This window comes from Streptomyces sp. NPDC051636 (assembly GCF_044453765.1).
In the GTDB taxonomy this organism is placed as follows: Bacteria; Actinomycetota; Actinomycetes; order Streptomycetales; family Streptomycetaceae; genus Streptomyces.
On sequence record NZ_JBITDA010000002.1, the window covers coordinates 1 to 446,697 of the forward strand.

Genomic DNA, 446,697 nt, shown 5'->3' on the forward strand with positions numbered 1-446,697 from the left:
CCGCTACGACAAGACCGCGACCATCTACCTCGCCGGACTCCACATCGCCGGCATCTTCCTCTGGTCCGCCCGATGATCCAAACGAAACCGCCTAGATGATCTGGACACCCCCGCGACCGCACTCTGCGTGAGAACCGACGACCTACTGAAAGCGGCTCCGCACCTGGACCCGTGGCGCCCGAAGGTGGGCATAGCACCCAAACCCAGCGACGCTGAACTGGTCACCCTGGCGGTGATGCAGGCCCTGCTCGGCTTCACCAGCGAGGCCCGCTGGCTGCGCCACACCCGCGCCCAACTGCGCCACCTGTTCCCCTACCTGCCCCAGCAACCCGGCTACAACAAGCGCCTGAGGGCGGCGGCTTCGCTGATCCGCCGCACCATCCGCGTCCTGGCCACCGACACCGCGCTGTGGAGCGACGACGTGTGGATCGTGGACTCCACCCCGGTGGAATGCGGCCGCTCCAAGGAGACCGTCAAGCGCTCCGACCTGGCCGGCTGGGCCGAGTACGGCTACTGCGCCAGGTCGTGTCCCTTGTCGTGGGTGTAGCTGATCAACCGGCCGTTGTGTTGGTGGTGTTGGGTAGTCCGGGGGCGCTTTCGAGGAGCTCGCCGGGGTAGATCTGGTCCATGCTCCCCTCGGGGGGGTATCGGCGGGGGAAGGCGATCCACTCGTTGTGCATCTCGAAGAGACGGCGGTGACCAGCCGCAACAGCGCGTCGTCGTTGAGGAAGACCTGGACGACATCGACACGGCGCTTGATTTCTCGGTTGACCCGCTCCAGCGGATTTGTGGACCGGATCTTCTTCCAATGGCGTTCCGGGAAGGCCGCGAAGGCCGTCAGATCGTCTTTGGCTTCCAGGAGCATCCGCTTGACCTGCGGGAACTGCGCGCCGAGCATGTCGGCGACCGTGTCGAGCTGGCTGCGGACGGCGGCCTGGTCGGGCTGGGCGAAGATGGTGCGGATGGTGGCGGCGACCATCTCGGCGGCGTCTTTGGGGATCACGCCGAAGACGTTGCGCAGGAAGTGCACCCGGCACCGCTGGTCGAGGCGCCGATCATCACCTTGCGGATCGCCTTGACCAGGCCCGAGTGGTGGTCGCCGAGCACGAGCAGGACGCCGCTGAGGCCGCGTTCGCGCAGGTGGCGCAGGAACTGGGTCCAGAACACCTCGGTCTCGCTGTCGCCGACCATCACCCCCAGCACCTCGCGTCCGCCGTCCTCGGTGATGCCGGTGGCGATCACCACGGCCCGAGAGACGATCTGGTGCGCGACCCTGGCCTTGCAGTACGTCGCGTCCAGGTACATGTAGGGGAACCGGACGTGGTCCAGGGGCCGGGTGCGGAAAGCGGAATAGACCTTGCCGATGCCCATGTGGGCGAGGATCTTTCCCCCATCCCCCCAGTCCACCTGGGCCTGGGCGCCGGGGATCGCCTCGAAGCGGCGGTGCAGGCCCGCAAGCTCCTTCGGCGTGATGCCCAGCTCCTCGGCGATCCTGGGGACGGGCTTCCTGAACGTAGAGCTTGACCCGCTGGTAGTTGCCGGTGAAGCCGTAGTCCCTGGCCAGCCGCTCGTGGATGACCGTGGCTTTCATCAGGATCTCGGCCCGCAGCATCGAGTCGATCAGCGGCGCTAACTCGTCCACCACCCGCTGCTGACGCGGACCGCTCGAAGCCCGCCGCGGCGGTGAGGCCGGCCCCTTGTCGGCCAGGTACTTGCGGACCGTCTTGCGGTCCAGACCTGTCTCCCTGGCGATCTCCGACAGGCTCATCGCCCCGGACTCGAACAGGCCACGGGAGCACCGCAGTTCCACCCAGCGATGCGGATCAAGGACCATCGTCAGCCGTCCTCTGCCACCTCGAACCGACCGAGCAGCAGAGTGCCAAGCACCGGCCCTCAGCGTGTCAGGAACTGGCCGCGCTCACTCGTACGCGGTTGGGGACGTTCAGTTCAGGTGTACGCCGACACGTCGCCGAGATCGACGCTGCCGGTGCTGCCGCTATGGACGAGGAGTCCTCATGAGAATCTCCGCAGCCCAGCGGACCGAGAACGAGAACCGCATCCGGGCCGCCATGGACCGGCTCCTGCGGGGTGAGATCCCACCCGGCGGAAAGTGCGACATCAAGACCCTTGCCAGTGAGGCAGCGGTCGACCGCACCGCGTTATACGGCACCCGCCCCTACTCTCACCTCCGCGTCGAGTTCGAACTCCGATTACAGACCCTGCACCAGGCTGGCGAGATCCCCGACCCACGGAAAAGCCCAGATCGCCCGCCTCAAAACGGAGAATTCCAAGCTCAAGGAACGGCTCGCCCAGTCGGAGAGCACCGTCGATAAACTCTCCGACTTCCGCACCCAGGCCCTCGCCCGACTCGCCGCACAACACGAAGAGATCGCCCATCTCCGCGAAACCGCCGGCCAACCGTGTGACCCGCCTCCCAGCGGCCCGAACAAGCACAACCGGATCCTGCAGCTGACAGGCCCAGCCCACAGCAGCCGAGCCGGCCTTCACATGTGTCGGAGGGTGTATTCCGCGCTGGCATACTCGCCGCCCTGCGGATCGCTCTCGGCCGGACCTTGGCCCGCCGGAAGACGCGAAGCGAAGGCTTCGGCATCGTCCACGGGCACGTATCCCAAATTCGCCCCGGCATCGGTATCCCAGAAACGGCGGTTGTTGGCGGAGACCGCAAAGACGGTCTCGAAGCGCACGTCCGGAGCGGTGAGAGCCGTCCGGACGAAGCCGAAGCCGTCGCGGGGGCTCAACCACGTGGACAGATGCCGTCGCTCGCTCGGCGCGTCCTCAAAGCTCCCGATCCGCAGGCACACCACCGACAGGCCGAACTTGTCCGCATACAGGCGCCCGAGCGCTTCCACTGCAACCTTGCTGACCCCATAAAGGCCGTCCGGACGCGCGGGCATCTCGGGTGTCACGGTCTCCGCGACCGGATAGAAGCCGCTCACTCGATTGCTGCTGGCCAGCACGACCCGCCGCACCCCGTGCCGACGCGCGCCCTCCAGCACGTTGTGCGTCCCTCGGACATTCCCGTCCAGCAGATCCGGCAATGGCGCCTCATCAGGGATCCCACCCAGATGCACCACCGCGTCCACGCCCTTCAGGGCCGCTGTCACCGCTTCGGCATCACGCAGATCCAGCTGGTGAACGTCCTCCGTCGGCGTCTGCGCTGTGAGCCCCACACGATCGATGAGCACCAACCGCGCTACCTCATCACGCAAGCCCGCCCGCACCACCGATCCGATTCGCCCAGCCGCACCCGTGATCGCCACAGTCTCAAGTCTCGTTCCCATGACGACCACCCTGCCGCACACCACCGACATCCTGACCTCCGCGAGCCTTCCACAGGCAACTCGAAGCAAGGGCAGGTTATGATCTGCCTCACTGCGGCCATTCGGGAATCGCAACACCGCCCGTCACCATCAAAGCGCAACCGGCTGCGGCAATCGCCCCGCTCAATGGCCACACGGACCTATCCGCACACGGCCTCTGCGGACACAAGGCATTCGTACGTCACGCATCTGACCGAGGACGGGGTGGACCGGCGCTTCATCCAGCTGGTTGCGGCACACCCGAGCCACCCTTCTCCTGCGGCAGGGGGGGGGCCGATCGAAGTGGTCAGCACGTTGCTCGGACATTCCTCGATTGCCACCACGCTCGACATTTACGGCCACTTGTCTGTGGAGGATGCCCGTCGGGCCCTGGAGGCCGCAGGATTCCTGACCGGCCGGGAGGTGCGCTGGTGAGCGACGCGATGTCTGCCGTTCCGGCCCCCGGCGCCGGCCTGCTCGGCAAATTGATGGCCGCCGTCCGGCCGGAGTTCCGCGTGGACGTGTTCACCCCCGCCCCCGGGGAACTGATCTTCGGGCTGGGTTCCTGCCGGATCCCCGGATGCCCGCGCCAGCCCCGCACCCGCCAGCTCTGCCGCGGCCACTACTACCGCTGGCAGCGGTGAGGGAAACCGGACGTCGAAGCGTTCATCGCAGATCCCGGGCCCGACCCGATCGGATGGTCAGAACTGACGGCCTGCGCTGTCGCCGGATGCCGCTTCGGGGCCGCCCGGCAGAGCTTGTGCGTGCGCCACCACGGCTTTTGGGAGCGAGCGGGCAAGCCCAGCAAAAGGACGTGGGTGGCCGCCTTGCCGACTGTCGAGGACAGCGACCGTCGGGTCTGCCGACTGTCGTTCTGCACCTTGTGGGCCCAGGGGAAGTCGCCGTTCTGCCACAACCACAAGTCCCGCTGGTATGCCGTCGGCAGCCCCGAGATCGAGGACTTCGTACGCCGCTGCGAGGCCGCCGGGGACGACCGGTTCGACTTCCGGCCGCTGGAGGGGAAACGGCAGCTGCGGCTGGAACTGCAGTACGCGCTCCAGTGCCGTCACGACGAGCGGCAGGTCAACACCCACAGCTCGGCCGTTGCCCCAGTGATCCGGCTGGTCGCCGCCAGCGGCGCCGCCTCGTTGCTGGAGTGGCCGATGGAGCGGTGGAGCGAGTACTACGCCGCCGGACGCGGCTCCAGCCACAGCCAGAACGGGCAGCTGGCCTTCCTGCGCTATGCGTACACGCACCTGGAGGACCTCGCTCACGGCAGCGGCTGGGAAAGCGAGTTCCCGCGCGATGTGTGGCAACTTCGTCGGCTCGGCATCGAGGGCACCCGGGCCCGGCTACGGTTTGACCGCATCCTTCAGCCGTGGCTGCGTGAGCTGGCCAAACGGTTCGTGCGCTGGCGGCTGAGCATCGGCCGCAGCGTCAACCAGGCCGTCATCGACATCCTGGCTCTCAACCGGTTCTCCGGATTCCTGGCTGATCCCCGCGTCGCCGCCGACGACCTCGCCCGCGTGGACCGGACCGTGCTGGAACGCTACCTCGCTGACCTGGCCCTCGATTCGCGCTCAACTCATTCCCGCGGCCGGGACATCGGCTCGCTGAACGCCTTCTTCCACGCCGTGCGCCGCCACGGCTGGGACCAGAGCCTCCCGGCGAACGTGATCTTCTACCCTGACGACTTCCCCCGCCCCGACAAGCGGCTGCCCCGCGCTCTGGCCGAACACGTGATGGCCCAGGTCGAGCAGCCCGACAACCTCGACCGCTGGCACACGCCCGACGGCCGGGCACTGACCTTGATCCTCATGCGCTGCGGGCTGCGGGTCGGCGACGCCTGCCACCTGGCCTTCGACTGCATCATCCGGGACGCCGACAGCGCCGCCTACCTGCGCTACCTCAACCGCAAGATGAAACGCGAAGCCCTCGTCCCCATCGATGAGGAGATCGAGGGTGAGATCGCCGCCCAGCAGCAGCGCGTCCTTCAGCGTTGGCCCGGCGGCAGCCGGTGGCTGTTCCCGGCGCCACGGATGAACCCCGACGGCACTCGCCCACTGACCACGCACTCCTACCGAGGTCAGCTCGATCGCTGGCTGGAGCGATGTGACGTTCAGGACGAACACGGCCGGCCGGTCCATCTGACGCCCCATCAATGGCGCCACAGTTTCGGAACCAGGCTGATTAACAGGGACGTCCCGCAGGAAGGCGTACGTGTCCTTCTCGATCACTCCTCCGGCGAGATGACCGCCCACTATGCCCGGCTGCACGACTCCACGGTCCGTCGGCACTGGGAGGCCTGCTGACCTTCGTCGGGGCCCTGGACGTGCTCGAACATCCCCGAGGTCGCCGCCCAGGGGAACTGCTGACGGCTGAGCCGGACGGCCAGGGCGATCTCGTCCGGCTCGACGACCGGGGTGGCACGCGCCCTTGACCCGGAGCGAACGGGTCTGGAGCGCTCCTCGTAGCCCCCGTCGGCAGGTAGTCGACGACATCGTCAGCAGGTAGTCGACGACATAGCTCACCCGCTCGTCCTTCACCGTCTCCGAGCACTTGCGGGTACGAGCGAACGTGTGCACGTAGGCGCGCAGCCCGTCGGCGGCGATGCGCATCGTCGATGTGGACGGTCGGCCGTGCTCGTCCAGGACGGCCAGGACGGCGACCTCCTCCGCGTGAAGCAGTTACACAACGGACTCTTCGACCCGGCCAAGACTTGGTTCGGTACGTGACACGACGCCTCCCTGCAGACAGGAACGAAACAAGACTCTGGCTTCTTGGTCGAAGAAATAGGACACTAATCCTTCTATGCAAGACAAGCGCGGGCAAGGTGCACGCAAGGAGGAGCCATGCCCAACGGAAGACCCCGTGGTCACGCGTTGCGGATGCGCAGCACCTCGGTCACGTCCGCCTGTGCCGAGTCCAGCGCCAGGACGGAATGGGCGAGCCTCGCCATCGGCGTCTACTCCGCGGCGAACGACCCGCCTCGGCCCCCGCTGCACGGTGACCACTCTCCGCACCTGGAGCAGCCGGAGCGTCTCGTTGAAGGTGCCAGCCGAAACTCCGCACCGCGCACGCAGTTCATCCTTCGCGCCCAGCCGAGTACCGGTCGCGACTCGCGCGGCGAGTCCGCCATGACGCCGGCCGCCGACTCGGCGCCGGAACTCCCCCCGTTACGGCCCCAGTCGGCCCGGTGCAGCGTCGGAGTATCCATGCTCCTGTCGGGGCCTGACCCCGTTCCCCGCGCCAAGCTTCCTAGCTCCGCGCCACCACAGCTCCCTCACTCCTCTACCGAGCATCTCCAATTGATTATGACGGATACCTTCCCAACCCTTGACGCCCCGCGAAACAGGGATGCAACATCACCATAATCATCATGATGAATGGAGATCCCATGGTCCCCGTCCTTGGTGAGCAGGAATTCCGTGACCTCATGGCGAGCGTCTGCGCCCCGGTCGTGATCGTCACCGCCACGGCGGAGGGCCTCCCCCACGGCACGACGGTCAGCTCCTTCGCATCGCTGTCGCTACGGCCCCCGATGGTCACCGTGGCCCTCGACCGCGGCTCCGGAGTCCTGTCTCGCATCACGACGACCGGACGCTTCGGCGTCAACATCCTCAGCCACGCGCAGGATGACCTGGCCATGCTCTTCGCGCGCCGCAGGGCCGACCGGTTCGCCGGCACGGAATGGCACTTCGATCACGGCCTGCCGCGTCTGGACGCCGCTCCCGGATGGCTGGTGTGCGATCTGACCGAGGCCGTGGACGGGGGTGACCACCTGCTGCTGCTCGGCACCGTCACTCATGCCCGGACGACGCCGGCACCGCCGCTCGTCTACGGATTCCGGACCTTCGGAACCCACTCGGCATACGCGAGCCGCCCGCGCCACACCATCCGGGAACAGGTCGCCGCCTGCGCGCGCTGACCCGTCCTCCATCTGCCCACCCGCGCTTCCGCCCCGCCAACCGACTGAAAGACCGCACAAGATGACGACTTATGACGACCTCGTCGCCCGTGCCGTGGCCCTCCAACCACTGCTGCGCGAGCATGCACCGACCACCGAGATCGAGCGCCGGATACCGGACGCGGTGATCGACGCGATCACCGAAGCGGGACTGCTCAAGCTCTCCGTCCCCAAGCGGTACGGCGGGCACCAGACGTCCATGCGCACCATGCTCGCCGTTTCGGCCGCGCTGGCAGAGGGCGACGGCTCCACTTCCTGGGTGGTCACCCTCGTCAACGTCTGCAACTGGCTCACCAGCCTCTTCCCCTCCAAGGCTCAGGACGACGTGTTCGGTGCCAACCCGGACGCCCGGGTCACCGGTGTCCTCGCCCCGACCTCCACGGCGGCCAAGGTCGACGGCGGCTGGCGGGTGTCGGGCCGCTGGTACTACAACTCCGGTTCCTCGCATGCGGATTGGGCGGTGCTCGGCGTGCCTCTCACGGACGACGACGGCACCGTCGTCGACCAGGGCCTGGTCCTCGCGCCCCGTTCGGACCTGTCCCTCGAGGACACCTGGTTCGTGGCAGGTATGAAGGGCACCGCGAGCAACTGCCTCGTCGCCGAGGACATCTTCGTCCCCGAGCACCGGGTCATGTCCGTGCCGGCCGCGATCGAGGGCAAGTACCCGACGGAGCACCACGACGAGATCCTGTCCCGCTCGGCCTTCGTGCCGGTTCTCGCTCTCGTCCTGGCCGGCCCGCAACTGGGCCTGGGCCGCGCGGCTTTGAACTACGTCACGGACAAAGCATCCCGCAAACCGATCTCGTACACCTTCTACGAGACCCAGGCCGAGTCGGTCGCCGTGCAGATGCAGATCGCCGAGGCGGCCCTGCGCATCGACACCGCCACCCTCCACGCCCAGCGCGCCGCCGCGGAGATCGACCAGGCCGCACAGAAGGGCACCTACCTCGACTTCACCCAGCGCGCCCGAGTTCGGGCGGACACCGGCTGGGCCATCCAGAACGTACTCGAAGCGATCAACACACTCGTCAGCGTGCACGGCGCCGCCTCGTTCGCGGAGGTCAACCCGCTGCAGCGGATCTGGCGCGACGCCAACACCGCCGGGCGCCACGCGGTCGTTGCACCGACCGTGGCGATCGAGGTCTACGGCAAGGCCCTGCTCGGCGTCGACGAGAAGATCACCCCCCTCGTGTGACCGGAACACACCCCCATCCTCCTCATAGGAGCAGCACGTGCGTATCGCCAACCTGTCCGGCCGTCTCGCCGTCATCACGGACGACGACACCGCCGTCGATGTCGAGCAGGCCAGCAACGGCCGGTTCGGGCCCGACCCCCAGGGCGTCTACGAGCACTGGATGGCCTTCCGCGCCTGGGCGGCCGACGCCGACCTGCCGGCCGGGCGGCCCTTCTCCCCGACTGACCTCGGCGCGCCCGCTCCCACACCGCGTCAGGTCTTCGCCGTAGGGCTCAACTACCGGGCACATGCCGACGAGTCCGGCTTCGGAATGCCCGACACACTGCCGCCCGTCTTCACCAAGTACTCCTCCAGCTTCACAGGACCGGTGACCGAGGTGCGGCTGCCGGACGGGGGGCACACGGACTGGGAGGTCGAACTCGTCGCCGTCATCGGCGAGCATGCCTACCAGGTCAGCGAGGACGACGCCTGGCGGCACATCGCCGGACTCACCGTCGGACAGGACATCTCGGAACGCATCACCCAGCTCACCGGTCCCGCTCCCCAGTTCGGCCTGGGCAAGTCCTACCCGGGCTTCACTCCGATGGGCCCGTACCTGGTCACCCCGGACGCGCTGGCCGACAGCGACGACCTCGAACTGGGCTGCGCGATCAACGGTGAGGAGGTCCAGAAGGGCCGCACCCGAGACCTCTTGTTCTCTGTGCCCTCCCTCGTGTCCCGGCTCTCGGCCATCCTCCCGCTGGGCCCCGGCGACATCATCTTCACCGGCACACCCGCGGGTGTGGGGATGGGCCGCACTCCGCAGCGCTGGCTCGCCGACGGTGACGTCCTCGTCAGCCGCATCGAGGGCATCGGCGAACTGCGTCAGACCTTCCGCGCCTGAGCGCGGGTCCCCCTCGTACTCTTCCGCGTCCAGGAGTTCCAAATGGCCCTGCACCGTCTCTCCTCGGTGGTCATGGGTGTCCCCAACACCGCCCAGACCACCTCCTACTACACCGACTTCGGCCTGACGCCAGAGTCGGACGGCTGGTTCAGCACGCGCGACGGAGGTCGCCAGCTGCGCGTCGTCCACGCGCCCACCCGCCGCCTCGTCGAGATCACCGTAGGGGTCGACACCCCCGACGACCTCGCAGCGGCTGCAGCGAGGCTCGACCGGCTCGGCGTCCCCGTCGAGTTCGATGCCGGCACTCTCACCTCGTACGAGAAGATCACCGGCGTGCGCGCCGTCCTGAGGGTCGAGCCCCGCGTCAGACAGCCGGAGACTGCGCCCACCCCGTACAACGGTCCAGGCCGCATGGAACGCGTGGGAACGCGCGCCCCGGGGATCCGGCGCATCGGCCCCGTCCGCCCCCGAAAGCTGGGCCACGCGGTCCTGGGCACCACCGACTTCGAGGCCACCACCGGGTTCTTCCGCACCGGCCTCGGCTTCAAGGTGTCCGATCTGATGGGCGACGTCGGCGCTTTCATGCGCTGCTCCACCGACCATCACAACATCCTCGTGCTTTCCGCGCCGGTCGCGTTCCTGCACCACACCTCCTGGCAGGTCGACGACGTGGACGAAGTCGGCCGCGGCGCCATGGCCATGCTGGAGGACCACCCCGAACGGCACGTCTGGGGCCTGGGCCGCCACCACGCCGGGTCGAACTTCTTCTGGTACCTCAAGGACCCGGCCGGCAACTTCTCCGAGTATTACTCCGACCTGGACTGCATCGTCGACGACCAGCTCTGGAAGCCTGAGGTCTTCGAAGGCGCCAAGGGCCTGTTCAACTGGGGACCGCCTCCGCCGCCGTCGTTCATCAAGCCCGAGGACCTGGCGGAGATGATGACCGACTCACACAGCGCGTAGCCATCCGCCCAAGGGGTTCGCAGATGAGCAGCACGGAGGGAGAAAGCGGATCTCACCCGAAACCGGCTACGACACCATGCCTCCCTCGTGAGTGTCAGCCACGGCGAAGTGCTTGCCCCGTACGCTTCCCCGCATCCCCTTCTCAAGGAACGACCTCCGCGGGGTTCAGGTCCGGTGCGTAGGCAGGCAGCAGTACACCCTCAGCCCTCGCGCTTGGCGATGAGCCGGCACATCCGGTGCGAGATGTGGGTGTTGAGCCGGTTCCACACGAGCACGCTCGGGGCCGTGACCAGCTGGTGGACGCCGTCCAGCAGCTGTATGTAGTCGAGCTCGCCCATGCTGCGGCACGCCCCGAGGGCCTGATAGTCAGCTATTGTCATCGCTAAACAGGACGTCGCGGGTTGGGTCAATCTTCCGTCACGACGAGTTGTGCGCTGATGACGCTGGCGGCCTCGCGCACTGCCTCGATCACTGCCGCGAGCCGACGATCCGGCACCCGGTGTTCCAGCGCCGCGACACTCAGTGCGGCGACGACATCTCCACGGGAACCGCGCACAGGAGCAGCGATGCCGAGGATGTCCGCGTCGAGTTCACCCCGACTGACGCAGTATCCGTCACGGCGGATGTCCGCGAGGCGAGCCATCAGTGCGTCGACATCCGTAATCGTGCGGGCGGTGAACCGCTGCAGGCGTTGCCCCTCCAACAGTTCACGACACTCCTGTTCCGGCAGCCAGGCGAGCAGCGTCAGAGCAGAGGCTCCGGCATTCGCCGGGAGAGCGCTGCCGCGCTCGTAGGAGATCCGCACTGGGTGCTCCGCCTCGCACCGCTCCACGCAGATGGCAACTCCCCCGGAACGGCGAGTCAGCAGCACGGTCTCGCCGACCTCGGCAGACAGGTCCCTCATCACGGGCAAGGCGATCTCCGACAGGCCGTACCCCCGCCGGGCCAAGCGCGCCAGTTCCAGGATCCGCAGACCCAGGCGGAACCCGCCGCCCGGATCCTCTTCCAGGAAGCCGCTCCCGACGAGGCTCTGCACATACCGATAAGCGGTTGAGCGCGCCGCCCCCAAGGCGGTGGCGACCTCCTGACCCGAGATAGAGAGCTTGTCCTCAGAGAACAGCCCCAGAATGTCCAGGGCTCGATCCGCGGTCGAGTTGCGCTCACGGTACTGACTCGCCGGAACAGCAGCTTCTGACTTACGTCCTGTCATGTAGGACATACTAGGGGATCGTCCTCGCGAAGAGATTTCCACGGAGAAGCGACCATCGGAAATGCTCCCATCCTCTCGCGCCATGAAGCGGGCACCCCTCTCGGCTCGCCGTCTCCTAGCTCGATCTTGCGTGAGGGTCCGTGGACGGAGTCGGTGGACCCTTTCGCCTTCCAGGGTGGGTGGTGGGCAGGCCGGTGGCCCGGCTGTCGCGTCGGGTGGGTGCCGGGTTCCACTGCCTCAGAGGCACTTTCTGCTTTCTTGACCACCAGTCTGACAGCCCGCCTCGTGTAAGCGCGAGGCTAATTGACCCGATCAACCGTCAGTTCTTCTTCAGCTCCTCGGCGAGCATGACAATGATGCCGCTGGGACCGCGGACGTATGTGAGCTTGTAGATGTCCTCATAGGTCGCCACACCGCGAAGCGGACGGCATCCGTGCTTTGCGGCTGTCTCAAGGGCTTTGTCGATGTCGTCGACTGAGAAGGCGACGCGATGCATGCCAATCTCGTTGGGACGAGTGGGCTTCGACTCGATCGCTTCGGGGTGGATGTACTCGAAGAGCTCAAGGCGACCGTGACCGTCTGGCGTCTGGAGCATCGCAATGTTGGCGTGATTGCCATCAAGGCCGACGGCGGTGTCGGTCCACTCACCACTGACCGTGTCACGGCCGACGACCGTGAGGCCGAGGTCGGTGAAAAAGGAGATCGTTGCTTCGAGGTCGCGAACGGCGATGCCGACATTCTCAAGTTTGATGGCCATGATTTGCATGCTACCGAGCCGGGCCGATCTGGGTGCTTCCGGCAAGGACGCAGCCGAGTACCCGGCCACCGTCGAGGTCGACCGTGACCTGTCCACCGGCGTCCGGAGCGTGTTTGCCCGCCAGCGACCAGACCCGGTTACGCACCTCGGACCGTGCGGACCGGATGGCCTGCAGCGCCTTCTCGCCGGAGGCGGTAAGGACGTCGATCAGGCGGGAGACCGTCGGGTCGGAGGCGACCGGGCCGAAGACGGTCGGCTCGCACCGCAGCATCGCGACATCTGCGAGGCAGTCACCGCCGAGCGCGACCGTCAGGGCGACGTCCAGGACCTCATCGGTGGTCAGCCTCTACGCGGCCAGCGAAATCAATATGGGGTGCAGATACTCAGCGGTTCCGGCGGCTTCCGGCCCAGCCCAGGAAGAAGCCAACGGGGACAGATCTCAGTGCGTTGTTCTGGAGCGGGAACCAGTGGAAATCCTGTTCCGGGAAAAGAGAGTAAGGTGTGCCGGAGACTGTGGGGCTGAACAATTCAAGGAGAATGCAGCACGCCAACGCACCGTAGACAGTCCATAGCAACCCAGACCTTGTGTATCCTTTCCATAGAAGACTGTAGACCAGGGCGGGGAGTACTGCTGAAGCCGTAAGTGCGACAGCGAACGAGCTCAGCGACACAATGCTCCAGTTATGCAACGCAACCGCCAGAAATACACTAAGTACTCCGAAAGTCACTATCACCCAGCGAGCCAATCTCACTTCGCCGCCCTCGTTATCCTCTCCCCGTCCGTCGCCGCGGCCGTACAAGTCGTGGGCCAAAGAGGCCGCGGCCACCGTGTCCGGCGCGGACATCACGTCCGGCGAGCGCGGCGATACTGATGGCGGCGATCACCCGGACGTCCTCGGCCCTTACCGGCGCGCCAGAGCCGAGAACGTCCGGGTCGAGTTCGTGCCGCGCCACCACGTATCCCTGGTCGCGTGTGTCGGCGAGATGAGGGCGCAGCTTGCCCGAACCGGTGTTGCGCCCGCGATGTCCTGACTGCTTCCCGTAAGCGGGGCATGGTCCTGACATGCGAGAATGCTGACATGGGACAGGGGAGGGCATGACCCCTCCTCGCCTACTGCACCGGCTGGTACGCCGCGCCGCCGTCGGCGAGCAGCCTTTCGGCCTCCGCGTAGATCGCTTCGGGCTCCATGCCGAAGTCGATGGACTTGCGGAAGGGCTGGCGCACATCCTTCTCGATGCGCAGGTAGACCTCGTTGCGGTTGCCTTCTGGATCGAAGAAGTAGATCCCGAAGGCGTTGCCGTGCGTGACCTCCTGCTGCACCTTGACCCCTTCCTCCGCGAAGAGCCGATGGAAGTTGCGGATGTCCTCGAGTGACGCCACCCGCCATGAGATCTGGTGCTGCTGCTTGTCGCCTATCGCGGCAGTCCGGCCCTTCTGCAGGACGAACTCGTGGTGCTCCTCATCGGGGCGCGCGCTGAAGAAGACAATGCCGAGCCCCTCGTCCTCGTCGGTAACGGTCAGTCCCATCAGCCGCTCGTAGAAATCCCGCATCTTCGGCAGGTCGTACACCCACAGGCCGGTGTGGCCGAGTCCGGTGATCGCCATGACACCCCTCGCTGTCCTCTTATGCAGGATATGTATCCTGCACTACGAAGCAATAGTACGATCGCCATCAGGAACGGTCAACGACAGAAGAGGTGCACGACCATGCGACTGGCCACGCTTCGCATCCAGGGACAAACCCGCGCGGCACGCCTCGACGGCGACGAGTACGTCCTGCTGCCCCACGCAGACCTCACCGCCCTGCTGGCCGAGGGCGATCACTGGCAGGCTCTCGCCGCGCGGCACGAAGGTCAGCGCGTGGCCGCCGCGGACGCCGACTTCGCGACCCTGGTCCCGCACCCGAACAAGATCATCTGTCTTGGCCTGAACTACGCGACACACATCAAGGAGATGGGCCGGGACACCCCTCGGTACCCGACGCTGTTCGCCAAGTACGACGGCTCTCTCATCGGCGCGTACGACCCCATCACACTGCCCAGCGTGAGCGACCGGGTCGACTGGGAGGCCGAGCTGGGCTTCGTGGTCGGCCGAGCGGCGCGCCACGTCCCGAAGGAACGGGCCCTGGAGTGCGTCGCCGGCTACACCGTGATCAACGACGTGACCGTGCGCGACTACCAGCGCCGCACCCGCGAGTTCCTCTCGGGCAAGACTTTCGAGGCCACGACGCCCGTCGGCCCGGTTCTGGTGACCGCCGACGAGTTCAACGGGGTGGAACCGGACCTGGAGATCCGGTGCGAGGTCGGCGGTGAGGTGATGCAGCGGTCGCGGACCTCGGATCTGCTGTTCGGGATCGCCGACATCCTCGCGTACGTCAGCGACATCATCACACTGCTGCCCGGTGACGTGATCTGCACCGGCACCCCGGGCGGTGTCGGCGACGGCCGTGACCCGAAGGTCTATCTCAAGGAGGGGCAGACCTTGCGGACGATCATCGAGGGCATCGGCGAGACGCGCAACGTCTGCGAAGCGGAGAAGACCGCCTGAGAAGGCCACCGCACACGGCTCGGCGCCCGGCACGGAAGTCCGTGCCGGGCGCCGAGCCGTGTGCGTCGCGAGCGACCAAGAGAAACAGTGACCGGAGTATTGAATTTCAGGACGCATGAGCTGACACTCAGGGCACGGCGTGGCGGCATGTCCGTGCCGCGGCCGACCACGGTCGAGTTCCCCGTATGCGGAGCTCTCGTTCGGCAGGCCCGCGCCCCGTCCGCGACCGCTCCCGGAGACCGAGCGGCAGGGCTGCAGGGCCGCCCCACGCCCTCTTTTCCCCAAGGAGCCTCAGTGTCATCCAGTTCAGGCAGATCTCCGATCGCCCCGCACCCGCTCTCCGAACCGTCACGCACCGCCCGCCGAGTCCTCGTCCTCGCCTCCCTCATCCTGTTCATCGACGGCTACGATCTGTTCACCCTCGGCACAGTGGGGCCCGCCCTGCTGCACTACGGTGCATGGGACGCGTCCGTGGACGGCGCGACGCTGGGGATGCTGGGGATGCTCACCGGCCTCGGCATGCTCCCCGGCTCGGCGCTCGCCGGGTGGGCCGGTGACCGCTGGGGGCGGCGCAAGCCCATGTCCGCCGCCCTGGCCCTGGTTTCGTGCTCCATGCTGCTGTCGGCGCTCGCCCCGAGCCTTGAGGTGTTCGCCATCGCGCGGCTCGGCACCGGCATCGCCGTAGGAGCACTGGCACCGCTCGTCGCCGCACTGGTCTCCGATCACGCCCCGGCCAGGCGGCGCACCCTCCACATCGCGGTCGCCATGGCGGCCGTGGGAATCGGCGGGGCTTCGTCCGCGCTGCTCGGCCATGCGCTGCTGCCCAAGACGCACTTCCAGTGGCTGTTCGCACCAGGAGCACTCCCCCTGCTCCTGGTCCCGGTCTTCCTTCGTCTGCTGCCGGAGACCCCCGGAGCCGCCCTGGCTGAGAACGCGGAGCGGGCCCGTCCGGCCGAACTGTTCGCCGCCGGCCGGCAGCGCGCCACGCTCTTGCTCTGGTTGGCGTCCTTCATGTCGATGGCACTCATCTACTCCACCAGCACCTGGCTGCCGTCCGTGCTCATGAAGTCCGGCTACGACCTGAGCTCCGCCCTGGAGTTCAGCACGGTCTTCACCCTCGGCGCGAGCGCCGGCACGACATGCCTGTCGCTGCTGGCCGACCGCGGCCACCTGCGCGCGGTGACCCTGGGCGGTTTCCTTCTGGCCGCGGTAACACTGCTCGCGCTGAGCACCCAGCAGCCGCGCCCGCTGCTCCTGCTGTTCGCAGCTCTCGCCGGGGTCGGCTCGCTCGGGACGCAGAGCTTGATCGTGGCCTGTATGGCCGCACACTACCCGCCTGGCATCCGGGGCACCGGGATGGGCTTCGCTCTGGCCATGGGACGCATCGGCGCGATCGCCGGGCCCGGATATCTGGCCGCCGTCACCGGGGTTTTCTCCTCCCCCAGGGCGGGCTTCTACGCCTTCGCCCTCCCTGCCGCATGCGGCGCCCTCGCCATCACGGCTCTCCCCCGGCGCACCACCCGCAGCGGGAAGACAGCCGTTCCACCGGCCGTTTCCAGGATCACAGCGCAGTGAGACGTCACAGCATCGCGTCGGCCTCGTCGTCCAAGACCTCGAGCGTGGCGACAGGACCGGAAAGCTCCCTCTGCACGAGCGGCACGGCTCGTCGGCCTCGGCCGGGGACGGGCGCAGGAATGCCGCCGTCCCTGCCGGGTAGGCCAGTCCGGCGCACAAGCAGGACCTTGCCGTACTCCTCGGCATCGGCGACCAGGCGGTCGACGCGCAGGACATGGGCCCGGTCGATGACCGGGCCCATCGGCGTCTGCGAGCCGTCGCCGGGCCCACCTTCACCGGACAGGGCAGCCGTGACCCGGGCGCGCAGTTTCTCGGTGATGCCGTGCGCGAGGATGCGGCTGCCTGCCATACAGAACGGGACTGGCTGAAGAAGAGGCCACCGAGCGGGGCTTTCCCCTCAGTACGAGTCACGTGGGCTGCGTGACCGAGGTGATCGCCAGCGACGCGGCCGCCGAGGACCGGTAGTGGGCAGGCGCCCTACCGGCCCTCGGCGGCCCAGGGTCACAGGGCCGGTTTGAGAAGGATGCGGCCGACGAGGTCGGTGGCGTTCTCCATCAGGGCGTGCGCGTCAGCGGCCTTTGCCAGGGGGAAACGGGCCGCGATCGGGGAATGCAGCCGACCGTCGGCCAGCAGGGCAAGGACGCGCAGTGCGTCCTCGTGGCGCGCCCCCCGGACGCCGACGATGTCGGCTTCCAGGCGGGTCAGGTCGAAGACCGTGAAGGGCATCGGACCTGGGGGGTTCTGCTCCCCTGCGGCCGGGCACAGCCTGCCGCCCAGGCGGAGCGCGTCGAGCGCGAGGCGCAGGAGGGCCGAGCTGGTCGAGTAGTCGACCGCGTGGTCGACGCCCTGTCCGTGCGTCAGGTCCTGAAGAGCGGCCCCGGCCGCTTCCAGATCGGCGGTGAGGACCACCTCGTCCGCGCCCGCATCCCGCAGTCCGTTTGCCCTGTCGGCATGCCGGGTGGTGGCGATGACCCGTACGCCGAAAAGCTTGGCCAGGCTCGATGTGGCAAGGCCCATGGGTCCCGCGGCACCCGTCACCAGGAGAGTGTCTCCTGCCGTGACACGCAGCCGGTCGCGCAGCACTCGGTGGCTCGTGCCGAAGGGCCACAGCGTGACCGCCGCCTGTTCGAGGTCGACGTGATCGGGCAGCGGCAGCCACATGCGTTCGTCGCGCACCAGGTATGCGGCGTACGCGCCCGGGGCCTGGTGGCCGGGGACGGCGATGCCGGTGGAGAGGTTGCCCAGGCCCCGGTAGGTCTCCGGTGCGTGGGGGTTCTCGGGGTGGACGACGGCGACGACGCGGTCACCGGGGCGCAGTGATGCGACGTCGGGGCCGGTGGCCAGGACGGTGCCGGCGGCTTCCCGGCCCAACTGCTGTGGCATCGGGAAGGGGTTGCGGCCGGGCAGTTTCGTACCCTTCTGCAGCCCGCGCCGGTATTTCAGGTCCCAGCCCGACACGGCTGCCGTGTCCACAGCCACCAGCACATCGGTCGGCTGCAGGGGAGGAAGCGGGGTGTGCTTATGGACGAGTTGCTGCGGACCGCCATGCTCATGGACCCAGACGGCAGCGGTGGTGGTGGGCAGTGTCATGCCATCACCTCGCGCAGCGACGCGCCCACTCCCGGAATGTCGTTCGGGCCCATCACTGCGGCGATGTAGCGGTCTGGTTTCACCAGGACGAACCGGTTGCGGGCGGGTGCCAGTGCCTCTTCAAGCCGGCCGTCGGCATCGGCGATCGCGTACCGGCCGGCTTCCGCCTTGGGCAGGCGGTCGTCGAGGAAGACGTCGATCCGGCGGATCGGCCAGGCGATGTCGCGCCACTCGGACCCGTCGAACCGCTGCCAGGCTTCATCGGGCACGTCCACGCCGAGCAGGGCGAATCCGTGTCCGAGGACGCCGTCGAGCATGCGCGGGCGCAGACTCGGGGGGACGAGCACGCGCGGCTGCGGCAGGATGCTGCCGGTCAGTTTGTGTGCTCCATGGACGAGCCCGGCGTCGTGCCGGGCGGGCGGCCGGAACCGCATCTGGGTGAGGTAGCGGCGGCCGGGCGGCGTGAGCAGCAGCGAGCGGGCCGCGATGTCACGGACGAGGGCGCGTCGCTTGTCGGTGGTCATGACGACGTCGCCGAGCTTCTCTGAGTACTTCACCATCGCCGTCGCGTGCGGCCTGCGCTCCGGCTCGTAGGTGTCCAAGAGCCGCTCGGCCGCGCGGCCGTGCCACACCTCGCTGATCTTCCAGGCGACGTTGGCGGCGTCCCGTACCCCGGAGTTGAGGCCCTGCCCGGCGAACGGCGGCATCATGTGGGCCGCGTCGCCCAGTAGCAGGCAGCGGCCGTCGCGCCAGCGGTCGGCGACCACCGCGTTGAAGGTGTAGCTGGTGGATCGTTCGACCTGGTCCTCGGTGATGTGCCGGTAGGGGGCGATCAGTCGGCGGATCGTCTCGAAGTCCGCCTCCCCCTTACGGCCCTCACCGGGGTGCAGGAGAAATTCGTAGCGGCAGCGTCCGCCCCGTCCCGGCACGATCACGGTGGGGCGGTCGGGGCGGCCGTGATGCATTCCGTACCGCTCTTCGTGGTGGTCACCCGTGGTGTCGGCGACCAGCCACACCTCCTCGTGGCTGTTGCCGGTCATGCCGATCCCGCGCAGCTCACGGACGGTGGAGCGTCCGCCGTCGCAGCCCAGGACCCAGCTGAACTGCGCTACCTCACCGTCGCCCGACTTGTCGCCGGTCGTGCGCAGCCCCACCGACACGTGGTCTGCGCACTCGTCGTCGAGCACGGCGACGAGTTCGGTGGAGAACCGGACGTCGGCCCCCGGGCGGGACTTGAGGGCGTCCAGCAGGACGCGCTCCAGTTCCGGCTGGGCGAACTGGTTCTTGAAGGGGTAGCCGAGCCAGTACGGCTGCGGGCCGCGGGCGTGGAAAAGCGGCCGTCCTCTGCGGTCGTAGTAGCGGGTGCCGGTGCCGGGAACGACGGTCTCCAGGACCGGGTCCGCGAGATCGGCCCTGTGCAGGGTGCGCAGGGATTCGTCGTCCAGGCTGATGGCTTTGGCCTCGTCGCTGGTGGACGCGTTGCGTTCGACGAGCACGACCTGGACACCGGAGGCGGCGAGGAGGTTGGCGGCAGTGAGTCCAACCGGTCCGCCGCCCACCACCAGCACCGGGAGCGGGGCAGGGCTCATGGGTTGACCACCGCCATCCAGATCGGCTCCGTCCGGCTCTGCATCGCGGCCACGGCACGCTCGGCTTCCACCAGCGGGAAACGGTGGGTGATGAGGTCGTCGATATCCAGCGCGCCGCCGCCGAGCAGGTTCAGTACGTCCTGCGCGTCGCTGCGGGTGCAGGCGCGTGTGCCGATGATCCGCCAGCAGTTCGCCATGACGGCGACCATGGGAAAGGGCAGCGGCAAGCAGCTGGCGCCCATGTGGACAAGGCTGCCGCCCTTGGCGAGCGCCGCCAGGGACTGGGCGGTGGCCGGCCCGTCCGGGACGAAGTCGAGGACGGCGTCGGCACCCTGCGGCACCAAAGCGCGCAGCGCCTGCGTGAGTCCGTTTGTGGTGCCCCAGTCCGCCGGCAGAGCGTCGAACGCGACCAGGTCCGTGGGGATGTCGCCCGCCAAGGGACGTACCGCGTCGAGGCGTTCGGCGCTGCGGCCGACGAGGATGAGGCGGGCCACGCCGAAGTGGGGTGCGAGCTTGACGGTGGCCGTGCCCATGGTGCCCGTCGCGGCCGTCACGATCAGCGTCGCTCCCTTGGGCAGCTTCGCCAGCTTCAACGCCCTGAGTGCGTTGGCCAGATCGTGCACCTTGGCGCCGACGTCGAAACTGACGGAGTCGGGCAGCCGGTCGACGAGCCAGTGCGGCACGCGGACGTACTCGGCGAGGCCGCCGTCGTGGTAGCGGTCGTACAACGGCATGGGGGCGTCGCCGAAGGCGGCGTGGCCGATCATCGCCTGCTGGGGGCACATCATGTCGCGGTCGGTGCGGCAGAAGTTGCAGCTGCGGCAGTTCAGATTGGGGTGCACCCGTACGCGCCGGCCCAGCGGAATGCCGGTGACGTCGCTGCCGACGCCGACGATGGTGCCTGCGGCCTCGTGGCCGAGCGTCGTGGGCAGGTGTGTGAAGGCCCCCTGGGCAAGCAGGGTCATCATGCCGGGGGCGAGTCCGGCGGAGGCAACCTTGACCAGGACGTCCTGCGGGCCCGGCTCCGGTACGGCGATCTTGTTCAGTTGCAGTGCGCCGGATCCCTTTCGGGCTCGGGCGGCAAGCATGGCAGTCATGGGTGTGGCTCCTTGAGGTGTGCGGAGGAGTCAGGCGCGCAGGGTGGCGAGCCGCTGCGGCGAGCAGGGTTCGGCCGTCCTGGAGGTCTCGGCGACCTGCGGGAGTTCACGGTCGGAGTACAGGGCGATGAATTCGGTGTCCTCCGCGCTGATGCTCGTGTGTGCGAGGCCCAGCGGGATGCGGACGAAATCGCCGGGGCCGAGTTCGACGATGCCGCGCTGGGAGACCAGGGTGCGGCGGCCGCTGATCTGGTACTGGATCTCGTCCGCGTCCAGGGTGCGCTGGTAGACGCGGCCGTCGGAGGCGGGCAGGCGGATGGTGGCGAGCCGGAAGGAGGCGGAGCGGTAGAGCCAGGTCACTCCGTGGTCTTCGGACCGGCGCAGCACCTGAAGCCGGTCCTTCTCCGCATGGACCTGTTCGAGCAGGACGCGCTCGTCCACGGGGAACACGGTGATGTCGTGCCCGGGGGTGCCCATGCACTGGGTGACCGCCTCGTTGACCGCTCCCGCTTCCCAGCCGGGAAAGGCGGGGAACACCGGCTCCGACTGGCGTGCGGCCGCGCGTTCCTCCGTAACCGGGGCAGGCGCGTAGAAGAGGAGGTGGCTCTCCTTGCGGCCGTAGTTGTCATGGGCCACCCCGCGCGGTATCCGGGAGAAGTCGCCGGGGCGGTGCTCCACCACGCCCAGTTCGGTCATGAGGGTACGCTCGCCCGCGATCTGGTAGGAGAGCTCGTCGACGTCGCAGTTGCGGTGGTAGAAGGGCTGACGGTTGTCCATCGTCTGCCACTCCACCCGCACCTGGGCGCTCTCGTAGACTCCCCGCGGCGGCGCGAACGGCTGCGCCGAGTATTCCTGGGGGAAGTGCACCACCGTCAGGGGATCGTGGCCGCGCCCCGGTTTGAGGGGCAAGGGGCTGGGGTGGGGAGGGGCCAGCAGCTGGTCCTCGTCTCGTTCGACGGTCCGCGGCGGCTGTTCGGAGCAGACAACCTGAATGATTTCCCGCACGGTTCCCATGGGGACTACCTCGCTTCGTTGAGTGGTGGACCGTCCGGGTGTGCTCAGGCGGTCTGCGGCAGGTGGCGCTTGAGGAAGGTGTGGGTGCGCTGCCAGGCGGTCTCCGCCGCATCAGCGCGGTACATGTGCGGGCGGGCGTCGCAGGCGAAGGCGTGGCCCGCGCCGTCGTACACGTAACTTTCGAAGGTGACGCCGGCGGCGTTCAGCGCGGCGTCGATCGCTGCCACCTGATCGGCGGGAATGGTCGGGTCGTCGGCGCCGACGTGCAGCAGCATGGGCGCGTCGATGGACTTCGCGCGGTCGAGGACGGCGTGCGGCCCGGCGGCGATGCCGGGTCCGTAAAAGACGACGGTAGCGGCCAGACCCCTGATCGCGGTTGCGGCGGTGAACGCGGCGCGGCCGCCGAAACAGAAGCCGTTGATGGCCGTGCGGGCGGTGGGGATGCCCTCGGCCTGCGCCAGATGTGTCAGGACGGCTTCCACGTCGGTGACGATGGCGTCCGTGCCGATCGCTCCGATGAGCGGCATGGCTTCGGCGTGCTGCTCGTAGCCGAGGGTGCCGGCCCCGTTTCGGTGGAAGAGGTCCGGGGCCAGGGCGAGGAAGCCGCGGGCGGCATAGCGGTCGGCGATGTCCTGGATGTGATCGTTGACGCCGAAGGCCTCTTGAAGCACGACGACGGCCCGGTTGGCCGGTGCGGCGGGACGGGCGACATATGTGTGCATCGGGCCGTCCGCGCTCGGCAAGGTGACCCAGTCGGTCGTCACGGAAGTGGGAGGGTGCTGGTCGCTCATCTTTCGGTTCTTTCGTCTGAGATGTGAGCGGGCTGAGAGGAACGGAGCCGTCACCCGGCGGTCTTGGACGGAGTTTCCTGTACGCCAAGAGCCTGGTCCGGTCTGTTGCGGGGCCTCAGATCGAGGCAGGGCGCGTCACACTGCCCGGCCGGTGGCTGCGAGGCGGAGCAAGTAGCGCCAGCCCGCCTCGATTTGGCTGTGCGGCCAGCACTCAGCGCGCTTGGCGCGGGCTTCGTCCACGTCCGAGTGAGTGCGGAGGCTCCCGGCGCTGAGGGCCTTCAGCTGGATGAGGCAGGCACGGTTGAGGAGTACGGCGTGCATCACCGCGGCGGGAACGCTGTGTCCGGCTGCCACCAAGCCGTGTTTGGGCATGAGCGTCGCCGGCGCGTCACCGAGGGCGGCGGCGAGCGCCTTGCCGAGCTCCGGCGTGCTGACCAGGGCGCCGGTGTCACGGAAGCGCGGGACGTCCTGGCCGCCGAAGACGGCGCCTTCGTGGGACACGGCCAGTAGTGGCACATCGAGCGCGGCGAAGGCGACGGCGTCCGGGGCGTGGGTGTGCACGGAGCAGACCGTCTGCGGCTGCGCGCGCAGCACTTGAAGGTGGATATGGCATTCCTTGTGGGGGGCGCCCTCGCCTTCGAGTACGTCGGCTTCGAACGAGACGAGCTGGAGCCGGTCCTCGCGGACCTCTTCCAGCCCCCACCCCGGGGCTTTGATCCAGATACCGCGGCCGTCCGGGTCGCGTACTGCGGCATGCCCCCACACCATGTCGCCCTGGCCGGCCGCCGCCAGTGCGTGCGATGCCATGACGGCCAGGTCCCGCGCCTCCTGGGGAGTCATGGCGTCGGCAGGGCGTCGTAGTAGCGGGCCGCACCCGGGTGCAGGGGCACGGGGGTCTTGCCCATCGAGACCGGGTCGAGGGGGTAGGTGATGGGGCTGCGCTCGGGGGCGAGGTGGCGGTACTGGCCCTCGATGATGTGCCGTGTCTCGCCGAGCACCCAGGCGATCGCGTAGGCGACGTCTTCGGGCAGGTCGGCGCGGGTGAGGACGAGGAAGTCGGAGAAGTCCAGGGTGCGAAAGCTCCGGCAGCCAGGGAAGTGGCCCTCGTCCACGATCGCCGCGGGCCAGCTGTAGTCGTCGCGCAGGCTGTCCAGGACCTCCTGCTCGACCTCCAGGAAGTTGAGGCCGGTGCCGATCTCCTGCCAGGCGGGCAGCATGTATGCCTCGTGGACGATGGCGTCGGCCCGGCCGTCCCGGACATGGTCGAGGGTCTCGAAGGGCCGCTCGTCTTCCAGGAGTTCACCACCCCATCCCAGTATGTCGACGCCGGAGCGGGTCAGGAGTTCGTGGGCGGCGAGTCCGACGTAGTTCTCTCCGTCGTGGATCGCGGTGGCGAGCTTCAACGCCGGCTTGTTCTCGCGCAGTTCGGCGAATGAGGTGATGCCGAGGGACTTGCGTATCCCCATGACGAGCCGGTCGCGCTGCGGCACCACGCCCAAAGCTCGCAGCTGCGGAAAGCTCTCTTCCCGGTAGACGCCCCGCCCGTCGAGCGCGGCGGTGGCGAAGGCCGCCGGGGTGGTCATGGCGACGTCGACCTCCCCTCGGCCGACCGCGCGTACCGCGTCGCTGAAGCCGCGGCTGTTCCAGATCGCAACCCTCGTGTGAGGGCCGCAACGGTCAGTGAGCTCCTGGGAGATCCAGCCGCACACCCGGTGCAGGTTGGCGCTGCCCCAGTCACCCCGCAGATGAAGCGTGAGGGATCGGTCGATCTTGGGCTCTTGGGGACGTCCATCCCTGGCCACCTGCTGAGACATGTCACTCCCTGAGTGGATGGCTTCCGCTTCCTGATAATAAGGACTATGGTCCTGTCATGCGAAAAAGACTAGCCCTAGAGGTAATTCGGTCGCAACATGGGGCGCCCCTGGCGGTGGCCCCCCAATCACAGACCCCCACACCCCCGGGGATGCTACCTCTAGCACTAGAGGTAATGGGAAGAGGGAACCCCCTGTCGCGTGCCTCCCGAGCCCGGTGTTGGTTGCAGGAGTCAGCCGGCGGGGCGCTTGCGCGTGGTCGTGTGCTCCGCGATGAGACGCATGGCCTCCTCACGGTCGCGTTTGTCCAGCGCGTCGATCAGTGCGGTGTGCAGTCGGCACCGGTCGTGAATGTGCTCGGGCAGGGAGCTCTCACCGTCCGGGCGTACAGCCAGCGCGTGCTTCTCGATGAGGTCGAGCAGGCTGAGGTACAGCGAGCGCAGGAGGGTGTTCGGGCTGACCGCGGCGATCCTCGCGTGCAGGCGCCAGTTGGCGCGGATGAACGCGTCCGGGTCTTCGGCGTCCGCAGCGTCCTGCATCTCCCGCAGGGGTATGCGCATGTCCTGGATGTCGGCCGGCGAGGCGTGCCAGAGGGCGTCCTCTATCAGCAGCGGATCGAGCGCGTTGCGGATCCGTACGGCCTCCGAGACATCCGACGCGCCAGAGTCCAAGGCCAGGACCGAGTGGCCGAGCCGCACCATCGGGGACTGCTCCGCCGCAAAAAGGCCGCCGCCCGGTCCCGGCCTGACTGTGACGAGAGCCCGCGCCTGCAGCAGGCGCAGCGTCTCGTTGAAGGTGCCCACCGAGACGCCGCACTTCGCCCGCAGCTCCTCCTTGGTCCCCAGCCGCGCCCCTGGTTCAGCCTGAGCGACCAGGGCCGCCACCACGTCCGCAGCCACGTGCGCCCGCCCCTGCCCGCCGGACTGTCCCCAGTCGCCACGCCGCAGCGCCGGGAAGTCCGCCGTTTCCCGGCCCGCGCCCTCACCCCGGCCACGCTTTCCGTCGACGCCGTCCTTCGCCATCACGTCACTCCCCTCGGACCCTGCCGTCCCGGCCCGCAGGCCTCCGGCCCGCCACGTCTTTGATTATGACGAATAGCCTCTCACCTCTTGACGTGCCGCGTAAGCCCGATGCAGCATCATCATAATCATCATGATGAATGGAGATCCCGTGGTCGCCATACTTGGTGAGCAGGAGTTAGGTGACCTCATGGCCGGTGTCTGCGCGCCTGTAACGATCGTCGCCGCAGCCCAGAACCACATCCCGTACGGCACCACCGTCAGTGCCTTCGCCTCGCTCTCGCTCAGGCCTCCGGATGGTGACCGTCACGCTCGACCGGGGCTCGAAAATTCTCGCTGGCATCACCGCTACCGGATGCTTCAGCGTCAACATCCTCAGCCGTGTCCAGGGCAACCTCGCTCTGGGCTTCGCATGACGTGGAACCGATCGCTTCGCCAACGTGGACTGGTGATTCGACCACGGTCTGCCCCGCCTCACCGACGCTCCGGGCTGGCTCGTATGCGACACGACCGAGGCCGCTGAGGGCGGGGACCACGGCCACCGCACCCTCGGCGCGCACTCCGCGTATGCAGACCGCCCGCGCCGCGCCATTACCGACCACGTGGAGGCGTGCGCCTGCTGACCTCCGTCGGCCCGCGTAAAGCCGCGAGGACCTCTCGGACCTCAAGTCCGGTTCCCGTACCACATAAAGTCACTCTGAAAGGCACTGCGCATGATAGAGATCAAAGATATCGACCCCTCACTCCCGTTCCTGACCCAGCTTAACGGCGAGGACGACGGGCAGCCGATCACCATCATCAATACATTCGTCGCCCCCGAGGGGCAGGTCGATGCGGTCATCGAGGTCTGGCGCAAGGATTCCTTCGTGATGAAGGCCCGGCCCGGCTTCGTCTCCGCGCAGTTGCATCGCGGCATCGGCGACAGCCGCGTACTGACGAACGTGGCCGTCTGGGAATCCCTCACGGACCTCAGGAACGCTTTCAACAGCGCGCCGTTCCAGGAACTGCTCCCCCTCTACCCGGACGGTTCCCTCTCGTATCCGGTCCTGGTGCGCAAGACAGCCGTGGCCGGTGTGTGCGTCGCATGAGCCCGGCCCCGCAGAGCACCGAGAGCGTCTCCTTTCGTGATGGAGCACTGGCAGCGCCACTCGGCGTACATGAAGACCCAGCCCTGTTTCATCTCCGCCCAGATGCACCGAGGCATCGGCGACAGCCGCACACTGGCCAACCTCGCCGTGCGGGAATCGGGTGATAACGCAGGGCGGTGAACTGGGCCTCGATGCGATTGAACCAGGAGCTGTTGGTGGGTGTGCAGGCCATCTCGACGTTGTTTGTGCTGGCCCAGGTGCCGACCCGCTGGCACCTCTTCGTGGTCGGGTGCGGGGAGAAGTTGTCACAGACGATCGCGATGCGGACCTCGGGAGGATGGAGACCGCGCGGGTAGCGGCAGAACTCCAGGAATTGGGTGCGCTTCTTGACCGGCTTGATGGGCCCATGGAGCTTGTCCTTGCCCAGGTCCAGGGCGGCGAACAGATGCCGCACGCCGCCATGGCGGTTGTAGGTCACCCGCCGCCTGCGGCGCGGTGCGTGGTCGGGGTCCTTGTGCCTGCCTCCGCGTTCGGCCCACTGCCGGCCCGGGTGGGGCATCAGGTTGAGCGGCCCGAACTCGTCAGAAGACGACTTCATTTGGCATTCGGCCCGTTCGCGGTGAAGTCCCGCCGCAGCAGGTCCGGCACCGGGGCCGCTTCCGGCTCGGGGACCGTGGTGCGGACCTTCTTGCGCAGATGCACGCCCTGGACACCGATCCGGCGCATCACCCGCTCGACGCGTTGATGGTTGACGCCGATCCCGGCGGCCTTCAACTCGGCTGTGATGCGCGGGATGCCATAGGTGCCGTCGGACTCTTTGCGGATATCCCGGATCCGCCTCGCGAGGCGGGCATCGTCCCGGGCTCGCGCCAGGCGGGCCGGGGCGGCCTTCAGCCACCGGTAGAACCCGGACCGGGAGACCTCCAGGACCCGGCACAGCAACTTCGCGGTCCTCCGCAGGATCTCCCGCTCCGTCGCAGCTCCCTGATCCGAGCCTGAGCTGCTTGTTCTCCTCCTTCAGCACATCGGAGGCTACCTCGTCCCTCTGCGCCGCCCGCGGTGAGCCGCCTGCTCCCGCCGTGTGGCCCTGCCCTGCCCGCTCGGCCCGCACCCAGCTCCGCAGCGTTCCCCGGCTGATCCCCATCCTTGCCGACACCCTCGGACGTGTTCTTCGGGTCCGACAGGTACGACGCGACAGCGTCCCCCTTGAACTCCGCCGAATACACCTCCATCACCATGCGTGACATCTCATCCTCTGGACCCGCAAGGTCCAGTGTTCAAGGTGTCCACGCTCAGGGGGAAAGGCCCGGGCAGGCGCGCAGGGCGGCTGCCCCCATCTGTGGACTGCGGCAGCCTCCGCACAAGGCACCCGTGGTTCTGGTCCGACCAGTCCGACCTCAAGCTCCAGCTGACCGGCCTGCCCTGATGCCGACCGGGTGATGGTGCGTGGCGATTCGGCGACCGCCCCGTTCGGACATCCCTCCGTCTTCATGCGCACGATGTAGGCGCGACCGCCCCGACCTGACCACCAGCGCGCCGGCCTCACGTCATGGCTCCACGCGATGAAACACGCCCAGCACGGACGACCAGAGGGCACACCCCTCTCGTCGTAGAGGTAAAATCCATCAGCATGACCGCCGCCGAGCTGCCCGCAGAACTCACCCGTGTCATCTGGACCCTTCACCGCAGGCTGCTTCAGGCACAGAGGCCCCCCGCAGACGAGAACATCCGGCCCCCAGCCCAGGTGGAGCTCCTCCATCTCGTGGCCGACGAACCAGGCATCACGGTACGGCAGGCCGCGGAGGCTCTCCGTATGCAGCCTCACAACGTCAGCAGCCTGGTGACAAAGCTGGTGAAGGACGGGTTCTTCCTGCGCGTCCCGGACCCCTCCGACCGTCGATTCGTGCAGCTGCACCCCACCCCCAAGATGCTTGAAGCCAGCAAGCAGGCCAGCACCGACCTGTATGCCGGCGTTGCCGAAGCCCTGAGCCATCTTTCCGACGTATCGACTGAGCGCATCGCCAGCGCGCTCCCCGACCTATGGAAACTGACCGAGCAACTCGCCCCCGTCCAGAGCTGACATTCATCTCCTGCTTAATGGGCATTTAAGTATGGCTTGCGATGTTACGTCGCTCTTGCGGCTTGGCCTGCTTTGAAGTGATGTGCGTCCTACATGAACCTTACGGCCTTCCAGGCTCCGGCCTCGGCGTCCACCGGGTGGCGATGCCGCGAAAGCCTTTGGCCGGTTGAAGCATCGCTCGATGACGTTGCGGCGGCGGTAGGTCGCACGCTCCAACCGAGGTGGCCGGCCGGCAGTTCCACGACTTCCGACTACCGGCGGTACTCCTATCTGCCGCGCGCCGATGTGATGTTCGGGTCGGCGTGGGCGCGCAGCAGGAGCGCCACCCAGCTGCGGTAGGGCTTCCACCGCTCGGCAACACGCACCAGCTCCGGGACACCGGCCGCCTGGCCCTCGAGGCCGTAGACGGCGGTCATGGCAGCGTGCAGCCGGGGTTCATGGCGCGGGAAGAGATCGGGGTGCCCGGCGCCGCGGATGAGGATGAGCTCGGCGGAGAACGGGCCGATGCCGGACAGTTCCTGGAGCGCAACGAGGGCGTCCTGGGCCGACAGCGAGCGCAGGGAGGCGGCGTCGAGTTCACCGGCAGCGGCGGCGTCGGCTATGGCGTGCAGTCGCTGCAGCTTCACCTCGGTCAGGCCGGGAAAGCTCGTGACCGTACGCAGCACGTGCGGGGCGGGGAAGGCGAACAGGTCCTGCCCGGCGACCTCGACGCGCTCTCCGTGCCGCTGGGCCAGGAGTCTTTTGACTGCGGCGGCGTGGCTCATGCGGATCCGGTGGCCGATGACCGCCCACGCTGCGGCTTCGTAGGGCGAGTTGAAACACACCGGCCGCAGCCCGGGAAACTCCTGCATGAGCCCGGCCACCACCGGATCGGCGGATGCCAGGGCGGGAAAGCGGGCGCCGTCGACGTCCAGGGAGAGAATGCGGGCAACGCCGGCGGCTGCCGTCTCCCAGGGATCGCTGTCGGCGGACGATGCCGGGGTGCCCGGGGCGGGGGCCGGGTGGAGGGTGATCTCGGCGCGCACCGCGCCGGTGCCTTCGGTGGTCTGCTCCTGCTGTACGGCGGAGGCGACGGTGAAACGGCCGTCGTCCGAGGGGAACGCCAGCCGGAGCACCCCGTCGTGGCCTCCCTCATAGCGGGCAGGGGTGAACCCTTCCAGGAAGCGCAGGCTCGCCGCGAGCGAGAACGGGCCGCGGGGAGTGAGGACGACGGCCTTCACGCTCAGCCTCCGTGCACGGTGAGCCGGTAGCCCTCGGGGCCGGTGAAGGAGAACATCGGCCCGAACGGGCTGTCCTGCAGCGGGCTGACGTCTTCCGTGCCGGCCGCGACGAGCTGCTCGCGCAGCGCGCCGGCGTCCGTGGTGCGCAGCCAGAGCGCCATACCCAAACCGGGGCGCGCGGCGCCGTCCAGGTCGACGCCCGGCAGCGGCTCGCGGACGGCGAATGGGACCGGGCTGGTGGTGAACACGATCGCGCCGGGCGGCGAGGCGGGGGCCCGGCGCAGCCCGAGGCGCTCCTCGAAGAAGGCGGCCGCGGCAGACACATCCTTCACCTGCAGCGCGATGAAATCGGGACCTTCGACGGTGGCGGGCATGGTTCCTCCAAGACAGGGGTGCCGAGACTTCGATGTCAGGACTTTGACATGCACTACTGTAGGCACCGGCTCTCACGTATGTCAAAATGCTGACATGGAAGACCGTGCGCCCGTGCCCTCGCCCCACCCAGCCAAGGACGTCACCGAGCACGTGGGATACCGCATCAAACGCGCCTCAGCCGCCCTGCGCAGCGCCATGGACAAGGCGCTGCGCGAGCACGACCTCACCGTCCCGCAGTACTCCTGTCTGGAACTGCTCGACGAACAGCCCGGCCTGTCCAACGCCGACCTGGCCCGCGGCACCTTTGTCACCCGGCAGTCGGCCAACGTCGTCCTGCGCGGCCTCAAAGACGCCGGTCTGATCACCCGGCCGGCCACCACCGACCACGGCCGCGCCCTGCCCGCCCACCTGACCCCAGCCGGACAGGAGCGCCTGCACGCGGCCCGCAGCGCCGTCTACGCCATCGAGGAGCGCATGATCAAATCCATTCCGGCGCGGCGCCTGACAGCCCTCCTCGCCGACCTCGACACCATGGCCGAGGCCCTCGACGAGTAGCCGCCCGGCCCTTCGGTGAGGACCAGCAGCCGTGACGTGGCCGACCAGGACGGCGTCGCCGGGGCGCCCCCGCAGACCGCTGCGGTCCGCGGGGATGCCCCTGTGGCTGATGCCGCGCCTGCAGATGAGGGGTGAGAGGGTCAGGGCGTGAAGGGCCGGTCGGTCCCGGCCCAACCGGGCCTCGTCGGTCCGAACTGCTTGAGGAACTACGGCAACCGACATGGCATCGCCCGCTGAAGCGTGTTGCGGACGGCCGTGATTTTGCAGGTCAGAACCCGACCACGGCTGTTCTGATCACGCGGCCAGGGCGAGGTTGTGCATGTGCGCGACGGCTTGGACCGCGTAGTGGAGGCCGTCGCAGCACCCGGTCCTGAAGCGGCAGACACCACGCTCTCCCAATACGAGGCCCGTCGCCACCCCGCTCCCCCGCCACCTTCAGCAAATCGCTCGAACTGCTTCATCCGCAGCCCTGTGAACGTCTCCACCCACAACGGATCAGCCCGCGGCGAAGGCCGCCTCCGCATTTCTGCCGGCGACCAGGTGTCCGGCGGCAACCCGAAGCTGAGGGCGGCTCTGGAGGAACGCGGCATGGGCTATGTGCTCGCCGTGGCCTGCTCGGCCGAAGTGGCCACCAAGGCAGGGAAGTTCCGCGCCGAACGCGCCGGCGGCGATGCTGCCCAGGCGGGCCTGGCAGAAACTGTCGGCCGGACGCGGCGCGAAGGGCCACCGCTTCTACGACTGGGCCGTCATCGACCTCGCCGACCCGGCGCCGGGCTACCGTCAGCTGCTGATCCGGCGCAACCGCACCACCGGTGAACTCACCTACTCACCGCTGCCATTCCACCTTGTCGGTCCCGCTGAGCACCCTGGTCAAGACGGCTGGTTCCAGGTGGCGGGGCCCCAGCAGTAGGTGATGACCGGGACCGCAGGGTCCGGCAGGTCCGGCGCACGAGCAGGAATATCGGCGGTAGGCAGGTGTGGCTTCGTTGATCTCTAGGAACAGCGTTTGGCGACCGGTTCCGGAGGCAGTTGGTGATCACCTGGCTCACGGATCTCGATGAGAAACGACGGCACTGTCGTGTCCACGAACGTGGGACGGCCAGCCTCTCGTCAGAGCGGCTGGCCATCGAAGGGGTCGCCGGAGCCGGGCTTGAACGTCGTGCCGAGGTCGTACTGCGCGATCCCGAAAGGTTGAAAATCGGCATCGGCAAGGACGCGGTAGAGGAACTCCGAGGTGGACATGTCGTACCGGTGCCATCCGCCGACGTCATTGGACCGCGCAAGGACGGGGTACTCGCCCGGCCGCTCGGCATCGATCAGCCAGAAGTACTCGTCGGCCCATTCGGTGGAGCCCCACTCAACCAGCCCCTTGCCGCCCGGCGCGTAGATCGCATAGGGATCGACGGCGGAGACATCTCCGAGCTTGCTGTCCTGGTCGACCGACAGGGCGACCCGCCACCGTGTCAGGAAGTCGAACGCGGGGCCTTCGTCGCGCCCCAGAAAGTAGACGGAATCGCTGAAGACGCCGCCGCCGAACACCTCGTAGAGCTCCTTGTAGTCCGCCGGCAGCGGAACCCCCAACTCTCCCTCGATCGCCGCCCAGTCGACGGAGATCCCGAGCGGCTCCCACCCGGTCAGTTCGATCACTCGCTGAACCCACATACAACAATCTTTTAGCACCGGTCTTCGTCCCGATGTCCCTCACCCCCCTCGTCGCTGACGTCAAGATCGGCAGCTATCGCCCTCTGCCGACCTTGGCGGGTTCCGGAGCCCGGGCTCGTGTGCTGGCGAGGCGGTAGGAGTCGGTGCCGGTCCCGATGATGGTGCCGTTGAAGGTGAGGCGGTCGACGATGGCCGCGCAGAGCGGCGGGTCGGTGAAGGTCTGGGTCCGGCCGCCGAACGACTCGTTCGAGGCGATGGCGACGCTGTTCCTCTCCTCGCGTTCGGTCAGGACCTGGAAGAGGAGTTCGGCTCCGTGGCGGTCGAGTTCCATGTGTTGGGTCGGGGACGAGACGCCGTGCACTGTTTCCAGTGTCGGTTTTCCCGTCCCCGCCCGCCGAACCGTACGTGCCCGTTGGCCGAGCATCGGGCTCTCCACGTGATCCGCTGGATCAGGCGAGGTATTCACTGACCTGGCCGACGAAAGCCACATCGTCGTGGTTCGTCCGGCGGAAACGTGCTCCATCGGGATCGACCTCGTCGATGTTGTACGGGGTGCTGATCTGCGCTCCACGAAACGTGTATCGCTGGACCCGCATCTTCGCCGGGTTGTAGAGGACGACCCCGCCCTCCGTGATGCGGTCCGCCCCGTAATAGCGGCGCCGCAGCTGTTTCCAGGCCAGATGGGGGTGCCTGTAATGGATCCAGAGAAGCAGTCTCCACCACCCGTACCAGCCGAGGTAGGAGAACGTTCTCTTGGACGCGCCGTAGCGGAAGTAGGCAGCCCAGCCCCGAAGGACCGGTGACGTTGCGCCTGCGGGCCCGCGCACGGTCTCCCGTGAACTCGCCTCGCGCTCTGCCCAGCAGGAACGGGCTGGGCGCCACGCCAGTGCCAGCCCTCATCCGCCCTGGGGCCCGCCGAAGATGCCGCCATCACCGCTTTCCCTGGGCGTCGGACCGGGGCTGGGACTGGAGTCTGTGCAGTCACCGCCGTCGGCCCCACCGAAAAGACCGCCGCGTCAGCAAGGACAGGATCGCCGCGACGACGAATGCTCCGGTGGCAGCCGCCACCGCGACCACGATTCCCCACCAGGCGCGCCAAACGCTTCGGGAATCTCCCGCTGTTACCAAGGGGGCGCCCCTTTCCCCTGCGGGGGGGAAGGGGCGCGGGGTACATCCGGGGCACCTCGGCGTGGTGCAGTCCCCTCTGTCGTGGATCAAGTTCCAGCTCGAGCTGCTAAACCCTCAGGACAAGGCGCAGCGCGGGGCCTGCACGCGGAGTTCTACCGAATCACGTTGTAGTAGAACTTGTACGTCGACCCCTCGCCGTTGTGATACGTGAAGAACTTGTGCTTGATGCCCCGCTCGTCCAGCTCGGGAGCATTGGCCAGCTGCTCGAGGCGGGCGACTGGCAGGTACTCGGTGACCGTTCCGAGGTTGTCGTCACCCGTGCCGAACAACGCGTTTGCCAGTTCGGCGAGTACGCCCGGTGTCCAGTCCGGCACCTTGTATCCGGCGGCACGAGCGGCTTGAGCGGACGCTTCGGCGACTTGGTGCGCCTTCTCCTTCAGCGCGTCCGGGTCGCCGTAGTCCTGCTCCATGCAGGTAGCGGCCAGCGTCATGTCCTGTGCTTCGCCCATGTACAGGATCCGGGTGAAGGGGAACGTGCCGCCAGCGTCCACCGGTTCGAACACGCCGGTCGACTGGGTGCGGACGCGTGACTGGCCCGCCTCCTCCGTGAAGATGTTGGTGAGCAGGTAGATCTCGTCTGATCCGCTTCCGCCGTCGTAGTCGGTCTCGCCGAAGCAGATCATGCCCGTGCAAACCACCATGACAAAGCTCATGGCCATTCTCCTTTTCCACTTGCCGGCCGATGTGGGTTGGTCCGTCACAGGCCGGAGGGGTGGAGGGGAGCGGTGATACAGCGAATTTCAAGAAGAGGGTGACGAGTTCGCGTCGCCGGTGTATCGCCAGGTGTGCGGCTTACGGCCGCGCGCGAATGGCCTGGTTCTACGGACTACGGGTGCGTGGTGATCCACTCCGTGAGCACTGCCGTCCCCGCCGTCGTCCGTACATGCAGCCGGAACCGGCCCGCCGGCACCGGCCGGATCACGAACCAGCCGACCTCGTCGACCGGCACCTCGCCCACGGAGCCGTCCTCGCTCCGTACCAGCACCGTGCCGGGCTGCCCCGGCACCAACTGGCCGCGTACGGCGTCTGGATGGATTTCGACCTCGATGGACAGCTCCCGGGCCGCGAAGCTCAGCGCCCGCGGCCCCGGGCCGTACGGCTCGCCACGAAGACCCGCGGACTCCGGCTCCGCGAACGACGAGTCGAGCCGCAGCTCGGCCAGTTCGGCATCGACGGTCCGCCAGGCGAAGGCGGCCCGCCCCGCCCGCAGGAAGGAATCCGGCGCCTCAGCGTCGCGCAGCGCCGCGCCCAGCTCCGTGAGGAAGCGGTCGTCGTCGCTCCACCAGTCCGGTTCGTCGGTCATGCCGTCCCTTCCTTCCACACCATCGGCCACGCCGGTCACTGTGCGGGCGCGAACGCGGCCAGCGTCCGGCTGCGGCGCAGGCGTTCCAGGCAGCGCCGGCGGTTGGGGCCGATGGCACCGACTGGGAGGTCGAGGGCCGTGCTGATCTCCGCGTACGGCAACGGAGGGTCGGCGAAGAGCATGCCGAGCAATTCCCGGCAGCGGGCTGGCAGTTCCGCGAAGGCCGTACGCAGGGCATGCCGCCGCTCCGCCCTCAGCAGGTCGCTGTCCAGTCCGCCTGCTTCGCCACCGCTCACGGAGTGGTTCTCCAGACCCGGGTCGTCCACCGGTACCTGCCGCTTCCTGGCGCCCAGCGCCTGCAGGCATTCGCGCTGCGTGGTGCGGGCCAGCCAGCCCGGCAGCGCGGCCGGATCCCTTAGCGTGTCCAGATACTCGACGAGCCGCAGCCACACGCTGCCCGCGACATCGTCCGCGTCGCTGCCGGTCAGCCCATAGCGGCGGCACACCGACCAGATCAGCGAGGCGTAGCGCTCGACGATGCCGTCCCAAGCCTTGCCGTCGCCGTCCCGGGCACGGAGCACCAGGTCCACCACTGCGGGATCGTCGCGCATGGCAGCATCATGACCCGTCGGTGAACGGTCGCACCAGGGTGGCGTTGGTCAGCAGGTCCGCCAGTGCCTGCCGCGGGGGTACCGAGCCGGGAACGGTGCGGGCGGCGACCGCCCCGGAGACGGTTGCGGCGGAGAAGGACGTACCGCTCCATTGGGCGAGTCCGTCGAAGTGACGGGTACCGGCCCCGATTTGGACCTCTCCCCTGAGGTAGGAGCCCACGACGTCCACCCCGAGGGTGGTGCACGTCACCCAGGACGCCCTCGGGCTGAACGGCGCGGTGTTCCCCTCGGCGTCGACCGAGCCGACCGCGGTCGTCGGGGGGATGCCGGCCGGCCAGGAGCAAGAGTGCCGGGTGCGGCCCGCGGTGAGGTGAAGGAACTCGCCGTGGTTGCCTGCCGCCGCGATCACGAGCACCCGGGACCCGAGCCGCTCGATTGCCCGGTTGATGACCAACGGCGGCCCGTTGGGGGCGTAGCAGCCCAGCGAGAGGTTGAGGATGTCCAGCTGCCGGATGGTGACCAGCCGCAGTATGGCCCGGGCGGTGTCCCAGGAGTCCGCGCGGCCCGTTTTGGGGTCGAGGACGCCCTCGATGTGGATTTCCGCGGCGGGCGCCTGCCGACGGATGAGGCTCGCCACGAACTCGGCGTGCCCCGCGCGGTACGGCAGCGGATTCTCCGGCGTGCCGGGCTGCGGCGCCGCGGGCGGGGTGTCGACCAGGCCGACGCGTACGCCGCGCCCGGCGTCCGGCGGAATCATGGACACATCCGGCAACTGGGAGGCCTCGGCCGGCTCCGGGTACCCGCCGTCCATCGGCTTGTGGCTCTCGCCGATCACGCCCTCGACCACCCGGTTCTTGCCCATCACCGGTACTAAGCCGTCGCGTTGGGCGGCCGCCTTCTGCTGCAGCATGGCCAGGATCTCGCCCACGTCCAGGTCGCTGCCAACGTCGTCGGTGAGGTCTCTCAGGCGCGCGAGCCCCAGGAGCTCGTCCTGGTCGTCCGGGCCGAGCGTGGCGTGCTGGATGCCGAGCTCTCCCAGCATGCCCTGGACGAACTCCAAATGCCCGAGGTCTACGACGAGTTGGTCGCTGTAGTGCAAAGAGCGGCCTACTTCGATAAGCATGCAGGTGTGTCCTATCGCAGGATGGTGTGGTATTTGGTAAGCATGCAGATGATGTCCTATCACGGGATAGTCTGGCACGCGCCCTGAACGCGTATTCATCGGACGGAAACACGGGGGCCGGGCGTGACAGAGCCTTCGCGTAAGGCAGCGCCGGCGGCCGCGGCGGAACCGGACGGCGGGGACGTGAGCATGGCCGAGGCTGTGGCCGCCCTGGCGGCCGTCGACCGCGACCCAGGCTCCGGGTTGCCGCTGGCCGAGCGGGCCGCGCGCCGCGCCGCCCAGGCGGGCCATCCGACGGCGGCCTCCACTGCCGAACGCGCCTGGGGTCATGCGCTGCTGCATGTCGGCGACCTCGACGACGCCGCCCGGCACCTGAACCGGGCCATGGCCTGGGGCGTACGGGCAGGCTCGCCGGAGCTGACCGCGCAGGCCCGCCACAAGCTCGCGTTCGCCATCCTGCAGCGCGGCAGACCGCAGGCCGCGCTGCGCGAGATCGACGCCGCCCTGCCGGACCTGCATGGGATCGAGGCGGCCCGCGCCCGCGCGCAGCGGGCCATCGTGCTGCATGTGATCGGCCGGCTCGACGAGGCGCTGGCCGAGTTCGACGTGGCACTGCGCGTGATGCGCCGGCACACGGACCTGCTCGGCGTCCAGCGGATGCTGATCAATAGAGCCCTCGTCCACTCGGACCGCCACGCCTTCGCTGCGGCGGAACGCGACCTGCTGGAGGCCGAGACGCTGGCGCGGAGGCTGGGCCGCCCCCTGACCATCGGCCTGATCGCCAACAACCTCGGCATGATGGAGACGTTGCGCGGCGACGTACCGGCCGCGCTGCGCCACCTCGACCGGGCGCAGAGCATCATCGGCGCACACGGAGCCCAGTTGGGCACGCTGCACCAGGACCGGACCGAACTGCTGCTCTCTGTAGGCCTGGTCGCCGAAGCGGAGGCGGCCGCCACCCAAGCCATCCAGGCCTACCGGCGGGAGAACCGCTCACTGAAAGTGCCCGAGGTGCAGCTGCTGCTGGCGCAAGCTGAGCTGCTGGCCGGAAATCCTGCCGCGGCGGTGCACCAGGCCCGCACGGCGATGCGGCGCTTCCGGGCCCAGGACAGGCCGGAGTGGGCCGAGCTTGCGCGGCTGTCCGTCCTGCGGGCGCAGCGCGCGGGCGGCGAGCGCCCCCGCGTCCCGGCGGCGGCCATCGATGCCATGGTGGCGACCCTGGCCGCGGCGGGCTGGCCAGCGGCCGCGTTGGACGCGGAGCTCGTCGCCGCACAGGTGAGCGCCGAGCGCGGCGGACTCGGTGCAGCCCGCAGCAGCGGCTACCTCAACAGCGCCGCCTCGGCGACCCAGACTCGAGGGCCGGCGCTGGTCCGGGCCCGCGGCTGGTACGCACGGGCCCTGCAGCGCCACGCCTCCGGCGACGCCCGCGGAGTCCTCGTCGCCGCCCGCCGGGGGCTGCGGATCCTGGACGAGCACAGTGCCGCCATGGGGGCCACAGATCTGCGAGTGCACGCGGCGGCAAACCGTGCCGATCTGGTGGCGCTCGGCCTGGGGGTGGCCTTGGAGTCCGGACGCCCGGCGAGCATGCTGGAGTGGTCGGAACGGGCGCGGGCCAGCCAACTGCTGGCCGCACCGGTCCGCCCGCCGGACGACCCGGAGCTGACCACCCTGCTGGCCCGGCTGCGCTCGGTGACTCGCGACCTCGCCGATCAGGCTGCCTCCCCTGGGCCACTGCTGGCCCGGCAGGCATCCCTTGAGCGCAGGATCCGCGACCGCAGCAGGCACCTCGGTGCAGAACGCGTGGGAGCGCTGCCCGCACCGGTGACCGCACGGGAGCTGAGCATCGCCCTCGGCGACTGGGCGCTGGTGGAGTACGTGCGGTGCGGCGCAGCCCTGCACGCCCTCACCGTGGTGGACGGTTCCATACGCGCCCGGCGGCTCGGCACGGCGGCCGAGGCGGCCGACCTGACCGAACGGCTGGGCTTCGCCCTGCGACGATACTCCTGCGAGCCACCGCGACCCGGGATCCTGGCGGCGGCCGGTGAACTGCTCCGTACAGCTGCTCGGCGGCTCGATATGCTGCTCCTCGGACCGCTGACCGAGGTGGCCGGTCGCCCTCTGGTCGTGGTGCCGACCGGGGCGCTGCACAGCCTGCCGTGGTCCGTGCTTCCCTCGTGCGGGGGCAGACCTCTCACCCTCGCGCCGTCCGCGACGCTTTGGCACATCGCCCGCAGCCGTCTCTCCGCAACCGGTGGCCCTCTGCTGCCGAAGGACGGCACCGTGACGGCAATCGAGGGTCCCCGGCTGGCGGCCGCGGGCCGGGAGGCGCGAGCGGTGGCCGCGATCCACGGGGGCACCACGCTGCTTGGCGGCGCGGCGTCGGTAGAAGCGGTGCGGGAGGTACTCGCGAAGGCCGGGCTGGTGCACTTCGCCGCGCACGGGCGGCTGAGCGCAGAGAACCCGCTCTTCTCCGACATCGCGCTCGCGGACGGACCGCTGATGATCTACGACGTGGAGCGGCTGCCTCAGGTACCGCACACGCTGGTACTCGCTGCCTGTGACAGCGGCCGACCGGTGGTGCACACCGGTGACGAACTCATGGGACTCGGAGTGGCGTTCCTCGCCCGCGGCGCCGCGCAGCTCATCGCCTCCGTGCTGCCGATTCCGGACGTGGCGACTACTCCGGTCATGTCAGCGTTCCACGAGCAACTGGCCGCCGGCCGCTCGCCCGCCGCCGCGCTCGCCGACGCACAGCAGGCGCTGAGCCCAGACGACGCCAGGACCGCCGCCGCGGCAGCGGGTTTCGTCTGTATCGGCGCGGGAACCGAACCCCTGTTCACCGGTCCGCTGAGAGCCTGTGCCTGAGCTTGACTCTGTCGGGGATCTTCGTGTTCCCAGGCGCGACGCCGTGATCGGCGGGCATGCTCGGGGCAACTTCGAAGGCTGATGCAGGAGTTGGGGTGAGTACCAGTCGTAGACGCCAGGCAGCTGCAGTCCACTGCCTACCGCGCTAAACATGCGTTCGAGCTTGCCGGAAGAACGCACGGTCAAGGCCTGGGACCTGGCGGAGGAGCCATTTCAGTGCCAGGACGACAGCCTCCGATCATCCGGGAACACGCCATGAGCGACCAGGCCGAGCATGGGCGCGAGCTCGTGCCCGTGCAGCACCACCAGTTCCGGATCAGCGACGAGGACGGCACCGTCGGCCCCGACCTGCCTCGCGAGCACAACGGGCTGGTCGAGGTGCAAGACGGTATCGCCACCATCCACACCGGCATCCACACCGGGGACGTCGACGTCACCGTCACCCTCCACGTCGAAGCCCCCCAGCCCGGGAACGCCGAGTGGGACGAGATCGTCGAACTGTCCCTGCACTCGGTGTCGGGAGAGTTGATGGTACGAGGCCTGATGGATGACCTGGACGAGGAGTTGCCGGTGCTCTCCTTCGACGGCCCCGGCGACTACCGGCTGCGTATCCATGCCCGCGGCCGGGATGAGATCCCCGAGTGGCGGCGGGAGAGCAAAGACCTCCCGCCCGGCAGACTGCGGCTGGCCTCTCCGTACGACACTGACGCGCGCTACGGCCTCAAACAGGGCTCCTGGTGGAACGGCTACAAGATCCACATCAGTGAGTCCTGTGACGATACCGATGACCGGGACTCGGCTACCGGCGGCCAGGCGCTGATCCCTGGAGCCGACGGACCGCCGCCGCGCTTGATCACCAGCATCGCGATCACCGACGCCACAGTGACCGATGCCGAAATGACCGAACCGGTCCATCACATGCTCGCCGCCCGCGATCTCCTGCCCGCCGACCACTTCGTCGATTCCGGTTATGCCTCCGCCGAGTTGATCGTGGGCATGATGAAGAACTTCGGGTTCACCCTGGTCACCCCGGTCCTGATGAACAGCTCACCCCAGGCACGTGCCGGCGCCGGGTTCGACCGCCCGCGTTCACCATCGACTGGGACAAGCGGCAGGCCACCTGCCCACGCGGGGACACCAGCACCTGGTGGAGCCCGCCACCCAGCGCGGCACGCAGGCATCGTCATCAAGCTCGACAAGGAGACATGTCGCCCCTGCCTGGTGCGCGACCAGTGCATCCGCTCCAAGACCGGCGGCCGGACCCTCTCCCTGCAACCCCGCGAGCTGCAAGAAGTCCTCGACCATGCCCGCCTCCAGCAGGGCGACGAGCAGTGGCGAGCCAAGTACGGAACCCGCGCGGGCATCGAGGGAACCATCCACCAGGCCGTCGCGGTCACCGGGATGAGACGTGCCCGCTACCTCGGTCTCCAGAAGACCGACCTGGAGCACGTCTTCTCCGCCGTTGCGCTCAACCTCGTTCGCCTCGATGCCTGGTGGAACGGCCACCCGCTCGACCGCACCCGCGGCAGCCACCTTTCCCGCCTCGACCTCTCCCTCGCCGCGTGACCGAATAAGCCAGCAGGATCGGTGACAGCGTTCTTACCGGCACCCCCGTCTCCCGCACGACTTCCCGCCGTGGGAAACCGTCTACGGCTGCTTCGCCAAGTGGCAGAAGGGCGGTGTGTTCGCCCAGCCCAACGGGCTACTGCGAGGATTAGTGCGGCAGGAAGAAGGGCGGATGACTCGCGGCGGGCACGCCAGTGCAGGGCAGGTTCACGGCCAAGAAGCAGGTGGATCCGGCAATCTGTCCCGAGGCGATGTCGATGGTGGCGACGGACTTCCGGCTTCTTACGACGGCTAACACAAAGGCGGAGCCGTTGCTGCCACAGCGTGAGCGGCGCTTTCGCCATCCCGGACGCAAGCCGTTGCCGGACCGGGATGTGCTGTTCCGGACTTGTACGTCTGCTGCCTCATCACCCACCGACAACTCAGCTCATTGCGTCAGCCGTTGTAAAGGGGACGGGAGTGGCTACCCCGGAGGCAGCGCGCGCTCCCTGCGGTTGCGCTTCTCCATAGCCGCGCCCACCCAGATGCACCAGGCGACGCAGCTGGCCAGGAGGAGGAAATAGGTCATGAATCCGATGCCGTCGCCGACGAGCCACAGCACCAGTGCGGGGGGCCCGAAAACGATCAGCGGGCCGATGACCCACCAGGTCAGATATGTGCGCAGTATCTCCCCACCGACGAGCGGCGTCTCCTCGTGCACCGCGTAGTGGGTGACCGAGGTACTGCCGTTCCCGTACTGTGTGTAGGACGAGTCGCCGACGGTCAGGCGATGCCGACGCAAGGGGATCACCGGCAGAAAAAGCAGCACGGCCCACTGGGTGGCGTGGTGGCTGCCGTCACGATTCGGGTAGCTGAAGCCCCGATACGTGGTGCCGAATCCGTTCCACGTCGACATCCTTCGCATCCTCCTCGCCGTCTCCGGCCTGAACTGTCTCACGTCTGGTGGGATTGGGGATCGGATCAGACGTGATCCGTACGTCGTAGGACCTGTCCAAGCAGCCGAACCCTGTTGGAGACCCAGCGGAAGGTCAAGTACGCCGGCGGGATCGCGTCGAGCAGGGGCAGCAGTTGGGTGACGTCGTTGCGGTTGCCGCCGGTCAGCACAGGGATGGAAGCGACGAGCTGCGGGCAAGAGCCGACTCTGCCGACCGCCACCGGCTGCGGAGGATCGCGAACGGGGCGCCCCGATTGCCGCCCGGGTGCGCCCTCTCGGCGACCGCCTCCGTCGGCGACGCCTGGTTTCCTGACAGACGGGGCAGGCGCCGGTCCAGGCCGCGAGGAGCAACTGCAGTTCGCGGGTGACCTGGTAGAGGCTCAGGCCGGCGCCGTCTCTTTTGGGGACCGTGTGATGCGCTGGAGGGTGCAGAAGGCGTGGGCGGCGGAGACGAGGGTGACGTGGTGGTGCCGGCCTCTCCGGGTGCGGCCTTCGAAGTGGGCCAGGCCCAGGGCCTGTTTCATCTCGCGGTGGTCGTGCTCGATACGCCAGCGCAGTTTCGCGGTGCGCTCCAAGGTGGCCAGCGCCGTGTCGGCGGGCAGGCTGGACAGCCAGGACTGTACCGGTTCGGTCTGGTCGGCGGGCCATTCGGCCAGCAGCCGGCGTACGGGCAGTTCGGGGCCGTCGGTTCAGGAGCTCGAATCCTGCGCGGCCGGACATCTGGCGCTTGAGCATCTTGATCCCGTTGACATGACCATCCACGCCGGAGTTGCAGGGCAGTGTGAAGCCCGCGGTGACGGCGTCGAGGTCGCGTTCGAGGTGTTGGGCGAAGCTCCGACGGCTGGGCAGTTCGGTGGTGGAGGTAGCCGCTTCGATCCAGGTCGGCAACTGGTCCCTTGGAGGTGAGCGACCATCTGCCCGAAGGAGCGCACGTGCTCGGCAAGTGCCGTCAGCTCGGGGCAATTGGCCAGGACGGCTTTGAGCCGGAGTCGGTCGCCTTCGGGTAGGGCGTCGGGGTGGGTGAGGATCCAGCGCGTAACGGCCCGGGCTGATGGCGGGCGGGGGCCGACCGGTTGGGGTTCGCCGCGAAGCGTCCCGCCGGCGTAGGCACGGACACTGGCGTTGCCGCGGGTATAGCCCTGTTCCCTGATCTCCTCCCACAGGTTCCAGGCGTTGGTGCAGCCTTCCTGCCAACGCTGATCGAGGTAGGGCTTGTAGTCATCGAGCCTGGTCGCACGGCTTTGCCTCTGCCCGGTGAACATCTCCTCCGCAGTAGCGGCACGGGAGAAACGCAAGATCGTGTTGAGGGTCATCCCGAGCTGCCGAGCGACGGACCGCTTGTTTCTCGGCGGCTTCGCCCAGGTTGTGCCAGAGATGCCATCGGTCGGCGACCTGGAGGGCCCGCGGGGCGCCGCGGGTGGCACCTTCGACGAAGAAGGGCGCCCGGTCACGGCGGACGATCTCGATGCCGGGCCGCTCGGCGAGCCAGCCGCGAGCGTGTCCGCCTCCCGATCGGGAAGGAGGTCGGCCGGGCGACGTGTCTCGACGCCGACGAGCACAGTTCCGTAGACACGGCCATTGCGCTGGGAGTACTCGTCCACGTCTACCAAGCGGGGCTCTGCGGTGGCGGGGTCCGGAAGCGAGGCGATCAGCCTCAGCAGGGTGTTCCGGCTGACCGGAACCTTGAAGGCGTCCGTCATCCGGGCGCCGGTCCGGCCCGCGAGCGCAAGACCTACCGACACCAGCGTCGACCGCAGCCGCTCGGTCCGTCGCCCTAACCTGCGGGTGAGACCGGGTACTTGCTCGGCGAAGGTCATGCGCTCGCAGGATTCCTCGTCGCAGACGAACCTCCGCACCCGCAACGACGCCACGACGAACTTGCCCGCCGTCGGCAGATCACGAGGAAACGCAGGTAGGAGCCGTGTATTCGCCCCAACCAGCACCCACACCCCGGACAGGCCGCCCGCCCTGCGGTCGTACGGGCATCGACCCGGACGCCGTGTCGATCACCTCGACCGATTCCGCCAACACGCCCTCGACCGAGGAAAACAGCAGCTCGTTCAACTGCGGCAGCACTTCGTTCACGGTGAAGGGCTGTCGACCACACCACCGTCCAGCCAGGCGATTTTCGGGCGAACTTTAGTGGTCGTAGGCGGTCAGTGCACGCATGACCGGCTGGCCGCAACCTGGCTCCACTCACCAGGCCCCCTTGGGATCGATCATCCAGGGAACCGGGAGGCGCTCTACCGGCGGACCGCCGAGATCAGTCCGCCGGGCCGCTCCTCGCGCTGCGGAGGGGTGCTGATCGGGCGGCCGTAGGCGGCAGCGCGCTCGCGCAGGGTGTGGCTGTCGGCCTCCCAGCCGTGCCCGGCCAGCCAGCCCACCGGGTCGTCGGGCATCTCCGAGACCCACATGGACGCCGCCGATCCCGGCGCGGCGTCCGCCCCGAAGCGCTCGATCACGCCGCGCGAGCCCAATGTCAGCCCCATCCGACTGCCTGCCGCCGACCGCGTGCTGATCCGGGCCAGCAGTAGCTCCACCGCGTCCTCGGGCAGATAGATCAGCAGTCCTTCGGCGATCCACGCGGTCGGCACCGCCGGGTCGTGCCCTGCGGCGGCCAGCGCGCCTGGCCAGTCCTCACGCAGATCCACCGCGACGGTGATCCGCTCGCAGCGTGCGACGGCCCGCTCCTGGCGCAGCACCGAAGCCTTGAAGTCCAGTGGTGCAGCGGTGTCGACCTCGAACAGCCGGGTGCCCTCGGGCCAGTCCATCCGGAAGGCCCGGCTGTCCATGCCGGCGCCGAGCAGCACGACCTGCCGGACCCCGGACGCGGAGGCCTGCTGCAGCAGGTCGTCGAGGAACTTCGTCCTGATGACGATGGAGAACGACACGGCCAGCCGGCGGCGTTGCGCGGCCTCGTCATCGGGCAGCGGCGGCGAGGAGGGCCACAGGCCGCCGGCGGTGGCGAAGGCCTGTGCCAGCGGATCGCGGAACAGCGCGTTCTCCCGCTCGGTCTCCAGCGCCCGCACCCTGGCCACCCCCACCGCCGTGGCCCACACTCCCGACGGCTGCACCCGCTCCTGCTCATCAGTCATCGCGTCAGCCTAGTACTCCAGCCGTAGTTGTGGGTCTTGGTGGGCTGCCATCGGCAAGCAGCCGAGTCCAGGGAAGGCAGGCGGAGTGAGTGCTCACTCATTGACGGAGTGAGCACTCACTCCGTACTCTCGTGGTCATGACAGCATCTGAGAACCAGACCACTCGCCGCCGCGCCCCCGGCATGTCGCCGGAGCAGCGCCGCGAAATGATCATCCGGACCGCGATCCCGCTGATCACCGAGTACGGCTCCGCCGTGACGACCGCCAAGATCGCCCGCGCCGCGGGCATCGGCGAGGGTACGATCTTCCGCGTCTTCGCCGACAAGGACGAGCTGTTGAAAGCCTGCATTGCCGAGGCGCTCTCCCCTGAGCACGCGATCCGCGAGCTGGGCGCAATCGACGTATCCCAGCCGCTGCCCGACCGGCTCGCGGAGGCGGCCGAGGCGCTGCAGGCGCACATGGACCGGCTTGGGGCGATCATCGGCTCGCTGGGGCACGGCGGCGGCAAGCACCCCGGCACGGTGCGCGGCGCGGGCCGCGACGAGTCGACGACCCGTATCCGCGCGGCCCTCACGGAGCTGCTGGAGCCCGATAAGGCCGCCCTGCGCCGGCCGCCGGAGCAGATCGCGGCCCTCTTCATCGGGCTGCTCTTCACCCAGCCGCGTACGGAGGACGAGCCCGACCTGACCTCGCAGGAACTGGTGGAGGTCTTCCTGCACGGGGCGCTCTCGGGGGGCGCCAAGTGAGCGCGCCGAGAAGGCGCCTGAGGGTTACGGCCCTGGCCGTCCTGGCCCCCGTCCTGGTGTGGCTGGTCGCGGACCCACTGCTGAGGCACCGGCTGCGGATCGCCGACGGCGAGCAGACGCTCGACATCGGCGCCGCGCCCGTGGCGGGTGTCGCACTGCTCGCGTCGCTCTCCGGCTGGGGACTCCTGGCCGCTCTGGAGCGGTTCGGGGTACGGCGTGCCCGCGCCATCTGGACCGCGGTGGCCGGCGCCGTACTGGCCGTGTCCTTCATGCCGCTTATCGGCGACGGCATGGACAGCGGCACCCGGGTCTCCCTCGCTCTGATGCACCTGGCGGTGGCGGCGGTGCTGATCCCGGGGCTGGGCGGCAGGCCCCCGGGGCGGGAGCCGGTGCCGCTAGGGGGTGACCGTCAGCACCAAGTACGCCGCTAGGCCGTTTCCTTCGGATCATCTTGCTGACCAGACGAAGATGGCGGCGAGGTGGAGTCCGGCGAGGTAGATCGTGGCGGTCTTGTCGTAGCGAGTGGCCAGGCCGCGCCACTGCTTGAGCTTGTTGATGCACCGCTCGACGGTGTTCCGCCGCTTGTGGGCCTCGCGGTCAAAGGCTGGCGGGCGGCCGCCGAGCCGGCCAAGTCGCTTGCGGTTGGTGGCCTGGTCGGCCGGCTGAGGGATCACCGCCCGGATCCCCCGCCGCCGCAGATGACGGCGGAGCCCGGGACGAATACGCCTTGTCCGCCAGGATCACATCTGGTGTGACTCTGGGCCTGCCGACCGGCCGGGGCACCCGCAACCGGGCCATGACCTGGGTGAACGCCGGTGCCTCACCGGCCTGCCCAGGCGTGAGCACGAACGCCAGCGGGCGGCAGCGGCCGTCCGCGTGGGAGCGCGTCTTCACCGCGCTCATGGCCCAGGCCGACGCCGACAGAGACCTGAACTGGGCGGTCTCGGTGGACTCCACGATCGTGCGTGCCCACCAGCACGCGACCGGGGCCCGCAGAAAAAAGGGGGCCTTGCCGACGAGCCGGGCGATCACGCCATCGGTCGTTCCCGCGGCGGGCTGAGCACGAAGATTCACCTCGCTGCCGACGCCCGCTGCCGACCCCTCGTCTTCGTTCTCACCGCCGGACAGGCCGGTGAGGCGCCCGCCTTCACACACGTGATGGCCCGCTTGCGCGTTCCCCGCCAACGCGGACGGCCCCGCACCAGGCCAGACGTGGTCCTGGCCGACAAGGCGTACTCGTCACGCGCCATCCGCGAGAACCTGCGCAGGCGCGGTATCCGGGCGGTGATCCCTGTTCCGGCGAACCAGCGGAGCCACCGGCTGCGCCGAGGCAGCCGGCGCGGCAGGCCACCCGCCTTCGGCCGCGAGACCTACAAGCAGCGCAACACGGTCGAGCGGTGCATCAACCGCTTGAAGCAGTGGCGCGGCATCGCCACCCGCTACGAGAAGACGGCGACCATCTAACTGGCAGGACTACATGTTGCGGGCATCTTCCTTTGGTCCGCACGATGATCCAAAGGAAACCGCCTAACAGCACCAGATGGAGACAGCCCTGCGGCCACCGGTGATCACCGGTGTGTGAAGACTGAAGATCAGGCGGTGGCCGCTGGTCACAGCGTAGACCCGGGCCGTTGGGACGATGACTTCGCAGAGCTGATGCGGCGAATAGCCGGACGGTTCGTGCGTGCCGAACCCCGCCGTCGGGTGGGGAAGTTCGTCCGAGGTCGATGGCGGCGATGATCGGGGCTTCCTCGGTGCAGTTGTCGGCCTCGATGAGCAGCAGCGGCAGCCCGGCCTCCGGGGCGATGAGGACGATGCCGGCCCACGCGCATCCACACATCCCGCAGCCAGGCGGCCCCCGGCGTCAGCGCGAGGAAGTCGGGGATGTACCCCGTCCGCGCCGTCGAACCGGGCGAACCGCAGGCGGAGCGGCTGCGACAACACCTCCCCAACCCCGCCGGCGAAGTCCAGCGCCAGCGGCAGACGCCGCTCGGCCAGGCTCTCGAACCCGTGCTACCGGCCCTTCGAGACCAAGAACTCAGCCCCGGCCGATGCCTCTGGCCCGCTCTCCATGAAAACCGCCGAACCGGAACCGGCAACGACGTCGGCGCATCAGCCAGGTCGCGGACGGGCACGATGACCTCGGGCTTGCCCGTCTTCCACACCGTGGTCCACGTGCGCAGCCAGTCCGGGGCGTCACTGAGCCGCTCGACAGCCCGCTCAGGCACGTCCGGCCGAAAGAGCTCATCGAGGGCGCAGGCGTGCGACCACACCGGCCCGTCTTCGCGTGGCATCGTCCGAGGACTCCACGAGGCCGGCCCACCGCAGTCCCGCTGTACCGACAGGAAGATCACCAGAAATCCGCTGGTCAGCCCCGGTCCGCGCTACCCTGCGCAGCCGCACGCTCAACTGGTCAACCACAACGCTCAGTCACAGCCGTATCGTGGCTGAGCGCGATGGTTGGCCACTGAACGGGATCACTTGGCCACGCAGAGTGCCGTAGTTGGCCCGTCGCCGGGTCCAGGGCGGCCGCCAGCTGGGGGTTTCCTCCGGGGCGGCCGGCCGGGGGCGGGCCCGCCTTTCTATCTCCAACCTGTGTTGTTCGTAGAATGGCCAGGTGGAGGACATCGACGCGATCGCGGTGTTGCACGATCCGGTGCGGCGCCGCCTGTATGAGTACGTGGCGGCACAGGGCCGTGAGGTCGGCCGCAACGAGGCCGCCGAGGCGGCCGGGGTGGCGCGCACACTCGCTGCGCACCATCTGGACAGGCTGACCGAGGCCGGCTTGCTGGAGAGCGGTAGCCGCCGCCTGACGGGCCGCTCGGGGCCGGGGGCGGGCCGTCCCGCCAAGGTGTACACGCGGGCGCGGGCCGAGCGGTCGGTGTCGCTGCCCGCACGCGACTACCGCACCGCCGCTGAGCTGCTCGCCGAGGCCGCCGAGCAGGCCGGGCTGGACGCCGGGCTCTGCGCAGCCGCGCGCCGCCGGGGTGAGGCCCTGCGCGGTTCGGCGGCACCCTGTGGCGGCCTCGAAGAGGCGATGGAGATGCTGGCCGCCCGCGGCTACGAACCGCACCTGGAAGGCGTCGAAAGCGCCGCGGGCGACCAGGACGCGCAAGGCGCCGAGGGGGCGACCGGGGTAGCCGCACGCGTCGTTCGTATGCGCAACTGCCCTTTCCATGCCGTCGCCGAACGCTTCCCGCCGCTCGTCTGCGGCATGAATCTCGCCCTGTTGGAGGGGCTGCTCGGCACGGACGGTTCCGTCCGCGCTCGCATGGACGCCCGGCCAGGGGAGTGTTGCGTGGTGGTCGAGAGTTCTAAAAACAATCGTGATTGACATAGAAGAGCGGGCCGTGCTGGGATGAGGCCATGACCTCATCCACCCATGCCGCCCACCTCGCCCAGCTCAACGTCGCCACGCTCCGCCACCCCCTGGACGACCCGCGCATGGCGCCGTTCGTCGAGATGCTCGACCCGGTCAACGCCGCCGCCGACAGCGCGCCCGGCTTCGTGTGGCGGCTCGTGGAGGAGGGGGCGGCCGACGCCACCGGCCTGCGCCCGGCGGGCGAGGACGTCATCGTCAACCTGACGGTGTGGCAGACCCAGGAGGCCCTGTGGGACTTCACCTACCGCAGCGGACACCTGGAGGTGATGAGGCGGCGCCGCGAATGGTTCGAACGGCACGTCGAGGCGCACCTGGTCCTCTGGTGGGTCCCCGCCGGTCACCTCCCGACCGTCGGCGAGGCCCTGGAGCGGCTGGCGGACCTGCGGGCGCACGGGCCGTCCCCGCGCGCGTTCACCTTCGCCTCCTCCTACACCGCAGCCGACGCCGCCCAGCACGTTCAGACGGTGCCGCCAGCGCAGCCTGAACAGGCCGCCCGGAGCCCTCGGCCGACGCCCGCCGAGGACGCGGCGGCGGTGTAGGGCAGGACGCTCGGACCAGGAGAGCGGTGACACCGGTATCCCTGATCGTCATGACCAACGCGACCAACCGGCTCGGCGTCATCTCCACAGTCGCAGGCAGGAGAACGCACTTCCAGTCCTGCGGCTTGAGCGTTCAGGCTGAATGAGCACACATCTGACCGGACGGGCCAACTGGAGCGCTCAGTCACACGTGTTCGCGGGCCATCACGGAAGCGCTCTGGTGGCGGCCCGCTCCCGATTCCGACCAGGAACGCGGCCGGGCGGAGTTCGCGGAATGGGAACGCATTGACCGGCGTCCAGGCCGAGCTCGCCGCCGAGACCGCGGCCGCCGCAGCGCGCGAGGCCGAGCTGCACGAAGCCGCCCGGGACGAACCCACCCCGCCGGGCCGGGTCGTACGTCCAGGCCCCCGGAGTCCTGGCCGGGACGCCAGGGAACAAGTAACCCGCCAGTAGGTTCCGGGCGGTGATCTCGCCTGCGAGGGGGACTCCGGGAGCCGCTTGGTCAGCTGCTGGAGCAGCCCGCCCTCGCCGGTCAGCCGCAGTCCCTCGGCCTGGGCGCGGCCGACCCACTCGTCGATGAGCTGGTCGGCCACCCCCTTCGCCGGCTGAGGCTCAGCGGCCTTGACGGACTCGGTCTCGGTCACGCTCTCGCTGGTCACCGATGCATGATCCTTGATCAGGAGTTACACCGATCGTTTTGCAGTCCCGGGCGCGGAGATGGACCGGGAGTCGCTGGTGGCCGTTGCTGATCAGTGAGCCCACGGGCCGGAGTTCGCCGGCCGGTTCGGCGAGGTGGATGTCGGGGAAGCGGTCGAAGAGGCTCTCGAGCACGAGGGCGACCTCAAGGCGGGCGAGGGGAGCACCGAGGCAGAAGTGGACTCCGTGGCCGAACGCCAGATGGTCCTTGACCGTGCGGGCCGCGTCGAACGTGTCGGCGTCGCTGTGCCAGTCGGGGTGACGGTTGGCAGCGGCGTAGGAGGCGAGGATCGCCTCACCGCGCGCGATGGTCTGCCCGTCGGGCAGCGGGATGTCCGTGACGGCGTACCGAAGCGGCAGGTGCTTGACGGCGGGTTCGTGGCGCAGCGTCTCCTCGACGACGTCGTCCCAGGTGACAGTGCCCTTGCGGACGAGGTCCAGTTGGTCGGGGCGGGTCAGCATGGTGTACACGGCCTGGTCGATGACGTTGACGGTCGTCTCGTAGCCGGCGCTGATCATCAGCAGCAGGGTGTCGCGCAACTCGGGGGGAGTGAGGCGGGCACCGTCGCTCTCGTCGTCCCGCGCGGCGATCAGCAGGGACGTCATGTCGTCCCCCGGGGTGCTGCGCTTTGCGGCGATGAGCTCGTCCAGGTGCTCGTACAGACGGGCGGTGTTGGTCTGTGCCTCCGCGGGACTCAGCGTGGTGTCGAAGACACCGTCCACGACGACGCGGAAGTCGTCCCGCTGGCTCTCCGGCACGCCCATGAGTTGGCTGATCACCCCGATGGGCAGCGGGTAGGCGAGTTCCTGGCGCAGATCGACCGGCTCCTGCGCGGGGAGCGACGCGAGGCGGTCCACGAGCCGCGTCACCATGTCCTCGACGGCCGGCTTCATGGCGGCGATGCGGCGGGAGCTGAAGGCCGGTGCCACCAGCCGGCGCAGCTTGCGGTGATTGGGGCCGTACGCGGTGAACATGTTCTCCACCGCGACCCACAGGGCGAGCGGCCAGGTGCTGACCGCCTGCTCGAAGGCGGGCCAGTGCGCGCGGGCGTCCTTGGAGACGTCGGGGCTGGTGAGCAGCTGTTTGAGCAGAACGGGGTCGGTGACCGACCAGGCTTCCACGCCGAGTATGTCCACCCGGGTGGCCGGGCCGCGGGCCCGTAGGGCGCGGTGCTCGGCGTGGTGGTCGGCACCGGTGGGGTCGAGGACGAGCGGGGGCTGCTGGGACATGGGACTCCTTAGCGGGCGGCGGGAAAGATGACGGGAAGGGCTTCCAGGGCCCGGTGGAACGGGCCTGGGCGCCACGTGAGTTCGGTGACGGGGCGGGCGAGGTCCGTCTCGGGCAGCGCGTCGAGGAGGTAGGTGACCGCGGTCTCGGCGATGAGGTAGGCGTGCGAGCGCGCGGGACAGGTGTGCGGGCCGGCGCTCCAGGCGAGGTGGGCGCGGTTGCCCGTGAGGCGGCCCTCGGGCACGCCCTCGGTGAGGGCCGGGTCGTTGTTGGCGGCCGCCATGGAGATCACGACCGGCTGATCGGCCGGCAGGAGCACCCCGTCCACGTCGATCGGATACGGCGGATACGAGATGCAGTAGTTCGCCATGGGCGGGTCGGTGTACAGGACGGTGTCGAGGGCGTCGCGCACCGTGGACAGCCCGGCGTGCAGGTCGGCGGAGAACGCCTCGTCGGTGAGGATCGTCAGGATGGTGTTGCTGATCAGGTTGGTCAGCGGCTCGATTCCCGCGCCGTAGAGCGTGACGAGCTGGTGGCCCATCTCCTCGTCGGTCAGGTGCGCCGGGTGGGCGATCAGCCGGGAGGTGATGTCGTCGCCGGGGTGCTGCCGGCGCAGGGTCACGAGGTCGAGTACGGCCTGCCCGAGGATCTGGTTGCCGCGTTCGGCGTCCGTGGTCTCGAAGATCTTCGCCATGCCGTCGGCGATGCGCCGGCCGATCTCGTCCGGGCAGCCCAGCAGCGCGCTCAGGACGCGGAAGGCGATGGGGAACGAGTACTGGCTGAGCAGATCGGCCTCACCCGCCGCGCGGAAGTCACCGATGGCGCTGGAGGCGACCTTCTCGACGAGGGTCCGCAGCTCGTGCTGGTCGACCGCGTCGATGGCGGTGGTGTTCGCCGCACGGTAGCGGGCGTGCTCGGCGCCGCCGGAACGCAGCGCGTTGGGACGCCACTCCATCATCGGCCGGACCGGGCAGGACGTGGGGATCAGCTTCTCCCAGACGCGGGGGTCGGCGGGGAAGTGCAGCGGGTCGTTGAGGATGCGGCGGGCCTGGTAGTAGCCGATCACCAGGGTCGCCGGCACACCGGGAGCCAGGTCCACGGGGACGAGCGGGCCGTGGGTGCGGCGCATGCGCCGGTACACGGCGTGCGGGTCGGCGGCGAACTCCGGGGAGTAGAGGGCGATCCGCTCCGGTGGGCTCGTCGGCGTGGGCTCAGCGGAAGGCATCGTCATCGGCGGGACTCCAGGTGGTCGGCTGAGCGACGCTCGGAGAGGTACTCGGTGAGCGTGATCAGGGCATGCAGGGAAGACGTGCGGTCGCGGGCGTCGCAGACCGTCAGGGGAGTGAAGGGGTCGAGGGCGAGGGCCTCGCGCAGCTCGGTCTCGGGATAACTCGGTGCGTCGGGGAAGGCGTTGATGGCGACGGCATAGGGCACGCCCCCGCTCTCCAGGAGGCCGAGCGCGTCATGGGAGGCGTCGAGGTTGCGGGTGTCGGCCAGGACCAGACAGCCCAGCGCGCCTTCGGCCAGGTCCTCCCACAGGGGCCGGAAACGGGACTGCCCCGGCAGCCCGAACAGATACAGCGCGATCCTGCCGCCGGCCATGTGGATGCGGCCGAAGTCCATCGCCACGGTGGTCGTGGTCTTGTGCGGAGTGCCGCGCAGATCGTCCACCCCGACGCTGGCCTGCGTGATGGGTTCCTCCATCCGCAGCGGCTTCACTTCCGAGACACTGCCGATGAGTGTCGTCTTGCCGACACCGAAGCCCCCGGCTACCACGACCTTGGCCGACCGCGTCACCGTGGCCGGGACGTAGGTGACGGGCGGGTCAGACCATGGAGCGTAGTCCACGGAGTACCTCCTGCAGCAGGTCGAAGTCGGGCTGGTGGCCGGCCGCGGCGACCGGGCAGGACAGGTGGCCGGAGTCCATCAGCGAGGAGACGAGAATGCGCACCGTCGAGGGCGGCAGCTCCAGCGCGGCGGCGATGTCGGCGACGGCCAGGCCGCCCCCCGCGCCGGCGAACAGGCGCATCACCCGGCGGGCGTCCGGACCGAGGGTGTCCGTGGGGCCGGTCGCGGCGATGACCACGCTCTCCAGGCGCACATCGTCACGGGCTCGGACCTGCCCTCCGGTGCGGACGTAGGGCCTGACCATGTCGGGGTCACGCCGCGGCCCCGTCATGCCGGCGAGCCGCCATCCGCGGCCGGCAGGCGGTCGGCGGTGGCCATCTCGTGTCCCACCCGGGTGGCCAGCCGCACCATGTGATGGGAGATCAGCCCCACGTCGGCGTCGGGCCCGGTGGTGCACACCGACAGCATGGTGTTCTTCGCGGCGGTGGTCGTCAGGCCGATGCAGCCGACCGACTCGATCAGCAGCTGGCGCATGCCCTCACCGCCGGTGAACTCGTCCCACGCCTTGCCCGCGGCGCGCAGCGCCGCCGTCAGGGCGGCGAACTTCTCCCCGTCGTCCTGGCTGATCGTCTCGGTCCGGGCCTTCAGCAGCCCGTCGCTGCTCATCAGTACGGCGTAGCGGACGCCTTCGACGGTGCCGAGTTCCTGGTCGAGCAGCCAGCCCAGGCTGTTGGAGTGTGTGTCTCGCACGGTCAGTGTCCTTCGTCGTGTGCAGCGTCGTGTCCAGCGGAGGTCTGGGAGGGCTCGTCCTGCCGGCCGCGGCGGGACCCCTCGGCCCAGGCCGCCGCGATGGCGGGACGGCCGGGCTCGGCAGCGGCGGGCTCGGCCGTCCGACGCGATACCGCGGGAGCCGCGGAGCGCCTGCGCACGGTCAGGCCGCTGGCGGTGGTGGTCGCCGGGGCGGCGGGCAGCCCGGGTTCCTCGGCGTGGGCCGACGGTACGGCGGTGGTGGCGGCGGGCTCGGCCGGCGTCGGCGTGGTGAGCAGGTTCTTCGGCAGTACGATCATGGCTCGCGTGCCCTGGTAGATGTTCGGCGCGGTCAGCTCGACGCGGAAGCCGTAGTCCTCCGCCAGCACGGACGCCACCCGCAGCCCGGTCTGGGGGTGGGCACCCATGCGGGTGATGTCGTCGCGCTGCTTGCCGGACATCACGTCGCTGGCCCACAGCAGGCGCTCGTCGTCCATGCGCAGTCCGGCGTCGTCGATGATCAGGAAACAGGCGTGGTGGCCCTGTTCGAGGGAGACGTGGACACTGGCGGACGGCGGGGAGTAGCGCAGCGCGTTGTCCAGCAGCACGGCGAGGGCGTGCACGACCGCCTCCACCGCGCGGCCCTCGACCGCGACGGATCCCATCTCGGGGTGTTTGACCCGCTCGTATCCCTCGATCCGGCCCATCGCGGCCTGGACGATGTCGGTGAGCGTGGTGGCGGGCCAGCGCCGCGAGAGCTTGTCCCCGGCGAGTACGGCATACCCGGACGCGGTGAGCAGCATCTGCTGCGCGAGGTGGTCGATCTCCACCAGCGTCGCGTACGCCTCGTCCGAGACATGCCGCCGCACACCCTGACTGACGGTCCGGCCGAGCCTCGCCGCCCGCGCCACCACATTGTTGGCGAAGCCGCGTACGGCGGCCCGGGCCACGCCCACGGACTCGTGCCGCACCTGCGCGACCTGCCGCTCGGCGTCCTGGCGGACCTGCTCGGCGGCCTGGGCGGCAGCCGTACGCTCCTGAGCCCGGACCTCTTCCACCGCAGAGGCAACCGCGCCGGGGAGAGCGCGCAGCCGCTCGGCGAGCTGAGTGCCGTCGAGATGCGGCGGTACGAAGAGTTCGCCCCCGCGACCGCCACGGTCCTGCCCGCCGCTCACGGCCGCCGGAATCACGGTGGCCGCCACATGCCCCACGCACTGCTCGGCCGAGAGGAGTTGCTGTGTGAGCCGGTCGGCATGCCGGCGGAGAAGCTCGGCCTGGCGCTCCGCCTGATCGCGTTTGCGCCGGAAGTGCCATGCGGAACCGACGCCGGCCAACGTCAGCAACGTGGCGGCGGTCAGTATGAGTTCGATCATCAGGTCCTCACGGATGGGGCCGTCGATGTGTGGGATTGTGGGTGGGCCGGGGCTGGGCCAGGAGAGGCCGGAGCCGAGCGCAGACCTGGCTCGGCCGGACGGGGGCGGCGCTGAGACAGGCCGAACCGGAGCCGGCGAAGGCAGCGAACGCGCGCGGCGGAAGCAGCCCGGGGAGGAGGCCGCCGAGCCGACGTCCCTGCCATGGGGCAGCCTCTCCCGACACGCCCTCGCCGACGCGCCCGGTCACGGCCGGCAACCTCCACAGGCCAGAGGGAGCGGGCCTCCCCCGGACCACGGCGAAGGGACGCAGCGACGGCCCTCGACGCCCTCGCGCAGCACCGCCCGGGATCGGGCCCCCGTCAGGCGCGCACGGGCCGAGGACTCATCGATGCGGACAGCGGTGAGGGCGCGCGACATGAAACTCCTGATAACAGACGAAGGCATGCATGAGCAGGGGGACGACGACGGGCGGGCCCAAGGCAGCACGGGATCGTGCCATGGCTGCCCTGGAACTCCTGGGACCGCTGGTGGCGTTCGGCAGGGACCATACCGCTACTGCTCACGCGTTGTGGCAGCGCGGTGACTACGAATTGGAAGCACTGGGGGTTTGGGAGGAAAGGTACACACTTGACGACCAACTTGTCTTGGCTGAAAAGGCGTTCGCCTTCGGTGCCGTGTCCTGGTAATCGCTGCTGGACAGGCGGGAGCTCCACATCCTTTCAAACGGCCGGCTTGCCCAGTCGGCCCGCAGGAAATCCCGCGGATGCAGGCTCGACGGCCGACGCGAGTGGACGAGGCCGAGAACGAGAAGCGGGATGGACCGGGTGTGCGACTTCGCGGTGAGAAGCTGGAGGCCGAACTCGCGAGCAGGCTCAGGAGACTTCGATGAAATCAAGGTTGGTCTGGGGTGCGGCCGGGGCCGCTGCCGCTGTTGTCACGGCGCGGGCGGTGGCCGCCGGGATACGACGTCAGCCCGATCCCGTGCCCCTCGAGGTGCTGCGGCGCGAGCCCGAGGGCGAGGAGGTGTTCCTGTCCCGGCCCGATGGGACGGTGTTACGGGCCATCGTGTCGGGTGAGGGGCCACCCGTGGTGCTGGCCCACGGTTACGGCGTCTCGCTCCTGGAGTGGAACCTGGTGCAGGCCGCCTTGGTGGCGAACGGTCACCGAGTCATCATGTTCGACCAGCGCGGCCACGGGGACTCGACGTTCGGTTCGGACGGCATCGGCTCCGGCCCGATGGCGCAGGACTACCTGGCAGTTCTGGAGCATTTCGACGTATGGGACGGAGTGCTGGTCGGGCACTCCATGGGCGGATTCGTCGCCCTGCGTACGCTGCTGGACCATCCCGGCGCTGCCCGGCGGCTGCGCGGTCTGGTGCTGTTCGCCACCTGGGCGGGCCGCATCTACGACGGAGCGCCGCACAACCGGCTGCAGATCCCGCTGTTGGAGACGGGGCTCCTCCAGCAACTGGCACGCACCAGGACCGGTGGAATCCTCTTCGGAGCCGCCCAGTGCGGAAAGCGCCCCTCTCCGGCCATGATCGATGTCTTCCTCGACGTATTCCTCCGCCAGGACCATTCCTCCCTCGTGCCGATCGTCCGGGCCTTCGCACGCGAGGACCGCTATCCGCGTCTGGCCGAGATCACGGTTCCCACCGTCGTCATGGTCGGCTCCGCCGACCGCAGTACGCCGCCGAGCCACGCCCGGCGCCTCACCGCGGGGATACCGGGTGCCCGCCTGGTCACCGTGCCGGACGCCGGACACATGCTCAACTGGGAGAACCCGCACGCCCTGGTGGAGGCCGTCGTCTCCCTGCACGAGGCCGGTCGCGGCGGCTGACTCCCACACCGACAATGGCCGATAGCACGGTGTGTTTCCCCCGCCGTTGCCGCTTGGCTGAAGGGATCGAGGAACCGGCTCGGTCGAGGGGAGACAGGTGTACGACTACATCATCGTGGGCGCCGGATCGGCCGGCTGTGTGCTGGCCGGCCGGCTCACCGAGGACGAGAGCACGCGCGTGCTGCTCATCGAGGCAGGCCCTGTCGACGACGCCACGGAAATCCACGTTCCGGCGGCGTTCAGCAAGCTCTTCCAGACGAAGTACGACTGGAGTTACCTCAGCGCGTGTGAACCGGGACTGGACGGCCGCCGTCGCTATCTGCCCCGCGGCCGGATGCTCGGCGGGTGCTCCTCGATGAACGCGATGATCTACATGCGCGGCAATCGCCGCGACTACGACGCCTGGGCGGCCGGCGGCGCCGACGGATGGAGCTGGCAGGACGTCCTGCCGTACTTCCTCCGCTCCGAGGACTTCACAGGCGACGCATCCCCCTGGCACGCCACCGGCGGGCCGCTCACGGTCAGCGAAGGACGCTCCCGACATCCGCTGATGGCCGCCTATGTGGCGGCAGCGCAGGAAGCCGGCCACCCTTTCACCAGCGATTTCAACGGCCCGGAACAGGACGGCGTCGGCTTTTACCACCTCACTCAGCGCGACGGTCTGCGGTGCAGCACGGCCGACGCGTATCTGCGGCCGGCCTTGTCCAGGCCGAACCTCGAGGTGCTGACCGACGCCCAGTGCACCCGCGTGCTGCTCGACGGCGACCGTGCGACCGGCGTCGAGGTGGACCGGGACGGCGAACTGCTGTGCCTGCGCGCCGAACGGGAGGTCGTGCTGTCGGCCGGTGCGTACAACTCGCCGCAGCTGCTCATGCTCTCGGGCATCGGCCCGGCCGCCGAGCTGGCGGCCCACGGCATCACGCCCCGCGTCGACCTCCCCGTCGGCGAGAACCTGCAGGACCACCCGCATGTCGGCCTGTGCTGGCTCACCGACACCGAGTCGCTGTTCACCGCGGTATCGCCGGACAACTTCCGCCTGTTGGAGACCGAGGGCCGCGGTCCCCTCACCTCGAACATCGGCGAGGCCGGCGGGTTTCACCGCACCCGTGAGGAACTGGACGCCCCCGACATCCAGGTGCACGCCGCGCCGGTCATGTTCCATGAGGAGGGCATCAGCCCCGTGACCGACCACGGCTTCATGTTCGGTGCGGCCCTGATCACCCCAACGAGCCGGGGCAAGGTCTCCCTGCGCTCGGCGCTCCCCAGCGCCAAGCCGCACATTCTGCACAACTACCTGACCACCGAAGAGGATCGCGCCACGATGGTCCGGGCACTGCGGATGCTGCTCGACATCGCCGACCAGCCCGCCCTGGCCAAGCAGCGCCGTGCCGACTTCCGCGTACCGCGCTCCACGGACGACGCCGGCCTGCTCGGCTTCGCCCAGCGCGAATTGCAGACCCTGTACCACCCGGTGGGCACCTGCTCCATGGGCCCCGTGGTGGATTCCCGGCTCAGTGTGCACGGAGTGAACGGGCTGCGGGTGGTGGACGCCTCGGTGATGCCCACCGTGGTGCGGGGCAACACCAACGCCCCCACGATCATGATCGCGGAAAAAGCCGCAGACATGATCCGCGGTCTCCCGGCACCGGCGTGACGGCGACGTCACAGGCGGACCCGTGGCCGAAGGCAGCGAGCCGGAGAACGACCGCCGTGCGACGCCCTGAACCAGGACGTCGCACGGCGTTTCGCCCGCGCGGAAGCGGACCCGATCAACTCACCCGTGATCCGGATCGGAGGCCCGGTTACGGAGGTTCAGCGCGCAGCTGCCGTCCGAGTCCGCGTTCCCACCCAGATCGATGAACCTGGCAAGCACGGCCCGGCAGTTGGCCGGACCTTCCCAGCGGGTGTTGTCCGTGACGGTGGTGTTCTTGAGCCTGACAAGGCCGGGGCCGACCCGCACCGGCGGGGCAGGCGTGTAGCCGAGGGTGATGTTGATGCCGCCCCCGCCCTTCTCGGCGTAGTTGCCGGTCACCTTGGAGTCCACGAGGGTGACGTCCCTGACGCCTCGTACGTCTACTCCCCCACCGTAGCCCGCCAGTTCGCCCGGCCGTGTGGGGTCGTAGGGGTCGACGACCCGGTTGTTGCTGATCGTCGACCGTTCGACCAACCCGGAAGAGTCGAACCGAATACCTCCGGCCTCGCCCGCCTCGTTCTGATCCACAACGCTGTCGCGCAGCGTGAAGGAACTGAACGGAATGTTCCGGACGGCGCCGCCGATCCGCCCCGTGTTCTTGAACAGGTGCACCCGTTCCATCGTCAGGTCTGACGCGTTCAGCGCGGCGCCGCCCCCGTAGTAGTTGTAGAGGGAGGCCGTGGGTTCCGAGCGGCCGCGGGTGACGGTGAGGTCGGTGATCGTGGCCGGCCGCATGACGGTGAACACCCGGTCGATACCGCGGCCGTCGATGACGGTCTCGTCCGCTCCGGCCCCGGTAATGGTAGTCGCCGCGAAGATCTTCAGGTTGCCGTGTGCCGTGTCGGCCTGCGTGTAGTCGGTGAAGGGCCGGCCGAGCAGGGGCGGGATGCTGAGGTTGTAGCGGCCGGCGGGGATCACGATGGTCGAACCAGGGTGCGCGTTGGCTTCCATGACTGCCGCGCGAAGTGTGCATCCTCCCTTGTCCGACAGGCACTTCCCGTCACGGGTGGACGCGTCGGGTGCGTCGGCCGTGCTGTCGACCACGATGCGCTGTGCCGTCGCCGCCTGCGCCTCTCCCTGGCCCGGCGTCATCGCGACGACGCTCAGGGCCGTGGCCCCCGCGGCCACTGCTCGGCCGACGGTCGCTGCTGTCTTGGTGGCTTTGGTCATGCCCCAGAAGCTAGAGATCGCCCTCACCGCCGGATAGGACGAACATCACCTAAGCGACATTTGACCAAATACCAACTAAAACGCCTCTGCGGGAGGGGTCGCAGGCCTGATCCGGATTCCCACATTCCTGCTGCCCACACGCTGGTTCCGGTGAGGCGCGTGCACCCATGGGCCGGCCTGGCGAGGGACTGTCAGCCGAGCGGCGGCGGGTCGCCGGCCCCTGCGCCGGTGCGCTCCGGCACGTCTGAGACAGCCCGGCCGAAACCGCGTGCTTGCGCCACACACTCACGCAAAGACGTCGGACCGTGGCCGGACGGACTCGGACCAAGGGGCAGCCCGTAAGGCAGCGCGGAGAACCCTCCTCCCTGAACGGGTTCCCGCCGAGACCAGTGCGAGCGCCGATTCCGCAGGGCGCAGGTCGTCAGGGACGCCGTTGGCAATGTCCTGCTTGAGCCCGGCCGGTCGAGGCAGGAGACGCCGGTCAGGCCTGTCGCGCCCCGAGCTCCGCGTACAGCGCACGCATGCGATGCTTGGCGATCTTGCCGTTGTCGTCACGCGGCAGGTCGTCGACGATCTCGATCTTCCGCGGGACCTTGAAGCCGGCGAGCGTGGCGCGCAGGGCCTGGCCGAGCTCCCCGGGGTCGACCACGGCATCACGCTCCGGTTGCACCAGGGCGTGCAGCCGCTCTCCGAATTCGGGGTCGGGCACACCGAACACCGCGCAGTCGAGCACACCGGCCTGCCCGAGGATCGCGTTCTCGATCTCGGCCGGATAGATGTTGACTCCGCCGGAGATCACCATGTCCACCGCGCGATCGCAGATGTAGAGGTAACCGTCCGCGTCGAGGTAGCCCATGTCCCCGAGGGTGATCAGGTCGTCCAAGGCGACGCGCTCACGCGCGTCTGGCTGATTCCGGTAGGTGAAGTCGGTGTACGCCGGCTGCCGCACGTAGATGATCCCGGTCTCACCCGGGGGACAGTCCGCACCGTCCGGGGAGATGACGCGGATCCGCGCCTCGCCGACCGGACGGCCGACACTGCCGGGACGCTCGAGTGCCTCCTTCGAGTCGATCACGGTGATCCAGCCGCTCTCGCTGGAGGCGTAGGTCTCGTACACGATCGGACCGAGCCAGTCGATCAGCGCCTGCTTCACCTCCGGAGCACAGGGCGCGCCCGTGGATCCGACGAACCGCAGGGAGGACAGGTCATAGCGCTCACGCACGCTGCGGGGCAGTTTCAGCAGGCGGACGTACATGGTCGGGACGCAGTACAGGGTGTCGATGCGGTGGCGTTCGATCAGGGCGAGCGTCTGCTCGGCGTCGAAGCGGGGCGCGATGACGAGGGTGTCGGCGATCTGGCTCGTCCACTGCGCGAAACCGCTCGGCGCACTGTGGTAGAGCGGAGCCGGTACGAGGGCACGGCAGCCGGCCCGCACCCCGAAACAGGCCTCCATCACCTCGAGGGACCGCCTTCGGTACAGCTCCAGTTCCCCCAGGGGTATGGGAGCGCGGACCACCCCCTTGGGCCGTCCGGTCGTGCCCGAGGTGTAGGCCATGTGCCCGCGCGGTGCGACGACCGGGCCGCTGTAATCGGGCTGCTGCGCCAGCCAGTTCTCGTAGTCGACCGATTCTCCGCCGGCATCGCCCGCGACGGCGAGTGTGGTGACGCCGTGGGGCAGCACGGCGCGTGCCGCACGGAGCAGATCGGCGTGGCCGATCACCGCCCGGGCGCCGCAGTCCTCGAGGATGTAGCCGATTTCGGGCGGCGTGAAATGCCAGTTGAGAGGGCAGTACGAGAACCCGCCGATGCGGCAGGCGAGGATGATGTCCACGTAGACGGGGTCGTTGCGCAGGAGCACCGCGATCACGTCGCCCTCGCGCATCCCCAGCGCTGCCAGCCCGCCCGCCAGTTTGCGCGCCCGGGCATCGAGCTCCTCGGGGGCGATCTCCTTGTCTTCGAAGCAGAGGGTTGCGGTCATCCGGAATCCTTGTCTCCTGTGTTGGTGAGTGTGCCGAAGCCGACCTGGTCGGGGCGCAGGCCGATCGTGTCCTTCTGACGACCGAGGTGCAGGGCCGGCAGCAGGCCCTTGTTCAGCTCCGCCGCCATGTCGACGAGCTTGGCCTGAGTGAGCTGGAAGGCGGCGATCGGCGTGCCGAACTGCGTGCGCCGTCCCGGGTGTTCGAGCGCGGTGTCAGGCGTACCGGGAGGAGCCCATGGTGCCCCGGATGATCATCGACTCCGAGCCGCCGGCCACCACCGCCTCCGCCTCGCCGGCGGCGATGGTCCGAGCAGCGGCGGTGACCTTCTCCATGCCCGAGGCGCACAGCCGGTTGACCGTGGCTGCGGGGCACGGACCCCGGCAGGCCGGCCGGCAGCGCCGCCATCCGGGCGACGTTGCGGTTGTCCCCGCCCGCCCGGTGGGCGGCGCACCGATGGACATCGTCGATGCGGACCGGGTCCAGGGCGGGCACATCGGCGAGCGGGCCTTTGAGGACGGCTGCGGCGAGGTCGTCGGGGCGGACGGTGAAGAGGGCGCCACGCGGCCGACCGATGGGGGGTGCGGCGGGCGGCGGCCAAGTACACGGGGCGCACGGGGCCTCCTTCGGCGGCGTACCGCGGAATTAAACTAGCACTGCAAGTTTTTGGAATGTAACCCCTGACGCCACCGGCTGTGAAGCCTTGGCGCGGAGCGCATGGGTGTAGCGGGCATCCAAGCTGCAGCATCCGAGCTGAGGCATCGACTTCCCGGGGTTGACGGTTCCCGAGGTGTACCGCGGCTCCGGCGGCGACCACCTGATCTGCTGCCTGATCATGGATGAATCGGTCCGCGGGGACTCTTCGGGCGCACCGAGCCCGGCACGGGCTCCGACGTTGCCGGACTCGTCACCCGGGCCGGACGCACGGCACCGACGGGCTGATCACCGGTCAGAAGGCGTTGATCACCAACGGTACCTGGGCAGCACGTGATGCTGTGGACGTCGGTGGCAGGCGGCTGCGCTGGCATCGCGAGCGGGGCTCTGGAGGCGAGCTTGCGGTACGCCGGTGAGCGCGAGCAGTTCGGGTGGCCCATCGCCGAATACCAGCGGTCGATGCGCAAGCCCACCCGAAGCCTCGGGGTCCGAGTCTCCTCGATCCATGAGCGCGTGAAGACCAAGGACGATGTCCTTCACGGGGTCGCGAACACCATCATGGCGAGCGGGGATGTCCCGGGCTTCGAGGCCGAAACTGGCGGCATGGAGTGGCGTCCTGGGCACGGCCGTATCGCGCTGCGCCGACCGCTCAACCCCACATCGTTCCGCTCCTGGCCTACGGACCGGCACATCGCGAAGTGTCCTTGCAGCGGGCCGACACCGTCCATGGCGGCCTGGCGGCCGGTGGCCGGCCTCCCCCGGGTTGCCGCACCAGCGGAGGATCCCGGGGAGTCCTGACCAGCGACCCGCTGCATGCCGGCGAGGTGATGTGCGGCGGTCGGCACCCCGGCCGCGATCAGCTCGCCTCCTCGGGGTGCAGGCGCCCCAGTAGCTCGTAGAGGCTGCGGCGGCCCTCGTCGTCCAGACGCGCAAAGGCTGCCGAGGTGGCCCGCATGTCGGCGCGGATGAGGCGGACGGCCTCCCTTCCCTCCTCGGTGGCGACCACGTTCTTGATCCGCCGGTCGGCCGCGTCGAGGTGTCTGGAGACCAGTCCACGTGCCTCCAGCCGGTCGACGAGCCCGGTGATGTTGGAGGCGTCACAGGCGAGCAGTCCGGCGAGGGCGCGCATGGGCAGCGGCTGCCGAAGCAGGATGAGCATCTTGGCCTGCGACATGGTGAGCCCGTGCATGGCGGCCGCCGCTGTCAGGTCCCGGTAGTAACCGGCAGCAGCGCGTGCCAAGCGCTCCATGAGTGCGTCGGGGGCAGGGTCGCCGCCCTGCGCGGCGGAGCGGTCGGCGGGCGAGGCGGGGGCGTGGACCATGCCGCAAGTATAGGGCCAGCTCAACGTTTGACTTCCTCAACCATTGAGGTTTACCGTCTCATCCACTGCTTGGCTGCATCAAGCATCTAACAGACCAGTCCCCCGTCGGGTTCCGCCATGACGCCCCGCACCGCACCGGAGAAAGCACCCGTGTCACAACCCCTTGCTCCGCCGCACGGCCGACACCGAACCGAGACCGCAGTCGTCCTTGCCCTGAGCCTGGCCGCGATGATCGTCTCGATGATGCAGACACTGGTGGTGCCGATCCTCGGCCTGATCCAGAGCAGCCTCGGCGCCGGCTCGGCCGAGGTCAGCTGGGTCACTACCGCGACCCTGCTCTCCGCAGCCGTCTTCACCCCGCTGCTCGGCCGCTTCGGCGACCAGCACGGCAAGAAGCCGACCCTCGTCGGCGTGCTGGCGGTGATGATCGTCGGCTCTGTCCTGGCCGCCACGACCGACTCGCTGCTCTGGCTGATCGTCGGCCGCGTGTTGCAGGGCGCCGCCACCGCGATCTTCCCGCTCGCTCTGTCGGTGCTCCGCGAGGAGGTCCGTGCCCGCCGTCTGCCGGGAGCGATGGCGCTGGTCAGCGGCACCCTGGCGTTCGGCAGCGGTTTCGCGCTGGTCACCACCGGCCTGCTGACCCGCGGCGAGGACGCCGACTACCATCGCGTCTTCTGGCTGGCCGCCGGCCTCGCAGTGGTCACCCTGCTCGCCGTCGTCCTCCTCGTACCGGCGAGCCGCAGTAAAACCGGCGGCCGTACCGACATACTCGGTGCCCTCACCCTCGGCCTCTTCCTGGTTCTCCTGCTGCTGCCGATCTCCCAGGGCCACCAGTGGGGCTGGACCTCCGCCCGTACGCTGGGCAGCTTCAGCGGAGCGGTCATCATGGCCGGCGTCTGGAGCTTCACCGAGAGCCGCGTCCGCGAACCCATGGTCGACATGCGGATGTTCCTCAACCGCCCGGTGCTCTTCAGCAACCTCGCGGGCCTCTTCGTGGGATTCGGGATGTTCGCCCAGTTCCTCGGCGTCTCCTACCTGGCGCAGGTGCCGAGGGACGTCGCGGGCTACGGCTTCGGCGCCTCCGTTCTCCGCGCCTCCGTCGAGTACCTGCTGCCCAGCACGCTCGCGTCCCTCGTCGCCTCCCAGTTCGGTGGCCTGCTGATCCGCAGGGTCGGACCACGCCTCACCCTCGCCCTCAGCGCGATGATCGGCGTCGTCGGCTTCGCGTGGCTGGCCGCCGCGCACTCCTCCACCCCCTCGGTCATCGGCGCCGCAATGGCTGTCGGAACAGCCATCAGCCTCGGCTACGCCGCGATGCCCGCCCTCATCGTCGCGGGGGTGCCATCCCACCAGACCGGCATCGCCAACGGCATCAATTCCATCTCCCGGTCCCTCGGCAGCTCGATCGGCAGCGCGCTGATCACCTCACTGCTCGCGTCCAGAACCATCGAGCACCTTCCGGCCGGAGTGCCCCCGCTGCCCGCCGAGAGCCAGTTCACCCTGAGCTTCACCCTTGCCGGTGTCGCCTTCGCCTTCGTCCTGGCCCTCTCGCTGGTCGGCCTCAAGCGGGGACAGCCGGCGCCCCGTACGGAACACCTGCCCGCCAAGGAGCCGGCCGCTGCCACAGCCGCTGCCTGACGAGCCCCACCGCGATCTGCACCACCGCAACAAGGAGTTACCCCCATGAAGGCCATCACCTACCGCACCTACGGCGGCCCGGACGTCCTGGAGTACGGCGACGTCCCGAACCCGAAGCTCGGCGCCGACGCCGTACTGGTCCGTGTGAAGGCGGCATCCGTCAACCCGGTCGACTGGAAGATCCAGGCCGGGTACCTGGACGCCGTCATGGACGCCGTCTTCCCCGTCATCCCCGGCTGGGACGTGGCGGGCACCGTCGAGGAGACCGGCGTCGGGGTCACCGAGTTCGCTCCCGGTGACGAAGTGATCGGCTACGTCCGTGAGGACTTCGTCTCCCGCGGGACATTCGCCGAGTACGTCGCCGCCCCGATCCGTACGCTCGCCCGCAAGCCCGCCAACCTCTCCTTCGAGGAAGCGGCCGGCCTCCCGCTGGCCGGTCTCACCGCATACCAGGCACTGACACGGTCCCTGCACGTGCGCGCTGGCGACACTGTGCTGGTGCACGCCGCGGCGGGTGGCGTCGGCTCCCTGGCCGTACAGATCGCCAGATCTCTCGGCGCCCGGGTCATCGGCACCGCCAGCGAGTACAACCACGCCTACCTGCGCCGGCTGGGAGCGGAGCCGGTCGCCTACGGCGAGGGCCTCACCGACCGTGTCCACGCCCTCGCGCCGCAGGGCGTGGATGCCGTCCTCGACCTCGTCGGCGGGGACGCCCTGAAGGTCTCGCCCGGGCTGCTCGCCGAGGGCGGCCGCCTGGCCTCGGCCGTGGACGGCGCCGTGCTCGCCCTCGGTGGCGGGTATGTCTTCGTGCGACCCGACGCCCGGGACCTGGAGGCTCTTACCGAGCTCGCCGAGCGCGGGGAGCTGCGGGTGGACGTGGCCGCCACGTTCCCCCTCGACCAGGCCGCCGACGCCCAGCGCCTCAACCGCGAGGGCCACACCCGCGGCAAGATCATCATCACTGTGGCCTGAGCCACCGCTCGCCGCCGCACCACCACCGGCACCCTGCCGGTCCACAAGCCCCCACCACCGCGCGCCCCGCGCGCACTTCGAAGGAGACAGTTGTGACCGCAGTTCTGTTCGTCGTCACCGGCGCCGACCACTGGACGCTCGCCGACGGCACCCTGCACCCCACCGGCTACTGGGCTGAGGAACTCGCCGCACCACACCGGCTGTTCCGCGAGGCCGGGTTCGACGTCACCATCGCCACACCCGGCGGCGTGGCTCCGACCGTCGACGCCGTCAGCCTCGCCGCCGAGTCCACCGGCGGCAAGGAGCAGGCCGACGCCATCGCCGCGTACCTGGCTTCCATCCGCGCAGACCTGGAGAACCCGGTCAAGCTCGAAGAGGTCGACCTCGACGCGTACGACGCCGTCCTCTACCCCGGTGGCCACGGCCCCATGGAGGACCTCGCCGTGGACGCCGGCTCCGGCCGCCTGCTGACTGCGGCGCTGGACTCCGGCAAGCCGCTCGGCGTGCTGTGCCACGCCCCGGCGGCCCTGCTCGCCGCCCGGCGCGAGGACGGCAGCTGGCCGTTCGCCGGTTATCGCATGACCGGCTTCACCAACGCCGAGGAGACCGCGGCCGGCTTCGCCGGCAAGGCCAAGTGGCTGCTCCAGGACCGCCTGGTGGAACTGGGGGCCGACTTCCAGGCCGCGGCCCCCTTCAGCGAGCACGTCGTGGCGGACCGCAATCTGCACACCGGTCAGAACCCCGCCTCCTCGGCGCAGCTCGCCCGGAACCTCATCGACATCCTGAACCGCGGCTGATCCCCCCTCGACGCCGACGCCCGGGCTGCCCCGCGGCGCGGCGACAACGCCCCGTCCCCGTACCGCACCTGTGAGGGAATCATGAACAACCCCGCGCCCGAGCAGCCCGCCGAGCTCGTCGCCCGGCTGCGCGCCACCTTCCGCTCCGGCAAGACCAAGCCCGTGGCCTGGCGCACCGAGCAGCTGCACCGGATGCGTACCCTGCTCACCGAGCAGGGGGAGACATTCGCCGCGGCGCTCCACGCCGACTTGGGAAAGAGCTCCACCGAGGCGTACCGCACGGAAGTCGACTTCGTCATACGCGAGATCGACCACACCCTGGAGCATCTCGACGGGTGGCTGCGCCCCGAACCGGCCCCCGTCCCCGCGTTCATCGGCGAGGCGAGTGCCTGGACGCAGTACGACCCTCTGGGGGTCGTACTGGTCATCGCCCCCTGGAACTACCCGGCGCAGTTGCTGCTGGCCCCGGTGGCCGGTGCCCTGGCCGCGGGCAACGCGGTGGTCGCCAAGCCCAGCGAACTGGCCCCGGCCACGTCCGCCGCCCTGGCCCGCCTCGTGCCGCAGTACCTCGACACCGACGCGGTCGCCGTGGTCGAAGGCGGGGTCCCGGAGACCACCGCCGTGCTCGAGCAGCGCTTCGACCACATCCTCTACACCGGCAACGGCGCGGTCGGCCGCATCGTGATGGCCGCGGCCGCCCGTCACCTCACGCCCGTCACCCTCGAACTGGGCGGCAAGTCCCCGGCGTTCGTGGACCGGGGCACCGATCTGGACACCGTCGCCGCCCGCCTCGCGGCCGGGAAGTTCCTCAACGCCGGGCAGACCTGCGTCGCGCCCGACTACGTCCTCACCGACCCCGAGACCGCACGTGCTCTGGAAACCGCCCTGGCCAAGGCCGTCGAGGGGCTGTACGGGCCCGACCCCGCCGCCTCCCTGGAGTACGGCCGTATCGTCAACGAGCGCCACTTCGACCGGCTGGCCGCTCTCCTCGACTCCGGCCGTCAGGTCACCGGCGGCGCGTACGACCGCGAGACGAAGTACATCGCGCCGACCGTCCTGGCCGAGGTGTCACCGGACGCGCCCGTCATGCAGGAGGAGATCTTCGGCCCGATCCTCCCGATCGTCGAAGTGGCCGGGCTCGACGAGGCGATCGACTTCATCAACGACCGCGACAAGCCGCTGGCCCTGTACGCGTTCACCGACTCCGACACCACCCGCGAGCGGCTCGCCGCCGAAACCTCCTCCGGCGGCCTCGGGTTCGGCCTGCCACTGGCCCATCTCACCATCTCCGACCTGCCGTTCGGAGGCGTCGGGGAAAGCGGCATGGGCAGCTACCACGGCCGCTACTCCATCGAGACCTTCAGCCACCGCAAAGCCGTCCTCGCCAAGCCCCTCAGCTGATCCCCCCCCCCCAGCCGTGCGTGAACACGGCGGAAAGAGACATTCCCACCATGAGCGCTCTCCCCAGCACCAGCCGCGAATGGCACCTGGTCGCCCGCCCGAACGGTGTTCCCCGGCCGCAGGACTTCGCCCTGCGCGAGGTTCCCGTCGCCGAGCCCGGCTCCGGTCAGATCCTCGTACGCAACCTGCACCTGTCGGTCGACCCGTACATGCGCGGCCGGATGAACGACGTGAAATCCTACGTCCCTCCCTTCCAGCTGAACCAGCCGATGGACGGGGGTGCGGTCGGCGTGGTCGTCGCCGTGGGCGATGACTCCCCCGCCGGCACCCTCGCCGTGGGTGATCACGTCCTGCACGGGCTCGGCTGGCGGGAGTACGCACTCCTCGACGCGGCAAACGCCGTGAAGGTCGACGCCGGCACCGCTCCGCTGAGCACGTACCTCGGTGTCCTCGGCATGCCCGGACTGACCGCCTACGCGGGCCTGCTGCGCGTGGCGGAGTTCCACGAGGGCGACACCGTCTTCGTCTCCGGCGCGGCCGGTGCGGTCGGCAGCCAGGTCGGACAGATCGCCCGGCTCAAGGGCGCCAAGCGGGTCATCGGCAGCGCCGGCTCGGACGAGAAGGTCCGACTGCTCCTCGAGAAGTACGGCTTCGACGCCGCCTTCAACTACAAGAACGGGCCCGTGGCCGAGCAGCTCAAGGCGGCGGCCCCGGACGGCATCGACGTCTACTTCGACAACGTCGGAGGCGACCACCTCGAGGCGGCGATCGCTGCCCTCACTGTGCACGGCCGGGCAGCGCTGTGCGGGGCCATCGCCCAGTACAACGCCACCGAGCCGGCCCCCGGCCCGCGCAACCTCGCGCTCGCCATCGGCAAGCGCCTCACTCTGCGCGGCCTGCTGGTCTCCGACCACAACGACCTGCAACAGCAGTTCGTGCAGGAGGTCGGCGGCTGGATCCGCGACGGGAAGCTCCACTACGAGGAGACCGTCGTGGAAGGCATCGAGAACAACGTCGAGGCATTCCTCGGCATGCTCCGCGGCGACAACACCGGCAAGATGATCGTCACCCTGCCGGCACAGGCCGCAGCCGACAACTGACCATCGCGGGCGGACCGCACTCCGCGGTGCGCACTCCGCTCCGCCCGGTGGGCCCGGCGCTCCTGCGACCGGGCCCCTGCTGGGTTTCGCACAGTGTCAAGGGGCGCTGCTCGGCAGGACGCTTCGACTACGACGCGCAGCCGACCGCTGTCGATGAAAGATCGCGATCCCGCGCAACGCGGCCCGGCCGGGTTCGACGAGCGATGAACACCGCTCACACTCCTGCGGCGCGGGCCTGCTCGGCAGGGGAAGGTCTGCTCCAGCGGCAGAATCGATATCAACGTGCCGGCGGGACGCAGGGTGCGCAGGGAGCGTTCCCCGTAGGAGCCGACGGCGTCCAGGACGACGTCGACGTCGCCGATGGTCTCTGCCACGTCCTGCCGGGTGACAACCTGGCCTGCGCGCGGCGGCCCGGCTGCGACTCCTCCTGAAGGAGTCGCAGCCGGGCCGCCGCGTAACCGCCGGGTCCCGCCTCTGCGGTGGTGGCGTCAGTTGAACGTCCCGGCCTCGCCGGCCAGCCGCATCAGCAACGGCGAGGGCTCCCAACCGTCGTCTCCGTGGAACCGCCTGAGCGCGGAGAGGACATGTGCGGCACCCACCGTGTCGGCGTAGAACATCGGTCCGCCGCGGTACCTCGGGAAGCCGTACCCCGCGATGTAGACCACGTCGATGTCCGAGGCGCGCAGGGCTATGCCTTCGTCGAGGATGCGCGCGCCTTCGTCGACGAGGGCGAAGACGAGGCGCTGCACGATCTCGTCCCCCTCGAAGGTACGCAGCCCGGTGCCGTGCTGGGTGTGGAACGAAGCCAGCAGCTCGTCGACGACGGGGCTCGGGGTCGCCTCGCGACTGCCGGGCTTGTAGTCGTACCAGCCGGCACCGACCTTCTGCCCGAACCTGCCCATTTCGCACAGGGCATCGGCGATCTCGTCCCGGGGCATGCCGGGGTCTTCCGCGTAGCGCCGCTTGCGGATCGCCCATCCGATGTCGTTGCCCGCCAGGTCGGACGTCCGGAACGGGCCCATGGCGAAGCCGAAGTTCTCCGCGGCGGCATCGATATCGGCCGGGGTCGCGCCCGCGCGGAGGAGTTCCATCGCCGCATCCCGGTACTTGGCCAGCATCCGGTTGCCGATGAAGCCGTCGCACACCCCGGCCACCACGCCGGTCTTGCCGATCCGCTGTCCCACCGCCATGGCTGTGACCAGCACGTCGTCCGCGGTCTTGGCCCCGCGCACGATCTCCAGCAGTTTCATGACATTCGCGGGACTGAAGAAGTGCATGCCGAGGACGTCCCCGGGGCGCCCGGTGACCGCGGCGATCGCATCGATGTCGAGGGTCGAGGTGTTCGACGCCAGAATCGCGCCGGGTTTCGCCACCTCATCGAGGCGGGTGAACACCGAACGCTTGACGTCCATGTCCTCGAAGGCCGCCTCGATGACCAGGTCGCTGTCCGACACGTCCGCATAGTCCAGGCTCGGCGTCAGGAGCGCCATGCGCTGCTGAAGGCCGGCAGGCGTCAGTTTTCCCTTGTCCACCTGGCGTTGGTAGTTGCCGCGCAGGACGCCCAGGCCCCGGTCGAGCGCCTCCTGGCTGCTCTCCACGACGGTGACCGGAATCCCTGCGTCCAGAAAGTTCATCGCGATGCCGCCGCCCATCGTTCCGGCACCGATGACCGCCACCTTGTCCACTGTCCGTGCCGGCGTCCCGGGCGGGACGCCGGGGACCTTGCGGGCGGCCCGCTCGGCGAAGAACGCATGGCGCAGGGCGGCCGACTGCTGGCCGTTCATCAACTCCAGGAACGTCTTCCGCTCCTCGGCCAGCCCTTCCTCGAACGGTGTGGTCGCCGCTTTCTCGACCAGAGCGAGAGCCGCCGCCGGCGCCAGGAGCCCTCGGCTGCGCCGGCCCAGGCGCTCCCGGATCGCGCTCACCGCGGCCGCGTCGCCGGGAGACACGCTCAGGTCCCTCACCCGCGGGAGCGGCCGTACCGCGGCCATCTCGGCCGCGAGTTCGAGCGCCGCCGCCATCACGTCGCCGTCCACGACACGGTCGAAGAGCCGTTGTCCCGGGAGGTCTGCGAGCTCCCGCGCCCTGCGCGGTGCACCTCCGCTGATCATGTCCGCCGCAACGGCGGCCCCCACCAGGCGTGGCAGCCGCTGGGTGCCGCCGGCGCCGGGGACCAGTCCCAGGTTCACCTCGGGGAGCCCGATCCTGCTCTTCGACGTCGCGACCCGGTAGTGGGCGCCCAGTGCGAGCTCCAGTCCGCCGCCGAAGCACGTGCCGTCGATCGCGGCCACGACGGGCTTGTCCGCGGCCTCGAGAGCCGCGATGACGTCGCCGAGCGTCGGCTCCGCGGTGGCCTTGGGCGTCCCGAACTCCGCGATGTCGGCCCCGGCGGAGAAGAATCCCTCGCGGCCGGTGAGCACGACGGCATCGACGTCGCCGGAGTCGAGGGCACGGTGCAGACCCTGCACGATGCCCTGCCGTGTCGCGTGCCCGAGCCCGTTGACCGGCGGGTTGTCGAGGCGGAGGATCGCTGTGCGTCCGATGACGCTGTACTGGGTGGACATGGGTGGCACCACTTCCTTGACGAGTCGGTGGTCAACGCGGGTCGGGGACAGCTGAAGCGGGGGATGACAGGGACATTTCCCTGTCACCGCCCTCCGTCGGCCGGGGCCGTTCGAAGCGCATGAGTCCCTCCTGCGCGACGGCGGCCACCAGACGGCCGCCCGTGTCGAACAGCCTTCCGCGGGTGAGCGCCCGGCCCTGCTCGGCCGACGGGGAGACCTGGTCGTACAGCAGCCACTCGTCCGCGCGGAAGGGACGCAGGAACCACAGCGAATGGTCCAACGACGCACCCTGTACGGCGGTTCGGGGATGCGGCAGCCGCGCGGAGCCCAGCAGCGCCATGTCGCTGAGATAGGTCAGTGCGCAGGCGTGGACGGCACCGTCGTCCGGCAGCGGACGTCCGTACCGGATCCACACCCGCTGGCAGGCCGGCGCCCCCGGGACGTGGCCGGTCTCGCCCCCGGGCACCCATCGCATGTCCCAGTCGCGCCACTCCGCGGGCCGCGGCATGCCCCAGCCGTTGATGCGGTCGGACTCCGGGATGTCGTCAGGTGCCGGCACCGCCGGCATGCCCACCTGGTGGGAGAAGCCTTCGTCCCCGCGATGGAACGACGCCGTCACCGTGAAGATCGCCTCCCCCGCCTGGACCGCGGTCACCCGGCGGGTGCAGAAGCTGCCGCCGTCGCGGATCCGCTCGACCAGATGGTCGGTCGGCTCGTGCGGACGGCCGGGCCGCAGGAAGTACCCGTGCAGCGAGTGAGCCGAGTACGACCGGTCGAGGGTGCGCGCCGCGGCCATCAGCGACTGGGCGGCGATCTGGCCACCGAACGTCCGCGCCCACTCGCTGGGGATCGGGCCGGACCGGAACCGGTCCGGCCCGATCTCGTCGAGGGCCAGGACCTCTGGCAGGCCGGCCATGCTTCCGCTCCTCTCGCTCGTCATGCGGACGTCGCCCCGCGCAGTTCACGGCGCAGGATCTTGCCGCTGGTGGTCTTGGGCAGCTCGGCCCGGATGCTGACCGTCCGAGGGGCCTTGTAGGCGGCCAGGTGCTCGCGGCAGTGGGCGACCAGCTCTTCGGGCTCGACGGATCCTCCGGGCCTCAGGCTGACGAAGGCTGCCACCGTCTCGCCGCGGTAGGGGTCGGACACACCGACCACGGCCGCCTCGCGCACCGCGGGGTGCCGGTAGAGGACGTCCTCGACCTCGCGAGGCCACACCTTGAACCCGGAGGCGTTGATCATGTCCTTCTTGCGGTCCACCACGTACACCCAGCCCTGCCGGTCCATGAAACCGACGTCGCCGGTGAGCAGCCGCCCGTTCGGTATCGACTCCGCGGTGGCCTCGGGCCGGTTCCAGTACGCGGGCACCACCATGGGGCCTTCGACCGCGATCTCGCCGACCTCGTTCGGCCCCAGGTCCCTGCCGCCCTCGTCGACGATGCGGACCGTCGCGGCGGGAAGGGGCAGGCCGATCGACAAGGTGCCCGAGTCGGGATCCACGGGAGCCTGTCTGCCGACGGGCACCACCACGCAAGGGGCACTCGTCTCCGTGAGTCCGTAGCCGTTGCGGATGTACAGTCCCGTCTGCTCTTGGAACCGCGCCACGACAGCGGGCGGCAGCGGGGCGCCGCCGGAGTTGAGGGTCCTCAGCGAGGCGAACGCCTCGGCGGAGAAGTCTCGGTGTGCCATCAGCGCCATGTACGCGGTGGACGGCCCGACCATGTAGGCGGGCCGTTCCCGCTTCAGCGCGTCGATCACCACGCCCGGCTCGAAGCGGTAGGCGAGTACCAGGGGGCTCGCCAGGTCGACCGCGTTGAGCAGTTGGACGACCATGCCGGTGATGTGGAACAGCGGGGCCAGCGCGAAGATCGGCGAGCCCGGGGGGATCTCGTCGTACAGCCGCAGCAGGGCCGCGTTGACGGTCAGGTTGCGATGGGTGTTGGTCGCCCCCTTCGGCACTCCGCTGGTGCCGGAGGTGTAGGAGATCAGCGCGATGTCGTCGGGTGCCGGCCCGGGACGGTCGGGTCGCCGCCCCGCACGTGCCCTCGCCACGTCGACGATGTCGTCCGCGGCCTCGCTGCGCTGCCGGATCAGACCGGCGAAGATGCGCGCGTCGTCCAGAGTCTGCAGGTCCAGCGGGCTGGCGGTGAGCGCTGTTGTCACTCCCGCCGCGGTGGCCCGCTCACGGACGTGCTCCGCCCAGGCCCCCTCATCGCACACGATCGCCGACACCCCCGCGTCGGTGAGGATGTGCGCGAGTTCGTCCCGGTACATCGGGTTCAGCGGCACGACCGCGCCGCCCGCCTTCCAGGCGCCGAACAGCGCCAGCAGGAACTGCGGAACGTTCTGCAGGTACAGCGCCAGCCGGTCGCCGGGACGGAAGCCGCGCTCGAGCAGGTAGTGCGCCACCCCGTCGGAGAGCTCGTCCACTTCCCGGTAGGTCAGCGTGCCACCGAGGTAGGTGAGAGCCGGGCCCTGGGGGGCAGTGGCCACCGCGTCGGCCAGCAGCTCCAGCGTGGTGCGGTCGGGGACCGTTTGCACCTCCGCCATCCGTTCGGGGTACTGCGCCGTCCACGGCCTGTCGTCGAACCAGCTCATCGCAGCCGAACCCGCCTTTCAGAGAAGAGAGTGGGTGGGGGTGTTTCGCTTGCGGCGCGGTGACCTTCACACGCGACCGGTCAGCGCGTGCCGGAGATCCCGCCGTCCACGGGGATCACCGTGCCGGTCAGGTAGGCGCCCGCGCGGGAGGCGAGGAAAATCGCCGGACTCGCGATGTCCTCGGGGGTGCCGACGCGGCCGAGGGGCACCCGTTCGACCACGGCGTCCCGCAGCTCGGTGTCGTCCAGGACGTGCGCCATCATCTTGGTCGGGAACGGGCCCGGAGCAAGGGCGTTGACGGTGATGTGATCGCTCGCCAGTGTGGCGGCCATCTTGCGGGTCAGCATGTGCACCGCCGCCTTGCTCGCGACGTAGGAGAAGTTGTCGGACGCGGAGACCACGAGCCCGTCGATCGACCCGATGTTGATCACTCGCGCGGGGTCCTCCGCGGTGGCGGCCGCCCGCAACTGCGGCAGCAGCCGTTGCGTCAGCGAGAAGACGGCCTTGACATTGACGTTCAGCACCTTGTCGAAGCCCGAGTCGGGGAACTCGCCGATCGGCGCGCCCCAGGCGGCTCCCGCATTGTTGACCAGGACGTTCAGCCGCGGCGCGACCTCCGCGACCCGCTCGGCCAGGCTCTCGAGGCCCTCGGCGGTGGACAGGTCCGCCGGGTGCGCCAGACAGGTTCCGGCGCCGGGGGACGTCAGCGCGGACAGCTCCGCTGCCGCCCTCTCGCACGCCTCGGCCTTGCGGGAGGAGATGATCACCGTGGCCCCGGCCGCCACAAAACCGTGCGCGATCATCAGCCCGATTCCGCGTGAGCCGCCGGTCACCACCACGGTCTTTCCGCTGACGTCGAACAGTGCGGCGGGGTTCACGACACCACCCCGATCGGCCCCGCCGTGCCCATGCCGGCGCCGATGCACATGGGGACGGGGTAGCGCGCGCCCCGGCGCCTGCCTTCCGGCAACGCGTGCCCGACCAACCGTTTGTCGAACGCGCCGCGGTAGGTCTTCCCGATCGGCGTACGCGCCGTCGATACGATGACTGCTTGCCTCATCACCGCTTCTTCCTGTATGCGTGAGTGTCAAAGTCCTGTGGGCGGGCGATCGGGTCAGATGCCTGCCGTGTCCGCGACTTCGTGGGCCTTCGCCACCAGTGCGTCGATGCGCTCTGCGGTCGGAGTCCCGGACGCGGCCTTGTTCCGCGGTTCGTCCATCGCGCGGCGCATGACGCCCTCCGCGATGATCGCGACCTTCCACAGTCCCATCGTGTGCCAGTAGCCCAGCGCCGTCAGGTCGCGTCCCGACGCCGCCGAGTAGGCCGCCACGAGTTCCTCGCGGGTCGGGAAGCCGTCGAGAGCGGCCGCGACGAAGTCGCCCGAGGTGTTCTCGCCCTTGGCCGGCCAGTAGGCCAGGAGGCTGCCCATGTCCGCCAGCGGATCCCCCAGCGTCGACAGCTCCCAGTCGAGCACCCCGGTCACCTCCCCGCTGTCGTGGGAGGTGATGACATTGCGCAGATGGAAGTCGCCGTGCACGAGCGTCAGTTCGCGCTGCTCCGGGACCGCGGCGGCCAGGCGCCGGGTGAGGTCCCCCAGGGCGGGCAGGTCACGGGTCCTGGACTTCTCCCACTGGGCCGACCACCGCTTGAGCTGACGCTGCGCATACGGCTTGTGGCTGGCCAGACCGGTCAGCCCGGTCACTTCCAGATCGACCGCGTGGATCTTCGCCAGCGTCCGCGCCAACGACATCCCGATCGCCCGGCGGCGCTCGGGCGTCAACGACCGCGCGATCGACATCCTGTCGACGACCTGGCCGTCCACGAACTCCATGAGCAGCAGCGGGACGTCGGTCACTGCGGGATCATCGGTCAGCCCGAGCACCCGCGGGGTCGGGACGGCGGTGCTCTCCAGGGCGGTCAGAATCCGCGCCTCGCGGGCCACGTCGTGCGCCGACGCCAACAGGCGACCCAGCGGTGGGCGCCGCAGCACCCACCTGCGGCCGGCCTGGTCCCGTACCAGGTAGGTCAGATTCGACTGGCCGAGCCCGATCCGGTCGAAGACAAGCGGCCCGGCGAAGTCGACGCCGAGGGTCTGGAACCAGCGGTTCACCGCCCCGGCGTCGATTCCGGTGGTGTCCGCGCTAGGCACCGGTGCCGGCTCCTGGCCTGAACGGGAGCGCGTCACCTAGCAGTTGCCCGCCGTCGATCACCAGGGTCTCGCCGGTGATCCAACTCGCGGCGTCCGAGACGAGGAAGGCGACCGCCGAGGCGATGTCGGCAGGCTCCCCGATGCGCCCGAGCGCCATCGAGGCGGACACCGTCTGCTCGTGCTCCTTCCACAGAGCCTCCGCCAGCTTCGTGCGGACCACACCCGGTGCCACCGCGTTGACGCGGACCTTCGGCGAGAGTTCCAGGGCGAGTTGCTTGGTGAGGTGGATCAGTGCGGCCTTCGAGGCGTTGTACAGCCCGATGTTCGCCTCGGAGACCAGGCCGCCCACCGACGCGGTGTTGACGACCGCGCCGCCGTGCTCGCCCATCCAGGCCCGCGTGGCCAGACCCGTCCACAGCACGGGAGCCCACAGGTTCACGTCGAAGGTCTTGGCGAACCGGCCGTGGTCCTGGTCGATGACCGGCCCGAAGGCCGGGTTGGTCCCCGCGTTGTTGACGAGGATGTCCAGGCTTCCGAAGCGCTCGAGCGTCAGATCGACACAGCGCCGGGCCGCCTCTTCGTCGACCGCGTGCGCACCGACGCCGATCGCCGTGCCCTTGACCTGGGCCGCTGCGGCGTCCGCCGCCTCCTGGGAGCGGGAGGTGAGGACGACGTTGCCGCCGGCGGCGGCGATGGCCTGGGCGATCGCCAGCCCGATTCCTCGCGAGGCGCCGGTGACGACGGCGGTGCGACCGGTGAGATCGAGTCCTGTCATCTCAGTTCACCGCCGACGTGGCCGCGTCGCGGTACTGCCGCAGTTCCTGCCTGGCGATGGCCCGCTTGTGGACCTCGTCGGGACCGTCCGCCAGCCGCAGCGTCCGCAGATGCGCGTACATCATCGCCAACGGGAAGTCCTCGGTCACACCTGCTGCCCCGTGCACCTGGATCGCGCGGTCGATGATCTTCAATGCGATGTTCGGGGCGGCCACCTTGATGGCCGCGATCTCGGTGCGCGCTTCCTTGTTCCCGACCGTGTCCATCAGATACGCGGCCTTGAGCGTGAGCAGGCGGATCATCTCGATGTCGATACGTGCTTCCGCGATCCAGTCCTGGACGTTGGACCGTTCGGCAACCGGACTGCCGAACGTCACCCGTGACTGCGCACGCCGGCACATCAGCTCCAGCGCCCGCTCGGCCGCGCCGATGGCCCGCATGCAGTGGTGGATACGACCGGGACCGAGGCGGGCCTGGCTGATCGCGAAACCCTCCCCCTCGCCCTTGAGGACGTCCTTGGCCGGCACCCGTACGTCGGTGAAGTCGATCTCGGCATGCCCCTCACGGTCCTGGTAGCCGAACACCGGCAGGCCGCGCATCACCGTGATCCCGGGGGCGTCGATCGGGACGACCATCATCGACTGCTGCCGGTGCGGGGCGGCGGTGGGGTCGGTCTTCCCCATGACGATGAGCACCTTGCAGTTGCGGTGCAGGGCGTTGGACGCGAACCACTTGCGGCCGTTGAGCACGTACTCGTCGCCGTCGCGCTCCATCCGCAGCTCGATGTTGGTGGCGTCGGAGCTGGCGACACGCGGCTCGGTCATCGCGAAGGCCGAGGCCATCGTCCCGTCGAGCAGGGGCTTGAGGTACTTCTCCTTGTGCTCGTCGCTGCCGAACAGCGTGAGCACCTCCATGTTGCCGGTGTCGGGAGCGTTGCAGTTGCACGCCTCGGACGCGATGTGACTGCGCCCCATGATCTCCGCCAGCGGCGCGTACTCGAGGTTCGTCAGCCCCGGGCCCCACTCCGGGTGCGGGTGGAAGAGGTTCCACAGTCCACGCTTGCGCGCCTCCGCCTTGAGTTCCTCGATGATCGGCGGATGGAAGTGCGGGTCACCCGACGCGCTCATCTGCTCGTGGTACACCGCCTCAGCGGGGTAGATGTGCGAATCCATGAACTCGAGCAGATCCGCCTGGTACTTCTTGGCGCGGTCCGACATCTCAAACAGGGACATCCGAACTCCTGACGGGTAGGGAGGGAAAGTTGGGCGGGCGCTTGTCGAGGTGACTGGCCACGCCCTCGACGACATCGGCCCCGCGGAAGGCCTGGAACATGAGGCTTTCCGCCCATGTCACGGAATCGGCGTACGTGCCGTCCGCGTCGCCCTGCAGCTGGCTCTTGATGGTGGCCATGGATGCCGGGGAGCAGCGCCTCGCCAGATCGGCGGCGTACGCGACAGCGGCATCGACCACACCGCCGGTGGGGACCAGGTGGTCGAGGAGTCCGATACGGAAGGCCTCCTCGGCATCCACCATGCGACTCGACAGCAGCAGGTCCGCTGCCCGGCTGTGCCCCACCAGCCGGGGCAACAGCCAGGAGATCCCGTACTCGGCGATCAGCCCGCGTTGCGCGAATGCCGTGGTGAACCGGGCCGAGGGCGAGCCGAAGCGGACGTCGCAGTAGAGCGCCTCCACCATGCCCAGGCCCGCAGCCACCCCGTTGATCGCTCCGATCAGCGGTTTGCGCAGGGTCAGCGGCACATCGCGCGGGCGGCGCCGCGCCCGGTCCGCCTCGGACACCTCGCCGGCCCTCTGCAGCCGCTGCAGGTCGGCTCCGGCGCAGAATCCGCGTCCGGCGCCGGTGACCACGACGGCGTGTACGTCCGGGTCGTCTTCGGCGGCGTCGAGCAGCGCGAAATAACGGTCCTCGAGTTCGTCGGTCCAGGCGTTCAGCTTGGCGGGCCGGTTGAACGTGAGCACCAGCACCGGCCCGTGGTGTTCGGCGAGGACCAGCTCGCCCGGCGCGCCGGTCATGCCTGCGCCAGCAGGGAGCTCTGGTAGCGGCGCATCCCGCGCAGCCACCGGTCGTAGTCCGAGCCCTTCTGCCGGTACATCTGGAGAACGTCTTCGTGCGGCAGGATCAGGAAGCGCTCTTCCTCGATCGCGGCCAGGACGGCGTCGGCGACCTCGGCCGGCTCCAGGACGTCACCCGCGGACGTGACGGCCCGCGTCGCCGCTCTTCCCAGCGCGTGCCCGGACTCCTCACCGGAGGACAGTATGCTGGTGTTCACCCCCATCGGGCACAGACAGCTGACACGGACCCCGCGATCGCCGTAGGTGACACTCAGCCATTCGGCGAAGGCTACGGCCGCGTGCTTGGTGACGGCGTACGTGGCGGAGCCGATCTGGGTGAGCAGCCCGGCCGCCGAGGCGGTGCTGACGAAGTAGCCCTCACCGCGCTCGAGCCACCCCGGCACCAGCAGCCTCGCCGCACGGATGTGGGCGCGAAGGTTCACGTCGATCGAGAGGTCCCAGTCCTGCTCGCTCGCGTCGAGGCCGAGCGCACCCCCGATGCCCGCGTTCGCGAAGTAGAGGTCGACCGGACCGAACGCGCTCTCCGCCAGGGCGGCCAACTCCTGGATCTGGGCGGTGTCCGACACGTCCGCGCCGACGCTGACGGTACTTCCAGGATGGTCGGCGTTGACTCTCTGCGACACCGCCCGCGCGCTGTCCGCATCGAGGTCCGCGACGACGACCCGGGCACCCTCGCGAGCCAGCCGTGCGACCAGCGCACCGCCGATGCCGCCGCCACCCCCGGTGACGACGGCAACTCTTTCTGCAACGTTCACAGCGAACCCTCTCCGTGGCGGGGCGTGCGATGCGGGGGCACGGGCCTTGGATGGGGCGACCGTGCTCCTGTGCACCTGTATAATTGAATCTGACTTCAAGTTCAACTGCCAGGTGGGCGGTACCGCGCGAATAAGGCCGCCTCCCCCCTGCGGAGGGGACGAAAGAGAGAAGCACCCGGCGGTACCGGGTGCGACGAGGCAGGCGGTCCAGCCCGCCGGATCAGCGGTGGCCGGGGAACCGCAGGGCGTTCGCCCAGAGCCGGGTGACCGTGGACACGAGCTGCTCGAAGTCCACGGGCGTTCCTTCTTCCTGCCGTTCGCCGAGCACGAAGGAGTTGTAGGCCATGACGCTGACCATGCGCGACAGCGCACGGGAGGCCATCATCGGATCCACCTCACGGTCTGCGACACCCCGCTCCTGCAGGTCGGCGATGCCGCGGGCATTGCGGCGGATGAACGCATCCGCGCGCCGGCTTCGGAAGTCACGGAACTCCGGCTCCACCTGTGCGACCTGCTCGAGCAGTGCCATCAGCTTCGCGTTCCGTCTGTACGCCTCGAGATACGCGCGATTGCTCGCCTCGAGGACCGCATACGGATCATCGGTGCCCTGCACCCTGCCCATGCCGGGGTGCATCATGTCCTCCTGCGCCTCCAGGAGGACGGCGGCAAGCACCTCTTCCTTGTTGGCGAAGTAGGTGTAGAAGGATCCCGCCGCGCATCGAGCCTCTTTGGTGATGTCGGTCAGGCGGGTGTCCAGGTAGCCGTCCCGCTCGAACACCTTCCGCGCGGCCTCCACCAAAGCAGCGCGAGTCCTCGCTCCGCGCTTCGTCGTCGGCGGCTCGCGAAGTGGCGAGAGAGGCGCCATCGGCGGTGCCTTCTCGCTGTCGTTCTCCTCGGGTGCAGTGGTGTCCATTCCGGGAACCGTACTTGAATCCGACGCCAGACTCATTAAAGGCGCGCGGTGCGCAGGTTCGTGCGGCTGTGGCGCACACCGTTACAAGCGCTGAAGCCGGCTCTTCGCCTCGGCGTACTCATGGGCGAGGCGCTCGACGACCGCTGCCGCGGGAAGTACCGCTCCGATCGCGCCGACGCCCTGACCCGCGCCCCAGATGTCCCGCCACGCCTTCGCTCCTTTGATGTCCTGGTTCCCGAAGTCCATGGCGGACGGATCGGAGCCGGGCAGTGCGGCCGGATCGAGCCCCGCGGCCTCGATGCTGCCGCGGAGGTAGTTGCCGTGCACGCCGGTGAACAGGTCGGAGTACACGATGTCCGCAGCTGTGGAGTCCACGATCATCTGCTTGTACTGGTCCTCCGCGTTCGCCTCGTCGGTGGCGATGAACGCCGAACCCACGTAGGCGAGGTCCGCGCCGACGGCCTGCGCGGCGAGGATCGAGCGGCCGTGAGCGATGGAGCCCGACAGCAGAAGAGGGCCGTCGAACCAGTCGCGAATCTCCTGGACGAGCGCAAAGGGTGATTGCGTGCCGGCGTGCCCACCCGCGCCCGCGGCGACGGCGATCAGGCCGTCCGCGCCCTTTTCCACCGCCTTGCGCGCGAACCGGTCGCTGATGACATCGTGCAGCACGATCCCGCCGTAGGAGTGGACCGCGTCGTTGACATCGGCCCGGGCACCGAGAGAGGTGATGGTGATCGGCACCTTGAACTCCACGACGGTCGCGAGGTCCTCCTCCAGGCGTGAGTTGGTCTTGTGCACGATGAGATTGACCGCGAACGGCGCGGACGGTGCCTCGGGGTGGTCGGCGTCGTGCTTGGCCAGCTCCTCCGTTATGTGCTGCAGCCATTCCCGCAGGGCCGACTGGGGCCGCGCGTTCAGCGCGGGGAAGGAACCCACGATGCCGGAGGCCGACTGGGCGATGACCAACTCCGGATTGGACACGATGAACATCGGCGATGCGACCACGGGCAGGCGCAGCCGGTCCCGCAGGATGGGGGGCAGGCTCATGAGCAACTCACCATGCTTCCTTCTTCTGCTTTCTTCTGCGGCGGACACATCTCTTCCTTCGAAGGATGTTCAGTGTCGGCGGGCCGGTGCGCCGCCGGGGTACGTTGTGGCGGGTCAGAGCGGTACGGTCGTTGGACCGCTAGAGGATCTCCCCGGCCGGGCCCTTGGGCAGCGCGTCGACGAACCGGATGATGCGCGGGATCCGTCGGATGAGATCGCCGCGGCGGTGTCCGCGGGGCGGTTCCAGTAGCCGCGCATCGCCGTCGGTCCCTTGATATGGACCTCGCCGACGGCACCCTGCGGGCACTCGGTGCCGTCGTCGTCACGCGCCGGGACGCGGGCCGCCGCCGAGCGAGGCGCCGAAGTCGGTGAAAGCCTGCACAACGATGACTGCTTCCCTCATGTCGCCTCACTGCGTGTGGTTCACCGATGACGGGCGCCACGGCCCGGTAGGGAGGACGGGAGGCGGCCTCCCGATCGTTATAGTTGAATTCGGCGTCAAGTTCAATCAGTAGGCAGCCCCTAACCGGGCAGTATTGCCAGGGCCTACCTCTTTCCCGGCGCGACGGTGGCCTCTCGTGCCCCGACGGACACTGCAGGGTCAGCAGGAGCATCGTGGTCAGAACTACCCACAGGAGTGGGCTCGCCGCCTTCCGGTCAGAATCCGCCGCCAACGACCACCCATGTCAGCAGCGCTCTAAAGGGTGCGGTGGTTCCGCGACCCCGGTTCCCGGGGTCCGAGTACACCGGGCGCCTGTCCGTGAACGGCACCGGACCAGCATGAACCACGTCGACACCGCGGCCAGTCCGCGCCAGTTGAACTGCGAAAAGGCCTTGCAGAACGCCGAGTTGGAGATCCTCACCGCGTTCGGCGTGCGAGGTCATCCGGGCCATCCTACGAGGGCCGGGCTGACGGCGCGTACGCGGGGCGCGCGAACCGCGGCACCCTCCAACTGAAATCATGCGGGCCATGAACGACGATCCTCCCTCCACCTCCGCCGCCCCTGCCGGGGGTTTCCTTGCCGAACTCCGGGATGCCATCAGCATCCGCGCCTTCGGGCTCGTACTGGGCGGCCTGCTGATACAACTCGCCTTCACCGTCTCCTATCTGGGCGCCTTCCACTCCCCCACCCCGCACCGGATTCCGGTGGCGGTGGTGGCCCCGGAGCAGGCCTCGGCACAGATCGTGGCCAAGCTCAACGGGCTCGCCGGCGACCCGGTGAAGGCGACCGCCGCCGCCAGCGAATCCGCCGCCCGGCAGCGGATCATGGACCGGAGGGCGGACGCCGCCTTCCTGTTCGACGCGACCGGCACGAAGGACACACTGCTGGTCGCCTCGGCCGGCGGCCCCTCGGTGTCCCAGACCGCCTCACAACTCGCCCAGAAGATCGAGGCCGTGCAGAAACGGCAGGTCACGGTCACCGACATCCAAGCCCCGAACAGCGGCGACGGGCGCGGCATGACCTCCTTCTACCTGGTGCTCGGTTGGGTGGTCGGCGGCTACCTGACAGCGACGATCATGAACATGTCCGCCGGTTCACGACCGGCCAACCAGCACCGGATCCTGATCAGGCTGGCGGTGCTGGGTCTGTACGCGATCGTGTCCGGGATCGCCGGCGCGGTGATCGTGGGCCCGGTGTTCGACGCGCTGAGCGGTCACTTCTGGGCGCTGACCGGGATCGGCGCACTGGTGGTGTTCGCGTCCGCGGCGACCTCGCTCGCGCTGCAGACGCTGCTGGGCATGCTCGGCACCGGGCTGACCATCCTGCTGTTCGTGGTGCTGGGCAACCCGAGCTCGGGCGGGGTGTACCCGTCGGTGCTGCTGCCGGGGTTCTGGAGCACGATCGGCCAGGCGCTGCCGCCGGGCGCGGGCACCACGCTCGTCCGCAACACCGTGTACTTCGACGCGCACGCCACGGCGGTCGCCTGGTGGGTGCTCGGCGCCTACGCGGTGGGCGGTACCGCGGTCGCGCTGGTCGCGGCCTGGTGGCGGGAGCGGCGCAAGGCGGCGGCCGTCAGCACCGTGGCGTCAGACGGCAGCGGGCCGGACCCCGTGCCGACCGGGTGACGGCCGTGCCGACCGGCACCACGCCGCCGACGGCGGTCAGTCCGTAGTCCCGCAGCAGCACGGACAGGACGAGCACCGACTCCAGCACCGAGAAGTACTGGCCGATGCGGGCGGGCGGCCCACCACCGAAAGGGAACCAGGCACAGCACGGCCGGCCGCCACGGCCTCCGCCTGCGGGATGGAGCGGTCTCGCTCGACTCGACCGCTCCGGGCCGTCCCGGTAGACAACCAACCCGCTCTGGTGGCCAGTTCGGTCAACGGGGCGTGTTCGTGCCGACCGGGGGTGCCGCAGGGAGGCCGGTCACGGGTGCCGACTCCTGCCTTCCGCAGCGATGTCCAGGCGCCACAGGGCGGCGATCTGGTTCTCCGCGAGGGCTTTGGGTGCGGTCCGGCGGCGCCGGCCGCCGCTCGATCCCGATCGTCGGATCGCACTCGATCCAGCCCTGCCGCTGCCACCAGCCGATTGCCCTGCGCGCGATGGACAGCTCCCGGTTGACAGTGTCGGCGTCCATCTCGTCCGCCCGAGCGGCGGCCAGTTCCGCCAGCCCCTCCGGCAGTGCCGGATCATCGATCGCGGCGACGGGGAAGACGGGCGGCTTCGCGCCGCGGCGGGCCGGGCCGGTCGGCGCCGGTTCGCCAGCGGACATCCACCCCTACGTCGTCAGCGAGATCCGGTAGATCCGCACGGAGCACTTCGCGATGCCCGCACCTGTGAGGTACCGCTCCACGGCCGCGGTGTACGACGACGGCGGGGCGGACCGAGGCAGCACCCGGGCGCGTGGCAACCGCAACGCGCCCCCGGCCCCAAGCCCGGTCACTGGTTCGATCGTCACGCTGTCCCCGCGTCCCCGACGCTGCCGCAGTAAGTACGTACACCTCTCCCTGAGGCCGGAATGCCCCGCCGCAGGTCGCGATGATCACCGCAGAGGCTCCGTCGCAGTGGATCCGGCACTCACTACGACAGTCGAAGGGTGAGACCCGCAGACGTGTACGCCGCAGCCCGCCCATGATGTTTCTGGCAAGACCAACAGAATATTTTCCGACACGTAGATAACTTGTCCACGGATCGGCTAAGTTGATCCGTACGTCAGAGGTCACAAGGTGACGGGAGGGGTCGAAACATGAGCGACGAGGATGCGATCCGCGACGAGGACTTCGAGTTCGAGGACGTCGATGACGGCAACGACAGCTTGGCAGCGCACGTCAGCGCCGAAGGCGGGCTGATCGAGACGACACTCGGAGCGCTTCGAGAGGAGCTCGGCTACAAGAAGCTGGGCCGGTGGGTCCTAGAAGAGGTGGAGGAGTACCTCACCAGCCAGAAGCTGGGCTTCTTCCCCGTCTGGAAGCTGCGGCCCGAGGCGAACACTGAGCCTCGCAAGGAGCAACGGCTGTGGGTGTACGCCCTCGACGGCAGCACCCGCGCTCAGGTCATCACCGCCGTTCTCCACCCCGAGGACCACGACGTCTTCGCAGCCCTCGATGGGCTGGTGGCCGGCCGTCACCAGGCACTGCTTCCCCAGCAGAAACTGGATCTCATCCGAGAGATCGCCAACTCCTGATCCCGAAGCGGTCAGGGCCTCAGCGGTCACGCCCGACGGGGCCCTGGCGATGTACGACGCCAATCGCCGCTGCGGTTCGAGAGTGGAAGTCAGCGGGCGCGGTTCCACCAATCCACGCTCTTCAGCGCCAGCACCTTCTTTTCCAGGGCCTCGGCCGCCTCACCGCTCTCGGTGACAGCCCAGCAGACATGAACGTCTGCCCAAGCCAGTGCCGCCTTGCCCCATTCAGTCGCCCGCATCGGCCGTCCGCATTCCGCCTCCACCAGGCGCTCGCGCAGCCATTCGGGGTCAGCCAACGCCTTGTCGAACACCGCCTCGCCGAGCCCGGATGCCAGCGCCTTACCGCTGGTGTAGCGCCGCAGCCGACCTCGCAGCCCTTCTCCCTTGCGTTCACCTGCCCTACCGGCATAGACGAGCGGGCCGGACGGGCCCCGCCTGGCGAGGTAGACGCCCGGCACCCGCGGTACCTCCGCTCTGGCCAGGGGCACCCATTGCGACCACGAAGCCAGGGCCGGCATTTCCTGATCGAGCCCGTCGGGTTCCTCGCAGAGCTCGAAGATGTCGGGCTCGCGAGGGCCGGGCACCCTGGCCCTGGATGCGTCATAGACCTTGGTGCTTCTCGAGGAGTACGCATCACGCGGCGTCCAGACCAGCAACCCCACGGGCGGACCGACAGGTTCCAAACCCGCGCCGGAAATCTGCTGCCAGGTCCTGAAGTGGCGGGGCAGGGTCTCGCGGGTGAACTCCGGCAGCCGATCAGGCTCCGGCACGGCTTCGGGATCTGCGAAGTACGGCTCGCCGAAAAGGTCGTAGCCCACGGGCTCGGGCATTGCAGTCCTCTCATCGGCGGTACGGGGCCAGGACCACACTACCGAGTCCGGGGAGTACCCGAGGTCTTGGCAGAGCGTCACGCAGCGGTACATATCCGTTCGCCGTAGCCATAGGAGAACAGGGCCGTGATCCCCGCGGGTTCAAGGAAACCGAAGGCCCTTCAGCCTGAACCCACGGGTCCACCGGTGTACTTCAGGTCGGTGCATCCGTGGGTTCGGTTGGAACACGAGGACGTTGTGCGAGCCGAAGAGCTTCGGCCGTGACATCGGCATCGACCTGTGCCGGTGTTCTGTCGCCGTATTCGAGGATGTCATACTCGTCGTCCAACTCGGCGAGTCGTTCAGCCAGGGGCAGCTCGTGCCCGAAGCGCTGGTGGATCCGGAAGGCCAGCTCCCGTGGTGTCAGCTCGCCGGCCAGCATCCGGGAGGCAAGTGCCCGTGCGGCGGCTTCCTGTCCGGCATCGCTGCCCACCGGGTAGAAGGTGAGACCCAGTTCGTCGAGTGCGGGGGGAAGCAGGTCGGGGACGTCGTAGTTCGCCTCGGCGCGCGTGCATGCGGCCAAGATCCTCAGGGCAGGGCTGTCGAGGCCGGCAACCAGTGCCTCACAGGCAGCGGTGACGACGTCGGTTGCGCGGATCTCGCCCATGCTCCAGAGCACGGCGCAGTCCTGAAGCTTGCGGGCTGCTGGAGCGGTCGACGGCATGGGTCCATGATCTCGTCGCGGGGTTAAGCAGGTCGAGCGGGTTTCACTGCGATGCCTGCTCGGCAGATTCTCCCAGAAGCGCGCGCTGAGTCCGCGTAGCGGATGGCGGTCTGGGCGGGCTGCACTCCTGAACCTCCAGGGCGTGACCAGTTCCACGTCCCGGGACGTTCGGCCCACAGGCCCGGCGCCAGCCGGCGGTCGGGATCCCTGCCTCAGTCGCGGCTGAAGCCGTAGGCGCGCTCCACCCGCGCGATTTCCACGCTGTACGAGGAGTACCAGCGTTCACGTCCGAGCCGCTGTGCTTCGAGATGTTCGGGGTGAGCCTTCCATGCCGCTATCGATGCATCGTCTGCGTAGTAGATGACGATGAGGTCCCGGCCGTCCTCGTCCGTCAGCGACTCGCGGCCGAGATAGCCGGGCTGCGCCTCCCCGAGTTCGGCCATGCGCTCGCTCATCGCTGCGTAACCTTCGAGATCCGCGGTCGGCCGGGTGGTGATGATGACTGCGTAGTACGGCGGTTCGGGGCGGACGAACGAGGTGGTCATGCGGGAAGCCCTCCGTCGGTAAGGAGCATATGCTGCCAAGGCTACTGACGTGATTCTTCGGTGGCCACCGCGTTGGATGACGAACAGTTGGTGCAGTAGGTAGCAGATCAGGGCGCCGGCGATGCCGACAAAAGCGAGGAAGCGCTCGGCCTTGCGGTCGTTGCGGCGGTGCAGGCGCCGGCATCCGTTCAACCAAATTCGGTCATTCCCGTCCCTGTGACAGCGGGGACACCGTTTGCGTCAGGACAGCCGCGGTGGCTGGCCGCCGACTTCAACCGCGGTCACAAGCAGCGCAACACCGTCGAGAGGTGCATCAACCTCTTGAAGCAGTGGCGAGGCATCGCCACCCGCTACGAGAAGACCGCGACCATCCACCTGGCCGGACTCCAGATCGCGAGCATCTGCCTCTGGTCCGCTCGGTGATCAAACGAGACTGCCTAGCGGCTGGCAGCGGCCGTGGGACGCTTGCGGTACTGCCCCGGCGGGATGCCGTACTCGCGCTTGAACGCCTTGGCGAAGGCGCACTCCGAGGTGTGGCCCGCGCGTTGCGCCAGGACGCGCAGCGGCGTGTCGCCCGAGCGCAGCAGTCGGCCCGCCGCCGTCATGCGCAGCTACGTCAGGCATGCCAGGGGCGATGTGCCCACCAGGGCGGTGAAGTGCCGCGCGAATGCGGCCCTGGACAGGCCGCCACGGGAGGCCGGCCGCATGCAGTACCGACCCGGCCTCGTCGCCAAGACCGGCCTCGACTTCCAACCACCGCAAGCCCAGCCACCGAAGATCTTTACCGGCGCACCTGCCGCGGTCGCCGGCCGGAAGGTGGCACGTCATCGCGGAGGTGAAGGGGGTCCCCCCGATTACTTACAGGCAGAAGGTCGCCCACGGCTGGGATTTCATCAACTGGTGGTGTACATAAGTCACTTGTTGCGTCTTCAGGATCGCAACAGGCGGTGATCGCGGTAACGTCAGTCGCTCTTCCTGCGATCGCCGACCCCCCTCATGCACAGCGAAAGGCACATGTATGGCGAACAACCGCAGGATGCGCTACGGCGGACAGATGCTGGCGCTCTCAGCGGCTGCCTTGGGCATGGTCGCGGCGATAGCCGTTCCGGCTTCGGCGGATGACCAGCCTGCCCGGGCACAGCTCATAGCCGACTGCGACTCGGGGGAAGGGAAGTGCACCTTCAACGACCCGCAGTTGGGACAGGCGTATCTCGGAGATTTCCACCGGGTCTCCGACTCGCTCTACAACTGCAGCACCTCGCCTGCCACCCAGTCGATGACCTGGTCCGACACGGTCGGTGCCACGGACTCGGCGGGCGTAGCCGTGACCGCCGGCGGCAAGATAGCGGGAATCATCGACCTCAGCGTGACGGCGACGTACAGCCACACCTGGTCGAGCACGCACTCGGAGACCAGCTCCGTCAACATGACCGTGAAACCCGGTGAAGTCGGCTGGATCTCCCGTGCGCAGGTGATGCAGACCGTCTCCGGCACATGGCAGACCCACTACGACGACCGGAAGTGGGATCACTACTTCTGGTTCGTCCCCGACGTCATCACCGGCCCTGCCCCTAACGGGACTGACGGCCAGAGCAATGCGGTGGTCGTCAAGTCCAGGAAGATGACCGCTGAGGAGAAGCGGTCCTGCTCCAGCCGCTCCGGTAAGGCCAAGACGTTCGTCGTCCAAGGCTGATCCACCGATCGCGCGCCTGGCTGCCTCGTGGTCCGCACACCCGCGAGGCAGCCGGGGCAGCACAGCAAGGGCGGTCAGCGCCGGTGCAGAGTGTTCAGGAGATGGCGTGGCCCGGGTTCGTCGAGCGTCGGGCTGGTGACCTCAGCCTCCGCGTTCCGGTAGCGCCGGGTGAGAGTGACGGCGCGGTCACCGCCGGTGCCGCGGACCGTGCTCATCTCGCCGTGCGCGTCTACTCTGCACGTCGCGCCCTTCTCTATGAGCTCGGGGCATCGGGGTGTCGGCGTAAGCGGCGAGCGCACCGTGAGGTCCACGTATGTGTACTCGTCCTGCCGGACGGGGCGGTATTCGACGTGGAAGTAGGCGGGGCCGACCTCGGCACGGGACACCTGCGTGCCAGGCGGCGCAACGCCCAGGTACAGCAGCTCCGGGTGCTCCCGGTACCGCGCGACCTCCGCCTCGTGCTGGCGCTGCCGCGACTGCGCCGGGCCGACGAAGCCCCCGAAGGCCACCCCGGCCGCCAGCGCGGCCACCGCCCCCAGCCGTACCCACCGGCTCGGCACGAAGAGCGCCGCGGCCACGGCGTACGGTGCCCCCGTCAGCGCGATCCGGGTACCGGCGCTCCCCAGGTCGACGCCCCCACCGTAGGCGGGACGCCGACCTGGCCGTCGCCGACCGCGCCTACATCGGGGCCGGCTCCTGGGTGACCACGCCGATCAGACGGCTTCGTCACCAAGACCTCACCCGGACCCAACAGAGGATCAACCGGGCACTGTGAGCGGCGCGCGCACCAGTCGAACGAAGCTTCGCGAGACATGTGGTGCTCCCGGGCCGATAGTCCGGGTACACCTTGAGACTAGGACTCCACCGCCTTCAACGGCCCGTACACCAGGTAGAATCAGCGTTCGCCCGCTTGGCAACCGCCCGCCCAGCCCTCCCCGGCGCCCGACCACGCCCGTACGTAGCAGCCTCGTACGACTTCCCCCAGGACCTGACGGACGCCGAGGACGAACTCACCCAGGTCCGCACTGGCCCTGGTCGGCCGAACCGCTGGACGCGTGGGAGACCCACGAGAACGCCTGTCGGCAGTCGTCCCGGCCCGCCTCCCCCGCGGGCTTGTCACCGGTGAGGTTGACGCTGCCATCGACGGTGTCGGGGACTCAGTAGTGGGCCGCCGCGGCTCATCGCTGGGGGCCCGGTCCGGTTTCGGCCGATCGGCGGCGGTTGCCGTGCCAGTCCAGTATCAGGACCGTGGCGTCGTCCTTGAGGTTGCCATGGCAGGCGTCAAGCACCGCGGTGGTCAGGCTTCGTACGGCTTCTCTTGGATGCAGCGGGCGGGTGTCCTGCACGACCGAGGCCAGGTCGACGGCTGCGGCACCGCGCTCCTGCATTCCGTCGGTGAGCAGGATCAGGCGGTCTCCTGGACGCAGTTGCAGTTCCTGTAGGCGGTAGGAGGTGGGTGCCGCCACACCGAACGGCAGGTTGACGGCGAGTTTGACCTCCTCGACGATGCCGTCGCGCAGCCGCAGTGGCCAGGGATGACCGGCGTTGACCAGTTCGCACAGGCCTGTTTCGAGGTCGACACACAGCAACTGCCCGGTGGCCAGGCCGCGGCTGTGGCTCAGCAGCGCCTGGTGGGCGTGGTGGGCTTGCTTGAGGGCGTCACATCCACTGCGGCGGGCCCGCCGCAGTGCACCGACCAGCAAGGTGGCCAGCAGAGCGGAGTTCGTGTCGTGGCCCATGGCGTCGGTGATGGACAGGTGCAGGGTGTCGCGGTCGAGGGTGTAGTCGTAGGTGTCGCCACCGATGTCGTCGGCCGGGATCAGCCCGGCGGCGAGGGTGAACTGGTCCGCCTGGCAGCAGGGGGCCGAGGGAAGCAGTTGGTGCTGGATCTCCGCGGCCAGGCTGGTCTCGGTGGTGCGCCGGCCCAGGTGGTACAGATCGGTGAAGCGGCGGTCCGTGACGATGATGTAGGCGAGCGCGTGTGCCGCGTCGCGGACCTGTCGGAGCACGGTGTCGTCGGCGGACTGCAGGGTCACCTCCAGGACGCCGATGCAGTCACCGCGGTTGGTGACCGGCGTGATGACCCGCCGTCCGCCCTGGCCGTCCGGTTCCACATGCTGGCGCTGACTCTGCAGAACGCTGTCGTAGACGCTGCCCTGCAGGTCGATCGGCTCGGCATGGTCCGCGACATCACCGTCGGCCGCGGCGAGCCGTACCAGCCGCTGACCGATGAGGTCGACGAACAGGAAGGACACACGCTCCGCACCGAATCGCTTTTGCAGGTCGTTTGCTATCACGTCGACGGACTCACCGGGCGGCGCCGCCTCCGCAGCGGCCAGCAACTCGCCCAGTTCCAGATCTCCACCCTCCACGGCAACCTCCCATCGGCTGCCGAAACTTCTTCCCCGAGTCTCCGCGACATCACCCAAAGTCCCAGTCGACACGCCCGTGGTGCCGCGCAGTTGCAGTGCCTGCGCGCTGGCCCCCGCTCACCGCAGCAAGAGCGGCGTCCAGATAGCCGGGGGGCCACAGCACCACGGCGTTGAGGACCAGGCCGAGCGCCCCATGCGGGTCCTCCTGCCCCCGTCCGGTACGCCTGCATGATCTGCCCGCGCTTGCCGTGGCAGGTTCCGGGGCCGGCGATGGACGAGGCAGGGGCAGGAGAGGGGGCAGAGGGAGCAAGGGGGCCGTCCTCCAAGCGTCGCCACAACAAACCGCCTTCTGCAGGGGACGTTTCCGCATGGTCGGCTATCCGGGACCTGTGATGCGGCTGTGACCCGGAACTGTGGCCTCCACCACGGTCGGGTGTCCCGGGTCCTGATGAGCTGGCCCGATGCGCAGAGCCGTCCCCCTCTTACTGATCCTCGCCTCAGGCCTCGCCCTCGCGGCGTGCGGGCAGCAGACCGAGCCGACCGAGTCCGAAGCGCGGCCCACCTCGTCGGACGACCCGAGGTACCTGCCGCTGGCCGCGTACGACATGTCCGACGACGACGGCCGCACGGTCGCCAGGGCCCGGTGGGCGCTCGCCAAGGAGTGCATGACCCGCCTCGGGTTCGGCAGCCTGAAGAACCTCGTCACCGACCCCGAACCCGCTTGGCCCCAACGCCCCTCCGGCACGGGCGTGTTCACGGCCGTTGCGTACTACTCGGACGACTTCCGCTACGGTATCCAGGACCCCGAGCAGGCCGCGCGGTACGGCTATGAGGCGGCGCGGGCCGAGTACGAACGCCGTTACTCGAAGAAGAAGTGGTCCCTCTCCGAATACCTCGCGCTCACCGGCCAGTTCGTCGGGGACGATCCGAAGACCGTTCACGGCCACCGCATCCCGGAGCGCGGCTGTCTCGGCGAGGCGGACCGTGCGATCTTCGGGGCGAACCTGCAGGACCGGAAGGATCCTGTCCTGGAACTGGAGACCAAGAGCCTCCAGCAGGGCATGCGGGACCCCGTCTGGAACAAGGCGGACAAGGCGTGGTCGGCCTGCATGCGGAAAGCGGGCTACCACTACGCCACCCCTGACGACGCCGAGACCGGCCGCGACCGCGAGGAACTCGAGGAAAGGCTGAACGGTCCGCAGTACGACCCCAACGAGCCGTCGGCCCTCGAGAAGAAGACCGCGACCGCCGACGCCCGCTGCAAGCAGCAGACCGGTTACGTCCACACTGCGCACGCCGTCGACGTACGCATCCAGGTACAGCTCATCGCCAAGAACCGGACGAAGCTGGAGGAGGAGCGCCGCTGGAACCGCAACGCGGTCCGAAAAGCCCACGACATCCTTGAGGACCGGTCGTGAAACCAGCCCGAGTTCGGAGCTGAGTCCCGCTCCCCCATGCTGTCGGGGCGTGTCTCGGAAGTGTTCTGGGTTGGCTCGCGTGAGCGTGCGGGGGCGGAGTTGTCGGTATGTGGGACCGGCCGAGCCGCAAGCTGCGATCCGGCCGGGCAGTGACGGCTGCCCGATCGGCTCGGCGGCTGACTTCGGCAGATGGATCGGGGAGCGATCGGCGGCCGAGTCGGCCGAGCCGTTCACCTTCGTGGTCGACACGGAGGGCGTGCTTCGGCCGGCGCCACGACGAAGCGAGCATGTGGGCTGCGCCGGCGGAGGACCGGTCCTGAACGCTGGCGAGATCGGCTTCATGTGACGCCACGGCGGGCGGAGCCGAGTCCTCGTCGCCGACCAGGACTCGCGAGCGGTCGTGCTTCGGGACGGCATGGGCCTGTAGTGCGGTCCGTACCGCCGGTGTGGCCGCCGATGGCGAGGACCGTCTTCGTCCTCGTGCCGGCCACGGATTCGCTCTTTACCTGAGTCCGCTGAGCATGACGCCGCGGATGTAGTACTTCTGCAGCAGGAGGAAGAGGATCAGGACCGGCAGGATGCTCAGGACGAGGCCGGCCATGACGATGGGCATCGTGCGGGTCGGGTCGACGTAGTCCTGCAGGAGCTGGATGCCGACGGGCAGGGTCATCACGTCCGGGTTGGCGGTCGAGACGAGCAGCGCCCAGATGTACTCGTTCCAGGCGTCGACGAAGGTCAGCAGCGCGAGCGTCACCACGACCGGCTTGGTCTGGGGCACCACGATCCGCCACCATACGGCGAACTCGCCGGCGCCGTCGATGCGCGCGGCCTCGAGGACCTCGTCCGGGATCGAGACCATGAACTGGCGCATCAGGAAGATCCCGAAGCCGTTGACGAGGAACGGCATGGCGAGCGCCGCGATGCTGACGGTCAGGCCCGCGCCGCCGCGCCCGAACAGGTCGTTGCCGCCGGCCAGCGGCCAGTGCACCAGGATCAGGAAGCGCGGGATGAAGAAGAGGAACGGGGGGAACATCATCGTCGACAGCACCAGGCGGAAGATGAAGTCCCGGCCGGGAAAGCGGAGTTTGGCGAGGGCGTAGCCGGCGAGTGACGACGTGAGCAGCACCGATCCGGTGATCATCGCGGTGGCGATGACGCTGTTGCGGAAGAGCACCGGCAGATCGAGCTGGTCGATCGCCGACCGGTAGTTGGACAGGTCGAACGCTTGGGGCAGGAACCGGTACGGCAGCGTGCCGGACTCACCGGGCCCTTTGAAGGACGTCATCACCATGTCGAGGAACGGCACCACGGTGAGCACGGCGCCGGTCACGACCACCAGATACGACAGCCACGGGAAACGGCGGCGGATCATGCGGCCTCCCCCTTGCGCCGGAAGATCCACAACTGCACCAGGGTGACCACGAGGACCACCGCGAACAGCACGAAGGCGGCGGCGCTCGCGGTGCCCCAGTCGCCGTAGCTGAAGGCCTGCCGGTACATCTCCAGCGCGGCCACGTTGGTCGCGTCACCCGGCCCGCCCTTGGTCATCACGATGATCAGCGCGAACGACTGCAGGCCGGTGAGGAACTGGGTGATGCACACGAACAGCAGGGACGGCCGCAGGAGCGGCAGTGTGATCTTGAAGAAGACGGTGACGGGCCCGGCGCCGTCGAGCTCGGCGGCCTCGTGGTACGACTCGGGAATGGACTTCAGCCCGGCGGTCAGGATGAGGATCGCCGTGCCGACCGAGGCCCAGGCCTGTACGACCACGACCGAGGGCAGCGCGGTGTCCGGGTCCTGCAGGAACGCCACCGAGCCGAGACCGAGGGCGTTGAGGACGCCGTTGACGAGCCCGCCCGGCTCGTACATGTACTTCCATACGTTGCCGACGGCGACGACGGTCGTGACGATCGGCAGGAAGTACAGGGTGCGCCACAGCCCCTGGAACCGCAGCTTGTCGATGCAGGTGGCGACGAGCACGGAGCCGGCGAGCGCGAGGGCCACGGTGCCGAGGGCGAACAGCAGCGTATTGGTGAGGATCGGCGCCAGGAACGTCGATCCGTCCGCGAAGAGGCCGGTGAAGTTGTCCAGGCCGACCGGATCGATGTCGCCGAGGTCGAACCCGGCCCAGCTGGACATCGACAGCAGCAGCGCGAAGCCGAGCGGCAGGATGAGGAAGACCGCGAAGAACAGCAGCGCCGGCGCCAGGAAGAGATAGGCGACGACGGCCTGGCGCCGCCGTCGCCGGGTCCGGCTTCGGCCGTCGGCGGCGGGCCCGGCGGACGGCGCGCTGGGCGCCCGCACCGTCGTCTCCGGGGTCAGGGCGTTCACCATGAGCGCGACACCTCCTGATCGACCTGCCGGCGGATGGTGCGCAGCGTCTCGTCGACCGGCTGCTGACCGGTCCACAACGCCTCGATGTTCTTGCGCAGCAGCGACTTGGCCCGCTGCGCGCCCGGCACGTTCGGTTCCGGCACCGCGTACGCCAGCGCGTCCAGGAACGGGCGCAGGTTCGGATCGCTGCCCGCGCCCAGGAGCGTCCGCATGTCGTCGGCGCGGCCGGTCAGAGAACCGACCGACACCTGCAGGGAACTCATCCGGGTCGCTGTCGCGCCCCTCTCGGCGCTGTTCACGCTCACCTTCTCGGTGTTGAGCCAGCGCAGGAACTCCCAGGCCTCGCGCGGGTGCTCACTGGCCGTGTTGACCCCCAGCATGAAGCCGGTGGAGAGCGTGGCGCGCTTGTCGTCCGTCTCGGGGACGGGCACGGGCGCGACGCCGACATCGCGGTAGTCCTTGCCCATCTGGGCCTTCAGGCTCCCGGTCCACCAGCCGGCGCTGACCACCATGGCCACCTGCCCGGACGCGAACGCCTTGTAGACGTTGACGCCGGGTGCGCTCGCACCTTTGGTGACGAGGCGGTGCTCCAGATCGAACACGGCCCGGCCGGCCGGCGAGTCGATGGCGGTGCTCCTGCCGTCCGCGGAGACGAACGTTCCGCCGGCGGCGTTGAGCAGTGCAAGGGTCTGCCCGACGGTGGTGGAGTCGTCGTAGGTCGACAGCCCGAAGCCCTGGACCAGCGTGTTGCCGTACCGGTCCCGCCTGGCGGTGCGGTAGGCCGTCTCCTCCAGCTCCCGCCAGGTGCGCGGGGGCCCGATGATGCCGGCCTCGCGCAGCAGCCGCTTGTTGTAGTAGAGGGCGTACGTCTGCACCTCGGTGGGGTAGCCGTAGACCTTGCCGCCCACCGACGAGGAGCCGACCGCGGCCTCGCCGTAGCCGCTCCTGATCTCCTCGGCGTGCTCGGACGGAGCGGGCCGCAGGACGCCGGCCCGGACGAGCTGGCCGTTCCACAGGCAGTACGGGTGGATGATGTCGGCGCCCTGGCCCGCGGCCTGACGGACCATGAACGTGGTCAGCAGGTCCGTGAACTCGACGGCCTTCGTCCGCACCCTGACCCGGTCGTGCGTGGCGTTCCACTCGTCGACCGGGCCCTGCAGGGCCTCCTTGAGCTCCCCGCTCGCATAGTGGGAGAGCAGGGTGAGGACGATCGGATCCCCGGGCCGCCCGGTGCCCTGGTGCGGTGCGGCGCATCCGGAGGCGAGCAGCGCCGAGGGCAGCGCGAGCGCGAAGTGACGGCGGCTCAGGCCACCGGTGCGGCGTGCCGGCGTCATCGGGCGGTCTCCCGGCGCATCACGCGGAACACCCGGGTCGTGGTGAAACCGGCCTTGCGGTACAGGTGGCCCGCCGGGGACCGCTCGCCGGTCCACAGGAACCACGCGGAGTGCGCACCGCGCGCCCGCATCCGCTCCAGGACCAGGTGGAGCAGGACCTTGCCGAGTCCGGTGCCGCGCATCTCCTCCAGCACACCGAACGGCCCGAACCGCTCGTCCACGGACTCGTACGCGCCGTGCATCGCCCAGCCGACCAGGCGGCCCGAAGGGTCCCGGGCGATGACGATCCGGTCGAGCGGCGTGCCCGCGGACAGACACTCCCGGATCGCGCGCGCCCAGTCCGGGGTGAAGTGGTTCCCGGCGAGCGCGACCAGGTGCACCAGCTCGTCGTCGGACGGGGTGGCGAAGCGGTAGCCCTGCGCCGTCAATGCGTCCAAGCGGCACGCGACATCCTCCGGGAAGCGATAGCCGACCAGGCCGCGGTCCATCGCGGCTGCCTCGTACAGCGTGCGAAAGCCCAGGGACTCGAGGAGTCCGGCCGCTTCCGGGTACGCCTCGGCGTCCAGGCCGGGGAGGATGTAGTTCGGGGTGTACGCGGAGAAGTCCACCCGGGTGCGGCCGTGGCTGTGCAGCCAGTCGAGGGCGTCGGTCAGCAGCCGGCGGCCGAGGCCGCGACCGCGGGCGGCGGGGTCGGCGAAGAAGAACGGGATCCAGCCCCGCTCCGGTTCCAGGTCGGTGCCGGTCATCGGCGTCAGGCGGCGCACCGCGTAGGCGGCGCCGACGACCCGGTCGCCGTCGACGGCGACCCGAAGCCCCTCCGGATCGAAGTTGGCGTCGAGCAGCACCAGGGAGCGGAAGCGGTCCGGGGTGATGGGGTCGGCCGGCGTACTCCGGTGCCACGTCTCCACCAACCGGGGGCCGTCGCCCGCGCGAAAGCCACGAATCCGGGCCCGGGGTCTGGTCGTGCGATCGGTCATCGACGGGGTTGTCCTTCCAGACGCAGGTCGCGGACGGCCCCGAACGTCGCCCGCAGCGCTGCCTCGTTCTGGTCCGGGGTGCGCTGCGCCACGGCGATCAGGGCGCAGTCCACGACGACGAGTCGGGCGACGCGGCCGGCAGTGGCCGACGCGGCGCGGCGGCGGGCCGGGCCGAGGACCATGACGGTCTCTGGCACGGTCCTCGAGTTGGAGCCGGTCGAGGTCGATGTTCCCGATGGTGTCCGTGACCGCGCGGGCGTCCGCGCAAGCGGTCTTGCCGACCGGTTCGCGGAAAGTGTCGTCCGGGCCGATGCCGGTGCCGGGCACGGGCGGGTGCCGCTCCCGGGCGGCCTTGTGGGCGAGGCCGGTGGCCAGGGCCATCCGCGGCCCGGGGCGGCCACGGCGGCCGATGGCGCGGCTGGACCGGACCACCGTCGTCTCGGAGGTGTCGCGGGCCGCGGCCGGCTCGGTGACGGTCCGCCCGACTGCCTGCTCCTTTCAGGGGCAGAGCAGCAGCTCGCAGCGGTGGGGCAGGAGGTGTCAGGGGTAGAGCAGCACGTCGTCGCCGGCCCACCGGCCGGGCGGCGCCGGCGGATCGCACAGGGGCAGCGGGTCGTCGCCCGCGTCGACGGCTCGCCGCAACCGGTCGGACCCCCACAGCAGGTCGATGAAGTGCCGGTGGCCGGTCCCCTCCACGCCGCCGTCCGCGGTCCGCCAGGCGAAGTCGTCCGGGTACAGCCGCCGCAGCGTGATGAGCATCGCGACGGCGGTACGTACGGGAGCGAACACCTCGGGGTCGGTGATGTGGAGCTGGACCCCGCGCAGCAGCCGTCCGGCGTGTTTGTGGAAGGTCGGTACGTATCGCAGATCACGGAAGCGCACTCCGGGCAGGGCGAGTTCGGCGAGCGAGGGCGCGAACCGAGCGTCGATGTACGGGCCCCCGACGATCTCGAAGGGCTGCGTGGTGCCACGGCCCTCCGAGAGATTCGTGCCCTCGAACAGGCAGGTGCCGGGGTAGCAGGTGGCAGTAGCGGGCGTCGGAATGTTCGGCGAGGGCGCAACCCACGGCAGGCCGGTGGCGTCCGCGTCCGTGGCGCGCTCCCAGCCGACAGCCTCGATCACCGTCAAGTCTGCCGTATGGCCCGCGACTTGGGGCACAGCAGAGGCGTTGAGGTGCCGGGCGAGTTCACCGCAGGTGAGGCCGTGCCGGACGGGTATCGGGGCGCGCCCGACGAAGCTGGCCCACGCCGGGTCGAGCACCGGACCCTCGCTGACGAGTCCTCCGAGGGGATTCGGCCGGTCGGCGACCACGAACCGTACGCCCGTACGGGCCGCCGAGACCATCAGGTCAAACATGGTCCACACGTAGGTGTAGAACCTGGCCCCGATGTCCTGCAGGTCGTACACCAGGGCGTCGACGCCAGTGTGGAGCAGCAGTTCATCGAGGCGCTCGCCGCTGCACCGGTATGTGTCGTGGACCGGCAGGCCGGTGGTGGGGTCCGCCTGAGCGGCCTCGCTCTCGCCGGCCTGGCCGGTCCCGTGCAGCCCGTGCTCGGGACCGAACAGGGCGACCAGCCGTGCTCCGGCCTCGAGCAGCGCGGACGCGGCCGGGCGCAGGTCGGGGAGGACGCCGGTGTGGTTGGTCACCAGCCCGAGCCGGCCGGGCCCGGCAAGTCCGGGCGACGCGTGCAGCCGTGCGATGCCGGGCGTCACCGCGACGCGGTCGTCCGTGCTCATCCTTTGCCCCCGTCTGCCGGTGACATCTCGAAGCGGCGGTCGGAAACCTACATATTGGCCGGTCTTGGAATTTAGCAGTGATTTATCCGAGTTCGTGCGGAGCGTGGCCGTGAAATCTCTTGCGGCGTCCTGGGCATGAAGGACGACGACAGGGTGCCCTCAGCGTCTGCCACTGATCACCCGTTCGGCGCCGTGTACAGCCGCCCCGGGCGGCACACCGGATCTGTGCGCCAAGGGAGCGGTCCTCCCGCTGCAACGTGGGCGCTGGGCGTGCCGTGGCCGTCTCCGGGCCGGCTGCGGCACACCGTCCGGGAGGCATGGTCCGCCGCCGGTCGATGACGGCGCCTACGGCAGGGAGAGCAGGGCCGCTACTGCGACCACGCTTGACGGCGAACCGGGCTGCCCGGGGCTCGACGCCCGGCGCCCGTGCCGGGTGCGCCACCCGGTTGCCGGCGGTCCAGCCGGGCGGCTTCATGGCCTGTTCGGCCCAGCCCCGGCCGTGGTCGGCGTGCGGCGGTGCGAGGGTGGTGGGAGCCGCGCGGACGGGCGCGGGCGACGGCCCGTACGGGTGACTGGCCGGGGGTGTCCGGTACTCGCCCCGCCCGCGACCGACCGCGGTCGCCACGCACCCGCACTTCCGCAGACGGCAGGGACAAGCCGAAGGAGCCCAAGACCATGACGGACGTAGCGAGCACCGGTCCCGCCCCCGGTGACGACCGGAAAACCCTCACCAACCGGCAGGGCCACCCCGTCTACGACAACCAGAACCAGCGCACCGTCGGCGTCCGCGGGCCGGCCACCCTGGAGAATTACCAGTTCCTGGAGAAGATCAGCCACTTCGACCGGGAGCGCATCCCGGAGCGCGTGGTGCACGCGCGTGGCGTGACCGCGTACGGCTGCTTCGAGGCGTACGGCACCTGGGGCGACGAGCCGGTCAGCCGCTACACCCGCGCGGCGCTGTTCCAGGAGCGCGGCAAGCGCACGGACGTCGCCGTCCGCTTCTCCACCGTCATCGGCGGCCGCGACTCCTCCGAGGCGGCGCGCGACCCGCGCGGCTTCGCGGTGAAGTTCTACACCGAGGACGGCAACTGGGACCTGGTCGGGAACAACCTGGGCGTCTTCTTCATCCGGGACGCCATCAAGTTCCCCGACGTCATCCACGCCCTCAAGCCGGACCCGGTCGACTTCGAGCAGAAGCCCAACCGCATCTTCGACTTCATGTCGCAGACGCCGGAGGCCATGCACATGCTCGTCAACCTGTTCAGCCCGCGCGGCATCCCCGCCGACTACCGCCACATGCAGGGCTTCGGCGTCAACACGTACAAGTGGGTCAACGGCGAAGGCCGCACAGTACTGGTGAAGTACCACTGGATGCCCAGGCAGGGCGTGCGCTCCATGACCGAGGAGGACGCCGCCAACGTCCAGGCCGACGCCCTCGGCCACGCCACCAAGGACCTGTACGAGGCCGTCCAGCGCGGCGAATACCCCGAGTGGGAACTGCTCGTGCAGATCATGGAGGACCACGAGCACCCGGAGCTGGACTTCGACCCGCTGGACGACACCAAGACCTGGCCCGAGCATGACTTCCCGCCCAAGCCGGTGGGCCGGATGGTACTGGACCGGATGCCGGAGAACTTCTTCGCGGAGAACGAGCAGATCTCCTTCGGCACCGGTGTGCTGGTCGACGGACTCGACTTCTCCGACGACAAGATGCTCGTCGGCCGCACCTTCTCCTACAGCGACACCCAGCGCTACCGCGTCGGCCCCAACTACCTCCAGCTCCCCGTCAACCAGGCGAAGAACGCCCGGGTGCGCACCAACCAGCGCGACGGAATGATGGCGTACTACGTCGACGGTGGCGGCGAGAATCCCAGCGTCAACTACGAGCCGTCGATCCGCGGCGGCCTGCGTGAGGCGGAGTACCCCACCCACGACGAGCAGGGCCCGGAGATCCACGGCCGGCTCACCCGCAAGCGGATCCCCCGCACCAACGACTACCAGCAGGCCGGCCAGCGCTACCTGCTGATGGAGCAGTGGGAGCGCGACGACCTGGTGAAGAACCTCGTCAACCTGCTCTCCCAGTGCGACCGGCCCATCCAGGAGCGGATGGTGTGGCACTTCCTGCTGGTGGAGAACGACCTCGGCCTCAAGGTCGGCGAGGGGCTCGGCATCCGTCCCGAGGACGTCGCGGACCTGGAGCCGCTGGCCAGCCAGGAGCTGACGGAGGAGGACAAGATTCGTCTGGCCGGCCTCGGCAAGAACCCGTCCCGGGACGTCGAGGGAATCACCATGACGCACTGTGTCCCCGACGAGCGGCACGTGGTGACCCGCTGACCGGTCGCCGTGCCCGCCTGCGGCGCGGCCGGCTGCCTGTGGCGTACGGGTGTGCAGCGCTTCACGGCCGGGGATGGGCGCGGCGCCATGACGCGCGTGCGTCACCGCCACGGCGTACGGCGACGGAGGCGCAGCGCGGGCGGTGGCGCCCGTAACCGGTCGGCCGCGCCTCCGGGTGACCGCCATCGCCGCGGCCGGGCCCTTCACGGACGGCTTCCCCTCTCCAGGGCCAAGTCCGACGCAGCCGGCGCCCGGGTCTTGGCCACATCCTGCGGACCGACCGGGTCAAGTCGTAGACGTGGGCGATGGGTTGGCTGTCCGGAGACACCGGACCTCGTCCGGGACACCGGCACCGAGCGGCACGCCACCTTCACGGTCGACGCCGCCGCGCTACCCGCCAACGGCGTGTGGAAGCTGCGCGTCACGGCGGGCCCCGGACGCGGGGCGGACGGGGCGCCACCCGTGGCGACGCGGCTTCCCAGCGACTTTGCCTCAGGTGAGGTTGATCCGTCATCTGGATGCGCAGCCTCGACCCGGGGCCGCGGTATCGGCGCCCGACTGGCACGCCGGACGCCGGCACCGCTCACGTCAGGCCGGCGAGGTGACCGCTCGGCCGAGATGCCGGGGGAAGAACCGGACCGCACTGTCCGCCTCGAACCTGGGCAGCTCCTGATCACAACTCCCGTCAGGTCCTGGTGCGATGACGGGTCAACGTTCGTCCAGGCGAGGCGAAGGCGGTGATCATCGTGATACGTTCGGAATCGCCGTACAGCTACTGCGAGTTCGAGGAGGTGAGTCCGATCAACACTGTGACCAGTCGGGGCTCCCTCCTTTGCATGGCCTAGGGAGCGCCCGCGCAAGGCATTCCCGAAAGGCTTGAAACGCTGATGCGCTTCACCTCCCAGACGTCATCGAATGGCGTCACCGAAGTGTTTTTCACCCTTGACGAGATTCCCGGTGTGCTGTGGACGCCGGAAGGCGCCTGCGGCACGCGTCCCCTGATTCTGCTGGGTCACGGCGGCAGGCAGCACAAGACGGCCCCCGGCACCGTGTCCCGCGCGCGCCGCTACGCCGCCGAGGGGTTCGCGGTCGTCGCGATCGACGCGCCCAACCACGGTGACCGGCCCGAGGACGCCGAGTTCGGTCGGATCGCGGCCGAGATGCGGGCCGGCATGGCCGCTGGTGAGAATCCGGGCGCGCTGGTGGCCGGCATGCACAGCTATCTGGCCGGTCAGGCTGTCGCGGAGTGGCAGGCGGTCCTGACCGCGGTCCAGGGCCTCGACCAGGTCGGCGTCGGCCCCGTGGGTTATTGCGGCATGTCGATGGGCTGCGGACTCGGCATCCCGCTCATCGCCGCAGAGCCCCGGATCCGTGCCGCGGTGCTGGGCCTGCTCGGTGTGCACGGGCTGGCCGAGGACGCCGCGCGGATCTCCGTGCCGGTGCAGTTCCTGGTCCAGTGGGACGACCAGATGGTTCCGCGGGACGAGAGCCTGGCGTTGTTCGACGCCTTGGCCTCGACCGAGAAGACGCTGCACGCCAACCCCGGCACGCACGGGGATGTGCCGTCGTTCGAAGTGGACAGCTCGCTGCGGTTCTTCGCCCGGCATCTGAGCTGACGCGAGATCACAGTGCCCGGCGCGCCGGCCGGAGCTCGTTCCCGGCCGGCGCGTTCGGTCCAGGCTGTTCCAGCGGCCTTTCGGTACCAAGCCACCGTCGGGGAGCGACCAGTGGGCGCCTTGACCAACTCCGGGCCGTCCGACTTCTCCGGACGCTGCCTCTGGTCACTTCTCTCTGTGTGCCCCCTACAGTGAAGCCCAATGACACTCCTACATGCCCATGATCATGGGGGCGATGGCCCTCAACTGGTTCTACTGCACGGTTTCGCACGGTCGCTCACCGACTGGGACGCCTCGGCCACCCTGCTCACCGCCGGGCACCGTGTCCTCGCCGTCGACCTTCCCGGCCACGGCCGCTCTCCCGGTGTCTCCCCCTGGACCATCCCCACCGTGGTGCGGCGCATCGCGGACACACTCGACGCGCATGGCGTGCCGGAGGCCGTTGTGGTGGGCCATTCCCTCGGCGGAATGATCGCGGTCGAATACGCCAGGGTGAACCCGAACCGTGCCCGCGCCGCCGTGAATCTCGACGGGTTCTGGTGGGGACGCGAGTACCCCGGCGCGGAACGGGTGAGTGAGATGCTGCTGGCGTCGGCCGGGACCATCGCGCCACCCGAGTACATCGAGGCGCAGGTCGTCAACTCCGCCCGGCTCGGGATTCCCGCCGACCGTGCGGAGGCCGCTGCCCGCGCGGCCGCACGCCCGTTGCCCGACGGCACGTGGCAGACGCTGCCGGAGCGGGCGGAGGCGCTGGATATCCAAGACGAACTCGACAGGCTCGGCGCGCTCGGTGTCACCAAATGGCTGGACGGGGTCGACTGCCCGCTGCTGCTGGTACAGGCCGGCCGACGGCTACCGCCTGCGCCTGGCATGGAGTGGTTCGCCGATTTCAGCACGCGGTTCGCACAAGATGTCTCCGACGAGCTGGCCGTGCTGTCCCGCACCCGGCCGACGATCAGCGTCAACCGTATTGACGCCACCCACCCCATGAACCTGGAAACTCCGGAAGCGGTGGCGACACTCGTCGCCGGGTTCGTTCGAGGGCTGCCCGAGTAAGCGCGGTGAAGACCGCCGCGCGTGGGCGGTCTTCACTTGGGACGCGCAGTCCTCAGCGGGTGGTGAGCATGCCTTCGCGCAGGCGGGCGAGCGTGCGTGACAGGAGGCGGGAGACGTGCATCTGGGACACGCCCAGGCGTTCGCCGATCTGGGCCTGGGTGAGTTCCTCCACGAACCGCATGTGGATGATCTGCCGGTCCCGCTCGTCGAGTTCGGCGATCAGCGGGGCCAGGGCGTGGAAGTCCTCCACCAGTTCCAGCGCTTGGTCTTCGGTACCGATGAAGTCCTGCAGGGCGCTTTCGCCGTCCTCGCTACCGTTGATCGCTGCGTCGAGGGAGGAGGAGTTGTAGCCGTTGGCGGCCAGGCGGGCCTCCCGGACCTCCTCCTCAGGGAGGCACATCAGCTCCGACAGTTCCTTGATCGTGGGGGTACGGCCCAGACGGCTGCGGAGTTCCTCCGTGGCGCGCGCCAGCTGGACGCGGGCTTCCTGCAGTCGGCGCGGCACGTGCACGGCCCAGGTGGTGTCGCGGAAGAACCGCTTGATCTCCCCGATGATGTAGGGGATGGCGAAGGAGGTGAACTCCGCTTCCCTGGAGAGGTCGAACCGGTCGATCGCCTTGATCAGCCCGATCATGCCGACCTGGACGATGTCCTCCATCTCCTCCGGTCCACGGCTGCGGAAGCGGCCCGCCGCGAACCGGACCAGGGACATGTTCATCTCGATCAGCGTGTTGCGGGCGTAGCTGTACTCGGGGGTGCCCTCCTCAAGCAGCGCGAGCTGATCGAAGAACAACCGCGACAGCTCACGGGCATCCTTGGGCGCCACCCGGGTGGGGTCGGCGACCTCCGGCAACTCCTCCGTCTGCGTGCCTGCTGCCGCCGTGCTCATGAGAGCCATGCTGTTCCCCTCCCGCAATCGAGCCAATGCCACTGCCTGCCTGAAACGGCCGACGCCGCACCGCCTACCCCTTCATCCTGCACCCATGTCCGGACCGGCGCACGAATCCTGCCACGCGCACCGGTCAGGGGTGGGCGCGGTGAGAGGGGATATCCGCTCTTCATGAGACCGCTGGCGCGGTTGCGTATTGCTGACCAGTCGTTGACGCAGCAACCTGCGCGGCCGACGGGCGGCACCCGCTCACCCAGCGGCCCCAGCGTGGGTTGCGGCGGCGGGAGGTGAGCTGGATCCGGTCCGCCTGCGCCTTGAACGTGGCTCAGGCAGGCCCGGAGTCTCGCCGAGCCTCGTCGGCGACCTGCCGGCCCGAGTCACGCGCCTGCTCCGTCAGGTGGCTTGTCTGGCCGCGGGCCTCTTCCTGGGTCGCTCGGGCGGCCTGCGCGGCGGTGTCCTTGACCTCCTCAGTGGCGCTCTGCGTGGCCTCCTTGGCGCCTTCCTTCAAGTCCCGCGCGGACTCGAGGGCCGCCTGCTTCACCGGCTCCAACGCCTCCGCGCCGCCTTCCATCAGGCCGGAGGCCGCCTGCTGCTCGGCCTGGGACGCCGGCAGCAGCGAGGACGCCAGCACACCGACTCCGAAGGCGATCAGACCGGCGGCCAACGGGGTGCCCTGGGTCTGCCGCATGGCCTGATCAGGCGCCTGCCTGACCGCTTCGCCCACCTGATCGACGGCGTCGCGCGCGGTGCCGACCGCCTGCCCGGCACCTTCCTGCAGCGAGCCGGCCGCCGACTGGGCACTGCCGGTGACCCCTTGGGCGGCCTGCGACGCGGATCCCATGACCCGCTCACGGATCCCCGAGACCGCGCCCCGCATCCGCTCGGTGCGGCGGCGCACCACACGCCGGGGGCTGGTCCGGTCGGCGAGCCGGTCGACATCGGCGGACAGCCGTTCCCGGGTGGCGTTGATCTCGGCCCTCACTTGGTCGGGTGACGTGCCCATTCGGCATTCTCCTTCATCGAGTCGACGGTCTGCTCGGGCTTGGGGGAGACGGTGCGCATCCGGGTGCGGCCCCGCTGGTACAGGACGGCTGCGACCACGGCCCACACCGCCGTGACGATCAGGGCGGCCCAGCCGCCGTCCATCACGTTCGACAGGCCCAGCACGGCGGCCAGCGAAAGGAACAGGAGCACCATGTAGCCGGCGAACCCGGCGCCGCCGTACATGCCGGCCGCCTTGCCCGCCTTGTTCGCCTCCTGCCTGATTTCCGCCTTGGCCAGCTCGACCTCCTGGCGAAACAGGGTCTGGATGTCCGAGGTCACCACTGACAGCAGTTCGCCCACCGACCTGTCCTCACCGTGCGGAGCCCCGGAGCTCGGGGGGAGGGAAGACACCTCACACCTCCGGAGAGGGGGGAACCGGTGCACCGCTCGGCGCCGTGCCCGCGGACGGCGGAACCGGCGGCTGCGGAGTCTGCGGGATCGTCGGCGGTACTGGCGGCACCGGCGGAGCCTCCTGCACGGGACGGGAGGGGAGGGTCGGTGGGGCCGACTCGTTCAGTGCTTCCGGAGGCACAGTGCCGGCAGAGCGCTGCTGTCCCGTGCCGGAGGCCTGCCCGGCCTTGCCCGCCGCCTTGGCCAGGCGTCCCACCGCCAGCCCTGCCAGCAGGGCGCCTCCCAGAAAGGCACCTGGGCGCCGACGGGCGAAGCCGCGGACATCGGAAAGCACCCCTTCCATTCCCTGCTTCTCCAGGTAGTCGGCGGCCCGGTGCCCTCCGTCAGCCGCCTGGGCAGCGAGGCTGCGGGCAGGCGACTCACCCTGGGCGTTGCCGGCCAGACCGGCCGCGTCGTCTGACCACTGACGCAGCATCCCGGCCGCCCGCCTGACCTGTCCTTCGGCTTCGCCGATCGCGCGGCTCCGCAGCTCTTCGATGACCGTGCCGGCCTGCTGCCGGGCCTCACCGACGACCGTCTTGGCCTGCTCCGCCGCGGTACCCACGACCTGGCCCGCCGCCTGCCTGGCCTGATCAGCCGTAGCCGACGCCTGGGCCTTGGCCGTCTCACCGGTCTGCTGCAGCCTCCCGGGACCGTTCTGTATGGACTCACTCATCAGCTACTCCCTCGGCGTCGAAGTTCTGCTCCATGCCACGCGTCCCCCCGCAGGATTCACCGGCGACGCACTGGTACGCCGCTGTCGGGTCTCACGCTTGAACCTCCACTCAACGCACGAGTAACTACTTAGCCGACAATCACACACAAATGGGAAAAACCATCCCGTATTTCTTTCATTGCCGACCGCGCCGAGCAAGCAAAAGGTGACCGCGAGACCCGCGGCGGGCCGCATGGAAAGGAAGCCCGAGAGGGCCTGACTGCCTCGCAGTTCCCTCGCCGGCTTCCGGCGCCAAGGCCTTGATCTCGTCGTAGCCGGGGCAGATCGCTCACGAGCCAGGGATCAGTGAACAGACGATCTACGTCTGGCCATGCGCACCGGCCTCACCCTGCGGACTGCGGACTGCGGACTACGGAGCGGTGCGGCCGGCGATGATCCCGCCCGGGTCATCGGCCGGCGCGATCAGTGCCGTGACGCATTTGCCGACCGGCTCACGCCGCACCTCGTACGCCTGACTGACGGCAAGGGCGATTTCCAGGCCGTGCCGCCCCACCCGCTGCGGGTCGGTGGCAGCGCCGTCCGGCAGGACCGGATCGCTGTCCCACACCGACACGCGCACCGCGCCCTCACTGATCTGCAGATCGAGCGTGACCGGGCCCGGCGCGTACTTCACCGCGTTCGTCACCAGCTCGCTGACCACCAGCTGCGTCATACCCAGCGCCCGCTGCGACACCGGGAACCCGCGCACGGCCTGCACATCGGCGAGGAAGCTCGTGGCCAGGTGCCGCGCGTCGCCGATACAGGAGGAGTCGCCCCCGTAAGCGGCCGACGCCGACAGCGGACCGCCCCCGGTCTTCTGTCCCTCGTCCCCCACGGCCTGCCCCATGCGCCCGCCCCGTCCCACATGATCGTCACGCGGAATCCACGCTGTGCCCGCGAGCATCGCACGGTCACCTGTCGGCTGCCCCGCACTCGGGGATTCAGCCGGCCCCGCGGAACGCGGTTGACATGAGGGGCAGCGTGCGCTTGCGTGGCGGGCAGGGGCTTCGCAGCAGCGAGGTCCTACGTCAGCAGGCAAGGGAGACGGGATGAGTCAGGCCCACCTGAGCGTCTCCCAGCACACCACCGCTGATCACGTGCGCGTCCTCGCCCCGGCCGGGGAGATCGACCACACCACGGCCGGCACCTTCCGCCAGGCCCTCACCACAGAGGACGGCTGCGTCCGGCACACAGTCATCGACTTCCGGCACGTCACGTTCATGGATTCCAGCGGTATCAACGTTCTCGTCGCCGCGGACAACGCGGCCCGCAACAGCGGCGGCTGGCTGCGCCTGGCTCACACCCCGAGGCCCATGCTCGACCTCCTGCACATCGTCGGCCTCGATGACGTCATTCCTCTGTATCCCACCCTCAACGAGGCTCTCGCACGGGAAGCCGCCGCCTGATCCACGGCTTCCACTCCTGACCGCGGGGCCGCCGCGCTACCGGCGGCCGAGCGCGGCGCCTCCGGCCGACGCGCAACACCGTGGGCATGCCCTGATCCGCGGCTGCGTCGCCGCCCATCCCGCCCGTCCCTCGCCCTCAATCCAGCAGGGACATGAGCGAAAGCGGCCGCGACGGGGCTTCCATCCGGTCGACGAAGCGTTAGGGGACGACTCCCGGTCTGTGCGTGAGCGAGATTTCCGACGGCGCCCCGGCGAGCTGGGCCCATTCGGACGAGTCCGCAGCGCCGACGGATCAGGTGCGGGGAAAGGCGGAACGGCCAGCGTGCGGGCGATCGTGCAGGCGGCCCCACGGCGTCGTTCCGACGCGCAGCCTCGATCAGCGTCTCAGTGACAGCCGTGCGGAAGGACGAAGCCCTCTTTGTCGCCGTACACGAGCACACCCGCCGCCTCATCCAGCGCCAGGCCTCCGGGGACCGCCCCGGGAGCCGTCACGGCGAGATCGGTGCTCCTCAGTCCACTACGAACGTGCCGCCCGCGGCCGTCGCCACGCCCGCCCCGAGGGCGGCTGCCGGCGTCCAGACCGGTGACCAGGGTGCTGCTCGCCCGCACCGCTTCGTCGTGCAGGGCGAGCAGACGGGACACCGCGTCCACGTCGTTGGCCTGGTCGGCGTAGTGGCTGCCAGGCACGCAGGCGCGGGCGATCACGGGTGCTGGGCACGCCCGCATCAAGCCGCCTGGCCAGTCCGACCCCACTCCCCGTCACGCGCCCCGCTGACCGACACCGGCACGCCCGTACGGATGCCGGACGCCTGCGCCCCCGCCGACCTGGACACGTAGCTCGTCGCGCAGGGGCGGACGGCGATGCCGCGCGTTGCCATGCGGATGACCGGTCCGGGGTAGCCGGTGTCGTCGGACAGGGTGTTGCTGCCGCCGCCCGGGGCGAGGGACGCCATCAAGCCTTCGCTGAGTCGCCGACGTTGAGTCCGAACGGGCACAAAGCGCCGTTTCGCAGGGGCCGTTGTGACGCCAGGGACGCGGGCGATTCCGGATTGGCACTGGAGGGTGCCTTCAACCATCATGGAGCTATGACGGGGGTGGAGTTGCCGTGTTCCGGCGGCTGACGGCGAGGGTGGTCTTATTGACCGCGGCGGGATCTGGCTTCGGTCTGGCGCTGTTTCTCTGGGCGCAGGGCCTGGACAGGGCGACCGAGTGGCTGAGCCTGGTAAGTGGTGCGTTGGCAGTCGTCGGTGCTGCCGAACAGCGGGTGCGCGGCATGGTGCACTGGCTTGGGCAGCGCACAGAGCTGCAGCCCGAAGAGGCGGCCGAGCTGCTGGCCGGGGAACTGCGACGGCAGTGGCGGGACTGGGAGGAGTGGCCGGAGAACGGCAACCATGGGCATCTGCCAGTTCGGTGGAGAGTGACCCGGGAGGCGGAACACGCCATGGCCGGGGTGGGCTGGGACGACATCGGGGCCGAGAGCGGTCTGCTGGAGCCGCATCTTCTGGCTGGTGAATACACCGCTGTGCATGAGGCTTTCAGTGAACGACTGCCCCATCGCCGGCTGGTCATCCTGGGCCAAGGCGGCGGCGGTAAGAGCTCGCTGGCCCGGCGGCTCGCGTGCGAGCTGCTGCTCAGGTGGAATCCGGGGGACCGGGTGCCAGTAGTCCTCCCCCTTGAGTCATGGGAACCCGAGAAGGAGGATCTGTACGCCTGGGTGTCCCGGAGGCTGAACCGCGACCACCCCAAGCTGCGAAGACTGTGGTCCTCGCCGCTGGGGAGCGGCGAACCGGTGCCGCTCTCGCGGGAACTGGCCGAGTCCGGTCGGCTGCTGCTTGTCCTCGACGGTCTGGACGAGCTGCCCCGGGCATCGCGAGGCACCGCGCTGCGGAAGATCGGGCAGCTGCGAACGGCGCCGGTCGTCGTGACCAGCCGTACCTCCGAATACCTCCAGGCGGTCGAGGACGCCGGACTTGGGCTGCCCAACGCCGCAGCGGTCGAGCTGTCTCCCGTCGACGTGCCGGCGATCAAGAGGTACCTCGCCAGGACCACATCGCAGTTCCCGCCTGGCCGATGGAACGACGTCTTCGCCCACCTGGACCGGGGTGAGGGCAGCGTGGTGGCTCAGGCCCTGCAGATCCCGCTGATGATCTGGCTGGCCTGCACCGTGTACCAGGAGACCAGCTCGCGCCCGGCCGAGCTGGCCGATCCGGCGGCCTTCCGGAACGCCACGGATGTCGAACACCACCTGATCGACAGCCTCATCGCGGCGGCCTTCGTCCATGCGGAGCGGCACAGTGGACCAGCCACAGTGGGCAGAGCACGGCGCTGGCTGCGGTTCCTGGCCCGCTGGCTCGAGAAGGAAGGCACTTGGGACCTCGACTGGTGGCGGTTGCACAGGGCCGCCACCCGGCCCGCCGACCGGCTCGCCACCAGCCTGCCGGTCGGCCTCGCCGCCGGAATCCCCACCGGGATCATCACCGGTGCCATGGCCGGACAGTGGACCGGGCTCGCCTGCGGCACGGCCATGACCGTCCTGGGCACCCTCCGCGCCTACTCCCCAGCCGTACGTCCCTTCGGGGACCGGCTTCCAGGACCGGTCCTCGGACGCGCCATCGCCCTGATCACCGGGCTGGTCACCGGCCTCCCCGCCGTGCTCCACGGCCGGCTCGCCACCGGCGTCGGGCAGGGCACCTGCGCGGGGATCCTCGCCGGTCTGGCCGCCGGGTTCGTCATCCATCAAGGCCGCGCCGAGCCAACCCGGGTCACCGTCGACCTCCACAGCAACCGCCGGATCATCCTGCGGTCCGTGGGCATCGGAGTGCTCACCGGCCTGCTGTTCGGTGCCGCACTCGGCGCGGCACTCGGCCTGGTCAACGGCCCTCGCACGGGCCTGGTCTTCGCTGCCCTGTCCGTCGCCATGGGGCTGGCCCTGGGCATCGTGGACGGCCTGCACATCTGGATCGACGCCGAGACCAACCTCGCCCAGTCGATCAGCCCGCGCACCGTGCGCCGCGACGACCGCACCGCCGCCCTGGCCCGCGCCCTGGTCGCCGGGCCCTTGGTCGGCGTCGGTAGCGGTCTCACCGCCGCCTTCGCCTACGACCCCGCCATCGGTACCACCCTGGGGTGTGCCATGGCATTCGCGTTCATCACCACCGACCGCATGGTGGGCATCACCGCCACCGCCTGGGGTCGCTTCACCCTTGTACGAGCCTGGCTGGCCCTGCGCCGCCGACTCCCCTGGCATCTCATGAGCTTCCTCGACGATGCCCACACACGCGGGATCCTGCGCCGGTCGGGGACGGCTTATCAGTTCCGTCACCCCAGGCTGCAGCAGCGTCTCGCGGCGCGGGACTCCGCTCTGTGACTCTTTGTGTTCTTCGCCTCCCCCACCTCCGACGATCCCTCTCCCACGGCAGGAAGCCGCTGGTGAACTTCGTGATCTACGCCCACCGAGTGAGCGGCATCCTCGCCCAGCCGTGACGCGAGCTGCTGGCCCCGCCGGCAGATGATCTCCGCAGCGGGTGCTCCTTGAGCCAGGCCCTGAACGACTCACCCACCACGCAACGACCAACCCCCAGGGAGACGGCGCCACTTCATGGGCGTGGGTCGGCGTTTGCCGCCGCAAGGCATCGAGTGGCTCCCAGGTGAGGAGAAGCACGAGAAGAGACGTCTCGTCACCGCGGTCAGCACCCAAGGGCGCACTCGTCCGGCCGCAGTGTGACCGCATGAGCGACGGCATCGGTGGAACCCGCACGAGCGACGTGCGTCCGGCGGGCGGACGCGGAACGGAGCAGGACCATGCCGGTCGATCTCGCGGGGTTCCTCGGGGTGGTGCTGCTCGCCTACCTGGTGCCCGGTCCCGACTTCCTGGTCATCGTGCGGGCCGCGGCGCGGCGTGCCTCGTTCGGCCGGGTGGCCGCCCTCGGCGCGCAGACCGGGCTGTGCGTACACATGTGCGCGGCGGCCCTCGGCCTGTCGGTGATCGCCGCCCGGTCGGCCGCCGCGTTCACCGTCATCAAGCTGGCGGGCGCCGCGTATCTGGTCTACCTCGGTGTACGGGCCCTGCTGGACGCCCGCAACGAAGCCGGCGCCCACCGGGAACGGCCCCCGGCACGCGCGGAGGCGTCACCTGACGGCTCCGAACCGCAGGCACGGCAGGTCACGTCCGCCGAGCACCGGGACAGTTTCACGCAGGGGTTCCTCACCAATGTGCTCAACCCCAAGGCGGCCGTGTTCTTCCTGAGCATCCTGCCGCAGTTCGCCGACCGGGACGGTTCACTGACCGAGCAGGTCTTCCTGCTCGGTGCGCTCGACGTCGTCGTAGGCATCGCCTACTGGCTCGCCCTGGTGGGCGTCGCCGCCCGTCTGCGCACGGTGCTGGGCCGTCCGTCCTGGCGCCGCCGCTGGGAGCGGATCAGCGGCTGTCTCTTCATCGCCATCGGCATCGGGGTGGCCGCGGTCGAGTGAGCGTCCGGCTCCGGGTCCACTGCGGCCGGCCCTCGCGCGCCTCACCGCTGGTGAGAGCCAGTGGTGGCATGGGCAAGCAGGGTGAGCGCGGCCTCTGAGGCGGTTCCCGGTTCGGTGGTGGCCACGACGAGGGCCTGTTCCGGTGAATGCGAGGGGGTGAGTGTCTGCTGGGTGATGGTCAGTGAGCCGATCAAAGGGTGGTGCAGGTCCAGCACGGCGGTGTCACACGCGTGGACGCGGTGATCGGTCCACAGTTCGGCGAATTCGGGGCTCTGCAGAACGAGATGTCCGATGAGGGAGGCGAGCCGCGGGTCGTCCGGATGGCGGCCGGCCACGAGGCGGAGGTGCTCGACCACCGCCTGGGCTTTGCTGTCCCAGTCGGTGTACAGCGCGCGTATGTGCGGGTCGAGAAAGACGAGTTCCGCCGTGTTCGGACGCTCCCGCGGTCTTTCCGGGGCGTTGAAGTCGAGGTGACCGGCGAACAGGGCATGGCCCAGGCCGTTCCAGGCCAGCACGTCACCGCGGCGCCCCGTCACCACGGCCGGTACGTCGTCCATCGTGCGCAACAGCTGACGCATCGCCGGTGTGACGCGTTCCGGTGTTTCCTGGGGCGCGGCGGTGCGCCGCTTGGGCGCCCGGGCCAGATCGGCCATGTGGGCCGTCTCGTGGTCGTCCAGTTGCAGAGCACGCGCGATCGCGTCCAGGACTTCGGGGGAGGCATTGAGGGAGTGGCCCTGTTCCAGGCGGCTGTAGTACGAGGCGCTGACCCCGGCGAGCAGGGCTATCTCCTCGCGGCGCAGGCCGGGCACCCGCCGTCGCTCACCATAGGTCGCCAGACCGATGTCCTCCGGGCGCAGGCGGGCCCGGCGTGCCCGAAGGAACTCACCGAGGTCGGCGTAGACGTGCATGGCCGCCAGTATGCACGGGGGTCTGCTGCCCAGCCTCACCCTGCCGGGGATAGGCAGCGCAGGGTGTGGCTGACCAGGCACAGGCGGCGGAGGGTGGATGGGACAAGCAGTTCGACCGCCCCGTTCGAGGAGATCGTGATGAGTGCCTACCTGGTCATCGACATTCACCCCACCGACGCCGAGGAGATGGGCCGATACAGCGAGGGCGCCATGCCCATCCTCCAGAAGTTCGGTGGCAAGGTGATCGCTTTCGACCCTGCCGCAGTGCCGCTGGAAGGGGATTGGACCCCCACTCAGGTGATTCTGGTCGAGTTCCCCGACAAGGAAGCGATTCAGGCGTACCTCGCCGCCCCCGAGTACCAGCCGTGGAAGAGGATCCGTCAGGCGAGTTCCGTCGGACGCTCGGTTGCCGTCGACTCCGTGTGACACAAGGCCCGCGGTGGCCGCGCGGCCGGTGCGATTCCGGCACGTCCGACCTGCCCCTTTGATCCGAACTGTGGCGTCGTGCCGTAAGGCCGACGCCCGACCATTCCTGTTCATGCTTTCCGAGAGGCCTCCCCATGAAGATCGCTGTTTACGGCGCCACCGGATTCGTCGGCCGATTGGTCAGCGCCGAATTGCGGCGCCGAGACCTCACCCCGGTCCTCGTCGGCCGTGACAAGGACCGTCTGCACGCAGCGGCGAGCGCGAGCGGCGGGACAATGCCGGACATACGGGTCGCCGCGCTCGACGACCCCGCCGCACTCGCCGCGGCGCTCCACGGGATCGACGCCGTCATCAACTGCGCCTCGCCCTTCACCTCCTTGGGAGAGCCCGTGATCCGGGCGGCTGTCACCGCTGGAGCGCACTACGTCGACGTCTCGGGCGAAGAGCTCTACATCAAGGGAGTGCTCGAGCGCCACGCCGAGGCCGCGAAGCGGGTGGGGGTGACCGTCGTGCCGGCTGCCAACAATGACTGCCTCACCGGTGATCTGCTCGGCCATCTGGCGGCCGAAGGTCTCGGCGAAATCGAAACCCTCAGCGTCGCCTTCCGCGCCACCGACGCCGAAGCCTCACGCGGCACCGTCCTCATGGCGCTCACGACCAAGGACACCATGCGCAACGGAGGGCTTGCCTGGAGCCAGGGCACCTACCGCACAGAAGCACGGCCGAGGCGCACCACGGTGCTGTGGCCCGGCGCCGAGGAAGAGGTCCCCGTCGTCCGGTTCGCCATGCCCCCGGCCATCACCATCCCCCGGCATGTGCCCACCCTGCACAGCGAGGGCTTGGCCAGCCCCGAGATCCACGCCCTCTTCGCCGGCGCCACGCAGGAGATGGCGGACAGCATGCCCGTGCGGCAGGGACCCGGCCCCGCAAGCCGGGCCCGTGCCCGATTCACCCTCGTCATCGACGTCACCGCCGTCGACGGCCGCCGGCGCAGGGCCGTACTGCAGGCGCCCGACATGTACGGCACTACGGCGGTCATCGCCGTCGAAGCGGCTCGGCGACTGGTGGCCGACCCGGTTCCCTCCGGGGCCTTGGCACCAGCAGAGGTGTTCGACGCACGTGACTTCCTCGACTACCTCGTCCCCCACGGTCTGACCTGGCACGTCAGCAGCGCGGAGAAGTGACCTTCGCGGGGCGGGGCGGGCCGGTCCGGCCCCGCACCCAACGCGCCTGCGCAGCAGCCGCAGTGAAGCTCGCGGACGTACAGGGGCATCACCGCGAAGGTGGACGAGAGGTGCGGCATCCTCACCCGCCCGTCCGCGCGACCCGGACGGCCGCCCGGCCGTCCGTAAACAGCCGCCGCGAAGGAGGCGCAGGCGTCCGCTCCCCCGCTGCGCGACCTTCCGTGCGGCTGTCTTTCGACAGCGGATTGAGACAACGCCGGGCGGGCCGCGTATCGCTACACAAGGAAAGCGGACGTGCCACGGATGTGGGTGAGGAGGAGTGCCGATGGAATGCGACGGCTCCGCACCGCAGCCGACGCGAGCGTCGGAGCGCCACGCGGCGCAAGAAATCCAGGACTCGTTTCAGCGGATCCTGGACGCCCTTGACGCGGCACGCGCCGAGCTTCACGTGAAGGACGGGTACCAGGGAACGGCAAGCCCGCCGCGATCCTTTGATCATCACGGCGAAGCGGCCGGGAACTACGCCTACGCGGAAACAGCCCGGTCTCCGTCGTCGCCCCCGGAGCCTCCTCCGTACCAGCGGACACAGGTGGTGGGGCCTGGACTCGAAGGCCTGGTTCCCGTCCCTCCACAGGGCGTGCTGCCGTCCGTCGTGGATCCGCCGCGAACGGGTCGCGTACGGCGGGCGGCGCAGGACGCCGTGGTGCAGCCGCTGTGGTCACGCGGCGTGCGACCGGATGCGGTTCCGCCGCCGGAGGCAAGACAGCCACCCATCGCAAGCGGGGGAGGTCCGACGCGGTCCGAGCCGTCGGCAGCCTTGGCGTTCCCGGATGCGCGGCAGGAAAGCGTGCGCCACAGGGCGGACTCGCCTGCGGACATCCCCCGACCGGCCGCCCGGCAGCGCTCGGCACCACGCGAGGCCGGACCCGCCGCCCCTCCCCATCACGCGCCCCCGCGCCCGGAACCCGTCCGCCCGCCCGTGCCGAAGGAGAGCCCAGGACATCGGCGCTTCACCGACCGGCGGCACACCCGGATCGCCGGAGTCTTCGGACTGGGCGCCGTGAGCGGATTGGTCCTTGCCTCTTCGCTGCTCATGAACAAGCCCTCCGCTCCGGCGGTGCCGCCCGCATCCCTGGGGCAACAGGACCGGCCAGTTCCTGACGACCCCACTCCCACGGTCCCGTCCCCGCCCTCCGCGGATCCGGACCAGCCCGTGCCCGGCGACACCTCGCTCCCCGAGATCCCGGGCACCGGGGTACTGCGTCAGGGCGACAGTGGCCATGGGGTGTACGAGTTGCAGGTACGTCTGCTCCAGGTCCCGCAGGTCTACGACGGCGGTGCCATCGACGGCCGCTTCGACACGGAGGTCCGGCAGGCTGTGGCCCGATTCCAGGAGTGGTACGGCGTCCGCGGGGACGAGACCGGCGTCTACGGGGACAACACGCGTTACGCCCTCATGCTGCGCACGAAGTAGTCGCCACCAGCCCTCATGGCTGCCGGGAGAGCCGGGAAGCGACGTGGCACTCGACGGCTGCCGGCGGCGTGGGCCGAGGGTCCTGCGCCGCCGACCAACGGGACAGCGGTGCTGGGCGCGGAGGTTCGCCCTCTATGTCCGGTCCGGCAGCCTGGCTGCTTCCCGTGCGTCGGAGTAGATCACCAGCGTCTGTTCCGGATCTTCAGCCAGGTGGAACGCGGTGTACGCGAAATCGACCACCCCGCGTTCCGGGCACCGCAGCCGCTTGCGTCCGCCGTGCCGGGTCTGCACGTCGTACCGCGGCCACCAGGCACTCGCCTCCGGGCTGCCCGCCTTCAACTCGTCGACCAGCCCGTCATAACGGGTGTCGCCGGGATGGCGGGCAGCCAGTGTCCGCAACCGGGCGAGGAGCCCGCGCGCCTCCTGCTCCCACTCGACCAGCACGTCCCGGGCGGCGGGCTCGAGGAACACCCAGCGGGCGAAGTTCGGCGGCCGGCCCACGGCCGCGGTGAGATCCGGGAACAGTTCCTCGGCCGCCCGGTTGTGACTGAGCACCTCGTACGTGCCGCTGATGATGTACGCCGGACTCGGCTGGAGCAGTAGCGGCACGCCCGCCACCTCGGCAGCGAGCGGCTCGGGCTGCGCCGCCTTCGTCACGGGCGCGTGACCGGCCAGCTGGAACAGGTGCACGCGCTCGTACCGGTCGAGCCGCAGCGCCGTGGCGAGGGCGTTGAGCACCTGGTCCGAGACGCGTATGTCACGGCCCTGCTCGAGATACGTGTACCAGGTGGCGCTGATGCCGGCGAGCAGGGCGAGTTCCTCACGGCGCAATCCCGGCGTCCGACGGCGGCCGGTCCGAGGCAAACCCACGTCGTCCGGGGTGAGCCGCTCTCTGCGGCTGCGCAGGAAAACACTCAGCTCACGGCGCTCGTCCGGCTGTGTCGGCATGGTGGGAGTCCTGCTTCCAGAATAAACGGGCTCTGGATACCAGGCTAAGCCGGGCGGAGACTGCTGTCCGGCCGGCTTGCGGGAGATCGCTCATCAGCCGGTCACACAGAACGCAGAGAAGGGTCAGGCAATGATTTCGGGAACTGACGGCAAGGTTGTGGCCGTTACGGGTGCCAGCAGCGGCATCGGCGAGGCGACCGCACTGCTGCTCGCCGAGCGGGGCGCGCGTCTTGTCCTGGGTGCTCGCCGGGCCGAGCGCCTCGCCGACCTGGTGGGCCGGATCGAAGAAGCGGGCGGCGAGGCCGTGCAGATCCGCACCGACGTGACCCGGCGGGACGACCTGCACGCTCTGGTCGCTCTCGGCCGGGAGCGATTCGGCCGGCTCGACGTACTGGTCAGCAATGCCGGATCCGGGACCGTCTCGCCCCTCGACGATCTACGCGTCGAGGAGTGGGACCAGATGGTCGACGTCAACATCAAAGGCGTGCTGCACGGAATCGGCGCCGCGCTGCCGGTCTTCCGGGCGCAGGGTTCCGGTCACTTCGTCACCACCGCCTCCACGGCGGCATTCCGCATCGTGCCCACCATGGCTGTCTACGCCGGTACGAAGTTCGCCGTGCGCGCCATCTGTGAGGGACTGCGCCAGGAAGCGGGTGACTCCCTGCGGGTGACCACCGTCTCACCCGGCCCCGTCCACACCGACTTCGCGGAGGCGTCCTCGAATCCCCGGGTCAGGGCGCGGATCGCGCAGACCCGGGACCAGATCGCGATCCCGCCCGATGCGGTCGCCCAGGCCATCGCGTTCGCGATCGAGCAGCCCGGTACCGTGGACGTGAGCGAGATCGTCGTTCGGCCCACCGCTCAGAACTGACTCCGCCGGTCGCCACACCCTCGTCTGCCTCAGCGTCCCGGCAGACGCGTGGTGACCTAATGGCCGGACTGCATGCCGGCTTCGTTGACACCGACTTGGCGCGCGGCATCGACGCAGAGAAGAGCCGGCCGCCCCTGTCGCGGCAACGGCGCTCGAAGCATGGAGAACGGTAAGGAGGAGGTACTGGCGGACGAGCAGTCGAGGCGGGTCAAGAGCACGCCCTGCACAGACCGGGGCTACCATCTCGACCCTCCGGACATCGCCTGACCAACGGCCGCGGCTGCGCTGCTACGCCTCGTACGGCGTCGATGCGAAGGCCGGGCCGATGCCTCCGCGTCGGATCGGTCGTCTCAGCGGTCGTCTCAGTGGTCGACGAGCGTGCGAAGGAGTTCCAGGCCGGCCTGCCAGTCGCCGAGGCCGCTGTCGGAATTGATGTGGCCGCGGCTTCCGACGAGATGCCACTGCGCCTGCCACTCGCGGGCGAATGAGGCGGACGTCGTCGGGTCGCAGTAGGGGTCGTCGTCGCCGGCCACCACCAGGCTGCGGCACGGCAAGGGGCGAGCGGACAGGTCCACGAACGTGGCTGCGGCCTGACGTGGGAATGCCGCTCCCCGGGGATTCGGAGGCGCGACCAGGAACGCTGCTAGTCCGTCGGGTTGCGCCCGGTCCAACCACTGCGCAGCTGCCCAGCAGCCGAGGCTGTGAGCCACCAACGCCACCTGGTTGTCACGCCGCGAAGCGATCTCGTAGGCAGCCTGGACTGCGGCAACCCAGTCCGGCAGGTCCGGCATGCTCCACGAGGCCGGTGCGATCCGGACCGCTGAGGCTCCCCACTGCTTCTCCCACAAGCTCTGCCAGTGCCGCTCGTCCGAACCGTCGATCCCGGGGATGATGACGTACGCGACCATCGCTTACCGTCCTTCCAACCGTGGCCCCACACCTCGTGGGACTTACCCTGCGGTGATTCTCGATGGGTCAGCGGCAGCAAGCAGGCTGAACAAGTGATCTCAAAGAAAGGGGGGGTGACAACGATGGAATCACTCGACGACATCGACCGTGCCATCCTGGAACTGCTCCAGACCGACGGCCGGCTCACCGGAGCCGAGGTCGGACGCCGGGTCGGGCTGTCCCAGCCAGCCGCCAGCGCCCGCATCCAACGTCTGGAGAAGAACAGGGTCATCACCGGCTACCGCGCCATAGTCGCCCCAGCCGAAGTCGGGTTGAACGTCCATGCCGTCATCCGGCTGCGCACCACCCACGCGCAGTTGTCCCGAGCACTCACCCTCGCGGCACAGACTCCCGAGGTCGTCTCGACCCTCCGCGTGACCGGTGAGGACTGCCTGCTGTTCGACGTGCACTGTTCTCACGCCGAACGCCTTGAGCAAGTCGTGGACTCCCTCGCCCGTTATGGACCCGTCACCACCTCCCTCGTCCTGCGCAGCTACCCGCCCAAATCGCTGCCGACGGCAACGTCGGCAACGTCATGACCCGCCAGCAGGGTGGAGGATCACGGTGCTGCTGGGCGGACGACGCAGCCGGTCCAGGTGCAGCGGAGAGGGACCGGCTGCGCCTGGCGGCAACCGCGTGATCAGGAGCGTCAAGAGCCGGCTGTGCCCGCCCAGGCGCGGAAACCGATGCAGCCGGGGTAGGGCACGGCCACGGAGGCACCGGTGTCCGTGAGTTGCCCGGATGCCGGGTCGGCACCGAAGAGGTTCACCCGTGCCGCTCGCCTCGTGCGCGACGAACAGCCGGCGGCCGCCGGGGTGGAGGGAGAAGCTCCACGGGGTGACGCCCGCGCGGGGGATGCGCTGAACCTCGGTGAGCAGGCCGGTCCTCGGGTCCGCCGAGAAGATGACCAGAGTGTTCTCGCCGCGGTTGGAGGTGTGGACGTGGCGGCCGTCGCGGCTGATGGCCGGTTCGGCGGCACTTGTGGCGCCCGTGTGGTCCGGCGCGTTCGTCGACAGCGTCTGGCGGGGTGTCGGCATGCCCTGTGCTGTGTCCCACCGCAGGGCCTGGATGTCCGCGGTCAGCTCGTTCAGCGGGTACCGTCCGCCCGCTCGGGTGGAAGGCCAGGCGCCGCGGGACCGACCGCGCTGCCGTCGGGCAGGAGCCGGGGCCGTCGGGTGTGCCGGCGGGCATCCGGTGCGTGGTCCGGTCGTGGTCGTGGACGAAGACACGGGGCATGGGCGCCGAGTGTGAACGGGGAGTGCTCGGCGGCCATACTGGGGGCATGGAACGCATCGGGGGGTACCTCGTCGAGCGCAGGCTCGGCGAGGGCGGCATGGGGACCGTATATCTCGCGCGGACGCGAGGAGGACGTGCCGTCGCGGTGAAGGTCGCCAAGGCGGAGCTGGCAGCCGATCCGGTCTTCCGCGAGCGCTTCCGCAGCGAGGTCGAGGCGGCCCGCGCGGTGGGCGGTTTCCACACGGCGCCCGTCGTGGACGCGGACGTCGACGGTGAGCCGCTGTGGCTGGCGACCGCCTACATCCCCGGCCCGACCCTCGCGGCACGGCTCGCCACCGAGGGCGCGATGGACGAGCCGCAGCTGCGGGCGCTGGCCGCCGCGCTGGCCGAGGCGCTGGAGTCCATCCACTCCTGCGGCCTGGTGCACCGCGATCTCAAACCCGGCAACATCATCATGGCCGCGGACGGGCCGCGGGTCCTCGACTTCGGCATCGCCCGAGCCGTCGAGTCCACCCGCTTCACCGCCACCGGCACCGCCTTCGGAACCCCCGGCTTCCTCGCGCCCGAACAGGCCCTGGGCCACGATGTGACCGGCGCCGCCGACGTGTTCGCCCTGGGTGCCGTCCTGGTCGCCGCAGCGGGCGGCAGCGCCTGGGGCGAGGGCACGCCCATGGGGCTGATGTACCGTTCCGTCCACGAAACACCGGACCTGTCCGCCGTGCCCGCCGGGCTCGTCGACCTGGTGTCGGCGTGCCTGGCGAAGGAGCCCTCCACCCGGCCGACGCCCACCGAGTTGCTGGACCGGCTGACGGGCGCCGCACCGGAATCGGCCCGGCCCGAGGCGACGTACACCCCGACGCTCACCGCACCCCCGCCGCCCGCCCTGCCCCCGGCGGCACCCCCGCAACACGCTTCGCCTCACCTCACGCCGACCCCTCCGGCTTCCGCTCTCCCCACCACGCCCCCGCACCTCCCGGTACCGCCCGCGTTCCCGCCGCAGGTGCCCTATGGATTCGGGCCGCCGGTCCCGTACGCCGGTCCCGAAGTCGTGCTGGCCGACAAGGACGTCCGGGTTGTCGTGAACGCCACCGGGGTGATCCTTGAGGTGGCGGGCGCCGCCGCGGACTTCGATTGGGCGGAGATCGCCCAGGTCGTACGCACCCGGCGGGGCAGCCGCCTCACGGTGGCCGTGCGACTGTGGGACGGCGGCGTGTACGCCTGCGAGGTGAACGCGCGCCGGGCGGCCCGGCTCGGCGAATGGCTGGCCCAGCTCGATGCCGTCCTCGCCCGGTATCTGACCCGGTAACGGTCGCCGTCCTGTTCGCTCACAGCCGCGGCGGGCGTACCACCCCGTGACGCCCCTGCGCGGCCTGATCACGACTGGCTCACCGGCCGTTCCTGACCCTCCGTCGACCGCAGCCGTCCGCGATCCGGCCCCGCTGATCGGACATCGCCCGACCAGCGGGGCCGCATCAGCGCTGCGGCCTGCCGGCCACCGCGGATCATGACGACACCCCCATTCGCCCCGCTCAGTCGATAAGGCACCGCCCCTTTCCTGCGACTTGATCCGCCGGACAGGCCCTAACCGCGGCGCACCGACGGATCGTGCACGGCCTCGTCCCGGTCTTCGTCGGGATTCCGTCCGGAACCGATGGGTCCGGCGGCTGTGCCGGCCGCCCCTTCCTCCGCCCGGTCCCCGTGCCCCGGCCACCACGCCGCATGGCCGATGAGCGCGGTGAGGCTCGGAGTGAAGAACATCGCCATGACGAAGGCGGCGACCGCGATGCCGAAGGAGACCGCGAAACCCATCTCCGTGAGCAGCGAGTTGCCCGCCAGCATCATCGTGGCAAAGGTCGCCGCCAGGATGAAGCCCGCTGCGGCCACGGTCGGCCCGGCATGCCTGAGCGCCATGCCGGCTGCCTCACGGGGCTCGCGGCCTTCACGTGCCTCCTCGCGGAGCCGGGCGATCATGAGGATGTTGTAGTCGGTGCCGATGGCGACCACGAACAGATACATGATCACCGGCAGCATGAACATCAGACCCGAGTGGCCCTGTCCCTCCTGGAAGATCCACACGGTGGCGCCGAGGGTGGCACCGAAGCCGAGCCCCACCGAGGCGATCAGGTACCAGGGGGCGACCACGCTGCGCAACAGCAGCCCCAGGATGACCATGATGAGGACGGCGGCGACAGGGAAGACCGTCCGGTAGTCGTGGTTGACCGCGGTGTTGATGTCCTTGTAGATCGAGGACATGCCGCCGACGAGGGCTTCGGTGCCGTCAGGGGCGTCGGAGTGCGCGGTCTGGCGCACCCTGCCGACGGCATCGATCGCCTTGTCCGTCGATGCCTCGTACTTGAGCGTGACGGTGAAGTCCGCTGTGGTGCCGTCCTTGTTCACCTGGGTCATACGGGCGCTCGCGACGCCGTCCACGGCGCCGAGTTTCTTCGCGTACGCGTCGAAGACGCCCTTGTCCAGCGGCGTGCCGTCGGCGCTGGAGAGGTAGACGTCGGTAGGCGCCGCGGCACCCGCCGAGTACGCCCTCTGCATCTCGTCCTGGACGACCATGGACTCCTTGGTCTTGGGCATGGACCCCGACGCCAGGTCGAACGTGGCCTTGTAGCCGAACGTGCCCAGCGACAGCAGGAGCAGGACGAGGCCGGATGCCACGGCGGTCAGCGCCGGGCGACGCTGCACGCCACGGCCGAGGGCGGCGAAGCGGGCGTTGTCCGGCTCCTGTTGCCAGGACTTGGAGGGCCAGAAGACCTTCGGCCCGATGAGCGAGACCACGGCCGGGATCAGGGTCAGGCCCGCGATCAGGGTGGCGGCGACCGCGATGGCCAGCGCGGGGCCCATCTGCTTGAGGAAGCCCAGCGTGGACAGCACCAGCGCGAGGAAGGCGATGATGACCGCCCCGGCGGCCGAGGCGATGGCCTCGCCGACCCGGCCGACCGCGTTGACCATGGCCTCCTTGGACTCGTCGCCGGCGCGCAGACGTTCGCGGTAACGGAACATCAGGAAGAGGAAGTAGTCCGTTCCCACGCCGAAGAGCACGACGATCAGGATCGACGAGATCGAACTGTTGGCCTGCAGATCGAACAGCTTGGTGGCGTACGCGATCAGCCCGTTGGCGATGGCGGACACCAGACCGATCAGGACCAGGGGTAGCACGGCCAGGATCGGCGCCCGGAAGATGATCAGCAGGGTCACGAGGATGATGACGAACGTGCCGATGCCTATCAGTGCCTGGCCACGCCGGGACGAATCCTGCTGGTCGAGCGCCTGCGCGGCGGAGCCGCCGAGCTTGACGTCAAGATGCGTGCCCTTGACCAGCTCTTTCACGTCCTCGCGCAAGACCTTCGCCGCGTCGGCCTGCTTGGGCTGGCCGGCGTTCTTGCTGTCCATCTGAACCAGGGTCAGGGCATGCCTGCCGTCCTTGGACGGCTGGCCGGGGACGACCTTCTGCACCTGGTCGATGTGCTTCTTGCCCAGTTCGGAGGTGATCCGGGCGACGTCCTGTGTGTCGGCGGCGGTCAGCTTGCCGCCGTCGGTGCGCTGGTACAGCGCGATCGCGGACGGGGTGAAGGCGCTGGGGAACGCCTTCTGCTGGAGATCCGCCGCTTTGATGGATTCGTAACTTCTGGGCAGGAAGCTGCTCTCGTCGCTGTTCGAGGGCAGACTCGGAGCGGTGGCGACGATCGCCACCGCCGCGACTAACCATGCCACGATCGTCCAGACAGGATGCCGGACGACAGCGTTGCCAATACGTCGGAACATGCGGGAGGGTCCTCCTGGAAAGGAAGATCACCGCAGCCCGGGGAGCGGACCCTGGCATCGGCGACCCCGACCGGCACGCACCCAAGGGGCCGGTCGAACGGTTGTCTTGGGCTCCGATCGTAGTGACCGGAATCCACGAGATCATTCCCCCTGCTTGTGCGGCGGTCCTCATCGAGGAGTGCCGGCACCATCTGTACGCTTGGCCCGACCTGGCCCCGCTGGAGAGTTCGGACCGACCTCATGGACCTCGTCTTCGCCGGCTGCGTGATCGAATGGCGCGGACCGTCATGGTTTTACTTCATCACCGTGCCGGACGAGGAGTCCACCGACATCCGCGAGGTGGCCGCGATGGCCACCTACGGCTGGGGGGTGATCCCCGTCGCAGCCCGGATCGGCGAGAGCGCCTTCACCACCTCGCTCTTCCCCAAGGACGGCGGCTATCTGCTGCCACTCAAGAGTGCCGTGCGCAAGCCGCTCGGCCTCTCAGCGGGTGACCTCGTGACCGTGGAGATGACGGTCCACCTCCAGCGGCCTGTCTGACAGGGCGCTGGGGACTGTGCCACAGCTCAACCTGACGACGCCGACAAGTGGGACAGGATGCCGCACACCTCGTCCACGATCTCCCGCACCTCCGCCTCGTCCGCGCAGTCGCCGAGTTCCCGAGCCGCCCCACCGATGACCGTGGTCAGCACGATCACCCGTACCCGCCCCGCGCGACGCCGTTCGTCCACCTCCAGCAGCCGGGCGTTGCGCCGCACCCACGCACGGTCCCATTGCCGGCGCAGCGCGTCGAAGCCCGCCGGGCCGTCGTCCTCGGCGAGCAGCCTGCCGATGCCGCGGTTCTCCCAGACGCCCTCAAGGTAGCCCCGCGCCCCCTCCACGAAAAGAGTGATCGGGTCGTCCACCCCTCGGCCGCGCGCCTCGGCCACCACCCCCGCGGTCCGGCGTTCCTGTTCCTCCCGGAAGTCCTGCCACAGCTCCAGGTACAGCCCCCTCTTGCCGCCGTAGTGCTGGAAAAGGCTGCCCACCGGGAGGCCGGAGCGTGCCGCGATCTCGGTGAGGCTGGCGTCGGTGTAGCCGCGCTCGGTGAACACCTCCAGCGCCGCGTCCAGCAGCGCGCGCCGAGCCGAGCCGTCCGGCACGGCGGGGATCTCCTGTACGACCGGCGGCTGATCCACGGCCCCGGTCCAGGCCGACTCAACGGTCTCACTCACCGCTGCCCTCACCTTCTTGGGCCCCGTCGCGGATGGCGAGGGCGACCAGCAGTTCCAGCAGGTCCGCGATCCGGCGCGGATTGCGGCCGGTGCGTTCCTCGATCCGGCGCAACCGGTAGTGCGCCGTGTTGTGATGCACGCGCAGCCGGTCGGCGGCCAGCCGCAGGTTCAGGTCCGCGTCGGCGAACGCCCGCACCGTGGCCGCCAGGGTGTCCCCGCGCCGGCGGTCCTCCTCCAGCAGCGCGCTCACCCGGGGGTCGACCAGCTGACGGGCGATGTCGTCGGCGCGCAGCGCCAGATAGTCGAACGGGGAGAGCCTGGGCAGCGCCGCCACGCCGCCCCCGGCCGGAACCAGCTCGAGCGCTTCCCGTGCCTCCTGGTAGGCACGGGGCAGCTCACACGCGCCGCGGGCGAGTGTGCTGATGCCCATGGAGAGCACCATCCCCTCGCGGGCGAGCCGCTGCTGCATGGCGTCGAAGTGCGCGCACACGTCCTCTTCGTCCATGCCGGCCCGCACCAGCGGCACGGCCACCACCTCACCGTGGCGCACGACCACCAGGGGTCTGCCGGCCCAGAAACCCGCGACGGTGATCGCCGCGCTCGTGGCGTAGCCGTTCTCGGCCGGGGCCGTGCCCCCGGTGCGGGTGTCACGGACACAGGCCGCCACGACCACCATCATCGGCGAGCGGGGCCCGATGCCGTACGCCTGCGCCGCGGCGAGCAGCGGACCACGGGTCGGCGCCACCCCCGCCAGGAGCTCTTCCAGGAGGTCCCTGCGCTCCCGGTCCGCGTCCGCCACGACGTACTGCTGATACTCCACATAGGCCTGCGCCGCATGCGTGCTGGCGAAGTCCACGTACCGCATCAAAGGTGTGACGAGGGACAACGCGGCCTGCTGCGCCGTCGGCGCGATGCCCGCGCACTCCAGCAGCGCGTCCCAGAAAACCTGCCGGCCGACCCGGAAGGCACTCATCCAGTCCTCGAGGGCGAACCCCGCGCGTGCTCTGCGCATGGCCGCCGCGCGGCTGAAGACCAGGTCCTCCGGCGCGATCTCCCGCTCACCCGCCAGCACCGTCAGTGCGATCCTGTAGTGCGAGAGCACCTGGTCCCGTACGTCGTCGAAGAACCGCTCGTTCTGCACCGCGTACGACGGGATCTCCCCCCGCATCGCCGTCACGGCGGTGTCCGCCACCTCCTCGACCCGGTCCTGCACGGCGTGCAGGATCCGCCGCCGCTCCTGGTGGAGCGGTGCGGGGAGAGCGGAGGTGCCCACCAGGGGCGCACGAGGCATGGCGCAGATCGTCGCCGCATTGTCGTGCCGAGTCAACGGCTGCGGGAGCAGAGCTTCCCGGATTGTGCGCGGCGCACAGGTCATCGTTCGTGAGTTGGGTTCTCGCACCCAATGTGCGCCTTGACGGCGCCCCCCTACGGTGACGCTCTCCCATTGCTCAGGGACTCGGAAAGGGCGTCACTCATGCTCGCGGTCGAAGGTATCACCGTGCGCTTCGGCGGAATCACAGCTCTTGACGGTGTCGCGTTCGCCGTAGAGGCGGGCACCGCCGTGGGGCTCATCGGGCCCAATGGAGCCGGAAAGACCACGTTGTTCAACTGCCTCACACGGCGCTGCGCACCCGATGCCGGGACGGTGCGCTACGAGGGCGAGGACCTGCTCGGCCTCGCCCCGCACGCCGTCGCCGGCCGCGGCATCGCCCGCACCTTCCAGAACCTGGGCCTGTTCCCTCGGCTCACGGTCCGGGAGAACGTCATGGTCGGCGCGCACAGCAGGGGCCGCGCGGGGCACCTCGCCGCGGCACTGCGGCTGCCCCGCGTCCGGCGGGAGGAGGCGCGGCTGCGCGGCCAGGCGGACGAGCTGCTGCAGCGGCTGGGTCTGGCGGACGTCGCCGACCGGCCCGCCTCCGGGCTGCCCTTCGGCACGCTCAAGCGTGTGGAACTGGCCAGAGCGCTGGCGGTAGGGCCCCGGCTGCTGCTGCTCGACGAACCCGTCAACGGTCTCAGCCACGGCGAGGTCGACGAGTTCGCGGACCTGGTGCGCGCCGTGCGACAGGACTTCGACCTCACGCTCCTGGTGGTCGAGCACCACATGGGTTTCGTGATGGGCCTGTGCGACCAGGTGGTGTGCCTCGACTTCGGACGCAAGATCGCCGAAGGGCCGCCGGAACAGATCCAGCGCGATCCCGCGGTCATCGAGGCGTACCTGGGGGTGGCGGCGTGAACGAGCCCACTGCCGACCGCACCGACGACAGAGAGCCGGCCGAGCCGGACTTCCTGCGGGTGTCCGACCTGCACGCCGGATACGGCCAGGCCCGCGTGCTGCAGGGCCTCGACTTCTCCGTGGCGCGGGGAGAGGTGTGTGCCGTCCTGGGACCGAACGGCGCGGGCAAGACCACGACCCTCAGGGCCCTGTGCGGCATGGTCCGCGGCCGTGGCTCGGTGACACTGGACGGTACGCAGCTGCTGGGCCGCTCCCCCGAGCAGGCCGCGAGGCTCGGGGTGGCGCACGTACCCGAGGGCCGGGGCACCTTCAACGACCTGACCGTCGAGGAGAACCTGCGTGTCGGTGCCCACCTGCGCACCCGGGGCCTGCGCGGCCGCGGCGAGCGCGCGGCCGTGGCGGCCGACCTGGAGAGGATCTACACCTACTTCCCCAGGCTCCGCCAGCGCACCCGCCAGGCCGCAGGCAGTCTCAGCGGCGGCGAGCAGCAGATGCTCGCCATCGGCAGGGCGCTGATGCTGCGCCCCGCGCTGCTGCTCCTCGACGAGCCGTCCCTGGGCCTCGCGCCCCTGGTCACTCGCGAGCTGTTCGAGATCGTCCGTGCCGTGAACGAGGAGGAACACACCACCGTGGTCGTCGTCGAGCAGAACGCCCAACTAGCGCTGGACATCGCGCACCGGGCCCATGTCCTGGAGGCCGGCCGCCTGGTGCTGTCCGGACCGGCCTCGCAGATCCGCGAGGACGGGCAGGTCGCCGAGGTGTATCTCGGTGTCTCCGTCCGCTCCCGGCAGGGCGGGTGAGTACAGTGACCGAACTCGTCCAACAGGTGGTCGAGGGCGTCGGTGCGGGCGCGGTGTACGCCAGCCTGGCACTCGCCCTGGTACTGATCCACCGGTTCACCGGAATCGTCAACTTCGCCCAGGGAGAGCTCGCCATGCTCTCCACCTACGTGGCATGGCAGCTGATGGCGTCCGGCATGCCGTTCTGGCTGGCGCTGCCGGTCACCCTGGCGGTGTCCTTCGCCGGCGGCATGCTGGTGGAGCGGGTGGTCATCCGGCCCGTGGAGGGCGCTCCCGAGCTGACCATGGTCATCGTGACGGTGGGCCTGTTCATCTTCGTCAATGCGGCGGCCGGCCTGATCTGGTCGTTCACCGTCAAGGACTTCCCTCAGCCGTTCCCCGACGGAGGCGTCGACCTGGCCGGGGTGAGCGTCGGCTGGTCCACGCTCGGGATCATCGGTGTGGTGGCCGCCGTGATGGGGCTGCTGTACCTGCTGTTCCAGCACACCTCGGTCGGTCTGGTGATGCGGGCGGTCGCCGCCCATCCCGTCTCCGCCCGGCTGTCCGGCATCCGCGTGGGCCGGGTGCTGATGCTCGGCTGGGGTCTGGCCTCGATGGTCGGCGCGGTGTCGGGCGTGCTCGTCGCCCCGTTGCTGTTCCTGGAGCCCAACATGATGGGCGGGGTCCTCATCTACGCGTTCGCCGCGGCCACCCTGGGGGGCTTCGACAGCCCGGTCGGCGCGGTCGTCGGCGGTCTGCTGGTGGGCGTCGCCGAGACGCTGGCGGGGGCGTACGTGGATGTCGTCGGCGCCGACCTCAAGATCGGCGTACCGCTGGTGATCATCCTGGTGGTGCTGCTGGTGCGGCCCCAGGGCCTCTTCGGACGAGCGGCGGTGGAGCGGGCATGAGCACGAACGCCGGGATCCTGCGCACCGACGGCGCCCGCGCCGGGCGGCTGCGGGCCGCCCTCATCGCGTCGGCCGCGGCGGCCGTCGCCGTCGCCGCACCGTTCTACTTCGCCTCCTTCCAGGTCTTCCAGCTGACCATGGTGCTGCTGTACGCGGTGGCGCTCGCCGGGCTGAACCTGCTGGTGGGGTACGGCGGGCAGATATCGCTGGGGCACGGCGCGTTCTTCGCGGCCGGGGCCTACACGGCGGCGGTCATGCTCGACCGGTTCGACACCGGCCATCTGGCCACGCTTCCGGTCACCGCCGCCGGATGCTTCCTGCTCGGCCTGGGCTTCGGAGTGCCCGCACTGCGGCTGCGCGGGCTCTATCTGGCCCTGGTCACCCTCTCCTTCGCCGTGTTCCTGCCGCCGCTGCTCAAGCGGCTCGAGCCGGTGACGGGCGGCTCCATGGGCCTGACCGTGGACAAGCCGGAGCCACCCGCCTGGAGCGGACTGGCCGAGGACCAGTGGACGTACTTCCTCGTCCTCGCCGTCGCCGCGGTGGCGCTGCTGGTCGCCCGCAATCTGCTGCGGTCCCGGGTCGGCCGTGCGCTGCTCGCCATCCGGGACAACGAGAGCGCGGCGGAGGTGATGGGCGTGCGGCTGTCGCTGCACAAGGCCCTCGCCTTCGCGTGGAGCGGGATGTTCGCGGGGGTCGCCGGCTGCCTGTACACGTGGGTGATCGGCTTCGTCTCGCCCGACTCGTTCAGTCTCATCCTGTCCATCACGCTGCTGGCGGGCCTGGTGGTGGGAGGGCTGGCATCGCTGTACGGACCGCTGCTGGGAGCGGCGTTCGTCATGTACGTACCGAACGTGGCGCAGGACGTCAGCGAGGCCGCACCGGGTGTGGTCTTCGGGCTCCTGATCATCGCGGTGATGTACGTGGCCCCGACGGGACTCGCCGGACTGGTGGGCCGCGTCCGGGACACAGTCACTCGTCGCCTCGCTCGCCCCCCGGCCGCCGAACGGACACCGACGGCCGAACCCGCACCTTCCGCGACTCCCGCGGATCCCACATCCCCCGAAGCCCAACCCGTGGGCGCATCGCCCCGCACGGAAAAGGATTGAATCGCATGCGCAAGAAGACCGCTCTGAGGGCGGCCGCCGCCGCGACCGCGGCGCTGCTCACCGCCACCGCCTGTGCCACCCAGCGAGGACAGGAGGACAAGGGCACCACCGCCGGCGGGGCGTGCAAGGGCCAGCAGACCACCGGCATCACCGACAAGACCATCAAGCTGGGCGGGATCTACCCGCTGTCGGGGCCCGCCTCCGCGTACGGCACGATCAGCAAGGGCGTGGACGCCTACTTCAAGTACGTCAACGGCCAGGGCGGTATCGACGGCCGCAAGGTGGAGTTCGTCGTCCGCGACGACGGCTACCAGCCGCCCAAGGCCGTGGAGGAGGCCCGAAGACTGGTGGAGCGGGAGAAGGTCTTCGCCGTCTTCCAGACCCTGGGCACCCCGTCCACGGCGGCCGTGTGGGACTACCTCAATCGGCAGAAGGTGCCGCAGCCCTTCGTCGCCACCGGCGCCTCCGTCTGGGGTACGGACGACAAGCACCCCTGGACCACCGGCTGGCAGCCCAACTACGTGGCAGAGGCACGGGTGTACGCCAAGTACCTCAAGGACACGAAGCCGAAGGCGAGGGTCGCGGTCCTCTACCAGAACGACGACTTCGGCAAGGACCTGCTCGGCGGGTTCCAGAAGGGCGTGGCAGGCAGCGGCATCAAGGTGGTCGCCAAGGAGAGCTACGAGGTCACCGACCCGTCGGTCTCCGCGCAGATGGCCAACCTCGCCCGTTCCAAGGCGGACGTACTGCTGAACATCACGACACCCAAGTTCGGCAGCCAGGCCCTCGCCGCGGACGCGAAGAACGCCAAGTGGAATCCGCTGCACATCGTGAACAACGTGTCCTCGTCCGCCGCCGTGCTCAAGCCGGTCGGGTTCAAGAACGTCCAGGGCGTGGTCTCGGCCACGTACTTCAAGGACCCCGCCGATCCCCAGTGGGCCGACGACCCGGAGATGAAGGCATATCGGAAGGCGATGCGGAAGTACGCACCGGATGCCGACCCCGCCAACCAGTTCAACGCCTACGGCTGGGCCGTCGCCTCCAGCCTCCACCAGGCCCTCGCCGCGATGAAGTGCCCGACCAGGGAAGGGCTGCGGGACGCGGTGCGCAACCTCAAGGATGTCAAGGTGGGCCTGCTGTTGCCCGGAGTCACCCTGTCCACCGGGCCCGATGACGCCTTCCCGATCGAGACGATGCGCCTGATGCGGTTCAAGGGCGAGCGGTGGTCGCTCTTCGGTCGACCGGTGGACACGCGCAAGGAGTTCGGCCCGATCACGCACTGAGGCGGCCGGGTCCGGCTCCTCACGGCAGCCGGGGGGCGGGCGGGGTGTTCCTGGCCCGCCCGCCCCCCGAAACCGTGCTCAGACGCCGACGGGCTTGCCCGGGCCGGGGACGTTGCGGAAGCGGAACGGCTCCGGTTCGCGGCCGGCCTGGATGAACCAGCACTCCCCCGTGCCGTCACCGGTGAGGATCCGCAGGACGGTGTCCGCCACGGCCTGAGCCGGGATGACCGGCATTCCCTGCTCGGAGAGCATGTCGCGCAGCGGGTCGATGATCCGCGACTCGGCGTACCCCGGGCAGACCGCGTTGAAGCGCACGTTCTCCGGCGCGAGAGCCGGCCCCAGGGAGCGTGCGAGTCCCACGACCGCGTGCTTGTTGGCCGCGTACAGGGGATCGAGCGGTACCGCCGCCAGGCCCGCCAGGGACGCGGTCGCCACGATCGACCCTCCGCCGCGGGCCCGCAGCGCCGGCAGCACCGCGTGGGTACCGAAGACCACACCGTCGAGGTTGGCGCCCATCGCCCGGCGGTAACGCGCCGGATCGAAGTCCTCGCCGACGCCGCAACCGGTCGCCACGCCCGCGTTGAGCAACGCGATGTCGACACCGCCGAACCGGTCCTGTGTGAACTCCACCAGCGCACGGTTGGCGTCGAGGTCGGAGACGTCACAGGCACGGAAGTGGCCGTCGACCATGTCGGCCACCTCCCGGCCGCCCTGCACGTCGAGGTCGGCGACGACCACGCGCGCCCCCGCTGCCGCCAGCGCCAGCGCCGTGGCCCTGCCCAGTCCGCTGGCACCGCCGGTGACGATCGCCACCTTGCCTTCGAGCACGCCGCCGTCAGTCCGTTCTCCCCGCTGGGGGGCTGCCCCGGCGGCGGTCACGCCAGCTCCAGCACGAGCTTGCCGACGTTCTCTCCGCGGAAGAGCATCTGCAGCGTCTCGGGGAAGTCGTCGACGGTTCCCCTCACCACGTGTTCCCTGACCTTGATGCGGCCGGCGCCGATCCAGGCGGAGATGTCCTGGACGGCCTCCGGGTAGCGCTTGGCGTAGTCGAAGACGACGAAACCCTCCATGCGGGCGCGGCGCACCAGCAGCGAGAGGTAGTTCGAGGGGCCCTTGACCGGCGTGGCGTTGTTGTACTGGCTGATCGCGCCGCATACCACGACGCGCGCGTGCATCGCCAGCCGGGTCAGGGCGGTGTCGAGGATGTCCCCTCCGACGTTGTCGAAGTAGACGTCGATGCCGTCGGGGGCGTGCTCGCGCAGCGCCTTCTTGACGTCGTCGGCGCGGTAGTCGATCGCCGCGTCGAATCCGAGTTCGTCGGTGAGCAACGCGCACTTCTCCGGCCCGCCGGCGATGCCGACCACCCGGCAGCCCTTGGCCTTCGCGATCTGGCCCGCGATGGTGCCGACCGCGCCGGCCGCTCCCGACACCACGACGGTCTCGCCGTCCTTCAGCGCTCCGACGTCCAGCAGGCCGAAGTAGGCGGTCATGCCGGGCATGCCCAGCGCCCCCAGATACGTCGACGCCGGGGCGAGGGAGGTGTCGATCTTCGTGGCGCCCCTGCCGTCGGAGACCACGTACTCCTGGACGCCGAACGCGCCGACCACGTGATCACCGGGCTGGAAGTCGGGGTGGTTGGATGCGGTGACCTCGATGACCGATCCGGCGCGCATCACCTCACCGATGCCCACCGGCGGCAGGTAGGAGAGGCGGTCGTCCAGCCAGCCCCGCATGGCCGGGTCCAGGGAGATGACACGCGTCCGGCCCGCGAACCGGCCGGGGCCCGGTTCCTCCACGGGGCCGGAGCAGTGCTCCCAGTCATCGGGTTTCACTTCGCCCGCGGGGCGGGCTGCCAGACGGATCTGGCGGTTGGTCGCAGACATCGCGCCTCCTGTCGTTCGCGGCTCCCCGCGACCATACCGACCAGTAGGTACGCCGAGACGCGTGATTTTCACCACATACCGCCCGCCCGTCCGGGTGCCTGAGGTTCGGAGGCCGTCGGCCGCCGAACGATCACTGCCCGGCCGGCTCCCGCATCGAACTCATAACGTCACGCTCAGCAGTCTTATCAGGCATTCCAACCAGTCGGTACCGTGCGCGGCCGGACATATTCTTCCCCCGCCCACCTCCTACGGATCCGAGCCGCACCGGAAGGCCAGCGATGACATACCCCGACGACAACCGGTACCCGCCACCAGCCACGCCGGGATGGTCGCAGCCGCGCACCGAGCCCTATGGCCACGGCCCTCGGTACGACTCGTACGGGTACGGCGCCTTTCCGTACGACTCGTACGAAGAGGCCCCGCGCCTGGAGCCGTACGCGCACGAGACGCCTGTCCACACCGGCGACCTCGCCGCGCTGCGCTCGGCCTACCGCGTGCTCCGCAGGGTCTCCACGCTCACCGCGCTCGGCTCTTTCGTGCTGTACGTGGTGCTGTCCTGCGGTGCGCCGGACGTGATGGGGTCCAAGGTCGCCGGTGAGCTGAGCCTGGGCATGACCCTGGGGATCCTCCAGCTCGTCGTCACCTTCGCGGCGGTCCTGTGGTACGGGCGCAGCGCCCGGCGTTCCGTGGACCCGCTGGCCCGGGTCGTCAGGGAGCAGGCGGTCCGGCCGGGCCGGGAAGCGGGAGTGGCGAGATGAACGACTTCAGTTCCGGGACCCAGGCCATCGTCCTGGTCCTGTTCAGCAGCCTGGTCACCATCACGCTGCTGATGTGCGTGATGGCGGGACCGGACCGCGACGACCTGACGAACTTCTACACCGGCTACCTCTCGCTCACCCCGCTCAAGAACGGCCTGGCGATCGCCGGCGACTACATCTCCGCGGCCACGGTGCTGAGCACCACCGGCATCGTCGCGCTCGCCGGATACGACGGCTACGTCCTGGCGGTCAGTACCGCCATGTCCCTGGTGCTGCTGATGTTCCTGTTGGCGGAACCGCTGCGCAACGCGGGCAGCTTCACCATGGGTGACGTCCTGGCCCGCAACATGCCCGGGCGGGCCGTCCGTATCGCCTCCTGCGTGGTGACGCTCACGGCGACCCTGCCCTTCCTGGTCGTCCAGCTCTCCGGGGCCGGATCGCTGCTCACCTTCATCCTGGGCATGCCGCACGAGGCCGGCGCGAGGACGACGTGCATCGTCCTCGTCGGCAGCCTGATGATCATCTACGCGGCCATCGGGGGCATGCGGGGCACCGCGCTCATCCAGATGATCAAGATCGTGCTCCTGCTGGGCACCAGCGTCACCGTCGCCGCACTGGTCCTGAACCGCTTCGACTGGAGCCCCGGCGAGATGCTCCGGGCCGCCCAGCGCGGCAGCGGAGCCGGCCCCGCCTTCCTCCAGCAGGGCCTGCAACTGGGCACCTCGGCCGGTGACCGGTTGGACTTCGCCACTCTGCAGATCACCGTGATCCTCGGCGCGGCCTGCCTGCCGCACATCACGATGCGCCTGTACTCCGCGCGGGACGTGCCCGCCGTGCGCCGCTCCATGTCGTGGGCGGTCGGTACGGTCACCACGTTCTGCCTGCTCGTGATCATCATGGGTACGGGCGCGGCGGCGCTGGTGGGGTCGCAGTACATCACCGCGGCCGACCCGCACGGCAGGACGGCGGTGCTCACGCTGTCCCGGGCGCTCGGCGGCGACGCCGGCTCCGCGGGCACCACGATTCTCTACGCGGCCATGGCGGGCACGGTGTTCATCACCCTGCTGTCCTCGGTCGCGGGGATGACCCTGGCCGCGGCCTCGTCGCTCGCCCACGACCTGTACGCGCATGCGGCGCGGCGAGGACAGGCGCAGCCACATACCGAGATGACGGTCGCGGCGTGGACGAGCGTGGCGGTGGGGATCGTTGCCATCATGCTCTCCTCACTGGTCCAGAACTGGGATGTCGGCGTACTGACCACGCTGGCGATCTGCGTCGGGGCGTCGGCCGTGGCTCCCGCGTTGACCTACTCCCTGTTCTGGCGAGGTTTCACGCGCACCGGCCTGCTCGCGAGCCTCTACGGCGGCGCGGCCTGCGCGCTGGTGCTGATGGTCTTCTCCAAGGCCGTTTCCGGCACGCCGTCCGCGGTCTTCCCGAACGCGGACTTCGGCTGGTACCCCATGCAGTCCACCGGCCTGGTCTCCATCCCGTTCGGCTATCTGGCGGGCTGGCTGGGCAGCCGGCTCGACCACTGGCGCCGGGCTGCCGAGAGCCGCGAGAACCGGCGGCTGTACGAGGAGAGCGAGTCACGGCTGCTGGCCGCGGCCGAATGACCCACGGTGAAGTGGCGCCGGCCACGGACACGCTCGCGGCCGGCGCCACTTCACCAGCCTCCCCCAGGCACTCGGCGCCGGCCGCTCGGCGCCGGGGGCCATGAAACACGCGCGCCGAAGACGTCACGCGGCCGGGTCGACGCCGATGCGGTGGATCTCGTACTCGCCGTCGCCCAGCCGTTTGCGCGGGCAGCCGCCGGGGTCACGCGGTGGCGTCGTGGAAGTAGTGCCCCTTGTCGAGGTCCTCGATGAGCCCGGGCCCCGTCGGCTGCCACCCCAGCAGTTCGCGGGTCAGCGCGCTCGAGGCCGGGCTGTCGAGCGCGATGAGATACCCAGCCCGCCGAAGTGTTCGGCTGCCGCCTGCACGGGGATGGCGGCGCCGCCGCGTTCCAGGAGCGCCGCGCCTACTCGCGGCAGCGCCAGCACGTCATCGTCGCTAACGCGGAACTCCGGCAGCGCGAGCTGATCAAGCTCGCCTCGCTGTCCGCGGCACTCGCCGACACCTTGCGCGGGCGCGGCGTCAAAGAGCCCGCGGCGAGCCTGACCGCGGAGGCGGGGATCGCCGTCCTCAAGGTCGCGTTCGAGCGCTGGATCGACGAGCCGACATCGAGCGGCTTCGCACCTTCGGGGACAAGGACGGCGACGCGACGCGGGCGGGAGGACGGCACGGGAACAGGGTACGAGGGGGAGTCAGTGGCTCACCGCCTGGTCGAGGCGCTGATCGCAGGCCCTCTGACGGGGTAACCGGGATTCAAGCAGGAGTAAACGCTGGTTTCGTGGAAGGAGCGGTAATGCCGGGCCTGATGAATCGCATCAAAGAGTTCAGCAGGAGTCCCCAGGGGCGTCGTACGGTCGAGCAGGTACGCCGAGCCGCAGCCGACCCTCGGCGCCGGGCCCAGGCCCGGCGGCTCCTGGGCAAGCTGCGCTCCCGCGGCTGACAGCTCGCCGATGCCGATCGGGCCGCCGTCCCGAGTTCCCGGGACACCGGACCGGTGAAGCGGGCGGAGCCCCGTAGGCTCCGCCCGGCGGGCGTCAGGGGGCGTCGACGCGGCCGTACTTCGGCACGGTCACCGTACGGGCGCCCGGTGTGCCGCCCAGGACGACCTTGCGGTAGGTGACGTTGTTGGTCGTGCTCTGCTCCTTGAGCCGGTTGTCGGGGTTGGCGATGACCTGGATGTAGTAGGTGCCGTTCGGCAGGTTCGTGACGTCGAAGGACTGGCCGGGCCGGGACTGGCTGTAGGTGTCGCCGTTGCCCACGTCGAGCACCTCGCGGACCGACACGGACGTCTCCTCACCGCAGGCGGTGGACAGGTCGGTGTTGTTCGGGTGCCAGTTGGCGTTCTTCACCGTGTAGTCGATCGCGTCGGTGTTGGCCAGGCAGAAGGCCTCCTTGCCGCTGCGGACGATCTCCTTCTTGTCCGCGCCGAGCAGTCGGTAGCTGGCGAAGTCGCTGAAGTGCCAGTGCTGGTGGCCTTCCCGGGGGTCCCACTCCATGGTGCCCGTGGGTGTGTACCCGACCTGCTTGCCGTTGGCGTCGTAGAAGTACTGGTACGCGTCCATCTTCTTCTTGCCCGGGCTGCGGAAGCCGTCGACGACCAGCGGCGAGGGGCCTCCGTTCCAGACGGTCGCGCTGAAGGCCAGGTAGTCCTTGCCGGGCGCGTCACCGTCCTCGCCGTCGCTGATGTCGATCCCGTACGCCGGGAGGGCGCGCAGGTCGGGCTTCGGCGCGCCCGCGGGCACGGCCGCCGAGCCGGTCGGGCGCTGTGCGGCCGGCTTCAGGCTCATCCCCGCAGCCCCCGTCGAGTGCCGGCCGGCGGCTACGCCCTCACCTTCGTCGGAACCCTGCCGGACCGTCACCTTGACCGACTGTGACTTGGCCGACATCCCGAACAGGTCGCGGTACTTCTTCGCCACCGAGACCTTGGCCGTGTACACACCGGGCTGCAGGTCGAGGGCCTCGTTCGAGGCGAAGCCCGGCGAAGCGGCCGCTGCCCAGCCCTTCTCGACGCCCCAGACCCCGCCGAGCGTGAACGGGTTGTCGGAGCAGCTCTCGGGGTACTTCGAGGTGCCGGGAGCGTCCGGGCGGATCCGGCCCGCCCTGTTGTTCGGGCAGAACGTCTGCTTGGTCTCGGCGACCTTCTTGCCCGACTGATCGCTGACACTGATCCGGAGGAAGCCCGGCAATCCGGAGAAGTCCTTCACCAGGCCCTTGGGCAGGGACTTGCTCACGGTCCTGCCACCGGAGTGAATGATCTGCGAGGCGATGACGGGATCGTTGTACGACTTGCGTTTCACGCGGAATTCGAGCGGCCCGCCGTCGACCGTGACATAGGTGCCGAGGTCGAGGTAGACGCCGGATTCCCCCTCCCAGCGGTCCACGGTCACCGCGGAGGTGGCGGCGATGAGATTGAGTTTCGGCGTCCCCGGCTGGGTGGCCGCGGTCGCAACGGGCGCCGTTACGGCCCCGGCGGCGCCGACGGCCAAGGCCGCGGTGGCGATGAGCGCCGAGCGCGTTAAGGCACTGGGCTGATGTCTGGTCATCGGTTTCCTCACTCTGCGTCGATACGAAGCAGTGCGCCATCACGCGCTCGCCACGGATGGATGCTGTGCTTCATCTGTGAACAGGGAGAAAAACCGATCGGGGTTGCCTGCCGGGACGAAGTCGCCGGAATCGCGGTCATATCGTGCGAGGCCCTGCATGTCGCCTCGACGGACAGCGGCGCCTTCGAGATCCTCGCCGAACTCGACGGCCGCTGCCCGACCACCGAGGTCGCCGGCGGCTTCACCGGCCGTGTCCTCGGCATGTACGCGATGCGGGGCAGTGCGGCCTTCGACTCAGACACTTCCCCACCGCGGCCCGGCTCACGTCACGGCGGACCGGGCCGTGGTGGTTCCTGCGGGGGCGCCTGCCGACGGGGGCCGGGCAGGTGCGGGTGGCCGGCGTGGGCGTTGGCCCGGTGCCGCCCTGCAATCGCGAGGGGAAGGTTGCTTGCGGTTGCGTCTCGCGGGTATGCGGATGCCGTTGGCCGTGTTGCTCAGGACGAGGGTGGCGGTGTGGGTCAGTGGTGCACGAAAACGAGGAACAGCCGCTGGTCAGCCGTCCCCTACTGTCCGCCGTGGCCCTCGACGGGGGCGAGCCGATCGCTGAGGCCCGGCATGCTGCCCGCCGTTTCATGACCGAGGTGCAGGCCGTTCACGGGATCCCGGTGTCGGACCGTGCGATGGGCATGGTGGAGCTGGTGGTCAGCGAGCTGGTGACCAACGCGCACAAATACGCGCCAGGTCCGTGCCTGCTCGACCTCGAGATCGGCGACGGCGCCGTGGACATCAGCGTGTGGGACAGCGACCCGGCCCTGCCGGTGCCCCAGGCCGCCGATCCGGGCCGGATCGGCAAGCACGGTCTTGAGATCGTGATGGCCGTGTGCCGCAGCTTCGAGATCCGACGTGAGCCGGTGGGCAAGCGCGTCAGTGCCACCATCGTGCTGGCCGATGATCCCTGCGGCCACCCGGCGGGCCGGCTGATGTGAGTGGGCGCTCAGGCCGCCCGTCGTACCTTCGCCCTGTACTCCGGCGAGGTCAAGGGTGACCCGACGCCCGGCTGGCTCGGGTTGCACCCGGGTGCGCAGAGGCGGGCGGTGCGTAGAGGCGGGCGGTGCTGCCGGCCGGTGCGGCGGAGCGGCGACCTGCCCGAGGAGTTCGCCGGCTCCCGCCGCACCATGGTCCTGATTCACAGCCCGAGCAGCGACTGTTCGGTCCAGACGGTCTTGCCCTCGCGGGTGTAGCGGGTGCCCCAGCGCTCGGTCAGCTGGGCCACCAGGAACAGGCCGCGGCCGCCCTCGTCGGTGGTGCGGGCGCGACGCAGGTGTGGTGAGGTGTGGCTGGCGTCGGCGACCTCGCAGACGAGACATCGTTCACGGATGAGTCGCAGGGTCACGGGGCCGCTGGCGTAGCGGTAGGCGTTGGTGACCAGTTCACTGGCGATCAGTTCGGTGGTGAACGCCAGGTGTTCCAGTCCCCATTCGGTGAGTTGGGCCGTGGCGAGGGTCCTGGCCTGGGCGGCGGCGGTCGGCTGCAGCGGCAGTTGCCAGGAGGCGACGTTCTCCGGTGGCAGTACCCGGGTGCGTGCGACGAGCAGGGCGATGTCGTCAGCGGGCTGTGCGGACACGAGGGAGTCGACAACCGCCTGGCACGTCTTCTCCAAGGGGTCCGCCGGGTGCGTGAGCGCGCTGCGCAGCCGTTGCAGGCCCGTGTCGACATCCATGTGGCGTTCGCCGATGAGTCCGTTGGTGTAGAGCGTGAGCAGGCTGCCCTCGGCCAGTTCGATCTCCCGGGTTTCGAACGGCAGACCGCCCAGGCCGAGCGGTGGGCCGGGGGGCAGGTCGAGCAGGCCTGCCTGTCCGTCCGGTGTGGTCACGACCGGTAGGGGGTGGCCGGCACGCGCCGCGGAGCATTGCCGGGAGACGGGGTCGTAGACGGCGTACAGGCAGGTGGCACCGACGATCTGCTCGCCCGCGGGTCGTTCGCCGGCTGTCTCCTGTTCGGCGGCGAGGAGGCTGACCAGGTCGTCCAGCCGGGAGAGGACCTCGTCCGGTTCCAGGTCGAGGGTGGCGAGGGTGTGCACGGCGGTACGCAGCCGGCCCATCGTGGCAGCGGCGTGCAGTCCGTGGCCCACGGCGTCGCCGACGACGAGTGCGACCCTGGCCCCGGACAACGGGATGACGTCGAACCAGTCACCGCCGGGACCTGGGGCCGTACTGGCCGGGAGGTAGCGAGGCGCTACTTCGAGGGCCGACTGGTGCGGGACGGTCCTCGGCAGCAGGGTGCGCTGCAGGGTGGACGCGGTCTGCTGCTGTTGGGTGAAGCGTCGGGCGTTGTCGATGCTGACGGCGGCGCGCGAGGCGAGTTCCTGGGCCAGGGTGAGATCGTCGGCCTCGAACGGTTCGGGGTCCCGCGATCGCCACAGGCTCATCACGCCCAGCACCATGCCGCGCGCGGCCAGTGGCACCACGATCAGGGAATGGGCCGAGAGGTCCGGTGCGTGCTCGCCCTGGCGCGGTTCCGCCAGGAACCAGTCGGGTGAAAGGACCGGTTCGAGGCGGGGACGCCCGTCGGCCAGGCAGCCGGCCTGTGGGGTGCCGGGCGCGAACCGCACCGGTTCCCCTTCCGGGTGCGCCAGGTCGGGCTGCTCGGCCACGACGCCGCGGACCGCGACCCGTTCGACGGGCCCCGCCAGTGCCTGCGCCGGCTCCTCGCCGCGCGTCACCGACTGCGACAGGTCCACCGATACGTGGTCGGCCAGGTGGGGGACCATCACGTCCGCGAGTTCCCAGGCGGTCTGCCGCACGTCGAGCGTCGATCCGATGCGGGCGCCGGCCTGGTCGAGGAGCGCCAGGCGAAGTCGCGCCCGATGGCGTTCGGTGACGTCCTCGACCGTCTCGGCCACCCCCAGGACCCGGCCGGCGGGATCTTCCAGGCGGAAGGCCGAGACGGACGCGGCCCGCACTCGTGTCGGGTCCCGCTCCAGGCGGGCGTACTGCTCGGTGGAGTACAGCGATCGTCCGGTCTCCAGCACCTGGCGGACCCGGTCCACGGATTGCCGCGCGTCCTCGGCGACCAGCAGGGCGCCCGTGGGCATTCCCCGAAAGGCGGCGGCCGGGATTCCGGTGAACCGTTCGATCGCCCTGTTGACCCGCAGAATCGTCATCTCGGGGCTGTGGACGGCCAGCCCGATCGGACACCGGCGGAACAACCCGTCGAGGACCGCGCGGTCCCTCTGCCACTCGAGGACCTCCGCCGCGGGTGCCCCGACGAGGAACCACTCCCGGACACGGCCACCGCGCAGCAGCGCTCGTGCCCGGAAACCCATCTCCACGAGCCGCCCGCTGCGATGCCGCACCGCCAGTACGCCGAACCAGCCTCCGTCTCTCCTGCACGTCGCCGCGGCGTCCTCGGCGGCCGACCGGTCGCCGGGATCGATCAGGACGTCGAAGGCCCGACGGCCGATCACCGCGGACTCCGGGTGGCCGAGCAGCTCCTGGGCCCGCAGGCTCCAGCCGACCACGGTTCCCCGGTCGTCGAGCACCGCCGAGGCGGCGTGGTGCAGAGCGAACGGATCGTCCCCGCTCTCGCTGAGCACCGTCATCCGCTTCTCCACCCCGGACACCACCTCGTATCGGATACCGATGTTCTCCGCCCTGGTTCTTCGTACGCGGCCGGCGACCGGCGTGACGCAGACCCGGGCGGGTCGCTCCCTGCTCCACCGCCTGAGGCGGGAACCAGGCTGATGCCATGTGACGTATTGAACTCGGTCAGGACCGGCAGCCCGCCGGGCCTGGTGTCACGGCGTGGCGGCCATCACCCGCACGGTCCCACGATGGATCCGCCCTGCCGTCCACGCCACAGGAGCTCAGCGGCGACGCCGAGCAGGCGCCGCACGCCACGGCCTGCGTGCCCGGAACGGCCCGTCACGTCAGGCTCGACGGGACGATCCCGTAGCGGCGCATCTTGCGATACATCGTGGCGCGGGAGATCCCGAGGTCCTGCGCGGTCCGCTGGACGTTGGAGTTGCGGTCCATCAATCCGCGCAGGATGGCGTCGCGTTCCAGCGCCTCGATGGTGGTGAGGACCTTGTTCGACGACACCCGGCATTCCGGCGGCAGGTCCTCCGCGTGGATCATCCGGCCCGAAGGCCGCCGCGCCAGGCCCCGGATCACCGACTCCAGCTGCCGGACGTTCTCCGGCCAGGGGCATCGCTGCAGCAGGCCCAGGGCATCCTGGGAGAACCTGCTCTCGCCGCTCGGCCGGTACTTGCGCAGGAAGAACCGCGCGAGGTGCTCGATGTCCCCGTAGCGATGACGCAGGGGAGGCACCTCCACCGAGGCGCCGCAGAGCCGGCCGAGCTCGTCGTCGGCGCTGACCATCGACGGCTGGCTGGTCATGACCAGTTGCCCGGTCGCGCTGTCGTCCAGCCGCACCAGCAGGTTCGTCAGCCGCTGCCGCAGCTGGTCGCCCAGCAGGTGGACATCGCTCAGGACGAGCACGTTGCACGGCACGACAAGCAGCTCTTCGATGTCGTGCAGCCAGCGCTCGGTGACGGCCGGTGCATCCGACAGCGGCGCTTCCGCCATCTCCAGCCGACGCCCGGCGCCGTGGGCCCGGTGCAGGGCCTCGACCAGCGTTCGCTTGCCGACGCCTGCTTCGCCCAGGAGATGAAGCCATGTCCGGGCGGCGAACGCTGTTTCACTGTCGGCGACCGCGCGCAGCCAGTGCGGGGACGAGCCCACCAGTCCCAGGTCGGAGCGGACCGGCGTGGCGGAAACCGCCGACGGGGACTGGGGCCTTCCGATCAGCCGGACCCGGAAGACGGCGCCCGCGTCGCTGTCCTCGCGCCGGCAGCGACTGACCCTGAGTTCGGCGACCCGTCCCGAGGGCAGGGCGATGCTGCGGGTCCCCTCCAGCCGGGAATGGCCGGCGATCTCACGGGCGTGGTCGAGCAGCGCATAGTGATCCGGCCCGGTCACGGCGGCACTGAGCTGCTCGTTCATCATGACGACATCGCGGTTGAGGGCCAGCACGGGTCCCGGGCGTGCCGAGGAGCACGCCTCCATGTAGTCCTGGAAGAGAGCCCGCTCGCGCCGCGAGGTGATCGCCGCGATCTCGGCCTCGATCTGGGCGGCGACCGAGCGGGCGAAGGCCATCAGCATGCCGTCGGAGCCCTGACGGATGGTGGTGAGGTTGAACGCTCCCAGCAGGGTGCGCCGGGTGGGATGCAGGATCGGTACGGCCGCGCAGCGGAAGTCCCGCAGCTCTTCGACGTAGTGCTGCCTTCCGGCGATCATGACCGGGCGGCCGCTGGCCAGCGCGGTCCCGATGCCGTTGGTGCCCACGTAGCGCTCGGAGAACACATGGCCGGGGGCCAGACGCACGCGGTTGAGGTGCGTCGTCAGACCGTCGTGGGACACCTTCCGGGACAGCACGACACCGTTCCGGTCTGTGATCATGGTGGACACCGGGTCGTCGGCGAGCTGCTCGTGCAGCGTGTCCAGGATGGGCAGCGCCGCCCTGGCCAGGGGGCTGTCCAGATTGGGGTTGTCCAGGTACGGAGCGTCAAGGCTGTCCGACTTCACCTGGTACTCGATCGAGCGTTGCCAGGAGGCGACCACGAGCGGCCGGGCGCTCGGATCGTTGGTGACTTCCAGATAGAGCTCTCTGGCTGCTTTCAGTGAGCTTCCGGGTTGGTGTCGGGGCATTTAACACTCCCGTGCGGCGCGCGTCACATTCCTCGGTGCAGTGAATTGGAACAGTTCGGCGGCGTCGCGCCTACGGCGTGTATCACATTGAGACATTCGCGGACGGTTTCTGAGACATCGACCTGCGATCGGCGGCCTGTGTAATCGGCGCACCACCCACCCGCCGACTCGCAGGGAGCCGCCATGAAAGCCGTGCAGGTCATCGAGTACGACGAGCCGCCCGTGCTCGTGGACGTACCGGACCCGCAGATCACCGGTCCGCTGGATGTGATCGTGAAGATCGGGGGCGCCGGCGTCTGCCGGACCGATCTGCACATCCTCGAAGGACAGTGGAAGGACAAGAGCGGGGTCGCCCTTCCGTACACGATCGGTCACGAGAACGCCGGCTGGGTCGCGGAGGTCGGGCAGGCCGTCACCCACGTCAAGGTCGGTGACCCGGTCATCCTGCACCCGCTGGTGACCTGCGGTCTGTGCCGCGCCTGCCGGGACGGCGACGACGTGCACTGCATGAACTCGGCCTTCCCCGGCATCGACACCGACGGGGGCTACGCCGAGTACCTGAAGACCAACGCCCGCTCGGTCGTGCCCCTCGCCCCGTCCCTGGAGCCGGCCTCGGTGGCGGCCCTGGCCGACGCCGGGCTCACGGCGTACCACGCCGTCGCCAAGGCGGCCCGGGTGCTGCGGCCCGGTGACAAGGCCGTGGTCATCGGTGCCGGCGGACTCGGACACATCGGCATCCAGGTGCTGCGTGCCCTGTCGCCGGTCGAGATGATCGTCATCGACCGCAGCCCCGAGGCCCTCGCGCTGGCCAAGGAACTGGGCGCCGACCACACGCTCGTCGCGGACGGCAGCGAGGCCGACCGCGTGCGGGACCTCACCGCGGGGCACGGGGCGGAGGCCGTCCTGGACTTCGTCGGCGAGGGGGGCGCCGTCGAGACGGGCGTGGCCTGCCTGCGCCGCAACGGCAACTACTACGTCATCGGCTACGGCGGCCACCTGAACGTGCCGACGATCGACGTCATCTCCACGGAGATCAACTTCATCGGCAACCTCGTGGGGTCCTACAACGACCTCTCCGAGCTGATGGTCCTGGCGGCCCGCGGCAAGGTCACCCTGCACACCCAGCGGTACCCCCTGGCTTCCTTCCAGCAAGCCCTCGACGACCTGGACGCCGGCGCCGTACGCGGCCGAGCGATCTTGATCCCCTGACACCGCAGGAGAAGCCCCATGCGCAGCAGACCGTACTCGGGCCTGGTCGCCGTCGCGGCCGTCGCGGCCTTGACCGCCACCGCGTGCACCGCCCAGGACCAGACACAGCAGAAGCCCAAGGAAAAGGCCGGGCTCTTCAAGCCCGGCTCGGAGATCAGCTACCAGAAGTACGGCAAGGACTACCCGGCCACGAAGGTCAAGGACGTCCCCGGACCCTGCAGCTACGACTCGATCAGCCGCAAGGACTACTCCGGCCAGACCCTGAAGATCATCAGCCATGCCGTTCCCGTCATCGGCGAGCCGACCCAGCTGCACGCCAAGCAGTTCGAGGAGATCACGGGCGGGAAGGTCGAGGTGGTCAATGTCCCCTTCGGCGAGCTGCACCAGAAGATCCTCACGCCTCTCCAGGCGGGCCAGCCGGCGTACGACGTCATGTTCTACCCGTCCCTGTGGATCGGTGACATGGCCCCGTACCTGGAACCGGTGCCGCAGGAGTACCTCGACACCCCCGGTATGAAGGACGTCACCAAGGCCTACATGGACGTGGCGACCTGGAACGGGAAGGTCGTGCAGTACCCGGTGGACGGTGACCGGCACTACCTCAAGGTCCGCACCGATGTGCTGAAGGACCCGAAGTGGAAGGCGGCGTACAAGCAGGCCACGGGCAAGAACCTGCAAGTCCCCAAGACGTGGGACGAGTACCAGCAGGTGGCCGGGTTCTTCAGCGGCAAGGACCTCGACGGTGACGGCAAGCGCAACTACGGCAGCGCCGAGGTGACCAAGCGCGACGACCTGACGTTCTCCGCGTTCATCAGCCGGGCGGCTCCGTACGTGAAGAACCCGGCCGTCAAGGGCGGTGTCTTCTTCGACGTCAAGACCATGAAGCCGCTGATCAACACGCCCGGCTTCGTCCGTGCCCTGGAGGACATGGTGAGGGCCAAGTCCACCTGGGCACCCGGCGGCGCCAACTTCGGCCTGGGAGACGAGATCTTCTCCTTCGGAGGCGGGCAGACGCTGATGTCGTACTCGTGGGACGACGCCTTCATCCAGGCCCAGCAGCCGGACAGCAGGATCCGTAACAAGGTGCAGGCGGCGCCGCTGCCGGGTTCCTCCGAGGTCTACAACCGCACCACGAAGTCGTGGGACAAGAAGGCGAACCAGGCGCCCTACTTCACCTGGGGATGGACCTCGGCGGTGGCCAAGGCCTCACGCCACCAGCAGATGGCCTTCGACTACCTGTGCTTCTTCAGCAACGAGGCCAACACCGCCCTCGACCTGACCATCGGCCGATTCGGTGTCAACCCGTACCGCTACTCCCACTTCGACCCGGCGTTCTGGGAGGAGCAGGGCTGGGCAAAGGACGTCGCCGAGTCGTACGTACTGACGCTCTCCGGCATGGAGAAGAGCCGCAACCGCGTGTTCGACCTGCGCGTTCCCGGTGTCAACCAGTACATGTCCGCCCTGGCCAACGGCATCGCGTCGGCCGTGGCCGGCCAGGAGTCGCCGCAGCAGGCACTGGACGGCGTGGCCCGGGAATGGTCCAAGATCACCGACCAGATCGGCAAGGACAAGGTCCAGAGCGCATACCGCCATGTGGTCGCGCTCGAGGACAACTCCTGATCCGACCGCAGGACGCCCCGGGTGGCCGGACCGCACCGGCCGGCCACCCGGGGGCGCCCGCCCACATCCGCGAGGAGAACCATGGACGGCCTGCGCCGGCACAAGAGCATGTTCCTGCTGCCGGGACTGCTCACGCTCTTTCTGATCATCATTTTCCCGCTTCTGTTCACCATCCGCGTCAGCTTCTCCGGCTGGAACGTCAGCGACCCCCGGATGGACTTCATCGGAGGCGCCAACTACACCGCGATGCTGCACGACAGCCGGTTCTGGGCCTCCATCACCCGGCTGGCCCTGCTGGCGGGCGGCACGGTCCTGATCCAGTACGTCATCGGGTTCGGTATGGCCCTGCTGGTCTGGCGCAACGTACGCGGCCGCAGATTCTGGCGGGTGCTCTTCCTCGTCCCCATGATGACCACGCCCGTGGTGATGGCCGCCATCTGGCAGACGATCTTCCATGAGTCGCTGGGGCCGGCGAACGATCTGCTGGGGATGCTGGGCCTGACCCGGATTCCCTGGCTCACCGAGTCCGGGCCGGCGCTCGCCGCGCTGATGACCGTCGAGGTCTGGCAGTGGACCCCCTTCATGTTCCTGCTGCTGCTGGCCGGCCTGCTGAGCCTTCCCAAGGAACCGTTCATGGCCGCCGCGATCGACGGCGCCGGCACCTGGCGCACCTTCTGGAAGGTGACCTTCCCGCTGATGGCACCGGTCTCGGTCGCGGCGGTCGTCATCCGGCTGATCGAGGCGTCCAAGCTCTCCGACAGCGTCTACGTACTGACGTCCGGCGGGCCCGGGTCCTCCACGGAGACCCCGGGTTACTACCTGTACATCCAGGGGCTCCGCGATCAGCAGACCGGATACAGCGGGGCGATGTCCCTGACCTACCTCGTCCTGATGATCGTCACGCTCACGGTCGTCGCCGCCCTGCTCACCAGGGCCTTCAAGCTGAAGGGGGACTCATGAGGTCGCGCCTTTATCCCGTATTCAAGTACACCGTGATCGCCCTGTGGGCCTGCTTCGTCGCGGGACCGTTCTTCTGGGCGATGACGACCAGCTTCAAGAACGCCAACGCCGTCCAGGGCGGCCCCACCTACATCCCCTGGGTGCAGTACAAGCCCACTCTCACCGGCTGGCGCAACATCTTCGGCGGAGCCGGCGGTATCGATGTGATCGATCCCTTCGTCAACAGCGCGATCATCACCATTGCCGCGTCCGCCATCAGCCTGGCCCTGGGGTCCCTGGCCGCCTACGCGCTGTCCCGGTACCGGTTCAAGCTGGGCTTCATCAAGAACAGCGACATCGTCTTCTTCTTCGTCTCCCAACGGATCATGCCGCCCGTCGTCCTGGTGATCCCCTTCTTCTACCTCCTGCAGTGGGGTGGCCTCCTGGACACCATCCCGGGACTGGTCATCGTGACGGTCGCGCTGCTGCTGCCGATCGCGGTCTGGGTGATGGTGGACTTCTTCAACGGCATCCCCCGGGAGATCGACGAGATGGCGATGCTGGACGGCTGCCCCCCGTTCCAGACATTCGTCCGGGCGATCCTGCCGAACTCCCTGCCCGGGCTGACCGTGGCGGCGATGTTCTGCGCCGTGTTCGGCTGGAACGACTTCTTCTTCGCCTTCCGGCTGACCTTCACCGAGGTCCAGACCCTGCCCCAGGCGGTCGTCGCCCTCAACTCCTCCATTCCACCGTGGTGGACGCTGTCCGCCGCCGCGCTCTTCGGCGTGGCACCACTGATCCTGCTCGCCCTCTGGGTGGAGCGCCTACTGTCCAAGGGGAACCTGTCGGGAGCGGTCCGATGAACCTCAGCGCCACTGATCTGTGCCTGACCGTCGACGGCGTCGACCACCTCAAGAACGTGACCGCCACCTTCCAGCCGGGACGGCTCCACACCGTCATCGGCCGGACGATGGCCGGTAAGACGACGCTGCTGCGGGCCCTGGCCGGCCTGCAGAAGGTGGACTCCGGCTCCCTGACCCGGGCGGGAGCCGACTTCCTGAAGACGCCGGTGTGGCGGCGCGACACCGCCATGGTCTACCAGCAGTTCATCAACTACCCGCATCTCAATGTGTTCGACAACGTGGCCTTCCCGCTGAAGCGGGCCGGGCTGCCACGGGACGAGATCCGGCGACGGGTCCGGCACAGCCTGGCGAGCGTGGGGCTCGCGGACTTCGAGAAGCGCAAGCCCTCCCAGCTCTCCGGCGGCCAGCAGCAGCGCGTCGCGATGGCCCGCGCCCTGGCCCGCGGTACCGGCATCCTCCTGCTCGACGAGCCACTGGCGAACCTGGACTACAAGTTGCGCGAACAGCTGCGCGACGAGTTCAAGGCCCTTTTCTCGGACCAGGGCGACACGATCGTCATCTACACGACCACCGAACCCGCCGAGGCGATGATGCTCGGGGACGTGGTCCTGGTGATGCACGAGGGGAAGATCGTCCAGACCGGCACTCCCCAGGAGGTCTTCGAACGCCCGGCGACCACCACGGTGGCGTCCATCATCAACGACCCGCCCATGAACATCTTCCCGGGCCGGCTCGAGGGCGGCCAGGTCACGGTGGCCGGCTTCCAGGCCACGCACGTCTCCGCACACCTGGCCGACCTGCCCGACGGTGCCTACCAGTTCGGCCTGCGCGCCACCGACGTCAGTCTGGCCTCCAGCGGGGTCGAGGGCGAGGTCACCTTCGTGGAAATCTCCGGCTCCGAGACCTTCGTCCACGTGGTCGTCGGCGAGACCCCCTTCGTCGTACAGATCGAGGGCATCCACGACGTCGCCCTCGGCGACCTGGTCAAGCTGCGGCTCCGTCCCGACCGGCTGTTCGCCTTCGACGAGCGGGGAACGCTCGTGCGGACACCTTCGTACGATCTCGCTTCAGTGGAAGGGCGTTGACATGGCGCAGTTGGACATCGTCGACGTCGGGCACGCGTACGCGCCGGGCGCCGAAGAGGAGCGATGGGCTCTCAAGCCGCTGAACCTGACCTTCGAGTCCGGCAAGACCTATGCCCTGGTCGGCCCCTCGGGCTGCGGCAAGACGACGCTGCTGAACATCCTGTCCGGCCTGGTCAGACCATCCCGGGGACGGGTGCTGTTCGACGGCGTCGACGTCACCGCCCTGCCCACGAAGGCGCGCAACATCGCCCAGGTCTTCCAGTTCCCCGTCATCTACAAGTCGATGACGGTCTACGACAACCTCGCCTTCCCGCTGCAGTGCCGGCGCTGGGACAAGGCGAGGATCGACGCCAAGGTCCGGCAGGTCGCCGAGGCCCTGGACCTGCACGACCGGCTGGCGCAGCCCGCTCGCGGGCTCACCGCCGACGACAAGCAGCTGATCTCACTCGGCCGCGGCCTGGTCCGTGACGACGTGGCGGCCGTACTGATGGACGAGCCGCTCACTGTCATCGACCCGCAGCTGAAGTTCTCGCTGCGGCGCAGGATCCGAGAGATCACCGAGCAGTTCCGGCCCACGGTGATCTACGTGACGCACGACCAGTACGAGGCGATGAGCTTCGCGCAGGAACTGCTCGTCATGAAGGACGGCCGCGCCGTGCAGCAAGGCACCCCTGAGCAGCTGTTCGAAGCGCCCTCCTCCACCTACGTCGGCTACTTCATCGGCTCACCGGCGATGAACTTCCTGACGGTGGACCGGGGCGACGGGCCCTTCGCGCTGGGCGGCCGGACGCTGTCCGTCGCCTGGGACATCCCCCGGAGCACGACCGACGTCCAGGTCGGCGTCCGGCCCGAATACGTCAAGGTCGTCACGGACCCCGGCCCCAACACCTTCCCCGGCCGGCTGCGGGGCGTCAGCGACCACGGCGCGCAGCGTGTGCTCGAGGTCGAGGTCGCCGGGCAACTCGTCAGGGCCAAGTCGCCGCGGGAGGAGGGCATTCCGGTCGGCGAGGAGGTCTTCGTGCACCTGCCGCGCGCCAAGGTCCTTCCGTACGCGGACGGTCAGTTGGTACTCCAGTCGTGACCCGTCCACCCCGGCGGGCCGCCCCTCAGGCGGCCCGCCGGGCGAACCCCGCCTGCGCCGACCGGGGCGACCGTCTCCCCCTCCGCCACGCCACACAGGGCGCGGACGACGCACAGACATCAGCGAAGGAATCCCATGATCTTCATTACCGCCAAGTTCCGGGTCCGTCCCGAGCACGCCGACCGCTGGCCCGAGATCACCGCTGACTTCACGCGGGCCACGCGCGCCGAGCCCGGCTGCCTGTGGTTCGACTGGTCGCGCAGCGTGGCGGACCCGACGGAGTACGTCCTGGTCGAGGCCTTCCGCGACGATGAGGCCGGGGTCACGCACGTGCAGTCCGCGCACTTCAAGGCTGCGCAGCAGACGCTGCCGCCCCATCTGGTCGAGACGCCGCGCATCGTGAACGCGAACATTCCGCAGGACGACTGGTCGCTCCTCGGGGAGATGGCGGTCCCCGGACAGGAGTAACTCCCTGTCCGGCCGCATCCTCACCTGGCGTCAGCGAGCAGTGCGCTCACGGTACGACCGCCGCGGCCCCCCGCTCCGTCCGCTGCGGTAGCGGGGGGCACGGCAGGGCGAGTGCGGTCATTCCGAGGGCGAGGCCGAGCAGATTGCTTGCGATGTCCTGGGCGTCGGCGGCGCGCAGCAGCCACGGCACGGCGTACTGAGCGGCCTCGATACCGAACGGCAGCGCGGCGGCGGCCGCCGCCGTCAGCACGGCACGTGTCCTCGGGCGGATCCGGGCGACGGCCACCCCCAGTGGGACGAACAGCGCGACGTTCAGGCTCTCCTGGTTGGCGGTGGCCAGTTCGGCAGGTCGGGGAACGTGCCAGCTTGTCTGCCAGACCGGATCCGCGTAGCGAAGGTTGTCCAGGTAGTGGGCGTCGAGGTCCGGAAGCAGGGTGAGCGTGACGATGCCGCCGAGTGAGAGCACCAGGAGAAAGGCGGTGAACGGGACGACGCCGAGCCACTGCCCGAGCCGGTGACGGCACAACAGTGCCGCCAGCACGGAGAGCAGTGTCCCGGGCCAGAACAGAGGGGTGGCATGCAGAACTGCTTCGATCACAGAGAGTCCTTCAGGGGCGACAGGGGTGGGAGCCGGTGCGGGCCGGTGTCACGGCTCAGGGGGCGGCGGGGCCTTCGACGGGACGGCCCGCGCGGTCGAACGGCCAGGCGTTGGGCGTGCAGCCGTGCAGTCCCTTGATCTGCTGCATCATCACGGGAGCCGGACTGCCGGGGCCGGGACACCGCTGGTGGCCACGGCCGAGGCGATGGCCGACTTCGTGGTTGACGATCAGCGCGTGATAGGTGGCGGGACGGTCCCGGTAGAAGGGGCTCAGCAGCAGCCACCGCTTGAGGTTGACCACGACATCGGTTCCGCCCTGGCAGTTGACCTCGCCGCCGGTGTCCAGGCCGAAGCGGGCGCAGAGCCGGTCCGTCGTGGCAGGAGAGGCCAGGTGCACCGCGAAGTCGTAGGGCGGCCGGTCGACGCGTTGGAACGCGGTACCGCTCGCGGTCCAGCCGCGCGGGTCCGCCAGGACGCGGTCGACCTCCCTGGCGAAGGCCTGCGGGTCCTGGCCGGTGCCGTCCTCGACGTCCACGGTGTAACGCAGGGGCTTGCCGTCACCGGACACGGCCGAGTTGCCGGTGGCCCGGGTGAAACTCCCTCCGCCGTGTCCCGGCACCTCGCCGGTCGGTGCGGCGGTGCCCCGACCGCCGGGCGACGCGGCGCCCTGCCCTCGGCCGTGGTCATGCCCGGCCACGACGCCCAGGCAGGCGACCAGCGCTCCCAGCACGGCGACGGCCAGGACAGCGGTGCGCCACGGATGTTCTTCGGGTGAACGGCGGTGCCTCATGAGGCCATTGCACCGGCCCTGATGTGAACCGGGCGTGAGCGTCGGCGCTCACGGCCGCCTCGTCCCGGCGCCGCCCTCCCGGGCCGGCAGCGTCACGCACACGGTCAGCCCTCCCCCGGGGCGCGGCACGGCGGCCACATCGCCGCCATGGGCCTGCGCCACGGCCCGTACGATCGACAGGCCCAGACCGCTGCCGCGCGCCGATCCGATCCGGTCGGTGAGGCGGCGGAAGGGCTCGAAGAGCACGGGGATCTCATGCGCGGAGATCACCGCCCCGGTGTTGGTCACCTCGACCTGCGATCCCCGGGCGCCGTGACGCGTGGAGACCTCCAGGTGACCGCCGTGCCGGTTGTGGCGCACCGCGTTCTCCACCAGGTTGCGGATCATCTGCTCCAGCAGGATCGGGTCGCCGACGGTGGGCGCGGGAGCGAGCCGGTGTGCCATGCGCACCTCTTCCCGTACCGCATCCGGCCCGGCCGCCTCGATGACGGCCGAGCAGAGGTCCGCCAGGTCCAGCGGAACGCGGTCGGTCAGCGCGTCCTCGGCCCGGGCGAGCGTGAGCAGGGCGTCGATGAGGCGCTCGTGACGGGCGTTGACGGCTAGGAGCTGGGCGCCCAGCTGCTGGGTCTCGGGCGGCACGTCGCGCCGGTTCATGGCCACCTCGACCAGGGTCCGGTTGATGACCAGCGGAGTCTTCAGCTCGTGAGCCGCGTTGGCGATGAAGCGTTCCTGGCCCGCGAAGGCGCTGTCGAGCCGGTCGAGCATCTGGTCGAAGGCGTCGGCCAGCCGCTTCACCTCGCCCGGAGGAAGGTCGAGGGCGATGCGCCGGTGGAGGGTCCGCCCGGCGATGCGCTCGGCGGTGGACGTGATCCGGTGCAGGGGGCGCAGCAGCCGTCCGGACACGAGCCAGCCGGCCGTCGTGGCGAGCACACCCACCACCAGGACGGTCAGACCACCCTTGGTCAGCAGATTGCTGCGCATCGAGTCCATGATGATGCTCTTGGTGCCCGCGTCACTGTCGGCCGCGTGGTCGGGCGAGAACACGATGTCCAGGCTGTACTGCATGCTGTTGCGCACCAGAATGACGGCCCCCGCGAGAACGGCCGCCGCGGCGACGAAGAACAGCAGGCCGAACACCGCGGTCAGGCGCAGCCGCAGACTCCCGCGCCAGGCGGACCCGGGTCGTGCGGCGGGGTCCGTCCGCGGACCGTGTGCGCTCATCGGACCCGGTATCCCACACCGGTGACGGTCTCCACGACCTGTGGTTCGCCCAGTTTGCGGCGCAGCCCTCGTACGGTGACGCGGACGATCGTGGTGAACGGGTCGATGTTCTCGTCCCAGACGCGCTCCAGCAGCGTCTCCGCCGAGACCGGAGCACCGGCCGCGCGCAGCAACTCCTCCAGCACCGCGAACTCCTTGCGGGACAGGGCGACATGGCGGCCGTCGCGGTACGTCTCACGCAGATGGGGATCGAGGCGGATGCCCGAGCGCTCCAGCACCGGCGGCGGCGCGGGCCGCGCTCGGCGGCCCAGCGCACGGATGCGGGCGACCAGTTCGGCGAAGGCGAACGGCTTGGCGAGGTAGTCGTCGGCACCGAGGCTGAGCCCGGCGACCTTCTCGGCGACGGTCGTCGACACCGTCAGCATCAGGATCCGCACATCGGTGCCGGAGGCGGCGGTGCGCCGGCACACCTCGTCGCCGTGCAGCCTGGGCAGGTCACGGTCGAGCACCATCACGTCGTACGCGTTGACGGCCAGGCGTTCCAGGGCCGCCTCTCCGTCGTGCACGACGTCCACCGCGAACGCCTCCTGCCGCAGGCCCTGCGCGATCGCATCGGCGAGCATCTCCTCGTCCTCCACGACCAGAATGCGCATGCCGTCCTCACCCCTCGTCCGCCGCCGTCGTGCTCCAGGTGTCCGCGGCGCGCGAGCGCCCGCACCCGTACAGAGGAGACGGCGTGAGCGGAGCCCGCGTTCACTCGCACACTTGACCCACAATGATTAGCGCGCTAATAATTAGCGCGCAAACAATGCTTCATCCGGAGGTGTCCATGGAACTCGTGCCTGGAAACAGCCTGATCACCGCCACTCCCGAGGAGGGCCGCGCCCTGGCCGTCAAGCTGGCCCGGTTGTCGGTGAAGACCACACAGCCCGACGGCGACGTACGCCAGCGCCTGCGCCCGGTGTACGCGGAGAACGCGGACAGCCTGATCGCCGTGGCGCAGGTCGTCGCCACCGAGTTCGCCACCATCGCGGCAGCCAACGGGTACTGGCGCTGATGGTGCCCGGCATGGAGGCCCACCGGCTGTCCGAGCAGCCCTGCTTCGCCCTGTACAGCGTGGTCAACGCCATCACACGCGCGTATCGCCCCCTGCTCGATCCCCTGGGCCTCACCTATACGCAGTACGTCGCGATGATGTCGCTGTGGGAGGACGACGGAGTGGATCTGCGCACCCTCGCCGAGCGCACGCATCTCGATCCGCCGACGCTGACCCCGGTGGTCAAGAGGCTCGAGGCCAAGGGCCTGCTCAGCCGCGTCAGGGCGGCCCACGACGAGCGGCGGCTGACGCTGACCGTCACCGAAGCGGGGCGGCAGCTGCAGCGCGAGGCCCGCAACATCCCCGAGACGATGCTGTGCCAGGTCGGTCTGTCGGCAGAGGAAGAACGGCAGTTGCGGGCGATGTGCGAGCAGATCCGCCGCACGCTCACCGACGACGCCCCTGCCGGCGTCCCGGAAACGAAGGTGGAACAGTGAGGAACCATCAGGCCATCTACGTGGACGGCCGCTGGCGGACACCGCGGCAGCAGACGGTTCTGGAGGTGGAGAACCCTGCCACCCAGGAGGTCATGGGCACCGTTCCCCTGGCGTCGGCCGGCGACGTGGCCGAGGCCGTGCGTGCGGCACGCCGTGGGTTCGGCACATGGTCACGCACCCCCGTGGCGGAACGCCTCGGGTACCTGTCCCGGCTACGGGATGCGCTGGCCGCCCGGCATGAGGAGCTCGCGCTCACGATCGCCGCCGAGGTGGGCGCCCCGATCTCCTTCGCCCGCACCGTCCAGGCGGGTGCCCCGCTGGCCCTGGTGACGTCCTACCTGGAGCTGCTGCCGGAGTTCGACTTCGCCGAACGCCTGGGCGACAGCCAGGTGTTCAAGGAGCCTCTCGGGGTCGTCGGCGCCATCACCCCGTGGAACTACCCGCTGTTCCAGGCCGTTGCGAAGGTCGTTCCCGCGCTGGCAGCCGGATGCACCGTCGTTCTCAAACCGGCCGAGGCGGCACCGCTGTCGGCGTACCTGCTCGCCGAGGCGCTGATCGACGCCGGGCTGCCGCGCGGAGTGTTCAACCTCGTACCCGGGTCGGGACGCGGCGCCGGCGAGGCCCTGGTGACCCACCCGGACGTGGACGTCATCTCCTTCACCGGCTCCACCCGCACCGGCCGCCGGGTGGCGGAGCTCGCCTCCGGCACGGTCAAGCGGGTCGTCTCCGAACTCGGCGGCAAGTCCGCCAGCATCGTCCTGCCCGACGCGGATCTCCCCGAGGCGGTCACGGCCACCGTGGCGAGCGCGTTCGCCAACTCGGGTCAGACCTGCACCGCGTGGACCCGTCTTCTGGTGCACACCGGCGAGTACGACGATGCCGTCGACCTGGCGGCCAAGGCCGCCGAGAACTGCGTCGTGGGTGATCCGATGTCCGAGCAGACCACCATGGGACCGCTGATCTCCCACGAGCAGCGGCAGCGCGTCCGAAGCTACATCGCCGAGGGCATGTCCGAGGGAGCCCGCCTGGTGACCGGCGGCCCCGAAGCTCCCACCGGACTCGACACGGGCTACTACGTGCAGCCGACCGTCTTCGCCGACGTCCGGCCGGACATGTCCATCGCCCGCCAGGAGATCTTCGGCCCGGTGCTCTGCGTCCTTCCCTACGCCGACGAGGAGGAGGCCGTACACATCGCCAACGACTCCATCTACGGGCTGTCCGGGGCCGTCTGGTCCGCCGACCCTCAGCGGGCCGCAGCAATCGCCCGCCGGGTCCAGGCCGGCCAGATCCAGATCAACGGCGCCCAGATCGGCCTGCTCGCCCCGTTCGGCGGCTGCAAGCAGTCCGGTAATGGCCGCGAACTCGGCCGCTACGGACTGGAGGAGTTTCTGCAGACCAAGGCCATCCACGCCTGAACGCGGATCCGACGCGGACCGGGGGCAGCCGATCCACCCCAGGGACTGTTTCCATCGACGGCCTGGGGTACCCGCCACGCGCTTACGCACGATACCCGCCCGGACCGGGCACGTCGCACCGGGCGACCGGGGGTCTCAGCAGGGGAGGTACACCATGGGACGCGTCAAGCAGTACGCCGTCGCCGCCTCCGGACAGTGGACCGACGAGGAGGAGGGCCGGCGCCGACTGCCCGCCGGTGAGGTCCATGCCTGGGAGCCGGGTATGAACCAGACCGTCTGCGGTCTGTCTCTCAGCCGCTCCCGGTTGATCCGCTTCCCGCACGTCACCTGGCCGGACACCTTCCCGGAATCCGGAGGAGCCGCGGACCGGGTACGACGCCAGTGCCCGCGCTGCGCCTCCGTCGCCGGACGCCGTGGCGCCGACGCACGCCCCCGGTAGCAGCGCACCAACCCCCGGCCGTGAGTGGCGCACGGCGGCACGTCGCTTTCCGGCGGGGCGGGCGGTGAGGACGTCACGACCGCGCTGCTGCGGGCCCTCGGGCCACGGCTGTCCCAGCTGGAGTACGCCGTTCCCGAACAGGATCCGAGGATCCCGCTGGACCGCATACCGGCCCGCGTGCGCAGCGGATTCGCCATCGAGGCGGTCCGTGTACCGGCGGCCGCTCACCTGTCCGGGCGGACGGCGGGCTGACGGCATCGGAAGGAGCGCTGCGGGCGCCGGCACGAGCGGCGCGACGTGCGCGCGCCTGCCGTCCCTAGGTGTTGACGGCCACCGTCTCGTCCGGCAGCCGCGTTGTCCGCCCGCCCGGCCCGCGCCCGGCGAAGCGCATGGCGACGCATGCGCCGAGGTACAGCGTGGCGACGATCAGCAGCAGCGCCTGATAGCCCGTCACCAGGGCCAGGTACTCCAGGGCGCCCCCTGTCAGCGCGCCCAGCAGATTCGCGCCGAACGCGGATGTCGGGTCCGGGGCGGACGCGAGGCGGTCCGAGAAGATGAGGTTGGCGCAGAAGATGGGGGCGAAGGCCAGCGCGATGGCGGCGGCGAGCCGTCCGGCGAAGGGCAGTGTGAGCACGGCGTGCGCCGGGACGAACCAGGCCACCGCGAGGGAGCCGAAGAGCAGCAGTTGCAGGAGCAGCTGGTTGACCCGTCGCAGCCTGCGCCGGACCTCGACCGCGGCGAGGACGGCGAGCAGGACGCCGATGAAGACGAGGGCGTTGACCAGCCAGGTCGTACCGAAGTAGAGCGCGAAGCCGATCACGTTCTTCGTTTCGAGCAGGAGGAAGGCCGCGCCCAGCAGGAACATGTCGGTGTAGCGGAACGTGCGTCGGACGCGAACCCCGGTCAGGCGCACGGACAGGAGGGTCACCAGCAGGATCGCGCCCAGCGCGCCGAGGTAGAGCGTAGGGACGGTCCGGTGGAGCAGATACGGGAAGGGGTGGTCATCGCTCGCGGCCGCCGGCACCGCCCCGCTGGGCCGCCAGATCTGCCGGCAGGACTGGTCGGCGGCCGTCATCCCGGCCACCAGCACGGCCGCGTTCTCGTGGAACGTCGTCATACAGGGGGCGTGGCCGTAGATGTCATCGAGGGTGCCGGCGAAGCGGTCGACCAACCAGCTCTTCCGGTAGTAGTTGTACATGGCGAACGCGCCGTTCGGCGCCAGGTGATCGCGCGCGGCCTCGAACGCCTGCTGGGTGAACAGGTAGCTCTCCAGGCGCAGGTTGCTCGCGCCGGCCACCAGTGTCAGCGAGTCCGGCAGCGCCAGGACGACGAGGTCGTACTTGGTGTTCGTCCGCTCCAGGAAGGCCCGTCCGTCGTCGATGTGGACGTGCACCCTGGGGTCGTCGTACGGCTTCGCGGGGTGCAGCTGCGCGCCGATCTGCTGCAGCCGGGGATCGATCTCGACGGCGTCCACGCGCTGCGCTCCGCGGGCCAGCGCGACCGCGACGTCATTGCCGTTGCCGGCCCCGATGACCAGCACGCGTTTGTGCGGGTTGTGGGGTGTCTGGTCGTACGCCTGCCGGTAGGGCGAGTTCTCCCCCAAGAGCACCGGGAGCGGCACGATGCTCTGGTGCGGGACGCCGTTGGCGGAGACGGTGTAGGCCCGGGTGGCGGACGACGAGGCTCTGAGCTGGATCTTGTAGTAGGGCGACCAGGAGATGCCGGCCGTCGTCGTCTCCATGAACAGCGCGGCGACCATCGCCGTGAGGGGGATGCCGTACAGCAGGGTGTTGCGCCGTCCGCCGAGGATCAGCAGGGCCGCGGCGGCGAGTACGCCCCATACGACCGACGGGGCGCGGAGCCAGGACAGCAGGGCGAAGGACACCGAGCCGGTGATGCTGCCGAGGAGGTCGTAGCGGTAGGCATCGAGCGAGGGAAGCCGGCGGAAGAGGTCGGCGGTGATCTTGCCGATCCCGGCCATGATCATCGCGGTCAGCAGGAAGATGGCCGGCAGCGTCACCCACTCGGGGAGGCCGGTGGTCTTCACGGCGGTGAAGTAGATGACCTGGCCGCTGTTCTGACGCACCTGCACCGGATGCTCGCGTACCAGGATGACGAGAAGCGCGAGCGGGACCGGTGTCCAGCGTGTGAGCCACTGTCCGCGGGCGGCGGGGATCAGGAACCCGATGCCGATGCCGAGGAACGATCCCAGCAGGATGAAGTTCGAGAAGTAGCTGAGGTGGACGACGTTGGCGCCCGCCCATCTGATCAGCGCCAGCTCGACGAAGAGCATGGTGGTGCTGGCCAGCATGAGCCTCCAGCGCACCGATCTTTCGGTTTGTGCCGTTTCGGTCCGCTTCATACGTATTTACGGTGCCATCTTCGGCGGGGTGAGTCGAGATGCCCTGCCGGTTTCGCGGCGCGGATTCGGCCAGGGGAGGGCGGGCATCGCGCCGCCGGCGGCGCGCCGTCTCCGGGGCACGACGACATGCCCCGGGCGCTGTCCGCGCGCCCGGGGCATCGTGCCGCGGTGTGCCGCTTTCCGATGTACACCGCGGAGCCCGCGCGCGGCGGGCACTTCGCGCCGTTCGAGGAACCCGAGCTCCACGCGGAGGAACCGCGCGCGTTCTTCCGCCCCTAACGGACGGCGGCGACGGGCTGAGGACGCCGCGCGGCTCCCCCGGCGGCGTGCGGTTCACTGCCGTGCGCACCTGCAGACGATTCATGAATGATCAGGCGGCAGTCCCCGGCCTCAACACGCGCTGCCCGACTGCCTGATCAGGAGCCGCCCTGGGGACACACCGGATACGCCAAGAGTGACCTTCCTGAAACCCGCACACTGCTCGACGATAGGTTGATCGCCATGAGCGACAACGTGTACTTCGACATCACCATCAACGACGAACCGGCCGGCCGGATCGTCTTCCACCTCTTCGACGAGGTGGTACCCAAGACCGCCAGGAACTTCCGCGAGCTGGCCACCGGCCAGAACGGCTTCGGATACGCCGGTTCCCCGTTCCACCGGATCATCCCGCAGTTCATGCTGCAGGGCGGCGACTTCACCCGCGGCAACGGCACCGGCGGCCGGAGCATCTACGGCGAGAAGTTCCAGGACGAGAACTTCACCCTCAAGCACGACCGGCCCTACCTGCTGAGCATGGCGAACGCGGGTCCGCACAGCAACGGGTCGCAGTTCTTCATCACCACCGTCGTCACGGACTGGCTCGACGGCAAGCACGTGGTCTTCGGCGAGGTCGTCGAAGGCCAGGACATCGTCGACAGGGTCGAATCCCTCGGCAGCCGCAGCGGAGCGCCCAAGGCGAAGGTCACGATCGCCGCGAGCGGGACGGTCTAGCCGACACCGCCACGAGAGCCGGAGCCGCCGTCCCTCGATGCGCAGCCGGTGGGCAGAACGACGCGATCACCCCGAGCCGCCGCCCACCGGCATCGCCTCACGGAACGCGCCCGCACCGGGACCACCGAGCGGTGTCTGCGATCCTGGCACGCATGCCGACCGACTCCGTCCCCGTCACCCCCGACGCGCCCGTCTCCGTACATCCCCCTCTCCTCACCCAGCAATGGCTCGACCTCACCTTCATCCACTGGGCCGTCGAACCGGGCGCCGTGGCGGGGCTGTTGCCGGCCGGGACCTTTCCCGACACGCACCACGGGCGGACGTACGTCGGACTCGTCGCCTTCCGGATGCACCGGGTCGGATGGTTCCGGCTGCCCGGAGTGCCGTACCTGGGAAGCTTTCCGGAGACCAATGCGCGGCTCTACTCGGTGGACGGGCACGGTCGGCGCGGTGTCGTCTTCCGCTCCATGGACGCCTCCCGGCTGATTCCGGTGCTGATGGGCCGCCTCGCCTTCCGGCTGCCGTACCTGTGGTCCCGGATGAGCGTGCGGAGCGAGGGTCGCACCGTCGCGTACACGAGCCGCCGCCGCTGGCCCGGCCCGCGCGGCGCGCACTGCCGCCTGACCGTACGCATCGGTGAGCGCATCGACGAACCCACGGAGTCGGACCACTTCCTGACCGCCCGCTGGGGCATGCACAACGCCTTCTTCCCCGGCCGGGCTGAATCCTTGGCGTACCTGCCCAACGACCACCCGCGCCGGCCGCTGCACCGCGCCGAGTTGCTCACGTGTGAGGAGAACCTCGTCGCGGCCGCCGGTCTCCCCGCGCCGAGCGACGCACCGGTCAGCGTCCTGTACTCCCCCGGCGTCCCGGTCCGCCTCGGCCGCCCGGCCCGCCCGGCAGGCATTCCCACGCCGTGAGCCGGTGGCGGAGAATGGCCGCATGGGTGGCGAGATCGTGGACGAGGCGGTGCGGGCGGCTCCGGCGCCGCCGCTGCGGGGGCTGGTCGGCTGGTACTCCGGTTACCGCCAGCGCGGCCTCCCGCCCAGCCCGCACCGCGGCCTGCCGTCGCCGTGGCTGACGCTGATCCTCACTCTCGACGAACCCTTGAGCATGGCCGCCCACCCCGACCCGGCCGCTTCCCCCGGCGACTACTCCACCCTCTTGGGCGGCCTGCACCTCACGCCCGCCCTCATCCACGTTCCCGGTCGGCAGTCCGGCATCCAGGTCGCGATCAGCCCGCTCGGCGCACGGGTCCTGCTGGGACTGCCCGCGGGCGAGCTGGCCGGGACCGACGCCCACGCCGACGACGTCCTGGGCGCGGGGGTGCGCGAGGTTCACGACAGGCTGCGCGCGGCCCCCGACTGGGCCGCCCGGTTCCGCGTCATCGACCACTGGCTGCTGTGCCGTATGTCGGACCACGAGGGCGCGGGAACGACCTGCGCCGCCCCGGTCGCGGGCGCCTGGCAGCGTCTGCTGTCCGTCGGCGGACGCCTGCGCGTCGAGCAGCTCGCCGCCGAGGCCGGCTACAGCGACCGGCACCTGCGCAACCGCTTCCGCGCGGAGATCGGCCTGACTCCCAAGGCCGCCGCCCGGGTCATCCGCTTCGACCTGGCACGGCGCCGCCTGGCCACCCGCCCCGGCCCGCCCGACCTCGCCGGACTGGCCGCCGACTGCGGCTATGCGGACCAGTCCCACCTCGACCGCGAGTTCGCCGCCCTGGCCTCCTGCACGCCGAGCGCCTGGCTGGCCCAGGAGTTCCGAAACATCCAATCCGGCCACCATCCGCCCGCGTGATCCTGGAGGGGTCGACGAACCGATCCCGCCGACTCCCGCGACACGGAAGGCGCATCCTCATGAGCAGTACGCCCGGCACCGCCAAGCGGCCGCCCGCCCCGCGGGTCTGGCCCACCCTGCGCGCCCACGACGCCCGCGCACTGATCCGCTTCCTCGTCGACGCCTTCGGCTTCGAGGAGACCGTGGTCCACGGCGACGGCGACCTGGTCGAGCACGCCGAGCTCAGCTGGCCCGAAGGCGGCGGCATCATGCTGGGGTCCGTGCGCGAGGGGCAGGAGCCCGGCACCGGCCCGACACCGCCCGGCGCCTTCAGCGCCTACGTCGTCACCGCCGGCCCGGACGCCGTCCACGCCCGCGCCAAGACCGCCGGCGCCGAGATCACGACCGACCTGCACGTCACCCCCTACGGCTCCCGCGACTTCGCCGCCCGCGACCCCGAGGGCAACCGGTGGAACTTCGGCACCTATCCCGGCGAGCCGCGCTGACCCCCGGTCGCGGAGCGTGCGGCAGTCCCGCTGATCGCCGTGGGCACGGCCGAGGGCACCCTTGGTCCCGCGTGACCGACGGCGGTCACCTTGGGGCTGCCGCAGCGGCAGTACCGGCACACGACGACCCTGCCCGGTGCCGGGTCGGCTCGTCGATGCCGACGCGAGAGCTGCCACAAGGCGGATGCCCGGCGTCGACGTGGCCGGTGTTCCTTCGTAGGCTGGCAAGCCGCTGCTCGTCATTTCCCCCGCCGCGCGCCCGCAGAGGACCGAATGCCGACCATCAAGCTTGTCAAGTACCTGACAGTCACGGCCGCGGTTCTCACGCTGGCCACGGCACCGACCCCGGTCGCCGCCGCCCCGGAACCCGTCGCCTCCGAGGCCCCCCTCCAGGCCACTCCCCCGGCGGCCGGCACCTGGCAGCCTCCGCTGTCCACCCGTGGCCGGTACATCGTCGATGCCCAAGGGCACCGGTTCCGCCTGAAGTCGGCCAACTGGGACGGCGCGCAGGGCTCCTGGACGGGAAACGGCAGCACCGCCGATCCCGCCAACCACCACGCCGGCCAGAACTCCTACGGCATACCCCTCGGCCTGGACCGCGCCTCGCTGCCCGAGCTGCTCGCCGACTTCCACGAACTCGGCATCAACAGCATCCGGCTGCCGTTCTCCAACGAGATGATCCACACGGCAGCCCCGGTGCCGGACGCCGCCGTCGCGGCCAATCCACAGCTGAGCGGCAAGACGCCCCTGCAGATCTACGACGCCGTCGTGGCCGCCCTCACCCACGACGGGTTCGCGGTCGTCCTCAACAACCACACCCGCACCTCCCGTTGGTGCTGCGGCATCGACGGCAACGAACGCTGGAACAGCGGTCAGTCCACCCCGCAGTGGGCCGACGACTGGGTCTTCATGGCCCGCCGGTACGCCGCCGACCCCCGCGTCGTGGGCGCGGATCTCTACAACGAAGTACGCCGCGACGTACTGGACGACCCCAACTGGGGCCTGGGCGACGGCCACGACTGGTACGCCGCGGCCCGACTCGCCGCGGACCGCATCCTCACCGAGGCCAACCCCGATCTCCTCATCGTCGTCGAGGGCATCAACTGGACCGGCCTCCCCGTCGACGGGCTGCCGCACGGCCGCCCCACCCTCACCCCCGTCCGCACGCTGTCCCACACCCTCGTCAACGCTCACAAGCTGGTCTACTCCGCCCACTTCTACGGCTACACCGGTCCCCGGCACAGCGGCGCCACCGGAGTCGGCGAGACCCACGATCCCCGATATCAGGACCTGACCCGCGACCAGCTGTACCAGGTCCTCGCCGACCAGGCCTTCTTCGTCACCACGGAAGGACAGCACTACACCGCGCCCGTGTGGGTCAGCGAATTCGGCAGCGGAGCCGGGGAGACGGGCACCGCCGCCCGCACCTGGTTCGGCAACATCACCGACTGCTTCGCCGACCATGACGCCGACTTCGCCTACTGGCCCCTGGTCGGCTGGGAGGGCCACGACGACTGGGCCCTGCTGCGCTACGACACCGCGGGACGACGGTACGGCATCCTCGGCCAGGGCGACTGGCGCGGCCCCGCCTGGAATCACCTCATGACCTCTGCGACCCGCACCGGGTACATCCCGCCCGTACCTGTCTGGCGCATGCTCAACACCGGCCACGGCGACGAGGTCCGGTCTCTGCGGGTACGGGCGGGCGGCGACTGGGATCCGGGGGCCTACAAAGCCGCCTGCCCCGACGGGCTGCGGTTGACCGGCCTGAGCCACACCGGCGGCCGCGGTCTGTGCACCGACACCGCCGCCGGCGACCTGCGCGCCGCGGGCAACGCCCAGACAGTCGTCACCGATGAACGCTACGTCCCCGCTGGCGGCGACTGGGCCGGCGGCTACACCAAACTCCAGTGCCCCGCCGGGCAGTTCCTCATCGGCTACAGCCGCCGCGGGGACCGCGTTGCGACGGCCCTGTGCGCGCCGGCCCGCACCTCATTGGGCCTGACCGGACGGACCGTCTGGTTCGACCGGTCCGACAACCGGCCCACCGACGGCGCCGGCGGCGACTTCGCCTCCGGCCACTACAAAGGCCAGTGCGCGGCCGACGAGTACGCCGCCGGAATCGCCTTCACCACCCGCCTTGGCGCTGCGGCGGGCCCCGCGGCCCTGTTGTGCGGTCCGCTGCCAGGTCTGACCGCCGAATGACGGTCAGATCGCCGGGCTTCTTTGAGGTGATGTGTTGTGGGCGGCGCGATCCGCGAGCTGTGGGGCGACCGGGTACGCACCCGGACATGCCGGTCCGGCTCCGGGCTCCACCTCAGCCTCGGCGCGGGCCGCATCCCCCTCGTCATCGGAGACCAGGTCTCCGTCCTGCCCGGCAGCCGGCAGGAAGGCGCTGGCCGCCGAACGGTCCTGCCAGAAGATCACCCACAGCCCGTCCCGCCTGGTCAGGGCCGCCCCGTGGTGCGACCCTGGTGGAGAGGTGTCCGAGGAGGGGAACCCGGGAGGGCCGATGGGACGGGACGTCCCGGCGCTGGTGTTCACCCGTGAGGACCGCCGCCGGTACCGGATCAAGATGCAGGAGTGTCTCGAGGTGTTCGCGCGGATGCTGCGCGAGTCACGGTTCGAGTCCCCCGAGCAGCCCCGGGTGGGGCTGGAGATCGAGCTGAACCTGGTCGACGACGTGGCGGAGCCGGCGATGCGCAACAGCGAGGTGCTGGAGGCGATCGCGGATCCCGCCTGGTCCACCGAGCTGGGCCGGTTCAACCTCGAGATCAACGTCCCGCCCCGCCGTCTGACGGCGGGCGGCCCGGACGCCTGGGAGTCCGAGATCCGCGCCGCGCTGAACCACGCGGAACAACGCGCCAGGTCGGTCGGCGTCCATCTGATCATGATCGGCACCCTTCCCACCCTGCGGCAGGAGGACGTCGGCGAGGCGGCGCTGTCGGAGAACCCGCGCTACCGGCTGCTCAACGATCAGGTCTTCGCGGCCCGGGGCGAGGACCTGCGCATCGAGGTGGAGGGCGTTGACCGGCTGCGGACGTACGCGGACACGATCACTCCCGAGGCCGCGTGCACCAGCACCCAATTCCACCTGCAGGTGTCCCCCGAGGAGTTCGCCGCCTACTGGAACGCGGCGCAGGCGATCGCCGGGGTCCAGGTCGCGCTGGCGGCCAACTCGCCGTTCCTGTTCGGCAAGGAACTGTGGCACGAGACCCGTATCCCGCTGTTCGAGCAGGCCACCGACACCCGCCCGCAGGAGATCAAGGTGCAGGGGGTGCGGCCCCGGGTGTGGTTCGGAGAGCGATGGATCACCAGCGTCTTCGACCTGTTCGAGGAGAACCTGCGCTACTTCCCGGCGCTGCTGCCCCTGTGCGACGAGCAGGAACCCGCCGAGACGCTGGACAGCGGCGACGTCCCCGAACTGGCCGAGCTCACTCTGCACAACGGCACCATCTACCGCTGGAACCGCCCGGTCTACGCCGTCGCCCACGACCAGCCGCATCTGCGGGTGGAGAACCGTGTGCTGCCCGCCGGCCCGACCGTCGCCGACACCCTCGCCAACGGCGCCTTCTACTACGGGCTCACCCGCGCCCTGGTCGAGGAGGAGCGGCCGGTGTGGTCGCGGATGTCCTTCCCGGCCGCCGAGGACAATCTGCACACGGCGGCACGCAACGGCATCGAGGCACGGCTGTACTGGCCCGGAATGGGCGAGGTGCCGGTGCCCGAACTCGTCCTGCGGCGACTGCTGCCGCTGGCGCACCGGGGGCTGCAGCACTCCGGCATGGACGAAGCCTGGCGGGAGCCGCTGCTCGGCATCATCGAGCAGCGGTGCGTCACCGGCCGTAACGGAGCCGTCTGGCAGAAGGAGATGTTCCACCGCATCGACGCCTCCACCCGTTCCGGCCGCCACCAGGCCCTCCAGCGGATGACGCAGCTGTACATCGACTACATGCACCTCAACGCTCCGGCCCACACATGGCCGGTCGACTGAGCAAGGGCCGGGGACATTTCACGAAAGTCCCCCCGGCAGGCGCCATCCGCCGTGCGCCCACGGCGTGTGTCCCGCGGCATGTTCTGCGGCGTCTGCTCCCGGTGGGTGAGGATCCCGTTATTTTCAAGATCGTGGTGGACGACGTGAGCGCGCTGACCGAGCACAGCGCCGCCTTCCCACCGCCCACCTCGGTGTCAGGTCGTACGCGGCCGTGACCGACGACCTGCCGTTCGGCTGCGGTGAGACCGTGGACGAGACGCGGACGGAGACGGGGTATGAGGCCAGTGACGACACGACCCGGCCGGGACGACCGGTATCCGCGGCTCGACGGACGCGCCCGCCGATCGCGTCCCGCCGGCGCCTGCCGCCCTGGACGCGGCCCTGCCGTGCCGGCGGCACCAGGTGCCCCGGGCATGACCGCCGGCTCGGACCTGACTGTTATGCCGCCGCTTCGAAGTGCGCGGTGGCGAGGACGGTGCCGTCGGCGGAGGTCAGGCGGGCGCCGGAGAGTGTGGACTGCTCCACCGGTACCGGGACTTCCCAGGAGCCGTAACCGTCGTGCAGTGCGAAGGTCCCCACGCGCACGGTTGTGCCGTTCGTGCGCTCCAGCAGACAGGTGACCCTCCCGCTGTACTCGATCCCGGCGTCGTCGAGGTCGATGGACACGTACACCCAGCCCGGCGCTCCCGGCTGGGCAAAGATCTTCCCGGCCGGCTGCCCCTGGGGGCCGAGTGTCGTCAGGTCCGCGAGCATCACTCCCGTCCTGGCCTCCGCGGGCCGCGAAGGGGCGGCCGCGTTCTCGATGGCCGTGCCGACGGCCCAGCCGCCGAACCCGGAGGCGAGCGCGAAGGCGGCGGCAGCGGACGCGGCCCGCAGCCGCACACGTCCCCGGAACCGCTTGCGCGCATGCCCCGGCCCGCGCGCGGACCGGCGGCCCTCGTGCGCCGCCGCGGCCTGGGCCAGCGACCGCGCCACCCGGGTCTCGAACCCCACCGGCGGCTCGCTGCCCGGCAGCAGGCCGACCAGCCCGTCACCGACGAGGGTCAGCTGCCCGACGTACTCCCGGCAGTCCGCGCACCGGTCCAGATGCGCGACAGCCGCGGCCCGCTCCCGCCCAGGGAGCACGCCCAGAGCCAGCTCGGCACCGATCTCGAGCAGCTTTTCGCAGGTCACGTCAGAGGACATCGTCGCCTCGCTTCGGAGACGTGAGCGTGGACCGCAGTTTCCTCATCGCGGTCCTGATCCGCGTCTTGGCCGTGCCCAGCGGGATTTTCTCCCAGTCGGCGATCTGCTGAGCCGTCATTCCGTAGATCCCGGCCATTACCAGGGCACGGCCCTGTTCGCGCGGCAGTCGTGCCACGGCGGCCCGCAGCCTGGACGACGCCTCGTCCGCGAGCGCGAGCTTCTCGGGGGTCTCGGTCACGACGTCGAGGAGCGCGTCGAGATCCTCGGGGGCCAGCGGCTCCGACCGGCGCGAGCGGGCGGCGTCGATGGCGAGATTGTGTGCGATGGTCGTCAGCCAGGTCATCACCGAGCCTCGGCGGGAGTCGTATATCTGCGCGTGCCGCCACGCGCGCTCGAACGTCTGCTGGGCGATGTCCTCGGCGAGCTGCGGATCGGCGAGGACCGCGATGGCCACACCGAAGACCGTGTGCTGGAACCGCCGTACGAAGGCAACCGCCAGTTCCGGGTCGCCGGTGGCCAGACCGGACAGCAGAGCCTCGTCCGGCAGACGGCCTACGGAGAGCCCAAAACCCTGCATACCTGTATATACGGACCATTCCGGCCGGCGGATTGCCTGGCGGTGGCGGAAGATCACCCTTCCATTGTCCTGCGGTCCCCCTGGCCGGTCCATCGTTGCGGCGGGCGAACACCGGTCCGGATCGGCATCCGGTCACCTACAGCTCATTGGTTTTGAGACACGCCGAAAAAGACCACGGCGTGTCTTTCTTCCGTACTATCGCTGGGACACAGCTTGCAGCAGTGATCGGTGCCGCACCTGCGGCACCAGATCAAAAGACTCACGTGTTTGGTTCCGCATACGTCTGTGGGCTTGCTGAAGCGCTCCCAGGGATCCGGAAGGGGCTACGAGCATCATGTCCGAGACCGACAATGCAGCCACCGAGCTGACAACGCAGTACGCCACCCAAGTGGCCGGTGACCTCGAACGCAACCTCAAGGAACAGGAGCGCGTCAGCGGTGAAATCGCCGCGCTGCAGGAGCAGTTGGCCGCTCTCCAGGAGGACCGGACCATCCTGCTGAACATCCAGCAGGCCCTCGGTGTGACGCCGGCGCCCCGTAAGCCCGCGGCCGGTCCCGTCGCCGCGACGGTGCCCCCTCCCCGTACGAAGACCGCCACCAAGGCGAGCCAGAGCAAGCGGACGCGGGCCAAGTCGGCCGCGCCGAGCCGGAAACCGGCCGCCAAGAAGACGTCGTCCAGGAAGACTCCGGACAAGGCGACGGGCTCCGAATCGGCCCGGCCCACCCTCGTCGACGTCGTCCGCGGACACCTGGCCGCCCAGAGCGAACCGCGCTCCGCAGCGGAGATCGCCGCCGCGCTGGGGCAGGAGCATCCCGAACGCGCGATCAAGACGACCGTGGTGCGCTCCACGCTGGAAGGACTCGTGGCCAAGAACCAGGCCCGGCGCACCAAGCAGGGTTCCTCCGTCTTCTACACCGCACCCGAAGCGGCGGAGCCCGCTCCAGAGGGAGAGACGGGCCAGGCACAGCCCGCCTGAAGACCGGGGCGGCACCGGCAGGCAGGACGGTCGCCCAGCCAACGACCGCACCCGGCAGGGCCGTTGGCCGGTCAGCCGTTTTTGCGGGCCACTCCGCCGTAGAGTCCGATCGGCGGGGCGTTGCGCTCCGGGGGCTCGTCGGGCCGCCAGTTCGGGACTTGGACCAGGCCGGGATCGACCAGGGTGAAGTCACCGAAGAAGTCCAGAATCCGGGCGTGGGGGCGGAGGTTCAAGCTGGCGGTGGCGCTGTTGTAGACGGCCGCCGCGTCCTCACGCCGGTCCTCGTGCATGTCGCCCGTCGCGTGCGACAGGACGAGGTACGAACCGGTGGGCAGCGCGTCGCGGAGGGTGGTGACGACGGCGTCCGGATCATCCGCGTCGGCGAGGAAGTGCACGACGGCCACCAGCAGCAGCGCCACCGGCTGGTCGAAGTCGATGACCTTGCGCACCTCGGGGTCGTCCAGGACGGCGCGGGGGTCACGCAGGTCGGCCAGGACGACGGAGATGTCGGTGCCCTCCATGAGGGCCATGGAGTGGGCGCTGACGATCGGATCGTTGTCGACGTAGACGATGCGGGTCTCGGGAGCGATGGCCCGCGCGATCTGGTGCACATTGGGCTCGGTGGGCAGGCCCGTGCCCACGTCGAGGATCTGCCGGATGCCGCCCTCCGCGACGACGTGCCGGACGGCGCGGTGCATGAAGTGCCGGTTGGCGCGGACACCCGCCCGCACCTCCGGGGCCGCCTTCATGAACCGCTCGGCGGCCTCCCGGTCGACCTCGTAGTTGTCCTTCCCGCCGAGGAAGTAGTCGTACATCCGGGCCGGGTGGGGCCTGCTGGTGTCGATCTCGAACGGGTGAGCGCCGCTGCCGCTGCTGGAGGTCACGATGCCTGGCTCCGTCCTGGACTCTCGTCCCGCCACCGGATGAACGTATGTGAGTGACTGTCAGAGCATCATCCTGGCATGCGGGACGAAGCCCATGAACACCAGCCGGACTCCGGCACGCCGGGGCCCGGCCGTGCCACTCGCACCTGCGTGGACCCTGGGCCGAAAACTCAACACGATGCCGTCCGGCGGTACTTACTTACTGGTGAGGAACGCGGTCGCGGTGTAGCGTCACCTGCAGATGTCGTGGTTCGCAGTCCCTGCCCGCGCTGTGGTGCGGGCGTTTTGCTGTGCAGTGCCCGAGGACCAGGACGACCACCTCCGGGTCCGCGCGGTGCGGACTCGCCAACGACTGGAAGGCACCGACATGGCCAGCGGCACCGTCAAGTGGTTCAACGCCGAAAAGGGATTCGGTTTCATCGCGCAGGACGGAGGCGGCCCCGACGTCTTCGCGCACTACTCCAACATCAACGCCAGCGGCTACCGCGAACTTCAGGAAGGCCAGGCCGTCACCTTCGACATCACCCAGGGCCAGAAGGGCCCGCAGGCGGAGAACATCACTCCCGCCTGACGATGCCGAACGCGGGCACGGTGCCCGGGCAGCGCCCGCTGCCCGGGCACCGTGCGCCGTCGCCGATGGCTACCGGTATCCGACGGCCGGCGAGTCCCTCTGAAGGGCAATGTCACACCCGGGGGCGGCGAGCTGGTCCTCGTCGTAGTGCTTGGCGCGTTCGCCCACGCCTCGTCGGTGACGCCGCCCGCGGCGTCGGCGATGCGGGTGCCCTGTTCGGCCGGTTCCGGGGCGGCCCGCCCGGCGTCGGTGAAGACCGTGCCGCCAGGCCGCGACCGGGTTGAGGGCCACCGAGGCCTCCCCGGCGTGCGCGGCGTCCTTGGTGTGCGGCCGGAGTCGGTGTGACCCCCGTGCTCGCCATGCTGCACGCGCTCGCCGACGCGCGCTCCCGACGCCCGGTGTGGTGGCTGCACGCTGCGCGGGACCGCCTCCACCATCCCCTTCGCCGACGAGACACGCGCCTTGCCGGCACGACCGCCGAACAGCCGTGCCCACATCTCGTACAGCCGTCCGCGTGACGGCGACCGGATCGGCGTCGGCCACATCGCGGCGGGCAGGCTCTCGGCGCAGGTGATACGCGACCTGGATCCGCCACGGAACGCGGACGCCTACCCGTGCGGGCCGACCGTGTTCATGACGGACATGACCAGCGCTCTGGGCGCGTGCGGGCTCGCGCCTGCCCGCATCCGCACGGAGACCTTCGGCGCGCTGTCGGCCATCACGCCCGGCATCGTGCCGCAATGGCAGGGTCCCGCACCAGCCCGCCCACCCTCCCGGCCAGAGCCGGGTCCCACCGTGTCGTTCGCCCGCAGCGGCCTCACCGCGCCATGGCATCCCGGCTACGGGACTCCGCCCGAACTCGCCGGAGCGTGCGACGTGCCCACACGGCGGTCCTGCCGTACAGGTGTCTGCCACGCCTGCGAGACCGCCGTGCTCTCCGGCCGTGTCGCCTGCGCGCCGGAGCCGATCGAGGCACCGGCCGAGAGCAACGCCCTCATCTGCTGCTCGCAGCCCGCCGGGGACCATGGAGGACCTCGTCCTGGACCTTTGACACCGCCGTGGCACGCCGCGCGTCCAGGCCGGCGCGTCGGCTGGACTCTGTGAACTGACTCACCCACCGCAAGCGGTTTGGGCCACCCATTGCCTGGTCAGCGCATGTTTTGCGGGTCCGGTGACGGCTCGTTGGCCGGATACGTCATTGATCTGTCATTGCAGCCAGTGCGACTGCCGATACAGGCTGTGACCGTGTTGGAGCGACGTGTTGTTGTGGTGGTGTACGCGGGCGCGCTCGCCCTGGACATCACCGGACCGATTGAAGTGTTAGATACCGCCAACCGGCTCCTTGCCCCGTCGGCGACCCCGTACCGGATCGACTTCGTCTCCGCCGACGCACCACTGGTGCGCATGAGTTCGGGAGTGATCGTGGAGGCCTCGCCGCTGGAGGCGGGGCAGGGCCCGATCGACACGCTCCTCGTGCCGGGCGGATGGAGTCTCCGGGACGCTCTTCGGGACCGGGCGCTGGTCTCCTGGATCGGCCGGGCGGCGACCCGGTCGCGCAGAGTCGCCTCCGTATGTGGTGGATCGTTTCTGCTGGCCGAGGCGGGCCTTCTCGACGGCAGACGCGCCACCACACACTGGGCGTACAGCGAGGAGATGGCCTGCCGCTATCCGGACGTGACGGTGGACGCCGAGCCGATCTTCGTCTGGGACGGCCCCTTCGTGACCTCCGCGGGCGTGTCGACCGGGATCGACATGGCGCTGGCCCTGGTGGAGGCCGATCACGGAGCGGCGCTCGCGCTGGAGACGGCACGGTTCCTGGTGCTGTTCCTCAAGCGGCACGGAGGACAGTCCCAGTTCAGCACCGTCCTCGACGCCCAGTTGGCCGACCACCCGCCGATCCGGGCGGCACAGGAGTGGATCCTGAAAAACCTCCACACCCGCCTGTCCGTCGCCGAGATCGCCCGGCGGGCCAACATGAGCCTGCGCAACTTCGCCCGGGTCTTCCGGCGCGAGGTGGGAATGACCCCCGGCCAGTACGTCGAACGGACACGGATCGCCCGCGCCCGCGAGTTGCTGGAAACCACCGAACTGACCATCGGCCAGATCGCGCACCGCTGCGGATTCGCCGCCCCCGAGACCTTCTTCCGCTCCTTCGGGCGGACTCTGGGCCTCACCCCGAAGGAGTACCGGCACCGCTTTCAGCTCCTCTCGCCCTCCGGCCTCATCGAGCGGCACCACGAGACGGACAGGAGTCCCGTATGACCACCACGACCTCAAACGCACCCGAAGCAGGCGCGTTACGCCTGGTCGACCACCTGGCCGGGGAACTCGCCCGGGCCGGCGTCACCCATGTGTTCGGTGTCGGTGGCGCGAACATCGAGGACCTGTACGACGCCGTACACCGCGGCGGCGCCGTCCGCGGCATCGTCGCCAAGCACGAGTTCTCCGCCGTCACGATGGCCGACGGATACGCCCGTACCAGCGGGCGCCTCGGCGTTGTCGCGGCCACCTCGGGCGGCGGTGCGATGAATCTCGTACCGGGCCTGGCCGAGGCGTACGCCTCCCGGGTGCCCGTGCTGGCCCTGGTGGGGCAGCCGCCGACCGGCCAGGAGGGCCACGGGGCGTTCCAGGACTCCAGCGGCAGGGCGGGTTCCTTCGACGCCCGGGAGGTCTTCGCGCCTGTCTCCCGGTTCTGCGCCCGGGTGGAGGACCCGGACGCGCTCGCGGAGTTGCTGCCCCGGGCGGTGGCGGCGGCACAGGCCGATCCGCGCGGGCCGGCGGTGCTGCTGCTGCCGAAGGACGTGCAGCAGGCACGGATCCGGTGGCCCGGTCGCAGTCCGGCGCCGGCGGCACCGGCGGCACGGCCCGACGCCGCCGCCCTCACCGCCGTGTCGGACGCTCTTCGCGGGGCCGGCCGCGTCCTCGTCATCGCCGGGGAGGGCGTCGCCGCGGCGGACGCGCGCGCGGAGCTGGCCGAGCTGGCCCGGCGTCTGGGGGCGTGGGTGGCGGTCACCCCCGACGCCAAGGACGTCTTCGACAACCGTGATCCCCGGTTCGCGGGCGTGGCCGGGGTGATGGGCCATGCCAACGTGGAGGACTGTCTGCGGCGGGCCGACGTGTGCCTGCTGGCCGGTACCCGGCTGCCGCTGCTGGCACGCGGCGGCCTGGAGCGGGCCCTGGCCACCGCCGAGGTCATCAGCCTCGGTCCCGAACCGCCCTTCGTGGCGGGCACCGCACTGGGCGGGCAGCTGCGGGACGCGCTGCGCGCGGTGACCGGCCGTCTCCCTCCGCACCCGCGTGCCTGCCCGCGGCACGCCGGGCCCCTCCCCACGCGTATGCCGGGCCCGGTTTCTCCGGCCCTCGGGCGAACCGTCTCCTACACCGATGCGGTCGCCGCGGTGGAGGCGGCACTCCCCCAGGACGCGCACGTCTTCGTGGACGCCGGCAACGCGGGGGCCAGCGCGGTCCATCTCCTCCCGGCACCGCGTCACGGCCGCTTCGTGGTGGCGGTCGGTATGGGCGGCATGGGTTACACCTTCGGTGCCGGAATCGGCGCCGCGCTCGCCACCGGCCGGCGCACCTACGTACTCGCCGGTGACGGGGCCTTCCTCATGCACGGGATGGAAGTGCACACCGCCGTGGAGTACGCCGCACCGGTGACCTTCGTCATCTTCAACAACAACGCGCACGCGATGTGCGCGCTGCGTGAGGAGTTCCTCCAGGGCGGCGTCCGCGACGACGACCTGTTCGCGCGGACCGACCTCGCCGCCGGGGTGGCCGCCGCCTTCCCGACTCTGGCGGTCTCGGGGGCCGAGGACGCGGCGCAGCTGCGCGAGGCGCTGCTGCGCGGCAACGCGGACGGCGGGCCGGCGTTCGTCGCGCTGGACTGCGACCCGCGGGAGGTCCCCCCGTTCCTTCCCTTCCAGTCCTTCAACGAAGCGAGCAGCAAGGAGAGTTCACATGAGCGAGGAGTCGTCCACGTTGGCTGACATCCCCGGTCTGATGCGGATCGAGAACCCCGGCAAGGAGGAGCTGACCGCCCACTGCATGGAGCTCACCCACGCGGTCTATCCCCACCATCAGGTCTACGGGCAGTACTGCACCATTCACGAGTACGTCGACTGCCCTCCGGAGCAGGCCTACGACTACCTGCGCCAGGGTCACCACCTGGAGGAGTGGACCTGCAGCCTGCGGGACTTCACGCCCTCCGGCACACCGGGGCTGTGGGTCGGCCACGACCGGCTCGAGAACGACACCAGGATCTACTGCAAGGTGGTCGCCAACCCCGAGGCGATGACCGTGGACTACCACTGCTCCTGGGACCAGGGCGAGAAGCTGTGGATGATCTACCTGATGCGCGTCGTGCCGGCTCGCCTGGTGCTCAACAGGCCGGGTTCGGTGATCACCTGGACCAACTGCCGGCACCCCTACTACGACGACAACCCGCGCCCCGACCTGACTCCCCGTCCGGACCGGCCCTGGGTGGGCGACTACTGGGACCTCTTCTACGCGGGGCACACCGTGGAGATGAACAACCTCAAGGCGATCCTGGAACACCGCCACCGCAACGGCCTGCCGGTCAGCGTGGCCCCGGCGAAGGCGGTGGCCCAGTGACCACGGTCAGCCTCACCGACGTCGCGAGCTACCTTCCCGGCGAACCGGTCCCCGCCGAGTTCTACACCGACTACCCCGGAGCCGAGGACAAGCTCCGCGACCACCCCATGTTCAAGGTCCCGCCGTTACGGCACCACGTGGCCGCGGACGAGACCAACGCGGACATGGTCGAGCGCGCCGTACAGCCCTTGATCGAACGACACGGCAAGGATGAGATCCGGGACGTGGACGTGCTGTTGGTGCACAGCCAGCTGCCGGACCTGCCGTTCGTGGGCGCCGGCACCGAGGTGGCGCGCCGGCTGGGTCTGAACCCGGAGTGGCTGGTCGACGTGGCCAACGCGGGCTGCGCGTCCTTCGTGTACATGCTGAAGCTGGCCCGGCAGATCCTCACCACCACGGATGCGAAGACGGCACTGATCTGCAACGCGCAGAGCGCCGCGGGCCAGTGCTTCACCCAGTCCGAGGTGCGCAGGCTCGCCCAGGCCGCGATCCCGGGCGACGGCTGCGGCGTGGGATACGTGACGACGTCGGGCAGGGCCCCCGTCCTCGACGTGGAGACCCGGCACCTCGGCGAGTACGCCGGGGACATGACGCTGGCGGTCGACGACGGCCGCAAGTACTGGGAGCCGGGAGAGTCCCAGTTGCGGATCGGCTTCACCGATGCCGGCGTCGCCAAGGTGCTGGCACGCGGGAACCGCCTCGTCCCGGAGGTGGTCACGGACCTGTGCCGACGGCTCGGCGTGGCAACCTGCGACATCGACGTCCTCATCACCAACCAGCCCAACCGCACCTTCCTGCGGAACTGGCGAGAGGCGCTGCAGCTGCCGGCGGAACGGCATCTGAACACCTTTGACCAGTACGGGAATCTCTTCGGAGCGGCGATCCCGATCACCCTGGACCGTGCGATCCGCTCCGGGCAGGTCGAGGACGGGGACCTGACGGTGCTCGGGGGATTCGCGCACGCGGGCGACTTCGCCGGTGCCGTCGCCGTCCGCTGGCACGGCGGGCGGGGATGACCCGTGGACAGCACCGTGCTGCACCGACTGGCCCTGAACGAGAGCCCGTATCCGCCACTGCCCTCGGTACGCAAGGCGATGCGACGGGCCGTGGCGCAGGCCCACCGGTACCCGCAGTTCTACCCCGACGACCTCATCGAGCGGATCGCCGCCTGGTGCCGGGTGGGCCCCGACCGCGTCGTGGTCGGCAGCGGCTCGGTGGGCGTGGCCCTGCAGTTGCTCCAGGCGGTGGTCGAGCCCGGCGACTCGATGGCCTACGCCTGGCGCACCTTCGACGCCTATCCCCTGCTGGCGGCCATGGTCGGCGCCCAGCCCGTTCCCGTACCCCTCTCCCCGGACGGACGCCAGGACCTGGGCGCCCTGCTCACGGCGCTCGACCACCGGACCCGCGTCGTGGTGCTGTGCAATCCGCACAACCCCACCGGGAGCCTGGTCACCGCGGAGGACCTGTCGGCGTTCCTGCGCCAGGTCCCCCGGCACGTCACCGTGCTGCTCGACGAGGCGTACGTGGAGTTCGCCCGCGGCACCGAACTGCCGGACACAGCAGCACTGCTGGATGCGCACCCCCACCTGCTGGTCCTGCGCACCTTCTCCAAGGCGTACGGCCTCGCCGCCCTGCGGGTCGGCTACGGACTCGGCGCGCCCGGCCTGGTGGCACGGATCCGCCGGCACCAGCTGCCCTTCGGGATCAACGCGGTGGCAACGGCGGCGGTGAAGGCCTCACTGCGGGCCGGCGGTGAGCTGCGCCGACGCGTGGACACCGTCGTCGCCGAACGCGAACGGCTCCGGCACGAACTCGTCGGCCAGGGCTGGCACATACGCCCGGGGCACGCCAACTCCGTCTGGCTCGCCGCGCCCGATCCGGTCGACGAGGGCGCCGCCGCGCTCACCGCCGCCGGTGTCCAGGCACGCCACTACCCCGGCGAGGGACTCCGGCTCACCGTCGGCGGCCGGGAGGCCAACGACGCCGTGCTCACCGCGCTCGCGGGGGTGAGCCGACCGCAGGCGCCGGGCAGACGTCCGTAGAGCGGGCTCAGGTGCGGTCGCCCGCCGGGGCGACCGCACGGCTCGCACTACAACGCTGCCGGCTGCGGGCGCGTGGGGGACGGCGCCGAGGCGGGCTGTGCCTCGGCCGGAGCCCGGAAGCCCTTGGTGAGCATGAAGAAGGCGAGGCATATCTCCCAGGCGAACACGGGGATGGCCGCGAGCGCGGTCCCGACCGAGAACTGGTCGATGAGGCCGAACATCTGGACAGCCCCCGAGGCGAACACCAGCGGACCGCCGACGAGTCCCAGGACGGGGATGAACCGGGGCACGAGCCGGGACCGGTACAGCAAGCGGGCCAGGAGCACGGTGTTGGTTCCGCACACCAGGCTCGGGCCCACCAGGAAGGTCCAGTTGTGGAGGGCGACCATCGCCTCCCCGAGCGGGACGGCACCGGACGGGGCGGCGAGATCGTGGCGCAGGGTCACCACGGCCAGCAGGGGGACGACGCCGACGGCCACGACGCCCGCCTCCAGGGTGCGCAGCCCCACGTACCCCAGCGCCATCGCTTCGTTCGTGCGCTTGACGACGGGGAACAGCGTGACGGCGGTGCCGACGATCGCCAGCGCCAGCACCACCTCGAGAAGGGCCCCGAGGATCACCGGTGCGTCGGATCCGGAGCCGGTGATGAAGCGGTCGTCGTCGAGGACCGGCCCGTAGAGGGCCAGCGCCGTCACCGACGTGACGTGTGTGACGAAGTACAGAACGCCGGCGACGGCGGCGGTTCGGCGGGTGGATGTCATGGCGACCTCTTGCGGAGGGACAGAGGTGTACGGCGTACACCTTCAGGGAGCCTGACAGTAGGTGTACGCTGTACACCGTGTCAAGTGACCGAGCCCCGCGCCCCGCCACCCGGGCACGACTCAACCGCCCTGACGTCCTGCGCACCGCGGTCGCACTCGCCGACCGGGCCGGCATCGACGCGGTGAGCATGCGCAACCTCGCGCAGGAGCTCGGAGTGGTGCCGATGGCGCTCTACAAACACGTGGCGAACAAGGAAGAGCTCCTCGACGGCATGGTCGACGTCGTCATCGGCGAGATCGACCCGCCTCCCGAGGACTCGGGTTGGAAGCAGGCAGTCCGAGGACGCGTCCTCTCCGCGCGGCAGGCCCTGCTTCACCATCCCTGGGCGCCGCAGGTGATCGAGTCCCGGAGTGCCGCCTCACCGGTGGTCCTGGACTACATGAACTCCCTCATCGGCACCTTCCGCGCCGGCGGACTCTCCGCCGACCTCGCGCACCACGCGATGCACGCACTCGGCAGCAGGATGTGGGGCTTCACCCAGGAGGTGTTCCCCACACCCTCCCCTCCCGCCGACCCCGCACTGCGGGAGGCCATGCTCCGCGACATCGCCCTGCGGTACCCGCACATCGCCGAGATCGCCGGCGCCGGCGCCCACGACCCCGGCTCGGCCGTCGGCAGCACCTGCGACGACCAGTTCGAGTTCGAGTTCGCCCTCGACCTCCTCCTCGACGGAATCGAGCGACTCCACCAGCGGTCCTGGAGCTCCACACGGGCCGAGCGCCCCCGGACCGGGTAGCAGGGATGCGGCCTGCGGTGACATCCATCACACCGACCTCCGGCGTCAACGCGGTCCGGTAGTAGAGCAGAGCTGGGCGATATAGGGAGACTTGCCGTCCGTAAACGGACATAGGCCGCACGTACCCCGGCGGCCCGCACCCCATCCGGTTCCGTCACGCCGTTCGCCAGCCACCCCCGCCTTTCTGACACCGCGCCAGGTCTTGCCGCGCCCCGGCCGGCCGGTTCAGCACACTCGTACGCCCGATTCAAGGGCCTTCGCGGGCTACGAGGCCGGCTAGTACCCGCGCTCGTTGCCGCTCGCTCACCGGGGTTTTAACAATGACGGCCCCACAAGGCGTCGCCGCAGCTCAGGCACAGCGTCCGCGCTGAGCCGAGCTACCGGAGGCGCACCCCGCTACGACCGAGCGAGGCCCGTATGAGGAAGCACCGCAGGAAGACCCGCCACCGGCAGATAGCCATCGCCGCCGTCGCGCTCAGCGCGCTGGCAGTACCGTCCGCCGCCATGGCCTGTCTGAACGATCAGGGCACCGAGGACACCGAGGGCTCCGCTCAGTGGAGGAACTGGCGGAACGCGTCCTTGCAGCAGCCCTGGAAGTACGGCGGGTGGACCTCGCAGTCCCCGGCGCCGGCTTCGCAGGCGGCCACCGCGCCCGCTCCGACGGCGACCGCCGCACCCAAGGCGCCCGCCACCGCATCCCCGAGCGCCCCCGCCACCACGGCCCCGGCATCCGGCGCCGCGGCTCGTATCGTGGCCCTGGTCAACAGCGAGCGCGGCAAGGTGGGCTGCTCCCCCCTGACCCTGAACGCGAAGCTCACGAAGGCCGCCCAGGATCACAGCACCGACATGGCGAAGCACCAGAACATGTCGCACACCGGCTCCGACGGTTCTGATCCGGGCGCACGGATCACGCGCGCCGGCTACACCTGGAGCGCCTACGGCGAGAACGTCGCGTACGGGTACTCCACCCCCGAGCAGGTCATGGCGGGCTGGATGTCCAGCCCCGGTCACAAGCGCAACATCCTGGACTGCGATTTCAAGGACATCGGCGTTGGCCTCGCGCAGCCCGGCAACTACTGGACGCAGGACTTCGGCACACCCCGCTGACCGTCAGCGGGGCCGCAGCTCCCCCGAGCCGCGCGGGATCAGCCGTGTGGGAATCTCCGTGGAGCGAGCCCGGGTGCGGTCGCCGTCCAGGCGGGCCAGCGCGATCGTCGCGGCCGTGGCGCCCATGGCCGCCGGGTCCTGGGCGACGACGGTGAGGGCGGGCTCGAGGAGTTCGGCGAGCGGGATGTCGTCGAAACCGACGAGCGCGACATCCTTGCGGCCGGTCCGGGCGAGGCACGCCAGAGCCCCCATCGAGGCGAAGTTGTTCGCCGCGAACAGTGCGGTCGGCGGGTCCGCCAGTTTCAGCAGGCGCTCGGTCGCGCCGGCCGCCGACCGCACGTCGTGGCCGCCCAGCACCAGCGCCTTGTCGTAGGGCAGTCCGGCTTCCGCGAGGGCGTCCCGGTAGCCCCGCAGGCGCATCCGGCGGGTGTAGACGGCGGTGGGTGCGTCCCCGACGAAGCCGATCCTGCGGTGGCCGTGCATGATCAGGTGCGCGGTGCCCTCGTGGCCGCCCCGCCGGTTGGAGCTGAGCACGCTGTCCGCGGCCAGGCCGGTTCCGGGACGGTCGAGGAAGACCACCGGCAGACCCGCGGAGCGGTCCGCCTTGAGGTAACCGTGATCCGCCTTCACGGTCGGCGCCACGAGCAGGGCGCTGACCCGGCGGGCCAGGAAGGTGCCGACCAGGGAGCGTTCCCGCTCGGCGTCCTGGGCGGACGAACCGACGAGCAGGGTGAGACCCCGGCCGTGCGTCACCGACTCGATCCCGCTCGCCACCGTGGCGAAGAACGGATTGCTCATGTCCGGCACGATCAGCCCGATGGCGGTGTCACTCTTTCCGAGCCGCATATGACGCGCCATCAGATTGGGTCGGAAACCGAGCCGCTGGACGGCCTCCATCACGCGCTCCCGGGTCTCGGCGGCGACCGGTCCCTCACCGTTGAGCACCCGCGACACCGTCTTGGCACTGACGCCGACCTGCTGCGCCACATCGCTGAGCGTGGGCCGACGGGCCACAGACATGGTCACATCCCCTTCGAAACGATGATGGCGTGAATGAATCTTGCCATCCACGCCACCCGCGCCTCCGTCAGCCCTCCGAAAGGCCGGCCGCCTTGGCGGCCCCCTCGTCGGCCACGACCGTTCCCTTGCCGTCGGCCTCCACCTGGAGCGCCCCCGTCATGATCGCGACGACCTCGGACATGGAGTAGTCGCCCGGCTTGATCAGTGCCGCCCTGCGGCCCAGCCGCTGGACGTGGATCCGGTCGGCGATCTCGAAGACATGGGGCATGTTGTGGCTGATGAGCACCACCGGCAGGCCCCTGTCCCGCACCCGCCGGATCAGGTCGAGGACCTGCCCGGACTCCTTGACGCCCAGCGCGGCGGTCGGCTCGTCCATCACGACCACACTGCTGGCCCACGCCACCGCCCGGGCCACCGCGACCGCCTGCCGCTGACCGCCGGAGAGCGTCTCCACCGACTGCGTCAGCGACCCCAGTCCGATCTTGAGCTCGGCCATGTGTTCCGCGGCCTCCAGACGCATGCGCTTCTTGTCGAGCATGCGCAGGACGCTGCCGAGCGGCCCCCGGCGGCGTATCTCCCGCCCCAGGAACATGTTGGAGGCGATGTCCATCGAGGGTGCCACCGCCAGATCCTGGTACACGGTCTCGATACCGTGGCGGCGGGCGTCGATGGGACCGTGGAAGCTGACGCGCTTGCCGTTCAGCAGTATCTCGCCCTGGTCCGGGGTCAGCGCCCCGGTCAGCGCCTTGATCAGCGTGGACTTGCCGGCGCCGTTGTCGCCGATCACGGCCATGACCTCGCCGGGCAGCAGTTCGAAGTCCGCGCCGTCCAGCGCGGTCACGTGACCGTAGCGCTTGACGAGGCCGCGGGCCCGGAGCACGGGCACGGCTGCGTTGTGGGTGCTCATCGCGCCTTCCTACGGGAGATCTGGTCGACGGTGACGGCGAGGATCACCAGGACCCCGGTGATCAGGGTCTGGTAGATGGAGGGGACGCCCATCAGCTGCAGGCCGTTGCGGAAGACACCCACGATCAGGGCGCCGATCAGCGTGCCGAGCACGTTGCCGCGGCCACCGAAGAGGCTGGTGCCGCCGAGCACGACCGCCGTGATGCTGTCCAGGTTGTCGGTCTGCCCGGCCTGCGGGTCGCCCACCCCCGTGCGCGAGACCAGCAGCAGTGCGGCGATGCCGTAGACCAGTCCGGCCAGGGCGTAGACGCCGATGGTGAGCCGGCCGGTGCGGATACCGGTCAGGCGGGCGGTCTCCTGGCTGTTGCCCAGCGCGTAGACGTGCCGGCCCCAGGCGGTGCTGCTGAGCACATAGGCGAACAGCCCGAACAGGGCGAGTGTGAGGACCGAGCCGTACGTGACGTCGGTGCGGCCGAGCGGGAACGTCTCGCCGAGCGCGGTGAGCGCACCCGGCAGGTTGGTGACGGTCTGCTCGTTGGAGTAGATGTGCGTCAGCGCGGAGGCCACGTTGAGCATGCCCAGGGTCACGATGAACGGGGGCAGCGGGACGACCTGCACCAGCGCGCCGTTGACCAGGCCGAACAGCGCGCAGACTCCCAGGCCCAGAGCGATGGCGACGAGCGGCGGAACGGTTCCCTCGGCGGCGAGCTTGGCGATGAGTATCCCGCCGAAGGCCATGACCGCGCCGCAGGACAGGTCGATGCCCGCGGTCAGGATGATCAGCGTCTGGCCGATGGCGAGCGTGCCGACCACCATGACCTGCTGGATGATCAGGGAGAAGTTGCCGCCGCTGAGGAACTGGTCGGTGCTCAGGGAGAAGAAGACGCAGGCCAGAAGGAGAGCGGCCAGCGGCCCTGTGGTCGGAGCGGTGAGCAGGCGGCGGGCCACGGTCGGCGCCTGCAGCTTCGCGTACGGGGCTGTGGAGGCAGTCATGGAAGTCCTTGCGGGGGGGACGGGCAGGACGGAAGGCGGGGCGGGTGCCGGGCACCTTTCGGGCTCGTCGCGGAGGGCGGAGCCCGGACAGTGCGGCCGGTCGTCACCGTCGATTCGCCCGGTGCCGACGGCCGACTGGCCGATCAGCCCCAGCAGTTGGCGAGACCGAACGTGGTGTCCTTGGAGTCCACGCCCTTCTCCGGCTTGTCCGTGATCAGAGTGACTCCGGTGTCGGTGTAACCGGATGCCTTCTTCCCGTTCTTGCCATAGTCAGCCACCGCCTCGACACCCAGCTTCGCCATCTTCAGCGGGTACTGCTGGGAGGTGGCGGCGATCGTGCCGCCCTGGACGGCCTTGGTGCCGGTGCAGCCGCCGTCGACGGAGACGATCAGCACGTCCTTCTCCCGGCCCTTGGCCTTCAGCGCGGTGTAGGCGCCCAGCGCGGCGGGCTCGTTGATGGTGTAGACGAGGTTGATGGAGGGGTCCTTCTGCAGGCAGTTCTCCATCGCGGTCTGGCCCTTGGTCTGGTCACCGCCGGTGTCCTGCGAGCAGACGATGGAGGAGTCGCCCTCCTTGATGCCGAAGCCCTGCAGGAAGCCGTTGTGGCGCTGCACGCCGACGGAGACACCGGGGGCCAGGTCCAAAGTGGCGATCCTGGCCGACTCGCCCGCCATGACGGCCTTGGCGTACTCGCCGATCAGCTTGCCCGCCGTGAAGTTGTCGGTGGCGAACAGGGCATCGGTGGCGCTCTGCGGCTCGGTCGGCGTGTCCAGCGCGATGACCAGCACGCCCTTGGCGCGAGCCTTCTGAATGGCCGGCACGATGGCCTTGGAGTCGCTGGGGGTGATGAGGATGCCCTTGACCCCCGCGGAGACCATGTTCTCGATGGCGGTGACCTGACTGGAGTTGTCGCCGTCGAACTTGCCGGCCGCGGTCATGAGCTGGACGCCCTCGGCCTTGGCGGCCTTCTCGGCGCCCTCCTTCATCTTGACGAAGAACGGGTTGGTCTCGGTCTTGGTGATCAGCCCCACCTTCACGGTTCCCCCGGAGCCGGAGGAACCCTTGGAACCGGAGCCGCAGGCGGAGAGAGCCAGCGTTGCGACCGTCGCACAGGAAACGATTCTGAGCACGCTGCGAGTCGTACGGGACACGATCAGCCCCCTGGTGGCCGAGTAGGGAAACGCCCTGGCATACAGCAACTGGCGCCGGGCGGGAGCGATGTCAGCGTTGACATATGTCAGCGTTGACATCGCGTGGGCAAGATGATGGGCGCGGGGCTCCGGCAACGTCAATGCCCTGGATCCATAACAAAACAGCAACGCGGAGTCGAGGAGGGATCATCAGGGTGACCAAGGCGGGCCCGCGTCCCGTCCGGCACGGCGCGGCTCCGCCGGCGTCGACCGTGTGCTTGGACAGCCCCATGCGGCGAGCCGTCTGCGGGAAGCTGCGGCCCGCGGCGATGTGCCGCAGGGTCTCCCGCTCGCGCGGGCCCGGCGCGGGCGCGGCGGCCACGGCTTCGCCGCGCGGCGTGACGACGGCGAAGCGCAGGGGATCTCCTCTGACGGATCGGCCGGGTCGATCCCAGAGACTGGTGCTCCGACGCGCCCAGGATCATGCTGGTTGAGAGGGTCCCGGCCGTGCAGGTTCCCGGAGGATGAGCGGCGATGGAGCAACTTCCCACCCCTCACGGCAGGCAGGCACCTGCACACGCCGTGCCGGAAGGGGCCTACACGGCCACGGCCACCGTCAACGAGCAGGGCATCGTGACCGGTTGGAGCGACGGGGCGAGACGGCTGCTGGGTTACCCGGCCTCGGAGGTCGTGGGGCACCGGGCCGCACGCCTGCTCGCCGGCGGCACCGGCGACGGCGGCGAGGCCGGCGCGCGGGCGTGGCGGGACGCGGCCGCATGCCGGATGTGGAGCGGCACCGTGGCGCTGCGGCACCGCGACGGCCACCGGCTCGAGCGCAATCTGCTGGCGCACCACCGCGGCACGGCTGACCCGGGCGCGGGGTGGCTGGTGATGTCCGCCGTCACGGGCGCGGCGCGCACGCGCGGCGGTGCGGCACTGGCGGAATGGGCTTTTGATCAGTCGCCCTGCGTCCTGGCGGTCTTCGACGAGGATCTACGGCTGGTGCGGGCCACGGCCGGGATGGAGCGTGTGCTGTCCCTGGGTGAGGAGACGATGCGCGGGCTGCGTCTGCCGGAGATCGTGCCGCACCCGTTGAGCGACCGGGCCGAGACGGCGATGCGGCTGGCTCTCGACCATGGCGAGCCGCAGTCCGTGCGGGTCTGCCTCCAGCCCGCCGGTGCCACCGGTGCCGGTGCGGAGCGCGGCTGGCAGGGCTCACTCACCCCCGTCGAAGACCCCGCCGGGCGGGTCCGCGGCGTGTGCCTGGTGGTCGATCTGCCGGAGCACCTCATGCGGCAGCGGATGCGCCTGCTCAACGACGCCATGGTGCGCGTCGGTACGGGTACCGGCATTCAGCGCACCGCGCAGGAGCTGACCGAGGTCGCCGTGCCCGGGTTCGCGGACGTGGCCGTCGTTGATCTGCTGCACGGCCCCGGGGTCGGCGAGCGGCCCGCCGCGGCGAAGGCCGGGCCCCTGGCGACGGGCCGTGCCGCAGTGCGGTCCGTGCCCGTGCCCGGTGAGGGCCCCGTCTCCTTGCGGGCGGGAGAAGCATCCCGGTACCCGGTGTGGTCGCCGGCGGGGCAGTGCCTGGCCCAGGGCCACGGCGCCGTGTACGCGGGCACCGACGCGGCCCTCGCCCGCTGGGTGGAGGGGGATCCCCAGGCCTCCTGGATCCGCGAAACCGGGACGCATTCGCTGATGGTCGTGCCGGTGCGGGCGGCCGGCACCACGCTCGGCGTCGCCCTCTTCGCGCGCCACCGGCGTCCCGACCCCTTCGACGCCGACGACCTGTGGCTGGCCGAACAGCTGGCGGCCAAAGCAGCCACCAGCATCCACGGCGACCGCCATGCCCCGCGGGAGCACACCACCACCATGACCCTGCAGCGCAGCCTGCTCCCCCGGACGCTGCCCGAGCAGGGAGCCGTGGACATCGCCACCCGCTACCTGCCCGCCGCCGGCCGCGCCGGTGTCGGGGGCGACTGGTTCGACGTCATCCCCCTCTCCGGCACCCGCGTCGCCCTCGTCGTCGGCGACGTCGTCGGTCACGGCATCCGCGCCTCCGCCACCATGGGCCGCGTCCGCACCGCCGTACGCACCCTCGCCGACGTCGACCTGCCCCCCGACGAACTCCTCACCCACCTCGACGACCTCGTCCTCCACCTCGCCGCCGACGAAACCGGACCCGACCCGGACGGCGCCACCGCGGAAACCGCCGGCGGTGTCGGCACCACCTGCCTCTACGCCGTATACGACCCCGTCACCCGGCGCCTCAGCGCCGCCCGCGCCGGCCACCCCCCGCCCGCCGTCGTCACCCCCACCGGCGCCGTCCGCTTCCTCGACGCACCCCCCGGCCCACCGCTGGGCCTGGGCGGTCTGCCCTTCGAAGCCTTCGAGACCGAGCTGCCCGAAGGCAGTCTGCTCGCCCTCTACACCAACGGCCTGCTCGACGTACGCCACCACGACATCGACGACGCCCTGGACAAGATGTTCGCCGCCCTCGCCCGCCCCGCGAGCAGCCTCGACACCGTCTGCGACCGGGTGCTGGCCGCCATGCTCACCCACCGCCCCGACGACGACATCGCCCTGCTCATCGCCCGCACCCACGCCCTGCACGCCGACCGGGTCGCCACCTGGCACCTGCCCTCCGACCCCGCCATCGTCGCCCACGCCCGCCAGCAGGCCACCGACCAGCTCACCACCTGGCACCTCGGCGAGGCCGCCTTCATCACCGAACTCGTCGTCAGCGAACTCGTCACCAACGCCATCCGCTACGGGCAACCCCCCATCCGCCTCCGTCTCATCCACACCCACCACACCCTCACGTGTGAAGTGACCGACTCAGGCAACACCACACCCCACATGCGCCGCGCCCACACCTACGACGAAGGCGGACGCGGCCTCCTCCTCATCGGCCGGCTCACCCACCGCTGGGGCACCCGCCACCACGCCACCGGCAAGACCGTGTGGACCGAACAGTTCCTCACCGACGGCTGAACGGGTCCCCAGCGCTCGCCTCTCTGCCGGCCGCTGGACCGCCTGCAGGGTCTGGTCCTCGCGGAGGCCGAGTTCACCACCGGCGAGGAGGCGCGGTCATGCGTGCCTCCCGCCGAGTGCGTGGCGGAGGTCACCGACGACGCCCGCTTCCCCGGTGGGCGCGGCTCCGCCCGGAAGGCTCCCGGGTCCTGTCGTCACAGAGCCCGGGGCGGGCGGCGCCCCACGTGGGTGCCCACTGCGGCGACGAGGAGCACCGCGCACCCCGCGAACACCAGGCCGGCGCTGCGTACCCCCAGCTCCACCGTCAGGGCGCCGACCCCGACCACGGGCAACGAGATGCCCACGTACGCGACGACGAAGAACGCCGAGATCGTGGCGCCCTGCTGCGCCTGGGGCGCCGCGGAGCTCACCGCGGTCAGACCGGCGCGGAAGGCCATGCCCTGGCCCACGCCGCCCGTCACCGCCCCCGCCAGCAGCACCGGGAGGGAGGTAAGGAACAAGGACGTTCCGATGAGGAGGAGGCCGGCGACGAGTACCAGGCAGCCCCGGGGCAGGGCTCTGCGCGCACCGACGCGTTCCATGAGCAGCTGTCCGCAGGTCGAGGCGCCGAACACGCAGAAGACGAGGGCACCGGTCACCGCCAGGTTGTGCTCGCCCAGCGTCTCGGCGAGGAAGGCGGGGGCCACCGCCGTGAACAGGCCGAGCAGGGAGAAGCCCGCGAAGGCGGCGAGGGCACAGGGCGCGAACACGCCGCGCACCTCGGGTGGCACCGTCATGCCCTGTGGCCGCAGCGGAGGCCGGGGACCGGAGCGGCGCACGGTCTCGGGCAGCAGGCAGGTGACCGCCACGGCGAGTGCCACAAGCCCCAGATGGACGACGAAGGGCAGCTTGAGCGGCCAGGGCGCGTACCGGGCCAGAACGCCGGAGACGAGGGGGCCGAGTCCGAGGCCGCCCATGTTGGCCGCGGTCGCCGCCAGGCCGGCACGTGCGCGTCCTCCCGGCGGCGCCAGATCGAGGACGGCCGCGGTGCCCGTGCCGCTCAGCAGCCCCGCCGAGAAGCCGGACAGCACCCGGCCCGCGTAGAGCAACGGCAGTCCCCCCTCGCACAGGAAACACACCGCGCTGAGCATGGACAGCCCCAGCGCGCCCAGCAGCACCGGGCGCCGCCCCAGCACGTCGGAGAAACCACCGGCGACCAGCAGGGCGGTGATGACGCCCACCGCGTAGACGGCGAACACCACCGTCACGATCAGTTCCGAGAACCCGATCTGCTGCCGGTACAGCCCGTACAGCGGCGTGGGCAGGGTGGTGCCCATCATGCCGACGGCGAAGACGCCCGCCGCGGCCTTGTACCCCGGCCGGCGGGCCTGCCCATGACGTTCGGCATCGCTGCTGATCACACCTCACCTTAGGCCTGCGGGCCGGCTCAGCAGGGTCCGACGGCGGCAGGAACGATCTCGGCCCGACGATGACGCGACGTCGTCCCGGCTCAGGCCCGCGCGCCGCCGTCGACCCGGAGAACCGTGCCGGTGACGAAGGAGGCGCGGTCGCTCAGGAGCCAGGCGGCGGCCTGGGCGATCTCGTCCGGGTGGGCCGCGCGGCGCAGCGGCGTGAGTGCCCTGAGCCGCTCGACGAGGCCCGGGGAAGCGGCCTCCCAGGTACGGATCATCTCGGTCGGCGTGCCGCCGGGGGCGATGGCGTTGACGCGGATGCCTTCCGGGCCGTAGGTGACGGCCGCCGACTCGGTGAGGCTGTTGACCGCCCGCTTCATCGCACCGTAGGCGGGCAGTTCGGGGTTGCCCCGCAGGCTGCCGATGCTGGAGTTGTTGACGATGGCTCCCGTACCGGCGGTGGCCCGGATCGCGGCGACCTGGGCGACCATGGCCAGCCACGTGCCCTTCAGGTTCACGGCGTAGACATGGTCGAAGTCGGCCTCCTGCACCTGGTCCATCGGGCCGGGCGGCACGAACGTCGCGCCGTTGTTGAAGGCGACGTCCAGCCGGCCGTACAGCTCCACGGTACGGTCCACCGCGGCACGCACGCCGGCGGCGTCGGCCAGATCGCACACCGCGTACTGCGCGGTGCCGCCCGCCGCCCGGAGCTCCTCGGTCACCGCCTTCAGCTGGTCCTCCGTGCGGGCTGCGAGCAGCACCCGGGCGCCCTCCCGGGCGAACAGCCGCGCCGCGGCGGCGCCGATACCGCGCCCGGCACCGGTGACGAAGGCGACCTTGCCGGCCAGCAGGCCCAGCGCCGCGGGGGCGGATGCGCCGGTGGTGGGTGTGTTGTCCATGGCGGCGAGCCTGCGCCGGTGCGCGGAGCCGATCCAGGCACCGGCGGTACCTGGATCGGCTCCGCGACACCCCGCACACTGGGGACGTGGACAGACGAGAACTGGCGGCCTTCCTGGGCAGCAGGCGCGAGCGGATCACCCCCGCCGACGTGGGACTGCCCGCCGGGCCGCGCCGCCGCACTCCCGGGCTGCGCCGAGAGGAGGTGGCGCAGCTGGCGTTCATCTCGGCCGAGTACTACACGCGGCTGGAGCAGGCGCGCGGCCCGCGCCCGTCGCGCGAGGTGCTCGCCGGGCCGGCCCGTGCCCTGCGGCTGTCGGACGCCGAGCGCGACCACCTCCACCACCTCGCCGGCGCCCCGCCCGGCCCGCCGCCCGGGCCTGCCGTGAGGTGCGGCAGAGCATCCTCGACCTGCTGCACCGGCTGCCGCAGGCCGCCGCGATCGTGACGTCCGCGGCGTTCGAGGTGATCGCCTGGAACGATCTGGCGGCCGCCCTCATGGAGGACTTCTCCGCCCTGTCGCGACGCGACCGCAACCTCGTGCGCCGCGTCTTCCTCGGGCCGCACCCGCAGGGCATGCGGCTGTACGGGGTGTCGGACGCGGACGCGTTCGCCCGCGCCTCGGCCCGGCGTCTGCGCGCCACCGCCGCCCGCTATCCCGACGATCCCGACGTGACCGGGCTCGTGGCCGAACTCCTGGCCGAGATCCGGGAGTTCACCCGGCTGTGGGCCTCCCACGACGTCTCGGACGAACCCACCCCGTGCAAGACCTTCCAGCACCCGCTGGTCGGCCCGGTCACCGTCAATTGCGACGTCCTCGACATCACCGACCGGGACCAGCGGGTCGTGATCCACACCGCCGCGCCCGGCTCACCGTCCGAGGAGGCGCTGCGGCTGCTGTCGGTCGTCGGCACGCAGCGCATGGATGTGACCGGCTGAGCCACGACCGGTTGGTTCCCGGGACCGCACGCGCTGACGGGAGCCGGCGTGTGACGTGGCTCCTACACAGGTTTTGACCTTCCTGCGGAGAATGTGGCTTTCAGTCCGTCGTCGGGTCGGCGGTCGCACGAGAAGGAGGCCTGCCGTGTCCGAGCATGTGCACGTTCGCATCAACCGGGGTCTGGCCGTCAGCGAGAACGGCGAGCTCGTGGAGTACTCCTCCTGCCGCTGCGGGGCCACGTGGAGCAGGGCCTACCAGGTCGAGGACGAGGGCTCGACAGAAACTTGAGTCGAGGGTTGTCAACTCTTCTTCTGCGAGGTATATGAGAAGGAGAGCGAGGACTCGTACGACGACATGAAGGAGGGATACAGATGCTGATGCGGACGGATCCCTTCCGCGAGCTTGACCGGCTCGCCGAACAGGTGTGGGGCACGACCGCCCGCCCGACCGGCATGCCGATGGACGCCTGGCGCGAGGGTGACACGTTCTTCGTGGAGCTGGACCTGCCGGGCGTGCCGCCGGAGTCGATCGACCTCGATGTCGAGCGGAACGTCGTGACCGTGAAGGCCGAACGCAAGCCGGCGTACGGCGAGGACACCGAGACGGTGATCACCGAGCGGCCCGCGGGGATGTTCAGCCGGCAGTTGTTCCTGGGCGAGGCACTGGACGCCGAGCGGATCGACGCCTCCTACGAGGCGGGCGTGCTGAGGCTGCGGATCCCGGTCGCCGAGCAGGCCAAGCCCCGCAAGATCGCCATCGGCGGCGGCAGCGAACGCCAGGAACTCAGCAGCTGACCCGAGACCGACCACACCCCTTCGCAGGTCACCCTCCCGGGCCCAGGCAGCAGCCTGGGCCCTGTGACCACCTTGCCGAAAGGGGCACTCGGGGACATGGCCTCCATGCCGACAGCCATCCCGTGCCCGTGCACGGCGCGGAGAAGCGAGGTGACCATGAAGTGCGACGAGTTTCTCGCCCGGGTCCGCGAGCGGGGCGAGTACACCGGCCGGGACGAAGCCCAGAAGATCGCCGAGGAGGTCCTGGGGGTGCTGGCGACCCGGATCAGCCCCGGCGAGGTCGAGGATCTCGCCTCTCAGATGCCCGCTCCGCTCGGGCAGACGCTGATCGGTGCGAAGCGGCAGCAGGCGGAGAACTTCGGGATCGAGGAGTTCTACCGGCGGGTGGCCGAGCGCACCGGTGCCCGTCCTCGCACCGCCCAGTGGGATGCCAGCGCGGTGCTGAGCACGGTCGCCGACGCCGTCTCCGGCGGCGAACTCAACCAGGTCATCAGCCAGCTGCCGTCCAGCTACGCGGTCCTGTTCGGCAAGGCGGACCTCGCGGACTGACCCCGCGCCCGGCCCGCGCACCGCGCCGAAGCGTCAGGGCCCGGGCGAAGGCCGGATCGAGCTGCAACACGTCTGTTCCGTGCGAGCGCTGATGTAGCGTCAGCCTCCGTGAACAGAATCATGTCCGCGACAAACCGGCGGTGGAGCAGGGCGGTCGGCGCGTTTCTGGCCCTGCTGCTCTCGGCCGTCACGCTCGCCGTGGCCCATCCGGCAGCCGCCGCGTCGGTCCTGGCGCCGATCGATCCCGGTGGCTTCACGATGCGGGCCGGGGACTTCACCGGCCGCGGCAGTGCCATCCAGCACATCGAGGCCTCGGGGAGCGTCTCCGTGCGTACCTCGCCCGACCAGGTGCTCGCCGAGGGCGGCCATGCCGGGCGGGCGGCGCTGTGCCACAACACCAACCTCGACGGCTCGCTGAAGTACAACGGTTTCTGCTGGGACCAGGCCGACGACACCTCCTCCGTCTGGACGCCCCAGGGACTGACCGGCTCGCACGACGCCCAGCCGGGCGGGACCTGGAACGGGCACTACCTCTACATCGCCTCCTGGCACTACACGGACAACGACTACGCGCGGATCACCATCGCGGAGTCGACGGGCACCTCGGTGACGTACCAGCACGTACTGCTGGTCGACCCGTACGCCACCGGCAGCGGCTCCACGTTCCGCCCGGTGGGCGGGGCGGGCGACCGGTCCGGGGCGGACGTGCTGAGCGGGCACGCGGACGGTGTCGCCTGGTACGGCAACAAGCTCTTCGTCGCCACCGGACACCAGCTCCAGGTCTACGACCTGCGGCACCTGTGGAAGATGAGCGACACCTCCACCGACCAGGTGGGCATTCTGGGCAACGGCAAGTCCTCGGCGCGCTACCACAACTGGGCGCTGCCCATGGTCGGCGTCTACTTCACCGGCAACACGGGGGACCCCTGCGACGCCACGCGGCCGTGCCTGACCTCGCTCAGCCTGGACCGGCACCCCTCCCCGGACGCCCTGGTCACCTCGCAGATCGCCACCAGGGGCGGCGCCCCGCTGATCCGCTGGCCGCTGAACGCGGGCACGGCGCTGCCGGACACCGACACCGCGAACGACTACACCGGGACGGTCACGGCGACCGGCGCCTACACGGTGCCGATCTGGAAGGTGCAGGGAGCCGCCACGGACGGCACCTACTACTACTTCAGCGGCGAGTGCCCCGAGACGGCGGGCACCACCGACTCCGACATGCCGTACTGCATCCACCGGGCCCTGCCGGGCGACGCCCCGCACGTCCTCACCCACGCCCCACCGCTGACCCAGAACCTCTCCTACGCCCCCTCGTCCGGGCGGCTCTGGGGGCTCAACGAGCGGCAGAACACCACCACCGGGAAGCGGGTGGTCTTCTCCTTGGTGCCGTCCGCCTGAGGACGCTCCAGGTGACCGCCTTGGGCCGGGCCCGCTCCGGCGCCCGGCCCGAAGGCGGGCGGAACCCACCCGGTGCGCTCGTCATCTCCGGTAGCCGAGGATGGTCATCATGCCGGATTCGGAGTGGTACTGGTTGTGGCAGTGGAGCATCCACAGGCCCGGATTGTCGGCGTTGAAGTCGACGACGACCTTGCGGTGCGGCAGCACGATGGTGGTGTCCTTGCGGGCCCCGACCGCGTTGTTGCCCCTGAGGGCGAACGTGTGGCCGTGCAGGTGCACGGGGTGCCACATGTCGGTGGCGTTGATGAGGGTCAGGCGGACCCGTTCACCCTCCCGGACCGCGTGGTGTCGCTCGACGGAGTAGGGGCGGTGGTCGAAGGACCAGTTGAAAGCCCTCATGTTGCCGGTCAGCCTGAGGCGCATCTCGCGGTCCGGCTCACGGTGGCACAGAGCGACGGACTCGTCCGGCACGAGCCGTCTGGCGGGCACGACCTGCCCGTCGAGTTCCCCCGGATGCACGGAGGACCGCGGCAGGGCCCCGCTGCCGGTGCGCAGGACCGCCAGAGCCCGCCCCTTCTTGCCCTCGGCGAGCGCGACCAGCGGGAACACCCCGTCGTGGGCGGTGACCAGCACGTCGTAGCGCTCGGCCATGCCCAGCAGCAGCGCGTCCGTCTTCCTGTGCTCGACGGGGTAGCCGTCCGTGTGCGTCACTGTCATCTCATGGCCGCCCAGGGCCACCCGGAAGGCCGTTTCGGCCCCGGCGTTGATGATCCGCAGCCGGATGCGGTCCCCGGGACGGGCCCGGAAGACCGAAGGCGCGTGCGGGAGGCGGCCGTTGACCAGGTAGCACGGGTAGTCGACATGGCCGCCCGCGCTGTGCAGCATGCGGCTGTGGGAGTCCCGCAGGAGACGGGCGGGGCCACCGGGCTTGCCGGGGGCCCATGCCCGCGCTCCGCTCCACGTGTCGTCGCCGCCGAGACCGTCACGAGCCCCGCCCTCCCCTATGCCCATGTCCATCGGCATCCGCTTGCCCTTGTGCAACTGGGCGAGCACTCCGTCCGGGGTGGAGCCCTCCACGCCGTCCAGCCAGTCGTCCAGGACGACGATCCACTCCTTGTCGTACGACAGCGGCTCCCTGGGATCCTCGACGATCAGCGGCGCGTACAGGCCACGGTCGAGCTGCATTCCCGAGTGCGAGTGCACCCAGTACGTGCCCGGGTGCGTCACGGCGAAGCGGTAGGTGAAGTCCGCGCCGGGCCCGATGGGGTACTGGGTCAGGTTCGGCACGCCGTCCATGTCACAGCGCATGCGCACTCCGTGCGAGTGCAGCGTCGTCTCCGTGGGCAGCCGGTTGGCGAGCGTGAGCTCGAGGATGTCGCCCGCGGTGATCCGGATTTCCCGGCCGGGCAGCTTGTCGCCGTACGCCCATGACCTGACCGTCCGCCCGCCCAGGTCGAGGTACGTCTCGGCGGCGGTGAGCCTGAACCTGCGCAGCGGCCCGGGTCCGCGTTCCCGTTCGGCGGCGAGGACCTCGGGGCCGGACGGGTTCACGTACCCCCTGGACCCCGGGGGGACGAAGCCGCTGCCCGTGTGGCCGTCCATCCCGGACCCCGGGCGGGAACCAGTCACCGCGCGGGAAGCGGGGCCGCCGTGGGGGCCGGCGCCGGGGTGGGAGCGGGACTCCGTGTGGGGAGCGGACCCGGAACATGCGGTCAGGATTCCCGAGCCGGCGGCCACGATCGAGGCACCGAGCAGAGTGCGCCGCGTGTGTGTCTGCATGACTGAATCACACACTTTTTATGACGATATGTGTGTTAACTGGTGCGGCGCGTCTCGACAACGGCTTCCGAGATTTCGTAACGCCCTCTGTTCACCGGTCACGTGAGGGATGCGGCGTGGCGCGGCCGGGGCCACTGTCGGAGCATGACTGACACCCCCCACCTCAGCTCCCCCGGCCCGGCGGACGGTCCTGGGCCCGCCGACGGCCGGACCGGAGCCTCCCGCAGATCAGTGATCACCGGCCTGGGCGGCGTGACCCTCGGACTGGCCACCCTGGGCCTCACGGGTTCCGCGGACGCGCGGACGAGGCCGGAGACAGACCGGAGCGGCGGGGCCGAGGCCCCCGCCCGGCAGGCCGCCGCCTGCGTCCTCGCCCCCGAACAGACGGAGGGCCCCTACTACCTGGACCTGGAGACCGTCCGCAAGGACATCACCGAGGGCAAGCCCGGTGTGCCGCTGACCCTCCGCGTGACGGTGGTCGACGCCACGACCTGCGCTCCGCTTCCCGGTACGGCCGTCGACATCTGGCAGTGCGACGCCCTGGGCGTCTACTCCGGGTATGTGGCCGGCGGCTCCACCCCGGACACGACGTTCCTGCGCGGTGTGCAGCTGACCGACTCCACCGGCGTCGCCACGTTCACCACCGTCTATCCCGGCTGGTACGTGGGCCGGGCCCTCCACATCCACGTCAAGACGCACGCCGGCGGCACCGTTTCCAACGGGAAGTACCACGGTGGCCACGTCAGCCACACCGGCCAGCTCTACTTCCCGGAGACGTACAACAACAAGGTCGCCGCCCTGGCCCCCTACCGGACGAACACCACCGCGCGCACGCCCAACGCCCGGGACGGCATCTATCAGCGGGGAGGAAGCTCCACCCTGCTGACCGTCACCCAAGTGGGTGACGACCTCGCCAAGGGAGTGACCGGGACGGTCGTTCTCGGCATTCATCCCGCCGCCACACCCTGACAGCACGCGCTGCGGCGACCGGGGCGTACGGCCGCCGCAGCGCTGCACACGGGGGTTTCCCCTCGGAATCCCGCGGCCAGGAAACGGGGATGAACCCGAGTCGAACATGTGAGTTATGCGGCGCGGCCCTGACCGGAGGACCGGGCGGCGGCCGGCCGGCCCGCTACTGCTCCGGCGCGTGCAGGCAACGGGCGTTCCGGCAGCGAACGGCCCGCCGGGGCGCCCGCGCGGCGGAGCCCGCCAGGCCGTCCGACCCGGGGCCGGCCGCCGCGACCGGCGGTCACGGGCTGCCCCGGGCGCTCGATTCCTTCGTGGGCCGCCGGCAGGAGCTGGCGCGACTGCGCACCCTGCTGAGGTCGTCGCGGCTGCTCACCCTGACCGGTACCGGCGGGGTCGGCAAGACGCGGCTGGCGCTGGAGTTGGCCAGGAGGCTGCCGAGCGGCGCAGGCCGGGTCGACCTGGTCGAGCTCGACTCGCTGCACGACGGCGCCGCGGTGGCGCAGTCCGTGGCGGCCGCCCTGGCCGTGGGCGAGCGGGTGGGGCGGACCGGCATCGACGTGCTGGCCCACGCGATCGGCGACGCCTCCCGGCTGCTGATCCTGGACAACTGCGACCATCTGGCCGATCCCTGCGCCCACCTGGCGGCGGCTCTGCTCAGCCGCTGCCCCGGGCTGCGGATCCTGGCCACGAGCCGGGAGGCGCTGCGGGTGCCCGGGGAGGTCGTGTTCCGGGTGCCGGAGCTGTCGCTGGCTGCGCCCGGCGCCGAGGAGGATCCGGCCGTACTCCTGCGGGCCGACGCCGTCAGGCTGTTCGTCGACAGGGCCTCGGCCTGCGCGCCCGGCTTCCGTCTCCACCACGGCAACGGCCCGACGGTCGCCGGGATCTGCCGCCGCCTCGACGGCCTGACACTCGCCGTGGAACTGGCGGCCCGCCGGGTCGGCACACTTCCGCTGAGCGGCATCCTGGCGGGCCTGGACGACCAGCTGTCCCTTCTGGCCGACGGCAGCAGGACCGGGCCCGACCGGCACCGTGAGCTGGCCGCCGCGATCGACTGGAGCCACCGGATGCTCGATCCAGTCGAACAGGCGGTGTTCCGGCGTCTTTCGGTGCTGGTCGGCGGATTCGACACGGCCGCGGCCGAGGCGGTGTGCGCCGGCGACGGCGTCCCGGCGCGGCGGATCCTGCGCGTGGTGTGCGCCCTTGAGGCCAAGTCCCTGATCGTACGGGTGCCGAGTGACGCAGGATCCGTACGGTTCCGGCAGCTCACCGCCATCCGCGTCTACGCACTCGAGCGTCTGGCCGCCTCCGGCGAGTTGCACGCCACCCGGCAGCGGGTCCTGCGGTGGCTGAACGGGCTGGCACAGCGCGCCGGTGACGAGGTGTTCGCCGACCAGGCCGGCGGTGCGCTCGCCGGGGAACGGGACAACCTCGTCGCGGCCCTCGCCCACCGCACGGAGCACGACGGCGCCCTGTACGCCCGGCCGGCGCTCGAACTCGCCCGGGTGCGATACCTGCAGGAGCAGCCGTCCGCCGCCCGTAGGCTGCTGGCGCCGCTGCTGGACGACGCCGCCGGCCGGGCGCTGGGCGGTGCGGTCCCGGCACTCGCCGCGCGCGTGGCCTGCCAGCGGGGGGAACAGGCGCAGGCACTGCGGCTCGGTGAGCGGGCCGTGGACGTCGAACGCGGGCGCAACCGCCCCGCGGGTCTTGCCAACGCCCTGGACGCGCGGGCAGCGGCACGGCTGTGCCGCGGCGAGTTCACCGAGGCCGTGGCGGATCTGCGCGAGTGCCTGGACGTCGTGACCGCGCTCGGCGACGCGCACGACACCGCGTGGTGCTCCCATCACCTGGCCTGGGCCCTGCTCCAGGCGGGCGAAGAAAGGGAGGCCGACGTGCTGATGTCCCGCTGCCTGCCGGTCCTCCGTCGGCACGCTCCCTGGCGGCAGCTGGCGGCCGCGCTGCACACAGCTGGGGCCGTGCGGCTGGCGCTCGGCGATCTCAGGAACGCCGAGAGGCTGTTCGCCGAGGTGCTCACCATCGCCCCCGGGTCCAGCTTTCACGCGCTGTACCCCGTCGAGGGCCTGGCCATCGTGGCGGCCGAGAGCGGTGACCTGCGGCGGGCGCTGCGGCTGTGCGAGGCGAGCGCCCAGGCACGGCGTCGCCTGGACACCGAGCCCGAGGCCCCGTGGCGGCGCCGGGTGGAGGAGACGGCGGCGCGGGCACGGACGCGGCTGCCGTTGTCCGCCCGGGAGGCGGCCGTCAGCGAAGGCCGCCGACTGGGCGGGGACCGGCTGGTCGCCTATGCCCTGCGCCGCGGGAAGGGGGACTCGGGGAGCGACTGTGCCGCCGGCCCGGTCGCCGGTGAGCACTTCCCGCTCACCGGCAGGGAGTTCATGGTGGCCGAGCTCGTCGCCGAGGGACTGACCAACCGCCAGATCGCCGAGAAGCTGGACCTGTCGCCCCACACGGTCGCCACCCATCTGGACAACATCCGCGACAAACTGGGCCTGCGCTCACGCACACAGATCGCCCTGTGGGCCGACCGGACGACGGATCGTCCCAACCGGGACTTACATGGACGTATGTCGTCATAGTGCGCCTATGGAGATCACGACCGCGCCCCGCGCCCCCCGCCTCCGCTCCCGCCGCACGGTCCTCACCCTGGCGCTCACCAGTGCCGCCGGGATCACCGGTGCCGCCGTCCTCCTCGGCGCCCTCCCGTACGGAGGCCACCGCTCCCCCGCTCCCGGCCCCTCCGCCGCCGCCTCCGGCGCGGCCCCGTCCCCGGGCGCCGCGGGCATCGGCGACCCGCTCCAGCCGCTCGCCGGCAACGGCGGCTACACGGTCCGCCACTACACGCTCGCCTTCGACTGGCGGGCACCGCGGACACCCTTCGACGCCGCCGCCACCATCAGCGCCACCGCCACCCAGGCCCTGTCCCGCTTCGACCTCGACTTCGCGGGCAACACACTGCGCACGGTCACCGTCGACGGCGCACCGGCGAGGACCGTACGCGACGGGGACGAGCTCGTCATCACGCCCGCCAGGCCGATCCCGCACGGCAGGACCTTCACCGTGCGGGTCGCCTACACCGCCGACCCGACGCAGCAACGGCACCGCGGCGACGCGGTCGCGGACTACGGCTGGATGCCCACGCCCGACGGCACCGTGCTCTACGCACAGCCCGACGGCGCCAAAATGATCTTCCCGGCGAACGACCACCCGAGCCTGCGGGCGCCGGTCACCTTCCGCGTCACCACCCCGCCCGGCCTCAGCGCCGTGGCCAACGGCCGGCTCGTCGAGCGCGTCCGGCAGCCGAACGGACGCGTCCGGTGGACGTACGACTCCGAGGAGCCGGTCGCGGCGCAGCTGGTCCAGGTGGCGATCGGGAAGTTCACCTTCGTCGACAGCACGGGTCCGCGCGGGCTGCCCGTGCGGGACGTGGTCCCTGACGACCTGGTCACCGGCACCGAGGCCTACCGCTCGCTCACCCCGGAGCACCTGGCCTGGCTGGAGCGGCGGCTCGGCCCGTACCCCTTCCGCCGCTACGGCGTGCTGGTCGGGGACACCGACCTGCCGGTGGCACTGGAGACGCAGTCGCTGTCCGTCCTGCCGAGGGCCGACCTGCTGGGCGACCTGGTCGGCGCCGAGCGCAACCTCGTGCACGAGCTGACCCACCACTGGACCGGCGACAGCGTCGCCATCCGGCGGTGGTCCGACCTGTGGCTGAGCGAGGGACACGCCCAGTTCTACGAGCGTCTCTACTCCGACACGCACGGCGGCGCCGGCATGGAGGCCGCGATGCGGGCGGCGTACGAGCAGCACGACCAGTGGCGGCACGACGACGGGGCGCCCGCCGAACCCACCGAGCCGGCCCTGTTCCGGCAGATGCGGTACGACGGCTCGGCGCTGGTGCTGTATGCCCTGCGGGAGGAGGTCGGCGAGGAGACCTTCGGCAGGATCGAGCGGTCCTGGGTGGCGAGGTACCGGGAGCGCGCCGCCGGCACCGCCGATTTCGTCGCGCTCGCGTCCGAGGTCGCGGGCAAGGACCTGAAGCCGTTCCTGACGCCGTGGCTGTACGGGGCGCACACCCCGCCCATGCCGGGTCACCCCGACTGGCGGACGGACCCGGTCGAGGAGTGAGCCGCCGCGCCGCCGCAGCGGCGGTGCTGCCGCCGACCGGGTGGCCTGTGCCGGGCGGCTGGTCCACGCGGTGGACGCTTGGCGCGCAGCGGCGCCCTGGGCACGGAAGCGTACGAGAGGTGGCGTGAAGGGCAACTCGCTTGTCCTGGTTGCGCTGGCCCTGGCCGCGACGAGCCCCGTTGGAGACCCCACCCATGAGAAGACGTGTTTCCCCCCGTGTCCTCATCGCCGTACGCGAGCACCGCTGGACGGCCTGCGTGGCGGCGTCCGCGGCGCTCCTGATTCCGGTGCTGGCCTTCCCGCCGACCGACGCCGAGGAGGCGGCCGACCACCGCCTGCAGAACGACTTCACCACCGCCGCCGACGAGTTCCACGTACCGCGGAGCGTGCTCATGGGCGTGTCCTACCTGCAGTCGCGGTGGGACTCCCATCCGGGCACGCCGAGCGTCGGCGGCGGCTACGGGCCGATGCACCTGGTGGACGTCGACGCGGCCACGGCAGCGGGTCCGCGGCGCCACGAGGCGGGGTCGCTCGCGGGTGCGCCGGCCGCGAGCGCGGCGCTCTCGGGCCGCCGCGCCCAGCAGCCGGCCGAACTGCGCCGCGCCGCCCGTCTCATCGGGGCCCCGCCCCAGCGGCTGCGGACGGACGCCACCGCCAACGTGCGCGGCGGCGCCGCCCTCCTCGCGGAGACGCAACGGCAGCTCGGCAAGCCGCTCAGCGACAACCCGGCGGACTGGTGGGAGGCGGTGGCGCGCTTCTCGGGCGCCGACGACACCGCCTCGGCGGCGACCTACGCGAACGACGTCTTCGCGCTGATCCACCGGGGCGCACACCGCACCACCGACGCGGCGCAGGAGGTCACGCTGCCCGCCGACCCGAAAGTGCGTCCCCGTACCGCCCGGCCGCCGGACGCCGGGCGGGCGAAGGACGTCGAGTGCCCGCCGGAGCTGGCCTGTTCCTGGCTCGGCGCGCCGTACGAGGAGATCGACGACGACAGCTACGGCAACCACGACCTGGCCGACCGGCCCAGGGACGAGAGGATCGAGTACATCGTCATCCACGACACCGAGGCGTCCCTGAAGTCCATGTTCCAGACGGTGCAGGATCCGACGGAGTCGTCGTGGCACTACTCGGTCCGCTCCAGCGACGGCCGCGTCACCCAGCACGTCAGGACCAAGGACACGGCCTGGCACTCCGGCAGCCAGTTCGTGAACGCCCACTCCATCGGCGTCGAGCACGAGGGGTTCCTCACGCAGCCCGACGCCTGGTTCTCGGAGAAGATGTACCGGTCCTCGGCCCGCCTGGTGCGTTACCTGGCTGAGAAGTACGACATCCCGCTCGACCGGCAGCACGTCTTCGGCCACGACAACGTGCCCGCGCCCACCGCCTCGACCATCCCGGACATGCACGAGGACCCCGGCCCCTACTGGGACTGGCGGCACTACTTCGACCTCCTCGGCGCGCCCCTGAAGGCCACGGCCGGACCGGACAGCGCCATGGTGATGATGCTGCCGGACTACGCCGGCCACAAACCGCGTTTCACGGGGTGCACCGGTGACGGTGTGCCGTGCGCACCGCACGGCTCCAGCGCCGTCCGTCTGCACACCGAGCCGGACGAGGACGCCCCGCTGATCCAGGACCCCGGCCGGCGCCCGGACGGCGACGACTCCACGGAGGACGTCAGCGACCTGGGGTCGCGGGTCTCCGCCGGTCAGACCTACGCGGTCGCCGGCCGCAGCGGCGACTGGACGGCGATCTGGTACCTGGGCCGCAAGGCGTGGTTCAAGAACCCGAGGAAACACCCGACGGCCGTCGGTGCGGCCGGCCGGATGGTGACTCCGAGGGACGGTCTGAGCGAGATCCCGGTGTACGGGCGCGCCCTCCCGGAGGAGGACGCCTACCCGGACGGTGTGGAGCAACAGCCCGAGTCACCGCTCCCGTACACCCTGCGCGCGGGCCAGCGGTACGTGACACAGTCCCGCATCCCCGGCTCCACGGTGGACACGCCGTCCTTCGGCGCCACACCGAACCTGGTGGTGAAGGGCCAGGAGCAGTACTACGAGATTCAGTTCGGCCACCGGCTCGCCTACGTCCGGGCCAGTGATGTGGACGTGGTGAGCACACCGGGCGCGGCGGGACCGTCTGCTCAGGCACCGGCCAGGTAGGACGACTCGATCACCGCTCCCCCTCCGACAGCACGGCAGATGCGTGCCGCACGCCGCGTCTCCGCCGTGATCGGCCGGACCGGTCCCGGACCGGTCCGGGACCGGCGGCACGGGCCGAATCCTCACGCCCGTTGGGCCCCCGGACACAGGGGGTCTATCGTCGGAGTCCTGGGGCCAGGACGAGGAGGACGGCCGGTGATGCCGCAGGACGAGGCCGTGATCGGCTGCACGGGGAAGGTACTCATCGGAACCCGCGGATCCGCGGGCCCCGGCGAGGTCCTGGTACGCGTCAGAGGCGGCTCCGAGACCTTTCTCGCCTGGTCGGAGGATCCCCTGCCGACGGGGGCGACGGTGCTCGTGATCGAATCGCGTGGATGCCGCGAGGTCGGCGTCATCGAGTGGGTGGATCCATTGGACGCGCTCGGCGGTTCCGCCGGCGCCGGCTGAGGAGTACAAGCATGTTCGGATACCGCGTTCCCGCTCCCGACGAGGCGATGTTGATCTCGGGGGGCCGGCGGGGACTGGGGGGCGCGCCGTTCCGAGTGGTGACGGGGCACGGCAAGTTCGTGCTGCCGATCTTCCGAAAGACCCGGTTCCTCACCCTGTCGATGTGCGAGTCCGAGGTCACGGAGACCTGTGTGACCCGGCAGGGCATCGCGCTGCACGTCCGCGCGGTCATCGCCTTCAAGGTCGGCAACGACCACGAGAGCATCATCAACGCCGGCCAGCGGTTCCTCTCGGACCAGGACCAGATGTCGGTGCTGACCGGCCGGATCTTCGCCGGGCACCTGCGGGCCATCATCGGCTCGATGACGGTCGAGGAGATCGTCACCGAGCGGCAGAAGCTCGCCGCGGAGGTCCTGGACACCTCGAAGACCGAGATGGCGAAGATCGGTCTGATCGTGGACTCGTTGCAGATCCAGTCGATCGACGACGGTGACACCGGCTACATCGACGCGATGTCCGCGCCGCACAAGGCGGCCATCCAGCGGCAGGCCCAGATCGCCCAGGCGCAGGCCACGCAGGCCGCGGCCGAGGCGGAGCAGGCGGCGGCCCGCAAGCAGGCCGAGTACGCCCGGCAGACCGCCGTCGTCAAGGCCGAGTACTCGGCCGAGGTGGACCGCGCCCAGGCACAGGCCGCCCAGGCCGGGCCGCTGGCACAGGCGCACGCCCAGCAGGAGGTGCTCGCCGCGCAGACCGAACTGGCCCAGCGGCAGGCCAAGCTGCGCCAGCAGCAGCTGGTGGCCGAGGTCGTGAAGCCGGCGGAGGCGGAGGCCGAGCGGGTCAGGATCCTCGCCGCGGCCGAGGCGCAGCGGATGAAGATACAGGCGGAGGCGGCGGCCTCGTACGACCGTGTCGCCCTCGACCGGATGCTGATCGACCAGCTCCCGCAGATCGTGAAGGAGGCCGCGGGCGGCCTGGCCGGCGCCAACGTCAATGTCCTCAACGGCGCGGACGGCCTCGGCGAGATCGCCGCCGGCCTGGTGTCGCAGGGCCTGACGATCCTCGACTCGGTCCGGCAGAACCTGAACGGCCAGGACTCCTCCGACGGCCGCCGCCCCGAGGAGGGCAGTGGCAACGGGCTGCTCCAGCTGCACTCGGGCAAGGAGAAGAAGGCGAACGACGGTCCGGTGGACGTCGACTGACCGTGGCTGATCGTGACTGTTACGACGACAGTGACGACGACCGCGCGGTCCAGCAGGCCGAGCGCGCGACGCGGCTCGGCTGGGCGACGATAGGCGGCGTGGCAGGGTCGCTCGGCTGTGCGCTCGTCGCGCGGGTCGTTGTCAGCGTGGTCGCGTTCGTCGCGTGCGTCTACGTCGTGATGGTCATGGATCAGGGGCGCGGTCGCAGCCCTCGAAGGACCCCGGTACGGGGCTGGTGGGCGCGGTCACTCGCCCTCGTCACGGCGCCGCGCACCGGCCGACATGGCCGCCTGGTGCCGGCGGATACGGGGCTCGGGATGGGCGTCACTCCGACGGTCGCGCGGAGTGGCGGGCTTCCGTGCCGCGTGTCCAAGGTGGGCCATGGGGATCGACACCAGACCTGCACCGTCGCCGGACAAGGCGCTCAGCACACCGCGTGCCGCGGGGCTCGCGGGGATCCTCTTCGGCCTGCTGCTGGGCGCCGCCATCGTGCTGGTCAGAATCGCGGTGCCGGAGCAGCCGGCGCCCGCCGGGCCCTGGCTGACCGACTCCTCGCGGCGGAACGCCGTCCAGGTCGCGCTTGACCTGGTGCCGTTCGCGGGGATCTCCTTCCTCTGGTTCCTCGCCGCGATCCAGGACCGGATCGGTGAGCGCGAGGACAGGTTCTTCGCCACCGTCCACCTCGGCAGCGGGCTGGTGTTCGTGGCCGTCCTGCTGTGCGCCGCCGCGGCCGCCGGGGACATGCTGGACACGGCCGGCGCGGCGGACCCGCGACCGGGGGGCTTCGGCCACAGCTTCGCCTACACGCTGCTGACCGAGTACTCCATGCGCATGGCGGCGGTGTTCACGTTCTGCACCTCCGCCATCGGCCGCCGTCTCCACGTGCTGCCGCGCACCCTCGTGTGGTTCGGCTGGCTGGTCGGGCTGGCACTGATCGTCGCGGCCGGCAACGTGGCCTGGCTGGAGCTGGCCTTCCCGTTGTGGGCCATGGTGCTCGGCGGGTACGTCCTCGGGGCGGGCTTCGGCCGTACCGCACCCGGCTCCGGCTGAGCACCCCCAAGAGCCATGCCGCCCCATCCGGTGGTGAGGCCGCCCGTGGACAACACGAGCAGGACGCGGCCGGCAGCGAGCTGCCGAAGCAGGACGCCGCCCGGAAGGTGCGGCCGGGGCTCGCCGACAAGCTCTGCTCCTCCTCCGAGTCCCGCAACTACCTGGGCGAGTACATGCGCCACAGCGGCTACCGCGTCCGGCGCGACCCGGACGACGACTGGGCGCCGTACAAGGCCGACGCGACCTGGTGCCCGGTCCGGGGCAGCGCAGGCATCCGGCTGTCGGCGTCGTACTGCCCCGGGCAGTACCTTCGGCACATGGACGCCGAGCTGTGGCCGGCCCGGTCGGGCGGCACGCGCCCCTGGGACAATCCGGAGAGCTTCACCGAGGACAGTATCTGGGCGATCGAGGCGCCCTGAGCACGTCAGTACTCCGCACCGGTGCCCCTCGCCGGTGACAGCGCGCGTCGTTGCCCCGCGGTGAGCCCGCCCCAGACGCCCTCGTATTCCCCGGTGCGCAGTGCCCACGCCCGGCACTCGTGCAGTACGGGACAGCGCCGGCAGATCCGTCTGGCGTGCTCGATCTGCGGCAATGACGCGCCTTCTTCGCTGACCGGGAAGAAGAGCTCGGGGTCCTCGGACCGACAGGCGGCCCAGTTGCGCCAGTTCACGGTGCCTCCACCTGTGCAGACGGACAGACGGACCGGGTAGAGGTTTGGCCCAAAATATTCCCTTTCTGCCCATTTCTCCAGAGCTGGGCATCATCAGGGGGCACACAACCGAGGAACCTCCGGCCGGCATCGTGTGTCTTCTTCGATCGGGACCGCGCGTCCTGGGGCCGGTGGGGAGCGGGCGATGCCGAGGGCACGGAGGTTATAAGCGGACTACTGGCCGTTGGCCGTACTTCCCGTCGCCGCCGGGGCGATGGATCTGTTCCTGTGGTGGCGTGGCGAGCCCTGGAGCTGGCCGGACCGGGCGTCCGGCTTCGGCCTGGGAGCGGTCACCACGGTGATCGTCGGAATGCTCCTCGTCCGGCGCCAGGGGAACATCCAAGAGGCCCTCGCCGATCTGGCACTGACCGAGAAGGTCGGCATGCTGCAGGGCTACCACGCCCCTTGGTACCGGGACGGGTCGGTATCGGGGACCGGTTCCTGTTCCGGTTCCGGCGAGGCCGGGTACGACCATCCCGACGCCGTTCCCATCCGGCACGCGGAACTGGCCACCGAGCTGTCGGTGCCCCAGGAGGACCGGCGATCCCGGATCGGGGTGCTGCGGGACCGCTACTCGGCCCAGGTCGACGGCCAGGGCATCCCACTGATCCTCGCCACCTATGCCTGGGCCCCGACCGCTACCTGATCCTCGACGGCAACCACCGGCTGACGGCCCTCACCCGGCTCGTCGCCCAGGGCTGCCCGGCACGACTCGCGAGTACCGGCTGACCGCGCCGGTCAGCCCGGCGATCCCGCCGGATCTGAGGCACTATCAGGACCGCTGAAAAGCAGAGGTTTACCTCGCCCGGAAGCGGTAAGGCGGCTGGGATGCCGCGCAGCCTTACCCCAGCCGTGACAGCACAGGCCTTGCCCGCGCCGCACCCCGCACCCGTCCGCGGGAAGCAGCGCGACGCCTTCTTCGACAACGCCAAGTACCTGGCGATCGTGCTGGTGGCGATGGGGCACGCCTGGGAGCCGCTGCGCTCCGGCAGCCGGTTCGTCACCGCGCTCTACATGTTTGTCTACGCCTTCCATATGCCGGCGTTCATCATCGTCTCCGGCTACTTCTCACGCGGTTTCGACGCGAGTCCGGCCAAGATCAAGCGCCTGGTCACCGGGGTCGTCGTGCCCTACGTCGTCTTCGAGACGGCGTACACCCTCTTCACCAGATGGAGCGACGGCGTCCCGGACCGCCCGGTCAGCCTGCTCGACCCGCTGTACCTGACATGGTTCCTGGCCGCGCTGTTCGTCTGGCGGCTGACCACGCCGCTGTGGCAGAGCGTGCGCCATCCGCTGCCCGCGGCGCTCGCCCTCGCGATGCTGGCGACGCTCTCGCCGTCCATCGGGAGCGATCTCGACCTGCAGCGGACCCTGCAGTTCCTGCCCTACTTCGTGCTGGGCCTGTGTCTTCGGCCGGAGCACTTCCGGCTGGTGCGCCGCCGTGCGGTGCGTGTCGTGGCGGTTCCCGTCTTCGCGGGCGCGTTCGCCGTGGCGTACTGGGCGGCCCCGCGGATGGACCCCGCCTGGTTCTTCCACCGCGACAGCGCCGACGAGCTGGGCGTGCCCGCATGGTACGGGCCCGTCATGACACTGGCCCTCTTCGGCTGCTCGCTGATCCTGGTCGCCTGCTTCCTCGCCTGGGTGCCCGGCCGCCGCATGTGGTGCACCGCGCTGGGCGCGGGCACGCTCTACGGCTACCTGCTGCACGGGTTCGTCATCCAGGCCGGGAACCACTGGAACTGGTCCCGGCTCGGCTGGACCCATGACCCGCTCGGCGAGATCACCGTCACCCTCGTCGCCGGCGTGGTGGTGACCGCGCTGTGCTCCGCTCCGGTACGGCGGGCCTTCCGCTTCGCGATAGAGCCGGAACCGGACTGGGCGTTTCGGCGGGACCCGGCCGCATGACCGAGCCGCCGGACGCGGGTTGGGCAGGACGGCAACAGGCGGGACGCCGACCGCGTCAATGCCCCCTGTGCGGGTACCTGCGATGGCACGGCCACAGCAGGGAGGCAGACCGTGAGCGAATCATCGCTGCGGGCGGTGGGCTGGGCGCGCTCGCTGCCGCTGGAAAGCAGCGTCAAGACAGCGCGTGACTGGGCGCGCGACCATCTCAGCTCACTGGGCTGGACCGATTCCGCGCCCGATACCGTGGACGCGGTCCTGCTGACCATCTCGGAGCTGGTCACCAACGCCCACGTACACGCGCACAGCACCGCCCACCTCGTACTGACCTGGGACAGCCGGTGTCTGCACGTCACCGTGCACGACGCCTCGCCCCGCCTGCCCGCCGCCCGCCCGCCCGACACCGAGCGCACGGGCGGGCGGGGCATGCTCCTCGTCGAGGCGCTGGCCGATACCTGGCAGGCCCGTCCCTGCCCCGACGGGAAGATCGTCCACGCCTGCTTCCGGCCGCCCGCCTCCGCTGCCGGCAGCGATCACTGACAGGCCACCGGCCGGCCGCTCACCAGGTGTGGGCCACGTCCACCACCAACCGGTCGGACAGCCTCTGCACGCGGAACGGCAGTCGTGCCCGCACGCCGAGTCCGACCTGCGTGACGCCTTCGAAGCTCGAGCCGAACTTCGTGTCCCGGAAGGTGCGGTAGCCCGTCAGGTCGACGCCGGGCAGTGCCTTTCCGGGCCGGCCCGGGTAGGTCGGCTCGCCGGTCTCCGGATCGTACGCGGCGGCGCCGACCCGGATGTCGAGGATCGCCCCGCCGGCGACCGGTATCGCCGTGCCGGACGGGTCCTGGTAGAAGGTGCCGACGTACTCCACGGAGTAGGCCAGCGGGTCGGTGCCCGAACCGACGTCGAAGACCATGCGGTCGTAGCAGTCGTGCCGCCCGGTCCGGATGCCGGTCAGGGAGTGCGGCACCGCCGTCTCGTCCGTCCCGTGTTTCGGCAGGCTGCCCCATCCGGTCGGGCAGGTGGTCGCGGCCGTTGCGGCGGCCGCGCTCCCGGCCGCGGACGCCGTCGGGGCCGCCAGGCCGAGAGATCCCACTGTCATGAGTACGGCCGCCGCAATCGCCGGCCTTCGTCCCTTGTGCATGATTTCTCCCTTGATGTGGCGGCATCACACGATGCGTCACCTGTATGACCTACGACACGCCCGATTGGTTGTGCGGCTTCCGGGTCGAGGGCGCGCGGCCGTCGGAACGACTCTGCCCCCTGCTGGATGGCGGCGACAGGGCGCGGCCCGGGTGCCGTAGCCTTTCTGGAAAGACGCGGCCGCCTACTGCCGTTGGCCGGTGGCCGGCTGCCGACCGAGGCCGAGTGGGCAGGCGTCGACGGGCGCGGTGCCCCGGTAGCCGTCCTCCGCGGTGTTCTTGGTGGGGAAGTGCCCCTGCCAGATGTTGCAGCGGTGCTCGCCCCCTGGCGTCGGCTCGTCACCCCAGCGACAGCAAAGCCGGCGAACACCTGCGACCAGCCGAACCGTTCCGCCTCCGTGACGTACCCGGTGGCGTCCACGAACAGGGCGAAGCGCTCGCTGGTCACCGCGTGGAGTCGGCGCACCATTCCCCTACGTTCCCGGCCATGTTGTGCAGGCCGAAACCTGCCCGCCTCGCTGCGGCGCGGAACCCCCCGGCCTCCGCAGACGCCCTCGTGGTGCGGGTCGGGGGCGCCCACTGGCACGCCCCCGGAGGGACCGGGCAGCACCGTCGACGACCGGGCCCGCCATCCCGTGGTGCACGTCCTGGACGGCGCACGGTACCGTCAGCCGGACCAGTGCCGCACCAGCTCCTGCGCGAAAGTCTGCGCGGCCGGTGCCGCCCAGCGCCGGCGGTGCCTGGCCAGCAGCACCGGGACATCGGTGAACCGCGGTCCGCGGACCTGTGCCAACCGCCCCTGCCGCACCTGCTCCTCCACCGTCGTCAGCGGCAACAGGGCCAGCCCCAGCCCGGCGGCGACGCAGGAACGCGCCGCGTCCACGCTGCCGAACCGGGTCAGCCGCGGCCGGGCGCCGGGTGCGGCGAGCAGTCTGCGTTCCAGCTCGTCGCTGTAGGAGCAGCCCTGTTCGAGCAGGAAGAAACTCTCCGGCGCCAGTTCCTCCCAGGTCGCCGCCCGCGTCCGCGCGGCGAGCGGGTGGTGCGGAGCGCAGACGAGGGTGAGCGGCTCGCGGGCGATCGGCTCGGCCGTCACGTCGGGGAAGTCGGCCTCCCCCTCCAGCAGCAGCGCCACGTCCAGGCGCCCCGACCGCAGTCCTTCGAGACACTCCGCGGTGCCCGCCGCGTGCAGAGCGACGTCCACCTCGGGATGGCTGGTGCGCAGGGCGGCCATCACGCCCGGCAGCCTGGTGGAGCACAGCGACTCGGGGGTGCCCACCCTGACGTGCCCCCGCACGACACCGTCGCTGTCGCAGTGGGCTCTCAGCCGGGCCACCGCGTCGAGGACGTCCTCGGCCCCTTCCAGCAGTCGCCGGCCGGACTCGGTGAGCACCGCACCCGTGGGCAGTCGGTCGAAGAGCCGCGTGCCCAGCTCCCGTTCCAGGGTGCGGATGTGCACGGTGACCGTGGACTGGGCCAGGTGCAACTCGGCGGCGGCGGCGGTGAAGCTGCCCGTACGCGCGAGCGTGGTGAAGGTGTGCAGCAGTCGGGTGTCCACGGCACCAGGCTATGCCTGTTCTCGATGGACTGGATTCACATCAATCGTTGGACTCGATGAGCGGAACGTGGCAGCGTAAAGCCATGACCACTGAGACGCTGCGCTACGCGGCCTTCACCCACGACCCCGCGGGCGGCAACCCGGCCGGCGTTGTACTCGACGCCTCCGGGCTCGATGACGCCGCGATGCTCGCCATCGCCGCCGAGGTGGGCTACTCGGAGACGGCCTTCGTCACCGCCCGCGACGAAGCGGCGCGCCGGTTCCGCGTCCGCTACTTCAGCCCGCTCGCCGAGGTGGCCTTCTGCGGGCACGCGACCGTCGCCCTCGCCGTCGCCCTCGCCGAGCGGCTGGGCCCGGGCACCACCGTCCTCGACACCCCGGCGGGCGAGATCCCGGTGGCCACCACAGTGAGCGACGACGGCACCGTACGGGCCACCCTCACGAGCGTGCCGGCCCGGTCACGCCCCACCGCGGACGCCGAACTGGAGGCGGCGCTGAAGGCCCTGGGCTGGGCTCTGGGCGACCTCGACCCGGCGCTGCCCCCGCACGTGGCGTTCGGCGGCAACGACCACCTGGTGCTGGCCGCCGCTTCCCGGGAGCGTCTTGCGGACCTGGACTACGACTACGACGGGCTCGCCGAGGTGATGCGGCGTCACCGGTGGACGACCGTCCACCTGGTGTGGCGCGAGTCGCCGGAGCGCTTCCACGCCAGGGACCCCTTCCCCGTCGGCGGTGTGGTGGAGGACCCGGCGACGGGAGCGGCGGCGGCCGCCTTCGGCGGATACCTGCGCACCCTGGGCCTGGTCACCGGCCCCGCCACGATCGCCATCCGCCAGGGAGAGGACATGGGGCGCCCCAGTGACCTGCTGATCGACGTGACCCCGCAGGACGCCCGCACTCGGGTCACAGGCGAGGCCGTCCCGATCGGCTGACGGCCACCCCCGGCTCACCTATTCGAAGAGTCCTTTGACCACCCGCGTCGCCGCCTCGCTCTCGGCGGCGGCCGGCGACAGCTCGCTCAGGGTGTTGAGGTCGGTGTCTTCCTCCAGCTCTGTTTCCCAGGCGGCGGCGAGCCTTTCCTGCTCCTCGCGTGGCTGCTGTCGGACGTGCTCCCGGTCGTGCGGGCTCAGGGCGGCCAAGAATCGTTCGACGGTGTCGATCGGCATCCTGCTCTCCTTGGTGAGGGAACCGAACCAGAGCCGAATGGTCCGGGCTGCCGACGGGAGCGGTGCCCGACCCACTCGGTGATTCGCCCGCGTTCACCCGCGCGGACGATGCGTCACACCGTCACATGGCCGACCGCTGTCGAGCGCCGCGGACCGCGAGGAGTGCGGCGCGGAAGTCCGCCGCCGTCCGCGGGTCGGAGAGGGCCCGGCCGGTCAGCTCCTCGATGCGGCGCAGCCGGTAGCGGACGGTGTTGGGGTGGACGAAGAGACTGTGGGCCGCATCGGCGGCGGAGCCGGCCGCGGCGAACCAGTGCTCCAGCGTTTCCAGCAGCCGGGCGCGTTCCGGGGCGGGAAGGTCGAGGACGGGTGCAAGGGCGACCGTCACCAGGTGCGCCGCTTCCGCCGGAGCGGCGGCGACCAGCATGGCGAGGGGGTCGTCGTCGAACCGAGCGACACCCGGCCCGGTGCCCGGCAGGCTCGCCAGGGCCAGCCGGGCGAAGCGCAGGGCCTGGGGTGTGTCGCGGAGCGAGTCGAAACCGGGGCTGATGCCCACGCGTGCGTGCGCGCGGCGCAGGATACGCAGACCGGTGTTCTGCGCCGTCGGCGTGACCAGGGCGACCAGGCCGATCTGCTGGTCGGGCAGCAACCGCCAGGCGGACGGCAGTCGGGCCTGGCGCAGCGCCGCCTCGATGCCGGGCAGGGGTTCCCTGCCGGGTGCCGCGGATTCGGCGGCGACGACCGCGTACGGTCCGCGCTCGGGCATGCCCAGTTCGCGGGCGGCCTCCCACAGGGTGGTGCGGTCGGCGATGGCGCCGGTGAGGAGCGCCTCCACCAGCGCGGAGCGCCGGGCCTCGCGCTGCAGGGTCAGTTCGGCGGTGGTCTCCCGGTGGGCCTCCGCCACCGCCTCAGCGTAGAGGCCGAACAGCGCCCATATCTCTGCGGACCGGGCCACCAACTCGGCGTCCGAGACCTCGGGATGGGCGCGTGCCTCCTCGAGGATCTCCGACCACAGGGTTTCGAAGCCGATCCGGTACGCGTGCAGGGTGTCGGCGAGTGGCATGCCGTGCTCGGCGCGGATGCGGCCGGTCTCACGGGCCGGGCCGGGGTCCTGGGCGTCGGCGGGACGGAAATGCCTGAGGATCAGGTCGGCGTTGGCGGTGCAGGAGCGGCGCAGCGACTCGAAGGGGATGATCGTCTCGTCACGGTAGGCCTCGACGTCCGAGCGGATGCGCTCCGCGAGCCGTTCGCCGAGTTCCGGAAGCCGGGCGTGGATCGCCGCGGCCACGCCCGAGAAGTCCATTCCCGCAGTCTAGCGACCTGCTTTTGTTCCCAGCGACAACCGTGGGAAGTGGACGCTGTCCTCTCTCCCATAGGTGGTCACAGTCGACGGCAGCACGATGTCGTCAACGTGAACGGCGGATTTCAACGGTGACATTCGTGGAGGCAGGTCATGCCCAATCTGGCTGAGTTCCTGGTACGGACGGCGGCACGGCAGCCGGAACGCCCCGCGCTGCGGCTGGGCACACAGGTCACCACCTACGCCGAGCTGGACGAGCGCAGCGCCCGCGCCGCCGCACTGCTGCGCGCCGAGGGCGTACGGCCGGGCGACCGGGTGGCCCTGATGCTGCCGAACGTCCCCGAGTTCGTCGTGCTGTACTACGGCGCGCTGCGTGCCGGGGCGATCGTCGTGCCGATGAACCCGCTGCTGAAGACACGGGAGACCGAATACCACCTGGACGACTCCGGGGCGGTGCTGCTGTTCGAGTGGCACCAGGCACCCGGCGAGGGCGCCCGGGGAGCGGCCGCCGCCGGAGTGCGGCACATCCCGGTCGAGCCCTCCTCCTTCGCCGCACTGCTGGCCGGACACGAGCCGCTGACCGGGGTGACGGACACGGCCGGTGACGACGTCGCCGTCCTGCTCTACACCTCCGGCACCACGGGCCGGCCCAAGGGCGCCGCCCTCACCCACGCCGGGCTGCGGCACAACACCGAGGTCAACACCGTCCACATACAGCGCATGACACCGGACGACGTGGTGGTGGGCTGTCTGCCGCTGTTCCACATCTTCGGCCAGGTCTGCGCCATGAGCGTGACCATGCACAGCGGCGCCTCGCTCACCCTCGTCCCCCGCTTCGACCCGCAGACCGTGCTGGACGCCATCGCCCGGGACCGGGCCACGGTGTTCGAGGGAGTGCCGACCATGTACGCGGCGCTGCTGCAGCACCCCGGGGAGGCCGACGTGTCGACCCTGCGGACGTGCATCTCCGGCGGCGCCTCGCTGCCCGTGGAGGTGCTGCACGGATTCGAGCGGCGCTTCGGCTGCATGGTGCTGGAGGGCTTCGGCATGTCCGAGACGAGCCCGGTGGTCTCCTTCAACCACCCCGACCGGCCGCGCAAGCCGGGGTCCGTCGGCACCCCGATCCGGGACGTGGAGGTCCGGCTGCTCGACGACACCGGCAAGGAGGTCGCTCGGGGTGAGGTCGGCGAACTGGTCGTGCGCGGCCCGAATCTGATGAAGGGTTACTGGAACCGGCCGGAGGAGACCGCGGCCACCATCCCGGACGGCTGGCTGCGGACCGGCGACCTCGCCCGGCAGGACGAGGACGGCTACCTGTACATCGTCGACCGCAAGAAGGACATGATCATCCGCGGTGGCTACAACGTCTACCCCCGCGAGATCGAGGAGGTGCTGCACGAGCACCCGGCCGTCGCGCTGGCGGCCGTGGTGGGTGTGCCGCACGAGCGGCTCGGCGAGGAGGTCGCGGCCGCGGTCGTGCTGCGGCCGACCGCCCGTGCCACCCCCGGGGAACTGCAGCGGTACGTCAAGGACCGCGTGGCGGCGTACAAGTATCCGCGCTCCGTATGGCTCATGGACGCGCTGCCGACCGGGCCCAGCGGCAAGATCCTCAAGCGGGAGATCAGCGCGCCGGCGCCGGGATGACGGGAGCGTCGCGTCACATCCGGGGCTTCATCTGGAAGCGCGGTCCCAGGTCCGGTTCGTCGCTTCCCGCCAGCTCGGTGACCAGGCGGTGCACCCGGGTCAGGTCGTGCAGCAGGGCCCGGCACTCGTCGACGGGCAGACCCGCAGTGCCGGCGATGTCCTCCAGGTAGACGCCCTCGCCGCCGCTGCGCTCCTGCGCGGCGCCGAGGGCGCGGAGCACCCGCTCGTGGGACTCGCCGTGGTCGGGATGCCCCCGGCCCGCGAACGTCCGCATCGGACCCTGCGCGGCCGGATCCCGCACGCCGGGCTCGGCCGGGTCCCCGCCGCGCCACTGCTGCGTGCCGCGGTGCAGGGTGCCCACCCGTTCCTCGTGGGACAAGGAGTCGCGGCCGGACAGGTGCGTACGCTGCTTCGACGCCCCGGTCGTCGCGCTCCGGGCGCTCGGCGCCTCACCGGCACCGTGCGTCTCCCGGGCCGCCGCGCGGCGCTGCCGCTCGTCGCCTTCGGTCCTCTTGCGCACCATGATGCGCTCCTCTCGTCGTGGACTGCCGGTCCTCGCGGGCGAGTTCACCCCGACGACACTCTGCGGGCACCCGCCTGGCTCCCGGCACTTGTTCCTCTCCGGTCGCAGTGGTGCGCCGGGCAGACCGGGTAACCGTCATACCCACGGTATTCACCCGTCTCCGGCGCGCACGCTGCCCAGCGCCCCGGCATGCAGCGTTCACGACGGGGCGGACGCTGCCTGCCGGGACTCTAAGGAACCTGGCGTCCGGTGACCGGGCCGCCGGGCAGGGCGATGCGGGCGGTGACGCGTTTGCCGACCGGCTCCCGCTGTACCTCGAAGCCCTGGGCGACCGCCATGACGATCTCCAGCCCGTGCTGGCCGACCCGGCCCGGGTCGGCGGCCCGCGCCACCGGCAGGACCGGGTCACTGTCCCACACCCGCACTTCCACCAGGTCCCCGGCGATGCGCAGCTCCATCAGCACCGGGCCGGGAGCGTACTTGCGGGCGTTGGTGACCAGTTCACTGACCACCAGCTGGGTCAGGTCCAGCGTCTGGGCGGACACCGGCAGCCCGTACTCGGCCTGGACGCGCGTGAGGAAGCAGGCCGCACGGTGACGGGCTTCGGCGATGCACCGGCCGTCGCCGTCGAGCGCGATGATGTCCTGCATCAGGCCGGCGCCTCTCACGCCCTCACCGTCCGGGGCCGACTCCACTGGGTCCATAAGTGTTCCCCCGTTCACGCGGCTGCGTGTACCCGGAGGACCACTTCGTATGCCCGCGCGCTGCCGAGTGCGGCTGTACGGGTGTATGTCCTCGTAACATCGGGGCAGGCTACTGACGCACGTTCCGGCCGAGTCAGTAATCAGCGCGCAGGTTGGTGAGGAGACTGTGACAGACACCCACAACGCGGCACAGTCCGGCCGTCCGGCGATCGACCACGCGACCGTCGACGGCATCCGCGTCGTCACCCTCCGCGGCGAGATCGACCACGCCGTCCGCGACCACCTCGGCCAGGCTCTCCTGCCGCCCGGCGACGCCGTTCGGCCGCGCACCGTCATCGACCTCAGCGGTGTGACCTTCATGGACTCCAGCGGCATCAACGCCCTCATCACCGCCCATCACGCCACCGAGGACGCCGACGGCTGGCTGCGCCTGGCCGGCCCGCGGGAGCCCGTCGTACGCGTCATGCAACTGGTGGGCATCGACGCCCTCATCCCCTGCTACCCCACGGTGCGGCAGGCGCTCGACAGCTGAGCGGGGAACCGCGGCGGTTCGGCGGGGACGCCGGCACCTGCCGCGTACCACCGCACGGTCCACCAAGCGCGACGCCGTGCGCGAGACTGTCCTCCGTGATCGCACCGTGCCGTTCGCCGGTACTGTGCCGACAGTACCGACCCGGGGAAGGACCAACAGGATGATCATCTTTGGCACCAGGGGATACCTGTACCAGCTCGCGATACTCACGCTGGTGTGCGGCCGATGCGGCAATCCCTCCGCACATACGCTCAGGAAGCGCGTCACGAAGTTCACGCTGTTCTTCGTTCCGTTGTTCCCGATCGCAACGAAGTACGCGACCCAGTGCACCTTCTGCGGCGCGGAGCAGAAGCTGACCAAGGAGCAGGCGGAGCACTTGCAGGCGCAGGCCGCGAGCGGTCACGGGGGTCAGATGTACGGGCAGCCGCAGCAGCAGCCGTACCAGTCCTGAGCCGGCCGGGGGTGCTGGACGACACCGCTCACCGCGCGCCACCTCCACGCGGGCCCGTTCCCGGTGACCGGGAACGGGGCCACCTCTGTCGCTGGGCCCCTACGGCCACCGCATGCGGACGCGCCGCCGGCACACCCTCGCCCGCGCCATCGCCGAGGCGGCCCTCGGTCTCCTGGGGCCCGGCTGGGACGCCGGCTGAGCAAGGGCCCCGGGGCGTCGACCGCGGCGCAGCTCGCCCGGCGCGGAGCGGACGCCGTCCTCGTGACCGAGTCCGAGCTGACCTCCGAGGCGTCGGGCCGCTGCCGACGGACGGACGCAGGCGAGCGGATCGACGTCGACGCCGTGCTGCCGGCCACGGGTGCCGCCGTACCGCGGAGGGGCCAGGAGTACGGCGTCGCCCTCCCGGACGCGCCCCCGGTGGCCCTGCTCGTGCGCGCCCCGCGGCGTTGAGCACCGCCCTGCGCGCGGTGCTCAACACCCCCCGCGTGGCGGTCCGTCCGGCGCCGGACGGGTCGCTGGTCATGGACTCCGACGCGGCGGCGGACGAGGTGATCGTCCACCCGGACGGCACGTACGAGGTGAAGGACGCGACGGTCGAGGGGCTGCTGCGCGAGGCGTCGGCCGTACTGCACAGCAACCCGCGCCTGACCGCCGCCTCCTACGGCGTCGGGCCCAAGCCGATCCCCGGCGACCGCGAGCCCGTGTTCGGCGAACTCGACGAGGTGCCCGGCCTGTTCGTGGCGTTCACGCACAGCGGCGCGACGCTTGCGCTGATCGCCGGCGAGCTGCTGGCCGACGAGATCGCCACCGGGGACCGCGGCCCGCTCCTCGCGGCCTTCCGGCCGGGCCCTTTCCGCTGACCCACGCCCCGGGAGAGTCCCCCGCGTTTCCGCGGACCGCGCGTGGGGGACTCGCCGGTTGTGGTCGCGTACGGAGCGGAGCAGCGGGTGCGCGGTCCCGCGTTGCGGGCCGGCTGGCTGACCCAGACGTTCGTCCACTGGCCGTTCCGGCCGGAGGCGGTTCAGGCCCTGGTGCCCGAGGAACTGGTCGTGGACGAGTACGAGGGAGCCGCCTGGGTCGGTCTCACGCCCTTCGTCATGGCCGACGTGCGTCCCTCCGGCATCCCCGCCACGCTGCCCGGGCTCCCGGCGTTCGCCGAGACCAACCTGCGGACCTACGTCCGGCACCGGAACGGGCAGGACGGTCTGTGGTTCCTGTCCATCGAGGTGGCCTGCCCGCTCATGCTGGCGGCCCGGGCCGTCGGCGCGCCGTATCACCCGGGCAGCCTCAGCGTCCGCGTGACCGACGACGTCATCACCTACGCGGGCTCACGGTGGATCGGCGACGCCGCGTACCGCCTGGTCGTGCGCCCCGGCGCTCCGATACGGCCGGCCGGGCGGGACGTGTGGCTGACCTCGCGCTGGCGGGCGTACACCCGCCGGCTCGGGAGGGTCTGGCAGACGCCCGCCGAGCACGAGCCCTGGCCACTGGCAGAAGCCGCCGTCGAGGTGCTCGACGAGACGCTGACCACCGCGGCGGGCCTGCCGGCTCCCGTCGGTGCGCCCGTGGTGCACTTCTCGGAGGGAGTCAGGCATGTGCGGCTCGGGATCTCCAGGCCCTGCTTCCCGCTGCCGGGCGCATCGTGATGCCCGCGCACGCCCGCGGCTGCGCTTCGACGGCTGGATCGCGGGGATGGGCACCTCCTCGGGGACGCGCATCGTGCTGGGGCACTGGCAGCGGTCGCCGTTCGGGCCGTTCAGTGACGTGATGATCGAACGGGCCGACGGCGAACGGCTGCTGCTGGCTCCCACCCCCCGGACGGCGGATTTCGTCAGCGGCGTCTACGTCTTCGACTCCGTGCGGGTCGTGCCGGTCGAGGTGAGCGTCGTGGACGGCACCTGGACCGTCACGGCGGGGCCACTCGGTCTGCGCTTCACCACGGGGCGGCGGGGAATCCCGGGACTCCTGCTGCGCGCCGTTCCCGCCGCGCTGGCCCGCCGTCCGGCGTGGGGCGCGCTGATGGACCCGGTGGCCCGGCTGCTGCTCGCCGGGGTGCGGACCCGCGGCAGTGCCGGCGGAGGTCACCGGGAGTGGTACGGCGCGCGGGACCTGCGGCCGATCCACCAGGTGTCGGCGGTCTTCGAGGGCCGGGGCCTCGGTGCGGCGGCGCCCGTGGAACCACCGGTGCGCTTCGGATTCGGTTCCGTTCCCCGCGCCCCGGCCGTCACCCGGGTCACCACGACGGTCGCGCCGCGCCCGTGACGCGGAGCACCCCGGACCGGAGGATCCGGACCGGGGTGCGAGAGAGGGACCGCAGGTGTGGGTCAGTCAGCTCCGTTCTGCCCGGTCAGGGCGTCGGCATGCCGCGGCCGGCCCGCGTCCGCCGCTTCGTCCCGGCGGCGGCGCTGGCGGCCAGGCCCAGCAGGAGGCCGATGACACCGACGATGACGTTGTTCACGATCGTCTTGGTGGTACTGACGTCACCTGCGACGACCCAGGGCGAGATGATGGTCCATACGCCCAGGGCGCAGGAGGCCCACGCCATGCTGTGCGTGCGCTCGTAGGCACGGCCGAAGCCGCCGCTCAGCAGCAGCGCGTAGGCGATGCCGACGATCAGGTTGTTGACCGCCAGTGTGGTCAGGTTGCTGAACCCCGCGATCCACGGGGACGCCGCCAGGTACACGCCGGTGAGAAGGGCCAGCGCCTCGACGGCCTGTGCCCTGGGAGTGCTGGCAGCGCGCTCCGCCATCTCGTGACGGTTGCGCATGGCGATGATGTCGGGATGGGTCTCCATCGCCGATCCGGGAGAGGTTGTCACTCCCATCACCTCCGGGAATCTCCGGCTCGGTGTGTGGAATCCACGGGTACCCCGGTCACCCGGCGGTTGAACCACCGGGACCGCGGCAACCGCAGCCCCTCGAAAGCTTGACAAGGGGACGCTCAAGTTTTATTCAAAGTATCAGGCAACTTGAGTCCGAAATCCCAGCTCGCGGCGGGCGAGGAGGTGGCGGGACAATGGAGGCTCCGGACCTGTACGCGGTGCTCGGGGTGGCGCCCTCGGCACCGGTCGAGGTGATCACCTCCGCGTTCCGCCGCCGGGTGCGGGAACTGCGTCCCGACACCCGGGTCGACGCCGACACCGCGGAGCGGTTCGGGTGGGTGCGGGCGGCGTACGAGACCCTGCGCGACCCCGAGCTGCGGGCGGCGTACGACCGCGAGCGCGCCCCCGCGCCGGCTCCGGCCCGCCCGGTGCGCCGCTTCGCGGCCGTCCGGGCCGAGCCGCCCGGACCGCCACTGCGGGCGGGACCGGTCCGGTGGGAGCGCGAGCGCTGAGCAGGACCCGCGAGCGACGAGCGGTACGAGGCGAGGGGTACGAGGAGGAGGAACCCAGATGGCGCGCTCGGTCGGCATTGACCTCGGTACGACGAACTCGGTGGTCTCGGTCCTCGAGGGCGGCGAGCCCACCGTCATCACCAACACGGAAGGCGCGCGGACCACCCCGTCGGTCGTGGCCTTCGCCAAGAACGGCGAGGTGCTGGTCGGCGAGGTCGCCAAGCGGCAGGCCGTGACGAACGTCGAGCGCACCGCGCGCTCCGTCAAGCGGCACGTGGGCGACCACGGCTGGCGGTTCCCGGACCACGGCGACATCGACGGCAAGCGGTACACCGCGCAGGAGATCTCCGCGCGCGTGCTGCAGAAGCTGAAGCGGGACGCGGAGGCGTACCTGGGTGAGGACGTCACCGACGCCGTGATCACCGTCCCCGCCTACTTCGACGACAGCCAGCGGCAGGCGACCAAGGAGGCGGGCGAGATCGCCGGCCTGAACGTCCTCAGGATCATCAACGAGCCGACGGCCGCGGCGCTGGCGTACGGCCTGGACAAGGAGAACGACCAGACGGTCCTGGTCTTCGACCTGGGCGGCGGCACCTTCGACGTGTCGCTCCTGGAGATGGGCGAGGGCGTCATCGAGGTGAAGGCCACCAACGGTGACACACACCTGGGCGGTGACGACTGGGACCAGCGGATCGTCGACCACCTGGTCCAGCAGTTCAAGAACAACTACGGCGTGGACCTGAGCCGGGACAAGATGGCCGTGCAGCGGCTGCGGGAGGCCGCCGAGAAGGCCAAGATCGAGCTGTCCAGCTCCTCGGAGACCACGATCAACCTTCCGTACATCACGGCCTCCGCGGAGGGCCCGCTGCACCTGGACGAGAAGCTCACCCGCGCCCAGTTCCAGCAGCTGACGAGTGATCTGCTCGACCGCTGCAAGGGGCCGTTCCACAACGCCATCAAGGACGCCGGGATCAAGGTGTCCGACATCGACCACGTGGTCCTGGTGGGCGGGTCGACGCGTATGCCGGCCGTGACGGAGCTGGTGAAGGAACTGACCGGCAAGGACCCGCACAAGGGCGTCAACCCGGACGAGGTCGTGGCCGTCGGCGCGTCCCTGCAGGCGGGTGTGCTCAGGGGCGAGGTCAAGGACGTCCTGCTGCTCGACGTCACTCCGCTGTCCCTGGGCATCGAGACCAAGGGCGGCATCATGACCAAGCTCATCGAGCGCAACACCACGATCCCGACCCGGCGTTCGGAGATCTTCACCACCGCCGAGGACAACCAGCCCTCCGTGACCATCCAGGTCTACCAGGGCGAGCGGGAGATCGCCGCGTACAACAAGAAGCTCGGCATGTTCGAGCTGACCGGCATCGCGCCCGCCCCGCGCGGCGTGCCGCAGATCGAGGTCGCCTTCGACATCGACGCCAACGGCATCATGCACGTCTCCGCGAAGGACCTCGGCACCGGCAAGGAACAGAAGATGACCGTGACCGGCGGCTCGGCCCTCCCGAGGGACGACATCGACCGCATGGTCCGCGAGGCCGAGCAGCACGCGGAGGAGGACCGCCTGCGGCGTGAGGCGGCCGAGACGCGCAACCAGGCGGAACAGCTCGTGTACCAGACGGAGAAGCTCCTCAAGGACAACCCGGACAAGGTGCCGGGCGACGTGAAGAGCGAGGTCGAGAGCGCGCTCGCCGACCTGAAGGAGAAGCTCAAGGGCGAGGACACGACGGCGATCCGGCAGTCCATGGACCGTGCGGCACAGTCCGCGCAGAAGATCGGCACGGCGCTGTACGAACAGGCGCGCGCCGAGCAGCCCGCTCAGGGCGCCGGGGCATCCGGGACCTCGGGGCCGTCCGGGCCGGACGAAGAGGTGGTGGACGCCGAGATCGTCGACGACGACAAGGACGACAAGGCAGGCTGACGATGGACCAGAGCCGGCCGGGGAGTGCGAAGGAGCTCGAGCGGCTGCTCCAGGAGCGCACCGCCGATCTGCAGCGGGTCAAGGCCGAGTACGACAACTACCGCAAGCGGGTGCGGCGCGACCGGCTGGCCGTGCGCCAGATCGCGGCGGCCAACGTCCTCACCGGTCTGCTGCCGGTGCTGGACGCCGTCGACCGCGCCTGCGCGCACGAGCCGATGACGCCGGGGCTGAAGGACATCGCCGACACGCTGGAGAGTCAGGCCGGCGCCCTGGGGCTGGTGGCGTTCGGGGAGGTGGGCGACGAGTTCGATCCGACCCGCCACGAGGCCCTGACCCACCATGTCTGCGAAGCCGCCGACCGCCTGGTGTGCACGGCGATCCTCCGCCCCGGCTACCGCCTGGGCGACCAGTTGCTGCGCCCGGCCCGCGTCGAGGTGACGGGCCCTCCCCCGGCGCCGATGACGCTTGAGGCCCGCGCCATGCCCGCGGGGGGCTCCGCCGCACGGCCGGAGCTCCCCGCACCGTGGTCCGAGACCCCAGCCCTTCTCGAACGTGACAGCAGGTCACAGCACTAGCGAGCTCACCTCCCGGACTCACGTCACGACGGCGTGAGCGGGAGGTCGTCCGTGTAGGCGTTGACCGGCTGAGCGACGCGCTGGATGCGGTGTACGTCCAGGGCCGCGGCCGCGGAGCTCGTGCCGAGGGCTCCCTCAGGGTGCCAGGTGCCGGTGACGGTCACCCAGGTGTTGGCGGGCAGGGCGGGAGTGCCGTGCATCCGTACCTTGACCGACTGGGAGTCCGCCGCGCAGCAGGTGAAGATGATGCGGGTCAGGTACCAGCCGCCGCCCTGCCCGGCCGGGGTGACGAAGCCGGTCATGCGGACGCTGCGGTTCCTGATGTCCCGCCGGTGGTCCTGCCGCACCCGGGCGGTGAAGTCCGTGAGGGTCATGGGTACGGGGGACGTGCCGGGCAGCGGGTCGAACCGGTCCTCCTCCGTCACGGCCTTGTCGTTGGCCCGCGACGCCGTGTACGCGCCCAACGCGGGCGGCGCGTGGAGGAGGAGGCTGAGGGCGGGGAGGAACAGCAGCCAGGCGATCCGCGGAGCGACGCAGTGGTCGTGGCCGTGGGTGTGCCCGTGGTCCCGGGCGTCCTCGGGGGCCGTGGCCGCGCCTGCCAGGCCCAGCAGCAGGAGCAGGACGCCGGACGCGATCAGCAGGGGGCGCAGGCCCTCCTTGACGTAGCGCAGGTAGAGGTCGGTGAAGAGGGCGGCGTGCAGCAGGCCGAGGCCGGTCAGGACCAGCAGGGGTGCCTGTACGGTGCGTTTCACAGCAGTGCGCCCCCGATCAGGACGCTCGCGGCCACGGCCACCAGTGTCGTCGCCGTGGAGAAGCGGAGGGCGAAAGCCCGCCCGAAGGTTCCGGTCTGAAGGGCGATCAGCTTCAGGTCGACCATGGGCCCCACCACCAGGAAGGCCAGCCGGGCGGTCGGTGAGAAGCCGCTGAGCGACGCGGCGACGAAGGCGTCGGCCTCCGAGCAGACCGCGAGAACGACGGCGAGCGCGGCCAGGAAGAGTACCGACAGCCAGGGCGAGCCGGTGAAGGTGTCGAGTACGGAGCGCGGGACCGTGACGTTGAAGGTGGCCGCCGCCATGGCCCCGAGGACCAGGTAGCCGCCCGCGTGCAGGAAGTCGTGCTGGAAGCCGAGACGGAACTCCCGCCATCGGCTGTGGCCCGGGTGGTGCCCGGTGTGCCGGACCGCGGGCCGCAGCCATTCCTCGCGCCCCAGCCAGAGCCACAGCCAGCCCATCACGGCCGCGGTGGCGAGCGAGGCGAGCAGCCGGGCGGCGACCATGGCGGGGTTGCCGGGGAAGGCGACCGCGGTGGCCGTCAGCACGACCGGGTTGATCGCGGGCGCCGAGAGGAGGAAGGCGAAGGCCGCGGCCGGGGTGACGCCACGCCGGATCAGGCTGTTCGCGACCGGTACGGAGGCGCACTCGCAGCCCGGCAGCACGGCCCCGGCGGCCCCGGCCACCGGGACGGCGAGCGCGGCACGCTTGGGCAGCACCTTGGTGAACAGGTCTGCCGGCACGAAGGCGTTGATCGCCCCGGACAGAGCCGTACCGAGGAGCAGGAACGGCAGCGCCTGGACGGTGATGGCCAGACAGACCGTTCGCCAGGCCGCCACGGCGGGGTGGTTCAGCCACTGGGTGCCCGTGAGCGCCAGCACCGAAGCGAGACCTACGGCGGTCCCCAGAGCGACGGCGTACGGCCATGGGGTGGCGCGGCGCGCCGGAGAGGCGGGCGGGATGGCCGTCGCCTCGGCTCTCATATCAACCAGTTCATCCGTTTTTTGCATTTTTACTCCGGATGTCGGATGTTCTGGCGAAGATAAGCCGACGACACGGCCTCCGCCGGTCGCCCACGCGGGGAAGGGGTTGCCTCACCCCCTGTCGGGGGTGTGCGCCGTCCGCCGGCCGGGGCCGCTAGGGCACCCCCGCTTCGAAGAGCACGTACCCCGCGTACGAGCCCGAGGCCACCGCGGCGATGCCGAGCACCGTGCACAGCAGGCGCGGACGAAGGCCGCGCATGGCGACCGCGAGGGGGATGAAGAGGGGGAAGGCGGGGAGCAGGTAACGGGAGACGTTGCCGAATATCTGCTGGCTGCCCAGGACCAGGGCGAAGGTGAGGAGGGTGTAGACGGTCAGGACGGCCGGGGGGCGCAGGTGGAACAGGAGGGGGATCAGGAACAGGCCCAGCAGGACGACGGCCACGCCGATGGTGTCCTCGAAGGGGAACGGGAAGAGGTAGTCGAAGTGGCCCACCGCGATGGAGGTGAAGACGTCGAGGGTCTGCCCGCCGTAGTCGAAGGTGTGGGCCCAGGCGCCCTTCTGGAGGGCGAAGTAGCCGCCGTAGTCGCCCATCCGGTGGCCGACCCAGAGCAGGTAGCCGGCGAGCCCGAGCGGGGCGATCAGCATCGCGGTCAGCGGGCGCGCGAGACCGTCCTGGCGACGGCGGACGGCGAGCAGCGCGGAGACGGAGAGGGCGGCGATGAGCGCGGCGGCGGTGGGGCGGTTGAGGCCGGCGGCGAAGGTGAGGACGCCCGCGGTGAACCATCGGCGGCTCATGACGGCGTGGCAGGCCCAGACGGCGAGGGCGACGTAGAGGGATTCCGAGTAGGCCGACCACTCGATGCCGGAGCCGGGCCAGACGGCCCACAGTCCGGCCGCGGCCAGCCCGGCCCTCCTGCCGCCGAACCGGGCGGCGACGGCGTGGATGCCGAGGGCGGCGACGAACGAGGCGGTGACGGAGACCAGCATGCCGGCGCCGTACAGACCTAGCCCCGTGCATGCGGAGACCAGCCGCATCGCCGCGGGGTAGAGCGGGAAGAACGCCGCCGAGTTGCCTTCGAGGGTGATCAGCCCGGTGGCTCCGGGAACCGGGACGAGCGCGGGGTGGTAGCCGTGTGCGGCGACCTGCTGGTACCACCAGCCGTCCCAGCTGGCCAGTACGTCCCAGGCGTGGGCGCCACCGCCGAAGCGCGGGTCCTTCTTCCGGAAGTCACCGGAGGAGTCCAGCAGGTACATGAAGACCAGGAAGCCGATGAGCTTCAGTACGCCGTAGAGCGCGAGTACGGGGCCGTACTGACGGGCCGTTTCGCGCAGGCGTGAGCCGCGGTCCGAGCCGGGAACGCCGGCGGAGGGTTCGGGGAGGCCGGTGCCGGAGCGGGCGACCGGCGTCATCGTGTGGTTCATGCGGCGGTGGCTCCCGTCCCGCGGCGGCGGGCGGGGAACACCCAGGCCCGCAAGAGCAGGAAACGCAGGAGCGTGGCCGCCAGGTTGGCGGTGACGAGGACGACGATCTCGATACGGCGCGCGGCTCCGGGCGCCAGGTGGTGCAGCGCGGCGAGCGACCCGCTGGTGAGGGCCAGGCCGATGACGAAGATAAGCAGCCCCTTGGCCTGGTGGCGGATCGCGCCGCCTCGGCCGCGCAGCCCGAAGGTGAGCCGCCGGTTCGCGGCCGTGTTGGCGACCGCGCAGGTCAGCAGCGCCAGCGCGTTGGCGGCCTGGGGTCCCGCCGGCGGGCGCAACGCGGCGTACAGCAGCACGTATCCGACGGTGCTCAGGACTCCCACGGCGGCGAAGCGCAGCAGTTGGCCGGCCAGGCCCGCTCTGCCCGGAGGAACGCCGTCGGCGCTCCGGCGCAGCTCGGCTGTCGGGAGTGTGCCGCGCGCGAGGGCCCGGCCGATCCTGGCGATGCCGCGCAGGTCGGCCAGCGCGGTGGAGAGGATGTCGACCCGGCTGTCGGGATCGTCCACCCAGTCGACGGGCACCTCGTGTATGCGCAGCCCGCCCCGCTCGGCGATGACCAGCAGTTCGGTGTCGAAGAACCAGCCCGAGTCCTTCACCAGGGGCAGCAGCCGCTCGGCGACATCACGCCGCAAAGCCTTGAAACCGCACTGCGCGTCGGAGAAGCCCACGGCGAGGGTGGAGCGCAACAGGGCGTTGTAGCAGCGGGAGATGACCTCTCGCTTGGGGCCGCGCACCACCCGGGAACCGCGTGCCAGGCGGGTGCCGATGGCGATGTCGGAGTGCCCGGAGATCAGCGGGGCGACCAGCGGCAGCAGTGCCGCCAGGTCGGTCGACAGGTCCACGTCGACGTACGCCAGCACCGGCGCCCGCGAACCCGACCACGCGGCGCGCAGCGCGCGGCCCCGCCCCTTCTCGGCCAGCCGCAGCCACTCGGCCTCGGGCAGCTCGGCGGCCAGCCGGGCCGCGATCCGCGGGGTCTCGTCGGTGCTGGCGTTGTCCGCGACGGTGATGCGGAAGGGGTACGGGAAGGTCTCACGCAGGTGCGCGTGGAGCCGCCGCACGCTCGGTTCCAGGTCCTTCTCCTCGTTGAACACGGGGACGACCACGTCCAGGACTGGCTCGTGAGGGTGCGCCGGCACCGGAGTGCGCAGCGGCAGTCGGTCCGTCCAGTCGTCCATCGAGGGTTCCGTCACAGCGGTCGAGCCTGCTTTTGTCACGTTGCATCCCGGTTTGTTGCTGTCGCGGGGCATGCCGAGATCACGCATGCCAGTGCTGCGGAGGGGTTACGGATGGGTGGTCGAGGCGGAGTCCGACGACACGGAGGACTCCACCGTCGAAGGCGCGCTCGGCGGCGGTGCGGTCGGCGTCCCCGTGCCGGAGGGCGGTGATGTGGTGGGCGGCGGCCCGGACGGCGGGGCGGAACTCCTGGTCGCGGTGGACCCCGTGGGTGGCGCGGAGGTCCCCTCGACGGTTCGCGTCGGGGTCGCGGCAGCGGTCCCGCTCGGGGACGCGGTGGCGGTCCCGCTCGGGGACGCGGTGGCGGTCCCGCTCGGGGACGCGTCCGACGTCGGGGACGGCGCCGGGCTCCGGGAAGCGGGACTCAGCTCGGGCCGGGGCACGGGAGCCTGCGGCCTGTCCTCGACACGGTGGTGGGGCAGCAGGAGGAGGCCGATGCCGAGTCCGGCGACGGCCAGGACGGAGCCGACGGCCTTCTGCGCCGCGCGGGCACGGCGGCGGGCCCGCACCCCGGACCGGAGACGGACCTGGTGCTCGGTGTTGAAGGGGGTGTGTTCCCGGGCGTCGCGCATCATGCGCGCGAGTTCCCGCTCGAAGTGATCCATGGATTCCCCTTCACCCCACCGGCTCGATGACATCGGCCAGGATCCGGCGCAGCCGTGCCACGCCGCGCGACGTATGGGATCGAGCGGTGCCCACCGGGCACCCCAGCACGTCCGCGACCTGTTTCTCGGACAGGTCCTGGTAGTAGCGAAGCACCACCGCCGCCCGTTGTTTGGGGGGCAGTTCGGCGAGCGCGGCCTCCAGCCGCGAGCGCTCCGCCACGCAGGCGGACACGTCACCCGCCGCCGCCAGGTCCGGCAGTTGCTCGACCGGCCGCTCGCCCCACCAGCGCCGCCGCGCCGAGCGGGCCGCCGCTCGCGCGAGGATCTTGCGTACGTACGCCTCCGGTGCCTCCTCCGCGATCCTGGGCCAGACGAACCAGAGCTTGACCAGGGCCTCCTGGAGCAGGTCCTCGGCGCGGTGCCGGTCACCTCCCACGAGCAGCCGCGCGAGGTGGAACAACGCCGGCCAACGGGCTGCCACAAACCCGTCGAACCCATCGGCCCGACCCTGCTCCATCCGCACCTTCCCCTGTTCCGGCCATCCCCCCACATTCGGATAAAGACGTTGGCTCCCCGTCCGCGATGCACTTCGGACCTGTGATCCGGGTCACGCGACCGTCCCCAGGGGTGCCCCGGGAGCGGCGGCTTACCTCTCAGGTCATCGACCCCCGCGTGTCCGCCTGCCACGATCGTCGCTGTAACGGAGCCCGACCGAACGGAAGGACACCATGCCCGCCTACGCCATCGCCCACCTCCGGGACGCCGCGCCGCACCCGGAGATCGCCGAGTACATCGAGCGCGTCACCGCCACCTTCGAGCCGTACGGCGGCCGTTTCCTCGTGCACGCCACGCAGCACGAGGTGAAGGAGGGCAGCTGGCCGGGGCACGCCGTGGTGATCGAATTCCCCGGGATCGCCGAGGCGCGGCACTGGTGGGACTCACCCGCGTACCAGGAGATCGCACCGCTGCGCTCGCGGCACATCGAGGGTGACATCATCCTCGTCGAAGGCGTCCCCGAGGGATACGACCCGACGACGACCGCCAAGGCGTTGCGGGAGACCCTGCCCGCCGAGTAGCCGCCGCCGACGACGAGTTCGCGGGCGTGGCCGTCGCTCGGGACGGCCACGCCTTCTCCCTTGGTCCGTCCTCCGTGACCCACATCACTCCCGAAATCGGAACCCGGGTACGGGCAGCGGCGAACAGCAGGTGACGATGCCCGCGACTTCAAGGGGGTTCATGAACCGAAGAGGCGACCAGTGACGGTCTCACCGAGTGTCGGAATCCGCCACGCGCCCGGCACGGAAAGCGCCGGCGACTCCGACCTCGGTCATCGAACGGTCCTGGGCGGAGCCCGACGCCTTCGCCGGGCTGTTCGAACGGTACGCCGACGACATCCACCGGTACGTGGCCGGACGGCTCGGCGCCGACGTGGCCGAGGACCTCATGGCGGAGACCTTCGTCATCGCCTTCCAGCGACGCCGCCGCTACGACCTGTCCCGGCCGCACGCGCGACCATGGCTGTACGGGATCGCCACCAACCTGGTCGGCCGGCATCGGCGGACCGAGGCCCGCCGGCTGCGCGCGTTGTCCCGCGTCACGTCGCTGGTCGCCGACGAGGGCGACGACGGCGAGCCCTGGCGGACCGGATCGCCGACCGGGTCAGCGCCGAGAGCTCCCGCGCCGCGCTCGCCGGGGCGCCGGCCCGGCTGTCCGCCCGTCACCGCGACGTGCTGCCGGTGATCACCTGGGGCGATGTACACGGTTGCGAGGGTCCGGAGGCACCGGGAGGCTGGGACCGGCGGACCGGCGGACCGGAGGGGGCGAGGAGGCGATGTGGCTTCACCACGGCCCCCGGTGCGGGACGGCGGTTCCGGTGTGTCACGGCGTCGGTTCCTGTGCCTGTGCGCGGGAGCGGGACTCGGCGCGGCCGGCTGCGACCACACCCTCGTCGGCCGCCGCCCCCGCGCCGGCGACGCCGTGCACCGCACGGACGCCGAACGCGACGCCCCGGGAACCCCCGAATGGCGGATCACGTCCCTGGGCCCGCCGGAGGCGATCGCGGGTTACGCCGACCGGGTGAGCGTGACGCCGGGTGAGGAGTGCGGGCTGTACGTGTCGACGACGGCGGCCTCGTTCCGGGTGTCGGCGTTCCGGGTGGGCTGGTACGGCGGTGCCCTGGCCCGGCGGGTGTGGTCCTCGCCGCCGGTGCCCGGCCGCCGCCGACAGGCCCCGCTGGCCGTGCCGGAGACCCGCACGGTGTACGCGGGTTGGCCGCGCACCCTGGCACTGGACACCACGGGCTGGCCGGAGGGGGCGTACCTGCTCCGGCTGGACGCGGACACCGGCCACCAGCGCTACGTCCCGTTGATCGTGCGCTCCGTGCGGGGCGCCGGCCGCACGGTGCTGCTGCACGCCCCGGCCACCTGGCAGGCCTACAACCGGTGGGGCGGTGCCAGTCTCTACGCCGGTACGTCCGGGGCGTACGCCACCCGGTCCCTCGCGGTCAGCTTCGACCGGCCCTACGACGCCGACGGGGCGGCGAAGTTCCGGGTGTACGAGTGGCCGGCGGTGGTGCTGGCCGAGCGGCTGGGCATACCGCTCGCGTACAGCACCGGCGTCGACGTCCATGACGACCCCGCGGTACTGGACGGCGCCGCAGCCGTCGTCTGTCTCGGGCACGACGAGTACTGGACGCCCGAGCAGCGCGCGCACGTCACGCGGGCCCGTGACGCGGGCTCCAACATCGCCTTCCTCGGCGCGAACACGTGCTTCAGGCGCATCCGCCTCCAGCCCGGTCCGGGCTCGGCCCGCCGCACGGTGGTGTGCTACAAGACCGCCTACCGCGCCGACCCCTGCTACCCCGCACGGCCGGCCCTGGTGACCACCGACTTCCGCACCGCGCCGGCACCGGACCCCGAGTCGTCCCTGACCGGCGTGCTCTACGAGGGCTACCCGGTGGACGCGCCCTACGTCGTCCACTCGGCCGGCCACTGGCTCCACGAGGGCACCGGGGTGCGCGCCGGTGACGCCTTCCCGCACCTCGTGGGCGTCGAGTACGACCGCGTCACGCCCTCCGCCCCCACTCCGGGCCTCCTGGAGGTCACCGCCCACTCACCGCTCGTCTGCGCGGGCCGGCCGAGCCACAGCGACTCGGCGTACTACACCGTCCCCAGCGGCGCGGGTGTGTTCGCGACCGGCACCATGCGCTGGGTCGAGGCCCTGGTCGCCGGCACCGGTGAACTGGGCCGCGACCACGGCATGGACGCCCGCACCCGCGCCTTCGTGACCCGCACGACGGAGAACCTGCTGCGGGCCTTCGCGGAGGGGCCGGCCGGGCGCCACCGGCCGGCGCCGCGGCCCAACGCGGGCGACATGTACGCCAGTTGACCGTCAGCGGGTCAGGACGGGACAACCCAGGACACCGACGCCGTTCCGGCACCGTCGACGGGGGAACCGGAGAGACCCGCCAAACTTGAATCATTCGTTTTACTACACAGCTCGTGTTTATGAAGGTAGGTTGTGCCGCATGACCGCATCCCAGAATCCGACCACCGCCGGGGAACTGCGCGGTGCCGGCCTGCGGGTGACGGCCGCCCGCGTCGCGCTGCTCGAGACCGTCCGGGACGGTGACCACCTCGGCGTCGAGGCGATCGCCTCCGGAGTGCGCGACCGCGTAGGCCATATTTCTCTTCAAGCCGTCTACGAGGCTCTTCACGCGCTCACCGCGGCAGGACTGATACGCCGCATCGAACCGGCCGGCAGCCCGGCCCGGTTCGAGGGACGGGTCGGAGACAACCACCACCACGTCGTATGCCGGTCCTGCGGTGCCGTCGCGGACGTCGACTGCGCGGTCGGCGACGCCCCCTGCCTGGCCGCCTCCGAGGACCACGGCTTCTCGATCGACGAGGCCGAGGTCACCTACTGGGGCCTGTGCCCCGACTGTTCCACCGCCCGTAGTACCTGAGCACCGTGATCCACCCAGTTCGGAAGGACTTTCATGACCGAGAACCATGATGCGATCGTCACGGACCCGAAGCCGGAGGAGGCGGGTGGCTGCCCGGTCGCGCACGGGCGCGCCCTCCATCCGACTCAGGGCGGCGGAAACCGCCAGTGGTGGCCGGAGCGGCTCAACCTGAAAATCCTTGCCAAGAACCCAGCCGTGGCCAACCCCCTCGGCGAGGAGTTCGACTACGCCGAGGCGTTCAAGAGCCTCGACCTTTCCGCGGTGAAGCGGGACATCGCCGAGGTGCTGACGACCTCGCAGGACTGGTGGCCGGCCGACTTCGGGCACTACGGCCCGCTCGTCATCCGGATGGCCTGGCACAGCGCGGGCACCTACCGCATCAGCGACGGCCGCGGCGGCGCCGGCGCCGGCCAGCAGCGTTTCGCGCCGCTGAACAGCTGGCCGGACAACGCCAACCTCGACAAGGCCCGCCGTCTGCTGTGGCCGGTCAAGAAGAAGTACGGCCAGAACATCTCCTGGGCCGACCTCATGATCCTCGCCGGCAACGTCGCCCTGGAGTCGATGGGCTTCAAGACCTTCGGCTTCGCCGGTGGCCGCGAGGACGTCTGGGAGCCGGAGGAGGACGTCTACTGGGGCCCCGAGACCACCTGGCTCGACGACCAGCGCTACACCGGCGACCGGGAGCTGGAGAACCCGCTCGGCGCGGTCCAGATGGGCCTCATCTACGTCAACCCGGAGGGCCCGAACGGCAACCCGGACCCGCTGGCCGCGGCCCGCGACATCCGGGAGACGTTCCGCCGGATGGCGATGAACGACGAGGAGACCGTCGCCCTGATCGCGGGCGGCCACACCTTCGGCAAGACCCACGGCGCCGGCCCGGCGGACCACGTCGGCCCCGACCCCGAGGCCGCCCCGCTGGAGGAGCAGGGCCTGGGCTGGAGGAACACCTACGGCACCGGCAAGGGCGGCGACACGATCACCAGCGGTCTCGAGGTGACCTGGACGAACACCCCGACGACCTGGGACAACAGCTTCTTCGAGATCCTTTTCGGCTACGAGTGGGAGCTGACGAAGAGCCCCGCCGGCGCGCACCAGTGGCGGCCGAAGGACGGCGCCGGGGCGGGCACCGTCCCCGACGCCCACGACCCGTCGAAGACCCACGCCCCGCAGATGCTGACGACCGACCTCGCGCTCCGCTTCGACCCGGTCTACGAGCAGATTTCGCGCCGCTTCCTGGAGAACCCCGACGCGTTCGCGGACGCCTTCGCGCGGGCGTGGTTCAAGCTGACCCACCGCGACATGGGCCCGGTCGCGCGCTACCTCGGCCCGGAGGTCCCCTCCGAGACGCTGCTGTGGCAGGACCCCCTGCCCGAGCGGACGTACGAGCTGATCGGCGCCGAGGACATCGCCTCCCTCAAGGCCCAGGTCCTCGACTCCGGCCTGTCGGTGTCCCAGCTGGTCTCCACCGCGTGGGCGTCGGCCTCGTCCTTCCGCGGCAGTGACAAGCGCGGCGGCGCCAACGGTGCGCGCATCCGCCTCGAGCCGCAGCGCACCTGGGAGGTCAACGACCCCGACCAGCTGGCGAGCGTGCTGCGCACCCTGGAGGGGATCCAGGAGTCCTTCAACGCCGCCCAGACCGGTGGCAAGCGGGTCTCGCTCGCCGACCTGATCGTGCTCGCCGGCACCGCGGCCGTCGAGAAGGCCGCCAAGGAGGCCGGCTTCGAGGTCGAGGTCTCCTTCACGCCGGGCCGGGTGGACGCCTCGCAGGAGCAGACGGACGTGGAGTCGTTCGCCGCGCTGGAGCCGACCGCCGACGGCTTCCGCAACTACCTCGGCAAGGGCAACCGGCTGCCGGCCGAGTACCTGCTGCTCGACAAGGCGAACCTGCTGACCCTGAGCGCTCCCGAGATGACGGTCCTGGTCGGTGGCCTCCGCGTCCTGGGCGCGAACCACCAGCAGTCGCAGCTCGGTGTCCTCACCACGACTCCCGGGTCGCTGACCAACGACTTCTTCGTCAACCTGCTCGACCTGGGCACGACGTGGAAGCCGACGTCCGAGGACGCGCACACCTTCGAGGGCCGCGACGCCGCCACCGGCGAGGTCAAGTGGGCCGGCAGCCGTGCCGACCTGGTCTTCGGCTCCAACTCCGAGCTGCGCGCGCTCGCGGAGGTCTACGCGAGCGACGACGCGAAGGAGAAGTTCGTGCACGACTTCGTCGCGGCATGGACCAAGGTCATGAACCTCGACCGGTTCGACCTCGTCTGATCGGACCGGATCACGACGACTGATCACGACTGATCACGACGGCGTCCGGGCCGGCCCGCCGCGGCCGGCCCGGACGTCGGCGCATACCCGTCAGTGCACGAGCTCGCCGATCCGGGGCACCACGCGGGTCAGCCGCAGGACGCCCCACAGGATCAGCAGCACCCCCGCCGCCTCGGGCAGCACCCACCAGCCCGTACGGACCTCCTCGTCGAACAGCGCCACGCCCAGCAGGAGGCTCACCGTCGCGTCACCGATGGTCAGCGCGGGCTGCGAGGCGACCAGCGCACCGGCCTGCAGCGCGTTCTCCAGCAGCAGGAGGGCGCAGACGCCGACGACTGCGAACCCGTAGGTCTGCCAGGTGGTGAGGAACGCGGGCAGACCGGCGTCGGCGAGCCGGTCCGTGGCCGACTTCATCAGGGCGGCGGTCAGGGCGTTGCCGATCGCGGCGGCGCTCGCCAGCGCGGCCGCCCGGAACAGGGACGAGCGGGACGGGCGGGCGAGGAGGACGGCCGTGGCCATCGCTCCCAGGCAGAGGGCGAGGACCGGCAGCCAGCGCACCATGGCCGCCTGGTTGCGGTTGCCCGAGGGGTCCGCCGCGAACAGGACCAGGGCCAGTCCGGCGACCACTGCGCCGACCGCCCGCCAGCCGTCGCCGGGCAGCCGCCGGTGCAGCAGCGGAGCGGCGATCAGCAGCGCGAACGGCAGTTCCATGATGAACAGCGGCTGGACAAGGGCCATGGGCCCGTTCACCAGCGCCAGCGCCTGGCACACCGCGGCGCCCACGACACCGGCGATGCCGATCGCCCAGGCGGGGCGCCGTACGAGAGCGAGCAGCAGACCGAGGCCACCACCCCGGGGCACCGTGGAGGCGGCCTTGCGCTGGAACGCCGTACCCACGGCATTGCTGACGGCGCCCATGACGGCGAAGAGCACGGCAAACGCGATCACACCTCCACCATGCCTTGCTCCGGCCGGTTCGGCTTCACCGGCGAGGGGCGCACGGTGGGCAGCGGTGAGCCCTGTACGCGCCCCCGCCTACCTGGGGAGAATGCGCCAAGTCAGCGGCCGGATGGCCGAGATGGCGTACTCCGCCGCCCAGTCTCCGGGAAGGTAGGTCGGCTCCGTGCTGTTGCGTCTGCCCACGTCCGTGTCCGAAGCGCAGGAGAGTCTGGCCGAGGGGGCCGTGCCGATCGGCGGCGCGACGCTCGTGTGGGCCGCCTGGCAGCGGGACGGTTTCCCGGAGCAGGCCCTGTCCCTGCGTGACCTGCCGGAGGCCAACGTCGTCGGGCGCGAGGAGCTGGGCGCGGCCGTGGTGCTGAACCAGGTCGGCGACTCCGTTCCGGAGGTGCTGCGCCGGGCGGCCGCCTCCGTGGGAACCGGAGCCGTTCGCCGGACGGCCACGGTCGGCGGCAACCTCGTCGGCAGCACGCTGCGCTGCCTGCTGCCCCCGGCGCTCGCGCTGGACGCCCGGTGCACGGTGCTCGAACCGCACAGCGTCCACGAGACCGACCTCGCCGAGGTTCTGGCGAAGCGTCACCTGCTGGTCAGCCTGCGCTGGCGGGAACCGGTGGCCAGCGCGTACCGCAAGCTGCCCGGCGACGCGGGCGGGGAGCCGCCCCTGGTGGTCGCCACCGCCGTACACGCCGACGGCGGCGGACACCACCGCCTGCGGGTCGCCGTCCGCGACGGCTACGACGTGCTCAGCGAGAGCACCCCGTGCGACGCCGGCACCGAGCAGGTCCTCCAGAACCTGCGGCACACCGGCGTCGGATCCCTCCACTCCACGGCCCGGGACGCCGTCCGACAGGAGGTCACCGCCCTTCTGGCCCGCCTCACCGAGCGCTGACGACACGGTCGACGACCGTGCGCGCGGGCCCGTTGTCAGTGCCCTCCCGTATGTTTCGATCATCGAGGGCGGGCCGCCTGGCGGTCGCGCCACTGTGGGGACGTATGGGGAGGGACCGGTCGTGGCGGAGACGACGTATCTGGAGCTGTCCGAGGACGGCGGCGGGGCCCACAAGTTCTACGAGGTGACGGTCGACGGGACCACCGTAACGGTGCGCTACGGCCGCATCGGCACGTCCGGCCAGACGCAGACGTCGTCGTTCGCGACACCGGCCAAGGCGCAGGCCGCCGCGGCGAAGAAGACCGACCAGAAGGTCCGCAAGGGGTACGCGGCGGCCGTGCCCGGAGGACGCGCACCGCGACCGGTGACGCGGCGTCAGGTGAGCTCCGCGCCCTCCACGGCGCGTGCCACGGCGCCGGTCCTGTGGCGGTTCAGGACCGGTTCGGCCGCGTTCGGCATCCACGTCGACGAGGAGCGCGTGTGGGTGGGCAACCAGGCCGGGGACGTCTACACGCTGGGCCACGACGCCGAGGTGCTGGCCCGCTACCGGCTCCCCGACGGCGTCAAGTGCCTGGTGGCGGACGACTTCTGGATCTACGCGGGATGCGACGACGGCAGGGTGTACGACCTGTCGTCGAAGCTGCCCTTCGCCGCGTACGAGATCGCCGCGAACGTCGACATCTTCTGGCTGGACATCCACGAGGGGGTGCTGAACGTCTCCGACCAGGCGGGCGGCCTCACCGTGATCGACCACGAGGACGAACACCAGTGGTCCAGGCGGTCGTCCGGCCGCTCGGGGTGGATGGTGCGGGCCGACGAACGCGCCGTCTACCACGGGCACGGCGACGGGGTGACGGCCTACGCCCCGGACGGCGGCGGTCAGTTGTGGCACGCCGGCACACGCGGCGGCGTGCTGTTCGGCTGGCAGGAGGCGACCTCGGTGTACGCGGGCACGGACCGGCACGTGGTGCAGCGCCTGTCGAAGGCGACCGGGCGGGTCGAGGGCGTGTACGCGTGTGACGGCGCGGTGTACTCGTGCGCCACCGCGCCGGGCGGCCGCTATGTCTTCGCCGGCGACAACGCCTCCTCCGTCTACTGCTTCGACGCCTCGGGCACCCGGCTGTGGAAGCTGCGCACGGGCAACGGCTCGGCCCTGTCCATGCAGTACTTCGACGAGCGGCTGTATCTGGTGACCACCGACGGGTCGCTGGTCTGCGTCGACACGTCGGAGGCGGCGATCGCGGCCGCCCAGCAGGGGTCGGTGCCCGTCGCCGTCGACGTGAAGTCGGCCGCCGCCCTGCCCACCTACGATCCGGCGACGTCGGTGTCCTCCCTGGCGACCGTCAGCGCGCCGCCCGCGGGCGGGGTGGTCGTCGAGTGCGTCCAGCAGGGCGGCCGGCTGCGGGTGCATGTGGTGTCCGACGGCTTCGAGCCCGGCTGGAACGTCCAGTTCCCGCGCGAGGTACGGGAGGCGGGGGCGCGTTACGTGGTGGACGCCGTCCACCCGGCAGCCGGCGGTTTCTACCGCGTGCGGGGCGAGATACGCCGCGTGCGATGAGCTCCGCGAGCTCGGGTTCACCCTCCCCTGACGTCAGGCTTGAAGCTGTCGCCGGACGAAAGGGGAGGTGCGTGGGGTATTCCGTGGGCCGAACCGGGCTTCCCTCTCGAGGAGATCGCCGCCATCGCCGGGTGTGTCCGCGGAACGCCTCCACGCACTGCTGGATCCCAGCGGGCTGCCGAGCCCCGACCGACGATGATGCGGCCGTGACGGGGTAGACGAGACGGTGATCAGCCCGACACTCCCCCAGGAGAAACCGAGGATGACCGACGACGCCTACCTCTTCCTGCTCGACGGCACGGCCGCACCGCTCGGTGTTCCGCCGGCCGCCGTCGGTGAGCTCGCCTGCATGGAGACTCCCGCCGTACGGGCGTGGCTGGACGCGCACGGCGTCACGGCCACGTCGCCGCAGCTGCGGCTGGTGCCACCCGAGGACACGGCGGGCATTCCGGAGCAGGCGGAGCGGGTGCCGGTCCCGCTCGGCGACGAGGAACTGAACCGGTTGCGGCAGCACAGCGCCCCGGAGGCCGTGGCCCGGATCGAAGAGGAGCTCCTGGCCTACCGCAACTGCGCCGACGGCCGTGACGCCCTCCTCGGGCGGGCCCTGGCGGCCGGTGTACCCCTGAACCGCATCGTGGAACTCACGGGCGAGGACCCCTCGGCCGTGGCAGCCGCCGCCAGATGAAGACGAAGGAAGGGGAGGAGGGGGCTCGGCGCGGCGCCGGCCGGCGAGGCGGTCGTCAGGCCTCACCTTCGTCCGGGTACACCCCGAACGCGGCGGGCCCCACGGTGAGTGTCCCGTCGGACAGCGGGCGGCAGCGGACGCCGCCACCACCACGCAACGCCCGCTGCGCCCCCGGCCCTAGTGTGCCGTCCATCCAGGCGCAGGGCCTGGCCGCACTCCGCACCGCCAGCACCACGGGCCCGGTGCCGCAGTCCAGAAACACCGTGGCACCGATGTACGCGTCGATGTCCACTCCGCGCAGCAGGACGTTGCGCCGGGTCCGGCGCAGGTCCGCCTCCTGCGGTCCCTCCCGCGGCAGACGCTCGGCCGCCATGAGGGTCACCGACGCGTTGCGGTGGGCCGGGCGGTTGAAGTACCGGTCGCCCACGATGCCCAGCCCCTCGCGGACCTCCGCCGACGTGACGAGTTCCGCCCGCGGCAGGTCGGGAACACCGTCCCGCGGGCGGCCCTCGAAACGGTGTACCGGCGACACCAGCAACTGAACGATCTCCACCTGCTGCACGCAACCGAGCGTAGGGCCTGTCGCGAACGTCCCGTCGTTCAGCCTTCGACGCCGGTGGCGTCGTGGGCCGCTCCGACCGGCTTGGACTCCGGTGAGCCGCGCTGCCGCAGGTAGATCGACAGGACCGCCATCGAGGCGACGGCCAGCAGTTCGGACTGCCAGTTCTGCAGGGTGCGGTTCCAGAAGTCGGCCGCGCCCAGGTACTGGAACCAGCTGACCGGCGCCTGGAGCTGCCGCAGCTGCTGTCCGTTGAAGGCGGCCACGCCGGTGACGGACTGGACCAGCCACGACAGCAGGAAGATGGTTCCCATGACCAGCAGCAGGGAATGCGAGTACACCGCGCGACGCCAGCCGTGCGCCCGGGCCCACTTGGGCGAGCCCTCCTTGGCGTGCTCACCGACCAGCTGGTCCTCGTCGGTCTCGGTGCCGGACTTGCCCAGCTCCTTGGACTCCGGGGAGCCGCGCTGCAGCAGCCAGATGGTCGCGCCGATGTAGAGGAAGAACTGCAGGTACTCCGACTGCCAGTTCTCCGACACATCGACCGCGAAGTCGGACGACGTCAGGTACTCGGCGAAACCGACCGGCTGGAGCTGGGCCGCGATCAGCTGGTTGTTGAACTCGGCGTGCCCGGCGATCGCCTGCCCGACCAGAGCCATCAGGAACGTGATGGTGAAGAACAGTCCGAGTCCGTTGTCCCGGAGGAAGCGCCGCGGGGTCATCGCTGCATCAGCCCCAGCGCGGCGAAATAGGCGAGGCCGACGGCGATCAGCACGAGGACGGCGGTGAACATCGCTCGCACGGCTCACCCACTCTTGATCTGGCACTGGTAGGGCTGGGAGGGCCTCTGCTCGCATCCGGCGGCCACGACCTTCCACCCCGCGGTGAAGCGGGACAGGAACAGTGTGTCCCTGGCGAGCACCGCCCGCGCCTGGTCCCCGTAGACGTCCACCAGCCGCAGGGCACCGCCGGGGGACAGCGACTCCTGGCTCAGCGCCTTCGCGCACGTACTGTGGGCCGACTGCTGCACCTCCTCCACGGTGCCGGGGGACAGCACCGTGCACATCCGGTCGTACGCGCCGTCGCTGAGCGCCTTCTCGAACGCGACCGCGGTATCGCGCACGTCGTCGCGCCGCTCCGACACCGTGCCGCACGAGCTGACGGCGGCGGCAAGGACGACGCCGACGGCCGCGCCGCACACTCGTCCGACCATGCGCCCGCCTCCGTACCGGTCGTCCCGTGACCCCGACTTGCCACGGCAGTACACAGCACGTGACAGCACTTGATCGGCTTCCACGCCCAGGGTTCCCCCGCCCGGCCGATGCGGGGCGCTGGTCGCGGCAGCAGGCGGGCGACGTCCGGCGACGGTACGGACGGCATTCCGCCCTCTTGAAGGACGGGAAACGGCCGGGAGACAACACGACGGACTCTTCCCTCGAACGGGCCCTGCGGACGAGGGAAGCACCGTGACGGACATCGTCGGCAAAGAGGCGTCGGGTACGACGGCAGGCGGACGGACCTACAACGGCTGGACGCAGAACGACACCTTGGAGGACTACTCGCTGCGCTACGCCCCGAAGTCCTTCCGCCGGTGGACCCGGTGGACCCCCTACGTGGTCGCCACCACGGCGCTGGGCGGCATCGCCTACCTGGCCGACTTCGCCATCGGCGGCTCGATCGCGATCTCCAACGGCTTCTCCAGCGCCATGGTCGCCATCCTCGCCGCGGCGGTGGTCATCTTCCTGACCGTCATCCCGATCTCGGCCGGCGTCGGCGGCCACTGCGACCTGCTCCGTGTGGGCGACCGGCTTCGAGCGGCCCGGCATGGCGGGCTGCCCCTTCCACCAGGGCGCGTTCTGCTCGCTGTGCTGCAGCCTGGGGAAGGAGTGCCACGACTCCTGCAAGAGCAGCGGCGGCACCGGTCCGGTGGACCTGGCCCTGCCCGCCGTACGCGCCGCGGACTGAACACCGTCGCACACCCGCGTCCCCGACGGCCCCGGCCCGCTGCCTTCGGCGCGGGCCGGGGGCATGTCAGATCTGCGGGGGATGACGGCCGCGTCGCCGGGCGGCCCGCGGGCAGGGCGGGCATCGTCACCACACGGTCCCCGAGCGCGGCGCCCGCGCCGCCGACGGGGGCTCTGGCATGCTCTGGTCAAATCTGCCACGCTTCCGGCAGCCGTGACCCCGGTCCCGGAGAGACCCGGCGGCATCGCTCCCCAGCAGTCGCCCAGCCGTTGCACGCAGCCCACGCCGCCCTCGGCGCACCCAGCCGGCCGGACGGCCACCGAGCAGGCCGGAACACCGGCCGCCGCAAAGGAGTTTCGCGTGAGACCGACCCCCCACAGAACCCCGACCGCCCCCAGGGGCCTCGTCGCGGGCGCGCTCGCCGTCGTCGCGATGGCCGCTGTGACACTTCCCGCCACCCCGGCGGCAGCCGCGCGGTCCGCCGCCCAGCGTGCCGCCGCCTGCACCCCGGCGCAGGTGGTCACCAACGGCGGCTTCGAGAGCGGCACTTCGCCGTGGAGCCAGTCGTCGACGAGCGTCATCACCAGCCGCTCCGGTCAGACTGCCCACGGCGGAACCTCCTTCGCCCGGCTGGACGGTGCCGGCAGTACGCACACCGACACGCTCTCGCAGAGCGTCACGATCCCGCCCGGGTGCACCAGCGCCACCCTCACCTTCCGGCTGCACGTCGACACCGCCGAGACGACCTCGTCCACCGCGTACGACAGGCTGACGGCGAAGATCGGCAGCACGACTCTGGCAACGTACTCGAACCTCGACAGACACACCGGCTACGTCCAGAAGTCGTTCGACGTGTCGGCGTTCACGGGCCGGACGGTGAGCCTCGCCTTCACCGGCACCGAGGACTCCAGCCTCCGGACGAGCTTCGTCGTCGACGACGTCGCCCTCGGCACCTCCGGCGGCACGGCCCCGCCCGGGGACTCCCCGCGCACCCCGGCCGCACCCTCGTACACCGTCAGTCTGAGCAGCAACACCAGCGGCACCGTCTGGACCGGTCACGAGAGCGCGACCTTCACCAACGCCTCCGCCACCGCGCTCGGCGAGGTGTACCTGAGGCTGTGGGACAACTACCACGGCACCTGCTCGGCCATGCCGATCGCGGTCGGCAACGTCACCGGGGGCACCGCCGGTTCCCTCTCCGTCGGCTGCACCGCCCTCCAGATCACCCTGCCGACGCCGCTGGCGCAGGGGCAGACCGCCACCATCGGCTTCGACCTGGGTATCACCGTGCCCAGCGGTGCCGACCGCTTCGGACACGACGGGGCCTTCAGCTTCATCGGCAACGCCCTGCCCGTCCTCGCGGTCCAGGACGGGGCCGGCCGGCACCTGGACCCGTACACCGACAACGGCGAGTCGTTCTACTCCCTGGCCGCCGACTTCCATGTGACCCTCGACCACCCGAGCACCCTGCTGGTGCCGGCCACCGGCTCCTCGTCGGACACCCCCGGCTCCAGCGGACGCACCGTCACCACGGCCACCGCCACCAAAGTGCGTGACTTCGCCTGGGCGGCCGGCCCCTTCACCAGGATCTCCGGCACCTCCGCCGCCGGTACGACGGTGAACGTCTACTCCGTCTCGGGCATCAGCTCATCCGACGCGCAGTCGATGCTCAGCACCGCCAAGTCCGCCATGGACGCCCACGCGTCGCGGTTCGGCCCCTACCCGTACGGCGAGTTGGACGCGGTCATCGACAACCACTACTGGTTCGGCGGCATGGAGTACCCGGGCTTCGTCCTCGACCTCGTCAGCACCACCGCGCTCACCCACGAGATCGGCCACCAGTGGTGGTACGGCATCGTCGGCGACGACGAGTACAACAGCCCCTGGCTGGACGAGGCGTTCACCGACTACGCGACCGACCTGGCGCTGGGCAGGACCGGCACCAACTGCTGGAACAGCGTCTCGTGGGTCTCGTCGGCGGAGAAGATCACCAACTCGATGGCCTACTGGGACGCCCACTCCTCGCGGTACTCCACCGTCGTCTACGGCTACGGCAAGTGCGCCCTGCACGACCTGCGGCGGGTCCTGGGTGACACCGCCATGGCGAAACTGCTGAAGGACTACGCCAGTTCGCACTGGTACGGCGTGTCGACCACGGCCGAGTTCAAGGCAGCCGCCCAGGCCGCCACAGCCACGGACCTGACCTCGTTCTGGGCCACGCACCGCATCGACGGTTGACCCGGGCACCTGGTTAGCCTCGGGTGGCGCCCTCGGCCGTCACCCGAGGTGCGCGGCAGCAGTCGTGCCCATAGTGTGGTGCCTGGAGTGCTTCCAGGGTGTTCCTCTTCCCAGGAGCCGTCATGGCCACGAAACACGCCTCCCCCTTCCCTCCCTCCGCCTCGGTCTACGCGCTCGCCGGAATCCGGCTCTTCAACGGCGCGACCGGACTGCTGGCGCCCGACCTGCTGATCAGACGCCTCGACCCCGACCGTGAGCCGCCCAGTCCGGCGGCTATCTACGCCTTCCGGCTCTTCGGGATCCGTACGGTCCTGCTCGGTCTCGACCTGCTGACCAATCACGGCGAGCGGCTGCGCGAGGACCTGCGCGAGGGCGTCCTGATCCACGGCAGCGACACCGCGACGGCGGCCTCCCTCGGACTCGGCGGCCGGCTTCCGCCGCGTACCGCCGCGCTGACCACCCTCATCTCGGCCGTCAACACGGCCCTGGCCGCCACCGCGGCCGGCTCGCTCGGCAACCCGAAGGGCAAGCGGAAGTGACCGCGGAGCCGCTTGCCACCGGCCCGGCCGAGACGGGCTTCGACTACGTCGTCGTCGGTGCCGGCGCGGGCGGCGGGCCGCTCGCGGCCAACCTCGCCGCCGCGGGTTTTCGCACCCTGCTGCTCGACGCGGGCGGTGCCGAGGACAACGACGACTACCTGGTCCCCGCCTTCCACGCGGACGCCTCCGAGGACCCGGCCCAGTGCTGGAACTACTTCGTCCGGCACTACGCCGACGAGCAGCAGCACCGGCGCGACAGCAAGCTCGTCCCGGACAAGGGCATCCTCTACCCGCGCGCCGGGACGGTCGGCGGCTGCACCGCGCACCACGCGTTGATCACCGTGTACCCGTACAACCGCGACTGGGACGCGATCGCGGAGGAGACCGGCGACGCCACCTGGCACAGCACGGCCATGCGCGGGTACTTCGAGCGGCTGGAGCGGTGCACGTACCGGCCGAGGCCCAAGGAGCCGCCGCGCAACCCCCTGCTCGCCGCGCTGCTGGGGGCACTGCCCGTCACGGCCGCCCGGTACCGCAACGACGCCCGCCACGGATTCGACGGCTGGCTGCCGACCGCGCTGGCCGACCCCGAACAGGCGGTCCAGGACAAGCAGTTGCTGAAGGTGATCCTCTCCGCCGCCGAGGGCGCGCTCGCCGACTTCCTCGACCGGCCGCTGTCCCCGCTGGAGGGATTCGGCGCCCTCGTCGATCCCAACGACTGGCGGGTGCAGACCCATGCGCTGCAAGGGCTGTGGCAGATCCCGATCTCCACGGCCGGCGGACGGCGCAGCGCCGTCCGCGAGCGTGTGCGGGCCGTACAGCGCGATCATCCGGACCACCTTGAGGTGCGTACGAACGCCCTGGCGGCCCGGGTCGTGCTGGACCGGGACGGAGCCGCGAGGGGCGTCGACTACCTGAACGAGGCGCACGCCTACCGGGCCGACCCCGGCCACCCGCGGGCCACCGGGCCACCGGCCCTGCACCGGGTCCTCGCCTCCCGCGAGGTGATCCTGGCCGCCGGCGCCTTCAACACGCCCCAGCTGCTGATGCTTTCGGGCATCGGACCGCGTGAGGAGCTGCAGCGGCACGGCATCCCCGTCCGGGTCGACCTGCAGGGTGTGGGCGCCCATCTGCAGGACCGTTACGAGGTCGGCGTGGTCAGCCGGACCGACCGCCCGTTCCGGCTCATCGAGGACTGCGCCTTCCACGCGCCGGCGCCCGGCGCCGAACCGGACCGCTGCTACCGGGACTGGCAGCGCGGCGAGGGCCTGTACACGACCAACGGCGCCGTCGTCGGCATCACCCACAAGTCCCGCCCGGAACTGGACGCCCCCGACCTGTTCATCTTCGGCGGCCCCTTCGACTTCCGCGGCTACCGCCCCGGATACTCGCTCGACCTGACCCGCCACCGGGACCGCTTCACCTGGGCCATCCTCAAGAGCCGCACCCACAACACGGGGGGCCGGGTGCGGCTGCGCTCCACCGACCCCAGGGACACCCCCCTGGTGAACTTCCACTACTTCACCGAGGGCACCGACAAGGACGGCGTGGACCTCGAGGCGATGGCCGGCGCCGTGGAGTTCGTGCGCGGGATGAACCGCCGGGCCGGGTCCGTGCTCCGGGAGGAGCTCTGGCCCGGCGAGGCGGTCGGCGGCCGGGACGCCGTCCGCCGGTTCGTCCAGGACGAGGCCTGGGGCCACCACGCGTCCTGCACCTGCCGGATGGGGCGGGCGGACGACCCGGCGGCCGTCGTCGACAGCGGCTTCAGGGTGCGCGGCGTGGACCGCCTGCGGATCGTCGACGCCTCGGTCTTCCCACGCATCCCCGGCTTCTTCGTCGCCGCGCCCATCTACATGATCAGCGAGAAGGCCAGCGACGTGATCCTCGAATCCGCACAAGGAGTACCACCATGAGCACGCAACGAGCCGGGTACCGTACGTCACTCCCCTGGCGGATCGTCACCACGGTCGCCGAAACGGTCGACCGGCGCATCGGCTGGGACAGACTGCCCGTCATCGCGGGCCTGCTCACGATCCTCGGTCTGCGCGTCAGACTTCGGCAGGAGAACCTCCACGACACCAGCCGCCTGCCCGCGGTCAACCTGCCCGATCCCGCGCCCCCTTCCGCGAGCCACAAGGTCAACCGGACCGCCGACGGCAGCCACAACGACCTCGACGAGCCGCGGATGGGCATGGCGGGCACCCGCTTCGGCAGGAACATCCCGCTCGAGAAGATCGCCCCGGCCACGCCCGCGGACGTACTGTCCCGGCCCACCCCGCGCGAGGTCAGCCGCGCCGTGCTCACCCGCCGTGAGCTGAACCCGGCCGAGTCGGTCAACTCGCTGGTCGCCGCCTGGCTGCAGTTCATGATCCGGGACTGGTTCAGCCACGGTACGAGCCCCACGGACCGCCCCTGGGAAGTCCCCCTCATGGACGACGACCCGTGGCCCGAGCACCCCATGCGGATCATGCGGACACCGGACGACCCGACCCGCGACGCCCAGGCACCGGCCGGAACGCCCGACACCCGCGTCAACGCCTCCTCCCACTGGTGGGACGCCTCCCAGATCTACGGGTCGAACGAGACGGAACAGCGGCTGATGCGCACCGGCGAGCTGGGCAGGCTGCACCTGTGGGACGACGAGCAGTCCCCCATCCCCTCGGACCCCTCCCGCGACCCCTCTAGGGTGCCCGGCTTCTGGCTGGGGCTCGCCATGATGCACGACCTGTTCACCCGGGAGCACAACGCGATCTGCGACCACCTGCACGCCGCGTACCCGTCCTGGGGCGACGAGGAGCTGTTCCAGCGGGCCCGGCTCGTCAACGCCGCGCTCCTCGCCAAGATCCACACCGTGGAGTGGACCCCGGCCGTGATCAGCCACCCCACCACCGTCAAGGCGCTGCGCGCCAACTGGTGGGGCATCGCGGGCGAGCGCGTGCACAACCTCTTCGGACGGATCGGTGGCAGTGAGGTCCTCAGCGGCATCCCCGGCGCCGCGAAGGACCACTACGGCGTCCCGTACGCGCTCACCGAGGAGTTCGTGGCGGTCTACCGCATGCACCCGCTCGTCCGCGACGAGTGGCACCTGCGCTCCGCGGACGACGACGCGACGCTGCGCCACTGCACCCTCCGCGACATCTCCGGCCCCGGGGCGCTCAAGTTCCTGGAGACGACGCAGATGACCGACCTGCTCTACAGCTTCGGCACACTCCACCCCGGGCTGGTCACCCTGCACAACTTCCCCCGGTTCCTGCAGGAGTTCGAGCGTCCGGACGGGCATCTGCAGGACCTCGCCGCCACCGACATCCTGCGCTCGAGGGAACTGGGCGTCCCCCGCTACAACGAGTTCCGGCGCCTGCTGCGGCTGAAGCCCGCAAGGACCTTCGCCGAGCTGACGGACAACCCGGAGTGGGCCGAGGAGATCGAGCGGCTCTACGACGGCGACATCGAGAAGGTCGACCTGATGGTCGGGCTGTACGCGGAGAAGCTGCCGCGCGGATTCGCCTTCAGCGACACTGCGTTCCGCATCTTCATCCTCATGGCCTCGCGCCGGCTGAACAGCGACCGGTTCTTCACCGAGTACTACACCCCCGAGGTGTACTCCAAGGCCGGCATGGCCTGGATCGACGACAACAGCATGGTGACCGTGCTGCTGCGCCACTACCCCGAGCTGCGCTCGGCCCTCGCGGGACTGACGAACGCCTTCGTGCCGTGGCACACCGCCACAGGACGGTGAACCGACATGGAAGCCAAGGACAGGACCCACGAGGAGCGCCGGCGCCAGGTCGAGGCGGCGGCCGGCCGGTACCGCGAGACCAGCGACGAGCGGCGGGCGGTCGAGCGGCAGCAGGACGCCGGGGTGACCTTCCCGGACTCTCCGGAGGCGCTCGCCGCGCGCGCCGCGCGCCTGCTCGACCGGCACGCGGTGTCCCCCGCCCTGGTGGTGGAGGCCGTGCGCGCGGAACCCCTGGCCGAGCCGGAGGCGTACGAACGCATCCTGGGGGCGTCCAAGGAACTCCAGGCCTGGAGTTTCCTGCCGCGCGGCGCCCGGGCGGCCCGTACCGTCGCCCGGATCTCGGTGCGGGACGGTGGCCGCGAGCTGCCGCTCGGTACCGGCTTCCTGGTGTCGCCGAGCCTGCTGATGACCAACCATCACGTGCTCACCGACGCCGAGGCGGCCCGGCAGTGCTTCGTGGAGTTCGACGCCCAGGTGACGGTCGACAACGCACCGCAGCCGCCGACGCGGCTGGACCTCGACCCCGACGGTTTCTTCGTGGCGGACGAACGTCTCGACTTCGCCCTGGTCCGGGTGACCGGTACCGGCCCGGAGGGGCGCCCGCCGGGTGAGACGTTCGGCTGGAACCGGCTCAGCGCCCAAGGGGGGAAGCTGGTCATCGGTGAACCGGTCAACGTCATCGGCCACCCGATGGGACGCCTGAAGGAGATCGCCGTCCGCGACAACATGCTCCAGGTGCGGCTCGACGACTTCCTGCACTACAAGACGGACACCGAGCCCGGCAACTCCGGTTCCCCGGTCTTCAACGACCAGTGGGAGGTCGTCGCGCTCCACCACAGCGGGGTGCCCAGGACGGACGACCGGGGCCGTATCCTGCGCCTGGACGGGCAGGTCTGGGAGCCCGGTGACGGCGACGACGCCATCGACTGGGTGGCCAACGAGGGCGTGCGCGTCAGCTCCATTCTCAAACACCTCGCCGTCCTGGCCCTCACCTCCCGGCAGCAGGCGCTGCTGGACGAGCTGGGACCGGAGTCCGGCCTGCGATCGCCCCAGGCAGGCGTGAGTCCGGCGGTGGCGGCCGCCGCCCCCGTCGTCACCGCGCCGGGCCCGGCTCCCGAGAGCGCGGTCACGCGCAGGGGCCTGCGCGCCCGGGACGGCGCGTTCGGCGGCCACCGGCATCTGGTCTTCCTGCACGGTCGCTCCCAGGAAGGCAAGGACCCCGAGAAGCTGCGTCGCGAATGGGCGGCCGGACTCAACCAGGGGCTCGTCCGCGCCGGACTCGATCCGATCGATCCGGCCGACGTCTGGTTCCCCTACTACGGCGACAGGCTGGTGCAGGCCCTCTCCCCGCGCGAGGCCCTCACCCGGGTCTTCGAGTCGACGGCCGTCGCGGCGGCGGAGGCGGCTGCGCCCGCCTCGCCCGGAGCCCACAAGGTGTACGAGGACGTCCTCGGCGAGGCCGCCGCGAAGTGGGACCTCCCGCCGGAGGGCCTGCCGGCCGCCGAACGGCTCGGCCTGCCCGAGGTGGTCGGGGCCCTGCAGCGGCAGCTGGGCTGGCTGGCCGCCAGGAGCGACCTGGACGCGTGGACCATCAGCCTGGTCTTCCGTGACGTGGCCGGCTACCTGGACGACCAGGGCGTCCGGGGCGACGTCCTGGACTGCGTGGGCGAGACGATGCCGGACGCGGGAGAGGTGGTGCTCGTCAGCCACAGCCTCGGCACGGTCGTCGGGATGGACCTCATCACCCGGCTGGCGCCCGGTGTGAAGGCCGTCCACCTCACCACGGCGGGAAGTCCGCTGGGCCTGGACAGCGTGTACCGCAGGCTGCTCGTCGGCGGGCCGAAACGCCCCGACAAGGTGGCGGACTGGCTCAACGCCTGGTGTCCGACCGACGCGGTGGCCATCGGCTGCCCGCTGGCCGACGACTGGGCGGACGGCCTGATGGACATCGCCGTCCTCAACGCCCGCGACCGGGCGCACAGCATCGCGGAGTACCTGTCCCACGCGGAGGTCGCCGCGGGCATCGGCCGCCACCTCCGGGAACCGGCCGTGTCTCGGTGAGCCACCGGGGTGGCGCCGGCGGCTCGACCAGGTCGTCCCGGACCGGCTCGGGCAGGCCTACGACATGCGTGAGATCCTGCGCGCGGTCGTCGGCGACGGCGACTGCTCCAGGTCCAGGAGCTGTTCGGGCGTTTCCGGCCGCGCGGTCGCTCCCCGGGCTTCGGGGGCCACCGCGGCGAGCGCCCCGGTGGTCGGCAGCACCGCCAGCGCGGCGCCGCGCCACGTCCTTCCTTTGCTGCGACTCGTCCTCAATGCCAGTGCTGTGACCGGGGGTCTCAGGACGCGTGGCGGAAGGTCGCGGCGGGGCCGACCGCGCCGGGGCCGAACCTGTCACGGATGCGGTCCATGGCCGCTTCGGCGGCCAGCCGGGACTCGCGCCCGGGGTCCAGGCTCAGCTGCTCGGCGACCTGGCCGGCGTCGACGAGATCCTCCGCCTTCAGCGCCAGACCGACGAGCCGTCCGCGCTGCAGTCCGGCGGCGTCCATCAACTGGTAGGCGACCACGCGCATATCCTCGTCGTGCGCGGACGGCTCGGGCAGGCGGCGGGTCGTCTCCCAGCGGGCGCCGCCGGCGAAACGCAAGGTCAGTGTGAGCGCGCGGGCCGCCTGGCCGCGCATGCGCAGCAGGCGCCCGAGCCGCACGACGAGCTCCAGCAGGGCGGCGCGGACGGTGGCGCCGTCGAGGGTGTGCTGCGCGAAGGTGTGGCGTACGGCCGCGGAGGCGGGCAGTGCGCGGGGGACGACCGGGCGGGGGTCGACGCCTCGGGCCCGGTCGGCGGCCAGCCGCCCGGCCTTGCCGCCCAGCAGTCGCTGCACGGTGGCCGTCGGGACGGCGGCGAGCAGACCGACGCTGTGGATGCCGTACTCGCGCAGCGCCTCGGCCTGCCGGGGGCCGATGCCGTGCAGGGCCTCCACCGGCAGGGGTGCCAGCCACTCGGTGACGTGGTCCGGGTCGATGGCCAGTACCCCGCCGGGGCCGGTGACCTGGGCGGAGGCGGTGGCGGCGACCGTGATGCTCGGGCCTATTCCGACGCGGACGTCGACGCCGAGGCGGGAGACGGCGCGGATCCGCAGCACCTCCCCCAGCCGGCGCGCGTCCATGCCGTGGTACTTCAGGGCGCCCTTCAGCTCCACCAGCGCCGCGGCCGGCGGCAGCGCCTGCACCACCGGCGACAGCCCGGCCAGCAGCTCCAGGACCTGCCGGTAGCGCTCCTGGGGAAGGCGCTCCGGGCAGCGCACGTGCATCACGGTCGACACGGCGCACGCGGGCTCGTCCGCTGCCATCATCACGGCCACCTCCCACACCCCACCATATCGAACGGAAAATCGAACACGCGAGGGACGGGTCTCGGACCCGGCTCGTCCCCCCTGTTGTGACCGGGCGCCGCAGTTGGCCCGTGAGCGTTCTGGTTGGCCTCCTGCATCCAGCGCCTCGGCGACGCACCCCGCCATGTCTCGTCTGCGTTCGCCCGCCCGACGCCACGGCAGGGTGATTCAGGTTTCCAGGAACCGTGCCCTCCAACATGGCGGCACATCGGTTACAGCAGCCTTCGAGCCACAAGACGAGGAGCACGGTGGACCAAGGCGGCCACGGCCAGGCCGATCGCGGTCCCGGCCACGACGTCGGAGGGGTAGTGCGCGCCGGTGTGCACCCGTTCTGCGGCCACCATCACCGCCGGGACCGCGCACACCGCGCCCGCCGCCGGCCACACCGGCGCGACGGCGGCCGTGAACCCGACGGCGGCCGCGGTGTGGCCGGAGGGGAAGGACGACGAGTCGGGCCGATCGTGGACCTCTTCGTTCGGGAACCACTCCTTGGGCGGTCGGCGCCGCTGCCACAGCTGCTTGATCACGCAGTTCGACACCACTTCGGCCACCGCCATGCTCACCACACCCGCGGCCGCGGCCCGGCGCCCCCGCCACCCGCCGACGGCCGCCATGGTGAGAGCGGCGCCCCACCACAGCTTGGTGTGCTCGGCGGCCTCCGACACCGCAGGCAGCACCCGTCGCGCGCAGTCCGACCGCCACGAGGCCACGTGCCGCGCCAGCCGGTGATCACCGTCGTGAAGATCCGCCAACGCACTCATGACCTGCGACTTCCCGATCCCGGCAGCCCCTAACGCGGCAGTTCGCCCGCCGGGCAGCCGGTTTGCCGACACCGGCGACGGCCACCCCATCGGGCATGGGAGCTCTGAGCTCTCCCGTACTGCTGTCGCTGTTCGTCGCCAGTGCGGCGGTCATCTGGTACGCGGGCGTCAAACTGTCGGACACTCCGCCTGAGCGATCCCCGCCTCGGCCGGCCGGTGCCGTCAGTACAGCACTTTCAGCGCGCCGGGCAGTACCTTCACCGTGACGGGCAGGACCGCCTCCACCTCGCCGTCCGCGCCGTAGGGCACCTCTCGGTCGGCCTCGATCCGGATCTCGCGGCCCCGCAGGACCCGTACCTCGGGCCGTCGGACGTGGGCGCCGGAGGTGAGTTCGTTCATCAGGGTGAAGAACAGCCGGCGTGGCGCCTCGCGGATCATCACGACCTCGAGGAGGCCGTCGTCCACACGGGCGGCGGGGGCGATCATGCGACCGGAGCCGTAGTAGGGGGAGTTGGCGGCGACGACGGTGTAACCGCGGTGTGCGTGCTCCCGGCCGTCGACCGTGACGCGGTAGTCGGCGGGCCGCCAGGTGGTCACGGCGCGCAGGCCGCCCGCGTAGTAGGAGGCGGCGCCACGCAGCAGCCGGCCGTGGTTGGCGTGGCGGTTGGCCAGCGCGTCGACGCCCGCGTACACGCTGCCGAGGACCACGGTCCCGTGGTGGACGGCCGACCGCACCTCGATGGTGTCCACCGGGCGCGGCTCCCGGTCGAGCAGGACGCGGGCCAGGGCGTCGGGTTCGGCGGGCAGGTCAAGGGCCCTGGCGAAGTCGTTGCCCCGCCCGGCCGGGACGAGGCCGAGTACGGCGTCGGTGCCGCTCAGCGCGCCGCCGATGCCACCGGCGATGCCGTCGCCGCCGACCGCGAGCACCACCCGGCCCCGCTCCCCCGCGCGGCGGGCGATGTCCTGGGCGTGCGCCAGGCTGCGGCTGTACTCCGTCTCCAGCCCGGCTCCGGACTCCCGCAGCACGCGGGCCACCTGGAGCAGGGCGGCCGCCGCGCCGGCCGAGCCCGCGGTGGGGTTGACGACGGCGGTGAACTGTCGCATGGGTGGGCCTCCAAGGCGGGGGGTGACGGCGGGTCGGGTCAGTCCGTGGGCAGCAGAACGCCGGGATTGAGGAGCCCGCCGGGATCCAGGCGCCGTTTGACGGCCCGGAGGGCCTCCACGCCGAGGGGGCCGGCCTCGCGGACGTACCAGTCCCGGTGGTCGGTGCCCACGCCGTGGTGGTGGCTGATCGTGCCGCCCGCGGCGAGGATCGCCTCGCCCGCCGCCCGCTTGGCCGGGGCCCAGTGGGCGACCGGGTCGTCGCCCTGGGCGGAGACGACGGTGAAGTACAGCGAGGCGCCGTTCTCGTAGACGTGGGAGATGTGGCACATGACCAGGGGCGGGGTGCCCGCTTCGGTGAGCGTCGTGGTCAGTGCCGTGCGGACCGAGGCGTACAGCTCGGGGATGCGCGACCAGAAGGCGGCGGTCTCCAGCGTCTCGGCGAAGGCTCCCGCGTCGAGGAGAGCGTCCCTGAGGTACGGCGCCGAGTAGCGGCCGTGGGCCCAGCGTTCGCCCGGCTCCGTACCGGCGTACGTGCCGCCGCACTCGCGCAGGACGGCGGCGGTCTGTTCCCGGCGGCGGGCGGTGTCCTCCTCGGTGCCCTCGTGGCCGACGATCGCGAGGCATCCGGCGTTCCGCGGTGCGCCCTCGGCGCCGATCACGTCGGGCTGGGCGAGACCGATCAGCGTCTCGGTCTCGTCGGACAGGCGCAGCACCGTGGGGCGCGGCCCGTCCTGGGCGAGCCGCCGCAGTGCGGCGCCGCCCTCCTCGAAGGAGGCGAAGCGCCAGCCCTCGTACCGGCGGACGGCCGGGAGGGGGCGGACGCGCACGGTCACGGAGGTGATGACGCCGAACGCGCCCTCGGAGCCGAGGATGAGCTGGCGCAGGTCCGGTCCGGCGGCGGAGCGGGGCGCGCGGCCGGCGTCCAGGGTGCCCTCGGGGGTGGCGAGGGTGAGGCCGAGCACCATCTCGTCGAAGCGCCCGTATCCGGCGGAGGCCTGTCCGCTGGAGCGGGCGGCGGCGAATCCGCCGATGGTGGCCCACTCGTAGGACTGCGGGAAGTGTCCGAGCGTGAAGCCGTGCTCGGCCAGGAGCGTTTCGGCATGCGGGGCGCGCAGTCCGGTTTGCAGGGTGGCGGTGCGCGAGACGGGGTCGACGCCGAGCAGCCGGTTCATGCGGCGCAGGTCCAGGGCGACGAAGGGTCCCCGGCGCGCGGGGGCGAGGCCGCCCACGACGGAGGTGCCGCCGCCGAACGGGACGGCGGCGAGGCCGTTTTCGGCGCACGCGCGCAGTACGGCGAGTACGTCGTCGTGGCCGGCCGGGAGGACGACGGCCGCGGGCACGTCCCGGACGTCCCCGGCCCGGATCCGGAGCAGGTCGGGCGTGGACTTGCCCCGGGTGTGCCGGATGCGGGTCTCCGCGTCCGTACGAACGTGTGCGTCACCGCCCACGGCGGCGGACAGCGCCTGGAGCGCGGCGGAGCCGAGCGGTGCGGCCGGGACGGCGATGTCGTCCAGCTGGAGCGGTCCGGCCGGGCGCGGCTTGACGCCCAGCAGTTCGCGCAGCAGCCCGGTCACCGTCTCGGGCAGCGGTGCCGCCTTGGCGGGGTCGCCCCAGCCACTCCACAGCATGTCCATGCGCTTGTCCTCATCGGTCGCTTCAGGGGCGTTACACTGTGACACATGACGCCTATTCGTCACAACCAGCTGGACGGCGACCCGGTCCTCGACGCGGTACGCGACTGCGTGCTGGCCGTCGGTGTCCGCCGTACGACCCTGACCGACGTGGCACGCCGGGCGGGCGTCTCGCGCATGACCCTCTACCGGCGCTGGCCCGACGTCCGTTCCCTCGTCGGGGACCTGATGACGCGTGAGTGGGTCGACGTGGCCACGCGCGCCATGCCGGAGCGCCGGCCGGCCCGGTCCGCGCGTGACCTGATCGTCGAGGGTCTGGTGGACGGAGTGGAGGCCTTCCGCGCCCACCCGCTGTTCCGCAAGATCGTCGACGTCGATCCGGAGCTGCTGCTGCCCTATGTCCTGGACCGCCGCGGGACGAGCCAGGACGCCCTGCTGGAGCTGCTGACCGGCGCCCTGCGCGACGGCCACGCCGACGGGTCCGTGCGGGCCGGCCAGCCTCAGCGGCAGGCGCGTGCCCTGCTGTTGATCGCCCAGTCCTTCACCCTCTCGCTGCGGACCATGACCGACGAGGACGACCCGGACCTGACCACCGCCGCCTTCCTCGGGGAGCTGCGCACCATCCTGGAGAGGACCCTCACGCCATGAGCCCCGCCAGCAGCTCGTCCCTGTCCGCCGCGCGCCGCTGCCGGGAGTTGGCCGAGACCGTCGGCGGGCCGGTCGTCGACGTCCTGGTCGTCGGCCTCGGTGCCACCGGCGCCGGAGCCGCCCTCGACGCCGCCGCCCGCGGGCTGTCGGTGGTCGCCGTCGACGCCCACGACCTGGCCTACGGCACCTCGCGCTGGAGCTCCAAGCTCATCCACGGCGGCCTGCGCTATCTGGCCTCGGCGCAGCTCGGCGTGGCCCACGAAAGCGCCGTGGAAAGGGGGGTGTTGATGCAGCGCACCGCCCCTCACCTGGTGCGCGCCCAGCCGTTCGTGCTGCCCCTCACTCCCCTGGTCCCGCGCGGCCAGGCCGCCCTGGCCCGGGCCGGGTTCCGGGCCGGGGACACCCTGCGCCTGGCGGCCCGTACGGCCCGCGCCACCCTGCCCGGGCCGCGCCGGCTGTCCGCGGTGGAGACCCGAAACCTGGCCCCGGCGCTGCGCAGCGACGGGCTGCGCGGCGGCCTGCTGTCCTGGGACGGCCGGCTCACCGACGACGCCCGCCTGGTGACCGCCCTCGCCCGCACCGCCGCCGCCCACGGCGCACGCGTCCTGACCCGGGTCAGGGCACTGGGACTGTCCGCGTCGGGCGCCCGCGTCCGCGACGAACTCACCGGGGAGGAGGGCGAGATCAGGGCCCGTGCGGTCATCAACGCCTCCGGCGTGTGGGCGGGCGGCCTGGTCGACGGCATCCGGATCCGGCCCTCCCGGGGCACCCACCTGGTCCTGCGCGCCGAGCGGCTCGGCGCCCTGCCGGCGGGGCTGCACATTCCGATCCCCGGCGAGACCAACCGCTTCGTGCTCGTCCTGCCGCAGGGTGACGGCCGGGTGTACGTCGGCCTCACCGACGAACCCGTCGAGGGTCCCGTCCCCGACGTCCCCGAGGTGCCGGAGACGGACATCGGCTTCCTCCTCGACGTGCTCGCCTCCGTCCTGGACGTCCCGCTCCACCGCGACGACGTGGTGGGCGCCTTCGCCGGGCTGCGGCCCCTGCTGGACACCACGCCGGCGCGGTCCGGCCAGGCGGCCAGGACCGCCGACATCTCCCGGCGGCACGCGGTACTGACCTCCCCGGACGGGATCGTCACGGTGGTCGGCGGCAAGCTCACCACCTACCGGCGCATGGCCGAGGACGCCGTCGACGCCGCCGTCTCGGCCCGCCGCCTGCCGGCCGGCCCCTCCCCCACCGCCGCGCTCCCCCTCGTCGGCGCCGCCGCGCCGTCCCGGCTCGGCATGCTTCCCGCACCCCGGCGCCTCGTCCAGCGCTACGGCACCGAGGCCCCGGCCGTCCACGCCCTGGCCGCCCGGGACCGGCGGCTCGGCGAACCCGTCGTACCCGGCCATCCCGTCACCGGCGCCGAACTGCTGTGGGCCGTACACCACGAGGGCGCCCTCGACACGGCGGACCTCCTCGACCGGCGCACCCGCATCGGCCTGGTCCCCGAGGACCGCGCCGCGGCGGTCAGGACCGCCCGCGGGATTCTGGACGAAGCCCGTGCGCGGCTGCGTGACGGGGCCGATCGCGGGTAACCCGCGATGTCATGAACGCGTTGAGGAAACGCCCGCCCCTGTCCGCCGGCCCGGCCGAAGGGAGGTAGCCCGTGCTCTTCCTGGTTGCCGCCCTGCTCCTGCTGGGCGTCGTCGTGGGGGCCGCCGCGTATCTCCCCTGGCCCGTCACCGTCGTCCTGGGCACGCTGATCGCCGGCTGGCTGCTGGTCTTCGCGGCGCGTGAACGGCGCCGCCGTGGGACGAGGAGGGCCTGGCGATGCGACTGACCGCACCTCCGTCGCCCCGGACGGGCCGGCGGGACACCGAGGGCATGGCCGTCGCCTCCTTCGTCCTCGGGCTCGTCGGCCTGCTCGTCCTCAACATCGTCCTCGGCCCGATCGCGATCGTCCTGGCCGTCGTCGCGCTGCGCCGCGGCACCCCGCGCCGGTTCCGGGCGCTGCTCGGTCTCGGCCTGGGCGTCGCGGACCTGGTGATCCTCGCCGTGCTGACGGCCGTGCACGGCACGGCGTCGTGGTCCTTCTGGGGCGGATAGGAACGGACGCGGCCGCAGTCCGCGACGAGGTGGCCGGTGAGGCCGGCGCCTCGCGTCCGGTGCAGGTGCGGACGACGGCGTCCCGCACCCGCGGTGGCGCGCCCCGGCCGGGTGGGCCGGTGGTGAGGAACCGGTCGACGTGGCGCGCCTGGTAGCCCCCAGCTCCGTCTCCGCCAGGCCCGATACCGCGGCGACCTGTCGAACGCAAGAACCGCCTGGCCGACCGGCAGACCTGACCGGGCCGAGTCCCCGGCCCCCGACGAGCCCTCAGTCCGCAACGCCGGACGAGGGCTGCTTGCTCTGCGGCTCGTCGGGTAGAGCGTTTGAATGAGGTGACACCGTATGGCGCGGAGCTGATGGAAAGTGATGTGTTCGTGACCCATCCCGGCGGGCCCGGTGAGGAGCGAGTGGAGGGACCGGGCGATGGCCCGGAGGCCGTCGCCGTGGAGATCGCCGACGCCGTGGAGAACCTGGCGACCCTGTGGTCACTGGCCGCTCAGGACGCGGCTCTGCGCTTGTCCCTTCACCAATTGCGGGCGCTGCGGACGCTGGAGGCGGCGCCGGGAGTGAATCTGACCGCTCTGGCGGAACGGCTGGACATAGGACTGCCCACCGCCAGCCGGCTGTGCGACCGGCTGGAGGCTGCCGGGCTGCTCGAGCGCGCCCTGCATCCGCACAAGCGACGCGAGGTGCAGTTGCGGCTCACCACGCACGGGCGGCGGGTGCTGGGCGATGTCGCGGCGCACCGAAGGCAGGCCCTGGCGGCGGCACTGGCAGCGATGCGGCCCGCCGAACGCTCGGCGCTGAGACGCGGCCTGCGGGCTTTCCTCGCCACTCGGCCCACCGGCCTTCCCGGACAGGACGGACCCGGCACGCCCTGACACGCGGACCGTACCTAGGGCGGGCCCGGCACGGTGCGGCACAGCAGCAGGCAGATGTCGTCGTCGCGTTCGGAGTCGTGCAGCATGGGCTTGAGCAGCGAGTCCGCGCAGGCGTCGAGGTCCTCCAGTTCCGCCGTGCTCAACGCGGCCAGGGCATGGGCGAGGCGGGTGATGCCCGGATCGATGCCTTGCGCCCGGCGCTCGACCAGACCGTCGGTGTACAGGGCGACCGTCGAGCCGGGCCGGATGCGGACGACGTGGTCCTCGTACTCGTAGGGCAGGGGCACCCCCAGCATGATTCCCGGCTTGGTGTCCAGCACCCGCACCTCGCCGTCGGGAGACCGCATCACGGCGGGCGGGTGCCCGGCGGCCGCCCAGACGACGTCGGGATCGCCGGGCGTGAAGCGGGCGATGACGGCGGTGGCGTACAACTCGGGCTGCTGGTGGCGGAGCATGTGGTGCAGCCGGGTCAGGATCCGGGCCGGACTGTCGCCCTCGACGGCGTAGGCGCGCAGCGCGGTGCGCAGCTGCCCCATGATCACGGCCGCGCGCAGCCCGTGCCCGGTGACATCCCCTATGACGGCGAGCACGCTGCCGTCGGGCTGGGCGAAGGCGTCGTACCAGTCGCCGCCGATGTTGAGGCCGTGGGTGGCGGGCAGGTAGCGGGCGGCCAGGAACAGCCCCTCTGCCGTGGGCAGTTCGGTCAGCTGGGCGCGCTGCAGAGCCTCGGCGGTGTCCCGGTGCTGTTCGTAGCGGCGGGCGTTGTCCAGGGCGATGGCCAGGCGCCGGGCCAGTTCCAGGAGCATGACGCAGGTGTCCGGGTCGAACCGGGGACCGGGCGCGGTCAGTGTGAGCACGCCCAGGACACCGCGTGCGGTGAGCGGAATGCACAGCAGCGGCCGGTCCGGGGACAGCACGGAGGGCGGGTGGTCCTCGACGCCGGGGAGGTCGCCGGGGTGGACGGCGGCGTGCTGGGGGCGGCCGGTGCGGGCGGCGGTGACCGCGGCGGCCGGATGATCGCCGTGGTGGGGTGTGTGTTCGTCGTCGAAGAGCCAGACGTCGACGTGGTCGGCGTACTCGGGGACGAGGAGCTGGGGCAGGCGGCGCAGGATGTCCTCATGGTCGAGCGAGGCGGTCACGACGGCGCTGGCGGTGGTCAGGAACGTCAGCAGGCGCCGCGCGTTCTCCGCGGCGGCCCGCGCGGCCCGTTCGGCTTCGAGCAGTTCGCGCTGGGCGCGGGAGGCGGCGTCCAGTTCGGCGTGGAGGGCCAGGACTCCCTGGTTCGTCTGGTGGAGTTCCTCGCGGTGGAAGCGGACCAGTTCCTCCAGCTCGTCGAGCCTGCCGAGGACGGCCGCGGTGTCCTCGTCGGCGGCCAGGAGGTCTTCGGCCAGATCGGAGCCGTCGAGCTCCGCCGGGCGGTCGGTCCCGGTCAGCCGTACGGGGTGCGGGCAGGTCAGTGTGAACTGCCACGGCGGTGTTTTCTCCGGCGGGTGGCCGGCCGGCCGTACGTCGACGCGTACCCGCCGGCCGGTGTCCGCGGTGCACTGCCCGGTGCTGACGACGAGTTCCGCGCCGCCCTGGTCGAGGCACTGCCGCAGCCGGGCGGTGAGGGCCGTCAGGAAGCGTGCGCGGTCGACGGGGGGCGCGCCGGCGGCCGCCACGAGACGTGCGGCGGCGGTGCGGGCGCGGGCCGCGTCGGAGGCTGACGCGATGCGCCAGACATCAGGGGTTGTGGTCATGGGTGCGGGTCCGGCGGTCGGGGGCGAGTACGGCCACGCTGGTGTCGTCGCGTACGGGTCGGGCGGGGCTGCTGGCGTCCCGCAGGATGACCGCGGCGACCACCGCCGGGTCGTGGGTGAGAAGCCGGGCGTCGTCGGGTGGTGACCAGCGGCTGGGCAGTCCGTCGCTGTGCAGGACGAGCAGACTGTCCCCGGTCCACGGCACCCGCCGCACGGGCACGCCGGCCGGGAAGTGGGCGCCGACGATGCCTGGATGGGAGAGAAGCGGCTGCCAGCTGCCGGCGTCGTGCATCCGGGCCCCGATGTTGCCGACGCCGGCGAAGCGGAGCTCGCCCGCGTCCTCGTCCAGCTGGGCCACGGCGACGGCCGCCCCCCGGGTGGGGCGCAGCGCCACGTGCAGGTGCCGCAGGAGCTCGGCGGGCGGCAGGTGCGCCCTGCGGCGCAGCGCGTCGACCGCGGTGGCCGATGCCTCGGCGGCCTTGACGCCGTGGCCGAGACCGTCGGCCAGCATCAGGGTCGTACGGGGTCCGTGACGCACCCAGCTCCAGGCGTCGCCGGAGTGCTCGGCCTGGGCGAGGGGGACGTTGATGCCTCCCGCCCGCGGGCGGCGCGCGGACCCCGCCCGCCAGGGGGTGGAGTCCGGGTCGATGCGGGCCATCACGACGGTTCCCCGGCCGGAGGCGCTGTGCAGGTCGAAGGCGCTGGACATGCGCAGGCAGGTGCCCAGGCCCGCGCCGAGGGAGGTGGTGGCGGTGCTGTAGCCGTCGCGCATGGCGGCCCCGACGTCGGCGATACCGGGGCCGTGGTCGAGGGCGAAGAGCTGCACCGACGGTCCGCGGGCGCCGTCGTCGGCGGGCGGGAGCTCGGCGAGGTTGATCACCACATGGCCCCCGCCCGCGTGCTTGAGCAGATTGGTCGCCAGCTCCGTGGCCGCCAGCGCCGCGACCGCGGTGCGGTGCGTGCCGAGCCGCGCGTGCGCGCTGGCCTCCTCGGCCGCCACACGGACGTCCCGCACCCGGGTGGAATCGTGCACCGGGATGTCCCACACCCGGCTCATCCGGGCTCCGAGCGGGAGGCGGGCACGGCGGCGGCCCAGGCGATGACGGTGACGGTGGTGCCCCGGCCGGGCTCGGTGTCGATGGCGAACTCGTGCACCAGCCGCTTGGCCCCGCTCAGACCGAGGCCCAGCCCGCCGCCGGTGGTGTAACCGTCCGTCATCGCCAGCTCCACATCCCGGATGCCGGGGCCGTGGTCGGTGAAGGACAGCCGCAGTCCGCGCGTGGTTCCGTTGTCCAGGGGCGTGATCTCCGCCTGTCCCCCGCCACCGTGCACGAGGGTGTTGCGGGCCAGTTCGCTGGCCGCGGTGACCAGCTTGGTCTGCTGCACCAGTCCGAAACCGAGGCCGGCCGCCGTCTGGCGCACCTGCTGCCGTACCCAGGCCAGGTCCGCGTCCGAGCCGATGGGCAGCGTCGTCGCGGCAACGGGGCGGGAGGCCGGCGTCACGTGCCTCCCTTCCTTCCCTCGCCGCCGTCGTCGCCGTCGCTTCCGTCGGCGGACGCCTTCGGTAGGGGCCGCGTGAGCAGCTCCATCGCGCGTTCGACGTCGAGGGCGGTGGTCAGTCCGGGGAGGGTGAGCCCCAGTTCGACCAGTGTGATCGCCACGGCGGGCCGCATCCCGGCCAGCACCGTGCGGGCCGCCAGCAGCCGGGCGCTGGAGGCGATCTCGGCGAAGATCCGGCCGAGGAAGGAGTCGACGATGTCGACGCCGGAGACGTCGATCACCACGCCGGTCACCCCGCTGCGGGCGATGCGCTGCGTGATGTCCTGCTGGAGCTGCTCGGCCATCCCGTCGTGCAACTCACCCTGGAGGGTGACCAGCAGGACATCTCCCAGTGCGAGGACCGGGACCGTCGGACCGGGGAAGCCACCGCTCACCGCGGGACCGCTCCGGCCTCGGCGCGCGGGGAGACCTGGATGCCCTGCTGGCTGAGCGCGTACGCCAGGGCGTCGGCCAGGGACGCACGGGTGAGCACCGAACCCAGGTCGATGCCGAGGTGCACGATGGTCTGCGCGATCGCGGGCCGGATGCCGGAGACGATGCACTCGGCACCCATCAGCCGGGCCGCGGCCACCGTCTTCATCAGGTGCTGGGCGACGAGCGAGTCGACCGTGGGGACGCCGGTGATGTCGAGGATGGCGTAACGGGCACGCTGGTCGACGATCGCCTCCAGCAGGCTCTCCATGACCACCTGGCTGCGGGCGCTGTCCAGGGTGCCGATCAGCGGCACGGCGACGGTGCCCTCCCACAGTTTGATCACCGGGGTGGCCACTTCGAGCAGTTGCTGCCGTTGCCGGGAGATCAGCTGCTCGCCCTCGCTGCGGGCGGTTTCCATCACGACCAGGCGCAGGGTGTCCATCAGCACGGTGAGGGCCAGCAGGCTCTCGGTGCTCTCCGGGCCGGGCGGGTCGGCGAACTCGCCCCGCAGCAGTTCGACCGTCGGCGGACGCAGGCCGGCGACCTCGCCGGCGATCTGGGCCGGGCTGAATCCCGTTCGGGACAAGGACGCGGCCATGCGCCCGAGTTGGTCGCGCACCGTGTCGAAGCCGGGCGCCGCGATGTCCTCCAGCCTTCCTGAGCGGGCCACTTCGGACAGGGCGTCCACCACGGTCTTGCCCGCCTCCACGGCCTCGTCCCGGGACACGGTGAAGACCGTGCGGAACAGGGTGGCGTCCGCCCAGCGCTGGGCGATCTGCTCGCGGCGGCTTTCCAGGAAGTCGCCCACCCGGCGTGCCGTCCGCTCGGCCGCCGCATGCTGGTCCGACACTTACATCGTCTCCCTCTTGCCAGGCTCGGTGCCTGCCGGTCGTCGTCGGCCCACCTGGCCGATTATTGCCGTATGACAAACATTAGCGCTGCGTGCGCGGCGCGAACAACACGTGATCGCCACACCCGGACAGCTCTCTCTTCTTGCTGTGCCCGTCAGCGCCCTCGCCAGTCCAGACACACCACCAAAGCGTCGTCCCGGGGCACGGTCCGGCCGCGGTGACCCGACAACTCCCGCAGGATGGCGCGCGGGACCTCGGCCGCGGGCAGCAGACGGGTGGCCGTGATCGCCCTGGCCAGGGCGGCCTCCCCGTAGGTCTCTCCGCCGGGGGAGGCGACCGCGTAGACGCCGTCGCTGACGAAGACGAACCGGTCGCCGGGCTCGACGTGGAACTCCTGTGCCACGTAGTCGGTCTCCTCGAACATCCCCAGCGGCAACTGCGCCTCGAGGGTGACGCGTTCCACGGCCCCGTCCCGCAGCCGCAGCATCTGCGGGGAGCCGGCGTCGACCACCCAGGCGCGCCCGGTGGCGAGTTCGAAGTCGAACATGAGTACGGAGAGGTAACAGCGGCCCCGGTAGTGGGCGTACACGGCCTGGTCGGCCAGGGCCGCCTGGTCGGCGATCGGGATACCGGCCCGGCGCGCGTTGCGCAGGGCGTTGATGGCCAGGTTCGTGAGCAGAGAGGCCTCTATGCCCTCCCCCATGCCGTTGGTGACGTACAGCATGAGGTGGTCGGCCGTCGCCGACCAGTCGAAGTTGTCGCCGAAGATGGCGTACGCCGGCTCCAGTTGCGCGCCGAGCTCGTACTCGGGGCGTACGCAGGAGCGGCCGGGCAGCAGCTGCCACTGCATCTCGGCGGCGAGGGTGAGCCGGTCCTTGCGGCGCGCCTGTACGTAGAGGTCGGTGTCCCGTTCGGCCACGATGAGCTCGTGCCCGAGCACCTCCGCGATGTCCGCCAACTCGCCGAGGCAGTCGCGCGCCTGTTCCTCACCCGGCAGGGTCACCGACAGCACACCGATCCGGTCCCCCCGCACGGTCACCGGCAGGTGCACGCGGGCCCGGCCGCCGGAAAGGGCTTCCGCGTACGGCTCCTGGGCACCGAAGGCCCGGCCGGCCGGGCTGTTGTGCACCGACACCGGCTCCAGGGTGTCCGGCAGCACGGACACCGGCTGCAGCACGGTCAGACCGTAGTCGGCCATGAGCAGCTCGACGGACTCCGCCGCGTACTGTTCCGTCAGTACGCGGCGGGCGGCGTCGAGCAAGGCATGGGGTGCCGCCTTGCGCAGAGCGCGCTCAGCGGCCACGAATCTGTTCACGATGGAAACGCACCAATCCTTCACCTAACACCTACAGGCCTCGTTCCCCGTACGAGGCCGTTCAGTTCAACCAGGCGGCGGTCCGCGATCTCCGGCCGCTTGCAGCGCCTAGTACGCTGACGGTCGTCCCAGTGCCTGCGAGAGTGTGACAGTGACTACCTTCCGCCCCCGCCCGGAGCCCGCCGAGGTCGCACGGGTGACCGCGACGGCCGCGGAACTGCTGGAAGTCCTGTGGGGCCGGGCCTCGACCGCGCCCGCGTCGGCGTCACAACTGCGCGTCCTGCTCATCCTCGAACACCACGAGGGCATCAACCTGCGCACGCTCGCCGACTCCCTCGCCTCCACGCCGCCCTCGACCAGCCGCCTGTGCGACCGGCTGCAGGCCGCCGGTTTCGTGCAGCGCGTGGTGAGTTCGGCCGACCGGCGCGAGGTGCGCCTGCGGCTCAGCAGCCGGGGCCACGCCTTCCTCGCCGATCTGCGGACGCGCCGGGAGAGCACCCTGCAGGCGGTACTGGACCTGATGCCCGCCGCCAAGCGGACCGCGCTGCTGGAGGGGCTGGAGGCGTTCTGCGACGCGGCGGCCACGCAGATACACGACGACGTCCAGGGTCCTGGCAGCCAAACCGCCTGAACCGTGGGCCGCGGCACCGGAACATTACAGATCCTTCCCCGTGCACGTCCGACACGGCTACTCTGTTGCCCGACGACCATAGTTGTCAAACGGCAACTGTTGTCTTTCTCCTGTCCTCGGCTCAGGTACCCCGGGCATCCGGCTACTTGCCTCGAGTGTGGCCAACGTCTCGGGTGTCCGCGAAGGTGCCGTTGGCCCCGAAGGCCAGTTCGGCGAAGCGTTCACCGATGCGGCGGTGGGTGGCGGCGTTCGGGTGGAGGCCGTCGGGCAGCGGCAGTTCGGCGGGGTCCGCCTCGCCGTAGAGCGCCCGGCCACCGCGACGGGGCGAACGTCGCCCAGGGGGCCCTATTTCGCGGGCCAGTCGCGCAGCAGGGCGTCGAGGGCGTCCAGGATCCGCGACCAGGTCTCCTGCGAGTCGGGGGCGCTGTGGCTGAACCCGCCGCCCAGCTCCAGGCTGACGTAACCGTGGAAGACGCTGCCCAGCAGCCGGACGGCGTGCGTCTGGTCGGGCTCCGCCAGGTCGTAGCCGCGCAGGACGGCCCGCGTCATCTGTGCGTGCCTGCCGCCGGCGCCGGCGGCAGCGGTCTGCGGGTCGAGCCTGAGCTGCGCCGCGGCGTACCGGCCGGGATGCTCCCGGGCGTAGTCGCGGTAGACGTTCGCCAGGGCGGCCAGGGCGTCCTTGCCGGCCCGGCCCGCCAGCGCGGCGGCGCCCCGGTCGGCGAGCTCCTCCAGGGCGAGCAGCGCGATCCTCGTCCTGAGGTCCTGGGAGTTCTTCACGTGCGAGTACAGACTCGCGACCTTGACGTCGAACCGCCTGGCGAGCGCGGAGACGGTCACCTGGTCGAAACCGACCTCGTCGGCCAGGTCCGCGCCGGCCTGGGCCAGGCGTTCCGGGGTCAGTCCTGCACGCGCCACGGCTTTCCTCTCACTCGGCCGAGACGATTGTGCGGCTCCCTAAATCCTTTAGGCAAATCCTCTTGCCCCTTAGGCGTGCGATGCTCCCGGTCGCGCGCGGAGTTCTTCTTCTTCCCCGGTCACTCGCTGCCCGAGGAGTCCCGGGAGTGCGGCCAGAAGGTCGACGACGGTGAGCCCGATCTCGATGATCTCGCTGACCGCCCCGGCCGGCGGCCGGCCCTCCCAGCAGGTCGCCTCCACGTCGACGACGTTCCACAGCGTCTCCCCCTGTTCCATGCCATGAGGGCAGGCGGCTGATCGCCCGCCGATCACCCGCATTTCCCCACTGAAGCCGGGACAGCCCGTCCTGGTCCACGGCGGCGCCGGGGCTGCCGGGTCGTTCGCCGTACAGGTCGCCGTGGTGCTCGGCGCGCGGGTGACGGGGACGGCGTCCACGCGCGACCGGGGAGTTCGTCGCGGGGCGCGGCGCGGACCTGGTCGTCGAGGAGGCCCGCGTTCCTCATGGCGTCCGCAGGTCGGCGGCCAGTTCGGTCCGCCAGAAGACGGACATCCGCTGGTGCAGGATGGTCGCGGCCGCGGCGCGGACCGGCAGCCGGACGAACTCCCGCAGCGCGCGGAGCGCCTCCGCCCGTATGACCCAGGCGCCGAAGTCCTCCTGCGTCACCGGACCCTCGCTCCACCGCCCCGGCCCGCGGAGCAGCTGCCGGGCCGCCCACGCCTCGGCGGCGACGGTGCGCATGCGCAGGTCGAGGGGGCCGTCGGGGGTCAGGTCCACGGGCTCGCCGCGCCCGGTCCTCGCCACGGCGTCCGCGACCTCGCCGTAGCCGTCGATACGGGTCTCCGCCGCCAGCCGTGTCAACTGCGCCGCGATCGCCCTGCGCAGCCGCTGCGGCGGTGTCCGCTCGACGAGTCCGGCCAGGTCGAAGTCCCGCACCTCGGTGACGTACTGGTGCGCGTCCTCGTCGATGTCGTCCAGCACGGGCAGGAGCAGCGCGCTTGTCAGCTCGGCCGCCACGTCGTCGTCCGGCCGGTAGACGATGCCGAAGTCCCGCTCCAGCCCGGCCAGGAGACGGGTGTACGCCGCCGAGGACCCGGGCCACGGGTCCGCGCCGAGGCCCAGGACGGTCTGCGCGGGGCCGACCACCGGTATGTGGTTCTCGCGCGGCGACTCGACGCGACGGGCCTGCTCCGGATTCGGCACGCCGTCCTCGGTGAGGGTGACCGACACCTCCGGTCCCCGCTTGGTCAGGGCGACCGCCCGGGTGCCCGCCGACGCTCTGCGCAGCACCTCGGGCCGCAGGAGCTGGGCGGCGACCCCGTCCTGCGTCCCGTACGCGCCCTCCTGCGTCGCGTACGCCCAGCCGCCGAGGGTGCCCGCCCGCACCATCGGACGGTACGCCGCCCACGGCGCGATGGCGGACTCCCGTGCCCGCTGCCGGCCGCGGGGGCGGAGCGTCTCGGGTATCGCGCCCAGCCGGCGCAGCAGTTCCTCCGGGGTAATGCCCGCCACGAAGACCACGTCGGGCTGCATCGGCGGGGGTGCCGGAGGACTGCTCCGGCGGACTCTGACCATGAGGAGCCTCTGGCCCTCCGCCTTACGGCCGGGGACCGGGTCCGGTTCGGCCGGGGCGGGCGGCTCCGGCTCCGGTTCGCCGGCCGCGGCGGCGAGGGCGAGCGGGGAGGCCGGGTCGGGGACGGTGGTCTTCTCGTCGTCCCACAGCAGGACTCCGTCCACGGCCAGGGGCGTACGGCCGTCGAACGTGGTGCCGTTCTCCAGTGCGTCCGCGTAGTCGGCGAGGACGTGGCGGAGGGACGGCCACGCGGTGAAGGAGGGGATGTCCTCGTCGAAGTAGCGGCCGGGACGGCCCCAGTTCGGCCCGGGGCGGCACGAGAGGAAGAGGCCGTCGGAGGACTGCCAGCCGATGCCGAGGGTGATCAGCAGCCAGTCGTGGTGCCAGTACGTGGCCAGCTCGTCGTAGTCCTCGTCGTCCTCGTCCAGGACGTCGTCGGGTTCGACGTCCGCGCCGATGCCCCGCAGGAACCGGGTGCTGTCGACGATGTCCGCGACGCTGGACGGCGGCCCGTAGTACGCCAGTGTGGGCGCCCCCTGCTGGAGGTCCACGCCGTCGTGGCAGCGCAGTGACTCCTTCAGGTCGGGGTGGAATCCCACACCCAGCGTGCGTTCAGCGGCCTCTATGTCCGACACGGAAGCCGGCGGGCGCAGCCGGGCGTGGCTGGCGGGGGCGTGCCGGGCCAGCCAGGCCTCGATGCGGGCCCACGAGTCCTCAACGGCGGGAATGCTCATGGCCGGACCATACGGTCCGCCACTGACACCGCCTCAGCCGAAGGTGCGGCGGTAGGTGTGCGGGCTGACGCCGGTGGTGCGTTTGAAGCGGTCGCGGAAGGCGGTGGGTGAGCCGAATCCGACCTGGCCGGAGATGCGTTCGACGGAGTGGTGCGTGGTCTCCAGGAGGTGCTGGGCCTGGCGGATGCGGGCCCGGTGCAGCCATTGCAGCGGGGTGGTGCCGGTCTGTTCCCGGAAGCGGCGGATCAGGTGCGGGTGCTGGTTCCGGCGTGGGCGGCGATGTCGGAGAGGGCGAGGTCGCGGCCCAGGTTGTCCTGCAGCCAGGTGAGCACGGGTTCGAGGGCGGAGCCCTTGGGGGTGGGCGCGTGGTCGTGGACGATGAACTGCGCTTGCCCGCCCTCGCGTTCGAGGGGCATCACGGACAGGCGGGCGGCGTCGGCGGCGACCGCCGAGCCGTAGTCGCGGCGGATCATGTGCAGGCACAGGTCCAGGCCCGCGGCGGCGCCGGCCGAGGTGAGGAACTGGCCGTTGTCGACGTAGAGGACGCCCGGGTCGACCTCGATCTCCGGGTGGCCGGCGGCCAGGAGGTCGGCCACGGTCCAGTGGGTGGTGGCCCGCAGGCCGTCGAGGAGGCCGGTGGCGGCCAGCGGGAAGGTGCCCGAGCAGATGGAGGCGATGCGGGTGCCGTCCTCGGCCGCCGCGCGCAGGGCGTCACGGACGGCGGGAGGGAGCGGGGCCGCGGGGTCGGCGGTGCCGGGCACGATGATCGTGTCCGCGCCCCTGAGTCCTTCCAGGCCCCAGGGTGCGCGCAGGACGAAGGTCCCGGCGTCGGTCTCCTGCTGTTCGGCGCAGACGCGGATCTGGTAGCCGGGGCGTCCGTCCGGGAGGCGGGTGCGGGTGAAGACCTCGATCGGGGTGGCCAGATCGAAGGGGATCACCTGGTCCAGCGCGAGAACGGCGACCGTGTGCATGGCCAGAACATACCTGGCGCTGTCGCGTCGGAAGGTGTCGCTGCCGCCGCCGGCGACGACGAGGTCTGCGACCCCGTCGTCGCCCTGTGGTGCTTCCCGGGGTGCCCGCATCAGCGTGCCCCGGGGCGGCGCGGGTGCGGGAACCCGTGGCTCCTCAGTAACTGCTCCCGAGGGACTGCTTCGTGTAGGCGCACTCCGTGTAGATGTAACCGGAGCGGAGCTTGGCGGTGTCCGAGGCGGGTGTCGCGGTGCTGTCGCCGTCCGGCTTGTGCACGAAGTAGGTGGTGCCGACCGGGAGGCTGATCGTCCGCTGCGGGTAGCTCTTGCCGCTGCTGCAGGGCTTGAAGCCGGTCATGAGCGTGTCGGCGAGGGTGTACGCCTTGCAGCTGCCGCACCCCTTGAGCGTGAAACTGCCGGTGACGGGGCCCGTGTAGAGGACGGTGATGTCGTCGGGACTGTCGTTCTTGACCGTGACGGAGATGCTGCCGCCGGAGGCGGTGGTGGGCAGCTTCTTTCCGGCGGCCGGGAGCGTCTGGGCGACCTCGGCGGCGATGGATATCTTCTTGGCGCGGTCCCGGTTCTTGCTGTGCTTGTTGTCGGAGACGAACTGGTCCATGGTCTTCTGGGCCGCGTCGAAGTCGCCGTCCTTGTACTGGTCGACTCCGCAGGAGTACTCCCCCGAGTCGCCGCTCGTTCCGGCCCGGTCGGCGGCCTTCCCGAGGCCGTCGGCCGCGTCTCCCGCCGTCCCCGACAGGTCGGTGATCCGGGTGTTCAGGCTGCGCAACTGCTCGACGGCCGCGCAGGGTTCGTCCCCGCTGACGGCCTTCTCCGCCTTCTTCACCGCCGCGTCGACGGCGGGTACGACCTTGCCCGCCGGCTCGGACCGGGGGAACGTGTTCAGCAGGTCGCCGAACTGCGTGACCCAGTCCGCCTCCCCGTCCGACAGGCTGCCCGATCCGCACTCGTACAGCGAGGTGGCCAGCCGGTCGTCGGGCCATCGCGTCAGCGAGCCGAGCTCCTCCTCGGGCATCGTGCGGGGCACCGTGCGCAGGTACTTCAGCGGCTCGATCGCCTCGCAGTAGTCGTGGTGGCCGTACGCCGCACCCACGGTGGCGTAGTAGGCCTCCATCCGGTCGGGGACCTGCTCGGCCGCGCGGGAGCCGGAGTGGTGGACCACGAGGTCCTGGTAGACGTCGAGGGCGGTCCGGTAGTCGGACTCGGCGGTGGCGAACGTGTGCCGGCTGCCCGCCGTCACCAGGTGGTCGGCCCGCTCGAGGCGGTCGAGGAGCGACTGCTCCACGGCTTCCTTGCGGGCGTCGTCGTACCAGACGGCGCCGCCGACCGGTACGGCGAGCAGCAACACTCCCAGCAGGAGCGCGAGCGGCGCTTGCCCCGGCCAGGTCAGCCGGGTGCGCAGTCCGGCGATCGCGCCGTGGACGGCCGCCAGCAGCAGGACCACGGCGTATACGGCGAGCGCGACCCCGGGGACCCCGTCGGCGTCCGCGGGCAGCGCCACGAGCAGCAGCACGATCGTCGCCGCCCAGCAGGCGGCCATCGGAACCCATCTTCGGATGAGCGCGTATCCGAGGCCGAGACCGCTCAGGTTGAGCAGTGCGACGGCCGCCGCCCGCCCGCCGTCCGGCGGCGCGGGCGGCGGACTCGAAGGTATGGGTGGTACGGCGAATCCCGGGCCCGGGCCGTACGGATTCACGGACATGGTGGTTCCCCCCTCAACGGCACCCGCATGTCTGCGGGTTGGCAGTGTAAGGCCAGGGACGCCGGCCCGGCAGAGGTGTCCACGACGGCGGCTCGGCGTGCCGTGGTCGGCGCGATCAGGCCAGGATCGCGGAGACCACCGTCTTCGACGACGCCATGACGTCGGCCACGAACCGCAGGCGGCCGACACCGAGTTCACGCAGGGCGGCGCCGTGGTCGGCGGCCACCACGAGGCAGACCGCGCACAGCAGGAGCTGCCAGGCGGCCGTCACCGGGCGGCGCAGTGGGCGGGGCAGCTCGCGGAAGGAGGCGTTCAGCCGGTCGCAGTGGAAGGGCACGTGGCGCTGCTCGTCGGCCAGGATGCGGGCCGCCACGTCCGAGGTGAGCGGGTCGCCGGCGCCGTCGCGCAGGGCCCGGTAGTAGCGCAGGGCCACCACTTCCGCGATCATCAGCACCAGCAGTTCCGTACGCAGCCCCATCAGCCGTCTGAGCCGTACGAAGGCCCGGTCGCTCCAGTGGCCGGTCAGCGTGGGCACACCCCCGGCGGCCAGCAGACGGGCCAGCAGGCGGGCGTGGTTCTGTTCCTCGGCGACGAACAGCTTGACCGCGTGGGCGTAGTCGGTGTCGCCGGCCTGTTCCGCCTTGGCGATGAGGTTGGCGCCGTCGCCGTCCTCGCCGACCTGGAAGCGCTGGATGCTCGCCGCCACCGCGCGGTGAAGGGTCGTTCCGCGCTCCCAGTCCGGGTCCGGCTGCGCCTGTCTGCGCTCGTGCTCCTCCTCGAATCGGCGTGTCCAGTCGGCGGATCCGGCCGTCATCACTCGGTCTCCCGTCGTTGCCTGCCCCGGGGCACGGCTGCCGTGCCCTGGTCCAGAAGGACGCGGACGGTGGCCGAATCGTTCCGCCGGTTCACCGCCGGCGGCGCCCGTCGTCACCGCCCGTCGGCGCGCGGCCGGGCGGTGCGTCACCCGCGGTGAGATGCTTCAGGACCTCGACCAGTTCCTGGCAGGCCTGTTCCACGTACAGCCTGGTGTTGCGCTGCTCGGTGACCACGGCCGACAGCAGGAGCGCGGTCAGGGCCATCGTTCCGTTGAAGGCCTGGAGCTTCATCATCACCTGGACGCCGCTGAGCCGCTCGAACGGCCCGGTGCGGTCCGTGGCCGCGACGGTGGCCATGACGGAGGTGAAGAGGGCGCACAGCATGCTGCCCGCCAGTTGGAAGCGCAGGGCCGCCCAGATGAGGAGTGGGTAGACGAGGAAGAGCAGGCTGAGGGCGCTGTGCGTGGCCAGCGGAACGAGGCCGCAGGCGACCAGCGCCATGACCGAGGCCTCCCTCCACCGTGACATCCGAGGACGCCGGCGGACCGCGGGCAGCAACAGCAGGATCGGGGTCACGATCAGGACGCCCATCGCGTCGCCCACCCACCACGCCAGCCAGACGAGCCAGAAGCCGTGCGCCGCCAGCTTGCCCGCGAGGACGAGGAGGCCGACGCCGACGGTCGCGCTGATCAGCATGGCGGTCAGCGCCCCGAGGAACACCAGCGCGAGGCCGTCCCGCAGCCGGCCGAGGTCGGTCCGGAAACCGACCCGGCGCAGCATCAGGTACGCGCATACGGGCGCGGCGGTGTTGCCCAGGACGATGCCGATCGCGTCCGGCCGGGGCGAGGTGAGGGACAGGATGACGAGGAAGGCACCGAGCGCGATACCGGGCCACACCCGCATCCCGAACATCAGCAGGCAGGCAACCGCGACGCCGGTGGGCGGCCAAACGGGTGTCACCACGGCGCCGTCGACGACGAGCCGGCGCAGGAGTCCGACCCGCCCCGCCGCGTAGTAGCAGGCGGCGACAGCCAGCGTCCACAGAGCGAAGACGGCCGGCCTGCGCAGATCCCGAATACCCACCACAGCAGCCATCAGACACCGCTGCCGTCCGGTCGGCGAGGCGAGAGGGGTGGCGTCCGGCCCTACGGCTGAGAGCCCCGAACAGAACGGACCGCCTACGGCTTGAAGGCGATCCCGTCGTGGCCCACGACCAGGACGGCCGCGTCGTCCTCGTGTCCCACCTGCTCGGCGCCCTTGATCACGGCGGCGGCGAGCGCGTGGGCCTCCAGGCGTGCGACGGCGGCGAGCCCGGCGAGCCGCATCACCTGGTCGAGCCCTTCTTCGACGCTCAGGGAGGGTCCCTCGACCACGCCGTCCGTCAGCAGGACGAACACCCCGCCGGTGTCGAGCCGGAACCGGGCCACGGGGTACTCCATGCCCTTCTCGATGCCGAGAGGCGGTCCGCCCTCGTCCTCGGCTATGCCGGCCTTCCCGTCCGCCGTGGCCCAGACGAAGGGAATGTGGCCCGCCCGCGCGCTCTCCAGCACCCCGGTGGACGGATCGAGGCGTACGAAGGTGCAGGTGGCGAACAGGTCACTGCCCAGGGAGAGCAGCAGGTCGTTCGTGCGGGCGAGGAGCTCGCCCGGTTCGCTCGTGACGGAGGCGAGCGCGCGCAGCCCGGCCCGGACCTGGCCCATGAAGGCGGCCGCCTCGATGTTGTGGCCCTGGACGTCACCGATGGACAGGCCTATGCGGCCGTCGGGCATCGTGAAGGCGTCGTACCAGTCGCCCCCCACGTTGAGGCCGTAGCAGGCGGGCGCGTACCGGACGGCCAGGCGGACCCCCGGGGCGGCGGGCAGGTCCCGGGGAAGCATCCCGCGCTGCAGCGCGATGGCCAGCTCGACCTGGGAGCGCTGCAGTTCCGCACGCTGACGCGCCTCGGCAGTGAGGGATCCGAGTCTGGCCAGCAGCTCGTCACCGTCGTCCGTGGGGCGCTTGCGGGGCATTGATCACTCCGGCGTGGCGGCGGCCTTCTATGGGCAAACCCCTGTATTTTAGCTTTACAGGATGATAGCGACTCGGCTACGGGACCCGCAGCGCCCGCCGCCCACTGCCGGCACCGGAGCGATCCGGCCTGGCCGACGCGGTCAGCCGACGTCGGAATCGATGCCGGTGATCACCGCGGGCCCCAGCGGCGCGGTGCTCGCGTCGAGGCCAGCGTCGCGCAGCGCCGAGTCCGCGAGGTTCCGGGCGTCCTCTTCGGCGTGGGCGCCGGTGTCCGCCTCCACGGAGAGACGGATCGTGAAGGTGTTGTCGTCGTTGACGGTGAGGGCGTCCAGGTCCTCCGTGGTGCCCATCCGAGTGGTGTGGGGATCGGCCGGCCGCAGCGCCCGGCTCAGCCGCGCTCGCTCGTCTTCCTCGATCCCGGTGGTGAAGGTGCCGGGAACGGTGATCAGGTACGTGGTCATGACGATCCTTTCCTCGGATGTCACACCGCCTACCCCGATCCGGCGGCAGGCGCGGCCCGCGCCCGCGAATCATCACGAAACCTCATGGCACGGCCACGCCGGATAGCGAACCGTAATCGCAGGGGTGGCAGGCTGTTTGCCGAACCGCCTTGTCCACCGACCGGTGTCCACCGTGGTGCCGCCCCTTCCCGGTGGGGCGGAGCACCCTCACAGCGGTTTCTGGGCCAGGACGGCCGGCCTGAGCACCTCCTCGCACCACTGACGGAAGCCGGTGAGGGCCGACTCGGGGGTGCTCGGCTCGACGGCACCGTAGAAGCCCTGGTCGTGCAGTGCCTCGACCATGTCGACCAGCCCCTGCGCCCAGGCCTCGCTCGCCGCGGAACGCAGGAGTGCCGCCTTGTAGCCGGCGCTGCTGGTCCGCTGGACGCGCACCGGACGGTCCAGTACCTCGGACATGACCCGCGCCATCCCCTCGGGGGCAGGTCGTCGGGTCCGACCAGCGGAACGTCGTCGTGCCCGGTCCAGGAGTCGTCGAGCAGCAGCCGGGCCGCGGTGGCCGCGATGTCGCGGGTGGCGCGGCTGCGCAGGACGCGGTCCTCCGCAGCCGCCAGGAAGAACACGCCCGCGTCGCGGATCGGGTCGGCCTGGCCCAGCAGGTTCTCCATCAGGAACGGCGGACACAGCGCCCGGTAGTGCACACCCGTGGCAGCGATGGGAAGTGGGCTTCGACGCTCTCGGCCGACGGTGTCGGGGGCACCAGCCAGGAAGACAGGCGGTCGGCGCCCGCGCACGCCTCCTTCAGAACGGCGGGATCGCGGGCGATCACCCGGATCCACGGCGTGCCCGGGCGTCGTCTACCGGCCGGTCCCGGACGCACCGCCCGCGGTTCTCGCCATCGCCTGGCCGCAGCAGTCCTGTTCGACCGCCACGGCGGCGCTCGTCCGCGTCGCGGTGGCCGTGGCCGTGGCCGACGACGGAGCCCTACGGGATCATCTCCCGGCGCACCGCGGGTAGAACGAACTCAGGCCGTCGCTCGGCATGTTGGTGGGAGTGCCGTCGTCGGTCTGTTCCGCGTGGACCGTGTACCTCCCGGTGTTGCTCTCGAGGCCTGCGGCCTTGTCGCCGAGGCGGCCCTCGGTCCCGTACACACCGTCGCCCTCGTAGGTGAAGGCGGCCAGGTCGGGGTAGCGGTCGTGGTTGTAGTCGCCGACGGCGACGCCGCGCGTCTCGCCGAGGTCGAGGTGCCGGGGGTGGTGGCCGCGGCCGGACTTCGAGAAGGGGCCGCGCCTGAGTTCGGCCACGCGCGGATCGACCGGGTCGTCGCCCTGCCACTCGCCGGTGGCCACGATGAGGAGGTCGCTCCACCCGTCGCGGTCGAAGTCCGCCACGAGGGCCAGATCGGTCTCTCCTCCGTGGCCGGAGCCGCCGGCCAGTTCACGGACGCCGACCCGCTTCCCGTCACCGGACGCGGCCCCGAACGTGATGGTCAGCCGGGCGCCGATGCGGGACGGGTCAAAGACACGGTCGGCGTGGCCGTCGGCGTCCAGGTCGGCGATGAAGTCCCCGGACGCGGTCACGCACGGTTTGATCGCGGACGGCTTCGACGGGCGCACCGGCGCCGTTCCCGCGAAGCGGTTGAGGGAGCCGGCGAAGAACGCCGCGACCACCGCCATGACCAGAGCGACTCGGGCCGGCCGGCCTGCGGGCACTGACAATGACATCGGGGCATGATGTCATGTCAGCCGGCGGCGAAGTCCCGCAGTTGGTCGAGGGAACCGTTGAACCGGTCGTGGTCGCCCACCGTCGGTCCGGACGAGGTGTACTGCCACATGGAGTACGACGACCAGCCGGCCGGCAGGTCGCCGACCGCCGACGCGTACCGGGCGACCCACAGCGGGTTGGTCTTCCCGAACCCGGTGTAGTCGCCGGTGCAACTGCTCCACCAGCTGGTGGCGGTGTAGATCACGGCGTCGCGGCCGGTGCGGGACTTGTACCGGTTCAGGAAGTCACGGATCCAGGTCACCATCGCGCTCGGTGTCTTGCCGTAGCAGGCGTCGCCGTAGGGGTTCCACTCGATGTCGAGCACGCCGGGCAGCGTGACGCCGTCACCGCTCCAGCCGCCGCCGTGGTCGACGAAGTAGTCGGCCTGGGTGGCGCCGCCGCTGGTGTCGGGGGTGGCGAAGTGGTACGAGCCGCGGATCATGCCGACGTCGCGCGCGCCGGTGTACTGCGCGGAGAAGTAGGGATTGGTGTAGTAAGTGCCCTCGGTGGCCTTGGTGTAGGCCCACTTGACGCCGCTGTTCCACAGGGTCGGCCAGGCCACGTCGCCCTGGTAACTGGCGACGTCGACGCCTTCGGTCTGGCCGGCGCGCGGGCCGCCCGAGGCGGGGCTCCATCCGTCGTGGGCGATGACACCGATGCCCATGTGGGCGGAGCCACGGACAGGCGTGCCGTCGTCGGCGGACGCGGGGCCGGTGAACAGTGAGAGGACCAGGGCCAGCAGGGCGGCCGGGACACCGGCCGGGAACAGGCGGGCGCGCACGGGGTGAATGGCTGTGTAGGGTCGCACACCCATCATCTGACCGGCGGTTGCCCCCCGTCGCACGTCAAGGGCCGCCTCTTGAGGGCTCATCGAGGGCAGAAGGCTCCGTACGAGTGATGTCAGCCCTGGCCGGCGTGCGTGTGGCTGTGCGACACCTCGGGCGGGCAGGACCGCGCGGCGATCCTGCGGTCGTGCAGCCAGTCCTGGACCGCCAGGCCCAGGGCGCACAGCACGGGCAGGATTCCGGAGCCGACGGCGAGGGCTACGGCGGTGCGGTAGTCGTGGGGGTGGGCGCCGAGGACGACGTAGAACAGGCCGGGCAGCGCCGCCGTGCCGACCGCCCCGCCCAGGCGCTGTCCCGTCTGGAGTGCCCCGCCGGCGGCTCCCGCCATCCGCACCGGCACCTCCCGCAGCGTCATCGTCACGTTGGGGGAGATCACGCACCCGCTGCCCACGCCTCCGAGGAAGAGGGTGGGAAGGACGAGCCACACCGCGCTGTCGCCGGGCGCCGAGCGCAGGATCAGGGCCGTACCGCCGAGACCCAGGGCGACGGCGGCCAGTCCGCACACGGTCAGCAGCCTGCCGAGCCGCTCCACCAGGCGTCCGGCGATCGCCGCGGCCACGGCGGAGCCGATGGCGAAGGGTGTCACCGCGAGCCCGGAGCGCAGCGGCGTGTAGCCCTGGCCGTTCTGGAGGAAGAGGGCGAACACCAGCCACACCCCGCTGAAGCCGACGAAGTACAGCGCGGCGATGGCGGCGCCGACGGCGTACCCGCGGGCCTCGGTCACCAGCCGGGGATCGAGCAGCGGCCGGCCGTCACGCGCCGCGACCCGCCGCTCCCACCGGGCGAACGCGGCCAGGAAGGCCGGCCCCACGAGGAAGAGCCACCACAGCCGCCGCACTCCGCCGGATTCCGCCAGCACCAGGGGAAGCATCAGCGCGAGGACCCCGCAGCCGAGGAGCAGCACGCCGCCGAGGTCGAGCCGCTCCCGTCGGCCGCGGGCCGCCCTGGGCAGGAGACGGAGGCCGAGGAGCAGCGCGAGCGCGCCGACGGGTACGTTCACGTAGAAGATCCAGCGCCATCCCTGCGGGCCGTCGGCCAGCCTGAGGATCAGCCCGCCCACGACGGGGCCCACGGCGCTGGAGATGCCGACGGTCGCCCCGAAGAGGCCGAAGGCCTTTCCGCGCTCGGCGCCGCGGAACATCTGCTGGATGAGGGCGGAGTTCTGCGGGGCGAGGCAGCCCGCGGCGACCCCCTGCGCCAGCCGGGCCACGACGAGCAGGGTGATCGTGGGGGCCGCGCCGGCCGCGGCACTGCACAGGACGAACGCGCCGAGCGCCAGCAGGAAGACGCGGCGCCGGCCGATCGTGTCCCCGATCCGGCCGGCGGTCACCAGCACCAGGGCGAAGGCCAGGGCGTAGCCGGAGACCACCCACTGGATGGAGGGTGCCGACGCGTGCAGGTCCCTTTGCATGGAGGGCAGCGCCACCGCGACGATCGTCACGTCCAGCAGGCTCATGAATCCGGCCACCAGCGTGACTGCCAGGGCCTTCCAGCGCCTGGGATCGCTCCCGCCGTCCGCGTGTGTGCCCAATTCCACCGGTCCACTCCCGTTCCCTGTCATCACGGCTCTAGGGCGAGTACCCGTTTGCTTCCTGCAATGAGTCCGGAACCTGTCCAATCCGATCAAGAACTCTCGCATAGTGACCGCCAGTTGAGCACCAAGCGTCACCACTCACTCACATCTGCCGGCGAGCACGCGGGCAGCCGCCCGAGAACCCACTGATGCCCGCGCCCACACCTGACGGCGAACGCCCCACCCCACGTACGCTCGCCCCCGCCCTGGCGCTGACCGGCGTCGTGTCCGCGCTCGTCGTCGTCACCGCGGTCGTCTTGCGCCGCCGTCGGTCCGTACCCCGCTCGCCTGGGGGGGCGAGCGCGGCGGCGCTGGTGCTGTGCGCGGCGGTGGCGACGGCCGTGCCGCGCGGAGTGCGCGCGGGGCCCGGCGCAGGCTGGAGACGGTGACCCAGGACCTCGGCCGGCTCCTGCGGCAGCAGGCCCGGGCGACCGAGGAGTCCCGGCAGGAGCAACAGCGCCTGATCGGCGAACTGGCCGAGCAGCGGGCCGAGTTGACCGAGTCGTTCGCCAAGGAGCGGGCCCGGATCGAGGGGGACTCCGCCCGGGAACCGGACCGCCTCGGCCGCGAGAACGCCCGCCTCGCCGCGGAGCTCGAGCGTGCCACCCGGGAGCGGGCGGCGGCGATCGCCGCGACGTCCGGCGCGGCCGGCCGCATGCAGGCCCATCGTGGTCGTGGGCCGGTTTCGGCGTCGGCAAGACCACGCCGGTCCGCTCGGTCAGCGAGGTCCGTCCCCTCAACACCGAGGAGACGATGACGCAGGCGGGCGAGGCGGTCGACGACATCCGCCAGGCGCGCGGCAAGACCGCCACCACCGTCGCCTCCGACGTCGGCCGGATCACGCTGGACGCGCGCACCGTGCTGTACCTGTTCGGCGCGCCCGGCCAGGAGCGGTTCTGGTTCCTGTGGGACCGGCTGTTCTCCGGCACGCTCGGCGCGGTCGTCCTCGTCGACACCCGCCGCATCGACGACTCGTGGTACGCCATCGACCGGCTCGAGCACCACGGCACGCCCTTCCTCGTGGCCCGCAACGACTCCGGCGGCCCCGCGCACGCGCCGGACGCCGTCCGCGAGGCCCTCGGCCTTGTCCCGCACGTGCCCCAGGTGGACTGCGACGCCCGCTGCCGCGAGTCGAGCACTCATCACGTTGGTCAGCACATCCAGCAGCACTGCGCCGACCGGTCCGCCCCGGCGGCCCTGCCCCGACAGGAGTTCGTGTGCCCCCCGACGCCGTCCCCTCCGCGCTGCGCGGCCACGCCGAGCGGTTCGCCGACGAGCTGGTGGACGCCGTGTGCACCGTGGGCGAGGCCGGCCTGATCGGCCAGTACGCGATGCTGCTGCCGGTGAGTGTCCTGGCCCGGCTCTACGGTTTCTCCGACGAGGACGGGCCGGGCCTGGTCACCGCCCTCAACGACATGATCGACGGCCGGGAGCGGGCCATCGCGGGCCAGACCCACCTGGCCGCCTCGATGGCGCAGCTGCTCGCCGACCGCCAGGCGGCGCCCGCGGACGACGTCGTCTCCCGGATGCTCGCCGGCGACAGCGGGTTCAGCGACGAGGAGATCGTCCAGGACCTGATGGTGATGATGGCCGCCGGGCACCAGCCGACCGCCGGATCGACCTGGCGGTGCCCGCCGAGTCCCTCACCCGTCGGCGCTCGCCCTGGCTGCGGGGTCTGACCGAGTTGCCCGTGCGGTTCACTCCCGTACCTGCCCTGTGATCCCGCGCGGCCTCGCCGACCCGCTTTTCGGCCGGGGTCCGGGTCGTCCCCTGAACGCCTAGCCCTTCCGGGCCAGTACGGTCGTCAGGACCTCGCGCAGGGTCGCCGCGGGATCCTGGACCGGGCCCGGCGCCCGCCATGCCACGAACCCGTCGGGGCGGACGAGGACGGCGCCTGCTGGTGTCGTCCCGTGCCGCTCCGCCCAGTCGGCGCCCTCCTCGGTCTGCAGCTCGGCGTCGGGTCCGGTGCCCAGGCGGTACGAGGTCAGCGGGACGGACATCTCGTGGGCGAGGCGGGTGGCGGCCTCGTGCCAGCCGCCGGTGGCGTCCGCGCCGCTGAGCAGGACCATGTCGCGCTCGTAGAGGTCGAGGGTGGACACCCGCTCGTCGCCGCGCCACACCCACAGGTGCGGGGCCCTGCTGCCCGGTTCGCCGGTCAGCTTCAGGCCATCCGGGACCACCGGGGAGGCGGGGTCGGCGTCCACGACGGCGCCCTGCGGGTAGCGGTAGCCCAGGGCGACGTTGAGGATGCCGCGCTGGGGGCCGCCGCCGCCCATGCCGGGCGCGGGGGCGAAACCGGGGTGGCTGTGCTCCACCGAACGGGTGGCGGCCCGGGCGCTGGTCGCCTCCGCCACCGGCCGGCGCTCGGTGTCGTAGGTGTCCAGCAGCCCCTCCCCCGCCCAGCCGCCGAGCACGGCGGCCAGCTTCCACGCGAGGTTGTGCGCGTCCTGGATGCCGGTGTTGGAGCCGAAGGCCCCGGTGGGGGACATCTCGTGCGCCGAGTCGCCGGCCAGGAAGACGCGTCCCGACTGGTAGCTGCGGGCGACGCGCTGGGCGGCGTGCCAGGGTGCCCGGCCGGTGATCTCCACGTCGAGGTCCATGTCGCCGACCGCGCGGCGGATGTGCTCGACGCACCGCTCGTCGGTGAACTCCTCCAGCGTTTCGCCGTGTTCGGGGTGCCAGGGCGCGTGGAAGACCCAGTTCTCCCGGTTGTCCACCGGCAGCAGCGCGCCGTCGGCGTCCGGGCTGGTCAGGTAGCAGACGATGAAACGGCGGTCGCCCACCACGTCGGCGAGGCGGCGGGAGCGGAAGGTCATGCTGATGTTGTGGAACAGGTCGCCGGGACCGCTCTGCCCGATGCCGAGCTGTTCCCGGACGGGGCTGCGGGGGCCGTCGGCGGCGACGAGGTAGTCCGCGCGGATGGTGGTGTGCTCGCCGGTCTCACGGCTCTTGACCACCGCGGTGACGCCGGTGGGATCGGCGTCGAACGACATCATCTCGGTGTGGTAGCGCAGGTCGCCGCCGAGGCCGGCGGCGTGGTCGAGGAGGACCGGCTCCAGGTCGTTCTGGCTGCACAGGCACCAGGAGCTGGGGCTGAAGCGGGCCAGTCCACCGCCCGGGTCGATCTCCTTGAACAGCCATTCGCCCGCGTCGCCGACCAGGGTGGGCGTCTGCAGGATGCCATGGTTGCCGGCCAGCGTGGCCGCGGCCTGCCGGATCCCCGGCTCGACACCGGCCACCCGGAACAACTCCATCGTCCGTACGTTGTTGCCGCGCCCCCGGGGGTGGATGGACGTGCCGGCATGGCGCTCCACCAGCGTGTGCCGCACCCCCAGCCGGCCCAGGAACACCGACGTCGACAGGCCGACCAGGGAACCGCCGACGATGAGGACCGGTACCCGGTGGGTGCCGCGGTCGGCAGAATCGGCTCTTTCCTTCATCACTCGCCTCCAGCGCGTCGTGGCCACACCGACTCGGCCGGATACGGCCGGGACTCTCATGCATGCCCGCGCGACGGAGGAGGGCTCGGGCTTCTTCACCCGGCCGGAGGGCGTCCGATCCGGTCGGTTGGTGGTTTGAAACGCGTCTGCCGCCCGCCGGGGCAGAGCGGGAGCACGGGCCGGGTGGCCGTGGCGGGGTCCCGGTCGGCGGTCGCCGGGAACAGCCACGCCGGCAGCGAAGGCGTTCGGCGGTTGAGCGGGCCGGTGCGGTCGCTCGTCGGCTGCCGGCATCCTGAGGCCGCGCGCCGCCAGGCCCTGGCGCCACCACGGTCACCGCGCTGCGGCTCGTCCTGTCGCCCCGGGGGCTGACGACCAGGGCGGCGTGGCCGTCACCGTCCACGGCACCGCGGCCGCCGCGACGACCGCCAGGCCCGTGCCGATCGCCCGCCGACGGCTCCCGCGTGCGGTCCGCCCGGGGGTGGCCACGGCCACCCCCGGGGGCGTCAGATCCGCCCGCCGGTGAGACGGGTGAGGGGACCCTGCGTGTGGCGTCCCGCGCGGCGGCCCGCCGCGTACGACGCGGCGCTCACGGCGGTCAGGCCGGTCCCCACCGCGGCGGCGACGAGCTTGCGCTGGGCGATCACCGTCCAGGCCGTCCTGGCCGTGGCCGCCACCTGCCCGGACGCCGCGACGACCGCGCGGCGGCCCGCCTCGAGCTTCTCGGCACCGCTGTGCACGGCCCCGGTCGTCGCCTCGGCCGTGCGCTCGGCGCCGTCCTTGGCCGCTGACGCCACGTCATCCGTCTTCGCGGCGGCCTTCTTGGCGCCCCGCGAAACCGGAGCCGTGGCGTCGGCCGCGGTGCGCCGGGCCTTGGCCGCCGTCGCCTGCCGGGAGTCGGACTCTCGCTTGGTGTCGCTGGTCGATTCAGTCATGGACATCGCCTTGCCTGTCAGGCTCCTGGCAAACAGGCCCGGCCCGCCCAACATGCCTCAGCCGCCGAGCGCCGCCAGGACCACCGCCTTGGCCTCCTCCTGCACCTGGCCGAGGTGGTCGGGTCCGAGGAACGACTCCGCGTACACCTTGTAGACGTCCTCCGTGCCCGAGGGGCGGGCCGCGAACCAGGCGTGCTCGGTGGTCACCTTGATGCCGCCGATGGAGGCGCCGTTGCCCGGGGCCTCGGTGAGCACGGCGGTGACCGGTTCTCCGGCCAGGGTCCGGGCGGTGACCTGGGCGGGCGAGAGCTTGGCCAGCAGGGCCTTCTCCTCGCGGGAGGCCGGGGCGTCGATGCGGGCGTAGGCGGGCTCGCCGAAGCGGCCCGTCAGTTCGGCGTAGTGCTCCGAGGGCGTCCGGTCGGTGACGGCGGTGATCTCGGAGGCGAGGAGGGCGAGGATGATGCCGTCCTTGTCCGTCGTCCACACCGAGCCGTCCCGGCGCAGGAACGACGCGCCGGCCGACTCCTCGCCGCCGAAGCCGAGCGTGCCGCCGAGCAGTCCGTCCACGAACCACTTGAACCCGACCGGCACCTCGACCAGTTCCCGGCCGAGGTCGGCGGCGACCCGGTCGATCATCCCGGAGGACACCAGCGTCTTGCCGATGCCCGTGCCGGCCGGCCACCGCTCACGGTGCTTGTAGAGGTAGGCGATGGCGACCGCGAGGTAGTGGTTGGGGTTCATCAGACCCGCGTCCGGGGTGACGATGCCGTGCCGGTCGGCGTCCGCGTCGTTGCCGGTGGAGATGCGGAAGCGGTCGCGCTGCCCGATGAGCGAGGCCATCGCGTAGGGCGAGGAGCAGTCCATTCGGATCTGGCCGTCCCAGTCCAGCGTCATGAACCGCCAGGTGGGGTCGGTGGTGGGGTTGACCACCGTCAGGTCGATCCCGTGCTGCTCGGCGATCCGGCCCCAGTAGGCGACGGACGCCCCGCCCAGCGGGTCGGCGCCGATGCGCACACCGGCCGCCCGGATCGCGTCCAGGTCGAGGACGCTCGGCAGATCGGAGACGTACGTGCCCAGGAAGTCGTACCGCTGGGTCGTGTCGGCGGCGAGCGCCCTGGCGTACGGCACCCGCCGTACGTCCTTCAGGCCGCCCGCGATGATCTGGTTGGCCCGGTCCTGGATCCAGGAGGTGGCCCCGGAGGCCGCCGGGCCGCCGCTCGGCGGGTTGTACTTGAATCCGCCGTCGGCGGGCGGGTTGTGCGAGGGGGTCACCACGACCCCGTCGGCGAGACCCGCGGTACGGCCCCGGTTGTGGGTGAGGATGGCGTGCGAGACCGCCGGGGTGGGCGTGTACCCGTCCGCGCTGTCGATGAGCACCGTCACACCGTTGGCGGCGAACACCTCCAGGGCGGTCACCTTCGCGGGCTCCGACAGCGCGTGGGTGTCGGCCCCCAGGAAGAGGGGGCCGTCGGTGCCCTGGCTGTCCCGGTACTCGCAGATGGCCTGGCTGGTGGCAGCGATGTGGTCCTCGTTGAACGCGCTCGCCGGCGACGATCCGCGGTGTCCGGACGTACCGAACGCCACCCGCTGCCCCGGCTCCGCCGGATCGGGATGCAGCGCGTAGTACGCGGTGACCAGCCGGGCCACGTCGACAAGATCCTCGGGCCCGGCCGGCCTGCCCGCTCGCTCGTGCGGCATGGGTGCGTTCCTCCGCTTCGGTCGATGCTTCGGTTGATGATGCGCTCGACGTCTCATCTTTCCTCTTCATGAGGCCGGTACGCGAGTGCGCCCCACCGCCGGAACCATGCCGTGCTTCCGCCGCTCAGTGGTGATGTCCGTGGACGACCGCCTTGATGCCTGCCCGGGCGCGGGCCTCGTCGGCCATGGCCCGGGCCCGTGCCGCCTCCGCCTGCCGGCCCGCCGCCTCCAGCGCCCGGGCGAGGTTGTGCCAAGTCAGCCCCGTCGCATACCAGTTGTCGTACTCCTGGCGGATCCGCAGCGATCCTTCGAGCGCGGTGACGGCCTCGTGGATCCGGCCCGCCGCGTGCAGGGCGCAGCCGAGGCTGTTGAGCGAGTCGCCGTGGAAGATGCGGTCGTGCGCCTGATGCAGCTCGCAGGCCTGCCGGAACGCGGTGGCGGCCTCGGCGTGGCGGCCCGCCGCGTCCAGGGCGAGCCCGGCGTTGTGCTGGGCCCGGCCCTCGTTCCACTCGTCGCCGAGGGCCCGGAAGCGGTCCCTGGCGCGGAGTTGGGTGGCGAGGGCGAGGTCGAGGTGGCCGGCCCTGCGGTGGGCGAGGCCGAGGTTGATCCAGGCCATGCCCTCACCGGTCGGGTCCACGGTGCGGTGGAAGAGGTGAGCCGCACGGGTGAGCGGTTCGAGGGCCTCGACGGGGCGTCCGGCGCGCGCCAGGGCGTTGCCCAGGTGATTGCAGGCCGTGGCTTCGGCGTGCTCGTCCCCCAGCCGGTGGGTGAGGGCGCGTGCGATGCGGCTGACAGTGATCCAGTCCTCGAAGAAGCGGCGCCAGCGCAGGTACTCGGCCAGGTGCAGCGCGAGGCCGATGCGCATCTCCGGGTCACCCTCGTCCGGCCACTGCACGGCGGCCACGAGGTTGGTGCGCTCGCTGTCGAACCAGGCCAGGGCGGCGTCCCGGCGCCCGGCGGCGACCGGAGAAGGGTCGTGGACCGGGGCCGACAGATGGCGATCGCAGTGGGCCGCCTGCCGGTGGTAGTGCCGCCGCGCCCGGGCCCGCGCGGTACTCCCCGCCGCGGCGAGGTCCGGGTCGGACGCGGCGAGGGCGGCCGCGTAACTGCGCACCAGATCGTGGATGCTCCACCGTAAGGACGCCTCGTCGCCAGGCTGCTCCCAGGTCACCAGGTGGGCCCGCGCCAGGTCGTCGAGCGCGTCCAGCGCCGTCGGCTCCCTCAGACCGGTGATCACCGCAGCCGTGTCCGTGCCGTAGTCCGCGCACGGAACCTGCGCCAGCAGGCACAGTGCCCGCGTCCGGTCCGCGGGCAGGCGGCGCACGGAGGCCTCGAACACGGGAGCCAGGGCCAGCGGCCTGCCGTACTGGTCGACGCCCCGGCTGCGGAGGGTGTCGGTGAGGTCGGCCCTGGACCGGAGTTCCTCGACCAGGGAGGCGACGCGGCCGCGTGACCGGCGGTGGCGCAGGAGCGCGGCCGCGATCTGCAGGGCCAGGGGCATGTGCCCGCACAGCCGCGTCAGCTCGCGCACGGACTCGGCCTCCCGCTCCGGCCGGTCGTCCTCCGCCTCGCGCAGGATCAGCGCACTGGCGATCAGCGCGGCCGAGTCCTGCGGACACAGGGGGCCGAGGGGCAGCTCCCGGGCGGGCAGCGAGGGATGGGACTCGCGTGAGGTGAAGACGACGCGGTGCGCCCCGCCCCCGGGCAGGAGCGGCGGGAGCTGACTGGGCTCGCACACGTTGTCGAAGAGCAGCAGCACCCGCTTGCCCTGGTCGGCCAGCGTGGCCAGCCGGCCGAGGTACAGCCCGTGCTGGTCGACCTCCTCGGAGGGCAGCTGGGCGCCGCCCACTCCGAGGGCGTGCAGGAGGGACATGACGGCCTGCGCGGGCGTGACCGGGGTGTCGTCGTAGCCCGCGAGGTCGAGGAAGAGTGCGCCCCAGAACCAGCGCTTGGCCCGGGCCTCGTGCGCGGCCCGCAGCGCGAGCGCCGTCTTGCCCATGCCGCCCAGCCCGGTCACCGCCCACATGACGGGGAAGCCGGCGGACAGGGGGCCGTCGGACGGCCGCAACCCCTCCAGGAGCACGGCGAGTTCGCGATCGCGGCCGGTGAACCCCGCCGGGGCGGGCGGCAGGGCGGACAGAGCGGCCGGCTCGTCGGCGGCCGGCTCGCGGTCGGCGCCGATCGACACGGGACCGTGGAAGTGGCCGCCCCGGAAGTCGACGTGATCGTGGTACCGGTCCGGGCCTGCGGGCCGGTCCTCCCCTGTCTGCACCCGATCCTCCCCCTCCCGGTGGTACAGGCCCGGCACGGACCGCTTCGCGGCGCCATACGGTAGAGCATCCCGCATCGTCCCGGTACGGGATCGGGCGATTCGCGGACGTCAGCCGTCGCCGCAGGACGGTGCCTTCGTCACCGGCAGGACGCCCTTGGCCGCCGTGGTGACGCAGGTGATCTCCAGGGTGCGGTGCCGAGCACGGACCAGTCGCCGGACAGCCGGGACACCCCGTTCCCGGTCCGCTTCCAGCGCACGCCGTCCCGGTCGCGGAAGGCCGGCCAGTGGGCGGCAGGGGCCGGGGGGCCGCCGGGAGAGGGCAGGACGATGTCGTCGGGCATGCCGCCCCGTGACCGGGGTTCGAGGATCATCTCGGTGCAGCCGTTCATCACGTGCAGGCGCGGGTGGAACGAGTCCGTGTACTCCGTCCAGTACGAGACCCGCGCCGCCGGGGCGTGGACCGCGCGCCGGGCCTCCGCCCGCGCCCGGTCCGGCTCGCGCTGCGAGACGAGCGCGACGTGGCACGTCGGGACGCCGGTGAACAACTGGCCCGCCACCACCGCCGTGACCGTGCCGGTCCCGGCCCGGTCGACACGCTGCCACCAGCCTCCTGGCTCCGGCCCGCCGGTGCCCTCGGCGCGGGCCCGGCCGGGTCCTGTCCGCCGCCGGGCCGGTCGCCCCCGCACCTGCCGCCCGCTGCTGCTCGCCACCGTCGCCTCCCCCTGCTGTTGAGGACGCTCAGGCAACCCGTGCGGATGCGCTGCGCACGGGCGGCCCTCGGGGCGGCCGGCGCTCTGCCCTGCCGGCCCCGCAGCCGCAGTTCCGACGCGGGCCGCACCGGCACCGGCGGGCCGGGGGACCGGGTCCGCAGCAGGGCGTTCTCACGTGGGTGGAGCAGCCCCAGGACGATCGCCGAGCCCACCGCGATCAGGTGCTCGCGGCCCGCCAGGTTGGGCACCGCGATGGACTCCCCCACCATGGACCCGCCGGTGAGGGTGAACACCACGGGCGCGCGCCGGATCACCGTGATGTAGGTGAACAGCCCGACCACCGCGGCCGACGGCCCGGTGTCGAGCACCCGCCCGCACTCGGGGGGCAGGCCGAGGCCCCACCAGCCGGGGCCGATCGCGATCACCCGTGCGGTGAGGGTGCCGGCCAGTGTGGTGACGTAGGCGATGACCAGTGTCCTGGCCCGGCCGAGCGTGAGTTCGGCCAGGGCGAAGGCGAGGAAAAGCTGGATGATCCCCGCCCACACCGGAAGGTCGAGCGCCGGCACGTACAGCGATACCGGGGTACGCAGCAGGGCCAGCCACAGCGGCAGGTCCGCGGTGACGCCGCCCAGCCGCCACACCAGCCGTGCGCCGCCCGGCCGTTGCGCGAGATCGTGGAAGAAGACCACGCCCGAGGTGGCCACGAAGGCCAGGCTCAGCCCGGGCAGTCCTCTGCGCCACAGCTGCCGTACGGGATCGACGATGATCCCCCGCCACTCGTCCCGCAGTGTCCGGCCGACTCAACGGCCAGGTGGTCCGCGCCAACGGCGGCATCGTCTGACGGTCCCGGCTCCCACGGCTCCAGCGGCCTCTTCGCCTCCTCCCCGACTCACTCTCCGCTCACCCACTCCCAAGGAGAACCACCATGCCGTTCGCGAACTTCAAGGTGCCCGCCGGAAGCCTCGACGAGAAGCAGAAGGAGGAGATCATCATCCGCGCCACCCAGCTCTACGTCGACATCTACGGCGAGCGCGCCCGCGCCACCACCCTGGTCCTCGTCGAGGAGGTCACCGTCGGCGGCTGGGGCATCGGGGGCAACGTGCTGACCCTCGCGATGCTCCAGCAGCCGTCCGGGGACTGACGCCCTGGCCGTCTCGAGGTGCGCGGCGGCCCGGTCCGGCGGAGTCTGGGAACCATGCGGCAGGACGAGGTGGAGTCGCTGCTCGACGAGCTCTACACCACACCGCCGGCCGAGTTCGTCGCCCGCCGTGAGGAACTGGCGGCCGCGGCCAAGGCGGACGGTCACGGCGAGGACGCCCGCCGGATCCACGCCGCCCGCCGCCCCACCCTGGCCGCCTGGGCCGCGAACCTGCTGCTGCGCTCCCGTCCCGAGGAGAGCCGGCAGTTCCTGGAGCTGGGGCAGGCGCTGCGCGAGGCGTACCGGACACTGGACGCCGCCGGGCTCAAGGAACTGTCCGCGCAGCGCCGGCGGATCGTCGCCGCCCTGTCGGGGCAGGCGGCCCGGCTCGCCCGGGAGGCCGGGCACGGACTGTCGGACGCGGTGCAGCAGGAGGTCGAGTCCACCCTGCGCGCGGTCCTGGCCGACCCCGGCGCGGCCGAGCAGTGGGCCGGCGGCCGTCTGGACAGCGCGCTCACCCCGCCCTCGGACTTCGGCACCGCCCGGATGCCCGACGTACCGCGGAAGCCGGCCCGGCGGACGGCCTCACCGCCGCCGGCGCCGGGCACGGCGAAGGACGAGCTCGCCGAGCGCCGCCGGCAGCGGCGGCGGCAACAGCTCGACCGGGCCCGGAAGGCGGCCGACAGGGCAGCGCAGCGGCTGCGGGAGAAGCGCGCCGACCAGAGCGAGGCCGAGACGCGGCTGGCGCAGGCCCGCGACCGCCACGCCCAGGCCCTGGAGCAGGTCTCCGCCGCCGAGCGGCAACTGGACCGGGCCCGCGAGACGCTCCGGCGAGCGGAGCGCGAACAGCAGCGAGCGGAGGAACGCCAGGGGGCCACCGCGGACGCGGTGGCGCGGGCCGAGCGGCAGGCACGCGAAGCCGCGGAGGCGGCCGACCGGCTCGCCGCGAGTGACGAAGGGGCGTGACGGTCCGGACCGGCGTGACTGGAGGACCGGCACGGACAGCGCCGTTGTGCCGTTCATCCCCGCGCCGGCCACCCGTCACGGCGGCCGCTTCAGCGGGTGCCACGTCCGCGACGATCGGGCGTCACCTGCGGCGACCCTCGTCGGGGACGGCGCCGGACCCCGCGGCCCCCGACTCGAGCGCTTCGCCCGCACGGGGCAATGGCCGACCGGGTGAGCGGCTGAGGCGGTCCGGGTGACCGCAGCACCCCGTTTGGCTCGGGCTTCACCCACTTACCCCACTGCGTTCGTGGTGTCGCACGGCACGGCGCAGGATCGTGCCCATGCGATCGGCGCGCTTCCTTGCGCGGCGCGACGGTCGCTGTCCGTTCCGCCCGCCGCCCGCTCCCTGGCAGAAGCACAGGGGGCCGTGAAGGAGATGTGCGCAGGATGACCACCACGTCTGAACGTGTTTCAGAAATGTCGGCGCGACAGGTGTCGCACCATGTCTCCCAGTCCGTGTTCGACGGCTCCAGACTCCGGGTCGTGCTGCTGGTGGACGTCTACGACGGAGCACAGCAGCAGTTCCTGGAGGCGTACGAGCAACTGTGCAACCAGGTCGCCTCCGTTCCCGGGCACGTCAGCGACCAGCTGTGCCAGTCGATCGAGAACCCCTCCCAGTGGCTCATCACCAGCGAGTGGGAGAGCGCCCCGCCGTTCCTGTCCTGGGTGAACAGCGAGGAGCACGTGCGGATGGTGGAACCGCTGCACAGCTGCGTCCGGGACACCAGGTCGCTGCGCTTCCACATCGTGCGCGAGACCGGCGGCCCGGCGGCCGGCGCCGCACCCGGCAAGCGCCGGCTGCAGGCGTCCCCCCGGATCGGTGACGGCGTGGTCCGCCACGCGCTCACCTTCACGGTCAAACCGGGCAGCGAGGAGGCCGTCGCCAGGATCCTCGCCGGTTACGACTCCCCCGAGCCGCAGGTCGACGACACCACCCGGCTGTGCCGCACGTCGCTGTTCATGCACGGCAACCGGGTCGTTCGGGCCATCGAGGTGCGCGGCGACCTGCTCACCGCGCTGCGCCACGTCGCCCGGCAGCCCGAGGTGCGGGCGGTCGAGGAGGCCATCAACCCGTACCTGGAGCACGACCGGGACCTCGACAACCCGGAATCGGCCCGGGTCTTCTTCACCCGGGCGGCCCTGCCCGCCGTCCATCACGTGACGACGGCTCAGGAGAGCGCTCGGGCCGAGCGGCACGCCCTGTACTACCCGGCCCGCGAGGGCCTCGGCATGCGGCTGGCCGAACTGCTCGCCCAGCAGGACGCGGTGGCGGCGAAGGACTCGCGCAGCCCGATCCTGCGCAGCACGGTCTTCCAGCGCGACGACGTCGTGGTCCGGCTGATCGACGTGCGCGGCAGCCTGGAGGCGGCCGACCCCGTCCTCGCCCTCGGCCTGCCCGACCCGGCGAAGGCGTCGGAGCTGACCTCGCTCCTCGACGCCGGCGCCAAGAGCGGCGACCCCGCGCGGCTGCTGGAGTCGGCCCGGATGAAGCTCATCACCGACCGCCGGTCGCCCGAGGCCTGACCGGCAGCACACGGCCCGCGACGGCCACACCCCCCACTCGACGCAGCACAGCATCGGAGGAACGTCGTGATCAAACCCCGTCCCAAGATCGTGGATCTCAGCGAGGTCGAGCCCAACGTCCGGCGCGGAGGCGATCTGCGCGCCATGCTCACCCCGGCCACGGTCGGCTCCACCAGCGGTTTCATGGGCGTGGCCATCGTGCAGCCCGGTGACCGCATCGGCGAGCACTACCACCCGTACTCCGAGGAGTTCGTGTACGTCGTCTGCGGGCAGCTGGAGGTGGACCTGGACGGCGAGCCCCACCCGCTGCGGCCCGAGCAGGGGCTGATGATCCCCGCCCACATGCGTCACCGCTTCCGCAACGTCGGCAACGTGGAGGCCCGCATCGTCTTCCACCTCGGCCCGCTGGCCCCGCGCCCGCAGCTCGGCCACGTCGACACGGAGGGGACCGAGCCCGTCGCGGTCGCCGCCGAGGGAGCCGACGCGGGCGGGAGCCGGTCGTGACCAGGCGGGTGGCGGTCACCGGCATAGGCATCGTGGCGCCCGGCGGCATCGGCGTACCGGCCTTCTGGAATCTGCTCGCCAGTGGCCGTACCGCGACCCGGGGCATCACGTTCTTCGATCCGACCGGTCTGCGCTCGCGGATCGCCGCCGAGTGCGACTTCGACCCGGCGGCCCACGGACTGGACGCGGAGCAGATCGCGCGGTCGGACCGGTACATCCAGTTCGCCCAGGTCGCGGGTGACGAAGCCGTCCGCGACTCCGGCCTCGACCTCGCCGGGGAGAACCCCTGGCGGGTCGGGGTGTCCCTGGGAACCGCCGTCGGCGGCACCACCCGGCTGGAGCACGACTACGTCCTGGTCAGCCACCGCGGACAGCGCTGGGACGTGGACCACCGGGAGGCCGAGCCGCACCTGCACCGCGCGTTCTCGCCGAGCACACTCGCCTCGGCGGTCGCGGAGCGGTTCGGGGCGTGCGGTCCGGTGCAGACCGTCTCCACGGGCTGCACCTCGGGCCTCGACGCCGTCGGGTACGCCTTCCACACCGTGGAGGAGGGCCGGGCGGACATCTGCATAGCCGGCGCCTCGGACTCGCCGATCTCACCGATCACCATGGCCTGCTTCGACGCGATCAAGGCGACCTCCCCCAACAACGACGATCCCGCCCACGCCTCCCGCCCCTTCGACAACGACCGTGACGGGTTCGTCATGGGCGAGGGCGGCGCGGTGCTCGTCCTGGAGGAGCTGGAGCACGCCCGGGCCCGCGGCGCCCGCGTGTACTGCGAGCTCAGCGGCTACGCCACCTTCGGCAACGCCTACCACATGACCGGTCTGACCAGCGAGGGCCTGGAGATGGCCCGGGCGATCGAGGTCGCCCTCGACCACGCCCGGCTCGACCCCACCGCGATCGACTACGTCAACGCGCACGGCTCCGGCACCCGGCAGAACGACCGCCACGAGACGGCCGCGGTGAAACGGGCCCTCGGGCAGCACGCCTACGGCACGCCCATGAGCTCCATCAAGTCCATGGTGGGTCACTCCCTGGGCGCGATCGGGGCGATCGAGGTCGTGGCCTGTGTGCTGGCCCTGGCCCACCAGGTCGTACCGCCCACCGCGAACTACGAGACCCCCGACCCCGAGTGCGACCTGGACTACGTCCCGCGCGTCGCCCGCGAGCGGAAGCTGACCAGCGTCCTGTCCGTGGGCAGTGGGTTCGGCGGCTTCCAGTCCGCGGTGATCCTGACCCGGCCAAGGGAGAGGACACCATGAGCGAACCATATCCGCGACGCGCGGCCGTCACCGGAATCGGTGTGGTCGCGCCCAACGGAACCACCGTGGAGGCCTTCTGGAAGTCCACCCAGGAGGGCGTAAGCGTCCTGGACCGGGTCACCCGCGAGGGCTGCGAGCACCTGCCGCTGCGGGTGGCCGGCGAGGTCCGCGACTTCGAGCCGGCCGGGGCGGTCGAGGAGCGGTTCCTCGTCCAGACCGACCGGTTCACGCACTTCGCGATGGCCGCGGCCGACCTGGCGCTGGAGGACGCCCGCCTCGGGCAGGCCGACACCGACGACGCGCCGTTCTCGGTGGGCGTGGTCACCGCGGCCGGTTCCGGCGGCGGCGAGTTCGGCCAGCGGGAACTGCAGCAACTGTGGGGAAAGGGCAGCCGGTTCGTCGGCCCGTACCAGTCCATCGCCTGGTTCTACGCCGCCAGCACCGGGCAGATCTCCATCCGCCGCGGCTTCAAGGGTCCCTGCTCGGTGGTCGCCGCCGACGAGGCCGGCGGCCTGGACGCCCTCGCTCACGCCGCGCGCGCCGTGCGGCGCGGCACCGAGGTGATCGTGGCCGGCTCGACCGAGGCACCGCTGGCCCCGTACTCGATGGTCTGCCAGCTCGGCTACGAGGAGCTGAGCACCGTCGACGATCCGGCGCGCGCCTACCGCCCGTTCACCGACGGGGCCTCGGGGTTCGTGCCCGCCGAGGGCGGCGCGATGCTGGTGGTCGAGGAGATGGCCTCGGCCTGGGAGCGCGGGGTGCCGGTACGGGCCACCCTCGCCGGGCACGCGGCGACCTTCACCGGCGCCTCGCGCTGGGAGGCGTCCCGGGAGGGGCTCGCCGAGGCGATCCGCGGCGCCCTGGACGAGGCCGGGTGCGCGCCCGAGGAGGTCGACGTCGTCTTCGCCGACGCCCTCGGCGTGCCGGCCGCGGACCGGGCCGAGGCGCTGGCGATCGCCGACGCGCTGGGCGCCCACGGCCGGCGCGTGCCGGTCACGGCGCCGAAGACGGGCACCGGACGGGGCTACTGCGCGGCGCCCGTCCTGGACACCGCGGCGGCGGTGCTCGCGATGGAGCACGGCCAGATCCCGCCCACCCCGAACGTCTTCGACGTCTGCCACGACCTCGACCTCGTGACCGGCCGGCCCCGCGCCGCCGAGCTGCGCACGGCGCTGGTGCTCAGCCGGGGCCTCATGGGGTCGAACTCGGCGCTCGTGCTGCGGCACGGCGCCGCCGACGCCTCCTAGCGAGGTCGCCGGAGCGAAACCGAAGCAAAGGAGAGAGAGGAACGACATGAGTGCCCAAATCACCGTGGAAGAACTGGCCGAGCTCATGAAGAAGGCGGCCGGGATCACCGTCAGCCCCCAGGAGCTGACGGACCGGCCCGACGCCGCCTTCGGCGAGCTCGGTATCGACTCGCTCGGCCTGCTCGGCATCGTGGGCGAGCTGGAGAACCGGCACGGCACGCCGATGCCTCCCGACGCGGAGCGCTGCAGGACCCCCCGGCAGTTCCTCGACCTCGTCAACAGCACCCTTCTGGCAGGAGCCTGACATGGCCGGACACACGGAGAACGAGATCACCATCGCCGCACCGGTGGACCTGGTGTGGGAGATGACCAACGACGTGGCGAACTGGCCGCAGCTGTTCAGCGAGTACGCCTCCGCCGACATCCTGTCCCAGGAAGGGAACAAGACCACCTTCCGGCTGACCATGCACCCCGACGAGAACGGCACCGTGTGGAGCTGGGTCTCGGAGCGGGAGACCGACCGCCCGTCCCTCACCGTCAAGGCCCGCCGGGTCGAGACCGGCCCCTTCGCCTACATGAACATCCGGTGGCGCTACGAGGAGGTCCCCGGCGGCACCCGGATGATCTGGACCCAGGAGTTCGAGATGAAGCCCGAGGCGCCGGTCGACGACGACTGGATGACCGACAACATCAACAGGAACTCCAAGGTCCAGATGGCCCTGATCCGCGACCGGATCGAGAAGGCCGCCGCCGAGCAGGGGGCCCAGCCGGGCCTGACCGACTGAGCCGGACGGAGAAGACCGTGCACCAAGCCCTGATCGTCGCCCGGATGGCACCCGGCTCGGCCCCGGACATCGCCAAGGTCTTCGAGGAGTCGGACCGGGGAGAGCTGCCCCACCTCGTCGGCGTCGCCCGGCGCAGCCTCTTCCAGTTCGGTGACGTGTACCTGCACCTCATCGAGTCCGAGAAGGACCCCGGCCCCGCCATCGCCAAGGTGACCGGACACCCTCAGTTCCGGGACGTCAGCGAGCGGCTGTCGGCGTACGTCAGCGCGTACGACCCCGAGACCTGGCGCTCGCCGAAGGACGCGATGGCGCGGCGCTTCTACGTCTGGGAGCGTGACCGAGCCGTCTGACCCCGCCGTCCCCCTGGACGGCCACCGGTCGCCGGGCCCGCAGCGTCGCGGGCCCGGCGACCGGTGGTCTGCGCAGGTCCGGGCAGGTCACCCGGGCACGGTGCAGTCGAACGCGTGCAGGTAGGGGTTGACCGGGCTGATGTCGTCGATGACCAAGCCCGCCGCGGTCAGCCTGCTGACCATGCTGTCGGTGGTGTGCTTGGCCCCGCCGACGTTCAACAGCAGCAGCAGGTCCATGGCGGTGCTGAACCGCATCGACGGGGTGTCGTCGACGAGGTTCTCGATGACCACCACCCGCGCCTTGGGCCCGCCCGCCTCGATGACGTTGCGCAGGCACCGGGCCGTGCTCTCGTCGTCCCACTCCAGGATGTTCTTGATGATGTAGACGTCGGCCCGCACCGGGATGGCCGCGCGGCAGTCGCCGGGCACGATGCTCACCCGGTCCGCGAGGGCGCCTCCCGGGCGCAGCCGCGGGTCGGCGTTCTCCACCACGCGCGGCAGGTCCAGCAGCGTGCCCTGCATCGACGGGTACTTCTCCAGCAGGCTGGCCACCACGTGGCCCTGCCCGCCGCCGATGTCGGCGACCGACTTCGCCCCGGACAGGTCCAGGAGTTCGGCGACCTCCCGCGCGGACTGCTTGCTGGAGGTGGTCATGGCCCGGTTGAAGACGTCGGCCGACTCCGGGGCGTCCTCGTTGAGGTACTCGAAGAACTCCTTGCCGTACAGGTCCTGTACGACGTTCTTGCCGGTGCGCACCGCCTCGTCCAGGCGCGGCCACGCGTCCCAGGTCCACGGCTCGGTGCACCACAGCGAGATGTAGCGCAGGCTGTTCGGGTCGTCCTCGCGCAGCAGCCGGGACATGTCGGTGTGCGCGAAGGTCCCGTCCTCCCGCTCGGTGAAGACGCCGTAGCAGGACAGCGCCCGCAGCAGCCGCCCGAGCGGCTTGGGCTCGGTCTTCACCGCCGCCGCGAGGTCCGCCACCGCCATGGGGCTGTCCCCCAGCGCGTCGGCGACGCCGAGCCGGGCGGCGGCGCGGAGGGCGGCGGCACACGCCGCCCCGAAGGCGAGTTCCCTCAGCCGCATGGACGGCGGTGGGGCAGTTGATGAGGTCGTCATGTGCCGCCATTCCTCCTTGGGTTCACGGACGGATAAGGCCGGTCAGCACAGCCCCGCGGGCTTGGAGCTCCCGCAGGTGTTGCGTTGGAAGGTGTTGTTGCGCTTGGCGGACTCCTGGTTGACGATGTCCGCCGGTGCGTTGCGCTCCAGCCGGTTGTCCGTGATCCGGTTCCGCTCGCTGGTGGTGCCCACGAAGCTCTTGTAGAGGACGATGCCGCCCGACAGCGGGGACTTGCCGGTGTTGCCGGTGACCTCGTTGCCGATGACCAGGGTGTCCTCGGCGCCGGTCAGGACGATGCCGGAGCCCTTGAGGTAGGGCAGCCGGGCGGTCTTCGGGCAGTACTTGTTGTTCCCGTTGATGCGGTTGTCGGCCACGATCGCCTTGCCGGCCTTCGGCTTGTTCTCGTCGCCGACGACGAACACCCCGGCGCAGTTGCCGGTCACGTCGTTGTGCGCGACGGTGAGGTTGCGCAGGCGCCGGACGGTGACGCCGATGCGGTTGCCCTCCAGCCGGTTGAGGTCGACGATCGTGCCCTTGGTGTCCTTGGCTCCCTGCTCGGTCAGGAGGGTGTTGGCGAGGAACACGCCCGCGTCGCCGTTGTTGCGTACGGTGTTGCCCCGAATCAGGCTGCTCACCGACCGCTCCTCGGCGATGCCCCACACCTTGTTCTTCTCGGCGGTCACCTGGCGCACCGCCAGGTGGTCGGTGCCCACGCCGAACACGCCGGCCTTGGTGAAGCCGGTGACGGTCAGTTTCGCGACGGTGACGTTCTTGACGGGACGGCTCTTCGTCCCCACCACGCAGATCCCGTTGCCGCCCTCGGCGCAGCTGTTCGCGGCCTTCTTCCTGCCCGGTTTGATCACCGTGCGCGCGCCCTCGCCGCGCAGGGTCACGCCGGACTTGGTCAGCTTCACGCTCTCGTGGTAGGTGCCGGCCTTCACCACGACGGTGTCTCCGGCCTTGGCGGCGTCCACCGCTTTCTGGATCGACTGCCCCGGGCGTACGACGTGGACCACGGAGCCGGTGACGGGCCGGGCCGCGCCGAGTCCGGTCCCGATGAGCGCTGCGGCGCACGCCACGTAGGCGGTATGGCATTTCTTCATATTCCGCACGTTATGACCGAATCGCCCCGGACTGGCGGGATGAGCCGTCCGGCGGCGTGTCACGGGGGGGGCAGCAGCGCGCACAGTGCGCCTCAGCCGAGCGACATGTAGAGGCGGGTGCCCCGGGGGCGGTAGCCGAGGCGTTCGTAGACCCGGCGGGATCCCTCGCCCGAGTACTCCAGCCAGACCGATCGCGCGCCCCGGTCGAACATGGTCTCGGTCAGCACGGCGGTCACCGAGGCGGCGATGCCCCGGCCGCGGAAGGCGGGGCGGGTGCCGACGCCCGCCAGCTCCGCGGTGCCGGCGGCGGGCGCGGAACAGGTCGCCGCGCCCGCGCAGCCGCCGTCGGGGGCCCGGACGAAGCGGACGGCTCCGCCGTTGTCCTGGAGGCGGCGCAGCCGGGCCGCTCCTTCGGGGGACGGGGAGAACTCGTCGGCGAACGCCTCGCAGAGGGCGGCGTCGATCGCGGTGAAGTCCCCGTCCGAACCAGGTGTTTCGACCGGGAGCGCGGGAATGGGCGGCATCGACACGGACGGGGTACAGACCAGGTACTCGTGCACGGCCTCCGTGGTGAAGCCCGCCCGGCGCAGTGCCGCTTCCACGGCGGGCGCGCCGTCCGGAGCGAACTCCAGCCGGGGCCTGAGGCCGCGCTCGCGGAACGCCTCGATCAGGGCGGCGACGTCCCGGCCGTCCGGACGGGCGCCGGGGACGGGGGTCGCGTAGTTGACGTACGGGCTGGTGGTGGCGGGATCGAACCCCGCGACGAAGCCGCCGATTTCGGCTGTCTCGGGACGGCGGCGAAGGTTGATGACGGCGAAGCTCTGGACGTCGGTGTCCATGGTGATGGTGACCTCACGGGAGTGGCAGGGAGTGAGCACGCTGCTGTCGCCCGGCGTGGCCGGGCGTCGTGGGGCCGCCGTGCGGAAAAGGCGAACGGCACGTTCAGTGCCGACGGCGGCCACTGGAGGGCGCCGCGATCATTGGCCTCAGTCCTTCGAACAGTGGGCCGGTCCCCGCCGGCAAGGTCGGTGCACGTTCCCACACCGGCGAGGCGGAGGGCAATCGGTTATTCCTTCGGCGCCGGGCCCGTGCTGCGGCGGACGATGGGTCACGGGTGCGATCTCGGCGAAGCCGGTGCGTACGGTGGTCAGCGGGGCAGCAGGCGGGCGGCCTCGGGATGTCGTCGTATCCGACGACGCTGACCTCGTCTGTGTGTGACCGGTAACACGACACCGTCAATGCCGCCGCACTCCGGATATCGGCCGGCGGCGCCCTTACGGCACCGAACCGCGACGGTCAGTTCGGTGACGGGATGCGGGCGGCGATCTCGCGGGCCACGCGGTGGGCCTCCGGCGACAGCGGCGGGCCCTGCTGCGCCGTGGCCGCCTGCAGAAGGTCCAGCAGGTCGTGGGCCTCCTCCTGGTGCAGCACCGCCAGTCGCTCGGCGGTGCCGCCCCCGGGCAGGAAGCCGGTCTCGTCCAGGTCTGGGGGGTCGTAGCCGTCCATGGTGGGGCAACGTACCCGGTCCTGTGATCCTCACGCGCCTTGACGAGCCGAGCCGCGACCTCGACTTCCGGCGGAGGTCTGTTTGCGGGGAAGCGGCTCTGCCTCACGGCCGTGGCACTTGCGCAGATTGGTGGGGCGAGGTGGGGCATGCGGCCCACTCCGCCGGTGAGCACGGCACGGCCGGCCGACAGGGCGAAGCCGGTGATCTGCTCGATGGTGATCTTCGGCGGGACGGTGAGCGCGGCGGGGTCGGTGACGACGTCGACCAGCGCGGGTCCGTCGTGGGCGAACGCCTCACACAGCGCGCCGCGCACCTCGCCGGGCTTCTCGGCCCTGATCGCCGAACTGCCCTGAGGCACAACGAGGTTGCGGCCGTACGCTCGGGTCAGCGTCATCCTCTGATGGACGACGCACCGACGCGGCACCCGGCCGCCCTGCCCGCCTGCGCGCCGCGGCACGTGAGGCCGGATTCACCCGGTCCTGCGAGGATCGGACGGGCAGCTTCCTGGCCGCGCTCGCGGCCGCCCGGCCCGGCGGGCGGATCCTCGAACTGGGCACCGGCGTGGGCGCGGGCACCGCCTGGCTGCTGAGCGGCATGGCCGGCGACGCGGAGCTGACGACGGTCGAACGCGACCAGTCCGTACAGGCGGTCGCCCTCGAGGCGCTGGGCGAGGATCCCCGGGTGACGTTCGTGACCGGCGACGGCGGGGCCTGGCTGGAGGCGTACGGCGGCGAGCCGTTCGACCTTGGTCTTCGCGGACACCTGGCCGGGGAAGTTCACGCACCTGGACCGTGCGCTGGAACCGGTGGCGGTGGGCGGGACGTACGTCGTCGACGACCTGGTCGAGCAGCCCGGGTGGCCGCAGGGACACGCGGAGCACGTGGTGTCACTGCTCGCCGCTCTCGAACGGCGTACGGACTTCCGGACCATGCGCCTCGCCTGGGCCGGCGGACTGCTGATGGCGGTACGGACCGCCGCTGTCAGGCCGTAGCCAGCGCGGCGCGCAGGGTGCCGGCGGCCAGCGTGACGGCGGCCTCGGCGGCGTGGGTCTCGCGCAGGGCGTTGAGCATCACGAAGTCGTGGATGATGCCCTGGAAGCGGACGGCGGTGACCGGGACTCCGGCCTGGCGCAGCTTGTTGGCGTAGGCCTCGCCCTCGTCGCGCAGGACGTCGGCCTCACCCGTGATGACCAGCGCCGGGGGCAGGCCGGTGAGCTGCTCGGTGGTCGCGCGCAGCGGGGAGGCGGTGATCTCGGCGCGCTGGTTCTCGTCGGTCGTGTACTGGTCCCAGAACCACTGCATGGCGTCCCGGCGCAGGAAGTAGCCTTCCGCGAACCGGTGGTAGGAGCCGGTGTCGAAGCTCGCGTCGGTGACCGGGTAGAACAGCACCTGCCGGACCAGCGGGACGCCGCCGCGGTCCTTGGCCATCAGGGTCAGCGCGGCGGCCATGTTGCCGCCGACGGAGTCACCGGCCACGGCCAGGCGCGAGCCGTCCAGGCCCTTGGAGCCGCCCTGCTCCACGACCCACCGGGCGACCGCGTAGTTCTGCTCGATGGCGACCGGGTAGCGGGCCTCGGGCGAGAGGTCGTACTCGGGGAAGACCACGGCCGCGTTCGCTCCGACGGCGAGTTCGCGCACCAGGCGGTCGTGGGTGTGGGCGTTGCCGAAGACCCAGCCGGCACCGTGGATGTAGAGGATCACCGGCAGCGTGCCGGTGGCCCCGGCGGGCTTGACGATGCGCGCCCGGACACTGCCCGTCGGGCCACCGGAGACGGTGACCCACTCCTCGTCGACCGCCGGCTTGGCGATCTCACCGGACTGCACCTCCTCGACCGCCTTGCGCCCCTCGGCCGGGCCGAGGTCGAACAGGTACGGCGGGTTCGCGGTGGCCTCGACGAAGGCCTGGGCGGCGGGCTCGAGGACGGGGCGGGTGGGGCTGGTGCTGGTGTCCGTCATGGCGATCTCCTCGTGCGATTGGATCGTGCGCAACCAATGTGAAGTCGATGCAAGGACTCGAACGACAAGCTCTTCCCATCACCATGAGAAACGCAGGAGGCAAGTACCGCACCGTGAACCGAGCCGGTGAATCCGTGCTGTCCGGTTGATCACGTCGAACGTCGGCGAGGGCTGACGCCTCTCGGCAGGCCCGGGGAGGACGCTCCGCGCGTCCTGCCGAGAGGCGGCAGCGCGCGCTGTCCGTGTGACGCGCGCCGTCCTCGGGTACTCGCCTGCCCGTACCAGGGAGGGAGGCGGTGGCATGGGCAGGACGCTGCTCACCGGATGGTTCAGCTTCCCGGACGGCGAGGCGACCGCCGGGGACGTCCTCGCGCTGGCCCGCGTCCAAGGCGTCCTTGAGCGCGCCGGGTACCCCTGCGACACCGCCTGGAGCCCCGCGTTCAAGCCGGACGCGCTGCACCTCGACGCCGTGCACCCCCGGGCGTACAGCCGTCTGGTCTTCGTGTGCGGGCCGCTGCACGGGCCGCAAGTGGCGGACCTGCACCGAAGGTTCCCGCACTGTCTGCGGATCGCCGTCGGGACCTCCGTGATCGACGCCGGCAGTCCCGCCGTCACCGGGTTCCACCGGATCCTGGCCCGCGACGGCCCGGCTGTCGACCCGGTGCCGGACCTGTCGGCCCGCGCCCCCGCCGCCCCCGCCGTGCCGGTGGTGGGCGTGATCCTGACCCGGGGGCAGCGGGAGTACGGGGCCCGGCGGCGGCACGAGCAGGCTGCGGACCGGATCACGCGCTGGCTCCTGGCCAAGGACTGCGCGCGCGTGGAACTGGAGACCCGGCTCGACACGAGGGACTGGCGGCTGTGCGCGACGCCCGCGCAACTGGACTCCCTGCTGGGCCGGCTGGACCTGGTCGTCACGGACCGGCTGCACGGACTGGTGCTCTCCCTGCGCGCCGGCGTACCGGCCCTGGCGGTCGACCCGGTCGAGTCGGGCGCCAAGGTCACCGCGCAGGCCAGATCCTGCGACTGGCCCGCCCTGGTGCCCGCCGAACACCTCGACGCCGCCCGGCTCGCACACTGGTGGGACTGGTGCCTCACCGAGGGGCGGGACACCGCACGCCGGATCGCCGCCGCCTTCCGTTCCGGGCGGGCCCCGGACAGCGCGGACGCTCTCCTGGAAGCACTCACCCACCAGCCGCCCGTTGACGGACACCCCACAGCTGTAAGGGCATCGGACGCCACTCTCGGGGCACCCGGTGCCCATGAACGACCGGAGTCACTCGGATGACGTCGAACTCACGGCCCACGAACGGCTCGCCCTGCTCCGCATCGAGGCGGAGCTGGGCCGCGACCGTCGCCTCGCCCGCCGGATGAGCACCTCACCTCCTCGGGTGTGGCTGCCCCTGACGGCCGCCGTCCTGATGTGCGCGTCGGTCGTCCTCGGCGTCCTGGGCATCCGCACCTCGGACCCCGCCCTGGTGTGGGGGTTCGCCGTGGTCTGGCCGCTCACGCTTCTGACGGCGTTCCGCCTGCTGTGCCGCGTGACCGAGAACGGTGACCGCGCCACCCGCGCCACGCCGTGGGTGTGAGGCGGGACCGGCCGACCGCACGGGCCGCGCTCACGCGGCCTTGTCGCGCGCGGTGTCGCTGCGCGGGCGCGGGATCATCACCAGGGTCCGGGGCCGTACCGTGGCCCGGGCCACGGGCCGTACGGTCTGGCCGGGCGCGAGCTCCAGCTTCCAGCGGCGCAGGAGCGTGGCGAGGGCGGTGATCAGCTCGGTCATCGCGAAGCGGTCGCCGATGCACTTGTGCTTGCCCGCGCCGAAGGGGACGAACGCGCCCGGCGGCGTCTGGTTGCCGTCCAGCCAGCGATCGGGATCGAACGTCAGGGGCTCCGGGTAGAACGCCGGGTCGCGGTGCAGGGCGTGCTGGCAGTAGGCGAGTTCGGTGCCCGCGGGCAGGGTCCAGGGGCCGAGGCGGGTCTCGTGCATCGTGCGGCGGGTGACGAGCCATCCGGTGTGGTGCAGCCGCAGCGCCTCCGTGATGACCCGCCCCAGGCAGGGCAGGCGGGTGATGTCGTCCAAGGTGACGGGACGGTCGCCGAGTACCTCGTCGAGTTCGGCGAGGACCCGGGTCTCGATTGCGGGGTGGCGGTCGAGTTCGTACAGCACCCAAGACAGCACGGTGGCAGTGTTCTCGGTGCCGGCGAGGGCCAGGGTGAGGATCTCGGAGCAGATCTGCTCCTCGGTGAGCGGCCGGCCGGTCGTCTCGTCCTCGGCGCGCAGGAGCATGGACAGCATGTCGCCGGTGTCGTGCCCGGAGGTCTGCAGGGCGGCGATGGCGTTGCCGATGGTGACCCGCACGCCGTCGCGGGCCCGGGCGAAGCGGCGGTTGAAGGCGATCGGCAGGCGTTCCACCCAGTCCGGCAGCATGACCCGTACCCCGACGCCGTCCAGCACCACGGACAGGTCCTCGCGCAGCCGGCGGAAGGTGGCGGCGTCCAGGCTGCCGGAGAAGACGGTCTTGACGAGCATGTCGAGGGAGAGCTTGATCATCGACTCGCGGACGTCCAGGGCCCGCCCGGGCGTCCATGCCTCGATGGTGGCGTTCACCTCGCCGCGCATGACGTCGACGTAGCGGGCGATCTCGGGGCGTCCGAAGGCCGGCTGGAGCTGGCGCCGCTTGCGGACGTGCTCCTGCCCGGCCACGGTGACCACCGACTCGCCCAGCAACTGGCCCATCTTCTCGAAGAACCGGCCCTTGTCCAGGCTCGGGCCCAGGTCGGTGAGCATGGTGCGGATCAGTGCCGGGTCCTGGACCACGATCGTGCGGGTGCCCGGCTGGAGGGTGATCTCGACCAGGGGACCGTACTTCTCGCGCAGTGACGCGATGAAAGCGAGGTTGTCCCGGAAGAGCTGTACGGCGTGACCCAGCAGCGGCAGCGAACCCGCCGCCCTGGGTATGGGGGGAGGCGCCACGAGCGTCACGGGTGTCATGCTCCCTTCACGGAGATCACGGCAGGGCTATGCCTTCCCTCCCCCGCGCCACCGGCAATCCACCATGACCTGTGTCCTGCACCACGCGGCACCGCCGCTGTCAGGGGATCAGGAGGACGCGCTCACCGGGGCCGACGGGACGGCCCACGCCTCTTCGGCTTGCCCGCCCCGCTCGGCGAGCGGCCCTGACGGCGTGCGGCGGGGCGGGACCGTCCCCCTCGGTCCGTGGCCGTAGGACCAGCGCCCGAGGCGGCGCGGCCTCGCGGCCGGTAGCGTCGCCCGTATGAAGATCACCGAGGAGCCTCGCGACACCGTTCGGCGGCGGCGTGACGTGCTCGGGAAGCTGCGGTCGCGGACGGACGCCTGGGTGGCCACGGCCGGGGCGGACGGGTTGCCGTGTCTGGTCCCGCTGTGGTTCCTGTGGGACGGGGCGGCGATCTGGCTGTCGACCAGGATCACCAACCCGACGGGGCGCAACCTGCGCGACACCGGCCGGGCCCGGCTCGCGCTCGGTGACACGCGGGACGTCGTCCTGATCGACGCCTCGGTGGAGACCTTCACCGCTCAGGAGGTGCCGGCCGCCGCCGCCGAAGCCTTCGCCGGGCAGTGGGGCTGGGATCCGCGCGGGGACCACCCCTCCTACGCGTACTTCAGGGTGCTTCCGCAGACGATCCAGGCCTGGCACGGGGAGCACGAGCTCAAGGGCCGGCACGTGATGCGCGACGGGGAGTGGACCGCGCCGGCGCCGTGACGTCAGGGGCGGCCCCGTACCCGCCGTACGAGGTCGGCAGCGGCCCGCGGCCAGTGCGGGTGGTCGAAGGCGAAGCCCGCGTCGAGCAGGCGGCCCGGGACGACACGCCGGCTCTTCAGCAGCAGTTCGGTGTCCGAGCGCAGTACGAAGGCGCCGATCTCCGCCATCCACGCGGTGGCGGGCAGACCGACGGGAACGCCCCACGCCGCCCGCAGGGCGCGCATGAAGGCGCGCTGCGGCAGGGGGCCGGGGGCGGCGAGGTTGACCGGCCCGGCGAGCTCGTCCCGGGCGGCCAGGAACTCGACGGCGCGTACGAAGTCGCGGTCGTGGATCCAGGAGACGTACTGGGTGCCGCCCGCGACCGGGCCGCCGAGGCCGAGCCGGGCCAGCCGCAGCAGGACGTCGAAAACGCCGCCCCGGTCGGGGCTCATCACCATCGCGGACCGCAGGGCGACCTTGCGGGTGTGCGGGGTGTCGGCCCGCTCCTGTTCCCGCTCCCAGGCCTTGGCGATGTCGATGCTGTAGGACCAGTAGCCGGGCACGCCGGGTTCGGCGCCGCCGATCACGCCCGTCGCCTCGTCGTTGGGGGCGTCGTAGCGGTGGGCGTAGACGGTGGCCGTGCTCATCTGCAGCCAGACGCGGGGCGGCCGGGCGGCGGCGGCGATCGCCTCGCCCACGACCCGGGCGGAGTCCACCCGCGAGTCCATCATGGCCTTCAGGTTGACGGGCGTGTAGCGGCAACTGACGCTTCGTCCCGCCAGGTTGACCACGACATCGCTGCCGTCGACCGCCTCCGCCCAGGGGCCCAGGGTCCGCCCGTCCCAGGCGACCTCACCGGCCCGCGCCGGCCGCCTGCTCAGTACGACCACCTCGTGACCGGCCGCGGTCAGCGCCCGCTTCAGGACCGTACCCACCTGTCCGGTGCCCCCGGGCAGCACGAACTTCATCGACCTCACCGACTTCCCCCTCGTGCCGTCGCCGGACACGACCCTAGCCCATAATTGAACGCGTTCAAAACGATGCCGTGGTCTCGCCCGCATACCTGGGCTTCCGTTACCGGGCCCGGTGCGTGAGCCTGGGACGCCGACCCCATCCACGCGACCCGAAGGAGAGCGGACCGCCATGAGCCCGACCCTGGCCGGCATCCTGGACGCCGCCGCGCGGGGGCACTTCCCGCCGCCCGACGGCGGTACGACCGTGGTGCCGCAGCCCGGTCACCGGAACGCCGGGGTGATCGCGTTCACCGCGCACTCGGTCGTGTTCACGGACGAGGATCCGCAGTGGGTGCGCGACACCCTGGCCTCCCTCGACTGCGACGCGCTGGCGGCCACGATGAACCCGCGGTTCCTCGCGGCGCTCCTGGAGCGCACCGGACGGTCGACGGACACCATCGACCTGCTCACCGTGGCGAGCGCGCTCCCCGGTGAACCTCCGTTGGAGCTACGCGAGTTGGCCGATCCCGGCCACCCGCGGGTGTCCAGGGCGCGCGAGCGGCGGGACGACGTCCGGGTCTGGGCGGCCGAGGGCGGGGTGGTCGTGCTCGGCCGGGGTGTGGCCGGCCGCTGGGAGACCGCGGTCGACGTGGACGAGGACGTACGCCACCGGGGCCTGGGCCGGGCTTTGGCCACGGCCGCGCGGCATCTCGTGCCGGACGGGCGGCCGGTGTGGTCGCAGCAGGCCGCGGGCAACGCGCGCAGCGTGCGCGCCTTCCAGGCGGCCGGGTACCGGCCGGTGGGTGCCGAGGCGCTGCTGACCGCGTCGTAGGCCCGGCCGACCTTGCGAATCGAACCGAGGATCGCCTCGGTCTTCTTGGCGGGCGTCGCCTGGGCGCCGAGCCGGTCCAGGGCCTCGCGGTACACCACGACGTCGTCGACCTTGTCGAGGTAGACGGCGCCGACCAGGCCGCTGAGGTAGACGATGTCGGGCAGCTCGGGGGCCCGGAACCGGAAGAGGTGGTACGCGCCCGCCCGCATCGCCGGGTGCGGCCCGTTGGCGAACGGCATGATCTGCAGGGTCACATGGGGCAGCCGGTTGAGCTCGGTCAGATGGTCGATCTGCGCGCGCATCACGCCGGCACCGCCGACCGGCACCGACCCGTACGGCCCCCGCCGCGCTCTCCTCCGCGTCCCCACACCGCCTCGGGCGCACCCCGGCGTCCGCATGGCCGATCCGTCCTGGACCCGCACCCGCCCCAAGCCCGGCCCCGACCACGCCCGGCAGCGGTCCCGACGCGTGTCGTAGGAGCCGTCGTACTGCCGTACCGGCACCGGTGCCCGGTGCGAGCTCCGGGGAGGTCCGTACGGTGGAGGCATGGCCCCTCCGCTTCCGGGTCCGCTGGCCCACCTGGCACCGCTGCTCGGCCACTACGGTTACTGGGCCGTCGGTGCCGTGGTGTTCGTGGAGGACTTCGGGGTCCCCGCTCCCGGCGAGACGATCCTGATCGCCGCGGGCGTGTACGCGGGGGCGGGCCGGCTGAACATCGTGGCCGTGGCGGTCATCGCGTTCGCCGCGGCCGTGCTCGGGGACAACGTGGGCTATCTGATCGGCCGGTCCGGCGGCCGGGCCTTCGTGCACCGGTGGGGCCGGTACGTGTTCCTCACGCCGAAGCGGTTCCGCGCGGCCGAGGAGTTCTTCACCCGGCACGGCGGCAAGATCGTCACCATTGCCCGGTTCGTCGAGGGGCTGCGGCAGGCCAACGGCATCATCGCGGGGACCACCGGCATGCCCTGGCGGCGCTTTCTGGCGTTCAACGCGCTCGGCGCGGCCCTGTGGGTCGGGCTGTGGGCGACCCTGGCCTACTTCGCGGGCGCCCACATCGGCGAGATCTACGACGAGATCACCCGCTACCAGCTCTACGCGTTCCTCGCCCTCGGCGTCCTGGCCGCCGCGTTCGTCGCCCGCCGCCTGCTGCGTCGCCGGCACCGGCAGTGACGCGGGCGGCGCTATCGTCGTCCCCGTGAGACTCCGTCCCCACCAGCGCGAGGCCGTGGACGCCGTGGTCCGCGCGCTCGAACCCCCGGCCGGCACGTCCCTGCCCCCGCGGGGACTGCGGACCCAGGTCGTCATGGCCACGGGCTCCGGCAAGACCCTCGTGGCGGTCCGCGGCGCCGAGGAGCTGCGCGCGGGCCGGGTGCTGGTGCTGGTGCCCTCCCTGGACCTGCTGGCCCAGACCGAGGCCGCCTGGCGCGCGGGCGGCCGTACGGGGCCGATGATCGGGGTGTCCTCGCTGCGCGGGGACCATGCCCCGTTCCCCAACACCACCGACGCGGACGAGCTGGTCGCCTGGGTGCGGCCCTTCGACCGGGTCACCGTCTTCGCCACGTACGCCTCGCTCGGCCTCGGCACGCTGGAGCGGGCGCACGCGGCGGGGCTGCCGGGCTGGGACCTGATCGTCGTGGACGAGGCGCACCGGACCTCGGGGCGGATCGGCAAGCCCTGGGCGGTCGTCCACGACAACGCCCGGATCCCGTCGCTGCGGCGGCTGTACATGACCGCCACCCCCCGGCTGTGGCAGCCCGACGAGGAGACGGGGCAGGGGGCGCCCGGCGAGCTCGTCGCCTCCATGGACGACGACCCGGACGGCCCGTTCGGCGCCCGCTGCCACACCCTCACCCTGTCCGAGGCCATCGACCGCGGGATCTGCGCGCCGTACCAGGTGGTGTGCGTCGACGTCACCGACACGCAGCTGCAGGCCGCGCAGCTGCTCGGCATCGAGGGCCGTACGGACGAGGTGCGCGGCGCGCGGCTCGCCGCGTTGCAGACGGCGCTGCTGAAGGCGGCGCGCGAGGAGGGGCTGCGGCGGACGCTGGTCTTCCATCACCTCGTCCGGGAGGCGGAGGCCTTCGCGGCCGGGCTCGGTCAGGCCGCGGCGCGCTTGCACGCCGCCCAGCCCCGGCGCTATCCGCGTAGGGTGTGGGCCGACTGGCTGTGCGGCGACCACCCGCCCCTGCACCGGCGCCGGGTCCTGGACGCCTTCGCCCGGCTGAAGGCCGCCGACGGGACCCGGGTGCGCAGGGCTTTTCTGAGTTCGGTGCGGGTCCTCGGGGAGGGTGTCGACACCCGGCACTGCGACTCGGTGTACTTCGCCGACGTACGCGGCTCCATGCCCGACCTCGTCCAGGCGGTGGGACGCGCCCTGCGCATCCGGCCCGGTGAGGGCAAGACGGCGTCGCTGGTGGTGCCGGTGCTGCTCGGGCCGGGCGAGACGCCGGACAGCATGCTCAGCAGCAGGGCGTACGCGGGGCTGGCCCGGCTGCTGGAGGCGCTGCGCGCCCACGACGCCCGCATCGTGGAGCGGCTCGCCGAACCGCAGGCGCCGAGCCGGGCGTCCAAGGGCCGCACCCTCGCCGAGGAGGAGGGCGAGGAGGCCGAGGACGGTCTCAGGGGTGTGAGCGCCCCGGCCAGGGCTCTGCTGAAGTTCTCCACTCCGCGCGACCCGGCGCAGCTGGCGGCGTTCGTCGAGCTGCGCGTGATCAACCCGGAGCACGCCCACTGGCGGCGCGGCGTCGAGGCCGCCACGCTCTACGCCCGCGCCCACGGCGACCTGCGGGTGCCGTTCACCTTCCGGGTGCCCGGGGGCGAACAGGCCGAGGCCGACGGGTGGCCGGACGCGCTCGCCGGATTCCCGCTCGGGCAGTGGATCGCCGACGCCCGCCGCTTCCACGCGCGGGGCAGCCTCGACGCCGAACGGGTCCGCCAGTTGGAGCGGCTGGGCATGGTCTGGTCGCACTTCGACGTGGCCTGGGAGGAGGGGCTCGCCGCGGCCCGCGCCTGGGCCGCCGAGCACGGTCACCTCCTCGCCCCGCACGACGCCGTCCACCAGGGCTTCAGGGTCGGCATCTGGCTGAAGAACCAGCGGGCCGCCGCCCGCAGGGCCGTCGAGGACCCGGCGGCGGAGGCGGCCCCCGGGGCGCTGTCCGAGGAACGCCGGGAGCAGTTGGAGGAGATCGACCCCTCCTGGTGTCCCGCCTGGCCGGTGGAGTGGCAACGCCGCTTCCACCTCACCCGGCTGCACCTGGCGGAGGGCGGCCGGCTGCCCGTCGCGCCGGGCGAGACCGTGCGCCAGGGCGAGGACCTCGGCCGGTGGGTCCGCGCGCAGCGCCTCGGCTGGGACGGGCTGACGGCCGGCCAGCGGTGGCTGTGCGAGCACGTGCTGGGCATCGAGCCCGCCGCCGAGGAGGAGCGGCCCAGGCCGCGTACGTCCCACGCCGACAAGTGGGCGGTCAACCTGGCCGCCGCGACCCAGTTCTACCGGCGTGAGGGCCACCTGGTCGTCCCGCGCAAGCACGTGGAGACCGTCACCGCGGACGACGGCGGCCAGGAGCGGCAGGTCAGGCTCGGCGCCTGGATCAGCAACCAGCGGTCCCGCGCCGCCACGCTGACTCCCGAACGGGTGGCGCAGCTGTCCGGCATCGGGATGCGGTGGACGTAGCCGGGCCGTTCGGCAGCGGGATGCGCCGGACTCGGCGGGGCGGTTCGGCCGCCGGGCCTTCAGGAGACGTCCATCAGCCCGGCCGCGACCGTCGCGCCCAGTTCCCAGCACGCCTCGACGTCGGCCTTGCCGGGCTCGCCGGTCACGGTGACCGGGGCCGCCGCCCGCCGCCAGCCGAGGCCCGTGGTGATCGTCTCGATCGCGCGCAGCGCGCCGGTGACGTCACTGCCGCCGTGCACGTAGCAGCCGAAGAGGCGGCCGCGGGTCTCGTCCAGGCAGGGGTAGTAGACCTGGTCGAAGAAGTGCTTGAGCGCGCCGGAGATGTAGCCGAGGTTCGCGGGGGTGCCGAGCAGGTATCCGTCGGCGGCGAGCACGTCGGACGCCGTGGCGGAGAGGGCCGCCCGGCGGACGACGCGGACCCCCTCGATCTCCGGGGCCGTGGCACCGGACACCACGGCCTCGAACAGGGCCTGGCAGTTGGGCGAGGGCGTGTGGTGGACGATCAGCAAGGTGGGCACACCCGCACCCTGCCGTGACGCGCCGTCCGGCCGCAAGGCCGATCATCCCTCAGGGCTGGTCCGGCAGGCTCGCGCAGGTGGCGGCGGCGGGCTCGCCGGAGAGGCGGCCGGTCAGCCAGGAGAGGGCGTCGCCCTGGCCGTTGAGCAGCAGCGGATGCCCCAGGCCGAGGGAGGCGGCGCTCCGGTCGCCCAGGCCCATCGTGCCGGGGGCGACGGCGACCAGCGGGCGCGCTCCCCCGCCGTGCCAGGCGGCGGCCGGTTCGACGGAGGCGCCGGTCACCGCGACCGGATCGCCGCCCGGGTCGGTCGACCTGTACATCAGGCGGGTCGCCCGGCCGGGCAGCGGCCGGGCAGGCCCAGGGCGAGCGGCAGCGGTTGGCTGCGGATCAGGGCGCCGTCGGCCGCGGGCAGCGCGGCGGGCGGGGTGTGAAAGGCGGGGATCGTGACGCCGCGGGACGCCAGGTGTCCGACGCGGTGGCCGTGGCGGCCGGCAGGGCCTGCGCGCCGAGGCAGACGGCGGCGGTGACGGCGAGGGCCGGCAGGCGGGTGCGCTCGGGCATGGCGGACCTCCTGGGTGGGGGCAGGGGTCCGTCGCCTCCGAAGCGGCTGGCAGGACCGTACGACAGCGGGTGTTACCGGCGGTAGTAGTCGGAATATTACGGTTCGGTGAGTGACTGACCGTCAGCGGAGATCCGGCACGGCGGTGGCTCGCCGCGATTGCACACGACCCTGTCAGCGCCCTCGGATACAGTGTCCGGCCTGGACAGAAGGGGGTTACGGCGGTGCGTGTCGAGGTGGGGGCCGTGCGCGGCAGAGTGGCGCAGGTACTGATGCTGGCGGCGGTGTTGGCGGGCTGTGCGGGCCCGTCGGACGAGGAGGACGTGAAGTCGTCCACGAGCGCGGGCGCGTCGGAGACGAGCCGGGGCTCGGGGGCGACGGGCGGGGCTGCCGCGAGCGGCGGCCGTATAGGCGCCGCCGGTTCGGCCTGCGAACTGCCCGTCACCTTCGACATCGCCAAGGGCTGGAAGGCGAAGGCGATCGACGCGGACGCCGCCGGCGGTTCGAGCGGCTCCGACGACGAACCGGCCGGCGACGTCGCCGACGCGCTGCTGCACCAGGGCCCGGTCACCGCCGCCTGCGAGGTCGACGCCAAGCCCGCCGGGAACATCGGCTTCCTGCGCGTGTGGAAGGGCGAACCGGGCGACGCGGACGCGCGTGCCGTCCTGCGTGCCTTCGTGGCGGCGGAGGACAACACCAGCAAGGAGACGTACCGCGCCTTCAGGACCGGCGGTGTCTCCGGCGTCGAGGTCGAGTACGTCTACACCAGCAAGCTCCTCGACGAGTCCAAGAAGGAGAGCGCCCTGGCCGTCACCACCGCGGACGGCCCGGTCGTGCTGCACCTCGGCGGGCTCGACACCCAGGAGCACGAGGAGATGCTCCCGGCGTACGAACTGGCCAAGCGGACCCTGCGCATCGCCTGAGACCGGCGCCCGGTGTACACCGGGCGCCGGTCCGGGGTCACCTCGACGAGCGGTCGGTGCGGCGCAGCACGACGAAGCCCGCGATCAGGAGCACCGCGCCGAGCGCGCCGGGCCACAGGTGCGCCCCCGTCTCGGCGAGACCGCCCTGGACCGCCTGCGGTTCGGTCTGGGGCTGGGTCTGGGGCTCGGACTGCGATGCCGTGGGCGCTGCCGTCTGCGGAGCCGTCTGTGCGGCGGCGCCGGACGATTCCGCCGCCGCGCTGGCCGGCGGTTCGGCGGGCGGGGTGGAGTGGTCGGCCTTGCTGGGCTTGTCTGCCTTGTCCGCCTTGTCTTCCTTGCCGCTGTGCGAACCGTGGCGGGTCGGTGTGGGCGTGGCGGTCCGGGGCGGCGACGTGGTCGTGTAGACCCTGGGTGCGGTGGTGGCGGGGGCCGGGGCGGAGGACGTACCGGGGTCGTTCGCCGGCTGGGTGCTCGGCGCCTCGGACGACGGCTGCTGCGTGGGCTGCTGCGACGGCTCCTGCGACGGCTGCTCACCCCCGCCGTTGCCGGGGTTCGTCTCGCCGCCGCCGGGCGAGGCGTCGGAACTCGGCGAGGGTGAACCGCCGGAGTCCCCGCGGGCGCCGCACGTACGGCCCGAGTTGATGCAGTCGACCATGTCCCGCATCAGGTCCTCGTCGAAGACGTTGACGAAGTCGCCGTGGTCCGTGACCGGCTTGTGCAGCTGCTCCGGGAAGGAGTCCACGGCGAACAGCGGATGCGTGCGGCCACCGTCCTGGAGGCTGGGCGCGGCGACGTCGTACACGATGCGCTGCACCAGCTGCGGAATCGCCTGGAAGCCGTCCGGGCACCTGCCCTCGGCGTCGGTGAACGCCACATGGGTGCGATGGTTGGCGCTGTCGATGTTCCGGCCGTCCCAGCAGCTCTGGAACGTGAAGGTGCGCACGACGTCGCTGCCGGACGGGCACAGCGGATACTTGTCCTTCAGCTGCCGGTCCTCGTAACCGGTGCAGCTCCACGAGGCGTTGGCGTTCGCGGGGCCGTTGACGAAGGCCTTGGCGTCACCGGTGATGATGCGCAGCAGGCGGGGCATGGCGGTGACCTTGCCGCGCGGGCTGCCCTCGAAGGTCAGCGTGACGTCCTTGGGCGTGACGATCTGGCCGGCGTTGCCCTCGGTGCCGCCGCCGGGGGCGTCGGCGTCCCGTTCCCTGGTGCCGTTCTGCAGGCGCAGCACCGGCCAGTAGTACGAGGACTTGTCGCCCTGGTCCACGCAGCTCGTGTCGCCGTTCGCCAGGTCCTCGTCGCTGGCGAAGGCGTTGTTGGCCTGGTTGCCGACGTAGTCGTGGAAGTGGTGGGCGCCGTTGGTGACGCCGGGCGCGACGATCACGTTGTCGGAGTTGAACAGGCCGCCCGCGTTGACCCCGCAGCTGGAGGTGAAGCTGCCGCGCGAGGCGTCGGCCTGCTGCGGCGGGGTCCGGACGTTGGGCTGGACGCGGGTGATGTCCGCGTAGTCGTCGGCCACGGGACCGTTGCCGCCCTGGCCGGCGTTGCCGTTGCCGCCCTGGTCCTGGTCGCCGTCGGCCTGGCCGCCGTCACCTCCCTCTTCACCCTGGTCTGCGGGCGGGCGCAGGGTGCACCCGGCCAGGTCCTCCATTCCCTGCGGGCGGTCGCCGACGCGGTCGATGGCGGCGGCGATGCGCTCGATGACCGCGGCCCGCTTCTCCTTCAGCGGGTCCATGATCGTGCCGTCGGCCGACCCGGGGTCCTGCCGCACGGCCTGCGCCGACGCCTGGAGTTGCTGGTAGGCGGCGGCTACCTGCTGGTCCAGCAGGGCGAGTTCGCGGTCGACGTCCTCCCTCGCCGCGTCCGGCACGGAGGTCAGGCGGCTGCCGACGTCCGGGCAGTCGACGGTGGCCGACCCCGAACCCCAGCCGCTCCCGTCCTGGCCCGCCTGCCGCACCTGGGCGTCCGTGCCGCCCTCGGTCGCCGAGGCGTAGACGTTCGCCGCGACCAGTCCACCTCCGCCCAGCATCAACGCGACCGCGGCGAAGGTCGCGCGTCGTGCGCCTGTCGGGCGTCTGCGCTTGTTGCGTCCCAAGGGAGTACTCCCGCACCTCATGGCCGGCCCGGCATGGCAAGCCCCCGTCCCATACGGAGTCGAAGGCCGGTGTGTTCAAGCACCCCGGAGATTCATCGTGAACTCACAGACACGCGGCCGGCGCCGCGGCGGTTCGGCCTGGCCGGAGCGTGGAAGAGCACACCGCTCGCCCGCAGTACCGGTACGGACCACAGGCGGACCCCTGCCGCCGCGCGCCCGTGCGCTCCGGCGCGCACGCCCCGCACGGATCAGTGGCTCCCGACTGCGATGAGCAGCGTCCTCGGCAGATCCCCCGCCCGCTCGGGCGCAGATTTCGGGGGAGACCGGGCCCGTATCGGCGGTCGGGTGAGGCGGCAGGCCATGGCGGACGCTGAGATCGACTACGCGGCGGTGTTCCAGACACTGCCGGGGATGGTCGCCGGGCCCGCGGCAGCGGGCACAGCGACCGGGCCCAGGTGCTGGAGGCCGAGCTGTACCGGCGCGCCCGGGAGCTGACAGGAGCTGAACGAGCGGCTGCGCCGGTCCCACGCCCGGGACCGGGAGGTGGCGCTCGCCCTCCAGGAGGCGATGCTCCCCGCCCGCCTGCAGGTGGGGCGCCACCGGGCCGCCGTGCGGTACCAGCCCGGTGAGCGCGCTGAACGTGTGCGGGGACTGGTACGACCTGGTCGACCGGGTCGGCGGCGACCGCATCGGCCTCTCGGTCGGTGACGTGGTCGGGCACTGCCTGCAGGCCGCGTGCGTGATGGGGCAGTTGCGCAGCGCTCAGCGCCGTCTGCCGCGTCGCCGACGGCCTCGCGCATGCGCTGAACGCCCTGGGGGAGTACGCCCACGTGGTCGACGGCGCGGAATCGGCGACCGCGGTGGCGACGTTCATCGACTTCGACCACCGCACCCCGGCCTACAGCAGCGCCGGCCACCCGCCGCCCGTACTGGTGCATGCCGACGGCCTCGTGGAGTTCCTCGACCGGGCCACCGATCCCCCGCTGGACGCCCGGCCCGACCCCGGCCACGTCCCGAGGCACGCCTCACGTTCACCGACGGGGCCACCCTCGTGCTGTACACCGACGGCCTGATCGAGCGGCGGCACGAGGACATCGACGTCGGGCCGGCCCGTCTCGCCGACGTTCTCGGCCGGCACCGGGCCGCGGATCCGGAGGACCTCGCCGACGCCGTCCTGCGGGAGTTGCTTCCGCGGGAGGCCGCGACCGACGACACGGCGCTGGTCATCATGCGGTGGTGAGATGCGGCGGCGAGGCGGGCGTTCGAAGTGCTGGTCCTGCGGGCGGTTTGGGGGCCTCCTCACCGGATGATCACGGGCGCCAAGATGAATATCACAATTACGTATCGGGCATTCCGCGCTTCAACCTTCACACCGGCCACACAAGTTGGCTAGGTTGGCGACCAGGCCGCACGGCTCCCCCCGGCGAACCCCGCCGGGCCGCGTGGCCTCCGTCGAGTCCGGTGCCCTTGCGGGGCACAGCCGGAGCCGGGGACCCAACCGACTTGGGGTGAATCGGCCCAACTGCCCGAGGGGGCAAGGGTCGTAGGGCATGCCTTCCACCATCGACCGCCCGAACCCGACAGCTAACCCGGTAGGCGGAGCACGGAAGGAGTACGTCCCCCATGGCGCGCGAAAGCCGCGACGAGGTTCGGCAGCGAATCGACACCCTCTACGACCAGGCCGAGAACGCCACCGGGAACTACAACGCCACCCGTGCGCTGTCAGGGGGCACGCGCGGCCGTGGGGTGCGTCTTCGCCGGTCGGACCGGGGCGCCGATCCCTCTCTGGACAGTGTCGCCCGGCAGTGGATGGACGGGGCACGCGCCAAGCTGGGTCCGTCAGTGCCCGCCGTACTCCCCGCCGACCGGACACCGCGGCGCCCGGCCGAGCGCCGCCCCAAGGTCCCGGAGGAGCTCTTGGGTCGCGGCCTGACCGCCGGTGCGCTGGAAGCGCCGGCCGGGCGCCCCCTGCCGGAGCTGACCGCCGGGACTTCCGGGCAGACGGGCGGGCGTGCCGTGCCGGAACTGACCGGCCGCGCCCTGCCCGAACTGACCGGCCGCCCAGTGGCGGAGCTGACCGCCGGGCCCGTCGCCGCGCTGCCCTCCGCGCCGGAGCCGCGGCGGGAGACGCCCCTGGCCCTGCCCGCGGCCGCGCCGCGGCGGTCCTCGCCCGCGGTGTCGAAGGGGCAGAACCAGCGGAAGCTCGCCGCTGCCCGTGAACTGCTGTCCCGCCAGACCATGCGGCAGGCCCCGCCCGCCGCCCTCGCCGCGATCGAGCCCCCGCGCCCGGCCCAGGACACATGGCGTGGCGACGCCGACCAGACCCTCCAGCCGGCGGAACAGGAGTGGCTGCGCCAGCAGTGGGCCGGCCTCAGCGCGGGCATGTCAGCGGCGGGAACCGCGGTCGCCGCGGGGGATGGCACGGGGGCGATGGCCGGGGCGGGCACGATCCCCAGCCCGGGCCCGAGTACGGGGACGGACGCGCTCACCGACACCGGCGCACTTTCCGCGCCCGGCGCGGCAGCTGGGGCGGGCGCCATGACCGGGGTGGTCGCGAGCCCCAGCGCGGATGCGATGACCGCGACCGGCGCGATCGCCGGAATGGGCACAATCCCCAGCCCGGGCAGGCCCATCGGCATGGACACACTCACCGGCACCGGCACACTCGCCGCCACCGGCGTGATGGCCGGGGCAGGCGCCATGACCGGGACGGGCACCACGACCACTACCGGCGCGATCGCCGGAATGGGCACAATCCCCAACGCGGGCACACCCATCGGCACGGACACACTCACCGGCACCGGCACACTCGCCGCCACCGGCGTGATGGCCGGGGCAGGCGCCATGACCGGGGCAGGCGCAATGCCCGGCGTCGGTATGGCGACCGGCGCGGGCATGCCCCCCGGTGCCGGGGCAGCCGTCGGTGTGGACCCGTTCCCGGGCGCGGCGGCTCCCTCGGGGGCGACCCCCGTGACCGGCACCGGAACCTTCGCCGCTGCCGCCCTCCTCGGCGACACCGGGTCCTTCGTCGGCGCCGGCCCCCTGAGCGACACCGGATCCTTCACCGGTACCGGCGCCTTGACCGACACCGGATCCCTCGCCCAGGCCGGCGCCCTCACCGGCACCCCGTCCTACGCCAGAGCCGGTATCGCCGGCTCCCCCGCCCCGGCCGACACCGGTTCCTTCGCCGTCCCCTCCCCCGCCACGGAGCCGGCGTACGGCGGAAAGGGCATGAAGGCGGTGGCCTTCGCCCGGGCGCAGATGGGCAAGCCGTGTGTCTGGGGGGCGACCGGGCCGGACTCCTACGACTGCTCCAGCCTGACCCAGGCCGCGTGGAAGGCCGCCGGGGTCACGCTGCCGCGTGCCGCGCGGGAGCAGGCGGGCGCGGGCACGCCGGTCGCGCTGAGCGAGGCCCAGGCCGGGGATCTGGTGTTCTTCTTCGACGACGACAACCACGTCGGTCTCTACGTCGGCAGCGGCATGATGGTCCACGCACCGGGCCAGGGCGCGTACATACGCGAGGAGTCGGTCTACGGCGCCGGAGAGACGGCCATTCACCGGGTGATACGGCCCGCGTGAGACCTCCGCCGGGCACGCCGGCTCTCGTAGTGGTCCAGCAGGGTCTCCTCGACCGGGCGGTAGGGGAGGCCCAGTTCGCGCACGCTCCGGCTGTTGTCCACGCGGAAGCGGATGCCGAGGTGCTTGCGGACGTAGTCCTGGGTGAGCCCGAAGGCGGGGCCCAGGACACGTATCGGCCAGTGCGGGAGCGCGGTGCGCGGGAGGCGGAGGTCACGCGGGTGGCGGGTGCGGATGATCCGGGACATCTCGTGGAAGGAGGTCATCGTCTCGGCCGCGACGATGTAGCGGCCCTTGGCCGTCGGGTTCTCCGCCGCCGCGATGTGCGCGTCGGCGAACGTCCCGGACGTCCGCCGTCGTGAAGCCGAAGTCCGGGGCGCCGTAGCAGAAGTAGCCCTTGAACAGCTCGTCGAGCAGGAACAGGCTGCCGGACTCGGACGCCGGGTGAGTGAGGGGCCCAGGGTCAGGCCTGGGTTGACGGACACCATGCGCCAGCGGTCCTGGGCCGGTCCGGCCTCCCGAGCGATGCGTTCCGCGACGGTCTTCGCGTAGTGGTAGGGGTTGTTCTCCACGGTGCTGGTGGTGTTGAAGTACTTCTCCGACAGCACCTGGCCCTCCATGGCGAGCACGTCGGCTTATCGCCGAAGATCGCGCCCACCGTGGAGGTGAAGACCAGGGTGTGTACGGACGGCGTGCGCTCCACCGCCGCCAGCACGTTGCGGGTGCCGAGCACGGCAGGGTCGACCACGTCCCGGCGGCCGTCCTTGATCTTCTCCGGCATGAGGAACGGCGAGGCCACGTGGAAGACGACCGAGCAGCCGCGCGCCGCCTCGTCGAAGGAGCCCTCCCGCAGCAAGTCGGCCTCGAACAGGGTCAGTTGCCCCGGGAAGGCCTCCTGCATCTCCCGCAGGGGCCGCACCTTCGCCAGGTACGCGATCCGGCGCACGGTGGTGTGCACCCGGTAGCCGCGCTCCAGCAGCCGCCGCACCAGATGGCTGCCGACGAACCCGCTGCCGCCGGTCGCCAGGACGGCCGTCGCCCCGTGCTCCCCCATCCGCCACCCACCCATAAGTTCGGCTTATGAGCTCATAGAACGGACCCGCGTACTAAGTTAGGACTGCCTTAGTTTAGGCTCCCGATCGAGTCGCCTGTCATCGCTCGAAGGGAATCAGATCATGCCGCGCCCGCTGCGGGTAGCCATCGTCGGAGCCGGCCCGGCCGGGATCTACGCCGCCGACGCCCTGCTCAAGTCCGAGGTGGCGGCCGAGCCCGGCGTGTCCATCGACCTCTTCGAGCGGATGCCCGCCCCGTTCGGCCTGATCCGCTACGGCGTGGCCCCCGACCACCCGCGCATCAAGGGCATCATCACGGCCCTGCACCAGGTGCTCGACAAGCCGCAGATCCGCCTGTTCGGCAACGTCGGCTACCCGACGGACATCAGCCTCGACGACCTGCGCGCCTTCTACGATGCCGTGATCTTCTCGACCGGCGCCACGGCCGACCGCGACCTGCCGATACCCGGCATCGACCTCGACGGCTCCTACGGCGCCGCCGACTTCGTGTCCTGGTACGACGGCCACCCGGACGTGCCGCGCACCTGGCCGCTGGAGGCCGAGAAGGTCGCCGTGCTCGGCGTCGGCAACGTCGCGCTGGACGTGGCCCGGATCCTGGCCAAGACGGCGGACGAGCTGCTGCCGACCGAGATCCCGCCGAACGTGTACGAGGGCCTGAAGGCCAACAAGGCGCTGGAGATCCACGTCTTCGGCCGCCGCGGCCCCGCCCAGGCGAAGTTCAGCCCGATGGAGCTGCGGGAGCTCGACCACTCCCCCAACATCGAGGTCGTCGTCGACCCCGAGGACATCGACTACGACGAGGGCTCGATCGAGACCCGGCGCGGCAACAAGCAGGCCGACATGGTCGCCAAGACGCTGGAGAACTGGGCGATCCGGGACGCCGGCGACCGCCCGCACAAGCTGTTCCTGCACTTCTTCGAGTCGCCGGCCGAGATCCTCGGCGAGGACGGCAAGGTCGTCGGCCTGCGCACCGAGCGCACCGCCCTCGACGGCACCGGCAACGTCAAGGGCACCGGCGAGTTCAAGGACTGGGACGTCACCGCGGTCTACCGCGCCGTCGGCTACCTGTCGGAGAAGCTGCCCAAGCTGCCCTGGGACATCGAGTCGGGCACGGTCCCGGACGAGGGCGGCCGGGTCATCGAGGAGTCCGGCGCGCACCTGCAGTCCACGTACGTCACCGGCTGGATCCGGCGCGGCCCGGTGGGCCTGATCGGCCACACCAAGGGTGACGCCAACGAGACGGTGGCCAACCTCCTGGACGACTACGCGAGCGGCCGTCTGCACACGCCCGCCGCCCCCGCGCCGGAGGCCGTGGACGCGTTCCTCGCCGAGCGGAACGTCCGCTTCACCACCTGGGAGGGCTGGTACCGCCTGGACGCCGCCGAGAAGGCGCTGGGCGAGCCGCAGGGCCGGGAGCGCGTGAAGATCGTCGAGCGCGAGGACATGCTGCGGGAGAGCGGGGCGTGAGTCCCGGGGAACGTCTCCCCGCGCGGTGAGTTCGTCGAGGGGGCCGGTGCCGAGACACCGGCCCCTTCCCGCGGTCGGTCCCCCGCCGCCGGGCGGAACCCCGCCGGTCTCGCCGTGCTCGCCGGTCTCGTCGCGATACCCCAACGGGCCGCGGCAGGTGGTCTGTTAGCGTCCTGCGGTGTTCTCCCTCCGTGAACCCGCCTTCTTCACCCGCCTGCGCGACGCGCGGCGGGTGCTCGTCGCCGGTGCGGGCGGCGGCTTCGACGTCTACGCCGGTCTGCCCCTGGCGCTCGCGCTGCGCGCGGCCGGGGCGGAGGTACATCTGGCCAGTCTGTCCTTCTCCGACCTGTACGGCCTCGGCCTGGACGCCTGGGTCGAGCCGGACGTGGCCGCCGTACGGCCGGACACCACGCTGCGCGGTGACTACTTCCCCGAGCGCACGCTCGCCGAGTGGCTCGAGGGACAGGGCCTGCCCTCGACCGTGTACGCCTTCCCCCGTACGGGCGTCGAGCCGCTGCGGGCCGCCTACCGCGGTCTCCTCGCCCACCTGGGCGGGGTGGACGCGGTCGTGCTGGTGGACGGCGGCACCGACATCCTGATGCGCGGCGACGAGCACGGGCTGGGCACCCCGGAGGAGGACATGGCCAGCCTGGCCGCCGTCAACGGGCTGGAGGAGGTGCCGCGCCGGCTGGTGGCCTGCCTCGGCTTCGGCGTGGACGCCTATCACGGCGTCAACCACTCGCTGGTCCTGGAGAACCTGGCCGCACTGGAGCGCGACGGCGCGTATCTCGGGGCGTTCTCGCTGCCGCGGGAGAGCCGCGAGGGGGCCCTCTACCTCGACGCGGTGGAGCACGCCCGGCGGCGCACCGCGAGCCATCCCAGCATCGTCAACGGATCCGTCGCCGCCGCCGTGCGCGGTGACTTCGGGGACGTGCGGTTCACCGAACGGACCAGGAACAGCGAGCTGTTCGTCAACCCCCTGATGTCGCTGTACTTCTGCGTGGACGTGCCCGGTCTGGCCCGCCGCAACCTCTACCTCGACCGGCTGGAGGGCACGGCGCTGATGCGGCAGATCAGCTCGGTCATCGAGCGGTTCCGCGACGAACTGCCCCGGCAGCGTCCGCCCCGGGCCTTCCCGCACTGACTCCGGCTGTCCGGCGGTGACGTCGCCGTTGACGGTGGCGAGCGTCATGCGGTGGCCGTCGGCCGCGGGCGCGGCGCGGTGGGGATCGTGACCGACGGGCGGCCGTGGGCGGTGGTGGCCGTGACCCGGCAGGCGGGGGCGTCGTGCGGCACCGTGACCCGGACCGGGCCGTTGGCGGTGGCCGCCGTGACCCGGCCGGCGCGGTGGCGCAGTCGAGGTCCACATCGCCGTTGACCGATCCGGCCCGCAGCCGCGTCGCGCTGAGCGCCTCCGCCCGCACCGAGCCGTCGCGGGTCACGAGCCGTACGGCGGCCCCGTCCCGTCCGGAACGGGTCACCGTCACACAGCCGTTGACGGTCGTCAGGTCCAGCGCGCCGGACACCCCCCCGCGTCGATGCCGGCGTTGCGGGCCGAGACGGTGACGGCCGTACCCGCCTGGACGGCCACCTCGGGCACGCGGGGGCACCGTCCCGCCCGGTCACCGTGTGCCGGACAGGACAGGTCGCAGGACCCAGGTGTCGCCGTGGTGGGACCAGTGGCCGTCGACGCGCCGGTCGACACCGACCCGGTCGGCTTCGGCGGGGCGCAACCGCAGCCCGTTGTCGGTGGTCACGACCAGCTGATCGGCCGCGGGCCCGCTCGTCGGGGCCCCGAGCGCACGCCCGTCGCCGTGACCCCCACCGCACGCCGCGGCGGCGAGGGCGACCGCGCGGAGAACGGCGGGGCGCCGCAGGCCCGCCGTTGTCGTAGCGTCCCTGTCAGACGGTTTCCCCGCCGGCCGAGGTCCATGGCGGTGGGGGACACGACGACGGCCCGGGCGGGCTGCCGCTGAGCGGACGGGGTCCGCCCCTGAGCGGATGGCGGGCGGGCCCCGTCCGCGCCCCATTGTCGTGCTCGGGACAGATGAGCGGCATGGGTGAACGGCCACAAGCCGCGGTGCGCCGCGCACACCCCGTACGCGCACCGCGCGCCCCGGGCGCGACGCGCCCCCGCCTGACGTGTCGCGATCACCGACAGCGATACTGGGGGGACGCACGCCGTCCCCCTCCGCAGATTGGCTCATGTCGAACTCCGCCACCGACCGCGCCACGACCCCTCGCACCGTGTGGCTGGCGCGCGGCCGCCACAACGGTGCCCCCACCGCCGAGGACGTCCTCCGCCGCAACCTGCGCCGGCTGAAGGTGGACGAGGTCCTCGACGACTTCGCCGAACCGCCGGACCCCGAGGACACGCCCGGGCGGGTCTTCGAGGCACGCTGGCGGGTCGCCGGCGGGGTGACGGTGCGTGCCCGCCTGACGCTTCTGCCTCCGCAGGGCCGGGAGGACGGCAGGAAGTGGCGTCTCGTCGCGGAGGCGGAGCGCCCGTGGGACGACGCGTGGCCGTCGCCCGCCACGATGTTCTGGCCGGACGACGAGGAGACCGCCTGGGACCACCATGACGCGGTGCCGGAGCTGCGCCTGAGGCACGTCAACCCGCTGCCCGCCGACGACAAGGTCATGCGGCGCGTTCTGCGGGACGCGGCGCGCGAGTCCTGGTGCGTCAACGTCGTCGTGCACGAGGCGATGACACCGGACGCCCTCGGGAAGCTGCCGCTGGCGCGGCTGCTGCCGCCGGGGCTGCGGCACCGGGTCGTGGAGCACCGGGCCGCCCCGCACCAGCTGCGCGCCGTCAACTACGCCCTGAAGGACCTCGGCGTCGAGGTGCCGCGCGGCGGAGCAGTGGTCCTCCCGCCGCACCCGGCCCCGCCGGATCACGACGCCCGGGACCACGCCGTACGCAGCGTCTTCCTGGACGGCTCGGAACCGGCCGAACTCATCGACGTACTGCGCCGCTTCACCACCCTGCCACGGCCGCTCCCCGAGGGCGCGGAGCAGGCGCTGACCGGCCTGCGGGAGAAGTGGACGCTGCTGACCCTCGAGGAGGAGCTGGCCCGGCAGCGCGAACTCGTCGCCATGTACGCCGAGGCGCTCGAGGCCATGACGAGGTCCCGCGACCTCTACCGGGAGGCCGCCGAGCGCGCCAACGAGGCGCTGGCCGCCTACCGCGACGCGCCCGCCCCGCCCGCCGAGCGGCCCGCCGCGCCGTCGCCGTCCCCGTTGCAGCAGCTGACCCGGACCTTCGAACGCCTCAAGGTGTCCGCCAAGGCTCTCCGCCCGGCACCCGCCTCCACCGCCGCGCGGGACGCCGGCGACACCGGTGAGGCGGAGGCGGGCGGGACGGACCGGCCGTCGTAACCCGTCCGGAGAGGCGGTAGAGCGGACGGTACGGGGAAAGCGAAGAGGAACCGACCTGCCCGAGGTGCCGAGGAGGAGGCCCCATGGAGGGGACCACCACCCTGCTCGTGGTCGCCGCCGTCATCGCGGCGGCGCTGCTGGTCGCGGCCCTCGTTCTGCTCGTACGACTGGTACGCGCCCGGCGGACCCTGCGCCGGGCCGGCCTCCCCACCGGGTCGCGCTGGGTGTTCTGGGGCGCCGTCCTCTATCTGGTCCTGCCGACCGACCTGCTGCCCGACCCGGTGTACCTCGACGACATCGGCGTGCTGCTTCTCGCACTGCGCAGCATGCGCGCCCGGACACTGCCGCCCGACGGGGCCGGATCCTGACGCGCAGGCCGACCCGGGCACCCCGTCCCTCATCATGGTGGAATGCAGCCGACGTTCACCGGAGTCTCCGGTCTGTCCGTGACGCCCGGAGCCGCCGTCGTCATCGACGTGATGCGCGCGTTCACCGTGGCCGCCGGAGCGTTACGGCTCGGCGCGGAGAAAATCGTGTTCACCGAGACCGCGGAAGAGGCCCTGGATCTGAAGGCCCGTCACCCCGGCTGGCTCGCCTTCCAGGACGGCGCTCCGACACCCGGGTTCGACCTGGCCAACTCGCCCGCCCGGCTCCGTTCGCTCGACGTGGCGGGCCGCACCGTCGTGCAGAAGACCACCGCCGGAACCGTGGGCGCCCTGGCGGTCGCCGACGCCCGGCTCCTGCTGTGCGCGAGCTTCGCCGTGGCCGGTGCGACGGCACGGCTCCTGCGACGCGAGCGGCCGGCGGCGGTCACCTTCGTCATCACCGGCGACGACGGCGCGGCCCAGGAGGACCTGGCCTGCGCCCAGTACATCGCGGCCCGCGCCACCTCCGACACTATCGACCCCGCCCCGTACGTCGCCCGCGCCCGTCACTCCGACGCCGCCGCCCGCCTGGCCGACGGGGTCCGGCGCGGCTGGGCGGGCGTCCACCCCGAGGACGTGGGGCTGTGCCTCGAGGTGGACACGTGCGCGTTCGCCATGGTGGCCGGGCGGGAGGAGGGGCGGTTGGTCCTCCGGGCCGTGGGAAGCCGGCCGGCCGGCTGACGCGCGGAGGGTGAGACGGTCATCCCGCCAGCCGCAGGGTCCAGCACGTCGCAGCCCTTCTTCTCCGCCCAGGTGCGGTTCTCGGCCGTTGTGGCGCATTCTTGCTGTGTCACCCACCCGGCGGCGCACGGACGAGGCAGGGGCCCCGATGACTGGGAGCGGGGAGCACGCAGGCCGGGCCCGCGGACGGCTGGCCCGGCTGCTCGTCGACGCCTCCACGCGGGCGCTCGCCACGGCCGACGGGCGCGTGGCGGGCGTCTACCTGCGCTCCGGCACGCCCGGGCTGCTGCGGCTGGCGGTGCTGGTGGGGCTGCCCGGCCCGCTGTTCCGGCCCTGGTGGCGGCTGCACGTGGACCGGCCCTTCCCGGTCGCCGACGCCTACCGGCTCGGCGTTCAGGTGCTGCTGCCGAACGCCACGCACATGGTCCGCCGGTATCCGCAGTTCGCGGCCGGTCTGCCGTTCCAGTTCGGGTCGGTCTACGTGCCCGTGCCGGGTGCGTCGTCGCCCTTCGGCGTACTGACCGTGCTGTGGCCGGCGGACACGGATTCGGCGGACGAGCTGCCCGACGCCGATCGGCTCGTCCAACTGGCCGAGGATCTGGGCGCCGGCCTGCGCGGCCTCGCGGGCGAGGACGAGAGCGCCGTCGTCTGGGACGGGGAGCCGCTGTGCGTGCGCCCGCCCGCGGCACGTTCCATCCCCTGGCCCGTCGGGCGGTTCACCTGGGACCCGGTCACCTCCGCGGTGACCGCGGACGGCCGGCTCCACGACCTGCTCGGCGTACTGCCCGGGGAGTTCACCGGAAGGGGGGAAGCACTCGCGGAGGCCCTGGCCCCGGCCGACGCCCACCAGATCATGGAGGCGCTCGCCGACACGGCCGCCGGCAGACCGCCGCCGCTGCCGCTGCACGTCCGGGCGGGCGACGGTACCCCGAGGCTGCTGGAGCTGTGGCCCCCGGCGGGCCCGGCCGACGCGTTGCTGGTACGGGGCCTGGTCCTCGATCCCGGCCCCGCCGCGTCCGCCGACGCGGCGGCCGACCCGCTGCCGCACGGCGTGTTCTGCCTGGACCGGCTGGGCGTGATCGTGTACGCCAACACGGCCGCGGCCCGCCTGCTGGGCCAGGAGCGCACCCGGCTGCTCGGGCGTCTCTTCGGGGACGCCCTGCCGTGGCTGAGCCGGCCTCCGTACGAGGATCATCTCCGCGGTGCCCTGCTGTCCCCCGAGCCGGTGCACTTCCACGTCCGGCGCCCGCCGGGGGACGACAGTGAGGGCGACTGGCTGGCGGTGTCCCTCCATGCCGGGCCGGACACGCTCACCTGCACCGTCGTCCCGGCGAGCCGGATGGACACGCCCATGGCCACCCACCTCGACCTGCGACCCGCCGAGCCGGCTCCGGGCGACGTGCCCGACGGTCCCTCGCTGGCGCCGCTGTACCGGCCCATCGCCCTCGCCATCGCGCTGACCGACGCGGTCACCGCCCGCCAGGTGTCGGAGGTCGTCATGCGGGAGCTGCTGCCCGCGTTCGGCGGCCGGCGCCTGGCGATCTACCTGTTGCAGGAACGGCACCTGTACCTGGCCTGGGAGACCGGCTTCCCGCACGGCTTCCTCGCCCCCTTCGAGGGCGTCGGCCTCGACGCCCGCCTGCCCGGAGTCGAGACGCTCACCACGGGCCGGCCGATCTTCTTCGAGTCCATGCAGCAGCTGAACGCCGCCTACCCGGGCATCCCCCTGGACGCCACGGAGGGAGCCCGCGCCTTCCTGCCGCTGATCTCCTCGGGACGCCCGGTCGGCTCCTGCATCCTCGGCTTCGAGCGCCCCCGCGGCTTCAGCACGGAGGAACGTACGGTCCTCACCGCGCTCGCCGGACTGATCGCCCACGCCATGGAGAAGGCGCAGCGCTACGACTCCGAGGCGGCGCTGGCCCGGGGCCTACAGCAGGCGCTGCTGCCCCGGCGGCTGTCGGCGCACCCGCAGGTGGAGACCGCCGGCCGCTATCTGCCCGGCACGCAGGGCATGGACGTCGGCGGGGACTGGTACGACGTCGTCGAGGCCGGGGACGGTCTGGCGCTGGTCATCGGGGACGTACAGGGGCACGGGGTGCAGGCGGCGGCGACCATGGGGCAGCTGCGCAGCGCGGTGCGGGCCTTCGCGCTGGGCGACCGTCCGCCCGACGAGGTCATGAGCGGCACGAACCATCTGCTCATCGACCTCGATCCCGGGCAGTTCGCCAGTTGCTGCTACCTCCGGCTGGACCCCGCCACCGGTCTGGCCCGGGTCGCCCGGGCCGGCCATCCGCCGCCGCTGCTGCGCTCCCCCGACGGGCGCACCCGCGTCCTGGACCTCCCCGGCGGTGTCGTCCTGGGGGTGGACCCGCGCGCGCAGTACCCGGTGGCGGAGCTGAACCTGGAGCCCGGCGCGATCCTCGCCCTGTACACGGACGGGCTCGTCGAGCGGCCCGGCACCGACATCGACGCCGGTATCGGCGCACTGCGCGTCGCCCTCGCCCGGGCCGGGGCCGCAGCCGGGCGGCGGGGCGGCCGCTCCCTGTCCGGCGTCGCCGACCGCCTCACCGCGACGGCCCGCCACGCCACCGACCGCCCCGACGACGTGGCCCTGCTGCTGGCCACCCGCCGTACGACTCCCGGGGGCCCCCGGTGATCCCGGCGCACCCGGGGGGATCACGGGCAGTCACCTCATGAGCCGCCCCTCGCCACCGGAGGCCGGGCAGTGTAGACATGGGCACATGGTCCGACTGTTGGGCCGGACCGCGATGCGGCCGGTCCGTCGGTCCGGGGATCCGCAGGCAGCGCGTCCACCGCGGCCGGACGGAACCGGGCCGCGCCGCACACGGGCCGGCGGGCTGCGGTCGACGCTGGGCGGACGCAGCGTCGCCGGACAGGTCTTCATGCTGCAAGTGGTGATCGTGCTGCTGCTGGTCGTCGCGGCCGTGGTGGCACAGGTGCTCCAGGTACGGCACGACAGCGACCTGGAGGCCGAGAACCGCTCCCTCGCCGTCGCGGAGACGTTCGCCCACGCCCCGGGCACGGTGGCGGCCCTGCGCGGTCCGGACCCGACGGCCGTGCTCCAGCCGAGGGCCGAGGCCGCCCGCAAGGCCAGCGGGGTCGACTTCATCGTCGTGATGAACACCGACGGGATCCGCTACACCCACCCCAAGCCCGACCGCATCGGCAAGAAGTTCGTCGGCACGATCGCGCCCGCGCTGGCGGGGGGCACCGTGACCGAGCACATCAACGGCACGATCGGCCCGCTGGTGCAGGTCGTGGTCCCGGTCAGGGCGCCCGACGGCACCGTCGTGGGCCTGGTGTCGTCCGGCATCACCACCGCGCACGTGGGCGGCGCCGCCGAACAGCAGTTGCCGCTCCTGCTGGCCGCCGCCGCGGCGGCACTCGCGCTGGCCCTCGGCGGGACGGCCTTGGTGAGCAGACGCCTGCTGCGGCAGACGCACGGCCTGGGCCCGTACGAGATGACCCGGATGTACGAGCACCACGACGCGGTACTGCACGCCGTCCGGGAGGGCGTGCTCATCGTCAGCGGCGAAGGGCGGCTGCTGCTCGCCAACGACGAGGCGCACCGCCTCCTGGACCTGCCCGAGGAAGCCGAGCGACGCCACGTGCTGGAACTCGGCCTCGACGACGACACCGCCGGACTGCTGGCCTCCGGCCGGGTCGCCACCGACGAGGTGCACCTGGTCAAGGACCGGCTCCTGGCGATCAACCAGCGGCCGACCGACCTGAGGGGCGGCCCGCCCGGCAGCGTGACCACGCTGCGCGACTCCACGGAGCTGCGCGCCCTGTCGGGCCGGGCGGAGGTGGCGCGCGAACGCCTCAACATGCTGTACGACGCCGGTGTCGGCATCGGCACCAGCCTGGACGTGACCCGCACCGCCCAGGAGCTGGCGGAGCTGGCCGTGCCCCGGTTCGCGGACTTCGCCACCGTGGACCTGTTCGACGCCGTGCTCGAGGGGTCGGAGCCGCAGCCCGGGACCGCCCTGCGCCGCACGGCCTGCAGCGGCATCCGCAAGGACGCCCCGCTGTACCCGGTGGGCGAGCGCATCCGGTTCGTGGCCACCTCCCCCCAGGCCCGCAGTCTCGCCACCGGCCAGTCGGTGGTGGAACCGCGGCTGCGCGAGGCCCCGGGCTGGCTGGCGCAGGACTACGAGCGCGCCGAGCAGGTCGTGGAGTACGGCATCCACTCGCTGATCACGGTGCCGCTGCGCGCGGGCAGCCTGGTGCTGGGCTTGGCGAACTTCTGGCGCTCGGAGAAGCCCGCTCCGTTCGACACCGAGGAGCTGGCGCTCGCCGAGGAACTCGTCGCCCGGGCGGCGGTGTCCATCGACAACGCGCGCCGCTACACCCGCGAGCACACCATGGCGGTCACCCTCCAGCGCAGCCTGCTGCCCCGCAGCCTGCCCGAGCAGAGCGCCCTGGAGATCGCCTACCGCTACCTGCCCGCGCAGGCCGGCGTCGGCGGTGACTGGTTCGACGTGCTGCCGCTGTCCGGGGCCCGGGTGGCGCTGGTCGTGGGGGACGTGGTGGGGCACGGGCTGCACGCGGCGGCCACCATGGGGCGGCTGCGCACGGCGGTGCACAACTTCTCCGCGCTCGATCTGCCGCCCGACGAACTCCTGTCCCTGCTGGACGAGTTGGTGGTCCGCATCGACCAGGACGAGACGCCCGCGGACGGCGCCGCGGTGGTCATCGGCGCGACCTGCCTGTACGCGGTCTACGATCCGGTCGCCCGCCGCTGCACCGTCGCCCGGGCCGGTCACCCCCCGCCCGCCGTGGTCGGTCCCGACGGCGGCGTGGAGTTCCCGGAGGTGCCCGCCGGGCCTCCGCTGGGCCTGGGCGGGCTGCCGTTCGAGGCGGCCGAGCTGGAGCTGGCGGAGGGCAGCCGGCTCGTCCTGTACACGGACGGGCTGGTCGAGGACCGCGACCGGGACATCGACGAGGGCCTGGATCTGCTGCGCACCGCCCTGAAACGGGCCGGGGGCTCGCCCGAGGACACCTGCCGGGCGGTACTCGACCGGCTGCCGGCCCGGCCGAGCGACGACGTCGCACTGATCGTCGCCCGCACCCGGACCCTCGGCGCCGACCGGGTCGCCGGGTGGCAGGTGCCGTCCGAACCGGCGGCCGTCTCCGAGGTGCGGGCTGCGGTGACCCGGCAGTTGGCGGAGTGGGGCCTGGAAGACCTTGAGTTCACCATAGAGTTGATCCTGAGCGAGCTGGTCACCAACGCCATCCGGTACGGCCGTGGGCCCATCGGCGTGCGGCTGCTGCGCGACCGGGCCTTGATCTGCGAGGTGTCCGACAGCAGCACGACCTCACCGCACCTGCGGTACGCGGCGACCACCGACGAGGGCGGACGCGGCCTGTTCCTCGTCGCCCAGCTCGCCGAGCGCTGGGGCACCCGCTACACCCCCACCGGCAAGATCATCTGGGCGGAGCAGGCGCTGCCCTGAGAGCGCCCCGCGAATATGTGTTTGATCGGGCGTCACCCCATCGGTGATGATCTCCGGCATGTTCTCGCGCAGGAATCGCCGCCCGAAGTCCCCTGAACTCCGCAAGGCCTGGGAGTGCCTGGACTCCGGGGACATACCCGGTGCCCTGCGGCTGCTGAGGTCCGGCGCAGCGGACCTGCCGCCGGGTGAGGTGGCCCTGGTGGTCGGGCGGGCGGCGAAGGCGGCGGGCTTCGACGACCTGGAACAGGCGTCCGCCGCCCTCGCGGCACATCCGGACCACGCGCAGGCCCTGTTCGACTTCGGGTACGCGTGCGTGGCACGCGATCTGTCCTTCCTGGCGATCCCCGCCCTGCGTGAGGTACTGCGCACCAATCCGGGCCGGCTGGGGGTCGTACGGGAGCTGGTGTCGGCGTACGAGCGCGAGGGCCGCCACCGCGAGGCCGCCGGGGAACTGGCCCGGCACGAGGCGGACTTCGCCGACTGGCCCGACCGCTACCTCCTGGTGTTCAACGCGGTCATGTCCGGCGACCTCGCCCTGGCCCGGCGTCAGCACGCGCTCCTGCCGGATCCGGAGGACTCGATGTGGCAGCCGGCCCGGGAGCGGCAGAACCGCATGCTGGAGCGCGCCGCCGCGGTGGAACAGGCCGGCCCGCTGGACCCGGCCGACCTGCGCGGCTGGCAGTACGTGATCGGCGGGACCGTGCTCGGCACGCTCTCCCCGTACGGCTTCGACGCGGGCATGGCGGGCCGCTACGCCTGGCTGCAGGACACCCCCGACCAGTGCCTGCGGGGCCTGCTGCGGCTGCGGACGCTGCTGGCGGCCGCCGGGGTGCGGCCGCGGTCGGTGTCCCTGCTGCCGGACCGGGGTTCGCGGATCCTGGGTCTGGCCGCCGCCACGGTGCTGGACCTGCCGGCGGAGCCCTTCGCGGCCGGGCGCGAGGACACCGTGGTCGTGGCGTACGACCTGAACGAGCTGGCCCGGGAGGACGGCGGCCCCGAGATCACCGGCCAGCTCTTCGAGCGTGCCCCGGGACAGGTGCTCCACGAGCACGCGAGCTGCTGGACCGACGCCCCCGCCATCACGGCCGACAGCGTGACCCTGCTGCACCAGTCGGTGGTGGCGCCGTGGGGTGAACACCTGCGTCAAGGGACCGACGGCGGACTGGAGCAGGGCCCGGCCGACGACCGGCCCGACGCGGAGATCGCCGCCGACATCACAGGAGCGGACCCGGCCGCCGACGAGGGCGACGGCTCGGGTCCGGCGGACCACGACGAGGCGTTCGCCGCCTTCGTCACGGCCGTGCGCGGCACCTGGCTGCGCGGGGACCGGGCCCGCCTTCCCTCTGCCGGACCGGTGGCCGGTACCCGCTTCGCCTGAGGCGCCGGGACTGCGTCGGTCAGCTGCCGTTCAGCCGCGAGCGCAACAGCTGCTTGCCCAGCTCGGCGCCCTTGCGGCTGTCGGCCTGCGCCTTGCGGAACAGGTCGACGACCTCCTGGTCCTTGTCGCGTTCCGCGTCCTGGATGTACTGCTCCAGGCGGAGGGCGTTGCTCAGGCACGCCTCGACGTACCAGATGAGGTTGTAGTCCTTGTCCCGGGTGCCGGTGACGTCACCGGTCTCGGTGCTGCTGGTCATAAGGGTCTCCTCCCTTTCCTGACCCTGCGTCGCTGTCCTTTTCGGGAGCTCACCGGGTACCCAGACGGCCGGCGGTGACACCGGCCCGGTCAGGGACAACTCGTCGATCACCGCGCCGAAGCGGGCCGCGTGGCCGTCGGTGTCCGCCGGCCGCACTGGGCGCCCCAGGCGTCGTCCGCCTCGGCGGTGCCGGGGATGCCGGGGCTGTTCCGGTCGAAGGACTGGGCGCCGGTCCCGGTCGGGCCCGCGCGGGCGCCGCGCCAGCCACACCGCGCCGGCGACGGTGCCGATGTCCTCGCCGGGCGCGCCGACGGCCAGGTCCGCGTAGCCGTCTGCGTCCACGTCGGCGACCGGGAGGCCGGCGCCCCAGGCGTCGCCCTGCTCGGCGGTGCCGGGCAGGCCCGGGGAGTTCTGTGACCACCACTGCGCGGACGTGCCGGGCCCCTGGGTGCCGGCCGGCCCGTCCTCGCCGCCGTAGTAGACGCCGACCAGACCGCCGGGCGCGCCCGCGTCCCCGGTGGACTCGTCGGCGGCGCCGAGCCGGCCGAGGTCGTCGCAGCCGTCGCCGTCGAAGTCGCTGTTGTGGTCTGCGGCGGTGGTGCCGCCGGGGACGCCCGCGAAGGCGGACGGTGCGGCGAGGATGCCGGCGCCGGCCAGCAGCAGGAAGGATGCGGCCGTGACGGCGGCGGAGGTCGTGGTGCGCCGGGTCGTGCGTGCGATGCGGGTCATGTCCCGTTCGTGGGTGGTTGATGGTCCGTCGGTTCTCTTCTGGTTGCCGGCGTCCGGTTCGACAGGCGAGGTCCGGGGCAGTTGTGGCGCCGCGCGCGGCTGTGACACGCCGGTGACAGCCGTTGCGGGAGCACGACGCTCCGCACGGTCAGCCGAGGGCGCGGTCCAGGTTGAACGCGGCGCTGATCAGGGACAGGTGGGTGAACGCCTGCGGGAAGTTGCCCTGTTGCTCGCCGGTGCGGCCGATCTCCTCCGCGTACAGGCCGAGATGGTTGGCGTAGGTGAGCATCTTCTCGAACGCCAGCCGTGCCTCCTCCAGCCGTCCGGCGCGCACCAGCGCCTCGACGTACCAGAACGAGCAGATGGAGAAGGTGCCCTCGTCGCCGCGCACTCCGTCGGGGCTGGCCTGCGGGTCGTAGCGGTAGACGAGGGAGTCGGAGACCAGCTCCTCGGTCAGGGCGTCCAGGGTGGACAGCCACTTGGGGTCGGTGGGGGCGATGAACTTGGCCAGCGGCATCATCAGCACGGAGGCGTCCAGGACGTCGCCGTCCTCGTGCTGGACGAAGGCGCGGCGCCGCGGCGACCAGCCGCGAGCCATGATCCGCCGGTAGATGGTGTCGCGGCTCTGCCGCCAGCGGCGGATGTCGGCGGGCAGGCCGCGCCGGTTGGCGAGGCGCATGGCCCGCTCGATGGCCACCCAGCACATCAGGCGGGAGTAGAGGAAGTTCTTGCGGCCGCCGCGGGTCTCCCACACGCCCTCGTCGGGCTGGTCCCAGTGGTCGCAGACCCAGTCGACCAGCTGGCACACGTCGTCCCACTGGTCGCTGGAGATGGGCTGGGCCCACTTGTCGTAGAGGTAGATGGAGTCGATGAGGGCGCCGTAGATGTCGAGCTGGAGCTGGTCGGCGGCGGCGTTGCCGACCCGGACCGGGGCGGAGCCCTGGTGGCCCGACAGGTGCGGTAGTTCGCGCTCGGGCAGGTCGGTGCGGCCGTCGATGCCGTACATGATCTGCAGCGGGCCGGACGCGGTGCCGTCACCGGGGCTGATGTGGGTGGTCAGGAACCGCATGAACGCCTCGGCCTCGCCGGCGAAGCCCAGCCGCAGCAGGGCGTACACGGCGAAGGCGGCGTCGCGGACCCACACGTAGCGGTAGTCCCAGTTGCGTTCGCCGCCGAGCTGTTCGGGGAGGCTGGTGGTGGGCGCGGCCACGATGGCGCCGGTCGGCGCGTAGGTGAGCAGCTTCAGGGTGAGGGCGGAGCGGTGCACCATCTCGCGCCAGCGGCCGCGGTAGCGGGACTGCGACAGCCAGCGCCGCCAGTAGGCGACCGTGGCGGCGAACTGGTGCTCGGCCTCGGTGCGGGCGCAGCCGCGCGGTCGCACGCGGTCCCCGACCTGGTCGAGGGCGAACACCGCGGACTCGCCCTCCTCGAGCTTGAAGTCGGCGAGCGCGTCCACGCCGTCGCTCTGCAGCGCCACGGTCGCGGTCAGCGCGAGGGACATGTCCCGGGACTCGAAGAGGGCGGTGTCGCCGAGCATGCCCAGGCTGTGCGGGGCGGCGCCGTAGTCGAAGCGCGGTGCGACGCGGGCCCGGAAGGGGACGGTGCCGCGGACGCACAGGACGCGGCGGATCAGGCGGTGCCGGCCGGCCTCGGCGGGCTCGGTGGTCTCCCCGGTCACGGGCATGAAGTCCTGGATCTCGCCGACGCCGTCCTCGGTGAAGAACCGGGTGATCAGTACGTTGGTGTCGGGGAAGTAGAACTGCTTGGTCCGGGCCGGTACGGCCGCCGCGAGCTCGAAGGCGCCGCCGCGCTCGGCGTCCAGGATCGCCGCGAACACGCTGGGCGCGTCGAAGGCCGGGCAGCAGTACCAGTCGATCGTGCCGTCGCTGCCGACCAGGGCCACGGTGCGCAGGTCGCCGATCAGCCCGTGCTCGGCGATCGGCAGGGGGCGGGGGCGCCCGGGTGTGTCCTGCTGAGGCTGTGTCCCGGCCATGGGCGGCCTCCCCGGTGCGGGCGTGCGGACTCCTCCAGCTTAAGCGCGGGTTTCCCTTCGCCGTGTCCAGGTACCTCGTACTTCGTCATCGGGGCCACCCGCCCTTCCGGATGCACGGCGCGGCCGGGCGGTGAATGGTGAGAGTGGGCCCCGGTCTCGCAGCACGGGCCATCCGGACCCCAGGAGGAGGCATCATGTCGACGTCAGAACCCGAAACGTCCCGGTCGTCCGACGACCTGCGCACCCCGGACTCGCTGCTCCACACCGGCTCCGGAGGCCAGGTCTCGCCGGAGGACCTGGTGCTGGCGACGGGCCGGGACCTCACCCCGTCGAACCTCGAGTGGGCCCAGCGCAAGCTGGCGGCGGAGGGTCCGGCGGCGATGGAGAAGCTGCTGCCCTAGGGTCCGCGGACCCGGTGGGACCACCGGTTCCCGGCGCTCGCCCGGGGCCGGTGGTCGTCGCGCGCCGCTGGCATCCCGGGCGGCGGTGGTTTCCCGTTCGCCCTTCCGCAGCGGGCCCGGGGGCTGTCAGACTCCGGTGGTGCCCGACTTCGACTTCGACATGCTCGTCATCGGATCCGGACCCGGCGGTCAGAAGGCCGCCATCGCCGCGGCCAAGCTCGGTCGCCGCGTCGCGGTCGTCGACCGCCCCGACATGGTCGGCGGGGTCTCCCTCCACACCGGCACCATCCCCTCCAAGACGCTGCGCGAGGCGGTGCTGTACCTCACCGGCCTCACCCAGCGCGATCTGTACGGGCAGAGCTACCGCCTGAAGGAGGACATCACCGTCGCGGACCTGATCGCGCGCACCCAGCACGTGGTCGGCCGGGAGATCGACGTCATCCGCAGCCAGCTCTCCCGCAACCACGTGGCTCTGCACGCCGGCACGGCCCGCTTCGTCGACCCGCGCACCGTCGCCCTGCGCGAGGTGAGCGGCCACGAGCGGCTGATCACCGCGGAGTACGTCGTCATCGCCACCGGCACCCGCCCCGCCCGCCCGGACAGCGTCGAGTTCGACGGACGGACGATCATGGACTCGGACAACGTGCTCACGCTGGAGCGGGTGCCGAACTCCATGGTCATCGTCGGCGCGGGGGTGATCGGCATGGAGTACGCCTCCATGTTCGCCGCCCTGGGCAGCAGGGTGACGGTGGTCGAGAAGCGCCCGGGGATGCTGGACCTGTGCGACGTGGAGGTCGTCGAGTCGCTCAAGTACCACCTGCGGGACCTCGCCGTCACCTTCCGGTTCGGGGAGACCGTCGCCGCCGTGGAACGCCATCCGCGCGGGACGCTGACCGTCCTGGAGAGCGGCAAGAAGATCCCCGCCGACGCGGTGATGTACTCCGCCGGCCGCCAGGGCGTCACCGACGGGCTCGACCTGGACAGGGCCGGGCTGTCGGCGGACCCACGCGGCCGGATCACGGTGGACGAGCACTACCGCACCGAGGTGCCGCACATCTACGCCGTCGGCGACGTCATCGGCTTCCCCGCGCTCGCCGCGACCTCGATGGAACAGGGCCGGGCCGCCGCGTACCACGCCTTCGGCGAGCCCGTGGGCCGGATGCACAACCTCCAGCCGATCGGCATCTACACCATCCCGGAGATCAGTTTCGTCGGCCGGACGGAGGATCAACTCACCGCGGACAGCGTGCCGTTCGAGGTGGGCATCGCCCGCTACCGCGAACTGGCCCGCGGCCAGATCATCGGCGACTCGCACGGCATGCTCAAGCTGCTGGTCTCCCCGGAGGACCGCACGCTGCTCGGCGTGCACTGCTTCGGCACGGGAGCCACCGAGCTGATCCACATCGGCCAGTCGGTGATGGGCTGTGGCGGCACGGTCGACTATCTCGTGGACGCCGTGTTCAACTACCCGACGCTCGCGGAGTCGTACAAGGTGGCAGCCCTGGACGCCACGAACAGGCTGCGCCAGATCGACCACTTGGGAGACTGAGCCGGGCGGTGCCGGTGCCGTCCGCGCCCCGCCTCCCGGGCGCGGCGGGCGAGGTCACCCGCTGAGGCGTCGGGGGCCGGTGCGGCCGGGTGGCCCGGCCCGCTCGGCCGTTCCGGCGACTCACCCGTGGCCCGATCAGGCGTCCGGCCCGGAGTCCTCCTCCGGCAGGACCGTCTCGTCCTCGATGACGTGCACCGCCGCCTCCTCCGCCCCGGCCGCGCCCCCGTCGATGCCCACGTCCTGGGCGACGGCCTCCTTCGTCGTGTCGGGGTGCGCGCCCTCGTCCGGGGCCACGAGGCGGCCGGCGCGCTCGGTGCCCGCCTCGGGGTCGACGGGTTCCCCCTCGCCGCCGGGGAGGTCGCCCACGGCGTCCCCGGCGGGCGGGATCACGTCGGGCAGTTCCTGGGAGAGCCGCTGGTCGAGGGTCTCGCCCTCGTGCTGCTCGGCCGCGGTGGTGCCGTACCGGGTGACGCCCAGCGGCTTCTCCGGGGGCGAGTAGCCCTCGTCGAGGGTGTCGTCGTAGGTCCGCTCGTCCACCGCGTCCTGCAGGTCCAGGGGCGCGGCGTCCTCCTGTTCCTCGTTGCTCCCGGTGGGCTGGTACGCGTCGTCCGCCATCGGGGTCTGCTCCGGCTGCTGCGCGGTCATGGCCGCCTCCCTCTCGTCGCTCGACGCCTCTTCGGTAACGGTTCCTGGTCCGCGTTTCCCGCTGCCCTGTCCCTAATCCCACCGGTGTCAAACGCCCTGACCAGCGCCGGAGTTGCCGCGCGGGGCGGCCGGAGGAGATCACCGGCGCAGGGCGCCGGAACGACGGCCCGGGTTTTCCGGCCGCTGCTCTCCGCCCCGCTCGGCCGACCGGGCCGGGGCCGCCGACGGACACCGCGGCAACGGCAGGCCGCCGCGGTGCCGGCCGCCGCCTGCCTCGGCGCGGGTCAGGCCCTGCGCTACGGCGTGCTGTAGCCGGTCGCCCGGGTCCGCTCACCGGAGTACGACCGGCAGACGTACGCCTCGGGGTGGTCGTGCCCCTCCGGCCACACCGGCACGGCCGCCCCCACGGCCGGTCTTGTCGTCCTCGCGGTGTGCGTGCGCGCCCCACGCGGCCGGACACCGCTCTGCCTGGCCGTCGGCTGCTGGGGCGCGCTGGTCGGACTGACCCGGGTCTTCCTCGGGTGCACTGGTTCACCGACGTGGTCGGCGGCCGGCTGTTCGCCGCCGGCTGGCTGGGCGTCTGCGTGTGCGCGGGCGCCTGGCGGCTGCCTGCGGGGCTGGTCACGGACGGCGCACCGCCGCGGAGAGCCGCGCAACCGGCGCAGGGGTGAGGGGGCTTGGGGCCAGGAGCGGCGCCCGTGTCACGGACTGGCGGCCGGTCCGTCCGGGCGGCTGCGGCGCTCGGTGACCATCTCCTGGCTGAGGTCCGCCGTCTCCGCCTCCGGCAGTCGTTCGAAGCCGTCGTCGGTGATGACCGAGACGACGGGGAAGATACGGCGGGTGATGTCCGGGCCGCCGGTGGCGGAGTCGTCGTCCGCCGCGTCGTAGAGCGCCTGGAGCGCGGCCAGGGCGGCCTCGCGCCGTGACAGGCCCGGCCGGAACAGCTTCTTCAGCGCGCCCCGGGCGTACGGCGAACCGGAGCCCTCGGCGTGGAAGTCGGACTTCTCGTACATCCCCCCGGCGACGTCGTAGCCGAAGATACGCCCCCGTTCGCCCTCCGGCGCCCCCGCGTCGTACCCGGCGAGCAGCGGGACGACCGCGAGGCCCTGCATGGCCTGGCCGAGGTTCTGCCGGAGCATGGCGGCCAGCCGGGCCGCCTTGGCGTCGAGGGTCATGGGGATGCCCTCGATCTTCTCGAAGTGGGTCAGCTCGACCTGGTACAGCTTCACCATGTCCAGCGCGAGGCCGACGGTGCCGGCGAAGGCCACCGCCGTGTGGTCGTCGGCGGGGTGCACCTTCTCCAGGTCGCGCCCGGCGATGAGGTTGCCCATCGTGGCCCGGCGGTCGCCGGCGATCAGCACGCCGTCGCGGTAGGCCAGGGCGAGCACCGTGGTGCCGTGCGGGACACGGTCGGGGGCGGCCCGGACCCCACCGGGTAACGGGCGGCTCGTGGGCAGGAGCCGGGGCCGGTGTGCGGCCAGGAACTCGGTGAAGGACGAGCTTCCGGGTGTGAAGAACTCCTCGCCGAGCCGGCCGCCGCCGGTCTCGTCGCGTGCCATGCCACTCCCCCTCGTACGCCGTACGCCGGTTGACAACCGAGTCCTACCTGAAGCGGACGCGCCGGAAAACGCCGACCCGCTCAGAGTGCCTGCCGCTCACAGGGCCTTGCGCCGGGTCAGCGCTCCGAGCACCAGCAGCCCCGGCACCAGCGGCAGCCACACGGTCAGCAGCCGATAGCCCAGCACGACGGAGGCGGCCGCGGCGGCCGGGGCCCCGGACGCGGTCAGGGCGAGGCCGAGGGCCGCGTCGAGGGAGCCGAGGCCGCCCGGAGTGGGCAGCAGGGCGGCGGCGCTGCTGGCGGCCAGGTACAGCAGCGCCACGCGGACGGGGGCCAGCGGAAACCCGACGGCCCGGGTGACGGCGATCAGCACCAGGGCGTGCAGCGCGGCGAAGGCCAGCGAGCCGCCCCACAGGGCCGCCGCGCGGGGCGGGTTGGCGTGCACGGCGCGTATGTCGGCCAGCACGGTCGCCAGGGCGGCCCGGCAGCGGTGCCGCGGCGGGCCTGCGAGCAGCACGGTCGCCACCAGCACGACGGCCACGAGGACAGTGGCCAGGGCGGCCGCGGGGACGCGCGGCACGCGCAGCAGCCCCGGGCAGGCGGGGGCGAGCGCGGCGATCAGCGCGCCGCGCACCAGGGCTCCCGCGGTGGCCTTGACAGCGAGCGCGCTCGCCGAGCGGCCCGGCGGCAACCCGCAGCGCATCAGGAACCGCAGGTTCACGGCGCCGGCCCCGAGCCCGGCGGGCAGGACGTGGTTGGCGGCGGACGCGGCGAACTGCGCGGCCACCAGGCGTCCGCCGGGCAGCCGCCGGACGACCGCGCCCTGCTGGGCGAGCGCCGAGGCCGCCCAGGTGCCGGCCGCCGCCGTCGCGGCCACCAGCAGCCAGCCCTGGTCGGCGACGGCCAGCCGCAGGGCGCCCGTCTCGAGCGTCGGCCAGTGCCGCCGGGCCAGGTGGGCCGCGCAGACCAGGAGGGCGAGGCAGACTGCGGTATGCCCGTACACCCGCCGACGGCCGACTCCGGTGGCGAGATCCGCCGGGGACGTCATGAGCGGCCCACCGGCACGGAGTAGTACAGGCGCAGTCCGCCGAAGGGCACGGACGGCCAGTGCCGGGCGTACGCGGGTGGCCGGGAGCCGGTCGTGACGAGGGTGGCGACCGGTGTGCTGCGCGCGGTCCCGGCGATGATCTCCGCGGTGCTGTTGGCGTTGTGCCCGGCGGTCGCGGCGGAGGAGCAGCCGGCGTAGAAGGCGATGGGGATGGCCTCGTGTCCGGTCAGCAGGCAGGCCGGGCGGACGCCGAGGCGGCGCAGTTCGGCGGCGGTACGGGACCAGGCGCGGTGGGAGGCGGTGGTGCGGTCGACGGTGTGCTCCAGGACCACGAGCTGGACGGCGAGGTGCGCGGCGAGTCCGAGCGTCACCAGCGTCACGGCCACCGGCCGCCAGGCGCGGCGGGGGGCGGTCGTGAAGTGGACGAGCGCGTCGGCCACCGGGAGCACCAGCAGGGCGTAGGCGGGCAGCAGGAACCTCGGCGCCGCGTATCCGATCATGAACAGGTACGGGAAGGCCGCCGTCGCCCCGCAGGCCAGCGGCACCAGGGTGGCCCCCGTGCGCCGTGCCCGGACGGCGACGGCGAGGCCGGCCGCCGCGAGCAGCGGCAGGACGAACCACCAGACCGTGAGCACCGGGCTGGGCAGCGCGCCCGTGCAGGGCCGGCACAGGGCCCGTCCGCCCAGGCTGCGCAGCTGGTCGACGACGGCGAGGTGCCAGCCCAGGCCGCCCTGGATCGCGGAGCCGTCGGCAAGGCGCTGGGCGAGGCCGCCGTAGCTGACGTACGCCTCGATCACCCACTCCGCGGCCCCGGCCCCCAGCCCGGCCAGGAGCGCGCCGACGAGGCGCACCCGGCGGCGGACCAGGGCGAGGACCAGCAGGGGCAGGGTCGCCCAGACCGCGTCGGTGGGCCGCATCCAGGCCATCAGCGCCCCGCTCGCCGCCAGGCCCCACACGGCGGCCCGGTCCCAGCGGTCCCGGCGGGCGCGCAGGAAGCAGGCGACAGCGGCGAGCGCGCCGACGGCCACCCAGTAGTTGGGCATGGCCTGGGGGCCGTAGAAGAGCGTCACCCACAGCGAGGCGAACAGGGCACCCGCCAGGGCGAGGACGCGGACCCGGAACAGGCCCCGCCAGGCGCGCAGCGCGAGGAACAGCGCCAGGCCGGACAGCACGGCCAGGTAGATCCGCAGCAGCGGGGTGGACGACGACCACGCCGCGACGGGTGCGACGAGCAGCGAGACACCACGCGCCCGGGGTGCGCTGAAGAAGGCCGCCGGGGCGTGGGCGCTGACCTGGCTGACGTACACGGTCTCGTCCCAGCCGAGGCCCATGCCGGGCCGGACGAGGAGGAGCTGGGCCAGGGTGAAGGCGGCGGCCACGGCCGCGAGGGGGCCGTCGGCGCGGGCGCGCCGTGCGCCGCGGCGCGCGGCGGTCCGCGGACCCCCGCGCCGGGTCCCGGCGAGTGTGGCGTGCGCGTTGCCGGACATCATCCACCCTTCACCCCTACAGACCGTAGGGCCACCCCTCGCCCTACAGTCAGTAGGGTCGCGGGCAGGAGTCGAGAAAAGTCGAGGACAAACACGGTCAAACTAACCCTCAACGGACAGGTGTGCAGCGCGGATAAGCCATCCGCCTGACGGCCCTACGCGCTGTAAGGTTGGGGCATGTCTGGCACAGGGTCCCGCGGCAGGGTGGAGCGGCGCAGCGCCGGGGAGTTGGAGAGCGAGGTGCTGGCCGCGCTGTGGGCCACCGAGCGACCGTTGACGCCGGCCGAGATCCAGTCCGAGATCGGCGGCGGGCTCGCCTACAACACCGTGCATACCATCCTCAAACGGCTGTACGACAAGAGGCTCGTGCTGCGGGACGCGGACGGGCGGCGCGGCGCCTACCGGCCGGCGAAGAACGCGGCCGAGCTGACCGCCGAGGCGATGCACGAGGCCCTCGACCGCGGTCCGGATCCGATCGCCGCGCTGCAGCAGTTCGTGTCCGGTCTGAGCCCCGAGGAGGAGCGGGCCCTGCGCGACCTGCTCGCCGGCGACGGCGCATGAAGGTCGACGTCTACACCCCGCTGCTGTTGTCGCTCCCGCTGCCGCTGGTCAGTCCGGTGATCGGCGGGCGGCCGGCCCCGGCGCTCGCCGCGCGCGTGCTGACCTCCGCCGCCGTGCTGACCGCGGCGGTCACCACCTGGTCCCTGGTGCTGCTGGTGACCGCGCTGCTGGGCGACCCTCTCCCGGTGGTCGCTCAGGCCCGGGAGGACGGGCACCGGGTGACCGATCCGGTGCCCGGCGTCGTCGGGGTCGCCGCGTGCGTGGCCCTCGCCGTCGTCGCCCGTCGCGTGCACCGGGCGGCGCGCGCCGGGCGCGGCACACGGCGGGCGCGGCACACGGCGGGCGCTGCGGCGGCTGTGCGAGGGACATCCCGCGGACACCGAGCTGATCGTCGCCGCCTCCGGCGTGCCGCGGGCGTTCGCGATTCCGGGCCGGCCCGGGCCGGATCCTGGTCACCTCGGCCATTGCTGGGCGCTCTCGGACCGGCGGAGCGCCGGGTCCTGCTCGCCCACGAGCGGGCCCATCCGGCGCACCGGCACGGGTCCCTGGTGACGGCGTCCACGCTTGCCGCCGCGGCCAACCCGCTGCTCGTTCCGGTCCGTTCGACCGTGACGTTCCTCGTGGAGCGCTGGGCGGACGAGCAGGCGGCGACCGCGGTCGGGGACCGTGACACCGCGGCGCGCGCCCTGGCCCGCGCCGCGCTCACGGCGGGCAGCGCCCGTACCGGGTGCGCGCTGACCTTCACGGACCGTGCCGTCACCCGCCGGACCGCCGCCCTGCAGACGGGCCCGCCCCCGTACCTGTGGACCGCCGCCGCGGCCGTCCTCGCCCTGGGCGCCCTCCCGGCCCTGGGCGCCGCCGACGCGACGGGCGACCTGGCCGGGCTGCCGGCGGGCGTACTGAGCTGAGCCCGATGATCCCGGTCGGCAGCCCCGTCAGCGGCTGTGCGGACTGCGGTGCGGCGGCTGTTCGGGCGTCGGCCGCTGCGGGGGCGGCGGTACGGCGCGGACGGCCGGTTCGTCGGCGTGCAGGGTGAGCGGTTCGCCGTGGTGACGGATCGTCAGCGGCGGCCCGTCCAGGAGCGCGTACGTGGCCTTGTCGGCGTGCACCTCCACCCGCAACCGGCGGCCGAGGAACCGTACGGTGAAGGCCAGTCGGCGGATCTTCTCCGGCAGGCGCGGCGCGAACCACAGCCCGTCGTCGTGCCGGCGCATCCCGCCGAAGCCGGCCACCAGCGCCATCCAGGTGCCGGCCAGCGACGCGATGTGCAGTCCGTCGCGGGTGTTGTGCTCCAGGTCCGCCAGGTCCATCAGCGCGGCCTCGGCCGCGTAGTCGTAGGCGAGCCCCAGATGGCCCGTCTGCGCGGCGATGACGGCCTGGCAGCAGGCCGACAGGGAGGAGTCCCGTACGGTCAGCGGCTCGTAGTAGGCGAAGTTGCGGGCCGTCTGCTCGTCGTCGAAGTAGCCGTCGCAGGTGTACATCGCCAGTACCAGGTCGGCCTGCTTGACGACCTGTTTGCGGTAGAGGTCGAAGTAGGGGAAGTTCAGCAGCAGCGGGTACTGGTCGGGACGGGTGTTCGCGAAGTCCCAGCGCTGGTAGCGGGTGAACCCCGCGTGCTGTTCGTGTACGCCGAGTTCGTGGTTGTAGGGGATGTGCATGGCCTCGGCGGCGTCCCGCCAGGCGGCGCTCTCCTCGTCGTCGACGCCGAGCCGTTCCGCCTGCCCGGGATGGCGTTCGACGGCGTCGGCGGCGGCCAGCAGGTTCTCGCGGGCCATGAGGTTGGTGTAGGTGTTGTCGTCGGCGACCGCACTGTACTCGTCGGGGCCGGTGACGCCGTCGATGTGGAAGGCGCCGTGGTGATCGTGGTGGCCGAGCGAGCGCCACAGGCGGGCGGTCTCCACCAGCAGTTCGACGCCGGTGTCCCGTTCGAAGGCGGTGTCTCCCGTGGCGGCGACGTAACGCACCACGGCGTCGGCTATGTCGGCGTTCACATGGAAGGCCGCGGTACCGGCGGGCCAGTACGCCGAGCCCTCCGACCCCTCGATGGTCCGCCAGGGGAACGCGGCGCCCTCCAGGCCGAGCTGGGCCGCGCGCTCGCGGGCCGGGTCCAGGGTGTTGTGCCGCCAGCGCAGTGCCTCGGCGACGGCCTCGGGCGCGGTGTAGGTGAGGACCGGCAGCACGAACATCTCGGTGTCCCAGAAGGCGTGCCCGTCGTAACCGGAGCCGGTCAGCCCCTTCGCCGGGATCGCCCGCTGCTCGGCGCGGGCGCCGGCCTGCAGGACGTGGAAGAGGGCGAACCGGACGGCCTGCTGGATCTCCTCGTCACCGTCCACCTCGACGTCCGCGCGGGCCCAGAAGTCGTCGAGGTAGGCACGCTGTTCGTCGATCAGGCCCTGCCAGCCGTCGTGTGCGGCGGCGGCGAGGGCCGCGTCGACCTGGTCGCTCATCGCGGGCAGCGAGCGGGCGCCGGACCAGCCGTGGGCGACCAGCTTCTCCACCCGCAGCCGCTGCCCCGGCTCCAGCACGGAGGTCACGGTCAGCCGGGCCACGTCGGGGTTGCTCTCGCTGCTCGTCGTGGTCCGCTCCGGGCCGGTGATCACGTGGTCGGCGGCCGCGGCGACGCGCAGGCCGCTGCGGCGCGTGCGGTGCACCAGGCGCAGCCGGCTCCCCGAGGCGAAGTCCTCCTCCGGCTCCAGCGGCGACTGGAGGGCCATCGCCGCGCGCGGGTCGCCGTTCGACCCCGGCAGCTGCTCGTTGGCGACCAGCTCGGACTGGATCACCACGCGGGCCCGGCTGCCGACGGGCTCCACCTCGTACGCGACGGCGGCCACCGCCCGCTGGGTGAGGGAGACCAGCCGCGTCGAACGCACCCGTACCGTCGACCCCGTGGGGGACGTCCACTCACAGGTCCGCTCCAGGACCCCGCGCCGCAGGTCCAGGACCCGCTCGTGGCTCACCAGCCGGCCGTAGCGCAGGTCGAACGGCTCGTCGTCGACCAGCAGCCGCAGGACCTTGCCGTTGGTGACGTTGATGACGGTCTGGCCCGACTCCGGATAGCCGTAGCCCGCCTCGGCGTACGGCAGCGGGTGCAGCTCGTGGACGCCGTTGAGGTAGCTGCCGGGCAGGCCGTGCGGTTCGCCCTCGTCGAGGTTGCCGCGCCAGCCGACATGGCCGTTGGACAGCGCGAAGACGGACTCGCTCTGGGCCAGGACGTCGAGGTTGAGGTCCGTCTCGCGGACGCACCACGGATCGACGGCGTACGACCGGTGGGTGATCACTCCTTGCCTCCCAGTTCGGAGAGGTCCTTCACAACGACGTCGGCGCCGTGCGCGTACAGCGCGTCGGTCTGTCCCACCCGGTCCACGCCGACGACGTACCCGAACCCGCCCGAGCGGCCCGCGTCCATGCCGGCCAGCGCGTCCTCGAAGACGGCGGCCTGTTGGTACTCGACCCCGAGGTCTCGGGCGGCGGCCTGGAAGGTGTCCGGGCTGGGCTTGCCCGGCAGTTTGCGCTCGGCGGCGACCACTCCGTCGACGCGGACGTCGAAGAGGTGCTCGGCGCCGATGGAGCGCAGCACGTCCCGGGTGTTGGCGCTGGAGGAGACGATCGCCGTCCTCAGTCCCCCGGCCCGGACCGCGTCGATGTAGCGCAGCGTGCCCTCGTAGGCCTCCACGCCCTCGGTACGGATCTTCTCCAGGACCAGCCGGTTCTTGCGGTTGCCGAGGCCCTGCACGGTCCGGGCCTCCGGTGGATCGTCCGGATCGCCCTCGGGCAACTCGATGCCCCGGGAGGCGAGGAAGGTGCGCACCCCGTCCGCGCGCGGGCGCCCGTCCACGTACTCGTCGTAGTCGGCGACCGCGTCGAACGGCCGGGCGCGCTCGCCCTCGTATCCGCGCAGGAAGTCGTCGAACGTCTCCTTCCAGGCGGCCGCGTGCACGACGGCCGTCTTCGTGACGACCCCGTCGAGGTCGAAGAGACAGGCCAGGATGGTGTCGGGCAGACCGAGCTCACTCATACCCAGCACCCTTCCCCGCAGGGCGGGTTTAAGTGGGTGGCGCACGCCACATCATGCGGAAACCGCGGATGGCAGACTCTCCCGCGTGCCCCTGGCTTTCGACGCCCTCCTCACCCGCGCCCGCGCCCTCGCCCAGGGCCGCCGGCGCTCCCTCCTCGGCATCACCGGCAGCCCCGGCTCGGGCAAGTCGACCCTCGCCGAGCACCTGGTCCGCGCGCTCAACGGCACCGGGACATCCTGGGCGGCGCACGTCCCGATGGACGGCTTCCACCTCGCCGACGCCGAACTGGACCGCCTGGGCCGCCGCGACCGCAAGGGCGCGCCCGACACCTTCGACGCCGCCGGGTACGCGGCCCTGCTCGGGCGGCTGCGCGAGGAGCGGGAGGAGGTGGTGTACGCGCCGGGCTTCGAGCGGGTGCTGGAGCAGCCGGTCGCCGGCGCGATCCCGGTGCCGCCGACCGCCCGGCTGGTGGTGACGGAGGGCAACTACCTGCTGCTGGAAAGCGGTGCGTGGGCACGGGTACGGCCCTGCCTGGACGAGGTGTGGTTCGTCGAGACCGACGAGGACGAGCGGATCCGCAGACTGGTCGCACGGCACGAGGAGTTCGGCAAGGAGCACGAGGCCGCCGTCGCCTGGGTGCTGGGCACCGACCAGCGCAACGCCGATCTCGTCGCGGCGACCCGTGACCGGGCGGACCTGGTGGTACCGGCGAGCGCGCTGCCGTCACCGTGCGGGACGCCGGAAAACTGATCGTTCCCTGCTTGAGCGCTGGTCAGCCTGCCCACGCGGGGATGGACATCACGGTATCCGCACTCGACTGGGAGCGGCTCGGACAGCCCCTGCCGACGGGCGGCAGGAGGTGCTGGCGAGGCCGCCTGCCCGGACCGCTACTGGGACGCAGAGCCGGAATACGGCTGGGTGGAGCCGGCGTCGCCGGAGGTGCCGTGGTGCGCGCGCTACGAGTTCCACAGCCCGACCGGCTCGTACAAGCGGCACTTCTGGGCGGGTGAATCCTGGGAGGACGTGCGGGAGTTCGCCGATCCGGAGCTGCGGGAGGCGCTGGGCGCCTTCCTCGTTCTCGGCGGCTTCGCCCGGATGCGGAAGACCGGCTCGGCCCGGGACACCGGCGCGGTACTCCGCCCCGAGGCGCTGCGCGCCAACATGCGCTACGCACCCGGATCACGGGCGCGCGCACGGACGCCGAGGCGAAGGAGGCGTTCGTCTGCGACCGGCAGCACCAGAGTTACGCGATGACGACGCGACCACCATCGGCGACGCCGTGCCGGCGAACGCCCCGGCGGGCTCGGCGCTCGGCACGGGCTCCCGCGACTCCGCACTGGGCAAGGTGGCCGAACTGGTCAACACCGTGCGCGGCCCGTACGCCTCCGGCAACCCCGCCGAGTACTCCTGCCGGTACCCGCGCCCCTGGCGCATGAACGAGGACAGCGAGGTCGTCGACACCGGGAAGACCGACGAACTCGGTTACCCCGTCCACGACTCCCAGGTGGTCGTCGCCCCGCAGCTGCTGCGCCGGCGCGGCGTCTCCCCCACCGACGACGGCGGCTTCCCCGGCGGGCACACCAACGCCTTCCACCTGGCGGGCCTCGCGCCGGCCTACGCGGTGCCGGAGCGCTTCCGGGAGCTGGTGACCCGTGCGTTCGAGCTCAGCCACAGCCGGATCGTGGCGGGCATGCACTCCACCGTCGGCGTCATCGGCGGCCGCGTCATGGCCACCGCGCTGGCCGCCGCGGCCCTCGCCGGCCCGGCCAACGCCGCCCTCGAGCAGGCCGCGCGGGCCGCAAGGCGCCGCTGGCGGTGAAGCGGCGGGTGGTGCTGGGGCGGGGCGGCGTGCTGTCGCTGCGCCTGGACCCCGACCGGCCGCCGGCCGCGGGCGCCACGGTGCCGGTGATCGACGTTCCGCAACTGCGCGGCCAGTTCTACCGTGTCGAGGTGAACTCCGACCGGCTGCGCACCGTACCGGTGTACACGGCAGACGGTCTGCCGGTACGACTCGTGAAGCGGTGACGCGTCCGGTGGCGGGAGCGGTGCGACAGTAGGGCCATGACGCGGCCCCCGATCGTTCCCGCCACCGCCCGGCACGGGGCACCGCAGGGCGGACGATGACGCGCGAACAGCACTCGGTCCTCGCACCCGGGGCCCCCGGCGCCGGCGGTCCGGCACCGCGAGCGGCGCTGCCCGCCCGGGCGCGCCCGCACGACGGGCTGCGCCGCCACCGCCGGTGGCTGGTGCCGCTGCTGGTGGCGCTGCTGCTCGCGCAGATGGCCTTCGCGATGGTGACGACGGCCGTGCGGCAGACGCCCACGATCGACGAGCCGGTGTACGTGGCCACCGCCACCGACTACCTGCGCGAGCACCGTGTGCGCTACAACCCCGAGCACCCGCCGCTCGGAAAGCTCGTCATCATGGCCGGGGTCGCGGTCGCCGGCCCGCACTACGACACCTCGTACCACGGCGACCAGGGCGCAGTCGGCCGCCACCTGCTCTACGAGTCCGGCAATGACCCGTGGCGGCTGATGCTGTCGGCCCGGCTGCCGGTGATCGCGCTGACGCTGCTGTTCGGGCTGGTCGTGTTCGCCTTCGCCCGCGAGGTCGTCGGGACGGTGGGCGGCCTGGCGGCGCTCGCGCTGTACGCCTTCTCCCCCGACGTGATCGCGCACGGCTCGCTGGCCACCCTCGACGTGCCGGCCGCCGGGTTCGTGCTGACGTCGGCGTGGCTGGTGTGGCGGGCGCGGCGCCGGCCCCGGCTGTACCTGCCCCTGGCCGGGGCGGCGCTCGGCGCGGCCCTGGCGACCAAGATGAGCGCCCTGCCGGCGGTGCCGGTGCTGATGCTGCTGGCGGTCGTGTCCGGGTACCGGCGGGGCCGGGGCGCCCGCCGTACGGCATGGGTGCGGGGACTCGCGGGGGCGGTGGTGGTGGCGCTGGCCGCGGTCTGCGTCGTCTGGGCGGCCTATCTCGCCGTGGACCCGCACCTGCGCCTCACACCCGCCGGGCCGGTACCGGTCGTGCACGGCCTGCGCGGGCGCCTGACCGGCCTGCTGCCGTTCCCCCGGGCGTACCGGGACGGAATGCTCGTGCAGTTCGGGCTGGAGGACTACCCCTGGCAGGGCTACCTGTTCGGGCGGCTCTACACCGGCTCCCTCTGGTACTACCTCCCGGTCGCCCTGCTGGTGAAGACCCCGCTCGGCATGCTGGCGCTGTGGGCGGCCGGGACGGTCGCGGTGGTGGCGGTGCGGCGGCTGCGGCCCGCGGCGCCCTACGTGCTGCTGCCGCCCGCGGTGCTGCTGGCCGCGGCGATGACCGGCTCGCGTGACTTCGGCACCCGGTACGCCGTGTTCATGCCGATGTTCCTGGCGGTCGGGGCGGGCTGCGTGCTCGCGGTGCGGTGGCGGTGGGCGCCCGTGGTGACGGGGGCGCTTGCGCTGTTCGTCGCGGTCAGTTCGGTGCGGACGTTCCCGTACTACCTGCCGTACGCCAACGAGGCGTTCGGCGGGCCGGCGAAGACCCGTCTGCGGCTGCACGACTCCAACGTGGACTGGGGCCAGGACCTCGGCCGGCTCGCCGACCGGCTTCACGACCGGTACCCGGGCGAGCGGGTCTGGCTCGTCTACAAGGGCAGCGGTGTGCCCTCGTACTACGGCATCCACGGCCGCGATCCGCGCCACGTCCCGCAGAGCGAGGTGCACGGGCTGCTCGTCGTGTCCGACTCGTCGGTTGCCAAGGCGCGCGGGAAACTGGCCGGCCTGATCGACAGCAGCCGTGCGATCGACGACGTCGGTCATTCGATCACCATCTACCGGCGGTGAGCGCGGCGGGCCGCCGTCGGTGGGACAACCCCTGGTCACCACGGTGCGTGAGCTATGTTGAGTCCTCGTGGGAGACAAAGGAGGCGCACCGGTGCCATCGCCGCAGCAGGCACGCGCCCAGGCATCCGCGATCACCTCGGGCAAGGCCGGCCCGGAGGCCGAGGCGTCACCGACCTCCCGGCTGCGCGAGCTCTTCGACGGGCCCCGGCTCTCCCCCGGGCAGCGCCGCATCGCCCAGTACCTCATCGAGAACATCACCGAAGCCGCGTTCCTGTCGATCACCGACCTCGCCGACCGGGTCGGCGTGAGCCAGCCGTCCGTGACACGGTTCGCCGCGGCGGTCGGCTTCAGCGGCTACCCCGCGCTGCGGGAGAAACTCCAGTCGATCGCGCTGAGCACCTTCGCGGGCGGACCCGGCACGGCCGAGGAGAACCGCAGCAACGAGCTCCAGGCGGCCGTCGACGCCGAGATCCAGAACCTGGAGAACCTGCGGCGCGACCTCGCCGACCCCGACCGGGTGATCCGGATCGGCCGCGAGCTGTCCCGCTCCGCCCCGCTGACCGTGCTGGGCCTGCGCATCTCCGTCTCCCTCGCCGAGTACTTCGCCTACGCGGCCCGCCGTATCCACCCCGACGTACGGCTGGTGACCCGGGGCGGCAGCGTGGCCTACGACGCGCTGCTGCAGTCCCGCGAGGCCGGCGGCACCTGGGTGCTGGCCTTCGGCATGCCCCGGCACGCGCAGGAGACGCTCACCGCGATCCGGGTGGCGCGCGGCGCGGGCCTCAAGGTCGCCCTGGTGACCGACCTGGCCCTCGGTCCGCTGGCCGACGAGGCCGACGTCACCTTCACCACCGGCACCGGCTCCCGGCTGGTCTTCGACTCCTACGCCGCCCCCGGCCTGATGGCCGCCGCGCTGCTGCAGGCCATGACCGACGCCGACCCCGAGCGCACGCAGGCGCGGCTCGAGGAGTACGAGCAGGTCGCCGAGCAGCACCAGTTCTTTCTGAAGGACTGACAAACCCATCCGCTCCGCCTCGTACCGGGTCCATTCACCACAGAGCACGCATGAATGTTTTCATACGTCTTGCAAAGCGGACGGCATATATAAATACTGCTCACGGATCGCACCCGGCCAACTCCGGGCACGTTCCGCACGCAAGGACTCACCCCTCGCACGCGCCCCGAGAAAGCCGACGGACCGCCCATGCGCACGCAAGCCAGCACGCCGCGCCGGCGACCGACGACCGGGGCCCTGCACGGACACCTCCAGCCGCCGCCCCCTACCCGCATCGGCGCCGGAGGTGTTCGGTCGGGCGTCGCCTGCGCGAGCGCCCGTGGCGGCCCCGGTCATCCCCTAGGCCGGGGCCGCCCCAACCCCGTCGGACCACCCCTTACGACGCCGCACACCCGGAAGCGATGATCATGCCCCTCACCACGACGCGCACCCTCAGCCCGGACTGGCCCTGTCAGGTCAAGACACCCGGGAGCTACGACTGGGAGCGCTCGGCGGCCAAGTGGCTGCGCGAGCTGGTCCCGGCCCGGTACGCCAGCTATCCGGCGCTGATCCGCCACCCCGTGCTGCTCGCCCGGCACGCCCAGATCCAGGTCCAGCACGAGATCCGGGTGGCCCGGACCGCGCTGCAGACCGCGCGCGCCGAGCTGCCCGTACTGGGCCTGCCCGAGTCGGTCATCGAGCACACGATCAAGCTGTACGCGGCGGAGGTGCTCCAGCTGCAGCACATCGCCCGCAGCGTCCGGGCGGTCACCGAGGCGCTGGTCGGCCGCAGCACCGGCCGCTGAGCCCACGCTATGGCGCCGACCTGCGCTTTTGCGCCCATCCGGCGGGTCACCGTCGACCCCGTGCGCGACACTCCGCCACAGGGGTCTCCCCGCCCGGCGAACTCCGGCCCTCCGCAGGTGTGATCGGACCGGCCCCGGTGTGCAATGCTCGTCGCGTGACCAGCGAGCCCGCGCCTTCCTCGCAGACCGGCGGCGTCCCCGACCTGGCGGCGCTGGCCAGGGTCGTGGCCAGGCAGCGCGCAGAAATGGACCGGCTCCATGAGCTGGCCGCCACGGCGGCCGTCGTGGAGCGGGCCAAGGGTGCCCTGATGGCCCTGACCGGCTGCTCGCCCGAAAGCGCCCACGAGGAACTCCTCCAACGCGCCAAGGCCGGCAACCGCACGCTCATCGAGGAGTGCTGGCTGACCCTGGGCGCCTTGATGCCGCCCCTGGGCGACTTCGGTGACACCGGGCGCGCGGGGCCGCGTGCGGTGGGCTCGGCCGGGGACGGTGGCTCCGGGCCCGGGAGCCCGGCGACGGCCGGTGGCACCGAGGCCGCGGGCTCCTTCGAGGCCGAGGGCTCCCCCGGCGAGTCGGTGGCCGGCTCCGCACCGGAGGGCTTCGACCGTCCGGTCGGTGGCGCAGGCCCGAAGGATGACTCCAGCTCCCTGGACGGCCTCGCCGCGGCGGGCGGCTCCCTCCCGGACGGCGACTCGGACTCGGTCAGCGACTCGGACTCGGTCAGCGGCCCGCACACGGCCGGCGGCCCGAACACGGACGGCGGCCCGCGTCCGGACGGCGGCGACGGGGCGGACCCCTGCTCCGAGACGGGCGCCGGGCTCGGTGTCTGGACCGGCACCGCGCTGCAGGCGGCCGGGCCCGACGACCACTCCGAGGCGCTGGGGCGGCTCGGGAAGGCGCTGGTGCGGGTCGCCTCGCCGCAGGAGCTCGCCGTGTGCCTGCTGGAGCGGCTCGGGCCAGAGGTGGGGGCCGACGCCGTGCTGCTGTACGGGCGCCTGCCCGAGGGCGGACTCGAGCTGATCGGACATGCCGGGGTGAGCGACACCCTGGCCGCCCAGTGGCACCGGATCCCGCCGCTGAGCGGAGTCGCCCCGCTGGACACACTGCGGGCCCGGGAGCCGCGCTGGCTGGAGGACCTCCCCTCGGACCAGTCGCGGTACCTGCTGATAGGGGATCCGCCCGAGCGATGGCGGTCGCGTGCCTGGCTGCCCGTGCCGACCGGGCACACGGCGGACGTGGCGCTCGGCGTGCTGCGCGGGCACCGGGGACCGTTCCAGCCGCGCACGCGGGAGTTCCTGCTGGCCGTCGCCCGGCTCTGCGCCGGCCGGCTGCGCGCGTTCGACGCACCGCAGGACTCTGCCGGACCGGGCGTCACCGAAGCCGTACAGGCCGTGTTCGACGTGCTCCCGGGTACGGCGATCCTGCTCACCCCGCTGCGCGGTCCGTCCGGCGAGGTGGAGGACTACCGCATCGACGCCGCGACCCCGGACTCGGTCGACGTCCTGGGCCGCACCGGACGCCGGCTGATCGGCCTGCGCATCCTCGAGTGCTATCCGTCCGTCGCGGGCGAGCCGCTGTGGCAGGGGTACCTGACGGCGCTCATGACCGGAGAGCCGTACGAGGGCGAGCCGTTCGCGTACCAGGAGGTGGTGGACGGGGTACCGAAGACCGCCACGTACTCGGTGCGGGCGGCACGGCTGGGCGACGGGCTGGTGGTCAGCTGGCTCCGGCACGATCGCTCCGACCGGCAGGAGCAGCGCCTGGCGGACGTGCAGCGGCTCGGCAACCTCGGTTGGGCCAACTGGAACCTGGCCACGCACGAGGCCTCGTGGTCGACCCAGGTGTACGCCATCCTCGGCCGGAATCCCGCGCACGGCCCCGTCCCGCTGGAGCGGCTGCCGGACCTGGTCGTGCCCGAGGACGCACCCGCCCTCACCCGTGCGGTCACCGAACTCGTCCGCGACGGGAGCCAGTTCGACGTACCGTTCCGCATCAGGACCGCGGACGGGGTACGGCATCTGCGCGCCGTCGCGGAGGCGGTGGCGGACCAGGACGGCGCGCCCGTCGAGGTGCACGGCTTCGTGCAGGACCTCACCGCGCAGCGCAGTGCGGAACTGGCGCTGGTGGAGAGCGAGCGGGCGGTCCTGATGCAGCGCGGCATCCTGCAGGCGGAGCGGGCGATGGCCGCCCGGCTGCAGCACGCGCTGCTGCCGCTGCCGAACAAGCCGGTGCGGATCGCCGGGCTGCGGGTCGACGTGGCCTATGTGCCCGCGCAGTCGCAGATCCACGTCAGCGGCGACTGGTTCAGCGCGATCGAACTGCCCGACCACAACGCGCTGTTCGTGGTCGGCGACGTGGCGGGGCACGGCATCGACGCCGTGGCCACCATGGCCCAGCTCCGCTTCACCGCGAAGGGCATGGTCAGCACGGGTTCGTCGCTGACCGGCGCACTGGCCCGGCTGAACGCGCTGCTGCTGCACTCCCGGGACAGCCACGGCACCGCGACCATGGTCCTGGCCCGCTACGAGCCGGAGGAGCGCCGGCTGTCCTGGGCCCAGGCGGGTCATCTGCCGCCGCTGCTGCTGCGCGGGGGCGAGGCGGGCTTCCTCGACCGGCCCGCCGGCATGCTGCTGGGAGCGTGCGCGGCGCCGGTCTACCAGGCCGCCGAGTGCCGTCTGGAACCCGGGGACCGGCTGCTGCTGTACACCGACGGTCTGGTCGAACGGCCGGGCGAGGGTCTCGACGCGGGTCTCTCCCGTCTGGCGGAGGCAGTCCTCGCCCACCACACCGACGAGCCCGGCTCCCTGGAGGCCCTGCTCGCCGTGATGCTGGAGGGTGAGCGGCGCGACGACGTGTGCGTGGTGGACATCCGGGTGCCGTTCGGGACGGAGTGAGGCGGGGACGGACCGAGTGGGGCGGGCGGACGGCGGGCGCGGTTTCAGGCCCGGTCGGTCAGACCGTGCTCGATCGCCAGCCGGGTCAGGTCGGACCTGCGCCGGGATCCCGTCTTCTCGCCGATGCGGTCGAGGTGTGAATGGACCGTGTGGGTACTGATGCGCAGCTGCCGGGCGATCTCCTGGTCCGTGGCGCCGTTGGCGAGGAGTCCGAGCACCTCCCGCTCCCGGTCCGTGAAGTGCGGGGACCGCCTGAGCAGATAGCCGGCGGGCGCGCACACGTAACTGTGGCCCGAGCCCACGATCCGGATCGCCGTCAGCAGTTCCTCCCCCTCGGCCTGCCGGCTCAGATAGCCGCTGGCGCCCGCCCGGATCACCCGGACGGCGTCGACCTGGGGCGAGGAGGACACGACGATGACGGCATGCCCCCGCTCCCGCAGCTCCGCCACGGCCGCGGCGACCGCCGCGGGTGACTGTTGCAGGTCCATCAGGACCACTTCCGCGCCCCGCAGATCACCGTCCGCGCGGTCGATCGACGGCACGGTGACGACCAGGTGCAGGTCGGGAGCGGTCGCGACCAGGTGGGAGACGCCGTGCCGGAAGAGGGGACAGTCGCCGATGACCGCGATGCGCATGCGCGCGGCCGGGCCCGCCCCCGCGGTTCGGGAACCACCGCTCATGGCGTCTCCCCCTCTCGCGCGGGCATCCTGCCCCCAGCCTGCGGCGGGACCGCCGGCTCCAGCGCGCCGGACTAGCCCGTCGGAGGGACGGCCCGGCGCGCCGGTACCCGCGCGAAGCCAGTGCCCCGGCAGGCAGCGTTTGCCCCTCGAGGAGCGGTGTCGTGGGGGTCCGCCAGCGAGAGCGCGGGGGCGCGCGCTCTCGGCGTGCCGGCCGGAAGCCTCGTACTGGAGGTCCGGTCACAACTAGTCGTCGCCGCGATGGCGCCAGTACCAGCACAGGCCCGCGACGACGGCCAGCAGGAACACGGCGGGCAGTACCAGGCCCGGGACGCGGGAGCCGGTCATCGGCATGGCTTTCGGTCGTTCGGTGTGCGGGTGCCGGCGGCGGGGCCGGCCGCGGTGATGGCTGCCCAGGGTGACGCGCGTCAGTCCCGCGCCGCCGGTTTTTTCCCTGTGCGTTGCCGGGCGTTCGATCGAGCGCCGGGCCGGGTCATTCCGCCGGATGGCCGGGGTCGATGGCAAGGGTGTCGGCGAGCCTCAGCAGGGGCCCGTCGCGGCGCTCGCCCCACTGCACGGGGTCGAGGAGGAAGCCGACGTGGTCGCCGCCGTCGACCCGCCCCGCCACGGTGCCGACGAACCAGGCCGCCGCGTCCTGGAGGACGACCGCTCCGCCGTACCCCCGTGTCCAGGGCACGCGGGTGAACTTGTCGACCCGGTCGCCGGTCTCCCCGCCGAACAGGGCCGCCACCTCGTACTGCTCGCGGGTCAGCAGGTGGACGGCGAGGCAGTCGGCGGCCAGGGCGACCGGGTAGGTGTGGTTGGCCTTGGACAGCCACACGACGAACCGCACGGGCTTGAGGGAGCACTGCGAGGCGAACCCGACCAGGCAGCCCGACCGTTCCTCGCCCGTCGCGGCCGTGACCACGCACATGTCGGGATCGAGCCGGTCCATGAACACGTTGGCGTCCGCCATGCCCGCCTCACCTCCGTCCCCGCGCCCGCCGCCGGGCGTCGGCTCACCCCACGGGTGCCCCCGGTCGCCGCCGTCTCACTCCGCGCCGTCCGTCACCCGGTGGCGAGGCCGGCACGGGACTCCAGGGAGCGGCGGGTGTCGTCGCCGTAGACGCCGGTCTCGTCGCCGCTGATGCCGTACCAGAGCTGGAAGCGGGCCACGGCCGCGGTGAGGTCGGCGTCGTAGTGACCGCTGGTGGAGCCGTCGCGGTAGACGTCCGGGACGCGCAGCAGGCGCTGCTGCAGTTCGGTGACCTCGGGGCCGCTGTCGCCCTCGCGGAGGGTGCCGGCGCCGTCCGGGTCGATGGCGGCGGTGGGGCCGGTGGTGGCGGGCGTGGCAGGCGCGGCGGGGGCGGTGGTGGCCGGTTGCGTGGGCGGGGCGGCCGCGGCGGAGTCCTGGCGGCCGGGCAGCAGCAGGGCGCAGCCGAAGCCGACCAGCGCGGCGGCGGTGACGGCCACCGCGACGGCGGCGCGGCGCAGCCCGGGGCCGAAACCGAAGAGGCCCGTGCCGGACGCGGCGGCCGGGGGCCCGGTCGGGGCCTCGGACACGCGCGGCAGCTCCTGGGTGTCGTCCTCGACGGGTTCGGGTCCCTGGGTGACGTCCGTACGGGCCGCGTCCTGCTCCATCTCCCGCATCAGCTCGGCGAGGCCGTCGAGGCGGCGGGGGCGCAGGACGCGGATCGGTTCGAGGACCGGGCCGCCCTGCGGCCGGCCCGGGTCGGGCGGTGTCGACACGCTGCTCTCCTTCCGTCCCCGGGCTGAAGATACGGAAGTGACGGCCCTCCGGTTCAGAAAGCACTCAGTTCCCCAGAAGTCGCACTGAGTGCCATGACATCCGGACGGGTGCTACGTTCACGTCCATGAGCACCAGCAGCGCGGCACCCGCCGCAAAGCCGCCCATGCGGGACGCCCTGGTCGCGGCGGCCTTCCAGCTGTTCCTGGAACGCGGCTACGAACAGACCACCGTGGACGACATCGTGGCGCTCGCCGGGGTCGGCCGGCGCTCGTTCTTCCGCTACTTCCCGTCCAAGGAGGACGTGGTCTTCCCCGACCACGAGCGCTGTCTGGCCGACATGACCGCCTTCCTGGCCGCGAGCGGCGAGGAGCACGAGCCGGTGCGGCGGGTGTGCGACGCGGCCCGGCTGGTGCTGCGCATGTACGCGGAGAACCCGACCTTCTCGGTGCAGCGCTACCGCCTCACCAAGAAGGTGCCGGGGCTGCGCGCGTACGAGCTGTCGGTGGTGTGGCGCTACGAGCGGGCGCTCGCCGAGTACCTGCGCGGCCGTTTCGCCGGCCGGCCCGACGGGACGCTGCGGGCCGACGTGATCGCGGCGGCGGTCGTCGCGGCGCACAACAACGCCCTGCGCTCCTGGCTGCGTTCGGACGGCAAGGACGACGCGAACGCGGCGGTGGACCACGCGCTGGGGTACGTGCAGTCCACGTTCGGCCGACCCCCGGTGGTGCTGCCCCCCGGGGAGCGGCCCGAGGACGTCATCGTGCTGGTCTCCCGGCGCGGGGCTCCGCTGTGGCGGGTGGTGCAGGAACTGGAGTCGGTCCTCGGACGCGGCTGAGCTCGGGGCAACCGGAACCGCGGTCCGCAGATTTGGGGTACGGAGTGCCTTTACGAGTGGCACTGAGTGCCATACTCTGTCGGCGTGCACGGTGGCACGGTGAACCGCGCACGCGCGTGTGCGGCTCGTGCCGGGCACGCGGATTCCGGCCGAGCGCAGGGAGTTACCAGCGTGTACCACCACTCAGGAAGCGCCGCTCATCCGGCGGCCGGCTCCGCGACGGGCGTCCTCGACCCCGGGACCGCGGACCCCAGGGACTCCAAGGACGCCCTCGTCTACCAGCGCTGCAACTGGTGTGGCACCGCCATGTACCACCGGCTGCTGTGTCCGGTGTGCCAGGGCAGCGACCTGCGCACCGAGCGCAGCGGCGGCACGGGCACGGTCCGCCACTCGACCGTGGTGCACCGCAACACGCCCGCCGCGCGCAACGTGTCGCTGATCGAGATGGCCGAGGGCTTCGTCGTCCGCGGGCGGGTGATGGGTCCGCCCATCGGCATCCACAGCGGGGACCGGGTGCGGCTGTCCACGGCCAAGGACCCGGTACGGGGCGAGCCGGTCTTCCAGCTGCTCGACGAGCCGTACCGGGCCTGGAGCTGACCGCCCCCGCCCCCGCGCGCCGCGCGGACCGGCTCGGCCCCGCCAGGCGCCGGGGACCAACTCCCGTCCGGTGACGGTCCGTCCGGTCGCGAAGGACCGGTTGGCGCCGAGCCCGATCTCGAGAGCCGGCGCCCGTTCCGGGTCCCCCTCCACGCGCCCGAACAGCGCGTCCAGCACGCGCGGGTCTCCCCCGCCGTGCGCCTCGTGGGCGGCGTCCAGCGGGATCCCTGCCGGGGGCCGCCACAGCGGGCGCGGGGTGAGCCGCACGCCCCCGTGTGCTCGGCGGCCGTGTCCCGTGCAGCGCGCCGCTGCCGGTGATCCGGGTCAGCGGCCGGCTGCCTGCGGCTCTCCTCGGCCTCCAGCGCCCTTCTCGGCGTCGAGGTACAGGGCACGCAGGTGTGTTTCTGGCCAGGTCCCGGGCGAACGGTCGCCGGCGGCCTCGGCGGCGCCGTGGGCGCGCTCGTAGTCCCGGCGCAGTCCGTGGCGTGCGCCCGCCTCGGGGCCCGTAGAAGCCGTACCGCCCGTAGCCGAAGACCTCGGCCGGCTCGTCGGCGAGCCACCGGTTGACCGGAACGAAGTGGCGGCTCGCCTTGTGCACCAGCAGGCCGCCGCTCCCGGTGTCAGCGGCGGAAGTAGTCGGCGCCGCGCCGTACGTCGAGCAGCCGTTCGAAGTGGACGGAGAGCACCTCGCCGACCGCGCCCTCGGCGAGCAGGGCGCGCACCTTCTCGTGCACGGTGTTGAAGCGGTAGTTGAACGCGACGGTCAGCGGGTTGCCGGTCTCGCGGACCGTGTCCAGGATGCGGGCGCAGCGCTCGGCGTCGACGGTCATCGGCTTCTCGGTGACGACCCGGCAGCCCGCCTCGAGCGCCGGGACGATGCAGTGGTCGTGCACGGCATCGACGGTGGTGACGAGGACCTCCGGGCGCGGTGTCCGGTTCCGACGACGGCGGCGCGCAGCGGGCGCGGGGTTCGGCTCATGGGGGTGCCCTTTCCCACGGGCCGGTCGTCGACGCTTGACCGAATCCACCCCAGTCCCACAGGCAACCCACAGCCCTCCCTTCCCGTCCTCCCGGACACGAGGGCCTCCGGGACTGCCGGAGTGCCCCGGCTCGGCGTTCGAGGAGGTCAACAGTGGTCCGTGCCCGGCGAATATGGGTCACCGCCGCGGTGTTACTCGCGATGGCGGGAGGATCCGCAGGGCTGGCGCAGGCACAACAGCCGCCCGAGACAGGGTCGTTGACGGCAGCGGCCGACGAGAGCCTCCCTCCGGGCTGGCACATCGCCGGTGCGCGCTCAGCGCCGCAGCTGGTGTGGCGGTCGGCCGCGCGGGTGCCCATGGGGGACGCGCGCGTGGAGTTCCGTACGGCGGGACGGTTGCTGGGCGTTCCGACGCCTGCGAAGGACGGGCACGACTTCCGGCTCGGTCTCGACGGTGTGCGCCCGGCCGATCTGAAGAGTCTTGAAGTGTGGTCGGGCGGACGGAGGCTGGACGCCGAGCCGGCCACCAGCGCCCCGCAGGACCGCGGTGCCGCGGCGGCGGCCCGGCCCCCGGCCCCGCTGCCCGCGAACGGCGTGGACCCGGGCAAGCCCGGCTCGTACCGAACGGTGACCGGCGAGTACACCCTCAAGTCGGTCAAGCTGCCCGGGTTCTCGCAGCCGGTGGAGATGAAGGGCGTGGTGGTGGCGCCGTCCGGGGCCACCGGGCGCAGGCCGCTGGCGCTGTTCCTGCACGGCCGCCACTACACCTGCTACACACCGCACGGTGACGTCACCGGTGACTGGCCCTGCAAGTCCGGCAGCAAGCCGGTGCCGAGCCACCGCGGCTATCTGCGCGACCAGAAACTGCTGGCCTCGCAGGGCTATGTGACGGTGTCGATCTCCGCCAACGGCATCAACGGCCAGGACTGGGCGGCCGAGGACGGCGGGGCGCAGGCCCGTTCCTCACTGGTGCGGCTGCACCTGGCCCGGTGGGCCGACTGGGCCGAACACCCCGGCACCGCACCGGCGGTGGTCCGTGACGCGCCGCGCGCCGACCTGTCCCGCGTGCTGCTGGTCGGGCACTCCCGGGGCGGCGAGGGCGTGAACCGGGCCGCCATGGACAGCCTCTACCCGCCGCCCTCCGGCAAGGACGGCTACCACGGCCCGGTGCGCTGGCACGTCAGCGGCACCGTCCTGATCGGCCCGACCGTCTTCGGCCAGAACCCGGTGCCCGACGTGCCGTCGGTGTCGGTCCTGCCGGGCTGCGACGGCGACGTCTCCGACCTCCAGGGCGAGGTGTACGTCGACGGCACCCGGGGCGTCAGCCGCGGCACCGCCCTGCACAGTGCCGTGTACGTGATCGGCGCCAACCACAACTTCTTCAACACGGAGTGGACGCCGGGGCAGGCGCAGGCTCCGGCGGAGGACGACTTCTGGGACGACCCGGACCACCGGGACCCGGTGTGCGCCAAGGGTGCGGCGACCCGGCTGACCGCCAACCAGCAGCACAAGGCGGGCTCGACCTACATCGCGGCCGCCGCCCGGCTGTTCGTCGCCGGTGACGACCGGGTGCGCCCGCTGCTCGACGGTTCGGGCCGGCGGGCCCCGTCGGCGGACCCGGCGCGGGTCCTCAGCCACGCGGTCGGCGCGCACCGGGGCGCGAGGTTCCTGCCGGACGACAAGGTGTCCGTCTCCGGCGCGCGGCTGTGCGCCGCCGTCGACCCCGACCCGGCCGTCGCCTGCCTGGGCCGGGGCGTCAAGGGCACCTCGCCGCACTTCGCGACCTGGGAGACGGAGAAGGAGGCCGGGCGGCACGCGATCGCGCTGCGCTGGACGTCGGCCGGATCCCCGGCACGGATCCGCCCGGACCGGCCGGTCTCCCTCGGCGGCGCCGAGGCACTGGCGCTGCGCGTGATCGTGCCGCCGAACACCAGCGGGACGCAGCTGGACGTGTCCCTCACCGACACCTCCGGCCGGAAGGCGACCCTCGGCCGGGTACGGGTGGACGGGCTGCCGGGCAGCGAGCGGACCGCGTCGTACTGGGCGCGCGAGCTGCGCGTACCGCTGACGGCGGCCGGCCGGGCCGGGCTCGACCTGCACCACGTCAAGTCCCTTGAACTGGCCCCGCGTTCCCGGTCGGGGCGGGCCTGGCTGATGGACGCCTGGGGCTGGCGGCCCGGCACCCCGGCGGTGCACGCGGCGCGGCTGCCGCGGGTCGATGTCGGCCGGACCACGGTCGACGAGGGCGACTCGGGCGTACGCACCTACCGGGTGCCGGTCCAGGTGTCCGGGCAGGGCACCGGCCAGGTGCGCGTGTACGTCGTCGACCCGGTCACCGGGCAGGCGAAGGACCGGCTGGTGACGGTCCGGCCCGGCGGCCACGACATCGACGTACCGGTCGCGGTCGAGGGCAACACCCGGTACGGCGACGACATACCGCACGACATCCTGGTCAAGGCCGTGAAGGGCGCGATCGTCGGCTCCCACCGGGGCGGGGTCACCGTCCACAATGACGACCCCGCGCCGAAGATCACCGTGACCCCGGTGGCCGACCGGGTCACCGAGGGGCAGTCGCTGAAGTGGCGGGTGTCGCTGTCCGAGACCGCCGACGTGGACTTCGGGACGGCGTTCGCCGCGGTCCCGGTCTCCGGGACGGAACTGTCCACGAAGGACGTCGACCCGGCGTGGCTCAGGGACACCTCCGCCGCGTCGCCGAACCCGGAGCGGCCGCTGTCCAAGGTGGACGGCCTCTACCTGTGGGTGGACGTCCCGGCGGGCAGGCCGAGCGCCGACGTCACCCTGCCCACGGTCACGGACCGGGTCGCCGAGCCCGCGGAGTCCGTGCGCTTCCAGCAGGTCGAGGGCCAGGGCGCCACGCGGTCCGGCGGGCTGGTCCTGGACGGCACGGTGCTGGACGCGTCGTAACGGCGCCCCGCACACCGACGGGGCCGCGGCGCACGAGCCGCGGGCCCGTCGGACGTACTTCAGGCTTTGAGCGTCACCGTGATCCCCACAGTCCCCTCCCGCCCCCTGCGCAGGCGGCTGCCCAGCAGCGTCAGACGACCGATGACGCCGTACTTGCGGGCGATGAGGCCCCGGTAGCGGCCGGTGGTGGCCGCGTCGCCGACCTCGGCGGTGGCGGGGAGCTGGCCGCCGGTCGGTCGGCCGCGCACGTCGCACGGGCCGACGAGGACGTCCGGGCGGCGGCGGATGCGCTTGACCTTCCCGGAGTCGGCGGCCGTCCAGACGCCGAGCGCGTCACCGTCCCGCACCACCCAGACCGGGGTGGCGACGGCGGTGCCGTCCTTGCGATAGCTGGTGACGAGCAGGTACTTGCCCGCGGAGAGCCGCTCCAGCGCCGAGTCGTCCATGCCCGTGAGTCTAGGGGCTTTTGATGGACGCCCCGCGTCTCCGCCGTGATCGGCCGCAGGTCGTCGTGCCGGGTGGGCACCTGCCGGGCGAGTGCCTCCATCACCCGGCCGATCAGCGGTCCGGCAGAGTTGAGCCGCTCGTTGCAGGCGGACTGCTGGGGCAGGTGGCGGAAGAGGTGGCCGAGCCGGGCGTGGGCGAAGCGGATCCGGTGCCGTGCGGAAGGACAGCCGAGCAGCACCTGTGCGACCGCCAGGCACAGCAGTTCCGCGTCCGTCAGTTTCGGGGGCCGCCCGATCCGGCGACGAGGGGCCACATGGTCGTCGATGAACACGTACAGTGCCGCAAGAAGGACGTCCGGGCCGGTAGTCACACACGAGCCGACGGGCGCCCTTCGCCATGGTCGCGGCCGGCACAGACATCGGACTCGTTCATCTAGGTGGACGCCCCCTGCACGAGCAGGCCGAGATAGCGGCGGGCGAAGAGGTAGGCGTCGCCCGGCCAGCGTGCCGACAGGTAGCTGCCGTCCCGGACGACGAAGGCGCGGGTGTCGTCGCGCGCCGTGTCGCGCCTGGACAGCGTCCGGGGCCCGCGCTCGAACTGCCGGTCCGGGTCGGCGAGGGCGGCGCGCACCTCGTCCTCGACGTAGGCGGGATAGGTGCGGTAGTAGCGGCCCAGGCGCCAGGCGGTGCTCCAGTAGGCGGTGCGTTCCATGTACTTGGGCAGGCAGGTCGTCCGGCGGTCGGCGAGCACGCTGCGGCCGGTCGCTGGGTCCTGGGTGCGGGCCAGGACCAGGACGCCGTGGCAGATCGCGCCGACGGGACGGCCGAGCGCCCAGAACCGGGCGACCTGGGAGCGCAGTTCGGCCGAGCCGAGGTACTGCCGCATGCCGGGCGCGTGCCCGCCCGGCAGCAGCAGGCCGTCGAAGCCGGTCACGTCCAGGTCCGCCCAGGCCACCGTGGCGGCGAACTCCGGTGCGCGCTCCAGCTGCTGGTAGAAGTCCTTCGGCTCCTCCTGCGCGCCCAGTTGTCCGAACAGCACGCCGGTGAGCAGCCGGGGGTCCGCCGCGGGCCGGGTCCCGGCGCGTTCGGTGGCGAAGACGACCTCGTGCCCGGCATAGGTGAGCAGCCGCCAGGGCACGGCCACCTCGGTCACGTCGAAGTCCCGGTCGGGGAGCGGCATCAGCACGCGCATGGGTCCATCATGGCAGCCCGGGTTCACGGCACGGGCCCGGGTCACCGCAGCGCCGCCGCCATCCGCCGCACCCCCTCCGTGACCACCTCCGGCGACGTGGCCAGGTTCAGCCGTACGTGCCCGGCGCCGCCGGTGCCGAACGGGATCCCGGAGCTGAGGGCGACCCTGCCGCGCTCGAGGAAGACCTCGGCCGGGTCGTCGCCGAGGCCGAGGGCGCGGCAGTCGAGCCAGGCCAGGTAGGTGGCCTCGGCCGGACGGTGCCGGATCGCGGGCAGGTGCTCGGCCAGCAGGCGGGCGAGCAGCCGCCGGTTGTCGTCGAGGCCGGCCAGCAGGGCGTCCAGCCAGCCGGTGCCGTCGCGCAGGGCGGCCGTGTGGGCGATGACGCCGACGTGGCTGGGGCCGTGGCCGACCTCCTCGGGCAGGCGGGCCAGGTCGGCGGCGGCCCCGGGTCCGGCGACGGCCAGCGCGGCCTTGAGACCCGGCAGGTTCCAGCCCTTGGACGCCGACATCAGCGACAGGCCGCGCTCCCCGCCCGGCACGCTCAGATACGGCACGAAGGGGACGCCGGCGGCGACCAGCGGGGCGTGGATCTCGTCGGCGACGACCCGCACGCCGTAACGCTCGGCGAGAGCGGCGACGGCGGCCAGCTCGCCGGCGGTGTGCACGGTGCCGGTCGGGTTGTGCGGACTGCACAGCAGGTACGCGGCCCGTCGCCGGCCGGCGACCGCTCCCCGGAAGGCCTCCTCGAGGACACCGAGATCGATCCGCAGGTCCGCGCCGAGCGGCGCCTCGACCACCCGCCGGTCCATGCGGGTGACGAACTGGAAGAACGGCGGATACACCGGCGGGTTGACGATCACCGGATCGCCGGGCCCGGTGACCAGTTCGAGCATCTCGACGACGCCCAGCATCACGTCGGGCACGATCGCCGTGCGCTCCACCGCGAGCCCGTCCCAGCCCCACCGCTCGGCGGCGAACGCGGCCAGCGCCTCGGCGTAGGCGGTGCCCGCCGGGTAGCCGGTGTCCCCGAGTTCCAGCGCGTCCGTGACGGCGCGGACCACGGCCGGGGCGAGCGGCACGTCCATCTCGGCCACCCACAACGGCAGCACGTCCTCGGGGTAGGTGCGCCATTTCATGCTCGTACGGCGGCGCAGACGCTCCAGGGTGAGTACGCGCAGGGGATTGGGTTCACCTGGTGTGTCGTGAGGGATGCTGGTCATGGGGCTCAAGATAGGGGGCTGGCGTGTGACCCGGTACGGGGCCGAGCTGGAGATCGCCTGCGACGAGTCGGGGTCGGACGGGGAGAACCTCACCGGCGGGAACACCGACGTGTTCGCGCACGCCAGTGTGCGGCTGTCCGCCGAGGACGCCGCCGCGTGCGTGCGGGAGATCCGGGACCGGATCCGCTCGCCCGCTCAGGAGTACAAGGCGAACCATCTGCTGCGGGAGAAGCACCGGGCGGTCCTGGAGTGGCTGCTCGCCGATGCCGGGCCGATCCTCGGGCGGGCCCATGTGCATCTGACGGAGAAGGCGTTCTTCGTCGTGGACCGGGCCGTCGGCCTGCTGATCGACGACCCCGCGGAAGCCGTCACGCTGTTCCGGCAGGGCCCGGGCACCTTCGGCGAGGAGGCGTGGCAGGAGTTCCTCGCGGCCTCGAACCGCCTGCTGCGCCTCCGGCCGGGCGGGGACCCGGCCGCCGCCGGTGAGCCGTTCTTCCGGACGGTCGACGCCCTGTGCCGGGCGCACCCGGACACGGACGCCGCGCGGATCCTGCGGCGGCTCGCCGAGGGCCGCCCGCACGCGGACGCCTACCGGGCGCGGATGCTCGCCACGCCGGCCGTGTTCCCGGTCCTCAATCCGCTGTTCCCCGCGATCCGGCGGACGGCCGCCCGCTGGAGCGCCGGCGGCGGCACCGTCACGCTGGTGCACGACCAGCAGAACTCGCTCACGCCGGGGCGGATCGCCCGGATCGTGCAGGCCGCGCGGCGGGACGGGATCGGTCTCGGCGGGCTGCGGCTGGTCGACTCCCGGGACGACGCCCGGGTGCAGATCGCCGACTTCCTGGCCGGCATCGCCCGCAAGATCGCCTCCGACGAGCTGAACGGGCGCGGGGACGCGGCCCTCACCGCGCTGCTGCGGCCCTACGTGGGCGCCGGGTCGGTGTGGGGCGACGCGGCCAGCTGGGCCCGGCTCGGTCCGGCCGGGGAAAACCCGGGACGACCGGCTGAGATCAACTCCGGCGTCTAGATTGCCTCTTGACCGTGTACCGCCCAACCCGCAACCTCTCATCAGGCATCCAGGAGCTGACCTTCCGTGACCGACAACCCGGCAGCCACCAACGACGTGGCCGTGTCGCTGCGCGCCCGCATCAACAGCAGCCAGCCGCACACGGCCCGGATCTGGAACTACTGGCTCGGCGGCAAGGACAATTACGAGGTCGACCGCGCGGCCGGCGACCAGATCCGGCAACTGCACCCGGGAATCGGCGAGTACGCCCGCGCGGACCGCCTGTTCCTCGGCCGGGCCGTGCGGCATCTGGCCGGCGAAGTCGGCATCCGCCAGTTCCTGGACATCGGCACCGGGCTGCCCACCGCCGACAACACGCACGAGGTCGCGCAGCGCGTCGCCCCGGACAGCCGGATCGTGTACGTCGACAACGACCCGCTGGTCCTCGCCCACGCGCGGGCCCTGCTCACCAGCACGCCCGAGGGCCGCACCGACTACCTCGACGAGGACCTCCGCAACGCCGACGCGATCCTCGAACACGCCGCGAAGACACTCGACTTCGGCGAGCCGGTCGCGCTGATGCTGCTCGGCGTGGTCATCTTCATCGGCGACGACGAGGACCCGTACGGCCTGGTGCGGCAGCTCGTGGACCGGCTGCCGTCGGGGAGCCACCTGGTGCTGTCGCACACCGTCACCAGCCCCGCGATGCCGGACGTGGACGAGGCGGTGAGGTTCTGGAACGAGCACGGCACGCCGAAGCTCACCCAGCGCACCCCCGAGGACGTCGCCCGCTTCTTCGACGGTCTGGAGTTGCTGGAGCCGGGCGTGGTGTCCTGCTCGCGCTGGCGCCCGGAACAGGCGGAGGGGACCGAGCCGGAGGAGGTCGCCATGTTCGGCGGAGTGGGCCGCAAGGCCTGAGCCGAGAAGATCACCGTCGTGGTGAACACCGCCGCCGCGGGCCACGTATGAAGGACAGGGCGCTCAACGACCGGAGGGCCCCGCGGTGCCGAGGCACCGCGCGTTCGGGTTTCGGGAGCCAGGCATGAGGCACGCACGACGACGGGTCGTCCGGCGGGTGACACAGCTGGCGGCGGTCGGCGGACTCCTGCTGGGAGGGGCGATGGTCACCCAGGCCATGGCGAGCGAGACTCCCGGCACGTCCGCCGTGCCGTTCAGTACGGCGGACAAGGCCGGCACCACCGGCACCGCACTGGTGGCGAAGCTCGGCACGTCCCGTACGGCGGGCAGCTGGATCGGCGCCGACGGGCGGCCCGTCGTCGCGGTCACCGACCAGCGGGCGGCGGCCGTGGTGAAGGAGGCGGGGGCCGAGGCGAAGGTCGTGCGGCACAGCATGAACGAGCTGAAGTCGGCCACCGCCACGCTGCGTTCGGCGCCCCGGGTGGCGGGCACGGCGTGGTCCCTGGACTACCGTACGAACCAGGTCGTGGTGCAGGCCGACAAGACCGTGTCGGCCGGCGACTGGAACCGGCTGTCGAAGGTGGTGAAGGGCATCGGCGGCTTCGTGCACATGGAGCGCACCCAGGGCGCCTTCACCACGCGCCTCAACGGGGCGCAGCCGATGCTCTCCACCAACGGCCGCTGCTCGGCCGGGTTCAACGTCACCAACGGGCAGAGCGACTTCATCCTCACGGCCGGTCACTGCGGGCCCGCCGGTTCCATCTGGTTCGCCGACAACCAGGGCAACCAACAGCTGGGCAAGACGCTCCGGACGAACTTCCCCGGCAACGACTTCTCCCTCATCGAGTACGCGTCCGGGAAGGCCGGAGACGGGGCGGACGTGGTCGCCATCGGCAACGGCAACGGCGTCCGGATCACCGGCGCGGCCGATCCCACGGTCGGGCAGCGGGTGTTCCGCAGCGGCAGCACCAGCGGGCTGCACGACGGGCAGGTGACCGGGCTGAACGCGACCGTGAACTATCCCGAGGGCACGGTCACCGGCCTCATCGAGACCAACGTGTGCGCCGAACCGGGCGACAGCGGCGGCCCGCTGTTCTCGGAGGGCATCGCGCTGGGGGTGACGTCGGGCGGCAGCGGCGACTGCACGACGGGCGGTACGACCTTCTTCCAGCCGGTGACGAAGGCCATGTCGGCGCTGGGCGTCCAGCTGATCGTGTCGACGCAGAACGCCGCCGGCGGCCAGAACGCGTCCCCCGCACCGTCCGCCTCGGCCACCCAGAGCGCCATCGCGCCCAGCGCGGCCTCCCCCGGTTCGTCGGCCCCGGTCACCAGCACCACGGACGGCGAGACCTTCCTGGCCCGCCTCACCGACACCCGTAACGTCGGCCCCGGTCTGCTGGTCATCGCGGGCAGCCTGATCGCCCTGGTCGCCACGCGGTACATCCGTTCGGAACAGGACCGCAAGGCGTATCAGCGGCACTACTCGGCGACGTGGGGCTGACCCGCGCGCACAGTCCCGCACGCACGGGCTTTTGTGGGCAAAGGCCCCCGGCCAGCGCGCCGGGATCCCAGGATGAGCGACCGGCGCACCCGGCGCCGCATCGAGGGGGCGCATGTCGCGGTCGATGCAACTCACCCTGCCCGAGGGTCAGGTGACGCGGGCAGCCGTCGGGGGGGCGCGGTGGGCCCAGGGACACCGGTTTCGGCGAACACGTCGTCGAACGCTTGGAAGGCTTCCAAGGAGATCAGTGTCGAGTTCGGGCTGGAGCCGGCGGCGGGCAAACACGGCGGGGCAAGGCCCGCAGGGAGGGACCGAGGCTTCCTAGGAGGCCTCCGGGGTCGCCGCGGCCCACTCCATCACGAGCCGCTGGTACTCCTCGCGCTGCTCGGTGGTCAGTGTCCCGCCCGACCGGAGCCACAGGGCCCGGATCTCCTCGTTGACCTCCGCGGCCGATCGCTCGGAGACGGCTTCAACAGTGGTGGACATGCTGTGAAGCATATGCCGATCGACGTGAAGACGCTGTGAGTAAGTATAAGGAATTCGGACATTTAGGACCGTGTTACTCATCACGTCAACAGGGCGGAGAGGAACGCCGAGTTCACCCTCCGGCGGCACCGAGCACCAGCACCTGGATGGCCGGCACGGCCGCCCCCCGCGCCCAGTCATGGAAGTCGGAGACCTTCGTCTCCAGCCCGACCGGCGCGGCCAGCGGATGACGGTGGGCCCGGATCGTCTCCTCCACCGCCGCACCGGCCACGTCCATCAGACCGACCCCCTCCCCGGCGAGCAGGATCTTCTGCGGCATCACGAAGTTGGCGATCTGGGCGACCAGTGCGCCCAGGGCCCGCGCCGCCTCGTCGATCACCCGGGCGGCCATCGGCTCGCCCTCGGCGGCGCGGGCGAGGATCTCCTCGTACGTGGCGTCGCGGCCGGTGGCGGCCATGATCTGGTAGCGGATGCTGGGGATCGTGAGAAGGGACACGGCGCTGCCGCGTGCGCCCTCCGGGGTGAGCGGACCGTGGGGCTGGATGATCCAGTGGCGTCCGAAGCCCCGGTCCTCGCCGGCGTGCGGCACCCGCCTGCCGCCGAGCACCAGCCCGTAGCCGATGCCGGCGCCGATCGTCAGCACCACGAAGCGGTCCAGGCCACGGCCCGCGCCGAACCAGGTCTCCGCCTCCACCAGGGCGGCGACGTCGTTCTCGACGACGACCGGCAGCCCGGTGCGCTCCCCGAGCAGCTCGGCCAGGGGGACGTCGCGCCAGCCCAGGTACGGGGACTCGACGACCACGGCCCGCTCCCGGACCAGGCCGCCCACGCCGATGCCGATACCGGCGAGCGGGGCGGGGGCACCGGCGGCGAGCTCGGCCGTCATCGCGGCCAGCACGCCGGCCACCTCGCCGGGGTCGTGGCCGGTGAGCGGGCGGTCGAGGCGGGCGACGACCTCACTGCGGAGCGTGGTGACGACCCCGTAGACCATGTCCCCGGTGACCTTGAACCCGAGAAAGGCGCGGGACTCGGCGACGACGTCCAGCGGCTGGGACGGACGGCCTTGGCGCGTCTGAACCGCGCCGCTCCCGTCGGGCACCTCGACCAGCAGACCGGACTCGATCAGCGGCTTGGTCAGGCGGGTGAGGCTGCCCGCCGAGAGGTGCAGCCGGCGGGCGAGTTCGGTGCGCGAGAGGGGGCCGTGGACGAGCACCTCGATCGCCACGGAACGCTCCGCCGGGCTCAGCGGGTGCCATCCGGCCGCAGGAGTGGTGGGCATGGGGTCGAACTCCCCGATTTTTTCGCATCGGAAATAACCAGCCCACCTTAGCGCGCCGAAGGCCTGGCCTGAACCAGAGGGAACGGACCCTTGACACGCTGATTCTTTCGCATCAAAAGTAACTCCATGACCTTCTCCCTTGGCATCGTCGGGGCCGGGCAGTTCTCCGGTCAGTTCGCCACGCTGTTCCAGGCCCATCCCGGAGTGGGCGACGTCTTCGTCACGGACCTGCTGCCGGAGCGGGCCGAGCGGCTCGCCGCCACGCAGGGGCTCGCGGGCACCTTCCCCACGTACGAGGCCATGCTGGAGTCGCGGGCGGTCGACGCGGTCGCGGTCTTCACCCAGCGCTGGACGCACGGCCCGCTGGTGCTGCGGGGGCTGAACGCCGGAAAGCACGTGTACAGCGCCGTGCCGATGGCGATCACGACAGAGGAGATCGCGGCGATCATCGACGCGGTCCGGGCGACCGGGCTGACGTACATGATGGGCGAGACCAGCCAGTACAACCCGGCGACCGTGCACGCCCGCAAGCAGATCGCCGAGGGCGCCTTCGGGCGGCTCTTCTACGCCGAGGGCGACTACGTCCACGACATGGACCTGGGCTTCTACGAGGCGTACCAGTACAGCGGCGGCGAGAACTGGAGGGCGACCGCCAGCTATCCGCCGCTGCTGTACCCGACGCACTCGGTGGGCGGGGTGCTCGGGGCCTGGCGGACGCACGCGGTGAGCGTGTCGGCGATCGGGGTGGCCGACGAGCGCGGGGACGGCGTGTTCGACAAGGAGGTCAGCCAGTTCGGCAACGACTTCTCCAACGCCACCGCGCTGTTCGAGGTGGCGGGCGGCGGCTCGTTCCGGACGAACGAGTTCCGGCGGGTCGGCTACCCCTCCCACATGCGGGAGTCACGGTTCCGGTTCTTCGGTACGGACGCGAGCATGGAGCAGCTCGCCACGGTCGCGCTCTGGCAGGACAAGAAGGGGGTGAAGGACATCACGGAACTGCTGGAACCCAAGCCCACCATGTCCCCCGACGACCCGTCCCTCCAGCACATCGCGCCGGAGCTGCGGGCCGCGTTCACCTCCGGTTCGGCGCCGGTGCACGACCGCTCCCGGCTGCCCAGGGAGTTCGACCACCTGCACAACGGCCACGAGGGCAGCCACCATTTCCTGGTGGACGACTTCGTCACCGCCGTGAACTCCCGCACCCTGCCGTCGGTGAACGCGTGGGTCGCCGCCCGCTACACCCTGCCGGGCATCGTCGCGCACGAGTCCGCGCGGCAGGGCGGGGTCAGGCTGGAGATCCCGGACTTCGGGGACGCGCCTCAGGTGTGACGGTTCAGGTGCCCGGCTTGCGGCCGTAGACGAAGACGTCGTCGCCGGTCTTCAGCAGCGACCAGTACTTCTTGGCGTCCTTCGTGGTCATGTTGACGCAGCCGTGCGAGCCCGGCGGGTTCCACATGCTGAGATTCACCGAGTGGAAGGCCTGGCCGCCGGCGAAGAACTGGCTGTAGGGCATCGGCACGTCGTAGACGCTCGAGACGTGGTCGATGTCACGCCAGTAGATCTTCTTCAGGCCGGTGCGGGTCTCGTACCCGTCCCGGCCGGTGCGCACCGGCACCGGGCCGTAGACCAGTTTGTCGCCGTCCTGGACCCAGCTCAGCTGGAGGGTGAGGTTGACGCAGGCGATGCGGCCCTTGTTCACCGGGCACTTGCCGTCCTTGTTGGGGTCGTCCCCGACGGCCTTCTGCTTGGTCATGAGGTCCATCACGCCCCAGGTGACGGGCCCCGCGTAGCCGATGGCGGGTGTGATGCCGTGCTTCTTCTGGAAGGCCTGGACGGCCTTGCAGTCGGCGGCCGACTGCTTGCCGTCGACCGGACGGCCGAGGAACTTCTCCACCTGCTTCTGGTACGGCCCCGCCTGCGTCGTACAACTCGCCGCCTGCGCCGGAGCGGCGCCCAGCGCGAGTGTGAGCGGCGCCACAAGTCCCGTGATGCCGAGCGCGATGGCGCCCCGTCTGCGTATGTCCCCCATACCAGCCCCTTGCCCTTCTTCTCCGGTCACCATTCCCACCATGTCGGATAACCAGACCCATGGGCAGGGATGACGGTTGTAGGAACAATCACGCTGTGACAAAACGGTGAACTTCGTCACCACGCAGCCGGCCCGCCGGGACCTGCACCCGTAGGCGACCAGCAGCAGGTCCTGCACGGCGCCGTACAGGGGAGCACCGGTGCCGAGGGACCAGCCGAGGTCGTCGCAGCACAGCCGGACGCCCCGCAGGCCGGTGCCGAAGAAGCGGAAGGCCCGGGGTCGACGGTGCCGAGGACGGTCCGCAGGCGGCCCTCCGGGACGCGGCGGTCGAGGCCCAGGGCGACCGTGACCTCCAGGCCGTGGATCATGTCGTGCCCGAAGGCCGCCGCGATGCCACCGCCCGGCGGCCGCAGGGGGCGGTGGGCGTGGGTGCACAGGAAGCCGCACGTCGCCTTCGATGCGGCGGCCCCGGACGCGCCGGCCCGGCTCGTGTCAGGGGACTCGGCGTCGCGGTACTCCCGGAACCCTGACGCACGGACGGGCCGACGGGGCCGGCGGCGCGGGCGCTGCCGTCTGTGGGGCAGCGGGACGCCGAAGCCGGCTCTCATCAGTCCAGTTGTCCCGAAGTGGACCGGGCGGACGGCGCCCTGCCCCTCCTACGCTGCGGCTCATGCACCGCACACTCGCCGACGATCTCTCCCGGCTCCCCCGACTCCTGCAGTCCGCCCGTGACTTCGCCGCCCGCGAGCTGGGCGCCGTGGCCGGCCGGCCGGTGGCCCGGCTGGAGTCCGCGCCAGAAGGCGCGCCTCTTCCGGCCGAGGGCGCGGGCGCCGAGGGTGCCCTCGCGCGGTTCGCCGAGCGGTGGGCGCCGGGCTTCTCCGGCTCGGCGGGGCCGCGCTACCTCGGTTTCGTCACCGGCGGCGCGACACCCGCGGCCGTCACCGGGGACTGGCTGACGGCCGCCTACGACCAGAACGTCTCCGGCACCGCGGGCTCCTGGGCGGCGGCCCTGGAGCGTGAGACGGTGGCCTGGCTGCGGGAGCTGTTCGGGCTGGGTGAGGCGCACAGCGGGTCGTTCGTCACCGGGGCGACCGTGTCGAACACGGTGGGCCTGGCCGTCGCCCGGGAGTGGCTGGGCGAGCGGCTGGGCGTGGACGTCTCCCGGGACGGTGCCGCCGCGCTCGGCCCGGTCGACGTGCTCTCCGGCAGCCCGCACTCCAGCCTGAGCAAGGCGCTGTCCGTTCTGGGCATCGGGCGCGGCCGGCTGCGGACCGTGCCCCTGCTGCCCGGCAACCGGGAGGCCGTCGACGTGGCCGCGCTGGACGCCGAGCTGGCGGCGCTGGCCGGCCGACCCGCGATCGTGGTGGCGAACGCGGGCACCGTGAACACCGTCGACTTCGACGACCTGCGGGCGATCGCGGCTCTGAAGGAGCGGTACGACTTCTGGCTGCACGTCGACGCCGCGTTCGGCGGCTTCGCCGCCCTCTCCCCCGCGTACGCGCACCTCGTGGCCGGGCTCGACGCGGCCGACTCGGTCTGCGTGGACCTGCACAAGTGGCTCAACGTCCCTTACGACGCCGCCGTCCAGTTCACCCGCCGCCGCGACCTGCAGGTGGCGGTGTTCCACAACTCCTCGCCCTATCTCGGCCGGCCGGCCGACGAGCCCGACTTCCTGCATCTGACCCCGGAGAACTCCCGGCGGCTGCGCGCCCTGCCCGCGTGGTTCTCCCTCGTCGCCTACGGCCGCGAGGGCCACCGCGAGATCGTCGAGCGGAACGTCGCCCTCGCCCGGCGGCTCGGCGCGGACATCGACGCCGTGCCGGGGCTGCGGCTGCTGGCGCCGGTCCGGCTCAACGTCGTCTGCTTCACGCTCGCCGACGACCCCACGCAGGAGCGGGTGGACGCCCTGGCCCGGGCCGTCGCCGCCTCCGGGGAGGCGTTCCTGACGCCGACGGTGTACGGCGGGGTACCGGGGCTGCGGGCGGCGTTCTCCAACTGGCGTACCGGCGAGGACGACGCCCGGCGGGTGCGTGACGCGCTCGCGGCGGCGATGTGAGTCCTCAGGGGCACTGCCCGAGCGCCGCCCGGAACCCCGTGTGGACAGCGGTGAGTCCGCCGTCGACGCGGAGGGTGGCGCCGGTGATGCAGGCGGCGTCGCGGGAGGCGAGGAATGCGACGGCGGCGGCGATGTCCTCCGGTTCGCCGGCCCGGCCGAGGGGGTAGAGGGCGCGGACGGCGCCGAGTTCGGCCTCGCGCCCCTCCCAGGCCCAGGTGCGGAGCGTACCGGGCTCGACGAGGTCGACCCGGACCCCGCGCGCAGCCGCGTGCCCTGCGAGGGTGCGGGTTGGCGAGCCGAGCCCGGCCTTGGCTGCGCCGTAGGCGTGGTTGCCGAAGTCCTGCCCGGCGTTGACCGAGCCGATGGAGACGCCGGTGAGGGTGATGTCGAGGCCGCGGGCCCAGGACCCGTCCGGCTCGTCCTCGGGGAGCGGGGCGTCGGGGCTGCAGTGCGCCGCTCCGTCGGCCAGGACGTCGAGCGAGCCGAAGGCGGCGACGGCATGGGCGGCGGCCCCCGCCACGGAGTCCCGGTCGCCCACGTCGCACGCGTACGCCTGCACCGCCGGCCCCCGCTCCCGCAGCGCGGCCGCGGTCCGTTCCGCCGCGGGCAGGTCCCGGTCGGTCGCCGGCAGCCGCCCGCCCTCCTCGGCGAGACGCCGGGCGATGGCGGCGCCGGTGACGGGAACTCCGTGTCCTGCGAAGCGCTTGAGATCGGTGATGGCAGCGACGGTACGGGCCACTCGGCCCGCCGGCCCCGCTGCCTCCCGTGACCGGTCAGCGGTAGCCCGTCGTGTCGGCCGGCCTGCCCGCGTCCTGGACCTCCACCAGGTACCGCCAGGCATCCGGCCGGCTGCCGTCCAGGTCCGTGAAGCCGTACTCCTGGGCGAGGCCTCCGCTGGAGAGGGACGCGCCGTTGAAGCGGGCCACGTCGGGGTCGGCGGCGAGGGCGGCGACGGCGCGGCCGACGTAGCGCGGGGTCTCGGAGATGGCGAAGTGGGGGACGCGGTCGAGGGCGTCGCGCCAGTTGTCCTCCCGTACGCCGAAGTGGTCGAGCATCATCTCCGAGCGCAGCCAGCCGGGGGTCAGGGCGACGGCGGTGGCGCCGCGCGGGCCGAGTTCGTGGCCGAGGGCGAAGGCCATGCGCAGGACCGCGGACTTGGCCAGGTCGTAGAAGAAGTTCACCCGGTAGGTGTCGCGGTTGTAGTCGGCGGTGCCGTCGGTGACCTCGACGACCAGGCCGCCGGGGCGGCGCAGCAGCAGTGGCAGGGCGTGGTGGCTGGTGATCGCGTGGGTCTCGACGGCGAGCCGGAGCAGCCTGAGGCCCTTGTCGAGGTCGTGTTCCCAGACCGGCGTGTCCCAGGCGAAGAGGTGCTCGGCGCCCCAGATGTCGTCGACCAGGACGTCGAGGCGCCCGGATTCCTTCGCGATCCGGTCCACGAGAGCGCGGACCTGCGCCGGGTCGAGGTGGTCGGCGGGTACGGCGATGCCCCGGCCGCCGGCCTCGGTGACCAGGTCGGCGGTGTCCTCGATGGTCTCGGGGCGGTCGTACTCCGAGCGCCGCGCACGCGTGCTGCGTCCGCTGACGTAGACGGTGGCACCGGCCGCGCCGAGTTCCACCGCGATCCCGCGTCCCGCCCCGCGCGTCGCCCCCGCGACCAGTGCGACTCTGCCTTCCAGCGGACCCGGCATGTCCGGCCTCCCGTATCCGTACGACTGCTGTCACCGTCCAGGGTGACGGGGAAGCCGGACACCTTCTGTCGCCTTTTCAGCGGCGGAGTGTCTCGTCGATGTCGTCGTGAGCGGTCAGGAACCACAGCCGGCCGCCCTGGTTCGGTTCGCCGGGGTCAGTGGCCGCGTTCGATCCACTCCTCCAGGTGGGGTGCCTCGGCTCCGATGGTGGTCGCGTCGCCGTGGCCGGTGAGCACCCTGGTCTCCGGCGGCAGGGTGAGGAGGCGGTCGCGGACGGAGTCGATGATGGTCGGGAAGTGGGAGTAGGAGCGGCCGGTGGCGCCGGGGCCGCCCTGGAAGAGGGTGTCGCCGGTGAAGACGGTGCCCAGGCCGGGGTCGTACAGGCAGACCGCGCCGGGCGCGTGGCCGGGGGTGTGCAGCACGGTGAGGTCGGCGCCGGCCGCCTCGATGACCTGCCCGTCGGTCAGATGGGCGTCGGGTTCCCGGCCGGGGTGGGTGAGCTGCCACAGGGGCAGGTCGGCGGGGTGCAGCCAGATGGTGGCGCCGGTGCGGTCGGCGAGGGCGGGCGCAGCGTCGATGTGGTCGTTGTGGGCGTGGGTGCACACGATCGCCGTCAGACGGCGGTCGCCGACGGCCTCGGCGATGGCGTCGGCGTCGTGCGCGGCGTCGATGACGATCACCTCGTGGTCGTCGCCGACGATCCACACGTTGTTCTCGACGTCCCAGGTGCCGCCGTCGAGGGTGAACTGCCCTGAGGTGACGAGGCGTTCGATGCGCGCGGCCATCACAGCACCACCACCGAGCGCAGCACGTCACCGTGGTGCATCCGCTCGAAGGCCTTCTCCACGTCGTCGAGCCGGATGGTCTCGGTGACGAACTTCTCCAGCGGCAGACGCCCCTGCAGGTGCAGGTCGATCAGCATGGGGAAGTCCCGGGAGGGCAGGCAGTCGCCGTACCAGGAGGACTTCAGCGCCCCGCCGCGCCCGAAGACGTCCAGCAGGGGCAGTTCGAGCTTCATCTCCGGGGTGGGCACGCCGACCAGGACGACCGTGCCGGCCAGGTCGCGGGCGTAGAAGGCCTGCTCGTAGGTCTCCGGACGGCCGACCGCCTCGATGAGCACGTCGGCGCCGAAGCCGCCGGTCAGCTCGCGGATCAACGCCACCGGGTCGCTCTCGCGCGCGTTGACCGTGTGGGTGGCGCCCAGCTCCCGGGCCGTCTCCAGCTTGCGGTCGTCGATGTCCACGGCGATGATCTTCGCCGCCCCGGCCAGGTTCGACCCGGCGACGGCCGCGTCCCCGACCCCGCCGCACCCGATGACGGCGACCGTGTCACCCCGCCCGACGTTCCCGGTGTTGATCGCGGCGCCGATCCCGGCCATCACCCCGCAGCCCAGCAGCCCGGCCACCTGCGGGGAGACCGCCGGGTCGACCTTCGTGCACTGCCCGGCCGCGACCAGCGTCTTCTCCGCGAAGGCACCGATCCCCAGGGCCGGGGACAGCTCGGTGCCGTCGGTCAGGGTCATCTTCTGAGCGGCGTTGTGGGTGTCGAAGCAGTACCAGGGCCGCCCGCGCAGACAGGCCCGGCACTGGCCGCACACCGCACGCCAGTTGAGGATCACGAAGTCGCCGGGCGCGACATCGGTGACGCCCTCGCCGACCAACTCCACCACCCCCGCCGCCTCATGCCCGAGCAGGAAGGGGAACTCGTCGCTGATTCCGCCCTGCTTGTAGTGCAGGTCGGTGTGACAGACCCCGCAGGCCTGGACTCGCACCACGGCCTCGCCCGGCCCCGGGTCCGGTACGACGATGGTCTCGACCCGCACGGGCTGGTCCTTGCTCGGTGCGATCACGCCGCGTACTTCCTGCGCCATGGTCCGGCTCCTTCCCTCGGTGCTCCTGCACTCGCGACCCTACGTGCGACTGATCGGTAATCGCAGCGAGTACGGCGCAGGTCGCGGATCTTTCTCCGCCGGACGCGCTGCCGACATAGTCTGAGGACGCCGTGCGCCTCCTTAACCACGGGGACACTGTGAGCGACACAGCGACGGACACGAAGGAGCCGCCCGTGTGGCGGCTCCTCCTCGGCTGTGTACGGCCGCACCGCTGGGCCCTGTTGGCGGGCGCGGTGCTCTCCCTGGTCACCGGGGCGACCGGACTGCTGGTGGCACGGGGGCTCATCGGCGACCTGGCGTACGACCGGTCGATCACCGGTCCGTTGCTGTCCGTGGCGGGCCTGGTCGTCGCCAACGCGGCGGTGGGCGCGCTGGGTTCGTACGTGCTGCGCCGCACCGCCGAGTCGGTGGTGCTCGGCGCGCGGCGGACGCTGCCGTCGTACCTGCTGCGGCTCAGGATCACGGCGGTGGACCGCAGCGAACCGGGTGACCTGACGGCCCGGATCACCTCGGACACCACCCTGCTGCGCGAGGTCACCACCGATTCGCTGGTCGCGCTCGGCACCGGCGGGCTCACGCTGGTCGCCAAGGTGGTGATGATGGGCCTGGTCGATCCCGTACTGCTGGCCGTGACGCACCAAGCTGTCGGGCGGAGAGAGACAACGGGTCGCCATCGCCCGGGCGCTGCTGCGCCGCCCACGGCTGCTGCTCCTGGACGAGGCGACCTCGCAGCTGGACGCGGTGAACGAGGCGGCCCTCAGGGACACGGTCGCCGACGTGGCACGCTCCACGACCGTCCTGGTCGTCGCGCACCGGCTCTCCACCGTGACGATGGCCGACCGGATCGTGGTCATGGACGCGGGCCGGGTGCGGGCGGTGGGCACGCACCGGCTGCTGGTGGCGGCCGATGCGTTGTACGCGGAGCCGGCGGCGACGCAGTTCCTGGCGACGGCGGACTGACACCCGCCGGGACCACCCCGGCTGCGCTTGCCGAGGCCGCTGAGGCGGAGGAGTCTCGAATGAGGGGTCACCAGCGGCCCGTTCTTCATGGGCCGCGGCCCTCGAAGGAGGTCACCATGGGCACTGCGGCAGGCTCCGCCTTCGACACCGAGACACTGCGCCGGGCCATAGAAGGGAACACCGGGAACACCCTTCTGTCGCTCTACACGGACGACGCGGAGGTCCGCATCATCGACCACGACTCCCAGCCCAGCCACCCCAAGGTGCTGCACGGCCGGAGCGAGATCGCCGAGATGCTGGACGACGTCTACAGCCGCGACATGACGCACAAGCTGGACGGCTGCGTCGTGCAGGGCGACCGCGCCGCCTTCAGCGAGTCCTGCGAGTACGCGGACGGCGTCCGGGTCCTCGCCGAATCGATGATCACGCTGCGGGACGGGAAGATCGCCGAACAGATCATGATCCAGGCGTGGGACGAGTAGGGAGGAAGGTGAGGTCCAGGTCAGCTCGTGGCTGACCTGGACCTGTCCCGCGCCGGGGCCTCGGCGACCACGACCGGTTTCCGCAGCAGGTCGGACAGTGTCCGCCGCTCCTGTTCGGTCAGTGCCGCGAGCAGCGCGCGCTCACCCTCGTCCTCCGTCACCGCGTGCGCCTCGAACGCGGCGTGCCCGGCGTCGGTGAGGCGTACCCGGACCCGCCGCCGGTCGCCCGTCCCGTGGATGCGGGTGATCAGACCGGCCTCCTCGATCGGCCCGAGCCGGGCCCGACAGCGCCCCACGGGTCAGCCCCACGGCGATGCACCGGACGAGGTCCGCCGCGGCTGGGCGGCGATGTACCTCGGTCCGGTCACGGACAACCACTTCGCCGACCGTGCGTCCGCCCCCGCCCACTACGCCGCCGCCCTGCGCGCCGGGGGGCGGGCCCCGACGAGTTGCTGGCCCGCGAGGCGCTGCGGCACCTCGGCGACCACGACCACGACGGCGGTGACCACGACCGCGCCCTCGACCGCTGGCGCCGGGCCACCGCGCCGGGCGCCCGCGCGGGCACGGTCCCCGGCACGCTCTCCCAGCAGATGCTGCTGGCGGTGCTGGCCCGGGACACCGGCGACGAGGCCGGGGCCAGGGCGCTGGCGGCGGAGGTCGTCCGCTGGGCGGAGGCCATCGGCGCGGACGGCTCGCGGCCCGGGCGACCGGCTTCCCGGCCGACGCCGACCCGACGGCGCCGCCTTCGGGGGACGGGGCCTGAGCGTCGTACAGGTCGACGACGTTCAGGCCGGTGCTCGCGGCGCTCACGCCGGCGCAGCGGCCGGTGGAGGTGGCGCTGTGGCTCGCGCTCGCTGCCCCGGTGCCGCCGCTGACCTTGAGCGGCACCGAGCCGCCCGCCGGGACGCCTGCGGTGTAGCTCGTGGCGTAACCGCCCAGGTCCCTCCGGGCCCACAGGTCACGGACGGTGGCGGAGGTGCCGGTCAGGCCGGGGTCGGACCAGCGGACGGTGACGCGGTGTTCGCCCACCCGGCACCCGCAAGGCCGCGGGCACCGGCGCACGCACCCGGCTCAGGGCCCCCCGGCCCATCCCTCCGGCCGCAGGATCCCCAGCAACTGCCGGACCAGTTCGTCCACCACCTCGTCCAGGGTCGCGTCCACCCACCCCGCGCTCCAGTCGTGGAGGAGGCCGTTGACGCTGCCGATGAAGGCGGTCGCGGCGAGGCGGTAGTCGCGGGTGGCCGCCTCGCCCCGGGCGGCGGCCGCGGTCGCCTCGGCGCAGATGAGGTCGACCCAGCGGGCGCGGCGGGCGAGCCGCTGCTCCTCCAGGCGGGGGCTGACGCCGATGATCTCGACGAAGGTGATGCGGATGCGGCGCGGGTCGGAGGTGACGTCGCGGGCGTAGGCGCGGAAGAGGGCGGTGACGCGCTCGGCCAGCGGGAGTGACCCCGCCTCGGCGAGCGCCGCCAGCACCGCCCGCTCGGCCCAGTCGTTGACCTCCAGATGCAGCGCGGCGAGCACGTCCTCCAGCGTGCGGAACTCCTCGTAGAACTGACGGGTCGACAGCCCCGCCGCCTGGCTCAGCACGGCGACGGTCGTCGCGCGGAAGCCGGGGCTGTCGCCGAACAGCTGCAGTGCCGCCTGAAGGAAACGGCGGCGCCGCTCGGCCTGCCGTTCCTCGGCGGACCTGCCGCCGTAGCGGCCCGTCGGCGCCCTGAGCCTGCCCGCCACGCTCCCCCCTCCTTCGTCCCACCGATGGCCAATCTTGTCGTGCACGCATCTTGTCGAGAAGGCCGCCCCCTCCTTACTTTTCAGTAAGTTCGCTGTGAATCCCGTCGTGTTCAGATTTCTCAGAGGAGAGAGCAGCCATGCCTGCCTTCAGATCCAGGCACCTTTGCTCCGTAGCCGCCGCCCTCGTCCTGACCGTCGTCGGCCCCGTCACCGCCGCGTCCGCGGTGTCCGCCGCCTCGGACGCCTCCGCCCTGCGCGAGGTGCTGTTCGTGGGCAACAACTGGGACGGGACCGCGGACGTCATCAGGTCCTCCGGCGACTTCGCGAAGATCGGCCGGATCAACGTCGTCCCGGACAAGGACGAGCGGATGGCGGAGATCAACGCCGATCCGATCAAGTGGATCTACTTCCAGGCCATCCGCAACAGCGTCGGCGAGGGTCACGACCAGTTCGCCGACGACATGTACTCGACGCCCGACGGCACATCCGTCGTGGTCTCCCGGCCGAGCTTCGCCGACGTCGTCTCCCTCGACCTGGCCACCGGGAAGATCAACTGGCGTTTCCCCGTGTCCGGTTACCGCGCCGACCACATGGCCGTCTCCCCCGACGGCACCCGGGTCGCGGTCTCCGCCTCGACCGCGAACACCGTGCATGTACTGGACATCAGCACCGGCAAGCAGCTCGGCTCGTTCGCCACCGGCGACAAGCCGCACGAGAACATCTTCAGCAAGGACGGCAAGTACATCTGGAACATGGCCATCGGGGACGTCAACACCTCCCTCGACGACCCGGGCTGGGACTGGACCAAGGGGGACCGCCACCTCACGGTGGTGGACGCGACAACGTACAAGCAGGTCAAGGTCATCGAGATGCGGAACCGGCTGGACGCCTTCGGCCTGAAGGACTTCTCCGACGCCGTACGTCCCGCGGTCTTCTCCCCGGACGAGTCGAAGCTCTACTTCCAGGTGTCCTTCTTCAACGGCTTCCTGGAGTACGACGTCGCCTCCGACAAGATCACCCGGATGAAGACCCTGCCGAAGAACCCGGCGACCAGCGAGGACCGCACCACCTGGGTCAACGACTCGCGCCACCACGGGATTTCGGTGAACCCCGCGGGCACCAAGCTGTGCGTGGCGGGCACCATGGACGACTACGCGACCGTCGTCGACCGCGCCACCCTCCAGGAGGGCCCGCTGGTCACCACCTCCAAGCCCTACTGGGCCACGGTCAGCGGCGACGGCAAGGACTGCGTCATCTCCGAGTCCGGTGCCGACCAGGTCACGGCCATCGACTTCGCCACCGGCCGGAAGGTGACGTCCGTGGCGGTGGGCGACCATCCGCAGCGGGTACGGCTGGGGCATGTGCGGGCCGACTGGACCGGCCCGCACGGGAGTTGACCAAGCCGACGATCAGGGCCTCCGGAGTGCGCGGCGTACCGGAGGTCCTGCCCGCGTCAGAAGTGTGCGCCCGCCCACGCGGCCAGCTCGGACTTCGCCGCGCTCAGCAGGTCCGCCGAGGGCGCCGTCGCCCCGTTGGTGACCAGCGCGTAGTGCAGCGCGCCGGAGTCCGGGTCGGTGAGCAGCAGACGGCGGCTGCCCGTGCCGCCCGGTTCCGGGGCCACGCCGACCGGGGTCGAGGCCGTGTACGACGGGGGCGCGTAAGCGGCGCCCAGGTCGGAGACGACCGTGGTGGCCGAGGTCGGGAAGGACGCGGGCAGGTGCAGTTCGGTGGGTGCCGTACCGCTGCCCGAGCGCCACACCAGCAGCCCGTACTGGCCTGAGCCGACCAGCCGGGAGACGTTGGGCAGCGAGCTGGGCACCCGGTTCCAGGTCAGGGTGGTGGAACCGTCCCGGGAGCGGTCCTCGTAGGTGAAGGCGAGCGTGCTGCCGGCGGTCGCGCTCGGGTAGATCCGGTCGAGCAGGCGGACGTCCTGGCGTAGTTGCACCGCGCCGGAGGCGTCGAGCCTCACGGCGGAGAGGTCCTCGTCGTTCCAGGCGTCGCCGGAGGTGAGCACCTTGTCGCGATTGCCGTTCATCAACTCGTGGTGGCGGCTGTGGTAGATGTCCCACTGCCACTGGGTGCCGGACAGGACGGGGCCGGAGGAGGCCGGGTCCGACCACCAACCCGACCCGGGCAGGCGGGAGTCGAGGGCCTGGTACATCGCCTTGAGCACGGTCGGTGCCTTGTCCGCCACCGTGCCCGACAGCGGGTGGCCGAACTCGCTGACAAGTGCGGTGCTCCGGGCGGCGGAGGCGCGGTCGCGGACGCCCGCGAAGTCGGTGGCGTACTGGCCGTCGCCCGCCTTGCCCCACATCAGGATGCCGGAGATGGCCTTCTGGTCGTAGAAGTGGGTGTTGAAGACGTAGCGCGGGCCGAGCGTGCCCGCGTCCAGCAGGCCGCCCTCCTGCTTCTGGGAGTGGATGTCGGAGTTCCAGAAGAGGTTGGGCTCGACGAGGGCGGGCTTGCCCTGCCAGCCGGCCGCGTCCATGCGGGCCCGGAACTTCTGGTAGAAGGGCCACAGCAGGTCCCGCTCCCAGGTACGGCTGGTCTGGCCGGAGGCGTAGGTGCCCGCGTACGGCTCGTTGTACGGGTCGAAGCCGGCCACGCCCGCGAACTCGGCGCCGGTGAGGTGCTGGACGAGGTAGGACATGGTCGTCTGCGCCGTGGCGAGGAACGCGTCCTGGACGCCGTGGGCGTTGTGCCAGAAGTCGTACTGCGCCTTCGTGACGGCCGCGTTCTGGGTGATGTTCTGCCCCCAGAAGAGGCAGATCCCGCACGACTCCTTGGGGTAACTCCCGGCGTCCACGGCCCACTTCGGGGCGCCGTCGCCGGTGTACCAGCTTCCGGCGTCGAAGAGATGCCGGGAGTAGAGGTCCTGGTGGAAGTCGGGGTAGACGCGGATGCCGGCGTCGAGGAAGGCGCGGATCCGGTCGGTCGCGGCGGCCAGGTAGGCGGTGTCGACCTGGCCTCGCACGGGCTGGGCGTGGGCCCAGGAGAGCAGGAACCGGACCGCGTTGCCGCCGCCGAGGGCGCGCAGCGCGGTCGCGGACTTCCTGGCGTCGGCGACCGAGGCGAAGGGCAGGCCGCTGTTCTCCTCCAGCTTGGTCTCGCCGGAGACGTTGTAGCCGCGCAGCACGATCTCGCGGCCCTGGCCGTCGGTGAAGCGGCCGTTGCGCACGGTGAGCGAAGTGCCGTCGAACCAGAGGGAGCCGGAAGGTGTGGCGGCGGCGGGCCACGCGCCCGCCACCGTCAGGAATCCGGCGAGGACAACCGCGACAACAAGGTCAACGAGACCGTTGATCACACGCGTCCGCATATTCGGCATGTTCACTACAGTCCGGTGATTCCCGGACACCGTCAACGCCCCTGACCCGTGAGTAAGTCGGGTCTCGGCCATCCCTTGTCCCTCAACGGTCATGGTGACCGTGCAGTCGGTGACCTGCCAGCCGTGCAGTCCCTGGCCCAGCGTCTCGCGGACGGTGTCCTCGACGGCCTTGAAGAAGGCGTGCGGCATGGAGCCAAGCTCCACCTCCAGCCGGAAGTCCACGCCCGAGCGAAGTCCGGGTGACCGGGGGTGTCGATGAGGTTGACGGTCACGCCGTCGAGCGGGAAGGAGACGACGGCGGACTTGATGGTGATGCCGCGCTGCCGCTCCAGTGCGAGGGTGTCGGTGCGGGTGGTGCCCGCCTCGACACTGCCGGTCTCGTCGGTGACCCCGGCCGTGCGCAGCAGCCGTTCGGTCAGGCTGGTCTTACCGGCGTCGACGTGCGCGAGGATTCCCAGGTTGAGCAAGTGCACCAGGTGTCATGTCCTTGAGAGAGCGGGTCGTTCCTTCCTGGCTGGACACGAACGGTGCGCGCATGACTGCTCCTTGGGTTCCGGGAACTCGACCGGTGCAGGGCAGCGGAACGGCGGCCCCCGCACCAACGGATTAACGTTCAATCAATCCTGCGTTACCGGGTGAGCGGAGGAGCGGACGATGCGGGACATTCTCCCCACGCTGAGCGGGTGGTACGCCGCTCACGTGCCGTTCGGGCTCGCCACGGTCGTCGCGGTCAGCCGCAGCGCGCCGCGTGGGCCGGGCTCGGCGATGGCGGTCGGCCCGGACGACGAGGTCGTGGGCAGCGTGTCCGGGGGCTGCGTCGAGGGCGCGGTCTTCGAGCTCGCCAGGGAGGTGGTGGCGAGCGGCGAGGCCCGGCTGGAGACCTTCGGCTACAGCGACGAGGACGCCTTCGCGGTGGGGCTCACCTGCGGCGGCGAGATCACCCTGCTGGTCCGGCCCGTCACGCCCGGGCTCGACCCGTCCTTCGGCGCGGTGGCCGCGTCGGTCGCGGGCGGGGAGCCGGTGACCGTGGCGAGTGTGGTCGACGGGCCCGCGCCGCGCGGGGCGACCCTCGCGGTGTGGCCCGAGACGGCCGCCGGGGGGCTCGGCTCCAGCGGCCTCGACGCGGCCGTGGCCGCCGACGCGCGCGGGGAACTGGCCCTCGGGGCGACCGGCCTGCGGCACTACGGGCCTCGTGGAGAGCGGCGCGAGGACTCCGTCACGGTGTTCCTGCACTCCTTCGCCCCGCCACCGCGGATGCTCGTCTTCGGCGCCATCGACTACGCGGCCGCCGTGGCCCGTATCGGCGCTTTCCTCGGCTACCGGGTCACCGTGTGCGACGCCCGGCCGGTGTTCGCCACGCCGGCCCGGTTCCCGGAGGCCGCGGAGGTGGTCGTGGACTGGCCGCACCGCTATCTGCGCGGCACGCACACCGACGAGCGCACGGTGATCTGCGTCCTCACCCACGACCCCAAGTTCGACGTCCCCCTGCTGCGGGAGGCGCTGCGCCGGCCGGCCGCCTACATCGGGGCGATGGGCAGCCGCCGCACCCACGCCGACCGCATGCTCCGCCTGGCCGACGCCGGCCTCACCCCGGCCGAGCTGTCCCGGCTGCGCTCCCCGCTGGGCCTGGACCTCGGGGCCCGTACGCCGGAGGAGGTCGCCGTGTCGGTGGCCGCCGAGATCGTCGCGCTGCGGTGGGGCGGGAGCGGGGTGCCGCTGACGGTGACCGAGGGGGCCATTCATCCGCGGGACGGGGGGTGAGTGGGGGCTTCCCGGGGGCAGCCGCGCCGTCACCCCGCTTCCCGTCGGTGGTCGGCCAGCACCTCCTCCCCGGGGCGACGGGCAGGTGGGCCCACCGCGGGAACTGGGCGGCCAGCAGACGGCGTACGAGCGGGACGTCGATCAGCACCGGTTCGTCCCACCGGGCCGTCGCGGCGGTGTCCACGGATTTTTTTCCGGACATTGACGTAATCCGTGTGTGAGGTCCGCGGTGAGGGGTAGGCGGCGCCTCGACAGATGAGGCATGCATGTCCTCCGCGGCAGAACCCGGAAGGAGGTCCGTGAGAGCGCATCATCCACAGTGCCCGGGCCGCTCCCCTTTCACGGGGCGGCCCGGATCTCGTTCTGTCACCCCCTGTCCGGTATGAGGGAGCCCGCCAGCAGGGTGAGCGCGAGGAATGCCGTCGCGACCACGGCCGGGGTGAGCAGACCGCACAGCGGCACGAGCGCGAGCCCGGCGAGGAAGGCCGGGCGGTGCCGCCGCCTGTCAGGCGTCTCCCGGACGAGGGCGCGCAGATGCTGGTCGTGCCACCCGTCCGCGTGCAGCAGGGCGCCGCGCATCGTGCCTTCCAGCAGGTAGCCCGTCTTCTCGGCCACCCGGCAGGACGCCGCGTCGGCCACCGCGTGGCACAGCCGCAGGCGGTGCAGGCCGAGGTCGTCCAGGGCCCACCGGGTGATCCGCCGTACCGCCCGGACGACGACACCGCCGCCCCGCGCCGGGGGAAGGACCCGGTAGACGATCTCGGCGCTGCCGCCCGCGAGGTCGATGTCGTTCCAGCCGATGAGGCCCAGGGCCGCTCCGTCCCCTGGCGGGCGATGGCCCGGACGGCGCCGGTCCCGGCCCGCCACCGCTGCCGCATGCGCTCGATCCGCCCGGAGGCCTCCCCGCGGCTGCTCACGTGCAGGAGGTTCCACTGGCGGATCGCCGGGTCCCGCCCGGCGGCCGGCAGGGCATCGGCGTCGTCCGGGCGCCGGGGGCGCGGTTCCAGGCCGCCCGGCAGGGCGAGCACCGGCTGGGCGGCACCGGCCATCCTGCCTGCGGGGACCACCGGCGGTACGGGAAAGCCGGAGATCACCGCCGCATCGTGGCACACCGCACGGGTACGGCCCTCACCGCTGCGGCAGCCGGTGCAGTGTCACGTCCGTGAGCGCGCCGTCGGCGACGACCGCCGTCAGGTAGGTGCAGTGGGGCCGGCTGCGGCGGTCGGTCGGGGAACCGGGGTTGAGCAGGCGCAGGCCGCCCGGCGCAGTGGTGTCCCACGGGATGTGGCTGTGGCCGAAGACCAGGACGTCCAGATCGGGGAAGCGGGCGGCGCAGCGGGCCTCGCGGCCCTGGGCGGGACCGGTCTCGTGGATCACGCCGAAACGCAGGCCGTCCAGGTCGGCGTACGCCACCTCGGGCAGGCGGGCCCGCAGCTCCGGGCCGTCGTTGTTGCCGTACACGCCGATCAGCCGGCGGCTGCGGCTCTCCAGCAGGTCGAGGGTGGCGGTGTCGACCCAGTCCCCGGCGTGGATGACCACGTCGGCGTGCGGGAGCCCGGCCAGGAGCTGCTCCGGCAGCTTCTTGGCGCGCTTGGGCAGATGCGTGTCGGAGATGAGGAGCAGGCGCACACGGTCAGCCTAGGGCAGGTCAACGTGCCTGCCCCCGGAAAAGGTGCTCGACGGGGTGGCCGAGCCGCCGGACGAGCCGGCGGGCGCTGCGGCGGGCCCGCAGGACGGACGGTTCGTCGGGTACGGTCCGCGGCGGGCCCGTGCGGGGACCAGCCAGGCCAGGACGTCGCCGTCGAGTTCCACCGGGACGACGTTGCCGTGCTCCCGCCGCATCTCCTCGTGAACGCCGCGCAGCTCGGCCCGCATGTCGAGACCGGACAGCCACACGCGGCCGAACGGACCAACGCACCCCGCTTCAGGCTGACTTGGCCAGGCGCCGGATGCCGCCCAGCGCGGTGACCGCGGCGAGACCGGCACCGAGGGCCGTGGCGGCGGGGTGCTGGGCAAGGGCGGCCTGCCAGGAGCGGCCGTGGGCGTTGTCGTCGAAGATGCCGTGGGCGCCGTGGTCGTCGCCGGGCAGCCGGTCGACGGGTTCGAAGAGGTTGCTCTCGCCGGTCGGAGGCTCCTTGTCGGTCTGCTGGGAGTCGAAGCCGGTGCGGGCCAGGTAGCGGTCGAGCAGGGCGGGGGCGATCCGGTTGGCGAGGATCGTGGCCACGGTGGTGGCGCCGACGTAGTACTGCTTGCGGCGCGGATGGTCGGCGGCGTACAGCACGCCCCGCGCGGCGACCTCGGGCTGGTAGATCGGGGGGACGGGGCTGGGGTGCTTGGGCAGGCGGGAGCGCACCCAGTCGAACTGGGGGGTGTTGACGGCGGGCATCTGGGCGACGGTGACGTGCACGTTGCTGCCGCGGTGCAGCAGCTCGACGCGCAGGGAGGAGGTGAAGCCGTTGATGGCGTGCTTGGCGCCGCAGTACGCGGACTGCAGGGGGATCGCCCGCTCGCCGAGCGCCGAGCCGACCTGCACGATGGTGCCCCGGTCCCGGGGCAGCATGCGCTTCAGCGCCGCCCGGGTGCCGTTGACGAAGCCGAGGTAGGTCACCTCGGTCACCCGCCGGTACTCTTCGGGGGCGATTTCGTCGAAGGGCGCGAACACACTGGTGAAGGCGCAGTTGATCCAGACGTCGATGGGGCCGAACTCCGTCTCGGCGGCCTCGGCGACGGCCTCGACCTGGTCGGGGTCGGCGGTGTCGGCGACCTGCACCAGCGGGCGGCCGCCGAGGGCGGCGACCTCGTCGGCGGCCGCCTCGAGTCCGCCGCGACCGCGGGCGACGAGTACGACGTCCGCGCCGCGCCGGGCGTAGAGGCGGGCGGTGGCGCGGCCGATTCCGGCGCTGGCACCGGTGATGACGACGGTGGCGGGCATGGTCAGGTCCTTTCGGACGAGGGCGGGGTGCGGGCGTGCCGGGGCTCCGCCCCGTCCAGCCGGGCCGCCGTCTCCAGCAGTACGGCGTGCACGAAGGCCTGCGGGAGGTTCCCGCGCAGCTGGCGCTGGGCGACGTCGTACTCCTCGGCGTACAGGCCCGACGCGCCGCAGGCGCCGCGGTTGCGCTCGAACCAGCGGTGCGCGGCGACGGGCCGTCCCTGCTGGTGCTCGGCCAGCGCCATGACGAAGCCGCACAGCAGGAAGACGCCTTCGGTGTCCTGGAGGGGCCGGTCGTCGTGACGGAAGCGGTACAGGAAGTGGTCCTCGGCCAGCGCGCGGCGGCAGGCGTCGAGGGTGGCGCGGGTGCGGGGGTCACCGGGGGGCAGGGCGCCGCGTACGGCGGGCAGGAGCAGCGCGGCGTCGACGGCGGGGTCCCCGGGGGTGCGCTGCCAGTGGCCGTCGGGATGCAGGGAGGTGGCCGAGGTGGCGGCGAGGATCGTGTCGGCGAGCCGGGTACAGGTGTCCGCGCGCGGGTGGCGCGGGTCGGCGGCGGCCAGGGCACGCAGCCCGGCGACGCAGCTCAGGCGGCTGTGGGTCCACTCCCGGGCGTCCAGCTCCCAGATCCCGGCGTCGGGTTCGCGCCACCGCTCGGCGATGGTGCGCACCGCGAGGCCGGCGGCCTCCGCGCCGGTCGCGTCGAGCCGGTCGTGGCGTGCCGCGGCGGCCAACAGCTGCAGGGCCTCGCCGAAGCAGTCCAGCTGGAACTGGTCCCCGACCCGGTTGCCGACCCGGTCGAAGCCCCCCGGGTAGCCGGGCAGGTCGAGCTCCCGCTGCCCGGGGACGGGCGTGCCGCGCACGGTGTAGGCGGGGGCGAGGCGGGGCCCGTCGGCGCACAGCCGCTCGGCGACGAACCGGACGGAGTCGTCGAGGAGTTGGGTCACACCGGCGGCGGCTGCCGCCTGGCCCGCGTAGCTCTGGTCGCGGATCCACACGTACCGGTAGTCGTAGTTGCGGCCCTCCTCGGCGCGTTCCGGCAGGCTGGTGGTGGCCGCCGCGACCATGCCGCCGCCCTGGGCGGTCAGGCCGCGCAGGACGGCGCAGGCGCGGCGGGCGTCGCAGGGGGCGATGGTGTGGCTGAGCGGGGGTACGGCCTGCCGCCAGGCCTCCTCGGTCACGGCCCAGACCTGCTCGGCGTGCGGGAGGGTGCGCGGGAGCGGGGAGGGGGAGCACTCCAGGACGAGGTCGTGGCTCTCCCCCGGCTTCAGGACGAGCTCGGCGGTCAGGCCCTGCTCACGCGGGGTCGCGGCGGGGCAGCCCTGCCAGCGCAGCCGGTGCGGGCCGGTGTACAGGTGCCACACGCCGTCGTCGTCGCGGTGGGCGGAGTCCAGGGGGGCGCGGCCGTAATCGGCGTGCGGGTCGAGGACGACCGTGAGGTGGGCGGGTCCGTCGACGGCGCGCAGACGGCGCAGCAGGACCGCGCGGCCCGGCTCGCCGGGGAAGGCGAGCGCCTCGCGGCACTCCACGACGCCCTCGGTGGTGGTCCAGCGGCTGCGCCAGATCAGCGTGCCGTTCTCGTAGTAGCCGCCGGGGACGAACGGGGCGCGCGGGGTGACGGCGTAGCCGCCCCGGCCGCCGATGAGGGAGGCGAGGACGGCGTCGTCGTGCCAGCCGGGCGCGCACAGCCAGACGACGGCGCCGTCGGGTCCGATCAGCGCGCCGCGCTCGCCGTCGGCCAGCAGCGCGTAGTCGTGCAGCGCGTGCGGCGGGAAGTAGGTGCTCATGGGCGGCTTCCTCGTTCAGCGCACGCGGTACGGCCGGGCGCGCTCGGCGGCGAGGGTCAGCCCCAGTCCGGGTGAGCCGTCGGCGCCCGGGGTGATGCTGCCGCCGGCCGGGTCGAGGACGCCGTCGAAGAGGATCCGCTCGATGCGGACGTGGTCGTGGAACCACTCCAGGTGGCGCAGGTTGGGCACCGCGGCGGCGGCGTGCGCGTGGGCGTGCGGGGCGCAGTGCCCGGAGATGTCCAGGCCGCGGGCGTGGGCGAGGGCGGCGGCCCGCAGCCAGACCGTGATGCCGCCGCAGCGGGTGACGTCGGCCTGGAGGCAGTCCACGGCGCCGACGGTGAGCATGTGTTCGAAGTACGGGAGGGTGTAGCCGTACTCCCCCGCGGTGACGTCCATCGGAGCGCGGGCACGGATCGCCGCCAGGGTGGCGAGGTGGTCGGAGGAGACCGGTTCCTCGAACCAGGTCACGCCCTCGCCGCCGAGAGCGTCGGCGACGCGCAGGGCCTGTTTCGCGCTGTAGGCGCCGTTGGCGTCCACATACAGGGCGGTGGAGTCGCCGACGCTCGCGCGGGCCCGGCGGACGCGCTCCCGGTCCCGCTCCTCGCACCTCCCCCACGACTCCCCGATCTTGATCTTGACGCGGGGGATGCCCTCGTCCTCGGTCCAGCCGCGCAGCTGCCGGTCCTGCCGCTCGGCGTCGTACGTGGTGAAGCCACCGCTGCCGTACACGGGCACGTCGTCGCGGGCGGCGCCCAGCAGATCGACCAGGGGCAGGCCGAGCAGACGGGCCTTGAGGTCCCACAGGGCGATGTCGGCGGCGGCGATCGCCTGCGCGGCGACGCCGGGCCGGCCGGCGTTGCGCACCGCGCGGCACATCTCCTCGTTCAGGCGGGGCACGTCGAAAGCCGGGGAGCCGGTGACGACGGCGGCGAGCAGGTCGTCCACGACAGCCGCGGTGGCCGCGGGCGCGTAGGTGTAGCCCAGCCCGCTCACGTCGCCGCCGCGGACGGTGACCAGGACGAGGGTGGTGCTGTCCCAGGTGAGGGTGCCGTCGGCCTCGGGGGCGTCGGTGGGCACCGTGTAGACGGAGCTGTCCACCTGCTCGACGACCGGCTGGTCCGTCATGTCTCCTCCCGGTAGGGGTGCGGGGTACGCCTGAGCCGCCCGGTTCACGAGCGGCGTCGCAGCCACAGGGCGGCACCGCCGGCCAGCGCGCCGGTCAGCGCCGCGGCCGAGGCGGTGGCCGCCCAGCGGGCCGTACGGGAGGGCCCGGGCGGCCGTTCGGCGAGGCGCTCGGGCAGCCGGCTGGGCAGATTGCCGTCCAGGCCGAGGGCCAGCACCTCGGCGAGGTGCAGGGCGCGGCGGCCGGTGTCGGCCTGTTCGACCTGGGTGCGGCAGCTGAAGCCGTCGGCGAGCAGCAGGCTGCCGGGGGCCGCCTCGCGGACGGCGGGCAGGACGCCCTGTTCGGCGACGGCCATGGAGACCTCGTGGTGGCCGCGTTCGAAACCGAAGTTGCCGGCCAGACCGCAGCAGCCCTCGTCGAGGACGTCGGCGTCGAGGTGAGCGCGGCGCATCAGTTCGCGGTCGGCGTCGAACTTCATGATGGCGTGCTGGTGGCAGTGGGTCTGCACGGTCGCCTGCCGGGCGAGCCGCGGAGGCCGCCAGTCGCCGGGGGCGTGGTGGACGAGCTGCTCGGCGAAGGTGCGGACCTGCCCGGCCAGCCGGCACACGTCCTGGTCGGCGGGCATCAGCTCGGGCGCGTCGGCCCGGAACACGGCGGTGCAGGAGGGTTCGAGGCCGATGACCGGGGTGCCCGCCTCCAGGTAGGGGCGCAGCACGCCGAGGGTGCGGCGCAGCACCTTCTTGGCGACCGCCAGCTGCCCGGTGGAGATCCAGGTCAGGCCGCAGCACACCGGCTTGTCGGGGACGGCGACGCGGAAGCCCGCGTCTTCGAGGACGCGTACGGCTGAGATGGCGATCGAGGGGTGGAAGTAGGCACTGAAGGTGTCGGGCCACAGCACCACGGTCCGCGGGTCGGCCGGGTCGGGTTGTTCGGCGCCGCGCTCCTGCCACCACTGGAGGAAGGACTGCTCGGCGAACACGGGGGCCTCCCGTGCCGCGTCGATGCCGGCCAGCCGCTTGCCCGTGCGGGCGAGTCCGGGCGCGTGCAGCGCGCTGTTGACGAGCGACGGCGAGATACGGGACAGCCGCGCCCACAGCGGCAGCCAGCCCATGGAGTAGTGGGCGGCGGGGCGCACCCGGCCGTCGTAGTGGTGGGCGAGGAACTCCGCCTTGAGCGTGGCCATGTCCACCCCGGTCGGGCAGTCCGACTTGCAGCCCTTGCAGGCCAGGCACAAGTCGAGGGCGTCACGGACCTCGGTGGAGCGCCAGCCGTCCTTGACCGCGGAGTCCGCGTGCCCGCCCAGCATCTCGAACAGCAGCCGGGCCCGGCCGCGTGTGGAGTGCTCCTCCTCCATGGTGGCCCGGTACGACGGGCACATCACGCCGCCCGAGTGGCCGCGGCAGTTGCCGATGCCGACGCAGCGCATCACGGCGCGGGTGAAGGAGTGCTCGTCCTCCGGATAGCCGAAGTGGGTCTCCGGGGTGTGCGGCCGCCAGGCGGGGCCGAGGCGCAGCTGCCCGTCGACCGGGTTGGGGTGGACGACCTTGCCCGGGTTCATCCGGTCACGGGGGTCGAACAGGGCCTTCAGCTCGCCGAAGGCGGTCACGAGCCGTTCGCCGAACATGCGGGTGAGCAGCTCGCCCCGGGACTGGCCGTCGCCGTGCTCGCCGGACAGGGAGCCGCCGTAGGAGGCCACGAGGTCGGCGGCGCTCTCCACGAACCGCCGGAAGTCCGCCACGCCTTCGGCGGTCTTCAGCCCGAAGGGGATACGGGTGTGCACGCAGCCCTGCCCGAAGTGGCCGTACAGGGAGGGGTGGTCGTAGTCGAACTCCCCGAACAGCCGCTTGAGGTCGCGCAGATAGTCGCCGAGCCGTTCCGGCGGTACGGCGGAGTCCTCCCAGCCCTCCCAGGTCTCCCGGTCGTCCGGGGGCCGCGCGGTCACGCCGAGCCCGGCCTCGCGGGCCTTGAGCATCTTCTCCTCCCGGGCGGGGTCGTCGGAGAAGGCGACGTTCGCGTCCTTCTCGCCGCGCCCGATCGCCCGCAGCAGCGCGTGCGCCTGTTCGTCGACGTCCTCCTGGCTGTCGCCGGCGTACTGCACCATCAGCCAGCTGCCGCCCTCGGGAAGGACGTTGAGGGAGTCGAGGTAGGCGCCCTCCTCGCGCATCAGCTGCGCCATCCGCCCGTCGAGCGCCTCCAGTTGGCTGGGCGAGCAGTGCTCGAGGAGGCGCGGTACGTCGTCGGCGGCGGCGCAGATGTCGTCGTAGCCGAGCACCAGCAGCGACTTGCAGGGCGGCACCGGCACCAGGTCGAGTTCGGCGCGCAGCACGGTCACCAGGGTGCCCTCGCTGCCGACCAGGGCCTTGGCGACGTCGAAGCCGTTCTCGGGCAGCAGCGAGTCGAGGTTGTAGCCGGAGACCCGGCGGGGGATCCTGGGGTAGCCGCGGCGGATGTCGGCGAGGTACTCGGTGGCGATGCGGTTCAGGCCGGCGTAGAGCTCGGCCAGCCGTCCGTCCCGGGCGGCGATCCGCTCGCGTTCGGCGGTGGGCGTCGGCCCGACCCAGGCGCGGACGCCGTCGTAGGTGAGGATCTCCAGGCGGCGCACGTTGTCCACGGTCTTGCCGTACGCCTGGGCCGACGCGCCGCAGGAGTTGTTGCCGATCATGCCGCCGAGCGCGCAGTGGCTGTGTGTGGACGGCTTCGGCCCGAACTGCAGCTTGTGGCCGGCCAGTTGCCGGTTGAGTTCGTCCAGGACGATGCCGGGCTCGACCACGCAGGTGCGGGCCTCGGGGTCCACCGAGACCAGCGCGTGGCAGTACTTGCTCCAGTCGATCACGACGGCGGTGTTGGTGGACTGCCCCGCCAGGCTGGTGCCGCCGCCGCGCGACAGGACGGGTGCGTCGAACCGGGCGCAGACCTCCACGGCACGCGCCCCCGCCTCCACCGTGCGGGGGACGACGACGCCGATGGGGACCTGCCGGTAGTTCGAGCCGTCCGTGGCGTAGGCACCGCGGCTGCCCGCGTCGAAGCGCACCTCGCCGTCCACTTCGGCGCGCAGAGCCGCCTCCAAGCCGGTCACGTCCGGAGGGGTCATCTGCTCACATCCTTGAGATCGCCGACGTCCTTGCCCGGTCACGGACGTGCGAGTACCCCGAGACCGCCCGGTGCAACTGGCCCGGCAGATGTACAGGCTCAAGCGCCGGGCCGCGGTCTCGCCTTCCCGGAGGGGCTGGGACGTCCTCGTCGACGCGCTGAACGGCAAACCCCGGCGACATCCGTGTCGCGAGGCACAACCGGAACGCCTTCCACGGCACCGGCCTCGGCGTCCGGCTGCGCCGCCGCCGCGTCACCCCGATCGTGCTGACCCGCATGGCCACCAGCATCGGCGTGGAGTCCACCGCCCGCGCCGCCTAGGAACACGGCCACCACGTCACCCTCGCCACGGACGCCATGGCCGACAGCGACCCCGAGGCGCACCGGGGCAGCGCCGAGCGGATCTTCCCGCGGCTCGCGAGTCGGGCACGACGGCGGAGGTCCTGGAGCTGCCGGCCAAGAGGCGCGGCTGCCCCCGCACGGCCGGCCGCCGGCCCGGCCCCCTCGTGTGGCCGAACACACGTCCGCACAAGAGGCCGGGTTAACATTCGGCCACGCACACGTGCCACCCAGGCAACGGGTGGCGATCTAAGGGGGCTTGGAACCGGATGCCGGTCAAGGTCAGCGTCGTCGTCCCCGTGTACAACCCCGGGCCCTACGTCGAGGACTGCATCGCCTCGGTGCTGCGGCAGTCGCTGCCTCCCGACGAGTTCGAGGTGATCTTCGTCGACGACGGCTCCACCGACGACACCCCCGCCCGCCTGGACGCACTCGCCGCCGAGCACCCCCACATCCAGGTCATCCACCAGGCGAACTCCGGCTGGTCGGGCAAGCCCCGGAACGTGGGCATCGAGGCTTCCCGGGGCGAGTTCGTGATGTTCGTCGACAACGACGACTACCTCGGCGACGAAGCCCTCGAACGAATGTATGAGTACGGGGTGGAGAACAAGGCCGACGTGATCGTCGGAAAGATGGCCGGGAAGGGCCGCCCGGTGCCGGTGGAGCTGTTCCGCCGCAACCATCCGCACGCCACCGTCGAGAACGCGCCGCTGATCGACAGCCTCACCCCGCACAAGATGGTCCGCCGCGCCTTCCTGGACCGCACCGGCCTGCGCTTCCCGGAAGGCCGGCGGCGCCTGGAGGACCACGTCTTCGTCACCGAGGCCTACCTGCGCGCGGACAACGTCTCGGTGCTCAGCGACTACGTCTGCTACTACCACGTGAAGCGGGACGACGGCTCCAACGCGGGCTTCCAGCGCTTCGACCCGGTCGGCTACTTCAAGAACCTCCGCGAGGCCCTGGACGTCGTCGAGCGGTACACCGAGCCGGGCCCGCTGCGCGACCGGCTGCTGCGCCGCTGGCTGCGCGTGGAGATCGTCGAGCGGATGAGCGGGCCCCGCCTGCTGCGGAAGCCGGACGACTACCGGCGGGAGCTGTTCCGGGAGATGCGCGGGGTGCTCCTCGAGCGCTTCGGCCCCGGCGTCGCCCCCGGCCTGCGCCCGGGGCAGCGGATCGTCGCCGCGCTGATCCGCGAGGACCGCTACGACGAGCTGGTCGCCTACGCCCAGTGGGAGACCGGCGTCGCCCCCAGGGCCGTACCCACCGGGGCGGAGTGGCGCGACGGCAGGCTGCGGATCTCCTTCACCGCCGAGTACCACTCCGCCGGCCGGGCGCTGACGTTCGCGGCCGACGGCACCGGCGCCCCCGCCGACGACGCGCCCCGGGATCTCGACGAGGCGACCGCCTGGCTGGGCGCGGCCGCCGTGGACGGCTTCGAGAAGGCGACCGCCGACCTGATCCTGCGCGACCGCGCCAGCTCCGCATCCTTCTTCCAGCCGGTGGAGCTCACCCGCGAGCGCGTCCCGGCCGAGGACGGCCGCATCCGGCTGGTGCTGCGCGGCACGGCCACGGTCGACCCCGCCGGCGCGGCGGGCGGCGCCCCGCTGCACACCGGCCTGTGGGACGCGTACGTCCGCGTCGGTCTGGGCGGCTGGACCAAGGACTGCCGCCTGGGCCCGGCCCCCCGGCACGGCCGCCCCGCGCTGTGCGCGGGAGTGGTCGCCGGCCGGGTGGTGCTGCCCTACTGGACCAAGCAGTACGAGAACTTCTCCCTGGACGTCGACCGGGCGACCAGGGCGCTGGGCCTCGGCGGGCTCACCCCCGAGGACGCGGCGGTCTCCGGCGACCGGCGGATCAGTCTCGCGCTGCCGTTGTACGTCGCCGACCGCACCGACGTCCTGCTGCGCTGGACCGGCACCGCGTCGTGCGGCCCCCTCGAAGAGACCGGGACGCTCACCCCCGCCGACGGGAACGGCTCACTGCTGCAGACCGCGCTGCCGCTGCCCGCCATGAAGGGGGCGGCATGGCGGCCAGAGGTGTGCCTGGCCCCGGAGGCCGGCACGCCTCGCTACGTCGCTCTGCCGCTGGCGCTGCACGTGAGCCGGACCGGCGGCGTCCGGGTGGCGGGACCGCCCGCGCCCGGCCTCGTACGACGGCTGGTGCGCACGGTGCGGCGGGTGGCCGGCGCGGCCCGGCGGAAGATCGCGACGAAGGACGACACACGGAGGGCGTGACGGCGTGCGGGCACTGCAGATGGCGGACGCCTGGGTGCTGGAACCCAAGGTGTTCCCGGACGACCGGGGCAGCTTCCACGAGTGGTACAAGGGCGAGGAGTTCCGGGAGGCCACCGGGTACGACCTCTCGCTCGCCCAGGCCAACTGCTCGGTGTCCCGGCGGGGCGTGCTGCGCGGCATCCACTTCGCCGAGGTGCCGCCCGGTCAGGCCAAGTACGTCACCTGTGTGCGCGGCGCCGTCCTCGACGTGGTGGTGGACATCCGCGTCGGCTCGCCCACCTTCGGCCGGTGGGAGGCGGTGCGCCTCGACGACGGCACCCGGCACGCCGTGTTCCTCGCGGAGGGCCTCGGGCACGCGTTCATGGCGCTCACCGACGACGCCACGGTGGTGTACCTGTGCTCGGCCGGGTATGCGCCGAGGCGCGAGCACGGGGTGCACCCGCTCGACCCCGCTCTGGGCATCGCATGGCCGCGGGGCATCGAGCCGCTGCTGTCCGAGAAGGACGCGGCGGCCCCGTCACTGGCCGAGGCGGAGCGGTCCGGGCTGCTTCCCACGTACGCGGACTGCTCCGCCCACTACGAGCGGCTGCGCGCGAGCCGGTGAAAGCCGCTCAGCGGCTGACGCCGAGCTGCTCCACCGCGCGGCGCAGGGGCTCCCAGCCGCGGGACCGCTTGGTGCCGCGGTTGCGGGCCGCCACCAGCGGCTTCCAGAAGCCCGCGGAGATCAGCGTCTCCGGCCTGACGGCGGCCGTGCGCTCCAGGACGGACTCGGGCACCTTCTGCGGGTCGGGAACCTCGAACTCCGCGATGATCTCGTCGTACTTGTCCTTCAGTACCGTGTTGTCCGGGTCGGCGCCGAAGACGACCAGCTGACCGGTGGGCGCGGTGTCCACCAGGACCGTCGCCAGGTCGGGGCGGTAGCGGCCCAGGATCTCGACGAGCTTGTAGACGTCCCCGGTCCAGGCGTTGGTGTGCCGGTCGCGGGCCGCCTCGTCCACGTTGCGCGGCAGCATGTCGTCGAAGACGATCACGCTGGCCCAGTCCGAGTGCTTCTCGATGTTGATGAAGTCGCGCAGCGCGTACTCGAACAGGTGCATGCCGTCGATGAACGACAGGTCCAGGGTGGTGCGCTTGAAGTACCCGAAGGGGCTGCGGTTGCGGGCCAGGTTGCGCAGCGGGTGGCGGCCGCCCCTGAGGTGCGCCAGGGGGTTGTCGCGGGCGAAGAAGTCGTCACTCGTCGCCTTCGCCAGGTGGACGTCGCAGCGGATCTCCGTGACCACCTTGAACGCCGGGTCGATCGCGATGCTGGGCACCCGGGACAGCGTCAGGCTGCGGCCGTCGTTGACGCCGATCTCCAGGTAGTTGCGGTTCGCGGTGACCTTGTGGAGTTCCCGCAGGAACTCGTGCCGTTTCACTGAGACATCTCCTTGCGGATGTGGGGCAGTGCTTCGTGCAGGGCGGACCGCCAGTCCCGCAGCGGTGGCAGACCCGTCTCCCGCCACCGGTCGTGCCCGAGCACGCTGTACGCGGGGCGTGGCGCGGGCCGGGGGAAGGCGTCGCTGCCGGTGGGCCGCACCCGGTCCGGGTCGGCACCGGCGAGCCGGAACACCTCCCGGGCCAGTTCGTGCCAGCTTGCCTCGCCGGAACAGGTGGCGTGGAAGATACCGTGCGCGCCGGTGCCGCGGGAGAGCCGGGCGCCGAGGTCCGTGATCCGGGCGGCGACGTCGGCGCTCCAGGTGGGCTGCCCCCGCTGGTCGTCGACCACGTCGAGGGTGTCCCGGCAGCCTTCGAGCTCCAGCATCGTACGAACGAAGCTGCGGCCGTGGACGCCGTACAGCCAGGCCGTGCGCACGACGGCGGACGCGCCCGGGAGTTCCTCCAGCACCGCCCGCTCCCCCGCCAGCTTGGTGCGGCCGTACGCGGTGCGCGGCGCGGGGGGATGGTCCTCCGGGTAGGGGGTGCTGCGGGCCTCGCCGGAGAAGACGTAGTCGGTGGAGACGTGGATCAGGCGGGCGCCGTGTTCGGCGCAGGCGCGGGCGAGCAGCCGAGGCCCCTCGCCGTTGATCCTCAGCGCCCGTGCCTCGTCGGTCTCGGCGTCGTCGACGGCCGTGTAGGCGGCGCAGTTGACGACGATGTCGGGCCGGTGTTCCGCGAACGCCCGCCGGACGGCGTTGGCGTCGGTGATGTCCAGGGCGGCGCGGTCCAGGCCCGTCACGTCCGCACCGCGCCGCAGCAGTTCCCCGACGGTGTCGCGGCCGAGCATGCCGCCCGCGCCGGTGACCAGCCACCTCATCTCATCAGGCCCCCTGCCGGGAGCGCAGCTTGAGCGGTTCCCACCAGGCGCGGTTGTCCCGGTACCAGGCGACCGTGTCGGCCAGCCCGGTCGCGAAGTCGTGGCGCGGCCGGTAGCCCAGTTCGTCGCGGGCTTTGCTCCAGTCCACCGAGTAGCGCAGGTCGTGGCCCTTGCGGTCGGCGACGTACTCCACCCGGTCCCAGCCGGCGCCGCACGCCTCCAGGAGCAGCCCGGTGAGCTCCTTGTTGCTCAGTTCGGTGCCGCCGCCGATGTTGTACACCTCGCCGGGACGGCCCTTGGCGCGGACCAGTTCGACGCCGTGGCAGTGGTCGTCGACGTGCAGCCAGTCGCGGACGTTGCGCCCGTCGCCGTACAGCGGGACCTTGTGTCCGTCGAGGAGGTTGGTGACGAACAGCGGGATGACCTTCTCGGGGAACTGGTGCGGGCCGTAGTTGTTGGAGCAGCGGGTGACCCGCACGTCCAGGCCGTGGGTGCGGTGGTAGGCCAGGGCGAGCAGGTCGGAGGAGGCCTTGGAGGCGGAGTACGGGGAGTTGGGCGCCAGCGGGTGGGTCTCCGGCCAGGAGCCGGAGCCGATGGAGCCGTAGACCTCGTCGGTGGAGATGTGCACGAACGGGCCGACGCCGTAGCGCAGGGCCGCGTCCAGCAGCGTCTGCGTGCCGACCACGTTGGTGAGGACGAACTCGCTCGCCCCCGCGATCGAGCGGTCCACGTGGGACTCGGCGGCGAAGTGCACCACCTGGTCGGCCTCGGCCATGAGCTTGTCGACCAGGTCGGCGTCGCGGATGTCGCCCTGGACGAACCGAAGGCGGGGATGGCCGGCGGGCAGGTTGTCGAGCGTGCCCGCGTAGGTGAGCTTGTCCAGCACGGTGACGCGCGGCGCGTCGGGCGCGTCGTCGGCGAGGAGGGTGCGGACGTAACAGGAGCCGATGAACCCGGCGGCGCCGGTGACGAGGAGGTTCATGAACGGATCTGCACCTTGCTGTGGTCTCCTAGGACGAGTCGGTGGGCACTGGGGACATCGGGCGCCGGGGTCACCTCGACGTGCCGGCCGATCAGCGAGGACTCGATCCTGCCCACCCCGTCGATGGAGGAGTCCCGAAGCACGATGGAGAACTCCAGCTCGCTGTCCGTGATCCGGCAGTTCTCCGCGATCGAGGTGAAGGGGCCGACGTAGGAGTCGCCGACGACGGTCCCGGCACCGATGACGGCGGGTCCGACGATCCGCGAGTTGACGATCCGCGCCCCCTCCTCGACGACCACCCGCCCGACGGTCTCGGACAGTTCGTCCACCTCGCCGTCGATGCGCCGCTGAACCCCCTCCAGGACCATGCGGTTGACCTCGAGCATGTCACCGACGTTGCCGGTGTCCTTCCAGTAGCCCTCGATGACCGTGGAGCGCACGTCGGCGCGGGCGTCGATGAGGTACTGGATGGCGTGGGTGATCTCCAGCTCGCCCCGCCAGGACGGCTTGACGGCCCGCACCGCCTCGTGGATCAGCGGGGTGAACAGGTACACCCCGACCAGGGCGAGGTCGCTCTTGGGGTGCTCGGGCTTCTCCTCCAGGCCGATCACCTGGCCCGAGGAGTCCAGTTCGGCGACGCCGAAGGAGCGGGGGTCGGGGACCCGGGTCAGCAGGATCTGGGCGTCGGGACGGCTCGCGCGAAAACCCTCGACCAGGTCGCGGATGCCGCCGACGACGAAGTTGTCCCCGAGGTACATCACGAAGTCGTCGTCCCCGAGGAAGTCCCGCGCGATCAGCACCGCGTGGGCCAGGCCGAGGGGCCGCTCCTGGGGTATGTAGGTGACGTCCAGGCCGAACTTCGAGCCGTCGCCGACCGCTTCCTCGATCTCGGCGGACGTGTCACCCACGATCATGCCGACCTCGGTGATCCCGGCCGCGGCGATGGATTCCAGCCCGTAGAAGAGCACCGGCTTGTTGGCCACCGGGACCAGCTGTTTGGCCGACGTGTGCGTGATCGGCCTCAGCCGGGTGCCGGCACCGCCGGAGAGCACCAGAGCCTTCATCTGCCACACCTTATCGGCGATCGTCCGGATCGGACCTTTGCTTGTTTTGCTGGTTTGTTACGGCAGCGTGGCTCTGCTGTGTGGTTCTGGTGGGTTCAGTCCTCACCGCGGACGATGTTGCCGTCCGGGCCCCGGTACTCCTCCCGCGCGGCGCCGCGGTCCACGATGGCCGGCAGGCAGGTGCGCAGCCCCCTGTTCCGCCGCCTGCGGGCCTTCGACCAGCCCGTCTCGGGGAAGCGGGCGACAGGTTTCTCAGTGATGTGCGCGGTCACGACTCTCAACCTCTTCTTCTGGCACTGCTGCGTTGTTCCGTCACGTACGGCCGCCACCGCCGCCGCCGAACGACCCGCTCGAACCGGGCTCCCAGCGCGGACGCCGCTGGTCGTCGGCCCGCTTGGTGCCGGTGGGGTTGAGCTGGTGCGGGGTGAGCCGCTCGCTCTCGTCCGCCGCCCGGGGCACCTCGTCGGGTTCGCGCACCTCGTGCGCCTCCTGAACCGGCCCGGAGACCGGACGCGTGGGCTGCTCCTGCGGACGGGGCGGCCCCGGCTCGCGCCGGCGCACCCGCATGCCCAGGCGGAAGGCCCAGATCAGCCCGGCGACAATGGCGACGCCCACGACCAGGAGTGCGATGTACCCGAAGGCGGAGACGGCTCCGGCGGCCTCGTTGATGGCAGTGTTCATGGACGCCGGGTACCCGGTCAGGCGCGGCGGATGCCTGGTCGGGTGGCCCCGGCGTGGCGCGGCCGACCGCCTCGCCCCGCGGAGTAGCGTCACCGGACGATGTCGGAACTATCGGAAATCTCGGACGACGGCGATGTCGTCGAGCGGTACACCGCCACCGCGCCCCGCCCCGGCCGGGCCATGGTGCGCTGGCTGTCGACCACCGACCACAAGGTGATCGGCCGGCTCTACATGGTCACGGCGTTCTGCTTCTTCCTCCTCGCCGGCCTGCTGGCGCTCGGGATGCGCGCCGAGCTCGCGCGTCCCGGTCTGCAGTTCCTGAGCAAGCAGGGCTACGACCAGTTCGTCACCATCCACGGCACGATCATGATGCTGCTGTTCGCGACGCCCATGTTCGCCGGGTTCGCCAACGCGATCATGCCGCTCCAGATCGGTGCCCCTGATCTGGCCTTTCCCCGCCTGAACGCGCTGTCGTACTGGATGTACCTCTTCGGTGGCCTGATCGTGGTGTCGGGCTTCGTGGTGCCCGGCGGGTCGGCGGCGTTCGGCTGGTTCGCGTACGCACCGCTGAACAGCGCCTACTTCTCGCCCGGCGCGGGCGGGGACCTGTGGGCGATGGGGCTGGTGGTCTCGGGTGTGTCGACGACGCTGACCGCGGTGAACTTCATCGCCACGATCATGTGCCTGCGGTCGCCGGGCATGACCATGTTCCGGATGCCGATCTTCACCTGGAACGTGCTGTTCACCTCGATCCTGGTACTGCCCGCGTTCCCGGTGCTGACCGCGACGCTGCTGGCGCTGGAGGCGGACCGGAAATTCGGGGCGCACGTCTTCGACGCGACGAACGGGGGCGCGCTGCTGTGGCAGCACCTGTTCTGGTTCTTCGGGCATCCGGAGGTCTACATCGTGGCGCTGCCGTTCTTCGGGATCGTCACGGAGATCCTTCCGGTCTTCTCCCGCAAACCGCTCTTCGGCTACCTGCCGCTGATCGGCGCGACCATCGCGATCACCATGCTGTCCGCGGTGGTGTGGGCGCACCACATGTTCGCCACGGGCGCGGTGCTGCTGCCGTTCTTCTCGATCATGTCCTTCCTGATCGCGGTGCCCACGGGGATCAAGTTCTTCGCCTGGATCGGGACGATGCGCAACGGCTCGCTGTCGTTCGAGACGCCGATGCTGTGGGCGATGGGCTTCATGGTGTCGTTCCTGCTGGGCGGGCTGAGCGGGGTGCTGATCGCCTCGCCGCCGCTGGACTTCCACCTCACCGACTCGTACTTCATCGTGGCGCACCTGCACTACGTGCTCTTCGGCACGGTGGTGTTCGCGATGTTCGCCGGCTTCTACTTCTGGTGGCCCAAGATCACCGGGAAGATGCTGGACGAACGGCTCGGCAAGCTGCACTTCTGGCTGCTCTTCCCGGGATTCCAGCTGACCTTCCTGGTGCAGCACTGGCTGGGCGAGATCGGGATGCCCCGCCGGTACGCGGACTACCTGCCCGCCGACGGGTTCACACTGCTCAACACCCTGTCGTCGGCCGGGGCGTTCCTGCTCGGCGTCTCCACCCTGCCGTTCCTCTACAACGTCTGGCGCACCACGACCCGGGCGCCGGCCGTCACGGAGGACGACCCGTGGGGATACGGCCGGGGCCTGGAGTGGGCGACCTCCTGCCCGCCGCCGCGGCACAACTTCGTGGCGCTGCCCCGGGTGCGGTCGGAGTCGCCCGCCTTCGACCTGCACCATCCCGCGATCGTCAGAAAGGCGGAGGAGGAGGGACAGCGATGAGGACCGAGGCCTTGCTGTGGGGTGGTGTCGCGCTGTTCTTCGGCGGGACCGCCGCGCTCTACGGGGCGTGGTCGGGCGAACCGGCGGGCACGGCGGCACTGGTCGTCGCGTTCGGGATGGGCGGCGTGGTCGCCTTCTTCTGCGCGGTGCAGTACCGGCGCCGGGGAACGCGCGCCCAGGACCGCCCGGACGCCGAGGTCGCCGACGCCGCCGGCCCGGTGGCGTTCTTCCCGGACGAGAGCCCCTGGCCGGTGGTCACCGCGCTCGGCTTCGCGCTCGCGGCCACCGGCGTGGTGTTCGGGCTGTGGCTGTTCCTCATCGGCTGCGGCGTGCTGGCGCGCGGCGTCTTCGGGCTGGTGTTCCAGTACGCACACCGGTGATGGACCGCCTCGGGGCGCCGGGGCGGAAGGTGTCGACGGGGCGGTGGCCGGTGTCGTAGCCGCCGGTCACGTCCTGCCGGATCTCGCCGGTCGGTACGCCCTCCGCCAGGCGGTGCCGCTCCGCCTCCACCAGGGCCAGGCACACCCACCGGGTCACGAAGAACGCGGCGACCGGCGCCACCAGCAGCGTGACGCGCAGGATCCAGGTCAGCGCGTTCACCGAGATGCGGAAGGTCTGGGCGACGACGTCGTTGCCGCCCGCCAGCAGCAGCACGCCGTAGAAGACGGTCCCGGCGACGCCCAGGCCGGTCCGTACGGGACGCTCGCGCGGCCGGTCGCACAGGTGCCGTTCCTGGTGCCACTCGCCCGTCAGGCGCTGCTCCACGAAGGGGTAGGCGTACAGCACGAGGAACAGCAGGGCCGGCAGCACGACCGCCGGGAGCAGCACGTTCCACATGAAGGTGTGGCCGGCCAGGTTCGTCTCCCAGGGCGGCACCAGCCGCAGCGCGCCCTCCAGGAAGCCGACGTACCAGTCGGGCTGCGAGCCGGTGGAGACCAGGTCCGGCCGGTAGGGGCCGTAGTTCCACACCGGGTTGACCTGGGCGATGCCGGCGAGCAGGACCAGTACGGCGGAGACGACGAGGGAAAGGCCCACGGACGAGGCGGTGAACTGGGGGAAGAGCGGTTTGCCGAGGACGTTGGCGTTGGTGTGGCCCGGTCCGCGCCACTGGGTGTGCTTGAGGTGGAAGACCAGGATCAGGTGCACGGTGACCAGGCCGATGAGCGCGCCGGGCAGCAGCAGGATGTGCACCGGGTACAGCCGGGTGATGATGTCGTGGCCGGGATACTCGCCGCCGAAGGCGAAGAAGCTGACGTACGTCCCCACCACCGGCAGGGAGGCCATGATGCCCTGGGCGATGCGCAGTCCGGTGCCGGAGAGCAGGTCGTCGGGGAGCGAGTAGCCGGCGAAGCCCTCGGCGAGGGTGAGCACGAACAGGGTGAGCCCGATGACCCAGTTCAGCTCACGGGGCCTGCGGAACGCGCCGGTGAAGAAGATCCGCAGCATGTGCAGGCCGATCGCGGCGACGAAGACCAGCGCGGCCCAGTGGTGGGTCTGCCGCATCAGCAGGCCGCCGCGCACGTCGAAGCTGATGCGCAGCGTGGAGTCGAAGGCTCCCGACATGCGCACCCCCTGCAGCGGCACGTAGGAGCCCGCGTAGACGACCTCGCGCATCTCGGGCTCGAAGAAGAAGGTCAGCCACACCCCGGTCAGCACCAGCACGAGGAGGCTGTAGAGCGCCAGTTCGCCCAGCAGGAAGGACCAGTGCTCGGGGAACGCCTTGCGCAGCAGCGACCCGCCCTCGACGACCGGCAGCCGGGCGTCCACGGCGTCGGCGAGCCGTTCGCCGCGGGTCGTACGGGGCGGCTCGGGCGTTTCGGGGGCGGTCACGTCTGCTCCGGTTCCGCCGCCGCCCGCTGCACCTCCGCCTCGACATCGGCCCGCGACCGGCCGGTCTCCTTCGCGTACTCACCCAGCGCCGTCTGCACCTCGCGGGCCAGGTCGCGCCAGGCCCGCAGGGCCGTCTCGTAGGTCGACGACTGGGTGCCGGTCCACTGTCCCTGGGCCGGAGGGCCGTACGCGTCCCGCAGTCCCATGGCCCTCGCGTGCGCCGCCTCGGCCGCGCGCTGCTTCTCCACGAGCTCTTCGAAGGTGTGTGCCACGGCAAGACCCTAGGCACGGCGGACGTACGGACCCGGGCGACCTGCCGCGCGCGCCCCGCACCCGCACCCGTGTGGCGGGTCGCCCCGCGCCGGTCAGCCGTCGAGCACCAGGTCGGCCCACACCTGCTTGCCGCCGCTCACCGGCAGCGTCCCCCACGCCGCCGACATGGCCTCCACGAGGAGGATGCCCCGGCCGCCGGTGGCCTCCCAGCCGATGCTGGTGGGCTTGATCGGCGAACGGGGCGAGGCGTCGGCGACGGCGACGCGCAGCCGGTGGTTGAGGAGGGTGAGGTCCAGGCGGACCTGCCCACCGGTGTGCACCAGGGCATTGGTGACGAGCTCGGAGACGACCAGCAGCACGGTGTCCATGTGCTCGCCGGGCACGCCCCAGGCGCGCAGGACGCGCCGGGTGAAGCGGCGGGCGTGCCGGGCGGCCTCCGGGACCCGCCACACCGTCCAGTTCTCCCTGAGCGGGCGGACGGCCATGCCGTCGTAGCGCATCAGGAGCAGGGCGACGTCGTCCTCGCGGTGGGCGCCCGCGAGCAGGGCGTCGGCGACCAGGCCGAGGTGGGCGGGGTCGGACGCGGACAGGTCGCGGGCGAGGCGGTCCATGCCGTCGTCGATGTCGTCCTCGGCGGACTCCACCAGGCCGTCCGTGGTCAGCGCGAGGACGGTGCCGGGCTGGAGCCGGAGCAACGTCATGGGGAACTCGGCCTGGGCGACCACGCCGAGCGGCGGGCCCCCCTCGGTCTCCTCGATGGTGGTGGAGCCGTCGGGGTGGCGCAGCACCGGGTACAGGTGTCCGGCCCGCACGCACCAGGCGGAGCCCTCCTCCATGTCGACGTCCACGTAGCAGCAGGTGGCGAAGAGGTCCGTCTCCATCTCCATCAGGAGCCGGTTGGCGTGCGAGACGACCACGTCCGGCGGGTGTCCCTCGGTGGCGTAGGCGCGCAGGGCGGTGCGCATCTGGCCCATGAGGGTGGCGGCGCCCGCGTTGTGGCCCTGGACGTCGCCGATGACCAGGGCGACGTGGCTGTCGGGCAGCGGGATCACGTCGTACCAGTCGCCGCCGACCTCGAGACCGGCGATGGTGGGCAGGTAGCGGGCGACGGCGACCGCGCCGGGCAGTTTGGGCAGGCGGCGCGGCAGCAGGGTGCGCTGGAGCATGCCGACCAGTTCGTGCTCGGCGTCGAAGGCGTGGGCGCGCATCAGGGCCTGGCCGGCCAGGGTCGCCGCGGCGGTGAGCAGGGCGCGCTCGTCGGGGCCGAAGTCGTGCGGCTGGTCCCAGCCGATCAGGCAGGCGCCGGCCATGCGGCCCCCGGCGGGCAGCGGCAGGACGGCGAGGCCGCCGGGGCCGACCTCGGCGAGGGCGGGTTCCAGGGGGGTGCCGGCGGGCCAGATGCGGGTGCGGCCCTCGCGCAGGGCGGCGGCCAGGGTGGGCATCGCCCGCACCGGCGCGTCCGGCCACTCGGTGCGCCACTCCGTGCGCCACAGATCCGGCCAGACCTCCGGTTCGGGCGGGTCGAGGACGGTGACCACCAGCCGGTCGTTCTCCAGCTCGGCCAGGGCGATCCGGTCGGCTTTCAGGGGCCTGCGCAGGGCGGTGACGACGGCCTGGCCGACGTCCTTGACGGTGCCGGCGGTGGCGAGCGCGGCGGCCAGGCGCTGGATGCGGGCCACGTCGGTGACGTCGGAGCGCAGTGTGGAGGCGTCCGCGACGGTGCCGGCCAGGCGGGCCGGCAGTCCGTCGCCGCCGGGCAGCAGCCGGCCGCGCAGCCTCAGCCACCTCGGCAGGCCGGAGGGCTGCAGGATGCGGAACTCCAGCTCGCGGTCGCCGATGGACATGTGGTCGGCCTCGACGACGGACATCAGCGCGGGCAGGTCCTCCGGCACGGTCCGGCCGAGCAGGCTCTCCACCTTGCCGTCGAACTCCTCCCGGGCGATCCCGAACAGCTCCAGGATCCGGTCGCCGACCTCGATGCGGCCGGTGTCCATGGCCAGGCTGAAGGCGTCTGCGGGCAGTTCGCCGGTGTCGGCGGCGCGGGCCGGGGCGGGCCAGGCGACGGCGTCGGCGATCAGTTCGAGGCAGGCACGGTCCTCGGTGCCGAAGCCCCCGGGGCTCTCGGTGACGGCGATCAGGCAGCCGCCGCCCTCCATGGGCACCGGCAGGGCGGCCAGGGAGAAGTCCTGGGACGGGGTGCGCCGCGCCTCCGGGCAGTCGGCGAGTTCCTCGGGGCCGAGCCACAGCCGCCGCCCCCGGTGGGCCTCGGCCGCGGGGGACCGGCCGGCGGCGGGATAGCTGTCGCGCAGCCCGTACAGCGTGCGCGGCAGACCGGCCGACTCGACGAGGTACAGGGAGACACCGTCCTCACCGGGCGCGTACACCCCGGCGAAGGCCGCACCGGCGAAGACGAGCGCGTGTTCGAGGACGCGGCGCAGCCGGTCGGCGGAGCCAAGATCGGCAGAGATCGTTTCGAGGGCAAGTTCGGCACGCTCCGTTCTCGTTCTGCGCACCGCGGCGCCCTCACTGACCACGTTCGCCATTACAGCGCTTATGGGGTCCCTGCGCAGCCCCTGTGACCGTTCGATGAACCTCTCGGCAGGTGGGCGCTCGAAACGTGCCGAACATGTCTTCACCCATGAGTTCCGCACGGCGATCTCGTGACAGCCGTGACTGTCCGCCACCACCGAGGGCTGGAAAGGTCGTGGCGGGCCAAGGAGGGGAAGGCGTATGGACAAGCGGTACGAGGTGTACGCGCTCGCCGACAGACACTTCTACGACACGCCCGACCGGCTGTCCGCGGCCGGCCCGGACCCCGCGCCTCTGTACGACACGGCGCGGCGCGAGGTCCCGGAGGGCTGGCACGCGGCGCGCACCGGCGACTGGCTGACGCTGACGCCGGTCGACGCGGACGGCAGGCCGCTGCCCTCGCCCGCCCAGGGCTGGAAGATCCACGCCTCGGCCACGCGGGCGAACGCGGAGCGGATCGCCGCGCGGGTGTGGGACTACTGCGTGCCGCGCCGCATCCCGTTCAAGTTCGTGCCGGCCCCGCACCTGCTGCACCTGCGCAACGCCAAGTACGCGGGCCGCGACACCAGCGGCAAGTTCGTCACCGTCTACCCGGACGGCGAGGAGCAGCTGCACCAGGTGCTGCGCGAGCTCGGAACGCTCCTTGAGGGCTTCGAGGGGCCGTACATCCTGACCGACCTGCGCTGGCACGACGGCCCGCTGTACGTCCGCTACGGCGCCTTCGCCCGCCGGTACGTGGTCGACGAGCGCGGCTCGCTGGTCCCGGCGGTCCGCGACGGCGAGGGCCGGCTGGTGCCGGACCGGCGGGCGCCGTCCTTCCAGGTGCCGGAGTGGGTGACGCTGCCCTCCTTCCTGGAACCCCATCTGGCGGCCCGTAACACCACGACGGTCGGCGAACTGCCGTACCGCATCGAGAAGGCGCTGCACTTCTCCAACGGCGGCGGCGTGTACGCGGGGACCGACACCCGCGACGGGCGCCGGGTGGTGCTCAAGGAGGGCCGGCCGCACGCGGGGCTCGCCGCCGACGGCGCGGACGCGGTGGCGCGGCTGGAGCGCGAGAAGGCCGCCCTGGAACGGGTCGCCGGGACCGGTGTCGTACCGGAGGTGCGGGACTGGTTCACACTGGGCGACCACCGCTTCCTGGTCATGGACTTCCTGGAGGGGCGGCCACTGAACTCCTTCTTCGCCGAACGGCACCCGCTGCTGAGCCCGGACCCGGACCCGAAGGCCGTCGCCGACTACACGGCGTGGGCGTTACGCATCCACCGGGCGGTCGAGAAGGCCGTGGCGGCGGTGCACGCGCGCGGGCTGGTCTTCAACGACCTGCACGTCTTCAACATCATGGTCGGGCCCGACCAGGAGTCGGTGTTCCTCATCGACTTCGAGGCCGCGGCCCCGGCCGAGGAGATGGGCCGCCAGGTCGTCGCCCACCCCGGCTTCTTCGCCCCGCCGGACCGCCGGGGCCCGGACGTCGACCGCTACGCGCTGGCCTGTCTGCGGCTGGCCCTGTTCCTGCCCGTGACCACGCTGTTCGTGGTCGACCGGGGCAAGGCGGCCCACCTGGCCGAGGTCGTCGCCGAGCAGTTCCCGGACGTGCCGCGCGCCTTCCTGGACGAGGCGGTCGCGGAGATCACCCGGGACACGGCCGGCCCGGCCCGCGCGGTGGGGCCGGCCCAGCCGGTGGTGCCCGGCGACTGGCCGTACAGCCGGGACTCGATGGTCAAGGCGATCCTCGCCTCGGCCACCCCCGAGCGCGACGAACGGCTTTTCCCCGGCGACATCGCGCAGTTCTCCGACGGCGGCGGGCTCGGCCTCGCGCACGGCGCGGCCGGGGTGCTGTACGCGCTGGCGGAGACCGGCGCGGAACGGTACGACGAGGGCGAGCGCTGGCTGCTTGACCGCACGGCACCCCCGCCGCCCGGCACCCCGCTCGGCCTGTACGACGGTCTCGCGGGCGTCGCCCACGTCCTGGACCGGCTCGGACACCGGCAGCGCGCCCTGGACCTGGTCGACGGCATCCTGCGGGAGAAGTGGCAGCACCTCTCCTCCGACCTGCACGGCGGGCTGGCCGGCGTGGGCCTGGTCCTCGACGGCCTGGCGCGCACGACCGGCGAGCGGGAACTGGCCGAGCGGGCCGCCGAGGCCGCGGACCTCCTCGTCGGCCGCCTCGCCGAACCGGCCCCGGACAGCCCCCACAGGCGGGCAGGGCTGCTGCGGGGCGCCACCGGGCCGGCGCTGTTCCTGCTGCGCAGGTACGCCACGACCGGCGAGCCCCGGCTGCTGACGGCCGCCGCGGAGGCGCTGCGCCGCGATCTGGCGCGCTGCGTGGTGCAGGAGAAGGGCGGCGGCCTGGAGGTGGACGAGGGCTGGCGGACCCTGCCCTACCTCGGTGACGGCAGCGCCGGCATCGGCCTGGTCCTCGACGACTTCCTCGCGCACGCCGTCGACGACGAGTTCGAACGGGCCCGGGCGGGCATCCTCACCGCCGCCACCTCCCGCTTCTACGCGCAGCCCGGCCTCTTCCAGGGCCGCGCCGGAATGATCCTGCACCTCAGCCGCACGACCACGCCGGGCGCCACACCGTCCCGGCTGGCCGAACAGATCGCCGGACTCGGCTGGTTCGCCATGGCCTACCAGGGCCAACTGGCCTTCCCCGGCCACCAGATGATACGGCTGTCCATGGACCTCGCCACCGGAACGGCCGGGTGCCTGCTCGCGCTCGCGGCGGCCCTCGACGGCGAGCACACCGCACACCTGCCGTTCCTGCCGCCGCCACCGGCGGCCCCCACCACGCGGCTCCGCGACCTGACGGAGTCGTGACACCACCCCGTCCCCACCAAGGGATCCAAGGGAAACGACAGAAGGGAAACACGATGGCACTGCTCGACCTGCAGACCATGGAATCCGACGAGCACAACGGCGGCGGCGGCGCGAGCACCGCGAGCCTGCTCTCCTGCGTCTCGGCGGCGAGCGTCCTGCTCTGTCTCTGACGGACAGCGCACGCCCACGGCTCCGGGCGGCCCTCTCCCACGGAAGGGAGGCCCGCCCGGGGCTTCACCTCTCACGTCACCTTCGATGCGAGGCACGCAGCCGATGACGACCCGCGCCGACGACGACCCGGTGGCCGCCTCGGCCCGCACCCTGCTGCGCGCGGCGACCCGGCACGGCGGGGCCCGCTGCGCCGCCCTGTGCGCGGTGAGCACGGCCACCACCGCCGCCGGTCTGCTTCTTCCGGCCGCACTGGGCCGGACCCTCGACCTGCTGATGACGCACGGTCCGGCGGCCCGCTGGGTGTGGTGCTGCGCGGGGCTGCTGCTGTTGCTCGCCGTCCTGGACGGGTGCGCGAACGTCCTCGCCGGCACCGTCGACGCGGGGGCGACGGCGTGGCTGCGGCGGCGGTTCGCCGGGCACGTGCTGGCGCTCGGCCCGCGCGCCACCGACCGTTTCGGCTCCGGCGATCTCGTCGCCCGGCTGGTCGGCGGCGCCGCGCAGGCCGGGACGGCGCCCGGCGCCCTCGCCGCGCTGCTCGCCGCGCTCGCCGGGCCCATGGGGGGCGTGGTGGCGCTCGGCCTCATCGACTGGCGGCTGGCCGCCGTGCTGCTCCTGGGCGCGCCCCTGCTCGCCCTCCTGCTGCGCGCCTTCGCCCGCGACACCTCGCAGTGCGTGGCGGACTACCAGCGGGTGCAGGGCGGCATCGCGGCGGCCCTCGCGGAGGCGGTCGGCGGCTCCCGCACCATCCGGGCGGCCGGCACCGAGGACCGGGAGACCGCACGGATCCTGCGGCCACTGCCCGAACTGTCACGTGCCGGGCACCGCATGTGGCGGGTGCAGGGGCGGGCCGCCGCGCAGGCCGTGGCCGTGGCGCCGCTGCTCCAGCTGGGTGTCGTCGCCGTCGCCGGGTTCCTGCTCACCCGGCACCGGCTGTCCGTGGGCGAGGTGCTCGCCGCCTCCCGGTACGCCGTCCTCGCGGGCGGCGTGGGCGTGCTGGTCGGCCGGGTCGCCGCGCTGTCCCGGGCCCGGGCGGCGGCACAGCGGCTGGGCGAGGTGCTGGCCGAGGCCGCGCCCGCGCCCGGCACGCGGCGCCTCCCGCCCGGCCCCGGACACCTCCGGCTGCGCGGCGTCACCGTCCGGCGCGGCGGACGCACCGTGCTCGACGGCGTCGACCTGGACGTCCCCGGCGGCACGACACTCGCCGTGGTCGGCCGCTCCGGCGCGGGCAAGTCCCTGCTCGCCGCCCTCGCCGGCCGGCTGGCCGACCCGGACGCCGGAGAGATCCTGCTCGACGGCGTACCGCTGCCCGACGTCACCCACGACGACCTGCGCGCGGCGATCTCGTACGCCTTCGAACGCCCAGCCCTGCTGGGCCCGGCCATCGAGGACACCATCGCGCTCGGCCTCCCCTCCCCCGCCCCCGGCCACGTCCGAGCCGCCGCCCGCCGGGCCCGCGCCGACGCCTTCGTCCGCCGCCTGCCGCACGGCTACGCCACGCGGTGCGCCGACGCCCCCCACTCCGGCGGCGAGTCCCAGCGCCTCGGCCTCGCCCGCGCCTTCGCCCACGGCGGCCGGCTGCTGATCCTGGACGACGCCCTCTCCAGCCTCGACACGGTCACCGAACACCACATCACCGAGGCCCTCATGAGCGACGACACCCACCCCACCCGCCTGCTCGTGGCCCACCGGGCGACAACGGCCGCCCGCGCCGACGCGGTGGCCTGGCTGGACGGGGGGCGAGTACGCGCGGTCGGGCCGCACGCACGGCTGTGGGAGGACCCGGCGTACCGGGCGGTGTTCGGGGCGGAGGAGGGAGCACGGTGAGGGGCCGGACAGCGCAGGTGCGGGGATTCCTGCGGGCGCGGTGGCGGGTGCTCGCGCGGCTCGGCGGCTGGTCGGTGCTGGAGGCCGGGCAGACCTTCCTCGTCGGGTACGCGCTCGCGCGGGCCCTGGACGCGGGGTTCCTGGCCGGCCGGGCCCGGGGCGGGCTGCTGTGGCTCGCGGTGGCCGGGGTGGGGACCGTCGCCGGGGCGTTCGGGACCGGGCGGGTGTACGGGGCCGTCGCCGCGTTGGTCGAGCCGGTGCGGGACCGGCTCGTGGAACGGGTGGTCGCGCGCGGGGTGCGGGAGGCGGACGGCGGGGCGCTGTCCGGGCTCACCCAGCAGGTGGAGATCGCGCGGGACACGCTCGCGGGCCTGGTGATGGTCTCGCGCTCGTTCCTCTTCACCACCGCGGGCGCCCTCATCGGTCTCTTCTCGCTCGCCCCGCGGCTCCTGCTGGTCGTCGTGCCGCCGTTGCTCGCCGGAGTGGCCCTGTTCGCGGCGACGCTGCGCCCGCTGGCCCGGCGGCAGGAGGCGTTCCTCGTCGCCGACGAGGCCCTTGCGGAGGAGTGGGGCACCGTGTGCCCGGGGCTGCGCGACGTCACGGCGGCCGGCGCGGAGGCCCAGGTCGGCGCCGGCCTGGGCTCCCGTGTCGACGCGGAACTGCGGGCCGCCCGCTCCCTGGCCCGCTTCGGCGTCCTGCGGGTGGCGTCCCTGGCGCTCGGCGGACAACTGCCTCTCGTCCTCCTTCTCGCCACCGCTCCCTGGCTCCTCGCCCATGGCGTCACCCCCGGCGCCCTGGTCGGCGCCCTCGCCTACGTCACCCAGTCCCTCCTCCCCGCCCTCCAGAACCTCGTCCACGGCCTCGGCACCAGTGGCTCCCGCCTCACGGTGGTCCTGCGGCGCCTGGTCCCTCCGGGGGAGGCGGGGGGCCGGCGCAGGCTCGTGCCACCCGCCCAGCCCGGCACCGCGGACACGCGGCCCGGGAGGAAGGCCCCGGGTCCCCCGTCCCCCGCCGCCCTCACCCTCACCTCCGTCACCTTCGCCTACGGCCCCGCCAGCGAACCCGTCCTGGACGGCCTGGACCTCGTCGTGCCGGACGGCGGGCACCTCGCCGTCGTGGGGCCGAGCGGAATCGGGAAGTCGACGCTCACCGCTGTGGCCGCCGGGCTGCTGGTACCCGCCAGTGGGGTGGTCCGGGTGTACGGGCACCCCGTACCGGGCACGGAGGCGGCTGCCCGCCGGGTGCTGATTCCGCAGGAGGCGTACGTCCACACCGGCACCCTCGCCGAGAACCTGGGGTACTTCCGTGCGGACCCGGTACCGGAGGAGGAGCTCCTGGCCGCCGCCGGAGCCGTCGGGCTCACCCCGCTGCTGGAAACCCTGGGCGGGCCGCGGGCGCGGGTGGAGCCGGCGGCGCTGTCCGCGGGCGAGCGGCAGCTGATCGCGCTGACCCGGGCCTATCTGTCGCGGGCGCCGCTCGCGCTGCTGGACGAGGCGACCTGCCACCTCGACCCGGAGGCGGAGGCGCGCGCGGAGCGGGCCTTCGCCGAGCGGCCGGGCGGCACCCTGGTGGTCGTCGCCCACCGCATCAGCTCGGCGCGCCGCGCGGACCGCGTCCTGGTGATGGACGGCCGGCGCACCGAGTGCGGCACGCACCACGAGCTGCTGCGAACCTCCCCGCTGTACCGGGACCTCGTCGGCGGCTGGACCCCCCGCTTCGGCCGCCGGGCCGTCACAGCCAGCCCTCCCCCTGTGAGATGCGGATCGCGTCGATGCGGTTGCGGGCCCCGGTTTTGCGGGTGATCGCCGCCATGTAGTTGCGCACGGTCCCGTGGGACAGGTGCAGGCTTCCCGCGATCTCCGCGATGGACGCTCCCCCGGCCGCCAGCGAGAGCACGCTCAGCTCGCGCCGCGTCAGGGGCATCTGCGCGGCCTTGAGGAAACCGAACCCGAGCGAGTCGTCGACGAAACGTTCCCCCTCGGCGACACGCCGGATCGCGCGCACGAGTCTGTCCGGCGAGCCCTCCTTGTCGACGTAGCCGAGCGCCCCCGCCTCAACGGCCCGTCTCAGCAGCCCGGGCCGGTTCGCGGCGGCCAGCACGAGCAGCCTCGGGGACGGGGAGCCGGCGCCCAGCGGGCGCAGGTCGCCGAGCGGCGGCACGCCGTGACTGTCCGCGCACTCCAGGTCCGCCGCGCAGACGTCCGGCCGTAAGGACCGCATCCGGGCGGCCGCGCCGCGCCACGGCGTGTCGTACACGCGCAGATCGGGTTCCCGGCGCAGCCACTCCGCCAGGACCGATCGCACCAGACACGCGTCGTGCACCAGAAGTACTCCGATCACTGCCGCCCCCTCAGCTCGCCGTACTTCGTCCAGGTGTTGATCGCGTGCCCCATTGTTGGCGGCCGTGACCGCTCGTGGGCGCGAAGAACCGGCCATCAGGGTGCGCGGGGGCGCACACGCGGCGCCCGTACACCGCCCCGCGCAACGACTGTGGGGGCATGGCCGGAGGCGAACGGGGTAGGCGGAGCGGTCCGCCGCGCGGGCGCCCCCGCCTCGCCGGGGAGGCTCGCCGTGCGCCGGGCGCCGCGAGGAGGGAGCCTTGACCCGGGGATGCGACGCGCGGCCGTACGAGGAGGTGGTCGGCGTGTCGGACGGGCAGACGTCCGGGCAGGCGCCCGCCGCCGCCAAGGCGCAGGCCGGACAGCCGGTGCTGTCGGTGGCGCTGGCCGCGATGATGGACGAGGTCCACGCGCACTCCGGAGCGGTGTACCTGCTGGCGCCCGACCAGCCGGTGCTGGAGATGGCCGTGATGGCGGGGCTGCCCCGGGCGTTCGCGGCGCCCTGGGAGCGGGTGGGGCTGAGCGCGCCGATCCCGGTCGCGGAGGCGGTGCGCGAGCGGCGGCTGGTCTGGGTGGGCGGCGAGGAGGACATGGCGCGCCGCTATCCGCGCATCGCGGTGGTGCTGCCCCACCCCTTCGCGCTGGCGGCCCTACCGGTGGCGACCGCGAACGCCGCGTACGGCGCGGTGTTCGTCACCTGGCCCGGCTCGCATCCGCCGGAGCTGTCCGAGTGGGAGCGGGAGCACCTGACGGCGGCCTGCGACCGGCTGGCGACGCGCCTGGAGCGGGCCGCGCGGCACAACCGCCCGCCGCACGCCGAACCCGACCTGCTGGCGGCGCCGCCGCTGACGGGCGTGGCCGGCACGCTGGGCACGGCCGAGGCGGCGCGGATGGTGGGCCGGCTGCCGTACGGGCTGGTCTCGCTCGATCTGCACGGCCGGGTGGCCTTCGCCAACGAGGCGGCCGGCGACCTGCTCGGCAAGCCGGTCGGCGACCTGCTCGGCACCCGGCCGTGGGCGTCGCTGCCCTGGCTGAACGACCCGATGTACGAGGACCGGTACCGGGCCGCGCTGATCAGCCAGCACGTGACGTCGTTCGTCGCGCTGCGCCCGCCGGGTACCTGGCTGTCGTTCCGGCTGTACCCGAGCACAACCGGCCTGAGCGTGCGGATCAGCCGGGCGCGGGCGGTGGCGGAGATGGCGCGCGGGGAGCCGGGGCCCGACGACGAGGGCCCGTCCCGGCTGGTGACCATCTCCATGGTGCTGAGCCTGGCCGGTGCGCTGACCGAGGCGGTGGGCGTGCAGGACGTCGTGCAGCTGGTCGCGGACGAGATCGCCCCGGCGGTGGGCAGTCAGGCTCTGGTGATGCTCGGCTCGCAGGGCGGCCGGCTGCACGTGCTGGGGCACCGCGGGTATCCGGACCCGCACGTCGTGGAACGGTTCGACGGGCTGCCGCTGGGCGAGCGGACGCCGGGTACGCAGGCCCTGAACAGCGGGGTGCCCGGGTTCTTCGACTCCCGGGAGCAGTTGGAGCGCCTGTATCCGAACCGGCACGAGACCCCCGACGGCTTCGCGGCCTGGGCGTACCTGCCGCTGATCGCCTCCGGGCGGCCGGTCGGCATCTGTGTGCTCGCCTACGCCGAACCGCACGTCTTCCCCGCGGAGGAGCGGGCCGTGCTGACGAGCCTGGGCGGACTGATCGCGCAGGCCCTGGAGCGGGCGCAGCTGTACGACGCCAAGCACCGGCTGGCGCACGGCCTGCAGCAGGCACTGCTGCCGCACACGCTGGCAGTGCTGCCGGGCCTGGAGGCCGCCGCGCGCTATGTGCCCGCGACCCGGGGCATGGACATCGGCGGCGACTTCTACGACCTGGTGCCCGCGCGTCCGCTGCCGGCGGCGGTGATCGGGGACGTCCAGGGGCACAACGTGACCGCGGCCGGGCTGATGGGGCAGATCCGCACCGGAGTGCGCGCGTACACGACCGTCGGGCAGCCGCCGCAGGAGGTCATGCGCAGCACCAACCGGCTACTCATCGACCTCGGCGCCGACCTGTTCGCGAGCTGCCTGTACCTGCGGCTCGATCCGGCGCACGGCCGGGCCGTGATGTCCCGCGCGGGTCATCCGCCGCCGCTGCTCAGACGCCCGGACGGGCGGGTGCGCGTGCTGGACCTGGCCGGGGGCCCGCTGCTGGGCATCGACGCGTCGGCGACGTATCCGACCACGCAGGTCTCCCTCGCCCCCGGCTCGGTCCTCGTCCTCTACACCGACGGCCTCATCGAGTCACCCGGCGTCGACATCGAGGACGCCCTCGCCGACCTCGGCGCCCTGCTCACCGACACCGGGGACCTGCCCCTGGAGCAACTGGCCGACGAGCTCGTCCGGCACAACGCGACCGCGCGGGAGCGGGTCGACGACGTGGCGGTCCTGCTGCTGCGGGCACGGCCGGACGACTGAGCGGATACGACGACGCGGCCCGGCCCTCCCGCCGGAGGGCCGGGCCGTCCACCGTCGGCCGGAACCGCTGGGTGGGGCCGATCAGTGGGTCTCGGTGAGGGACGAGCCGTCGTTGGCGCCGGTGCCGGACTGGTCGCCGGTGCCGGACTGGTCGCCGGCCGTCGCGGACGGGTCGCCGGCCGTCGCGGACGGGTCGGCGGCCGTCGCGGACGGGTCGGCGGTGGCGCCGGACTCGTCGCCGGTACCGGACTGGTCACCGGTGCCGGTCTCGTCGCCCGCGGACGCGGACGGGTCGGCGCTGCCGCCCACCTCGTCACCGCCCGCCTGGTCGCCCGCGCCGGCACCGGCACCGGAATCACCGAGCGTGGCGCCGGTGGCCTGGAGGGCGGTGGTGACCGGCTGGAAGAAGGTCTCGCCGCCATTGGTGCAGTCACCGCTGCCGCCGGAGGTGAGGCCGACCGCGCCGCCGTCCTGGGTGAACAGGGAGCCGCCGCTGTCGCCGGCCTCGGCGCAGACATTCGTCTGGATCAGGCCGGTGACGGTGTCGACGCCGTTGGGGTCGGTCTCGCTCTGGAAGTTGACGGTCGCGTCCAGGCCGGTCACCTGGCCATCGTGCAGACCGGTGGTGGAGCCCATCCGGAAGACGGTCTCACCGACCGTGGCGTCCGCGGCCTGGGTGATCTGGACGGTCTGGCCGTTGCCGACGTTGACCTCGCTGGGCGCCTGGGTGGTGGCGTCGTTGTACTTCACGAGCGAGAAGTCGCCCTCGCCGGGGAAGGTGGCCTGGTCGACGGTGGCGATCGGGTCCCCGGTCTCGGAGTCGGACCAGTCCTTGGCCGCGACACCGCAGTGACCGGCCGTCAGGAAGGCGGGAGAGCCGTCGGACGCGGTGACGTTGAAGCCGAGGGAGCAGCGGACGGTGCCGTTCGCCACCTGGGAGAAGATGGCGTCGCCGCCCGACACGAACGTCTTGAAGGTGCCCGCGGACTTCTTGATGGTCGCCATGTCCGAGCCGAGGCCCTTGACGGTGGACTCCAGCCGGTTCCACTTGGCGCCGGTGACCGTGCTGTCGGCGGTGACCAGGATCTTGTCCGTCTTCGGGTCGACGGCCCAGGACGTGCCCGGGATGGTCGCCTTGTTCTTCAACGTCTTCGCCGCGGCCTTGAGTTCGGCCGTGCTGTTCTCGACCTGGCGGACGACGGCGCCCGCCTTCTTCGCCTGGACGATCACGTTGTCGTCGCCGCTGACCACGTTGACGACGAGCTGCTTGCTGCCGCTGTCGTAGTAGGAACCGGCGAACGCGTCGCCGAGCACGCTCTGCAACTGCGAAGCGAGATCCGAGGCGTCCGACGCCTTCAGGGTCTTGGGGGTGACGGAGGCGTCGCCCGCCGCGCCGTCCTGGGAGGCGTTCGCGTTCGGCAGCAGAAGTGCCGCCGCTCCGAGCGCCGCAACACCGCCCACCGCTATCGCGGCCTTGCGCTTCGGCATTCGCTTGTGACTCAAACTTCTCGACCTCCTGGGGACGGGGGCTCTGCCGCTGTGGGGCAGTGGATCGTGGGCGCCTGGTTGGCAGTTGGTACGCACGGGTCGAGCCGTGTGTTCAATTCCGTTTGCGGGCAACCTTTGCGCGACGGTGAATCGGCCAGTCACGGCCGGGTTCCGCGTGTCGCCGGGCGGGGACGGGAACAATCCCCCATATGACGATGACCACCGTCGAAGCCGACAAGATCCTCTCCGCCCACTTCGCGCCCTGGGTACTGGAACTCCAGCTGGCGGTCGAGGCCGTGGGCGAGGACCGTGCGGTCCTGCGTCTGCCCTGGTCGGACCGGCTGTCACGGGAGGGCGGCGGCCTGTCGGGACAGGCGCTGATGGCCGCGGCCGACACGGCGACGGTGATCGCGGTGTCCGCGGCGCGCGGCGCCTTCGTCCCGATGACGACGGTCCAGCAGTCGACATCCTTCCAGCGGGCGGTGACCGGTTCGGATGTCCTGATCGAAGCGGTGCTGACCAAGCTGGGCCGCCGGATGGCGTTCGCCGACGTCACGATGGCCGACGCGGCTTCGGGTGAACTCGCCGCCCGCGCGAGCACGGTGTACGCGCTTCTGGGCTGAACACGCGCAGCGACTGATGAACAACGGTCCGTTCACAACAGTGAGGCGGAATCCCCGCTTCAGGGAATCTGCACATCGACCGCCCGAGCAAGTCACGGCATCCGGGGGATCTGCACAAGCGCGCGCCCTCCGTCATGCCATTGGCGCGGAGTGCCGGATTCGCCACGACGGGAGCAAGGGCCTGCACGCGCCGATGCCGCGCGGCATGTGAAGGAGTCACCGACAAGACGTGCGCACGCCTGCACCGATGGAGCCGACAGGAGGTCAAGTGCGCAGACGGGGACGGTGGTTGATTGGAAGTGCGAGTCGCGTGCGTGCTTTGATCCATCGCACCGCGGGGCCGCCAAGGGCCTCCGGAGACGGGCGCCCGGCGCCTGCGGTCGCGGCCGTCCATCTGTCCCCAGAGGGGGCCGCTCTGCCCTTGTGAAACACCCATATGAAGGGAAGTTCCACCATGAACTCCACCCCCCAGGTTCAGACCGCCGAGATCTCCGACGCCGAGCTCGACAGCGTCTCCGGCGGCCTTTCCGTGAACGCCCTGAACAGCGCCACCGGTGCCCTGAACGGCATCGCCCCGGTTTCCGGCCTGGTCGACACGGTCGTCGGCACCGTCGAGGGTGTCACCGGCCTGAACACGCAGCCGGTCACCAACCTGGTCGCCGGTCTCTGATCGCACCTCGTTGCCGCTGAGTCCCGGAGCCGGATCCCGGCTCCGGGACTCGCGGATGCCCCTTTTTCAGGCTCGGTTCGCCTCCGGGGTGCCAAAGCCGGTGTCGACCGCGACCGTGCTCAGCCCTTGGGGCCTTCGCGCTCGCGCCCTCGACGCGCCCCTTCGGCTCACTCGCCGGGCCGGCCGTCAGTTGTCCGCAAGGTGAGGGAAAGTCCCGTGCAGTTCCGCCAACAGGCCCTCGCCAAGCTCCAGTCGCCGGAAGAGCTGGACCTTCCGGTGCGCCTGGCCCGTCCCCAGGGCTGGCTCGCGCTGTCCGTCTCGGTGGTCGCCATGGCCGCCGCATCCGTCTGGGCGGTGACCGGCTCGGTCGCCTCCACCGTCAGCGCGCCCGCGATCCTCACGCACGCCGAGGGCAGTTACGTGCTGCAGAGCCCGGTCGCCGGCCAGGTCACCGCCGTCCTGGCCGAACAGGGCGAACGGCTCCCGGCCAACTCCCCCGTCCTGAAGGTGCGTACCGGCCAGGGCGATTCCGTCGTCCGCACGGTCGCCGCAGGCCGCGTCACCGCGCTCGCGGCCACCATCGGGCAGATCATCCGGACCGGCGCGAACGTCGCCGCGGTGGAGAAGGTCGCCCACGCCTCGGACCCGCTGTACGCGACGGTGTACGTCCCCGCCGAGAACGCCGCCTCGATCCCCGCGCACGCCCCCGTCGACCTGACCGTGTCGTCGGTGTCCACGCAGGAGTACGGGATCCTGCGCGGCCACGTGAAGTCGGTGGACCGCACCGCGCAGTCCGCCCAGTCGATCGCCGCGTTCCTCGGGGACAGCCAGCTGGGCGAGCAGTTCACCAAGAAGGGACGGCCGGTGGCCGTGCTCGTCGAACTGGACACGTCCTCGGGTACGAAGAGCGGCTACCGGTGGAGCTCCGCAGAGGGGCCGCCGTACCGGCTCGACTCCATGACCCTGGCCACGGGTTCGATCCGGCTGGCCGACCAGCGTCCCGTCGATTGGCTGCTCCCGTGACCACCGCCCAGGAAACCCGCGGCAGACGCCGGGCCGCCCCGCCCCGGCGCACGGTCCCCAAGGCACGGGGCAGCGCCGTCCGCACCCCCACCGTGCTCCAGATGGAGGCCGTCGAGTGCGGCGCCGCCTCCCTCGCCATGGTCCTCGGCCACTACGGCCGCCACGTCCCCCTGGAGGAGCTGCGCATCGCCTGCGGCGTCTCCCGGGACGGCTCACGCGCCAGCAACCTGCTGAAGGCGGCCCGCAGTTACGGCCTGACGGCCAAGGGCATGCAGATGGACCTGGCCGCCCTCGCCGGGGTGCGGGCACCGGCCATCCTCTTCTGGGAGTTCAACCACTACGTCGTCTACGACGGCATGGGCCGCCGCTTCGGCCGCCGCGGGGTGTACGTCAACGACCCCGCCAAGGGCCGCCGCTTCGTGCCCATGGAGGAGTTCGACGGCAGCTTCACCGGGGTCGTCCTGGTCATGGAGCCGGGCGACGGCTTCAAGAAGGGCGGACGCCGGCCCGGCGTCCTCGGCGCCATGCCCGCCCGGCTGCGCGGCACGGCCGGCACGCTGCCCGCCGCGGTGCTGGCCAGCCTGCTGCTGGTGGCGGTCGGCGCGGCGGTGCCCGCGCTGAGCCGGACCTACATCGACACGTTCCTGATCGGCGGTCGGACCTCGCTGCTGGGCGTGCTGTTCGCGTCGATGGGCGCGTGCGTACTGCTCACGGTGGTGCTGACCTGGCTGCAACAGGCCAACCTGCTGCACGGCCGCATCGTCTCCTCCACCCTCTCCAGCGCCCGCTTCCTGCGCCATCTGCTGCGGCTGCCGGTGACCTTCTTCGCCCAGCGCAGCCCGGCCGACCTGGTGCAGCGCCTGCAGTCCAACGACCAGGTGGCCGAGACCCTGGCCCGCGACCTCGCGGCGGCCGGCGTGGACGCGGTGGTGGTCGTGCTGTACGCGGTACTGCTGTACACCTACGACCCGCAGCTGACGTTCGTCGGCATCGGCGTGGCACTGTTCAACGTGGTGGCGATGCGGTTCGTCGTACGACTGCGCGCGACGCGTACGGCGAAGCTCCGGGCGGACACCGCACGGCTGACCAACACCTCCTACACCGGCCTCCAGTTGATCGAGACGATGAAGGCGACCGGCGGCGAGGACGGCTACTTCCGCAAGTGGGCCGGCCAGCACGCCACCACGCTGGAGGAACAGCAGCGGCTCGGCGTGCCGAGCGCCTGGCTCGGCGTGGTCGCCCCGACGCTCGCCACCCTGAACAGCGCGCTCATCCTGTGGATCGGCGGCATGCGGGCGGTCGAGGGCCACATCTCCGTCGGTCTGCTGGTCGCCTTCCAGGCGCTGGTCACCCGCTTCACCGCCCCGCTGACCCGGCTCAACGGCGTCGCGGGCCGCATCCAGGACTTCGCCGCCGACGTGGCCCGCCTGAAGGACGTGGAGAACTTCCGGGCCGACCCCCTCTACGCCCGCCCGGGCGCCGGTGACTCGACGCGGCGCCTGCAGGGGCACGTCGAGCTGGAGAACATCGCCTTCGGCTACAGCCCCCTCGACAAACCGCTGCTCACCGGCTTCGACCTGACCGTCGGTCCCGGCCGGCAGGTCGCGCTGGTCGGCGGCTCGGGCAGCGGCAAGTCGACCGTCTCCCGGCTGATCTCCGGCCTGTACACGCCCTGGGAGGGCGTGATCCGCATCGACGGGCAGCGTCTGGAGGACATCCCGCGCGGCGCGCTCGCGGCCTCCGTCTCCTTCGTCGACCAGGACGTCTTCCTCTTCGAGGGCTCGGTCCGTGACAACGTGGCCCTGTGGGACCCGTCGATCCCGGACGACGCCGTGGTGGAGGCCCTGCGGGACGCCGCCCTGTACGACGTGGTCATGCGCCGCCCCGGCGGCGTCCACAGCAGGGTCGAGCAGGACGGCCGCAACTTCTCCGGCGGGCAGCGGCAACGCCTGGAGATCGCACGGGCGTTGGTCCGGCGCCCCAGCATCCTCGTCCTGGACGAGGTGACCAGCGCGCTGGACGCGGAGACCGAGCAGGTCGTGATGGACAACCTGCGCCGGCGCGGCTGCGCCTGCGTGGTGATCGCCCACCGGCTGAGCACCGTGCGCGACAGCGACGAGATCGTCGTGCTCCAGCACGGCACGATCGTGGAACGCGGGCGGCACGCCGAACTGGTGGCGCGCGGCGGCGCGTACGCCGCGCTGGTCAGGGAGCGGTGAGATGAGAGCCGTGGACGACCTCGTACTGGGCGCGTTCGGCACGCTGGGCACGCCGATCGACTGCGCCGGCCTGAACCGGCTGGACCTGGAGGACCCGCAGGTACTGTGGCTGGTCGCGGCGGGCGCCGTGGACCTGTTCGCGGTGGACGCCGTGCAGCAGGGCCACTGGCACCACCTCGGCCGCCTGGAGGCGGGCTCGCTGCTGCTCGGCCCCGTCGCCGGACCGCAGCACACCCTGGTCGCCCGCCCGCTCAGGGACTGCGTGGTCCACCGCATCGGACTGCGTGAGCTCTACCAGCCCGCCCACACCCAGACCTGGTCGTACGACGAGTACGGCAACCCCCAGTACCTGCCGCCGACGTCCAGCCCGCTGGAGTACGCGCTCGCGCTCGGTGTCGGCCGCAGCCAGTCCGTCCTCTTCCAGGCACCGATGGCCGGCGACCCGGCTTCCGAAGACGGGAGTGCCCCCGCGCGAGCCGATTCGAGCGTGGGGGGCGACGAGGACGTCTTCTGGATGCAGGTGCCGCCGGGCAGCGTGCAGTACGGGTCGCTCTACGGAGCCGAGGCCGCCGCCGACCTGCTGATGGACCCGGCCGTGTGGCAGAGCATGGTCGACCAGCAGTACCGGCTGCTGACCACCCTCGACCGCTGGATCGAGCAGCTGGAGCGCACCCACGAGACGCGGACGGCGGCCGGGATCAAGGCCGGTGAGGCGGTCCGCGCGCAGGCCGACCGGACCCTGCTGGCGTCCATCGGCAAGGCGTCGGCCAAGCGCACCACGGCCGCCGACGCCGACGCGACCTACGCGGCCTGCAAGCTGGTCGCCCGGGCGGCCGGGATCACCCTCGCCGAGCCCGCGCAGAGCGGCACCGGAGGCGACCGCCTCGACCCGGTCGAGCGGGTGGCCCTCGCCTCCCGGGTGCGCACCAGGGCCGTACGCCTGGACGGCCGCTGGTGGCGGGAGAACGTCGGCCCGCTGGTGGGCCACCGGGCCCTGTCGGGGGCGCCGGTGGCGCTGCTGTGGCGGCGCGGCGGCTATGTGGCCGTGCATCCGGCGACCGGGCGGGAGACGCCGATCGAGCGGGCCAACGCGGAGGAGTTCGAGCCGCGCGCGGTGATGTTCTACCGCCCGCTGCCCGAGCGCCGCCTCGGCCCGCTCGGCCTGCTCCGGTTCAGCACGCGCGGCACACGCGGTGACCTGGTGAACCTGCTGCTGGCCGGGCTGGTGACGGTGGCGATCGGCGCGCTGGTGCCGATCGCGACCGGCAAGGTGCTCGGCGAGTACGTGCCGAAGGCGCAGGAAGGGCTGATCGTGCAGGTCTGCCTGGCGGTGATGGTCAGCAGTGTGGTGGCGGCGGCCTTCATGCTGCTTGAGAACCTGACCGTCCTGCGCCTCGAGGGCCGTATCGAGGCGACGCTCCAACCGGCCGTCTGGGACCGGCTGCTGCGCCTGCCGACGAAGTTCTTCACCCAGCGCTCGACCGGCGAACTGGCCAGCGCGGCCATGGGCATCAGCGCGATCCGCCGGCTTCTCGCGGGCGTCGGCCCGGTGGTCGCCCAGTCGGTGACCGTCGGCGCGATGAACCTGGGCCTGCTGTTCTGGTACAGCGTGCCCATGGCGATGGCGGCGATCGGCATGCTCGTGGTCATCGGCGCGGTGTTCCTGGGGCTCGGGCTGTGGCAGGTGCGCTGGCAGCGGCGCCTGGTGGCGCTCGGCAACAAGCTGAACAACCAGGCGTTCCAGACCCTGCGCGGCCTGCCGAAGCTGCGGGTGGCGGCGGCCGAGAACTACGCGTACGCGGCCTGGGCGGGCGAGTTCGCGCGCAGCCGGGAGCTGCAGCAGAAGGTGGGCCGCATCAAGAACCTCACCACGGTGCTGGGATCGGTGTACCTGCCGGTGTGCACCCTGCTGATGTTCATGCTGCTCGCGGGCCCGGCGAGGGGCGCGATGTCGGCGGCGGCCTTCCTCACCTTCAACACCTCGGTGACCATGCTGCTCACCTCGGTCACCCAGCTGACCGGATCCTTCGTCTCGGCGGTGGCCGCGCTGCCGCTGTTCGAGGAGATCAAGCCGGTCCTCGAGGCGACCCCCGAGGTGCGGGCCGCGAGCACCCGGCCCGGGCCGCTGTCCGGGGCCGTCGAGGCCCGCCGGCTGTCCTTCCGGTACGCCGACGACGGCCCGCTGGTCCTGGACGACGTGTCGTTCGAGGTCGGGGCCGGCGAGTTCGTGGCGATCGTCGGCCCCAGCGGCTGCGGCAAGTCCACCCTTCTGAGGCTGCTGATCGGCTTCGACAAACCGGTCTCCGGGAGCGTCCTGTACGACGGCCAGGACCTGGCCGCCCTCGACCAGTCGGCCGTGCGGCGCCAGTGCGGGGTGGTGCTCCAGCACGCCCAGCCGTTCACCGGCTCGATCCTGGACGTCATCTGCGGCACCGAGCCGTACACGCCGGAGGAGGCGATGGCGGCGGCGGAGATGGCCGGGCTCGCCGAGGACATCCAGCGGATGCCGATGGGCCTTCACACGATCGTCTCTGGCAGCGGCGCGATCTCCGGCGGACAGCGGCAGCGGCTGATGATCGCCCAGGCCCTGATCCGCCGCCCGCGCATCCTGTTCTTCGACGAGGCGACCAGCGCCCTGGACAACGACACCCAGCGCACGGTCATCGAGAGCACCCGCATGCTGAACGCCACCCGCATCGTCATCGCCCATCGCCTGTCCACGGTGCTGGACGCGGACCGGGTCATCGTGATGGAGGACGGCAAGGTGGCCCAGCAGGGGCCGCCCGCCGAGCTGCTCGCGGACACCGGCGGCCGACTGCACGAGCTGGTGCGGCGGCAGCTGGCGTGAGAGGTCAGTCGAGGCCCGGCACGGGGGCGCCGCAGGGGACTCCGGCCTCGACGTAGCCGTCGTAGAAGTCCTTCCAGAGCACGCTCGCCCCGGCGTGCGGCCCCGCCGGCCGCTCGCCGCGCGCCTTCGCGTCCAGCGCGGCCAGGCAGACCTCCCAGCCGGCGGCGTTGCGGGCGGCGGTGTTCTCGGCGGCAAGGACGTCGGTGAGGGTGAGGCGGGTGCGGCGGTCGCCGGCTTCCTCCAGGTCGAAGCGCAGTTCGTCACCGCCCCACTCCAGGGACAGGTGCCGGGGCGGGTCCACGGCGATGACACGGCCCGTGGACGGCGGCATGTTCGGATCGCCACTGAACCCGATCATGCCGCCTGGGCGCAGCTCGATGTCCGCGCGGGACGGAAACCACTGGGCGAGTTCGCCCGCGTCGGTGACGAAGCGCCAGACGCGGTCGACCGGGTGGTCGTAGGTGCGGCCGAAGCGGACGGCGGGCCGGCCGTCGTCCGTCGTCAGGTGGATACCGGTGAGTGCGGCGGCCATGGTGATCAGCATATTCCCCACCGGCTGGAGATTCAGAAGTTGGAGATCACGCTGGCCAGCACCTGGCTGATGATCTTCGGGTTCTTCGCGTCGTAGGCGCGGGCGCCGGTGGCGGCGGCGATCTCCTCCAGGACGCTCTTGCCGTTCTTGTCGTCCTGGTCGGCCTTCGATCCATAAGCCACGGTGAAGACACGGACCCGCTTGTCCGGGCTGCCGATCCTGGCCAGGACCTCCTGGAGGGTCGGCTCCCGCGGGACGCCCTCGTTGCGGCCGTCCGTGAGGAACACGATCGCGTTGATGGCGTCCGGGTCGTAGTCCCGGCGCATCGAGTCCACCGCCGCGTCGACCGTGCCGTACAGACCGGTGGCGCCGTCGGGGACCAGACCGTCCACCTCGTCGACGAGCTCCTGGCGGCGGGTGGCGCCGTGCCGGCCGGGTGGCTTCTCCCCCATCGGGCCGATGTCCACGAGGGGGACGTAGTGGTGTTCGCCGTCGAGGCTCGCCGCGTTGGAGAACTTCCACAGGCCCACGCGGTCGGTGTCGGCAAAGCCGTGGAAGAGGGAGCTCTTGGCCTCTCTCAGCAGCTCCATCTTGGTCTTGCCGGTCCCCGGCACCGGCTCGTCCATCGACTTGGAGGTGTCGATGACCACGAGCACGTTGGCCCGGCGCCGCAGGCTGGACCAGACGCTCTGCACGCGGTAGAGCACCTTGCCGTCGGGTGGTGTGTAACCCGAGACGGTCTCCTTCAGGGCGCCGTTCTTCTGGTTGATCCCCTGGGCCTCGACCTTGCCCTGCCAGGTCCGGTAGCCGTAGGGCGCGAAGAACTTCTGGTACGCGGCCGGGCTGTGCAGGTAGCGCAGGAAGTCCTTCGACACCTGCTGCTTGGCCGTGCTCAGGTCGGTCAGCTGGACATAGGGATGGTCGCTGAGGGGGTTGGTCTCCTTGGGGTAGAAGGAGACCAGCGGCGTGCGCGGGCGGCTCCGCTTCTCGCATCCGTGCTCGGTGCTGTAGGCCCCGCAGGGGTAGCCCGTGTTGTAGGCGACGACCGCGCTTTCCTCGACCGTCACGGCCGAGATGTACTTCCGTACCTCGTCGGCGCCGCCCTTGTCATCGGCGGCGCGCAGGTTGGCGAGGAAGGTCAGGGTCGTGTCGCCGTAGTGCACCACGGACTTCTCGATGTTCTTGACGAAGGCCTGGTTGTCGGCCGATTCGATGTCCCGCAGGGAGAGTTCGGCGCTGGTGCCGGTCTTGGCGTAGAAGGCGCCGACGGTGGCGTTCAGCCCTGAGGTGGAGTATTCCGGGTTGGTCTTGCCCAGTTTGAGCGAGCCCCACTGCTTCTGGCCGCGCCGCGCCCAGAAGTGCGCCGGATCCCTGGCCCAGGTCGCCAGGTCCTGCCAGCCGACCGTCTTCTCCGGCCAGCCCAGGGCCTCGGCCATCGGCTTGGGCATCGCGATCGTCAGCGGGCTGGTCACGAGGGGCTGGGCGGTCTCCGGCAGCAGCTTCTTCGCCGCCCCGTTCGCCCGCGCCCGGGCCAGGCTGAGCCACTCGGCGCCGGCCGGCGACCACACGTCGGGCCGCCCGTCGTCCTCGGCCCAGCCCCGCGCCAGGGCGCGCATCGCGGTGCCGGAGTTGACGGACGACACCTCGACCTTCACACAGGTGCCGTCGCTGCTCCGCCGCGTACCGTACTGGTCGGCCGCCTCGGCCAGGGAGAGCGAGAGGTCGATGGAGGCGGACACGTGCAGGGTGTCCTGCGCCCGGGACGCCGCGCAGGACGGTAGTCCGGAAGGCTTGGCGTCGGCGGGCGTACCGGAACCGGGCAACGACTTCATCAGGACGGCGCCGAGAGCAGCCACCAGCACCACGGCCACGAAGGTCGTCAGCGCGGCCCGTCTCCGCCCGGACATCCTGGTCGGCGGACGGACGAACACCGCCCCCCAGGAAGGCCGAGGGGGCCGAGGACGCGGCCGCCGGACCCGCCGCCACGCGCTCCGGCGGGCGCCGGAGCCGGTCACCGTCCCGGAGTCGGGCTCTGCGCCCTGGCTGGACTCTGTCCCGGAGCCGGTCGCCGAGCCCGAGCCGGGTGCCACCCCTGAGCCCGGCTCTGCCCCGGATCCGTTGCGCGACCCCGAGTCGGGCGCCGCCCCGGGGCCTGTCACCATCCCCGGACCGGCCCCTGTGCCAGGCCCGGTCTCCATGCCCGAGTCGGGCGCCGCCCCCGAGCCGGTTCCCGTCCCGGAGCCAATCCCCGAGCCCGGACTCGAAGCCGTCTCGGAGCCGGACACCATCGCGGAGCCGGGTCCTGCTACAGAGCCGGGCGGCATCCCCGCGCCGGGCGCCATCCCCGTGTTGCGCGCCGCCCCCGAGTCGGTGCCTGCCCCGGAACCAGGCCCCGAGCCCGAGCCGGGCGCCGCTTCAGAGGCGGTCGCCACGCCGCCATCGAACCCCGGCCCTGCTCCGGACAGCACCCCCGAGTCAGGTGCCACCCCGGAGCCGGCCCCTGCCCCGGAACCAGACCCCGGCCCTAAGCTGGACACCGCCCCCAAGCCGTGCGCCGCTCCAGAGCCTCCCCCGCTCCCGAAGCCCCTGCTCCCCAGTTCCCCCGTGCCGGATCTGCTCAGCGGCGGCAGTCCCCCGCTCGGCTCGGTGTCCGTATCCCGGTCCGGTAGGAGGGAGGCGAGGACGTTGCCGGCGGCGGCCGCGGCCCTCCATGCCGCGAACTCCTGCGAACTGCCCGCGTCCGCCAGCCGCTTGCCACCGTCGGCCATGTCGCTGATCCCACGGATCGTCAGGGTGTCCAGGCGGCCGATGTGATGGGCGGCCCGGCACATCCCGGCGCTCTCCATCTCGATCGCAAGGGCGTCGTCGTAGTTTCCCCGGAGCAGGGCGGAGAGTTCGGCCTCCTTCTTGTCGAGGACGACGTTGCCAGAGGCGATCGGCGCGACCCGCACCCGGCCGACCTCGGGTCCGAAGGACATCCGCTGCACGTGCTGGACCAGCCAGTACTGGGTTTCCCAGTCCCGCGGCCGGAAGTGGGCGCCGCCGGGGTCCTGCTTCTCGCGGTAGTCGTAGATGCGCTCGCCGATGACGACGTCACCGATCCGCACCTGGTCCTTCAGCCCGCCGGCCACGCCGACGAACAACACCAGCCGCGGGCGGTAGGCGTCGTACGCCTGCTGGGTGACCAGAGCCGCGCTCTCGTTGCCGGGTCCGGTCTGGGCGAGGACGACGCTCCAGCCGGTGCCGGGAAGCCGGCCCAGCTCGAAGATCGTGCCGCCGTGACGCTCCCGCGTCACGTCCGTGACACGGACGCGTACCGCCTCGTATTCCACCTGCAGCGCGGTGAGGATCACCACCACCGGAGCAGCGTCCGTCACCTGACCAGAAGAAGTGTCTGCCACTGATACCGAGCCTCGACTCAGAGCCCCCACGCCGACGGCGCCACCGTATCGGAGACGCGCCGCTTACGGAGCCATACAGACCCAGCGAAACTTTGCCGTTTCGCAGAGGCCCCGGTTTGTACGAAGCGGTTTCGTTCCTGTTCTTTTTGCTCGCGGCTTTCTCCCCGGACGACCGCTGGACGCCACCATCGGACGCACGGGCCGGTCCCCGACGGCCGCGGGGATCCCGCCGCCGTCGGTCCGAGGGGCCGCCGTCCGCAGGGAAACGGCGGCCCCTCGCCGGGGTCCGGGTGGCCGAGTCCATGCCGTACCGCCCGGCGCGATGGGCATGAGACGCCGCCAGCGGGTACTGGGAAGTCCATGCGGATCAGCGTGGTGGATGTGGGGTCGAACACGGTCCGGCTCGTGGTGGCCGACGCGGAGGGCGGGGTGCCGCTTCCGGTGCACACCGCCAAGTGGCGGCTGCGCCTGTCCGAGGAGGTCGAACCGGGGGGACGTATCCCCGACGAGGCTGTGGAGCGGCTGGTGGCGGCGGTGGCCGGGGCGAGCAGGACCGCGGCCCGGTGGGGTGCGGCCGGTCCGCTGGCCTTCGCCACCGCCGTGGTGCGCGGCGCGCCGAACCGGGCGGAGGTCCTGCGGGCCGTGCGGACGGGGACGGGGGTCGACCTGTGCACCCTGCCCGGCGAGGTCGAGGCCGAGCTCACCTTCCTGGCCGCCCGGCGCTGGCTGGGCTGGCAGGCCGGGCCGCTGGCGGTGCTGGACATCGGCGGCGGCTCGCTCGAAGTCGCCTTCGGACGCGGCCGGCTGCCGGACTTCGTGGCCTCGCTGCCGCTCGGAGCGGGACGGCTGACCCGCGAGTTCCTCGCGGGCGAGGACCCGCCGTCGCCCGAGCTGCTCCGGGCCCTGCGGCGCAAGGTCCGTCACCAGCTGCGGGACGTGGCCGCCCGGATCCGCTGGGAGGGCCCGCGTTCCGCGGTCGCCACCTCGCGCACCTTCCAGCAGCTGGGACGCCTGTGCGGCGCCCCGCCGGGCCGTCACGGGCCGTTCGTCGAGCGGATGCTGCGCCGCGAGGACCTGCGCGACGCGGTCGGCCGGCTGGCCGCCCTGCCCGCCACCGAGCGCGCCCGGCTGCCCGGCATCTCCGCGCCGCGAGCCGCGCAGAGCCTGGCCGGCGCGGTGGTCGGCCACACGGTGATGAAACTGACCGGCCTCGGCGCGGTCACCCTCTGCCCATGGGCGATCCGCGAGGGCGTCCTGCTGCGGCGCATCGAGGACGGCCCGGCCTGGTGGGCGGAGACCACCCGCCGCGCCGAGGAGCCCCCGCCGCCCGAGCCGGTGCCCCTGCGCGTCGCAAGCACCGCGAAGTGAGCCCCGTACGATAAGGAGACAACCATGTCCGGCACCGGACACCACGACGACCGTCCCGAGACGGCCCTCGAAGAGGTACTCGACGAGGCCGCCCGGGCCGCGAAGCGCACCACGGACTCCCCCCGCTCCGAAGAACACCGGGGCGAGGCGGCGGAGGCCATCACCCCCAACGCACAGGCGCAGGAGGAGTCGCAGGGGGACTGAGGAGGGCGTACGGGGAGGTGGCGCGGCTCACGCGGGGGATGGCCGGGTCCCGTCCGGGTACCCGGCCGCCATGGCACAGCACATCCACGGACCCGCGCTGCCCTCCGCCCGCGGCCCGGTCTCCGCGGCCGTCGAGGAGTACCTGCTCGGCGCCGGCCGGCCGCCGTCCGACGAGGCCGTCGCGGCGGCGGAGGTGTACGGCGACGACCTCCAGCTCGCCCTCTACCTCTGCTACGAGCTGCACTACCGCGGCTTCGCGGGCGTCGCCCCGGACCGCGAGTGGGACCCGGAGCTGCTGCGCGCCCGGGCGGCGATGGAGCGGCGTTACCTGTCCGCCCTGCGCGCCGACACGCCGGTGCACGGCAGCCTCGACGACGCGCTCGCGGAGATCCTCGTGGAGCCCGTGGACGGCTCGGGCGTCAGCCACTACCTGCGCGACGAGGGCGAACTGTGGCAGCTGCGCGAGTACGCGGCCCAGCGCTCCCTGTACCACCTGAAGGAGGCCGACCCGCACGCGTGGGTGCTGCCGCGCCTGTGGGGCCGGGCCAAGGCGGCGATGGCCGCCGTGGAGTTCGACGAGTACGGCGGCGGCCGCCCCGACCGGGTGCACGCCCGCCTCTTCGCCGACCTGATGACGGACCTGGACCTGGACACGACGTACGGCCGCTACCTGGACGCGGCGACGGCCGAGGTGCTGGCGACGGTGAACCTGATGTCCCTCTTCGGCCTGCACCGGGAGCTGCGGGGTGCCCTGGTGGGCCACTTCGCCGCCGTCGAGATCACCTCCTCCCCCGGTTCCCGGCGCCTGGCCGAGGCGATGCGCCGCACGGGCGCCGGGCCGGCCGCGGAGTTCTTCTACGACGAGCACGTCGAGGCCGATGCGGTGCACGAGCAGGTGGTACGCCACGACGTCATCGCCGGTCTGCTCGCCGAGGAGCCGCACCTGGCGGCCGACATCGCCTTCGGCATCGACGCGACCGGGTACCTGGAGGAGCGTCTCGGCCGTCGGCTGCTGGACGACTGGCGCGCGGGCCGGTCCTCCCTGCGCACCCCCCTCACGCGGGAAACAGACCATATCTCCTGAATGTCGGGGTACCCGCGTCCCGTGAATGCACTGGTATTTCCGGGCGTGTACGCCCCCCAGGACGACACCGAGCTGCTGGCCGAAGCCCTCTCCGAGGAGCCGCTGGAGCGGGGCGCGCCGGTGCTGGACGTGGGCACCGGGTGCGGCGCCCTCGCCCTGGTCGCCGCCCGGCGGGGCGCCGAGGTGACCGCGGTGGACGTGTCCCGGCGGGCGGTGTGGACGGCCCGGCTCAACGCGTGGCTGGCCCGCCTTCCGGTTCGCATCCGGCGCGGGAACCTCTTCGGTCCGGTGCGCGGACGGTCCTTCGACGTGATCCTGGCCAACCCGCCGTACGTACCGGCCCCGGAGGCCCGCCGGAGGCCGCGCGGCAGGTCCCGCGCCTGGGACGCCGGCCAGGACGGCCGGCTCGTGCTGGACCGGATCTGCCGGGACGCTCCCGCCCTGCTGCGGCCCGGCGGGGTCCTGCTGATCGTCCATTCCGCGCTGAGCGGCCCCGACCGGACCCTGGAGCTGCTGCGCTCGGCCGGCCTCAAGGCCGCGGTGACCCGCCGCCGCTGGATCGCCTTCGGGCCCGTGCTGCGGGCGAGGAAGGGCTGGCTGCGGGAGCGCGGGCTGCTGTCGGCGGCCGACGAGAAGGAAGAGCTGGTGGTCATCCGTGCCGAACGTGCCCTCTGACGCGCCGCGCCCGACCCCGCCCCGGCGCGTGACGATGCAGCGGCGGGGCCCCATCCTCGTCGACGGCCCGGTGGAGGTGGAACTGGAGGACGGCACCACGGTGTCCTCGGACCGGTTCCGCGTCGCCCTGTGCACCTGCCGGCGCAGCCGTCGCTATCCCTGGTGCGACACCAGTCACCGACGGAAGGCGTAAGGGGATTCTTTCCACCGCTTCCCGGGATGCCCCGGCACGGGCAGCCCGGGAAGCGGTCGTGAAACCGGGAGCCGGCGGGCGGCCCCACTCCGCCCGTCCGACCCCCGGTGCGAGATCGCGCCGTCCCCGAGACAGGGGTCCGCACTCCCCAGCTGCGGGCCTGTTCCGGCGGTCGCGGGGACCGGGCGATCCCGGTCTCAGAACGCGAAGAGGGCGCCGTAGGCGTCCTTCATGCACGCGTTGCCGAAGGTGCGCTCGTACGAGACGCGCTTGCCCTGCCAGACCCCCTCGACGGTGACGACGACGGGGTTCCACTGCTTGGTGCAGAACACGTCGTCGCTGCTCTTGAGGGCGTCGAGGTCGCCGTCCGCGCCGCGCAGTTCGGCGCAGGCCTCGGCGGCGGCCGGGTGGGTGCCCGAGGATGTCGGGGCACAGGTCAGGGTGACGGCGCGCTCGGGTGTGGCGGTCGCGGCGCTCTGGCCGTGGCCGGTGGTGAGCACCAGGGCCGAGGGCGCGTAGAGCGACTGCGGGGCGCTGTCCGGTCCAGCGACGGCGGCCCCGGTCAGAGGTCCGCAGACGGCGGCGGCCGTGAGGCCGAGGGTCGCTGCCCAGCGCGCGGTGGTCCGCATTGTGTGCATCCTTCCGCTCGATTAGACGGGTTGCCGTCCCGGCCCGGTGGGTGCCGGGGCGGCGTGCGCCACTCTGCCGAGTCCGCCGCCGAAACTCACATCGAACCCCCAGGTTTCAGTAACCTTGCGTGTTGAATCAGTGGCGTGAAGTCACAGAATTCGAACGTTCCAATGCCGAAACTGCGCGGTTCTTGATCGCCCCAAGTGGTCAAGTGGCTGGATTTCACCACTTCGTTAATAGGCCTGAAACATTCCGGTTCAGCCGTCGGCGCACTTCTCGTTACCCCCTTGTGTTCGTGATGCAGTGGGGTAATCGTCATTACATGATTACCCCGGAGCAACGAGAGAAGCTGCGCGGCTGGTTCGCCGGCCGGCTGCCCGACGACCTCTTCGAGGAGTTGGCCGAGGTGACCGCCGACCGGGAGGAGATCACCGTGATCGGCCGCATCGCGGGACCCCGGCTCGCCGAGGGCGCCTCGGACGCCGAACGGGAGGCGGCCGTCCAGGGCCGCGTTCAGGAGTTCCGGGAGCGCACCCGGGAGACCCGGATCGCGGTGGCCCGGGATGCCGAGCACCGGTTCCGCAGGAAGGTGTCCTGGGGCGTGGAGTGCGCCGGTGAGCGCGCCCTGTTCACCCACGTCGCGGCGCCCGTGATGACCCGCCTGCGCCAGCCCGAGCGCCAGGTCCTCGACACGCTGATCGCGGCCGGGGTCGCGCGCAGCCGCAGTGACGCCCTCGCCTGGTGCGTGCGGCTGGTCCAGCGGCACACCGACGACTGGCTCAGCGAATTGCGCGAGTCCCTCGAACACGTCCAGCGGGTACGCGCGCAGGGACCGGACGCCGATGAGGTGGCCGGGTCACCGGCCGAGGACGGCGAGGACGCCGACGAGGCGTGACACCTCCGGCCGTGAGACGCCGGCGGCCGGGGCGATGTCAGACCCCTCGGCTACGTTGTCGGCATGACCAACTACGTACTGGTGGCGGGTGCTTGGCTCGGAGCGTGGGCGTGGGACGAGGTGGCGGCCGACCTGCGCGCGGCCGGGCACGACGTCCATCCACTGACCCTGTCCGGCCTCGCCGAGAAACAGGCGATCCCGGCCGGGCAGCAGACGCACGTCCAGGACATCGTGGACGAGGTCGAGCGCCTGGGTCTGCGGGACGTCGTCCTGGTCGGGCACAGTTACTCGGGCATACCCGTCGGGCAGGCCGCCGAGCGGATCGGCGAGCGGCTGCGGCGTGTGGTGTTCGTGGACTCGAACGTACCGGCGGACGGGGAGTCGTTCCTGGCGGGCTTCCCCAGTGACCACATACGGCAGGCCCTCGACGCGCCCGACGGCGCCTGGCCGCCCCTTCCCCCGGCCGCCTACGCGGGCCAGGACCTGACCGACGAACAGATCCACCGCATCGTCACCGAGGGCACCCCGCACCCGGGCGCCACGCTCACCGAACCGGCCGTTCTGAAGCGCCCCTTGGGCGAGCTGCCGGCGACGTACGTCAAGTGCGTGCTGGACGGACGCGAACCGCTGCCCGCGGTGGCCGAGCTGCTGAAGAGCGAGCGCTGGGAGCTGGTCGAGATGGACACCGGCCACTGGCCGATGTTCTCCCGGCCAGGCGAACTGGCCCGGATCCTGCACGAGTCGGCCGCCCGCGCCTGACCTCGGCGCGTGCGAGCCCGTGGACGGGGCCGCGCCTACCGGCCAGTATCGTCGGCACGGCGCGACAGGCGACGAGAGGCGGGACGTACATATGGCAAAGCACTGGGCGGACTTCCAGTACGAGATATACCGGAACGGGATGACGGGTGCCGTGCCCCGTCTGCCCACCGACCTGACCCGGCTGGAGGAGCTGGCGGAGCACCGGCTGGGGCCGGGTCCGGTCGGCTATGTGGCGGGCAGCGCGGGCAACGGCAGTACGGCGCGGGCCAACCGGGGCGCCCTGGAGCGGCGGCGGATCCTCCCGCGCGTCCTGCGGGACGTGCAGCAGCGGGACCTGTCGGTGGAGGTGCTCGGCCGCGCGCTGCCCGCTCCGCTGGCGCTGGCGCCCGTCGGCGTACTGTCGATCATGCATCCGGAGGCGGAGAGGGCCGCCGCCCGGGCCGCCGCCGCGCAGGGCGTGCCCTACATCCTGTCCTCGGCGTCCAGCACGCCCATGGAGCACGTGGCCGAGGCCATGGGGAACGGCGAGCGCTGGTTCCAGCTGTACTGGGGCAAGGACCGGGAGGTGACGCGGAGCTTCCTCGGCCGGGCGCGGACCGCTGGGTTCACGGTGCTGGTCGTCACCCTGGACACGCCGATGCTGGCCTGGCGGCCGCGCGACCTCGACCAGGCGTACCTGCCGTTCGTGCACGGGGTGGGCACCGCCAACTACTTCACCGACCCGGCCTTCCAGGCTGGGCTCGCCAAGCCGGTGCACAAGGATCCCGCCGCGGCGGTACGGCACTTCCTCGGCCTGTACGGGGACGCGAGCCACACCTGGCCGGACCTGGCGTTCCTGCGCGAGCAGTGGGACGGTCCGATCGTCCTCAAGGGCATCCTGCACCCGGACGACGCCCGGCTGGCCGCCGACGCCGGGATGGACGGGGTGGCGGTGTCCAACCACGGCGGCCGGCAGGTGGCCGGTTCCGTCGCGGCGGCCGACGCGCTGCCCCGGGTGGCGGCGGCGGTCGGTGACCGGCTGACGGTGCTGTTCGACAGCGGGGTACGCACCGGCGACGACGTGTTCAAGGCCCTCGCCCTCGGCGCGCGGGCGGTCCTGCTGGGACGGCCGTACGTCTACGGGCTCGGCCTCGACGGGCAGGCGGGCGTCGAGCACGTCATCCGCTGCCTGCTCGCCGAGTTCGACCTCACCCTCGCCCTGTCCGGCCACGCCACCCCGGCCACGGTCGGCGCCGCGGACCTGACCGAGTGACCCGCCTGATCCTCCGGAGGCCGGCCGGGGCGGACGGCGGGGGGCGAGCAACCCGGCCCCGACGGGGTGCTCCCCCGCTCCTGACTGTCCGCGGCGGCGAACGCTTCGTCGGCAGGACCGGCGGGCTCAGGCGTCCGGGTGGGGGATGTCTGTCCCGGCCGACCGCCCCGGCTCGGTCGCCGGGCAGGCCCCGGCGCCCGTCAGCTCGGTGTGCCGGGGCCGGACAGTTCCACCTGCTGGGCGGACGGCCCGTCCATGCCGGTGATCGAAAGGGAGCCGGGGGTGGCCGGAGGCGTGTCGGTGAGCCAGCGCTGGCCGGTGGAGCTGTCGCGGACCTTGACGACGATGTCGGCGCCGGCGTCCTCGCCGGCGGTGGCGAGGGCGAGGGTCTCGTTCCAGCGGGGCAGCAACTCGCCTTGGACGGTGAGGTCGTAGCGCACGTCGTCGGCCCGCCCGGCCTTCGCGTCCGCGCAGGTGCCGAGGATGACCACGCCGGCGTCCGCGTGCGAGTCGAGGCACAGGTCGGGGTCGGCCGCGCTGCGCAGCAGCCCGTCGGTCTCGTACGTCCACTGCTGGGTGGACGCGGAGGAACACACCGCCAGCAGGATGCCCCCGCCGGCCTTCGGCCTGCCCTCGGTGTCCAGGCACAGCCCGGCCGCGGCGTTGCGCAGCCGCGTCTTCCGGTTCGCGACGGGCAGCCCCGCCGTACCGGGCGGGGAGTCGGTTCCGGGCGCCGTCCCCCGCGCACCGGAGACGCCCGTAGAGGCGACCGGGTCGGTGCCGTCCCCGCCGTCCGGCGACAGGCCGGCCACGAGGACGGTCGCGAGCAGTCCGGCCGAGGCCAGGCCGACGCCGGTGAGCAGCGTCTTCGGCGACCGGGCCGCCCAGGGGACGCCGCGCGCGGGGACGGGGATCCGCCCCAGCACCCGGTGCCGCCCTCCCCCGCCGGACCGTCCGCCGGTGCGCCGGGAGGTGCTCCGCGTGCGTGGTGCCGTCGAACGGGTCCGGCCGGGGCGGGAGTCGAGGTAGCGGCGGGCGCCCCAGCCGAGCACCGCTTCGGCGAGCAGGATCCCGGGCTCGGCCTCGACATGGCTGAGCTGCTCGGCGGCGTAACGGCAGTAGCGGCATGCGGCCAGGTGCTGCTGCACGTCCGGCAGCAGAGTGCCGCCCCGCCGGATCGGCACGTCGAGGAGGCGGTTGTAGAAGCGGCAGTCCTTCGTCGGCGCGAGGTCCCGGTGGGCGCGGACGCAGCCCTGGCGGAACGCGTCCCGGGCCTGGTCGAGCGCGGCCGCCGCGGTGTCGGCGTCCATGCCGAGCAGACCGGCCGGGACGGCGAGCGGCTCCGCCTCGACCTCCGTGTGCCACAGCAGGCACCGCGCGAGCGGCGGCAGGCCCTGGAAGGACCGCTCGGCGAGGACGCGGTTGTCCGGGGTCATGGACTTCACCGCGCGCATGCCGCGGCCTCCGGCCGGTTTCGCCAGGTCCGGCAGCACCTCGGCCAGGCGGTCGTCGGCCGACCAGTGCGCGACCGTGTCACGCGCGGTCACCAGCAGCCGGGGCCGCAGCGCGCCGGCCGACTCGCCCCGCGCCAGTCGGCCGAGGACCTGGTGGAAGGCTTCGGCGGTGACCATGTGGGCGACGGTGTCCCGGGCGGCGAGGCAGATGGCCGCGTAGTCCTGGACCGGCCGCCAGTGCCGTGCCATCAGCAGCGCGTCGGCCGAGGCGGCCTCTCCCTCAGCCCGGCCACGCAGCCGGCCGGCCAGTGACTCGTCGGATTCCCCGGGAACCCCGCCGGGCGGCGGATACGGAGGACGAGGGGGGTGGGGGGTGGGCACGGAGTGAATCCTCTGGTGCGTGTGCGCTCGAGTGGTTCACCTTGGCACAACCGACCAAAGACCAACAAGGCGTTGGGACACCCGTGGCCGCATTATTGACAGGAAGTCAGAAAACCGGCGCCCGGCTCTTCCATGCGCCCCGTGTGAAGCGCGCGCACGCGCCGGCCCGCCGCGCACGCTCCCGGCGTACGCCGCCGGGTAGTGCACTGGGAACCGGCCCTTCCTCGGAGGCCCCGCGCAGGACGGCGGCTCTTCTGCGCGAAACCGGCCGCCGGCCCCGTTCCTCCCGCCCTCGGCCGGCGGCCCCGGGCGGGCGCCGCAGCCCGGGGCGGCTTCCCCTGCCGGCGAGGGCGGGTGCCGGACCGGTGATCGGGTGCGGTCGATCAGATCTGCCAGGAGCGGAGCCGGTCGGCCGCGCCGTAGACGTCGGTCTTGCCGGACATCAGGTCCCGGGCGAGGTCGACGAGGGCGCCGTAGGGCGGGTCGATGCCTGCCCCGCTGACGAACATGTAGGCCACCGCCGTCGCGCAGGCGAAGCGGGCGTTGGCCGACGGCAGCGGCTTGAGCAGGGCGAGGGTGTGCAGCAGGGCGGCGGCCCGCCAGGCCGGGTCGGAGTCCACACCGAGGCGCGGCGGGTCGACGCGGTGCCGGGCGACGGCGGCGACGAGGGCGGAGAAATCGTTGATCGTCGGCTGGTCCGGCAGCACTTCCTCGTGGCGCTGGAGCAGCCAGGGCACGTCGATATGGAGGCTAGGCGGCATAGGTCAGGCGGCCTCGCCCTTGCCGGGGTGCTCGTCGTCCGGGAACGCCTCCGCGAACTCGTCGGCGTGCGTGGCGAAGAAGCGGCGGAACGCCTCCGCGCCCTCCTGCAGCGCGCGGTGCCGGGCTATGTCGGCCGCGGCCGCCTCGCGCACCAGGGCCTTCATCGACGTACCCCGCTCCTTGGCGATCTGCCGCAGGTCCTCTAGCTCGCGCTCACTGAACTCCACGTTGAGAGCTGGCATGGCCCAACGGTAGCGTGCGGGTACTCAGGCGTAAATACCCACAGGTCAGATGGCATATCCAACGGTACCGTCGCTGTGCGACATCCGTACAGCACCACGTCCGGATTCCGCCGGTACGACGGCGGGCGCGGCGGCAGACTCGTACTCCGGCAGGCAATCGCGACCGAGCGAAACCTGGGGAAACCGACTGACGTCGAGGGAAATCGAGGGAAACGGCCATGACCGTCTACACCGTCCGTCCCAGCCCGCTGGGCGAACTGCTGCTGACCGGCGAGGCGACGCCCGCCGGTCTCACGCTCACCTCGCTGTCCCTGCCGGGGCAGCGCACCGCCCCGGCCGTGCGTCCCGGCTGGCGGCGTGACGACGCGGCGTTCGCCGAGGTGAACCGCCGGCTGACGGCCTACTTCGCGGGCCGGCTCACCCGGTTCGCACTGCCCCTCGCCGCCGACGGCACGGAGTTCCGGCGGCGGGTGTGGCGGGCGCTGGAGGACATCCCGTACGGCACCACGACGACGTACGGCGCGCTGGCCGAGCGGCTCGGCGTGCCGAGGGCGGAGGTGCGGGCGGTCGGCGCGGCGATCGGTGCCAACCCGCTCCTGCTGGTCCGCCCCTGTCACCGGGTGATCGGTGCCGACGGCTCGATGCGCGGGTACGCGGGCGGGGTCGAGAACAAGGTGCGGCTGCTCACGCACGAGGGTGCGCTGCAGCCGATGCTCGTCTGAGGGAAGGAGCAGCCATGGCCCTCACTCCCACGCCCGCCCAGGCCCGCCGCCTGGTGGCCGGCACCGACTGGACGGTGCTCGCCGCCGAGCTGGACGAGCTCGGCAGTGCGCCCACCGCGCCCCTGCTGACCCCCGACGAGTGCGGCGAGCTGGCCGCCCTGTACGAGAAGCCGGAGCTGTTCCGCACCACGGTCGATCTTGCCCGGCACCGGTTCGGCTCCGGCGAGTACCGCTACTTCACGCACGACCTGCCCGCCCCGGTGGCCGCCCTGCGCGCCGCCCTCTATCCGCGCCTGCTGCCGATCGCCCGCGACTGGGCGGCCCGGCTGGGCCGGCCCGCCCCCTGGCCCGACAGCCTCCAGGAATGGCTCGACCGCTGCCACGCCGCCGGACAGGACCGCTCGGCGCAGATCCTGCTGCGGTACGGCCCCGGCGACTGGAACGCCCTGCACCGCGACGTCTTCGGCGAGTTGCTCTTCCCGCTCCAGGTCGTCGTCGCCCTCGACGAGTACGGCGCCGACTACACCGGCGGCGAGTTCCTGATGGTCGAGCAGCGCCCCCGCGCGCAGTCCCGGGGCACCGCCACCGTCCTCCGGCAGGGCCACGGCCTGGTGTTCACCACCCGGGACCACCCGGTCCGCACCAAGCGCGGCTGGTCGGCCGGAGCTGTGCGGCACGGCGTGAGCACCGTCCGCTCCGGCCGGCGCCGGACACTGGGCCTGGTCTTCCACGACGCGGCCTGAACCGATCCGCCCGCAGAGACCTGTCCCGGACCGGGGACAGGCTCGCATTGTTCGGGAGTCGCTGACGGCACCGAACTTCACGTCGTCCACGTTGAGGACAAGCGAGGCTCAGCGGACCCGGGGTAAGTACCCGGGCGTCACCGTCGGTGGTCGCCGGGGGCGAACCGGCTCCAGGTTCCGCCGGCCACGGTGACCAGGCGTGTGGTGGTCTTGCCGTGGTGGCCGAGCGCCTTCGCGATGACGGGGGCCGGGGCCTGCGACCCCTCGGCCGCCTCATCCGGCCCCGCTCTACGCCATCCACCGCCGCCTGATCCGCCGTCAAGGCACTGTCGCTCCGTGTGGTGCCCTGGGTGCTGACGGGCGTGCGGGCGGGGCGGGCTAGGAGAGCTTCGCGGCCAGGACTTCGACGGGCAGGATCTCGGGGGCTTCGGCGAGCAGCTTGGGGGCGTTGTCCATGAGCGCCGCCGCGATCCGGCCCTGGAGGTGCGCGGTCCGGTCCTTCTCGGTGGCGAAGGTGTCGAAGATACCGAACGTGGTGGGGCCCAGGCGCAGCGCGAACCAGTAGGTGGTGCCGGCCTCGTCCCGTGCCGGGGTGAGGGCTGCGGTGAGCAGTTCCTCGACCTCACGGACGTACTCCGGCTTGGCCTCGATACGGGCGAGCAGGCCGATGCGGGCGATGTCGGGGACAAGGGCGTTGGTCATGGAGTGCTCCTCGGTGTGCGGTGAGTGCGGTGTGGTGCCGCGCCGTTGTGCGATGTGATCACCGTATGAGGGACCGGGGGAACGCAGGCAGTGGCGGATCCGCCGGATGCTTTACCGTTTCCGCCATGAGGATTTCGGTACTGGTGATGGACGACCTCTTCGACTCCGGGCTGGCCACGGTCCTCGACGTCCTGCAGATGGCCAATGAGCTGCGAGAGGAACTGCCCCACCCCCCACCGCGCTGGGAGGTGACGCGCGTCAGCGGGCACGGTGCCGTCCGGACGGCTTCCGGGCACGTCATCGAGGCCCAAGCCGTCAAAGACGCCCCACGGCCCGATCTCCTCGTCGTGCCGGGAGCCGGCCCCAGACAGCCCGCACCCCTGCTGGAATGGGTGGCCGCCCCGGAACGCGGACCCGAACGCGAGGCGGTCCGGCGGGCCCGGGCCGACGGTGTCCCCCTGGCCGCGGCCTGCACCAGTACGTTCCTCCTCGCCGAGGCGGGCGTGCTGGACGGGCTCGCCGCCACCACCAGCTGGTGGCTGGCCCCGGCCTTCCGGCAGACGTACCCCCAAGTAGCCCTGGACGAGAGCCACATGCTGACCCACGCCCCGGGGGTGACCACGGCCGGAGCCGCCATGGCCCACCTCGATCTCGCCCTCGCCCTGGTACGCCAGGCCAGCCCGGTCCTCGCCGACCTGACGGCCCGCTACCTCGTGGTCGACCACCGCCCCACCCAGGCCGGTTACGCCATCACGAGCCACCTCGCCCGCACCGATCCCACCGTCCGCGCCTTCGAGAGCTGGGTGCGCGCGCACATCGACCAGCCGCTGCCGATGGCCGAAGCGGCACGGGCAGTCGGGACGAGCGAACGGACCCTCCAACGGGCCGTGGACAAGGTACTGGGCATCTCACCCCTGCGATTCGCCCAGAGCATCCGGCTCGAACAGGCCGCCCACCTGCTGCGCACCACGGACCTCCCCACCGAGACCGTCGCCCGCCGCGTCGGCTACGAGAACGCCTCCACGCTCACCACACTGCTGCGCCAACGCCTGGGCACCACCCCCGGCCGCCTGCGCGGCGGAGCCGCGTCCGCCGGCACCGACCGCGGGATGCGAGCTCACCAGTCCCAAGGCGCTGTCCCAGGTCCGCCACGAACGACGCCATCCACGCCAGGGCCGCGTTCCAGTTGATCGCGCGTTGGCTCCTCCGGCGAGCGTGCCCTTCGATCGCGCCAGCCCGAGTCGTCGTAGCCGGGATCGGCGGCGCCTGCGCAGGCGCCGGTCGGGTCGGTGATGGCGCCCGGGTTGACCAGCGCGAAGCGCCAGCCGTCCCGGAGGGAGGCGGTGCGGCGTCCCCCGGCGGCCCGGGCGTCCGGCGCGCCCAGGAGCGCTCCGGCCGTCGGGGCCGCCGTGGCGGCGACCAACCGATCTGCGAGTGACCGTCACGGCGATTCTCCCCCATAGGGCCCACAAGTACTCACTACTGATCGTGAACGAACAGAATCTGGCGTGGTGCCAAACGTGTCCGCTAAGGGTGCGAGCGCCTGCACCTGCGCCGGTGACCACATCGGCCGGAATCGGCTCTTGACAGCGGCACCGCTCACCGTGCAAGGGCGACGTTCGCGCGGAAGCGGGACCCACTAGGCTGGAACTCCGAGTGACGCACCTGATCACTGTGAGTGTGCGCGATGGAGTGGCCACGATGAGCCCGGTGTACCCGTTCGACGACGCCGCCACGGCGCGGGCCGTCATCGACGACGCGGGAACGCTGGTCGAGTGGAACGGC

At 71.6% G+C, this 446,697-nt stretch carries 407 protein-coding genes, 41 pseudogenes and 1 riboswitch (1 of these 449 only partly in view); of the genes and pseudogenes, 219 read left to right on the top strand and 229 right to left on the bottom strand.

The genetic code is table 11. The annotated features are described in order from the left end of the window. Positions 1-100 precede the first annotated feature (100 nt). Positions 101-541, top strand: a pseudogene (locus ACIBBH_RS03465) (IS982 family transposase); the annotation flags it as partial. A 10-nt stretch (positions 542-551) separates the two neighbouring features. Here the strand turns inward: ACIBBH_RS03465 and ACIBBH_RS03470 are convergent. Both ACIBBH_RS03470 and ACIBBH_RS03475 read right to left on the bottom strand, forming a co-directional pair. Beyond that, positions 552-1,834: pseudogene (locus ACIBBH_RS03470) on the bottom strand (IS256 family transposase). Between the two features lie 670 nt (positions 1,835-2,504). Continuing rightward, the gene (locus ACIBBH_RS03475) at positions 2,505-3,281 is read right to left on the bottom strand and encodes an NAD-dependent epimerase/dehydratase family protein (protein ID WP_399401500.1); all 777 of its coding nucleotides are present in this window, start codon (positions 3,279-3,281) and stop codon (positions 2,505-2,507) included. Between the two features lie 186 nt (positions 3,282-3,467). On the opposite strand from ACIBBH_RS03475, the gene ACIBBH_RS03480 reads away from it, so the two are divergent. From ACIBBH_RS03480 to ACIBBH_RS03510, 7 genes are all read left to right on the top strand, one after another. Beyond that, the gene (locus ACIBBH_RS03480) at positions 3,468-3,755 is read left to right on the top strand and encodes a hypothetical protein (protein ID WP_399401502.1); all 288 of its coding nucleotides are present in this window, start codon (positions 3,468-3,470) and stop codon (positions 3,753-3,755) included. Beyond that, positions 3,752-3,964, top strand: coding sequence for a hypothetical protein (locus ACIBBH_RS03485; protein WP_399401504.1), 213 nt, complete (start codon positions 3,752-3,754; stop codon positions 3,962-3,964). The genes ACIBBH_RS03480 and ACIBBH_RS03485 overlap by 4 nt, the downstream gene beginning before the upstream one ends. A 183-nt stretch (positions 3,965-4,147) precedes the next feature. Then, positions 4,148-5,632 (top strand): tyrosine-type recombinase/integrase, encoded by a 1,485-nt coding sequence (locus tag ACIBBH_RS03490; protein WP_399401505.1) that lies wholly within the window; start codon positions 4,148-4,150, stop codon positions 5,630-5,632. A gap of 1,085 nt (positions 5,633-6,717) precedes the next feature. After that, a complete protein-coding gene (locus ACIBBH_RS03495; RefSeq protein ID WP_399401507.1) occupies positions 6,718-7,248 on the top strand; it encodes a flavin reductase family protein in 531 nt (176 codons plus the stop codon). Between the two features lie 61 nt (positions 7,249-7,309). Continuing rightward, entirely contained in the window at positions 7,310-8,482 is a 1,173-nt protein-coding gene (locus tag ACIBBH_RS03500; protein WP_399401509.1) for an acyl-CoA dehydrogenase family protein, read from the top strand. Between the two features lie 37 nt (positions 8,483-8,519). Beyond that, positions 8,520-9,365: a fumarylacetoacetate hydrolase family protein gene (locus ACIBBH_RS03505; RefSeq protein WP_399401511.1), complete on the top strand. Its 846-nt coding sequence runs from the start codon at positions 8,520-8,522 to the stop codon at positions 9,363-9,365. Between the two features lie 42 nt (positions 9,366-9,407). Further along, positions 9,408-10,328 carry a VOC family protein gene (locus ACIBBH_RS03510; RefSeq protein WP_399401513.1) on the top strand — a complete coding sequence of 307 codons (921 nt, stop codon included), beginning with the start codon at positions 9,408-9,410 and terminating at the stop codon, positions 10,326-10,328. 200 nt (positions 10,329-10,528) lie between these two features. Here ACIBBH_RS03510 and ACIBBH_RS03515 read toward each other — a convergent pair whose 3' ends face one another. The 7 genes and pseudogenes from ACIBBH_RS03515 to ACIBBH_RS03545 all read right to left on the bottom strand — a co-directional run bounded on the left by ACIBBH_RS03515 (position 10,529) and on the right by ACIBBH_RS03545 (position 13,901). Beyond that, a complete protein-coding gene (locus ACIBBH_RS03515) occupies positions 10,529-10,708 on the bottom strand; it encodes a hypothetical protein (protein WP_399401515.1) in 180 nt (59 codons plus the stop codon). Positions 10,709-10,734: 26 nt separating this feature from the next. Then, the gene (locus ACIBBH_RS03520) at positions 10,735-11,538 is read right to left on the bottom strand and encodes an IclR family transcriptional regulator (protein WP_399401517.1); all 804 of its coding nucleotides are present in this window, start codon (positions 11,536-11,538) and stop codon (positions 10,735-10,737) included. 319 nt (positions 11,539-11,857) lie between these two features. Beyond that, the gene (locus ACIBBH_RS03525; protein WP_399401519.1) at positions 11,858-12,295 is read right to left on the bottom strand and encodes a VOC family protein; all 438 of its coding nucleotides are present in this window, start codon (positions 12,293-12,295) and stop codon (positions 11,858-11,860) included. 55 nt (positions 12,296-12,350) lie between these two features. Beyond that, a pseudogene (locus tag ACIBBH_RS03530) lies at positions 12,351-12,623 on the bottom strand (IS1380 family transposase); the annotation flags it as partial. Between the two features lie 55 nt (positions 12,624-12,678). After that, complete coding sequence (locus ACIBBH_RS03535; RefSeq protein ID WP_399402679.1) at positions 12,679-13,140, bottom strand: hypothetical protein; 462 nt, start codon at positions 13,138-13,140, stop codon at positions 12,679-12,681. Continuing rightward, a complete protein-coding gene (locus ACIBBH_RS03540; protein WP_399401521.1) occupies positions 13,061-13,522 on the bottom strand; it encodes an IclR family transcriptional regulator C-terminal domain-containing protein in 462 nt (153 codons plus the stop codon). Before ACIBBH_RS03540 ends, ACIBBH_RS03535 begins: the two co-directional genes overlap by 80 nt. Next, positions 13,407-13,901: a VOC family protein gene (locus tag ACIBBH_RS03545; protein ID WP_399401523.1), complete on the bottom strand. Its 495-nt coding sequence runs from the start codon at positions 13,899-13,901 to the stop codon at positions 13,407-13,409. Before ACIBBH_RS03545 ends, ACIBBH_RS03540 begins: the two co-directional genes overlap by 116 nt. A gap of 102 nt (positions 13,902-14,003) precedes the next feature. Here ACIBBH_RS03545 and ACIBBH_RS03550 point away from each other — a divergent pair, with 102 nt between their 5' ends. Then, on the top strand, positions 14,004-14,843 hold the full coding sequence (locus ACIBBH_RS03550) for a fumarylacetoacetate hydrolase family protein (protein WP_399401525.1): 840 nt from the start codon (positions 14,004-14,006) through the stop codon (positions 14,841-14,843). 294 nt (positions 14,844-15,137) lie between these two features. Continuing rightward, entirely contained in the window at positions 15,138-16,418 is a 1,281-nt protein-coding gene (locus tag ACIBBH_RS03555) for an MFS transporter (RefSeq protein ID WP_399401527.1), read from the top strand. 4 nt (positions 16,419-16,422) lie between these two features. On the opposite strand, the gene ACIBBH_RS03560 is transcribed toward ACIBBH_RS03555, so the two are convergent. The 9 genes from ACIBBH_RS03560 to ACIBBH_RS03600 form a co-directional block, all read right to left on the bottom strand. Beyond that, positions 16,423-16,767: an aldehyde dehydrogenase family protein gene (locus ACIBBH_RS03560; protein ID WP_399401529.1), complete on the bottom strand. Its 345-nt coding sequence runs from the start codon at positions 16,765-16,767 to the stop codon at positions 16,423-16,425. A gap of 152 nt (positions 16,768-16,919) precedes the next feature. Then, positions 16,920-18,008 carry a zinc-binding alcohol dehydrogenase family protein gene (locus ACIBBH_RS03565; RefSeq protein WP_399401531.1) on the bottom strand — a complete coding sequence of 363 codons (1,089 nt, stop codon included), beginning with the start codon at positions 18,006-18,008 and terminating at the stop codon, positions 16,920-16,922. Continuing rightward, on the bottom strand, positions 18,005-19,597 hold the full coding sequence (locus ACIBBH_RS03570; RefSeq protein WP_399401533.1) for a bifunctional 3-(3-hydroxy-phenyl)propionate/3-hydroxycinnamic acid hydroxylase: 1,593 nt from the start codon (positions 19,595-19,597) through the stop codon (positions 18,005-18,007). The genes ACIBBH_RS03565 and ACIBBH_RS03570 overlap by 4 nt, the downstream gene beginning before the upstream one ends. Beyond that, positions 19,594-20,694 carry an alcohol dehydrogenase catalytic domain-containing protein gene (locus tag ACIBBH_RS03575; RefSeq protein WP_399401535.1) on the bottom strand — a complete coding sequence of 367 codons (1,101 nt, stop codon included), beginning with the start codon at positions 20,692-20,694 and terminating at the stop codon, positions 19,594-19,596. Before ACIBBH_RS03575 ends, ACIBBH_RS03570 begins: the two co-directional genes overlap by 4 nt. A gap of 30 nt (positions 20,695-20,724) precedes the next feature. Further along, on the bottom strand, positions 20,725-21,699 hold the full coding sequence (locus ACIBBH_RS03580) for a hypothetical protein (protein WP_399401536.1): 975 nt from the start codon (positions 21,697-21,699) through the stop codon (positions 20,725-20,727). Positions 21,700-21,752: 53 nt separating this feature from the next. Continuing rightward, positions 21,753-22,499 carry a dienelactone hydrolase family protein gene (locus tag ACIBBH_RS03585; protein ID WP_399401538.1) on the bottom strand — a complete coding sequence of 249 codons (747 nt, stop codon included), beginning with the start codon at positions 22,497-22,499 and terminating at the stop codon, positions 21,753-21,755. Between the two features lie 135 nt (positions 22,500-22,634). Beyond that, positions 22,635-23,306 carry a class II aldolase/adducin family protein gene (locus ACIBBH_RS03590; RefSeq protein ID WP_399401540.1) on the bottom strand — a complete coding sequence of 224 codons (672 nt, stop codon included), beginning with the start codon at positions 23,304-23,306 and terminating at the stop codon, positions 22,635-22,637. Positions 23,307-23,335: 29 nt separating this feature from the next. Then, entirely contained in the window at positions 23,336-24,313 is a 978-nt protein-coding gene (locus ACIBBH_RS03595) for a TAXI family TRAP transporter solute-binding subunit (RefSeq protein WP_399401542.1), read from the bottom strand. Between the two features lie 230 nt (positions 24,314-24,543). Continuing rightward, entirely contained in the window at positions 24,544-25,332 is a 789-nt protein-coding gene (locus tag ACIBBH_RS03600; RefSeq protein ID WP_399401544.1) for a FadR/GntR family transcriptional regulator, read from the bottom strand. A gap of 710 nt (positions 25,333-26,042) precedes the next feature. On the opposite strand from ACIBBH_RS03600, the gene ACIBBH_RS03605 reads away from it, so the two are divergent. Next, positions 26,043-26,417: an antibiotic biosynthesis monooxygenase family protein gene (locus tag ACIBBH_RS03605; protein ID WP_399401546.1), complete on the top strand. Its 375-nt coding sequence runs from the start codon at positions 26,043-26,045 to the stop codon at positions 26,415-26,417. A gap of 163 nt (positions 26,418-26,580) precedes the next feature. On the opposite strand, the pseudogene ACIBBH_RS03610 reads toward ACIBBH_RS03605, so the two are convergent. Further along, positions 26,581-27,000, bottom strand: a pseudogene (locus ACIBBH_RS03610) (IS630 family transposase); the annotation flags it as partial. Between the two features lie 14 nt (positions 27,001-27,014). Then, positions 27,015-27,655 (bottom strand): annotated as a pseudogene (locus ACIBBH_RS03615) (IS3 family transposase); the annotation flags it as partial. A gap of 392 nt (positions 27,656-28,047) precedes the next feature. Between ACIBBH_RS03615 and ACIBBH_RS03620 the strand changes: the two are divergent. Next, positions 28,048-28,497 carry a MarR family winged helix-turn-helix transcriptional regulator gene (locus tag ACIBBH_RS03620; RefSeq protein ID WP_399401548.1) on the top strand — a complete coding sequence of 150 codons (450 nt, stop codon included), beginning with the start codon at positions 28,048-28,050 and terminating at the stop codon, positions 28,495-28,497. Positions 28,498-28,641: 144 nt separating this feature from the next. Here ACIBBH_RS03620 and ACIBBH_RS03625 read toward each other — a convergent pair. The 3 genes and pseudogenes from ACIBBH_RS03625 to ACIBBH_RS03635 form a co-directional block, all read right to left on the bottom strand. Continuing rightward, positions 28,642-28,740: pseudogene (locus ACIBBH_RS03625) on the bottom strand (IS5/IS1182 family transposase); the annotation flags it as partial. 23 nt (positions 28,741-28,763) lie between these two features. Beyond that, positions 28,764-29,717, bottom strand: coding sequence for a DNA-3-methyladenine glycosylase 2 (locus ACIBBH_RS03630; RefSeq protein WP_399401550.1), 954 nt, complete (start codon positions 29,715-29,717; stop codon positions 28,764-28,766). A 2-nt stretch (positions 29,718-29,719) separates the two neighbouring features. Continuing rightward, a complete protein-coding gene (locus ACIBBH_RS03635) occupies positions 29,720-30,091 on the bottom strand; it encodes a VOC family protein (protein ID WP_399401552.1) in 372 nt (123 codons plus the stop codon). A gap of 94 nt (positions 30,092-30,185) precedes the next feature. On the opposite strand from ACIBBH_RS03635, the gene ACIBBH_RS03640 reads away from it, so the two are divergent. Both ACIBBH_RS03640 and ACIBBH_RS03645 read left to right on the top strand, forming a co-directional pair. Beyond that, a complete protein-coding gene (locus ACIBBH_RS03640) occupies positions 30,186-30,647 on the top strand; it encodes a MarR family winged helix-turn-helix transcriptional regulator (RefSeq protein ID WP_399401554.1) in 462 nt (153 codons plus the stop codon). A 528-nt stretch (positions 30,648-31,175) separates the two neighbouring features. Further along, positions 31,176-31,543 (top strand): annotated as a pseudogene (locus ACIBBH_RS03645) (IS701 family transposase); the annotation flags it as partial. Here the strand turns inward: ACIBBH_RS03645 and ACIBBH_RS03650 are convergent. The 8 genes and pseudogenes from ACIBBH_RS03650 to ACIBBH_RS03685 all read right to left on the bottom strand — a co-directional run. Continuing rightward, a pseudogene (locus tag ACIBBH_RS03650) lies at positions 31,542-31,625 on the bottom strand (rhodanese-like domain-containing protein); the annotation flags it as partial. The pseudogenes ACIBBH_RS03645 and ACIBBH_RS03650 sit on opposite strands and share 2 nt — an antisense overlap. Positions 31,626-31,757: 132 nt before the next feature. Next, a complete protein-coding gene (locus tag ACIBBH_RS03655) occupies positions 31,758-32,294 on the bottom strand; it encodes an SMI1/KNR4 family protein (protein ID WP_399401556.1) in 537 nt (178 codons plus the stop codon). Between the two features lie 88 nt (positions 32,295-32,382). Next, positions 32,383-32,643, bottom strand: a pseudogene (locus tag ACIBBH_RS03660) (ATP-binding protein); the annotation flags it as partial. A gap of 115 nt (positions 32,644-32,758) precedes the next feature. Next, positions 32,759-33,136 (bottom strand): group II intron maturase-specific domain-containing protein, encoded by a 378-nt coding sequence (locus ACIBBH_RS03665; RefSeq protein WP_399401558.1) that lies wholly within the window; start codon positions 33,134-33,136, stop codon positions 32,759-32,761. 453 nt (positions 33,137-33,589) lie between these two features. Next, positions 33,590-34,150 carry a hypothetical protein gene (locus tag ACIBBH_RS03670; RefSeq protein WP_399401560.1) on the bottom strand — a complete coding sequence of 187 codons (561 nt, stop codon included), beginning with the start codon at positions 34,148-34,150 and terminating at the stop codon, positions 33,590-33,592. Between the two features lie 173 nt (positions 34,151-34,323). After that, positions 34,324-34,800, bottom strand: a complete 477-nt coding sequence (locus ACIBBH_RS03675) for a hypothetical protein (RefSeq protein WP_399401562.1) — start codon at positions 34,798-34,800, stop codon at positions 34,324-34,326. A 35-nt stretch (positions 34,801-34,835) separates the two neighbouring features. Beyond that, positions 34,836-35,411, bottom strand: coding sequence for an RNA polymerase sigma factor (locus ACIBBH_RS03680; RefSeq protein ID WP_399401564.1), 576 nt, complete (start codon positions 35,409-35,411; stop codon positions 34,836-34,838). 7 nt (positions 35,412-35,418) lie between these two features. Next, the gene (locus ACIBBH_RS03685) at positions 35,419-36,534 is read right to left on the bottom strand and encodes a S8/S53 family peptidase (protein WP_399401566.1); all 1,116 of its coding nucleotides are present in this window, start codon (positions 36,532-36,534) and stop codon (positions 35,419-35,421) included. A 189-nt stretch (positions 36,535-36,723) separates the two neighbouring features. Between ACIBBH_RS03685 and ACIBBH_RS03690 the strand changes: the two genes are divergently transcribed. The 3 genes and pseudogenes from ACIBBH_RS03690 to ACIBBH_RS03700 all read left to right on the top strand — a co-directional run. Next, positions 36,724-39,399 carry a CHAT domain-containing protein gene (locus ACIBBH_RS03690; protein WP_399401568.1) on the top strand — a complete coding sequence of 892 codons (2,676 nt, stop codon included), beginning with the start codon at positions 36,724-36,726 and terminating at the stop codon, positions 39,397-39,399. 255 nt (positions 39,400-39,654) lie between these two features. After that, the gene (locus ACIBBH_RS03695; RefSeq protein ID WP_399401570.1) at positions 39,655-40,965 is read left to right on the top strand and encodes a transposase; all 1,311 of its coding nucleotides are present in this window, start codon (positions 39,655-39,657) and stop codon (positions 40,963-40,965) included. Positions 40,966-41,014: 49 nt separating this feature from the next. Then, positions 41,015-41,137, top strand: a pseudogene (locus ACIBBH_RS03700) (transposase); the annotation flags it as partial. A 291-nt stretch (positions 41,138-41,428) separates the two neighbouring features. Here ACIBBH_RS03700 and ACIBBH_RS03705 read toward each other — a convergent pair. The 5 genes and pseudogenes from ACIBBH_RS03705 to ACIBBH_RS03725 form a co-directional block, all read right to left on the bottom strand. Next, positions 41,429-41,860, bottom strand: a complete 432-nt coding sequence (locus ACIBBH_RS03705; RefSeq protein ID WP_399401572.1) for a hypothetical protein — start codon at positions 41,858-41,860, stop codon at positions 41,429-41,431. Positions 41,861-42,003: 143 nt separating this feature from the next. Next, positions 42,004-42,129 (bottom strand): annotated as a pseudogene (locus ACIBBH_RS03710) (IS5/IS1182 family transposase); the annotation flags it as partial. A gap of 150 nt (positions 42,130-42,279) precedes the next feature. Next, positions 42,280-42,585: pseudogene (locus tag ACIBBH_RS03715) on the bottom strand (transposase); the annotation flags it as partial. Positions 42,586-43,795: 1,210 nt separating this feature from the next. Beyond that, positions 43,796-43,984 (bottom strand): hypothetical protein, encoded by a 189-nt coding sequence (locus ACIBBH_RS03720; protein WP_399401574.1) that lies wholly within the window; start codon positions 43,982-43,984, stop codon positions 43,796-43,798. 158 nt (positions 43,985-44,142) lie between these two features. Further along, positions 44,143-44,994: a class I SAM-dependent methyltransferase gene (locus ACIBBH_RS03725; RefSeq protein ID WP_399401575.1), complete on the bottom strand. Its 852-nt coding sequence runs from the start codon at positions 44,992-44,994 to the stop codon at positions 44,143-44,145. Positions 44,995-45,176: 182 nt separating this feature from the next. On the opposite strand from ACIBBH_RS03725, the gene ACIBBH_RS03730 reads away from it, so the two are divergent. Next, positions 45,177-45,740, top strand: coding sequence for a TetR/AcrR family transcriptional regulator (locus tag ACIBBH_RS03730; RefSeq protein ID WP_399402681.1), 564 nt, complete (start codon positions 45,177-45,179; stop codon positions 45,738-45,740). Next, positions 45,737-46,171, top strand: coding sequence for a DUF6069 family protein (locus ACIBBH_RS03735; protein WP_399401577.1), 435 nt, complete (start codon positions 45,737-45,739; stop codon positions 46,169-46,171). The genes ACIBBH_RS03730 and ACIBBH_RS03735 overlap by 4 nt, the downstream gene beginning before the upstream one ends. Before the next feature lie 15 nt (positions 46,172-46,186). Here the strand turns inward: ACIBBH_RS03735 and ACIBBH_RS03740 are convergent. Next, positions 46,187-46,616: pseudogene (locus tag ACIBBH_RS03740) on the bottom strand (IS5 family transposase); the annotation flags it as partial. 1 nt (position 46,617) lies between these two features. On the opposite strand from ACIBBH_RS03740, the pseudogene ACIBBH_RS03745 reads away from it, so the two are divergent. From ACIBBH_RS03745 to ACIBBH_RS03755, 3 genes and pseudogenes are all read left to right on the top strand, one after another. Then, a pseudogene (locus tag ACIBBH_RS03745) lies at positions 46,618-47,201 on the top strand (IS5 family transposase); the annotation flags it as partial. 1,156 nt (positions 47,202-48,357) lie between these two features. Beyond that, entirely contained in the window at positions 48,358-49,074 is a 717-nt protein-coding gene (locus tag ACIBBH_RS03750; RefSeq protein WP_399401579.1) for a helix-turn-helix transcriptional regulator, read from the top strand. 32 nt (positions 49,075-49,106) lie between these two features. Next, positions 49,107-49,661 (top strand): DUF3291 domain-containing protein, encoded by a 555-nt coding sequence (locus ACIBBH_RS03755; RefSeq protein WP_399401581.1) that lies wholly within the window; start codon positions 49,107-49,109, stop codon positions 49,659-49,661. A gap of 612 nt (positions 49,662-50,273) precedes the next feature. On the opposite strand, the gene ACIBBH_RS03760 is transcribed toward ACIBBH_RS03755, so the two are convergent. From ACIBBH_RS03760 to ACIBBH_RS03785, 6 genes are read right to left on the bottom strand one after another with little or no spacing between them, the layout of a single operon-like run. Further along, positions 50,274-51,587 (bottom strand): cytochrome P450, encoded by a 1,314-nt coding sequence (locus ACIBBH_RS03760; protein WP_399401583.1) that lies wholly within the window; start codon positions 51,585-51,587, stop codon positions 50,274-50,276. Between the two features lie 8 nt (positions 51,588-51,595). Further along, complete coding sequence (locus ACIBBH_RS03765) at positions 51,596-52,816, bottom strand: cytochrome P450 (RefSeq protein ID WP_399401585.1); 1,221 nt, start codon at positions 52,814-52,816, stop codon at positions 51,596-51,598. After that, on the bottom strand, positions 52,813-53,433 hold the full coding sequence (locus ACIBBH_RS03770) for a GTP-binding protein (protein WP_399401587.1): 621 nt from the start codon (positions 53,431-53,433) through the stop codon (positions 52,813-52,815). The genes ACIBBH_RS03765 and ACIBBH_RS03770 overlap by 4 nt, the downstream gene beginning before the upstream one ends. Next, positions 53,411-53,764, bottom strand: a complete 354-nt coding sequence (locus ACIBBH_RS03775; RefSeq protein ID WP_399401589.1) for a DUF742 domain-containing protein — start codon at positions 53,762-53,764, stop codon at positions 53,411-53,413. The genes ACIBBH_RS03770 and ACIBBH_RS03775 overlap by 23 nt, the downstream gene beginning before the upstream one ends. After that, on the bottom strand, positions 53,761-54,183 hold the full coding sequence (locus tag ACIBBH_RS03780; RefSeq protein WP_399401591.1) for a roadblock/LC7 domain-containing protein: 423 nt from the start codon (positions 54,181-54,183) through the stop codon (positions 53,761-53,763). The genes ACIBBH_RS03775 and ACIBBH_RS03780 overlap by 4 nt, the downstream gene beginning before the upstream one ends. A 2-nt stretch (positions 54,184-54,185) precedes the next feature. Beyond that, a complete protein-coding gene (locus ACIBBH_RS03785; protein ID WP_399401593.1) occupies positions 54,186-55,553 on the bottom strand; it encodes an ATP-binding protein in 1,368 nt (455 codons plus the stop codon). 885 nt (positions 55,554-56,438) lie between these two features. Here ACIBBH_RS03785 and ACIBBH_RS03790 point away from each other — a divergent pair. Next, complete coding sequence (locus ACIBBH_RS03790) at positions 56,439-57,392, top strand: alpha/beta fold hydrolase (protein WP_399401595.1); 954 nt, start codon at positions 56,439-56,441, stop codon at positions 57,390-57,392. Positions 57,393-57,489: 97 nt separating this feature from the next. Next, positions 57,490-59,046 (top strand): GMC family oxidoreductase, encoded by a 1,557-nt coding sequence (locus ACIBBH_RS03795; protein WP_399401597.1) that lies wholly within the window; start codon positions 57,490-57,492, stop codon positions 59,044-59,046. A gap of 120 nt (positions 59,047-59,166) precedes the next feature. Here ACIBBH_RS03795 and ACIBBH_RS03800 read toward each other — a convergent pair whose 3' ends face one another. From ACIBBH_RS03800 to ACIBBH_RS03820, 5 genes and pseudogenes are all read right to left on the bottom strand, one after another. Then, positions 59,167-60,255 carry a CSLREA domain-containing protein gene (locus tag ACIBBH_RS03800; protein WP_399401599.1) on the bottom strand — a complete coding sequence of 363 codons (1,089 nt, stop codon included), beginning with the start codon at positions 60,253-60,255 and terminating at the stop codon, positions 59,167-59,169. Positions 60,256-60,736: 481 nt separating this feature from the next. Further along, the gene (locus ACIBBH_RS03805) at positions 60,737-62,233 is read right to left on the bottom strand and encodes an AMP-binding protein (RefSeq protein WP_399401601.1); all 1,497 of its coding nucleotides are present in this window, start codon (positions 62,231-62,233) and stop codon (positions 60,737-60,739) included. Then, positions 62,230-62,436: pseudogene (locus ACIBBH_RS03810) on the bottom strand (acyl-CoA dehydrogenase family protein); the annotation flags it as partial. The gene ACIBBH_RS03805 and the pseudogene ACIBBH_RS03810, both read right to left, overlap by 4 nt. A 49-nt stretch (positions 62,437-62,485) precedes the next feature. Beyond that, positions 62,486-62,847 (bottom strand): annotated as a pseudogene (locus ACIBBH_RS03815) (beta-ketoacyl synthase N-terminal-like domain-containing protein); the annotation flags it as partial. Between the two features lie 894 nt (positions 62,848-63,741). Continuing rightward, complete coding sequence (locus ACIBBH_RS03820; protein ID WP_399401603.1) at positions 63,742-64,206, bottom strand: MarR family winged helix-turn-helix transcriptional regulator; 465 nt, start codon at positions 64,204-64,206, stop codon at positions 63,742-63,744. Positions 64,207-64,434: 228 nt separating this feature from the next. Here ACIBBH_RS03820 and ACIBBH_RS03825 point away from each other — a divergent pair, with 228 nt between their 5' ends. From ACIBBH_RS03825 to ACIBBH_RS03845, 5 genes are all read left to right on the top strand, one after another. Continuing rightward, complete coding sequence (locus tag ACIBBH_RS03825; protein ID WP_399401605.1) at positions 64,435-65,844, top strand: MFS transporter; 1,410 nt, start codon at positions 64,435-64,437, stop codon at positions 65,842-65,844. 45 nt (positions 65,845-65,889) lie between these two features. Then, on the top strand, positions 65,890-66,816 hold the full coding sequence (locus tag ACIBBH_RS03830) for an NADP-dependent oxidoreductase (RefSeq protein WP_399401607.1): 927 nt from the start codon (positions 65,890-65,892) through the stop codon (positions 66,814-66,816). Positions 66,817-66,908: 92 nt separating this feature from the next. Beyond that, the gene (locus tag ACIBBH_RS03835) at positions 66,909-67,613 is read left to right on the top strand and encodes a type 1 glutamine amidotransferase domain-containing protein (RefSeq protein ID WP_399401608.1); all 705 of its coding nucleotides are present in this window, start codon (positions 66,909-66,911) and stop codon (positions 67,611-67,613) included. A gap of 81 nt (positions 67,614-67,694) precedes the next feature. Then, complete coding sequence (locus tag ACIBBH_RS03840; protein ID WP_399401610.1) at positions 67,695-69,014, top strand: aldehyde dehydrogenase family protein; 1,320 nt, start codon at positions 67,695-67,697, stop codon at positions 69,012-69,014. 50 nt (positions 69,015-69,064) lie between these two features. Further along, a complete protein-coding gene (locus ACIBBH_RS03845; RefSeq protein ID WP_399401612.1) occupies positions 69,065-70,114 on the top strand; it encodes an NADP-dependent oxidoreductase in 1,050 nt (349 codons plus the stop codon). Positions 70,115-70,290: 176 nt separating this feature from the next. On the opposite strand, the pseudogene ACIBBH_RS03850 reads toward ACIBBH_RS03845, so the two are convergent. The 13 genes and pseudogenes from ACIBBH_RS03850 to ACIBBH_RS03910 all read right to left on the bottom strand — a co-directional run. Continuing rightward, positions 70,291-70,488: pseudogene (locus ACIBBH_RS03850) on the bottom strand (hypothetical protein); the annotation flags it as partial. 114 nt (positions 70,489-70,602) lie between these two features. Beyond that, entirely contained in the window at positions 70,603-72,678 is a 2,076-nt protein-coding gene (locus tag ACIBBH_RS03855; RefSeq protein ID WP_399401614.1) for a 3-hydroxyacyl-CoA dehydrogenase NAD-binding domain-containing protein, read from the bottom strand. A gap of 31 nt (positions 72,679-72,709) precedes the next feature. Then, complete coding sequence (locus tag ACIBBH_RS03860; RefSeq protein WP_399401616.1) at positions 72,710-73,594, bottom strand: acyl-CoA thioesterase; 885 nt, start codon at positions 73,592-73,594, stop codon at positions 72,710-72,712. A gap of 20 nt (positions 73,595-73,614) precedes the next feature. Next, positions 73,615-75,273: an AMP-binding protein gene (locus ACIBBH_RS03865; protein ID WP_399401618.1), complete on the bottom strand. Its 1,659-nt coding sequence runs from the start codon at positions 75,271-75,273 to the stop codon at positions 73,615-73,617. 80 nt (positions 75,274-75,353) lie between these two features. Then, positions 75,354-76,151 carry an SDR family oxidoreductase gene (locus ACIBBH_RS03870; protein ID WP_399401620.1) on the bottom strand — a complete coding sequence of 266 codons (798 nt, stop codon included), beginning with the start codon at positions 76,149-76,151 and terminating at the stop codon, positions 75,354-75,356. Beyond that, on the bottom strand, positions 76,148-76,333 hold the full coding sequence (locus tag ACIBBH_RS03875) for a hypothetical protein (protein ID WP_399401621.1): 186 nt from the start codon (positions 76,331-76,333) through the stop codon (positions 76,148-76,150). The genes ACIBBH_RS03870 and ACIBBH_RS03875 overlap by 4 nt, the downstream gene beginning before the upstream one ends. Positions 76,334-76,387: 54 nt before the next feature. After that, on the bottom strand, positions 76,388-77,422 hold the full coding sequence (locus ACIBBH_RS03880; RefSeq protein WP_399401623.1) for a phosphotransferase family protein: 1,035 nt from the start codon (positions 77,420-77,422) through the stop codon (positions 76,388-76,390). After that, positions 77,415-78,197, bottom strand: a complete 783-nt coding sequence (locus tag ACIBBH_RS03885; RefSeq protein ID WP_399401625.1) for an SDR family oxidoreductase — start codon at positions 78,195-78,197, stop codon at positions 77,415-77,417. The genes ACIBBH_RS03880 and ACIBBH_RS03885 overlap by 8 nt, the downstream gene beginning before the upstream one ends. Before the next feature lies 1 nt (position 78,198). Next, on the bottom strand, positions 78,199-79,428 hold the full coding sequence (locus tag ACIBBH_RS03890; RefSeq protein WP_399401627.1) for an acyl-CoA dehydrogenase family protein: 1,230 nt from the start codon (positions 79,426-79,428) through the stop codon (positions 78,199-78,201). Continuing rightward, positions 79,415-80,227 carry an enoyl-CoA hydratase-related protein gene (locus tag ACIBBH_RS03895; protein WP_399401629.1) on the bottom strand — a complete coding sequence of 271 codons (813 nt, stop codon included), beginning with the start codon at positions 80,225-80,227 and terminating at the stop codon, positions 79,415-79,417. The genes ACIBBH_RS03890 and ACIBBH_RS03895 overlap by 14 nt, the downstream gene beginning before the upstream one ends. Next, positions 80,224-81,042 carry an SDR family oxidoreductase gene (locus tag ACIBBH_RS03900; protein ID WP_399401631.1) on the bottom strand — a complete coding sequence of 273 codons (819 nt, stop codon included), beginning with the start codon at positions 81,040-81,042 and terminating at the stop codon, positions 80,224-80,226. Before ACIBBH_RS03900 ends, ACIBBH_RS03895 begins: the two co-directional genes overlap by 4 nt. Positions 81,043-81,262: 220 nt before the next feature. Then, entirely contained in the window at positions 81,263-81,955 is a 693-nt protein-coding gene (locus tag ACIBBH_RS03905; protein ID WP_399401633.1) for a TetR/AcrR family transcriptional regulator, read from the bottom strand. Positions 81,956-82,036: 81 nt separating this feature from the next. Further along, complete coding sequence (locus ACIBBH_RS03910; RefSeq protein WP_399401635.1) at positions 82,037-83,002, bottom strand: NAD(P)H-dependent flavin oxidoreductase; 966 nt, start codon at positions 83,000-83,002, stop codon at positions 82,037-82,039. A gap of 970 nt (positions 83,003-83,972) precedes the next feature. Here ACIBBH_RS03910 and ACIBBH_RS03915 point away from each other — a divergent pair. Continuing rightward, a complete protein-coding gene (locus ACIBBH_RS03915; protein ID WP_399401637.1) occupies positions 83,973-85,070 on the top strand; it encodes an ABC transporter permease in 1,098 nt (365 codons plus the stop codon). A 254-nt stretch (positions 85,071-85,324) separates the two neighbouring features. On the opposite strand, the gene ACIBBH_RS03920 is transcribed toward ACIBBH_RS03915, so the two are convergent. Continuing rightward, positions 85,325-85,717 (bottom strand): hypothetical protein, encoded by a 393-nt coding sequence (locus tag ACIBBH_RS03920; protein WP_399401639.1) that lies wholly within the window; start codon positions 85,715-85,717, stop codon positions 85,325-85,327. A 6-nt stretch (positions 85,718-85,723) separates the two neighbouring features. Beyond that, positions 85,724-85,888 carry a hypothetical protein gene (locus ACIBBH_RS03925; protein WP_399401641.1) on the bottom strand — a complete coding sequence of 55 codons (165 nt, stop codon included), beginning with the start codon at positions 85,886-85,888 and terminating at the stop codon, positions 85,724-85,726. A gap of 303 nt (positions 85,889-86,191) precedes the next feature. On the opposite strand from ACIBBH_RS03925, the gene ACIBBH_RS03930 reads away from it, so the two are divergent. Beyond that, the gene (locus ACIBBH_RS03930) at positions 86,192-86,629 is read left to right on the top strand and encodes a hypothetical protein (RefSeq protein ID WP_399401642.1); all 438 of its coding nucleotides are present in this window, start codon (positions 86,192-86,194) and stop codon (positions 86,627-86,629) included. Positions 86,630-86,718: 89 nt separating this feature from the next. Here the strand turns inward: ACIBBH_RS03930 and ACIBBH_RS03935 are convergent, their stop codons facing one another. From ACIBBH_RS03935 to ACIBBH_RS03945, 3 genes are all read right to left on the bottom strand, one after another. After that, positions 86,719-87,459: a hypothetical protein gene (locus tag ACIBBH_RS03935; RefSeq protein WP_399401644.1), complete on the bottom strand. Its 741-nt coding sequence runs from the start codon at positions 87,457-87,459 to the stop codon at positions 86,719-86,721. A gap of 193 nt (positions 87,460-87,652) precedes the next feature. Beyond that, a complete protein-coding gene (locus tag ACIBBH_RS03940) occupies positions 87,653-88,162 on the bottom strand; it encodes a hypothetical protein (RefSeq protein WP_399401646.1) in 510 nt (169 codons plus the stop codon). Between the two features lie 212 nt (positions 88,163-88,374). Further along, on the bottom strand, positions 88,375-88,707 hold the full coding sequence (locus tag ACIBBH_RS03945) for an antibiotic biosynthesis monooxygenase family protein (protein WP_399401648.1): 333 nt from the start codon (positions 88,705-88,707) through the stop codon (positions 88,375-88,377). Positions 88,708-88,998: 291 nt separating this feature from the next. Between ACIBBH_RS03945 and ACIBBH_RS03950 the strand changes: the two are divergent. After that, positions 88,999-89,130: pseudogene (locus ACIBBH_RS03950) on the top strand (IS5/IS1182 family transposase); the annotation flags it as partial. 14 nt (positions 89,131-89,144) lie between these two features. Here ACIBBH_RS03950 and ACIBBH_RS03955 read toward each other — a convergent pair. After that, positions 89,145-89,396: pseudogene (locus ACIBBH_RS03955) on the bottom strand (helix-turn-helix transcriptional regulator); the annotation flags it as partial. Positions 89,397-89,725: 329 nt separating this feature from the next. On the opposite strand from ACIBBH_RS03955, the gene ACIBBH_RS03960 reads away from it, so the two are divergent. Continuing rightward, on the top strand, positions 89,726-90,400 hold the full coding sequence (locus tag ACIBBH_RS03960; RefSeq protein ID WP_399401650.1) for a hypothetical protein: 675 nt from the start codon (positions 89,726-89,728) through the stop codon (positions 90,398-90,400). Positions 90,401-90,474: 74 nt separating this feature from the next. Here the strand turns inward: ACIBBH_RS03960 and ACIBBH_RS03965 are convergent, their stop codons facing one another. Next, positions 90,475-90,978: a hypothetical protein gene (locus ACIBBH_RS03965; RefSeq protein WP_399401652.1), complete on the bottom strand. Its 504-nt coding sequence runs from the start codon at positions 90,976-90,978 to the stop codon at positions 90,475-90,477. 86 nt (positions 90,979-91,064) lie between these two features. On the opposite strand from ACIBBH_RS03965, the pseudogene ACIBBH_RS03970 reads away from it, so the two are divergent. After that, positions 91,065-91,172: pseudogene (locus tag ACIBBH_RS03970) on the top strand (IS5/IS1182 family transposase); the annotation flags it as partial. Between the two features lie 406 nt (positions 91,173-91,578). Here ACIBBH_RS03970 and ACIBBH_RS03975 read toward each other — a convergent pair. Together ACIBBH_RS03975 and ACIBBH_RS03980 are read right to left on the bottom strand one after the other, a co-directional pair. Beyond that, a complete protein-coding gene (locus ACIBBH_RS03975) occupies positions 91,579-92,772 on the bottom strand; it encodes a PP2C family protein-serine/threonine phosphatase (RefSeq protein WP_399401654.1) in 1,194 nt (397 codons plus the stop codon). A gap of 118 nt (positions 92,773-92,890) precedes the next feature. Continuing rightward, a pseudogene (locus ACIBBH_RS03980) lies at positions 92,891-93,023 on the bottom strand (Tn3 family transposase); the annotation flags it as partial. A gap of 210 nt (positions 93,024-93,233) precedes the next feature. On the opposite strand from ACIBBH_RS03980, the gene ACIBBH_RS03985 reads away from it, so the two are divergent. Further along, positions 93,234-94,190 (top strand): hypothetical protein, encoded by a 957-nt coding sequence (locus ACIBBH_RS03985; RefSeq protein WP_399401656.1) that lies wholly within the window; start codon positions 93,234-93,236, stop codon positions 94,188-94,190. A gap of 502 nt (positions 94,191-94,692) precedes the next feature. Here ACIBBH_RS03985 and ACIBBH_RS03990 read toward each other — a convergent pair. The 6 genes from ACIBBH_RS03990 to ACIBBH_RS04015 all read right to left on the bottom strand — a co-directional run bounded on the left by ACIBBH_RS03990 (position 94,693) and on the right by ACIBBH_RS04015 (position 100,572). Next, the gene (locus tag ACIBBH_RS03990; protein ID WP_399401658.1) at positions 94,693-95,562 is read right to left on the bottom strand and encodes a carbohydrate ABC transporter permease; all 870 of its coding nucleotides are present in this window, start codon (positions 95,560-95,562) and stop codon (positions 94,693-94,695) included. Next, positions 95,559-96,524, bottom strand: coding sequence for a carbohydrate ABC transporter permease (locus ACIBBH_RS03995; protein WP_399401660.1), 966 nt, complete (start codon positions 96,522-96,524; stop codon positions 95,559-95,561). The genes ACIBBH_RS03990 and ACIBBH_RS03995 overlap by 4 nt, the downstream gene beginning before the upstream one ends. After that, the gene (locus tag ACIBBH_RS04000; RefSeq protein WP_399401662.1) at positions 96,518-97,858 is read right to left on the bottom strand and encodes an ABC transporter substrate-binding protein; all 1,341 of its coding nucleotides are present in this window, start codon (positions 97,856-97,858) and stop codon (positions 96,518-96,520) included. Before ACIBBH_RS04000 ends, ACIBBH_RS03995 begins: the two co-directional genes overlap by 7 nt. Next, positions 97,855-98,835 (bottom strand): GNAT family N-acetyltransferase, encoded by a 981-nt coding sequence (locus ACIBBH_RS04005; protein WP_399401664.1) that lies wholly within the window; start codon positions 98,833-98,835, stop codon positions 97,855-97,857. Before ACIBBH_RS04005 ends, ACIBBH_RS04000 begins: the two co-directional genes overlap by 4 nt. Further along, a complete protein-coding gene (locus ACIBBH_RS04010) occupies positions 98,832-99,032 on the bottom strand; it encodes a hypothetical protein (protein ID WP_399401666.1) in 201 nt (66 codons plus the stop codon). The genes ACIBBH_RS04005 and ACIBBH_RS04010 overlap by 4 nt, the downstream gene beginning before the upstream one ends. A 343-nt stretch (positions 99,033-99,375) precedes the next feature. Further along, entirely contained in the window at positions 99,376-100,572 is a 1,197-nt protein-coding gene (locus tag ACIBBH_RS04015; RefSeq protein WP_399401668.1) for an exo-beta-N-acetylmuramidase NamZ domain-containing protein, read from the bottom strand. A 675-nt stretch (positions 100,573-101,247) separates the two neighbouring features. Here ACIBBH_RS04015 and ACIBBH_RS04020 point away from each other — a divergent pair. The 3 genes from ACIBBH_RS04020 (at position 101,248) to ACIBBH_RS04030 (ending at position 105,578) form a co-directional block, all read left to right on the top strand. Next, the gene (locus tag ACIBBH_RS04020) at positions 101,248-102,906 is read left to right on the top strand and encodes a catalase (protein WP_399401670.1); all 1,659 of its coding nucleotides are present in this window, start codon (positions 101,248-101,250) and stop codon (positions 102,904-102,906) included. A gap of 887 nt (positions 102,907-103,793) precedes the next feature. Then, positions 103,794-104,522, top strand: coding sequence for a dienelactone hydrolase family protein (locus ACIBBH_RS04025; protein WP_399401672.1), 729 nt, complete (start codon positions 103,794-103,796; stop codon positions 104,520-104,522). Between the two features lie 201 nt (positions 104,523-104,723). Then, positions 104,724-105,578, top strand: a complete 855-nt coding sequence (locus tag ACIBBH_RS04030) for an alpha/beta fold hydrolase (RefSeq protein ID WP_399401674.1) — start codon at positions 104,724-104,726, stop codon at positions 105,576-105,578. Positions 105,579-105,630: 52 nt separating this feature from the next. Here ACIBBH_RS04030 and ACIBBH_RS04035 read toward each other — a convergent pair whose 3' ends face one another. The 5 genes from ACIBBH_RS04035 to ACIBBH_RS04055 form a co-directional block, all read right to left on the bottom strand. Further along, a complete protein-coding gene (locus tag ACIBBH_RS04035) occupies positions 105,631-106,476 on the bottom strand; it encodes an RNA polymerase sigma factor SigF (protein ID WP_399401676.1) in 846 nt (281 codons plus the stop codon). 316 nt (positions 106,477-106,792) lie between these two features. Continuing rightward, positions 106,793-107,470: a DUF3618 domain-containing protein gene (locus tag ACIBBH_RS04040; RefSeq protein ID WP_399401678.1), complete on the bottom strand. Its 678-nt coding sequence runs from the start codon at positions 107,468-107,470 to the stop codon at positions 106,793-106,795. Next, positions 107,446-107,811, bottom strand: coding sequence for a phage holin family protein (locus tag ACIBBH_RS04045; RefSeq protein ID WP_399401680.1), 366 nt, complete (start codon positions 107,809-107,811; stop codon positions 107,446-107,448). Before ACIBBH_RS04045 ends, ACIBBH_RS04040 begins: the two co-directional genes overlap by 25 nt. A gap of 52 nt (positions 107,812-107,863) precedes the next feature. Then, a complete protein-coding gene (locus ACIBBH_RS04050) occupies positions 107,864-108,577 on the bottom strand; it encodes a hypothetical protein (protein ID WP_399401682.1) in 714 nt (237 codons plus the stop codon). Positions 108,578-108,986: 409 nt separating this feature from the next. Further along, positions 108,987-109,463 carry an ATP-binding protein gene (locus ACIBBH_RS04055; protein WP_399401684.1) on the bottom strand — a complete coding sequence of 159 codons (477 nt, stop codon included), beginning with the start codon at positions 109,461-109,463 and terminating at the stop codon, positions 108,987-108,989. A 202-nt stretch (positions 109,464-109,665) separates the two neighbouring features. Here ACIBBH_RS04055 and ACIBBH_RS04060 point away from each other — a divergent pair, with 202 nt between their 5' ends. Continuing rightward, complete coding sequence (locus ACIBBH_RS04060; RefSeq protein WP_399401686.1) at positions 109,666-110,022, top strand: STAS domain-containing protein; 357 nt, start codon at positions 109,666-109,668, stop codon at positions 110,020-110,022. Between the two features lie 384 nt (positions 110,023-110,406). Here the strand turns inward: ACIBBH_RS04060 and ACIBBH_RS04065 are convergent, their stop codons facing one another. After that, positions 110,407-110,727, bottom strand: coding sequence for a hypothetical protein (locus tag ACIBBH_RS04065; RefSeq protein WP_399401688.1), 321 nt, complete (start codon positions 110,725-110,727; stop codon positions 110,407-110,409). A 20-nt stretch (positions 110,728-110,747) separates the two neighbouring features. Next, on the bottom strand, positions 110,748-110,975 hold the full coding sequence (locus ACIBBH_RS04070; RefSeq protein WP_399401690.1) for a hypothetical protein: 228 nt from the start codon (positions 110,973-110,975) through the stop codon (positions 110,748-110,750). A gap of 320 nt (positions 110,976-111,295) precedes the next feature. On the opposite strand from ACIBBH_RS04070, the gene ACIBBH_RS04075 reads away from it, so the two are divergent. Together ACIBBH_RS04075 and ACIBBH_RS04080 are read left to right on the top strand one after the other, a co-directional pair. Beyond that, positions 111,296-113,389, top strand: coding sequence for an NACHT domain-containing protein (locus tag ACIBBH_RS04075; RefSeq protein WP_399401692.1), 2,094 nt, complete (start codon positions 111,296-111,298; stop codon positions 113,387-113,389). Positions 113,390-113,823: 434 nt separating this feature from the next. Further along, positions 113,824-114,492, top strand: coding sequence for a LysE family translocator (locus ACIBBH_RS04080; RefSeq protein WP_399401694.1), 669 nt, complete (start codon positions 113,824-113,826; stop codon positions 114,490-114,492). A 41-nt stretch (positions 114,493-114,533) separates the two neighbouring features. Here the strand turns inward: ACIBBH_RS04080 and ACIBBH_RS04085 are convergent, their stop codons facing one another. Further along, on the bottom strand, positions 114,534-115,400 hold the full coding sequence (locus tag ACIBBH_RS04085) for a helix-turn-helix domain-containing protein (protein WP_399401695.1): 867 nt from the start codon (positions 115,398-115,400) through the stop codon (positions 114,534-114,536). A gap of 138 nt (positions 115,401-115,538) precedes the next feature. On the opposite strand from ACIBBH_RS04085, the gene ACIBBH_RS04090 reads away from it, so the two are divergent. From ACIBBH_RS04090 to ACIBBH_RS04100, 3 genes are all read left to right on the top strand, one after another. Next, positions 115,539-115,826: a DUF1330 domain-containing protein gene (locus ACIBBH_RS04090; protein ID WP_399401697.1), complete on the top strand. Its 288-nt coding sequence runs from the start codon at positions 115,539-115,541 to the stop codon at positions 115,824-115,826. Positions 115,827-115,960: 134 nt separating this feature from the next. Next, positions 115,961-117,010 (top strand): saccharopine dehydrogenase family protein, encoded by a 1,050-nt coding sequence (locus tag ACIBBH_RS04095; RefSeq protein ID WP_399401699.1) that lies wholly within the window; start codon positions 115,961-115,963, stop codon positions 117,008-117,010. Positions 117,011-118,103: 1,093 nt separating this feature from the next. Further along, positions 118,104-118,484 (top strand): peptidoglycan-binding protein, encoded by a 381-nt coding sequence (locus ACIBBH_RS04100; RefSeq protein WP_399401701.1) that lies wholly within the window; start codon positions 118,104-118,106, stop codon positions 118,482-118,484. A 132-nt stretch (positions 118,485-118,616) separates the two neighbouring features. Here ACIBBH_RS04100 and ACIBBH_RS04105 read toward each other — a convergent pair whose 3' ends face one another. Beyond that, on the bottom strand, positions 118,617-119,432 hold the full coding sequence (locus ACIBBH_RS04105; protein WP_399401703.1) for a helix-turn-helix transcriptional regulator: 816 nt from the start codon (positions 119,430-119,432) through the stop codon (positions 118,617-118,619). Positions 119,433-119,565: 133 nt separating this feature from the next. Between ACIBBH_RS04105 and ACIBBH_RS04110 the strand changes: the two genes are divergently transcribed. Further along, positions 119,566-120,303 (top strand): SDR family oxidoreductase, encoded by a 738-nt coding sequence (locus tag ACIBBH_RS04110; RefSeq protein WP_399402682.1) that lies wholly within the window; start codon positions 119,566-119,568, stop codon positions 120,301-120,303. A 362-nt stretch (positions 120,304-120,665) separates the two neighbouring features. Here ACIBBH_RS04110 and ACIBBH_RS04115 read toward each other — a convergent pair whose 3' ends face one another. Continuing rightward, complete coding sequence (locus ACIBBH_RS04115; protein WP_399401705.1) at positions 120,666-121,211, bottom strand: RBBP9/YdeN family alpha/beta hydrolase; 546 nt, start codon at positions 121,209-121,211, stop codon at positions 120,666-120,668. Positions 121,212-121,334: 123 nt separating this feature from the next. On the opposite strand from ACIBBH_RS04115, the gene ACIBBH_RS04120 reads away from it, so the two are divergent. Beyond that, positions 121,335-121,790, top strand: a complete 456-nt coding sequence (locus ACIBBH_RS04120; protein ID WP_399401707.1) for an Lrp/AsnC family transcriptional regulator — start codon at positions 121,335-121,337, stop codon at positions 121,788-121,790. Here the strand turns inward: ACIBBH_RS04120 and ACIBBH_RS04125 are convergent. After that, the gene (locus ACIBBH_RS04125; protein ID WP_399401709.1) at positions 121,785-122,480 is read right to left on the bottom strand and encodes a lactonase family protein; all 696 of its coding nucleotides are present in this window, start codon (positions 122,478-122,480) and stop codon (positions 121,785-121,787) included. The genes ACIBBH_RS04120 and ACIBBH_RS04125 overlap by 6 nt on opposite strands. 53 nt (positions 122,481-122,533) lie before the next feature. Between ACIBBH_RS04125 and ACIBBH_RS04130 the strand changes: the two genes are divergently transcribed. Continuing rightward, the gene (locus tag ACIBBH_RS04130; protein WP_399401711.1) at positions 122,534-123,793 is read left to right on the top strand and encodes a serine/threonine-protein kinase; all 1,260 of its coding nucleotides are present in this window, start codon (positions 122,534-122,536) and stop codon (positions 123,791-123,793) included. 275 nt (positions 123,794-124,068) lie between these two features. Here the strand turns inward: ACIBBH_RS04130 and ACIBBH_RS04135 are convergent, their stop codons facing one another. After that, positions 124,069-126,261 carry an MMPL family transporter gene (locus ACIBBH_RS04135; RefSeq protein WP_399401713.1) on the bottom strand — a complete coding sequence of 731 codons (2,193 nt, stop codon included), beginning with the start codon at positions 126,259-126,261 and terminating at the stop codon, positions 124,069-124,071. A gap of 240 nt (positions 126,262-126,501) precedes the next feature. On the opposite strand from ACIBBH_RS04135, the gene ACIBBH_RS04140 reads away from it, so the two are divergent. Then, positions 126,502-126,801, top strand: coding sequence for a DUF1905 domain-containing protein (locus ACIBBH_RS04140; RefSeq protein ID WP_399401715.1), 300 nt, complete (start codon positions 126,502-126,504; stop codon positions 126,799-126,801). Between the two features lie 26 nt (positions 126,802-126,827). On the opposite strand, the gene ACIBBH_RS04145 is transcribed toward ACIBBH_RS04140, so the two are convergent. Further along, the gene (locus tag ACIBBH_RS04145; protein WP_399401717.1) at positions 126,828-127,475 is read right to left on the bottom strand and encodes a TetR/AcrR family transcriptional regulator; all 648 of its coding nucleotides are present in this window, start codon (positions 127,473-127,475) and stop codon (positions 126,828-126,830) included. Continuing rightward, a complete protein-coding gene (locus ACIBBH_RS04150) occupies positions 127,468-128,766 on the bottom strand; it encodes a PucR family transcriptional regulator (protein ID WP_399401719.1) in 1,299 nt (432 codons plus the stop codon). The genes ACIBBH_RS04145 and ACIBBH_RS04150 overlap by 8 nt, the downstream gene beginning before the upstream one ends. Positions 128,767-128,949: 183 nt before the next feature. On the opposite strand from ACIBBH_RS04150, the gene ACIBBH_RS04155 reads away from it, so the two are divergent. From ACIBBH_RS04155 to ACIBBH_RS04175, 5 genes are read left to right on the top strand one after another with little or no spacing between them, the layout of a single operon-like run. Beyond that, a complete protein-coding gene (locus ACIBBH_RS04155) occupies positions 128,950-129,708 on the top strand; it encodes an ABC transporter ATP-binding protein (RefSeq protein ID WP_399401721.1) in 759 nt (252 codons plus the stop codon). After that, positions 129,705-130,508 (top strand): ABC transporter ATP-binding protein, encoded by an 804-nt coding sequence (locus ACIBBH_RS04160; RefSeq protein WP_399401723.1) that lies wholly within the window; start codon positions 129,705-129,707, stop codon positions 130,506-130,508. The genes ACIBBH_RS04155 and ACIBBH_RS04160 overlap by 4 nt, the downstream gene beginning before the upstream one ends. A gap of 5 nt (positions 130,509-130,513) precedes the next feature. Beyond that, entirely contained in the window at positions 130,514-131,395 is an 882-nt protein-coding gene (locus ACIBBH_RS04165) for a branched-chain amino acid ABC transporter permease (RefSeq protein ID WP_399401725.1), read from the top strand. Continuing rightward, on the top strand, positions 131,392-132,501 hold the full coding sequence (locus ACIBBH_RS04170) for a branched-chain amino acid ABC transporter permease (RefSeq protein WP_399401727.1): 1,110 nt from the start codon (positions 131,392-131,394) through the stop codon (positions 132,499-132,501). Before ACIBBH_RS04165 ends, ACIBBH_RS04170 begins: the two co-directional genes overlap by 4 nt. 5 nt (positions 132,502-132,506) lie before the next feature. Beyond that, positions 132,507-133,784 (top strand): ABC transporter substrate-binding protein, encoded by a 1,278-nt coding sequence (locus tag ACIBBH_RS04175; RefSeq protein WP_399401729.1) that lies wholly within the window; start codon positions 132,507-132,509, stop codon positions 133,782-133,784. A 78-nt stretch (positions 133,785-133,862) separates the two neighbouring features. Here the strand turns inward: ACIBBH_RS04175 and ACIBBH_RS04180 are convergent, their stop codons facing one another. After that, positions 133,863-134,612, bottom strand: a complete 750-nt coding sequence (locus tag ACIBBH_RS04180; RefSeq protein WP_399401731.1) for an SDR family NAD(P)-dependent oxidoreductase — start codon at positions 134,610-134,612, stop codon at positions 133,863-133,865. A 47-nt stretch (positions 134,613-134,659) separates the two neighbouring features. Further along, the gene (locus ACIBBH_RS04185; protein WP_399401733.1) at positions 134,660-135,667 is read right to left on the bottom strand and encodes an NADP-dependent oxidoreductase; all 1,008 of its coding nucleotides are present in this window, start codon (positions 135,665-135,667) and stop codon (positions 134,660-134,662) included. 278 nt (positions 135,668-135,945) lie between these two features. Between ACIBBH_RS04185 and ACIBBH_RS04190 the strand changes: the two genes are divergently transcribed. The 3 genes and pseudogenes from ACIBBH_RS04190 to ACIBBH_RS04200 form a co-directional block, all read left to right on the top strand. Beyond that, a complete protein-coding gene (locus tag ACIBBH_RS04190) occupies positions 135,946-136,425 on the top strand; it encodes a DUF485 domain-containing protein (protein ID WP_399401735.1) in 480 nt (159 codons plus the stop codon). Beyond that, the gene (locus ACIBBH_RS04195; protein WP_399401737.1) at positions 136,422-138,038 is read left to right on the top strand and encodes a cation acetate symporter; all 1,617 of its coding nucleotides are present in this window, start codon (positions 136,422-136,424) and stop codon (positions 138,036-138,038) included. The genes ACIBBH_RS04190 and ACIBBH_RS04195 overlap by 4 nt, the downstream gene beginning before the upstream one ends. 369 nt (positions 138,039-138,407) lie before the next feature. Then, a pseudogene (locus tag ACIBBH_RS04200) lies at positions 138,408-138,635 on the top strand (TetR family transcriptional regulator); the annotation flags it as partial. A gap of 435 nt (positions 138,636-139,070) precedes the next feature. Here ACIBBH_RS04200 and ACIBBH_RS04205 read toward each other — a convergent pair. After that, positions 139,071-140,579, bottom strand: coding sequence for a lysyl oxidase family protein (locus tag ACIBBH_RS04205; protein ID WP_399401739.1), 1,509 nt, complete (start codon positions 140,577-140,579; stop codon positions 139,071-139,073). Positions 140,580-141,103: 524 nt separating this feature from the next. Between ACIBBH_RS04205 and ACIBBH_RS04210 the strand changes: the two genes are divergently transcribed. Then, positions 141,104-141,565: an ATP-binding protein gene (locus tag ACIBBH_RS04210; protein ID WP_399402684.1), complete on the top strand. Its 462-nt coding sequence runs from the start codon at positions 141,104-141,106 to the stop codon at positions 141,563-141,565. A 200-nt stretch (positions 141,566-141,765) separates the two neighbouring features. Here ACIBBH_RS04210 and ACIBBH_RS04215 read toward each other — a convergent pair whose 3' ends face one another. After that, the gene (locus ACIBBH_RS04215; protein WP_399401741.1) at positions 141,766-144,180 is read right to left on the bottom strand and encodes a SpoIIE family protein phosphatase; all 2,415 of its coding nucleotides are present in this window, start codon (positions 144,178-144,180) and stop codon (positions 141,766-141,768) included. 322 nt (positions 144,181-144,502) lie between these two features. After that, positions 144,503-146,287, bottom strand: coding sequence for a sigma-54-dependent Fis family transcriptional regulator (locus ACIBBH_RS04220; protein ID WP_399401743.1), 1,785 nt, complete (start codon positions 146,285-146,287; stop codon positions 144,503-144,505). Positions 146,288-146,470: 183 nt separating this feature from the next. Between ACIBBH_RS04220 and ACIBBH_RS04225 the strand changes: the two genes are divergently transcribed. The 7 genes from ACIBBH_RS04225 (at position 146,471) to ACIBBH_RS04255 (ending at position 153,552) form a co-directional block, all read left to right on the top strand. Beyond that, positions 146,471-147,496 carry an NAD(P)-dependent alcohol dehydrogenase gene (locus tag ACIBBH_RS04225; protein WP_399401745.1) on the top strand — a complete coding sequence of 342 codons (1,026 nt, stop codon included), beginning with the start codon at positions 146,471-146,473 and terminating at the stop codon, positions 147,494-147,496. An 18-nt stretch (positions 147,497-147,514) separates the two neighbouring features. Continuing rightward, positions 147,515-149,116 (top strand): extracellular solute-binding protein, encoded by a 1,602-nt coding sequence (locus ACIBBH_RS04230; RefSeq protein WP_399401746.1) that lies wholly within the window; start codon positions 147,515-147,517, stop codon positions 149,114-149,116. Between the two features lie 81 nt (positions 149,117-149,197). Continuing rightward, a complete protein-coding gene (locus ACIBBH_RS04235; protein ID WP_399401748.1) occupies positions 149,198-150,076 on the top strand; it encodes a carbohydrate ABC transporter permease in 879 nt (292 codons plus the stop codon). Beyond that, complete coding sequence (locus tag ACIBBH_RS04240) at positions 150,073-150,918, top strand: carbohydrate ABC transporter permease (protein WP_399401750.1); 846 nt, start codon at positions 150,073-150,075, stop codon at positions 150,916-150,918. The genes ACIBBH_RS04235 and ACIBBH_RS04240 overlap by 4 nt, the downstream gene beginning before the upstream one ends. Continuing rightward, on the top strand, positions 150,915-152,003 hold the full coding sequence (locus tag ACIBBH_RS04245) for an ABC transporter ATP-binding protein (RefSeq protein ID WP_399401752.1): 1,089 nt from the start codon (positions 150,915-150,917) through the stop codon (positions 152,001-152,003). The genes ACIBBH_RS04240 and ACIBBH_RS04245 overlap by 4 nt, the downstream gene beginning before the upstream one ends. 1 nt (position 152,004) lies before the next feature. Next, on the top strand, positions 152,005-153,084 hold the full coding sequence (locus ACIBBH_RS04250; RefSeq protein ID WP_399401754.1) for an ABC transporter ATP-binding protein: 1,080 nt from the start codon (positions 152,005-152,007) through the stop codon (positions 153,082-153,084). Between the two features lie 135 nt (positions 153,085-153,219). Next, complete coding sequence (locus ACIBBH_RS04255; protein ID WP_399401756.1) at positions 153,220-153,552, top strand: putative quinol monooxygenase; 333 nt, start codon at positions 153,220-153,222, stop codon at positions 153,550-153,552. A gap of 46 nt (positions 153,553-153,598) precedes the next feature. Here ACIBBH_RS04255 and ACIBBH_RS04260 read toward each other — a convergent pair whose 3' ends face one another. The 4 genes from ACIBBH_RS04260 to ACIBBH_RS04275 are packed head-to-tail and all read right to left on the bottom strand — an operon-like array spanning position 153,599 to position 156,814. Then, the gene (locus ACIBBH_RS04260) at positions 153,599-154,150 is read right to left on the bottom strand and encodes a VanZ family protein (protein WP_399401758.1); all 552 of its coding nucleotides are present in this window, start codon (positions 154,148-154,150) and stop codon (positions 153,599-153,601) included. 55 nt (positions 154,151-154,205) lie between these two features. Beyond that, on the bottom strand, positions 154,206-154,940 hold the full coding sequence (locus ACIBBH_RS04265) for a DUF3152 domain-containing protein (protein ID WP_399401760.1): 735 nt from the start codon (positions 154,938-154,940) through the stop codon (positions 154,206-154,208). A 48-nt stretch (positions 154,941-154,988) separates the two neighbouring features. Beyond that, positions 154,989-156,161, bottom strand: coding sequence for a sensor histidine kinase (locus tag ACIBBH_RS04270; protein WP_399401762.1), 1,173 nt, complete (start codon positions 156,159-156,161; stop codon positions 154,989-154,991). Beyond that, complete coding sequence (locus ACIBBH_RS04275) at positions 156,158-156,814, bottom strand: response regulator transcription factor (RefSeq protein WP_399401764.1); 657 nt, start codon at positions 156,812-156,814, stop codon at positions 156,158-156,160. Before ACIBBH_RS04275 ends, ACIBBH_RS04270 begins: the two co-directional genes overlap by 4 nt. A gap of 176 nt (positions 156,815-156,990) precedes the next feature. Between ACIBBH_RS04275 and ACIBBH_RS04280 the strand changes: the two genes are divergently transcribed. The 5 genes from ACIBBH_RS04280 (at position 156,991) to ACIBBH_RS04300 (ending at position 159,800) form a co-directional block, all read left to right on the top strand. After that, the gene (locus ACIBBH_RS04280; protein ID WP_399401766.1) at positions 156,991-157,218 is read left to right on the top strand and encodes a hexameric tyrosine-coordinated heme protein; all 228 of its coding nucleotides are present in this window, start codon (positions 156,991-156,993) and stop codon (positions 157,216-157,218) included. A gap of 11 nt (positions 157,219-157,229) precedes the next feature. Continuing rightward, positions 157,230-157,694 carry a MarR family winged helix-turn-helix transcriptional regulator gene (locus ACIBBH_RS04285; protein WP_399401768.1) on the top strand — a complete coding sequence of 155 codons (465 nt, stop codon included), beginning with the start codon at positions 157,230-157,232 and terminating at the stop codon, positions 157,692-157,694. Beyond that, positions 157,691-159,109, top strand: coding sequence for an aldehyde dehydrogenase family protein (locus tag ACIBBH_RS04290; protein WP_399401770.1), 1,419 nt, complete (start codon positions 157,691-157,693; stop codon positions 159,107-159,109). The genes ACIBBH_RS04285 and ACIBBH_RS04290 overlap by 4 nt, the downstream gene beginning before the upstream one ends. A gap of 154 nt (positions 159,110-159,263) precedes the next feature. Continuing rightward, a complete protein-coding gene (locus tag ACIBBH_RS04295) occupies positions 159,264-159,548 on the top strand; it encodes a hypothetical protein (RefSeq protein ID WP_399401772.1) in 285 nt (94 codons plus the stop codon). A gap of 24 nt (positions 159,549-159,572) precedes the next feature. Further along, positions 159,573-159,800: a hypothetical protein gene (locus tag ACIBBH_RS04300; RefSeq protein ID WP_399401774.1), complete on the top strand. Its 228-nt coding sequence runs from the start codon at positions 159,573-159,575 to the stop codon at positions 159,798-159,800. 64 nt (positions 159,801-159,864) lie between these two features. On the opposite strand, the gene ACIBBH_RS04305 is transcribed toward ACIBBH_RS04300, so the two are convergent. After that, on the bottom strand, positions 159,865-161,859 hold the full coding sequence (locus ACIBBH_RS04305; protein ID WP_399401776.1) for a spermidine synthase: 1,995 nt from the start codon (positions 161,857-161,859) through the stop codon (positions 159,865-159,867). A 552-nt stretch (positions 161,860-162,411) separates the two neighbouring features. On the opposite strand from ACIBBH_RS04305, the gene ACIBBH_RS04310 reads away from it, so the two are divergent. The 6 genes from ACIBBH_RS04310 (at position 162,412) to ACIBBH_RS04335 (ending at position 169,179) form a co-directional block, all read left to right on the top strand. Continuing rightward, positions 162,412-162,903: a peptidylprolyl isomerase gene (locus ACIBBH_RS04310; RefSeq protein ID WP_399401778.1), complete on the top strand. Its 492-nt coding sequence runs from the start codon at positions 162,412-162,414 to the stop codon at positions 162,901-162,903. Positions 162,904-163,055: 152 nt separating this feature from the next. Beyond that, positions 163,056-163,823 carry a YqjF family protein gene (locus ACIBBH_RS04315; protein WP_399401780.1) on the top strand — a complete coding sequence of 256 codons (768 nt, stop codon included), beginning with the start codon at positions 163,056-163,058 and terminating at the stop codon, positions 163,821-163,823. A 22-nt stretch (positions 163,824-163,845) separates the two neighbouring features. Beyond that, positions 163,846-164,700, top strand: coding sequence for a helix-turn-helix domain-containing protein (locus ACIBBH_RS04320; protein WP_399401782.1), 855 nt, complete (start codon positions 163,846-163,848; stop codon positions 164,698-164,700). Positions 164,701-164,759: 59 nt separating this feature from the next. Continuing rightward, positions 164,760-165,185: a VOC family protein gene (locus ACIBBH_RS04325; protein ID WP_399401784.1), complete on the top strand. Its 426-nt coding sequence runs from the start codon at positions 164,760-164,762 to the stop codon at positions 165,183-165,185. 273 nt (positions 165,186-165,458) lie between these two features. Continuing rightward, positions 165,459-167,390, top strand: a complete 1,932-nt coding sequence (locus ACIBBH_RS04330; RefSeq protein WP_399401786.1) for a cellulase family glycosylhydrolase — start codon at positions 165,459-165,461, stop codon at positions 167,388-167,390. A 307-nt stretch (positions 167,391-167,697) separates the two neighbouring features. Then, positions 167,698-169,179: a glutamate-cysteine ligase family protein gene (locus tag ACIBBH_RS04335; protein WP_399401788.1), complete on the top strand. Its 1,482-nt coding sequence runs from the start codon at positions 167,698-167,700 to the stop codon at positions 169,177-169,179. Between the two features lie 438 nt (positions 169,180-169,617). Here ACIBBH_RS04335 and ACIBBH_RS04340 read toward each other — a convergent pair whose 3' ends face one another. Together ACIBBH_RS04340 and ACIBBH_RS04345 are read right to left on the bottom strand one after the other, a co-directional pair. Beyond that, a complete protein-coding gene (locus ACIBBH_RS04340; RefSeq protein WP_399401790.1) occupies positions 169,618-170,364 on the bottom strand; it encodes a hypothetical protein in 747 nt (248 codons plus the stop codon). Then, entirely contained in the window at positions 170,354-170,941 is a 588-nt protein-coding gene (locus ACIBBH_RS04345; protein WP_399402686.1) for an RNA polymerase sigma factor, read from the bottom strand. Before ACIBBH_RS04345 ends, ACIBBH_RS04340 begins: the two co-directional genes overlap by 11 nt. Positions 170,942-171,275: 334 nt before the next feature. Between ACIBBH_RS04345 and ACIBBH_RS04350 the strand changes: the two genes are divergently transcribed. Next, a complete protein-coding gene (locus ACIBBH_RS04350) occupies positions 171,276-171,917 on the top strand; it encodes a hypothetical protein (RefSeq protein ID WP_399401792.1) in 642 nt (213 codons plus the stop codon). A 71-nt stretch (positions 171,918-171,988) separates the two neighbouring features. On the opposite strand, the gene ACIBBH_RS04355 is transcribed toward ACIBBH_RS04350, so the two are convergent. Next, positions 171,989-172,804, bottom strand: coding sequence for an SAM-dependent methyltransferase (locus tag ACIBBH_RS04355; protein ID WP_399402688.1), 816 nt, complete (start codon positions 172,802-172,804; stop codon positions 171,989-171,991). 364 nt (positions 172,805-173,168) lie between these two features. Between ACIBBH_RS04355 and ACIBBH_RS04360 the strand changes: the two genes are divergently transcribed. Further along, positions 173,169-173,372: a cold-shock protein gene (locus ACIBBH_RS04360; RefSeq protein ID WP_397963618.1), complete on the top strand. Its 204-nt coding sequence runs from the start codon at positions 173,169-173,171 to the stop codon at positions 173,370-173,372. Positions 173,373-173,474: 102 nt separating this feature from the next. Here ACIBBH_RS04360 and ACIBBH_RS04365 read toward each other — a convergent pair. Next, positions 173,475-173,699 (bottom strand): annotated as a pseudogene (locus ACIBBH_RS04365) (carboxymuconolactone decarboxylase family protein); the annotation flags it as partial. A gap of 32 nt (positions 173,700-173,731) precedes the next feature. Between ACIBBH_RS04365 and ACIBBH_RS04370 the strand changes: the two are divergent. The 7 genes from ACIBBH_RS04370 (at position 173,732) to ACIBBH_RS04400 (ending at position 180,028) form a co-directional block, all read left to right on the top strand. Beyond that, the gene (locus ACIBBH_RS04370; RefSeq protein WP_399402690.1) at positions 173,732-173,890 is read left to right on the top strand and encodes a hypothetical protein; all 159 of its coding nucleotides are present in this window, start codon (positions 173,732-173,734) and stop codon (positions 173,888-173,890) included. Continuing rightward, positions 173,835-174,476: a hypothetical protein gene (locus tag ACIBBH_RS04375; RefSeq protein WP_399402735.1), complete on the top strand. Its 642-nt coding sequence runs from the start codon at positions 173,835-173,837 to the stop codon at positions 174,474-174,476. The genes ACIBBH_RS04370 and ACIBBH_RS04375 overlap by 56 nt, the downstream gene beginning before the upstream one ends. A gap of 141 nt (positions 174,477-174,617) precedes the next feature. Then, positions 174,618-175,634, top strand: a complete 1,017-nt coding sequence (locus ACIBBH_RS04380) for a GlxA family transcriptional regulator (protein WP_399401794.1) — start codon at positions 174,618-174,620, stop codon at positions 175,632-175,634. Beyond that, entirely contained in the window at positions 175,631-177,361 is a 1,731-nt protein-coding gene (locus ACIBBH_RS04385) for a thiamine pyrophosphate-binding protein (protein WP_399401796.1), read from the top strand. Before ACIBBH_RS04380 ends, ACIBBH_RS04385 begins: the two co-directional genes overlap by 4 nt. After that, positions 177,333-177,986, top strand: a complete 654-nt coding sequence (locus ACIBBH_RS04390) for an SRPBCC family protein (protein ID WP_399401798.1) — start codon at positions 177,333-177,335, stop codon at positions 177,984-177,986. The genes ACIBBH_RS04385 and ACIBBH_RS04390 overlap by 29 nt, the downstream gene beginning before the upstream one ends. After that, positions 177,983-179,002 (top strand): 3-oxoacyl-ACP synthase III family protein, encoded by a 1,020-nt coding sequence (locus tag ACIBBH_RS04395; RefSeq protein WP_399401800.1) that lies wholly within the window; start codon positions 177,983-177,985, stop codon positions 179,000-179,002. Before ACIBBH_RS04390 ends, ACIBBH_RS04395 begins: the two co-directional genes overlap by 4 nt. A 3-nt stretch (positions 179,003-179,005) precedes the next feature. Beyond that, entirely contained in the window at positions 179,006-180,028 is a 1,023-nt protein-coding gene (locus ACIBBH_RS04400; RefSeq protein WP_399401802.1) for a histidinol-phosphate transaminase, read from the top strand. A gap of 47 nt (positions 180,029-180,075) precedes the next feature. Here the strand turns inward: ACIBBH_RS04400 and ACIBBH_RS04405 are convergent, their stop codons facing one another. Continuing rightward, complete coding sequence (locus ACIBBH_RS04405) at positions 180,076-180,789, bottom strand: DUF4386 domain-containing protein (RefSeq protein ID WP_399401804.1); 714 nt, start codon at positions 180,787-180,789, stop codon at positions 180,076-180,078. Positions 180,790-180,866: 77 nt separating this feature from the next. Here ACIBBH_RS04405 and ACIBBH_RS04410 point away from each other — a divergent pair, with 77 nt between their 5' ends. Next, on the top strand, positions 180,867-181,586 hold the full coding sequence (locus ACIBBH_RS04410; RefSeq protein WP_399401806.1) for a TetR/AcrR family transcriptional regulator: 720 nt from the start codon (positions 180,867-180,869) through the stop codon (positions 181,584-181,586). 417 nt (positions 181,587-182,003) lie between these two features. Further along, positions 182,004-182,693, top strand: a complete 690-nt coding sequence (locus tag ACIBBH_RS04415) for a CAP domain-containing protein (RefSeq protein ID WP_399401808.1) — start codon at positions 182,004-182,006, stop codon at positions 182,691-182,693. Between the two features lie 3 nt (positions 182,694-182,696). Here ACIBBH_RS04415 and ACIBBH_RS04420 read toward each other — a convergent pair whose 3' ends face one another. From ACIBBH_RS04420 to ACIBBH_RS04435, 4 genes are all read right to left on the bottom strand, one after another. After that, a complete protein-coding gene (locus tag ACIBBH_RS04420) occupies positions 182,697-183,713 on the bottom strand; it encodes a LacI family DNA-binding transcriptional regulator (protein WP_399401809.1) in 1,017 nt (338 codons plus the stop codon). A 67-nt stretch (positions 183,714-183,780) separates the two neighbouring features. Beyond that, positions 183,781-184,620: an ATP-binding cassette domain-containing protein gene (locus tag ACIBBH_RS04425; protein ID WP_399401811.1), complete on the bottom strand. Its 840-nt coding sequence runs from the start codon at positions 184,618-184,620 to the stop codon at positions 183,781-183,783. Beyond that, entirely contained in the window at positions 184,617-185,612 is a 996-nt protein-coding gene (locus tag ACIBBH_RS04430) for an ABC transporter permease (protein WP_399401813.1), read from the bottom strand. The genes ACIBBH_RS04425 and ACIBBH_RS04430 overlap by 4 nt, the downstream gene beginning before the upstream one ends. A 143-nt stretch (positions 185,613-185,755) precedes the next feature. Continuing rightward, positions 185,756-186,763 (bottom strand): sugar ABC transporter substrate-binding protein, encoded by a 1,008-nt coding sequence (locus ACIBBH_RS04435; protein WP_399401815.1) that lies wholly within the window; start codon positions 186,761-186,763, stop codon positions 185,756-185,758. Positions 186,764-187,276: 513 nt separating this feature from the next. On the opposite strand from ACIBBH_RS04435, the gene ACIBBH_RS04440 reads away from it, so the two are divergent. Beyond that, positions 187,277-189,736: a SpoIIE family protein phosphatase gene (locus ACIBBH_RS04440; RefSeq protein ID WP_399401817.1), complete on the top strand. Its 2,460-nt coding sequence runs from the start codon at positions 187,277-187,279 to the stop codon at positions 189,734-189,736. A 194-nt stretch (positions 189,737-189,930) separates the two neighbouring features. Here the strand turns inward: ACIBBH_RS04440 and ACIBBH_RS04445 are convergent, their stop codons facing one another. Both ACIBBH_RS04445 and ACIBBH_RS04450 read right to left on the bottom strand, forming a co-directional pair. Further along, positions 189,931-191,055: an MFS transporter gene (locus ACIBBH_RS04445; protein WP_399402692.1), complete on the bottom strand. Its 1,125-nt coding sequence runs from the start codon at positions 191,053-191,055 to the stop codon at positions 189,931-189,933. 170 nt (positions 191,056-191,225) lie between these two features. Then, positions 191,226-192,026, bottom strand: a complete 801-nt coding sequence (locus ACIBBH_RS04450) for an SDR family NAD(P)-dependent oxidoreductase (RefSeq protein WP_399401819.1) — start codon at positions 192,024-192,026, stop codon at positions 191,226-191,228. Between the two features lie 86 nt (positions 192,027-192,112). Here ACIBBH_RS04450 and ACIBBH_RS04455 point away from each other — a divergent pair. The 5 genes and pseudogenes from ACIBBH_RS04455 (at position 192,113) to ACIBBH_RS04475 (ending at position 195,708) form a co-directional block, all read left to right on the top strand. Further along, positions 192,113-192,963 (top strand): annotated as a pseudogene (locus ACIBBH_RS04455) (helix-turn-helix transcriptional regulator). 145 nt (positions 192,964-193,108) lie between these two features. Then, positions 193,109-193,252 carry a hypothetical protein gene (locus ACIBBH_RS04460; protein ID WP_399401821.1) on the top strand — a complete coding sequence of 48 codons (144 nt, stop codon included), beginning with the start codon at positions 193,109-193,111 and terminating at the stop codon, positions 193,250-193,252. Between the two features lie 83 nt (positions 193,253-193,335). Further along, a complete protein-coding gene (locus tag ACIBBH_RS04465; protein ID WP_399401823.1) occupies positions 193,336-193,758 on the top strand; it encodes an Hsp20/alpha crystallin family protein in 423 nt (140 codons plus the stop codon). A gap of 156 nt (positions 193,759-193,914) precedes the next feature. Next, a complete protein-coding gene (locus ACIBBH_RS04470) occupies positions 193,915-194,307 on the top strand; it encodes a DUF2267 domain-containing protein (protein ID WP_399401825.1) in 393 nt (130 codons plus the stop codon). A gap of 108 nt (positions 194,308-194,415) precedes the next feature. Then, positions 194,416-195,708 (top strand): hypothetical protein, encoded by a 1,293-nt coding sequence (locus ACIBBH_RS04475; protein WP_399401827.1) that lies wholly within the window; start codon positions 194,416-194,418, stop codon positions 195,706-195,708. Between the two features lie 81 nt (positions 195,709-195,789). Here the strand turns inward: ACIBBH_RS04475 and ACIBBH_RS04480 are convergent, their stop codons facing one another. Beyond that, positions 195,790-197,487 carry a multicopper oxidase family protein gene (locus ACIBBH_RS04480; protein WP_399401829.1) on the bottom strand — a complete coding sequence of 566 codons (1,698 nt, stop codon included), beginning with the start codon at positions 197,485-197,487 and terminating at the stop codon, positions 195,790-195,792. A gap of 144 nt (positions 197,488-197,631) precedes the next feature. Between ACIBBH_RS04480 and ACIBBH_RS04485 the strand changes: the two genes are divergently transcribed. The 8 genes from ACIBBH_RS04485 (at position 197,632) to ACIBBH_RS04520 (ending at position 207,876) form a co-directional block, all read left to right on the top strand. Continuing rightward, a complete protein-coding gene (locus ACIBBH_RS04485; RefSeq protein WP_399401831.1) occupies positions 197,632-198,456 on the top strand; it encodes an intradiol ring-cleavage dioxygenase in 825 nt (274 codons plus the stop codon). A gap of 89 nt (positions 198,457-198,545) precedes the next feature. Further along, on the top strand, positions 198,546-201,047 hold the full coding sequence (locus ACIBBH_RS04490; protein ID WP_399401833.1) for an ATP-binding protein: 2,502 nt from the start codon (positions 198,546-198,548) through the stop codon (positions 201,045-201,047). A gap of 7 nt (positions 201,048-201,054) precedes the next feature. Next, a complete protein-coding gene (locus ACIBBH_RS04495; RefSeq protein WP_399401835.1) occupies positions 201,055-202,596 on the top strand; it encodes a M1 family metallopeptidase in 1,542 nt (513 codons plus the stop codon). 194 nt (positions 202,597-202,790) lie between these two features. Next, on the top strand, positions 202,791-204,761 hold the full coding sequence (locus tag ACIBBH_RS04500; RefSeq protein ID WP_399401837.1) for an N-acetylmuramoyl-L-alanine amidase: 1,971 nt from the start codon (positions 202,791-202,793) through the stop codon (positions 204,759-204,761). A gap of 198 nt (positions 204,762-204,959) precedes the next feature. Beyond that, positions 204,960-205,208, top strand: a complete 249-nt coding sequence (locus ACIBBH_RS04505) for a hypothetical protein (protein ID WP_399401839.1) — start codon at positions 204,960-204,962, stop codon at positions 205,206-205,208. 11 nt (positions 205,209-205,219) lie between these two features. Further along, positions 205,220-206,407 carry an SPFH domain-containing protein gene (locus tag ACIBBH_RS04510; protein WP_399401841.1) on the top strand — a complete coding sequence of 396 codons (1,188 nt, stop codon included), beginning with the start codon at positions 205,220-205,222 and terminating at the stop codon, positions 206,405-206,407. Between the two features lie 381 nt (positions 206,408-206,788). Beyond that, positions 206,789-207,457, top strand: a complete 669-nt coding sequence (locus ACIBBH_RS04515; protein WP_399401843.1) for a hypothetical protein — start codon at positions 206,789-206,791, stop codon at positions 207,455-207,457. Continuing rightward, positions 207,388-207,876 carry an AbfB domain-containing protein gene (locus ACIBBH_RS04520; protein ID WP_399401845.1) on the top strand — a complete coding sequence of 163 codons (489 nt, stop codon included), beginning with the start codon at positions 207,388-207,390 and terminating at the stop codon, positions 207,874-207,876. The genes ACIBBH_RS04515 and ACIBBH_RS04520 overlap by 70 nt, the downstream gene beginning before the upstream one ends. Before the next feature lie 5 nt (positions 207,877-207,881). On the opposite strand, the gene ACIBBH_RS04525 is transcribed toward ACIBBH_RS04520, so the two are convergent. Beyond that, positions 207,882-208,127, bottom strand: coding sequence for a WhiB family transcriptional regulator (locus tag ACIBBH_RS04525; protein WP_399401847.1), 246 nt, complete (start codon positions 208,125-208,127; stop codon positions 207,882-207,884). 223 nt (positions 208,128-208,350) lie between these two features. Between ACIBBH_RS04525 and ACIBBH_RS04530 the strand changes: the two genes are divergently transcribed. The 3 genes from ACIBBH_RS04530 (at position 208,351) to ACIBBH_RS04540 (ending at position 210,608) form a co-directional block, all read left to right on the top strand. Continuing rightward, complete coding sequence (locus ACIBBH_RS04530) at positions 208,351-208,812, top strand: hypothetical protein (protein WP_399401849.1); 462 nt, start codon at positions 208,351-208,353, stop codon at positions 208,810-208,812. 182 nt (positions 208,813-208,994) lie between these two features. After that, complete coding sequence (locus ACIBBH_RS04535) at positions 208,995-210,071, top strand: acyltransferase family protein (protein ID WP_399401851.1); 1,077 nt, start codon at positions 208,995-208,997, stop codon at positions 210,069-210,071. A 111-nt stretch (positions 210,072-210,182) separates the two neighbouring features. Next, positions 210,183-210,608, top strand: coding sequence for an ATP-binding protein (locus ACIBBH_RS04540; protein WP_399401853.1), 426 nt, complete (start codon positions 210,183-210,185; stop codon positions 210,606-210,608). Between the two features lie 19 nt (positions 210,609-210,627). On the opposite strand, the gene ACIBBH_RS04545 is transcribed toward ACIBBH_RS04540, so the two are convergent. Together ACIBBH_RS04545 and ACIBBH_RS04550 are read right to left on the bottom strand one after the other, a co-directional pair. Beyond that, positions 210,628-211,170 carry a hypothetical protein gene (locus ACIBBH_RS04545; RefSeq protein ID WP_399401856.1) on the bottom strand — a complete coding sequence of 181 codons (543 nt, stop codon included), beginning with the start codon at positions 211,168-211,170 and terminating at the stop codon, positions 210,628-210,630. A gap of 707 nt (positions 211,171-211,877) precedes the next feature. Continuing rightward, positions 211,878-212,765 (bottom strand): LysR family transcriptional regulator, encoded by an 888-nt coding sequence (locus ACIBBH_RS04550; RefSeq protein WP_399401858.1) that lies wholly within the window; start codon positions 212,763-212,765, stop codon positions 211,878-211,880. Positions 212,766-212,848: 83 nt separating this feature from the next. Here ACIBBH_RS04550 and ACIBBH_RS04555 point away from each other — a divergent pair, with 83 nt between their 5' ends. Continuing rightward, the gene (locus ACIBBH_RS04555; protein WP_399401860.1) at positions 212,849-213,697 is read left to right on the top strand and encodes a PhzF family phenazine biosynthesis isomerase; all 849 of its coding nucleotides are present in this window, start codon (positions 212,849-212,851) and stop codon (positions 213,695-213,697) included. A gap of 18 nt (positions 213,698-213,715) precedes the next feature. Here the strand turns inward: ACIBBH_RS04555 and ACIBBH_RS04560 are convergent, their stop codons facing one another. Together ACIBBH_RS04560 and ACIBBH_RS04565 are read right to left on the bottom strand one after the other, a co-directional pair. Next, positions 213,716-213,931 (bottom strand): hypothetical protein, encoded by a 216-nt coding sequence (locus tag ACIBBH_RS04560; protein ID WP_399401862.1) that lies wholly within the window; start codon positions 213,929-213,931, stop codon positions 213,716-213,718. Between the two features lie 121 nt (positions 213,932-214,052). After that, positions 214,053-215,231, bottom strand: a complete 1,179-nt coding sequence (locus tag ACIBBH_RS04565) for a PucR family transcriptional regulator (protein WP_399401864.1) — start codon at positions 215,229-215,231, stop codon at positions 214,053-214,055. Between the two features lie 150 nt (positions 215,232-215,381). On the opposite strand from ACIBBH_RS04565, the gene ACIBBH_RS04570 reads away from it, so the two are divergent. Then, complete coding sequence (locus ACIBBH_RS04570; protein ID WP_399401866.1) at positions 215,382-216,872, top strand: long-chain fatty acid--CoA ligase; 1,491 nt, start codon at positions 215,382-215,384, stop codon at positions 216,870-216,872. A 13-nt stretch (positions 216,873-216,885) separates the two neighbouring features. On the opposite strand, the gene ACIBBH_RS04575 is transcribed toward ACIBBH_RS04570, so the two are convergent. Together ACIBBH_RS04575 and ACIBBH_RS04580 are read right to left on the bottom strand one after the other, a co-directional pair. Next, the gene (locus ACIBBH_RS04575) at positions 216,886-217,395 is read right to left on the bottom strand and encodes a hypothetical protein (RefSeq protein WP_399401868.1); all 510 of its coding nucleotides are present in this window, start codon (positions 217,393-217,395) and stop codon (positions 216,886-216,888) included. Positions 217,396-217,625: 230 nt separating this feature from the next. Further along, entirely contained in the window at positions 217,626-218,099 is a 474-nt protein-coding gene (locus tag ACIBBH_RS04580; RefSeq protein WP_399401870.1) for an ATP-binding protein, read from the bottom strand. A gap of 166 nt (positions 218,100-218,265) precedes the next feature. On the opposite strand from ACIBBH_RS04580, the gene ACIBBH_RS04585 reads away from it, so the two are divergent. The 6 genes from ACIBBH_RS04585 (at position 218,266) to ACIBBH_RS04610 (ending at position 221,344) form a co-directional block, all read left to right on the top strand. Further along, positions 218,266-218,631, top strand: a complete 366-nt coding sequence (locus tag ACIBBH_RS04585) for an STAS domain-containing protein (protein WP_399401872.1) — start codon at positions 218,266-218,268, stop codon at positions 218,629-218,631. A 160-nt stretch (positions 218,632-218,791) separates the two neighbouring features. Continuing rightward, positions 218,792-219,082 (top strand): zinc-ribbon domain-containing protein, encoded by a 291-nt coding sequence (locus tag ACIBBH_RS04590; RefSeq protein WP_399401874.1) that lies wholly within the window; start codon positions 218,792-218,794, stop codon positions 219,080-219,082. A 261-nt stretch (positions 219,083-219,343) separates the two neighbouring features. Continuing rightward, on the top strand, positions 219,344-219,532 hold the full coding sequence (locus ACIBBH_RS04595) for a hypothetical protein (RefSeq protein ID WP_399401876.1): 189 nt from the start codon (positions 219,344-219,346) through the stop codon (positions 219,530-219,532). Further along, on the top strand, positions 219,529-219,942 hold the full coding sequence (locus tag ACIBBH_RS04600) for an FAD-dependent oxidoreductase (RefSeq protein ID WP_399401878.1): 414 nt from the start codon (positions 219,529-219,531) through the stop codon (positions 219,940-219,942). Before ACIBBH_RS04595 ends, ACIBBH_RS04600 begins: the two co-directional genes overlap by 4 nt. A 42-nt stretch (positions 219,943-219,984) precedes the next feature. Beyond that, positions 219,985-220,728 carry a YqjF family protein gene (locus ACIBBH_RS04605; protein ID WP_399401879.1) on the top strand — a complete coding sequence of 248 codons (744 nt, stop codon included), beginning with the start codon at positions 219,985-219,987 and terminating at the stop codon, positions 220,726-220,728. Between the two features lie 46 nt (positions 220,729-220,774). Continuing rightward, complete coding sequence (locus ACIBBH_RS04610; protein ID WP_399401881.1) at positions 220,775-221,344, top strand: hypothetical protein; 570 nt, start codon at positions 220,775-220,777, stop codon at positions 221,342-221,344. Positions 221,345-221,429: 85 nt separating this feature from the next. Here the strand turns inward: ACIBBH_RS04610 and ACIBBH_RS04615 are convergent, their stop codons facing one another. Continuing rightward, complete coding sequence (locus ACIBBH_RS04615; RefSeq protein WP_399402694.1) at positions 221,430-221,876, bottom strand: SPW repeat protein; 447 nt, start codon at positions 221,874-221,876, stop codon at positions 221,430-221,432. Between the two features lie 221 nt (positions 221,877-222,097). Here ACIBBH_RS04615 and ACIBBH_RS04620 point away from each other — a divergent pair, with 221 nt between their 5' ends. From ACIBBH_RS04620 to grpE, 3 genes are read left to right on the top strand one after another with little or no spacing between them, the layout of a single operon-like run. Continuing rightward, a complete protein-coding gene (locus tag ACIBBH_RS04620) occupies positions 222,098-222,415 on the top strand; it encodes a J domain-containing protein (protein ID WP_399401883.1) in 318 nt (105 codons plus the stop codon). 58 nt (positions 222,416-222,473) lie between these two features. After that, positions 222,474-224,339: a molecular chaperone DnaK gene (dnaK, locus tag ACIBBH_RS04625; RefSeq protein ID WP_399401885.1), complete on the top strand. Its 1,866-nt coding sequence runs from the start codon at positions 222,474-222,476 to the stop codon at positions 224,337-224,339. Positions 224,340-224,341: 2 nt separating this feature from the next. Further along, entirely contained in the window at positions 224,342-224,914 is a 573-nt protein-coding gene (grpE, locus tag ACIBBH_RS04630; RefSeq protein ID WP_399401887.1) for a nucleotide exchange factor GrpE, read from the top strand. Between the two features lie 23 nt (positions 224,915-224,937). On the opposite strand, the gene ACIBBH_RS04635 is transcribed toward grpE, so the two are convergent. From ACIBBH_RS04635 to ACIBBH_RS04660, 6 genes are all read right to left on the bottom strand, one after another. Continuing rightward, positions 224,938-225,666 (bottom strand): TIGR03943 family putative permease subunit, encoded by a 729-nt coding sequence (locus tag ACIBBH_RS04635; protein WP_399401889.1) that lies wholly within the window; start codon positions 225,664-225,666, stop codon positions 224,938-224,940. Continuing rightward, positions 225,663-226,667, bottom strand: a complete 1,005-nt coding sequence (locus ACIBBH_RS04640) for a permease (RefSeq protein WP_399401891.1) — start codon at positions 226,665-226,667, stop codon at positions 225,663-225,665. The genes ACIBBH_RS04635 and ACIBBH_RS04640 overlap by 4 nt, the downstream gene beginning before the upstream one ends. A 154-nt stretch (positions 226,668-226,821) precedes the next feature. Next, a complete protein-coding gene (locus tag ACIBBH_RS04645) occupies positions 226,822-228,090 on the bottom strand; it encodes a hypothetical protein (RefSeq protein ID WP_399401893.1) in 1,269 nt (422 codons plus the stop codon). Next, positions 228,087-229,325: a glycosyltransferase gene (locus ACIBBH_RS04650; RefSeq protein WP_399401895.1), complete on the bottom strand. Its 1,239-nt coding sequence runs from the start codon at positions 229,323-229,325 to the stop codon at positions 228,087-228,089. The genes ACIBBH_RS04645 and ACIBBH_RS04650 overlap by 4 nt, the downstream gene beginning before the upstream one ends. A 105-nt stretch (positions 229,326-229,430) precedes the next feature. Continuing rightward, on the bottom strand, positions 229,431-229,988 hold the full coding sequence (locus tag ACIBBH_RS04655; RefSeq protein ID WP_399401897.1) for a hypothetical protein: 558 nt from the start codon (positions 229,986-229,988) through the stop codon (positions 229,431-229,433). Between the two features lie 10 nt (positions 229,989-229,998). Then, on the bottom strand, positions 229,999-230,505 hold the full coding sequence (locus ACIBBH_RS04660) for a SigE family RNA polymerase sigma factor (protein ID WP_399401898.1): 507 nt from the start codon (positions 230,503-230,505) through the stop codon (positions 229,999-230,001). Positions 230,506-230,716: 211 nt separating this feature from the next. On the opposite strand from ACIBBH_RS04660, the gene ACIBBH_RS04665 reads away from it, so the two are divergent. The 5 genes from ACIBBH_RS04665 to katG all read left to right on the top strand — a co-directional run bounded on the left by ACIBBH_RS04665 (position 230,717) and on the right by katG (position 236,217). After that, positions 230,717-231,064 carry a DUF1330 domain-containing protein gene (locus ACIBBH_RS04665; RefSeq protein ID WP_399401900.1) on the top strand — a complete coding sequence of 116 codons (348 nt, stop codon included), beginning with the start codon at positions 230,717-230,719 and terminating at the stop codon, positions 231,062-231,064. Positions 231,065-231,260: 196 nt separating this feature from the next. Then, the gene (locus ACIBBH_RS04670) at positions 231,261-231,728 is read left to right on the top strand and encodes an RNA polymerase sigma factor (protein ID WP_399401902.1); all 468 of its coding nucleotides are present in this window, start codon (positions 231,261-231,263) and stop codon (positions 231,726-231,728) included. A gap of 93 nt (positions 231,729-231,821) precedes the next feature. Next, the gene (locus ACIBBH_RS04675) at positions 231,822-233,375 is read left to right on the top strand and encodes a N,N-dimethylformamidase beta subunit family domain-containing protein (protein ID WP_399401904.1); all 1,554 of its coding nucleotides are present in this window, start codon (positions 231,822-231,824) and stop codon (positions 233,373-233,375) included. Positions 233,376-233,514: 139 nt separating this feature from the next. After that, a complete protein-coding gene (locus ACIBBH_RS04680; RefSeq protein WP_399401906.1) occupies positions 233,515-233,952 on the top strand; it encodes a Fur family transcriptional regulator in 438 nt (145 codons plus the stop codon). A gap of 33 nt (positions 233,953-233,985) precedes the next feature. Then, entirely contained in the window at positions 233,986-236,217 is a 2,232-nt protein-coding gene (gene katG / locus ACIBBH_RS04685; RefSeq protein ID WP_399401908.1) for a catalase/peroxidase HPI, read from the top strand. Between the two features lie 90 nt (positions 236,218-236,307). Here katG and ACIBBH_RS04690 read toward each other — a convergent pair whose 3' ends face one another. Continuing rightward, positions 236,308-237,165, bottom strand: coding sequence for a DMT family transporter (locus ACIBBH_RS04690; RefSeq protein WP_399401910.1), 858 nt, complete (start codon positions 237,163-237,165; stop codon positions 236,308-236,310). Positions 237,166-237,340: 175 nt separating this feature from the next. On the opposite strand from ACIBBH_RS04690, the gene ACIBBH_RS04695 reads away from it, so the two are divergent. The 3 genes from ACIBBH_RS04695 (at position 237,341) to ACIBBH_RS04705 (ending at position 240,306) form a co-directional block, all read left to right on the top strand. Further along, on the top strand, positions 237,341-238,063 hold the full coding sequence (locus ACIBBH_RS04695) for an FAD binding domain-containing protein (protein WP_399401912.1): 723 nt from the start codon (positions 237,341-237,343) through the stop codon (positions 238,061-238,063). 121 nt (positions 238,064-238,184) lie between these two features. Next, positions 238,185-239,621: a WGR domain-containing protein gene (locus ACIBBH_RS04700; RefSeq protein WP_399401914.1), complete on the top strand. Its 1,437-nt coding sequence runs from the start codon at positions 238,185-238,187 to the stop codon at positions 239,619-239,621. A 262-nt stretch (positions 239,622-239,883) separates the two neighbouring features. Continuing rightward, positions 239,884-240,306, top strand: a complete 423-nt coding sequence (locus tag ACIBBH_RS04705; RefSeq protein WP_399401916.1) for a DUF6003 family protein — start codon at positions 239,884-239,886, stop codon at positions 240,304-240,306. Positions 240,307-240,361: 55 nt separating this feature from the next. Here the strand turns inward: ACIBBH_RS04705 and ACIBBH_RS04710 are convergent, their stop codons facing one another. The 3 genes from ACIBBH_RS04710 to ACIBBH_RS04720 all read right to left on the bottom strand — a co-directional run bounded on the left by ACIBBH_RS04710 (position 240,362) and on the right by ACIBBH_RS04720 (position 242,078). Beyond that, positions 240,362-240,868: a molybdenum cofactor biosysynthesis protein gene (locus tag ACIBBH_RS04710; RefSeq protein ID WP_399401918.1), complete on the bottom strand. Its 507-nt coding sequence runs from the start codon at positions 240,866-240,868 to the stop codon at positions 240,362-240,364. Between the two features lie 38 nt (positions 240,869-240,906). After that, on the bottom strand, positions 240,907-241,587 hold the full coding sequence (locus tag ACIBBH_RS04715; RefSeq protein WP_399401920.1) for a DUF6766 family protein: 681 nt from the start codon (positions 241,585-241,587) through the stop codon (positions 240,907-240,909). A gap of 83 nt (positions 241,588-241,670) precedes the next feature. Continuing rightward, positions 241,671-242,078 carry a hypothetical protein gene (locus ACIBBH_RS04720; RefSeq protein ID WP_399401922.1) on the bottom strand — a complete coding sequence of 136 codons (408 nt, stop codon included), beginning with the start codon at positions 242,076-242,078 and terminating at the stop codon, positions 241,671-241,673. A gap of 581 nt (positions 242,079-242,659) precedes the next feature. Between ACIBBH_RS04720 and ACIBBH_RS04725 the strand changes: the two genes are divergently transcribed. The 6 genes from ACIBBH_RS04725 (at position 242,660) to ACIBBH_RS04750 (ending at position 251,404) form a co-directional block, all read left to right on the top strand. After that, positions 242,660-242,830, top strand: a complete 171-nt coding sequence (locus ACIBBH_RS04725) for a hypothetical protein (RefSeq protein WP_399401924.1) — start codon at positions 242,660-242,662, stop codon at positions 242,828-242,830. Between the two features lie 360 nt (positions 242,831-243,190). Then, positions 243,191-245,068, top strand: a complete 1,878-nt coding sequence (locus ACIBBH_RS04730) for a M1 family aminopeptidase (protein ID WP_399401926.1) — start codon at positions 243,191-243,193, stop codon at positions 245,066-245,068. A 122-nt stretch (positions 245,069-245,190) separates the two neighbouring features. Next, on the top strand, positions 245,191-245,607 hold the full coding sequence (locus ACIBBH_RS04735) for a hypothetical protein (RefSeq protein WP_399401928.1): 417 nt from the start codon (positions 245,191-245,193) through the stop codon (positions 245,605-245,607). After that, positions 245,604-247,520, top strand: coding sequence for a GMC family oxidoreductase (locus tag ACIBBH_RS04740; RefSeq protein ID WP_399401930.1), 1,917 nt, complete (start codon positions 245,604-245,606; stop codon positions 247,518-247,520). The genes ACIBBH_RS04735 and ACIBBH_RS04740 overlap by 4 nt, the downstream gene beginning before the upstream one ends. Further along, on the top strand, positions 247,517-249,343 hold the full coding sequence (locus tag ACIBBH_RS04745) for a peroxidase family protein (protein ID WP_399401932.1): 1,827 nt from the start codon (positions 247,517-247,519) through the stop codon (positions 249,341-249,343). Before ACIBBH_RS04740 ends, ACIBBH_RS04745 begins: the two co-directional genes overlap by 4 nt. Positions 249,344-249,349: 6 nt before the next feature. Beyond that, the gene (locus ACIBBH_RS04750) at positions 249,350-251,404 is read left to right on the top strand and encodes a trypsin-like serine peptidase (protein ID WP_399401934.1); all 2,055 of its coding nucleotides are present in this window, start codon (positions 249,350-249,352) and stop codon (positions 251,402-251,404) included. Positions 251,405-251,461: 57 nt separating this feature from the next. On the opposite strand, the gene ACIBBH_RS04755 is transcribed toward ACIBBH_RS04750, so the two are convergent. From ACIBBH_RS04755 to ACIBBH_RS04775, 5 genes are all read right to left on the bottom strand, one after another. Next, positions 251,462-251,656 carry a hypothetical protein gene (locus ACIBBH_RS04755; RefSeq protein WP_399402737.1) on the bottom strand — a complete coding sequence of 65 codons (195 nt, stop codon included), beginning with the start codon at positions 251,654-251,656 and terminating at the stop codon, positions 251,462-251,464. Between the two features lie 23 nt (positions 251,657-251,679). Beyond that, on the bottom strand, positions 251,680-252,690 hold the full coding sequence (locus ACIBBH_RS04760) for a hypothetical protein (RefSeq protein WP_399401936.1): 1,011 nt from the start codon (positions 252,688-252,690) through the stop codon (positions 251,680-251,682). Between the two features lie 251 nt (positions 252,691-252,941). Beyond that, positions 252,942-253,490 carry a phosphatase PAP2 family protein gene (locus ACIBBH_RS04765; RefSeq protein ID WP_399401938.1) on the bottom strand — a complete coding sequence of 183 codons (549 nt, stop codon included), beginning with the start codon at positions 253,488-253,490 and terminating at the stop codon, positions 252,942-252,944. A gap of 222 nt (positions 253,491-253,712) precedes the next feature. Beyond that, positions 253,713-254,594, bottom strand: a complete 882-nt coding sequence (locus tag ACIBBH_RS04770; RefSeq protein WP_399401940.1) for a YegS/Rv2252/BmrU family lipid kinase — start codon at positions 254,592-254,594, stop codon at positions 253,713-253,715. Positions 254,595-254,632: 38 nt separating this feature from the next. Then, positions 254,633-256,228: an FAD-binding oxidoreductase gene (locus ACIBBH_RS04775; RefSeq protein ID WP_399401942.1), complete on the bottom strand. Its 1,596-nt coding sequence runs from the start codon at positions 256,226-256,228 to the stop codon at positions 254,633-254,635. A 45-nt stretch (positions 256,229-256,273) separates the two neighbouring features. On the opposite strand from ACIBBH_RS04775, the gene ACIBBH_RS04780 reads away from it, so the two are divergent. The 5 genes from ACIBBH_RS04780 to ACIBBH_RS04800 all read left to right on the top strand — a co-directional run bounded on the left by ACIBBH_RS04780 (position 256,274) and on the right by ACIBBH_RS04800 (position 259,848). Further along, the gene (locus ACIBBH_RS04780; RefSeq protein WP_399401944.1) at positions 256,274-256,873 is read left to right on the top strand and encodes a TetR/AcrR family transcriptional regulator; all 600 of its coding nucleotides are present in this window, start codon (positions 256,274-256,276) and stop codon (positions 256,871-256,873) included. Then, a complete protein-coding gene (locus ACIBBH_RS04785) occupies positions 256,870-258,456 on the top strand; it encodes a glycerol-3-phosphate dehydrogenase/oxidase (protein ID WP_399401946.1) in 1,587 nt (528 codons plus the stop codon). Before ACIBBH_RS04780 ends, ACIBBH_RS04785 begins: the two co-directional genes overlap by 4 nt. Positions 258,457-258,527: 71 nt before the next feature. Then, complete coding sequence (locus ACIBBH_RS04790) at positions 258,528-258,701, top strand: hypothetical protein (RefSeq protein WP_399401948.1); 174 nt, start codon at positions 258,528-258,530, stop codon at positions 258,699-258,701. Continuing rightward, the gene (locus ACIBBH_RS04795) at positions 258,692-258,967 is read left to right on the top strand and encodes a DUF4190 domain-containing protein (protein WP_399401950.1); all 276 of its coding nucleotides are present in this window, start codon (positions 258,692-258,694) and stop codon (positions 258,965-258,967) included. The genes ACIBBH_RS04790 and ACIBBH_RS04795 overlap by 10 nt, the downstream gene beginning before the upstream one ends. 356 nt (positions 258,968-259,323) lie before the next feature. After that, on the top strand, positions 259,324-259,848 hold the full coding sequence (locus ACIBBH_RS04800) for a MarR family winged helix-turn-helix transcriptional regulator (RefSeq protein WP_399401952.1): 525 nt from the start codon (positions 259,324-259,326) through the stop codon (positions 259,846-259,848). A gap of 14 nt (positions 259,849-259,862) precedes the next feature. Here the strand turns inward: ACIBBH_RS04800 and ACIBBH_RS04805 are convergent, their stop codons facing one another. The 6 genes from ACIBBH_RS04805 to ACIBBH_RS04830 form a co-directional block, all read right to left on the bottom strand. Beyond that, the gene (locus ACIBBH_RS04805; RefSeq protein WP_399401954.1) at positions 259,863-261,587 is read right to left on the bottom strand and encodes a PP2C family protein-serine/threonine phosphatase; all 1,725 of its coding nucleotides are present in this window, start codon (positions 261,585-261,587) and stop codon (positions 259,863-259,865) included. Next, on the bottom strand, positions 261,571-262,644 hold the full coding sequence (locus ACIBBH_RS04810; RefSeq protein WP_399401956.1) for a SpoIIE family protein phosphatase: 1,074 nt from the start codon (positions 262,642-262,644) through the stop codon (positions 261,571-261,573). Before ACIBBH_RS04810 ends, ACIBBH_RS04805 begins: the two co-directional genes overlap by 17 nt. Beyond that, on the bottom strand, positions 262,641-263,090 hold the full coding sequence (locus ACIBBH_RS04815; RefSeq protein WP_399401958.1) for an ATP-binding protein: 450 nt from the start codon (positions 263,088-263,090) through the stop codon (positions 262,641-262,643). The genes ACIBBH_RS04810 and ACIBBH_RS04815 overlap by 4 nt, the downstream gene beginning before the upstream one ends. After that, complete coding sequence (locus ACIBBH_RS04820) at positions 263,087-263,521, bottom strand: STAS domain-containing protein (protein WP_399401960.1); 435 nt, start codon at positions 263,519-263,521, stop codon at positions 263,087-263,089. The genes ACIBBH_RS04815 and ACIBBH_RS04820 overlap by 4 nt, the downstream gene beginning before the upstream one ends. Further along, on the bottom strand, positions 263,518-264,411 hold the full coding sequence (locus ACIBBH_RS04825; RefSeq protein ID WP_399401962.1) for an STAS domain-containing protein: 894 nt from the start codon (positions 264,409-264,411) through the stop codon (positions 263,518-263,520). Before ACIBBH_RS04825 ends, ACIBBH_RS04820 begins: the two co-directional genes overlap by 4 nt. Positions 264,412-264,566: 155 nt before the next feature. After that, a complete protein-coding gene (locus ACIBBH_RS04830) occupies positions 264,567-265,727 on the bottom strand; it encodes a PP2C family protein-serine/threonine phosphatase (RefSeq protein ID WP_399401964.1) in 1,161 nt (386 codons plus the stop codon). Positions 265,728-265,872: 145 nt separating this feature from the next. On the opposite strand from ACIBBH_RS04830, the gene ACIBBH_RS04835 reads away from it, so the two are divergent. After that, a complete protein-coding gene (locus ACIBBH_RS04835; protein ID WP_399401966.1) occupies positions 265,873-266,358 on the top strand; it encodes a MarR family transcriptional regulator in 486 nt (161 codons plus the stop codon). 345 nt (positions 266,359-266,703) lie between these two features. Here the strand turns inward: ACIBBH_RS04835 and ACIBBH_RS04840 are convergent, their stop codons facing one another. The 13 genes and pseudogenes from ACIBBH_RS04840 to ACIBBH_RS04900 all read right to left on the bottom strand — a co-directional run bounded on the left by ACIBBH_RS04840 (position 266,704) and on the right by ACIBBH_RS04900 (position 279,719). Continuing rightward, positions 266,704-267,273, bottom strand: a complete 570-nt coding sequence (locus ACIBBH_RS04840; protein ID WP_399401967.1) for a TetR/AcrR family transcriptional regulator — start codon at positions 267,271-267,273, stop codon at positions 266,704-266,706. Positions 267,274-267,351: 78 nt separating this feature from the next. Continuing rightward, positions 267,352-267,549 (bottom strand): annotated as a pseudogene (locus tag ACIBBH_RS04845) (hypothetical protein); the annotation flags it as partial. A gap of 223 nt (positions 267,550-267,772) precedes the next feature. Further along, positions 267,773-269,578 (bottom strand): SMI1/KNR4 family protein, encoded by a 1,806-nt coding sequence (locus tag ACIBBH_RS04850; RefSeq protein ID WP_399401969.1) that lies wholly within the window; start codon positions 269,576-269,578, stop codon positions 267,773-267,775. A gap of 33 nt (positions 269,579-269,611) precedes the next feature. Then, positions 269,612-270,549, bottom strand: a pseudogene (locus ACIBBH_RS04855) (GlxA family transcriptional regulator). A gap of 154 nt (positions 270,550-270,703) precedes the next feature. Further along, entirely contained in the window at positions 270,704-272,266 is a 1,563-nt protein-coding gene (locus ACIBBH_RS04860; RefSeq protein ID WP_399401971.1) for a hypothetical protein, read from the bottom strand. Positions 272,267-272,381: 115 nt separating this feature from the next. Continuing rightward, positions 272,382-273,080 (bottom strand): ferritin-like domain-containing protein, encoded by a 699-nt coding sequence (locus tag ACIBBH_RS04865; protein WP_399401973.1) that lies wholly within the window; start codon positions 273,078-273,080, stop codon positions 272,382-272,384. 91 nt (positions 273,081-273,171) lie between these two features. Continuing rightward, positions 273,172-274,176 carry an MASE1 domain-containing protein gene (locus tag ACIBBH_RS04870; protein ID WP_399401975.1) on the bottom strand — a complete coding sequence of 335 codons (1,005 nt, stop codon included), beginning with the start codon at positions 274,174-274,176 and terminating at the stop codon, positions 273,172-273,174. Positions 274,177-274,259: 83 nt separating this feature from the next. Beyond that, positions 274,260-275,090: a PP2C family protein-serine/threonine phosphatase gene (locus tag ACIBBH_RS04875; protein WP_399401977.1), complete on the bottom strand. Its 831-nt coding sequence runs from the start codon at positions 275,088-275,090 to the stop codon at positions 274,260-274,262. A gap of 141 nt (positions 275,091-275,231) precedes the next feature. Next, a complete protein-coding gene (locus ACIBBH_RS04880; RefSeq protein WP_399401979.1) occupies positions 275,232-275,552 on the bottom strand; it encodes a hypothetical protein in 321 nt (106 codons plus the stop codon). A gap of 207 nt (positions 275,553-275,759) precedes the next feature. Next, positions 275,760-276,429: pseudogene (locus tag ACIBBH_RS04885) on the bottom strand (NmrA family transcriptional regulator). Between the two features lie 112 nt (positions 276,430-276,541). After that, positions 276,542-277,273: an FG-GAP-like repeat-containing protein gene (locus ACIBBH_RS04890; RefSeq protein WP_399401981.1), complete on the bottom strand. Its 732-nt coding sequence runs from the start codon at positions 277,271-277,273 to the stop codon at positions 276,542-276,544. A 17-nt stretch (positions 277,274-277,290) separates the two neighbouring features. Further along, positions 277,291-278,121 carry a lysozyme gene (locus ACIBBH_RS04895; RefSeq protein WP_399401983.1) on the bottom strand — a complete coding sequence of 277 codons (831 nt, stop codon included), beginning with the start codon at positions 278,119-278,121 and terminating at the stop codon, positions 277,291-277,293. A gap of 92 nt (positions 278,122-278,213) precedes the next feature. Beyond that, positions 278,214-279,719 (bottom strand): MFS transporter, encoded by a 1,506-nt coding sequence (locus ACIBBH_RS04900; protein WP_399401985.1) that lies wholly within the window; start codon positions 279,717-279,719, stop codon positions 278,214-278,216. 161 nt (positions 279,720-279,880) lie between these two features. Here ACIBBH_RS04900 and ACIBBH_RS04905 point away from each other — a divergent pair, with 161 nt between their 5' ends. From ACIBBH_RS04905 to ACIBBH_RS04915, 3 genes and pseudogenes are all read left to right on the top strand, one after another. After that, positions 279,881-280,120, top strand: coding sequence for a hypothetical protein (locus tag ACIBBH_RS04905; RefSeq protein ID WP_399401987.1), 240 nt, complete (start codon positions 279,881-279,883; stop codon positions 280,118-280,120). Between the two features lie 276 nt (positions 280,121-280,396). Further along, positions 280,397-281,048 (top strand): annotated as a pseudogene (locus tag ACIBBH_RS04910) (GTP-binding protein). Further along, positions 280,967-281,344 (top strand): annotated as a pseudogene (locus tag ACIBBH_RS04915) (cytochrome P450); the annotation flags it as partial. The pseudogenes ACIBBH_RS04910 and ACIBBH_RS04915, both read left to right, overlap by 82 nt. A gap of 165 nt (positions 281,345-281,509) precedes the next feature. On the opposite strand, the gene ACIBBH_RS04920 reads toward ACIBBH_RS04915, so the two are convergent. The 6 genes and pseudogenes from ACIBBH_RS04920 to ACIBBH_RS04945 form a co-directional block, all read right to left on the bottom strand. Then, on the bottom strand, positions 281,510-283,171 hold the full coding sequence (locus ACIBBH_RS04920; protein ID WP_399401989.1) for an FAD-dependent oxidoreductase: 1,662 nt from the start codon (positions 283,169-283,171) through the stop codon (positions 281,510-281,512). 503 nt (positions 283,172-283,674) lie between these two features. Continuing rightward, positions 283,675-284,109 carry a hypothetical protein gene (locus tag ACIBBH_RS04925; RefSeq protein WP_399401991.1) on the bottom strand — a complete coding sequence of 145 codons (435 nt, stop codon included), beginning with the start codon at positions 284,107-284,109 and terminating at the stop codon, positions 283,675-283,677. Between the two features lie 51 nt (positions 284,110-284,160). Then, complete coding sequence (gene pgm, locus ACIBBH_RS04930) at positions 284,161-285,801, bottom strand: phosphoglucomutase (alpha-D-glucose-1,6-bisphosphate-dependent) (RefSeq protein ID WP_399401993.1); 1,641 nt, start codon at positions 285,799-285,801, stop codon at positions 284,161-284,163. Positions 285,802-285,925: 124 nt separating this feature from the next. Then, the gene (locus ACIBBH_RS04935) at positions 285,926-288,073 is read right to left on the bottom strand and encodes a tetratricopeptide repeat protein (RefSeq protein WP_399401995.1); all 2,148 of its coding nucleotides are present in this window, start codon (positions 288,071-288,073) and stop codon (positions 285,926-285,928) included. Positions 288,074-288,210: 137 nt separating this feature from the next. Further along, the gene (locus ACIBBH_RS04940; RefSeq protein WP_399401997.1) at positions 288,211-288,462 is read right to left on the bottom strand and encodes a hypothetical protein; all 252 of its coding nucleotides are present in this window, start codon (positions 288,460-288,462) and stop codon (positions 288,211-288,213) included. A 458-nt stretch (positions 288,463-288,920) separates the two neighbouring features. Further along, positions 288,921-289,571: pseudogene (locus ACIBBH_RS04945) on the bottom strand (hypothetical protein); the annotation flags it as partial. Positions 289,572-289,708: 137 nt separating this feature from the next. Between ACIBBH_RS04945 and ACIBBH_RS04950 the strand changes: the two are divergent. The 9 genes from ACIBBH_RS04950 to ACIBBH_RS04990 all read left to right on the top strand — a co-directional run bounded on the left by ACIBBH_RS04950 (position 289,709) and on the right by ACIBBH_RS04990 (position 296,601). Then, on the top strand, positions 289,709-289,924 hold the full coding sequence (locus ACIBBH_RS04950; RefSeq protein ID WP_399401998.1) for a tautomerase family protein: 216 nt from the start codon (positions 289,709-289,711) through the stop codon (positions 289,922-289,924). 54 nt (positions 289,925-289,978) lie between these two features. After that, positions 289,979-290,887, top strand: coding sequence for a hypothetical protein (locus ACIBBH_RS04955; RefSeq protein WP_399402000.1), 909 nt, complete (start codon positions 289,979-289,981; stop codon positions 290,885-290,887). Between the two features lie 426 nt (positions 290,888-291,313). Next, positions 291,314-292,450, top strand: coding sequence for a SchA/CurD-like domain-containing protein (locus tag ACIBBH_RS04960; protein WP_399402002.1), 1,137 nt, complete (start codon positions 291,314-291,316; stop codon positions 292,448-292,450). 66 nt (positions 292,451-292,516) lie between these two features. Continuing rightward, positions 292,517-292,954: a cupin domain-containing protein gene (locus tag ACIBBH_RS04965; RefSeq protein WP_399402004.1), complete on the top strand. Its 438-nt coding sequence runs from the start codon at positions 292,517-292,519 to the stop codon at positions 292,952-292,954. Continuing rightward, positions 292,951-294,219 carry a beta-ketoacyl-[acyl-carrier-protein] synthase family protein gene (locus ACIBBH_RS04970; RefSeq protein WP_399402006.1) on the top strand — a complete coding sequence of 423 codons (1,269 nt, stop codon included), beginning with the start codon at positions 292,951-292,953 and terminating at the stop codon, positions 294,217-294,219. The genes ACIBBH_RS04965 and ACIBBH_RS04970 overlap by 4 nt, the downstream gene beginning before the upstream one ends. Next, complete coding sequence (locus ACIBBH_RS04975) at positions 294,216-295,466, top strand: ketosynthase chain-length factor (protein ID WP_399402008.1); 1,251 nt, start codon at positions 294,216-294,218, stop codon at positions 295,464-295,466. Before ACIBBH_RS04970 ends, ACIBBH_RS04975 begins: the two co-directional genes overlap by 4 nt. Before the next feature lie 46 nt (positions 295,467-295,512). Beyond that, the gene (locus ACIBBH_RS04980; protein ID WP_399402010.1) at positions 295,513-295,770 is read left to right on the top strand and encodes an acyl carrier protein; all 258 of its coding nucleotides are present in this window, start codon (positions 295,513-295,515) and stop codon (positions 295,768-295,770) included. Position 295,771: 1 nt separating this feature from the next. Continuing rightward, positions 295,772-296,251 carry an SRPBCC family protein gene (locus ACIBBH_RS04985; RefSeq protein ID WP_399402012.1) on the top strand — a complete coding sequence of 160 codons (480 nt, stop codon included), beginning with the start codon at positions 295,772-295,774 and terminating at the stop codon, positions 296,249-296,251. A gap of 17 nt (positions 296,252-296,268) precedes the next feature. Next, positions 296,269-296,601, top strand: coding sequence for a TcmI family type II polyketide cyclase (locus ACIBBH_RS04990; RefSeq protein WP_399402014.1), 333 nt, complete (start codon positions 296,269-296,271; stop codon positions 296,599-296,601). 87 nt (positions 296,602-296,688) lie between these two features. On the opposite strand, the gene ACIBBH_RS04995 is transcribed toward ACIBBH_RS04990, so the two are convergent. The 6 genes and pseudogenes from ACIBBH_RS04995 to ACIBBH_RS05020 all read right to left on the bottom strand — a co-directional run bounded on the left by ACIBBH_RS04995 (position 296,689) and on the right by ACIBBH_RS05020 (position 301,090). Next, positions 296,689-297,717, bottom strand: coding sequence for a methyltransferase (locus ACIBBH_RS04995; protein ID WP_399402016.1), 1,029 nt, complete (start codon positions 297,715-297,717; stop codon positions 296,689-296,691). A gap of 42 nt (positions 297,718-297,759) precedes the next feature. Then, entirely contained in the window at positions 297,760-298,821 is a 1,062-nt protein-coding gene (locus ACIBBH_RS05000; RefSeq protein WP_399402018.1) for a nitrous oxide reductase family maturation protein NosD, read from the bottom strand. Between the two features lie 92 nt (positions 298,822-298,913). After that, complete coding sequence (locus ACIBBH_RS05005; RefSeq protein ID WP_399402020.1) at positions 298,914-299,660, bottom strand: GNAT family N-acetyltransferase; 747 nt, start codon at positions 299,658-299,660, stop codon at positions 298,914-298,916. Between the two features lie 457 nt (positions 299,661-300,117). Continuing rightward, a complete protein-coding gene (locus ACIBBH_RS05010; protein WP_399402022.1) occupies positions 300,118-300,327 on the bottom strand; it encodes a DUF6417 family protein in 210 nt (69 codons plus the stop codon). 134 nt (positions 300,328-300,461) lie between these two features. Then, positions 300,462-300,662 (bottom strand): annotated as a pseudogene (locus ACIBBH_RS05015) (ubiquinone-dependent pyruvate dehydrogenase); the annotation flags it as partial. A gap of 56 nt (positions 300,663-300,718) precedes the next feature. Beyond that, complete coding sequence (locus ACIBBH_RS05020; protein ID WP_399402024.1) at positions 300,719-301,090, bottom strand: hypothetical protein; 372 nt, start codon at positions 301,088-301,090, stop codon at positions 300,719-300,721. On the opposite strand from ACIBBH_RS05020, the gene ACIBBH_RS05025 reads away from it, so the two are divergent. Next, a complete protein-coding gene (locus ACIBBH_RS05025; RefSeq protein ID WP_399402026.1) occupies positions 301,074-301,319 on the top strand; it encodes a hypothetical protein in 246 nt (81 codons plus the stop codon). The two genes, ACIBBH_RS05020 and ACIBBH_RS05025, sit on opposite strands and share 17 nt — an antisense overlap. On the opposite strand, the gene ACIBBH_RS05030 is transcribed toward ACIBBH_RS05025, so the two are convergent. Further along, the gene (locus ACIBBH_RS05030; protein ID WP_399402028.1) at positions 301,309-302,283 is read right to left on the bottom strand and encodes an alpha/beta hydrolase; all 975 of its coding nucleotides are present in this window, start codon (positions 302,281-302,283) and stop codon (positions 301,309-301,311) included. The genes ACIBBH_RS05025 and ACIBBH_RS05030 overlap by 11 nt on opposite strands. A 301-nt stretch (positions 302,284-302,584) precedes the next feature. Here ACIBBH_RS05030 and ACIBBH_RS05035 point away from each other — a divergent pair, with 301 nt between their 5' ends. Together ACIBBH_RS05035 and ACIBBH_RS05040 are read left to right on the top strand one after the other, a co-directional pair. Continuing rightward, positions 302,585-303,568: a polysaccharide pyruvyl transferase family protein gene (locus ACIBBH_RS05035; protein ID WP_399402030.1), complete on the top strand. Its 984-nt coding sequence runs from the start codon at positions 302,585-302,587 to the stop codon at positions 303,566-303,568. Next, the gene (locus tag ACIBBH_RS05040; protein WP_399402032.1) at positions 303,543-303,869 is read left to right on the top strand and encodes a DUF3040 domain-containing protein; all 327 of its coding nucleotides are present in this window, start codon (positions 303,543-303,545) and stop codon (positions 303,867-303,869) included. The genes ACIBBH_RS05035 and ACIBBH_RS05040 overlap by 26 nt, the downstream gene beginning before the upstream one ends. Positions 303,870-303,899: 30 nt before the next feature. Here ACIBBH_RS05040 and ACIBBH_RS05045 read toward each other — a convergent pair whose 3' ends face one another. Next, entirely contained in the window at positions 303,900-305,276 is a 1,377-nt protein-coding gene (locus ACIBBH_RS05045; protein WP_399402034.1) for a cytochrome P450, read from the bottom strand. A gap of 283 nt (positions 305,277-305,559) precedes the next feature. Between ACIBBH_RS05045 and ACIBBH_RS05050 the strand changes: the two genes are divergently transcribed. Then, a complete protein-coding gene (locus tag ACIBBH_RS05050) occupies positions 305,560-306,027 on the top strand; it encodes a pyridoxamine 5'-phosphate oxidase family protein (protein WP_399402036.1) in 468 nt (155 codons plus the stop codon). 2 nt (positions 306,028-306,029) lie between these two features. On the opposite strand, the gene ACIBBH_RS05055 is transcribed toward ACIBBH_RS05050, so the two are convergent. Beyond that, positions 306,030-306,974, bottom strand: a complete 945-nt coding sequence (locus tag ACIBBH_RS05055) for a DUF1731 domain-containing protein (protein WP_399402696.1) — start codon at positions 306,972-306,974, stop codon at positions 306,030-306,032. 175 nt (positions 306,975-307,149) lie between these two features. Here ACIBBH_RS05055 and ACIBBH_RS05060 point away from each other — a divergent pair, with 175 nt between their 5' ends. Next, a complete protein-coding gene (locus tag ACIBBH_RS05060) occupies positions 307,150-307,791 on the top strand; it encodes a GNAT family N-acetyltransferase (RefSeq protein ID WP_399402038.1) in 642 nt (213 codons plus the stop codon). An 11-nt stretch (positions 307,792-307,802) separates the two neighbouring features. Here ACIBBH_RS05060 and ACIBBH_RS05065 read toward each other — a convergent pair. Further along, positions 307,803-308,114: pseudogene (locus ACIBBH_RS05065) on the bottom strand (Scr1 family TA system antitoxin-like transcriptional regulator); the annotation flags it as partial. Between ACIBBH_RS05065 and ACIBBH_RS05070 the strand changes: the two are divergent. From ACIBBH_RS05070 to ACIBBH_RS05080, 3 genes are all read left to right on the top strand, one after another. Continuing rightward, positions 308,059-308,268 carry a hypothetical protein gene (locus ACIBBH_RS05070; protein WP_399402040.1) on the top strand — a complete coding sequence of 70 codons (210 nt, stop codon included), beginning with the start codon at positions 308,059-308,061 and terminating at the stop codon, positions 308,266-308,268. The pseudogene ACIBBH_RS05065 and the gene ACIBBH_RS05070 sit on opposite strands and share 56 nt — an antisense overlap. 69 nt (positions 308,269-308,337) lie before the next feature. Beyond that, entirely contained in the window at positions 308,338-308,958 is a 621-nt protein-coding gene (locus ACIBBH_RS05075; RefSeq protein ID WP_399402041.1) for a DedA family protein, read from the top strand. Positions 308,959-308,983: 25 nt separating this feature from the next. Beyond that, positions 308,984-311,458 (top strand): Helicase associated domain protein, encoded by a 2,475-nt coding sequence (locus ACIBBH_RS05080; RefSeq protein WP_399402043.1) that lies wholly within the window; start codon positions 308,984-308,986, stop codon positions 311,456-311,458. Between the two features lie 59 nt (positions 311,459-311,517). Here the strand turns inward: ACIBBH_RS05080 and ACIBBH_RS05085 are convergent, their stop codons facing one another. Together ACIBBH_RS05085 and ACIBBH_RS05090 are read right to left on the bottom strand one after the other, a co-directional pair. Next, positions 311,518-311,976, bottom strand: a complete 459-nt coding sequence (locus tag ACIBBH_RS05085; RefSeq protein WP_399402045.1) for a flavodoxin family protein — start codon at positions 311,974-311,976, stop codon at positions 311,518-311,520. Positions 311,977-312,109: 133 nt separating this feature from the next. After that, a pseudogene (locus ACIBBH_RS05090) lies at positions 312,110-312,536 on the bottom strand (triacylglycerol lipase); the annotation flags it as partial. 222 nt (positions 312,537-312,758) lie between these two features. On the opposite strand from ACIBBH_RS05090, the gene ACIBBH_RS05095 reads away from it, so the two are divergent. Continuing rightward, a complete protein-coding gene (locus ACIBBH_RS05095; protein WP_399402047.1) occupies positions 312,759-313,457 on the top strand; it encodes a lipoprotein in 699 nt (232 codons plus the stop codon). A gap of 37 nt (positions 313,458-313,494) precedes the next feature. Here ACIBBH_RS05095 and ACIBBH_RS05100 read toward each other — a convergent pair whose 3' ends face one another. Beyond that, positions 313,495-315,486, bottom strand: a complete 1,992-nt coding sequence (locus tag ACIBBH_RS05100) for a DUF1996 domain-containing protein (RefSeq protein ID WP_399402698.1) — start codon at positions 315,484-315,486, stop codon at positions 313,495-313,497. An 805-nt stretch (positions 315,487-316,291) separates the two neighbouring features. Between ACIBBH_RS05100 and ACIBBH_RS05105 the strand changes: the two are divergent. The 3 genes and pseudogenes from ACIBBH_RS05105 (at position 316,292) to ACIBBH_RS05115 (ending at position 319,131) form a co-directional block, all read left to right on the top strand. After that, positions 316,292-316,625 (top strand): annotated as a pseudogene (locus ACIBBH_RS05105) (SpoIIE family protein phosphatase). Further along, positions 316,604-316,792 carry a SpoIIE family protein phosphatase gene (locus ACIBBH_RS05110; RefSeq protein ID WP_399402049.1) on the top strand — a complete coding sequence of 63 codons (189 nt, stop codon included), beginning with the start codon at positions 316,604-316,606 and terminating at the stop codon, positions 316,790-316,792. The pseudogene ACIBBH_RS05105 and the gene ACIBBH_RS05110 overlap by 22 nt, the downstream one beginning before the upstream one ends. 200 nt (positions 316,793-316,992) lie before the next feature. Next, positions 316,993-317,167: riboswitch (cyclic di-AMP (ydaO/yuaA leader) on the top strand. 8 nt (positions 317,168-317,175) lie between these two features. After that, a complete protein-coding gene (locus ACIBBH_RS05115; protein ID WP_399402051.1) occupies positions 317,176-319,131 on the top strand; it encodes an NlpC/P60 family protein in 1,956 nt (651 codons plus the stop codon). On the opposite strand, the pseudogene ACIBBH_RS05120 reads toward ACIBBH_RS05115, so the two are convergent. Beyond that, positions 319,107-320,182, bottom strand: a pseudogene (locus ACIBBH_RS05120) (NAD-dependent epimerase/dehydratase family protein). The gene ACIBBH_RS05115 and the pseudogene ACIBBH_RS05120 overlap by 25 nt on opposite strands. 121 nt (positions 320,183-320,303) lie before the next feature. Here ACIBBH_RS05120 and ACIBBH_RS05125 point away from each other — a divergent pair. Next, positions 320,304-321,668 carry an FAD-dependent oxidoreductase gene (locus ACIBBH_RS05125; RefSeq protein ID WP_399402053.1) on the top strand — a complete coding sequence of 455 codons (1,365 nt, stop codon included), beginning with the start codon at positions 320,304-320,306 and terminating at the stop codon, positions 321,666-321,668. A 178-nt stretch (positions 321,669-321,846) separates the two neighbouring features. After that, positions 321,847-322,812, top strand: a complete 966-nt coding sequence (locus tag ACIBBH_RS05130) for a DUF1152 domain-containing protein (RefSeq protein ID WP_399402055.1) — start codon at positions 321,847-321,849, stop codon at positions 322,810-322,812. Between the two features lie 478 nt (positions 322,813-323,290). Here ACIBBH_RS05130 and ACIBBH_RS05135 read toward each other — a convergent pair whose 3' ends face one another. Beyond that, positions 323,291-323,425 (bottom strand): hypothetical protein, encoded by a 135-nt coding sequence (locus tag ACIBBH_RS05135; protein WP_399402057.1) that lies wholly within the window; start codon positions 323,423-323,425, stop codon positions 323,291-323,293. Between the two features lie 448 nt (positions 323,426-323,873). On the opposite strand from ACIBBH_RS05135, the gene ACIBBH_RS05140 reads away from it, so the two are divergent. The 6 genes from ACIBBH_RS05140 (at position 323,874) to ACIBBH_RS05165 (ending at position 333,007) form a co-directional block, all read left to right on the top strand. After that, on the top strand, positions 323,874-325,046 hold the full coding sequence (locus ACIBBH_RS05140; RefSeq protein ID WP_399402059.1) for a hypothetical protein: 1,173 nt from the start codon (positions 323,874-323,876) through the stop codon (positions 325,044-325,046). An 83-nt stretch (positions 325,047-325,129) separates the two neighbouring features. Further along, entirely contained in the window at positions 325,130-325,414 is a 285-nt protein-coding gene (locus ACIBBH_RS05145) for a YkvA family protein (protein WP_399402061.1), read from the top strand. 42 nt (positions 325,415-325,456) lie between these two features. Continuing rightward, positions 325,457-326,152 (top strand): 2-phosphosulfolactate phosphatase, encoded by a 696-nt coding sequence (locus ACIBBH_RS05150; protein ID WP_399402063.1) that lies wholly within the window; start codon positions 325,457-325,459, stop codon positions 326,150-326,152. A 148-nt stretch (positions 326,153-326,300) separates the two neighbouring features. Beyond that, positions 326,301-328,808 (top strand): SpoIIE family protein phosphatase, encoded by a 2,508-nt coding sequence (locus ACIBBH_RS05155; RefSeq protein WP_399402065.1) that lies wholly within the window; start codon positions 326,301-326,303, stop codon positions 328,806-328,808. A gap of 247 nt (positions 328,809-329,055) precedes the next feature. Further along, a complete protein-coding gene (locus ACIBBH_RS05160; RefSeq protein WP_399402067.1) occupies positions 329,056-331,629 on the top strand; it encodes a SpoIIE family protein phosphatase in 2,574 nt (857 codons plus the stop codon). Positions 331,630-331,687: 58 nt separating this feature from the next. Then, positions 331,688-333,007, top strand: coding sequence for a tetratricopeptide repeat protein (locus tag ACIBBH_RS05165; RefSeq protein ID WP_399402069.1), 1,320 nt, complete (start codon positions 331,688-331,690; stop codon positions 333,005-333,007). Between the two features lie 19 nt (positions 333,008-333,026). Here ACIBBH_RS05165 and ACIBBH_RS05170 read toward each other — a convergent pair whose 3' ends face one another. The 3 genes and pseudogenes from ACIBBH_RS05170 to ACIBBH_RS05180 all read right to left on the bottom strand — a co-directional run bounded on the left by ACIBBH_RS05170 (position 333,027) and on the right by ACIBBH_RS05180 (position 335,985). After that, positions 333,027-333,263 carry a hypothetical protein gene (locus tag ACIBBH_RS05170; RefSeq protein ID WP_399402700.1) on the bottom strand — a complete coding sequence of 79 codons (237 nt, stop codon included), beginning with the start codon at positions 333,261-333,263 and terminating at the stop codon, positions 333,027-333,029. Positions 333,264-333,572: 309 nt separating this feature from the next. Continuing rightward, positions 333,573-333,992: pseudogene (locus ACIBBH_RS05175) on the bottom strand (esterase); the annotation flags it as partial. 148 nt (positions 333,993-334,140) lie between these two features. After that, positions 334,141-335,985 carry a glycoside hydrolase family 15 protein gene (locus ACIBBH_RS05180; protein WP_399402071.1) on the bottom strand — a complete coding sequence of 615 codons (1,845 nt, stop codon included), beginning with the start codon at positions 335,983-335,985 and terminating at the stop codon, positions 334,141-334,143. A 194-nt stretch (positions 335,986-336,179) separates the two neighbouring features. Between ACIBBH_RS05180 and ACIBBH_RS05185 the strand changes: the two genes are divergently transcribed. Both ACIBBH_RS05185 and sthA read left to right on the top strand, forming a co-directional pair. Continuing rightward, a complete protein-coding gene (locus ACIBBH_RS05185) occupies positions 336,180-336,386 on the top strand; it encodes a hypothetical protein (RefSeq protein ID WP_399402073.1) in 207 nt (68 codons plus the stop codon). Positions 336,387-336,546: 160 nt separating this feature from the next. Beyond that, entirely contained in the window at positions 336,547-337,935 is a 1,389-nt protein-coding gene (sthA, locus tag ACIBBH_RS05190) for a Si-specific NAD(P)(+) transhydrogenase (RefSeq protein WP_399402702.1), read from the top strand. A 135-nt stretch (positions 337,936-338,070) separates the two neighbouring features. Here the strand turns inward: sthA and ACIBBH_RS05195 are convergent, their stop codons facing one another. Further along, entirely contained in the window at positions 338,071-338,580 is a 510-nt protein-coding gene (locus ACIBBH_RS05195) for a DUF5709 domain-containing protein (protein WP_399402075.1), read from the bottom strand. Positions 338,581-338,664: 84 nt separating this feature from the next. Between ACIBBH_RS05195 and ACIBBH_RS05200 the strand changes: the two genes are divergently transcribed. Together ACIBBH_RS05200 and ACIBBH_RS05205 are read left to right on the top strand one after the other, a co-directional pair. Continuing rightward, positions 338,665-338,892, top strand: a complete 228-nt coding sequence (locus ACIBBH_RS05200) for a hypothetical protein (RefSeq protein ID WP_399402077.1) — start codon at positions 338,665-338,667, stop codon at positions 338,890-338,892. 209 nt (positions 338,893-339,101) lie between these two features. Then, the gene (locus tag ACIBBH_RS05205; RefSeq protein ID WP_399402079.1) at positions 339,102-339,251 is read left to right on the top strand and encodes a hypothetical protein; all 150 of its coding nucleotides are present in this window, start codon (positions 339,102-339,104) and stop codon (positions 339,249-339,251) included. A 30-nt stretch (positions 339,252-339,281) separates the two neighbouring features. Here the strand turns inward: ACIBBH_RS05205 and prcB are convergent, their stop codons facing one another. The 3 genes from prcB to ACIBBH_RS05220 all read right to left on the bottom strand — a co-directional run bounded on the left by prcB (position 339,282) and on the right by ACIBBH_RS05220 (position 342,673). Next, entirely contained in the window at positions 339,282-340,139 is an 858-nt protein-coding gene (gene prcB, locus ACIBBH_RS05210; RefSeq protein WP_399402081.1) for a proteasome subunit beta, read from the bottom strand. Between the two features lie 96 nt (positions 340,140-340,235). Next, the gene (locus ACIBBH_RS05215; RefSeq protein WP_399402083.1) at positions 340,236-341,186 is read right to left on the bottom strand and encodes a lysylphosphatidylglycerol synthase domain-containing protein; all 951 of its coding nucleotides are present in this window, start codon (positions 341,184-341,186) and stop codon (positions 340,236-340,238) included. Continuing rightward, complete coding sequence (locus tag ACIBBH_RS05220; RefSeq protein WP_399402704.1) at positions 341,183-342,673, bottom strand: hypothetical protein; 1,491 nt, start codon at positions 342,671-342,673, stop codon at positions 341,183-341,185. Before ACIBBH_RS05220 ends, ACIBBH_RS05215 begins: the two co-directional genes overlap by 4 nt. A gap of 177 nt (positions 342,674-342,850) precedes the next feature. On the opposite strand from ACIBBH_RS05220, the gene ACIBBH_RS05225 reads away from it, so the two are divergent. Together ACIBBH_RS05225 and ACIBBH_RS05230 are read left to right on the top strand one after the other, a co-directional pair. Further along, the gene (locus tag ACIBBH_RS05225; protein WP_399402085.1) at positions 342,851-343,234 is read left to right on the top strand and encodes a BlaI/MecI/CopY family transcriptional regulator; all 384 of its coding nucleotides are present in this window, start codon (positions 342,851-342,853) and stop codon (positions 343,232-343,234) included. Beyond that, positions 343,231-344,142: a M56 family peptidase gene (locus ACIBBH_RS05230; protein ID WP_399402087.1), complete on the top strand. Its 912-nt coding sequence runs from the start codon at positions 343,231-343,233 to the stop codon at positions 344,140-344,142. Before ACIBBH_RS05225 ends, ACIBBH_RS05230 begins: the two co-directional genes overlap by 4 nt. 27 nt (positions 344,143-344,169) lie before the next feature. Here the strand turns inward: ACIBBH_RS05230 and ACIBBH_RS05235 are convergent, their stop codons facing one another. Next, positions 344,170-346,512, bottom strand: a complete 2,343-nt coding sequence (locus ACIBBH_RS05235; protein ID WP_399402089.1) for a glycoside hydrolase family 65 protein — start codon at positions 346,510-346,512, stop codon at positions 344,170-344,172. Next, positions 346,509-347,249 (bottom strand): HAD family hydrolase, encoded by a 741-nt coding sequence (locus tag ACIBBH_RS05240; protein ID WP_399402091.1) that lies wholly within the window; start codon positions 347,247-347,249, stop codon positions 346,509-346,511. Before ACIBBH_RS05240 ends, ACIBBH_RS05235 begins: the two co-directional genes overlap by 4 nt. An 85-nt stretch (positions 347,250-347,334) precedes the next feature. Here ACIBBH_RS05240 and ACIBBH_RS05245 point away from each other — a divergent pair, with 85 nt between their 5' ends. The 7 genes and pseudogenes from ACIBBH_RS05245 (at position 347,335) to ACIBBH_RS05275 (ending at position 355,768) form a co-directional block, all read left to right on the top strand. After that, on the top strand, positions 347,335-348,000 hold the full coding sequence (locus ACIBBH_RS05245; RefSeq protein WP_399402093.1) for a nucleoside/nucleotide kinase family protein: 666 nt from the start codon (positions 347,335-347,337) through the stop codon (positions 347,998-348,000). 327 nt (positions 348,001-348,327) lie between these two features. Continuing rightward, a pseudogene (locus ACIBBH_RS05250) lies at positions 348,328-349,048 on the top strand (phosphatase PAP2 family protein); the annotation flags it as partial. Positions 349,049-349,065: 17 nt separating this feature from the next. Beyond that, entirely contained in the window at positions 349,066-349,275 is a 210-nt protein-coding gene (locus tag ACIBBH_RS05255) for a hypothetical protein (RefSeq protein WP_399402095.1), read from the top strand. 95 nt (positions 349,276-349,370) lie between these two features. Then, a complete protein-coding gene (locus ACIBBH_RS05260; RefSeq protein ID WP_399402097.1) occupies positions 349,371-351,074 on the top strand; it encodes a glycosyltransferase family 39 protein in 1,704 nt (567 codons plus the stop codon). Between the two features lie 91 nt (positions 351,075-351,165). Continuing rightward, on the top strand, positions 351,166-352,089 hold the full coding sequence (locus ACIBBH_RS05265; protein ID WP_399402098.1) for a MurR/RpiR family transcriptional regulator: 924 nt from the start codon (positions 351,166-351,168) through the stop codon (positions 352,087-352,089). Positions 352,090-352,490: 401 nt separating this feature from the next. After that, positions 352,491-352,874 carry a hypothetical protein gene (locus ACIBBH_RS05270; RefSeq protein ID WP_399402100.1) on the top strand — a complete coding sequence of 128 codons (384 nt, stop codon included), beginning with the start codon at positions 352,491-352,493 and terminating at the stop codon, positions 352,872-352,874. A 155-nt stretch (positions 352,875-353,029) separates the two neighbouring features. Beyond that, complete coding sequence (locus tag ACIBBH_RS05275; protein WP_399402102.1) at positions 353,030-355,768, top strand: SpoIIE family protein phosphatase; 2,739 nt, start codon at positions 353,030-353,032, stop codon at positions 355,766-355,768. Positions 355,769-355,812: 44 nt separating this feature from the next. On the opposite strand, the gene ACIBBH_RS05280 is transcribed toward ACIBBH_RS05275, so the two are convergent. From ACIBBH_RS05280 to ACIBBH_RS05290, 3 genes are all read right to left on the bottom strand, one after another. Beyond that, positions 355,813-356,448: a response regulator transcription factor gene (locus tag ACIBBH_RS05280; RefSeq protein ID WP_399402104.1), complete on the bottom strand. Its 636-nt coding sequence runs from the start codon at positions 356,446-356,448 to the stop codon at positions 355,813-355,815. A gap of 490 nt (positions 356,449-356,938) precedes the next feature. Then, the gene (locus ACIBBH_RS05285) at positions 356,939-357,421 is read right to left on the bottom strand and encodes a flavin reductase family protein (protein ID WP_399402106.1); all 483 of its coding nucleotides are present in this window, start codon (positions 357,419-357,421) and stop codon (positions 356,939-356,941) included. Positions 357,422-357,513: 92 nt separating this feature from the next. Further along, on the bottom strand, positions 357,514-358,194 hold the full coding sequence (locus ACIBBH_RS05290) for a peptidoglycan-binding protein (protein ID WP_399402108.1): 681 nt from the start codon (positions 358,192-358,194) through the stop codon (positions 357,514-357,516). 125 nt (positions 358,195-358,319) lie between these two features. Between ACIBBH_RS05290 and ACIBBH_RS05295 the strand changes: the two genes are divergently transcribed. Both ACIBBH_RS05295 and ACIBBH_RS05300 read left to right on the top strand, forming a co-directional pair. After that, positions 358,320-359,030, top strand: a complete 711-nt coding sequence (locus tag ACIBBH_RS05295; protein ID WP_399402110.1) for a TetR family transcriptional regulator — start codon at positions 358,320-358,322, stop codon at positions 359,028-359,030. Positions 359,031-359,201: 171 nt separating this feature from the next. Then, positions 359,202-359,627 (top strand): Zn-ribbon domain-containing OB-fold protein, encoded by a 426-nt coding sequence (locus ACIBBH_RS05300; protein ID WP_399402112.1) that lies wholly within the window; start codon positions 359,202-359,204, stop codon positions 359,625-359,627. A gap of 620 nt (positions 359,628-360,247) precedes the next feature. Here the strand turns inward: ACIBBH_RS05300 and ACIBBH_RS05305 are convergent. Continuing rightward, positions 360,248-360,520, bottom strand: coding sequence for a Gfo/Idh/MocA family protein (locus ACIBBH_RS05305; RefSeq protein WP_399402114.1), 273 nt, complete (start codon positions 360,518-360,520; stop codon positions 360,248-360,250). A gap of 239 nt (positions 360,521-360,759) precedes the next feature. Here ACIBBH_RS05305 and ACIBBH_RS05310 point away from each other — a divergent pair, with 239 nt between their 5' ends. Then, positions 360,760-363,531: an alpha/beta hydrolase family protein gene (locus ACIBBH_RS05310; RefSeq protein ID WP_399402116.1), complete on the top strand. Its 2,772-nt coding sequence runs from the start codon at positions 360,760-360,762 to the stop codon at positions 363,529-363,531. A gap of 59 nt (positions 363,532-363,590) precedes the next feature. Here ACIBBH_RS05310 and ACIBBH_RS05315 read toward each other — a convergent pair whose 3' ends face one another. The 3 genes from ACIBBH_RS05315 to ACIBBH_RS05325 form a co-directional block, all read right to left on the bottom strand. After that, positions 363,591-363,977, bottom strand: a complete 387-nt coding sequence (locus tag ACIBBH_RS05315; RefSeq protein ID WP_399402118.1) for a PPOX class F420-dependent oxidoreductase — start codon at positions 363,975-363,977, stop codon at positions 363,591-363,593. A gap of 433 nt (positions 363,978-364,410) precedes the next feature. Continuing rightward, a complete protein-coding gene (locus tag ACIBBH_RS05320; protein ID WP_399402120.1) occupies positions 364,411-365,169 on the bottom strand; it encodes a type 1 glutamine amidotransferase domain-containing protein in 759 nt (252 codons plus the stop codon). A 41-nt stretch (positions 365,170-365,210) separates the two neighbouring features. Next, positions 365,211-366,389, bottom strand: coding sequence for a MalY/PatB family protein (locus ACIBBH_RS05325; protein ID WP_399402122.1), 1,179 nt, complete (start codon positions 366,387-366,389; stop codon positions 365,211-365,213). Between ACIBBH_RS05325 and ACIBBH_RS05330 the strand changes: the two genes are divergently transcribed. The 3 genes from ACIBBH_RS05330 (at position 366,388) to ACIBBH_RS05340 (ending at position 369,814) form a co-directional block, all read left to right on the top strand. Further along, complete coding sequence (locus ACIBBH_RS05330; protein ID WP_399402124.1) at positions 366,388-367,416, top strand: hypothetical protein; 1,029 nt, start codon at positions 366,388-366,390, stop codon at positions 367,414-367,416. The two genes, ACIBBH_RS05325 and ACIBBH_RS05330, sit on opposite strands and share 2 nt — an antisense overlap. 66 nt (positions 367,417-367,482) lie before the next feature. Beyond that, positions 367,483-368,313, top strand: coding sequence for an SAM-dependent methyltransferase (locus tag ACIBBH_RS05335; RefSeq protein WP_399402126.1), 831 nt, complete (start codon positions 367,483-367,485; stop codon positions 368,311-368,313). Between the two features lie 124 nt (positions 368,314-368,437). After that, positions 368,438-369,814 (top strand): S1 family peptidase, encoded by a 1,377-nt coding sequence (locus tag ACIBBH_RS05340; protein WP_399402127.1) that lies wholly within the window; start codon positions 368,438-368,440, stop codon positions 369,812-369,814. 321 nt (positions 369,815-370,135) lie between these two features. Here ACIBBH_RS05340 and ACIBBH_RS05345 read toward each other — a convergent pair whose 3' ends face one another. Next, positions 370,136-370,300, bottom strand: coding sequence for a hypothetical protein (locus ACIBBH_RS05345; protein WP_399402739.1), 165 nt, complete (start codon positions 370,298-370,300; stop codon positions 370,136-370,138). A gap of 112 nt (positions 370,301-370,412) precedes the next feature. Then, positions 370,413-371,579 (bottom strand): ROK family protein, encoded by a 1,167-nt coding sequence (locus ACIBBH_RS05350; RefSeq protein ID WP_399402129.1) that lies wholly within the window; start codon positions 371,577-371,579, stop codon positions 370,413-370,415. A 126-nt stretch (positions 371,580-371,705) separates the two neighbouring features. Here ACIBBH_RS05350 and ACIBBH_RS05355 point away from each other — a divergent pair, with 126 nt between their 5' ends. Beyond that, positions 371,706-372,908, top strand: a complete 1,203-nt coding sequence (locus tag ACIBBH_RS05355) for a Gfo/Idh/MocA family protein (protein WP_399402131.1) — start codon at positions 371,706-371,708, stop codon at positions 372,906-372,908. 4 nt (positions 372,909-372,912) lie between these two features. Here the strand turns inward: ACIBBH_RS05355 and ACIBBH_RS05360 are convergent, their stop codons facing one another. Then, the gene (locus ACIBBH_RS05360; RefSeq protein WP_399402132.1) at positions 372,913-373,608 is read right to left on the bottom strand and encodes a L,D-transpeptidase family protein; all 696 of its coding nucleotides are present in this window, start codon (positions 373,606-373,608) and stop codon (positions 372,913-372,915) included. A 670-nt stretch (positions 373,609-374,278) separates the two neighbouring features. On the opposite strand from ACIBBH_RS05360, the gene ACIBBH_RS05365 reads away from it, so the two are divergent. Further along, positions 374,279-375,664 carry a pyridoxal phosphate-dependent decarboxylase family protein gene (locus ACIBBH_RS05365; protein ID WP_399402134.1) on the top strand — a complete coding sequence of 462 codons (1,386 nt, stop codon included), beginning with the start codon at positions 374,279-374,281 and terminating at the stop codon, positions 375,662-375,664. Positions 375,665-375,668: 4 nt separating this feature from the next. Here ACIBBH_RS05365 and ACIBBH_RS05370 read toward each other — a convergent pair whose 3' ends face one another. The 4 genes from ACIBBH_RS05370 to ACIBBH_RS05385 all read right to left on the bottom strand — a co-directional run bounded on the left by ACIBBH_RS05370 (position 375,669) and on the right by ACIBBH_RS05385 (position 379,222). Beyond that, positions 375,669-376,382, bottom strand: a complete 714-nt coding sequence (locus ACIBBH_RS05370; protein ID WP_399402706.1) for an SDR family NAD(P)-dependent oxidoreductase — start codon at positions 376,380-376,382, stop codon at positions 375,669-375,671. 55 nt (positions 376,383-376,437) lie between these two features. Next, positions 376,438-377,352, bottom strand: a complete 915-nt coding sequence (locus tag ACIBBH_RS05375) for an SDR family oxidoreductase (RefSeq protein ID WP_399402136.1) — start codon at positions 377,350-377,352, stop codon at positions 376,438-376,440. 155 nt (positions 377,353-377,507) lie between these two features. Next, entirely contained in the window at positions 377,508-378,137 is a 630-nt protein-coding gene (locus tag ACIBBH_RS05380; protein ID WP_399402138.1) for an MBL fold metallo-hydrolase, read from the bottom strand. Beyond that, a complete protein-coding gene (locus ACIBBH_RS05385; protein WP_399402140.1) occupies positions 378,137-379,222 on the bottom strand; it encodes an S-(hydroxymethyl)mycothiol dehydrogenase in 1,086 nt (361 codons plus the stop codon). The genes ACIBBH_RS05380 and ACIBBH_RS05385 overlap by 1 nt, the downstream gene beginning before the upstream one ends. A 158-nt stretch (positions 379,223-379,380) precedes the next feature. Here ACIBBH_RS05385 and ACIBBH_RS05390 point away from each other — a divergent pair. Together ACIBBH_RS05390 and ACIBBH_RS05395 are read left to right on the top strand one after the other, a co-directional pair. After that, positions 379,381-380,203: pseudogene (locus tag ACIBBH_RS05390) on the top strand (ATP-binding cassette domain-containing protein). 116 nt (positions 380,204-380,319) lie between these two features. Continuing rightward, the gene (locus ACIBBH_RS05395) at positions 380,320-380,685 is read left to right on the top strand and encodes a nuclear transport factor 2 family protein (RefSeq protein WP_399402142.1); all 366 of its coding nucleotides are present in this window, start codon (positions 380,320-380,322) and stop codon (positions 380,683-380,685) included. Positions 380,686-380,705: 20 nt separating this feature from the next. Here ACIBBH_RS05395 and ACIBBH_RS05400 read toward each other — a convergent pair whose 3' ends face one another. Next, the gene (locus ACIBBH_RS05400; RefSeq protein WP_399402741.1) at positions 380,706-380,981 is read right to left on the bottom strand and encodes a MarR family winged helix-turn-helix transcriptional regulator; all 276 of its coding nucleotides are present in this window, start codon (positions 380,979-380,981) and stop codon (positions 380,706-380,708) included. A 497-nt stretch (positions 380,982-381,478) separates the two neighbouring features. Here ACIBBH_RS05400 and ACIBBH_RS05405 point away from each other — a divergent pair, with 497 nt between their 5' ends. Further along, a complete protein-coding gene (locus tag ACIBBH_RS05405) occupies positions 381,479-381,604 on the top strand; it encodes a hypothetical protein (protein ID WP_399402743.1) in 126 nt (41 codons plus the stop codon). A gap of 17 nt (positions 381,605-381,621) precedes the next feature. Here ACIBBH_RS05405 and ACIBBH_RS05410 read toward each other — a convergent pair. Both ACIBBH_RS05410 and ACIBBH_RS05415 read right to left on the bottom strand, forming a co-directional pair. Next, positions 381,622-381,747: pseudogene (locus tag ACIBBH_RS05410) on the bottom strand (hypothetical protein); the annotation flags it as partial. Between the two features lie 9 nt (positions 381,748-381,756). Continuing rightward, the gene (locus tag ACIBBH_RS05415) at positions 381,757-382,416 is read right to left on the bottom strand and encodes a TetR/AcrR family transcriptional regulator (protein ID WP_399402144.1); all 660 of its coding nucleotides are present in this window, start codon (positions 382,414-382,416) and stop codon (positions 381,757-381,759) included. A 137-nt stretch (positions 382,417-382,553) separates the two neighbouring features. On the opposite strand from ACIBBH_RS05415, the gene ACIBBH_RS05420 reads away from it, so the two are divergent. Beyond that, on the top strand, positions 382,554-383,813 hold the full coding sequence (locus ACIBBH_RS05420) for a YncE family protein (protein WP_399402145.1): 1,260 nt from the start codon (positions 382,554-382,556) through the stop codon (positions 383,811-383,813). Between the two features lie 56 nt (positions 383,814-383,869). Here the strand turns inward: ACIBBH_RS05420 and ACIBBH_RS05425 are convergent, their stop codons facing one another. Continuing rightward, complete coding sequence (locus ACIBBH_RS05425; RefSeq protein WP_399402147.1) at positions 383,870-385,741, bottom strand: endoglycosylceramidase; 1,872 nt, start codon at positions 385,739-385,741, stop codon at positions 383,870-383,872. Between the two features lie 89 nt (positions 385,742-385,830). Next, positions 385,831-386,214: a GTP-binding protein gene (locus tag ACIBBH_RS05430; protein ID WP_399402149.1), complete on the bottom strand. Its 384-nt coding sequence runs from the start codon at positions 386,212-386,214 to the stop codon at positions 385,831-385,833. 181 nt (positions 386,215-386,395) lie between these two features. On the opposite strand from ACIBBH_RS05430, the gene ACIBBH_RS05435 reads away from it, so the two are divergent. Next, positions 386,396-387,502 carry an XdhC family protein gene (locus tag ACIBBH_RS05435; RefSeq protein ID WP_399402151.1) on the top strand — a complete coding sequence of 369 codons (1,107 nt, stop codon included), beginning with the start codon at positions 386,396-386,398 and terminating at the stop codon, positions 387,500-387,502. Between the two features lie 366 nt (positions 387,503-387,868). On the opposite strand, the gene ACIBBH_RS05440 is transcribed toward ACIBBH_RS05435, so the two are convergent. The 7 genes from ACIBBH_RS05440 to ACIBBH_RS05470 all read right to left on the bottom strand — a co-directional run bounded on the left by ACIBBH_RS05440 (position 387,869) and on the right by ACIBBH_RS05470 (position 396,429). Beyond that, positions 387,869-388,369 carry a GNAT family N-acetyltransferase gene (locus ACIBBH_RS05440; RefSeq protein WP_399402153.1) on the bottom strand — a complete coding sequence of 167 codons (501 nt, stop codon included), beginning with the start codon at positions 388,367-388,369 and terminating at the stop codon, positions 387,869-387,871. A 261-nt stretch (positions 388,370-388,630) separates the two neighbouring features. Then, positions 388,631-389,131, bottom strand: coding sequence for a metallophosphoesterase family protein (locus tag ACIBBH_RS05445; protein ID WP_399402155.1), 501 nt, complete (start codon positions 389,129-389,131; stop codon positions 388,631-388,633). Positions 389,132-389,140: 9 nt separating this feature from the next. Then, entirely contained in the window at positions 389,141-389,398 is a 258-nt protein-coding gene (locus ACIBBH_RS05450; protein ID WP_399402157.1) for a hypothetical protein, read from the bottom strand. 28 nt (positions 389,399-389,426) lie between these two features. Continuing rightward, the gene (locus ACIBBH_RS05455) at positions 389,427-390,434 is read right to left on the bottom strand and encodes an SDR family oxidoreductase (protein ID WP_399402159.1); all 1,008 of its coding nucleotides are present in this window, start codon (positions 390,432-390,434) and stop codon (positions 389,427-389,429) included. A 2-nt stretch (positions 390,435-390,436) separates the two neighbouring features. Further along, positions 390,437-392,215, bottom strand: coding sequence for a glycoside hydrolase family 15 protein (locus ACIBBH_RS05460; protein ID WP_399402161.1), 1,779 nt, complete (start codon positions 392,213-392,215; stop codon positions 390,437-390,439). Between the two features lie 15 nt (positions 392,216-392,230). Then, positions 392,231-393,340, bottom strand: a complete 1,110-nt coding sequence (locus ACIBBH_RS05465; protein ID WP_399402163.1) for an enolase C-terminal domain-like protein — start codon at positions 393,338-393,340, stop codon at positions 392,231-392,233. 44 nt (positions 393,341-393,384) lie between these two features. Then, the gene (locus ACIBBH_RS05470; RefSeq protein ID WP_399402165.1) at positions 393,385-396,429 is read right to left on the bottom strand and encodes an FAD-binding and (Fe-S)-binding domain-containing protein; all 3,045 of its coding nucleotides are present in this window, start codon (positions 396,427-396,429) and stop codon (positions 393,385-393,387) included. Positions 396,430-396,559: 130 nt separating this feature from the next. Between ACIBBH_RS05470 and ACIBBH_RS05475 the strand changes: the two are divergent. The 3 genes and pseudogenes from ACIBBH_RS05475 to rfbC form a co-directional block, all read left to right on the top strand. Then, a pseudogene (locus ACIBBH_RS05475) lies at positions 396,560-396,973 on the top strand (isochorismatase family protein); the annotation flags it as partial. 63 nt (positions 396,974-397,036) lie between these two features. Continuing rightward, the gene (locus ACIBBH_RS05480) at positions 397,037-399,001 is read left to right on the top strand and encodes a glycosyltransferase family 2 protein (protein ID WP_399402167.1); all 1,965 of its coding nucleotides are present in this window, start codon (positions 397,037-397,039) and stop codon (positions 398,999-399,001) included. Positions 399,002-399,005: 4 nt separating this feature from the next. Next, positions 399,006-399,605 (top strand): dTDP-4-dehydrorhamnose 3,5-epimerase, encoded by a 600-nt coding sequence (rfbC, locus tag ACIBBH_RS05485; protein WP_399402169.1) that lies wholly within the window; start codon positions 399,006-399,008, stop codon positions 399,603-399,605. Positions 399,606-399,612: 7 nt separating this feature from the next. Here the strand turns inward: rfbC and ACIBBH_RS05490 are convergent, their stop codons facing one another. From ACIBBH_RS05490 to ACIBBH_RS05515, 6 genes are all read right to left on the bottom strand, one after another. Continuing rightward, entirely contained in the window at positions 399,613-400,416 is an 804-nt protein-coding gene (locus tag ACIBBH_RS05490) for a class I SAM-dependent methyltransferase (RefSeq protein ID WP_399402171.1), read from the bottom strand. Further along, a complete protein-coding gene (gene rfbD / locus ACIBBH_RS05495; protein ID WP_399402172.1) occupies positions 400,413-401,294 on the bottom strand; it encodes a dTDP-4-dehydrorhamnose reductase in 882 nt (293 codons plus the stop codon). The genes ACIBBH_RS05490 and rfbD overlap by 4 nt, the downstream gene beginning before the upstream one ends. Positions 401,295-401,298: 4 nt before the next feature. Then, on the bottom strand, positions 401,299-402,276 hold the full coding sequence (gene rfbB / locus ACIBBH_RS05500; RefSeq protein WP_399402174.1) for a dTDP-glucose 4,6-dehydratase: 978 nt from the start codon (positions 402,274-402,276) through the stop codon (positions 401,299-401,301). Continuing rightward, positions 402,273-403,340 (bottom strand): glucose-1-phosphate thymidylyltransferase, encoded by a 1,068-nt coding sequence (locus ACIBBH_RS05505; protein ID WP_399402176.1) that lies wholly within the window; start codon positions 403,338-403,340, stop codon positions 402,273-402,275. Before ACIBBH_RS05505 ends, rfbB begins: the two co-directional genes overlap by 4 nt. Before the next feature lie 95 nt (positions 403,341-403,435). Beyond that, positions 403,436-403,612 carry a hypothetical protein gene (locus ACIBBH_RS05510; RefSeq protein WP_399402178.1) on the bottom strand — a complete coding sequence of 59 codons (177 nt, stop codon included), beginning with the start codon at positions 403,610-403,612 and terminating at the stop codon, positions 403,436-403,438. 40 nt (positions 403,613-403,652) lie between these two features. Further along, a complete protein-coding gene (locus ACIBBH_RS05515) occupies positions 403,653-404,021 on the bottom strand; it encodes a DUF6479 family protein (protein WP_399402180.1) in 369 nt (122 codons plus the stop codon). 180 nt (positions 404,022-404,201) lie between these two features. On the opposite strand from ACIBBH_RS05515, the gene ctaD reads away from it, so the two are divergent. Next, a complete protein-coding gene (gene ctaD / locus ACIBBH_RS05520) occupies positions 404,202-405,803 on the top strand; it encodes a cytochrome c oxidase subunit I (protein ID WP_399402708.1) in 1,602 nt (533 codons plus the stop codon). After that, a complete protein-coding gene (locus ACIBBH_RS05525) occupies positions 405,800-406,183 on the top strand; it encodes a cytochrome c oxidase subunit 4 (protein WP_399402182.1) in 384 nt (127 codons plus the stop codon). The genes ctaD and ACIBBH_RS05525 overlap by 4 nt, the downstream gene beginning before the upstream one ends. On the opposite strand, the gene ACIBBH_RS05530 is transcribed toward ACIBBH_RS05525, so the two are convergent. From ACIBBH_RS05530 to ACIBBH_RS05540, 3 genes are all read right to left on the bottom strand, one after another. Further along, positions 406,119-407,633, bottom strand: a complete 1,515-nt coding sequence (locus tag ACIBBH_RS05530) for a cytochrome bc complex cytochrome b subunit (RefSeq protein WP_399402184.1) — start codon at positions 407,631-407,633, stop codon at positions 406,119-406,121. The genes ACIBBH_RS05525 and ACIBBH_RS05530 overlap by 65 nt on opposite strands. Beyond that, positions 407,630-407,905: a hypothetical protein gene (locus tag ACIBBH_RS05535; protein WP_399402186.1), complete on the bottom strand. Its 276-nt coding sequence runs from the start codon at positions 407,903-407,905 to the stop codon at positions 407,630-407,632. Before ACIBBH_RS05535 ends, ACIBBH_RS05530 begins: the two co-directional genes overlap by 4 nt. Positions 407,906-407,998: 93 nt before the next feature. Next, positions 407,999-410,449 carry a SpoIIE family protein phosphatase gene (locus ACIBBH_RS05540; protein WP_399402187.1) on the bottom strand — a complete coding sequence of 817 codons (2,451 nt, stop codon included), beginning with the start codon at positions 410,447-410,449 and terminating at the stop codon, positions 407,999-408,001. Positions 410,450-410,636: 187 nt separating this feature from the next. Here ACIBBH_RS05540 and lanKC point away from each other — a divergent pair, with 187 nt between their 5' ends. The 4 genes from lanKC (at position 410,637) to ACIBBH_RS05560 (ending at position 417,052) form a co-directional block, all read left to right on the top strand. Then, positions 410,637-413,255 carry a class III lanthionine synthetase LanKC gene (gene lanKC, locus ACIBBH_RS05545; RefSeq protein ID WP_399402189.1) on the top strand — a complete coding sequence of 873 codons (2,619 nt, stop codon included), beginning with the start codon at positions 410,637-410,639 and terminating at the stop codon, positions 413,253-413,255. Between the two features lie 53 nt (positions 413,256-413,308). Next, positions 413,309-413,425: a SapB/AmfS family lanthipeptide gene (locus ACIBBH_RS05550; RefSeq protein ID WP_399402191.1), complete on the top strand. Its 117-nt coding sequence runs from the start codon at positions 413,309-413,311 to the stop codon at positions 413,423-413,425. A 103-nt stretch (positions 413,426-413,528) separates the two neighbouring features. Continuing rightward, entirely contained in the window at positions 413,529-415,250 is a 1,722-nt protein-coding gene (locus ACIBBH_RS05555; protein WP_399402710.1) for an ABC transporter transmembrane domain-containing protein, read from the top strand. Continuing rightward, positions 415,247-417,052 (top strand): ATP-binding cassette domain-containing protein, encoded by a 1,806-nt coding sequence (locus ACIBBH_RS05560; RefSeq protein ID WP_399402193.1) that lies wholly within the window; start codon positions 415,247-415,249, stop codon positions 417,050-417,052. The genes ACIBBH_RS05555 and ACIBBH_RS05560 overlap by 4 nt, the downstream gene beginning before the upstream one ends. Here ACIBBH_RS05560 and ACIBBH_RS05565 read toward each other — a convergent pair. Next, positions 416,982-417,590, bottom strand: a complete 609-nt coding sequence (locus ACIBBH_RS05565; protein WP_399402195.1) for a LuxR C-terminal-related transcriptional regulator — start codon at positions 417,588-417,590, stop codon at positions 416,982-416,984. The genes ACIBBH_RS05560 and ACIBBH_RS05565 overlap by 71 nt on opposite strands. Positions 417,591-417,885: 295 nt before the next feature. Between ACIBBH_RS05565 and ACIBBH_RS05570 the strand changes: the two genes are divergently transcribed. Beyond that, on the top strand, positions 417,886-420,042 hold the full coding sequence (locus tag ACIBBH_RS05570) for a SpoIIE family protein phosphatase (RefSeq protein WP_399402712.1): 2,157 nt from the start codon (positions 417,886-417,888) through the stop codon (positions 420,040-420,042). An 81-nt stretch (positions 420,043-420,123) separates the two neighbouring features. Here ACIBBH_RS05570 and ACIBBH_RS05575 read toward each other — a convergent pair whose 3' ends face one another. Next, on the bottom strand, positions 420,124-421,545 hold the full coding sequence (locus ACIBBH_RS05575) for a S1 family peptidase (RefSeq protein ID WP_399402197.1): 1,422 nt from the start codon (positions 421,543-421,545) through the stop codon (positions 420,124-420,126). Between the two features lie 194 nt (positions 421,546-421,739). Here ACIBBH_RS05575 and ACIBBH_RS05580 point away from each other — a divergent pair, with 194 nt between their 5' ends. From ACIBBH_RS05580 to ACIBBH_RS05600, 5 genes are all read left to right on the top strand, one after another. Continuing rightward, positions 421,740-422,153: a PaaI family thioesterase gene (locus ACIBBH_RS05580; RefSeq protein WP_399402199.1), complete on the top strand. Its 414-nt coding sequence runs from the start codon at positions 421,740-421,742 to the stop codon at positions 422,151-422,153. Positions 422,154-422,607: 454 nt separating this feature from the next. Continuing rightward, the gene (locus tag ACIBBH_RS05585) at positions 422,608-422,823 is read left to right on the top strand and encodes a type A2 lantipeptide (protein WP_399402201.1); all 216 of its coding nucleotides are present in this window, start codon (positions 422,608-422,610) and stop codon (positions 422,821-422,823) included. 216 nt (positions 422,824-423,039) lie between these two features. Beyond that, positions 423,040-423,846: an HlyD family efflux transporter periplasmic adaptor subunit gene (locus ACIBBH_RS05590; protein ID WP_399402203.1), complete on the top strand. Its 807-nt coding sequence runs from the start codon at positions 423,040-423,042 to the stop codon at positions 423,844-423,846. Beyond that, positions 423,843-426,065, top strand: coding sequence for an NHLP family bacteriocin export ABC transporter peptidase/permease/ATPase subunit (locus ACIBBH_RS05595; protein ID WP_399402205.1), 2,223 nt, complete (start codon positions 423,843-423,845; stop codon positions 426,063-426,065). Before ACIBBH_RS05590 ends, ACIBBH_RS05595 begins: the two co-directional genes overlap by 4 nt. A gap of 1 nt (position 426,066) precedes the next feature. After that, positions 426,067-428,913 (top strand): NHLP bacteriocin export ABC transporter permease/ATPase subunit, encoded by a 2,847-nt coding sequence (locus ACIBBH_RS05600; protein WP_399402207.1) that lies wholly within the window; start codon positions 426,067-426,069, stop codon positions 428,911-428,913. A gap of 4 nt (positions 428,914-428,917) precedes the next feature. On the opposite strand, the gene ACIBBH_RS05605 is transcribed toward ACIBBH_RS05600, so the two are convergent. Both ACIBBH_RS05605 and ACIBBH_RS05610 read right to left on the bottom strand, forming a co-directional pair. Beyond that, positions 428,918-429,445, bottom strand: a complete 528-nt coding sequence (locus ACIBBH_RS05605; protein ID WP_399402209.1) for an SRPBCC family protein — start codon at positions 429,443-429,445, stop codon at positions 428,918-428,920. Positions 429,446-429,477: 32 nt separating this feature from the next. Then, complete coding sequence (locus ACIBBH_RS05610; protein WP_399402211.1) at positions 429,478-432,822, bottom strand: substrate-binding domain-containing protein; 3,345 nt, start codon at positions 432,820-432,822, stop codon at positions 429,478-429,480. Between the two features lie 384 nt (positions 432,823-433,206). Here ACIBBH_RS05610 and ACIBBH_RS05615 point away from each other — a divergent pair, with 384 nt between their 5' ends. The 5 genes from ACIBBH_RS05615 (at position 433,207) to ACIBBH_RS05635 (ending at position 436,370) form a co-directional block, all read left to right on the top strand. After that, positions 433,207-434,214, top strand: a complete 1,008-nt coding sequence (locus tag ACIBBH_RS05615) for a Ppx/GppA family phosphatase (RefSeq protein WP_399402213.1) — start codon at positions 433,207-433,209, stop codon at positions 434,212-434,214. A gap of 24 nt (positions 434,215-434,238) precedes the next feature. Then, positions 434,239-434,418 carry a hypothetical protein gene (locus ACIBBH_RS05620; RefSeq protein ID WP_399402215.1) on the top strand — a complete coding sequence of 60 codons (180 nt, stop codon included), beginning with the start codon at positions 434,239-434,241 and terminating at the stop codon, positions 434,416-434,418. 70 nt (positions 434,419-434,488) lie between these two features. After that, positions 434,489-435,502, top strand: a complete 1,014-nt coding sequence (locus ACIBBH_RS05625) for an iron-containing redox enzyme family protein (RefSeq protein WP_399402217.1) — start codon at positions 434,489-434,491, stop codon at positions 435,500-435,502. Next, on the top strand, positions 435,503-436,177 hold the full coding sequence (locus ACIBBH_RS05630) for a HemK2/MTQ2 family protein methyltransferase (protein ID WP_399402219.1): 675 nt from the start codon (positions 435,503-435,505) through the stop codon (positions 436,175-436,177). It abuts the gene before it with no gap. Beyond that, complete coding sequence (locus ACIBBH_RS05635) at positions 436,158-436,370, top strand: CDGSH iron-sulfur domain-containing protein (RefSeq protein ID WP_399402221.1); 213 nt, start codon at positions 436,158-436,160, stop codon at positions 436,368-436,370. The genes ACIBBH_RS05630 and ACIBBH_RS05635 overlap by 20 nt, the downstream gene beginning before the upstream one ends. A 197-nt stretch (positions 436,371-436,567) precedes the next feature. Here the strand turns inward: ACIBBH_RS05635 and ACIBBH_RS05640 are convergent, their stop codons facing one another. Then, positions 436,568-436,999 carry a protease inhibitor gene (locus ACIBBH_RS05640; RefSeq protein ID WP_399402223.1) on the bottom strand — a complete coding sequence of 144 codons (432 nt, stop codon included), beginning with the start codon at positions 436,997-436,999 and terminating at the stop codon, positions 436,568-436,570. Between the two features lie 323 nt (positions 437,000-437,322). Here ACIBBH_RS05640 and ACIBBH_RS05645 point away from each other — a divergent pair, with 323 nt between their 5' ends. The 3 genes from ACIBBH_RS05645 (at position 437,323) to ACIBBH_RS05655 (ending at position 439,906) form a co-directional block, all read left to right on the top strand. Then, entirely contained in the window at positions 437,323-437,895 is a 573-nt protein-coding gene (locus ACIBBH_RS05645; protein WP_399402225.1) for a hypothetical protein, read from the top strand. 63 nt (positions 437,896-437,958) lie between these two features. Continuing rightward, positions 437,959-438,654 carry an alpha/beta fold hydrolase gene (locus tag ACIBBH_RS05650; RefSeq protein ID WP_399402227.1) on the top strand — a complete coding sequence of 232 codons (696 nt, stop codon included), beginning with the start codon at positions 437,959-437,961 and terminating at the stop codon, positions 438,652-438,654. A gap of 91 nt (positions 438,655-438,745) precedes the next feature. Further along, a complete protein-coding gene (locus ACIBBH_RS05655; RefSeq protein ID WP_399402229.1) occupies positions 438,746-439,906 on the top strand; it encodes a lactate 2-monooxygenase in 1,161 nt (386 codons plus the stop codon). Between the two features lie 200 nt (positions 439,907-440,106). Here the strand turns inward: ACIBBH_RS05655 and ACIBBH_RS05660 are convergent, their stop codons facing one another. The 3 genes from ACIBBH_RS05660 to ACIBBH_RS05670 all read right to left on the bottom strand — a co-directional run bounded on the left by ACIBBH_RS05660 (position 440,107) and on the right by ACIBBH_RS05670 (position 442,745). Next, positions 440,107-441,741 carry an RICIN domain-containing protein gene (locus tag ACIBBH_RS05660; RefSeq protein WP_399402231.1) on the bottom strand — a complete coding sequence of 545 codons (1,635 nt, stop codon included), beginning with the start codon at positions 441,739-441,741 and terminating at the stop codon, positions 440,107-440,109. A gap of 383 nt (positions 441,742-442,124) precedes the next feature. After that, positions 442,125-442,502 (bottom strand): toxin Doc, encoded by a 378-nt coding sequence (locus tag ACIBBH_RS05665; protein WP_399402233.1) that lies wholly within the window; start codon positions 442,500-442,502, stop codon positions 442,125-442,127. A 3-nt stretch (positions 442,503-442,505) separates the two neighbouring features. Continuing rightward, on the bottom strand, positions 442,506-442,745 hold the full coding sequence (locus ACIBBH_RS05670; protein ID WP_399402235.1) for a hypothetical protein: 240 nt from the start codon (positions 442,743-442,745) through the stop codon (positions 442,506-442,508). Positions 442,746-442,963: 218 nt separating this feature from the next. Between ACIBBH_RS05670 and ACIBBH_RS05675 the strand changes: the two genes are divergently transcribed. Together ACIBBH_RS05675 and ACIBBH_RS05680 are read left to right on the top strand one after the other, a co-directional pair. Then, on the top strand, positions 442,964-443,467 hold the full coding sequence (locus tag ACIBBH_RS05675) for a methylated-DNA--[protein]-cysteine S-methyltransferase (protein ID WP_399402237.1): 504 nt from the start codon (positions 442,964-442,966) through the stop codon (positions 443,465-443,467). A gap of 14 nt (positions 443,468-443,481) precedes the next feature. Continuing rightward, positions 443,482-444,210 carry a 2OG-Fe(II) oxygenase gene (locus tag ACIBBH_RS05680; protein WP_399402239.1) on the top strand — a complete coding sequence of 243 codons (729 nt, stop codon included), beginning with the start codon at positions 443,482-443,484 and terminating at the stop codon, positions 444,208-444,210. A gap of 378 nt (positions 444,211-444,588) precedes the next feature. Here the strand turns inward: ACIBBH_RS05680 and ACIBBH_RS05685 are convergent, their stop codons facing one another. After that, positions 444,589-444,888, bottom strand: a complete 300-nt coding sequence (locus ACIBBH_RS05685; RefSeq protein WP_399402714.1) for a putative quinol monooxygenase — start codon at positions 444,886-444,888, stop codon at positions 444,589-444,591. A gap of 149 nt (positions 444,889-445,037) precedes the next feature. On the opposite strand from ACIBBH_RS05685, the gene ACIBBH_RS05690 reads away from it, so the two are divergent. Then, a complete protein-coding gene (locus ACIBBH_RS05690; RefSeq protein ID WP_399402240.1) occupies positions 445,038-446,102 on the top strand; it encodes a GlxA family transcriptional regulator in 1,065 nt (354 codons plus the stop codon). Positions 446,103-446,139: 37 nt separating this feature from the next. Here ACIBBH_RS05690 and ACIBBH_RS05695 read toward each other — a convergent pair. Continuing rightward, positions 446,140-446,357 (bottom strand): annotated as a pseudogene (locus tag ACIBBH_RS05695) (hypothetical protein); the annotation flags it as partial. Positions 446,358-446,613: 256 nt separating this feature from the next. On the opposite strand from ACIBBH_RS05695, the gene ACIBBH_RS05700 reads away from it, so the two are divergent. Then, positions 446,614-446,697, top strand: partial view of a SpoIIE family protein phosphatase gene (locus ACIBBH_RS05700; protein WP_399402242.1) — the start only. Its footprint extends 2,301 nt past the window's final position; 84 of the gene's 2,385 nt are visible here — the first part of the coding sequence; the start codon lies at positions 446,614-446,616; its stop codon lies off the right edge, out of view.

What these genes read in the sequence shown, in the direction of transcription:
- ACIBBH_RS04765 (WP_399401938.1), bottom strand. Translation starts at nt 253,490, where the DNA reads ATGAGTGCGTTGGCGGATCTTCACGACGGTGATCACCGGCTGGCGCGG.
- ACIBBH_RS03550 (WP_399401525.1), top strand. Translation starts at nt 14,004, where the DNA reads ATGCGACTGGCCACGCTTCGCATCCAGGGACAAACCCGCGCGGCACGC.
- ACIBBH_RS04800 (WP_399401952.1), top strand. Translation starts at nt 259,324, where the DNA reads ATGGAAAGTGATGTGTTCGTGACCCATCCCGGCGGGCCCGGTGAGGAG.
- ACIBBH_RS03670 (WP_399401560.1), bottom strand. Translation starts at nt 34,150, where the DNA reads ATGAGCTTTGTCATGGTGGTTTGCACGGGCATGATCTGCTTCGGCGAG.
- ACIBBH_RS04240 (WP_399401750.1), top strand. Translation starts at nt 150,073, where the DNA reads ATGAGGTCGCGCCTTTATCCCGTATTCAAGTACACCGTGATCGCCCTG.
- ACIBBH_RS04420 (WP_399401809.1), bottom strand. Translation starts at nt 183,713, where the DNA reads ATGTCTGTGGCCCGTCGGCCCACGCTCAGCGATGTGGCGCAGCAGGTC.
- ACIBBH_RS04140 (WP_399401715.1), top strand. Translation starts at nt 126,502, where the DNA reads ATGGACCTCGTCTTCGCCGGCTGCGTGATCGAATGGCGCGGACCGTCA.
- ACIBBH_RS04275 (WP_399401764.1), bottom strand. Translation starts at nt 156,814, where the DNA reads ATGCGCATTCTGGTCGTGGAGGACGAGGAGATGCTCGCCGATGCGATC.
- ACIBBH_RS03895 (WP_399401629.1), bottom strand. Translation starts at nt 80,227, where the DNA reads ATGACCGGCGCGCCGGGCGAGCTGGTCCTCGCCGAACACCACGGGCCG.
- ACIBBH_RS05550 (WP_399402191.1), top strand. Translation starts at nt 413,309, where the DNA reads ATGGCACTGCTCGACCTGCAGACCATGGAATCCGACGAGCACAACGGC.
- ACIBBH_RS04055 (WP_399401684.1), bottom strand. Translation starts at nt 109,463, where the DNA reads ATGGGGCAGGCCGTGGGGGACGAGGGACAGAAGACCGGGGGCGGTCCG.
- ACIBBH_RS04105 (WP_399401703.1), bottom strand. Translation starts at nt 119,432, where the DNA reads ATGCCGACACAGCCGGACGAGCGCCGTGAGCTGAGTGTTTTCCTGCGC.
- ACIBBH_RS05325 (WP_399402122.1), bottom strand. Translation starts at nt 366,389, where the DNA reads ATGACCAGCATCCCTCACGACACACCAGGTGAACCCAATCCCCTGCGC.
- ACIBBH_RS05270 (WP_399402100.1), top strand. Translation starts at nt 352,491, where the DNA reads ATGATCATGCCCCTCACCACGACGCGCACCCTCAGCCCGGACTGGCCC.
- ACIBBH_RS04995 (WP_399402016.1), bottom strand. Translation starts at nt 297,717, where the DNA reads ATGACGACCTCATCAACTGCCCCACCGCCGTCCATGCGGCTGAGGGAA.
- ACIBBH_RS03730 (WP_399402681.1), top strand. Translation starts at nt 45,177, where the DNA reads ATGTCGCCGGAGCAGCGCCGCGAAATGATCATCCGGACCGCGATCCCG.
- ACIBBH_RS05225 (WP_399402085.1), top strand. Translation starts at nt 342,851, where the DNA reads ATGTCTGGCACAGGGTCCCGCGGCAGGGTGGAGCGGCGCAGCGCCGGG.
- ACIBBH_RS03675 (WP_399401562.1), bottom strand. Translation starts at nt 34,800, where the DNA reads ATGACCGACGAACCGGACTGGTGGAGCGACGACGACCGCTTCCTCACG.
- ACIBBH_RS04510 (WP_399401841.1), top strand. Translation starts at nt 205,220, where the DNA reads ATGTTCGGATACCGCGTTCCCGCTCCCGACGAGGCGATGTTGATCTCG.
- ACIBBH_RS04295 (WP_399401772.1), top strand. Translation starts at nt 159,264, where the DNA reads ATGGGACGCGTCAAGCAGTACGCCGTCGCCGCCTCCGGACAGTGGACC.
- ACIBBH_RS04085 (WP_399401695.1), bottom strand. Translation starts at nt 115,400, where the DNA reads ATGCACGTCTACGCCGACCTCGGTGAGTTCCTTCGGGCACGCCGGGCC.
- ACIBBH_RS03820 (WP_399401603.1), bottom strand. Translation starts at nt 64,206, where the DNA reads ATGGTCCACGCCCCCGCCTCGCCCGCCGACCGCTCCGCCGCGCAGGGC.
- ACIBBH_RS04255 (WP_399401756.1), top strand. Translation starts at nt 153,220, where the DNA reads ATGATCTTCATTACCGCCAAGTTCCGGGTCCGTCCCGAGCACGCCGAC.
- ACIBBH_RS04660 (WP_399401898.1), bottom strand. Translation starts at nt 230,505, where the DNA reads ATGGAGCAGGGTCGGGCCGATGGGTTCGACGGGTTTGTGGCAGCCCGT.
- ACIBBH_RS03705 (WP_399401572.1), bottom strand. Translation starts at nt 41,860, where the DNA reads ATGTCGACGTGGAACGGATTCGGCACCACGTATCGGGGCTTCAGCTAC.
- ACIBBH_RS05330 (WP_399402124.1), top strand. Translation starts at nt 366,388, where the DNA reads ATGGGGCTCAAGATAGGGGGCTGGCGTGTGACCCGGTACGGGGCCGAG.
- ACIBBH_RS03905 (WP_399401633.1), bottom strand. Translation starts at nt 81,955, where the DNA reads ATGGACACCACTGCACCCGAGGAGAACGACAGCGAGAAGGCACCGCCG.
- ACIBBH_RS05350 (WP_399402129.1), bottom strand. Translation starts at nt 371,579, where the DNA reads ATGCCCACCACTCCTGCGGCCGGATGGCACCCGCTGAGCCCGGCGGAG.
- ACIBBH_RS04680 (WP_399401906.1), top strand. Translation starts at nt 233,515, where the DNA reads ATGACCGCATCCCAGAATCCGACCACCGCCGGGGAACTGCGCGGTGCC.
- ACIBBH_RS04795 (WP_399401950.1), top strand. Translation starts at nt 258,692, where the DNA reads ATGCGACTGACCGCACCTCCGTCGCCCCGGACGGGCCGGCGGGACACC.
- ACIBBH_RS04285 (WP_399401768.1), top strand. Translation starts at nt 157,230, where the DNA reads ATGGAGGCCCACCGGCTGTCCGAGCAGCCCTGCTTCGCCCTGTACAGC.
- ACIBBH_RS04610 (WP_399401881.1), top strand. Translation starts at nt 220,775, where the DNA reads ATGGGCACCTCCTCGGGGACGCGCATCGTGCTGGGGCACTGGCAGCGG.
- ACIBBH_RS03830 (WP_399401607.1), top strand. Translation starts at nt 65,890, where the DNA reads ATGAAGGCCATCACCTACCGCACCTACGGCGGCCCGGACGTCCTGGAG.
- ACIBBH_RS05460 (WP_399402161.1), bottom strand. Translation starts at nt 392,215, where the DNA reads ATGAGCACCTACTTCCCGCCGCACGCGCTGCACGACTACGCGCTGCTG.
- ACIBBH_RS04470 (WP_399401825.1), top strand. Translation starts at nt 193,915, where the DNA reads ATGAAGTGCGACGAGTTTCTCGCCCGGGTCCGCGAGCGGGGCGAGTAC.
- ACIBBH_RS05240 (WP_399402091.1), bottom strand. Translation starts at nt 347,249, where the DNA reads ATGAGTGAGCTCGGTCTGCCCGACACCATCCTGGCCTGTCTCTTCGAC.
- ACIBBH_RS04490 (WP_399401833.1), top strand. Translation starts at nt 198,546, where the DNA reads ATGAACCCGAGTCGAACATGTGAGTTATGCGGCGCGGCCCTGACCGGA.
- ACIBBH_RS05640 (WP_399402223.1), bottom strand. Translation starts at nt 436,999, where the DNA reads ATGCGGACCACCGCGCGCTGGGCAGCGACCCTCGGCCTCACGGCCGCC.
- ACIBBH_RS05615 (WP_399402213.1), top strand. Translation starts at nt 433,207, where the DNA reads ATGCGGATCAGCGTGGTGGATGTGGGGTCGAACACGGTCCGGCTCGTG.
- ACIBBH_RS04015 (WP_399401668.1), bottom strand. Translation starts at nt 100,572, where the DNA reads ATGAGCACGGACGACCGCGTCGCGGTGACGCCCGGCATCGCACGGCTG.
- ACIBBH_RS05230 (WP_399402087.1), top strand. Translation starts at nt 343,231, where the DNA reads ATGAAGGTCGACGTCTACACCCCGCTGCTGTTGTCGCTCCCGCTGCCG.
- ACIBBH_RS03515 (WP_399401515.1), bottom strand. Translation starts at nt 10,708, where the DNA reads ATGACAATAGCTGACTATCAGGCCCTCGGGGCGTGCCGCAGCATGGGC.
- ACIBBH_RS03545 (WP_399401523.1), bottom strand. Translation starts at nt 13,901, where the DNA reads ATGGCGATCACCGGACTCGGCCACACCGGCCTGTGGGTGTACGACCTG.
- ACIBBH_RS03500 (WP_399401509.1), top strand. Translation starts at nt 7,310, where the DNA reads ATGACGACTTATGACGACCTCGTCGCCCGTGCCGTGGCCCTCCAACCA.
- ACIBBH_RS05145 (WP_399402061.1), top strand. Translation starts at nt 325,130, where the DNA reads ATGGAGGGGACCACCACCCTGCTCGTGGTCGCCGCCGTCATCGCGGCG.
- rfbD (WP_399402172.1), bottom strand. Translation starts at nt 401,294, where the DNA reads ATGAGGTGGCTGGTCACCGGCGCGGGCGGCATGCTCGGCCGCGACACC.
- ACIBBH_RS04115 (WP_399401705.1), bottom strand. Translation starts at nt 121,211, where the DNA reads ATGGTCGCGTACGTCATCATCCCCGGGATCGACGGTTCGGACGAGCGG.
- ACIBBH_RS04870 (WP_399401975.1), bottom strand. Translation starts at nt 274,176, where the DNA reads ATGGCTGCTGTGGTGGGTATTCGGGATCTGCGCAGGCCGGCCGTCTTC.
- ACIBBH_RS04760 (WP_399401936.1), bottom strand. Translation starts at nt 252,690, where the DNA reads ATGATGGCAGCGGACGAGCCCGCGTGCGCCGTGTCGACCGTGATGCAC.
- ACIBBH_RS04020 (WP_399401670.1), top strand. Translation starts at nt 101,248, where the DNA reads ATGACGGACGTAGCGAGCACCGGTCCCGCCCCCGGTGACGACCGGAAA.
- ACIBBH_RS04440 (WP_399401817.1), top strand. Translation starts at nt 187,277, where the DNA reads ATGGAGCAACTTCCCACCCCTCACGGCAGGCAGGCACCTGCACACGCC.
- ACIBBH_RS05375 (WP_399402136.1), bottom strand. Translation starts at nt 377,352, where the DNA reads ATGCCGGGTCCGCTGGAAGGCAGAGTCGCACTGGTCGCGGGGGCGACG.
- ACIBBH_RS05680 (WP_399402239.1), top strand. Translation starts at nt 443,482, where the DNA reads ATGGCCCTCACTCCCACGCCCGCCCAGGCCCGCCGCCTGGTGGCCGGC.
- ACIBBH_RS04580 (WP_399401870.1), bottom strand. Translation starts at nt 218,099, where the DNA reads ATGGACCCAGTGGAGTCGGCCCCGGACGGTGAGGGCGTGAGAGGCGCC.
- ACIBBH_RS04215 (WP_399401741.1), bottom strand. Translation starts at nt 144,180, where the DNA reads ATGACGGTGCTCAGCGAGAGCGGGGACGATCCGTTCGCTCTGCACCAC.
- ACIBBH_RS04715 (WP_399401920.1), bottom strand. Translation starts at nt 241,587, where the DNA reads ATGACCCCGCGGCGCTTCCTCCGGGACAACGGACTCGGACTGTTCTTC.
- ACIBBH_RS05690 (WP_399402240.1), top strand. Translation starts at nt 445,038, where the DNA reads ATGAGGATTTCGGTACTGGTGATGGACGACCTCTTCGACTCCGGGCTG.
- ACIBBH_RS05100 (WP_399402698.1), bottom strand. Translation starts at nt 315,486, where the DNA reads ATGCTGGGCGGAGGTGGACTGGTCGCGGCGAACGTCTACGCCTCGGCG.
- ACIBBH_RS04190 (WP_399401735.1), top strand. Translation starts at nt 135,946, where the DNA reads ATGACATACCCCGACGACAACCGGTACCCGCCACCAGCCACGCCGGGA.
- ACIBBH_RS05030 (WP_399402028.1), bottom strand. Translation starts at nt 302,283, where the DNA reads ATGACGGACACCAGCACCAGCCCCACCCGCCCCGTCCTCGAGCCCGCC.
- ACIBBH_RS04150 (WP_399401719.1), bottom strand. Translation starts at nt 128,766, where the DNA reads ATGCCTCGTGCGCCCCTGGTGGGCACCTCCGCTCTCCCCGCACCGCTC.
- ACIBBH_RS04415 (WP_399401808.1), top strand. Translation starts at nt 182,004, where the DNA reads ATGAGGAAGCACCGCAGGAAGACCCGCCACCGGCAGATAGCCATCGCC.
- ACIBBH_RS04175 (WP_399401729.1), top strand. Translation starts at nt 132,507, where the DNA reads ATGCGCAAGAAGACCGCTCTGAGGGCGGCCGCCGCCGCGACCGCGGCG.
- ACIBBH_RS04320 (WP_399401782.1), top strand. Translation starts at nt 163,846, where the DNA reads ATGGGTGGCGAGATCGTGGACGAGGCGGTGCGGGCGGCTCCGGCGCCG.
- ACIBBH_RS05035 (WP_399402030.1), top strand. Translation starts at nt 302,585, where the DNA reads ATGGGCAGGACGCTGCTCACCGGATGGTTCAGCTTCCCGGACGGCGAG.
- ACIBBH_RS04950 (WP_399401998.1), top strand. Translation starts at nt 289,709, where the DNA reads ATGCCGTTCGCGAACTTCAAGGTGCCCGCCGGAAGCCTCGACGAGAAG.
- ACIBBH_RS05125 (WP_399402053.1), top strand. Translation starts at nt 320,304, where the DNA reads ATGCCGCGCCCGCTGCGGGTAGCCATCGTCGGAGCCGGCCCGGCCGGG.
- ACIBBH_RS04035 (WP_399401676.1), bottom strand. Translation starts at nt 106,476, where the DNA reads ATGGCTCTCATGAGCACGGCGGCAGCAGGCACGCAGACGGAGGAGTTG.
- ACIBBH_RS03800 (WP_399401599.1), bottom strand. Translation starts at nt 60,255, where the DNA reads ATGACCAAAGCCACCAAGACAGCAGCGACCGTCGGCCGAGCAGTGGCC.
- ACIBBH_RS05435 (WP_399402151.1), top strand. Translation starts at nt 386,396, where the DNA reads ATGCGGGACATTCTCCCCACGCTGAGCGGGTGGTACGCCGCTCACGTG.
- ACIBBH_RS05555 (WP_399402710.1), top strand. Translation starts at nt 413,529, where the DNA reads ATGACGACCCGCGCCGACGACGACCCGGTGGCCGCCTCGGCCCGCACC.
- ACIBBH_RS05285 (WP_399402106.1), bottom strand. Translation starts at nt 357,421, where the DNA reads ATGGCGGACGCCAACGTGTTCATGGACCGGCTCGATCCCGACATGTGC.
- ACIBBH_RS04785 (WP_399401946.1), top strand. Translation starts at nt 256,870, where the DNA reads ATGAGCCCCGCCAGCAGCTCGTCCCTGTCCGCCGCGCGCCGCTGCCGG.
- ACIBBH_RS04100 (WP_399401701.1), top strand. Translation starts at nt 118,104, where the DNA reads ATGAACAAGCCCTCCGCTCCGGCGGTGCCGCCCGCATCCCTGGGGCAA.
- ACIBBH_RS05000 (WP_399402018.1), bottom strand. Translation starts at nt 298,821, where the DNA reads ATGAAGAAATGCCATACCGCCTACGTGGCGTGCGCCGCAGCGCTCATC.
- ACIBBH_RS05505 (WP_399402176.1), bottom strand. Translation starts at nt 403,340, where the DNA reads ATGAAGGCTCTGGTGCTCTCCGGCGGTGCCGGCACCCGGCTGAGGCCG.
- ACIBBH_RS04980 (WP_399402010.1), top strand. Translation starts at nt 295,513, where the DNA reads ATGAGTGCCCAAATCACCGTGGAAGAACTGGCCGAGCTCATGAAGAAG.
- ACIBBH_RS04430 (WP_399401813.1), bottom strand. Translation starts at nt 185,612, where the DNA reads ATGACTGCCTCCACAGCCCCGTACGCGAAGCTGCAGGCGCCGACCGTG.
- ACIBBH_RS05365 (WP_399402134.1), top strand. Translation starts at nt 374,279, where the DNA reads ATGCACCGCACACTCGCCGACGATCTCTCCCGGCTCCCCCGACTCCTG.
- ACIBBH_RS05150 (WP_399402063.1), top strand. Translation starts at nt 325,457, where the DNA reads ATGCAGCCGACGTTCACCGGAGTCTCCGGTCTGTCCGTGACGCCCGGA.
- ctaD (WP_399402708.1), top strand. Translation starts at nt 404,202, where the DNA reads ATGGTGCGCTGGCTGTCGACCACCGACCACAAGGTGATCGGCCGGCTC.
- ACIBBH_RS05630 (WP_399402219.1), top strand. Translation starts at nt 435,503, where the DNA reads ATGTCGGGGTACCCGCGTCCCGTGAATGCACTGGTATTTCCGGGCGTG.
- ACIBBH_RS04270 (WP_399401762.1), bottom strand. Translation starts at nt 156,161, where the DNA reads ATGAGCGCACACGGTCCGCGGACGGACCCCGCCGCACGACCCGGGTCC.
- ACIBBH_RS04075 (WP_399401692.1), top strand. Translation starts at nt 111,296, where the DNA reads ATGGTGCACTGGCTTGGGCAGCGCACAGAGCTGCAGCCCGAAGAGGCG.
- ACIBBH_RS03785 (WP_399401593.1), bottom strand. Translation starts at nt 55,553, where the DNA reads ATGATCGAACTCATACTGACCGCCGCCACGTTGCTGACGTTGGCCGGC.
- katG (WP_399401908.1), top strand. Translation starts at nt 233,986, where the DNA reads ATGACCGAGAACCATGATGCGATCGTCACGGACCCGAAGCCGGAGGAG.
- ACIBBH_RS04775 (WP_399401942.1), bottom strand. Translation starts at nt 256,228, where the DNA reads ATGGACATGCTGTGGAGTGGCTGGGGCGACCCCGCCAAGGCGGCACCG.
- ACIBBH_RS04805 (WP_399401954.1), bottom strand. Translation starts at nt 261,587, where the DNA reads ATGACCACAACCCCTGATGTCTGGCGCATCGCGTCAGCCTCCGACGCG.
- ACIBBH_RS03920 (WP_399401639.1), bottom strand. Translation starts at nt 85,717, where the DNA reads ATGTCCGCTGGCGAACCGGCGCCGACCGGCCCGGCCCGCCGCGGCGCG.
- ACIBBH_RS03640 (WP_399401554.1), top strand. Translation starts at nt 30,186, where the DNA reads ATGGAAGACCGTGCGCCCGTGCCCTCGCCCCACCCAGCCAAGGACGTC.
- ACIBBH_RS04705 (WP_399401916.1), top strand. Translation starts at nt 239,884, where the DNA reads ATGACCGACGACGCCTACCTCTTCCTGCTCGACGGCACGGCCGCACCG.
- ACIBBH_RS05280 (WP_399402104.1), bottom strand. Translation starts at nt 356,448, where the DNA reads ATGAGCGGTGGTTCCCGAACCGCGGGGGCGGGCCCGGCCGCGCGCATG.
- ACIBBH_RS04315 (WP_399401780.1), top strand. Translation starts at nt 163,056, where the DNA reads ATGCCGACCGACTCCGTCCCCGTCACCCCCGACGCGCCCGTCTCCGTA.
- ACIBBH_RS04555 (WP_399401860.1), top strand. Translation starts at nt 212,849, where the DNA reads ATGACCACTGAGACGCTGCGCTACGCGGCCTTCACCCACGACCCCGCG.
- ACIBBH_RS04865 (WP_399401973.1), bottom strand. Translation starts at nt 273,080, where the DNA reads ATGACGGCCGGATCCGCCGACTGGACACGCCGATTCGAGGAGGAGCAC.
- ACIBBH_RS05195 (WP_399402075.1), bottom strand. Translation starts at nt 338,580, where the DNA reads ATGACCGCGCAGCAGCCGGAGCAGACCCCGATGGCGGACGACGCGTAC.
- ACIBBH_RS03855 (WP_399401614.1), bottom strand. Translation starts at nt 72,678, where the DNA reads ATGTCCACCCAGTACAGCGTCATCGGACGCACAGCGATCCTCCGCCTC.
- ACIBBH_RS04090 (WP_399401697.1), top strand. Translation starts at nt 115,539, where the DNA reads ATGAGTGCCTACCTGGTCATCGACATTCACCCCACCGACGCCGAGGAG.
- ACIBBH_RS04655 (WP_399401897.1), bottom strand. Translation starts at nt 229,988, where the DNA reads ATGGATCACTTCGAGCGGGAACTCGCGCGCATGATGCGCGACGCCCGG.
- ACIBBH_RS03960 (WP_399401650.1), top strand. Translation starts at nt 89,726, where the DNA reads ATGGCGAACAACCGCAGGATGCGCTACGGCGGACAGATGCTGGCGCTC.
- ACIBBH_RS05050 (WP_399402036.1), top strand. Translation starts at nt 305,560, where the DNA reads ATGAAGATCACCGAGGAGCCTCGCGACACCGTTCGGCGGCGGCGTGAC.
- ACIBBH_RS05465 (WP_399402163.1), bottom strand. Translation starts at nt 393,340, where the DNA reads ATGACGGACCAGCCGGTCGTCGAGCAGGTGGACAGCTCCGTCTACACG.
- ACIBBH_RS05055 (WP_399402696.1), bottom strand. Translation starts at nt 306,974, where the DNA reads ATGAAGTTCGTGCTGCCCGGGGGCACCGGACAGGTGGGTACGGTCCTG.
- ACIBBH_RS04850 (WP_399401969.1), bottom strand. Translation starts at nt 269,578, where the DNA reads ATGAGCATTCCCGCCGTTGAGGACTCGTGGGCCCGCATCGAGGCCTGG.
- ACIBBH_RS03860 (WP_399401616.1), bottom strand. Translation starts at nt 73,594, where the DNA reads ATGGCCGGCCTGCCAGAGGTCCTGGCCCTCGACGAGATCGGGCCGGAC.
- ACIBBH_RS04875 (WP_399401977.1), bottom strand. Translation starts at nt 275,090, where the DNA reads ATGCCCCGCAAGCGCCCCACGGACGACGGTGACGAGCTGCTGGCCAGA.
- ACIBBH_RS03480 (WP_399401502.1), top strand. Translation starts at nt 3,468, where the DNA reads ATGGCCACACGGACCTATCCGCACACGGCCTCTGCGGACACAAGGCAT.
- ACIBBH_RS05260 (WP_399402097.1), top strand. Translation starts at nt 349,371, where the DNA reads ATGACGCGCGAACAGCACTCGGTCCTCGCACCCGGGGCCCCCGGCGCC.
- ACIBBH_RS05525 (WP_399402182.1), top strand. Translation starts at nt 405,800, where the DNA reads ATGAGGACCGAGGCCTTGCTGTGGGGTGGTGTCGCGCTGTTCTTCGGC.
- ACIBBH_RS04345 (WP_399402686.1), bottom strand. Translation starts at nt 170,941, where the DNA reads ATGCAGGGTTTTGGGCTCTCCGTAGGCCGTCTGCCGGACGAGGCTCTG.
- sthA (WP_399402702.1), top strand. Translation starts at nt 336,547, where the DNA reads ATGCTCGTCATCGGATCCGGACCCGGCGGTCAGAAGGCCGCCATCGCC.
- ACIBBH_RS04565 (WP_399401864.1), bottom strand. Translation starts at nt 215,231, where the DNA reads ATGGACTTCTCGGGCGTGGCCGCGGCGATCCACGCCCGGCTTCCGGAA.
- ACIBBH_RS05540 (WP_399402187.1), bottom strand. Translation starts at nt 410,449, where the DNA reads ATGGCGAACGTGGTCAGTGAGGGCGCCGCGGTGCGCAGAACGAGAACG.
- ACIBBH_RS04220 (WP_399401743.1), bottom strand. Translation starts at nt 146,287, where the DNA reads ATGCCCCGACACCAACCCGGAAGCTCACTGAAAGCAGCCAGAGAGCTC.
- ACIBBH_RS03805 (WP_399401601.1), bottom strand. Translation starts at nt 62,233, where the DNA reads ATGACCGCAACCCTCTGCTTCGAAGACAAGGAGATCGCCCCCGAGGAG.
- ACIBBH_RS03995 (WP_399401660.1), bottom strand. Translation starts at nt 96,524, where the DNA reads ATGGTGAACGCCCTGACCCCGGAGACGACGGTGCGGGCGCCCAGCGCG.
- ACIBBH_RS03685 (WP_399401566.1), bottom strand. Translation starts at nt 36,534, where the DNA reads ATGCTTATCGAAGTAGGCCGCTCTTTGCACTACAGCGACCAACTCGTC.
- ACIBBH_RS04575 (WP_399401868.1), bottom strand. Translation starts at nt 217,395, where the DNA reads ATGGTGCGCAAGAGGACCGAAGGCGACGAGCGGCAGCGCCGCGCGGCG.
- ACIBBH_RS04750 (WP_399401934.1), top strand. Translation starts at nt 249,350, where the DNA reads ATGGAAGCCAAGGACAGGACCCACGAGGAGCGCCGGCGCCAGGTCGAG.
- ACIBBH_RS04325 (WP_399401784.1), top strand. Translation starts at nt 164,760, where the DNA reads ATGAGCAGTACGCCCGGCACCGCCAAGCGGCCGCCCGCCCCGCGGGTC.
- ACIBBH_RS04050 (WP_399401682.1), bottom strand. Translation starts at nt 108,577, where the DNA reads ATGAGTGAGTCCATACAGAACGGTCCCGGGAGGCTGCAGCAGACCGGT.
- ACIBBH_RS03930 (WP_399401642.1), top strand. Translation starts at nt 86,192, where the DNA reads ATGAGCGACGAGGATGCGATCCGCGACGAGGACTTCGAGTTCGAGGAC.
- ACIBBH_RS04960 (WP_399402002.1), top strand. Translation starts at nt 291,314, where the DNA reads ATGACCACCACGTCTGAACGTGTTTCAGAAATGTCGGCGCGACAGGTG.
- ACIBBH_RS05380 (WP_399402138.1), bottom strand. Translation starts at nt 378,137, where the DNA reads ATGGCCGCGCGCATCGAACGCCTCGTCACCTCAGGGCAGTTCACCCTC.
- ACIBBH_RS05345 (WP_399402739.1), bottom strand. Translation starts at nt 370,300, where the DNA reads ATGTCCACCACTGTTGAAGCCGTCTCCGAGCGATCGGCCGCGGAGGTC.
- ACIBBH_RS04225 (WP_399401745.1), top strand. Translation starts at nt 146,471, where the DNA reads ATGAAAGCCGTGCAGGTCATCGAGTACGACGAGCCGCCCGTGCTCGTG.
- ACIBBH_RS03765 (WP_399401585.1), bottom strand. Translation starts at nt 52,816, where the DNA reads ATGACGATGCCTTCCGCTGAGCCCACGCCGACGAGCCCACCGGAGCGG.
- grpE (WP_399401887.1), top strand. Translation starts at nt 224,342, where the DNA reads ATGGACCAGAGCCGGCCGGGGAGTGCGAAGGAGCTCGAGCGGCTGCTC.
- ACIBBH_RS05480 (WP_399402167.1), top strand. Translation starts at nt 397,037, where the DNA reads ATGCCGGTCAAGGTCAGCGTCGTCGTCCCCGTGTACAACCCCGGGCCC.
- ACIBBH_RS04920 (WP_399401989.1), bottom strand. Translation starts at nt 283,171, where the DNA reads ATGAAGGAAAGAGCCGATTCTGCCGACCGCGGCACCCACCGGGTACCG.
- ACIBBH_RS05295 (WP_399402110.1), top strand. Translation starts at nt 358,320, where the DNA reads ATGAGCACCAGCAGCGCGGCACCCGCCGCAAAGCCGCCCATGCGGGAC.
- ACIBBH_RS04040 (WP_399401678.1), bottom strand. Translation starts at nt 107,470, where the DNA reads ATGGGCACGTCACCCGACCAAGTGAGGGCCGAGATCAACGCCACCCGG.
- ACIBBH_RS05010 (WP_399402022.1), bottom strand. Translation starts at nt 300,327, where the DNA reads ATGGACGGCTACGACCCCCCAGACCTGGACGAGACCGGCTTCCTGCCC.
- ACIBBH_RS04155 (WP_399401721.1), top strand. Translation starts at nt 128,950, where the DNA reads ATGCTCGCGGTCGAAGGTATCACCGTGCGCTTCGGCGGAATCACAGCT.
- ACIBBH_RS05650 (WP_399402227.1), top strand. Translation starts at nt 437,959, where the DNA reads ATGACCAACTACGTACTGGTGGCGGGTGCTTGGCTCGGAGCGTGGGCG.
- ACIBBH_RS03520 (WP_399401517.1), bottom strand. Translation starts at nt 11,538, where the DNA reads ATGACAGGACGTAAGTCAGAAGCTGCTGTTCCGGCGAGTCAGTACCGT.
- ACIBBH_RS03940 (WP_399401646.1), bottom strand. Translation starts at nt 88,162, where the DNA reads ATGCCGTCGACCGCTCCAGCAGCCCGCAAGCTTCAGGACTGCGCCGTG.
- ACIBBH_RS05655 (WP_399402229.1), top strand. Translation starts at nt 438,746, where the DNA reads ATGGCAAAGCACTGGGCGGACTTCCAGTACGAGATATACCGGAACGGG.
- ACIBBH_RS03600 (WP_399401544.1), bottom strand. Translation starts at nt 25,332, where the DNA reads ATGGCGAAGGACGGCGTCGACGGAAAGCGTGGCCGGGGTGAGGGCGCG.
- ACIBBH_RS05045 (WP_399402034.1), bottom strand. Translation starts at nt 305,276, where the DNA reads ATGACACCCGTGACGCTCGTGGCGCCTCCCCCCATACCCAGGGCGGCG.
- ACIBBH_RS03575 (WP_399401535.1), bottom strand. Translation starts at nt 20,694, where the DNA reads ATGACTGCCATGCTTGCCGCCCGAGCCCGAAAGGGATCCGGCGCACTG.
- ACIBBH_RS03890 (WP_399401627.1), bottom strand. Translation starts at nt 79,428, where the DNA reads ATGTCCCTGTTTGAGATGTCGGACCGCGCCAAGAAGTACCAGGCGGAT.
- ACIBBH_RS03985 (WP_399401656.1), top strand. Translation starts at nt 93,234, where the DNA reads ATGCGCAGAGCCGTCCCCCTCTTACTGATCCTCGCCTCAGGCCTCGCC.
- ACIBBH_RS05670 (WP_399402235.1), bottom strand. Translation starts at nt 442,745, where the DNA reads ATGCCAGCTCTCAACGTGGAGTTCAGTGAGCGCGAGCTAGAGGACCTG.
- pgm (WP_399401993.1), bottom strand. Translation starts at nt 285,801, where the DNA reads ATGCCGCACGAGCGAGCGGGCAGGCCGGCCGGGCCCGAGGATCTTGTC.
- ACIBBH_RS04025 (WP_399401672.1), top strand. Translation starts at nt 103,794, where the DNA reads ATGCGCTTCACCTCCCAGACGTCATCGAATGGCGTCACCGAAGTGTTT.
- ACIBBH_RS03565 (WP_399401531.1), bottom strand. Translation starts at nt 18,008, where the DNA reads ATGACACTGCCCACCACCACCGCTGCCGTCTGGGTCCATGAGCATGGC.
- ACIBBH_RS04310 (WP_399401778.1), top strand. Translation starts at nt 162,412, where the DNA reads ATGAGCGACAACGTGTACTTCGACATCACCATCAACGACGAACCGGCC.
- ACIBBH_RS05625 (WP_399402217.1), top strand. Translation starts at nt 434,489, where the DNA reads ATGGCACAGCACATCCACGGACCCGCGCTGCCCTCCGCCCGCGGCCCG.
- ACIBBH_RS04335 (WP_399401788.1), top strand. Translation starts at nt 167,698, where the DNA reads ATGGGACGGGACGTCCCGGCGCTGGTGTTCACCCGTGAGGACCGCCGC.
- ACIBBH_RS04515 (WP_399401843.1), top strand. Translation starts at nt 206,789, where the DNA reads ATGGGGATCGACACCAGACCTGCACCGTCGCCGGACAAGGCGCTCAGC.
- ACIBBH_RS04005 (WP_399401664.1), bottom strand. Translation starts at nt 98,835, where the DNA reads ATGACCGATCGCACGACCAGACCCCGGGCCCGGATTCGTGGCTTTCGC.
- ACIBBH_RS04280 (WP_399401766.1), top strand. Translation starts at nt 156,991, where the DNA reads ATGGAACTCGTGCCTGGAAACAGCCTGATCACCGCCACTCCCGAGGAG.
- ACIBBH_RS04135 (WP_399401713.1), bottom strand. Translation starts at nt 126,261, where the DNA reads ATGTTCCGACGTATTGGCAACGCTGTCGTCCGGCATCCTGTCTGGACG.
- ACIBBH_RS03935 (WP_399401644.1), bottom strand. Translation starts at nt 87,459, where the DNA reads ATGCCCGAGCCCGTGGGCTACGACCTTTTCGGCGAGCCGTACTTCGCA.
- ACIBBH_RS04900 (WP_399401985.1), bottom strand. Translation starts at nt 279,719, where the DNA reads ATGACAGGGAACGGGAGTGGACCGGTGGAATTGGGCACACACGCGGAC.
- ACIBBH_RS04640 (WP_399401891.1), bottom strand. Translation starts at nt 226,667, where the DNA reads ATGAGAGCCGAGGCGACGGCCATCCCGCCCGCCTCTCCGGCGCGCCGC.
- ACIBBH_RS04120 (WP_399401707.1), top strand. Translation starts at nt 121,335, where the DNA reads ATGGAATCACTCGACGACATCGACCGTGCCATCCTGGAACTGCTCCAG.
- ACIBBH_RS04360 (WP_397963618.1), top strand. Translation starts at nt 173,169, where the DNA reads ATGGCCAGCGGCACCGTCAAGTGGTTCAACGCCGAAAAGGGATTCGGT.
- ACIBBH_RS04545 (WP_399401856.1), bottom strand. Translation starts at nt 211,170, where the DNA reads ATGACAGTGGGATCTCTCGGCCTGGCGGCCCCGACGGCGTCCGCGGCC.
- ACIBBH_RS05165 (WP_399402069.1), top strand. Translation starts at nt 331,688, where the DNA reads ATGTTCTCGCGCAGGAATCGCCGCCCGAAGTCCCCTGAACTCCGCAAG.
- ACIBBH_RS04195 (WP_399401737.1), top strand. Translation starts at nt 136,422, where the DNA reads ATGAACGACTTCAGTTCCGGGACCCAGGCCATCGTCCTGGTCCTGTTC.
- ACIBBH_RS04650 (WP_399401895.1), bottom strand. Translation starts at nt 229,325, where the DNA reads ATGGACGACTGGACGGACCGACTGCCGCTGCGCACTCCGGTGCCGGCG.
- ACIBBH_RS03595 (WP_399401542.1), bottom strand. Translation starts at nt 24,313, where the DNA reads ATGTCTCAGCAGGTGGCCAGGGATGGACGTCCCCAAGAGCCCAAGATC.
- ACIBBH_RS05220 (WP_399402704.1), bottom strand. Translation starts at nt 342,673, where the DNA reads ATGTCCGGCAACGCGCACGCCACACTCGCCGGGACCCGGCGCGGGGGT.
- lanKC (WP_399402189.1), top strand. Translation starts at nt 410,637, where the DNA reads ATGGACAAGCGGTACGAGGTGTACGCGCTCGCCGACAGACACTTCTAC.
- ACIBBH_RS05115 (WP_399402051.1), top strand. Translation starts at nt 317,176, where the DNA reads ATGGCGCGCGAAAGCCGCGACGAGGTTCGGCAGCGAATCGACACCCTC.
- ACIBBH_RS05645 (WP_399402225.1), top strand. Translation starts at nt 437,323, where the DNA reads ATGATTACCCCGGAGCAACGAGAGAAGCTGCGCGGCTGGTTCGCCGGC.
- ACIBBH_RS05395 (WP_399402142.1), top strand. Translation starts at nt 380,320, where the DNA reads ATGGGCACTGCGGCAGGCTCCGCCTTCGACACCGAGACACTGCGCCGG.
- ACIBBH_RS05665 (WP_399402233.1), bottom strand. Translation starts at nt 442,502, where the DNA reads ATGCCGCCTAGCCTCCATATCGACGTGCCCTGGCTGCTCCAGCGCCAC.
- ACIBBH_RS03695 (WP_399401570.1), top strand. Translation starts at nt 39,655, where the DNA reads ATGAGCGACCAGGCCGAGCATGGGCGCGAGCTCGTGCCCGTGCAGCAC.
- ACIBBH_RS03725 (WP_399401575.1), bottom strand. Translation starts at nt 44,994, where the DNA reads ATGACTGATGAGCAGGAGCGGGTGCAGCCGTCGGGAGTGTGGGCCACG.
- ACIBBH_RS04095 (WP_399401699.1), top strand. Translation starts at nt 115,961, where the DNA reads ATGAAGATCGCTGTTTACGGCGCCACCGGATTCGTCGGCCGATTGGTC.
- ACIBBH_RS04780 (WP_399401944.1), top strand. Translation starts at nt 256,274, where the DNA reads ATGACGCCTATTCGTCACAACCAGCTGGACGGCGACCCGGTCCTCGAC.
- ACIBBH_RS04245 (WP_399401752.1), top strand. Translation starts at nt 150,915, where the DNA reads ATGAACCTCAGCGCCACTGATCTGTGCCTGACCGTCGACGGCGTCGAC.
- ACIBBH_RS04080 (WP_399401694.1), top strand. Translation starts at nt 113,824, where the DNA reads ATGCCGGTCGATCTCGCGGGGTTCCTCGGGGTGGTGCTGCTCGCCTAC.
- ACIBBH_RS03840 (WP_399401610.1), top strand. Translation starts at nt 67,695, where the DNA reads ATGAACAACCCCGCGCCCGAGCAGCCCGCCGAGCTCGTCGCCCGGCTG.
- ACIBBH_RS05425 (WP_399402147.1), bottom strand. Translation starts at nt 385,741, where the DNA reads ATGCCGAATATGCGGACGCGTGTGATCAACGGTCTCGTTGACCTTGTT.
- ACIBBH_RS04205 (WP_399401739.1), bottom strand. Translation starts at nt 140,579, where the DNA reads ATGACCAGACATCAGCCCAGTGCCTTAACGCGCTCGGCGCTCATCGCC.
- ACIBBH_RS04620 (WP_399401883.1), top strand. Translation starts at nt 222,098, where the DNA reads ATGGAGGCTCCGGACCTGTACGCGGTGCTCGGGGTGGCGCCCTCGGCA.
- ACIBBH_RS03535 (WP_399402679.1), bottom strand. Translation starts at nt 13,140, where the DNA reads ATGTCCGCGCCGGACACGGTGGCCGCGGCCTCTTTGGCCCACGACTTG.
- ACIBBH_RS04185 (WP_399401733.1), bottom strand. Translation starts at nt 135,667, where the DNA reads ATGTCTGCGACCAACCGCCAGATCCGTCTGGCAGCCCGCCCCGCGGGC.
- ACIBBH_RS03620 (WP_399401548.1), top strand. Translation starts at nt 28,048, where the DNA reads ATGACCGCCGCCGAGCTGCCCGCAGAACTCACCCGTGTCATCTGGACC.
- ACIBBH_RS03910 (WP_399401635.1), bottom strand. Translation starts at nt 83,002, where the DNA reads ATGAGCCTGCCCCCCATCCTGCGGGACCGGCTGCGCCTGCCCGTGGTC.
- ACIBBH_RS04890 (WP_399401981.1), bottom strand. Translation starts at nt 277,273, where the DNA reads ATGTCATTGTCAGTGCCCGCAGGCCGGCCGGCCCGAGTCGCTCTGGTC.
- ACIBBH_RS05215 (WP_399402083.1), bottom strand. Translation starts at nt 341,186, where the DNA reads ATGACGTCCCCGGCGGATCTCGCCACCGGAGTCGGCCGTCGGCGGGTG.
- ACIBBH_RS04130 (WP_399401711.1), top strand. Translation starts at nt 122,534, where the DNA reads ATGGAACGCATCGGGGGGTACCTCGTCGAGCGCAGGCTCGGCGAGGGC.
- ACIBBH_RS04590 (WP_399401874.1), top strand. Translation starts at nt 218,792, where the DNA reads ATGATCATCTTTGGCACCAGGGGATACCTGTACCAGCTCGCGATACTC.
- ACIBBH_RS05605 (WP_399402209.1), bottom strand. Translation starts at nt 429,445, where the DNA reads ATGGCCGCCGCACTCACCGGTATCCACCTGACGACGGACGACGGCCGG.
- ACIBBH_RS05360 (WP_399402132.1), bottom strand. Translation starts at nt 373,608, where the DNA reads ATGGGGGACATACGCAGACGGGGCGCCATCGCGCTCGGCATCACGGGA.
- ACIBBH_RS04370 (WP_399402690.1), top strand. Translation starts at nt 173,732, where the DNA reads ATGCTGCACGCGCTCGCCGACGCGCGCTCCCGACGCCCGGTGTGGTGG.
- ACIBBH_RS05580 (WP_399402199.1), top strand. Translation starts at nt 421,740, where the DNA reads ATGACGATGACCACCGTCGAAGCCGACAAGATCCTCTCCGCCCACTTC.
- ACIBBH_RS04615 (WP_399402694.1), bottom strand. Translation starts at nt 221,876, where the DNA reads ATGGAGACCCATCCCGACATCATCGCCATGCGCAACCGTCACGAGATG.
- ACIBBH_RS04860 (WP_399401971.1), bottom strand. Translation starts at nt 272,266, where the DNA reads ATGTCCGTGAATCCGTACGGCCCGGGCCCGGGATTCGCCGTACCACCC.
- ACIBBH_RS03775 (WP_399401589.1), bottom strand. Translation starts at nt 53,764, where the DNA reads ATGACGGGGCCGCGGCGTGACCCCGACATGGTCAGGCCCTACGTCCGC.
- ACIBBH_RS04880 (WP_399401979.1), bottom strand. Translation starts at nt 275,552, where the DNA reads ATGACCACGTACCTGATCACCGTTCCCGGCACCTTCACCACCGGGATC.
- dnaK (WP_399401885.1), top strand. Translation starts at nt 222,474, where the DNA reads ATGGCGCGCTCGGTCGGCATTGACCTCGGTACGACGAACTCGGTGGTC.
- rfbB (WP_399402174.1), bottom strand. Translation starts at nt 402,276, where the DNA reads ATGAACCTCCTCGTCACCGGCGCCGCCGGGTTCATCGGCTCCTGTTAC.
- ACIBBH_RS04955 (WP_399402000.1), top strand. Translation starts at nt 289,979, where the DNA reads ATGCGGCAGGACGAGGTGGAGTCGCTGCTCGACGAGCTCTACACCACA.
- ACIBBH_RS04720 (WP_399401922.1), bottom strand. Translation starts at nt 242,078, where the DNA reads ATGGTCGGACGAGTGTGCGGCGCGGCCGTCGGCGTCGTCCTTGCCGCC.
- ACIBBH_RS05620 (WP_399402215.1), top strand. Translation starts at nt 434,239, where the DNA reads ATGTCCGGCACCGGACACCACGACGACCGTCCCGAGACGGCCCTCGAA.
- ACIBBH_RS05455 (WP_399402159.1), bottom strand. Translation starts at nt 390,434, where the DNA reads ATGCCCGCCACCGTCGTCATCACCGGTGCCAGCGCCGGAATCGGCCGC.
- ACIBBH_RS05180 (WP_399402071.1), bottom strand. Translation starts at nt 335,985, where the DNA reads ATGGCCGGGACACAGCCTCAGCAGGACACACCCGGGCGCCCCCGCCCC.
- ACIBBH_RS05170 (WP_399402700.1), bottom strand. Translation starts at nt 333,263, where the DNA reads ATGACCAGCAGCACCGAGACCGGTGACGTCACCGGCACCCGGGACAAG.
- ACIBBH_RS03945 (WP_399401648.1), bottom strand. Translation starts at nt 88,707, where the DNA reads ATGACCACCTCGTTCGTCCGCCCCGAACCGCCGTACTACGCAGTCATC.
- ACIBBH_RS05075 (WP_399402041.1), top strand. Translation starts at nt 308,338, where the DNA reads ATGGCCCCTCCGCTTCCGGGTCCGCTGGCCCACCTGGCACCGCTGCTC.
- ACIBBH_RS04485 (WP_399401831.1), top strand. Translation starts at nt 197,632, where the DNA reads ATGACTGACACCCCCCACCTCAGCTCCCCCGGCCCGGCGGACGGTCCT.
- ACIBBH_RS03680 (WP_399401564.1), bottom strand. Translation starts at nt 35,411, where the DNA reads ATGCGCGACGATCCCGCAGTGGTGGACCTGGTGCTCCGTGCCCGGGAC.
- ACIBBH_RS05315 (WP_399402118.1), bottom strand. Translation starts at nt 363,977, where the DNA reads ATGGACGACTCGGCGCTGGAGCGGCTCTCCGCGGGCAAGTACCTGCTC.
- ACIBBH_RS05675 (WP_399402237.1), top strand. Translation starts at nt 442,964, where the DNA reads ATGACCGTCTACACCGTCCGTCCCAGCCCGCTGGGCGAACTGCTGCTG.
- ACIBBH_RS04330 (WP_399401786.1), top strand. Translation starts at nt 165,459, where the DNA reads ATGCCGACCATCAAGCTTGTCAAGTACCTGACAGTCACGGCCGCGGTT.
- ACIBBH_RS03560 (WP_399401529.1), bottom strand. Translation starts at nt 16,767, where the DNA reads ATGGCAGGCAGCCGCATCCTCGCGCACGGCATCACCGAGAAACTGCGC.
- ACIBBH_RS03845 (WP_399401612.1), top strand. Translation starts at nt 69,065, where the DNA reads ATGAGCGCTCTCCCCAGCACCAGCCGCGAATGGCACCTGGTCGCCCGC.
- ACIBBH_RS03875 (WP_399401621.1), bottom strand. Translation starts at nt 76,333, where the DNA reads ATGAGGCAAGCAGTCATCGTATCGACGGCGCGTACGCCGATCGGGAAG.
- ACIBBH_RS04745 (WP_399401932.1), top strand. Translation starts at nt 247,517, where the DNA reads ATGAGCACGCAACGAGCCGGGTACCGTACGTCACTCCCCTGGCGGATC.
- ACIBBH_RS03865 (WP_399401618.1), bottom strand. Translation starts at nt 75,273, where the DNA reads ATGAGCTGGTTCGACGACAGGCCGTGGACGGCGCAGTACCCCGAACGG.
- ACIBBH_RS04985 (WP_399402012.1), top strand. Translation starts at nt 295,772, where the DNA reads ATGGCCGGACACACGGAGAACGAGATCACCATCGCCGCACCGGTGGAC.
- ACIBBH_RS05340 (WP_399402127.1), top strand. Translation starts at nt 368,438, where the DNA reads ATGAGGCACGCACGACGACGGGTCGTCCGGCGGGTGACACAGCTGGCG.
- ACIBBH_RS04560 (WP_399401862.1), bottom strand. Translation starts at nt 213,931, where the DNA reads ATGCCGATCGACACCGTCGAACGATTCTTGGCCGCCCTGAGCCCGCAC.
- ACIBBH_RS03605 (WP_399401546.1), top strand. Translation starts at nt 26,043, where the DNA reads ATGATAGAGATCAAAGATATCGACCCCTCACTCCCGTTCCTGACCCAG.
- ACIBBH_RS04250 (WP_399401754.1), top strand. Translation starts at nt 152,005, where the DNA reads ATGGCGCAGTTGGACATCGTCGACGTCGGGCACGCGTACGCGCCGGGC.
- ACIBBH_RS04000 (WP_399401662.1), bottom strand. Translation starts at nt 97,858, where the DNA reads ATGACGCCGGCACGCCGCACCGGTGGCCTGAGCCGCCGTCACTTCGCG.
- ACIBBH_RS04570 (WP_399401866.1), top strand. Translation starts at nt 215,382, where the DNA reads ATGCCCAATCTGGCTGAGTTCCTGGTACGGACGGCGGCACGGCAGCCG.
- ACIBBH_RS04940 (WP_399401997.1), bottom strand. Translation starts at nt 288,462, where the DNA reads ATGAACGGCTGCACCGAGATGATCCTCGAACCCCGGTCACGGGGCGGC.
- ACIBBH_RS03990 (WP_399401658.1), bottom strand. Translation starts at nt 95,562, where the DNA reads ATGATCCGCCGCCGTTTCCCGTGGCTGTCGTATCTGGTGGTCGTGACC.
- ACIBBH_RS05585 (WP_399402201.1), top strand. Translation starts at nt 422,608, where the DNA reads ATGAACTCCACCCCCCAGGTTCAGACCGCCGAGATCTCCGACGCCGAG.
- ACIBBH_RS05320 (WP_399402120.1), bottom strand. Translation starts at nt 365,169, where the DNA reads ATGCGCGTGCTGATGCCGCTCCCCGACCGGGACTTCGACGTGACCGAG.
- ACIBBH_RS03915 (WP_399401637.1), top strand. Translation starts at nt 83,973, where the DNA reads ATGAACGACGATCCTCCCTCCACCTCCGCCGCCCCTGCCGGGGGTTTC.
- ACIBBH_RS03790 (WP_399401595.1), top strand. Translation starts at nt 56,439, where the DNA reads ATGAAATCAAGGTTGGTCTGGGGTGCGGCCGGGGCCGCTGCCGCTGTT.
- ACIBBH_RS04645 (WP_399401893.1), bottom strand. Translation starts at nt 228,090, where the DNA reads ATGAACCACACGATGACGCCGGTCGCCCGCTCCGGCACCGGCCTCCCC.
- prcB (WP_399402081.1), bottom strand. Translation starts at nt 340,139, where the DNA reads ATGGCACGCGACGAGACCGGCGGCGGCCGGCTCGGCGAGGAGTTCTTC.
- ACIBBH_RS04450 (WP_399401819.1), bottom strand. Translation starts at nt 192,026, where the DNA reads ATGGACAACACACCCACCACCGGCGCATCCGCCCCCGCGGCGCTGGGC.
- ACIBBH_RS03585 (WP_399401538.1), bottom strand. Translation starts at nt 22,499, where the DNA reads ATGAGCGACCAGCACCCTCCCACTTCCGTGACGACCGACTGGGTCACC.
- ACIBBH_RS04495 (WP_399401835.1), top strand. Translation starts at nt 201,055, where the DNA reads ATGGAGATCACGACCGCGCCCCGCGCCCCCCGCCTCCGCTCCCGCCGC.
- ACIBBH_RS03540 (WP_399401521.1), bottom strand. Translation starts at nt 13,522, where the DNA reads ATGTGCGCCAGCCCTTCCGCAAGTCCATCGACTTCGGCATGGAGCCCG.
- ACIBBH_RS04465 (WP_399401823.1), top strand. Translation starts at nt 193,336, where the DNA reads ATGCTGATGCGGACGGATCCCTTCCGCGAGCTTGACCGGCTCGCCGAA.
- ACIBBH_RS04390 (WP_399401798.1), top strand. Translation starts at nt 177,333, where the DNA reads ATGAGCGAGGAGTCGTCCACGTTGGCTGACATCCCCGGTCTGATGCGG.
- ACIBBH_RS04305 (WP_399401776.1), bottom strand. Translation starts at nt 161,859, where the DNA reads ATGCTGGCCAGCACCACCATGCTCTTCGTCGAGCTGGCGCTGATCAGA.
- ACIBBH_RS05155 (WP_399402065.1), top strand. Translation starts at nt 326,301, where the DNA reads ATGACTGGGAGCGGGGAGCACGCAGGCCGGGCCCGCGGACGGCTGGCC.
- ACIBBH_RS03570 (WP_399401533.1), bottom strand. Translation starts at nt 19,597, where the DNA reads ATGAGCCCTGCCCCGCTCCCGGTGCTGGTGGTGGGCGGCGGACCGGTT.
- ACIBBH_RS04905 (WP_399401987.1), top strand. Translation starts at nt 279,881, where the DNA reads ATGCCCGCGCCCACACCTGACGGCGAACGCCCCACCCCACGTACGCTC.
- ACIBBH_RS04230 (WP_399401746.1), top strand. Translation starts at nt 147,515, where the DNA reads ATGCGCAGCAGACCGTACTCGGGCCTGGTCGCCGTCGCGGCCGTCGCG.
- ACIBBH_RS04735 (WP_399401928.1), top strand. Translation starts at nt 245,191, where the DNA reads ATGGCCACGAAACACGCCTCCCCCTTCCCTCCCTCCGCCTCGGTCTAC.
- ACIBBH_RS04030 (WP_399401674.1), top strand. Translation starts at nt 104,724, where the DNA reads ATGACACTCCTACATGCCCATGATCATGGGGGCGATGGCCCTCAACTG.
- ACIBBH_RS05385 (WP_399402140.1), bottom strand. Translation starts at nt 379,222, where the DNA reads ATGGCGCAGGAAGTACGCGGCGTGATCGCACCGAGCAAGGACCAGCCC.
- ACIBBH_RS04340 (WP_399401790.1), bottom strand. Translation starts at nt 170,364, where the DNA reads ATGTCCTCTGACGTGACCTGCGAAAAGCTGCTCGAGATCGGTGCCGAG.
- ACIBBH_RS04265 (WP_399401760.1), bottom strand. Translation starts at nt 154,940, where the DNA reads ATGAGGCACCGCCGTTCACCCGAAGAACATCCGTGGCGCACCGCTGTC.
- ACIBBH_RS04425 (WP_399401811.1), bottom strand. Translation starts at nt 184,620, where the DNA reads ATGAGCACCCACAACGCAGCCGTGCCCGTGCTCCGGGCCCGCGGCCTC.
- ACIBBH_RS04405 (WP_399401804.1), bottom strand. Translation starts at nt 180,789, where the DNA reads ATGACATCCACCCGCCGAACCGCCGCCGTCGCCGGCGTTCTGTACTTC.
- ACIBBH_RS04235 (WP_399401748.1), top strand. Translation starts at nt 149,198, where the DNA reads ATGGACGGCCTGCGCCGGCACAAGAGCATGTTCCTGCTGCCGGGACTG.
- ACIBBH_RS03510 (WP_399401513.1), top strand. Translation starts at nt 9,408, where the DNA reads ATGGCCCTGCACCGTCTCTCCTCGGTGGTCATGGGTGTCCCCAACACC.
- ACIBBH_RS05040 (WP_399402032.1), top strand. Translation starts at nt 303,543, where the DNA reads ATGAACGACCGGAGTCACTCGGATGACGTCGAACTCACGGCCCACGAA.
- ACIBBH_RS03495 (WP_399401507.1), top strand. Translation starts at nt 6,718, where the DNA reads ATGGTCCCCGTCCTTGGTGAGCAGGAATTCCGTGACCTCATGGCGAGC.
- ACIBBH_RS04665 (WP_399401900.1), top strand. Translation starts at nt 230,717, where the DNA reads ATGCCCGCCTACGCCATCGCCCACCTCCGGGACGCCGCGCCGCACCCG.
- ACIBBH_RS03825 (WP_399401605.1), top strand. Translation starts at nt 64,435, where the DNA reads ATGATCGTCTCGATGATGCAGACACTGGTGGTGCCGATCCTCGGCCTG.
- ACIBBH_RS04975 (WP_399402008.1), top strand. Translation starts at nt 294,216, where the DNA reads ATGAGCGAACCATATCCGCGACGCGCGGCCGTCACCGGAATCGGTGTG.
- ACIBBH_RS05060 (WP_399402038.1), top strand. Translation starts at nt 307,150, where the DNA reads ATGAGCCCGACCCTGGCCGGCATCCTGGACGCCGCCGCGCGGGGGCAC.
- ACIBBH_RS05515 (WP_399402180.1), bottom strand. Translation starts at nt 404,021, where the DNA reads ATGAACACTGCCATCAACGAGGCCGCCGGAGCCGTCTCCGCCTTCGGG.
- ACIBBH_RS03590 (WP_399401540.1), bottom strand. Translation starts at nt 23,306, where the DNA reads ATGGCATCGCACGCACTGGCGGCGGCCGGCCAGGGCGACATGGTGTGG.
- ACIBBH_RS05185 (WP_399402073.1), top strand. Translation starts at nt 336,180, where the DNA reads ATGTCGACGTCAGAACCCGAAACGTCCCGGTCGTCCGACGACCTGCGC.
- ACIBBH_RS05355 (WP_399402131.1), top strand. Translation starts at nt 371,706, where the DNA reads ATGACCTTCTCCCTTGGCATCGTCGGGGCCGGGCAGTTCTCCGGTCAG.
- ACIBBH_RS04535 (WP_399401851.1), top strand. Translation starts at nt 208,995, where the DNA reads ATGCCGCGCAGCCTTACCCCAGCCGTGACAGCACAGGCCTTGCCCGCG.
- ACIBBH_RS03885 (WP_399401625.1), bottom strand. Translation starts at nt 78,197, where the DNA reads ATGACAGGACTCGATCTCACCGGTCGCACCGCCGTCGTCACCGGCGCC.
- ACIBBH_RS03755 (WP_399401581.1), top strand. Translation starts at nt 49,107, where the DNA reads ATGACCTCATCCACCCATGCCGCCCACCTCGCCCAGCTCAACGTCGCC.
- ACIBBH_RS05470 (WP_399402165.1), bottom strand. Translation starts at nt 396,429, where the DNA reads ATGACCCCTCCGGACGTGACCGGCTTGGAGGCGGCTCTGCGCGCCGAA.
- ACIBBH_RS04505 (WP_399401839.1), top strand. Translation starts at nt 204,960, where the DNA reads ATGCCGCAGGACGAGGCCGTGATCGGCTGCACGGGGAAGGTACTCATC.
- ACIBBH_RS04925 (WP_399401991.1), bottom strand. Translation starts at nt 284,109, where the DNA reads ATGTCCATGACTGAATCGACCAGCGACACCAAGCGAGAGTCCGACTCC.
- ACIBBH_RS03760 (WP_399401583.1), bottom strand. Translation starts at nt 51,587, where the DNA reads ATGTCCCAGCAGCCCCCGCTCGTCCTCGACCCCACCGGTGCCGACCAC.
- ACIBBH_RS03635 (WP_399401552.1), bottom strand. Translation starts at nt 30,091, where the DNA reads ATGCCCGCCACCGTCGAAGGTCCCGATTTCATCGCGCTGCAGGTGAAG.
- ACIBBH_RS04070 (WP_399401690.1), bottom strand. Translation starts at nt 110,975, where the DNA reads ATGGCGTCCCTCGCCCCGGGCGGCGGCAGCAACACCCTGTCCGACGAC.
- ACIBBH_RS04060 (WP_399401686.1), top strand. Translation starts at nt 109,666, where the DNA reads ATGAGTCAGGCCCACCTGAGCGTCTCCCAGCACACCACCGCTGATCAC.
- ACIBBH_RS04445 (WP_399402692.1), bottom strand. Translation starts at nt 191,055, where the DNA reads ATGATGGGCACCACCCTGCCCACGCCGCTGTACGGGCTGTACCGGCAG.
- ACIBBH_RS04810 (WP_399401956.1), bottom strand. Translation starts at nt 262,644, where the DNA reads ATGAGCCGGGTGTGGGACATCCCGGTGCACGATTCCACCCGGGTGCGG.
- ACIBBH_RS04480 (WP_399401829.1), bottom strand. Translation starts at nt 197,487, where the DNA reads ATGCAGACACACACGCGGCGCACTCTGCTCGGTGCCTCGATCGTGGCC.
- ACIBBH_RS05160 (WP_399402067.1), top strand. Translation starts at nt 329,056, where the DNA reads ATGCTGCAAGTGGTGATCGTGCTGCTGCTGGTCGTCGCGGCCGTGGTG.
- ACIBBH_RS04500 (WP_399401837.1), top strand. Translation starts at nt 202,791, where the DNA reads ATGAGAAGACGTGTTTCCCCCCGTGTCCTCATCGCCGTACGCGAGCAC.
- ACIBBH_RS03690 (WP_399401568.1), top strand. Translation starts at nt 36,724, where the DNA reads ATGGCCGAGGCTGTGGCCGCCCTGGCGGCCGTCGACCGCGACCCAGGC.
- ACIBBH_RS05600 (WP_399402207.1), top strand. Translation starts at nt 426,067, where the DNA reads ATGAGAGCCGTGGACGACCTCGTACTGGGCGCGTTCGGCACGCTGGGC.
- ACIBBH_RS04385 (WP_399401796.1), top strand. Translation starts at nt 175,631, where the DNA reads ATGACCACCACGACCTCAAACGCACCCGAAGCAGGCGCGTTACGCCTG.
- ACIBBH_RS04170 (WP_399401727.1), top strand. Translation starts at nt 131,392, where the DNA reads ATGAGCACGAACGCCGGGATCCTGCGCACCGACGGCGCCCGCGCCGGG.
- ACIBBH_RS04770 (WP_399401940.1), bottom strand. Translation starts at nt 254,594, where the DNA reads ATGCGACAGTTCACCGCCGTCGTCAACCCCACCGCGGGCTCGGCCGGC.
- ACIBBH_RS05005 (WP_399402020.1), bottom strand. Translation starts at nt 299,660, where the DNA reads ATGGACACCGACGTCCAGAGCTTCGCCGTCATCAACCTTCGCCGCCGT.
- ACIBBH_RS03525 (WP_399401519.1), bottom strand. Translation starts at nt 12,295, where the DNA reads ATGGCCATCAAACTTGAGAATGTCGGCATCGCCGTTCGCGACCTCGAA.
- ACIBBH_RS04350 (WP_399401792.1), top strand. Translation starts at nt 171,276, where the DNA reads ATGTCCGAGACCGACAATGCAGCCACCGAGCTGACAACGCAGTACGCC.
- ACIBBH_RS05420 (WP_399402145.1), top strand. Translation starts at nt 382,554, where the DNA reads ATGCCTGCCTTCAGATCCAGGCACCTTTGCTCCGTAGCCGCCGCCCTC.
- ACIBBH_RS05140 (WP_399402059.1), top strand. Translation starts at nt 323,874, where the DNA reads ATGTCGAACTCCGCCACCGACCGCGCCACGACCCCTCGCACCGTGTGG.